This is a genomic window from Clostridium sp. LXY-7, from assembly GCF_056172015.1.
The window spans coordinates 288358-644829 of record NZ_JBLLJL010000004.1 but is presented as its reverse complement, the minus strand read 5'-3'; the positions used below and the strand labels follow the sequence as shown (position 1 = coordinate 644829).

General features: G+C 30.0%; 340 protein-coding genes, 1 tRNA gene, 1 other RNA gene, 3 pseudogenes, 4 riboswitches and 2 other annotated features (1 of these 351 only partly in view). Of the genes and pseudogenes, 64 read left to right on the top strand and 281 right to left on the bottom strand.

Going from position 1 to position 356472, the window contains the following annotated elements:
- The first annotated feature begins 225 nt into the window (after window positions 1-225).
- Window positions 226-331: riboswitch (glycine riboswitch) on the top strand.
- Window positions 332-424, top strand: a riboswitch (glycine riboswitch).
- Between the two features lie 66 nt (window positions 425-490).
- From gcvT to glyA, 6 genes are read left to right on the top strand one after another with little or no spacing between them, the layout of a single operon-like run.
- Window positions 491-1597 carry a glycine cleavage system aminomethyltransferase GcvT gene (gene gcvT / locus ACI48Q_RS16285; RefSeq protein WP_474920179.1) on the top strand — a complete coding sequence of 369 codons (1107 nt, stop codon included), beginning with the start codon at window positions 491-493 and terminating at the stop codon, window positions 1595-1597.
- Between the two features lie 19 nt (window positions 1598-1616).
- A complete protein-coding gene (gene gcvH, locus ACI48Q_RS16280) occupies window positions 1617-2000 on the top strand; it encodes a glycine cleavage system protein GcvH (RefSeq protein ID WP_474920178.1) in 384 nt (127 codons plus the stop codon).
- Between the two features lies 1 nt (window position 2001).
- Window positions 2002-3342, top strand: a complete 1341-nt coding sequence (gene gcvPA / locus ACI48Q_RS16275) for an aminomethyl-transferring glycine dehydrogenase subunit GcvPA (protein ID WP_474920177.1) — start codon at window positions 2002-2004, stop codon at window positions 3340-3342.
- Window positions 3343-4815 (top strand): aminomethyl-transferring glycine dehydrogenase subunit GcvPB, encoded by a 1473-nt coding sequence (gcvPB, locus tag ACI48Q_RS16270; protein WP_474920176.1) that lies wholly within the window; start codon window positions 3343-3345, stop codon window positions 4813-4815.
- Between the two features lie 12 nt (window positions 4816-4827).
- Window positions 4828-6246, top strand: a complete 1419-nt coding sequence (gene lpdA / locus ACI48Q_RS16265) for a dihydrolipoyl dehydrogenase (protein ID WP_474920175.1) — start codon at window positions 4828-4830, stop codon at window positions 6244-6246.
- Between the two features lie 28 nt (window positions 6247-6274).
- Window positions 6275-7507 (top strand): serine hydroxymethyltransferase, encoded by a 1233-nt coding sequence (gene glyA / locus ACI48Q_RS16260; protein ID WP_474920174.1) that lies wholly within the window; start codon window positions 6275-6277, stop codon window positions 7505-7507.
- 122 nt (window positions 7508-7629) lie between these two features.
- Here glyA and ACI48Q_RS16255 read toward each other — a convergent pair whose 3' ends face one another.
- A complete protein-coding gene (locus ACI48Q_RS16255; protein ID WP_474920173.1) occupies window positions 7630-9033 on the bottom strand; it encodes a sodium:solute symporter family protein in 1404 nt (467 codons plus the stop codon).
- 248 nt (window positions 9034-9281) lie between these two features.
- On the opposite strand from ACI48Q_RS16255, the gene fbaA reads away from it, so the two are divergent.
- The gene (fbaA, locus tag ACI48Q_RS16250) at window positions 9282-10313 is read left to right on the top strand and encodes a class II fructose-bisphosphate aldolase (protein WP_474920172.1); all 1032 of its coding nucleotides are present in this window, start codon (window positions 9282-9284) and stop codon (window positions 10311-10313) included.
- A gap of 648 nt (window positions 10314-10961) precedes the next feature.
- Here the strand turns inward: fbaA and ACI48Q_RS16245 are convergent.
- Window positions 10962-11210: a hypothetical protein gene (locus ACI48Q_RS16245; RefSeq protein ID WP_474920171.1), complete on the bottom strand. Its 249-nt coding sequence runs from the start codon at window positions 11208-11210 to the stop codon at window positions 10962-10964.
- A 639-nt stretch (window positions 11211-11849) separates the two neighbouring features.
- Here ACI48Q_RS16245 and ACI48Q_RS16240 point away from each other — a divergent pair.
- Window positions 11850-12182 carry a YmaF family protein gene (locus ACI48Q_RS16240; RefSeq protein ID WP_474920170.1) on the top strand — a complete coding sequence of 111 codons (333 nt, stop codon included), beginning with the start codon at window positions 11850-11852 and terminating at the stop codon, window positions 12180-12182.
- Between the two features lie 136 nt (window positions 12183-12318).
- On the opposite strand, the gene ACI48Q_RS16235 is transcribed toward ACI48Q_RS16240, so the two are convergent.
- The 5 genes from ACI48Q_RS16235 to ACI48Q_RS16215 all read right to left on the bottom strand — a co-directional run bounded on the left by ACI48Q_RS16235 (window position 12319) and on the right by ACI48Q_RS16215 (window position 17342).
- The gene (locus ACI48Q_RS16235) at window positions 12319-12693 is read right to left on the bottom strand and encodes a phage holin family protein (protein WP_474920169.1); all 375 of its coding nucleotides are present in this window, start codon (window positions 12691-12693) and stop codon (window positions 12319-12321) included.
- Window positions 12694-13482: 789 nt separating this feature from the next.
- The gene (locus ACI48Q_RS16230; protein ID WP_474920168.1) at window positions 13483-15216 is read right to left on the bottom strand and encodes a hypothetical protein; all 1734 of its coding nucleotides are present in this window, start codon (window positions 15214-15216) and stop codon (window positions 13483-13485) included.
- A gap of 220 nt (window positions 15217-15436) precedes the next feature.
- Window positions 15437-16048, bottom strand: coding sequence for a TrmH family RNA methyltransferase (locus ACI48Q_RS16225; protein ID WP_474920167.1), 612 nt, complete (start codon window positions 16046-16048; stop codon window positions 15437-15439).
- Window positions 16049-16312: 264 nt separating this feature from the next.
- Complete coding sequence (locus ACI48Q_RS16220) at window positions 16313-16513, bottom strand: hypothetical protein (protein WP_474920165.1); 201 nt, start codon at window positions 16511-16513, stop codon at window positions 16313-16315.
- A 223-nt stretch (window positions 16514-16736) separates the two neighbouring features.
- Window positions 16737-17342, bottom strand: a complete 606-nt coding sequence (locus ACI48Q_RS16215) for a DUF5105 domain-containing protein (protein ID WP_474920164.1) — start codon at window positions 17340-17342, stop codon at window positions 16737-16739.
- A gap of 158 nt (window positions 17343-17500) precedes the next feature.
- Here ACI48Q_RS16215 and ACI48Q_RS16210 point away from each other — a divergent pair, with 158 nt between their 5' ends.
- On the top strand, window positions 17501-17986 hold the full coding sequence (locus ACI48Q_RS16210; protein WP_474920191.1) for a permease: 486 nt from the start codon (window positions 17501-17503) through the stop codon (window positions 17984-17986).
- Window positions 17983-18501: a permease gene (locus ACI48Q_RS16205; RefSeq protein ID WP_474920163.1), complete on the top strand. Its 519-nt coding sequence runs from the start codon at window positions 17983-17985 to the stop codon at window positions 18499-18501. The genes ACI48Q_RS16210 and ACI48Q_RS16205 overlap by 4 nt, the downstream gene beginning before the upstream one ends.
- Window positions 18502-18596: 95 nt before the next feature.
- Here the strand turns inward: ACI48Q_RS16205 and ACI48Q_RS16200 are convergent, their stop codons facing one another.
- The 6 genes from ACI48Q_RS16200 to ACI48Q_RS16175 form a co-directional block, all read right to left on the bottom strand.
- Window positions 18597-20852: a HelD family protein gene (locus ACI48Q_RS16200; protein WP_474920162.1), complete on the bottom strand. Its 2256-nt coding sequence runs from the start codon at window positions 20850-20852 to the stop codon at window positions 18597-18599.
- 5 nt (window positions 20853-20857) lie between these two features.
- A complete protein-coding gene (locus tag ACI48Q_RS16195; RefSeq protein WP_474920161.1) occupies window positions 20858-21460 on the bottom strand; it encodes a TetR/AcrR family transcriptional regulator in 603 nt (200 codons plus the stop codon).
- A 477-nt stretch (window positions 21461-21937) separates the two neighbouring features.
- The gene (locus ACI48Q_RS16190) at window positions 21938-22345 is read right to left on the bottom strand and encodes a YbaN family protein (protein WP_474920160.1); all 408 of its coding nucleotides are present in this window, start codon (window positions 22343-22345) and stop codon (window positions 21938-21940) included.
- Window positions 22346-22819: 474 nt separating this feature from the next.
- Window positions 22820-23440 (bottom strand): HD-GYP domain-containing protein, encoded by a 621-nt coding sequence (locus tag ACI48Q_RS16185; protein ID WP_474920159.1) that lies wholly within the window; start codon window positions 23438-23440, stop codon window positions 22820-22822.
- Window positions 23430-23729, bottom strand: coding sequence for a DUF2325 domain-containing protein (locus ACI48Q_RS16180; RefSeq protein ID WP_474920158.1), 300 nt, complete (start codon window positions 23727-23729; stop codon window positions 23430-23432). The genes ACI48Q_RS16185 and ACI48Q_RS16180 overlap by 11 nt, the downstream gene beginning before the upstream one ends.
- A gap of 279 nt (window positions 23730-24008) precedes the next feature.
- On the bottom strand, window positions 24009-25865 hold the full coding sequence (locus ACI48Q_RS16175; protein ID WP_474920157.1) for a glycerophosphoryl diester phosphodiesterase membrane domain-containing protein: 1857 nt from the start codon (window positions 25863-25865) through the stop codon (window positions 24009-24011).
- Between the two features lie 222 nt (window positions 25866-26087).
- On the opposite strand from ACI48Q_RS16175, the gene ACI48Q_RS16170 reads away from it, so the two are divergent.
- The 5 genes from ACI48Q_RS16170 (at window position 26088) to ACI48Q_RS16150 (ending at window position 32459) form a co-directional block, all read left to right on the top strand.
- Window positions 26088-26780, top strand: a complete 693-nt coding sequence (locus ACI48Q_RS16170; RefSeq protein ID WP_474920156.1) for a response regulator transcription factor — start codon at window positions 26088-26090, stop codon at window positions 26778-26780.
- The gene (locus ACI48Q_RS16165) at window positions 26777-28036 is read left to right on the top strand and encodes a sensor histidine kinase (RefSeq protein ID WP_474920155.1); all 1260 of its coding nucleotides are present in this window, start codon (window positions 26777-26779) and stop codon (window positions 28034-28036) included. Before ACI48Q_RS16170 ends, ACI48Q_RS16165 begins: the two co-directional genes overlap by 4 nt.
- Before the next feature lie 95 nt (window positions 28037-28131).
- Entirely contained in the window at window positions 28132-28815 is a 684-nt protein-coding gene (locus ACI48Q_RS16160; protein ID WP_474920154.1) for an ABC transporter ATP-binding protein, read from the top strand.
- On the top strand, window positions 28808-31213 hold the full coding sequence (locus ACI48Q_RS16155) for an ABC transporter permease (RefSeq protein WP_474920153.1): 2406 nt from the start codon (window positions 28808-28810) through the stop codon (window positions 31211-31213). The genes ACI48Q_RS16160 and ACI48Q_RS16155 overlap by 8 nt, the downstream gene beginning before the upstream one ends.
- A 154-nt stretch (window positions 31214-31367) precedes the next feature.
- The gene (locus ACI48Q_RS16150; RefSeq protein ID WP_474920152.1) at window positions 31368-32459 is read left to right on the top strand and encodes a DUF3810 domain-containing protein; all 1092 of its coding nucleotides are present in this window, start codon (window positions 31368-31370) and stop codon (window positions 32457-32459) included.
- A gap of 147 nt (window positions 32460-32606) precedes the next feature.
- Here the strand turns inward: ACI48Q_RS16150 and ACI48Q_RS16145 are convergent, their stop codons facing one another.
- From ACI48Q_RS16145 to ACI48Q_RS16090, 12 genes are all read right to left on the bottom strand, one after another.
- Window positions 32607-33221, bottom strand: coding sequence for an ABC transporter ATP-binding protein (locus tag ACI48Q_RS16145; RefSeq protein ID WP_474920151.1), 615 nt, complete (start codon window positions 33219-33221; stop codon window positions 32607-32609).
- Entirely contained in the window at window positions 33211-34152 is a 942-nt protein-coding gene (locus ACI48Q_RS16140; RefSeq protein ID WP_474920150.1) for an oligopeptide/dipeptide ABC transporter ATP-binding protein, read from the bottom strand. The genes ACI48Q_RS16145 and ACI48Q_RS16140 overlap by 11 nt, the downstream gene beginning before the upstream one ends.
- Before the next feature lie 12 nt (window positions 34153-34164).
- Entirely contained in the window at window positions 34165-35043 is an 879-nt protein-coding gene (locus ACI48Q_RS16135) for an ABC transporter permease (protein ID WP_474920149.1), read from the bottom strand.
- A complete protein-coding gene (locus tag ACI48Q_RS16130; RefSeq protein ID WP_474920148.1) occupies window positions 35036-36031 on the bottom strand; it encodes an ABC transporter permease in 996 nt (331 codons plus the stop codon). The genes ACI48Q_RS16135 and ACI48Q_RS16130 overlap by 8 nt, the downstream gene beginning before the upstream one ends.
- A gap of 21 nt (window positions 36032-36052) precedes the next feature.
- Window positions 36053-37669 carry an ABC transporter substrate-binding protein gene (locus ACI48Q_RS16125; RefSeq protein WP_474920147.1) on the bottom strand — a complete coding sequence of 539 codons (1617 nt, stop codon included), beginning with the start codon at window positions 37667-37669 and terminating at the stop codon, window positions 36053-36055.
- 124 nt (window positions 37670-37793) lie between these two features.
- On the bottom strand, window positions 37794-38744 hold the full coding sequence (locus tag ACI48Q_RS16120) for an alpha/beta hydrolase (RefSeq protein ID WP_474920146.1): 951 nt from the start codon (window positions 38742-38744) through the stop codon (window positions 37794-37796).
- Between the two features lie 151 nt (window positions 38745-38895).
- Window positions 38896-39327 carry an acyl-CoA thioesterase gene (locus ACI48Q_RS16115; protein ID WP_474920145.1) on the bottom strand — a complete coding sequence of 144 codons (432 nt, stop codon included), beginning with the start codon at window positions 39325-39327 and terminating at the stop codon, window positions 38896-38898.
- 112 nt (window positions 39328-39439) lie between these two features.
- Complete coding sequence (locus ACI48Q_RS16110) at window positions 39440-40456, bottom strand: hypothetical protein (RefSeq protein WP_474920144.1); 1017 nt, start codon at window positions 40454-40456, stop codon at window positions 39440-39442.
- A gap of 580 nt (window positions 40457-41036) precedes the next feature.
- Window positions 41037-41942: a lipoate--protein ligase gene (locus tag ACI48Q_RS16105; protein ID WP_474920143.1), complete on the bottom strand. Its 906-nt coding sequence runs from the start codon at window positions 41940-41942 to the stop codon at window positions 41037-41039.
- Complete coding sequence (lpdA, locus tag ACI48Q_RS16100) at window positions 41935-43629, bottom strand: dihydrolipoyl dehydrogenase (protein WP_474920142.1); 1695 nt, start codon at window positions 43627-43629, stop codon at window positions 41935-41937. The genes ACI48Q_RS16105 and lpdA (ACI48Q_RS16100) overlap by 8 nt, the downstream gene beginning before the upstream one ends.
- Window positions 43630-43776: 147 nt before the next feature.
- Complete coding sequence (locus ACI48Q_RS16095) at window positions 43777-44130, bottom strand: carboxymuconolactone decarboxylase family protein (protein ID WP_474920141.1); 354 nt, start codon at window positions 44128-44130, stop codon at window positions 43777-43779.
- Between the two features lie 106 nt (window positions 44131-44236).
- Window positions 44237-44662 carry a MarR family winged helix-turn-helix transcriptional regulator gene (locus tag ACI48Q_RS16090; RefSeq protein WP_474920139.1) on the bottom strand — a complete coding sequence of 142 codons (426 nt, stop codon included), beginning with the start codon at window positions 44660-44662 and terminating at the stop codon, window positions 44237-44239.
- A 184-nt stretch (window positions 44663-44846) separates the two neighbouring features.
- Between ACI48Q_RS16090 and ACI48Q_RS16085 the strand changes: the two genes are divergently transcribed.
- Window positions 44847-46235, top strand: coding sequence for an MATE family efflux transporter (locus tag ACI48Q_RS16085; RefSeq protein ID WP_474920138.1), 1389 nt, complete (start codon window positions 44847-44849; stop codon window positions 46233-46235).
- A gap of 49 nt (window positions 46236-46284) precedes the next feature.
- Here the strand turns inward: ACI48Q_RS16085 and ACI48Q_RS16080 are convergent, their stop codons facing one another.
- From ACI48Q_RS16080 to ACI48Q_RS16065, 4 genes are all read right to left on the bottom strand, one after another.
- On the bottom strand, window positions 46285-46623 hold the full coding sequence (locus tag ACI48Q_RS16080) for a hypothetical protein (RefSeq protein WP_474920137.1): 339 nt from the start codon (window positions 46621-46623) through the stop codon (window positions 46285-46287).
- Window positions 46614-47015, bottom strand: coding sequence for a YtxH domain-containing protein (locus ACI48Q_RS16075; RefSeq protein WP_474920136.1), 402 nt, complete (start codon window positions 47013-47015; stop codon window positions 46614-46616). The genes ACI48Q_RS16080 and ACI48Q_RS16075 overlap by 10 nt, the downstream gene beginning before the upstream one ends.
- 260 nt (window positions 47016-47275) lie before the next feature.
- Complete coding sequence (locus ACI48Q_RS16070; protein WP_474920135.1) at window positions 47276-48289, bottom strand: hypothetical protein; 1014 nt, start codon at window positions 48287-48289, stop codon at window positions 47276-47278.
- Window positions 48290-48307: 18 nt separating this feature from the next.
- Window positions 48308-48661 carry a hypothetical protein gene (locus tag ACI48Q_RS16065; RefSeq protein ID WP_474920134.1) on the bottom strand — a complete coding sequence of 118 codons (354 nt, stop codon included), beginning with the start codon at window positions 48659-48661 and terminating at the stop codon, window positions 48308-48310.
- A gap of 323 nt (window positions 48662-48984) precedes the next feature.
- On the opposite strand from ACI48Q_RS16065, the gene ACI48Q_RS16060 reads away from it, so the two are divergent.
- Window positions 48985-49716, top strand: a complete 732-nt coding sequence (locus ACI48Q_RS16060) for an NAD-dependent protein deacylase (RefSeq protein ID WP_474920133.1) — start codon at window positions 48985-48987, stop codon at window positions 49714-49716.
- A gap of 256 nt (window positions 49717-49972) precedes the next feature.
- Here the strand turns inward: ACI48Q_RS16060 and ACI48Q_RS16055 are convergent, their stop codons facing one another.
- Window positions 49973-51811 carry an APC family permease gene (locus ACI48Q_RS16055; protein ID WP_474920132.1) on the bottom strand — a complete coding sequence of 613 codons (1839 nt, stop codon included), beginning with the start codon at window positions 51809-51811 and terminating at the stop codon, window positions 49973-49975.
- 431 nt (window positions 51812-52242) lie between these two features.
- Here ACI48Q_RS16055 and ACI48Q_RS16050 point away from each other — a divergent pair, with 431 nt between their 5' ends.
- Window positions 52243-53625 (top strand): MATE family efflux transporter, encoded by a 1383-nt coding sequence (locus tag ACI48Q_RS16050; protein ID WP_474920131.1) that lies wholly within the window; start codon window positions 52243-52245, stop codon window positions 53623-53625.
- Window positions 53626-53780: 155 nt separating this feature from the next.
- Here ACI48Q_RS16050 and ACI48Q_RS16045 read toward each other — a convergent pair whose 3' ends face one another.
- From ACI48Q_RS16045 to ACI48Q_RS16035, 3 genes are all read right to left on the bottom strand, one after another.
- Entirely contained in the window at window positions 53781-54260 is a 480-nt protein-coding gene (locus ACI48Q_RS16045; protein WP_474920130.1) for a hypothetical protein, read from the bottom strand.
- A 62-nt stretch (window positions 54261-54322) separates the two neighbouring features.
- A tRNA-Gln gene (locus tag ACI48Q_RS16040) sits at window positions 54323-54397 on the bottom strand.
- 212 nt (window positions 54398-54609) lie between these two features.
- A complete protein-coding gene (locus ACI48Q_RS16035; RefSeq protein WP_474920129.1) occupies window positions 54610-55647 on the bottom strand; it encodes a M42 family metallopeptidase in 1038 nt (345 codons plus the stop codon).
- A 390-nt stretch (window positions 55648-56037) separates the two neighbouring features.
- Between ACI48Q_RS16035 and ACI48Q_RS16030 the strand changes: the two genes are divergently transcribed.
- Together ACI48Q_RS16030 and ACI48Q_RS16025 are read left to right on the top strand one after the other, a co-directional pair.
- Entirely contained in the window at window positions 56038-56475 is a 438-nt protein-coding gene (locus tag ACI48Q_RS16030) for a Fur family transcriptional regulator (RefSeq protein WP_474920128.1), read from the top strand.
- 290 nt (window positions 56476-56765) lie between these two features.
- Window positions 56766-57524, top strand: coding sequence for a helix-turn-helix domain-containing protein (locus ACI48Q_RS16025; RefSeq protein ID WP_474920190.1), 759 nt, complete (start codon window positions 56766-56768; stop codon window positions 57522-57524).
- A 655-nt stretch (window positions 57525-58179) separates the two neighbouring features.
- Here the strand turns inward: ACI48Q_RS16025 and eutJ are convergent.
- Window positions 58180-59001 (bottom strand): ethanolamine utilization protein EutJ, encoded by an 822-nt coding sequence (gene eutJ, locus ACI48Q_RS16020; protein WP_474920127.1) that lies wholly within the window; start codon window positions 58999-59001, stop codon window positions 58180-58182.
- Window positions 59002-59194: 193 nt separating this feature from the next.
- On the opposite strand from eutJ, the gene ACI48Q_RS16015 reads away from it, so the two are divergent.
- From ACI48Q_RS16015 to ACI48Q_RS16005, 3 genes are all read left to right on the top strand, one after another.
- Window positions 59195-59491 (top strand): ArsR/SmtB family transcription factor, encoded by a 297-nt coding sequence (locus ACI48Q_RS16015; protein ID WP_474920126.1) that lies wholly within the window; start codon window positions 59195-59197, stop codon window positions 59489-59491.
- Between the two features lie 194 nt (window positions 59492-59685).
- Window positions 59686-62163, top strand: a complete 2478-nt coding sequence (locus ACI48Q_RS16010) for a CoA-disulfide reductase (protein WP_474920125.1) — start codon at window positions 59686-59688, stop codon at window positions 62161-62163.
- A gap of 672 nt (window positions 62164-62835) precedes the next feature.
- On the top strand, window positions 62836-63681 hold the full coding sequence (locus tag ACI48Q_RS16005) for a phage holin family protein (protein WP_474920124.1): 846 nt from the start codon (window positions 62836-62838) through the stop codon (window positions 63679-63681).
- A 65-nt stretch (window positions 63682-63746) separates the two neighbouring features.
- On the opposite strand, the gene ACI48Q_RS16000 is transcribed toward ACI48Q_RS16005, so the two are convergent.
- The 13 genes from ACI48Q_RS16000 to ACI48Q_RS15940 all read right to left on the bottom strand — a co-directional run bounded on the left by ACI48Q_RS16000 (window position 63747) and on the right by ACI48Q_RS15940 (window position 78259).
- A complete protein-coding gene (locus ACI48Q_RS16000; RefSeq protein WP_474920123.1) occupies window positions 63747-64901 on the bottom strand; it encodes an MFS transporter in 1155 nt (384 codons plus the stop codon).
- A 208-nt stretch (window positions 64902-65109) separates the two neighbouring features.
- Window positions 65110-66708 carry a glycosyltransferase gene (locus tag ACI48Q_RS15995; RefSeq protein ID WP_474920122.1) on the bottom strand — a complete coding sequence of 533 codons (1599 nt, stop codon included), beginning with the start codon at window positions 66706-66708 and terminating at the stop codon, window positions 65110-65112.
- Window positions 66709-66814: 106 nt separating this feature from the next.
- Entirely contained in the window at window positions 66815-67576 is a 762-nt protein-coding gene (locus ACI48Q_RS15990) for a hypothetical protein (protein WP_474920121.1), read from the bottom strand.
- A 359-nt stretch (window positions 67577-67935) separates the two neighbouring features.
- Entirely contained in the window at window positions 67936-68622 is a 687-nt protein-coding gene (locus tag ACI48Q_RS15985) for a response regulator (protein ID WP_474920120.1), read from the bottom strand.
- Window positions 68615-70198, bottom strand: a complete 1584-nt coding sequence (locus ACI48Q_RS15980) for an ATP-binding protein (RefSeq protein WP_474920119.1) — start codon at window positions 70196-70198, stop codon at window positions 68615-68617. Before ACI48Q_RS15980 ends, ACI48Q_RS15985 begins: the two co-directional genes overlap by 8 nt.
- Before the next feature lie 112 nt (window positions 70199-70310).
- Window positions 70311-70682: an FMN-binding protein gene (locus ACI48Q_RS15975; RefSeq protein ID WP_474920118.1), complete on the bottom strand. Its 372-nt coding sequence runs from the start codon at window positions 70680-70682 to the stop codon at window positions 70311-70313.
- A 76-nt stretch (window positions 70683-70758) separates the two neighbouring features.
- The gene (locus ACI48Q_RS15970) at window positions 70759-71502 is read right to left on the bottom strand and encodes an ABC transporter permease (protein WP_474920117.1); all 744 of its coding nucleotides are present in this window, start codon (window positions 71500-71502) and stop codon (window positions 70759-70761) included.
- Window positions 71492-72250, bottom strand: coding sequence for an ATP-binding cassette domain-containing protein (locus tag ACI48Q_RS15965; RefSeq protein WP_474920116.1), 759 nt, complete (start codon window positions 72248-72250; stop codon window positions 71492-71494). Before ACI48Q_RS15965 ends, ACI48Q_RS15970 begins: the two co-directional genes overlap by 11 nt.
- Before the next feature lie 12 nt (window positions 72251-72262).
- Window positions 72263-72844: a UbiX family flavin prenyltransferase gene (locus ACI48Q_RS15960; protein ID WP_474920115.1), complete on the bottom strand. Its 582-nt coding sequence runs from the start codon at window positions 72842-72844 to the stop codon at window positions 72263-72265.
- Window positions 72845-72886: 42 nt separating this feature from the next.
- On the bottom strand, window positions 72887-73741 hold the full coding sequence (locus tag ACI48Q_RS15955; protein ID WP_474920114.1) for a UbiA-like polyprenyltransferase: 855 nt from the start codon (window positions 73739-73741) through the stop codon (window positions 72887-72889).
- Complete coding sequence (locus ACI48Q_RS15950; RefSeq protein ID WP_474920113.1) at window positions 73728-75167, bottom strand: menaquinone biosynthesis decarboxylase; 1440 nt, start codon at window positions 75165-75167, stop codon at window positions 73728-73730. Before ACI48Q_RS15950 ends, ACI48Q_RS15955 begins: the two co-directional genes overlap by 14 nt.
- 81 nt (window positions 75168-75248) lie before the next feature.
- Entirely contained in the window at window positions 75249-76220 is a 972-nt protein-coding gene (locus ACI48Q_RS15945) for a polyprenyl synthetase family protein (RefSeq protein WP_474920112.1), read from the bottom strand.
- Between the two features lie 164 nt (window positions 76221-76384).
- The gene (locus tag ACI48Q_RS15940) at window positions 76385-78259 is read right to left on the bottom strand and encodes an FAD-dependent oxidoreductase (RefSeq protein ID WP_474920111.1); all 1875 of its coding nucleotides are present in this window, start codon (window positions 78257-78259) and stop codon (window positions 76385-76387) included.
- 175 nt (window positions 78260-78434) lie between these two features.
- On the opposite strand from ACI48Q_RS15940, the gene ACI48Q_RS15935 reads away from it, so the two are divergent.
- A complete protein-coding gene (locus ACI48Q_RS15935) occupies window positions 78435-79385 on the top strand; it encodes an ABC transporter substrate-binding protein (RefSeq protein ID WP_474920110.1) in 951 nt (316 codons plus the stop codon).
- Between the two features lie 105 nt (window positions 79386-79490).
- On the opposite strand, the gene ACI48Q_RS15930 is transcribed toward ACI48Q_RS15935, so the two are convergent.
- Window positions 79491-80357: an FMN-binding protein gene (locus ACI48Q_RS15930; protein ID WP_474920109.1), complete on the bottom strand. Its 867-nt coding sequence runs from the start codon at window positions 80355-80357 to the stop codon at window positions 79491-79493.
- 468 nt (window positions 80358-80825) lie between these two features.
- Here ACI48Q_RS15930 and ACI48Q_RS15925 point away from each other — a divergent pair, with 468 nt between their 5' ends.
- Together ACI48Q_RS15925 and ACI48Q_RS15920 are read left to right on the top strand one after the other, a co-directional pair.
- Window positions 80826-81602, top strand: coding sequence for a DUF4931 domain-containing protein (locus ACI48Q_RS15925; RefSeq protein WP_474920108.1), 777 nt, complete (start codon window positions 80826-80828; stop codon window positions 81600-81602).
- A gap of 129 nt (window positions 81603-81731) precedes the next feature.
- Window positions 81732-82634 carry a DUF2156 domain-containing protein gene (locus tag ACI48Q_RS15920; RefSeq protein ID WP_474920107.1) on the top strand — a complete coding sequence of 301 codons (903 nt, stop codon included), beginning with the start codon at window positions 81732-81734 and terminating at the stop codon, window positions 82632-82634.
- An 81-nt stretch (window positions 82635-82715) separates the two neighbouring features.
- On the opposite strand, the gene ACI48Q_RS15915 is transcribed toward ACI48Q_RS15920, so the two are convergent.
- From ACI48Q_RS15915 to ACI48Q_RS15880, 8 genes are all read right to left on the bottom strand, one after another.
- Entirely contained in the window at window positions 82716-83441 is a 726-nt protein-coding gene (locus ACI48Q_RS15915) for an MBL fold metallo-hydrolase (protein ID WP_474920106.1), read from the bottom strand.
- 12 nt (window positions 83442-83453) lie between these two features.
- Window positions 83454-83900, bottom strand: coding sequence for a threonine/serine exporter family protein (locus ACI48Q_RS15910; protein ID WP_474920105.1), 447 nt, complete (start codon window positions 83898-83900; stop codon window positions 83454-83456).
- A gap of 4 nt (window positions 83901-83904) precedes the next feature.
- Window positions 83905-84657 (bottom strand): threonine/serine exporter family protein, encoded by a 753-nt coding sequence (locus ACI48Q_RS15905; RefSeq protein WP_474920104.1) that lies wholly within the window; start codon window positions 84655-84657, stop codon window positions 83905-83907.
- Between the two features lie 122 nt (window positions 84658-84779).
- Window positions 84780-85283, bottom strand: coding sequence for a threonine/serine exporter family protein (locus tag ACI48Q_RS15900; protein WP_474920103.1), 504 nt, complete (start codon window positions 85281-85283; stop codon window positions 84780-84782).
- The gene (locus tag ACI48Q_RS15895) at window positions 85280-86038 is read right to left on the bottom strand and encodes a threonine/serine exporter family protein (RefSeq protein ID WP_474920102.1); all 759 of its coding nucleotides are present in this window, start codon (window positions 86036-86038) and stop codon (window positions 85280-85282) included. Before ACI48Q_RS15895 ends, ACI48Q_RS15900 begins: the two co-directional genes overlap by 4 nt.
- 425 nt (window positions 86039-86463) lie before the next feature.
- Entirely contained in the window at window positions 86464-86940 is a 477-nt protein-coding gene (locus ACI48Q_RS15890; protein WP_474920101.1) for a GNAT family N-acetyltransferase, read from the bottom strand.
- A 131-nt stretch (window positions 86941-87071) separates the two neighbouring features.
- A complete protein-coding gene (locus ACI48Q_RS15885; RefSeq protein ID WP_474920100.1) occupies window positions 87072-88523 on the bottom strand; it encodes a serine hydrolase domain-containing protein in 1452 nt (483 codons plus the stop codon).
- 366 nt (window positions 88524-88889) lie between these two features.
- Complete coding sequence (locus tag ACI48Q_RS15880) at window positions 88890-90299, bottom strand: VHS/ENTH/ANTH domain-containing protein (RefSeq protein WP_474920099.1); 1410 nt, start codon at window positions 90297-90299, stop codon at window positions 88890-88892.
- A 224-nt stretch (window positions 90300-90523) separates the two neighbouring features.
- On the opposite strand from ACI48Q_RS15880, the gene ACI48Q_RS15875 reads away from it, so the two are divergent.
- Genes ACI48Q_RS15875 through ACI48Q_RS15860 form a run of 4 tightly spaced genes read left to right on the top strand, consistent with a single transcriptional unit; the run spans window position 90524 to window position 94095 of the window.
- Window positions 90524-91336, top strand: coding sequence for an ABC transporter permease (locus ACI48Q_RS15875; RefSeq protein ID WP_474920098.1), 813 nt, complete (start codon window positions 90524-90526; stop codon window positions 91334-91336).
- An 8-nt stretch (window positions 91337-91344) separates the two neighbouring features.
- The gene (locus tag ACI48Q_RS15870; protein ID WP_474920097.1) at window positions 91345-92319 is read left to right on the top strand and encodes an ABC transporter ATP-binding protein; all 975 of its coding nucleotides are present in this window, start codon (window positions 91345-91347) and stop codon (window positions 92317-92319) included.
- 3 nt (window positions 92320-92322) lie between these two features.
- On the top strand, window positions 92323-93132 hold the full coding sequence (locus ACI48Q_RS15865) for an ABC transporter permease (protein ID WP_474920096.1): 810 nt from the start codon (window positions 92323-92325) through the stop codon (window positions 93130-93132).
- Between the two features lie 9 nt (window positions 93133-93141).
- Complete coding sequence (locus ACI48Q_RS15860; protein ID WP_474920095.1) at window positions 93142-94095, top strand: ArsR/SmtB family transcription factor; 954 nt, start codon at window positions 93142-93144, stop codon at window positions 94093-94095.
- A gap of 211 nt (window positions 94096-94306) precedes the next feature.
- Here the strand turns inward: ACI48Q_RS15860 and ACI48Q_RS15855 are convergent, their stop codons facing one another.
- Window positions 94307-94921, bottom strand: a complete 615-nt coding sequence (locus ACI48Q_RS15855) for a VanZ family protein (protein WP_474920094.1) — start codon at window positions 94919-94921, stop codon at window positions 94307-94309.
- Between the two features lie 361 nt (window positions 94922-95282).
- On the opposite strand from ACI48Q_RS15855, the gene ACI48Q_RS15850 reads away from it, so the two are divergent.
- Window positions 95283-95687: a CPBP family glutamic-type intramembrane protease gene (locus ACI48Q_RS15850; protein WP_474920093.1), complete on the top strand. Its 405-nt coding sequence runs from the start codon at window positions 95283-95285 to the stop codon at window positions 95685-95687.
- A 2-nt stretch (window positions 95688-95689) separates the two neighbouring features.
- Window positions 95690-95914, top strand: coding sequence for a hypothetical protein (locus ACI48Q_RS15845; protein ID WP_474920092.1), 225 nt, complete (start codon window positions 95690-95692; stop codon window positions 95912-95914).
- A 110-nt stretch (window positions 95915-96024) separates the two neighbouring features.
- Here ACI48Q_RS15845 and ACI48Q_RS15840 read toward each other — a convergent pair whose 3' ends face one another.
- From ACI48Q_RS15840 to ACI48Q_RS15820, 5 genes are all read right to left on the bottom strand, one after another.
- Window positions 96025-98253, bottom strand: coding sequence for a sensor histidine kinase (locus ACI48Q_RS15840; RefSeq protein ID WP_474920091.1), 2229 nt, complete (start codon window positions 98251-98253; stop codon window positions 96025-96027).
- Window positions 98228-98923 carry a response regulator transcription factor gene (locus ACI48Q_RS15835; RefSeq protein WP_474920090.1) on the bottom strand — a complete coding sequence of 232 codons (696 nt, stop codon included), beginning with the start codon at window positions 98921-98923 and terminating at the stop codon, window positions 98228-98230. The genes ACI48Q_RS15840 and ACI48Q_RS15835 overlap by 26 nt, the downstream gene beginning before the upstream one ends.
- A 366-nt stretch (window positions 98924-99289) precedes the next feature.
- On the bottom strand, window positions 99290-102613 hold the full coding sequence (locus ACI48Q_RS15830) for a tetratricopeptide repeat protein (RefSeq protein WP_474920089.1): 3324 nt from the start codon (window positions 102611-102613) through the stop codon (window positions 99290-99292).
- A 1-nt stretch (window position 102614) separates the two neighbouring features.
- The gene (locus tag ACI48Q_RS15825; RefSeq protein ID WP_474920088.1) at window positions 102615-104315 is read right to left on the bottom strand and encodes a molecular chaperone HscC; all 1701 of its coding nucleotides are present in this window, start codon (window positions 104313-104315) and stop codon (window positions 102615-102617) included.
- A 36-nt stretch (window positions 104316-104351) separates the two neighbouring features.
- Complete coding sequence (locus tag ACI48Q_RS15820) at window positions 104352-105920, bottom strand: tetratricopeptide repeat protein (RefSeq protein ID WP_474920087.1); 1569 nt, start codon at window positions 105918-105920, stop codon at window positions 104352-104354.
- 350 nt (window positions 105921-106270) lie between these two features.
- Here ACI48Q_RS15820 and ACI48Q_RS15815 point away from each other — a divergent pair, with 350 nt between their 5' ends.
- Window positions 106271-106585, top strand: a complete 315-nt coding sequence (locus ACI48Q_RS15815; RefSeq protein WP_474920086.1) for a heavy metal-binding domain-containing protein — start codon at window positions 106271-106273, stop codon at window positions 106583-106585.
- A 388-nt stretch (window positions 106586-106973) separates the two neighbouring features.
- On the opposite strand, the gene ACI48Q_RS15810 is transcribed toward ACI48Q_RS15815, so the two are convergent.
- From ACI48Q_RS15810 to ACI48Q_RS15745, 14 genes are all read right to left on the bottom strand, one after another.
- Entirely contained in the window at window positions 106974-107690 is a 717-nt protein-coding gene (locus ACI48Q_RS15810) for a hypothetical protein (protein WP_474920085.1), read from the bottom strand.
- Entirely contained in the window at window positions 107687-108022 is a 336-nt protein-coding gene (locus ACI48Q_RS15805; RefSeq protein ID WP_474920084.1) for a hypothetical protein, read from the bottom strand. Before ACI48Q_RS15805 ends, ACI48Q_RS15810 begins: the two co-directional genes overlap by 4 nt.
- Window positions 108006-108539, bottom strand: a complete 534-nt coding sequence (locus ACI48Q_RS15800) for an RNA polymerase sigma factor (RefSeq protein ID WP_474920083.1) — start codon at window positions 108537-108539, stop codon at window positions 108006-108008. Before ACI48Q_RS15800 ends, ACI48Q_RS15805 begins: the two co-directional genes overlap by 17 nt.
- 266 nt (window positions 108540-108805) lie before the next feature.
- On the bottom strand, window positions 108806-110125 hold the full coding sequence (gene argH / locus ACI48Q_RS15795; protein WP_474920082.1) for an argininosuccinate lyase: 1320 nt from the start codon (window positions 110123-110125) through the stop codon (window positions 108806-108808).
- A complete protein-coding gene (locus ACI48Q_RS15790; protein WP_474920081.1) occupies window positions 110122-111333 on the bottom strand; it encodes an argininosuccinate synthase in 1212 nt (403 codons plus the stop codon). Before ACI48Q_RS15790 ends, argH begins: the two co-directional genes overlap by 4 nt.
- A gap of 346 nt (window positions 111334-111679) precedes the next feature.
- Window positions 111680-111893 (bottom strand) — a binding site (T-box leader).
- A gap of 156 nt (window positions 111894-112049) precedes the next feature.
- Window positions 112050-112214, bottom strand: coding sequence for a zinc-ribbon domain-containing protein (locus ACI48Q_RS15785; RefSeq protein ID WP_474920080.1), 165 nt, complete (start codon window positions 112212-112214; stop codon window positions 112050-112052).
- A 299-nt stretch (window positions 112215-112513) separates the two neighbouring features.
- Complete coding sequence (locus ACI48Q_RS15780; RefSeq protein ID WP_474920079.1) at window positions 112514-113044, bottom strand: GNAT family N-acetyltransferase; 531 nt, start codon at window positions 113042-113044, stop codon at window positions 112514-112516.
- Window positions 113045-113074: 30 nt separating this feature from the next.
- Window positions 113075-113644, bottom strand: a complete 570-nt coding sequence (locus tag ACI48Q_RS15775; RefSeq protein WP_474920078.1) for an AAA family ATPase — start codon at window positions 113642-113644, stop codon at window positions 113075-113077.
- Window positions 113645-113691: 47 nt separating this feature from the next.
- A complete protein-coding gene (locus ACI48Q_RS15770; protein WP_474920077.1) occupies window positions 113692-114447 on the bottom strand; it encodes a class I SAM-dependent methyltransferase in 756 nt (251 codons plus the stop codon).
- Between the two features lie 67 nt (window positions 114448-114514).
- A complete protein-coding gene (gene yqeK, locus ACI48Q_RS15765) occupies window positions 114515-115135 on the bottom strand; it encodes a bis(5'-nucleosyl)-tetraphosphatase (symmetrical) YqeK (RefSeq protein WP_474920189.1) in 621 nt (206 codons plus the stop codon).
- Window positions 115136-115144: 9 nt separating this feature from the next.
- On the bottom strand, window positions 115145-115333 hold the full coding sequence (locus tag ACI48Q_RS15760) for a hypothetical protein (RefSeq protein ID WP_474920076.1): 189 nt from the start codon (window positions 115331-115333) through the stop codon (window positions 115145-115147).
- 34 nt (window positions 115334-115367) lie between these two features.
- A complete protein-coding gene (locus ACI48Q_RS15755; RefSeq protein ID WP_474920075.1) occupies window positions 115368-116174 on the bottom strand; it encodes a GNAT family N-acetyltransferase in 807 nt (268 codons plus the stop codon).
- 12 nt (window positions 116175-116186) lie between these two features.
- Window positions 116187-116876, bottom strand: coding sequence for an HAD family hydrolase (locus ACI48Q_RS15750; protein WP_474920074.1), 690 nt, complete (start codon window positions 116874-116876; stop codon window positions 116187-116189).
- Window positions 116877-117112: 236 nt separating this feature from the next.
- Window positions 117113-118015, bottom strand: coding sequence for a LysR substrate-binding domain-containing protein (locus ACI48Q_RS15745; RefSeq protein ID WP_474920072.1), 903 nt, complete (start codon window positions 118013-118015; stop codon window positions 117113-117115).
- Window positions 118016-118420: 405 nt separating this feature from the next.
- Here ACI48Q_RS15745 and ACI48Q_RS15740 point away from each other — a divergent pair, with 405 nt between their 5' ends.
- Window positions 118421-119437 (top strand): YeiH family protein, encoded by a 1017-nt coding sequence (locus ACI48Q_RS15740; RefSeq protein ID WP_474920071.1) that lies wholly within the window; start codon window positions 118421-118423, stop codon window positions 119435-119437.
- Window positions 119438-119721: 284 nt separating this feature from the next.
- Here the strand turns inward: ACI48Q_RS15740 and ACI48Q_RS15735 are convergent, their stop codons facing one another.
- Genes ACI48Q_RS15735 through ACI48Q_RS15720 form a run of 4 tightly spaced genes read right to left on the bottom strand, consistent with a single transcriptional unit; the run spans window position 119722 to window position 122927 of the window.
- On the bottom strand, window positions 119722-120555 hold the full coding sequence (locus ACI48Q_RS15735; RefSeq protein WP_474920069.1) for a nitroreductase family protein: 834 nt from the start codon (window positions 120553-120555) through the stop codon (window positions 119722-119724).
- A complete protein-coding gene (locus tag ACI48Q_RS15730; protein WP_474920068.1) occupies window positions 120552-120800 on the bottom strand; it encodes a hypothetical protein in 249 nt (82 codons plus the stop codon). Before ACI48Q_RS15730 ends, ACI48Q_RS15735 begins: the two co-directional genes overlap by 4 nt.
- A 23-nt stretch (window positions 120801-120823) precedes the next feature.
- Entirely contained in the window at window positions 120824-122242 is a 1419-nt protein-coding gene (locus ACI48Q_RS15725; RefSeq protein ID WP_474920067.1) for a sensor histidine kinase, read from the bottom strand.
- Window positions 122223-122927, bottom strand: a complete 705-nt coding sequence (locus tag ACI48Q_RS15720; RefSeq protein WP_474920066.1) for a response regulator — start codon at window positions 122925-122927, stop codon at window positions 122223-122225. Before ACI48Q_RS15720 ends, ACI48Q_RS15725 begins: the two co-directional genes overlap by 20 nt.
- 202 nt (window positions 122928-123129) lie before the next feature.
- Between ACI48Q_RS15720 and ACI48Q_RS15715 the strand changes: the two genes are divergently transcribed.
- Window positions 123130-124941, top strand: coding sequence for an urease accessory protein UreH domain-containing protein (locus ACI48Q_RS15715; protein ID WP_474920065.1), 1812 nt, complete (start codon window positions 123130-123132; stop codon window positions 124939-124941).
- Between the two features lie 132 nt (window positions 124942-125073).
- Here ACI48Q_RS15715 and ACI48Q_RS15710 read toward each other — a convergent pair whose 3' ends face one another.
- The 19 genes and pseudogenes from ACI48Q_RS15710 to ACI48Q_RS15620 all read right to left on the bottom strand — a co-directional run bounded on the left by ACI48Q_RS15710 (window position 125074) and on the right by ACI48Q_RS15620 (window position 138892).
- Window positions 125074-125751 (bottom strand): HAD family hydrolase, encoded by a 678-nt coding sequence (locus ACI48Q_RS15710; RefSeq protein WP_474920064.1) that lies wholly within the window; start codon window positions 125749-125751, stop codon window positions 125074-125076.
- A gap of 5 nt (window positions 125752-125756) precedes the next feature.
- Window positions 125757-126629, bottom strand: coding sequence for an MBL fold metallo-hydrolase (locus ACI48Q_RS15705; RefSeq protein ID WP_474920063.1), 873 nt, complete (start codon window positions 126627-126629; stop codon window positions 125757-125759).
- Between the two features lie 34 nt (window positions 126630-126663).
- On the bottom strand, window positions 126664-127200 hold the full coding sequence (locus ACI48Q_RS15700) for a ribonuclease FAU-1 family protein (RefSeq protein WP_474920062.1): 537 nt from the start codon (window positions 127198-127200) through the stop codon (window positions 126664-126666).
- 185 nt (window positions 127201-127385) lie between these two features.
- Window positions 127386-128582: a hypothetical protein gene (locus ACI48Q_RS15695; RefSeq protein WP_474920061.1), complete on the bottom strand. Its 1197-nt coding sequence runs from the start codon at window positions 128580-128582 to the stop codon at window positions 127386-127388.
- A 60-nt stretch (window positions 128583-128642) separates the two neighbouring features.
- Entirely contained in the window at window positions 128643-129047 is a 405-nt protein-coding gene (locus tag ACI48Q_RS15690; RefSeq protein ID WP_474920060.1) for an NUDIX hydrolase, read from the bottom strand.
- A gap of 28 nt (window positions 129048-129075) precedes the next feature.
- Window positions 129076-129219, bottom strand: a complete 144-nt coding sequence (locus ACI48Q_RS15685) for a hypothetical protein (RefSeq protein ID WP_474920059.1) — start codon at window positions 129217-129219, stop codon at window positions 129076-129078.
- A gap of 13 nt (window positions 129220-129232) precedes the next feature.
- Entirely contained in the window at window positions 129233-129889 is a 657-nt protein-coding gene (locus ACI48Q_RS15680; RefSeq protein ID WP_474920058.1) for an ABC-2 transporter permease, read from the bottom strand.
- A 1-nt stretch (window position 129890) separates the two neighbouring features.
- Entirely contained in the window at window positions 129891-130745 is an 855-nt protein-coding gene (locus ACI48Q_RS15675) for an ABC transporter ATP-binding protein (protein WP_474920057.1), read from the bottom strand.
- A 3-nt stretch (window positions 130746-130748) separates the two neighbouring features.
- Window positions 130749-131123 carry a GntR family transcriptional regulator gene (locus ACI48Q_RS15670; protein ID WP_474920056.1) on the bottom strand — a complete coding sequence of 125 codons (375 nt, stop codon included), beginning with the start codon at window positions 131121-131123 and terminating at the stop codon, window positions 130749-130751.
- A 108-nt stretch (window positions 131124-131231) separates the two neighbouring features.
- Window positions 131232-131696 (bottom strand): HIT family protein, encoded by a 465-nt coding sequence (locus ACI48Q_RS15665; protein ID WP_474920055.1) that lies wholly within the window; start codon window positions 131694-131696, stop codon window positions 131232-131234.
- 29 nt (window positions 131697-131725) lie between these two features.
- Window positions 131726-132415 carry a hypothetical protein gene (locus ACI48Q_RS15660; RefSeq protein ID WP_474920053.1) on the bottom strand — a complete coding sequence of 230 codons (690 nt, stop codon included), beginning with the start codon at window positions 132413-132415 and terminating at the stop codon, window positions 131726-131728.
- A gap of 127 nt (window positions 132416-132542) precedes the next feature.
- Window positions 132543-133229, bottom strand: coding sequence for a 4Fe-4S double cluster binding domain-containing protein (locus ACI48Q_RS15655; protein WP_474920052.1), 687 nt, complete (start codon window positions 133227-133229; stop codon window positions 132543-132545).
- A gap of 5 nt (window positions 133230-133234) precedes the next feature.
- Entirely contained in the window at window positions 133235-134083 is an 849-nt protein-coding gene (locus ACI48Q_RS15650) for a sugar nucleotide-binding protein (RefSeq protein WP_474920051.1), read from the bottom strand.
- 70 nt (window positions 134084-134153) lie between these two features.
- A pseudogene (locus ACI48Q_RS15645) lies at window positions 134154-134660 on the bottom strand (GNAT family N-acetyltransferase); the annotation flags it as partial.
- A gap of 83 nt (window positions 134661-134743) precedes the next feature.
- Complete coding sequence (locus tag ACI48Q_RS15640; protein ID WP_474920050.1) at window positions 134744-135457, bottom strand: GNAT family N-acetyltransferase; 714 nt, start codon at window positions 135455-135457, stop codon at window positions 134744-134746.
- 24 nt (window positions 135458-135481) lie between these two features.
- The gene (locus ACI48Q_RS15635) at window positions 135482-135982 is read right to left on the bottom strand and encodes an NUDIX hydrolase (RefSeq protein WP_474920049.1); all 501 of its coding nucleotides are present in this window, start codon (window positions 135980-135982) and stop codon (window positions 135482-135484) included.
- A gap of 12 nt (window positions 135983-135994) precedes the next feature.
- Window positions 135995-136522, bottom strand: coding sequence for a 2'-5' RNA ligase family protein (locus tag ACI48Q_RS15630; protein WP_474920048.1), 528 nt, complete (start codon window positions 136520-136522; stop codon window positions 135995-135997).
- Window positions 136523-136908: 386 nt separating this feature from the next.
- Window positions 136909-137397 carry a CD3072 family TudS-related putative desulfidase gene (locus ACI48Q_RS15625; protein ID WP_474920047.1) on the bottom strand — a complete coding sequence of 163 codons (489 nt, stop codon included), beginning with the start codon at window positions 137395-137397 and terminating at the stop codon, window positions 136909-136911.
- Window positions 137398-137488: 91 nt separating this feature from the next.
- The gene (locus tag ACI48Q_RS15620) at window positions 137489-138892 is read right to left on the bottom strand and encodes a glutamate synthase-related protein (RefSeq protein WP_474920046.1); all 1404 of its coding nucleotides are present in this window, start codon (window positions 138890-138892) and stop codon (window positions 137489-137491) included.
- Between the two features lie 441 nt (window positions 138893-139333).
- On the opposite strand from ACI48Q_RS15620, the gene ACI48Q_RS15615 reads away from it, so the two are divergent.
- The 4 genes from ACI48Q_RS15615 (at window position 139334) to ACI48Q_RS15600 (ending at window position 143483) form a co-directional block, all read left to right on the top strand.
- A complete protein-coding gene (locus ACI48Q_RS15615; protein WP_474920045.1) occupies window positions 139334-140392 on the top strand; it encodes an ABC transporter ATP-binding protein in 1059 nt (352 codons plus the stop codon).
- A complete protein-coding gene (locus ACI48Q_RS15610; RefSeq protein WP_474920044.1) occupies window positions 140376-141257 on the top strand; it encodes a carbohydrate ABC transporter permease in 882 nt (293 codons plus the stop codon). Before ACI48Q_RS15615 ends, ACI48Q_RS15610 begins: the two co-directional genes overlap by 17 nt.
- Window positions 141247-142074, top strand: coding sequence for a carbohydrate ABC transporter permease (locus ACI48Q_RS15605; RefSeq protein ID WP_474920043.1), 828 nt, complete (start codon window positions 141247-141249; stop codon window positions 142072-142074). Before ACI48Q_RS15610 ends, ACI48Q_RS15605 begins: the two co-directional genes overlap by 11 nt.
- Before the next feature lie 62 nt (window positions 142075-142136).
- On the top strand, window positions 142137-143483 hold the full coding sequence (locus tag ACI48Q_RS15600) for an ABC transporter substrate-binding protein (RefSeq protein WP_474920042.1): 1347 nt from the start codon (window positions 142137-142139) through the stop codon (window positions 143481-143483).
- 90 nt (window positions 143484-143573) lie between these two features.
- On the opposite strand, the gene ACI48Q_RS15595 is transcribed toward ACI48Q_RS15600, so the two are convergent.
- The 22 genes from ACI48Q_RS15595 to ACI48Q_RS15490 form a co-directional block, all read right to left on the bottom strand.
- Complete coding sequence (locus tag ACI48Q_RS15595) at window positions 143574-144116, bottom strand: GNAT family N-acetyltransferase (RefSeq protein WP_474920041.1); 543 nt, start codon at window positions 144114-144116, stop codon at window positions 143574-143576.
- The gene (locus tag ACI48Q_RS15590; protein WP_474920040.1) at window positions 144113-145009 is read right to left on the bottom strand and encodes a GNAT family N-acetyltransferase; all 897 of its coding nucleotides are present in this window, start codon (window positions 145007-145009) and stop codon (window positions 144113-144115) included. Before ACI48Q_RS15590 ends, ACI48Q_RS15595 begins: the two co-directional genes overlap by 4 nt.
- Before the next feature lie 396 nt (window positions 145010-145405).
- Window positions 145406-145789, bottom strand: coding sequence for a PH domain-containing protein (locus tag ACI48Q_RS15585; RefSeq protein ID WP_474920039.1), 384 nt, complete (start codon window positions 145787-145789; stop codon window positions 145406-145408).
- A 119-nt stretch (window positions 145790-145908) separates the two neighbouring features.
- Window positions 145909-147651 carry an ABC transporter ATP-binding protein gene (locus tag ACI48Q_RS15580; protein WP_474920038.1) on the bottom strand — a complete coding sequence of 581 codons (1743 nt, stop codon included), beginning with the start codon at window positions 147649-147651 and terminating at the stop codon, window positions 145909-145911.
- Window positions 147652-147714: 63 nt separating this feature from the next.
- The gene (locus ACI48Q_RS15575) at window positions 147715-149418 is read right to left on the bottom strand and encodes an ABC transporter ATP-binding protein (protein WP_474920037.1); all 1704 of its coding nucleotides are present in this window, start codon (window positions 149416-149418) and stop codon (window positions 147715-147717) included.
- Between the two features lie 497 nt (window positions 149419-149915).
- Entirely contained in the window at window positions 149916-150671 is a 756-nt protein-coding gene (locus ACI48Q_RS15570; RefSeq protein WP_474920036.1) for a class I SAM-dependent DNA methyltransferase, read from the bottom strand.
- Window positions 150672-151031: 360 nt separating this feature from the next.
- Complete coding sequence (locus tag ACI48Q_RS15565) at window positions 151032-151463, bottom strand: GNAT family N-acetyltransferase (protein WP_474920035.1); 432 nt, start codon at window positions 151461-151463, stop codon at window positions 151032-151034.
- 54 nt (window positions 151464-151517) lie between these two features.
- Entirely contained in the window at window positions 151518-152447 is a 930-nt protein-coding gene (locus ACI48Q_RS15560) for a GNAT family N-acetyltransferase (protein ID WP_474920034.1), read from the bottom strand.
- A 24-nt stretch (window positions 152448-152471) separates the two neighbouring features.
- The gene (locus tag ACI48Q_RS15555) at window positions 152472-153047 is read right to left on the bottom strand and encodes a GNAT family N-acetyltransferase (protein ID WP_474920033.1); all 576 of its coding nucleotides are present in this window, start codon (window positions 153045-153047) and stop codon (window positions 152472-152474) included.
- Between the two features lie 158 nt (window positions 153048-153205).
- Complete coding sequence (locus tag ACI48Q_RS15550; RefSeq protein ID WP_474920032.1) at window positions 153206-153937, bottom strand: TrmH family RNA methyltransferase; 732 nt, start codon at window positions 153935-153937, stop codon at window positions 153206-153208.
- A 195-nt stretch (window positions 153938-154132) separates the two neighbouring features.
- Entirely contained in the window at window positions 154133-155392 is a 1260-nt protein-coding gene (locus tag ACI48Q_RS15545) for a serine hydrolase domain-containing protein (protein ID WP_474920031.1), read from the bottom strand.
- Between the two features lie 177 nt (window positions 155393-155569).
- Window positions 155570-155770, bottom strand: a complete 201-nt coding sequence (locus tag ACI48Q_RS15540) for a hypothetical protein (RefSeq protein WP_474920030.1) — start codon at window positions 155768-155770, stop codon at window positions 155570-155572.
- 364 nt (window positions 155771-156134) lie between these two features.
- The gene (locus ACI48Q_RS15535; protein WP_474920029.1) at window positions 156135-157061 is read right to left on the bottom strand and encodes a GNAT family N-acetyltransferase; all 927 of its coding nucleotides are present in this window, start codon (window positions 157059-157061) and stop codon (window positions 156135-156137) included.
- Window positions 157062-157216: 155 nt separating this feature from the next.
- A complete protein-coding gene (locus tag ACI48Q_RS15530) occupies window positions 157217-157969 on the bottom strand; it encodes a GNAT family N-acetyltransferase (RefSeq protein WP_474920028.1) in 753 nt (250 codons plus the stop codon).
- A gap of 126 nt (window positions 157970-158095) precedes the next feature.
- A complete protein-coding gene (locus tag ACI48Q_RS15525) occupies window positions 158096-159355 on the bottom strand; it encodes a serine hydrolase domain-containing protein (protein ID WP_474920027.1) in 1260 nt (419 codons plus the stop codon).
- Window positions 159356-159368: 13 nt separating this feature from the next.
- On the bottom strand, window positions 159369-160415 hold the full coding sequence (locus ACI48Q_RS15520) for a hypothetical protein (protein ID WP_474920026.1): 1047 nt from the start codon (window positions 160413-160415) through the stop codon (window positions 159369-159371).
- A gap of 286 nt (window positions 160416-160701) precedes the next feature.
- Entirely contained in the window at window positions 160702-163785 is a 3084-nt protein-coding gene (locus tag ACI48Q_RS15515; protein ID WP_474920025.1) for a GNAT family N-acetyltransferase, read from the bottom strand.
- Between the two features lie 363 nt (window positions 163786-164148).
- Window positions 164149-165153, bottom strand: a complete 1005-nt coding sequence (locus tag ACI48Q_RS15510; protein ID WP_474920024.1) for a serine hydrolase domain-containing protein — start codon at window positions 165151-165153, stop codon at window positions 164149-164151.
- Between the two features lie 66 nt (window positions 165154-165219).
- Window positions 165220-165657, bottom strand: coding sequence for a GNAT family N-acetyltransferase (locus tag ACI48Q_RS15505; protein ID WP_474920023.1), 438 nt, complete (start codon window positions 165655-165657; stop codon window positions 165220-165222).
- 234 nt (window positions 165658-165891) lie between these two features.
- The gene (locus ACI48Q_RS15500; protein ID WP_474920022.1) at window positions 165892-167067 is read right to left on the bottom strand and encodes a Cif family virulence factor; all 1176 of its coding nucleotides are present in this window, start codon (window positions 167065-167067) and stop codon (window positions 165892-165894) included.
- 133 nt (window positions 167068-167200) lie between these two features.
- Entirely contained in the window at window positions 167201-168445 is a 1245-nt protein-coding gene (locus tag ACI48Q_RS15495; RefSeq protein ID WP_474920021.1) for a nuclear transport factor 2 family protein, read from the bottom strand.
- A 194-nt stretch (window positions 168446-168639) separates the two neighbouring features.
- Window positions 168640-168918, bottom strand: coding sequence for a CD3324 family protein (locus ACI48Q_RS15490; RefSeq protein WP_474920020.1), 279 nt, complete (start codon window positions 168916-168918; stop codon window positions 168640-168642).
- Window positions 168919-169478: 560 nt separating this feature from the next.
- Here ACI48Q_RS15490 and ACI48Q_RS15485 point away from each other — a divergent pair.
- Together ACI48Q_RS15485 and ACI48Q_RS15480 are read left to right on the top strand one after the other, a co-directional pair.
- Window positions 169479-169643: a hypothetical protein gene (locus ACI48Q_RS15485; protein WP_474920019.1), complete on the top strand. Its 165-nt coding sequence runs from the start codon at window positions 169479-169481 to the stop codon at window positions 169641-169643.
- Window positions 169644-169653: 10 nt separating this feature from the next.
- Window positions 169654-170331 carry a Fic/DOC family protein gene (locus tag ACI48Q_RS15480; RefSeq protein ID WP_474920018.1) on the top strand — a complete coding sequence of 226 codons (678 nt, stop codon included), beginning with the start codon at window positions 169654-169656 and terminating at the stop codon, window positions 170329-170331.
- 379 nt (window positions 170332-170710) lie between these two features.
- Here ACI48Q_RS15480 and ACI48Q_RS15475 read toward each other — a convergent pair whose 3' ends face one another.
- The 37 genes and pseudogenes from ACI48Q_RS15475 to ACI48Q_RS15295 all read right to left on the bottom strand — a co-directional run bounded on the left by ACI48Q_RS15475 (window position 170711) and on the right by ACI48Q_RS15295 (window position 200258).
- Window positions 170711-172036: an MATE family efflux transporter gene (locus ACI48Q_RS15475; protein ID WP_474920017.1), complete on the bottom strand. Its 1326-nt coding sequence runs from the start codon at window positions 172034-172036 to the stop codon at window positions 170711-170713.
- Between the two features lie 408 nt (window positions 172037-172444).
- Window positions 172445-173011, bottom strand: coding sequence for a GNAT family N-acetyltransferase (locus ACI48Q_RS15470; protein ID WP_474920016.1), 567 nt, complete (start codon window positions 173009-173011; stop codon window positions 172445-172447).
- Between the two features lie 18 nt (window positions 173012-173029).
- Window positions 173030-173557 (bottom strand): 2'-5' RNA ligase family protein, encoded by a 528-nt coding sequence (locus ACI48Q_RS15465; RefSeq protein ID WP_474920015.1) that lies wholly within the window; start codon window positions 173555-173557, stop codon window positions 173030-173032.
- Window positions 173558-173591: 34 nt separating this feature from the next.
- Complete coding sequence (locus ACI48Q_RS15460) at window positions 173592-174095, bottom strand: GNAT family N-acetyltransferase (protein WP_474920014.1); 504 nt, start codon at window positions 174093-174095, stop codon at window positions 173592-173594.
- A 12-nt stretch (window positions 174096-174107) separates the two neighbouring features.
- A complete protein-coding gene (locus tag ACI48Q_RS15455; RefSeq protein ID WP_474920013.1) occupies window positions 174108-175031 on the bottom strand; it encodes an alpha/beta fold hydrolase in 924 nt (307 codons plus the stop codon).
- A gap of 62 nt (window positions 175032-175093) precedes the next feature.
- Entirely contained in the window at window positions 175094-176020 is a 927-nt protein-coding gene (locus ACI48Q_RS15450) for a M48 family metallopeptidase (protein WP_474920012.1), read from the bottom strand.
- 116 nt (window positions 176021-176136) lie between these two features.
- Window positions 176137-177447, bottom strand: coding sequence for a sensor histidine kinase (locus tag ACI48Q_RS15445; RefSeq protein WP_474920011.1), 1311 nt, complete (start codon window positions 177445-177447; stop codon window positions 176137-176139).
- 18 nt (window positions 177448-177465) lie between these two features.
- Window positions 177466-178173 (bottom strand): LytR/AlgR family response regulator transcription factor, encoded by a 708-nt coding sequence (locus ACI48Q_RS15440; RefSeq protein ID WP_474920010.1) that lies wholly within the window; start codon window positions 178171-178173, stop codon window positions 177466-177468.
- Between the two features lie 270 nt (window positions 178174-178443).
- Window positions 178444-178851, bottom strand: a complete 408-nt coding sequence (locus ACI48Q_RS15435) for a GNAT family N-acetyltransferase (protein ID WP_474920009.1) — start codon at window positions 178849-178851, stop codon at window positions 178444-178446.
- Window positions 178852-178889: 38 nt separating this feature from the next.
- Window positions 178890-179165: pseudogene (locus ACI48Q_RS15430) on the bottom strand (GNAT family N-acetyltransferase); the annotation flags it as partial.
- A 173-nt stretch (window positions 179166-179338) separates the two neighbouring features.
- Window positions 179339-179887 carry a GNAT family N-acetyltransferase gene (locus ACI48Q_RS15425; RefSeq protein ID WP_474920008.1) on the bottom strand — a complete coding sequence of 183 codons (549 nt, stop codon included), beginning with the start codon at window positions 179885-179887 and terminating at the stop codon, window positions 179339-179341.
- Window positions 179888-180165: 278 nt separating this feature from the next.
- The gene (locus ACI48Q_RS15420) at window positions 180166-181035 is read right to left on the bottom strand and encodes an AraC family transcriptional regulator (RefSeq protein ID WP_474920007.1); all 870 of its coding nucleotides are present in this window, start codon (window positions 181033-181035) and stop codon (window positions 180166-180168) included.
- Window positions 181036-181518: 483 nt separating this feature from the next.
- Window positions 181519-182082 carry a cupin domain-containing protein gene (locus ACI48Q_RS15415; protein ID WP_474920006.1) on the bottom strand — a complete coding sequence of 188 codons (564 nt, stop codon included), beginning with the start codon at window positions 182080-182082 and terminating at the stop codon, window positions 181519-181521.
- A gap of 480 nt (window positions 182083-182562) precedes the next feature.
- Window positions 182563-183318 carry a Nif3-like dinuclear metal center hexameric protein gene (locus ACI48Q_RS15410; RefSeq protein ID WP_474920005.1) on the bottom strand — a complete coding sequence of 252 codons (756 nt, stop codon included), beginning with the start codon at window positions 183316-183318 and terminating at the stop codon, window positions 182563-182565.
- Window positions 183319-183334: 16 nt separating this feature from the next.
- Window positions 183335-183940: a GDSL-type esterase/lipase family protein gene (locus ACI48Q_RS15405; protein WP_474920004.1), complete on the bottom strand. Its 606-nt coding sequence runs from the start codon at window positions 183938-183940 to the stop codon at window positions 183335-183337.
- Between the two features lie 9 nt (window positions 183941-183949).
- Window positions 183950-184414 (bottom strand): GNAT family N-acetyltransferase, encoded by a 465-nt coding sequence (locus ACI48Q_RS15400; RefSeq protein WP_474920003.1) that lies wholly within the window; start codon window positions 184412-184414, stop codon window positions 183950-183952.
- Between the two features lies 1 nt (window position 184415).
- Complete coding sequence (locus ACI48Q_RS15395) at window positions 184416-185135, bottom strand: creatininase family protein (RefSeq protein ID WP_474920002.1); 720 nt, start codon at window positions 185133-185135, stop codon at window positions 184416-184418.
- Between the two features lie 44 nt (window positions 185136-185179).
- Window positions 185180-185941, bottom strand: coding sequence for a M28 family metallopeptidase (locus ACI48Q_RS15390; protein ID WP_474920001.1), 762 nt, complete (start codon window positions 185939-185941; stop codon window positions 185180-185182).
- Window positions 185942-185978: 37 nt separating this feature from the next.
- A complete protein-coding gene (locus tag ACI48Q_RS15385; protein ID WP_474920000.1) occupies window positions 185979-186875 on the bottom strand; it encodes a GNAT family N-acetyltransferase in 897 nt (298 codons plus the stop codon).
- 72 nt (window positions 186876-186947) lie between these two features.
- Window positions 186948-187559 carry a class I SAM-dependent methyltransferase gene (locus ACI48Q_RS15380; RefSeq protein WP_474919999.1) on the bottom strand — a complete coding sequence of 204 codons (612 nt, stop codon included), beginning with the start codon at window positions 187557-187559 and terminating at the stop codon, window positions 186948-186950.
- Window positions 187560-187960: 401 nt separating this feature from the next.
- The gene (locus tag ACI48Q_RS15375) at window positions 187961-188842 is read right to left on the bottom strand and encodes a GNAT family N-acetyltransferase (protein WP_474919998.1); all 882 of its coding nucleotides are present in this window, start codon (window positions 188840-188842) and stop codon (window positions 187961-187963) included.
- A gap of 190 nt (window positions 188843-189032) precedes the next feature.
- Entirely contained in the window at window positions 189033-189947 is a 915-nt protein-coding gene (locus ACI48Q_RS15370) for an alpha/beta fold hydrolase (RefSeq protein ID WP_474919997.1), read from the bottom strand.
- Window positions 189948-189988: 41 nt separating this feature from the next.
- A complete protein-coding gene (locus ACI48Q_RS15365) occupies window positions 189989-190510 on the bottom strand; it encodes a DNA topology modulation protein (RefSeq protein ID WP_474919996.1) in 522 nt (173 codons plus the stop codon).
- A gap of 96 nt (window positions 190511-190606) precedes the next feature.
- The gene (locus ACI48Q_RS15360) at window positions 190607-191176 is read right to left on the bottom strand and encodes a GNAT family N-acetyltransferase (RefSeq protein WP_474919995.1); all 570 of its coding nucleotides are present in this window, start codon (window positions 191174-191176) and stop codon (window positions 190607-190609) included.
- 123 nt (window positions 191177-191299) lie between these two features.
- The gene (locus ACI48Q_RS15355) at window positions 191300-191782 is read right to left on the bottom strand and encodes a GNAT family N-acetyltransferase (protein ID WP_474920188.1); all 483 of its coding nucleotides are present in this window, start codon (window positions 191780-191782) and stop codon (window positions 191300-191302) included.
- Window positions 191780-192083 (bottom strand): annotated as a pseudogene (locus tag ACI48Q_RS15350) (hypothetical protein); the annotation flags it as partial. The gene ACI48Q_RS15355 and the pseudogene ACI48Q_RS15350, both read right to left, overlap by 3 nt.
- A gap of 178 nt (window positions 192084-192261) precedes the next feature.
- Window positions 192262-192882, bottom strand: a complete 621-nt coding sequence (locus ACI48Q_RS15345; RefSeq protein ID WP_474919994.1) for a class I SAM-dependent methyltransferase — start codon at window positions 192880-192882, stop codon at window positions 192262-192264.
- Window positions 192883-192936: 54 nt separating this feature from the next.
- Complete coding sequence (locus tag ACI48Q_RS15340; protein ID WP_474919993.1) at window positions 192937-193374, bottom strand: GNAT family N-acetyltransferase; 438 nt, start codon at window positions 193372-193374, stop codon at window positions 192937-192939.
- A 96-nt stretch (window positions 193375-193470) separates the two neighbouring features.
- Entirely contained in the window at window positions 193471-194076 is a 606-nt protein-coding gene (locus ACI48Q_RS15335) for a GNAT family N-acetyltransferase (protein ID WP_474919992.1), read from the bottom strand.
- A 14-nt stretch (window positions 194077-194090) separates the two neighbouring features.
- Complete coding sequence (locus ACI48Q_RS15330; protein WP_474919991.1) at window positions 194091-194537, bottom strand: GNAT family N-acetyltransferase; 447 nt, start codon at window positions 194535-194537, stop codon at window positions 194091-194093.
- An 11-nt stretch (window positions 194538-194548) separates the two neighbouring features.
- Window positions 194549-195334, bottom strand: a complete 786-nt coding sequence (locus ACI48Q_RS15325) for a GNAT family N-acetyltransferase (RefSeq protein ID WP_474919990.1) — start codon at window positions 195332-195334, stop codon at window positions 194549-194551.
- 52 nt (window positions 195335-195386) lie between these two features.
- A complete protein-coding gene (locus ACI48Q_RS15320; RefSeq protein WP_474919989.1) occupies window positions 195387-196619 on the bottom strand; it encodes a GNAT family N-acetyltransferase in 1233 nt (410 codons plus the stop codon).
- Window positions 196620-196686: 67 nt separating this feature from the next.
- The gene (locus ACI48Q_RS15315) at window positions 196687-197247 is read right to left on the bottom strand and encodes a GNAT family N-acetyltransferase (protein ID WP_474919988.1); all 561 of its coding nucleotides are present in this window, start codon (window positions 197245-197247) and stop codon (window positions 196687-196689) included.
- Window positions 197248-197272: 25 nt separating this feature from the next.
- On the bottom strand, window positions 197273-198481 hold the full coding sequence (locus tag ACI48Q_RS15310) for an alpha/beta hydrolase (RefSeq protein WP_474919987.1): 1209 nt from the start codon (window positions 198479-198481) through the stop codon (window positions 197273-197275).
- A 9-nt stretch (window positions 198482-198490) separates the two neighbouring features.
- Window positions 198491-198982 carry a GNAT family N-acetyltransferase gene (locus tag ACI48Q_RS15305; protein WP_474919986.1) on the bottom strand — a complete coding sequence of 164 codons (492 nt, stop codon included), beginning with the start codon at window positions 198980-198982 and terminating at the stop codon, window positions 198491-198493.
- 36 nt (window positions 198983-199018) lie between these two features.
- Window positions 199019-199732, bottom strand: coding sequence for a hypothetical protein (locus tag ACI48Q_RS15300; RefSeq protein WP_474919985.1), 714 nt, complete (start codon window positions 199730-199732; stop codon window positions 199019-199021).
- Between the two features lie 19 nt (window positions 199733-199751).
- A complete protein-coding gene (locus ACI48Q_RS15295; RefSeq protein WP_474919984.1) occupies window positions 199752-200258 on the bottom strand; it encodes a GNAT family N-acetyltransferase in 507 nt (168 codons plus the stop codon).
- A 1346-nt stretch (window positions 200259-201604) separates the two neighbouring features.
- Here ACI48Q_RS15295 and ACI48Q_RS15290 point away from each other — a divergent pair.
- A complete protein-coding gene (locus ACI48Q_RS15290; protein ID WP_474919983.1) occupies window positions 201605-202165 on the top strand; it encodes a hypothetical protein in 561 nt (186 codons plus the stop codon).
- Window positions 202166-202266: 101 nt separating this feature from the next.
- On the opposite strand, the gene hypB is transcribed toward ACI48Q_RS15290, so the two are convergent.
- The 11 genes from hypB to ACI48Q_RS15235 form a co-directional block, all read right to left on the bottom strand.
- Window positions 202267-202947: a hydrogenase nickel incorporation protein HypB gene (gene hypB, locus ACI48Q_RS15285; protein WP_474919982.1), complete on the bottom strand. Its 681-nt coding sequence runs from the start codon at window positions 202945-202947 to the stop codon at window positions 202267-202269.
- A gap of 324 nt (window positions 202948-203271) precedes the next feature.
- The gene (locus ACI48Q_RS15280) at window positions 203272-203706 is read right to left on the bottom strand and encodes an MOSC domain-containing protein (protein WP_474919981.1); all 435 of its coding nucleotides are present in this window, start codon (window positions 203704-203706) and stop codon (window positions 203272-203274) included.
- 21 nt (window positions 203707-203727) lie between these two features.
- Entirely contained in the window at window positions 203728-204201 is a 474-nt protein-coding gene (moaC, locus tag ACI48Q_RS15275) for a cyclic pyranopterin monophosphate synthase MoaC (protein WP_474919980.1), read from the bottom strand.
- 6 nt (window positions 204202-204207) lie between these two features.
- On the bottom strand, window positions 204208-205167 hold the full coding sequence (gene moaA, locus ACI48Q_RS15270) for a GTP 3',8-cyclase MoaA (protein ID WP_474919979.1): 960 nt from the start codon (window positions 205165-205167) through the stop codon (window positions 204208-204210).
- A 20-nt stretch (window positions 205168-205187) separates the two neighbouring features.
- Window positions 205188-205679: a MogA/MoaB family molybdenum cofactor biosynthesis protein gene (locus ACI48Q_RS15265; RefSeq protein WP_474919978.1), complete on the bottom strand. Its 492-nt coding sequence runs from the start codon at window positions 205677-205679 to the stop codon at window positions 205188-205190.
- Window positions 205680-206269: 590 nt separating this feature from the next.
- On the bottom strand, window positions 206270-207109 hold the full coding sequence (locus ACI48Q_RS15260; protein WP_474919977.1) for an FAD-binding oxidoreductase: 840 nt from the start codon (window positions 207107-207109) through the stop codon (window positions 206270-206272).
- A 373-nt stretch (window positions 207110-207482) separates the two neighbouring features.
- The gene (locus ACI48Q_RS15255) at window positions 207483-208268 is read right to left on the bottom strand and encodes an ABC transporter ATP-binding protein (RefSeq protein WP_474919976.1); all 786 of its coding nucleotides are present in this window, start codon (window positions 208266-208268) and stop codon (window positions 207483-207485) included.
- 10 nt (window positions 208269-208278) lie between these two features.
- Window positions 208279-209301 (bottom strand): FecCD family ABC transporter permease, encoded by a 1023-nt coding sequence (locus ACI48Q_RS15250; protein ID WP_474919975.1) that lies wholly within the window; start codon window positions 209299-209301, stop codon window positions 208279-208281.
- Window positions 209294-210301, bottom strand: coding sequence for a FecCD family ABC transporter permease (locus tag ACI48Q_RS15245; protein ID WP_474919974.1), 1008 nt, complete (start codon window positions 210299-210301; stop codon window positions 209294-209296). Before ACI48Q_RS15245 ends, ACI48Q_RS15250 begins: the two co-directional genes overlap by 8 nt.
- Before the next feature lie 54 nt (window positions 210302-210355).
- On the bottom strand, window positions 210356-211300 hold the full coding sequence (locus tag ACI48Q_RS15240; protein ID WP_474919973.1) for an ABC transporter substrate-binding protein: 945 nt from the start codon (window positions 211298-211300) through the stop codon (window positions 210356-210358).
- A gap of 110 nt (window positions 211301-211410) precedes the next feature.
- Window positions 211411-212256: a helix-turn-helix domain-containing protein gene (locus ACI48Q_RS15235; protein ID WP_474919972.1), complete on the bottom strand. Its 846-nt coding sequence runs from the start codon at window positions 212254-212256 to the stop codon at window positions 211411-211413.
- A 67-nt stretch (window positions 212257-212323) separates the two neighbouring features.
- Here ACI48Q_RS15235 and ACI48Q_RS15230 point away from each other — a divergent pair, with 67 nt between their 5' ends.
- The 7 genes from ACI48Q_RS15230 to ACI48Q_RS15200 all read left to right on the top strand — a co-directional run bounded on the left by ACI48Q_RS15230 (window position 212324) and on the right by ACI48Q_RS15200 (window position 220943).
- Entirely contained in the window at window positions 212324-213058 is a 735-nt protein-coding gene (locus ACI48Q_RS15230) for an alpha/beta hydrolase (protein WP_474919971.1), read from the top strand.
- Window positions 213059-213403: 345 nt separating this feature from the next.
- The gene (locus ACI48Q_RS15225) at window positions 213404-214132 is read left to right on the top strand and encodes an energy-coupling factor transporter transmembrane component T (protein ID WP_474919970.1); all 729 of its coding nucleotides are present in this window, start codon (window positions 213404-213406) and stop codon (window positions 214130-214132) included.
- Window positions 214133-214158: 26 nt separating this feature from the next.
- Window positions 214159-215676: an ABC transporter ATP-binding protein gene (locus ACI48Q_RS15220; protein ID WP_474919969.1), complete on the top strand. Its 1518-nt coding sequence runs from the start codon at window positions 214159-214161 to the stop codon at window positions 215674-215676.
- A gap of 13 nt (window positions 215677-215689) precedes the next feature.
- Window positions 215690-216292, top strand: a complete 603-nt coding sequence (locus ACI48Q_RS15215; protein ID WP_474919968.1) for an MptD family putative ECF transporter S component — start codon at window positions 215690-215692, stop codon at window positions 216290-216292.
- A gap of 56 nt (window positions 216293-216348) precedes the next feature.
- Complete coding sequence (locus tag ACI48Q_RS15210; protein ID WP_474919967.1) at window positions 216349-217299, top strand: helix-turn-helix domain-containing protein; 951 nt, start codon at window positions 216349-216351, stop codon at window positions 217297-217299.
- A 115-nt stretch (window positions 217300-217414) separates the two neighbouring features.
- Entirely contained in the window at window positions 217415-219181 is a 1767-nt protein-coding gene (locus ACI48Q_RS15205; RefSeq protein ID WP_474919966.1) for an ABC transporter ATP-binding protein, read from the top strand.
- Between the two features lie 13 nt (window positions 219182-219194).
- Window positions 219195-220943: an ABC transporter ATP-binding protein gene (locus tag ACI48Q_RS15200; protein WP_474919965.1), complete on the top strand. Its 1749-nt coding sequence runs from the start codon at window positions 219195-219197 to the stop codon at window positions 220941-220943.
- Between the two features lie 385 nt (window positions 220944-221328).
- Here ACI48Q_RS15200 and ACI48Q_RS15195 read toward each other — a convergent pair whose 3' ends face one another.
- From ACI48Q_RS15195 to ACI48Q_RS15155, 9 genes are all read right to left on the bottom strand, one after another.
- A complete protein-coding gene (locus tag ACI48Q_RS15195; protein WP_474919964.1) occupies window positions 221329-221874 on the bottom strand; it encodes a hypothetical protein in 546 nt (181 codons plus the stop codon).
- Window positions 221875-222061: 187 nt separating this feature from the next.
- Window positions 222062-223132, bottom strand: a complete 1071-nt coding sequence (locus ACI48Q_RS15190) for an ABC transporter permease (protein ID WP_474919963.1) — start codon at window positions 223130-223132, stop codon at window positions 222062-222064.
- Window positions 223129-224220, bottom strand: coding sequence for an ABC transporter permease (locus tag ACI48Q_RS15185; RefSeq protein WP_474919962.1), 1092 nt, complete (start codon window positions 224218-224220; stop codon window positions 223129-223131). The genes ACI48Q_RS15190 and ACI48Q_RS15185 overlap by 4 nt, the downstream gene beginning before the upstream one ends.
- A 10-nt stretch (window positions 224221-224230) precedes the next feature.
- Entirely contained in the window at window positions 224231-225166 is a 936-nt protein-coding gene (locus ACI48Q_RS15180) for an ABC transporter ATP-binding protein (protein ID WP_474919961.1), read from the bottom strand.
- A gap of 86 nt (window positions 225167-225252) precedes the next feature.
- Window positions 225253-225897 carry a response regulator transcription factor gene (locus tag ACI48Q_RS15175; RefSeq protein ID WP_474919960.1) on the bottom strand — a complete coding sequence of 215 codons (645 nt, stop codon included), beginning with the start codon at window positions 225895-225897 and terminating at the stop codon, window positions 225253-225255.
- Window positions 225898-225900: 3 nt separating this feature from the next.
- Window positions 225901-227052 carry a sensor histidine kinase gene (locus tag ACI48Q_RS15170; protein WP_474919959.1) on the bottom strand — a complete coding sequence of 384 codons (1152 nt, stop codon included), beginning with the start codon at window positions 227050-227052 and terminating at the stop codon, window positions 225901-225903.
- A 498-nt stretch (window positions 227053-227550) separates the two neighbouring features.
- Complete coding sequence (locus ACI48Q_RS15165; RefSeq protein WP_474919958.1) at window positions 227551-228903, bottom strand: GntP family permease; 1353 nt, start codon at window positions 228901-228903, stop codon at window positions 227551-227553.
- 207 nt (window positions 228904-229110) lie between these two features.
- Window positions 229111-230250, bottom strand: a complete 1140-nt coding sequence (locus ACI48Q_RS15160) for a glycerate kinase (RefSeq protein WP_474919957.1) — start codon at window positions 230248-230250, stop codon at window positions 229111-229113.
- A gap of 139 nt (window positions 230251-230389) precedes the next feature.
- Entirely contained in the window at window positions 230390-231580 is a 1191-nt protein-coding gene (locus ACI48Q_RS15155; protein WP_474919956.1) for a CdaR family transcriptional regulator, read from the bottom strand.
- Window positions 231581-231875: 295 nt separating this feature from the next.
- Here ACI48Q_RS15155 and ACI48Q_RS15150 point away from each other — a divergent pair, with 295 nt between their 5' ends.
- Window positions 231876-232085: a cold-shock protein gene (locus tag ACI48Q_RS15150; RefSeq protein WP_474919955.1), complete on the top strand. Its 210-nt coding sequence runs from the start codon at window positions 231876-231878 to the stop codon at window positions 232083-232085.
- A 72-nt stretch (window positions 232086-232157) separates the two neighbouring features.
- Here the strand turns inward: ACI48Q_RS15150 and ACI48Q_RS15145 are convergent, their stop codons facing one another.
- Window positions 232158-234179, bottom strand: a complete 2022-nt coding sequence (locus ACI48Q_RS15145; RefSeq protein WP_474919954.1) for a YgiQ family radical SAM protein — start codon at window positions 234177-234179, stop codon at window positions 232158-232160.
- A 202-nt stretch (window positions 234180-234381) separates the two neighbouring features.
- Between ACI48Q_RS15145 and ACI48Q_RS15140 the strand changes: the two genes are divergently transcribed.
- Window positions 234382-235035, top strand: a complete 654-nt coding sequence (locus ACI48Q_RS15140) for a class I SAM-dependent methyltransferase (protein ID WP_474919953.1) — start codon at window positions 234382-234384, stop codon at window positions 235033-235035.
- Between the two features lie 167 nt (window positions 235036-235202).
- On the opposite strand, the gene ACI48Q_RS15135 is transcribed toward ACI48Q_RS15140, so the two are convergent.
- From ACI48Q_RS15135 to ACI48Q_RS15075, 13 genes are all read right to left on the bottom strand, one after another.
- Window positions 235203-235859 (bottom strand): NAD(P)/FAD-dependent oxidoreductase, encoded by a 657-nt coding sequence (locus ACI48Q_RS15135; RefSeq protein WP_474920187.1) that lies wholly within the window; start codon window positions 235857-235859, stop codon window positions 235203-235205.
- Between the two features lie 114 nt (window positions 235860-235973).
- Complete coding sequence (locus tag ACI48Q_RS15130; protein WP_474919952.1) at window positions 235974-236627, bottom strand: hypothetical protein; 654 nt, start codon at window positions 236625-236627, stop codon at window positions 235974-235976.
- Window positions 236628-236804: 177 nt separating this feature from the next.
- Complete coding sequence (locus tag ACI48Q_RS15125) at window positions 236805-238196, bottom strand: NCS2 family permease (RefSeq protein ID WP_474919951.1); 1392 nt, start codon at window positions 238194-238196, stop codon at window positions 236805-236807.
- Between the two features lie 182 nt (window positions 238197-238378).
- Window positions 238379-240043 carry a ribonuclease J gene (locus ACI48Q_RS15120; RefSeq protein WP_474919950.1) on the bottom strand — a complete coding sequence of 555 codons (1665 nt, stop codon included), beginning with the start codon at window positions 240041-240043 and terminating at the stop codon, window positions 238379-238381.
- Window positions 240044-240259: 216 nt separating this feature from the next.
- Entirely contained in the window at window positions 240260-241768 is a 1509-nt protein-coding gene (locus ACI48Q_RS15115) for a DUF1846 domain-containing protein (protein WP_474919949.1), read from the bottom strand.
- Between the two features lie 255 nt (window positions 241769-242023).
- Window positions 242024-243400 (bottom strand): MATE family efflux transporter, encoded by a 1377-nt coding sequence (locus tag ACI48Q_RS15110; protein WP_474919948.1) that lies wholly within the window; start codon window positions 243398-243400, stop codon window positions 242024-242026.
- Window positions 243401-243581: 181 nt separating this feature from the next.
- Window positions 243582-245345, bottom strand: a complete 1764-nt coding sequence (gene argS / locus ACI48Q_RS15105) for an arginine--tRNA ligase (RefSeq protein ID WP_474919947.1) — start codon at window positions 245343-245345, stop codon at window positions 243582-243584.
- 105 nt (window positions 245346-245450) lie between these two features.
- Window positions 245451-245662 (bottom strand) — a binding site (T-box leader).
- Window positions 245663-245816: 154 nt separating this feature from the next.
- The gene (locus tag ACI48Q_RS15100; RefSeq protein WP_474919946.1) at window positions 245817-247136 is read right to left on the bottom strand and encodes a Na+/H+ antiporter NhaC family protein; all 1320 of its coding nucleotides are present in this window, start codon (window positions 247134-247136) and stop codon (window positions 245817-245819) included.
- An 82-nt stretch (window positions 247137-247218) separates the two neighbouring features.
- A complete protein-coding gene (locus ACI48Q_RS15095) occupies window positions 247219-248661 on the bottom strand; it encodes an HD-GYP domain-containing protein (protein ID WP_474919945.1) in 1443 nt (480 codons plus the stop codon).
- Window positions 248662-248860: 199 nt separating this feature from the next.
- Complete coding sequence (locus tag ACI48Q_RS15090; RefSeq protein WP_474919944.1) at window positions 248861-250087, bottom strand: MFS transporter; 1227 nt, start codon at window positions 250085-250087, stop codon at window positions 248861-248863.
- A 440-nt stretch (window positions 250088-250527) separates the two neighbouring features.
- Complete coding sequence (locus tag ACI48Q_RS15085) at window positions 250528-251163, bottom strand: DUF3793 family protein (RefSeq protein ID WP_474919943.1); 636 nt, start codon at window positions 251161-251163, stop codon at window positions 250528-250530.
- A gap of 14 nt (window positions 251164-251177) precedes the next feature.
- Window positions 251178-251597 carry a flavodoxin gene (locus tag ACI48Q_RS15080; protein WP_474919942.1) on the bottom strand — a complete coding sequence of 140 codons (420 nt, stop codon included), beginning with the start codon at window positions 251595-251597 and terminating at the stop codon, window positions 251178-251180.
- A 402-nt stretch (window positions 251598-251999) separates the two neighbouring features.
- Window positions 252000-252503 carry a GNAT family N-acetyltransferase gene (locus ACI48Q_RS15075; protein WP_474919941.1) on the bottom strand — a complete coding sequence of 168 codons (504 nt, stop codon included), beginning with the start codon at window positions 252501-252503 and terminating at the stop codon, window positions 252000-252002.
- A 472-nt stretch (window positions 252504-252975) separates the two neighbouring features.
- Here ACI48Q_RS15075 and ACI48Q_RS15070 point away from each other — a divergent pair, with 472 nt between their 5' ends.
- Window positions 252976-253140 carry a DUF3006 domain-containing protein gene (locus tag ACI48Q_RS15070; RefSeq protein WP_474919940.1) on the top strand — a complete coding sequence of 55 codons (165 nt, stop codon included), beginning with the start codon at window positions 252976-252978 and terminating at the stop codon, window positions 253138-253140.
- A gap of 168 nt (window positions 253141-253308) precedes the next feature.
- Here the strand turns inward: ACI48Q_RS15070 and ACI48Q_RS15065 are convergent, their stop codons facing one another.
- The 3 genes from ACI48Q_RS15065 to ACI48Q_RS15055 all read right to left on the bottom strand — a co-directional run bounded on the left by ACI48Q_RS15065 (window position 253309) and on the right by ACI48Q_RS15055 (window position 256949).
- The gene (locus ACI48Q_RS15065; protein WP_474919939.1) at window positions 253309-254022 is read right to left on the bottom strand and encodes a pirin family protein; all 714 of its coding nucleotides are present in this window, start codon (window positions 254020-254022) and stop codon (window positions 253309-253311) included.
- A gap of 140 nt (window positions 254023-254162) precedes the next feature.
- Window positions 254163-255920: a methyl-accepting chemotaxis protein gene (locus tag ACI48Q_RS15060; protein ID WP_474919938.1), complete on the bottom strand. Its 1758-nt coding sequence runs from the start codon at window positions 255918-255920 to the stop codon at window positions 254163-254165.
- Window positions 255921-256601: 681 nt separating this feature from the next.
- On the bottom strand, window positions 256602-256949 hold the full coding sequence (locus ACI48Q_RS15055; RefSeq protein WP_474919937.1) for a helix-turn-helix domain-containing protein: 348 nt from the start codon (window positions 256947-256949) through the stop codon (window positions 256602-256604).
- 464 nt (window positions 256950-257413) lie between these two features.
- Here ACI48Q_RS15055 and ACI48Q_RS15050 point away from each other — a divergent pair, with 464 nt between their 5' ends.
- On the top strand, window positions 257414-258400 hold the full coding sequence (locus ACI48Q_RS15050) for a GGDEF domain-containing protein (protein ID WP_474919936.1): 987 nt from the start codon (window positions 257414-257416) through the stop codon (window positions 258398-258400).
- Window positions 258401-258714: 314 nt separating this feature from the next.
- Here the strand turns inward: ACI48Q_RS15050 and ACI48Q_RS15045 are convergent, their stop codons facing one another.
- The 5 genes from ACI48Q_RS15045 to ACI48Q_RS15025 all read right to left on the bottom strand — a co-directional run bounded on the left by ACI48Q_RS15045 (window position 258715) and on the right by ACI48Q_RS15025 (window position 263647).
- Window positions 258715-260394, bottom strand: coding sequence for a flavin monoamine oxidase family protein (locus ACI48Q_RS15045; RefSeq protein ID WP_474920186.1), 1680 nt, complete (start codon window positions 260392-260394; stop codon window positions 258715-258717).
- Between the two features lie 218 nt (window positions 260395-260612).
- Window positions 260613-261308, bottom strand: a complete 696-nt coding sequence (locus ACI48Q_RS15040; protein WP_474919935.1) for an MBL fold metallo-hydrolase — start codon at window positions 261306-261308, stop codon at window positions 260613-260615.
- 396 nt (window positions 261309-261704) lie between these two features.
- Window positions 261705-262775 carry a M23 family metallopeptidase gene (locus tag ACI48Q_RS15035; RefSeq protein WP_474919934.1) on the bottom strand — a complete coding sequence of 357 codons (1071 nt, stop codon included), beginning with the start codon at window positions 262773-262775 and terminating at the stop codon, window positions 261705-261707.
- A gap of 219 nt (window positions 262776-262994) precedes the next feature.
- The gene (locus ACI48Q_RS15030) at window positions 262995-263186 is read right to left on the bottom strand and encodes a hypothetical protein (RefSeq protein WP_474919933.1); all 192 of its coding nucleotides are present in this window, start codon (window positions 263184-263186) and stop codon (window positions 262995-262997) included.
- Window positions 263187-263371: 185 nt separating this feature from the next.
- Entirely contained in the window at window positions 263372-263647 is a 276-nt protein-coding gene (locus tag ACI48Q_RS15025; protein ID WP_474919932.1) for a CD3324 family protein, read from the bottom strand.
- Window positions 263648-264051: 404 nt separating this feature from the next.
- Here ACI48Q_RS15025 and ACI48Q_RS15020 point away from each other — a divergent pair, with 404 nt between their 5' ends.
- The 3 genes from ACI48Q_RS15020 to ACI48Q_RS15010 all read left to right on the top strand — a co-directional run bounded on the left by ACI48Q_RS15020 (window position 264052) and on the right by ACI48Q_RS15010 (window position 266463).
- Window positions 264052-264666 carry a DUF3267 domain-containing protein gene (locus tag ACI48Q_RS15020; protein WP_474919931.1) on the top strand — a complete coding sequence of 205 codons (615 nt, stop codon included), beginning with the start codon at window positions 264052-264054 and terminating at the stop codon, window positions 264664-264666.
- 306 nt (window positions 264667-264972) lie between these two features.
- On the top strand, window positions 264973-265566 hold the full coding sequence (locus ACI48Q_RS15015; protein WP_474919930.1) for a TetR/AcrR family transcriptional regulator: 594 nt from the start codon (window positions 264973-264975) through the stop codon (window positions 265564-265566).
- A 57-nt stretch (window positions 265567-265623) separates the two neighbouring features.
- Window positions 265624-266463 (top strand): EFR1 family ferrodoxin, encoded by an 840-nt coding sequence (locus tag ACI48Q_RS15010; RefSeq protein ID WP_474919929.1) that lies wholly within the window; start codon window positions 265624-265626, stop codon window positions 266461-266463.
- A 165-nt stretch (window positions 266464-266628) separates the two neighbouring features.
- Here the strand turns inward: ACI48Q_RS15010 and ACI48Q_RS15005 are convergent, their stop codons facing one another.
- From ACI48Q_RS15005 to cutA, 10 genes are all read right to left on the bottom strand, one after another.
- Entirely contained in the window at window positions 266629-269076 is a 2448-nt protein-coding gene (locus tag ACI48Q_RS15005) for a PEP/pyruvate-binding domain-containing protein (protein ID WP_474919928.1), read from the bottom strand.
- Window positions 269077-269386: 310 nt separating this feature from the next.
- The gene (locus ACI48Q_RS15000; RefSeq protein WP_474919927.1) at window positions 269387-271114 is read right to left on the bottom strand and encodes a family 20 glycosylhydrolase; all 1728 of its coding nucleotides are present in this window, start codon (window positions 271112-271114) and stop codon (window positions 269387-269389) included.
- A 309-nt stretch (window positions 271115-271423) separates the two neighbouring features.
- On the bottom strand, window positions 271424-272902 hold the full coding sequence (locus ACI48Q_RS14995) for a M15 family metallopeptidase (RefSeq protein ID WP_474919926.1): 1479 nt from the start codon (window positions 272900-272902) through the stop codon (window positions 271424-271426).
- Between the two features lie 80 nt (window positions 272903-272982).
- The gene (locus ACI48Q_RS14990; protein WP_474919925.1) at window positions 272983-273387 is read right to left on the bottom strand and encodes a VOC family protein; all 405 of its coding nucleotides are present in this window, start codon (window positions 273385-273387) and stop codon (window positions 272983-272985) included.
- 179 nt (window positions 273388-273566) lie between these two features.
- On the bottom strand, window positions 273567-273728 hold the full coding sequence (locus ACI48Q_RS14985; RefSeq protein WP_474919924.1) for a hypothetical protein: 162 nt from the start codon (window positions 273726-273728) through the stop codon (window positions 273567-273569).
- 4 nt (window positions 273729-273732) lie between these two features.
- Window positions 273733-273897, bottom strand: a complete 165-nt coding sequence (locus ACI48Q_RS14980; protein ID WP_474919923.1) for a hypothetical protein — start codon at window positions 273895-273897, stop codon at window positions 273733-273735.
- A gap of 359 nt (window positions 273898-274256) precedes the next feature.
- Entirely contained in the window at window positions 274257-274442 is a 186-nt protein-coding gene (locus tag ACI48Q_RS14975) for a hypothetical protein (protein ID WP_474919922.1), read from the bottom strand.
- 117 nt (window positions 274443-274559) lie between these two features.
- Window positions 274560-275132, bottom strand: a complete 573-nt coding sequence (locus tag ACI48Q_RS14970) for a class I SAM-dependent methyltransferase (protein ID WP_474919921.1) — start codon at window positions 275130-275132, stop codon at window positions 274560-274562.
- A 291-nt stretch (window positions 275133-275423) separates the two neighbouring features.
- Entirely contained in the window at window positions 275424-276095 is a 672-nt protein-coding gene (locus ACI48Q_RS14965) for a hypothetical protein (protein WP_474919920.1), read from the bottom strand.
- Between the two features lie 123 nt (window positions 276096-276218).
- Entirely contained in the window at window positions 276219-276551 is a 333-nt protein-coding gene (gene cutA / locus ACI48Q_RS14960) for a divalent cation tolerance protein CutA (protein WP_474919919.1), read from the bottom strand.
- Between the two features lie 650 nt (window positions 276552-277201).
- On the opposite strand from cutA, the gene ACI48Q_RS14955 reads away from it, so the two are divergent.
- A complete protein-coding gene (locus tag ACI48Q_RS14955; RefSeq protein WP_474919918.1) occupies window positions 277202-277633 on the top strand; it encodes a DUF3888 domain-containing protein in 432 nt (143 codons plus the stop codon).
- 516 nt (window positions 277634-278149) lie between these two features.
- Here ACI48Q_RS14955 and ACI48Q_RS14950 read toward each other — a convergent pair.
- The 10 genes from ACI48Q_RS14950 to ACI48Q_RS14905 all read right to left on the bottom strand — a co-directional run bounded on the left by ACI48Q_RS14950 (window position 278150) and on the right by ACI48Q_RS14905 (window position 285872).
- Entirely contained in the window at window positions 278150-278593 is a 444-nt protein-coding gene (locus tag ACI48Q_RS14950) for a GNAT family N-acetyltransferase (RefSeq protein WP_474919917.1), read from the bottom strand.
- Between the two features lie 386 nt (window positions 278594-278979).
- The gene (locus tag ACI48Q_RS14945) at window positions 278980-279873 is read right to left on the bottom strand and encodes an AraC family transcriptional regulator (protein ID WP_474919916.1); all 894 of its coding nucleotides are present in this window, start codon (window positions 279871-279873) and stop codon (window positions 278980-278982) included.
- Window positions 279874-280259: 386 nt separating this feature from the next.
- Entirely contained in the window at window positions 280260-280676 is a 417-nt protein-coding gene (locus ACI48Q_RS14940) for an OsmC family protein (RefSeq protein ID WP_474919915.1), read from the bottom strand.
- Between the two features lie 267 nt (window positions 280677-280943).
- Window positions 280944-281804 (bottom strand): hypothetical protein, encoded by an 861-nt coding sequence (locus ACI48Q_RS14935; protein WP_474919914.1) that lies wholly within the window; start codon window positions 281802-281804, stop codon window positions 280944-280946.
- A gap of 45 nt (window positions 281805-281849) precedes the next feature.
- Entirely contained in the window at window positions 281850-282344 is a 495-nt protein-coding gene (locus ACI48Q_RS14930) for a GNAT family N-acetyltransferase (RefSeq protein ID WP_474919913.1), read from the bottom strand.
- Window positions 282345-282776 carry a hypothetical protein gene (locus ACI48Q_RS14925; RefSeq protein ID WP_474919912.1) on the bottom strand — a complete coding sequence of 144 codons (432 nt, stop codon included), beginning with the start codon at window positions 282774-282776 and terminating at the stop codon, window positions 282345-282347. It abuts the gene before it with no gap.
- 130 nt (window positions 282777-282906) lie between these two features.
- Window positions 282907-283344 carry an NUDIX hydrolase gene (locus ACI48Q_RS14920; RefSeq protein WP_474919911.1) on the bottom strand — a complete coding sequence of 146 codons (438 nt, stop codon included), beginning with the start codon at window positions 283342-283344 and terminating at the stop codon, window positions 282907-282909.
- A 273-nt stretch (window positions 283345-283617) separates the two neighbouring features.
- On the bottom strand, window positions 283618-283776 hold the full coding sequence (locus tag ACI48Q_RS14915) for a hypothetical protein (protein WP_474919910.1): 159 nt from the start codon (window positions 283774-283776) through the stop codon (window positions 283618-283620).
- A gap of 118 nt (window positions 283777-283894) precedes the next feature.
- Window positions 283895-284695, bottom strand: a complete 801-nt coding sequence (locus tag ACI48Q_RS14910) for a class I SAM-dependent methyltransferase (protein ID WP_474919909.1) — start codon at window positions 284693-284695, stop codon at window positions 283895-283897.
- Between the two features lie 352 nt (window positions 284696-285047).
- The gene (locus ACI48Q_RS14905; protein ID WP_474919908.1) at window positions 285048-285872 is read right to left on the bottom strand and encodes a nucleotidyltransferase domain-containing protein; all 825 of its coding nucleotides are present in this window, start codon (window positions 285870-285872) and stop codon (window positions 285048-285050) included.
- Between the two features lie 324 nt (window positions 285873-286196).
- On the opposite strand from ACI48Q_RS14905, the gene ACI48Q_RS14900 reads away from it, so the two are divergent.
- Window positions 286197-286751 (top strand): GNAT family N-acetyltransferase, encoded by a 555-nt coding sequence (locus ACI48Q_RS14900; RefSeq protein ID WP_474919907.1) that lies wholly within the window; start codon window positions 286197-286199, stop codon window positions 286749-286751.
- A gap of 133 nt (window positions 286752-286884) precedes the next feature.
- Here ACI48Q_RS14900 and ACI48Q_RS14895 read toward each other — a convergent pair whose 3' ends face one another.
- From ACI48Q_RS14895 to ACI48Q_RS14820, 16 genes are all read right to left on the bottom strand, one after another.
- Window positions 286885-287376 (bottom strand): N-acetyltransferase family protein, encoded by a 492-nt coding sequence (locus tag ACI48Q_RS14895; RefSeq protein WP_474919906.1) that lies wholly within the window; start codon window positions 287374-287376, stop codon window positions 286885-286887.
- Between the two features lie 312 nt (window positions 287377-287688).
- Window positions 287689-288462 (bottom strand): alpha/beta fold hydrolase, encoded by a 774-nt coding sequence (locus ACI48Q_RS14890; protein ID WP_474919905.1) that lies wholly within the window; start codon window positions 288460-288462, stop codon window positions 287689-287691.
- Between the two features lie 84 nt (window positions 288463-288546).
- Complete coding sequence (locus ACI48Q_RS14885; RefSeq protein ID WP_474920185.1) at window positions 288547-288732, bottom strand: DUF5700 domain-containing putative Zn-dependent protease; 186 nt, start codon at window positions 288730-288732, stop codon at window positions 288547-288549.
- Window positions 288733-288744: 12 nt separating this feature from the next.
- Entirely contained in the window at window positions 288745-289368 is a 624-nt protein-coding gene (locus tag ACI48Q_RS14880; RefSeq protein ID WP_474919904.1) for a histidine phosphatase family protein, read from the bottom strand.
- A gap of 169 nt (window positions 289369-289537) precedes the next feature.
- Window positions 289538-289960 (bottom strand): hypothetical protein, encoded by a 423-nt coding sequence (locus ACI48Q_RS14875; protein ID WP_474919903.1) that lies wholly within the window; start codon window positions 289958-289960, stop codon window positions 289538-289540.
- 41 nt (window positions 289961-290001) lie between these two features.
- A complete protein-coding gene (locus tag ACI48Q_RS14870; protein ID WP_474919902.1) occupies window positions 290002-290187 on the bottom strand; it encodes a hypothetical protein in 186 nt (61 codons plus the stop codon).
- A 108-nt stretch (window positions 290188-290295) separates the two neighbouring features.
- Complete coding sequence (locus ACI48Q_RS14865; protein WP_474919901.1) at window positions 290296-291645, bottom strand: MATE family efflux transporter; 1350 nt, start codon at window positions 291643-291645, stop codon at window positions 290296-290298.
- A 316-nt stretch (window positions 291646-291961) separates the two neighbouring features.
- Window positions 291962-292963 (bottom strand): phosphotransferase enzyme family protein, encoded by a 1002-nt coding sequence (locus ACI48Q_RS14860; RefSeq protein ID WP_474919900.1) that lies wholly within the window; start codon window positions 292961-292963, stop codon window positions 291962-291964.
- Between the two features lie 316 nt (window positions 292964-293279).
- Window positions 293280-293489, bottom strand: a complete 210-nt coding sequence (locus ACI48Q_RS14855) for a helix-turn-helix transcriptional regulator (protein WP_474919899.1) — start codon at window positions 293487-293489, stop codon at window positions 293280-293282.
- 584 nt (window positions 293490-294073) lie between these two features.
- A complete protein-coding gene (locus ACI48Q_RS14850; RefSeq protein ID WP_474919898.1) occupies window positions 294074-294817 on the bottom strand; it encodes an ATP-binding cassette domain-containing protein in 744 nt (247 codons plus the stop codon).
- Window positions 294818-294827: 10 nt separating this feature from the next.
- Entirely contained in the window at window positions 294828-295718 is an 891-nt protein-coding gene (locus ACI48Q_RS14845; protein WP_474919897.1) for a glycine betaine ABC transporter substrate-binding protein, read from the bottom strand.
- 16 nt (window positions 295719-295734) lie between these two features.
- A complete protein-coding gene (locus ACI48Q_RS14840) occupies window positions 295735-296364 on the bottom strand; it encodes an ABC transporter permease (protein WP_474919896.1) in 630 nt (209 codons plus the stop codon).
- Window positions 296365-296775: 411 nt separating this feature from the next.
- Window positions 296776-298029, bottom strand: a complete 1254-nt coding sequence (locus tag ACI48Q_RS14835; protein WP_474919895.1) for a sensor histidine kinase — start codon at window positions 298027-298029, stop codon at window positions 296776-296778.
- Entirely contained in the window at window positions 298022-298702 is a 681-nt protein-coding gene (locus tag ACI48Q_RS14830) for a response regulator transcription factor (protein ID WP_474919894.1), read from the bottom strand. Before ACI48Q_RS14830 ends, ACI48Q_RS14835 begins: the two co-directional genes overlap by 8 nt.
- Window positions 298699-299250 (bottom strand): ubiquitin, encoded by a 552-nt coding sequence (locus ACI48Q_RS14825; protein WP_474919893.1) that lies wholly within the window; start codon window positions 299248-299250, stop codon window positions 298699-298701. Before ACI48Q_RS14825 ends, ACI48Q_RS14830 begins: the two co-directional genes overlap by 4 nt.
- Window positions 299251-299462: 212 nt before the next feature.
- Window positions 299463-300008 (bottom strand): DUF4342 domain-containing protein, encoded by a 546-nt coding sequence (locus ACI48Q_RS14820; protein ID WP_474919892.1) that lies wholly within the window; start codon window positions 300006-300008, stop codon window positions 299463-299465.
- Window positions 300009-300549: 541 nt separating this feature from the next.
- On the opposite strand from ACI48Q_RS14820, the gene vanG reads away from it, so the two are divergent.
- The 4 genes from vanG to vanT all read left to right on the top strand — a co-directional run bounded on the left by vanG (window position 300550) and on the right by vanT (window position 303814).
- Entirely contained in the window at window positions 300550-301602 is a 1053-nt protein-coding gene (gene vanG / locus ACI48Q_RS14815; protein ID WP_474919891.1) for a D-alanine--D-serine ligase VanG, read from the top strand.
- Window positions 301595-302347: a M15 family metallopeptidase gene (locus ACI48Q_RS14810; protein WP_474919890.1), complete on the top strand. Its 753-nt coding sequence runs from the start codon at window positions 301595-301597 to the stop codon at window positions 302345-302347. Before vanG ends, ACI48Q_RS14810 begins: the two co-directional genes overlap by 8 nt.
- A 2-nt stretch (window positions 302348-302349) precedes the next feature.
- On the top strand, window positions 302350-302580 hold the full coding sequence (locus tag ACI48Q_RS14805; RefSeq protein WP_474919889.1) for an acyltransferase family protein: 231 nt from the start codon (window positions 302350-302352) through the stop codon (window positions 302578-302580).
- 121 nt (window positions 302581-302701) lie between these two features.
- Window positions 302702-303814: a serine racemase VanT catalytic subunit gene (gene vanT, locus ACI48Q_RS14800; RefSeq protein WP_474919888.1), complete on the top strand. Its 1113-nt coding sequence runs from the start codon at window positions 302702-302704 to the stop codon at window positions 303812-303814.
- Window positions 303815-304375: 561 nt separating this feature from the next.
- Here vanT and ACI48Q_RS14795 read toward each other — a convergent pair.
- A complete protein-coding gene (locus tag ACI48Q_RS14795; protein WP_474919887.1) occupies window positions 304376-305668 on the bottom strand; it encodes a tetratricopeptide repeat protein in 1293 nt (430 codons plus the stop codon).
- 189 nt (window positions 305669-305857) lie between these two features.
- Here ACI48Q_RS14795 and ACI48Q_RS14790 point away from each other — a divergent pair, with 189 nt between their 5' ends.
- Entirely contained in the window at window positions 305858-306037 is a 180-nt protein-coding gene (locus ACI48Q_RS14790) for a hypothetical protein (protein WP_474919886.1), read from the top strand.
- A gap of 352 nt (window positions 306038-306389) precedes the next feature.
- Here ACI48Q_RS14790 and ACI48Q_RS14785 read toward each other — a convergent pair whose 3' ends face one another.
- The 11 genes from ACI48Q_RS14785 to ACI48Q_RS14735 all read right to left on the bottom strand — a co-directional run bounded on the left by ACI48Q_RS14785 (window position 306390) and on the right by ACI48Q_RS14735 (window position 318614).
- Window positions 306390-307577 carry a hypothetical protein gene (locus ACI48Q_RS14785; RefSeq protein ID WP_474919885.1) on the bottom strand — a complete coding sequence of 396 codons (1188 nt, stop codon included), beginning with the start codon at window positions 307575-307577 and terminating at the stop codon, window positions 306390-306392.
- An 835-nt stretch (window positions 307578-308412) separates the two neighbouring features.
- Window positions 308413-310092 carry an ABC transporter ATP-binding protein gene (locus ACI48Q_RS14780; RefSeq protein ID WP_474919884.1) on the bottom strand — a complete coding sequence of 560 codons (1680 nt, stop codon included), beginning with the start codon at window positions 310090-310092 and terminating at the stop codon, window positions 308413-308415.
- Window positions 310093-310264: 172 nt separating this feature from the next.
- A complete protein-coding gene (locus ACI48Q_RS14775) occupies window positions 310265-311296 on the bottom strand; it encodes an ArsR/SmtB family transcription factor (protein WP_474919883.1) in 1032 nt (343 codons plus the stop codon).
- Window positions 311297-311739: 443 nt separating this feature from the next.
- Complete coding sequence (locus ACI48Q_RS14770) at window positions 311740-312165, bottom strand: DUF6608 family protein (RefSeq protein WP_474919882.1); 426 nt, start codon at window positions 312163-312165, stop codon at window positions 311740-311742.
- A complete protein-coding gene (locus ACI48Q_RS14765; RefSeq protein WP_474919881.1) occupies window positions 312162-312632 on the bottom strand; it encodes a LytTR family DNA-binding domain-containing protein in 471 nt (156 codons plus the stop codon). Before ACI48Q_RS14765 ends, ACI48Q_RS14770 begins: the two co-directional genes overlap by 4 nt.
- Window positions 312633-312754: 122 nt before the next feature.
- Window positions 312755-313456, bottom strand: a complete 702-nt coding sequence (locus ACI48Q_RS14760; RefSeq protein WP_474919880.1) for a hypothetical protein — start codon at window positions 313454-313456, stop codon at window positions 312755-312757.
- 250 nt (window positions 313457-313706) lie between these two features.
- Window positions 313707-314867, bottom strand: a complete 1161-nt coding sequence (locus ACI48Q_RS14755) for an ArsA family ATPase (protein WP_474919879.1) — start codon at window positions 314865-314867, stop codon at window positions 313707-313709.
- A 16-nt stretch (window positions 314868-314883) separates the two neighbouring features.
- Window positions 314884-315108 (bottom strand): hypothetical protein, encoded by a 225-nt coding sequence (locus ACI48Q_RS14750; RefSeq protein WP_474919878.1) that lies wholly within the window; start codon window positions 315106-315108, stop codon window positions 314884-314886.
- Between the two features lie 11 nt (window positions 315109-315119).
- A complete protein-coding gene (locus ACI48Q_RS14745; RefSeq protein ID WP_474919877.1) occupies window positions 315120-316286 on the bottom strand; it encodes an ArsA family ATPase in 1167 nt (388 codons plus the stop codon).
- A gap of 80 nt (window positions 316287-316366) precedes the next feature.
- Complete coding sequence (locus ACI48Q_RS14740; RefSeq protein WP_474919876.1) at window positions 316367-316867, bottom strand: MarR family transcriptional regulator; 501 nt, start codon at window positions 316865-316867, stop codon at window positions 316367-316369.
- 364 nt (window positions 316868-317231) lie between these two features.
- Window positions 317232-318614 carry an MATE family efflux transporter gene (locus ACI48Q_RS14735; RefSeq protein ID WP_474919875.1) on the bottom strand — a complete coding sequence of 461 codons (1383 nt, stop codon included), beginning with the start codon at window positions 318612-318614 and terminating at the stop codon, window positions 317232-317234.
- Between the two features lie 417 nt (window positions 318615-319031).
- Here ACI48Q_RS14735 and ACI48Q_RS14730 point away from each other — a divergent pair, with 417 nt between their 5' ends.
- Window positions 319032-319502: a cupin domain-containing protein gene (locus ACI48Q_RS14730; RefSeq protein ID WP_474919874.1), complete on the top strand. Its 471-nt coding sequence runs from the start codon at window positions 319032-319034 to the stop codon at window positions 319500-319502.
- Window positions 319503-319562: 60 nt separating this feature from the next.
- On the opposite strand, the gene mutT is transcribed toward ACI48Q_RS14730, so the two are convergent.
- From mutT to ACI48Q_RS14565, 33 genes are all read right to left on the bottom strand, one after another.
- Window positions 319563-319946, bottom strand: coding sequence for an 8-oxo-dGTP diphosphatase MutT (gene mutT, locus ACI48Q_RS14725; RefSeq protein ID WP_474919873.1), 384 nt, complete (start codon window positions 319944-319946; stop codon window positions 319563-319565).
- Between the two features lie 415 nt (window positions 319947-320361).
- Window positions 320362-320850 carry a cysteine hydrolase family protein gene (locus ACI48Q_RS14720; protein WP_474919872.1) on the bottom strand — a complete coding sequence of 163 codons (489 nt, stop codon included), beginning with the start codon at window positions 320848-320850 and terminating at the stop codon, window positions 320362-320364.
- 168 nt (window positions 320851-321018) lie between these two features.
- On the bottom strand, window positions 321019-322257 hold the full coding sequence (locus ACI48Q_RS14715) for a nitrogenase component 1 (RefSeq protein WP_474919871.1): 1239 nt from the start codon (window positions 322255-322257) through the stop codon (window positions 321019-321021).
- Window positions 322244-323539, bottom strand: a complete 1296-nt coding sequence (locus ACI48Q_RS14710) for a nitrogenase component 1 (RefSeq protein WP_474919870.1) — start codon at window positions 323537-323539, stop codon at window positions 322244-322246. The genes ACI48Q_RS14715 and ACI48Q_RS14710 overlap by 14 nt, the downstream gene beginning before the upstream one ends.
- Window positions 323540-323541: 2 nt before the next feature.
- Window positions 323542-324291: a nucleotide-binding protein gene (locus tag ACI48Q_RS14705; protein ID WP_474919869.1), complete on the bottom strand. Its 750-nt coding sequence runs from the start codon at window positions 324289-324291 to the stop codon at window positions 323542-323544.
- Between the two features lie 29 nt (window positions 324292-324320).
- Window positions 324321-325106, bottom strand: coding sequence for an ABC transporter ATP-binding protein (locus ACI48Q_RS14700; RefSeq protein ID WP_474919868.1), 786 nt, complete (start codon window positions 325104-325106; stop codon window positions 324321-324323).
- Window positions 325107-325276: 170 nt separating this feature from the next.
- Window positions 325277-326317: a FecCD family ABC transporter permease gene (locus ACI48Q_RS14695; RefSeq protein ID WP_474919867.1), complete on the bottom strand. Its 1041-nt coding sequence runs from the start codon at window positions 326315-326317 to the stop codon at window positions 325277-325279.
- Window positions 326317-327357: a FecCD family ABC transporter permease gene (locus tag ACI48Q_RS14690; RefSeq protein WP_474919866.1), complete on the bottom strand. Its 1041-nt coding sequence runs from the start codon at window positions 327355-327357 to the stop codon at window positions 326317-326319. The genes ACI48Q_RS14695 and ACI48Q_RS14690 overlap by 1 nt, the downstream gene beginning before the upstream one ends.
- A 91-nt stretch (window positions 327358-327448) precedes the next feature.
- Entirely contained in the window at window positions 327449-328438 is a 990-nt protein-coding gene (locus ACI48Q_RS14685; protein ID WP_474919865.1) for an ABC transporter substrate-binding protein, read from the bottom strand.
- Between the two features lie 324 nt (window positions 328439-328762).
- On the bottom strand, window positions 328763-329584 hold the full coding sequence (locus ACI48Q_RS14680) for a helix-turn-helix domain-containing protein (RefSeq protein WP_474919864.1): 822 nt from the start codon (window positions 329582-329584) through the stop codon (window positions 328763-328765).
- A gap of 397 nt (window positions 329585-329981) precedes the next feature.
- Window positions 329982-330164, bottom strand: coding sequence for a hypothetical protein (locus ACI48Q_RS14675; protein WP_474919863.1), 183 nt, complete (start codon window positions 330162-330164; stop codon window positions 329982-329984).
- Between the two features lie 110 nt (window positions 330165-330274).
- Complete coding sequence (locus tag ACI48Q_RS14670) at window positions 330275-330778, bottom strand: MepB family protein (protein WP_474919862.1); 504 nt, start codon at window positions 330776-330778, stop codon at window positions 330275-330277.
- Window positions 330779-330996: 218 nt separating this feature from the next.
- Window positions 330997-331349: a transfer-messenger RNA gene (gene ssrA, locus ACI48Q_RS14665) on the bottom strand.
- A 556-nt stretch (window positions 331350-331905) separates the two neighbouring features.
- Window positions 331906-332373: an SsrA-binding protein SmpB gene (smpB, locus tag ACI48Q_RS14660; protein ID WP_474919861.1), complete on the bottom strand. Its 468-nt coding sequence runs from the start codon at window positions 332371-332373 to the stop codon at window positions 331906-331908.
- Window positions 332374-332741: 368 nt separating this feature from the next.
- The gene (gene rnr, locus ACI48Q_RS14655) at window positions 332742-334934 is read right to left on the bottom strand and encodes a ribonuclease R (RefSeq protein WP_474919860.1); all 2193 of its coding nucleotides are present in this window, start codon (window positions 334932-334934) and stop codon (window positions 332742-332744) included.
- A 506-nt stretch (window positions 334935-335440) separates the two neighbouring features.
- A complete protein-coding gene (locus ACI48Q_RS14650; RefSeq protein ID WP_474919859.1) occupies window positions 335441-336157 on the bottom strand; it encodes a pseudouridine synthase in 717 nt (238 codons plus the stop codon).
- A 265-nt stretch (window positions 336158-336422) separates the two neighbouring features.
- A complete protein-coding gene (locus ACI48Q_RS14645) occupies window positions 336423-337220 on the bottom strand; it encodes a lytic transglycosylase domain-containing protein (protein ID WP_474919858.1) in 798 nt (265 codons plus the stop codon).
- Between the two features lie 132 nt (window positions 337221-337352).
- Window positions 337353-339356 (bottom strand): triple tyrosine motif-containing protein, encoded by a 2004-nt coding sequence (locus ACI48Q_RS14640; RefSeq protein ID WP_474919857.1) that lies wholly within the window; start codon window positions 339354-339356, stop codon window positions 337353-337355.
- A 244-nt stretch (window positions 339357-339600) separates the two neighbouring features.
- Window positions 339601-340041 carry a YaiI/YqxD family protein gene (locus ACI48Q_RS14635; protein ID WP_474919856.1) on the bottom strand — a complete coding sequence of 147 codons (441 nt, stop codon included), beginning with the start codon at window positions 340039-340041 and terminating at the stop codon, window positions 339601-339603.
- A 3-nt stretch (window positions 340042-340044) separates the two neighbouring features.
- Window positions 340045-341400 (bottom strand): glucose-6-phosphate isomerase, encoded by a 1356-nt coding sequence (locus tag ACI48Q_RS14630; protein WP_474919855.1) that lies wholly within the window; start codon window positions 341398-341400, stop codon window positions 340045-340047.
- Between the two features lie 261 nt (window positions 341401-341661).
- Window positions 341662-343191, bottom strand: coding sequence for a glutamine-hydrolyzing GMP synthase (guaA, locus tag ACI48Q_RS14625; protein ID WP_474919854.1), 1530 nt, complete (start codon window positions 343189-343191; stop codon window positions 341662-341664).
- 37 nt (window positions 343192-343228) lie between these two features.
- Window positions 343229-344683 (bottom strand): IMP dehydrogenase, encoded by a 1455-nt coding sequence (gene guaB, locus ACI48Q_RS14620; protein WP_474919853.1) that lies wholly within the window; start codon window positions 344681-344683, stop codon window positions 343229-343231.
- Between the two features lie 136 nt (window positions 344684-344819).
- Window positions 344820-344917, bottom strand: a riboswitch (purine riboswitch).
- A gap of 147 nt (window positions 344918-345064) precedes the next feature.
- Window positions 345065-346060 (bottom strand): UDP-glucose 4-epimerase GalE, encoded by a 996-nt coding sequence (galE, locus tag ACI48Q_RS14615; protein ID WP_474919852.1) that lies wholly within the window; start codon window positions 346058-346060, stop codon window positions 345065-345067.
- Window positions 346061-346095: 35 nt separating this feature from the next.
- The gene (locus tag ACI48Q_RS14610) at window positions 346096-346836 is read right to left on the bottom strand and encodes a prepilin peptidase (RefSeq protein WP_474919851.1); all 741 of its coding nucleotides are present in this window, start codon (window positions 346834-346836) and stop codon (window positions 346096-346098) included.
- A 447-nt stretch (window positions 346837-347283) separates the two neighbouring features.
- Window positions 347284-348912: a chaperonin GroEL gene (groL, locus tag ACI48Q_RS14605; RefSeq protein WP_474919850.1), complete on the bottom strand. Its 1629-nt coding sequence runs from the start codon at window positions 348910-348912 to the stop codon at window positions 347284-347286.
- A gap of 30 nt (window positions 348913-348942) precedes the next feature.
- Window positions 348943-349227, bottom strand: coding sequence for a co-chaperone GroES (gene groES / locus ACI48Q_RS14600; RefSeq protein ID WP_474919849.1), 285 nt, complete (start codon window positions 349225-349227; stop codon window positions 348943-348945).
- A 195-nt stretch (window positions 349228-349422) separates the two neighbouring features.
- On the bottom strand, window positions 349423-350133 hold the full coding sequence (locus ACI48Q_RS14595) for a TVP38/TMEM64 family protein (RefSeq protein ID WP_474919848.1): 711 nt from the start codon (window positions 350131-350133) through the stop codon (window positions 349423-349425).
- Window positions 350134-350174: 41 nt separating this feature from the next.
- Window positions 350175-351059 carry a DNA-3-methyladenine glycosylase family protein gene (locus tag ACI48Q_RS14590; protein ID WP_474919847.1) on the bottom strand — a complete coding sequence of 295 codons (885 nt, stop codon included), beginning with the start codon at window positions 351057-351059 and terminating at the stop codon, window positions 350175-350177.
- A gap of 90 nt (window positions 351060-351149) precedes the next feature.
- Entirely contained in the window at window positions 351150-351557 is a 408-nt protein-coding gene (locus tag ACI48Q_RS14585) for a C-GCAxxG-C-C family (seleno)protein (RefSeq protein WP_474919846.1), read from the bottom strand.
- 189 nt (window positions 351558-351746) lie between these two features.
- Window positions 351747-353132 (bottom strand): NADPH-dependent glutamate synthase, encoded by a 1386-nt coding sequence (gltA, locus tag ACI48Q_RS14580; RefSeq protein WP_474919845.1) that lies wholly within the window; start codon window positions 353130-353132, stop codon window positions 351747-351749.
- The gene (locus ACI48Q_RS14575; protein ID WP_474919844.1) at window positions 353132-353998 is read right to left on the bottom strand and encodes a sulfide/dihydroorotate dehydrogenase-like FAD/NAD-binding protein; all 867 of its coding nucleotides are present in this window, start codon (window positions 353996-353998) and stop codon (window positions 353132-353134) included. The genes gltA and ACI48Q_RS14575 overlap by 1 nt, the downstream gene beginning before the upstream one ends.
- A 159-nt stretch (window positions 353999-354157) precedes the next feature.
- Window positions 354158-354250: riboswitch (glycine riboswitch) on the bottom strand.
- 325 nt (window positions 354251-354575) lie between these two features.
- Entirely contained in the window at window positions 354576-355742 is a 1167-nt protein-coding gene (locus ACI48Q_RS14570) for an iron-containing alcohol dehydrogenase (protein ID WP_474919843.1), read from the bottom strand.
- Window positions 355743-356131: 389 nt separating this feature from the next.
- On the bottom strand, window positions 356132-356472 hold the final stretch of the coding sequence (locus ACI48Q_RS14565) for a 3-hydroxybutyryl-CoA dehydrogenase (RefSeq protein WP_474919842.1). The gene runs 508 nt beyond the window's last position; only the last 341 of its 849 coding nucleotides appear in the window; its start codon lies beyond the right edge, outside the window; its stop codon occupies window positions 356132-356134.

Genomic DNA, 356472 nt, shown 5'->3' with positions numbered 1-356472 from the left:
TTATAAATATTTATTTAATTATTAATATTTATAATAATGTGAATTTTCCATTGACATTTCTTATGTTTAATTGTAATATTTATACATCGTAATAATTAAATATAAAGAACCAAATGATGTTAATGTGAGAGATCTTTTATACAATGTACTTTACTTTTTACTCAAGTCAAAAGACCTGAATAAAAAGTAAAGCGCATTGATTAGTCTAACTACTTCAAAGGAATTTTTCATTTCACTTGAGTAAGTTTTACTTTAGAAGAAGCCGAAGAAGCAATTTATAAATTGCCGAATTTATAAAGAAACTTTCAGGCAAAATTATCGTTAATGGATGGTACTCTGGAAAGACCGATAAGGCACCGAAGAAGCAATATTTATTTTTTAAAAATATATTAAAACTTTCAGGTAAGCAAACAGAGGATATAAAGGCACTCTTTTTTCTATGCCTTTATATCCTCTTTTTTATATAAAAATTTATGAGGAGGTAAGTATTATGGAAAATGGTAAAAAAACCTTTTTGTTTAATTGCCATAACAACTTAAATGGAAAAATAATTAACTTTGGTGGATTTATGTTACCTGTTCAATATGAAGGCATTATACAGGAACATGAAGCTGTAAGAAATGCTGCTGGAATCTTTGATGTGTCCCATATGGGTGAAGTTAACGTAAAAGGTCCTCAAGCTTTTGATTTTGTACAAAACTTGATAACTAACGATATTTCTAATTTAAAAAACAATGAAATAGTATACACACTAATGTGTTATCCCAACGGAGGAGTTGTTGACGACCTCTTAGTATATAAAATAAATGACAACTACTTCTATCTCGTTATAAATGCAAGCAATATAGATAAAGACTATCAATGGATGGTAGAAAATAGTAATAGCTATGATATAGATCTTGAAAATATTTCAGATAAAATTTCTGAGGTTGCCATTCAAGGTCCTAAGGCTCAAGATATTCTACAAAAGTTAACTGATACAAATTTAAATGACATAAAATTCTTTAATTTCAAGCCTGTTGTAAAGGTTGCCGATGTGCCTTGTTTAGTATCTCGAACAGGCTACACTGGTGAAGATGGCTTTGAAGTTTACTGCAACAATAATGATATTGAAAAGATTTGGAACTCTCTCCTTGAAGCTGGAAATGACCTTGGTATTAAACCAGCTGGACTTGGAGCAAGAGATACTTTAAGATTCGAAGCTTCTCTCCCATTATATGGGAATGAAATTTCTAGTGAAATCTCTCCACTAGAAGCTGGACTTGGTTTTTTTGTTAAATTAAATAAAGAAAACTTCATAGGAAAAGAAGCTCTTGCAAAACAAAAGAGTGAAGGCCTTAAAAGAAAACTTGTAGGTTTTGAAATGATAGATAGAGGGATACCTAGACATGAATATCAAGTTATGGCAGATGATAAAGTAATAGGTTTTGTTACTACAGGTTATGCTTCTCCTACTCTAAAGAAAAATATAGGCTTAGCTCTTATTGATCCAGCCTATAGTGCCCTAGATACTGAAATAAATATTGTGATTAGGAACAAAGCTCTTAGAGCTAAAATTATAAATAAAAAATTCTTAGCTAAAAACTACAAAAAATAATAAATTGGGGGTATTGTTTATGAAAGTATTAAAAGAATTATCTTATTCAAAGGATCACGAATGGGTAAAGGTTGATGGAACGAAAGTATACATCGGAATTACTGATTATGCTCAAAATGCGCTAGGAAGTATAGTTTTTGTTGAACTACCAGATGTAGACACTGAGCTTAGTACTGGAGAATCCTTTGGGGCTATAGAATCTGTTAAGGCTGCTTCAGATATGTATATGCCAGTGAGTGGAACTGTGTTAGAGATTAATGAAGATCTAGTAGATGACCCTGCTCTTGTTAATGAAAATTGCTATGAAAACTGGATGATTTGTGTAGAGCTATCAAATACTGATGAATTGTCAGCTCTTATGAATGCAGAGGAATACGAAATATACTGCAGTAAGGAGGAATAATATGTTTCCATATATACCTACTACTCAAAGTGATCGTGAAGAAATGTTTAAAACCATTGGTATTGACTCAATAAATGATTTATTTATTGATATACCTGAGAATTTACGCCTTAAAGAGAATCTTAATCTAAGTAATCCTATGAGTGAGTTAGAAGTTACAAATCATATGAATAGACTTTGTGATAAAAATTTGAATAGTGAGGATTTAATTTGCTTCTTAGGTGCTGGTGCCTATGATCATTACATTCCCTCAATCATAAAGCATATTACTTCTAGGTCTGAGTTCTATACAGCTTATACACCTTATCAACCAGAGATTAGCCAAGGAACTCTACAGGGTGTATTTGAATATCAATCTATGATAGCAGAGCTTACTGGAATGGATGTGGCAAATGCATCTATGTATGACGGTGGTACTGCTTGTGCTGAAGCCGCTATGATGGCAATGGCAAGCACTAAAAGGAAAAAGGTTGTGGTTTCTAAAACCCTTAGTCCAGAAACCATTGAAATCGTAAAGACATATTCTCATTTTAGAGATGCAGAGGTTATTGAAATAGACTTTAAGGATGGAGAAACTGATATAGAGGCTTTAAAAGCTGTAGTGGATAATAGTACTGCCGCTGTTATAGTTCAGAATCCAAACTTTTTTGGAATAATTGAAAACATGGAGGAAATTGAAAAAGTTACTCATAGTAATAAAGCTATGTTAGTTATGAGTGTAGACCCAATCTCCTTAAGTATCTTAAAAACTCCAGGTGAAATCGGTGCAGATATAGTTGTTGGTGATGGTCAAAGTCTTGGAATCCCTCTAAACTTCGGTGGCCCATATCTAGGCTTTATGGCAACTACCTCTAAACTTATGAGAAAACTGCCTGGAAGAATAGTTGGTGAAACTGTAGATGTTGAAGGTAAAAGAGCCTTTGTTTTAACTCTCCAAGCTAGGGAACAACATATCAGAAGAGAAAAAGCGACCTCTAATATATGTTCAGACCAAGGATTAAACGCTCTTACCGCTGCAATTTATATGTCAACTCTAGGAAAAAAAGGCTTAAAAGAAGTTGCTGAAACTTCTATGAAAAAAGCTCACTATGCTTTTAATGAGCTTATTAAATCTGGAAAGTATAAGCCACTATTTAATAAGCCTTTCTTTAAGGAATTCACTTTATCCGGAGATAAAAAAGTTTCTGAATTAAATAAGGAACTTATGAATCATGGTATTCTTGGCGGATATGAATTAGAGAATAAATATCCTACTCTTAAAAACTCAATGCTTCTATGCGTCACTGAAAAGAGGACAAAAGAAGAAATTGATACCTTAGTTAAGGCTATGGAGGTGATATAAATGAAGGATTATAATAGACTATTGATAGAAATATCCAAGGAAGGAAGAAGGGCCTACACCCTACCACCTCTTGATGTGTCTGATGTTTCCATAGATGAATTATTACCTGAAAACCTTAGAAGAAAAGAGGATTTAAATTTACCTGAGGTAAGTGAATTAGATGTAGTTAGGCATTTTACTTCCCTATCAAATAAGAATTTTGGTGTAGACACAGGTTTCTATCCTCTTGGATCTTGTACTATGAAATATAATCCTAAAATAAATGAAGACATGGCATCCAGACCTAAATTTACTGGATTACATCCACATCAACCTGTAGAAACCGTACAGGGAGCTCTTAATCTAATGTACAATTTAGGTGAGAGTTTATCTGAAATCACTGGAATGGATCAGGTTACTCTTCACCCTGCTGCTGGAGCTCATGGTGAACTTACTGGTCTTATGCTAATTAAAGCTTATCATGAAAATAGAAGAGATTTTAAAAGAACTAAAATTATAGTTCCTGATTCAGCTCATGGTACAAATCCTGCCAGTGCTGCTGTAGCTAATTTTGAAGTTATAGAAATCAAATCTCATAAAAACGGTGCCATAGATATTGATGCTCTTAAAGCTGTATTAAATGATGAAGTTGCTGGATTAATGCTTACAAATCCAAGTACCCTTGGTATTTTTGAGAGAAATATAAAAGAAATCTCTGATTTAGTGCATGAAGCTGGTGGACTTCTCTACTATGATGGTGCAAATATGAATGCTATTATGGGTATAACTAGACCTGGAGATATGGGCTTTGATGTAGTCCACTTAAATCTTCACAAAACCTTCTCCACTCCTCACGGTGGCGGTGGACCAGGAAGTGGCCCTGTAGGTGTTAAAAAACATCTAATACCTTTCCTACCTGTACCTGTAATTGAAAAGATAGATAATAACTATAGTTTAAATTATGATAAACCACAAACCATAGGAAGAATTAAAAATTTTTATGGACATTTTGGTATTCATGTTAGAGCTTATACCTATATTCTAACCTTAGGAGCTGAAGGGCTAAAAACTGCCAGTGAAATAGCTGTGCTAAATGCAAATTACATGAAGGAACGTTTAAGAAAATATTATAACCTTCCTATTGATGAAGTTTGTAAGCATGAAGTAGTTCTAGGAGGACTCCCAAATCATTTAAATGGAGTTTCAACTCTAGATGTGGCTAAGAGACTTTTAGACTATGGCTATCATCCACCTACTATCTACTTCCCTCTAATCATTGAGGAAGCTATGATGTTTGAACCTACTGAGTGTGAAACTCTAGAAACTTTGGATGAGTTCATAGATGTAATGATTAAGATTGCTGAAGAGGCAAAAGAAACTCCTGAAATCTTAAAATCAGCACCTCATAATACTGTAGTAAAGAGATTAGATCAGGTTAGAGCTGCTAGAACTCCTGTTTTAACTTGGCATAAAACTTCTTCAAATAATCAATAAGTAGGTGAAATTATGGATAAAGACATAATAATTATAGGAGGTGGACCGGGTGGCTATGTGGCAGCCATCCGTGCTGCCCAACTTGGTGCAAAGGTTTGTTTAATAGAAAAGGGAGAGATTGGTGGAACTTGCCTAAACAGAGGATGTATTCCTACAAAAGCTCTCTATAAAAATGCTGAAGTATTGAATACTCTTAGACATATTGATGATTTTGGAGTTACTGTTGATAACTATGCTATCAATATAGAACATATTCATGAAAGAAAACAAAAGATTATCAATGAATTAGTTGGTGGTATTTCTCAGCTTTTAAAAGCTAATAAAGTAGAGGTTCTTCAAGGAGCAGCTTCTTTCAAAGATAAAAATACATTAATAGTTTCCCTTTTAGATGGCAGTTCTGTAGAAATCACTGGTGAAAATATTATTATTGCCACTGGTTCCGAGCCAACCATCCCTCCAATTGAAGGAGCAAATTTAGAGGGGATTTATACTAGTGAAGAAATTTTAAATTTTGATAGTATACCAGAATCTCTTACTGTAGTTGGTGGTGGCGTTGTTGGTATGGAACTGGCTTGTATCTTTAATGCTCTTGGCTCTAAAGTAACAGTAGTGGAATACCTTCCAAGTATATTAGCTCAAGTTGATAGCGATATTACAAAACGTCTTACTCCAATGCTTAAAAAGAAAGGTATAACTATTAACACTTCAACTAAAGTCACTAAAATAGAAAAAACATCTTCAGGATTTATCCTACACGGAGAAGGCAAAAAAGGACAAATTTCCTTAGAAAGTGAAAAAATTCTTATTTCTACTGGTAGACATCCAGTAATTAATGAATTAAAATTAGAACAAATAGGCATTGATTACGACAAAAAAGGAATTAAAGTGGATTCAAATTATGAAACCACAGCTAAGGGAATTTATGCTATTGGAGATGTTAATGGGATATCTATGCTTGCTCATGTGGCCTCTCATCAAGGTGTACATGTAGTTGAAAACCTTATGGGAATTCATACTGAATTAATAAATGATGTTGTTCCAAGCTGTATATTTATCTTCCCTGAGATTGCCTCTGTAGGTATCACTGAAGATGAAGCTAAAGCAAAAGGCTTATCCTATAAGATAAGTAAATTTATGTTCGGCGCAAATGGTAAGGCACTAACTCTTGGAGAAGGTGAAGGCTTTATAAAGGTTATATCAACTCAAGGCTTAAACTCTAATCCTGATGAAGACATTATTATTGGAGCTCATATTATGGGCCCACATGCATCGGATTTAATTCATGAATGTACCCTAGCAATTTTCCATAAGATGAAAATTCGAGACATTAAAGATGTAATCCATGCTCATCCAACTTTATCAGAAAGCTTTTTTGAAGCTGTTACTGGTCTTGTAGGGGAAGCCATACACATGGTACCAGCTAAAAAATAAAATCACTTTTACAATTGGAGGGGTATTTATGAATTTAGAACATATCAAACGCAATGACTCAGAAATATATGAGGCAATTTGTCTTGAAACAACTAGACAAGAGAGTAAAATTGAGTTAATTGCATCTGAAAACTTTACCAGTGCTGCAGTAATGGAGGCCATGGGTTCTACCCTAACTAACAAATATGCAGAAGGTTATCCTGGAAAGAGGTATTATGGCGGTTGTGAATATGTAGATGTAGCTGAGAACATTGCTAGAGATAGAATGTGCAAGCTATTTGGTGCAGATCACGCAAACGTTCAACCTCACTCAGGTTCTCAAGCTAACATGGGAGTTTATATGGCTATATTAAAGCCAGGTGATAAGGTATTAGGTATGAACCTTTCTCATGGTGGTCACTTAACTCATGGAAGCCCAGTTAACTTCTCAGGAAAGTTATATAACTTTGTTTCCTACGGTGTAGATGAGACTGGATATATAAACTATGATGAATTAAGAAAGGTAGCTCTTGAAGAAAAACCTCAAATGATAGTAGCTGGAGCAAGTGCTTATCCTAGAATTATAGATTTTGTAAAAATCAGAGAAATCTGTGACGAAATTGGTGCTTATATGATGGTAGACATGGCTCATATAGCAGGTCTTGTAGCTGCTGGTCTTCACCCAAGTCCAGTACCATACGCAGACTTTGTTACTACTACTACTCACAAAACTCTTAGAGGACCAAGAGGAGGTGCAATCCTTTGTAAAGAAGAACATGCAAAGGCTGTTGATAAAACAATCTTCCCTGGAATTCAAGGTGGACCATTAATGCACGTAATAGCTGCTAAAGCTATTTGCTTTAAAGAAGCAATGGACCCTAGCTTTAAAGAGTATCAACAAAAGGTTCTTGATAACGCTCAAGCATTAGCTAACGCATTAAAAGAAAGAGACTTTAAACTAGTTTCTGATGGTACAGATAACCACCTAATGCTGGTAGACCTTAGAAATAAAGACATTACTGGAAAATTAGCTGAGCATCTATTAGATGAAGTTGGTATTACAGTAAATAAAAATACTGTTCCTTTTGAAACTCAAAGTCCATTTGTAACAAGTGGTATCAGAATAGGTACTCCTGCAACTACTACAAGAGGCTTTGGACCAGAAGAAATGGTAGAAATTGCTGACATAATCAATTGGACAATTGAAAATAGAGATGGTGATTTAACTCCAGCAAAAGAGCGTGTAAAAGCTCTTTGCGATAAAATCCCTCTATATAAATAGAATAGAATTGTTTTAAATAAAACATAAAAGAGTCTATAATGGTATCCAAAGCAATACTATTGTAGACTCTTTCCTGTATGCCGTTAAAATTGGGTTAGAGTTGATGCATTTAGCCTTTACCCTTATTCCGAAAGCTCTACAGGTTGTGCCAAAGCTTTACTAGTTCTAAGTTCAACATAGTTAGTAATTAAGAAGGCTATAATGGATGCCATACTTCCTGCTATGATAGCTAAAATTCCAAAGGGTTCCCCCATGACTTGCCAGTATATGCCCACTGCACTCCCTATTATTATTGATACAATACCTGCATGTTTTGATACTTTTTTCATAGTTATTCCAAGAATAAATGCTGCAAATGGGCCAGCAGCTCTTAGCATAAAGGAAAATAAATTAAGAGTTATAATATTAATTTGAAATAATGCAATACAGGTTGCAAGTACTCCTATGGTTACATTACTTATTCTTGTCATAGTAATTATCTTTTTATCCTCAATATTAGGATTTATATATTTTTCATATATATCTTTAGTAAATATTGTAGAAGCGCAAAGCATGTTAGAATCAGCACTAGACATAGTGGATGCTATGATTGCTGCACATACTATACCTGAGACCCATTTAGGTGTTAATTGAAATACAGCTGTAGATAGTGCTTGATTGGGTGGTATATTAGGAAATGCTGCAAAGGCAACTATTCCTATTATCGCTGGAATAAAAGCAAATAATGCCATGAATAATGCAGAGGTTAAAACGGCTCTTCTACCTGTTTTTTCATCCTTAGCCGCAAATACTCTTGATACCATTTCAGGCCCTGACATGAAAGTTATAAAATATTGTCCTATAAGGCTTATCACTAATGCTATGCCCATTCCATCAATAGACATTTTGGCAGGTGGAACTGCTGCTACTATAGTACTCCATCCTCCAGCTCCTTTTATTACAAATGGTATAGAAATTAAAAGTCCAAAAAATATAATTGCCCATTGAAATAAATCTGTAAAAGCATCAGCTAAAAGTCCTCCCATGGCAGTGTAAATTATAGTGAATATTGCTGCCACTATAATAGCCACTTTAATGTTAATTCCGATCAATGCTGAAATTATAACTCCTGATGCAAGAACTTGAGATGCAGTTAAACAAAATAATGAAAGAATGTTTAAAATTGATGTGATTAAATGACTTGCAGTTCCAAATCGTCTTCCTACAACCTCTGGTATGGTGTAAGCCATAACCTTCCTCAGCTTAGGTGCAAAAAATGCCATAGGTATAATTCCAATAGCAGCAGCAAGTACATACCAAACTGCTGACATTCCCCAGTTTCCATAGGCTTTACTTGCTAACCCTACCGTACTTCCTCCTCCTATATTATTGGCTGCCAAACTACAAGCAACCATAATTGCTGGAAGTGACCTCCCTGCCAACATGTAGTCCGTACTATTTTTGATTAAGTATTTGTTTGTATAGTATCCTATAAATAACATGATACCTAAATAAACAACTACAATAATCATTGGTATAGTATTCATTACATATCCCTCCTAAAGAATTGATTTTCCCTTATGAAAAACTCTTCAAGTTAAAAGTAACTTATTAGATTGGTAATATAAGTAAACTACATCTACCGTAAATATTTATTGAATATTTAAAATATTTATAATTCATATACTTTTATAATGTATAATTAATTATATGAGTTAACTTACTAATATAAACCTAAGATTATAAATTCATAGGCTACTATTAGTAAAATATATTAATGTAAGGAGATAAAGCTATGCCAGTAGTTAATTATGAGCAATATAAAATCATGCTAGAAGAAGCCTCAAAAAATCATTATGCTTATCCTGCTTTTAATATTTCTTCCTTAGAGACCGCAAATGCAGTGTTAGCGGGTTTAGCTGAAGCAAAATCTGATGGTATTATTCAAGTTTCAATAGGTGGTGGAGAGCATGCATCTGGTTCCATGATTAAAGATAGTGTACTAGGTGCTATTAGTTTAGTTAATCATGTTCACATGCTAGCTGAGAAATATAATGTGTATGTTGCTTTACACACTGACCACTGTAAAGCAGAGAAATTAGATAGCTTTTTGATTCCACTAATAGAAGAAACAGAAAGACGTCGCAAAAATGGTGAAAAGAATCTTTTTAATAGTCATATGTTTGATGGCTCTAGTATTTCTCTAGAAAAGAACATAGAGATATCTAAAGAACTTTTAATACGTTGTGCTAAAAATGAAATCATTCTTGAGGTAGAGTCAGGAGTTGTTGGTGGAGAAGAAGATGGTGAAGACAATAGTGGAGTTCCAAATGAAAAGCTATACACCACTTCAGAAGATATGCTAAAAATTTATGAGGCTTTAACCTCTGTAGAAAATGGAATCTTTATGTTTGCAGCTACCTTTGGAAATGTTCATGGTGTATATAAGCCAGGTAATGTAAAATTGAATCCTAAAATTCTACTAAATGGTCAATTATCTTTAAAAGAAGTATATGGTTCTGACGCTAAATTCTATTTTGTTTTTCATGGTGGCTCAGGCTCTGAAAAATCAGAAATCGAAGAAACTTTAGAATATGGTGTTATTAAAATGAATATAGATACAGATACTCAGTATGCCTTCACAAGGCCAATTGCAGATAATATCTTTAAAAATTATGATGGCATTTTAAAAATTGATGGAGAAGTTGGAAATAAGAAAAAATATGATCCACGCTCCTATTTAAAAGCTGGTGAGCAAGGTATGTCAAAAAGAGTAGTTGAAGCCTGCCATGATTTAAAATCCTTTGGGAAAACCTTGTTTAAATAAGAAATAAAAGGCCTCAAGGGACAAAATATATTTACAAAATGGCCTATATATTAATATCAATCCCAATATAAAGAAGCAATGGGCTCTAACTACGAACCTTATTACTTCTTTTATTTCTTATTCTCTTTTATGCGTACTTTAATCTTTAATATTTAATATATAAGTTGTAATTAAGTTTCTACATTATGCAAATAGGCTTTTCTTTTATAAACCATTTAAATTGAACTTCATATTATTCCTGTGAATACCATTTGCAGGAACCTTAGATTTACTTAGTTTCTATGAAAGTAAAAATCGTTAAGAAAGACAACTTGTTCGAGTGAAGCGAGTTGTTGTCTTTTAGGTTTTTACTTGAATAGAGACTTAGTAAATCAAGTTTTCGAAACGGTTGAACAGGAATAATATGAAGTTCTAATTAATTTTATATTTAAGCCTATTTGTATTATGTAGTTTCATTATTACAATCTATATATTTAATAATAAATTATTAAATTAATCATTTTTCGTAGACATTTATTAATCATTTATATAGAATATATTATAGTGGCATAAATTTAAACCTATTAAGTGAAATTAATAATATTGAATATTATTATATATATTTGTTAAATCTGAAAAAGGATAGTCTCCTATCCTTTTCCGTAGTGTCTAAAATCCAAGAGTGTAGTGAATAATGTCGGCCAAACTCTTCACTACAAATTCTTGAACAGTTGCGTTTGAGGCTGTAAGCTTCAACGCTACCATTAAGCTTAGTATACAGATTATAATTAGGATAATCTGAACCTTACTAGGCTTATTTGACTTTTTGCGCCTTTTATGCTTTTTAGGTTTATCATTACTCCAGCTTAAATTGATGCAATTTTGGTCATCTTCGTTTATCTTGCCTTCAAACCTCATATCAAATTCCTCCTTTCATAGGCTATCTAAGAATATCCTACCTTTAAATTACATCTACTATAATCTAAAGGTAGAATACTCTTAGAACCTATGAATTCAAACTCAATAGGGCCGTTAGGTTTAAAGAAATTAAAATTTTAAAATCTGCATTATTGTTTATTTTCTTAAATTGACTTAGAAAAGCTTCTTAAGTTATTTAATTTATATTTGAATAATGCTTAAGTAAAATTTTATCACACTTTTATCTATAAATTCAATATATTTACAATAATATGTAAACTAAATGATTTACATACTAAATATTTTATTATATATCCTTATATGAAATTAAGTTTTCTCTTTAGTTAATAGTTCTATCATATTTTCTACCAGATAAGCTACTAACTTAGATATGAACCTCACATCTATCCAATCTTCCATAGCTTTATCTATATATAGTATTAGTTATCAACATTATGCACAATATGTTGTGTATAACTTAGTTCTAATAGCTCATGAAGTATATCTTCTAATGTATTGAACTATATATTCTATATTTAGCTATGTAAGACATTTCATATAATATAGTTGTACCATTCTGGTCTGTTTTAAATACTATATATTATACTATATATTATCAAAAATAAAGGAGGAGAGCTTATGGCTTGTCCTGAAGTAAGACAATTCCACGTTCATGAATTTTTAGGTAGTACTAGACTAGCTGAACTTGAGTCAGATGATGCTCACAACCACCGTTTCGCAGGAATTAGTAGCGAAGCAATTCCTGTTGGTCAAAGTCATGTTCACTTTATAAAAACAAAAACAGACTTCTTTGACCACTTTCATGAAATAAAAGTTACTACTGGCCCTGCAATACCTGTAGGTGAAGGAAGACACGTTCACTTTGCATCTGGAACCACCACTTGTGTTGATGACCATGTGCATCAGTTTATTTTTGCAACCTTAATTGAAGCACCTATATTTGTAAGTTAATAGCATTTAATTATATGGTAGTTTTGCACTTATTTTGTGTGAAGCTACCTTTTTAATATGATAATTTTATGAAAATAAAAGAACTCTCATATTTGAGAGTTCTTATTTTGTTAATTATTAAAACAATACTATACTCCTACATTACCCTTCCAGGCAATACCGCATCCAAGATTCCAATAACTAGAGCTGCTAATAATGCTCCTATAATAGATACACTCATATTGGGAACTAAAAATTGTGTTAAATATATTATTACAACAGCAATAATAAATCCTTTTACACCTTTTCCAATAGGGGATGCATCAACTCCCATGAATGATTCTACTAGATAGTCTAATGCAGTTATTATAACCGCGGCTAGTAAAAATGACCATAGCCCATTAATAGTAAACCCTGGTGTTAAAAATGATGTTATTCCTAAAATAACTGCAACTAATATTAGCCTTCCTATCCAACCAAGAAAACTACTGCTATTTGAACGTTTTCCTTCATGCTCTTCATTATGTCCCATTGAAATTCCTCCCTCTTTAAATTTTTTATTAGAACATATATAGTATGCTCATATAATCTAAAAATATAATAGTCAATAGCAAATACACATTTATTACTATTTATATTTTTAAAATGCATTTTGAATATTTTTATCACAGCACTCTATTTGAAATCATATACTGCACTATAGACTATATTGCGGATATACGTTTTTCTTTATTTATCCAATAATTATAGTTTTTAAAATTATGTTTATATCGACAATATTGATATTCTATTCATATATAATGCCTTCTTCGTTTTTTATGATATAAAAGAGGTTATCTAAAAAGTATTTTGAGTCGTAATTTTATTATATATTTTTGCAAGAAAACAAGATTCTATTAATATTTATTACCCGAGTAATAGAATTTTGCTTATTAACCAATCGATATTTGCAAATATAATTTATAAAATTACAATCATTTTATTTTTTAGACACCCTCTTCTTTTTTTTAATTAATTATCTTGTATTTTAATCCTTAATTCCTAATACAATAATCTTTTATAATAATCAGCAACTCAAATTTTCTTAAAATAAAAAAATATTTAAAATAGAATGTCATAAAAAAAGACATTAGCCACATCTAAATGTGTCTAATGTCTTAATTTTACGTAGTTAAAATATTATTATGATCTTAAGGTTGGTGTTTCATATCAATGTATATTATTCATTAATAACTAATAATGGTTTGAAGTATAATTTTAATTATTTTTGTTTTGCCTGATATGTTTTCCATATCAGGCAAAACAAATTTATTCTATAAAGTTATTCTCTTACAAATGCATCTAAATAACATAATGGAACTACTCTTCTAAAGTTAAATATAACTAATCCATCAAACAAACTAGTAACTATTTGATTGTTTATTGAATTCTCGCTAACCTGTATTTCAAGTTCATTATTTCCTTCTAGTTCTAAAGCATCCCTTAAAGCAATCAAATTTTCACACTCAGCTGGAGGTGGATTATCTGGAAGATTAACTACAAGATTTCTATTTACATTCATAGTTCCATTATTAATTGTTCCACCATTTACTGGGCTATCAAATAATAAAATAAATACTATATTGCAAATATTTATATTGTAGTATTCAGTACTTTCATTACCTTGTCTAACTCTAAATATTCCATTAATTACTGTAGCTGTACTATCAATTGTAATATTTATTTCATTGTCTCCTCTTAACAATACTGATGCATCAAAACTTCTTGGATTTTGTCCTGGTATTATTGATGGTACAGCATTAATTAATAGTATTAAGAACTCTGATAATCTTTGGCAACAATATCTATTACAATTAACTCCTGCAGTTCCCTGTGGGCCTGTTGGTCCAGTTGGACCTTGAGTTCCCTGTGGTCCTTGAATTCCTTGGATTCCTTGCGGTCCTTGCGGTCCTGTTGGCCCTTGGATTCCCTGTGCTCCTTGAATTCCTTGGATTCCTTGTGGTCCTTGAGGTCCTGTTGGTCCTTGGATTCCCTGTGGTCCTTGGATTCCTTGTGGTCCTTGTGGGCCTGTTGGGCCTGTTGGGCCTTGGATTCCCTGTGCCCCTTGAATTCCTTGGATTCCTTGTGGTCCTTGTGGTCCTGTTGGTCCTTGGATTCCCTGTGGTCCTTGGATTCCTTGAGGTCCTTGTGGACCTGTCGGGCCTGTTGGACCTTGGATTCCTTGTACTCCTTGGATTCCTTGCGGTCCTTGTGGTCCTGTTGGGCCTGTTGGGCCTTGGATTCCTTGTACTCCTTGGATTCCTTGCGGTCCTTGTGGGCCTGTTGGGCCTGTTGGGCCTTGGATTCCTTGTACTCCTTGGATTCCTTGCGGTCCTTGTGGGCCTGTTGGGCCTGTTGGGCCTTGGATTCCTTGTACTCCTTGAATTCCTTGCGGTCCTTGTGGGCCTGTTGGGCCTGTTGGGCCTTGGATTCCTTGTACTCCTTGGATTCCTTGTACTCCCTGTGGGCCTGTTGGGCCTGTTGGACCTGTTGCTCCTCGTGGTCCTGTTGGACCTGTTGGGCCTGTTGGACCTGTTGCTCCTCGTGGTCCTGTTGGACCTGTTGGGCCTGTTGGTCCTGTTGCTCCTCGTGGTCCTGTTGGGCCTGTTGGGCCTGTTGGACCTGTTGCTCCTCGTGGACCTGTTGGGCCTGTTGGCCCTGTTGGACCTGTTGCTCCTCGTGGTCCTGTTGGACCTGTTGGGCCTGTTGGTCCTGTTGCTCCTCGTGGTCCTGTTGGGCCTGTTGGGCCTGTTGCTCCTGTTGCTCCTGTTGCTCCTCGTGGTCCTGTTGGACCTGTTGGGCCTGTTGCTCCTCGTGGGCCTGTTGGGCCTGTTGGGCCTTGGATTCCCCGTGGTCCCCTTGGACCTGTTGGCCCTATTGGGCCCGTTGGTCCTGTTGGTCCTGATATTGGACATGGACATTGAGGTGAGCATTGACATTTATCTGATTTCATTAATAACAATAATGTGATTAATAAATTAAATTTTGATGATGAATTACGATTATCATAATACATATTCACTACGCACCTTTAACCTTTATAAAATTAGAGTAATTATACTCTAATACATCCTATGAAATAGGAATAATATTGTTTCCTTATTGGGACAAGTATTTTTCTATTTACTAAATGAGAAATTAAAGGGGCCGTTTCAAAATTTTTTGTATACGATACCCATTTTGAGACAGCCCCTTGAATATTTTACTCCCCTTTGTTATACACCTTAGATTCGCTATTATCTTTTTAATATTTCCTTATTCTTAAGAGCCGCCTCATATAGAATAATTGTTGTGGCAATGCCTACATTTAAGGAATCACATTGCCCTATCATAGGTATAGACACTCCACTATACTCTGTATCATACCATTTTCTAGATATTCCATACTTTTCACTGCCCATTATAACTGCAACTCTATTCTGATAATTCAACTCATAATATTCCTTATCCGCCCTTGTATCTGCTAATACAATCTTAAATTTATGTTTTTTAAGCCACTTTATTGTTTCTTCAAAGTTACTATCTATTATTTTAATTCCAAAGCATGCTCCCATACTACTCCTGATTAGCTTTGGATGGTTTAATCTTGTCTTCCTATTGTTAATTATCACCGCATCTATGTCTGTGGCATCTGCAGAACGCATAATAGTTCCTACATTTCCTGGTATCTCTAAGCCATCTAGCACAATAATTACATTATTCTTCTTTAAAATAATGTCATCAAATGAATTAGTTTGCATATAACAAACAGCTAATAATCCCTGAGGATTACCTTTCTCACTAATACTGAAAAAAACCTTCTTAGAAACAACAAATGACTCTTCTGCAACTTCTATGTACTTGTCCATAAGAATTTGAGCTTCAATTGTATAAATCTCTTCAATACAAAATATAAAATATTTTATCCTCAAGTTATTTTTCAAATATTGTAATATAAGTATAAATTTATGAATAATCTTAAGTTGTTGAGTTTAACTATCTACTACGTCAAATTTTAACCTTGAAATCTTGTGCAGTAATGATCTTGAGAAACTAAAATCTTATCTTAAATTTATAAAAAACAGCTCTAAATACTAGCATACATTAGTATTTAGAGCCACCTCTTAATAAAATTAAAAGTTGATTTTTTCAAGAATTTTTATACACTCCTCTGAAAGTTCAACATTTTTATCCTCAATAACCTTTGACATTTTTTCAGATACTTCTAAGTAATATTTTATTAAATCTTCTGGAGAATTATTTTTGAAATCAAAAGTTTTGGTCACATATTCTTTGGATAGCTCAGCAATAATTTGTTTTTCAAAATCTGACAACTATAACACCCCTTTTTAATAAATCTTACCATGTAAAGTAAAATTTTAAAAGATACCTCAGTGCTTAACTTAGATAAATTAGGAGAAACCTTTTATTAAGTAATATGTATCTTTAATAAGAATATTTAAAGTCACAATACTACTGTGATTGTGACTTTAAGATTAATATTATGAACTTAATATATTTTAATTATTTCTACTGTTTTACTTGTCTACAAAAATACTACTCACCAATATTTCCCATGTCCTTTATCGCATCTGTAAGTCCCCCAGTTAAAGCACTTTGTAAAGTTTCATCCATAGTTATTTTCCAGCCATCTTCATTCTTAGTAAGTTTAATATCTACAGTATTTGTCACTGTCTTATCCTGACTTTCTTTTAGTATATCGTTAAGAATTTGAGTTCCTTGCTCCTGAATTGCTTCCTCGGTTAATTGTTCACCCTCAGGTTTAAAAGCATTCTCAAATACTATTGCCATAGCTCTCTTAACATATTCTCCTATAACATTTTTCAAATCTATATTTGTAATTTCTGTCTTAACAGTTGCACTATTTTCTTCAACCTTTGAAGATACTATTTTATAGTCTAATTTTGCAAAGAACTGTTTAAGTAATTTCTCTGATTCCAAAGCATTCTCTTCATCTTCAGTATAATTTGTTAATTGATCATAGCTTAGATATTTTTCAATATTTTCTTTATCTAATGTTTTTACTGCCTTTAAAGCATTAGTAACAGCTTGATCAGGTGTCTCTCCTTTACTTCCACATCCAGTTAACATCACAGTTAACCCCATAGTTAATACAATTAATGTTGATAAAACCTTTTTCATGTCATACCCATCCTTTATTCTTATTTCCTGTCATATTATACTACAGAGCTCTGGTTATTTCTATCTATGAACACCTAAATACACATTTCTCTTCTCTTTCATATTATATTAGTAGAACTATTTTAAATTAATATCATTTGTTTTATGGAGGTGATTTTATCACTAGTTTAATTCTCTATAGTCTGGCTATAGTTTTATTATTAATTTCATATCTAAAAGATAAATCTCGTACTAAACAGGGCTTAAAGTTGTCATTAAAATCTTTTGAGAACATAATGCCTCAATTTTTAGGCATTATTCTTGTTATTGGAATTATTTTATCTCTTTTAAAGCCTGAGGTTATATCAAGGATAATAGGTCCTAATTCTGGAATTTTAGGAGTGTTGTTTTCTTCAATAATAGGATCTATAACTATGATGCCAACCTTTGTTGCATTTTCTACAGCAGATATGCTTTTAAAAAGCGGTGCTGGTTATGCACAGGTGGGAGCCTTGGTGTCTACCTTAACTTTAGTTGGCATAATCACCTATCCTTTGGAGAGTAAATATATTGGAAAAAAAGCTGCCTTTCTTAGAAATTTCCTTGCCTTTATATTTTCCTTCTTAGTAGCCTTAGTAATTGGAAAGGTGATGGTATTCTTATGATTAAGTTAATAAGTAAAAGATATGCTTTTTTTATTTATACAGCTATAGTAACTTTAGGTATACTAATCTTTAATCTGGATTTAGGTCTTGACGTATTAGAAAGTGCTAGCTCAAGTTTTCTTCAAATGCTAGCCGTACTACCGCCTATTATGGTTTTATTAGGACTTATGGATATGTGGATTCCTAGAGAAACTATGATGAAATATATGGGACCAAACTCTGGAGCTGTGGGGATATTTTTCGCTATGCTTATAGGTTCCTTAGCTGCTGGTCCTATGTACGCTGCTTTTCCCTTTACCATAGTGCTACTTAAAAAGGGAGTTAAATTTAGTAATGTAATAATATTTATGAATGCTTGGTGTGTAACAAAAATTACTACCCTCTTATTTGAGATATCTGCCTTAGGTTTCGATTTTACTATTTTAAGGTTACTTATTAATATTCCTGGAATCATTCTAATGGGATATTTAGTGGAATGGCTTATAAAGAAAGAAGATATTCCATCACTCTTATAAAAATCATGCTATTATACAAGGCTTTGTTTTAAACGAGTGTTAATTTCACAGCTATATTAAAACAAAGCCTTGTATAAACAACATTTTTATTTAAACTATGTTAAGCTACTTTTATCATCTTCTAAATCTAATAAGAAACTACTTTTATCTCCAACATGAAATAAAGCTAGTTTATGAAGAGCTCTAGTACATGCTATATATAAAAGTTTCTTATCATACTTTGTTTTATAATTTAAATTATCTGTTCCGTAGACTATGACTGCATCAAACTCCAATCCTTTAGCCATACAAATTGGAATTATCATAACTCCACTCATAGTATCTTTAGTATTATCATCAATAGATATAATCTCTATTCTGTTCCTTAATCTTTCGTAGAGTTCATTACTCTGCAACCTGCTTTTACATATGATTGCTATAGATTCATAACCTAAGCTTTTATAGTTATTTATGATTTCAATTATGGAATCATCTAGCTCTTCAATTCCCTCCTTAGAAATTATTACTGGAGGCTCTTCATGTCTTTCAAAGCATTCTATTTCACTTCCACCTTCAAGAAAATTATTACTAAAAGAACTTATTTCATATGAACATCTAAAGCTTTTAGTCATAGTAACTGTTGCTGTCCTCTTCTTATCTAATATGCTTTTAATATCATCATAAAGGGATGAATCTGTATCCTTTTCTATAGTTTGATTTATATCACCTAAGATAGTGTACCTTGAGTTTCTAAATAATACTTTTAATATTTCAAAATGAATTGGGTAATAGTCCTGAGCCTCATCCACCACTACCTGCTTAATGTCTTTGTATCCGCCATATCCAGTAAGCTTAGCCTTTAGATATAATAGTCCTAGAGCATCTTCATATCTTAAAACTTCTCCATTTATATTATTGAAATCATCTAATATTTCTTCAATATTACTAGGAAGTTTTAATCCTGCTGCAAGCCTATAAAATAACTTTTTATCTTTTAATAACTTTCTATAAAGGTACATATAATCAATTTCTGTAAACTTACGAATTTCCTTAAGTAACTTAGTACTTTCCTTTATTGAAATAAGCCTTGCTAAAGATTTTATCTCAAATTGATGCTCGGGATATCTACTTACAAAAATCTGTAGCTTTTCTAATCTTTTTTTTCTAATTGGATTTATCTCATCTAATATTCTAGCTTCAATTATTTTTAATCGTTTTGCTATGGGAATATTTATACTATCTTTTAATAGAAATACCTTAAGCAAATGCCTCTGAGCAATATATTCCCCATTATAATAAACATCTCTAAACTCTATTAGTCTATGCTCAAAATAATCTATAAACCTATTAAGAATAGTTACAAATTCTTTAGAGCATTTAAATTCCATAGTTGACTTAATCCTCTTTTGCTCAACTTTATTTTCACAAGTTATGACTTCTTCTAAAGTTTCATTCTTAGATTTTATGGATATTTCTCTATTGAAAAGCTCTGAGAAGATATTCTCAAAGGTTATATTTGAAATATTCTCCTCCCCTAGCTCAGGAAGAACCTCTGATATATATTTCCCAAATAATTCATTAGGTGAGATAATCACAATATTATTAGCATAAAGTTTAGTTAAAAGCCCTTGATACATTAAAAAAGCTACCCTATGCAGAGCTATTGAAGTCTTACCACTTCCAGCCACCCCTTGTACAATTAATAATTCACTTTCAATATCACGGATTGCTATATCTTGCTCCCTTTGAATAGTTTCTACAATAGTTTTCATCTTTGATGATGTATTTTTAGATAGTACACTTTTTAAAACATCATCAATAATATTTAAACCTGAATCAAAAAAATATTTCAATTTACCATTTTTAATTTCATATTGCCTTTTCAGTGATACTTCACCAGTTATTTCACTCTCTGGTGCTTCATAGACTACAGAGCCTAGTTCATATCTATAAAATATACTTGCAATAGGTGATCGCCAATCATAAACATAAGGTTCATAATTATCCTCATCCATAAGATTAAACAATCCAATATATATTTTCTCCTCAGTACCTCCTTGCTCTGTAAAATCTACTCTTGCAAAATAAGGTTTATTTAACATCTTATTATATTTAAATATTTTTTCTTCTATTTTTCCATAAGTTGAGGCTTGAATCTGAATAATTGATAAATTCTGATTAATGTCTGATAATCTATCAACGTCATCAATAAAATGCACTGTATTTTCCCACATATATTTGTTTTTATCAATTAATTCTTTTCTTTCTTTAGCTACTTTAGTTAACTCCTGCTGTAAATTCTTTTTTATCAGTGACAAGGTATCATCAAGATATAAATTTTCATATTTTAATTCTTCATCATAATTACTCATAAAAACTATACCTCCGAATTTAATAAAAGTTTCATAAGCTTAATGGACTCTGTAACAACATAATCCTTAAAATCTAATTCTTCTTGTATAAGACCTCTTTTTGCAATATATATTGAGACTTCACCATGAATATAGCAATGTACATTATGTATTGCATATCTAATTTTATTTTTATTAGGTGCAAAACCATAAATTCCATTCCATATATTCTCAATGACATCTACAAACGCATCGACTGTCTTTACAGTTGCAATATTATCTTCTTCTGGACGCTCCCCCTCTAGTATTTCAAACCAAGCTAGTCGGAACCAACCTTTATTATGAAGAGGAAACTCTACAAATTGAGTAAAAAAATACTTTAATTTTAATTCATCTTCATCACTCTTTAATAATTCTTCATTCAGTTCCTGTAAGAATATTTCAAGTACCTTTATATGTGTAATCCACAATAAATCATCAAAGGAACTAAAATAATTGTATAAATTTGTATGTGAACAACCTAAATTACGTGCAACTTCACGAAGATTTACACTCCTTATATTCTCTTTATCCCTTATTAAAATAAGCGTTTGTTCAATTATTTGCTCTTTTGTAATACCTTTTTTCATATATTTCACTTCCTATTAAATATATTCCCATATATAATTATATTGCCACTGGTAATATAATTATACTCTTTAGTTTTGTAAATTCAATTAAACTTTATTTATTTCCTAAATCGTACTAAAATATGGTTCTACATAGATTGTAATATGACCATTTGTATAATTCACAAACTTAATTTAAACCTATATATTTTAATAATAGGCTTTGTTTTAAACAAGTGTTGATTTCAGAACTATATTAAAACAAATCCTAAATAAACAATATTTTTATTTAAACTATGGTAAGCTACTTTTCTCATCTTCTAAATCTAATAAGAAACTACTTTTATCTCCAACATGAAATAAGGCTAGTTTATGAAGAGCTCTAGTACATGCTATATATAAAAGTTTCATAAACTTAATAAAAAATTCCATAAAAAAAGGATACTTACTATATCCCTATAAAAACTATTATAAATCTCTTATTTATTCTTACTATTCTTAGTTTTTTACCACTTCTACTTTCTCTACCTTTTCTACTTTTATAGTTTTAATTTTAAATATGAAATAATATGCTTTACATAATATAACTCCTATTAGTGCTATTCTCATTATAGTATTATCTATAAGTATTAAGGGTATGGCTATCATTGTATCAGCAAATAGTAAAATAATTATTTTTCGCTTTAGCGTCATGGCTTTTTCTCTTATGAAGCTCTCTAAGTGCTTTTTATATATTTTAGTTCCTCTAAACCAAAAATCAAATCTTTCCGACCCTTTAACAAAGCAAAAAGATGCCAATAATAAAAATGGAGTAGTTGGTAACACTGGAATTATTACTCCTATGGTTCCTAGTAAAAAAGCTATCAAGCCTATACCTACATATAATACCTTCTTTATTTTATTCATTTAATTATCTTCCTCTCTAATCACTTCTTATTAATTTTAATAAAATCAATTCTTTATAAACTCTATTAATTTATTGATCACTTGACAATCATTATCAAAAACTCATGAAAATTATAGAGGATTATTGTTTATCATAATCCTCTATACGGCGTTGTGTTAGTACTTTTGTATACAAAGACTTTGAATATATACTTTTAATGTATATTCTAAATTAAATGGTAAAATGTATAGTTTAGACTTATATAATAAATTTTATAGTAAACTTAGTTAAATGTCATCATCAATCTTAATTAAATTTATGTAGAATGCAATAATTTTAAACAGAAATAATAGCTTTTTCTAGATAATCTTCGCCTATTCTAAATCATGTATATATTAACTTTTATTCTCAATATGCAAATTGAGGTTCATAATTGTATCTACAATAAATGTTAAGAGCCTTTTCTCTCCTCAAAACATCTTAAAGTCTTACAATCATGAACCTCTAAATTCTAAAAGTTCTTTTGCAAAATCCGAATTATTTTCAATATAATTAACTAGTGCTGGATCAAACATAATTCCTTTATTGATTATTACTTCTTCCATACACCTTTCAAAGCTCATGGCTTCCCTATAGGGTCTATCTGACGCCATGGCATCAATGGAGTCACATATTGCGATTATCCTAGAACCGAATGGAATGTCATCTTGAACTAATCCACTTGGATATCCCTTTCCATCCCATCTCTCATGATGATGCAGAACTATTTTACTTATATCCTTTAACTTACTAGACTTGCTTAAAATATCAAAGCCTATTTTAGGATGCATTTTTATATACTCCATTTCATGTGGCAAAAGTTTTCCGTTTTTATTTAATATCTCATCTGGCACTCCTATCTTACCTATATCATGAAGATGAGCTGCTATGTGAATGTTCTCAAGCTCATGTCCCTTAATTTTAAGCTTTTTCCCAAATTCATGAGCCATAAACGCCACTCTCTCAGAATGTCCACTGGTATAACTATCCTTAGCTTCAAGTGCAGTAACTAAGCTCTCAATTATATCATGATAGATTTGTCTTTCTCTAAACTTAAATATTTCCCTAATTAACATTGGAAATCTCTTTAATACACTGTTGTATCTTATTTTCCATATGTATCCATGAACGTTTAGAAAAAGCCACTTTAATTCCCTGTCTTTTAGATTCCTTTTTAATAATCTCCGTAAGCTGATGCTCTACAAAATCCACTAAAATAACTACTAAATCTGTATGTTGAGAAATTTTTATGTTTCTATCTCCGCTCTTTCTTCCACTTATATGTCTTATATCAGAAAATCCATTTTCTGATAACTTCTCTGTAATATTACCTAGCCTATCTCCTCCCACAACTAGAACACTCATAATATTTCCCCTTTCATATATATTTTTTTATTAAAGCCTTACTATCTTTCAAGCTATATTAACTAATATTAAAACATTCCATTATTGATATTGATTATCATTTACTTTAGAATATACCATACTCCTGCTTCTTTGTAAATAAGAATATTCCAACAATTATGTTTGACACTTTATAACTAAAAATAGCTGTGTAATAAATTATTACACAACTATTTTTATTAAATTTATTAACTAGTATATAGTTATTTTAAACCTTCTTTTTAAATTTACACTATGTATTTATATCTTCACATATTTTATTATTGAATTTACACCCTCATAAAACCATGTTAAGTAATTAGCATCTTTTCTTGCCTTTAAACTATCCGAAACCTGTTGAATAATCTCCACAGAATCCGTAATAATATTATCTGCTCCCAACTTTATAGCATCCTCTGCTCTTTCGCTATCATTTACAGTCCATACATGTACCTCTTTACCTAAAGCATGCATAGCATAGACTAATTGTTTATTAAGCATTTGATATTCTACAGATATAAAATCCACATTTAATTTTGTAAAGTCTCCTATTCCAAAGGTTAGTATATATCCTACTTCAATTAAAGGATTAATCTCCTTAACTTGTTGAACGCTCTCATAATCTAAGGAGGATATTACAATATCATCTTCCATTCCATACTCATGTACTAGTTTTATCACCTGCTTTGCTAAAGTATCTCCTTTTTTCATAGGCTTTAGTTCAATATTTAACTTTATCTTTCCTTTTGCTAAAGACAGTATTTCTCTTAGAGTAGGTATTTTTTCATCCTTAAATTCATTGCTAAAGTAAGAGCCATTATCTACAGCTTTAACCTGTTCTAAGGTCATATCTTTTATACTTCTACTAGTTCCATCTATTCTTTTTAAAGTACTGTCATGAAATAACACCACTTCATCTTCTTTGGTTGTCATTACATCTATTTCTGCATAATCTGCTTCTTCCTGAATTGCATTTTTTATTGAAGATATGCTATTTTCAGGTGCGCTTAAGCTACTTCCTCTATGTGCAGTAATAGCTATATCTTTATCAACTACCCTATCAAATACAGCTGATATTCCCATAGCACCTACCATAATTACAAAAATGGCTCCTATTATTATGGTAAATATTTTACTATTTCTGCTAATAAATTTGTAAGCTTTTTTCCCTTCATAATTAGACAATGAAGTAAAAACTCTCTCCTCTACCTCATAGCATCTATATGTATAATATAATTCCACTAAAAAAGAAATAAATATAGGTAATGTCATTATAGCGATAATACTGTACCCCACTAAAAATACTATTAGCGATATTAAGGTAAATCCACCTGATATAATGCTATTCTCTCCTAATATTGAGATTATAATAGTGCCAACTCCCATAAATATCATCATTAATATGGCTTGTAGTGCATTGTATATTACTGTCCATGAAACTATATATGCCAAAATTTTAAATTTACTTTTTTTATATATCTTAATACTATTTTTAAAGGCTTCCTTTAATTTAACTTTTTCAATTACCATAGCAGGTATTGATAACACCCATCTTAAAAGTAAAAGTACAATTATCAAGTTGAATAATCCAAAGACTATTATTCCTCCTATAGATTTAAAAAGTTCTATCTTTATAAAGGATGGAATTGTAAGATTCTTAATTAGTGAATTATATAATCCTATTCCCATCAATGGTCCTATAACCCCTGATATAGCTATCAAGAGCACCATATGTATACCTATATTTTGTGGCAATATTTTTATAGAATTAAGGCTTCCTTCTAATAGACTTACACTTTGTTGTTTATGAGACTTATTAGCCATATATGTTAAAATTCCTATCTCTATAAAAACTGCTATAAAGGAAACTAACACTATAAAAGATAGATATATCAATCCTTCTATAGTTAATCCAAACTTCAGCAAATCCTTATTGGTTATGTTGTATACCCCTATATTTCCCATAAATTTATTTAAGATAAAGTAGTTTATAGGAATAAAAATAAATATGGCCAGCAATTTATATAAGATTTCAAAAAATATTACTGATTTAAAATTGCATCTAAAGTTCTTATAAGTATTTATAATAAGACCTTTACTTTCTTTTTTTATATCCATAGCTGCCTCCTATAAAATTCTTTCCTTACATTTTATACTTTATCTTTGACTTTGTAAAATTATACTCTTATAAAATGCTATGCTATAAAAAGAAAGCTTCTGGACCTAGGTCAATTGTTATCTTCTTGATTCCATATTTTAAGATATTAAGTGATCATGGTTTTTTTTCACTTTATTTACTATAATGAAAAAAGAGTAAGTTAAATTTTCTTGGAGGTTTTTATGAAAAATATATTGTTAATAGAAGATGATGAATCCTTAAATAGTGGCATAAGTTTTATGTTAAAAAAAGAAGGCTATAATGTATTCCCAGCTATGAATATAAAAGAAGCAGCGGAATTTTTTTATAATAATATAATACACTTAATCATATCTGACATAAATCTGCCAGATGGAGATGGCTTATGCTTTTGTGAGGAAATCCGAAAAACTAGTGATGTGCGTATAATGTTTTTAACTGCTTTGGACCAAGAGGTTAATATAGTAAATGGTTATAATATAGGTGCAGATGATTATATAACCAAGCCTTTTAGCTTAATTATTTTCATATCAAAGGTAAATGCAATTCTGAAAAGGATAGACGATAGTTCTAGTTCTAAATACTTAATTAGTAAGAGTGTTATCTTCTCCTATGAAGATATGAAAATCATTAAAAATAGAGAAGAAATTATTTTAAGTAAAATTGAATACAAGCTTTTAAAATACTTAATGGAAAACAGTAAACAAATCTTAACTAAAGAACAAATTTTAGAATTTATATGGGATTCTGAGGGTCAGTTTGTTTATGATAATGCTGTTGCTGTTAACATAAGAAGATTGAGAGAAAAGGTGGAGGAAGACCCTGCAAATCCTAAGTATATAAAAAACATAAGAGGTGTAGGATATATTTGGACAGAGGGATGTGTAAAACAATGATTAAAAGTATATCTCGAGAGCCTATGTTAAATAAAATAACTCTAGGAATAAGTATGTGTTTTTTAATTTCAGGTATTATTTTAAATCTCTTCCATATAGCACAGTTAAATAATCTTTATAAGGAGGAAATGGCATTAACTCAAAGAATTGTTGGATGTATACTAAATAATTACCCTGAAGCAGAACTGTCTGTAATGCAAGCTATAAAAAATGCAGATGAAGCTTCTCTTTCTAAAGGAAGTGAAGTTTTATCTAAATTTGGTTATAAAGAAAGCTCCATTTTTCAGGATGAAAGTTTTAGTAAACATGCTTATGATTCCTTTAAAGTATTTGCCATAATCACCACTATAGTAATAACTCTAAATTTTTTAGTATTAAATAAATTCTTTAAGTGGATACTTTCATTATTATTTAAAATATCAAACTATCTAGATAACTTCATGGATAATAATTATAAAATCTGCGATCCCATAGAAAATGAGGGTTTATTTTCATATGTATTATGTAAACTAAGCAATTTAGGTAAAAAATGGGATATAGAATCTCATAAATTAACTTTAGAAAAGGAAAATTTAAAATCCTTGGTAACAGATATTTCCCATCAATTAAAGACCCCTTTAGCTTCTCTTAATTTGTATAATTCTATTCTACTTCAAAACGGAATTTCAGAGGGTGAAAGAGCTGATTTTTTAATAAAAAATGAAGCCTCTATTACTAAGGTCCATAATCTCATTGATGCACTAGTAAATATATCTAGATTAGAATCTAACCTGATAAATATAAATCCAGAATACAGTAGCATAAAAAATACTATTATAAAAGCAATAAATAGTGCCTATGTTAAGGCCATGGACAAAAATATAAACATATCCTTAGAAGAATTTGAAGATATAAAAATATATCATGATATAAAATGGACAGAGGAGAGTATTTTTAATGTTTTAGATAACGCTATTAAATATACTCCTATGGATGGAAATATTGTAGTAGCTGTTTCCTCTACAATAAACTATTTAAGAATAGATATAAAAGATAACGGTATAGGAATAAATAAAGAAGAAATAAATGATATATTCAAAAGATTTTACAGAGGAGAAAATAAGACTATAAAAGATATTGAAGGCTCAGGAGTAGGCTTATATCTCACTAGGAAGATATTAGAAGAACAAGGTGGAAATATAATTGCAACTGCAAATACTGATATAGGAAGTACTTTTTCTCTATTGTTGCAAAAATGCGAGACTGGTTGTAATTAAGATGAAATACTCCTCTATTATTATAGAAGTATGAGATGCAGTACGTAAATAACTTTAGCGTTCTGTTTAGCTCTTCATGAAAGGAGTAATTCAAAATGAAAGTATTAGAAACTAAAGATCTTAAAAAATATTATGGTGAAAATGAAAATATAGTTAAAGCTATAGATAATAATTCCATGGAGATATATCATGGGGAGTTTGTTGCCATTGTAGGTAAGTCTGGCTCAGGTAAGAGCACCCTATTACATATGTTAGGTGGTCTAGATAGACCTACAGATGGAAAGGTATTTATAGATGATAAAGATATTTTTTCTTTAAGTGATGATTCTCTAAGCATTTTTAGAAGAAGAAAGATAGGCTTTATATTTCAATACTATAATCTTATATCTAGTTTAAATGTATGGGAAAACATAGTATTACCCTTAGGCCTTGATAATAAAAAAGTAGATAGGAACTTTATCAAGGAAATTATAACTACTTTAGGACTTGAAGATAAGATTGAAAGCTTACCTAATACCTTATCTGGAGGACAGCAACAAAGGGTTGCCATAGCTAGAGCCCTAGCTGCAAAACCAGCTATAATTCTTGCTGATGAACCTACTGGAAATCTAGATTCCAGAACTAGTGATGAAGTTATGTCCCTTTTAAAGGCCATGGTTAAAAAGTATTCTCAAACCTTAGTTGTTATAACTCATGATGAAACAATTGCTCAGATGGCTGATAGAGTAATTATAATAGAAGATGGTAAGGTGGTAAAAGGTGGTGCTATAAATGAATAGCATGATTAAATCTATTGTAAAAAGCAACTTAAAGGAAAATAAATTAAAAAACATCTTAATTATAATTACTGTTGCTTTAACCACTTGTCTATTATGTTCAATTGGAATAATAACCTATACCTCTTTTAGATATTCCAAAGATAACGCAATTAAAAATTATGGAAATGCACATGGCTATTATAGAAAACTTGAAGAGGCAGATATTTCTAAATTAAAACAGCATAAAGATATAGAAACTGTAGGCGAAAATAGTTTTGTCATAGGCAAACAAGAGGTTGATAATGCCTTGCTTACTCTTATGTACATAGATGAAACAGCTCTTACTCTTTCTAATATGAAATTAATTGAAGGTGCTATGCCTAGTGAAGAAAACGAAATTGTATTAGATGAATTTATTTTAAATAAGTTAGGTTATAAGAATAAAATAGGCGAAAAAGTCAAATTAAATTATAATGATATAAATAAAAAATTTATGGAAAAAGAATTTATCTTAAGTGGAATTTTATCTAAAAATGAAACCAGTGAAAGCAATAATGCCACTGTTGGCATAGTCTCTAAAAAATTCCTATCTGTAGAGAATTATGATTCTAGACTTAAAGCTTCTGTAAGAATTAAAAATGAAGACAAGCTATCTGCTAGTGAAATAGAAGCTAAACTTGAAGAAATAGCTACTGATTTTCAAATACCTAAGGATAATATTCAATTCAATTCAATGTATCTTTCCCTTACAAGACCTGATCCTTCAACGATAATTGGTGCTGCTACTATTGCTTTAGTAGTTATGATTTCTTCAATCCTAGTTATATATAATATTTTTTATATCTCAATAATCAATAAAATCAAAGAGTTTGGAAAGCTTAAAGCTATTGGTGCAACAAAAAAACAACTTAAAGCTATAATTTTAAGAGAAGGTATGATTTTATCAATGATTTCAATCCCTATTGGGATACTCTCTGGTTATTTATTGAGTAAACTTATAGTAAGTAATATATTTACGGCTTGGGGAGCCCCTATAGCTTATGTCAGCCTGCCTATACTAATTGGTGCTGCATTTCTTACTTTAGTTACCATGTATCTATCATTACTTAAACCTATGAAGATAGCTTCTAAAATTTCTCCTATAGAAGCCATTAGATATACTAATAGCGATAAAGAATCTTCTAAAAAAACTAGAAGTGGTTATATAGATTTAAATATTATGAAACTAACTAAGGCAAATTTTGCTAGAAATAAACGTCGTACCTTTCTTACTTTATTATCCCTTAGCTTAAGTGGAATATTAATCATGACAGCTACCTCTGTCTTTTCAAGTGTAGATACAAAAAACTATGTGAGACAAGGTATGGCTGGAGATTTTCAATTCAGAATGAAATATTCTAGCTATGATTTTGACAAAGAATATGGAGAGTTTATTAAAAATAATCCTTTAAACGAAAATTTTATAAATACAATTAAAGCTATAGATGGTGTAAAGAATGTACATGAAATAAGAAAATTCAAGGGTACTATTCCTAGTACTGGAAAACATGCAAAAGAATATCCTGATTCTAAGGATTCAGAAATTGAGCTTGCTGGTTATACTGATGATATGCTTAAAGCTTTAGATTTAAGATTATTAGAAGGTAAACTAGATTTAGAAAAAGTTAAAAGTGGCGAAGAAGTAATTGCAACAAGTAATATTCCTTATTGGTTTGACATTCATGCTGGAGATATGGTTACCCTTACTTTTAATGATGGAAACAGTGTAAAAACTAAAAAAGTAAAAGTTCAAGCTGTAACTGATTTGCATTATGGTGGAGATTTTATAACCTCAATTGATCTTCTAAAAAATCCTGAAAATTTAAATTATAATATGGGTATTAGTATAGATGTTAACAATGGCAAAGAAGAAGAAGTTGAAAAAATATTAAGTGAACTTTCCACTAATTATAGAAATTTAAACTATACATCATTTGAAAAAGAATTAAAGCAAGCTAAAAATTCATTTTTCTCTTTAAACTCCATGGCTTACAGTTTAGTTGCTATACTTGGTGTTATTAGCTTAATAAACTTAATAAATACAGTAATTACTAGTATCATTTCAAGAAAAAAAGAAATTGGTACACTTCAAGCTATAGGAATGACTGATGTTCAGCTTCTAAAGATGTTAAAACTAGAAGGTCTGTTCTACACTTTAGTAACATTATTTTCCTCTCTAGTTCTAGGAGGCACCTTTGGTTATTTAGGTTATTTAGCCTTCTATAATAGTGGAGCTACCTATGCAGTTTATAAATTCCCATTAATTCCAGCTATAATTCTTGCAACTGTTATGCTGATAGTTCAACTATCTTTGGGAAAAGTAATAAATAAAATGTTTAAAAAGGAGTCTTTAATAGATATAATTAGATATAGTGAATAATCACTTATAGCTAGAAATTATGAAATAAATTACTTTTCACTCTGTTTTGACTTCTAATTTTTATTAGACAATATTAACTATATTAAAGTAAAATTGTCTTATAATAATTAGAAGTTTTTAATTATTATAGAATATAAGTTATATGGAGTATATTATGAAAAATTTAAAAACTAAGCTTATTCTTTTATCCTTATTTATTTTTGCAATTATTATAAACTATATATCTTCCTTATATCCCACTATTACCGAATCCTATTATTCTTTAAAAATAAATAAAGTAATAGTTAAAGTACTCAGCCATATATCAAGTATTTTTCCTTTTTCAATATATGAGATTGTTTTCTATGGAGCAATCCTATTAGTTATTTTTTATATAGGATATACAATTATTAAAGCCTTTAAGTATCCTAAAGCCTTGAAAAAAATCCTTATTAATTTTTCTCTAAACTGCGGAGTTTCACTATCTATAATATATTTTTTATTTATAATGTTATGGGGCTTAAACTATAATAGAGTTTCCATTGGAGATACTATAGGGTTAACTACTAAAAAGTATTCTATAGATGATTTGTCGCAGGTTTACAAGATCCTTGCAGAAAAAGCTAATGATACGCGAAAATTGGTTAAAGAAGATTCCACAGGTGTTATGGTCACCAATGGTGATTATAGGGATGTTTTTTCAAGGGCAAAAATAGGATATGAAAATATTTCTCATACTTATCCCTCTCTGAGTGGAAATTACGGTAAGCCAAAACCTATTTTAACTTCAAAGCTTCTTATCTACACAGGAATTACAGGGATATATTTTCCCTTTACTGGTGAACCTAATGTGAATCTAGCTGCTCCTAATATGACTTTGCCCTTCACTACCGCTCATGAAATGGCACATCAAAGAGGCTATGCTAGTGAAGATGAAGCAAATTTTATTGCATATTTAGTTTGTATAAATCATCCTGATGCAGATTTTCAATATTCTGGCTATCTTCTTGCACTTATCAACTTAGGAAATTCTATAGCAGGTGAGGATTATTCTCTATTAAAGGATTTAAGAGAAAATTTTTCAGAGGAAGTTTTAAGGGACATGAATTTTAGAAGTGATTTTTGGAAGCGCCATGAGGGTAAAATTGATGAAATTTCCAGTAAGGTAAACGACACCTATTTAAAAGCTAATGGAGTTAGCGATGGAGAAAAAAGCTATGGTAGAATGGTGGATTTGCTTTTAAGCTATTATAGCCAACAAAACTAATAGGGAAAGGTGCAACGATACTGGAAAAGACAAATTTTATTTTTACTGAAATCCTCACTGAGTCCGCAGGGAGAGGTATGCTGTGAGCTCAGTGAAGGATTGATTTACTAGAATTATAAAATTTCTCTGTAATGACTTAAACATATATTATTTATCCTTATCATGAAAAGTCGTTAAGTCTACAAATCTATGACATAACCTATTTAATAAATCCTTGTCGTGGCTTATTATTATAACTCCCATATTATGCTCTTTAGCCCTATTAATTACTACCTCCCATATCTGGGCTTGAGTTATAGCATCAAGCATAGTGGTAATTTCATCTGCTATTAGAAATTTTGTAGCTGGAGATAGGGTTCTAACTACACAAAATCTTTGTAATTCTCCTCCTGATAGTTCGCTTGGCCATCTATTTAGCCACCCTTCTTCTATGCCTATACTTTGGAGTAGAGTTTTCGGAGGATTCCATCCTTCAGTTAATATATCTTTCATTTTCCATTTAGGATTCACTGACTTCTCTGGATGCTGAAATATTAACTGTACTGGATAATACTCATCCCTTTTTACGCCTTCTAAAATTACTCTGCCTAAGGTTGGTTTTATGTAACCAGCTAGAATCTTAGCTAAGGTGGTTTTTCCATAACCACTAGGTGCAACCAATCCCACTACCTCTCCTTGCTCTACAATAAAATCCACATTTTCAAATATCCATCTGTCACTACTATCATATCTAAAGCTTATGTTTTCTACTTTAAGTTGCATATATACACCTCACCATTCCATCTCTTACTGGTTTCAGTTCTGGTCTGTATACCTTACATTCCCCCTTAGCCTTGTCACATCTGTTGTAAAATAAACATCCTTCTGGAACCTCGTTAGCCAAAGGTTGAAATCCTTTTATAGGTTTAAATCCATTTTGAGGAAGTGCCTGCCATAGCGCCTTTGAATAAGGATGACGTAAGTTTTCTCCATTTCCATTAAAGTCCGTAGCATTTGCTATTTCTAAAGTAGTTCCTGCATAAAACACCGCTATTTTATCTGCTATTTTTAAAGCTGCATTTATATCATGAGTTATGATTAAAACTGCAGCTCCCTTATCTGCCATATCTCTAAAGTTTGAAAGTGCTTCATTTAAAGCTTTTGCATCCAAACCTGGTGTAGGTTCATCAGCTATTATTATTTCACTATTTGATACTACTGCGGTGGACACTAATATCTTCCTTGCCATCCCACCAGATAATTGAAAGGGATATAAATCATCAACTTCTTTATCTAGTTCATATCTATCAAACACTTCTCTTTGAATACTTGAAGCCTTAGCTTTATCTTCTATAGAGATTTTTACTTGCTTTGATACCTTCATTAGTGGATCTAAAAAATTCACTGATTGTGGGATTAAAACAATTTCTTTTCCTCTTAATCTTTTTTTATCTCTCTCATTTAAAATATTATTTTTATAAATCATTTTTCCTTGAGTAGTGGCATTGTGAGGTAATATACCAAGTATGGCATGAGCAAGAAGACTTTTTCCAGAACCGCTTGAACCTACAACTGCTACCACTTCATTTTTATATAGCTCTAAGTCTAGACCAGTGATTACTTCAAGCTCCTTTCTCTTAAGCCCTTTGGTGTATTGAGAAAAGGAAACGCTTAAATCTTTAATTATGAGAATTGGCTCCTTTAAGTTTTTCATAACACATGCCTCCTATTTGTATGCAGTTTCTGGATCTACAAGTTTTCGCAAATTTTGTCCTATAGTATCCACCATCACGGATATTATGAGTAGTGACAATCCAGGAAAAAATGCTGACCACCAACACCCAGTAGATAAATACTTCATAGATTCTGATAACAATATACCAATAGCTGATTCATGAGGTGATAGCCCAAAACCTAAAAAGGTTATTGATGCCTCATGTAATATTGCATGTGGAAATATTAAAAGAGTTCCAACTAAAAGTTGAGGCAACAAATGTGGCAATATATGTTTTACTGCAATATAGAAGTTTGATTTTCCAAACTTTCTTGATATTTGAACATACTCCATTGTCTTAACCTGCATAACTTCAGATCGTATTATTCTTGTAAGGCTTGGCCAATGAGTAAGCGATACACCTATTATTACCCCTTTCAAGCCACCACCTACTGCAAAACATATTAAAATTATTATTAAAATATGAGGTACACCTAAAAATAAATCTATAATCCAAGTTATTATTGAATCCATAGCTTTTCCAAGGGTCGCAGACATAAGTCCTAAAATTAGGGCTATTATTCCACTAATTAAACTTGATAATATACCTATTTTTATACTTAGAGTAATACCTTTCATGGTTCTTGAAAACATATCTCTTCCCATCCAATCTGTTCCAAAGATATGTTCCCAAGTTGGAGCTAGGTTCTTTTGCGCAAAGTTTATTGCTATATCTTCAGCCTTAACAGAATTTCCAATTATTAAAGCTACCGATACAGCTATAGAACAAAATACTATTATAAGTATGGTTTTTTCTCTAATTCCAAATTTAAGTTTATTATAGCCTTTTTTAATGGGAAGGTTCTTTATAGTTGCTTTTCCATTAATCATGATGCCCTCCCTCTTTAATTCTTGGGTCTATAATTCTATATAATAAATCTGCTATTAGGTTACCAGTAAATACAAATATGCTACTTATTATAACAATACCCATTAATAATGGTACATCTCCCTTTAACCCAGCATTAACTGTAGTTTGTCCAAGTCCTGGATAGGAAAATACCTGCTCTGCAAATATGGTTCCAGCAAATAATTCACTAAAGGATAAAAATTGTATGGTTATGGCTGGTAATGCAACATTTCTTAACACATGATTTACTACTATACTTTTTGTAGTTTCTCCTCTAGCCCTTGCAAATAATACATAGTCCTGTGATAAAATCTCTATTACCTTTTCCCTGGTATGCATTGCAATATTTGCCACACCTAATATACTAAGGGTTATAGCTGGAAGTATCATGTGTTTTATTAAACTAATGGTTGTGACTTCTTCAGCTAAAATACCAATTGGCACTCCAAGGCCTATGGGGAACCACCCCAGCCATACTGAGAAAATCATCAACAATAAAAGGCCAATCCAAAAGGTTGGCGTTGATATTAATACATAGCAATACCCTTTTATAATTTTGTCTACTAATTTTCCTTCTTTCATCCCTGACACTATTCCTAGAACAAAACCTAATACCCCAGATACTATCCAAGCTATAGTCATAAGTGCTAAAGACGCTGCAAATCTTTCACCTACAACTTCTAAAACAGGTCTTCTGTATATTAAAGATGTACCAAAATCCCCTTTTAAAAGCAATCCTACCCAATTTATGAATCTCTCCAAAGGTGGATCATTAAGCCCCCAGTATTCTGCTATTTTTAACTTTTGCTCTGGGCTAACAGATAAATCTGCTCCCACATATGCTCTAATAGGATCAACAGGAGAGACTTCCATCAATAAAAAGGTTAGAATACATATGGCTATTAGTAACGTTGCCATTCTTATTAACTTTTTTACAGCAAATAGTCCTATACTTTCTCTTCTAGCCATTTGAAGTCCTCCTATTTTATCTTATTTCCATTTCCACTCAGTTATATTTTCAAGTATAGCTCCACCATGTGGTTGAGGTTTGGGAGTTCCTATACCTAAATTTTCATCCATTATAAACAAATGATTTATATTTGCAATCCAGGCCCAGGTCGCATCCCCTTGGGGAGCTATACCTGTTTCTCCATCCCATTGAGCTTTTTTCCAAAACTCTAAAGCCTCATCTTCAGTTTTACTTATCATTGCTTTATTTATATATTCATCTACCTTAGGATTTTTATAAAAACCAGTATTATACCAATCCACACCTGAATTTTTACTATGGAATAATTGATTTATTAAAACTGGGTCATGCTCTCCCCATCCTAAAATGATCGGTTCTGAGTGTAATACTTCTACTGCATTATCCCAAGTTCTAGCTTCCGGCACTGCATTTACTCCTATTTCTTTTAGTTTTTCACTTACTGCAAGGGCCATTTCCTGCCTATGCTTTGTATCTGTTATATAATTCAACTTAAATTCAGCTTTTAATCCATTTTTCTCTCTTATTCCATCATTGTCACTATCTTTCCATCCAGCTACTTCTAATATCTTAACAGCTTTCTCTACATCTCCATCTTGTATTTCCACTTCTTTATTGTACCAAGGCATAGCCTCAAGACCTACATAAGATGGCGTACCATAGCCTGATAATACACCTTCTACTAACTCTTTTCTATCTATAGCATAGTTTATTGCTTGACGTATTGCCACATCACAGGTCACATCATTTCCTATTGGATAGCCCTCAGCGGTTTTTTCTCCACTTTTTACATAAGGAAATGCTATTCCTAAATTTTCAACACTTGCTACCTCTTTTAAAACCTTTCCTTTTATCTTCTGATTTGCAAAGGATGCTGGTATTGAAGCCATATCTATTTCTCCTGATTTTAAAGCCCCTAGAGCTGTATCATCATTCATAAATACCATGGTTAATTTCTTAATACTAGGCTTGTCTCCATAATAGTCTTCATTAGCCTCTACTATTATTTGTTGACCCTTATCCCATTGTACAAATTTATATGGTCCTGAAGTTATAGGCTTATCGCCATACTTATTATCATGTAAATGCTTTGGCACTATTCCTATACTTATCAATCTATTGACAAAGCTTGATTGTGGCTCTTTAAGTTTAAATTCTACAGTATAATCATCTATATCTGTTATACTTTCCATAGTATTTAAATCTACTACAGAATCTGATTCCATAGCCGCCTTAAAGGTATACACCACATCCTTTGCTGTCAACTTTTCTCCATCTGTAAACTTCACATCATCTCTTATCTTTACAATCCAAGTTAACTTATCTTCACTTACACTATATTCAGTTGCTAAATCATTGACTATATTTAAGTCCTTATCTCTTTTTAGTAGTGTACTAAAAAGCACTCTTGTTACAGAATGATGTCCACCTGTGGTTGGGTCTAGTCCTTCTGGTTCCAGCCCTACCGATACTATCAACTCATTCTTTTCACGTCTTAAATTCTCAGCTTTTTTCCCCTCTCCTACATTGTCTTTAGAAGCTGAATTTGAGCATCCTAATAACATAGTCATACTCATAATGAGTACTAAAGATAATACTAAAAATTTTTTTACCCTCATAGCTTTTTCCTCCACATAATGTACTTATGTAATTTCCCTATTAACATCTTATCAATTATTGTAATATTATGCAATAATTTGCTAAAAAGGTATTCCAAAGTAAACTTTGAAACACCTTTTTATTTTATCTTATATTCTCTTCTATAAATCTATATATTCTACTGAAGTACTCCTTCTCTATTAGATTAGAAGCAACACAGTGATCTAATCCATCAATTAACCATAATTCTTTATTCATATGAGGAATTGTATCATAAATGATTTTACTACCTTCTGGTAATGTAACCTTATCTGATGTTCCATGAATAAGCATTACTGGAACTGTTATACCCTTCACTGCTCTATAGGGCTCACTATCCTTATATCTAAAACCTGATTTAATTCTAATATATAGTTCTCCAGCCCAAGATACATACCTTAAAGGTATTAATGGTATATTCTTACTTTCTATTCCCATGGTAACAGCACTTTTCATAGTATGATATGGAGCATCTAATATATAGAAATCCACGTTTTTCTTTTCTTCATTCAGTTCAGTGTGCATAGTTGCTGTAGCTGCTCCCATGGAAAAACCATGGACACCTAATACCCCTTCAGGATAGGCCTTTGTTGCATAGTTTACAACTTCCTCTAAATCCCATCTCTCATAAAATCCAAAGGTATAATCTTTTCCGCCTGTATATCCAGTTTGTCTTTGATTATAAACTACTACATTATAACCATTTTCTAAATAGTTATAAGCCACCTTTAAAACCTCATGATAATTACTCTCTATTCCATGGACTAATACCATGACATCCTTAGTGTCAGTATTTGATTTAATATTAACTATCTCAATGTCATAACCATTTTTAGGACTTTCTATAAATAATCTCTCATTGTTATATCTTTCTAATTTATCTAAAATTTTATCTTCTCTATTTCCATAGTGATCCAACATATTTTCCTTAGCTACTGCTGGAGATGATCCAACGGAAGCCTTATACACCATTTTCCCAACAGCGTAAGTAATTCCTGAAAATAATGCTGCTCCTGTTATTCCTATTCCTGCTATAAGCTTATTTTTCTTTTTCATCTGATTTCCCATCCTTTTTTACATTTATTATACTTCTACTAATTCCATTTTATCATATATATAATATTTTTATCCAATAAAGAAATGCTTCTTCTCATTTTCTTAGAAATGGTGTCATTTCCTTATAAAAATAATCATTAGAACTAAAGTTCTAATGATTATTTTCATTTAATACTTCTAACCTACTAAGGCTATTCCAAAGTTCTTTATTATACTTTTTCAAATTAACTATTCTAAATGTTTTACTATCTACAAAGGTCTGAACAGTATTTCCCTTAGCTAAAATTTTATCATTCTCTTCTCTCTTTACAACATAGGCAATTTTAACCTTAACAGATGTTAATTCACTAATAGAAGTTTCTACCACTAAATTATCATCATATTTAGCAGCCTCTATGTACTTACATTGAGTTTCCACTAAGGGCATCATAATTCCACTTTCCTCTAATTCTCTATAAGAAATTCCACATTCCTTAATTAAATCTTCCCTAGCTACTTCAAAATATAAATAATAGTTAGCATGATGAACCACTGCCATAGCGTCAGTTTCAGCATATCTAACCTTAATCTTAGTAAAACTCATACATCTTGCCTCCTTTTACTACAATAAAGATTATAACACAATCTAATAATACCCCAATATCATTAATTATAATAGTTTCTATTTGTGCTATTATCTTATTTGTATACAAATTTTACTGTAAAATAAAGCTTAATGCTTTCTCCAATTTATCATTCAAATCCTCTGGATACCAATGTCCAATTCCTTCATTGATATGATACTTATAAGGCATGTCTACGCTTTTACATATATCCATCATCTCTTCTACATATTGTACTGGTATATCTTCCCCCCCCTCCATAAATACCCATTTCATCTCCTTAGTAAGAAGTTTTCTGATATTTTCTTCTGTAAAAGCCCTTGGCTTTAAAGCGCACAGCGCTATAACTCCTCTTATAGGGATTATGTCAGCTACTGTAATATCAATAGCACCTACAGCCCCCCCGGAAAAACCACCAATTAGAATGTTAGCCCTATCAATAGAATAATCCTTACATAAACAATCATAGCAATCTTTAATTTCATCATATAAAGCATCATAGGTGCCTATTTCCTTATTACTATTTACTGATAACTCCTGATCCTTATAATCTTCTTCAATAAATATATCTCTTTTTATCCATCCATAGCTATTATGTCTTAATATTTGTGAAGATTGAAGATATACCACTATGAAGCCTTTCTTTAAAAGATACTCTGGCTTCCAATATTCTTTATGGTACTTAGTATTATCTCCATCTCCATGTAAATTTAAAAACACAGGATATTCTCTTTCTTTACTGTATCCTTCTGGGAGGTAAACCTGGTATTGAAATTTTACCTTTTCTTTAGCAATTTTTAATAGCATATTATTTCTTTCTTTTAACCTTATAAATTTTTCATCTCTCTTTAAATTATCAAAATAGTATAAGGGACACACAAAATCCTTGTCTAACATGAGCTGCAAAGTATTGAGAGTATCTTCATATCTTTGACATTCATAAAAGAAGCAGCACTTATCCAACAATATGGTGGATAAATTTTGTTCAACTTCTTCTTTTGAAAGAGTTTTTATTTCTTTTTCTAATAGAGTTAAGGCCTCTCCAGCCCCTTTTTCTTCAGCAACATTTAAATATGCTTCTTCTAATTCCGAAAAACTATTATATTTCATTTTTAATCATTAATGAGATAGCTTAAATAATATATAAACTCTCATTGCTCCTTTCTTTTCCCATTTCAGACCATATTATTACATATGATACCATTGTACATAATAAGTTACAAATAAAACTGTATTACTTATCCACGACACATTTAGTTATCTACTTCTTTATTGACAAATAGATTTCTTTTCATATAAAAAAGATTGCAAGAAAAACCTTTCTCTTACAATCTAAAAATTATAGTATTTTCATTTTATTTTTTATTAAATAATATCTATATAAGTTGCAATAAAGATAATTCATATTACAAATATTTTTAATAAATGGTTGAAATTGAACTTCACATTATTGCTGCGAATACCATTTGCAGAAAGCTTAGATTTACTTAGGCTCTATGAAAGAAAAAATCGTTAAGAAATACAACCTGTCCGAATGTAGTGAGTTGTTGTATTTTAGATTTTTTATTGAATAGAGCTTTAGTAAATCAAGATTTCGGAACGGTTAAGCAGGGATAATATGAAGTTCATATCAATTAATTTATAATATAGAACTTTATTGCAACTTATATATTTATAATTTTTTTAGTTTCTAGAAATAAGCTTCCCACTGAATTTCATGAAAATAAGTATTTCTAATCTTATCTTCTATTTCACGAAAATCCAATGTGGATATACTATCGGAAAATATTTTTATATCCTTAACTAATCCTTGCTCCACATTCACGTATGCCTGTATATTTCCTAAGGGTGTGCTTCTTTCTATCACCACATTATACACAGGACTCTCTCCATATATCCACTTTTCATCACTGTAATTGTGGATAAGCTTTGGTATATATCTATCTTTACTGCATCTCATAGTTTCTTTAGGCTCAACATAATAATATTGAAAGCTTTCAATCAATTCTTCTATTAATTTAGTTATAGTTATATTTTCATTTATATCTTTAAGATTTATCACTCTACTTTTTACTGATGATATGCCTTTGCCTTCTAACTTTAATTTGGAAGGTTTTAAAATCCTTTCAAGGTTATCTAAATCTACATCTACCATTAAGGTTCCATGATGAAAATAATTTCCGTCTTCTTCATAAAAAGCATGACCTGAAAACTTCTTTCCACCGGAAAGCAAATCATTTCTTCCTGAAAACTCCACTTCTATTCCAAAGTTCTCTACAGCTCTTTTTATAACTTTTAACTGTTTTTCTAAATTACTTTGATTACTTTTAGTTATAAAAGTAAAATTTACATTGCCTAGGTCATGAAAAACAGCGCCTCCACCGGAGATCCTTCTTGCTAGCTTCACATTATTTTTCTCTAATTCTTCTATATCACATTCCATATATGGATTTTGATTTCTTCCTATAACTATGGTCTTCTCATTTTGCCATATATAAAATGTAGTTTCATCCCCTAGAGCATTCCTCAGTAATTCTTCTTCTAGTGCTAGATTATAGTAAGGATCATGTTCTTTTGAAATTACAATTTTATTCATGACAATGTAATGCTCCTATGCCTAATCCCAATACCGCCTCATGTATACTTTCTCCGGTGGTTGGATGAGCAAAGATAGTGTGTACAACCTCTTCCTCACTAATATTATTATTAATAATTAAGGTTAAAGCACTTATTAACGCCGATGCTTCAGGTCCAATAATTGAACCTCCTACTATTTTATTGTTGTCTAAATCCTTAATTAATTTTACAAACCCCTTATCTTCACCCATGGTTAGTGCCTTCCCATTTGCAGAAAACGGAAACTTACTAACAGAAATATTCATATTTTTATTTCTAGCTTCATCCTCTGTAATTCCAACAGAAGCTATTTCCGGAGAAGTAAATATTACGTTTGGAACCATGTCATAGTTCATATTGGTTTTTGCACCTAAGATATTATCTACCGCTACCATACCTTCATGAGAGGCTACATGGGCAAGTTGAATTTTATTATTTACATCACCTATGGCATATATATTATTCACAGAGGTTCTTAAGGTTTCATCAACAAATATACCTCTTCCATTGTCATTTAATTTGACTCCTGCCTTTTCTATATCTAACCCTTCAATGTTAGGTACTCTTCCAATGGCTACTAGTACCTTTTCACTTACTATAAATCTCTCTTTATTATCCTTTTCAAAAATTACAATTGCCTTTCCCTCTTCGTCTTTTTCTATTCTTGTAACCTTTGCTCCAGTATGTATTCCAATGCCTCTATCTATAGCTATACTTTTTATCTCCTCTGAAACCTCAGAATCTACCATGGTAAGAAGTCTATCAAAACATTCTACTACATTAACTTTAACTCCAAAATTGGAATATAAAAATGCAAATTCCATGCCTATAACCCCACCACCAATAATGGTTATAGAGGCTATATTATCCTTATCACAGAGAGCAGTAGTACTATTTAATACGAAATCACTATCTATGCCTGGTATATTAATATTGGCAATTTTTGCCCCTGTAGCAATAATTGTATCAGTTGCTTCTATTGTATATTCATCTCTTCCACTTTTCACAAGTATCTTTTTTTCATCAATAAAGGTAGCCCCTCCTTTTATTACTCTTACATCATTTTTACAAAGTAAGTAATCAATACCTCCAACTAATGTATCCTTGATTTTATCTTTTCTCTTTATTACCTTTGACATATCAACCTGTGCTTCTTTAACTACTATCCCAAAGTCCTCGGCCTCCACTATATTATGATAAACCTCAGAAGATTTTACTAAGGCCTTAGTTGGAATACATCCTACATTGAGACATGTTCCTCCTAGAGATTCTTTTTCTACAATAATAGTTTTAAGTCCCTTTTTAGCTGCATATATAGCTGATACATATCCACCTGGTCCAGCCCCTATAACTAGCAAGTCTGATTCTAAATTCTCTTTTTTTCCCTTTATAAGACTTCCAAAATAATCTAACTTAGGCTTGCTTTCTCCGCCTTTCTCCTCAGTAACCCTAAATAAGCACTGCCCTATCTCTATTTCTTGCCCTTCTTCAACTAGTACCTCTTCTATAGTACATTTATTCTTTGACTTCAAAGGAGTATTACCCTTCTTAGTTTCTAACTGTAATAATTGTTGATTTATATTAACCTTATCTCCCTTAGAAACATTTATTTTTCCTATTTTGGCACTCTTATTATTACCAGATAAACTTTCTAATTTAATATCCATACCTTATCCTCCTTAATATAGCTTTTATTTGTTCTATATTTTCATTGCTCTGGGTAAGTTATAATTCTATTTTTTCCACAATATAATTCAAACCCTGTACTCTTGCACAGGGTCCTTGTATGTTTCACTATTAATCTATATTATCAATTATTTAAAATCTTTTTCGAATTCATCTATAGAATCCTTAATTAAAGTTACTGTGTAGGCCATTGTAGGACCTCCACCAAAGGCAACAGATACCATAGCTGCTTCAAGTATTTGCTCTCTTGTAGCTCCTGATTCTAAAGCTTTATATACGTGGAATACTATACAATACTCACAACGATTATATGCAGCAATTCCTACACTTATTAATTCCTTAGTTTTTGTGTCGATAGCACCTTCTGCATAGTTAGTTCCTAGTAAATTCATAAAAGCATTTACGCTATCTCCATTAGTTTCTGCTAAAGTTGCTAATCCCCCGGTAAAATCATTTAACATTTGTCTTACATCTTTTTTCATATTAACCCCTCCTACCATAACTTGTTACAACAACAGTTGTTATAACAATACTTGCAATAGCAAGTATTTATGTTTTAAAATTACCACCAATTTGTGGTATTGTCAACTATTTTGTTAAATTTTTAATCATCTTGTCTAAAACATACTTAAAGGTATCTAATTCCTCTTGAGATATTTCATTGGTAGCATCATCCTGAAACTGTTGTCCTAAAGGCATTAGTTCTTCTCTTAATTCTTTACCTTTATCAGTTAAAGAAATTTTAGTTATCCTTCTATCTTGAGAATCTCTAACTCTGAGTGTTAGCTCTTCCTTCTCCATTCTATCAAGAAGTCTAACTATAGAAGATTCATTTACATTCATTTTTTGAGAAAGCTCTTTTTGAGAGATTCCTTCTACTTCACCAATATAGAAAAGTGCTATCCATTTTACTCTAGTTATTCCAGTATCTTTAAGTCGTCTATTAAATTCATCTGTTATCTTTTTAGATGCGCTATTAGTTATAAATCCTATACAATCATTCAAATTAAACATATATCTACCCTTCAATTACTATATTTTTTTAATTATATCAAACTTTATTACAAGATGATGTTAATAAACTATGAATATATTTGGCCTTATTACCTATACTTATAGTGTTTATGTTAATTTTGTTGATAAATTGTTAATATTTCTTTTTAGTTTTTTGTAATAGAATATAGGTTGGAGGGATAGAATGGAACATACAAGAGAAAATAAAATGGGAACTGAACCCATTGCAAAACTAATTATATCTATGTCGTTGCCTACTATGTTTTCAATGCTAATTCAGTCATGCTATAACATTGTGGACAGCATATTTGTTGCTCAAATAGGAGAATCTGCCCTTACTGCAGTTTCCTTAGCCTTTCCAATACAAACCTTACTTATAGCAGTTGGTGTTGGTACAGGTGTCGGAATTAACTCTCTTATTTCAAGAAGACTTGGTCAGAAAAAATTTGATGAAGCTAATTCTGTAGCTGATCATGGACTATTACTCGGACTGGCAAGTTGGATTATATTTGCCATATTCGGGTTATTTTTTACTAAAATGTTTTTCACTAGCTTTACTAGTGATCCAGAGGTAATAGCTATGGGTACCTCTTATACTTCCATAGTAACAATATTTTCCTTTGGTATGCTTATTCAGATTTGTGCAGAGAAAATTTTACAAGCCACTGGTAATATGACCTATCCTATGATATCTCAATTAATAGGTGCAATTGCTAACTTAATTTTAGACCCTATACTTATATTTGGTCTACTAGGCTTTCCTGCTCTTGGAGTTGCTGGTGCTGCTATAGCTACGGTAATTGGTCAAATTTTAGGAATGATTTTCTGTTTATTTATATTATTCACGAAAAATCACGAAGTAAAGATAAATTTAAAAAACTTTAAATTTAAAGGCTATGTAATTAAAGATATTTATGCCGTAGGCTTTCCATCTATTATTATGCAGTCTATAAGCTCAGTTTTAGTAATGGGTCTTAATAGTATATTAATAGGATTTTCTAGTGCTGCAGTATCTGTCTTAGGTATTTACTATAAACTTCAATCCTTTATATTTATGCCTGTATTTGGGTTAAATCAAGGAACTATGCCAGTACTAGGATATAACTATGGAGCAAGAAATAAAAAGAGAATAACCAGTTCTATTAAAGTAGCAACTATTATATCTGTTTCTATTATGGCCTTTGGAACTCTAATCTTTAACATATTCCCTAGACAGCTACTGATGGCATTTAATAGCTCTGAGGAAATGCTTCGTGTTGGAATTCCAGCTCTTAGAATAATAAGTCTTTGCTTCATATCAGCAGGAGTAAATATAATAATTTCAACTGCTTTCCAAGCTACTGGACATGGAGTTAAAAGCTTATTTATATCTATTCTAAGACAGCTAGTAATAATTCTTCCTGTAGCATGGATAATGGCTAGAACTTTTGGAGTAATTGCTGTTTGGTTTGCTTTCCCAATTGCTGAAATTGTTGCCTTCTTTACAAGCTTAATTATATTTAGATATGTTTATAATAAGGAAATTAAGCCAATGAAGGATAAACCTGAAATTCCTGAAAAAGCTGCAATTTAAAGATTTAATAAAAGCCATTATCTTCTTTAAAAGATAATGGCTTTTATAATTATTTTTTAAAGAATATACTTACTATAATATTTAATATATCCTTAATAGTTTCTATGTTGCCTGTAATATTTTCCTTTGCCACTACAACTTCAGCAGTAGTCTCTGTTATTACTTCGCTAATATCATTTACATTATCACAAATGCTTGTACATTTTTCAGATATTTTAGGCAGATCATTACATAGTATATTTATATTTTTTTTATTTTCTGATATTACTTCATTTAAATTAATTACAAACTTAGAAATATTCCTTAAAACAATTATCAAATAAACTAATGTCACAGCTCCAATTATTCCTATAATTCCCCAAAATAACTCTGAGAGTCCTATATACATGGCTCCTCTGCTTTATTATCTTCCACTGTTTCAACTGTTTCAGAAATCTCGTCAGCAGCCTCCTCACATTGTTTTACATTTTTCTTCTCAGATAAATAATTCTTTATTTTCTCTTTAGCTTCTTTAACATTATCCTTTCCTCCAACAACTTTATTATTGAAGTTTTCTTTTAATTCCACTCCCTTAATCTTTACTTTTTCACTTACATCACAAGTTTTATTCTTTAAATCTTCTCTGCTTTCTTTTCCTGACTTAGGTGCTAAAAATATTCCTGCTGTTGCCCCTAACACAGCTCCAGCTGTAGTTGCAGCAGTTATAGTTTTTGCTACTTTTATAGTTTTTCTTCTTTGCTCTTCTTTTCTTTTCTTTTCAATAATTTTGTAAATTCCCATAATTAATCTTTCCTCTCTTACAATATATATTTATGAATCTTTATTCATTATGAATGCTAATTATCTAGTAAAAGTTTGTTTATTTGACAAATTATTATAATATCAGCATTAAGTAGATTATACTAACATTGTATTTTTGTTACAATATGAAATTGCATAAAATTTTATTGTTAAAAAATATTTAACAATGTTCATAATAATATTTTCTATATATTAAAAGCCATTCTCAACAACATGAGAATGGCTTCCTATATCTTTAATTAAAGAATCTTACTTCTTAACTCTAATAAATCACTATATATTCCATAGGCAGTTTGTTGTATTTCTGGATTCTTTTCCACTATACATACTTCTCCCATTAAGTCAGTGGTTATACATAGTATTGAAGAAGTTGCATCTATAGTACTTAGAATATCTGTAGTTTTAACTAATTCTGGATATACTCTTCCATAGGCTAATCCATCCTTTATATATCCTTCACATAATAATTTATATTTCATACCATTCTTTTTAGCTTCCTCTATCTGCTCTTTAGTAATAGTTTCTATACCAACTCTTTCTACAGTCATAGGATTCATCTTTCCCTCTAAAAGTACATTAGCTAAAGCTGCAGTTTTAGCAGCTGCATCCCAGCCCTCAATATCTGCTGAAGGGTCAGCCTCTGCAAAACCTCTTCTTTGTGCTTCCACTATAGCGGCTTCAAAGTCATTTCCACCTTCCATTTCTTCAAGAATAAAGTTTGTGGTGGAATTTAGAATTCCCTTAAAGGAAAGTACCTTACATCCTGGAAGTGTATACTTCACCAAGTTAAAGATAGGAGTTCCATCCATAACTGTAGTTTCATATAAAAATACTCTATTTTTCTCTATAGCTAATTTATTTAGTCTATGAAAATCCCAAGCTATAGGACCTTTGTTTGCGGTTATAACATGCATATTATTATTAAATGCTGTCTCTACATGACATATAGCTGGTTGCCCATCTTTTATAGAAAGGCTGCTTAATTCTATCATCACATCAGCCTTTGAATTTTTTATTATATCTAAAGAATTCATATCTACCTTACTTGGATTCTCTTTAGAAAATTCTCCTAATTCTTCTACTTCTTTTAATGCTCTATATACATCAATTCCATCTTTACAAAGAAGTGCTCCCTTAGATCTGGTAGATATACCTGTAACTATCACTGGCAGCTCTTTCTCCATAATTAATCTACAAAATTCCTTTGCTGAATTTCCAAAACCTATAATACATAACTTTAACTTTTTATCCATAGTTAAACCCCCATAATGTTATTTTTGATTTCTTAATTTAAGAATCTTTAGTATTATAAAATCAAATATCTCCCCTAGAATTATAACATAAAATAGCTCTCTTTGCTTTATGAAAATCCATATGAATATTCCTATACCTAGAAGAACCGTAAACATTATAATTCCAAATAATTTCCCATTGAATTCTCCTTGTTCAATAAGCTTATCTATTTTTCTTAGCATCTTATCTATATAAATAGCATTAAAAATTCTTTCAAATCCAAAAGTTATCCAAAATAATATTTTAAAATTCTTAAATAAATTAATGTATAGAAGCAAAATTACTACTGTTATCCAAAACGGAATGTATATTTTGACTGAATTTTTCTCCATAATATCCCTCCTACAGTATTTTAATCTATCAATTTAATACTCTATTCTATGTTTTCCAGTAATGTCATCTCTAGAGGATAGTTTATTATTCTATTATATAAAAGTCAATTATTGAAATATTAATAATTGACTTTTATATAGCACTTACACCTATTTTAAAATAATTATAATTCATTTACGAATGCAACTTCCCTTAAAATTATAATTCACTAACTGATTTAATTTAGTTTAATAATTTTTAATTTTATTAAACTATTTTTAGTTTTATTAAATCATTTTTGGTTTTAAAATCTTATGTTATAATAATGTTGAGGTGATTTTCTATGAGTGTTGATGCTTTAAAGCATATAATAGATAGTTCAAATAGCATAGTATTCTTCGGTGGAGCTGGGGTATCTACAGAATCTGCCATCCCCGATTTCAGATCTGATAATGGCCTATATAAAATAAAAAATTCTTCATACTCTCCAGAAGATATTCTTACTCATAGCTTTTTTATGAACCACAGTGAGGATTTTTATAAATTTTATAAAGAAAAGATGGTTTATACTGAAGCTGTCCCTAATGCTGCTCACTATGCTCTTGCTAGACTTGAAGAGTTAGGAAAGCTTAAGACTGTAATAACCCAAAATATAGATGGACTTCATCAAATGGCTGGTAGTAAAAACGTTCTTGAACTTCATGGGTCTATTCATAAAAACTACTGCATGGAATGTGGTAAGACCTTTACCTTAGACTATATTATGACTTCAAAAGATATTGCTCCTCGCTGTAGTGATTGCGATGGGCTAGTTAGACCTGATGTAGTTCTATATGAAGAAGCTCTAGATGAGGATGTAATCTATAATGCTGTAAATGCTATTAGAAGCGCTGATGTGCTTATAGTTGGCGGGACTTCTTTAGTGGTATATCCCGCTGCAGGACTTATTAGATATTTTAAAGGCAAAGATTTAGTATTAATAAATAAAGCTTCAACCTCTTACGACTCTCTGGCTAGTATAGTTATAAATGATAGCATTGGAAAAGTATTATCAGAAGTCCTTCAAAAGAGTTAGTTAAAATATACTAACTTTACTATAATAAATATGCTTTAGACAAATTTAAAGAGATAGTTATATTTAATAACCATCTCTTTTATTTATACTATAATAAATGTTAAAATTAAACTGCAATATTATTATTTTAAAAATGGTTGATAAATGAAACTTGATTTACATGTCATCCTCATATAAATCTTGATTTTATATACTAAAATAGGTAATATACTGTACTATTCTGCAGTTATAATCAACATTTATTTTAAAATACTTCTTATTCTTTAATTAAATATGGCAATGTTACCACTGCAATATTTCTTCTTTTTAGAAGCATAGTTCTAATAAATAGTGAAGTTTGATTGTGAAGAAGCTGGTGCCACCAAGAATGAATAGTAAATTGCGGCATTACTATGGTCAGCATTTCTCCTCTCTTCATACTTAATTGTCTATTATCTATATATTTTAATAAAGTTTCATTTACATTCCTAAAAGGAGCATCCTCCACAATGAATGGTATATCAATGTGAAGCTCACTATATTTTTCTTTTAATCTCTTTGATTCATCTTCATTAGTAGATACATGATATATTTCCACCGTGTCTCCAATTACTAGTCCATAATTTAGACATTTTACAAAGGATTTATTAAAGGTATCTACGGGAACTATTACATGGTTTGTTACCTTTTCTTTAGTACATATATTCTTATCATATACATCAATTTTTAAATCATTAGCTACACTCACATAATGTTTTTTAATTTTTACCATAAATAAAACTAATATAGGTATACATATACACACTACCCATGCACCATGAATAAATTTTGTAGCTCCTATTATAATGCAGGTTGCGGCTGTAACTAGGGTGCCAACTCCATTAATAAAGGCTTTGTGCTTCCATCCTATATTTCGAAGCCTCCACCATTTCATAAACATACCGGACTGCGAAAGTGTAAAAGATAAAAATACTCCCACAGCATATAATGGCATTAATAAATGTGTGCTCCCCTTAAATATATATACTAATATAGAAGATGCTATAAATAATAAAACTATACCATTTGAAAAGCTTAATCTCTTTCCTCTTTTAGCAAACTGCCTTGGAATATATCCATCTCTTGCTAATATGGAAAATAATAATGGTAAATCAGCAAAGGCTGTATTTGCAGCCATTATGAGTATAAGCGCTGTAGTTGACTGTATCATCCAAAACATAAAACTGTTTTGACCAAATACTTGAATAGCTATCTGAGCTACAACAGTAATTTTATGATTAGGCACTGCTGTATACATAGTTGCAAGATATGAAAGACCACCAAATATAATCAACACTAATAATGCTAATAATGTCAATACTCTTTTTGCTCTTTTTTGAGCTGGTGCCTTAAAATTAGGTATACCATCGCTTACTGCTTCAACTCCAGTTAATGCAGTACATCCGGATGCAAATGCTTTTAAAAATAAAAGTATTGTTATATCTTGCAGTGGCTCTCCCACAGCTACTGAAGCAGGTGGCATTTGCCCTAAAATCAAAACTTTTATAAATCCAGTTACAATCATTGTAATAATAGAAAAAATAAATAAATAAGTCGGTATTCCAAAAATTACAGATGACTCTCTTATCCCTCTTAAATTTCCTAAGGTTATAAGAAATATTATAAATATAGTTATTACTGTTTTATATGGCAATAGCATAGGAAATGCTGAGGTTATAGCTGCCGTTCCTGCAGAGGTACTTACTGCCACCGTAAGAATATAATCAATGGTCAATGAAGATGCTGCTACTAATCCAGGAATTTTTCCTAGATTCTCACTGGCAACAATATAAGACCCTCCTCCATTAGGATAGTTATCAATAGTTTGTCTATATGAAAATACCAATATGAATAATAATATTACAATAGCAATAGCTGCATAGAACATATTTTTATAGGAGGCTATACCCAATATTGGAATAAGCACCCAAAGAATTTCCTCTACAGCATAGGCTACTGATGATATGGCATCACTTGATAAAATCGGTAACCCCCAAAGAACATTGAACTTTTCTTTACTTAACTCTTCTGTTCTCAATGTTTTTCCAAGCAACAAGGATTGTATTTCCTTTATCATATAAATTCCTCCAAGGTTTAAAATTATTATGTGTATATCTTAGTATTCTATATTCTGAATGTAGATAACTCAATTTGTAATTAAACTTAAATCCTATGATATATTTGCATTTAAGTTTAATTTACTTAAATTATCCTTCATAATGTTACTGAATTGCATTATTATCGAGAATATATATTATAGTATTTACTTTATTTTATTTTTAAAACAAATCTTTTAGACCGTTAATGTTATTATGAAATGCAACTCTACTAAATCATTAAATCATAATACAGAAATTTCTATATATTCTTAGTATACTATTTAAAAAATTCCTTAAATTTGATACTTTGTATCACTTGGAGTATAATTATGTTGTGTTCTATTGTATATTAAGTAATATACTTCTATATATTGAACATTTTGTTTTATGAAAGTTGGTGTATTTTAGTATGAAATTTAATTTTCTACATCAAAAAACAGAAGAGAGACGTGAGTTAATATTAAATGGTTCTCTGCCTAAAACCATTCTAATGCTGTCAGTTCCTACCTTAATGATGGGATTAATTCAATCAATTATGCCTGTTATTGATGGACTTTTTATTAATAATATTGTAGGAACAGTAGCAGCCAGTTCTATTACATATTCAACACCTGTTATAAACATGATGAGTGCATTAGCTCAAGGTCTTAGCGTCGCCGGAATGGCTATGCTTGGTCAGATGAATGGTAAAGGAAAAATCGAAGATGCTAAACGTGCTTCTACACAAATCATGGTTCTTTCTTTTATTTTAGGTTGTATTATGGCACCGATCCTCGCTATGATATCTTTTCCTATATCTAAAAATGTTGATCCTCAAATTTCTCATGATGTATTTCTTTATATATCACTATATGCATTAGTTATCCCCTTTTCTTTTGTAGAATCCATTTATAATTCAATTAAAAATGCCAGTGGTAAGCCTGAGGCTACCTTTATAAGAATGGTCTTAATGTTAATTTTAAAAGTTATATTTAATATTATATTTATAGCTATTCTTCACTTAGGAATTGTAGGATCTGTCCTTGCATCTTTAGTTTCAAATATTTTGATATGTATCTGGATGTTCTATGAATTATTTGTAAAGGTCAGTGATGATAGATTAACAATAAAGGGATTTAAATTTGATTTTAGAATTTTAAAGAAATTAATACGCATAGCAATACCATCTATGTTGTCTAGCATAATGCTTAATTTAGGTTTCTTCCTTATTAACAATGAAGTAGCAAAGTATGGGGCTATTGTATTAAATGGCCAAGGTATTGCAAATAATATAACTTCTGTTTGCTTTAATTTGCCTTCCTCATTTGGTGCTGCCATAGCAACTATGGTAAGTATGAATGTAGGAGCTGGACAAGGTGCTAGAGCTAAACGATCTTGTTTCGTAGGATGTGTTATAAGTGCTATAACTGCTGCTATTCTAATAGCTATAGTTGTACCTCTATCTTCACAACTTACTATTTTATTCACTCGTCAACAGAATGTTCTTGATATCGCTAACAAATCTCTTCATATTTATACTTATTCAGTTATTGGCTTTGGTATATGTATGGTGGAACAAAATGCATTTATAGGATTGGGCCGTACAGGAATCCCACTAATTATAAGTATTCTGAGAATATGGCTTTTAAGATATCTATTTATCTTAGCAACAGAAAAATATTTAGGTTTTTATTCCGTATTCTGGGGTAATCTATTCTCAAATTATATGGCAGCATTAATAACTACCATCTTAATAAGCAGAGTGAAATGGGTCTCTGCCATATCTGATAATAAAGTTACAAAAACAGTGTAAATGTCTATTTTTATTCATTTGAATTATTATACTATTGATAAGAATATTGCCAATAAAATTTAATAGAAATATATCTTGCTTCCATATATCTATAAAATAAAGAGGAAGTCAGTGACTTCCTCTTATAATTGATGATGTTAAATTCTATTATAAAATCATACAGCACTGCTATATGAATCATGCTTTACCTTTTCTAAACTCTCTTCTAAGTATTTACATAGCTCTCTAAATTCACTTATCCAATGAATTTTCGCTAATTCCCTTAGATCAAGTACTATGTTAGTATGCCTTTGCTTAATATACTCCATGTTATAAATCTCTGTTTCTACAAACCCCTCGTCATGCTTAAATATACAAGGGACATACTCATCCCAATTCTCTTGAAAATATTTTGTTTTTGCATAACATAGTCTATTTATATGAAATATAATTCCTATAACTGAAGTCTTTAATGCCATCTTGTGGCTAAAATATTCCTGGGTAGGATACTTCTCTTGACGCCTTTCCCAATATAGCCTGTTATTAGGATACAAATCATACTTATCAATTAATTTGCACTTTTCATCTCCTAGCTGATTCCTCATAACTATTTCTCTTTCCTCTTCACTTAACAATAACAGAGCCTCATAATCCATAAGAATACCCTCCCTAAAGTTAAATATTAATGATAGTAAAAAATAATTATTATACAAAAACATGGCTAGGGTAGTAGGATTCGAACCTACGATACTCAGAGTCAGAGTCTGATGCCTTACCACTTGGCTATACCCCATTATTTAAGTTTCTTGATGCGAAATCTTTTATTCTTTCCACAATTAGATTCTATTATTTAATGTCATAATTGTCTAATACTTATTATTTATAGAAATAATGATAGCTATTTGAATTTCAAATATATAAAATTAAATTTCACTCTTATAAAACATAATAACCCCTAGACTCATCCCATCTTATGGAATAAACCTAGAGGCCATTATATTTTTTCTATTCTGTTAAATAGAAATATAATAATTTAATTGTGCTTTCCATTGCATTATAGTGAGTTCTCTCCATACCATGTGATGCATGAACTCCTGGTCCTATAAGAGCTCCTCTTATATTGTTTCCACCATGTAATGCTGCACCTACATCTGAACCATAAAATGGATAAATATCTACTACATAATTAATTCCATTTTTCTTAGCAAGCTCTACTAACTTTGTAGTCATATTATAATCATATGGTCCTCCTGAATCCTTAGCACATATGGATACATCATATTCTGTACAGCTTAAATCTTCTCCTATACATCCCATATCTACAGCTAGCATCTCAGTTATATCCTGTGGTATATAGGAAGAACCATGACCAACCTCTTCATAAGTAGAAATAAATATTTTAGTGGTATACTTAGGAGTTGTTTTTGTTTTCTTAAATAGATCTAATAATCCCATTAAACAAGCGACACTTCCTTTATCATCAATAAATCTTGATTTTAAGAAGCCGCTCTCTGTAACAGTAGTCTTAGGATCTATAAATATAAAATCTCCAGCACATATTCCTAAATTTTCTACATCTTCTTTAGATTTCACTACTTCATCGATTCTTATTTCCATATTGTTAGCATCTCGTTTTTTAGAAACACAATCTTCATATACATGAGCTGCTGGGCTTGTACTTAAGAATGTACCAGCATAAATCCTTCCGTCTCTAGTTCTAATTTTACAATACTCTCCATCCAATGTAGGTACAATAGGTCCTCCAATTAGTGTGAACTTTAAAGTACCATTGCTAGTTATTGATCTAACCATAGCTCCAAGAGTATCTACGTGGGCAGATAACCCTATTACTTGTTCATTACTTTCTCCAGGTACAGTTATTATTCCACAACCCTTTATAGTTCTTTCAAAATCATAGCCAAACTTTTCTGCCCATGAAGCAATCATGTCCATTATTCCAAAACAAAAACCACTAGGACTGTCAAACTGTAATAATTCCTTCGCAGTATCTAATACATACTCTTTGTTAACCTTTAGTTCCATGCTACTCTTACCTCCAACTTATGATAAATTACTATACTCTGTTATTATAAATCCTTTACATACATTTTACTTATTTTTTCATTTCAAATACCTTATTCAGAACTATTATAATAATCAGTATATTCTCCATGTAAATTATACCATATTCAATGTATAGTTTCCAATTGCTGTTGATTAATTATTTATAAAATTCTATAAACAGTTCAATTCACAACCTGCTTGTAATTACTATATGAAATTATAAATTGAAACTATAAAATATTGGAAAACTCATGGTCTTCGTATATAATAATTATATAACATGAAACATTATAATTTGAATTTTATTTCCTATATATAAGAATATGAAACTTTAGGTTGATTTTAATATAAGTTGAAAGGATGTCTATTATGAATAAAAATATAGATTACAAGGTATTTTTTCATAACCTGGATATAAAATGCACTAAACAAAGACAGCTCATATTAGATGTGCTATTGGATTTGCCATTTCCTACTTCTGCTGAAGATATATTTTATAAGGTTCAGCTTATAGATAATACATTGAACTTATCTACAATATATAGAACTCTGGAACTCTTTGTTGCAAAAAATGTAGCTCTCAAATCTAATCTGTCAGAAGGTAAGAAAGCCCTATATGAAATAAACCATATGGAACATAAGCATTACCTAATATGCGTACAATGCAAGAAAATTATCTCAATAGAATATTGTCCACTCAATGCTTTTGAAAGAACTGTAGAAGTTGATACTGGATTCCATGTTTTAGGTCACAAACTTGAAATTTTTGGGTACTGCCCTGAATGTAAATCTAAGGTTATATTATAAAAACAAAGCTAAGCTCAAAGGAAGTATCTCTATTTAGTTTAGCTTTTCTTATGTCCTATTAGAAATAACACTATATTTCCCCCCATAATTGGGATATATATTTATTATTGTATCCTCCTCTCCAAATAAAGCTACCTTTTTATTTTTTAAACCCTTTATTTGTTTTAATTGATTGATTATAAAGTTTATGGTTTAATAATATATGATAATGATTATCAATTTCTTAATTCTATTTGTACTTTTAAATTAGATTTATATAAATTTTGGAGAGTGATTAATTAGTGACTTTAATGTTTGAAGAAAAATTGAATTCTATTCTTGAAACAATATATTACAGTAGTAAAATGCCAATATTATGCTTGAGCCGTAACGGCGAACTTCTAGGCTCTATGGGACTAGATGAAGATGTGATGAAAATATTTACAGATTATGATGTGAGTAAAAAAATTAGAAGCACCAATAACATTAATGCTTCTAATGATATTTTTACCCTTGAATTTGATAACAATATAAAATTTTCCTATATATTTCTATCTGACAGTAAATTCATAAATAACTATTTTGTTCTAGGTCCTTATAGAAGTAATAAGACTCTTCTATTAATAAAAGATAATCTTAACCTATCAACTATTACCTACAGACCTGAAAGCTGCATTAAATATATAGTAGAATTGATAAAACTTACCTTAGATGATCATAGTAATCCTGTTGATAATAATAACGCTCCTATGCACTCTATTGTAAAAAAGGCTATTAAATACATTCATAAAAACTATAATGGAGCCATATCAATAGATTATTTATCAAATAAGCTTAATATAAATAAATGTTACTTTTGCACTATTTTCAAGCAAGAAACCGGACTAACCTTCTCAAACTTTTTAAATATGTTTAGGATTGAGAAAAGTAAAGAACTTCTACTTCATAGCGATAAACCTATTCTAGATATAGCTCTAGATGTGGGATTTAATAATCAAAACTATTATACCATGGTATTTAAAAAGCTTGTTAATAAAACACCTCTAGAATTTAGGCGTAGTTGTAAATAGCTTATAGTTATTTACAACTACTTTCTCTTTTATTCGATGGCTACCATCCGTAACACACCTATCCTATTTAGATTACTTGTTTTAGACTTTGTAGCTTTTTTCTTATATTAAAAATCTCCATAATTGTCGAAAAGTTTTTTAAAAACTAGTTGCTACTTTTAGATTAAAAATCGTTTTTAACTATAGGGGGATTTTTATATTTTTTATTGAGTATAAATAATAGTAATTTATAGAAAATGCCGAAGCGGCCGTTGCTTATCTCGGTGGTAGTTCACTTACTATATAACACACTAAAAAGTAAGGTGAACCTTTTAATAATAATTGATAAATAATTAATACTAACTGTAACTTACTCAAATTTAAACAGCACTTATGAAGTAATAAGTGCTGTCATATCTATAAATATAATATTACTTTTCCCTACCTAACTATGTATTTCTTAGGGTATGTTAAAATTCATCATTTTAATATTAGCTAGAACGTACAATTATAATATAAACAATAATTAAATTAACGAAATTAAATTTAAAGATAAAAAAATTTAAACTTTTCATGAGGAATTGATTAGAGTGATTTGTACTTATTTTCTTGTGTAAAATAAAAAATGATGCTATGCCTCAGAATGATTTTAGAAATCATTTTTGAGACAACTTCTTTATATATCACAATTCATAGCTATTCCAATAGGAGTTACAAACATCGGATTTGACGGTTTATGAGTTTCTATTCCTGTTTCTTTTTCTATTACCTGCTCCAATCCTGTGTAACAGCAAGTTCCTCCTACTAAATATATATCATTGACTTCATAACCTTTTATGTGATACTTAATTATAGATGCTACCTTCTGAATAGCCGGTCTAATAAGCAAAAAATTTTCTTCATGTCTTTTGAAATCTCTCTTTATAATTTCTGCCTCATCAAAGGATATTTTATGAGCTCCTGATAATATTAGTGAAAAATGAGTTCCTCCAGTAGGTTCATCTGCCACATATACAACCTTTCCATCTTGAAATATAGCTATTCCTGTTGATCCTCCACCAATATCTACAATAGCTCCATTCTTAATCTCTAATAGTGAATTAGCTGCTGTCGGCTCGTCTAACATATTTGTAACTTCAAATCCAGCACTCTCTACCACATTCTTTATGGCTTTTGCATCATTTGTGGCTGTTCCTGGGGGAAAAGCTGTAGCAGCATATACAAGTTCACATCCTAATTTATCTTCAATTTGTGCCTTTAGCTCCTTAACTATTCTTATAGCTCCTATATAATCTACTACTAAGCCATCTCTAACCACCGAAGCATATTTATATGCTCCACACAATGGATTATAATTTTCATCCAGCACAGTTATTACTATAAAAGCAGTTCCTAAATCCACTCCTGTAAGATACTTCGTTTTTTTGTTAACTATGGGGTTTTCAATACTCTCTTCAAAAGTTTTAACTATAGAATTACATTTCTCAAATGTAGACAAATTTTTTCCTCCTAACAAAAGCAATATATAGTTAATATAATTATTCTCTACTAGAGATTTTTTATCCTAAGATATATTAACATTTTATATTGAATTAATGAAAATAATACTGAATACTAAATTTTCAGAAATATATTGACAAATAATAAACAATATCGTATTATTTAAATATAATAATATGGAGGGATAAATAATGGACGCAGCACAAACTTTTTTAACCAATCCAAAGATTTTCGAAGAAAAAGCAAATATTTTAAAGGCCCTAGCTCATCCAGTAAGACTTTGCATTGTAAAAGGATTAATTCAAAGTGGTGGCAGTAATGTTACTAATATGCAGCAATGCTTGAATATGCCTCAATCTACTATATCCCAACATATATCAAAATTAAAATCTTGTGGAATTATAGATTGGGAGAGAAATGGGCTTGAAATAACTTACAGAGTTAGTGATGATATCATTGAAGATTTAATTAAAATTTTATTTAGATAAGATTTATAAATTATAATGCTTAATAAATAATTATTAAAATAATGTCAATATTGGTTATAACAATATTGTAGTTTCATCTTAAAAGGAGTCAATAATATTAAAGGCTTCTTTTTAAATAAATATTAAATCGTAAAATTTGAATATTATAATGTTTAAATTTAATTATATGAATTGTTTTGAAAGGAGTATTTTTTATGGGTAAAAAAATTGTTATTGTTGGTGGAGTTGCTGGAGGAGCTTCTGCATCTGCTCGTCTTAGAAGATTAGATGAAACTTGTGAAATAGTTATGTTTGAGAAGGGTGAGTTTATTTCCTTTGCAAACTGTGGACTTCCTTACTATATAGGAGAAACCATCATTGAAAGAAATAAACTTTTAGTTCAAACTGTTGAAGGCATGTCTAATAGATTTAATATGGACATAAGAAATTTCAGTGAAGTTATAAAAATAAATAGAAAAGATAAAACTGTTGTTGTTAAAAATACTAATACTAACGATACCTATGAAGAGAGTTATGATATATTAGTTCTGTCTCCTGGTGCCAATCCAATTGCTCCACCTATTCCTGGAATTAAAGAAGCTAATAATATATTCACTCTCAGAAATATTCCAGATACTGATAAAATTAAAGGCTTTGTTGATGACAATAAACCAAAGAATGCAGTTATTGTTGGTGGTGGATTCATTGGTCTAGAAATGGCAGAAAATCTTCATGATAGAGGAGTTTGTGTCACACTAGTGGAAATGGCAAATCAAGTCATGGCTCCCCTTGATTATGAAATGGCTGCCATAGTTCATGAACATTTAATTGATAAGGGTGTAAATTTAATCCTTGAAGATGGAGTTAAGTCCTTTAAAAATAATGGAAGTAAAGTTCTTTTAAATAGCGGAATGGAAATTTCCACTGATATGATTATTTTATCAATTGGAGTACAGCCAGAAAGTAAAATTGCATCGGAAGCAGGACTTGAAGTAAATGAAAGAAAAGCCATAATTGTTGACCAGTACATGAAAACTTCTGATGACAATATTTATGCTCTAGGAGATGCTGTACAAGTAACTGACTATATAAATGGAAAGCCTACTATGATTCCATTAGCATGGCCTGCTAATAGACAAGGAAGAATTGTAGCTGATAATATATTCGGTAAACAGACTAAATATCTTGGAACTCTAGGTTCTTCAATAGCAAAGGTCTTTGATTTAACTGTAGCCACCACTGGTAACAATGAAAAAACTTTAATGAAGCTTGGAATGAATTATAAGGCTGTTCATGTACATCCTGGCTCCCATGCCAGCTATTATCCTGGTGCTTTTCCAATTTCTTTAAAACTATTATTCGACCCTGTAGATGGTAGAATCTTAGGAGCTCAAGGTATAGGATTAGATGGTGTAGACAAACGTATCGATGTTATTGCTACTGCTATTAAGGGAAAACTTACCGTATTTGATTTACCTGATTTAGAGATTTGTTATGCTCCACCATATTCTTCTGCTAAAGATCCAGTTAATATGGCCGGTTATGTAGCTTCTAATATTCTAGAAGATATGGTAGATACTATACAGTGGTATGAAATAGATGATTTAATTAAAGATGGTGAATTTATACTTGATGTGAGAGAACCACTTGAATTTTCCACTGGAGCTTTAGAAAATTCAGTAAATATACCATTAGGTACTATAAGAAAAAATCTAGATGACCTTCCAACAGATAAAACTATATATATCTACTGCCAGGTTGGACTCCGTGGATATATAGCCTGTAGGATTCTTACTCAACTTGGATATAAATGTATAAATCTTGATGGTGGATATAAGACTTATTCCCTTGCTAAGGTAAAACCTACCTTTAAAAATGATTCTTATTCCTTCGAAAAACCAATAACTGAATCTGAAAGTAAAATAGATACAAGTGCTTTTAAAAAAGCTAGTGTAACCTTAGATGCTTGTGGACTACAGTGCCCTGGTCCAATTCGAAAAGTGTTTGAAGCGATAAATAAATTAAAGGATGGAGACATCCTTGAAGTTAGAGCTACTGACCCTGGTTTTAATAAGGACATTCAAAGTTGGTGTGATAAAACAGGTAATACCCTAATGAAAAGTGATTTCAACAAAGATAAAAAAGCCTTTGTAGCTTGGATACAAAAGGGCTATAACTGCACTTCAGCTAACAAGGATACTGTTGCTATTACAAAGTCTGATAAGGATGGTGCTACTATGGTAGTCTTCAGTGGAGATTTAGATAAAGCAATAGCTTCATTTATAATAGCTACTGGTGCAGCATCTATGGGAAAACCTGTTACCATGTTTTTTACCTTCTGGGGGTTAAATATCCTCAAGAAGAAAGAAAAACCTTCTGTTAAAAAGGATACCATGGAAAAGATGTTTGATATTATGCTTCCTAGTAACACTGGAAAGCTTCCATTATCTAAAATGAATATGGCTGGTATGGGACCTAAGATGATTAAACACATAATGGATAAAAATAATGTAGATAGCTTAGATACTCTTATATTTAATGCTATAAATATGGGGGTTAAGATAGTTGCTTGCTCTATGTCTATGGATTTAATGGGAATTAAAAAGGAAGAGTTTATTGATGGCGTTGAAATAGGTGGAGTTGCTTCCTACTTAGCATCTACTGAAGACTCTGGATTAAATTTATTTATCTAGTTAATCAAGATTCTTTTAAAATGGCTTTGTTTTAATATGTGGACCTAAAGTCAATAATGTATTAAAACAAATCCAATTTTTTAAATATATAGATTTCAATAATGAAACTACATTATACAAATAGGTTTTCATTTTATGAAATATTTAAATTGAACTTCATATTATTGCTGTGAATACCATTTGCAGAAAGTTTAGATTTACTTAGGAGCTATGAAAGAAAAAATCGTTAAGAAATACAACCTGTTCGAACGTAGTGAGTTGTTGTATTTTAGATTTTTTCTTGAATAGTGCCTTAGTAAATCAAGGTTTCGAAACGGTTGAGCAGTAATAATATGAAGTTCTAATTAATTTAATTTTATATTTAAGCCTATCTGTATAATGTAGAAACTTAATTACAACTTATATATCTAAAACCTAAAATAAATATTTACACCTTTGCTCCTTCATAGCATAAACTATATTAGAATAAGTTTAACTGGTTAAGTTTAAACTGGTTATTGTATTCATCTTATTTTTTTCATAGCTCTTCTTTTCAAATTAATTCATAAGTTAAATTCCACTTTATTGCTAATTCCTCAATCTTCGTTAATCTTATATCTTAGATGAAAAGAAGTACTATTGAAAATTAAGATATACTTTTACTTCTAATTCAAAGGATTATAGGTGTTGATTATGTATGAACTAGATAGAGTATTTAGTTGGTGGCCAATGAAACTTTTAGCTACAACTCTTATAACCATATTTTCACCATTTCAAATTCCAATTTATATTTTAATTACTATGCTGTTTCTTGATACTTTTACTGGAATTGCATATGCCATTAGAATGAAGAAATTTAGCAGTTCAGGAATAAAAAGCGGTATTGGAAAAGTTATAACTTATTTTCTAGCCATACTAGTGGTACGTTTGCTAGAAATAGGAATTTCCTCAATGGTAAATACAATTGTTATAACCCACGCCATTACTACCTATTTAATTATAACAGAAGGATTAAGTGTACTTGAAAATTTGACCCTTCTAGGAGTTCCTATACCTCCTGCTATTCGGAATATGATATTAAAGCAATTCGATAATACTGTGATTGATTCATTATTCAAACCTAATGATATAAAATTTCAATTACCTTTAGATATAAATGAATTGTCTCACAATATATCAAATATAAATGAAGAACAAACACGAGATTTATATACTATAATATTAAAGGAATTTACTGACTTTATAATAATTTTAAACTCTGATACCTTTTTTACTTCTGATAATAAAGATTTATTTTATTATAAAGTCATGGCATCTCTCAATATTTCTAATGATAAAATTTACCAAGAATGTAAGAGAAAAAATATCTCTTCTACTATAATTTGTAAAGTAGTAAATCCAAAATCTGAAGATATGATGACTTGGAAGAATGAAATTAAAAATTTATGCTACAGTAACGAATCCCTAGAAGAAAAGAAACAAAAATTAACTGAAGATGTGCTATTGTTTTTATATAAGTTAATAGCTGAATCAGCTTAAGATATCTTTAGCTTTAGATGTAGTTTCAAATGAAAAGTCACCTCTATTTAGAGGTGACTTAAATCTTATATTCTAATATTTGTGTCTTCCAGACTTCTTATAGCAAAATACATTATTCCTATTACCATAAAATTGAGAACTACACAACATATCAATGCAGCTTGTAATGATATCTCTGCCGTAATTCCTATAATTCCGTTGCTTATAGCTGATACGATATTTCCTATCATTGCATAGGAAGATAAAATAGTAGCTCTATTTAAAGAAGTTATACTTTTGTTTTTTATGGTCTCTGTTAGCGGTTGAGTTAAGGCAAACGCGCCTTCTATTATAAATATCAATATAATGGTTACATACCAACTTGAACTGAATATCAAAAATACATTGCTTACTATAACCAAAATTATAGATAATAGATATACACTTTTATCTCCCATATATCTCTTTATTTTATGAGATTTTATAGATATAAAAGTTGCCACCTGCATTAATGCAGTTAATATACCAAACCACTTCATGTCTATACCACTTTTTATATAAAGAGGTTGATTTAGGAATACGCAGATACTATGTGTAGTTTCGCTTAATATTGCTATACCTATTATAAATATGAGAATTCTTTTATTAGTAAAAGCTAATTTAAAAGTATCCTTTATGCCCTCTCTTCTTTCCCCATCATCAACCTTGATATCTATAAGGAAAAAACTTAATATAAATGCTATTATATATGGAATTATTGTAGCAAAAGCTAATAAATCTAAAGAGTGCTCTACCATTATTCCACTTACCAGTGAAGATACTAAAAAACCAGCAGTTCCAAAAGCCCCATATCTACCAAAAATCTTCTCACTATCATCCTTGTCTATAGAAGAATATAATATGGCACTGTCGCATCCAGATATACCTGATATAGCTATTGCGCCTAAAATAGCCTCTACTAAAAATCCACTAAAAGAATGTGCATAATAAAAAGCTATTTTTGATAATAAAAATATTCCATAAGACATTATTAAAGTCTTTTTATACCCTAATTTATCTCCTATTATTCCCCAGGGAATTTCAAATATCATCATAAGTATTACAAATATACTCTCTAAAAAGAATATATCACTTAACTGTAATCCTCTATTTAATCTAAATATAGTGGCAAAAGCCCCGTAAAAAACTAAACCTTGAAAAAAGGCAATAAAATACAATACATATTTATTTTTATTCTTCATGTTACATCCTCCATCTCATCATACGACAAATAAACCTTACTAATGCAGGTTTTAAAACTTTAGATTGTCATATAATCAATGTTTAGATGCGGTCATAAAGACATTCCCCTTTCAAAGTTTTGTATTAATACTCACAATTCTATTAATACTAATCATTTACTTATATATTTATAATATCACCAATAAATGCTTTTGTAAATTATGGAATCTATTCTATCCAAGTTTCTAGATGAGGTTCTTTATCTAATATAGACTTGTATTGATGAAAATTTCCAAATTTGCCCTCAGGGTCTAACCTCATATATCTCTCATATTTTTTAACTCTATCCTCTTCCTTTGCCCATCCGTAATGCTTTAATCTATATTGGCAAGGAAGTATCTTTAAATCCGTTATATTATAAGGCAATCTTCCACAGTGCTGTGGAGTTTCTATCCATTTATAATTAAAGTTCTCTTGATATCTTATTAAAAAGGTCCTATAGGTCTTATGTGCAAACCACAAATTATCATCTCTATAATGCTCCATATCCCAGAAATCATATAACCTAAAACCATATCCGTCTATATCTAGATCTCTATCTATCAAATCTCTTATTGCTTCATTAAAGCTTCTCTCAAACATCTCATCCCCATCTAAATTTAATATCCAATCTGGTTCAGTCTTTAAGGTCTCTCTCCATTGTTGCATTCTAAGATTAATCTCATTTTTAAATCCTGATTCTGTATTCTGTATTAAAATAAGCTTTTTATCTCCTAATATATCCTTAATAATTTCAACAGTTTTATCTGTACTTCCATCATCTATAATTACAGCCTCATCTATATATTTTCTATGCTCCATTAATGCTTCTTCTAAATATCTTCCCTCTTCGTTTTTAACTACCATAGATAATGTTAATTTATTTTTCTCCTTAGCCTTTCTAATAAAAGGTGTGGATATGATGTTACTCTCTATAATGTCCTTACTTTTATCTTCTTTTTCTTCTGAATCGATACTCTTGTACTTTAACTTAAAACCTTCTACCCCTTTAAGTTCTTCTATTCTATAAATATGATAGGCTGGATAATGAGTATCTACATATAACTCATACCCATAAGCAGCAGCCCTTAGTGAAAAATATCTATCCTCTCCCCAAAAAGATACATTATATATTTCACTAAAATTAACTCCTCTTTCTAAGGGTGCTCTTTTTATCAATGTACAAGCTCCTAATCCACCAACCCTATACACTCCTGGATTTTTAAGTGTATTTAAAAAATCTCCAGTTTCTCTAGCTATTTCTTCCTCTGTTACACTTCTCATCATATTAGCATTATACATAGTATAAAAATCCTTTAACCAAACCTGTGGTAACTCTTCTCCATTAGGTACCCATTTAGTCCAAAATATATTTGAAATTATATCCTTATCTTGATTAATTAAAGATTTTAAAGTTTCTGGATGTAGTATTAAATCAGAATCCACAAAAAATAAATACTCATAGGGAGTTGATAAAAAAAACTCTATAATTGAGTTCTTTAATATAATAATTTTATCTATTAAGTTATTTGTCCACCTATGAGTTATGTCATTACAAATATATTTATCCTTCGCATTTGAAATGTTATTTACTTTTAATACCCTTGCATTATTTTTCTCTACAAATTCATTAATAAGTGTAGATGATTCAAAGTCCTCATTATCATCTATAAAGCAATAGGCTATGTGAAAATCCCCTTTTTTTAGTTCATTTAAAGATTTAAAGAATTCCTTTAATATCTCCTTTTCTTTACGAATTGTACTAGCTATCATTATCTTCTTCGTCATGCACTTTTCACCTCTGATATACTTCTAAATTTTACTATATAATCTAGTATATTTATGAAATGTACCTATGTTTACTAATGTTATATATTTTCATGTAATGTTATCATTACTTCAGATATTGAGGTACTTGACATAGTAATTTATTCAAATGATTGATAATAGTAATATCTCCATTTATTTTAATCTTTCCCTTAGCTACACATGAGAAGAAATCTATTTTACTATTTAATATGGCATTAACTGTTTCTAAAGAATTAAAAGAAATATTAGCCATCGGTTGTGTTACAACACCTTTCTTCCCTTCCAACTCTCCCTTTCCATCAGAAATAATATGAAATCCTAGTCTCGAATTTAATCCGTCAATAGTAACTATTCCTTTTGAGATTCTTTTTGCATTAGATTTTCCTTGGTCATCATAATTAGCAATTTGAACTAGAGACATAAATGCTACATAAGCGGATAAAATAGTATTGATCTCAAAGTAATGTAGATTTTTTAAAAGTTCATCTGTTGGCTTTAAGAAATAGCTTAATCGATTTCTTAATTTCATGAATTCATTTTTAAGAAAGTTAATTTGACTTAATCCTTTTAACGGAATTGGATTACCTTTTCCATTAAACATTTCATTTAAATGCTCTGGTGATTTGAAGTATAGCTTTATATTGCAATTTTCCTCTCCTCTTGCAACGCTACACTTTCCATTTTTTAAAGTAATATATGCTCTAGGACCACTTTTAACAATTAATTGAATAATCATATCTTTTCCTTTTATGATTTCTTGTGTCTCACTATCTAAATCACATAGTTCTTCTAAACTCCTTAAAATAGCAAAGATATTGATATTGGCCATAGTTAATGAATCCTTCATAAATAACCTCCTTATAATAAATTAATCCTTATAAATATGAGGTACACTTACTCTATATTTAATTAAATGGATAATTACTCTATATTTATGCCAAAAGAATAATTAAATAACTTTATTTACTTTCTATAATTTGTCTAAATTTTAATATATAAGTTCCAATTAAGAATATAGAATATAAAATTTAAAATTATTGATAAAATTATATAACCTAAGATCTCTAAAATGATAAATAAAAATGTAAGAAACTTAATTGCAACTTATATAAAAAAGCCTTGTTTTAAATTGCTTGTAATAAATTGCAATAACATGCAGTTCATTATAAGCAATGATTTAAAACAAAGCCTTGTATATATAATCAATTATTCTATTATTCTATATTGATTTTTCGGACGACCAACCTTTCCATACTCGAGCTCAATAATTAATTTCTTCTCTTTCTCTAGGTAATCTAAATATCTTCTAGCTGTGATTCTCGATACTCCAATTTTTTGTGCAACTTCCTCTGCTGTGAATCCAATACCCTTCATTTGATAGATACATTTTATCAGCTTATCATAGGTATGACGATTAAAACCCTTAATATTTTCGATACATTCTTCTTCTTCATATACACTCTCTTTATTTAACGTATATTTATCAATGATTTCTTGTTCAGCATTATTTATTCCTGTAAAGTTGCTTCTTCTCCCCTTATATTGCTCTAATGCTTCTTGAAATCTCTTAAATTTAAAAGGTTTTATCAAATAATCTACGGCTCCATATCTAAAGGAATCTTCCACTGTTTCTATACTTTTATCCGCAGTAATTAAAATAGCATCACACTTTAAATTTTTTCTTCTTACCCATTTAAGAAGGTCAAGCCCTTTCCCTTGTGGGAAAAAGACATCTAGTAATATTAAATCCGGTTTTTCATTTAATATGCTTTCTTTTGCTTTATCAATAGAACTAACGCTATCTATAAGTTTATAGCCTTCTACTTTTCCTAAAAACTTTGAATTTATTTCCCTAATCATTGGGTCATCCTCTACTATAAGTACCTTAAGCATCATCTTTTCTCCCTTCCATAGGTATGTATATATCCCATATAGTGCCATTATTTTGTATTAATTCTATATTACCACCAGCACTATCTATAATTTTTTTTACATAACTAAGACCAAAGCCTCTAACTCCTCTCTTAGTTGTAACTCCCTCTTGAAATATTTTTTCCGTTACTTCTTTACTTATACCTGGACCATTATCTTGAATCCACAGATATAATCCCTGTTCATTAGATTTTAATCTTACAATAATTTCTCCATCTTCAAATTTAACCAATTCATCAATAGCATTTTCAATTAAATTTCCAATAACAGAACAAAATTCATCTTCAGTTATGTCCTTAGGAAGCTCTACTATAGTGGATTGAACATCTATTTCCATAGAAATTTTAGCTTCTACAGCCTTATTATATTTTCCTAATAAGATTGCTCCTACCATTGGGTTTTTTATTTTAGTATTTATAATAGACATTATTTCCTCTCTCTCCTGAGCTATATTAGAAATAAAGTCTACTGCTTTATCATATTCCTCTAATTGTATTAATCCTGAAATAACATGAAGCTTATTCATAAACTCATGGTTTTGTGCCCTAAGTTCATAGGTCATCTTCCTAAATCCAGTTATCCTTTCTGCCATATCTCTAACTTCTGTTAAATCTTCAAAATTAGAAACCACTCCAATGATATCATCTTTATAATTAGTAAGAGGTATGTGACTACACATAAGAATCTTTCCTGTGGCGATTTTAAGTTCCTTATTATATACTGCTTTCTTAGTAGTATATACATCTAATATTTGTTCAGCATAATTAGAATTAAAATTCCACATATTCCCTTCTATAATACTTTCATCAAAATCTAATATTTCTTTTGCTGTCTTATTTACTAAAATAATACTTCCATCCTTATTTACAGCTAGTATACCATACTTCAGACTATGAATAACTGTGTCCCTTTGCGCTAGTAACAATGCAATTTCCTTAGGTTCTAAACCTAAAAGTGTCTTTTTTATAGTATTAGATAAAAATAATGCTCCTATGATAGCTACTAAAAATCCTATTAACATAGTCAATTTAAACATTGTTATATGAGGACTTATTTCTTTATATACAGTATCAGTTAATAATCCTACTAAAACAGCTCCTACTTGCTCACCTTTATAATATATAGGATGAAAGGCTCTAATGGCAGATATTAAAACATTTTTATCTTTGGAAATGTAAGCTTGCCCTCTATGTAATACTCTTTCCTCACCACCACTTATATATTTTTTACCTAAGTCATGTTCAATGGGATAAGAATATTTTATGCCATCCATATCCATAACAATAATATAATTAAATCTAGTGTCCTTTCTAAAACCTTCAACTTTTTTTTGTATTATATTTTGATCTTTAGTAGTGCCTAGTGTTTCAGCAATTACCTCCATAGATGAAATAGTTGTAGCTAAATCCATTGCATTGTTTCCCATCTGCGTCTCTATAGTTTTCTCTACTTGCCTATAGCTACACCATGCCATGCCACCAATTATACTAGCTATTACAATAACCATAAAAACTATAATTTTAATATGTAGCTTCACTATCCATCCTCCTTCCTTAAAAATAAAGCATTTCAAATTTAAATTTGAAATGCATTATCTTCAGAATTCATTTATCTTTAAGAGCTACTTTAGTCACATAAAATAACTTAGTTTAGTCATTTTTTAAAGATGCCTTCTTTAACCCGTCTTCTATAGCCTTAATTAATCCTTCACTAGTAAAAGTTGCACCACTAACCATATCTATATCTGCGCTATTTTTTTTTATAACTAATTTAGGTATCTCTTCATATACAAATTTACTAACCTCTGGCATCTCATATTCCTCAATAATATCTATGTTAATAATCTTATATTCGTTTGTAGTAACTAATATCTTAATAGGACCATGATGCCCGTTTCCTATACCTTCATAGGTTCCACTTCTATATATAATCTCTTCTGGCTTGTTTTCTATATATAATGATACTATTATAACTCCTATAAGAAGAACAAGTAATAATACGGTATTTTTATATTTTCCCAAAACGCCACCCCCAAATAATGGTGTTTCTATGTAATCGTCTTCTTATATATTATATCATTGTAACTTTTTTTTGTCATCATTGCCATTTACAAGTTATCCTTTCCACAATATCTATAAACATAAATAGCAATAATCCTAATATACTAATTATTACAATCCCAGAATACATCTCCACATAATTCACTCTCATCCAAGCATCCATGATAAAATATCCTAATCCATATTCTGTGCCAAAATTCTCTGTGAAAAATAGAACAGATATGGCAGTCCCTAGAACTATCCTTAGAGAGGTGAGAATTCTCGGTATTATTCCCGGTAAAATTACTTCTTTAATCATTTGAAAATTACTAGCACCTAAAGAATATAGTGGATAAAATATTTCTTTTCCCATCTCTTTTATTCCATCTCTTATATTTACTACCACAGGGAAAAATGTAATTAAAAATATCATCACTATTTTAGAGCTATCACCTAATCCAAAAACAAGCATTATTATGGGTAGTAATGCCATCTTAGGAACAGGATAATTAAAATATAATATAGGAGAAAATAATAAATCTACTTTCTCATAATATCCCATAAGAATTCCTAATGGAGTTCCGATAAGTAGGGTTAATGCTATCCCTAATATAATTCTTTTTAAACTATAGGCTATATGAATTAAAATCTTACTTTTAAAGATTTCACAGATATTTATAAATATATCAGTTGGTGTAGGGAATATGGGTATTTCCAATAGCATAGCTAAAAACTGCCAACTTATAACTATAAGAACAAAGGCTATAATAAAACTTTTAAATCCATAATCCTTAGTTTTCATAGTTACATCTTTCCTTTAGCATATTTTTCAATGTATTCTTGAATTGAAAATAGTTTATATCCATATCCACATCTTCTTTCTCAAAGAATTCATTTTTCTTAACCATTATCAAACTTTCTGGACAAGTTCTCATAACCGCTATCTTCTCTCCTAAGTAAATAGCTTCCTTGATATTATGGGTAACTAGAATAGTAGTTACCTTATATTCCTTCCAGATTTTTAGAAACAATTTTTGTATTTCTTCCTTAGCGATTTCATCTAATGCCGAAAAACACTCATCCATTAAAAGTACATTGGGTTTTATAACTAGTGCTCTAGCCATGGCAACCCTCTGCATTTGACCACCACTTAACTCTCTTGGATATCTATTCACAACTTCTTCAATCCTTAGTTCTCTTATAATATCTCTATAGTGCTCCCTGTCTATATTATTTTTGCCATCTTTTATTTTAGTACCTAATAAAATATTGTCTTCTACAGTCTTCCAATTAATTAATCCATAATTCTGAGGTATATATCCAATTCTATGTATCTTTGTATTTAATTTCATTTTGTCAATAGTTACTTGCCCTTTATATTCTTTAATAATTCCAGCAACAACCTTTAGCAATGTAGATTTTCCGCATCCAGAGGGCCCAATAATAGTACATATCTCCCCTGAATTAATATCTAAGCTAAGATTTTCAATAGCTCTTATAACTTTATTCTTACTTTTATAGCTTACATTAAGCTCTTCTATAGAAATCAATTAGATCACCTACTATTCCTCAGTTCCCCAAGAATCGTATAATGTATTTTCTATTCCTAACATATCCAAAACTCTTCCAACGGTAGAATTAACTACTTCCTCTATGGTTTTTGGTCTTTGATAAAAAGCTGGCATAGGAGGAACTATTTCCACATTTAAATCACTTAAGATCAACATATTTTTAAGATGAATAGAGCTTAATGGTGTTTCTCTTGGAATTAATATAAGCTTTCGTTTTTCTTTAATCATTACATCTGCAGCTCTTATTAATAAACTATCTGAAATTCCATGGGCAATTTTAGAAAGGGTTCCCATAGAACATGGTGAAATAACCATTCCTCTAGTTTTAAAGGAGCCACTGGCTATATTTGAAAACATATCCCTTATATCACATAACTCTATCTGTCCCTTATTTTCTGCTAACTCTCTAAGCCAGTTTTCAAATGAAACTTCGCACTCATATTCAAATACTTTTCTCCCATAATCTGTGATAACTAAGTATACTTTCTTTTTATTTTTTATTAACTCCTCACAAATTCTTTTCCCATATATACTTCCACTAGCACCTGTAATTCCAACTATGTATTTATCCACTGTTTTTCTCCTCCACCTATCAATATTAACTTTTGTATATCTCTATAAAAATGCATCCATCATAGTAAAGACAAATATCACTACACTCACCACTTGGTTTAGATTATATGAAACAAATTTCATCTTTTTTTCATTGCTAGGCGATACCATATAATGTTCTAGTACCAATAATCCTGTGGCTAAAAATATTCCTATTAAATATATAGCTCCTCTATCCATTATAAAATATAAGGAAATCAATAGTAAAATCATAATAAAATGGAACATGGATGAAATAGTCAATGCACCCTTTAATCCAAATTTTACTGGTATAGAAAATAATCCATTTGATTTATCAAAGGCTATATCTTGAGTTCCATATATTATATCAAAACCGGCCACCCATAAAGCAACTACTGCTCCAAGTACTAAAGGTGTAATGGCAAACTGTCCTGTTACTGCAAGCCATGCACCTACAGGAGCTCCAGCACAGGCTACTCCTAATACGATATGGCATGTCCATGTAAATCTCTTTGTAAAAGAATAAATTATGAATAAGAATAACGCTACCGGAGACAACATAAAACAAAGTGAATTTAACTTATAAGCTGAAAGTATAAAAATACTAAAGCACAATATAACTATTGCCCATGCTTCATAATTTTTCACGTCTCCTCTGGGCAAGTTTCTATTTGCAGTTCTTGGATTCTTTTTATCTATGTCCTTATCAACTATTCTATTTAATGCATTAGCTCCATTTCTAGCGCCCACCAATGCTAATAATATCCAAAATATTACCATGAAATCAGGCAGCCCATTTGCTGCCCAGACCATGGATATAAGAGCAAAAGGAAGAGAAAAAAGAGTATGAGAAAACATAACTAACTCTCCATACTTCTTTAATTTACTTAATACCATATTCCTTCCACCTCTTATCCACAAGTTCCTTTACTTCTTTAGTCATCTCTATATCATCTGGCCATTCTCTAGTATGACCTTCTGATGCCCATTTTTTTGTAGCATCAATTCCTATTCTTGAACCATAGTTAGGAGTATTTGATGCATGGTCTAATGCATCTAACGGTCCTTCTGATATAACTACATCTCTGCTTGGATCTATATTGTTAAATACTTTCCATGCTACAGTAGATAAATCATGTGGATTTATATTTTCATCTACCACTATAATCATCTTAGTATACATCATTTGTCCCATTCCCCATAATGCACTCATTACCTTATGAGCATGCTTTGGGTAAGATTTTTTTATGGATACAATAACACAGTTGTGAAATACTCCTTCTAGTGGGAAATTCATATCTATAATCTCAGGACATTGTATTCTCATGAGCGGTAAAAAGAATCTCTCAGTAGCTTTTCCTAAGTAACAATCCTCCATTGGTGGTTTACCTACAATAGTTGTAGGGTATACAGGATTTTTTCTCCTAGTAATCTTTTCAATATGGAAAACTGGATACATATCAGAAAGTGAATAATATCCTGTATGATCTCCAAAAGGTCCCTCTAGCCTCTTCTCATCTAAATCCACATATCCTTCTAATATAAATTCAGCATTAGCTGGCACATATATATCATTAGTAACACACTTTACTATTTCTAGTGGTTCTTTCCTTAGAAATCCAGAAAATATCATTTCATCTATCATTTTAGGTAGCGGAGCTGTTGCAGAATATATGGTCGCAGGGTCACATCCCAGTGCCACCGCTACAGGCATTTTTTGTCCTAATTTTCTGTACTTTTCATATATCTCCTTGCCATCTTTATGTAGATGCCAGTGCATTCCTGTGGTTTTCTTATCATATACCTGAAGCCTATACATTCCCATATTTTGCTGATTAGTCTCAGGATCTTTTGTTATAACTAATGGAAGAGTAATATATCTTCCTCCATCCTTAGGCCAACATTGTAAAATAGGTAATGTATCTAAGTCTGGTTCCTCTATAACCTCTTGACATATTGCTGAAGTTACCTTTTTAGGAAATACTCTAGCAAGTCTTGCTAGTTTGGGTATGGATTTTATTTTATTTATTAATGTTACATAATTTGTTATATCCATGAAATCCATTATTATATCTGCGATATCATCAAGTTCTTCTATCTCTAGCCCTAAGTTTAATCTTTCATAGCTCCCTAGTGAATTTATTAGTACTGGATAAGGTGACCCTTTAACCTTCTTAAATAATAGCCCATTGCCATTACTCTTTGAAACCCTGTCTGTAATCTCAGTGATTTCAAGATTAGCATCAACCTCTACTTCAATTGTATCTAAAAGATTTCTTTCCTTTAGAACTTTCATAAAATGCTGCAAGTCTTTATATGCCATAAAAATCTTCCTCCCAAATTAAAGTATCCTTAAGAAAATAATAAGCAATTCTACTAGTATATTTTCTTTCAGACGCTCTTACTAATAAATTCTTTTTAATAGCTTCTTTGTTATTTCTTTTAATATTGTTTTGCTTTCACAGTCTGGTAACTTTTCAATATTACTAAATGCTCTATTAGTATAAGCCTTAGCTAAATTAGCTGTTTTCTCAACTCCACCATATTCCCTCACTAAGTCAATTATTTCTTTAACTTCTTCATCATTTAGTGAATCTTTATTTAACATACTGGCTATTCTATTATCCACATCTTTTTCAAGAGCATAAATTATTGGTAAGGTATAGTATCCTTGGATTAAATCCTTTTGGGCATTTTTACCTAAACTAGTAGTATCACTGTTATAGTCTAATAAATCATCTACGATTTGAAATGCCATCCCTATGCTATGTCCAATTTTACCTAATAACTTTGAAAGCTTCTCTTCACAATTAGATTCTTTTGCTCCACTATAAAGACTTATAGCAAATAAGGCTGCCGTTTTTCCTGATGCCACCTTTATATATTTCCTCAAAGTAGTACTAGTTGAATATCTAAGATTATATTGAGCTACTTCGCCCATACATATTTTTGATATTCCCTTTGAAATGTCTCTTAAAGTCTCCATGGTATAATTATATTGTGATAACATTATGAAACATTGGCAAAATAAGTAATCTCCCATATATACTGCATATTCTTTTCCATACTTACTTTGAATAGTTTCAACACCTCTCCTTAAATTAGCTTCATCTATAATATCATCATGAATTAAGGTAGCTGTATGCATCATTTCAATAGCTGCGGCTAAATTTTCAATTTTCTCTTGTTCATATTTTCCAAACTTACTTCCTATTATGAGAAGAGCAGGTCTTAGCATTTTTCCTCCAACCTTCACTAGAGGTAATATTGCCTCTTCCATTTGCTTTTCTCTACATTTTATGTTTTTCTCAATTATTTTAGTTACATTTTCTAATTGCTTTTGAATATCAGGATATTCATTCCAAAAATTACTCATGCTCTCCCCCATTTTTTACAATGTTATTGTGCTAATAGTTACATAAAATAGTAGTTATTTATATATTCAATTATAAAACCAAATGTCCTTTTAAAAATAATTAAAAGGACATTTGTAAGTTTAAAAACTTTATTCTTATTTATGAACTTTTAATTTAATTAATTCTAATCTACATATAGATATGATTTTTTAACCCATCCTATGTTTTTCCACCATTTCTTAAGCACTGGTAACACATAGTAATCTAATCCAAAGGTACTTCCTGAACCACCTATTAATGCTATACTTGAAGTTAAATACCATAACATTTCAACTGGTGCCATTCCCGATGCCCAAATCATAGTTCCCATTGCAATTGAAATTATTGATGCAACTGCTGTAAATAGTCCAACTATTAGTAATATACCTACTAATATTTCACCAATTACCATAGCTGTCTGGAACACTTGTGCTAATCCTGTAAATCCACCATCCCCTGTATAGAAGAAAGTATCCATAGACCATTTAACCATACTTTCAATAAACTGAGGTACTCCCAATGCTTCACCCCATTGTGAAGCTGCTTCTGCTCCACCTTGTCCTGATGCTGCAGTTACTGCTTCTGCAGCTGCTGTTGCCCCTGATACTGCACTAGCTGGTGGCGCTGGTATTAAGAAAATGTTTGATGGATCTGATATTATCTTTGGCAACTTGGCTAATCCTTCTGTAAGCCACTTGTAACCTACAAACACTCTTAATATAACTAACCAAAAGTTTGGAGAGGATTTTGCAAAATGTCCTCCAACAAAGCTTCTATTATCTTTAACATGGAAAAACTCATGTAATATATATGACCAACATTTATTAAATCCAGCTACTTGAACAAAATATACTAAATTTATAAAGTGCTTAACGAACATTGCAAAGAAACTTGGTAATCCAAAGAATTTTCCTGGCATTCCTAAATGCGCTAGTCCATATTTACCACCTATACAAACCATTGCTCCATGGAACTTAGGCTCATAGGATTTCTTTTCTCCACCTTTAATATCTGTATATATATTGTGAGCAACTATTGGTGCTGAACTCTCAGCATTTTCTACCATCTGTGGAACTGGTCTTTCCTCACCTTTTGGAATATAGAATATATTGTCTCCAACTGCATATACATTCTCATAATCTACTGATTGAAGTTTATCATTAGTCACTATTCTCTTTCTTGGTTTTTGAGTTATATCCATTTTTTCAAGGATATCTGCTCCCTCAACTCCAGCTGCCCAAACTATAGTTCCTGCACTAATCTTTCCACCATCATTACAGAAAAGTACTGAATCTTCACTAACTTCTGTAATACATGCATTTGTCTTTATATTTACACCTAACTTGTGTAATCTCTTTTCAGCCTTTTTTATTATTTTATCTGGAAATATAGGTAATATCTTAGGTAAAGCATCCATTACATGTAATTTAACTTCATGTCTCTCAATATGAAAATCTTTACATAATCTATCTGCCCATTCAGCTAATTCTCCTATCATTTCTATTCCAGTAAATCCAGCTCCAACTACAACAAAGGTTAATAACTTTTCTCTTTTTACTTTATTTGTTTCTTTAACTGCAAGTCTAAAATTGTTTAGTATATGCTCTCTTAAATTAACTGCATCCTCATAAGACCATAGCTTGTGTGTATACTCCTCTGCCCCTGGTATTCCAAAGTAAGTAGGCTTACAACCAGCTCCAACTACTAAATAATCATAAGAGTATGAATTTTTTTCAGATTTCAATGTTTTATTTTTAAAATCTAACTCTGTAATTTCATCTAAAACAACATTTACTTTTCTTCCTTCAAATATCTTCTTTAAATCAATTCTAATAGAATCCTCTGATACTCTTTCTGCAGCTACTTCATGAAGCTCTGTTAACATAGTGTGATATGGATTTTTATCAATAAGAGTAATTTGAACATTCTCATCTTTTTTTAATTTCTTAGCTAATTTTTTAGCAGTTAATACGCCTCCGTATCCACCACCGAGTACTATAATTTTCTTCTTTTCACTCATAACTTTCCCCCCATGTTTTCCTCTTAGTTAAAATATTATCATATCTATATTATAATAGTGTAAAAAGAAACGTTTTGTTCATTTATTATATATTTTGTTTATTTTGTTCATAGATATTTGTGTTAAAATTTACTTGATTGTTAAAAAAATATTTTTCCATATTGGAGGGTACATAATGAAAAAGAAATTTATTTCTATGCTACTAGCTCTTATTTTACCAATTTCAGCTGTGGGTTGTTCTGCAAATTCCTCAGGTGAAAAAACTTCCCAACCACAGACTTCCTTATCAATTGGAATCATGCCTGATTTAGATTCTATTCCAATTGTTATGGCTGAAAATAATGGATATTTCAAAGAAGAAGGTTTAGATTTTAAGTTACAAAGCTTTAAAAGTGCTACAGATAGAGATGCAGCTATACAAAGTGGACAAATTGATGGTGCTATATCTGATATGCTATCAGCTGTATTTTTTAATGACAATAAGTTTGAAGTTAAAATCACATCAAGAACTGATGGTAGTTATAAACTTATTGCTGGCAATGATTCTAAAATATCTGGAATAAATGATATAATTGGAAAATCTGTAGGTCTTTCTAAAAACACTATCATAGAATACTTAACAGATAGAGTAGTAGAAGCTTCTAAATTAGATATAAACTCTATTGAAAAAGTAGTAATTCCTAAAATCCCAACAAGACTTGAAATGCTAAATGCAGGTAAATTAGATATGGCTATGTTACCAGAACCTCTTGCAACCACTGCTGTGTCTTCTGGTGGTAAAATATTAGTTAGTTCTAATGAGTTAAATATCGATGCTGGTGTTATAGTATTTACTAAAACTTCTATGAGTTCAAAAGAAAATGAAATAAAAGCATTTTATAGAGCTTATAATAAAGCTGTTAAATTTCTAAAAGAAGAACCTTTAGAAAACTACATAGATATTCTAATAGAAAAAGGTGGTTTTCCCGATAGTATAAAAACCTCGTTAATTCTTCCACATTACAGTGAAGCTTCACTTCCATCTGATGAAGAATTTAATTCAGTAATGAAATGGATGAAAACTAAAAATTTAACTACTAGTAACTATAAATTAGAACAGCTATCAACAGATTCATTCATTAAATAAGTTAACCTCTCTGCTTTAGGCAGAGGGGTTTTTATAAATAGAAAAGCCTCTCTACTACTAGAGAAGCTTTTCTATTTATAACGGTTATAGGGAAAAATTATTTGCTTATTTTTTTTCTACTGGACGATCTATTGCTTTTGTACCAGCTTCGCCATTTTCAGCCATTTCATCTAAACAAACTCCTGCTAAAGTTTGGAAAGATTTAGAAGAACTAGTTGCTCCAGTTACAGCATCTACATTTCCTAATATTTGTTTATCTACTAGTGCTTTTTCTAACTCACTAGTATATTTTTCAGGATATGTGCCTGCTTTAGGTTCCATAGCAGCTTTGTATCCATCATCTTCTGATTTAAGTTTTCCATCTTTGTTTATATCATCAAAAGTAACCTTTGTTATAGCATTACCTTTAACTTCGATTTCAACAAATGATTTCCATCCACGCTCATCAAAATCTTTATACTCAGCTTTATAAACTCCATCTTTGTAGAAATTAACTACTGCTTCTTTAGCTTCACCTTTTTTAGCATTTTCTAAAGCTGCATTTGCAAGTTCATTGAAGTTTTTAGTTGAATGTGTTGCACCAGTTACTACATCAACGTCCCCAGCTTGTTTTTCAACTATTTTCTTTGATAATTGCTCTCCAACTTCTTTAGGTGTTACACCATTAACTTTTTTAAAGGTTTCAGCATACTTAGCATCGTTGCTCTTTAATTCGCCCTTATCGTTAGCATAATCAAAGTTAGCTGCAGATATTTTACCATCTTTTACTGTTACTTCAACAAAAGATTTCCAATTGTGACTATCTAATCTGTCATAACTAGCTTTATAGGTTCCATCTTTATATACAGCTGCAGATGAATTACCTGAATTACCTGAATTCTCTTCTTTTGGAGCCTCTGTTTTATTTCCGCATCCAACTAATAAACCTTGAGCTAATATTAAAGCACAACCTAAAGTTAATATTTTTTTCATTAAAAAATCCCCCTTATTTTAAATATACCCCGATATCTTGATTGTACTTTTCTGATAAATTTATGTCAATGTTTAAGATGCTTTTGTTCATTTTGTTCATATTGTAAATAAAATGTGAAGTATTTTATTTAGTGGATTACGAACTATTGTAGCAGAGAAGTATGCCAGAGGCATAGTGAATTGGCTTCGTCAGTGAGGTGCGCCTTTATCGCAGAAGGTTGATTTCGTTAGAGAGAAGGCTTTTACTTAAGCAAAAACCTCTTTCAGAAGTTAATGTTATATTTTAATGTACTTTTTTATAATAATCATAATACTTTTCCCTTCAATTATTTCATAATATTATGAGAGTATTATTCTATATAAATAATATGATATAATTAACCTATGTATAGAAATTCCCTACTATATTATATTGATAGTAATAGGAATCCTAGAATTATATTAAAATTATTTTTAGTAGGTGATAATGTGTCAGAAGATAAATATTTAAAATTTCTTTATGAGGTAAGTAAAAGTAAGCCAAATAGCATAAGAGATACCGATACTCCTTGTCCCTTCTGTAATAGAGATGCTTTAACAGATATTTTAGATAAGGACGATCCCTTTATATTCCTGAAGAATAAATATGCTACTATTGAAGATACGCTTCAAACAGTAATAATAGAAACTAAAAATTGCAGTGAAGATATGTCTATGTATTCTAAAGAACACATGAGAAGATTAATTAACTTTGCAGTTGACCATTGGCTCACAATGGAAAAGAGCGGGAAGTTCAAATCAGTAATACTATTTAAAAATCATGGGCCTCAATCTGGGGGAAGTATAAAGCATTCTCATATGCAAATTGTAGGATTGAAACATATTGATTATAAAGAAGATTTAAAGGATATATATTTTCAAGGTGCAACAATTTATGAAGATGATGAATGCCATGTTAATCTCTCTACATATCCAATAAATTCCTTTACAGAAATAAATGTTATTTGTAAAGATATCAATAAGTTAAATGGATTCAGTGAAAATATACAGAATATGGTTCATTATATACTTCATAATTACTATGCAAAATGTTCTAGTTTTAATTTATTTTTCTATCAATGGAAAGATATTATAATATGCAAGGTGGTTCCAAGATTTGTAGTTTCTCCTCTACTTATTGGTTTCTCTTTAAAGCAGATTGCTAATAACAATGAGGATATGATTAATACTATTAGAGAATTATACTATACTAACCATAATGATTAATATAAGTGAAAATTCACTATAGACCTATACAAATTAAAAGCATATTATAGTTTATATGAGTATAAAATATATTTTTACTAGTACTAAGTCAACAATAAATTTTATAGCAATAGAAAAAGGTGAACACGCATGTTAGAATTCGAAAATATTAAACTAAAGCATAAAGAACTTTTCTCAACATATATAGATGAATACAATTTTAGAACTCATGAATATGCTTTCTCTAATCTTTATTTTTGGAGATACTTTAGCAATATACAAATTGCTACTACTCATGATTCCTTAATTATAAAGAAAACTGAAGATAATAAGGGTACTTTTTATATGTCTCCCATAGGATATTCTTCAGAGTCCTTGAAATATATAATTGAGAATTTAAAAGATTATAATAGAAGCATCCAACTTAATACATTAGTTTTTAGAGAGGTAGAAGACACTTTTCTTGATGACTTAAAACAACTTTATGGAGATGATGTAATATTTTGTGAAGAACGAAATAGCTTTGATTATATCTATGATACAAAAAGTTTAATAAACTTATCAGGCAAAAAATATCACGGAAAGAAAAATCACTATAATCAATTTATAGCTTCTTATGATTATAAGATAAAGGATTTATCGTCATTGGAAGCTCAAAGTGATGCAATAAAAACGGCCAATCAGTGGTTTAAATTAAAAAATAATAACAGTAAAGTTCTATGCCATGAGCTTAAAGGAATTAGTGATTTTTTACAGCACATGGAAGAATTAAATCTTTTAGGAATGGGTGTTTATGTTGAGGATAAACTAATTGCCTTTACCATTGGTGAAAGATTAAATTCCGAAACTGCAGTAATTCATATAGAAAAAGCAGACACTTCTTACAAAGGGATCTATGCTTTTATAAATAAGAGTTTTTTAGAAAACTATTTAAATGATATGACATATGTAAATAGGGAAGAGGATCTTGGCAACGAAGGTTTGCGAAAAGCCAAGCTATCTTATAATCCAATTAAACTTGAAAAGAAATATATAGTTGAATTAAAAATTTAAAAGTGCATAGAACTTTGTTTAGTGAATTGCAACCAACGGTTACAATTCACTAAATAAGTTACTTTCCACTTAATCTATATATTAAAAATCTAATTCATAGCTTTGATTGTCATCATCTATCTCAATGACTTGAGTACCTTCTCTTTTTATGTTTTCTTTAAATTGCTTAGTTACATCAAAATTTTCTCCAAAATGCATTGGTATAAACACTTTAGGTGATGTTTTCTCAATAAAGTACTCTCCTCCAAGATAATAGAATTCCTGAAGTCTTGGATCCACTGGAAAGAATGCTAAATCTAACTTTCCATTTTTACTTATATCCTCTACTATGGATTTAAATGCATTTTCCATATCTCTAGCTTCTTCTTCAGTGTCTTCATCCTTCCAATACCACCAATTTAAATCTCCTGCATGAACTATCTTGAGTCCATCAACTTCTACAACATAAGAAACTCCGGCATCCGTAGAGCCATAAGCACTTATATTTATGTCCTTTATAGTTATTTGTTCTCCCTGACTTATCATATTATAGTTACTTTTATTGCTTACCTTAATATCACTACTTAAAATATAATTTATATTAGGATTTAAATCTTTCCACTTAAAAATTTCTTTATTAAAATGATCATAATGACTGTGAGACGAAAATACCAAGACCTTCTTTCCACTTATCACGGCTTCATTAAGTGAATCCATAATAATTTTAGTTTTATCTCTGTCACTTTTATAATAGTCAAAGATTAAAAGATTATTTTCAGTATTAATAATAAAAGAACTATGATAAATGTAATTAATTTTAACTCTCATTTTTAACCCTCTCTATGTTAAATTACTATTTTTCTCATTCTTCAATCTAGATATAAATCTAGAGGTAGTCGCTGATAGCATTATGCCAAAGCCTATAGCTCCTGCAATAGCTACAGTTTCCATTCCCTTTAGTGCAGCTTCTGAAAACTTATTTTCTACTAATAGACTTATAGTTTTATATCCGAGTATTCCTGGAACCAGTGGAAATATACCTGGAATAGAGAATTGTGTAGCAGGAGTCTTTAAAATTCTGGCCATGACTTCACTATATACTCCTACTGCAAAAGCTCCTATAAAGGAAGCTATAATAGAGCTACCATAGATATTGTATACTATTAGATAAGCAGCCCATCCAAGAGCACCACAAAATCCTGTCCATATAATTTTTTTTCTGTCTATGTTAAATAGTATAACGGGGAATACACTTCCGAAAAACGCTAATACAATCTGTCTTATCATATCTTCACACACCTATTCTAAGAAATAACGCGGCACCAATACCTGCTCCCAGAGCAACTAATATTAGTACAGCCTCACAAAATTTTGCCATACCCGAAACAAAATCTCCATAAATTATATCCTTCATCCCATTAGTAAGAGCAACTCCAGGTAATAAAATCATAATCGCTCCTGTTATTACATTATCTTTAATTAAAACGGGAAATATATTATGGAGTACTGCGCTAACGCTTCCTATAATAAATGCTGAAATAAATACTTGGAAAAACTGAAAAAATCCTATTCCAGATATTTTCTCAAGCATGTAATATACACCTACACTTATAATTGCAGATACAATAGAATCATATATAGTTCCATTAAGAAATAATGCATAAATAAAAGATGTCATTGCTGCTGAAAACAATCTCAACTTAAAACTATAGTACGGTGCTTTTTCTATATCTTTTAATCTCTTTTTTGCTTCTTCATAAGTCATACACTCTTCTCTAATATTGCGAGAAAAATTATTTACAAGCTCTATCCTAAGTAAATCTACTCTTCTAGTACGTATTTTCTTTAATGATGTTACCTTTTCATCATCTGCATCAACAACTGAAACAAAAACTCCTCTATCAGTTACCATACATTCACATTCTAACTTATAGGCCTTGCATATATTTTCCACAGTTTCTTCAATTCTATATGCTTCAGCACCATTGCTTAGAAGTATCTGTCCCGCTGATAGGGCAATGTCTAACACCTTCTTAGCTTCCATACTTTACTCCTCTTTTGTTTAATATTTCAAGGATTATTATATCATTTTTTATTATTTTATCTATAATTAAATGTTTTATTAATAAATTTATTTAGTTAATTGCAACTTATAGTTGCACTGATCTAGTGACTCGATTTACTCGCCTTTGGCGCATTTAACTTCTTCCTCCGGTCTCTAAGTTTTATTTTATACCTTTTACGTCGATTTCTTATCTTTGATATAAATTTAGATGTGGTTGCAGATAACATTATACCGAGTCCAATAGCTCCAGCTATTGCTATTGTTTCCATACCTTTAGTAAAAGCCTGATTAAGATTCTTTTCCACAAGAAAATTTATAGTTTTATAAGCAAGTATTCCTGGAACTAATGGAAATATCCCTGGTACAGAAAATTGTGTAGCTGGTGTTTTAAGTATTCTTGCCATAATTTCACTATACATTCCCACAACAAAAGCTCCCACAAAAGACGCTATAACTGAGCTACTATTTAAACTATATATAATCAAGTATGCTGCCCATCCTAGTGATCCACAAAAGCCTGTCCATATAATCTTCTTTCTATCAATATTAAATAAAATAACAGGAAATATACTGCCTAAAAATGCTAATATGATTTGTTTTATCATAATGTCACACCTATCCTAAGCAGTAACGCTGCTGCTATACCCACCCCTACTGCAACTATAACAAGCATTGCTTCACAAAATTTTGCCATTCCGGCCACAAAGTCACCATATATAACGTCCTTAATTCCATTGGTAAGAGCTACTCCTGGTAATAAAATCATTATTGCACCTGTTATTAAATTATCCTTATTTAAAACTGGAAATATGCTCTGCAGTATTGAGCTTGTAACTCCTATCATAAAACCAGAAATAAGCATCTGAAAAAATTGAAAAAAACCAACCTTCGATATCTTTTCTAACATAAAATAAATACCTGCACTTATAACTGCTGACATAATAGAATCATATATAGTTCCATTGAAGAATAATGAATATACAAAAGATGTCATACTTGCAGCAAATAGTCTTATGGGAAAGCTAAAATAAGGAGAATTATCTATATCCTTTAGCATCTTTTTAGCCTCTTCATAAGATAAATTAGCTTCTTTAATATTTCTAGAAAAAGAATTGATAAGTTCTATTCTGTATAAGTCTACTCGTCTAGGTCCAATTTTTTTTAATGAGGTCACTTTCTCATCATGACTATCTACTATGGAAACAAATACCCCTCTATCTGTAACCATACACTCACACTCTAAGGAATAAGCTCTACATATGTTTTCAATGGTTTCTTCCACCCGATATGCCTCTGCTCCGTTACTTAAAAGTATTTTACCTGCTGAAAGAGCAATTTCTAAAACTTTTTTAGCTTCCATATTTTACTCACCTATTTAAATTACACTTAATAATTTAAATCCCAACTTACAAATTTAAATTTTCAAATTATACTATATGTTATTTTATTACATATTATCATATTAATATATTTTCAAATTTACTACAATAACACAGCAAATTATCTAATAATCTGAATATTTATGTTTAAGACATATTAAAAGACTGTATCAAAATAGCATAAGCATTTTAACACAGTCTCCTTAAATTATAATAAAAATATACTAATATTTGTACTTGAGTTGGTAATAGAATTGCCCTATTAACCTTAAACTATCTTACTTCATAAATAAAGTGCTCACCTTGTTTAAATATAAGACTAAAGTTTTTAAAACCAGCTTCCTTAAAAAGCCTCTTTTGTGTGGTTAGTGCAAAAGGAATATCTATATGGTACAATGTCTATCTCCTATGGGTGTACCTTTATCATCTTTATAAATTCATAATCATAATCATTTATAAGTTGTATAAATCTACTTACTTCTTCAAATCCAACTTTTTTATATAGCTTTATTGCTCTTAAATTAAAAGCAACAACTGATAAGCTTATACACTTTCCTTTAAAATTCAATGTGTTTATTCCATGATTGATTCCGGAGCTTATATACTCTTCTCCTATACCCTGACCTGTTAAATCTGGTCTTAATCCTAATCCAATTTCCATAACCTCTTTATCAATATTGAAAGAAAATATTCCTATAAGCTTTTCTAAATCATCTACTGCAACATATTGATTCTTCCAAGTATTATTCTTTATATTATCTAAAAATTCTTTTAAATCTTCTGTATCGTATTCCATATCATAGAAAGAATATATTCCATCATAATGCCAAGTTAAAATTTCTTTGGCATAATCATTATTCATTTCTTTAAATTTAAAGTTCATATATACTCACCTTCATTTCTATAAAAGCTCTAATATCTCATCATTCCATGTAGCTTCTCTTTCAATACCGCTTACATCTATTTCCTCAGTCATATATTTAATAACCTTTTCTTCTATACTTCTCAACTCATCTATATTTCCTTCAATGTATTTTCAAGTTCCTGTCTTTCTTTTTCCAATCTTTCTACTGTCTCTTTAGCATGTGAATTACCAAGGTTTAATTCTAATGATTTTTTATAACTATCTACTGATAATCTTTTGTCACCTTTTTTTAAATATAACTCTCCAAGACTATCATAGAGGTTAGCTGAATTAGGATATTCCTCAATAGCTAATTTCAAAATTTCTATTCCATCATTAACCATATTTGATCTCATAAGTCCATAAGCTAAGGAATTTAATCTCCATTCGTTCATATGATATTTATCTAATTCATTTTCCTTCATGTATCTAAGTTTCTCTCTTACACTCTCTATACCCTGATTAACTAAGATATTAAAAAGCAAAGGTGTCGGTGATATTTTAATGTTCTTAACTTCATAATCATTAATTATATCTAATGCAGCCTCTGTAATCATTTCTACATTTCCATAATCACAATTACTCATACCAACTACCGCCATACCTTTTTCTGGTAGTATAATAAGATTACTTCTAAAACCTGTATCTCCTCCACTATGGCTGATTCTTACGGCTCCATGATAATCCTTAATAAACCAACTTAGTCCTATATTTAGTTCTCCCCACCCTGTTTCAGCATAAGGCATAGTCATAGCTTCATAAGATTTTCTTGTGAATATCTGTTTTCCATTAAAATTACCTTTGTTCATATAAGTAATAGCATAATTGCACATCTCAGTTACATTAGAATAAAGGGTTGAACTAGGAGCATGAATTCTATTGTAAGGAAATATTTCACTTATAGTTTTTTCAAATCTGCTATCTCTCACATGTGGAGTGGTTAAAAGTCCTCTTGATACCTTTTCATTTAAAAAGGTACTCTCCGTCATCCCTAGAGGATTTAATATATTTTCTTTAACGTAATCCTCAAAAGACATGCCAGCGGCCTTGGCAATAACATCTCCTAAGATTTCATAGGACATATTACTATAGGCAAACTTTTCTCCTGGGTTCCAAATTAACTTTTTATCAGAAAGGCTCCTAACATACCCCTCTAGTGCATCATCTCCATATTTAGGCTTATCCCACTCATAGTCCTCCACATCTGGCATTCCAGATAGGTGAGTTAGCATATATTTAACTGTAACTTCCTTATATCTTTCATCCTCTAACTTAAAGTAAGGAACATACTCTATTACAAGTTTATTAATATCCATTTTCTCATTTTCAACTAATTGCATAATAGCTGTAGCTACAAAGGTTTTAGATATTGATGCCATATGAAAAAGTGTATTCTCATTAACTTTTTCTCCCGTACTTATGTCCATTACTCCAAAGCCTTTGGTATATGCAATTTTACTATCCATAACTATTCCTATGGCCACTCCTGGTATATCTTCCTCTTCCATATATCTTTCAATAATTTCTTCTAATTTCTCATTTCTTTCTCTCATCTTTAACATTATATTTTGCCCCCTTTATACAACTTTTTATTGTAAGTAATAATATGTAGTTCATTATCCACACTATTTAAAAACAAATCCATTCCTTATAATCTATAGATAAAATTAAAGACTGTAAGAAAGTAAATCTTTCCTACAGCCTAGATTAATTTTTCTAAACTCACTTAAAAATTATATAGTATTACATAACCATAACACTAAGCTAACTCAAAAGATCTTAAATAGTAAATTATACATACATATTATCATTCAAGTTATTTTAAGTCAATTATTGTATAATATTTAAATATATTCATCTTAGATGCATTTAAAAGATAATTATGGCAAGAGTAGCTGTTTACTATTTAAACCTCAAAACAGTGATGATTATTTTTTCTTTGAAGTCCATACTTCACAGCCTTCATAAGGATTTGCAGTACCTACATAGAGTCTACCATCATTGGACGGCAATAGCATTCTAATACCATAATTTTTATCATTTCTTAATCCATTAAGAGAAATTGGTTTCCAGCAATCTCCACTATGAGAAACCCATAAATCCCCACCCATGGTTTTAATTGTATTGATAATGATCTTCAGTATACATATAATTATACGAATAAACCTACAAAAATCCTCCTGACCTAGGCATCCATTCCAAAAGTTTTCAGGTATAATGCTTTTAAAATAATCTATATTCTCTATTAAACTGAAAATAATTGTAGGAATAAGCACAGACCAGTCCCAAGATCCTAAATAGAGCTCATTATTATATTCTTTTAACTGCCAACAGTATGCATTGGATACAAATCCTAAACCAGCAGGTTGTTTCGGATCTCTGATACCATTTGTTATTGGTTTTGTAGGGAATATTGGACTACTGCCTACAACTACTTCCCATATATCATTATAACAAATTTTTATTATATCAAATCCCTTTGGAGGCACAAATCGTTGACTAGGATTTATACTATAAATTCCAAACCAAACCCCAGTACCCACATAAAGATTATTTTTGAAAACCTTCATACTGAGAGGCAATTCATTTAAAGCATCTCCAGCACCCTTGTCAACCACTAACTTCCACTGGTCTCTCTCAGGTTCTGTACCAAAAGTACGCCAAACTTCAAAACCTCCTATTGGTGCAGTACCAATATATAAATGTCCATTAAAGCTTTCCATTGATGCTATTTCTCCTCTTGGATTATTTTTAGAAACACCAAAGCTCACTCTATTCCAACCATTTAAAGGATTTTCTGTTTCATATAGAATTGTCTCATTTCCTCCACCTGTGCCTATCATAACCCCCATATATAACTTTCCATTGTGAACTATCATAGACCTCACAGTATCACCATCAGTAATTCCATCATTGGCAGGAATCCAATCAACTCCATTTTCACTAACTAACATTCTTACACTTGTTAAATTACTTCCTGCTGCAACTATTAGTTTTTCTCCATTAGCTAAGGTGTAATCAATCATAAATCTAAATCCAGTAATTCCCTCTTCCATAGTCGATTTATATACCCTTTGCCATGGTTCACTACCATCTTTTTTATAACGCCAAATTTCACCATTTAAATCTGGAAATGGTTTTGGATTGAATACTTCAGGAACTCTATCTGCAGGAATATTAAAAATTCCAACCATTACAAGATAAACTATATTTCTTCCTGTCCCCACATAAATATAGTCACCTAATTCTGCCATTGACCAAGCATAGTTATTTTGTTGACCAAAATCTGGATTTTCATAAAACCCATTATAGGGTGTTATTTTATTTAAAGAGAGCATAATATTAACTCCTTATTATAAAATTTTAATAATGCTTGTACAACTTTCTAGTATAATATATGGTTGTTTTTATAAGTTGCTACTTTACTCCATATTTTAATCATTTATTATCCTATTTAGGTAAAATATTGACAAATATATCTATGAGCTCTATAATCCTTCTGCCTTAGAGAAAACATCATTTGATTAGCTATCTAGTTAATCAAAATAAAAGGAGGAATAATATGGATCTAAAAGTATTGAAGGCAACCTTTCTCAGAAATTTTATGATTCAATTCAGAGCATACCCAAAAAGCTTTTTTATTGGAAATGTACTGACTGGAATTTACACCTCTCTAGGTGCATTATTTATGTACAAGCTTTTATTTAACGGAAACACCTCTAAACAATTCTATACCTATACAGGTACAGGAGATTACATGAGCTTTGTTATTCTAGGAACTTTAATTTATATCTTTGTGGTTAGAACCTGCCTAAATGTAAGTAGAAGCCTAATTACAGAGCTTCGGGAAGGAACCTTAGAAAGTATAATGCTTGCTCCCTTTAAAAGAGTTCAATATTTTATGGGAAATACGCTTCAACAGACCATTACTACGGGATTAGAGGTATGTGTTTCAATAATAATAGCTATACCCTTTGGACTTACTTTAAGAAATGTTAATATGATAGGATTTTTATTATCCTGTTTATTAGGATTATTTGCTTTCTTTGGAGTATCTATGGTATTAGCTTGTATTATGCTATACACACGAGATACCTATATCTCTCAAAACACCTTATTTGCTCTTCTATTTCTTTTGTGTGGAATTACTTTTCCTATAGATTATTTACCTCTATTTGTAAGACATATTGCTAATCTTATACCAATAACAGGAGTTGTAGAAATTATAAGAAATACCGCACTCTTAGGAATGTCCCTATCATCCCAAATATCAGATGTGATTTATGTATTTATACTAAGCTTAGTTTATACACTTATAGGTTTTGGGCTTATTAAGAAAATTGAATATATAGCTTTAGAAAAAATTCAAGGGTAGGTGGAAATATGATTATAGCAGAAAATTTAAAGAAAACTTTTGAAACTAAGATAAGTGAAGGCTTTATGAAAAAGAGTAAAAAATATGTTGAAGCTGTCAAAGAGGTCTCTTTAAAAATTGACAGTGGAGAAATAATAGGTCTATTAGGTATAAATGGAGCAGGGAAAACTACCACAATTAAAATGTTGACTACTTTACTATCTCCTACAAGTGGAACCTATCTTATAGATAACATAGATGGAGTTAAAAATCCTAGGTCAGTAAAAAAAATTATTAACATGGTAGCTGGTGGAGAAAGAATGATTTATTGGAGACTCACAGCCTATGAAAACCTTTGGTACTATGGTCAACTTTATGGCATAGATAACAAGCTCTTAAAGGAACGAATAAATATGCTATTAAAGCTAGTAGGCCTATATGAAAAAAAGAATGTGCCTGTGGAGACTTATTCTAAAGGTATGAAGCAGAGATTGCAAATAGCAAGAGGATTGATAAATGATCCTAAATATATTTTTATGGATGAACCGACTATAGGGTTAGATGCAGTAGTTGCTAAGGAATTGAGAGAATATACAAAACGACTTGCTAAAGAAGAAGGAAAAGGAATTCTATTAACCTCTCATTATATGGGCGAAATTGAAGAGCTCTGTGACTATATTTATATATTAAATAATGGTGAAACAATAAAAGAGGGAACTCCAAAAGAACTGACTAGAGCAACCTTTAAATATAAAAAATACGTTATTAATGTGTACAATCCTCCAGAGTTTTTGAGAGACAAATTATCACTGGAGTTAAATAAAGTTTATGATGATATTACAGTAGAAAAAAGAGATACGGAAGGTTTAGAAGTAATTTCACCTATAAATATTTCTATAAATCTATCAGAATTTTGTGTGAAAAATGGACTGATTATAAAGGAAATGTATGAAATAGAACCAAAATTAGAAGAGGCCATAATAAATTTAGCAAAGGAGGCTTAGGAAATGGAAGATTTTTTTAAAGTTCTTAAAGCAGAGGCTATAAAACAACATAAAAATTATTTTCACAGTAAACTTATATATGTATCATTATTTATCTGGCCTATAATTAGCTTTATATCTACTTATTATAGCTTTAAGCCTTTCAATTTGGATAATAGTAATATACCTTATTTAAATAAAGAAAATATGATAATATTTATATTATTAGGATATATGTCCATGAGCTTTTTTAGGTCCTTAGTTCAATCTGCTTGGAAATTTTCCTACGAACGAGTAAGTGGAACTTTAGAGTTAATTTACTTATCTCCAGCTAGTAGACAAGGGGTTATTTTAGGTAATGCTATATCTTCCCTATTTGAAAGTATAATAGTTATGTTGTTTTTTACTTTTGCAATGATTATATTTAAATATGAAGTATTGAATATAAATATTTTTTCAGCAATAATAGTTTTTTTAGTTACCATGCTCATGGCTGTGCTTTGGGGAATGTTTTTAAATTCACTATTTTTATTTTCCAGAGATTCAGGATTTTTATTTACTATTTTAGAAGAACCTATGGAAATCTTTTCAGGAGTAAAAGTTCCTACAGTGTTATTTCCACTATGGGCTAAAATAGTAAGCTTTATTTTTCCTTTAACCTATGCCATTGAAGCTATGAGAAAGGTATTTTTAAGTGGTAGCACTTTATATGACTTGAGAGGATTTCTATTAGTAGGAATTCTTATCATATTAATTCTATATAGTTTATCACTAATAATACTTAAAAGAGTGGAGCTCCACAGCAGAAAAACAGGTAACTTAACTTTATTTTAAGGAGATTTTATGAGAGTAGGTTTATTATACGAAAAGGAAATAAAAATAGAATTTATATACTCACCAATCTTTGAAATGCTTTGTGCTCTTCATGTTCTTGTAAACCCCAGCCACCATTTAGATAGATTAGATTGGGCAGATAGACTTTTAACTGATATGGATGCTGATTTATTAAAAGAGATAAGAATTTTAGGTGAAAAAACCTATAATTGGCTTATTGTAATGGATATATTTCAAACCTACGAGGAATGTGAAGATTTAAGTATCTTAAGTGTTTTGGATTTTATTTCCATTAAACCTCTCTACGAAATAAATAAAATTTTTAGTCTTTATAATAAATCTATTAATGAAAAGGAAAAGGCAGATATTTTTAAAGTTTTAAATAAATTCTATTTAGAATACTTTCAACAAGAATTAAAATATATAGAACCTTTACTAGTAAGAGTTCTAAAAAAAGATATAGAAACTGCAAAAGAAGATACACTTAAATATATAGGTTCTATCCATGAAAGAATAGAAATAACGGAAAATGAAATAAAATTTCATAAGAATAAAGTATATAGCTATAGCTTAGATAGCCTAAAAATTATAAAAATAAGACCCAGTACCTTTATGTCCCCTCATCTATTAATAGACACTGGAGAGAATGAAGTTTATTTGACTAGACTTATAAAGATAGGGGATAAAAAAGACCTAGCACCTAGTGACCTTATATATTTACTTAAAGCTTTAGGTGATGAAACAAGATTAAAAATAGTTAGAGAAATGAAAAAGTCTCCTCAATCTACACAAAATCTAGCTAAAACTTTAAAATTGACAGAAGCCTGCATTTCTAAGCATTTAAAGATATTATATGAGGCAGAGCTTCTATATAAAAAACGACATGGTAACTATATATATTATTATTTAAATTTAGACTCAATTGACTATATTCCATATAAAATATATGAGTATTTTATATAATATATAAGTTTTAATTAAGTTTCTACATTATACAAATAGAATATCTTATGATTAGACTATAAAAAGCTACTGCTGAAGGATTTTCATAATTTCATCATAGAAATGATTTTTATGGTCTAATCATATTATTGAAACTTACATATAATGAATAATTAAATTTCAGTATTTTTATAAATAAATATTAAAAAAATCATCACATATTCTCAAACCTTTAAGCTAAAAATGCACTTATGATTGCAATCACAATATAAAAACAAGGCTCTAATTTAATAATCATCATATCCTTAGAAAAGTCTTGAACCGCTGTCTTATTAGCCAGTTTATGAAAAACTTTACTAATTATATTGAAAATTACCCAACCACAAATGGTTCCTGTGGTATTCATTATTAAATCATTAATATCTGTTGCACGATATTTAGCAAACAATTGACTAATTTCAATAATTATTGAAAATAATATTCCACTATATAACGTAGGGCATAAGCTTCTATGCTTTTTCCATAATGTTGGTAATAAGAATCCAAACGGCATAAAGAATATTATATTAAGTATAGCTGAAATTTCAAGTCCACCTTTAAAAGGTACTAAATTTATATTAGGATTAAATATAGGCTCATTTAAACTTAAAATCCTTTGCCCTTCCTGCAAAGAAGGAAATCCTACTACTTGTGTTAAGGCGATTATAAGATATATCATAAAAAGATATCCAAAAAAGTAATGTTGCCATCTTATTTTATCTTTAAGTTTCTTGCTATTTTTCCTTAAAAAAATATTTAAAACAGTTATTAGAAAAATTGCTATTATAAAACTTTTTAATTCACTCATTTTTTTCACCCTCTTTAATCTTACTGTTAGCTGTCCATTAAAAACCTATATCTAAAACTCTCCTTTTGTAAATTATTTTTATTAATAAACATATTGTATAATTAATTATTTAAAATTTACTTAAACATTTCTTAAGAAATTATTACAAAATTTTAATTATATAGATTTCAATAAAGATAATTCATATCAATCATTTATCGTGTATAAACTTTATTGTAACTTTTATATAGTGATATTTTTAAATAACAATATATTTTTATTGTTATTACTTATTTTTTTATTGAATAACGATAATATTTCTGTTATTATGTTATAAGATACTTAATAAAGCAAAAATGGAGGATTTTAAGGAGTAGAAGGAATGAGGAATTATAGAATTAAGAAAAACCTATTACTAAAAATCATAGCTACTTTAATATCATTTCAGATTATAAGAATAACAATAAAACACTTGCTTTTCCTAATCGTAGATAAGAATTCTTATAGTAGCGATTTAATTACTATTTTGATCATGTTTTTACTTACTATTACTATCCTAATCATGTCCAAAAATTTTGAAGAGTTCCTTTTTAGGGGGTATGTTTGGAATAAGCTAAAATCCTGTTATAAAAGTGGATTTACGGTTTATATTATGAATACTTTGCTATTTGCTCTATGGCATTTAGGATATGTAGATACCATTTGGTTTAAAGTCCCTTTAAGAGATAATGCTCCTAATATAGCATATAAATTAGTAAATAATTCATTCGAAATTTGGAGGGAATAATTATGAATAATAAATTTTTAAACATGGTCATATTTGCATTAAGTTTTATTTGCTTAATAATATCCGTTAAGTTATTTTGGAATATAGGTATTTATGTTGATGAATATAATACAACTCCAAGCATAGTATACGGTGGAGATTTCTGGCTTTATATGGATTGGTTAAGATTAGGATTCAGTGCATTTATATGTGTTTTATCAGGATTTAATTTATTTAAAAAGAACTAAGTAATTAAAATAAGGTTATTTATACATCCAACCTTATTTTGTATAGCAAATCAGCAATTTTGTCTAACAGAGTCAAAGCATAAAAGCAGCCCAAAGGCTGCTTTTATGCTTTATATTGCTTTTTTGTCAAAGCTAATTGTAACTTTAAATAAATCTCCATCTACATTTACCGAGAAAATTCCTCCTTGTAACTCCACGAAGCTCTTAGCTATGGCAAGACCTAGGCCCGAACCTTCTGTATTCCTAGACTTATCTCCTCTAACAAATCTATCTGTCAAATCTTCCATATTTATATCTATTTCTACTGCAGACATGTTTTTGAAAACTATATTAACCCTATCAACTTCCTCAATAATATCGATATATACTCTAGATCCTGTCATAGCATATTTAGTTATATTAATTATAAGATTTTCAAATACTCTAAACATACGTTGACTGTCTAAAGCTAATACAACTTTACCTTCTGGAAAATTGCTTTTTACAATTAAGGATGCCTCTGATATCTTATCAGTTAATTCTAATAGGGTTTGCTTCATTAGAGATACTACATCCACATCCACTATATCTAACTTTATATTTCCACTTGTTGCTTTACTTACCTCAAATAGATTTTCAATCAACTCTTGTAATCTTTGTGACTTTCTATCTAGGGTATCTAAATATTGTTTACGGTTTTCCTCAGTAATATTTTCATCTTTTAACAAATCTACATAGGTAATAATTGAAGTTAATGGAGTTTTTAAGTCATGGGATACGTTAGATATAAGCTCTGTTTTCATCCTTTGACTTTTTACTTCCTCATGAACTGCCTTTTTAAATCCACTTTGTATACTTTGTATTTCTTCCTTAAATGGCTCAAATACACCTAAATTTTCCTCAATGTCAACATCTAAATTACCTTCTGCAATTTTACTAGTTGCTTTTAAAAGTTTATTGTACTTTTTACTTGTATCTTCAACATATCTTCTTACTATTATAAATAAAACTACTGTATAGATTATTGCCCCAAATATTCCAAAGAACCACATGCTACAAAGTATTAATACTACTACAAAATTTATACCTAATGCTTTTACAATAAACTTTGTTGGTTTATCTCTTAGATCTATATTTTGAAAATATTCATATGTCCTACTAAATATATTTTTTATCCATTTTATTATTATAAACATTAAGGTGTTTTCTCTGATATATTTTTTAATTCCTATACTAAATATATGCTTTAATAAAACAACCGCCATAAATATTATTCCAAAACATATAAACCAATACCCAATATTTATTAACCCAACTATATTTTTAGCTAAAGCTCCTTCTATACTTAATTCTGCTAATCCGTTAACAAATTCTCCACTTAAAGTACTAGTTATTATATTTTGTGGAGATGTACTTATAAGTGCTATAGTGAAAAGTACCATTAGTGCAATTATTTCAAATGGAATTTTATAGAATTTATCAAAGCCTAACAATTCTTTAGAATTTTTATATGGAATTAATAGTCCGCATAATGTTATAAATCCTAGGGCTAACATTATAAAAGGGCCACTAGCGTTAACAATCCCATATCTATTTCCTCTATCTACATAATAAGATATACTATCACTGTAAGATAAATTTTTAGGAACAGCATATACAAGGGTCATATTTTTAATAGATTCCAATTCTAAATTGTAATTTAGATTTAGACTTGATTTAAAATCTATAAATCTACTAGTTATGTCATTTCCATCTACTCCATAAGGATTTCTCACAGTTAAATTTCCTTTTTCATCAAAATCAAGAACTACATAGAAATCATATATTATATTATATTTATTATTTTCTTCACGTTTTTCTAGGCTAATATTCTCATCTATTAGACCATTTATATCCTTGCCATTATTTGTTATGCTTAATTTTTTTTCCTTTTCAACAGCATAATAAGATAAATTACTAAAAGAATTATTAAAATTTCTTTTCCAACTACTAAATTCGTCATTTATTCTATTCTTTATATCTCTATATTGATCATAATTTGAATTGTAGTCTGAATCATCCTCTGAGTAATTCTCATATTCTTTGTAAACTAAATTTTCATTAAATAATAGGTCTGATGGAACTATTTTTTTCCCTGATTTTTCTTCTAGCATTTTATGATATAACACATAACTATTTTTATATAAATCTTCTAGAAAATCTGATTGTTCATATGGATTATATCCATATTTTTTACTTCTCTCTTCTATATTTGAATATGTGAATAACATTCCTATAGCTGTACCTAATAATAAAATCGAGATGATTGTATTTATTATATATTTACTAGTATTTTTATTGCTTTTCAATTTTGTATCCAACTCCCCACACCACCTTTAAATATTTTGGATTTTTTGGATTTATTTCTATTTTTTCTCTTATGTTTCTTACATGAACCATTATAGTATCTGTGTTTATTGCCTGCTCATTCCAAACTCTTTCATATATCTCCTCTGCAGAGAAAACCCTCCCTGGATTTCTCATTAATAAATGAAGTATCTTAAATTCACTAGGCGTAGTCTTCACTAAGTTACCATCTACTGTTACTTCTTTAGTATCCTGATTAAGCTCTAATCCTCCTATAACAAATACATTGTCCTCATCTTTAACCATATTTAAGTATTTAGTATATCTTCTAAGCTGAGAATTAACTCGTGCTAAAAGCTCCAGAGGTTTGAATGGTTTTGAAACATAATCATCAGCTCCTATATTAAGTCCCATAATCTTATCAACTTCTTCTGATTTTGCAGATAATATTATAACAGGGAAATTATTATTTTCTCTGAGCTTCATTATTAAAGTTATTCCATCCATTTTAGGCATCATTACATCTATTATCGCTAAATGTATTTTTTCACTATTTAATATATCTAATGCTTCGAAGCCATTGTAACCTTTAAATACCTTATATCCTTGGTTTACTAAATATATTTCTATAGCATCTGCTATTTCCTTCTCATCTTCCACAACTAAAATATTATATGAATTCATATTGCTCCCTCTTTCTACAACATTGTATTTATTCAATCTAATTTAATCTACATATTATTTTTTAATATACATTAATCTATATACAAGCTTAATTATACAATATCATAGAGAATTTTTTAATTTATTAAACCATTTCTTGTTTCTATACTTTTATGATACTTTTCAAAAATTAAGATAAACTTGAGGGAAATCTAAAGACTTTCTAAAGACTTTCTTCTAAAATCCAAAAGGTGATACCAATACATATTTTTATACTTTGTTAGATATGTAAAAAGCCACAAGAAAGCTATGGTTAAATATATTTATCCATAGCTTCCTTGTGGTTAATTTTCTATTTTGTAACGATTATATTTTCATAAAAATTTCTTAAGAAAACATACTTAAAACCTTAGAGAATAAACTAAGATTATTTCTTGCTTCCTTGTTATCAGAATTTAATTTTAAGGCTTTTTTAAAATCAGCACAGGCTTCTTTTTTTCTTCCCATTTGCTTATGCAGAAGTCCTCTTTGCAAGAAATAATTATCATCTTCATCATTAAATTCTATGGCTTTTGTATAATCTAATATAGACTTCTCTATCTCTCCTATTAACTTGTAACCCATTGCTCTTTTATAATAACAATAATCAAATTGGCGATTAACCTCTAATGACTTTGTATAATACTCTATAGCTCTTTCATATTTACCTTGTGTATAGTATACATCTCCCATATTGCATAGAGGTAAATCATACTCTGGATATATTTCTAAAGCTTTTTTATAATCCATCATGGCTTTTTCCAAATCATCAAGGTCTTCATATACTACTCCTCTATTATTGTAATATAATGCTTCACTATGGAGAGAAATTTCTATAGCACTGGTATAATCTTTTATTGCCTCTTCATATCTATTTAAACTTTTATATGATCTTCCTCTATTGTTATAACATGCATCATACCTTGGATCTATCTCTATAGCCTTAGTATACAATTTTATTGCCTCTTCATAATCCCCTTTAATTGACATTATTCTACCCATATTATAATATCCATACTTATATTTAGGATCTATTTTTATAGCCTTCTTAAATTTTGCAAAGGCCTTATCGTATTTTCCCTGATCAAAGTAGGATAGTCCTATGTTATTATAGGCATCAACATAGTTTTTATTTATTTTTAATGCCTTTCTATACCATTCTATTGCCTCATCATATTTTTCTGACTCATAATATATATCTCCTATTTCGTTATAGGCATAAGTATACTCAGGGCTTATTTCTATGGACTTTGTATAATCGTCAATAGCTTTTGAAATCTCTTTCATCTTTTTATAAGTTATAGCCCTATTAATATAACAATAAGAATAATTACTATCTATATTTAAAGCTTTACTGTACCATTCTATTGCTTTCTCATAATTTTCCATTTCATGACATACTTCACCTAATTCATTATAAGCATAAGCATACTCTGGATTTATTTCTACTGCTCTAGTAAAATCTTCAATAGCTTTTGAAAAATCTTTTATGGTTTTATAAGTTATACCCCTATTAGCATAACAATAGTCATACCCTAGGTCTACTTCTAGTGCTTTTGTATACCACTCAATAGCACTATCATATTTTTGCATTTCATGATAGACTTCTCCTAATTCATTATATGTAAAAGCATGCTCTGTATCTATTTCTGTAGCCTTCTTATAATCCTCAATGGCCTCTTTAAACATCTTCTTATTTCTATACATAATTCCCCTTTGGCAATATGCATATCCATAACCATTGTCTAATTCTATTCCTTTGGTATAATCAGCTATAGCCTCATCATATTTTTCCATATTTCTATAAACATTGCCTCTACATACATAGTAGTATGGGTTTTTCTTATCTATATTTATGGCCTTATTATAAAACTCTATAGCCTTCTCATATTCTTTAGCATCAAAATAAAAATGACCAAAGCCTATATATATTTTTGAATTATCCTTATCTTTCTCTAATGACTTACCGTATAACTCTAGAGCTTCTGCCTTTTCTCCAAGTGTATATAGTGCCTCTGCCTTTTCATAGTATATACTTCCATCTACCAATCCAATTTTAATGGCTTCGTCACAAATCTTAACAGCTTCTTCAGCCCTACCTATTCTAATATATATTTCTGCTTTATTTCCATAAACCTCTGCAAAGGTTTGACAGATATCTAATGCAATATTATATACCTCTAAAGCTTCTTCATATCTTCCTAGTTCGCATAATATCTTTCCTTTGTTGTTATAAGCATGAGCCATGCCACCATTTAACTCTATAGATTTATTACATGCATCTAAGCCTTCTTCATATCTTTTTAGTTTATATAATAAATTTCCTTTATTATTATATATGGTAGATAAATCCTCTCCATATTCTATTGCATTATCATAAAAATTTAATGCTTCTTTATATTTTTTCATATCATGAAGTATGCTGGCCATATAGCCATAAGCTTCTCCATTCTCTGGCTCAAGCCTTATTACATCCTCAAAGTACTTCATAGCTTCTTCTGTTCTATTTAAGACAACAAGTACCTTTCCTAATGCCAAATATACCCTTGTTTTATCCATAGGTGAATCTTTTTCTATATGTTTTAAAATTTCATAGCTTTCTTCACATTGATAATTTTCGAAATAACATTGAGCTAATTTAAATTTAATCTCATCATCTTTTTCAATTATATTTTCATACTCATCTATCAAAAATTTATTTACACTTATTAAATTTGCTCTTATATCTGAATTATACTGATATATATCGCTTAGTCTTGAATACATTTCCTTGGCTTCCTCAAACAATTCTAGACTATAACAACATTCAGCTATGCCAAATATAATAGAAGTATTGTTAGGGTCCTTTTCTAAGGCTTTTTTATAATCCTCATAGGCCTCATTTATCTTTCCTTTTCTAAGAAGTGCTCCCCCTCTTCTAAAATATACCTCCGGATTACATTTATTGTCATCTATGATTTTTGTAAATACTTCTATTGCTTCATTCACCTTATCTAATAGCAATAAATACCTTCCCTGAAGAATTTTTAAATCTTCATGATATTCTATTATAGATAAGGCTGCATCTAAAGATTTTTTTGCCTTATAAATTCGTCCATCTCTTATATTGTAGCTGGCATCATAGTAATTCTTTATAAATGCATCATAATCTACTGATTCCTCTTCTCTAAACAATTCATATCTTAAATTAAATTCATTATTTATATTTGCCATTGCAAAATCTATGAAGTTTTTAGGAAAATGTTCTCCTAATTCTTCATATGCCTCACTCCAGCTAAATTGCTCATCTAATGTTCTCCACACATTATTAGGTAAGTAGTAGTGTTCCATCAAAAATTCTAATACCTTATAACTTATCTCTTTTGAAGTATCAATTTGAAAACAAACATCCTCTTTAAATAATTCTCTCCAATTTTTTTCATCAATTCTTAAATAGAATTGGTCATACAAGGTTTTAACCTTAGAAATAAAGCTATCTACAGGATCCTTTTCTTCTTCATTATTTTCTAGAACTACTTTTCCCTTTAAAGCATTATCATAAGCTTCTCTCAATCTTTGAAATCCTTCTGGATCTTCTTCTGGATGATAGATATTCAACTTCTCCATATATGCTTCTCTAATTGCATTTCTATCATTTGTGCACTCTATGCCTAAAATATCCCAATAACTCATCTTAAAACTCCTGCTCCTCCTCTACTTCATCTAGTAAATTCCTAATATCTTCAGCGGCCTCCTCTATTTTTCTTTCATTTTGCTTTTCTAATACACCTTCAAACCATTGTAAGTTCTGTCCAATAAGCATTCTTATATCACCTATGGTTTCTTCGAAAAGTCTTTCTCCTCTTGCTAAAAGAAGCTTGTTTTCTTCCTTGTCCCTAGGGTGTATTTTTATTTCATTTAATTCCTTCAATCGTTTTTCCATCTCTTCCTTTGACATATAACCAGGGTTCTTTTCTATAACTACAGTTTTCTTAATTCCCGTTGAAACCACTGTAACCTCCACCTCTAAAATTCCATTTATATCATAGGTATATCTTACATCTATGGCTTCTTGTCCACTTGGTGCTGGTGGTACTATTATACTTAAATTACCTAATAATATATTATCCTTGGCAAGACGACTTTCCCCTTGGAGTATCTCAACATATATCTTCTTTTGATTATCTTTTATAGTGTATAATCTCTCTACTCTACTTACAGGTATAATAGTATTTCTCTCAATTATAGGATAAAAATATCCTTGTTCATAATACTCACCTAACTTCTGTACTGATACATTTGTACCCAAGGTATATGGACATACATCTGTAAGTACAATTTCTTTAATAGCTTCATTTCTATTCTTCATGGCTGCTTGTACTGCTGCCCCTAAAGCTACTACCTCATCTGGATTTATATTAACAGAGGGTAATCTTCCAAAGAGCTTACTAACAAAGGAACGAATTATTGGAAGTTTAGTTGCTCCTCCTACTAATACTATTGTATCTATTTCCTTTAACTTTATAGCAGCATCACTTAAAGCCCTTTCTATTGGCTTTCTTAGTTTACCTAATAAAAATTCACAAGCTTTTTCATATTCTTCAAGGGTAATATTGCATTTTAACACTTCCTCACTTATTTTACAGCACATCTCTATTGACTTTTCTTTTGAAAATTCCCTCTTGGCTACTTCAGCTTGTTTTCTTAATAAACTAAGGGTCTTATAATTCATCTCCTTTGTATCTAAGCTATTTTTCCTTGCAAATATCTCCACTAATATTTTAGTGAAATCTTCCCCGCCTAGATAATTGTCTCCCGCTACTGCTCTAACTTCCATGATATTCTTATAAAGCTCTAATATAGATACATCGAAGGTTCCTCCACCTAAATCGAATACTAGAAACTTTGTATTTAAACTCTTTTGATGCAATCCATAAGCTATAGCTGCTGCTGTAGGTTCATTTATTAAACGCTCTACCTTTAATCCTGCAAGTTCACCAGCTCTTTTCGTCGCTCTTCTTTGAGTGTCGTTAAAATAAGCTGGCACACTTATTACTGCCTCCGTTACTTCTTTTCCCAAAAATTGTTCTGCATCTTCTTTTAATGTTCTTATAATAAATGAAGACAATTCCTCTGGTAAGAATTTTTTATCTCCTAGCCTATACTCTTTTTTTGTTCCCATATTTCTCTTAAATATAGCTGCAGTATGATTAGGATGAGTTATTTGCCTTTCCTTGGCTACTTTTCCTATAAACACCTGACCATTGTCATCCACACTAATTACAGAGGGTGTTAATCTTTCCCCAAATACATTTTCAATAATAATTGGTCCATTCTCCGTAAAACAAGAAACCAAGCTATTGGTTGTCCCTAAATCTATCCCTATTATTACCATACAATTTTTCTCCTTTTCTACAATTGTCTTTTATAACTAAATTTTTAAGTTTTCTAATAGCAAAACTACCTCATTCCATGTGTCATCTATCTTTAATATGGATTTGCACCCTTCTAATTTTTCCTTATATATTTTAATAATGAGATTAACCTCATCTACCTTTATTTCTTTGTCATTAATAGACTCTAAGCATGTCTTTATGCATTCTTCATATTCTTTCATATAATAATGTATAAATATCTTACCACTATAAGCTACTAAATCCCCATTGGTCATATGAATTACTTTATTCATATATTCTAGTGCACTGCTAAAATCCTGTAATTGGCATAGACAAATCCCTTTAACAAAATAAGCCATTGAAGCCTTCTCATTAATATCTATAGCCCAATCAATCCATTCTATAGCATTTTCATACTCTTCCACACTTTTAAGTATTAATGCCTTTTCTATACATATCCTTTCATCTTGGAATCTGAGCTCTACAGCCTTATTGCAAACATCCATAGCATCTCTATAATTTTTTAACCCTCTTAGTACTCTACTTTTATTAAGATAGACTTCTAAGTAGTTTCCCCTAATTTCTAATGCTAGATCATAACATTCTATGGCTTCCTTTGATCTTCCCAACTTATAAAGAATAATTCCCTTATTATTGTATGTAATCTCTATATCATAATTAAGTTGTAATGCCCTATCAGATAGTTTCAATGCCTCTTCATATTTTTCTAAGGCTGTAAGTGTACTTATCATATTGTTATATACAGGTTCATATTCTTTATCAAGTTCAATTACGGTTCTATAGCATTGTAGTGCCTCTTCATACATAGCTAATTTTTCTAATATATGACCTTTGTAAAAATATGGTCTAGGCTTATTAGATTCTAATTCTAATGCTCTATCAACATAATATATTGACTCAGAACTTTCACCTAAAGCACTTAATATATTACCCATAATCAAACAACTATCACTTGACTCCTTTAATTCTTCAACATCCTTTATTATGCTATAGGCCCTTTCTACCTCTCCTATAAAGAAATAACTCTTTGCTAAACTTATTTTTTTAGCTTTATCACATTGATGAAACTTCTCTTCTAAATCATCTATTATAAAATAATTTACACTTTCAAAGCATTCCATCACTTGCTCATTTCTATATTTATGAATTAATTTTCTGAAAAGCTCTCTAGATTCCTCATACCTCCCAAGATTTAAACAATCTTTAGCTAATTCATACTTGGCTTCTATATTATTTTTATCTAGATTTAAGGCTTGTTTTAAATCAGCGTATGCTTTATCTAAGCTTCCAATACTCATATAAAATCTTGCTCTAGTCTGATATGCTTTTTCGTAATCTTTATGGTTATTTATAATCTCTGATACAATCTCTATAGCTTTATCTAAATTATATCTATCCGCTAAACATTTTGCTTCTAAAAGCATTAAATCTGGGTAATTATCAACTATGCGCTTTGCCTCATCTATAAATTTTAGGGCTGCATATAAATCCTTATCTTGTCTTGCACTATAAGCTTTTTCATATAATTCTAAAAATTCATCTTCTACTTCCTTATTTGCTAGTTGTACTTCTTTATTATCCATTATTTTTTACATATTAACTTTTATACAAATTTATTTAAAATTTTTCTTTCCCTTAAATAACTAATAAAATATTAGTATTTTATCAAAAACTTTAATATAAATTAAATTAAGTTAATATATCCCCCCTTCCACTAAGTCTTTAAAATTCATCTTACATATAAGTATAAATCTTCTATTTTACATAAACAAGTTTTGCTATATATCTACTTCTATGAAACGCATTATAAAATACTCTAAAGTTCATAGATACAATAAAATTTCAGATGTAAAAAGTTTTAATATACCACTTATTGACATAGAAAATAACTCATGCTAATATGATTTTATAGGATATTTAAGGGGGTCTTACTATGTTAATTTTGACAGTAGAAAATGTTCCTGGTAAAGAAATTAAGGAAATTAAAGGTCTTGTAAAAGGAAGTACAGTGAGATGTAAACATATAGGTAAAGATATAGGTTCTAGTTTCAAAAACCTTGTAGGTGGAGAAATGAAAGGCTATAATGAAATGCTAGTTGAAGCAAGACAAATTGCTATAGGTAGAATGGCCGATGAAGCAACTGCTATGGGAGCAAATGCTATTATTGGAATGAGATTAATGTCTTCTGCTATAGTTGCTGGAGCTGCTGAAATGGTTGCCTATGGTACTGCTGTAGTTATTGAATAGGTATAAATCTAATGTGGCTGGCTATTTTGGTTTTGTTAGTTTATGGAATAATTATATTAGGTTCTATAACCCTATTAATTTGGACTATTGCTAATAGAATCAAAGAAAAGAAAGACGAAGAAATTAAACATAAGAACTATAAGAATTATTAAAATATAAGGCTTTGTTTTAATATAGTGTTGAAAATAATATGTAGTTCTAAAATCAACAGTGATTTAAAACAAGGCCAAATATAAATAGTATTGAAAATGGACTTCAAATTATTATTCTCTACCTTTCTCAAAATGGTATTGGCTATAATGATATTGAAGTCCATTTTTATATAATTGCAAATTACAGTTGCAGTTAAGTATGCCAGAAGCATAGATAAGAGCTCACTTTATTTATACTATTTCCAGTAAGCTTTGAATTTTACATTTTTAGCCCCTTCTCCAGCTAAATGTAATTTCACAACGCCATCCTTAAAAGAAGATAAATCTATCTCCTTAGTTTCTAGAACTTCTGTTATATCAATGATTTCTTCTACTGAATCCTGCTTTATAGTTAAATAAACTTTTCCTTCTCCACACTGGGATTCTACGTACAGAGTTTTAGGACTATTATCTTTAATTTTTATATTTTTATTAAACTCTTCTGTTGATTTAATATATGATACTTTCCATTTATCACCTACATTACTTTCTATAAGTCCTATAGAAACTCCATTACTTGTATCAAACTCCTCATTCATAAAAATTGATATACTAAAGCCTATAAATATTATAAACATCGCTACAAAACAAGTTATAAATGCAATCATAAGTCCCTTAGTAGATTTTTTATTTATATTCTCTACAGGTATTAACTCATTACCACAACAAGAACAATATTTAGAACCTTGAGGTATATCTGAATTACATTTATCACATTTAACAATTACCTGTTTACGTCCAACTAGAAAATAAATAATAAGCCCTATAAGATTAGGTACAAGTATTACAATGGCAGTCCACATGGCTGCATTCAATCCCCTATTCTTTGCATCTCTATAAACCCATGCCCCTAAAAAAAATAATGTTAAAATCATGCATATTGAAAATAATCCCAATAATATAAAAATATTCATATATTAATAATCGCTCCTTTCTTCAATTCAAAATGTTTAAATCCTATGGTTGTCAATGATATATTAAAAATTAACACCAATAAAGTAACTCCTATAACTGAAATTTTTATGAAAAGATTAGGTATGAAAAGATATGTCATTGAAGATAAAATAATAGATGTAAGAATGGATATGGACATGGGTACCCACCATATAGATATATCCTTCTTCTTTGATACTTTTCTTCTTATTTCTACCTTTAATTGTTCATTAAGAATTTCACTAGGTTTTTCCTGTGATATAAGAGATTTTTTTAATAATTCTTCTATATTGCCTTTATTTCCATCCTTCATATCCCATAACCTCCAATTCATCTTTTATTATTAATCTAGCTTTATGCAATCTACTTTTAACAGTACCCTTTGGTATTTTTAATGAAATTGCAATATCCTCAATGGATAGCTCTGCATTATAATGCATGATAACAGGTATTCTAAATCTATCCTTTAGATTTGAAACTATGATATTAACTTGATGTTGTAACTCATTATTTATAACCTGCTTTTCTATATCAACGCCATTATCCAAAATCCCTAAGGAACTATTGTCTTCTATATTTATTGTTGGGGCAATCCTATTGTGCCTTGCTTGCTTTCTAATAGAGTTCTTCCATATACTTATTGCAATAGCTATGAGAAAACTCTTTGGATTATGATTATTTCTTATCTTCTCTCTAATCTCTACTGCTTTTAGAAATGTCTGTTGATATAAATCATCTGCATCCTCTTTATTCATAGTAAGTTTTCTACAAAATCCATAAATAGCATCTCCTTGCTCATGTATTAGCTTTTCTATATCCTCCAACTCCAACAGTATCATCCCCCCTTCACTCTATTATCGTTATAACTTTATGAAAGGTTCATTTTAAATAAAGATTCCATTTTAATATAATGTTGATTATGAATAAAAACTTTTTGAATATTTTTTTATCTAAATGCTAATATTATTACTACTCTCACATTTCAGAGTAAATGCCGAAACTCTATTTAACCTAAAAAAAGCTTCCTTTAGATTAAATTATAATCTAAAGGAAGCTTTTGAATTATAAGATTTGTAACATGTCATCAGAAACTCAATTATCTTTGTATTTCCTTCTTTATACCTTGGTTAAGTATATTATAGTAATCAATGTATTCATAAATATCTTCTTTAAATAAATTACTAAAGATTAAAAATTCTTCTAATGTCATATCTTCTATATTTTTATTTTTATCCTCACAATATAGAACTATATTTCCAACTACTTTATGTGCATTCCTAAATTCTAGTCCATTTTTCACTAAATAATCGGCAACTTCAGTAGCATTTAAAAATCCACTTTTTACTGCATCTAGCATTTTATCTTTATTTACTGTAAGTGTAGATAAAACTCCATTCATTACAGATAAACATGCTACGGTAGTATCCAGAGCATCAAAGAAGTTTTCCTTATCCTCCTGCATATCTTTGTTATAAGCAAGTGGTAACCCTTTCATAGTGGTTAATAAAGAAATTAAGTCTCCATAAACTCTTCCACATTTTCCTCTTATTAATTCACAAGCATCAGGATTTTTCTTTTGTGGCATTATAGAAGATCCCGTTGAGAATTCATCACTGACAGTTACAAATCCAAACTCCTTGGAGCTAAAATTAATAAGTTCTTCACTTAACCTTGATAAATGCATCATTATTATAGAAAAATCACTTATAATCTCTATTAAATAATCCCTATCTGAGACTCCATCTAAAAAATTCTCCACTGGCTTATTAAAGCCTAATATAAGAGTAGTTATATTCCTATCTATATTATAAGTGCTCCCTGCTAATGCACCAGAACCTAGAGGATTTTCCATAGCTAAATCTATAGTATTCAATATTCTTTTTTTATCTCTACTAAACATTTCATAATAAGCCATTATATAATACTTAAAAGTTATTATCTGAGCTCTTTGTAAGTGAGTATACCCTGGCATTATATATGGGTTTTCCTCTCCTATTTTTTTTATATTTTCAAGGAGCATATCTATCTTCTCTATGACTAGGTCTACATTTTTAATAGTATACATCTTCATATCCACAGCCACCTGATCATTTCTACTTCTAGCCGTATGAAGCTTTTTCCCTAATTCTCCTATCCTCTTTATGAGTTCATATTCTACAAAGGAATGAATATCTTCATATTCTCCCTCTATGACAAGTTTTCCACTTTCTATCTCCTTTAAGATATTTTCAAGCTCAGTTTTTATTTTACTTCCTTCCTCTTCACTTAGTATGTTACAACTACAAAGCATAGTTACATGGGCTATACTCCCTAGAATATCTTCTTTGTACAATCTCATATCAAAACTAAGAGAAGAGTTAAAATCCTCCATAAGTTTGCTTTCTGACTCTTTGAATCTTCCACCCCATAGCTTCATATTTGCACCTGCTTAACCGCAGATTTCATAGCTTTTATCTTTAGTGGTAATGTATATAAATTAATAAAGCCTTCTGCATCCTTATGATTATATAAATCACTTTCTCCAAAGGAAGATATTCCATGATTATATAGAGCATTCTCTGTAAATATTCCAGCTGGCTTTATACAACCCTTATACAACTTAATCCTCACCACACCAGTTACATTCTCTTGAGTTTTTTCCATGAATTCATCAATAGATTCTCTTAGCTTACTAAACCATAAGCCATTATATATAAGTTCCCCATACTTTATAGCTACAACTTGTTTATAATGTAAGGTATCCTTTTCTAGAGTAGCACTTTCTAGAATATTATGAGTCTCATATAATATAGTTCCTCCTGGAGTTTCATATATCCCTCTGGATTTCATTCCTACGAGCCTATTTTCTATAATATCAATGATTCCAATACCATGCTTAGCTCCTATATTATTCAAATATTTTATGAGTTCTGCCGGCTTAAGCTCTAGGTCATTTATTTTTTTAGGTACACCTTTTTCAAAATATATTTCAATATACTCAGGCACCCTTGATGCCTCTTCTGCACAAATACACTTTTTATAAATATTTTCTTTATGCTCATTCTTTAAGTCTTCTATATGTCCACCTTCAGTAGATATATGCCATAGATTTGCATCCACAGAATATATTTTCTCCTTAGTAACGGATATTTCTATATTTTTCTTTTCTGCATACTCAATAGCATCTTCTCTTGATTTTATATCCCAAATTCTCCATGGCGCTATTATTTTTAAATTAGGATCTAATGCAGCTATAGATGCTTCGAATCTAACTTGGTCATTTCCCTTACCTGTACATCCATGACATATATATTTAGCACCTTCTTTATGAGCTATTTCTACTAATTTCTTAGCTATGATCGGTCTTGCTAAAGCTGTTCCTAAAAGATATTTACCTTCATACTTTGCCTCTGCCTTTATAGACTTATATATTACCTCTGTTACAAATTCTTCTGTTAAGTCCTCTACGTAAACCTTGTTAGCTCCACTTATATATGCTTTTTCCTCTATACTGTTCATATCTTCTTCCTGACCTACATTTGCACATACCGCAACCACTTCAATATCATAATTTTCTTTTAACCAATTTATTATTATAGATGTATCTAAACCGCCTGAATAGGCTAATATAACTTTATCTTTCATCTTTAATTCCTCCTATAAAACTTACCTTTCATTATCTATTGACTATCATTTGATAATGAAAAGATAATACTATTTCCTATTTTGTGTTATAATATAACATGAATTATTTTTTAATGATTTTATTTTACTTTTGAGCTATTTAAAGTTGCAGCTTTATTAGCTCTTTTTTTACACTTTTTCACACCATAACAATCACCTCTTTTCTGAAATAAAAAAATCTCCTAGTATTTTTACATACTAAGAGACGAAATAATTCCGTGGTACCACCCTTATTGATAAGTATCTCAATGAAATAGCTAGCTTCTTCAGCTTTGTGCAAAATAAAAAGTCCCTTGGTTATAAAAAACCAAGAGACGAATAAATTTCCGCGTTACCACTCTCATTGATAAGATAAACTTATCCACTCGAATCTTTTAAGGCAAGATTTACCTATTATCATACTACTACTTCAGATAATCTTCTCAGAAGCTCTCTTCACATTAAATTTCATTACTAGGATTCCACCATCCCCAGCTCTCTTTAAAATTCATCTAAGTTACTCTCTTCATCATTGAATTTCCGTTATTTAAATAAATTGCTATTAGATAATATATTAGTTTAAATATTATTATTTGTCAACCTATTAATTTTATACTTATTTCTATATAATTATATACATTAAATATCATAAAAATAACAAAGGACCATAAGAAAAAACTCTTATGGTCCATAAAATACTATCTATCGTATCTTCTGTTGTTGTTTTGTTGTTTTCTAGCTCTTCTGCAATCAGCACATCTAGTTGGCTCATTTTCGAATCCTTTTTCTTTGTAGAAAGCTTGCTCTCCTTCAGTGAAAACAAATTCATTTCCGCAGTCTTTACATGTTAAATTCTTATCCATTTTTATTCCTCCATTTTAAAGATTTCATTTCAATTAATAAGTTCTCAATGGAGAAATTTATAATCTAATTTATCTTTAATTCAATTTATTTTGTAGCATTGCTACTCGTTTATAATAACATATTATAAATTACATAGCAAGAACTATTTTTCATTTTATTAAAGTTTTTTACAAACTTTATAAATTTACTTCTTTCTCTTTAAATACTTTTGTTCTTTTTCTTCCATGTACCCACTGTAAATCTAAATCCATATTGTATTAAGCTCCTATTTCAAAGATAAGAAAGAGCATAATACATATTAGCTAAAATATTCATCTCTTAGAATACCCATAACAATCTCGTCGTGGTATTCACCATCTCTAAATATTTCTTCTCTTAATATTCCTTCTAGTTTAAATCCACATTTTTCATAGCTTTTAATGGCACGTTTGTTAAAGGAAAAAGTTTGTAATTTAATTTTATGAATATTCATTTGTTCAAATATAAACTTCATAAGAACATTCATAGCATCAGTTCCATAGCCCTTACCCCAATAATCTTTATCTCCTATAAATATGCCTACTACTGCAACACTATTTTTCCAGTCAATATTGTTTATTCCACATCCTCCAATATATTTTCCATCCTCTAAAGTTGTTATCGCAAAGCTGTATTCATCCTTTGTTGCTGATAATCCTTCAAACCATTTTTGTTCATCCTCTAGCGTGTATAGATATGGAATTCCAGGATGTAATAATCTCTTTACCTCTGGATCATTTACATATTCCTGCGCCATTGGCACATATTCCTTTTTATATTCACACAGTTTTACTTTACTTCCTATATACATTCCTCTTCCCCCTTATTACTTATCATCTTTCTAACTTTCTGATAAATATATTTTTATATTTTCAATAATCTTAGTATAATTTATGTTTGAAAATTCAGTCATATCTAATTTTATTTCTATATCTTCTGGTAAAAGTCCTTCTATATCTCCATTGACTATAAATTTTCTATATTCTTCAAAACTTACATTCTCTCCGCCATGACCAGGATGTCTTTCTCCTGTTTCAATTCGTTTTTTATATCTTTCAAATAAAATTCTTTCCTCAGCAATACAATTTATTATATAAACTTTAAACTGGTACTTTTCTCTAAGCTTAGCTATAAAATTTGATAGTGATTTAGGATTAAAATTACTTTCTATAACAAAGGTGTTATTACCTTGAAGTAGTCTTTCAACTAAAGAAAATAATATTTCATAGGTAGCTTGACCAAGTTTCATTGACCATTCTCTATCACTGTAGCCTAACACATCAAATAATATTTCTTTAATACTATCTCTCTCAACACAGGTTATATTAAGTTTATTTTTTATTCTATCACATAAGACTGTTTTACCAACTCCTGAAGAACCTGTTATAATAACCATTGTATTTTTATCCATCCTAATCAACCCTTTCTATGGTTTTTAATATTATTCTTGGAAGTGTATTAAACTTTTCTAGCTTTAATGACAAAAGAAGATGGCACCATGGAAGCTTTGTATGAGTTATAATACCTTCCTTCATAGATTTCTTTTCCACTAGCAAATTTTTCTGACAAATCTCCTTCAACTAGTCTTTCAAGACTAAATCCTATCTTAATTAATTCATTTATTAAGGTACTCATCCTTATCCTATTCCTATAAACTGGCTCTCCTCTAAGAGACTCTATATATTCTGAGCCCTCATTAAAATATGATTTCTCAATTGTAAGTGATTTTTTATCTTCTCCTAAACAAGTGTACATAGGATGATCCCAACTAAAAATAAATATTCCATCCTCCTTCAAATAAGAATATATAAGTTCTAAAGTTCTCTTCAGATTTGTTGTCCACCCAATGGCATAAATTGAATATACTATATCAAAGTAATTCTTAGGTAATTCAATATCCTCTTCCATAGGGGCACATAAAAATTTAGCATTTATATTCTCTTTCTTAAGATACTCTGTGGCTGCTTCAATTTGAGTTGAGGATAAATCTACACCCCATAGCTCTTCTGCACCTTTATTTGCCATATATCTTAAAGAATGTCCACTTCCACATCCAATATCTAAAACTTTTTTCTCCTTAATATCATCAAATAATTTAAGCTCATCTTCATTAGCTATTAAGGGTCCATACTCAGGTAGTGCAGTTTTTCCAAAATAATTATCTGCAATCTTATCCCAACTTTTTTTATTTAAATCTAATATATTTTTATTCATAAGTTTACCCATCCTTATTGTTTTTGTATTTTCATAGAATTCAGGTATTTATTTCACTATCATTTCATCAAGCATCAAGCCGTAACTTAAGCGCATCATAAGCCTCTTGTAACCACGGATGAATCACCTTTAAATTTTCTTTATCATTAATAAGCTGCCTTATATATGCATAGGCTCCATGCTCTAAGGAAGTATTAAGACCCTTCTGTAGCTCTTCTATATATGGAGGGATATCTTTTTGATCCCATTGAATTTTATCTGCAACAAATAATATTAAATCTAACTTTGAGGGATTTTTCTTTAAAGTAGTATGACATTCAATTGCACTTAATATTTTTTCGTCCTCTACCTTAAATATTTCATTAGCCATAACCTTGGAAACTTTTTGGTGTAATATTAAAGGAAATTTTTCCTCTTCCTCTAAAATTTCTATTCCTAAAGCCTTTGAAAGATCTACTTTCTTACTATTTGGATATATAGCACTTATATCATGTAGCAATCCAGCTATTTCCGCAATTATTTCATCATATTTAAATCTTTTAGCTAACTTTTTACACTCCTCTGCTACTCGTTTTGAGTGCTCAGCTACAACTTTGCAGTTATATGACATCAGTAAATTATAACTATCCTCACATAAATCATTTGAAAAATTAAAGCCTTTAAGACTTTCTTTAAAAATACTATTCATATCTTTCACTTAATTAATCCCTTCTTTAAAATCCATAGTCACGTCATCTAATCCACCAGGTAGCCCCCATGCTTCATAGGGCTCACTACGCCTTTGTAATAATATTTCTCCTTTATCATTAGCTACTACTACTGTAGATGCTACAAGATTTACAGCTCTATTATCTATAAAAATTCTTAACTCTTCAATATATCCCATTATTATATCTCCTTAAATCTAAGTTATAATTACTTCAAATAGCCATTTCCATATCAATTTCTCCATGAGCATCCTTTGATTTATATCCGAACTTTTCATATAATCCTATTGCATTATAGTTTTCCTTATCTGTAGCTAGAAAGCCTCTCTTAGCTCCTTTTCCTTTTCCGCAGCACATAACTTTATTTATTAATGCTCTACCTATTCCTTGTGAATGATAATTTGGATTTACAGCCAATTCTCTAAGCCATAAGACTGTTCCTCTCTCACTCTCAAAACCATAAAAATCAATAAATGCAACTCCTATTATCTCCTCATTAACTAGGGCAACAAAAATCTTAGAATTTTCTCTTTCGTTCCACTCTTTAACAAAATCCACTGATTCTCCTTTAAAACCTCTAGAATATCCAGCGCAAGATTTTGTTATAGTTGATGCTTTCTCATATTCACTATTTTTTATTTCTCTAATTGTAAAATTACACCTATCCTCTATTTTTACTATAGTTAAATCGTTATTCCAAAAATCTATATATTCACATATTACTTTAAAACCTAGTTTTTCTACAGCTTGTACAAAATCATACGGTACAAATCCTATATTTATATTTTTTCCTTTAATATTGTTATCTTTGATATGTTCAACAGTTTCTTTTATTCCTTCTAAATAACCTTCTAGGGTATTACACGCCCAATATATCCTTACTTTATCTTCTAAAATAACATAGAGAAATATAGCTTCTCCATTTTCTATGCACAAACTTCCATTTATTATATCCTCTTCGTCCACATATGCTAATGAAGTGTATTTATACTTTTTTGCACTCTCAATAATTCTCTTCATCAAAGTTTCCCCCTAATTGATAATGTCTTTTAATCCTCTTAAATCTTTTGAATAATATTTTGCTGTACTGTCTTTATCACTTCTTACAAGTATACCCTTTATTCCCATACTTTCAGCTCCTCTTACATCAGCCTCAAGGTTATCCCCTATCATCCATACATTTTCAGGATACTGTGCATTTTTCAAAGCATATTCATATATTTTAGGATTAGGTTTTTCATAACCCACATTTCCAGAGGATATACAAAAATCTATATACTCTGATAACCCTAATCCCTTAACTATGTCTATAAGTTCTGGAATATGATTTGATAATATAATATTAGTAAAGCCAATATTCTTAAAATGTGAAAGCATCTCTATGGTATCTTCATATAAAGTAAAGTTGTTAGGATTTATAAGCTCTTTCTTAACTTTCTTACTAAGATATAATGAATCTTTTTCACTTATATTAAGAGATTCATATGCTTCTTTGAATATGGCTTCTGCATTTTTCCACCAATTATCTTCACCAATTAAATGTTTATAATCTTTTTCTGGTTCTTGCCAAGGAAATCCAAGTAATGATTTATTTTTAAAATCCTTTATTTTAATGCTAGTATTAGATTCATACTCAACTAATACTTTGTATAGAGCCTTGCTGATCATCCAATCATTATAAGCTAATGTACCTTGAAAATCCCAAAATAATACCTTATTCATATACATTTATATCTCCTTAAGATATTCTTTCCATCAATAATATTTAGTATATTATATCATTTTATTGCAAAATATTACATTGCCTAATTATCATTGATGGTAGCAAAAATTTTTATTTTTGGATTTGTTTTAGATGGTCATTGATTTTAGAACTACATATTATTGCGAAACAAATCATTTGCAGAAAGATTAGATTTACTTAGCTATATTTTAAAATAGCTCTATGACAACAGAAATTAATTTCCATTGTCATAGAGCTTACTTTTAGCAAAATTATAAAACTCCATAGCCTTAGAATAGTGCAGTGTATCTTTATTCGTAATAAAATTAAATTCTCTAGTTAAGCTAAAATCTTTAATAGGTACTTCTATAAGTAATCCTTCCTGCAATTCTTTTAATGCACAAGCTTTATATAAAAATGTTATACCTATATTTTCTTTTACCATTTGCTTAATAACATTCATGTTAGCTACTTCATAAATTTTATTGAAACTTCTAATAGATAGATTTTTTTCTTCTAGTGCTCTTTCTAAAACTCTTCTTGTACCTGATCCCTCTTCTCTTAGAATCAATGAACATGTCTTTAAATCAGCTATTCCAACATTTTTTTCTTTACTTAATTTATTTAAAGGTGACATTACAGCTATAAAAGGCTCATTTAACAATATTGATGAATTAAAATCTTCTTTATTAAATAGTCCCTCAACGAAACCAAAGTCAAGTATTCCTTTTCCTATCATAGAGAGTATAGCCTCTGTATTATCCACCATAAGAGATATTTTATGATCAGGTTTCTCTTTAATATATTGCGTAACAATATCTCCTAGTATAAATTCTCCAATAGTTAGTGTGGCACCAAACTTTAGATATACTTCTTTCTTCTTAACCTCCTCAAGACTCTGAACCATTTGTTTTTCAAGGGCAGCTATTTTCTTAGCATATTCTAGAAACACTTCTCCTTCTTCTGTAAGAATTAATTTTCTATTGCTATAAGAAAAAAATTTTTTATTATAAAAACTCTCCAAGTACTGAATCTGCTTTGTAATGGCTGGTTGGGTCAAATTTAATACTTCAGCTGTTTTTGTATAGCTCCTAGTTTCACATAGATTTATAAAAGCTTCGATTCTTAAATCCATCATAAATAATGCCTCATTTCTTAAATATACTATATATAAGTTTCAATAGTGAAACTAAATAATACAAATAAGCTTTTTATAAAATTAATGTCGTTAGAACTTCATATTATTACTGCTCAACCGTTTCGAAAGCTTGATTTACTAAGGCTGTATTCAAGCAAAAAGCTTATTTGTATTATGTAGAAACTTAACTGTAATTTATATATTTTATTATAACTAAATGTTATAGATATATAAATATTTATAATTTGATTTTATAGATAACTAGAGTTAAATTATTTATATAGATGTAATATCACTGGTGATTTTAATTTAAATAATATCTTAGTTTTAGATACTTGTTGATGATAAATCACAAGATATTAAAACAGAACGTAAATAATTTATTTTATTAAAAAGGAGAACTTTATGAATAAATTTAGAGGATTGGTATTATGTACCATTATTGCTATATTAGCTTCTTTTCTTGGAAACTATGTTCCTATCTTAGGTGCTCCAATTTTAGCACTATTTATTGGGATTATTATAAGCTGGAAATTTAAAATTCAAGGAGATTATTCTTCTGGAATAAACTTTGCTTCAAAAAAAATATTAAGAATTGCTATAATTCTATTAGGTACTGGTCTTAGTATTGGTCAAGTAGTCAATGTAGGAAAATATTCATTGATAGTTATGAGTTTTACTCTTGTAGCTTGCTTTGGTGGTGGATACCTATTAGGTAAAGCTTTAAAATTAGATTGGAAACTTAGTAGTATGATATCTGCTGGTACAGGAATTTGTGGTGGATCTGCCATCGCATCCTTATCTCCAGTTATTGAAGCAGAGGATACTGACGTAGCTTATGCAATGTCTGCAACCTTTATATTTGATATGTTTATGATAATTGCCTTTCCGATTATGGGTAATATTTTTGGTATGTCTGATTTAGGCTATGGGCTTTGGACTGGTACCGCCGTAAATGACACTTCCTCTGTAGTTGCTGCTGGTTATGCTTTTAGCCAAGCTGCTGGTGAATATGCAACTATAGTAAAACTTACAAGAACTATATCTATAATACCTGTGGTAATTATCTTTTCCTTTATAAATCAATATTTAAAAATAAAAAAATCCTCTGCTGGGGAAAAGTTAACCTTCAAGGATACTTTAAGAAAAATTGACTTTAAAGCTATTTTCCCATGGTTTATATTACTATTCTTAGTATCATGTATTATTAATAGCTTAGGATTTATATCTCCAACGCTTAGAACTGGATTAGGATTTATAAGCAAATTCTTTATGGTGATGTCCCTTGCAGCTATTGGATTAAAGACAGATATAAAGAAAATGAAAAAATCTGGATTTGCACCTATGCTACATGGATTTTTGATTTCATTATTAGTGGTAGTAGTGTCTTTTATAGTTCAATTATTCCTAGGACAAATATAAATAAATTGCAAACCAATTTATTTAGTGAAGGGCAATCGGAGATTGCAGAGAAGTGCTCACTCTGTTCGCAGTGAAGTGCAATCTTCGATTGCAGAGAAGCGCTCACTTTGTTCGCTAGAGAAGTACGCCAGAGGCGTAGAGAATTGCAACTACAGTTGCAGATAAGTGCTTGCTTTGCTCGCTAGTTAAAGAAGCTTTTGCATAAGCAAAAGTAGCTGTATATCTGGCGAAGCCACTTTCTCTGTGCCTTGGCACACTTCTCTGCAACCGAAGGTTGCAATTATCTAACCAAAATTTTTTTCTATCCAAGAAATTACATACTCCATTTTTTTATCATAATTAATAGGTGCAACTATTTTTTTAAACTCCCCCTGTAATCCCATTTCCATAGCAGTCAAATGAAAATGACAAAGTGCTATCCCTAAATCCACTCTATGAATTTCATCACCGGCTGCAGTATTATAAAAGTGCCATATATTATTATCTTTTACTACATTCCAAGGCTGTTTATTTACAGCTGAGGGTGCAATTCTTACCATTTCTAAAGGCATGTAATACACTCCAACGCTGTCCTTAGTTAAACTTGTTTTAAAGTCTTTCTCAAAGAAAATCTCTTCAAAATCTTTTCTACTATGAGATTTAGATGCAAATTTAAAAAATGATTCCATAATTGATTTATTATCACTCTTATATCCCACTGGGGAAACTATAGGTAAAATTTCATTATCTTTTAATCCCATGGCCTTTGCAAAGTTTCCTTTATTAAAGGTTCCTCCTAGCCAACATGTACCTAAGCCTAATGAAGTTGCATAAAGAACTAATAATTCAAAACCATATCCAAGAGCCTCTAGATTAAATTCCTCTTTTTCACACGCTACTGCTAGAAATGATCTAGCGCCCTTAATTACACCATAGGTTCCAAGTTTAATATCATCTGTGTTTTTTATATTGATTAATTTGAATCTTATTTTTTTATTGAAAGGATTTTCTATATTTTTCATAAAGTCATTAAGTTTATTTATTATCTCTTCTGGTAATTCTTCATCCTTATATGTTCTAACAGAATTTCTAACTGTAATAATTTCTGTAATTGGTTTATTAAAAAAATCTTTTATCATAATATCCTCCCTTTATTTAGATAATTGCAACATATGGTTACAGAGAAGTGCTCACTTTGTTCGCAGTTAAGTACGCCAAAGGCGTAGAGAATTGCAACTACAGTTGCAGATAAGTGCTCGCTTTGCTCGCTAGTTAAAGAATCTTTTGCATAAGCAAAAGCAGCTATATATCTGACAAAGCCACTTCTCTGCAACCGCAGGTTGCCCTTCTCTAGCGAAGCTACTTCTCTGTGCCTCTGGCACACTTCTCCGCAACCGCAGGTTGCACTTACTTCTCTGTGCCTTGGCACACTTCTCTGCAGCCGCAGGCTGCACTTAACTCTATAACAAATTCAGTTCCTTCATTTAAAACACTCAATACCTTTATATCTCCACCATGTCTTTTTACTATTGTCTTTGCTATGGTAAGTCCAATGCCTGATCCCCCATTTACTCTTGCTCTAGATTCATCGGCTCTATAAAATCTATCAAAAATATATGGTAGATGCTGTTCGGCTATTCCAATTCCCGTATCTTTAATAGATATTATGGCTTTTTCAGGAGTTTCATCGCAGTAAACTCTTATTTTTTTTCCTCTTGGTGTATATTTTATAGCGTTAGACATAATATTGATGATAGCTTGACTTATCTTATCTCTATCTGCACTTATTGTACAATTACTCAAATTAGTTTCACAAGTTATTTCTTTATCTACAAGCTGTTTTTCAAAATTTACTATAATAGATGCCAGTAGTGGTGCTACATCAAAAGTTGTAATATTAAGTTCTAGATTTTCACCTTCAACTCGTGATAGCTTCTCTAAATCTCCGACCAATCTACTTAGCCTCTTCGTTTCTTCATTAATACTTCTTAATCTCTCTTCTGTAGGTTCCCAAATTCCATCTATTATTGCCTCAATTTGCCCTTGTATTGTAGTTAGTGGAGTCCTTAGTTCATGAGAAATATCTTTTGTTAACCTCTTTCTCATCTCATCTTGATTCTCCAAATCTGTAGCTAGCTTATTTATTGAGTCAGTCATTTTTTGAACCTCAATTATAGAACTTTCTTCTGAAATTTTATCATTATAACTTCCATTAGCTATTAAATTAGTGGAATCTATAATTCTTAAAATAGGTTTACCTATGGAGTTTGATAGAATAACACCTATAAAAATTGAAAATATTAATGCAATAGCTCCTACCACCGATAAAATAGAATTTAAAGTTTTAAAGAATATCATATCAGAATTACTATAATAATATGGTCCATAGTATCCTATATGCAAAGTTCCCTTTCTAACTCCATCATACTGTAAAATATGAGTATCTTCAGTATACTCACCTTTAAATCCTGGATATATATTCTGCATATTATTACTCATTTCAGACAACATAGCTTCACACATACCGTTGTTATGATTTCTTGCATCCCACACAACTTTATCAAAGCTATCTGTAACTCTTATAATTAGACCATTTTCTAATGCATTCATTCCAATGTTTTCAATATCCCTTAGATCCCACTTACCTTGACTAACTACACTATTTATACTTCTTACTACATTATTTTTTCTGCCATCTAAGCTATCCTTAACATATTGATTGAAATTATGTTTAATAAATACATTCCCTAATACACCTATTAAAAATATAATGCCTAAAGATAATAATATGAAATACATAGTAAGTTTATGTTTTAATTTTTTCATATTTTTCTCCTCCAAATTTATACCCTATTCCATGTACTGTTAAAATATACTTAGGATTTCTTGTATCATCCTCAAGTTTAGCTCTTAAATTTTTTATATGAGAATCAATTATTCTATCATATACCTCTACATCATCGCCTAAAATTTTGTCTAGTAATTGATTCCTTGTAAATACTTGTTTAGGGCTTTCTGATAGAGTCAAAAGTAATTTATATTCAGAAGGAGTTAAAATTATCTGCTCTCCTCTTTTAGTTACTTCATAGCTTTCAATATCTATTTTAAGCTCTCCACCATCAAAGCATAATATTTTTTCTTGATTTATAGCACCAGTTCTTCTGATAACTGCATTTACTCTAGCTACCAGCTGTTTTGGACTAAAAGGTTTTACAATATAATCATCACTACCTAGGGAAAAACCATTTAAAATATCCTCTTCCTCTACTTTAGCAGTTAACATAATGATTGGTACATCCGAAGTTTCTCTTATTTTCTTACATATATCTTCTCCAGATATATCAGGTAACATTAAATCTAAAATGATTACATTAAAATTATTATCTTCATATCTTTTCAATGCTTCTTTTCCACTATAGGCCACTTCTACCTCATAACCTTCTTTTTCTAAATAAGCCTTTACTACCTCTACAATTTTTATTTCATCATCTACCACTAGTATCTTAACCATAAAATTACCCTCCATAAAACTTCAAACCTTATTTCTTTATAAAACATATAAAATAAATAATCATTATTTTATGTTATATACCTAATATCATAATATTATCTCTTTGTGAAGAAAATATGTAGACTATCTCCATAAAATCTACATATTTATTAGATAGATTATTTGTTAAAGAAATAAAATCATGATTATTGAGGTGATGAACTTGTCAGTTAAATCCATAACCATAAAAGTAGATGGCATGGTATGTACTTCTTGTGAAAATAGCATTAATACTTCACTTAGGAAAATTGATGGAGTTATTGAATGTAGTGCAAACTTTAAAAATAGTTCCGTTGAAATTAAATATGATGATGAAAAATGTAATTATTCTAATCTATGCTCTATGATAGAAAAGGCTGGCTATACTGTAGTGAAGAATAAAGAAAATACTTCTTCAAAGAAATCAGAATTTATTTCTATATTGCTAATAATTGCTATTGCTTTTATTATAATAAAGCTTGGACAAAATTCTGGAACCTTTGATATCTCTTCAAAGCTTAGTAGTAGCGTTAGTTATATAACTCTTTTTATAGTTGGACTATTTACCTCCTTACATTGTGTAGGAATGTGCGGCGGTATAATGATGTCTCAAAGTATAACTACTATTCATAGTTCAAAATTTAGTAGAGTTAAACCTTCATTACTCTATAATCTAGGACGATTGATATCCTATACTATACTTGGTGGTGTAGTTGGAGCCCTAGGAAAAGTTTTCTCAATTTCTATTTCTACTCAAGCTTTTATTTCAATTGTTGCTGGAATATTCATGGTTATAATGGGAATAAATATGTCAGGATTTAAGAGTCTTAGAAAGTTTTCTATAAAGCTTCCTTGGAGTGGATGTAAATCTAAGAATAAAAATAATAGTCCTTTCATTGTAGGATTATTTAATGGATTTATGCCTTGTGGTCCACTTCAAACTATGCAACTCTATGCATTAGCTTCTGGAAGTGCCTTAACTGGAGCTCTTTCAATGTTCTTCTTTTCTCTTGGAACAATACCTCTTATGTTAGTTTTTGGATTGTTGGCTAATTCTCTTAATGGTAATAATTCTAAGAAACTTATAAAAGTAAGTGGTATTATAGTAATTGTACTTGGAATAGTCATGGCAAACAGAGGGTTAACTGTACTTGGAATAAACTTAAGTCCAAGTAATATTTTAAATACTAAGGTAGATTCTTCTGAAATAACAGCAGAAAGTAAAGCTACCATAGCCGATGGAAAACAAACTGTTAAAATCACCGCTAATGCTAGAGGATATACTCCTAGAGTTGTATATGTACAAAAAGGGGTGCCTACAGAGTTAATTATTAGTGGTGAGCAAATTACCTCATGTAATAATGAGATAATATTACCTTCATTAAATAAAAAAGTTAAGCTTTCTTCTGGTGAGACTTCTGTGGAGTTTACTCCTGATGGAAATGACATAAATTATAGTTGTTGGATGGGTATGATATCTGGAAAAATAAAAGTAGTAGATGATTTAAATTCAATAAATACTTCACAGATAGAAAATGATTTATCTCAAGTTCCTGAATCTGGTGGAAGCTGCTGTAGTGTACCTAATCCTCAAGAAGATTTACAATTTTATGGTACTCCATTATCTCAAGTTCCAACAGATAGATTAATAAAAACCACCGTTATAAATGATAATGCTCAAAGTTTAAATATATCAGGATCTGTGGAGGATTTTGAGCCAATAATTATTGTAGGTAAAGAAAACTTGCCTATGAATTTGAACTTCGATCTTTCAAAAATTCAAAATCCTGATGGTGAATATACAATTTATGATGAGGGAAATTATGTTACAGTTGATACTGTTGACATTTCTAAAGGTAAAGGAGCAGTTAATTTACCTCCATTAAGTAAGGGTGTATATACAATAATAAAAGATGATAGATTATGTGCTATCATTGAGATTGTAGATGAAACTGAAAACGTAGATTTAGAAGCTTTAAGAAGTAAATATTTTTAATCCAACTTAATATATGATTAAACCACAAAAAGATACTGCATGGTAAAATTATGAAATATCTTGGCTAATATATTTTAAAGGCTCCCATAGTTTAAAACTGTGGATGCCTTTTTTATAAAGATATTATAACTTTCATATAATAGCCATAAGTTCTGAAAAATCAACTATATGAAAATCTGAATATTTTTTAATCACTAAATATCTTTCTTGAGATTTCTTATCTAGGTATTCAGAAAATACAGTTGTCATTCCAATGTCTTTGGCTCCTTTCAATTCATCAGAGCTACCATCTCCTACAAATACACTTTGTGTTGCATCCACTTCCATTAGATTCACTGCAATATTATATATTTCCTTACTTGGTTTTAAACAACCTACTCTACACGAAAATACTGCACCATCAAAATATTGAGATAATAATGAATCCTTCCAACACTCTATATCTATCATATCTGCATTACTAATTAAACAAACCTTTATACCCATTTTTCTTATACCTTCAAGTGTATTAATTATCTCTTGTTCCACATTAAGTAAAGCATTTTTCATTCTCAGTGACCTAAGATAAATCAATTCATCCCTTTGTTCCTGTGAAATGGAGAATGGAATTATGTTTGTGATATCCTCCATAATTTCTTCTTTAGATAAAACTTTTCCTATAGCCCTTTTTTCATATATTTCTTCATCTTCTGCATACTTTTCCCATTCTTCGCAAGTTAATCCTAAAACATCATATTCATTCTTATTTCCCGTATATTTGGGCACAATCAATGTGTAAAATAAATCAAAGAATATAGCTTTAACACTCATAACTATTAACCTCCTAGCGATATCTCCATTCCATCATAAGCAAAGGATATATTACATTGACTATATTTCTTTTCTAATTCCTTATAGTCTAAATAAGATTTACCCCAATCCTCTTCAATATGGGTTATAATTGTAGATCCTATATTGTAATCCTTAATTATTTCTATTACTTCATCCATAGTAAATAATTCTTGTTTCAAAATATTATCTTTAGGTATTACATATCCATCTTTAAGAGGTTCATCTGGAATTACATTACCAATTATCAACAAGTCAGCATTATTTAAAAGCTCTTCTCCTTTTGGAAAAGGCTTTATATCACAAGGTGCATATATTATCTTTTTATTTCCTTCCTTCAGTACAAAAATCGTAGCTACATCTCCCTGTATCACTGGAAGAAAATATACTTCTATATTTCCTATGTTTATACGCTCTTTAGCTTCTACAGAATTTATATTTATTAATCCTGAGCCTTCATAGTAATCTAAATAGGAGCCATATTTATTCTTTATAGCCTTTAAATCATTCATGACTTCCTCTAAACCATAGACTTCTATTTTTTTCTCAGCTTTTTTATCCTTTATATATAAATCTAACCATCTTAATTTTAGAAGTTCAATTACTCTCATTCCTAAGGTATGATCTGGATCCCAATGGGAATAAAAAATATTATCTACCTGTGATATATTCTCTCTATTTAATTGCTCTACACTATTCTCTGGAGTATCTATTATTGTATTTATGTCTTCTATAAATATAGAGCATCCTGTTCTTGAAAAAGGAACTCCTTTTTCTCTCGCTTCCATGCATATTTCACATTGGCAAGTTGGAAGTGGTAAAGATACACATCCCCCTGACCCTAGTATCTTTATTTTCATGACCATACCCCTCCTTATTATCTATGTTTTAATATTATAAATTCTTCATATATAAGAAATATTTTTTAGTTAGTCTCTTTAATTCCTGAAAATCTTTTTCTAACCAACTTTTTAATTCCTTTGTTTGAGACCATGCAACTTCATATTGATTTTGAGTAACTTCTCCAACTCTTAAGGCTTCTTCTATTTCATCCCCATCTAATAATATTACCTCTCCTGTAGTTAATACTACTAAATCTAAATATAAATCATCATAATATGGCATACCTTCATTATTAAGCTTATATTCCTCAGATATATCAAAATACCATTGGATTACTTCACCTTTTTCATCAATCATCACAGTTAGCACATAATTTTTTCCATCTGGTAAGTATTGAAGCCATGTATAGTCTTCATCTACTATACAATAGTCTACCCCTAAGGTTTGAATAACTAGTGGCTCTGTTATTTTCTTTATATGGATATTAGATAAATAACCCTTTATCTCTTCATTTTCTACATGTATGAGTTTAAACTCTTTTTCTAAAACCCTACTCCAATCTGGTTTATCAGCAAATCTTCTCTTCATAACCTTTTCCCCCTTGTAAATAAGTGTTTCATCTAAAATTGCATATAATACTATATTTAATTATTTATTTTATCTCATGTATATATAATATAGCACTCATATCTTATATGGAATTGAAATATAATTGTGTACTATCCTTCACAGCGAACTTTATAGTTTCATATAGAATTAAACTACACCTTAAACTAAGAATTCAGTTTATAAACGCTTCTTAAATATCTTCCTTCTCCAACTATCTCCTCTGGTGCTTGTACAAATTTCATCTTCATTAAGTATTCATTGATAGCTCCAAAGACTTGATGCCATAGCTCAATAGCTATCTCATCTATACTAACTCCATGTGTTATAGGTGTTGTGTCTAAAGCATTTTCCGCAAATTCATGGAAGGTTTCTTTTACACTCCCACAGATCTCCTTAAGAATAATATTTGATATTTTTTCAATGACTAAAATATCTCCTTCTTCAAATATAGGAACACTGCAGGTAATTAATTTACTTTCACTATTAATACTTACATATTCAAAACCCTCAAGAAAATTGGTAATATTTTCTTCTTCTTCAGATATTTCATTATAGTATACATTATTTTTAATGCATTTCCAAATAAATTGACCACATTTCTCTGCTAAATCTCTATTTGTATCTTCAATAATTCTTATATAAGATAAATTTATCTCTTTAAAAGAAGTGGAATTTTCTAAAGAACTTTGTACCCTTCTAAAAAATCTAAACATATCTTTTCTAATTCCTTTTGAATCCCCAAAACTATTAAATATAAAATTTTCAGTTCTGTAATTATTGCTACTACAAAATATTTTATTGCTATGCTCCTCCACACCATCACTATCCTCATATCCAAAAATCATATAATCTCTATTTCCTGGCTGAAGTTTTGAAGATAGAAATACCTTTTTATCTGTAAAAAATTGAAAAGCTGTCCCATCAAAAATTCTATCGCATATTATATGGTAAAGTATTCTCTCTTTAGAAAACGAATTATAGTTTGATAATTCTGATATTTTATCATATATTATATCTCTCTTTTCTACAATTTTTTCTCCCATGTATTTCCCAATATTTAAAAAATACTTATCTAATAGTTCCATATCTTCTTCTAAAAATACTGTAAAATTTAACTTGTATTTATTGTCAATTTCCTCTATAGCCTTTATAAATTTAAAACTATCTATTGCTTTGTCAAATTCTATCTCATTAACTTCCAATTCTCTAATTATTTCATCTTTGCTTATTGTAAATGGCTTATTGTGTGCAATTAAATATAAAATTTCTGGAACATATTTTTTATTACATACATAAGCCGGGCTATACTCATCATAAATTCCTGTATCTCCAAAGAAATATAAGTCTATCTTTTTACCCATGATTGTTCCCCTATACATTTTATAATTTTTATAAGTACTTCTTAGCATTTTATATCTCTGTTAGAATGCCCTGCTAATAACTTGTCCATTAAATTCTACAGCATCTTGTACTCTTAATTTTTGTACATCACTAAGTTCTGAAATATTAAACCATCCATATTCTGAATGTTCCTCACTTAAGCATATGCTATTTTCATCTAATATTTCACATTTAAATATTCCAACTTGTGAATTGAAGCTTTTATGATAATATAATCCTGTAAATGCACTAATTGATATATTAATTCCTAATTCCTCAGCACATTCTCTTTTAATTGCTTCATGAATTGTTTCTCCTGGCTCAACTCCACCACCTGGAAGCCCCCATCTCTTATCCCCGTAGGTCTGCTTAAGTAAAAGTACTTGTTCCTTTTTATTTGTAATAACTGCATGTACACTAAATCTAAAAAAATCATTAAACCCCATATTTTTCTCTCCTTATAATATATTAATTCTATTTTTTGTTATCGTTCAATAATTTAACTGAACGATTAAATGTATTTCCTTTAATAAATCTAATATACTGGTGTGCAGAATATACTATGCAAAATGCTGCTGCAAATCTAAAAAGCACAATAGCTTGTGCATTTTGCTCCATTTAATTCGACATCCTAATACTCTTTGTTCTTAATACTCTTATTTGATGCCATAGTTCCAATAATGATGGATGCACATGTAATCAATAATGATAGAATAGCAATCATCCATATAGAACTATTTTCCATGGTAGCTATTAATGGGATGTCACTTCCTAAGTATTTTGTAATAATAGATATGAAGAATGGAAATATAAAAATGATGCCTGCACTTATCATTTGCAACTTAACATAGCCAAGCTTAAATGTCATGGGAATATAAATTCCAAAAAATATTTCTATTACTGCAAAAAACAGTAGTATGTTTTTTATATCTACTTTACCTACAGGAACTACTGGCAAATGTGATAATATTAGAAATAAAGCTGTGGTTACTATAAATATAAAGGTAACTAAAACATATTTTGCCATAACAACTTTGTTAATTGACATAGGTGTTATTCTGAGATAGATTTCACCTTTTTGCTTCATTTCCTCCATAGATATTGCATGATATACCGTAAATGTTATCATTAATACTAACATACTATAAAGAATATTTCCATTCTGTTGAAATGCAGGAGTTCTATATGAAATGAATATGGGAGCTACCACAATGAACCCAAGAATGGGTAGTAAATATTTCTTTATTAGTAAAAAGTCTTTCTTGAATAAATTATAAATTACCTTCATATTATTCTCCCCCTATAATTGTCAAAAATATATCTTCTAAAGTTGCTTTTTCTATAACCATATTAGAATTTAGTGATTGTATTGTCTGAAATTCTTTCGTAATGCCTGTGAAACCATACCTTGATTGATCAAGCATTTTAAGAGGAACTTCCCTTATTTTTTCTAAATCATCTAATGTGCCTTTTATTAAGCGATAAGACTCTATTATATCGTCTTTCCCAGCTTGTTCAATAATTCTTCCGTTATCAATAATTATGATTTCATCAGCACATCGTTCCAAATCACTAGTAATGTGTGTTGAGAAAAAAGCACTCTTTCCTTCTTCTTGGACAAATTCACTTAATATATCCATTAACTCTTTTCGTATTTTAGGGTCAAGTCCAGAAGTTGGTTCATCCATAATAAGAAGATCAGCACCATGAGATAGTGCTAACGCCAAAGAATATTTAAGCTTCATTCCTTTTGACAATGTTGATATGGATTGCTTTGGGTTTAATCGAAATTTTTTTAAGTATTCTTGATACTTTCCTTCATTCCAATGACTATAACAAGAAGCAATCAAATTTTTCATTTCATTTAAAGTTAGATGTTCATAGAAAAATCCATCATCTAGGACAACACCTATTTTATCCTTTATCAGAGAATCATTTCCCTGATATTTGTTTGAAAAGAATGTGATTTCACCACTATCTTTTTTCAATAAACCTAATAAAGTCTTTATTAATGTAGTTTTCCCTGCACCATTTTTCCCAATAAATCCAGTGATACAGTTTTCTTGAATATGAAAAGATACATTGTTTAGTCCGAAATTTTGAAATTTCTTTGAAATCTCGCAAACATTTAATACATCACTCATAACTTATTCCTCCTCGTAAATAATATCCATCATGTCCATAAGCTCTTTTTTACTTATTCCCATGGTTTTCGCTGTAGAAACCATGGCGAACATTTTATCCTCCACTATTAATCTTTTTGTATCTTTGATTAGATCTGTATTTCCAGCTAATACAAAAGTTCCTTTACCTGCCTGACTTGTGACAAAACCCTCTTTTTCCAATTCATCATACACTCTGCGAATCGTTAAGACACTGACTCTAAGATCCGTTGAAAAATTACGAATAGATGGTAATAACTCTCCATTCTTTAGTTCCCCTTTTAATATTGCTGATTTTATTTGCTCTTTAATTTGTTGGTATAAAGGTTTTTCTGAAGTATTTGAAAGAACAATATTCAAGCTATCCCTCCTAACTGTGTATGTCTTTACATCACATTGTACACACCAAGTACAGTTTTGTCAATAAAAAAGGTCCGAGAATACTCAGACCAACCAAACTAATATAAATTATTCTTGTTTTAAATATTCTCTAAGCCTCCTTGCATACTCCACTCTTTCTTCACCATCTAACATTTCTCTTTTATTTCCATATAAATTGTCATTCTTATATCTCGGAAATACATGCAAATGATAATGCCAAACATCTTGACTTCCATAAGGTTCATTATGTTGTCTTGAAGATACTCCATCACACTTATAGACATTTTTAAATGCAATAGCTACTATTCTCTCTAGTTCATGAATTTTAGCAGAAATTTCATTAGGTAAGTCATAAATATTTTCAATATGTTCATTAGGAATAATAATTACATGTCCTTTATTATTTTTCCAACATCCTGCTCCAATAAAAGCAGTTATATATTCATCCTTATATATAACATCCTTTTGACTTGTAAGTACATGCTCATTTTCAATGCCTTTAACTACTAAGCAAAATGGACATATATAATCCTTAGGTTCATGATTATACATAGAAAAAATCCTCCTATAATTAACTGTGACTATTTAGAAACTATCCATTCTTCTGATATTTTATTAAACCCTAGAGAAATAGGTATTCTTTTAGAGTAAATATTAGTATCTTCCACTAAATATATGGGCAGTACTTCATTGTCTATACACCAATTTATACACCCCTTTGTAGCCTCTTTTCCATACCCCTTATCTCTAAATTCATCTAAGGTAAATACAACAATATTTCCTCCTCCACAAGTAACCTCTGATATAAAGCCTATTGAAGATATATTTTCGTTATCTATAGTTATAATCTGGCGTTTCTCTTTAAGAATAGTTTTCTTTCTTTCCATATACTTATTAATATCAAAATCATTTTTAAGATGTAATCTACTACCATCTTCTATTGTCATTACTCTACTTTCAGTACATTGTTTATTTAACTTCTCATAAGTATACCGATGCATTTTTCTTATTTTAAATTCTAAATGATTCTTTAAAAACTCTTCTAATATATTGTCTAAATATTTCGATTTATCATATTGTAATGATAGAATTTCTTCATAATATATAGATAATATTTCTTCCTCTCGGTAAATTGATTTAATTATAGGGTAATAATATTTTTCATTAAGAGGCAAATCTCTATTTGAACATTTAAACATTCTCTTACCTTTACTAAAATTATTTTCATCTATCCCCATAAAATCTCTATAGTAATCATGTGTTGTTATCATATATGCAACCTCACTTTAATCAATCTACTTAAACATTTGTTTATAAGGCTTTGTTTTAAATGGTTTGCTTCGCAATAATATGTAGTTCATTATCAACACTATTTTAAAACAAAGCCATTTATAAAGACTACAACGAAATATATCTCTGTGTAAATGGACATACCTCTATGCATTTACCACATATTGAAATTTCAGTTCCTATTTGTTTTTTCGATAATTCTCTAGCTTTTTGCCTACACTTGAAAGGATCTATTAAATCCTCTCTTTCTAGTTCTATATTCCATAATTGACCCTTAATTGTTTCTGCTGGACATGCTGATTTACACTTTTTACATCCACCACATTTTGATTCATTAATAGGCCTATTTGTTATAAGTGGCATATTAGTTAAAACAGAAGATATACGTATGGCTGATCCATATTCAGGTGTAATTAATAATGCATTTTTACCTATCCACCCTAGTCCAGCTCTCGTAGCTACTGTCTTATGCGGTACTAGAGTAGTTAAATTATCATCACTGGTCACATAGGTGGATGTTTGTCCTATAGCACTGTACCCTAAATTTTCTATATAACTAACACAATGCATAGCGATTTCATCTAAAGCATTATTTATTCTCCTGTATTCTTCCCAATATTCCTTTGTTGGTCCACCATGAATTTCTTTTATAACTTTAGCATTTAACTTAATTCCAAAGGATATACCATAATCCATATTTTTACGTGCATTTCTATCAATACCCCTTAAGTCTGCAAATCCAACTATTGAAGCTCCAAGATTTATAATGTATTCTCTTAATTTATCTTCATTCATAACTTTCACCACACCTCCGTAAATATATTGCCTAATAATTCTCTGCATTTTTCTGTATTTAAGGAATTCTCTAGGGACCTGCCATATTTCTTAACGTCCTCATAACTAATTAAATTACTTTTTACAATACTGCCATCTATCCCCAAATTCATAGCTACATTTCTATAGTAATCATAATAGCTACATTTCTTTTCAGGTCCTAAATGAATGATCCCTCTATAGTCTATTTTTATTAACTCTGTAATCGCTAATGCTAATTCCTCAACTTTTACAAAGGTATTATATAGATTTTTAGTTCTTATGACCTCTTTATTTTCTTTAGCTTCCTCTATAAATCTAGTTGTTCTGCTATCCCATTTACCTTGTATGTCTTTACCATAAATTGCACCTGGTCTAACAATTATATAATTTTCAAGTTTCTTAACTATTTTTTCTGCATCTATCTTAGCATTAGCATATATTGCTATACTGTCATTAGAATTTTTATATTGTGGTTCCTCTTCTTCCTTATGGTTGCCTTGTCCACCATTGAAAACTGCATTTGAAGATATAAATATCAGCTTCTGCTTTGAAGATATGCATTCTAAAATATTATTTAATCCTAGCTTAATTAAATATTTTTCACTAGTTTTACTCATAAGACTCCATAATACAACATCTGGCTCAAAATATTTTATTATATTGCCTATCTCAGATTTATCTGCCACATCTATTTTTTTTAATTCATCACAGTCCCTATTTCCATTATAAGTTCCCATAACTTCAAAACTATCATCCATCCTCATATCTTTATATAGATGACCGCCTAGAAAACCACTAGCACCTAAAATTAATACTTTTATTTTATTATTCATCTTAAATAACCTCAACTAATATAATTTATTACATCTTAGTTTTGCTTTCATTTATTTAAATATAATTATATTATTTTAATTCATACTTATTTCTATAATCTTCTCCCATAATTAAATATGATGGATGATTAAGTCCTGTTGGTGGATAAAATTCATCATGGGTATAGATAAAGCCTAATTTCTTAAGTAGCTTTGCTGAACCAGTATTTTTAGGGTTGTGCCCAGCAAAAAGTCCTTCAACCTTGAGGACATTAAAGGCATAAGCCATAACAGCTAGACATGCCTCTGTAGCAATTCCACCTCCCCAATATTTATCTTTTAAATGTATGCCCATTTCAAAAATTTTCTTCTCATCATCATAAGGTCTTAAACCACAGCATCCCAAATTTTCATTATTTTCCTTATAATATATAGGCCAATATTGTACCTTATATTTTTCATACATTTTCATCTCTTGCTTAAGCCTTTTATAAATCTCTTCTTCTAGCATTTCTCCATGAGCTGTAATAAATTTTGTTACCTGTGGATTTCCCCATAATTCTAGTGCATCGCCTATATCCTTTTCATCCCATAATGAGAACCCTAATCTTTCTGTGGTAAAAAAAAAACTCTTTCATTAGCATGTGCTCTACCTCCAGTAGCTTAAATTTAAGCTTAATACTATCTAAATAGCCAATAAACTTTCTCCATAGAAATATCAAAACCCAGCTTCTTCTGTAGATTAATTGAAGCTATATTTCCTTCCTTTACTTGTCCATAGGCATATCTATTATTTTTTAATGCATCATTAGTGGCTATAACTTGAAGGGCGGCTCCTATTCCAAGCCCTCTATACTCAGGTAACACCTCAAGTATTCCAATAGATCCCTCTTCATGATTTCCTATAAAGCCACATAATTTATCCTTAACAAAAGCGCCAAACATAGTTTTAGAGTTTATCCTATCTTTAATATAATCTTCATCTGATAAATCTAAGCTAGAATAGCTCTCAACCACCTGTTTTGTATATTCCTCTGTAAGTAATCTAATCTCTGCTCTACATTCTGGAATTTTTAAAGGTTCTTTTTTAGTGTAAACTACATTATGACAAACCATTTCATCCTTAAAATTAAACCTTTCAGTAAGTAAATTATGGTATGTATATTCATGATCTACCATCATTACCATGGTATCTGGAATCTTACTAATTATTATCTCTGCTGTCTCTATATCTTTAGCAGACATCATATATATTCCTGATATTTTATCTTTTATCAGCACTCCATTTAAAGATGCAAAAATAATTTCTCCACTTCCTCTTCTTATAATTTCAAGCATATCTACATTCAATAGAAAATCTTTAGAAAGCACCTCTATGGCAGTTTCTCTCTCCATAATCTTCACCACACTTCCATATAATTACTTAAATAAATATTCCCCTACATACTCTAAGTGCATATCTCCATAGAAAAAATTTTTCTCTTCTATAATCTTAAATATATCTTCTTTAGTCATTAATTTAGCTTCACTTACTTCTCCCTGTTGAGGAACAATCTTAGTAATATCCACCTCTTGCCTGAAATGATAAATATCTGCAATCCAAGGATGCTCAGTATCAAATCTAACCCTTCTGAGTAATCCTCCATTTTCTGCTTTTAGCTCTATTCCTAACTCTTCCACAACTTCTCTTAAAGCGGCTTCTAAGCTTTCTTCTCCTGCAATAACTGATCCTCCTACGGTCTCCCATTTGTTTCCTTGAGGCTTATTTGCACTTCTCCTTGATATTACAAAATTTCCATCTATATTTTCTATCCATATAAAAACAACAAGATGATATTCTCCCTGATTCATTTTGCTTCCTCTAGGCGCTATCTTTCCTGTTCTATTACCATTTTCATCTAAAATATCCCATAATTCCATAGTAGTCTCTCCTTATTTTCTTAATGTATAAGCTGCAATTTTTCTCATTGGATAAAATTCATAAAGCTCAATCTTATCTATCTCTCCAGTAAAAGGCTGGAAGTTATCATTAATTACAGGTAATGCCTTAATAAGGGTATCAGCTTCTTCTATAAGAACAGTTACATGTGGCACCCACCCTGTTCCAGCTAATGAGTAATTAAGTCCTATCTCCCCACACATATGATCATATTTTTCATGAAACGCCCTATGAAAATCTTTTAATTCATCTGAAACACAAGGTGCTATAAAGGCCACCTTTAATCCAAATAAGCCTATATTGCTAAATTTTACTTTAATACCTTTATTCTTGCTAGCGAACTCTTCTATCCAGTTACATACATCTTCCTCCTGAACCCCTACATATGCTGCAAGGGTAATATGTGGAGGAACCTCTTGCTCCTTCATACCCGCTTTAACAAGTTCATCTTGTATTTTCTTAAATTTTATATTAGTATCTTCATCAAATGTAGCAATAGCACATAAAAACTTTTCTTCCATGATTACTCTCCTTCTCTCAACTACCTTCCTATATTATAACATTTAAGAATAATGTTACATATATCTTAGAATATCTACATAAATAAAAACCCCTAAAGAAGCAATATAGCCTTTTAGCGGTTTTTGTTTATATTTTAGGGCTTTATTTTAAATGTTTGTTGATATTAGAACTACATATTATTGCGAAACAAACCATTTGCAGGAAGATTAGATTTACTTAGGTTCTATGAAAGTGAAAAGCGTTAAGAAATACAACTTGTTCGAGAGAAGCGAGTTGTTGTATTTTAGCTTTTTACTTGAATAGAGCCTTAGTAAATCAAGCTTTCGAAACGGTTTGTGAGTAATAATATGTAGTTCATTATCAATACTATATTAAAATAAAGTCTTTAACTTAAATCTAAATTCTCTTTTATTTCACTGAATAATTGTAAAAAATCTTGTGATTCTTCATAATTTTCCGGTATGTCATAAGCTTTTATATTAATACCTTCTTCTTTTAACATAGAAAATATCTCTTCTATAAATATTCCTTGATTTTCTCTTACACTACAGGTTGGACTATGTTTTATTCCTAATATGCCCTTTAATTCATAACCACTCTGTAAATATTTTTTTAAATCCTCTAAAGTATCTACAAATAGCTTTCTACAAAGCTCCCTAAATTCTTTAGAATCATATTCTTCTTTACTCATAGGCTTTCTAAGTGGTCCTAAGAATTTAAATTCTGGACAGGGAAGTTGTATAAGCCCAACTCCTTCCTCCAATAATTTTTCTACTATAGGAAAGGCTCCCTTTGCTCTTGCCAAAGGTTCTACTACTGAATTTTGATTTATTATGCAATGACTAATTATTAATAATTGTTTTCCTCTTTTCATAATAAAACACCTCCAAGCCACACTTAAAAAACTTATTGAACTTAAATAATTAAATTCAATAAATTTTTAATCTAGCTATATTATATTTTTATTATACATGCTCAACATTTGTAAAAGAAGATATTTCGCTATTTGTTGTATAAAGATCTCTTACACTTAAATCATGAACATCAGAATGTCCAGTTATTCTAGCAAAGGTAGCCAACTCTTCTTTGGAAACATTCAAGAAATTAGCAAGTCTTTGTGCACTGTGTTCTATATGAAGACGCTTTCTAATTTCAGGGTCTTGTGTTGCTGCACCAACAGGACACATACCTGTGTTACATACTCTATATTGTTGACAAGCTGTTGCCATCATAGCTGAAGAAGCAATGGCTACTGCGTCTGCTCCCATGGCAATTGCCTTAGCAAAATCACTTGGAACACGTAATCCCCCTGTTATTACTAAATCTATATCTAAATTATGATCTATTATGTACTTTTTAGCTCTATAAAGGGCAAAAATAGTAGGCATAGAACTTGAATCTTTTAAGGTTTTTGGACTTGCTCCTGTTGCGCCCCCGCGCCCATCTACTGTAACAAAGTCAGGCTTTGCAAAGGCAATCCATTCCATATCCTGTTCTATGTGACCTGCAGCAATTTTTATACCAATAGGACGTCCCTCTGAAGCTTTACGAAGCCAGTCCACTAAATTTTTTAAATCCTCTTTAGTTTTTAAATTTTGAAACTTTGACGGACTTATTATATCTTGTCCAACTGGCTTGTTACGTATTTTTGCTATTTCTGAAGTGACCTTTTCTCCAGGTAAATGACCTCCCATTCCTGGCTTTGTTCCTTGCCCTATTTTTATTTCAATAGCGTCTACTTTCTTTAAATTCTCTTCTGTAACACTGTATAAATTAGGTACATACTCAAAAATATATTTATAAGAAGCTTCAAATTCTTCTGGAAGTATACCACCTTCACCACTACACATTGCAGTCTTTGTCATGGCAGATCCTTTAGCTAATGCAATTTTAAATTCTTTTGATAGTGCACCAAAGGACATATGAGAAACATAAATTGGATGTTCTAGTATCATAGGTTTCTTAGCTTTTTTTCCTATTATTGTTCTAGTATTAACAGGATCATGTTCATTTAACGGTGCTGGATTAAATTGTGCTCCCATTATTAAAATATCATCCCATGAAATAATTGGTAGTCTTGTCCCCATTGGTTCAATAATAGATTTACCTGTTTGTGCCATAGCATGTATTGCTGACATATGTATTTCTATATCACTGCTTCCCTTTGCATAATCTTTTGGATATGCTAGTGGATTATCGCTTATAACTTCCTCTGTAGATTTAGCTATGCTGTCTTCAATAATTCTTACAACATTTTTATTTGCTTTACATATAGGGCATACCCAATCCTTCGATAAATCTTCAAACTTAACTCCTTCCTTATCCTCATCGTATTGATATCCACAGATATCACATTTATAAATTGCCATAAGATACCTCCTTGTTTACAATAATATATAGCATAATGTGTTAGCCATACCTATTGTAAATCTATCATTTAATATAAAAATTTTTTAATAAATTTATTGCTAGTTTAATCTATATTATAGTATACATTTGCATATTTAGGTTAACTTAACAGTAAAATTTATTAATACCATATAGAAAACATTAATATTCCATTATTGTATAATAGCTGTAATTTTCTCATTAAATAAAATTTATAAGGTTTCTCTTTCTATGTTTCTCTAATACAAACAAAAACTATGATTTTTTTAAATGTATTTCTAAATAAATAGATAATGTTATTATATTTTCAAATTACTTCATATTTAACTATTTAATTTATGTATTGGTAAATATATTTTCATAATGGTAAACTTGGGTTGGAATTTGTGAAAAATTTATCTTTGAATTTTATGGTGATATTTATGAAGATTTTAATAGAGAATTTAAAAAAATCCTATGATGTTATAACTGCTGTAGATAATCTTAATTTATCTTTTGATTCAGGAAAATTAACATCTATTCTAGGTCCCAGCGGTTGTGGGAAAAGTACTCTCTTATTTATGATTTCAGGACTTTTAACTCCTACCTGTGGAAATATTTTTTTTAATGATGAAAATGTAATTGATCTTGAAACAGAGAAACGAAATATTGGAATGGTATTTCAGAACTATTCTCTATATCCTCACATGACTGTTAAAGAAAATATATTATTTCCTTTAAAAATAAAGAAACTATCAAAAAAGCTTCAGGAGGAAAAACTTGAAAGACTTTCAACATTTTTAAGACTTGAAGATTATTTGAAAAGAAAGCCAAAGGAATTATCTGGCGGACAGCAGCAACGAGTTGCTATTGGTAGAGCTCTAATTAAAGATCCAAGCATCTTACTTATGGACGAGCCTTTTTCTAATCTTGACGCAAAGCTTAGGGTTGATATGAGATATGAAATAAAAGAACTGCAAAAAGAAATTGGCATAACTACTATATTTGTTACCCATGATCAAGAAGAAGCTCTAAGCATCTCAGATAAAGTCCTGCTTATGGATTCTGGAAAATTAGTACAATACTCAACACCTTTAGAATTATATAATCTACCTAAAAATACTACTGCTGCAAGATTTATTGGTAATCCTACTATTAATTTAATAGATGGTAAAATCTTGGAAGACATTTTTATAAGCTCTAGCTTTTCTTTCAAAATAAAAAACTTAACTGAAAAAAATTTAGGTAAAGTTTCCATTGGAATTCGTTCCGAGAATTTTATTTTAAGCCCTACAGGAGTAATAAAGGGTAATATTTTAGATACAAAGCTTCTTGGTAAAGAAAGCTTAATAAAACTAAAGACTGATTCTCAAATCATAAATTTATTGCTTCCAAACTCTTTAATACCTAGTAAGTCCTGCTTAAGCTTTAATCCTTCAAGCTTCTTGATTTACAAAGATAATGAATTATTTGGAGGCAAAAGTTATGAGATGGAAATTTAATAAAGCTTATCTATATTTATTACCAAGCTTAATTATCATATTTTTGTTTCAGCTTTATCCTTTAATAAAAGCCTTTAGTATGAGCTTTTATACTAAATTTGATTATATAAAAGATATTATTTATTCAAGAGGATTAGACAACTTTAAAATTGTATTTAATGATCCAAACTTTTATCTTGCTTTAAAGAATACCTTTTTATTTGTACTTTTATCAGTACCTATTAGTATAACGGTATCCTTATTTTTTGCTGTTTTACTTAATAAAATAACAAGATTTAAAAAATTCTTTGCTTCTGTATATTTTCTTCCTTTTGTTACTTCAACTGTAGCAATATCTATGGTTTGGAAATGGATGTTTCATAGCGAATATGGACTTATTAACTCTGTTCTTACTTGGTTAAACATGACACCACAAAAATTTCTAATGGATCCTAATTGGACAATTCCAATGTTAGTAATCTTAAGTGTTTGGAAAGGTCTTGGATATAAAATTATTATTTTTTTAGCTGGTCTGCAAAATATCGATAGTAAATATTATAATGCTGCAAAAATTGATGGAGCAAGTAAATTTCAAAGGTTTAAGAATATTACCTTACCTCTTTTAGCACCAACCACATTTTTTCTTTCAGTAACTTCAATTATAAGCTGTTTTAAAATATTTGATGAAATTTTCATACTATATGATAAGACAGCTGGACCTGTAAATAGTGGACTTACTATGGTTTATTATATTTTTGATAAATTTTATATGCATTGGCAATTTGCAACTGCCTCTGCTGCAGCCTTTATATTATTTATTATCATATCTATATTTACAATAATTCAATTAAGAATTGGAAGGAGATGGAATTATTATGACAAGTAAAAGCCTAGCCAAAAATTCTATTATATATGCCATTCTTGTTCTTGGAGCTGCTTTTATAATTATTCCTTTCCTATGGATGTTACTTTCTTCAGTAAGAACAGCTAAGGAACTATTACAAGTTCCTCCTACGCTTTTACCAGAAAATTCAACTCTTGAAAATTATAAAGAAGTTTTTAAATTACAAGGATTTAAAAAATATATTTTTAACAGCATCTTTGTAACTGTCTGCATAACCCTTGGAGAGTTAATTACTACTATCTTAGCAGCCTTTGCATTCTCAAAATTGAACTTTAAAGGTAATAATATAATTTTTGCTGTTTTATTAGGCACCATGATGGTTCCTAGTGAAGTTTTAGTAATACCTAATTTTGTATTACTAAGTAAGTTATCTTGGATAAATACCTATAAAGCACTTATTATTCCTTGGTGTACTTCTGTATTTTCAATCTTTCTCCTTAAGCAACATTTTATGTCTGTACCAAAAGAGTTACATTTTGCTGCTAAAATAGACGGTTGCAAAGATTTTAAATTTTTATGGCACATATTAATACCAATAGCTAGACCTACTGTAGTTACTATTGGAGTATTGAAAATAATAAATAGTTGGAATTCTTTTATGTGGCCAATGATAGTTACTAATTCTGAAGCTATGAGAACTTTACCTACAGCCTTAGCAAAATTTAGTACAGAATCAGGTTCTGATTATCATCTTATAATGGCCTTGTCTACTCTGGTAATCTTACCTATGGTTATAGTCTATATTCTTCTACAAAAGTACATTCTAGATGGAGTAAAAGGCTCTAGTTTAAAAGGTTAGATTACAGAGTTTTCATATAAATTACATATAAATTACATATAAATTATATTAGGGGGTTAAAAATGAAAAAGAAATTTTTATCATTGCTACTTGCTGGTTTAATGACATTTTCTCTAGGGGCATGTGGCAAATCAAATGGTAAAACTACAACTGGAGATAAAGACAAAGAAATAGCACCTTCAATAGCTACTGAGCTTAATGGTGATGTTGAAATTGAATTTTGGCACTCAATGAATGGTGCTAATGGAGATGCACTTACTAAATTAACTAATGACTTTATGTCTAAAAATCCAAATATAAAAGTTAATTTAGTAAATCAAGGCGGTTATAGAGACTTATTTGATAAGTTAATGGGTGCTGCCAAATCAAATACTCTTCCAACTCTAACTCAAATATATAGTAATAGACTTTCTTGGTACATAGAGAAAGGCCTTGTAGAGGATTTAAATCCATACATAAATGCATCTAACATAGGATTAACAAAGGAAAGCTTAAAAGATATTCCAGACATGTTCTTAAATGATGGTGCTTGGGATGGCAAACAATTTGCTTTTCCTTTAAACAAAAGTCAAATGGTACTTTATTACAATGAAGATATGCTAAAAGAAAAAGGTGTAGAAGTTCCTGAAACTTGGGATGAATTAAAAGAAGCTTCTAAAAAACTTACTGTAGATAAAAATAATGATAATGACCCAGAAATTTATGGTCTTGTTTTACAAAATAATATCTCTACAGATATTGGTATTTGGGTAAAACAAGCTGGTGGTGAAGTTATAGATGAAAAAGCAGATAAGATTAACTTCAATACTCCAGAAACAAAAGAAGCTGTAACTTTCATAAACTCACTTATACAAGATAAATCTGCAAGACTTGCTGGTGAGGATAAAGATGCTAACACACCATTTACTCAAGGAAGGGTTGCTATGTGTATAGCTTCAACTTCTGCTATTCCTTATATTCAAAAAGCTGAAATGGCTAATAAATGGTTTATGGCTCCATTACCGACTCATAAATCAACTGAACAACTTTACTATGGAACAAATGTAACTGTATTTAATCAAGGATCTCTAGAGCAAAAATTAGCTGCTTGGATGTACATTAAATTTTTAACAGATACAGAAAATACAGCTTATTTTTCTGAAAATACTGGCTATATTCCTGTTAGAAAATCTGCTGCTGAGCTTGATTCTTATAAAGCTTTTTTAGAAGAAAATCCAGTAAAAAAAGTTCCATTTACTTCTATGGATAGCGGATATCAAGGAGCTAGAAGTATAGGAGTAATCCCTGCTCTTGATATCTTAGGTGAAGAACTTGATGAAGTATTCTTAAAAGAAAAAAATATTGATGATGCTTTAAAGGCTGCTCAAGACAGAGGAGTAGCTGCTATGAAAGAAGCTAGGAACAACTAAATTATAAAGTGCTATTACACAACTAACTACTTAAATTAGTTGTGTAATAGCACTTTATCCTTAACTTACTAAGCCCCAAATTAGTGTTTGTTACATATCTTTTAAACTTTTTTTCATCCACAGAATCTTAAATTTCTCACCTGCTATATCCCCATTATAGGTATCAAATTGTTTAAACCCTGCTTTTTCATATGCTTTTATTGCTCTCTTATTAAATTCTGCTACCCCTAATCTAACATAGTTCCCTTTATAATTATGATGCTTTATTGCAAACCCTACACACTCTAATACATATTTGCTACCTAACCCTTGTCCAGTTAACTCCGACCTTAATCCAAAACCTATCCACATTTCATAAATTTTATCTGGATTATTTTTCACTGTTTTTATGTCTACATATCCATCTCCCGCAGAATTTTCATCAACCTCTTCAAAAAATTCTATAGTAAGCTCACCTATTAAATTATTGTTTTCATCTAAAGCTGCAAATTTTCCAAAGCCCCAGTTTTCTTCTTCTAGTAATAATTCTTCCTCATTACAATAGTCATATATAGAATATTCCCCTTTATATTTCCAATTATTAATCATCTCTTTTGCGTACTCTTTATTCATTGGAACAAATTTATATTTCATATCTTCTTCCTCCAATTATATTCATACCATACACTTGATTTATATTTTGTAAAACCCTCTCTAAGATATAGGTTTAATGCATTCTCATTTTCTACATCTACACAGAGCATAGCCTTAGGCAATCCTTGAGTTCTTCCATAATCTAGTGCTGATCTTAATAAATTTTTTCCTAGCCCTTCTCCTCGATATTCTGGATTTACGCATACAACAGATATGTATGTATGTTTTTCTCCTGATTCAGATTCCACTGAAGCACGTATTGTTCCTATGGCTTCCTCCTTATGATAAAGTAGCATCATTCCATCTTTTAAATGGCGCTGTGGTTCGCTTTTCCAATATAGACATACATTTTCTGGCGTCCTTGGAGCATCCTCTGGAAATCCAATATTTCTAACCTTACACCAATCTACTTCATCCCTATTTTCTTTAAAAGTTCTTAACTCAAATCCCTCTGGAAAAGTAGCTTTGGGAACTTCTCTATCCTCTCTTATCATAGTGAAGCTATATCCACCTATTTTAAACTGTAAAGCTGTTAATATTTCAGCCACCTTCTCATTTTTTTGATCTATATATATAAATATTTTATCTACTTCTTCTATTTCTTGTAATATTGCTCTAAGCATAATTTTATAATTATCTATTTCATTTTCGATGCTGTGAAATATTCTTAATCTACCCATTCTTCCCTGTTTATAAAAGTCATCTAAAATAAGGGACACTGCTCCTTTAATATTATTATCATCCACTAATATGTAAGTTGGATTTTCTTCATTAACTTCAAAACCTTCTAAATCTATATCGCTTAATCCTTCATCATTAGAATCTGCTCTATATTTCTTACAATACTTAATAAAGTCTTCAACCATTTCATCTTTTAATCTTTCAACTCTCATATTACTTATCCTTCACTATCTACCTTTATAAAAATCTTACTATTTATCATGCTAATCTTATATGTCCAAAACAATTCTATATTAAAGTTGAGCAGATACTTTTAGTTTATGTGATGTTTTAAAATATAGTTTCAGAAATCAACACTACTTTAAAACATCACCTTAATTTAAAGTTAGAATATAAATCATCAAAAGAATATAAAAGATATTATTATAGAAATAAAAAAGTGATATAACAATTATTGCAATAATTGTTATATTACTTTTGGGTTTGTATGAATTTTTTATTTTATTTATGGCTTTGTTTTAAAAGGTTTGTGAGTAATAATATATAGTTCATTATCAACACTTTATTCTAAGTTAATAAATAAATACCTATAAAATTTTCTGTACATTTTAACCTATCATGAAACTATTTATTAAATGATATACCTTTAATAATAGATTGTCCATATTTTTACTCTTCATAAACTTTAATTCTATTGTTATGCCACCAGATAATGTTAGTTTTATTTCTGAATCTAAATCAAATGTACCTGCGGTTTCAACTGCATAAGTGATAATATTTTTAAAAGGTATAGTATAATATTCAACTTTTTTACCTGTAAATCCCTGCTTATCAGCAACTAGAATACGCTTATCAGTAAAAACAGCCATATCCCTCACTGTTTTCACAACAAAATTCACCTTTTCATTTGGCGAAATAAATGATTTCATCGAATCCGATAAAGGAATCTCCTCATAAAAATTAAAAACCTTATTTAAATTTACATCTGCCATAACGTAACCTCCTAATATAATATATTAATTTATTTTGTAGTTTTTATAGATATATAGGACCTTGTAAACTCTTTTCTATCTTCATCTCTAGCTTTTCCATATTTTTAATCTTAATAGCTTTACTCAAATTGAGAATAATACAGTTGACTATAAAATCCCTTTTGTTTCATTAATTCCTTATGATTTCCCTGCTCTATTATATTACCATCCTTTACTACCAATATATGATCAGCACTTTTTATAGTGGAAAGTCTGTGTGCAATAACAAAACAGGTTTTTCCCTTCATCAGATTCCTCATAGCTTGCTGAATTTGAATTTCCGTTCTTGTATCCACATTGGAGGTTGCCTCGTCTAAAATAAGCATTTTAGAATCTAAGAGCATAGTTCTTGCTATTGTTAGTAGCTGCTTTTGACCTTTGGATATATTAGTTCCATCATCTGTAAGAACTGTATCATACCCATTGGGAAGTCTTTTTATATAAGAGTGGATTTTTGCTGCCTTAGCTGCATTTATTACATCTTCTAAGGTAGCATTTTCATTACCGTAAGCAATATTCTCAAAGATGGTACCTTGAAATAACCAGGTATCTTGAAGCACCATAGCATAGGATTTTCTGAGGCTTGCCCTTGTTACTTCCCTTATCTCCGATTCATCTACATATATGCTTCCATCATTTACATCATAGAATCGCATAAGTAGGTTAATCAATGTGGTTTTTCCCGCTCCAGTTGGTCCAACAATAGCAATCATATTGCCAGATGGTGCCTTCATACTAAGATTTTTAAGAATTATTTTATCAGCTGTATATCCAAAGGATATGTTCTCAACCCTTACATCACCATTAACCTGAGAAAGTTCCTGTGCCTCTTCTTTATCAGCCTCTTCCGCTAACTCATCCATAAGCTGAAAAATTCTTTCTGCTGCCGCTAAAGAAGATTGAAATTCTCCTATAATATTGGCAGATTCATTGATAGGCCCTGAAAATTTTCTAGAATATAATACAAAGGAAGAAATATTTCCTAAACTCATTTGATTAAATAAGTACATAATTGCACCAAATATACTAATTAAGGTCAAAGATAAGTTGTTCATAAAATTAACTGATGGTCCAATCATAGAACCATAATAATCCGCACGATAATAAGCGTTTACAGCCTCTTCATTCTTTTTACTAAATTTATCCTTTGTATTTTCCTCCTGATTGTAAGCCTTTATTGTCTTCTGACCCGATATAAACTCCTCTACCATTCCATTTAGTTCTCCAAGCTTCCTTGAACGATTACGAAACATAGGTCTTGTAATTTTTGTCATCCTCTTTGTGATTATAATGGACATGGGTACTGTAAATACAAAAATCAGTACTAACTTTGTTGATATCATAACCATAGAAATAAATGACACAATCACTGTAATAATACTTCCACAAATGGTAACTAAATCTGAGGTTAAAGATGAGTTTAAGGTATCGATATCATAGGAGATTTTACTTATAATATCTCCCGTTGCATGGGTATCAAAATATCCTACTGGAAGTGAAAGTAGATGATCAAACAAATCTTTTCTTAGTCTATAGGATATCCTCTTACTAACCTCAAGCATAATTACTGCCAGAATATAGGTTAAAATAGAAGATATTATATAAAATATAATCATGAGTCCGCAATAATAATATACTTCACTAAAATTTACTGCACCACTTCCTAATTCAATGCTATCTATAGCATAACCTGATAGCATGGGACCTACTAATGCAAATAAATTACCTCCAATAGATAATAGAACTGCAATGATTAGTAATGCCTTATATTCTAAAAGATAGGACATTATTCTTCTTAAGGTATGCATCTTCTTTTTTTTCATAATTGTAATATGCCCTCCTTGTTTATATAAATCATTTCAAGATATTTTTAAATTTAAAACAATTTATTCCCCTAACTGTGACTCACTAATTTCCCTGTATATATCACAACTTTCTATAAGTTCCTCATGGGTTCCATAGCCAACTATCTGTCCGTCCTCTAAAACACAGATATGATCAGCAGACATAATAGAACTAATTCTTTGAGCAATCATTATAGTTGTGGTATCCTCAAAATGATTTTGAAGTTCCTTTCGAAGTAATGCATCTGTTTTATAGTCTAAAGCACTGGAGGAATCATCTAAAATTAAAATCTCTGGGTGCGATGCAAGTGCTCTTGAAATAAGTAATCTCTGCTTTTGTCCACCGCTTAAATCTGCCCCTCTTACTGCTACCTTGGTTTGAAATCCATCTGTCTTTCCTTCTATAAATTCAGTAGCTCTTGCATATTCTGCCGATGCCTTTACATCAGCTTCACTTATATCCCTTCCAAATCGTATATTCTCAAATAGGGTATCTGTACTAATAAAATCATTTTGAAATACAACTCCAAATTTTTCTTTTAACACCTTCATATCAATAGCACGTACATCTTCTCCATTAATTCTAATTTCACCCTGATCTACATCGTAAAATCTCATTAATAGCTTAACTAAAGTAGATTTTCCAGAACCTGTAGCTCCAATAATACCTAAGGTCTCTCCCTTTTTAATACCAAAGCTTATATTACTTATATTACTTTCCTTATTGTTATAAGAAAAAGATACATTATTAAATTCAATGGCATATCCATTATCTACCTTTGGTATGCTCTTAATTGTAAGCTCTTCTTCAGCATTTAAAATCTCATTTATACGCTTTGCTGAAGCACTTGCCTTTGAATAATTGGTAAAAACTCTAGAAATAAATAAAAGAGCATTTAAAATTAATGTAACATAGGTTAAAAATGCAATAATTACTCCAGGTTTAATTACCCCACTATTCACCCTATAGGCTCCTGCTAAAATAACCAGTACAGTACCAATATTTAAGCATAAATTCATAACTGGGTTTAATATAGACATCACCATTCCAGTCTTCTTTTCTTGTTCTACAGCAGCTTCATTGCGATAATTAAATTTTTCTCTCTCATAACCTTCCTTTGATAAGGCTTTAATAACTCGTATTCCTGTTATATCCTCACGGACAACTCTTATAAAGTCATCTATCCTTTTTTGAACAATAGAATACATTGGAATACCAACTTTAGAAACATAGGTAACCGCTAAAAATATAATGGGCATTACTGCAATCATAACTAAGGTAAGTACAGGATCTAGTGTAAGAGTAATGATTATACCACCTATAAGTAAAATAGGTGCTCTTACTCCAATTCTTTGCATCATACCTAGCATTTGGTGAATATTATATGTATCAGAAGTGGCTCTCGAAATTAAAGAAGGTAGGGTGAAATAGTCTACTTGATTATTTGAAAGATAAATCATTTTAGAAAATAAATCATTTCGAATACGCTCCGTTGTATCCCTGGCAACCTTAGATGCCATTCTATTAGCTATGATATTAAATGCCACTGCAATAACAGAGCACAAAAACATAAGTCCGCCCCAAATAAGAATAGGACGCACTTGCTGTAGTGGAATAATATCATCAATCATATAGGATAATATCCAAGGAAGCGCCAGTTCCACAATAGTACCTGTAAATTTTATAGTAAGTCCAATAATCATCCGAAAAACATATGGTTCTAAATATTTAAATATTTGCTTCATTTTTATTTCCACCTAATAAATAATTATATATTTCAAGTAAATTTTACTTCATAATATATTATACACTGACATCTGGTGAACTTCCACCAAGACACGTTTCCTTTATTCCATATGTAGCTATTATGAATACCCATAAAAAACATAATGTTAAAGAAAATATCTTTCTCTCGTTAAACTTTTCTTTATATATAATTTTGAAAAAAAGAGCTACAAATAATGGTGAAATATACAGAAACACTGCTGATAAAGATATTCCTAATAAATAAAAATTGGGAACATCCATAAAATTTAAAAAATAAATTTATGAATTTCCCAAATTCCTTACTTTATTTGTTTTACCTATTTCAATACAAGCAAAGTTATATATTAATACCCTCATTCTTTTGTTAGCTTATATCTGCGAAATTTTCTATCTTCTAGCTTTATATCATCAATATATTTAAAGGCATATTCTTGCATGATTCTATTTGATGAACCATTATCAGTTAAAACTATACTTATCTTTTATAAGCCTCAAATGTAATTATTTGATCTCCATTTGTTGGATAAATATTATATTGATAATCTGATGAAATCACAATATCTGAAAATCCAATATTCTCAAGAAGTTTCTTAAACTCCTCAACTCCATACCAACTTAATAGAAAGTACTCAAGTTCTGTCTCAATTAATTTTTTATCTCTCCATTTTTCATATTTCATATGAGATACAGTATACTGTTTAATTGGATTAATTTCCACCTGCTTTTCTTCCAAAGTAATCAAATCACCATTTTGAGTTTGCCATGTCCTTGTTGAAATAGTTCCTGGTTTAAAATCTGTTTGCAAAAAAATATCAACAATTAATCTTCCATCTTTTCTTAAATGTTCATAAAAACATTTTAAAGCTCTTATTGAATCTTCTCTATCTTTTATTAATAAAAAAGAACCTGTAGGTAAAATTACAGCATCATATTTATTTTGTAAATTGAAAGAGCTCATATCTTCTATGTGTAATTCAGAATAAAGATTTCTTTCTTTACAATATTTTTTGCATAAAGATAGCATGTCCTCAGAACAATCTATACCATCTACATTAAGGCCAGCTTCTAGTAATGGAATTAAAATTCTACCCGTTCCTACTGCTGGCTCAAGAATTTTTCCTGTACAATCTTTTAGCCTTTCTCTATAGTATTCCACATCTCCAAAAGAACGACCTATTGGTTTATCTAAATCATAAACTTCAGTAGATAAACTACCATAAAAACTAAACATATAAAATCTCCTTTTTTTATCTTATCTTTAAATTTATATTTCTTTTAAACTTAAAGATACCTAATTATTATTTTCCTTATTCAAACTAATATAAATCTTTTTCCACGTGGTAATTGCAGTATATCATCTTATTAAAGCTTTAACTGTTCCTAGTTTGTTAAAATTATTAAATTGACTTTAATTTTACCAACTCGTTCTACATACTTTTTTAATGCTTTTTAAATACAATTCGTAAGGAATTTCACAATGCACTGGCTCATTATTAAAATTAATTAATCATAAAAGCCCATAAATGCAATACTTTTTTACATTTATAGGCTTTAACTCACATGCTATATTAACTTATATCTTGCTTATAAATTATTTAATTATTTTCTTAAAAAAGTATTGATCATAGCCATTAATGCACTTTTCCAATACACCAAATAACTCATATCCCATTTTTGTATAAAATTCTGGAGCTTGAAATCCAAAAGTATTAAGCCAAATTACAATACAATCTGTATCTTTAGCAATATCTTCAATATTTTTTATTAATTTACCTCCATAGCCTTTTTCTCTAAGGGATTCATCTACCCATAAAAAATCAATAGTCATAGATTCATTATCCTTTGAAGCAATAATTCCACCTATAATTTTACCACTACTGTCCTTTAAGCAAAATTTAAATTCTTCAGCGTTTGTAATATACTTAATGTTATGCTCTATTAGCTTATTATGTATATACTCTGCTTCGTTATCATCACAAGTTAATAGCTCAATGCCATTAGCCTTATTATAATCAACACTCATTCTAATCCCTCCTAATTCCTACATGTACTAGCCTTTTGCGAGTTAATTGTATTATTACTTTTCTAATACTTCAAGCTTCATATCCGTTAACTGAAGTCCCTTTGAGAAACCTAATTTATGATATAATTCTTCTGCTTTATTTCCTATGTCTACATATAATCTAACTACTGGATATTCTTCACTTAAAACTGTAAGTGCATTTTTTAGCATTTTAGCTCCAATGCCCTTACCAGCATAGCTAGGCTTTACAGCTATTTGAGATACTAAAGGCCACTCTTGCCACATAGATATATAGCAAACCCCTACTAATTCTTTAGTAGCTTTATCATATACTAGGGTTGAAGCTCTATTTAAAAGCTCTATATTTAAATTGTTATCAAAATACTCTTTAACCCATTTAGTATACTCTTCTACACTGTGATTGAAGTTCAAGCCTTCATTATTCTGAAAGGCCTCATGAAGTAGCTTTCCCATTTGTAATTCATCTTCTCTTTTTGGAGAAGTAACATAATAGTTATCATCCCAGCTAATATTGAGAACCTCAGTTGGTCTTACCATCCAACGTCCACTCTCTGCTTTTATAAACCCTAACTTTTCATAGTTTTGAACTTGAGATGAATCAACTGTAGAAGCCTCAATAGGTCTATCAAAATCTGACCAATAAACTAAAATTTCTTTAAGCTTTCTAAGTATTTCATATTCATCTTCAAATGGTGGAATGACAAACACTCCCTCTATAAAATTAGGTTCCATAAGGGCTCCCCCAACTTTCCTCCCATCCTTAAGTATCCAGAAGCACTCGTCTTCCTCAAATATAACTGAACGCATTATATCATAATTCTTCTTAAACCACCCATTTGCCTTCTGTAATTCATAATAAGTTGCATGATATTTTGAAAAAATTTCATGGTCTGCTCTTTGAAGTTCATACCCTTCTCCCAGCTCATATATATTTATTTCCTTTGAATAATTCTCTAATGTCATTTATGATACCCCCTGTGCTTTTTACTATTTATTTTCTAGAAAATACACATCAGTAACTGATTTTCCTTTATAATCTTTAGGTAAAATGTCCATATATACCTCATCATAAGCTTTTCCACCTATAAAATGAGATTCACGTCTTCTTCCAAATTCCTTAAAACCAACTTTCTTATACATTCTTATTGCTTTCTCATTATGAGAATAAACAACCACCATTACATTATGTAGGTTTAATATGTTAAAGCAATAATCTATAGTAAGCTGCATTGCTTCTAATCCATAGCCTTGTCCTCTAAAGTTACTATCCCCTATTAAAATTGCTAATTCTGTTGCCCTATCTATATAGTTTATCTCTTTAAGCCAACAAAAGCCAATTAGCTTATCTTCTTTTAAATCAACTATTGAAAAATGATTAGCTTTGCTACTATAATGTTTTCCGAAAAATTCTTTAGTACTTTCTATAGAATAATTGCCTGCTGCATCTCCGAGTCCAATGGTTGTTCTCATATCTGTAAACCACTCTGCAAATTCTATATAATCATCATAGACCATTTGCGCTAGATAACATTTTTCACCTATTAGCTTCTTTAAATATCCCATGATTTTCCCCTTTACGATCTTTACTCTTTACACTTTTCTCCCCGAGTAGCATTAGCATAATTTTCAAAGCCTATTCTGTAGTAGAACTACTGTTTGGATATAACATAATCCCTCTTAGTTCCCATGACCTATTTAATTCTTCCTTTCCATAACGAAACCTAATATTTACATAAACTCTTAGAAAATTCATAAGATGCAATACCTACTGCTATAGATAGATTTAAAGAATCAATTTCCTTTGAATGAGCTATTGAAATACTTGTACCCACGTTTAAAAAATCCTCATCAAGTCCTGTAGCTTCATTTCCGAAAACTAAAGAAACTAATTTATCTTCAGCTGCAGCTATATTTTTAATGGATTTTTCTCCATTTATCATAAAGGTATAAATGCTATGGTCAGTGAAATCTCTCCTATAAGCATTAAAATCATCATAGTAATTAAATTTGATTTTAAACAATGCTCCCATGGATGCTCTTATAACCTTAGGATCAAATATATCCACCCCTGGACTTATAATTGCTAAGTTATCCATGCCAAATCCAACCATGGTTCTAATAATAGTTCCCATATTTCCCATATTACTTGGATTGACTAAAACTATATGAGATTTATTTCTGTCTAAATTCAAGGTATACTTTTTAAAAATTCCTATAACATAATAATTTTCTTTATCTGCAATTTTAGAAAATATATGATCATTCACTTGTACATCTATATTTTTACTTCTACATAACTCATATAAATTTATTCCGTTATCGCCCTCTATATAACTTGATTTTACAGCAATTCCTATAACCTTATCTGGACACCTATTAATTAACTCTATAGTTGCAAATGCTCCAAAGGTATAGGAGTATTCAAATTGTTTTTTATATTTTTTAAGAATCATCTCTCTAAATTCCTTTTCATTATTTTAAAATTTATTCCTAAAAAAATTGTACTATTTTCCTCATAATTCTTATATATCCAGAATAGTTCTATATCAAAGTTGAGCGAAAATAAGGCCTTGATATCAAGTTAAGTTTGATATCAAGACCTTGTTCTAACACGCTGAATAATTTATTATATGCTTAACTCACAAAGGCTAAACCTTCTTTGCTCCCCAAAAATGTAGCTGCCCTTCACTATCCCTTTCAAATTTGTATTCTTCATCTATCCAAGTGTGATGAAATTTAGTTTCAGACACAGGATACATAGGAATAATATAATCATCATCTATTGTAAAGAATAGTTTGTCTTTATGTTTTGTTACTGTGAGCTTAGTACCATTATCATCATATATGCCCATATATTCTTCATATATCTCTGAATGTAATTTATAAGGCTCTGGTTTATAAGGAAATTTATAGCTTTCACCAAAAACTATAGCAGCCAGAGTTTCACTAATACCCCATACTGCCGTAAAACCATAGTTGCTAAATACTGAAATGGATACTCCTTCTTCAATATAATAATGAAGTTCGGTTAAAAACCCCTCCCAGCCTCCTCCATGATTAATTCTTCTTCTATTAAATTGTTCATCGATAAATACTCCATACCCATATTGATTTTTATATGGAGTAATCATTTTTTCAAGGGAAGCCTTCTTTATAAGCCATCCTCCAAACAGACCTTCAATCCATAAATTCATATCTTCAACAGTAGAATACATGCCCCCAGATGAAAAGACAGGATTCATATCCACATAACCACACTGAATTAAGCTCTCGTCATTTAGATAGTACCCTGTTGCCTTATTGGGTAGTATAGTTCTGTTGTCATCTACACCAGAATTCTTCATACCCAAAGGCTCAAATATATTATCCTTTAGAAACTCCTCATAGGTTTTCCCCGAAATTTTTTCTATTATAAGACCTAACATATAATATCCTGAATTGCTGTAATCCCAATTACTTCCTGGCTCGAATTCTAAAGGTCTATCCTTAAAAATACTAATTAATTCTTCAGAAGTCAAAGGCATTTTACATAATTTCTTATGAGAATCTGGAACGTTTGTATAATTAAAAAGTCCTGATGTATTAGTAAGTAAATGATGAATGGTGATTCTTTCATCGAATTCAGGATAATTAGGAAAATAACTCTTTAAGGTATCACTGGTTTTTAAAAGTCCTCTTTCCTCAAGCATTAAGATTGCTACTGCCGTAAATTGCTTTGTTATTGACCATATTCTAAATTTTGTGTTGGGAGTATTAGATACACTGTGCTCTATACTCGCCATTCCATACCCCTTTTCAAAAATAACTTTCCCCAGCTTTGCCACTGACACTGATCCACTAAAGGGCCATGTATCTACATAACTATCCATGTACTCTTCTATTTTAAGTTGAATTTCTTTATCCTTCATCTTCTCTTCCCCCTAATGCCCTTCTAAAATAAAAATTCAAATCCAAACCTATTTATTTTGCATATTTTTTAAATACCTGTCCTTTGTTAATCCAAAACATATCTCATCGTAATATCTTCCATTCATATCCAAGTTTTTTATGCATTTTAATAGATGCTTCATTGCCCTCTAAGACAGTTAAAGAATAGGCTTTATCACTATTTGAGATATTAAAGGCCACTGTTGCCACATAGATATATAGCAAACTCCCACTAATTCTTTAGTAGCTTTATCATATACTAAAGTTGAAGCTCTATTTAAAAGCTCTATATCTAAATTGCTATCAAAATATCTCTTAACCCATTCAGTATACTCATCTACACTGTAATTAAGATTCAACCCTTCATTATTTTGAAATGTAATATCTTATCATTTACTTGTACACTTATATTTTTACTTTTGCATAACTCATATAAACTTATTTCATCATCACTCTCTATATAACTTGACTTTATAATACTTCCTATAACCTTATCAGACATTGTATTAATTAATTCAATGGTTGCAAATGCTCCAAATATATAAGAATATTCAAATTATTTTTTATATTTTTTTAAGAATCATCTCTTTAAATCCCTTTTCGTCACATCTAAATTTCTTTCTTAAAGAAATTGTACTATTTTCCTAATGATTCTTATATATCCAAAATAGTTCTATATCGAAGTTGAACAAAAAGAAGGCTTTATATGAAAATTGCGTACTATTAAAATTTTTTTCTCCAATCCCAAATTTCATTAATTCTCTCAACTTTAAAACCTAAATCCCAATAAAATTGCTGATCTCCTCCAAGCATTCCCCTACACTGTGGCGACATCTTCATAACTCGATTAGCTGCCTCATATATCAATGCCCTCCCTATTCCCTTTCTTCTACACCACCATACAACTCCAAGCGGCTCTAATTCACAATAAGGCATTTTTTCGTTATACCAAATGATGGCAAATCCCACTGGTTTTCCTTCATCATCTAATACACATAAATCAAGTTCTGGTTTATACCCTGGCATTTTTCTCAAATCGTGAAATCCTCTTTCTCCTGTTTCCGCTATAGGAAGTGTATAGTTAAAAGAAAACATATGAGTATTTGAAAGAAAAAAGTCTGGTGTTTGGTTTCCATCAACTATCCTATATCCATTTGGAAGTATAACATCAAATTTCTTTTCTGAAAACGGAAGTATTAAAGCTCGTTCCACTTTCTGAGACAACTCATAGCCTCTCTCTTTTGCCATTATTTTTACCAGATCATATTCTGGTGGAATGACTACATGTAAGTATCTTGTATTATTTTCATAGTCTTTTTTAAAACAAGAGAAATGTGTTTCCGCATGATGGAACATTCTCTCTAGTAACTCTCTATCTCTTTGTCGTTCTAAAGAATCTAATAGAAAAAAGGCATCTCCATGCCATACCCCTTCGCATATAACTGCTGAAATAATATTACCCTCTTCTTCCCATATACCTACTATATGTCTCCAATTATCTTTTACATTTGCCCATGCACTGTGAACTCCACGACTAAACTCATGACGGCTTACTCCCCATGGTGGATTACCCCATGCATAACTATTTAAGACAAGTTGTTCTAATTTTAAAAAGTCTTCATCTGTATAATATCTAAAAGAAATGCTCATAATTCTCCCCCCTTCTACATCAAAGCTCATTTGTTATAAATTTTACCATCTCTGCTCATCTTCTTATCTTCAGAATAATTTTCTACAATTGTTCATTTGTTCTATTAGAAACTTCTCTTTTGTATGTATTACAATAATATATAATTCTTTCTAACTTAATCTTCTAATTTTCTTGAATACACTTCTGCCCATGCAGGAAAAAAGCCAGCATTTATAGCAGTATTTTTAGAAATTATATGAGATACTGCGGTTCCATAAAAAGGTATCTTTCCACGCTTTAAAAGTTCTTGTTTTAATAATGCAACCAGATTTGTACCAATACCTTTTCCTCTATATTCAGGCAATACATCAATACCAATTTGATATAAGGTTTTACTATCTTCACTAGCCCCTGCCATACCAACTATAATGTCACCATCAAAAGCAGCAACTCCAAGAACATCCGGGTAATTATCATTAAAAACAAAAGCTTGATCAAACCTGCTATCACCTTGAAATGGTAATATCTCTTGTTTTTCAAACCATTTTATTGTAGTAATTGGCTTTACATTACAAGTAACAGGATTTGGTAGATAAAAGTGAGGCATCTCATCAATTTCATGACCAAATTCTCTTAATTTATTATCTATAGCCCTAAGTTTACCGTAATCAAACAACCAGCTGGCATTTTGCTTTAAAATCTTTTCTTCAAGCCATGGTATTATTTTTTCATCAGCGCAGATTATTGCCCTGCCACCTATACTAATTATTTTTAGGAAGCAGCCATCACTTTCACAGATACGCCTGCCCTTTAGGAGTTCATTTTTAGTAATTGTATTTCTCTCTTTTTCAAAGTCTAAGGGTTCACAATTATAATCAAGTGCCAATTGTTTTTTTGCCATGCTAAGTATTTCAGTTTTTGTATACATATTTTACACCCCCATCCTTTAATCATCATTCTCCATATCAATGTATTTTAGGTATTCTTCTGCTTTGCTACTTTTTATATGCTAGTTAGCTCTAAAAAACTAATATATAAGTAACCATCAATACACCTAAACTTTTTTTATTCCCCAAAAATGTAGCTGCCCTTCACTATCCCTTTCAAATTGGTATTCTTCATCTATCCAAGTATGGTGAAATCTAGTTTCAGATATAGGGTACATGGGAATGATATAGTCATCATCTATTATGAATAATAGTTTGTCTCCCTCTCTTGTTACTTTAAGCTTAGTACCATTCTCCTCGTATATTCCCATATACTCTTCATAAACCTTTGTATCTAATTGAAAGACTTCTGGTTTGTAAGGAAACTTATAACTTTCCCCAAAAACTATAGCAGCCAGAGTTTCACTAATACCCCATACTGCCGTAAAACCATAGTTGCTAAATACTGAAATGGATACTCCTTCTTCAATATAATAATGAAGTTGTGTTAAAAATCCCTCACAGCCTCCTCCATGATTAATTCTTCTTCTATTGAATTGTTCATCAACAAATACTCCATACCCATATTGATTTTTATATGAAGTGATCATTTTTTCAAGGGAAGCTTTCTTTATAAGCCTTCCTCCAAACAGACCTTCAATCCATAAATTCATATCTTCAACAGTAGAATAGATGCTTCCAGACGAAAAGACAGTATTCATATCCACATAGCCGCACTGAATTAAACTTTCGTCGTTTAGATAATACCCTGTTGCCTTATTTTGTAGTATAGCTCTGTTATCATCTACACCCGAACTCTTCATACCCAATGTGTCAAATATATTATCTTTTAGGAATTCCCCATAGGTTTTCCCCGAAACTTTTTCTATTATAAGGCCTAAAAGATGATATCCTGAATTACTGTAATTCCAATTACTTCCTGGCTCGAATTCTAAAGGTCTATCCTTAAAAATATTAATTAATTCTTCAGAAGTCAAAGGCATTTTATATAATTTCTTATGAGAATCTGGAACGTTTGTATAATTAAAAAGTCCTGATGTATTAGTAAGTAAATGATGAATTGTAATTCTTTCATCAAATTCAGGATAATTAGGGAAATAACTCCTCAAGGTGTCACTTGTTTTTAAAAGTCCTCTTTCTTCAAGTAATAAAATTGCTACTGCAGTAAATTGCTTTGTTATTGACCATATCCTAAATTTTGTATTAGGAGTATTAAGTACGCTATGTTCTATGCTAGCCATTCCATACCCCTTTTCAAAAATAACTTTACCCTGCTTTGCCACTGACACTGAGCCACTAAAGGGCCATGTATCTACATAGCTATCCATGTACTCTTCTAGTTTAAGTTGAATTTCTTTATCCTTCATCTTCTCTTCCCCCTTATGCTCTAGTTGATTTTATAAACTCTTCTACAGTGTTATACTTCTCAATATTCACACCATTCTCTTCAATTATTTTTACAAATTCCTTTTGGATTTCCATAGCTCTTTCCTTAAACTGCTTCATACATTTTGCATTATAGCTACTCATCAAATCAATCTTATTTAGACCATTTTCTTTTACAGCCATATTTAATGTATCTTGAAGGCATGTCCCTGAAATATATGCAAGAACAGCATCTTCATTGTCACAGCATACATAGATTTTATTCCAGGTAGAGACAATTTCTTGATACAGTTCTGCAAGCTCTTCATAGTTTGCTTTCTTCGCTCTCTCTTTTGGTTCTTGAGTTTTACTATTCAAGAAATTTCTTGTATTCTTTATCATTCTATAACAATATTCTTTAATCTCTTGTTCTGAAATTGCCTCTACAATTGCCTCATACAACGATATAAACTCCACAGGAATACTCTCCATATTTTTCAAATCCTCTAGCTGTTTCTTTAGTCCATATCTAAAATATGTCTGATTTGCATAAGCTACAGCATCCGATAAAGACATGACTATGCATCCAGCTAATGTCCTCAATTCACAAATATCTTCTTCAAACAGCATAGTTTGATAAAAATTCATTGACTCTTTCATTTCCTTGGATGCTCTATCTAACATAAAAGCTTTATTGTTCAGATTCCGCTTCAATCTATTTTGTAATGTGTTAAATCTTTCTTTGTCTTCTTCTGAATTGCAGTAGAGGATCTTTACATTTCCTAGACATGGCGTCAAACATTCATTGAATTCTGCAAGCCCTTCAACTCGTTTCCAAGACATTGGAAACAAATCAAATCCTATTCCTTCCACAATAAAAGTTTTGGATAATTCATATGCGCGTTCTGTTTTCGGTATAAAATAGAAATCCACATCTGATAATGGATTTGCTGTACCATTTTCATAAGAACCGTAAGTAAGCAAAAGACTTACATCCTCTTTGTATCCTTTTTCTATTCTTTTAACTACCCATTCTACAATCATATCATTTCTCTTATTCATACCGTTCCTCATCTCCAAAGCGTAAAATCATTTAAGCATTTCTTTACAATATTACAACTAATCTTATAAAACAAATTTGAGTCTCTTTTTCTATATTTTTTTCACTTTTTAAGTAAAAAAGTCTTCAAACAAAAATTCAGTAATTAAGTTATGTTTATCATGATTTTTATTTTTTCATGGATAATTCAGGTTATCCTATAATGCTGAATTTTCGCACAGTCTGCATAAGATTTTTCCTAGAGTGCTTCAGCATAACGGACTTGCTAACTATCAAATACAGTAAAATCTATTCAAATCTTACATTTTCTAAGTTTTTAAGAAGCTTGTCTGATATATGCTCCTTTGTAAAGGTATAAAATACATTAGGTAGAAGTTTTCTTTGACCTGGGGCTAAGTATATATCATTTGCATTCATGCATACCAAGTCCCTAGTGGTTAAATATGCCTGCTGAACATATTCATTAAAATCCATATTTACTTGAATTTTATATTCCAAACCATCGCAACCATAAAGAGGTGATGAATTGGGATTTATCTCATAATCCCTTGTACCAACTCTATATTTATTAATATCTCCTTGATGGTTTTTAACACTCACCCAGCTATTTTTTACTTCCCCACCAATTTTAAAGAATGTAACATTCACAATCCTATCACTATCCATGTATTTATTCATGCCATTGATTAATTCAGTCATATTTAAAATAACAGGAACTCCTGGCAACATTAAAAAGTATTGATTTACTTCAAGCCCCTCATAAGCCTCAGTATACTCCATACACATGCTGGTTTTAATGCCCCTCCAGCTATTTCCCAGTGTATCAACTTTCTCAACAAACTCCACTTCAATGTGCTCCTTAAGCAGGGTGCGTGCATTTTCAACTAGTTCCTCTGGCACATTTTGAATTCCGCCAAACCATGGATTATACCAGCTTCTTGGACCTATATTAGGGAAGGAGTTATCAAGCCACTCTCTGTCCATAAATTCAAGTGAGAATATACCTGCTCCGAATTCAGGGGATGCTTTAATATTAATAACTCCATTACTTATTGAGTAAACCTTTAATCCCTTTTCTTCAGTTACCTGAGATTTGAATTCCATATTTTTAATGTAGAATATAAGCGCTTCTCTTTCAAAACTAATTGAACTAAAATTGCTCTGCATATAAATCAAATCATTTTCAAATCCCTTTTCTGTATGAGCTAGAATCTTAATATTGTTTACCTCATCTTCAAGCTTTACATGAACTTCATCAAAAAAATTATTTTTAGATTTAATAATTACTTCTCCACTATATAAAAGCTCTCTATTCTCAATAATATTTATATCAAAGTTCTCATTTACGAATGGATTCTTATTATTAACATCTATTTCAAAATCCTCAACTAAACATAAATCCTTTATGTCATTTGATTTTAAAGCAAATCTTCTAGCTTCACTTAAGTTTTTAAAGGTTGAAAAAGCCAAATAAACAGGCTCAGTAATTCTTCTTTCTCCACCTTTTAATTTACCCATACTATGTTCAACATGCATAAACCAGCCGTCAAACTCACACTTTAAATTCCTTGGCCATATTAGGCTTTCTTCGATACTTGAAAATATCCAATTTTCACTAATTTTATCACTATCATAATACCCAGGGTACTCCATACGAGGCTCTGTAGCTTGTATAACCTTATTGTCATATGGAATTGATGCTCCTGCAATTCTATAATGAAGACTCTGGTCAATATATATATCATCAAGAGTTTCTTCATTTGAAGTATTAACCACTTCATAAAAATGCTCAAATATACCATTATTAGATATTTTAAATATAGTTTTAACTGTTATATTCCTAAATTCATTTGAAACATACTCACCACTTAAAACCATTTTTTCATTTTCAAAATACCATTTAACATTTTTCACTAGCATACTGCTAAACTCTTCCGAATATGGCATTCCAAGCTTTGGGTATACTATATACGTATTCTTTTTCTTTTCCCCTACAAATATTTCTACTTTATTGTAATTTTTTTCTAGTATTAGTTTGTATACGCCATTTGCAATTACATATTTGCCATCGACTTCTCCACCAAATGCAGAGTTACGTCCTCTGAAAATTGCTGCAACCTTCTTTTTAAACTTAATATTTTCCCCACATTCTAATGCTACCTTAATATCAAGTTCTACTTGATAAATAGATGGTTTTTTCAATATACATTCTAGAGGTATTGAAGCTTTTTGTTTTTTTGCCATCTCAATTTTAAACGTACTTTTAGAAAAATCTATATGGCTACATTCAGGAAACTCAAATTCAAATATTCCATTCTCATTAAGGTAGCTTTCAATGTCAATATACATATTGAAAGTTTCTCCACTGCATCTTTCTATGTCATCACATGCTAAGGATATTTTTGCTGGGAATTTAGGAACTATTCCAAGTTTAAATAAAGATCTCTTACCATTTATGAAAACCTCAGCTACAACTCCTGGATGAGTTTTAAAATCACCAAATTCTTCTTCGATTTCTGATAAGTAAAATTCACCTTCAACTATTTCTTTTTCAATAACCTCAATTTTTTTATTTAGCAAAAATTTAATGTTCTTATCATCCTTGCCTATTATTTCAACCTTTAATGGATTACCTGTTTTATTAATAATTTCATAAGTAGCCTTATAGCTTCTACCAAAAATTAGATTTTGAGAAGGGGCACATAGAGAAATTTTGTAATCATCCGTTTCAATAAGTCTTAGTCCTCTACCTCTTCTTTCAAATTCCATTCTAAGTTTTTTACCATTCTTGTACCAATAATACTCATAAAAATCAAAGCCATTTTCTACTCTTCCATCTGGTTCCATATTAATGGCTCTTTTCATGTCATCGTACCAATCTGCATTCTTAAAATAGTCTTGTACTGCTTCTGTATGCATAACTGTTGGAATGAAATTCATAAGATGAATAGTATCTTGCCTGTTTTCAAAGAAATATCCGCACTTTTTATATAATGGTATTGCTTTTGTGTTGGCAGCCCATGTATATATATCAAGACGAGGCCACTTAAGTTCAATGGTCCTTTCTATTGATTTCTTAACAAGAGCCTTACCAATTCCATTTCCATGGCAATCATATCTAGCATTTAAACGCCTAATATGCAGTGCCCCCTCGTCCTTTAAATACTTTGTAAATGCACAGTATCCAAGTACCTCATCCCCGAGTATAGCAAGATATGTATTTAGGTCAGTTGAATTTGCATGTGCAGCCAGTATTGTTTCCTCTGTTTCGTTCCCATTTTCACCATTCCATCCTTCAGTGCTCTTCTGCCACATTTCTGCAACAGCCCTTGCATAGGATGGAGTGTATTCTATAATTTTTAAACCTTCCATGATCTTTCTCCCTATTCTATTCTGTTAGTGTAAAGACTTTTATACTTTTTATTTTATCAATTGGCTTTATTTTAAATGGTTGCTTATTTTAGTGATGTTAGTATATAAATGTGAATATGAAAAGTTGAACAAAGTAAAATATAATTATGATTATTCTTTCCTACATTTTCCTTACAATATAGAAAATATTGATGTTGCTACATTTACTCCTAAAAAAATTGTACTATTCTCTTCATGTTTCTTATATATCCAAAATAGTTCTATATTAAAGTTGAGCAAAAATAAGGTCTTGCTATCAAGTTAATTTTGATAATAAGGCCTTGTTCTAACATATGGCATAATTTATTATATTTAAGCCAAACACTAATCAAACATTTCTAATATAGCTTTATTGTACTTCCATACATTGTTATAAGCATTGCTCATTATTGCAACTTTTAAGTTCTTTTCTAAATCAACAAAGGAATTAAATCTTATTCCTGGATCGTCTCCCATAAGAGAATATCTATAAGAGCCATCTTCTTTTTCATATAGCCATACTCCATATCCATATTTGCTGTTATCATCTTGTGCTTGTGGTGAAAGCATAGTTTGTGTAAGCTCCTTTGATATTAATTTATACTCCAAGAGACAATTCCAAAATTTTATTATATCATTAGCAGTAGTAAATGCTCCTCCAGCTCCTGTTCCCTTCACATCCACACTATAAATGTTAGTTCTAAACTCTCCTGTAGCTTCATCATATATATATCCATTAGCACATCCTGCAGGTAATCTATCCAGTTCAAAATAATCCGTATCATTCATATTACAAGGCTCAAATATATTTTCTCTTATATAACTATCAAAGCTTTCACCTGTTACCTTTTCTATTATTAAGCCCAGAATTACATATCCTGAATTATTATATTTAAATTTACTTCCTTTTTCATATTGCATTGGCTTTTCAATGAATAGTGGAAGCAGCGCTGATGAATTTCTTATTTTATACATAGGATAATCTATCCATAGTTCTTCATAATCCTCCATAATGTCCTCATCAAAATAATCTGGTATTCCTGAGGTGTGATTTAAAAGTTGATGAACTGTAACTTCTTTATCTATTTGATGAAAATTAAAATCTAATATACTGCCTATTGTAGTATTTAAATTTAATAATCTCCTTTCAATGAGTTGCAATATTGATACAGCAGTAAAAGCTTTACTTCCTGAAGCTATGGGAAATCTAGTTGTGATTTCATTAACTCTAAGATTACTTTTATCCGCATGGCCATAGGCTTTACTATAAATCTCCACGTCCTTATTACTAATATAAATTACTCCACTAAAATCTTTATCTAATAAATTATCAAATTCTCTACCATCCATAATTTATCTTTAGTAAGAGATATATTGTAAATACCAAACTCTCACTAAATTCTCCTTTCTTCAAATTTATAAATCTACATTTAAAATTTCTTCGCCCCAACGTAGTTCTCCAGTTTTTTTAAAGCCAACTTTTTCATATAACTTTTTAGCAACATTATTTTCAGGTTTTACACTTGTATACAGTTTATTATCATCATAATTATCTTTGATTAGTTTTTTTAGTTTTAAAAGAGCCATTTTGCCATATCCATGACATTGATAATCCTTGTGTATCATAAATCTTCGTAATCTGTATGCCTTAAAATCTTCATCATAAAGATACATCAAAAATCCAACCATTTTGTTATCATCATATATTGCAACTGGATAATTTCTATCATCATAATGAGATTGAAGTATAGAAAATGTATTATTTACAACAAAATTATTTTGTTCTTCTAATACCTCTAAATTAACACACTCAAGCCAATTATCCTTATCTACAGCTTTAAAAGTGATTCCCATGTTATCGCCCCTTGTATAGAGTAGTTATAACATTGGGTAGAAAGCTAATTATCTTTCTACCCAATATTAAATTACATAACTTATTTATTATTTTGGCTTTGTTTTAACATGGTATTGATAACGAACTATATATTTTACTCACAATAGTTCTAAAATCAACAACAGTTTAAAATAAAGCTATTATTTTAAAATTTTATTATAACCCTACATCATAGAGTTCATATGCTTTAGCGTTTACTCAGCTATATCTGAGAAATGCATATGGTTAAATTTCCACTTTCCATGTTTTTTTACTAGTACTCCAAGAAATTTCATAGAGTAAAGAGGTTTCTCTTTAACATTTACTATAATATCTATACAATTAGTTATTGATGATAGCATTTCATATATGATTTCCTTATTAGATTTTTCCGTTTTATTTAAGTAGTAGTTTAAGCTGTTTTTTGGCCATGAGGAAACTTTGTTTTCTCCCCAGCTAAATTCTATAAGTGCCTTTGAATAAACTACAGCTACATTATCTAAAACAGAAATATATGCATTTTCTCTATTTAGATTAAAATCTCCCCAATACTTCCAATCTCCTTCAAATAGCTTCTTTCCTTCCTCAAAACCATGAAAATTCTCTCCTTGGTCTGTTCCAAATATAAATAACTCTTCATCCTTATGAAGCAGCTCCTCCCCATAGCTGTCCACTAAATTTACGTCACGCTTATCATAAGCTTCTTGAAAAATTTTTAATACCTTTTGAATTTCCTCTATATCTAAATCATATTTCTTTTCTATTGGAATAATTTTAAATTTATCCTCAATTATATCATCATAATATGTTACCTCTAATCCATTTCCGCTGAAGGATATATTCATATGTTTTATCATCCACTTTAAACCAGTATTAATCATTACCATGGTCACTCTAAATGGCTCTATATATTTCTCTTCTTGGCTTATATATTTTTCTCCTGAGGTTACATTATATATACCTTCTGAAATTTCATTTAAAAATTTAGCTAAAGCTCCTTTTGATACATTATCAGCATTCAATTCCCTAGATAATTTCTTTATCATATCCTCATAGATTTTTTCTTCACTTATACTTCTTATACTTTTCCCTGAAATTGCTACAACAGCTACTTTATCTTCTAAATTTATAACTGCATTCTCCATATCAAGTTCTATATACTGTAGACATTTTTCTTCCTTTATCCAGTAACTATTTATTTCATTCTTTATATTTTCTATTCCAAAACTCCAGCTATTTAACCCTGTCCCTACAAGACTTGTATCTTTCTCATCTATAAAAAACTCCTTAACAAAAGCTTCTGCATTACGCTCATTTACTTGGTTATATTGTTTTTGAAAATTCTTCAAAACTATCTTTATATCTTCAATTACTTTTTTATCTCTTTCCATATTATATTCCCCCTTAACCTCTTAAAACTTGCTTTTTAATAACTTAAGTTAATGTTAAAATAGACCTATATCTATAAATAGATATGGACTTTGTCGTGAAATCAAATAGTCCTTTATATTAATTATATTTGCTTTAGATACTATCTAATTTCCCCTCAAATATCCAATAAAATGGAAATGAAAAATGTATATAGTTAAATACAGGCTTATCTCCACAATTTGAAACTAACGCTGTTAATCTGATAGGACAAGTATAATTTGTACCTACAGCACTCTCGTTTAATGCATAAGATACACTTCTGTGAGCCGCAAATAGTTTTTCTTTTGAGGTAAGATTAGATTTAAATAGGTTGCCCAGTTCCACTAAGGCACCTTCAGCAAGTTCATCTTCTATCAATTCTTGTTTCAATGTACCTGAAACTGTGACCCACGCCATTTCACCTGACTTTGTAGCGATGGCATGTTCTAAGTCTATAGAAAGACTTGAAGCCCCGCTTTTTTCAAAGAATTCTTTGATCTGATCCACCCCATAATACCATTGGTTATCCGGTCCCATAACATAGGGAATACTATAAGTTGTAAAACATTTACTTAACAATTCTTTTGAAATATTTTCTTGCCCCACAAACTCTGTCTCTAGACTCTTTAGGAGAGATTTTATCTCCATATTCACTTGATTATTTTTATATTTATAAGCCATAGCATTGAACTTATTGTAACTTTCCACATATTCTTTAGAGCTTTCAAAACGCTGATCTGGGAAATTAGCTTTTGGTATGGAAAATTGGAGATGAGCAAATTTCCACTTACTCTCTCGTTTTAATAGAACTCCGCTTAAACATACAGGCCATAAGTATTCTCTCTTCTCACCTGATCGCTGATGGTAAATTAGAGTCAACACCCAATTGATAAAAGCAATTTTCTCTTTAGATGTAAGTTCTGTTTCTTCAGCCTTATCTTTTATGAAATTAACATGACGATCATATTTTTCTTGTGTATCTTCAAAAGTATGTTTCACAGAAGCTGTAGTGGCAAACCAAGCAACTTCATCTTTAACAGAAATATGTGCCCTTTCCCAATCCATATTAAAATCGCCCCAATATTCCCAGTCATCTCTAATCAGGTTTTTTACTTCCTCGCTACCTAAAAACAACTCTTCCGTTGAAGTCCCAAGAGCGCAGGTTCCTTCTCCAATAATAAAAAGTTCATCCATAAAAGCATCAACTTTTTCTATATCACGTTCAGTATATCCAACCTGAAACTTTCTAAGAACCTCTCTAATATCTCTATGATCCTCAGTTGAATCATGAAATATATCTTTTTCCGCTGAAAACTTTCGTAAAGATTTATCTAAAAACTGAATTCCAAATTTATTCATACTTAAACACTCCTTTTTATCCTTCATTGCTTTGTACTGCTGTGATTTAAGCCTTAGCCCTCTGTTAAAATTTTACTATGCCTTAGCCTTAGATTATATATCCAAAATAGTTCTATATTAAAGTTGAACAAAAAAACGTCTTATTATCAAAGTCATATTGATAATAAGACGTTTTTTAACTTTAAACTTTTTACTTAGGAACATAATTTTCTCTCTGAACTTACAATTCTTCTTATACTTTGCTCTGAAAGAAAGTATTCATCTGCAAGTTCCGAGGCCTTAGTTCCACAAGTATATTTTTCAAAAATTTCATTATTTCTTTTCTTAAGGCTACTTCTAGTTCCGTTTTTTTCACCCCAAGCTTTTTCATTTTCACTTTTTCTAGGGATATATAAATATTCCCCGTCTATATATTCTTGAATCAATTCTATTATCTCCTCTGGTAACACATTATGTGCTTTAACATATTTCATATCTTTGCTCCCCCTTAATTTTTTAAATTAAGGCAAAGACCTATGAAAAAGTAAGCTCATGTATTATGGGAGCCTAGTTTTTAGGCATATTTATAAAATAAATTTTCAATAATGCCTTTTAGCTAACAATTACATTAGGCTCCAAGCAAAGCATAGCCAACTGAGTCATTATGGTCTTTGCTTGAAGCATATCATTTACAGTACAATTAAATAAATTATAATCTCTCATAAAACATCACTCCTTTTTGCCCATATATACAATTATATACTAAATTCTAAGATTATTCTAATTTTTCTCATAATTAAGTTTATTATCCACCTATATAACTTATACCTAACTTTTTAAAATACACTATAACTCTTAATATTTAGCTAAAATCTAATAATAGAATGATTGAGATTCAGCATAAATAAGCCTAAACTTATTCTTCTGAAAAGACTAAAGAATATTATGAGATTTTATCCAAAAATTAGGTTGTAAAAGCTTTAAGTTAGAGTATTAAAAAGAGCTCAAATATGGTATAATATAAGTAACGTTGATAGATTAGAGGAATGATTTTATGAGAACACCACTTCAATTAGTTAAGGAAGTTAAAGGGACTATGGCAATGGAAGGAATGAAGTTAAAAGAGCAAGAAATTCATTTATTGAATAAATGTGCTTCTGGAAAAGTGTGCTCAAAAGCTGCCGTTAAAAGTTTAGTATTAAAATATACACAGAAATAAGGGATTATGTATGTCAAATAGTTCTTATTATGATTATGAATGGGATAGCAATTATTGTTATCCCAATTGTTTTACACTGAAGAATAAGTTAAATATTAAAGATGAGGATCTACTAGAAGAAGCAGAACGACAAATAACTTCTATAAAGATTTTAGAAATAAAGATGTGTCCCATCAAAGGTTCTTTAGATTTTAAACATTTTTTAAAAATCCATAAGCATATTTTTGAAGACATTTATACTTGGGCTGGAAAAACTCGTTCTGTTAATATTTCTAAAGGAAATGAATTTTGTAAATATATTCATATATCTACTATGTGTGAAGAAGTTTTTTCAAATTTACAGAAAGAAAACTATTTAATAGGCCTTAATCTAGAAGATATAATAATTAGATTAGCTTACTATTTAGGAGAATTTAATGCAATTCACCCCTTTAGAGAAGGAAATGGTAGAACACAAAGAGTTTTTATTGAATACTTAGCACAAGCTGCAGGATACTATGTTGATTTTTCAGAGGTTACCTCTGAAGAAATGATATCAGCAAGTATAGATTCCTTTGCATGTAATTATAAGAAAATGGAAGATATCTTTAGCAGAACTATTCATCCTATTACTATTAAAGAACAAGAAGCTTTTATAAAATCCCTAGTGCCAAGAAGCAGCAATTTATTTAAGTCTTTTATTAATTAAAAATGAAATGGTTGATATATGTATCTATATGTATATTTTAGAGAGTTATAATGAATATCTTTGAGAAAAGAGAACACTTTGATGTTAAAAAAATTGGCTTTGTTTTAAATGTTTGTTGATATTAGAACTACATATTATTGCGAAGCAAACCATTTGCAGGAAGATTAGATTTACTTAGGTCCTATGAAAGTGAAAAGCGTTAAGAAATACAACCTGTTCGAGAGAATCGAGTTGTTGTATTTTAGCTTTTTACTTGAATAGGGCCTTAGTAAATCAAGCTTTCGAAACGGTTTGTGAGTAATAATATGTAGTTCATTATCAACACTATATTAAAACAAAGTCCAAAAATTTTATACCAAAGTGTTCTCTCATTTAATACTTAAATATTTATTTGTGTTTTCTTTTTATATACTATTAATCCTACTATATCTGCTATTGCCCATCCAATAGGAATAGCCCACCATATTCCACTAGCTCCTAAAGTAGTATGTACTAATATATAAGCTAAGACAACCCTTGTTCCTAAAGATATAACCGTTAAAATAATGGACATATTTAAATATCCCATGCCTCTATATAATCCATAAAACATAAATAAGAATCCAATTAATATATAAAACACTCCCACTACTCTTAAATATTCTATACCTAAAGCTATAACCTCGACTTCTCCTCTATCAACAAATAAAATCATTAAATCCTTAGCATATATAATTATTAAAGTAGAAATTACAGCACAAAATCCTACTATAGTAATTATTGAAGATTTTACTCCTTCTTTTATCCTATCTAACTTATTTGCTCCCATGTTCTGAGCAACATAGGTTGAAAAGGCATTTCCAAAGTCTTGTACAGGCATATATGCCAACGAGTCTATCTTAACGCCTGCTGCAAATGCTGCCATAACAGTTGCTCCAAAGGTATTCACTAGTCCTTGTACAAGTAATATACCAAAATTCATTATAGACTGTTGTATTGAGGTTAAAATGGAATATTTAGCTGTAATTTTAAATACTTCTCTATCTATTCTTATATCTTCTCTTCTAATTTTTAAAAATGTTAGTTCCTTATAAACATAAATCAAACTTAATATTGCTGACACTCCCTGAGCAATTATAGTTGCTAAAGCAACACCTTTAACTCCTAAATTGAAAACTAAAACGAATACTAAATCTAATACTACATTTACAATTGCAGCTACAATTAAAAAATATAAGGGTCTCTTTGAATCTCCCATTGCTCTAAGCACACAAGTTGCTCCATTATATAGGAATGTAAAGAATAATCCAGCTATAATTATAGTTAAATATGTCTTTGCATCTCCTAATAGTTCTATAGGCATATTAAATAGAGATAATATACCATCAATGAAACTAAAAGATATCACCATAATTAAAATAGTAATACTAAAAATAAAAATAAATGAATTTATAATAGCCTTTTTAAATTTATCCATATCTCTCGAACCGTAATATTGAGATAATATAACCCCTGTTCCCATACACAGTCCTATAATTATAGAAGTAATGAAAACCATAATTGCAAAAGAAGAGCCCACTGCAGCTAATGCATTTGTACCTACAAATTTCCCAACAACTATTGTGTCCACAAGATTATATAATTGTTGAAATATATTACCTATTATCATAGGCAAGGCAAACCTTAATATTAAGCCACTCGGTTTACCTTTAGTCATATCTATCATATCTATTTACCCCCATATTTTTATCAATAACTATTTAATCAAATATTTTATATAAGTTGTAATTAAATTTCTACATAATACAAATAGGCTTTTCTTTTATAAACTATTTAAATTGAATTTCATATTATTACTGTGAATACCATTTGCAGGAATCTTAGATTTACTTAGTTTCTATGAAAGTAAAAAGCGTTAAGAAAGACAACTTGTTCGAGTGAAGCGAGTTGTTGTCTTTTAGTTTTTTGCTTGAATAGAAACCTAGTAAATCAAGGTTTCGAAACGGTTGAACAGGAATAATATGAAGTTCTAATTAATCTAATTTTATATTTAAGCCTATTTGCATTATGTAGTTTCATTATTATAATCTATATATTATAAAACTATGATATCTTCATATAGACGTTTTTATTTCTATTGCTTTAACGCTTTGCTAATTATGGAATATTCAAATTCCTCACTAAGCATGTCCATATAAACCTCATCATACTCGTGCTTTCCATATATAATTGCTTTTCTTCGTCTTCCAATCTCTTTAAAGCCGCATTTTTTACAGGCCTTTATTGCTGCTTCATTAAAAGAGAAGGTTTCAATCATTATATTTCTTAAATTCAAGATATTAAAGCCGAAATCAAGTAATAGCTTAGTAGCCTCAGTTCCTATTCCTCTATTTCTATCACTTTTTTCTCCGATAAACATTCCCATTACAGCATTTCTATTTATAAAGTTTATTCTCATAAGTCTTCCAATTCCAATAACTTCATTATCCTCTTTTCTTACAATGTAAAAACCATATCCTCTACTGCTATTCATTCCTTCAAGATAACTCTTTTGTGTCTCATAGGTTATCATATCTGATATATCTCCAGTTCTAATAGCTATCTCTAAATCATTGCTCCATTTAGCTACTCTTTCTGTTTCTCTATTATCTATTGGAGATAAATAACATATCTCTCCTATTAATTTTCTTAAATTCTCCATTTACACCACGCCCTTATATTATTTATCTAATCCTAATCTTATAATTTCTCTAGTTGGATGGAATTCATATAGGCTAACTCCCACTATTTCTCCTTCAAAAGTCTGAAAGGAACTATTTATTATAGGCAATGCTTTAATAATATTATCTGCATCTTTTATAGGTATAGTAATATGAGGAACCCATTGATTATCCTTTAGAGAATAATTAGCTCCAATTTCTCCACACATTTCATCATACTTTTCATGAAATTCTCTATGAAAGTTTTTTAACTCGTCTGAAACATGAGGAGCTATAAATGTTATATCTAGTCCAAATAATCCTATGTAGCTAAATTTTATCTTAACACTTTTATGTTTCTTAACAAATTCCTCCATCCACTGACAGATATATTTTTCGTCTATTTCTACATACATTCCCATAGTAATATGCGGTGGTATATCCTTTAATTCAATATCTGCTTGAGCTAACTGACTTTCTATAAGTTTGAGCTTTTTATTAGTTTCTTCATCAAATAATGCTATGGCACATAAAAATTTTTCCTCCATGTTCTTTAGACCTCCTTTAGTAATCTATCTTCTTCTAGATATCTATTACATAGCGGTATTCATTTAAACTTTCTCCAATTATTATTTTCTTTACGGTTCCATCATGGTGAAATCCTACTTTTTCATAGAATCTCCGTGCTTTTAAGTTTTCTTCAAGTACCCACAGAGTAACTCTTTTGTAATTCCTATCTTTAAGCTCCTTCATTCCCCATTTTATTAATTCATAGCCTATACCTTTATTCCAAAATTCTGGTAATAAATATATGCCCCATATCTCTCCATAGGAGTTATCTACATCTTTATCTCTACACTTACCAATACATATTAAACCAACAGCCTTATCATGTATAAATATTAAGGCATCTTCCTCCCACTGTTTTAATAGTGCTCTTTCGAAATATCCTTCTCTTTTTTCTGAAGTTATGCTGTTTAATATTTCATCCGATATTATTCCCTTATAGGCTATTTTCCAAGACTTGCTATGGATCTCTCCTAGTGCCTTTGCATCCTCTACCTTTGCATAACGAATTTTATACACATATTTCACCTTTTAATTAATTCCCTTAACTTTAATTATTTCCTCTGAAAATCTATCTGGTTCCTCAATATATGGGTAATGTGCAGATTCATTAAATATAATTATTTCCTTAGCAGGTGCATTAATCTTATTATAATATTCTTCAATAAGAACACTTGGTGTTACATAATCATATTTTCCACACAAAAAATAAATTGGGACTTTAATATCCACAATTTTATCCATTATATTTGTATTAATCACTTCATTCCATAAATACCTCTCCGAAAACTCTAATCCCTTAGATATATTTTTCAGATCTTCTTTTGTATATATCTTACATTGCTTTGTTATTTGAGAGAAATTAATTTCATTATGCATATTGCCACCAAAATTTTTTACATGCTTTAATATGGTAGATATTCTTAAGTCATCATTATTAGCTAGCTTTTTAATATCAATAAGTTCCCCTATTACTTCTCTATGCCCTTGCTTATTTCCTTCTTTCAAAACAAAGTCATAGCTAAGTTCCATAGCTTTTAAGAAATTTACAATTTGTCCAACACTTATAAAACCATAAAAATCCTCTGGATAAAATTTAATTAAATTAATACCAAGTATGCTTCCCCAAGAATGACCTGCTATATATATTTTTTCTTTTCCAAATTGTTCTTTTAATATAGAAATTAATTCATGTGCATCTAATAGAATTTGTGATAAATTCATTGAGTATGGACTTATATCTTCTGAAAAAGATTTCCCAGTTCCCCTTTGATCCCAATGAACTACAATATATTCATTCTCAAGTTTACTTTGAAAATATTGATAGAGAGGCATCATTGGAAGACCAGGTCCACCATGTAAAAATAAAAGTATTGGATTTTCTTCTTTATTTCCCTTAGCTAATATCCACTGATTAACTCCACCTAACTTAACTTTTTCTAACATATTAACCATATAGCCACCCCTTACTTTTTTATTAATATTAAGAACTTTATCTATCATATAAGTTTTCTACATTAATACAATTTTCCACTACCTTCTCTAGCTATTAATGCTCTAATTCTCTTTGTCATTATAGGATGACTTGCACCTAAGTTATAACACCATACAAAAAATCCTTTAACATTTTTAGTGCTTTCTATATAATCTTCAACATCAACTCGCTTATATAAATGTTTTCCTGCCATTAAAGCCATCATTGCATCTACTCCATCTATACCTGTTAATTTTTGAGCAAGTCTATCACAGCTATATTCTCTTGCTCTTGATGCTGTTGAACCAAAGATAGGTAACCCACTTGCGTAAAGGATAGGTAAGTTATACCACAAAGTGGCATGTCTTAATTTTATGTGGGATAATTCATGAGCGATAATAAAAGATATTGAATCTATATCTTGATGTTCTCTATAGGCTATTTCAAATAAATCTGCATTAATCTGAATATATTGCTTACGTATAATAAATCCCGCAAATGCATTCATTAAACCATTTTCTTGAGCAACATAAGCTTCTGGTACCTTCTTAAGTCCTAATTTCTTAGAATGTTCAATAATAATATCATATATTTCTGGAAAATTTCTATTAGTAATCTTAATTGCCTTGGCCCTCGAAGCAGCATATAAGACATTTATAGCAAATGGAAATGCAACCAACATAATAACCCCAATGAATAACCATTTTACCTCTACAGGTATTTCTTCATTCAACAAGGGGGCTTCTGTTTCCTCAGTGGATTTCAGATACTCCTGAAAGGTTAAAATTTCTTCATTTGCTCTTTTTATATTTTTATCAAAGTTTCCTATACAACTCCCAACAACTATTATCACCATTAATAAGTTTAGGAAAACCAATCTCCTATACCAACGTCTTTCAGCTTTGTGCCTACAGCTCTTGATTTCCTTCTTGCTTAATACAACACAATTCTCATTTTCAATATAATTCATAATAAAACTCCTTCATAACTATTCATAATCCTTTTCTTATTCACATTCTATCATCGTAAAATCAAAAAAGATAAAGTCAGTGGTGAAATGCATTTGAAAAGGTGTGAAATGTATTTTTAAATTAGAAGGATCATTTCTAATTTGAATTCATATAACTTTTTAGGGATTATCTCATCACAACTAATAAGTAATTCTCCATTATATTTTCCAATTACATTTTTCATATTTTCAAGTCCAAATCCATGATTTAAATTATCACCTTTATTACTTTTAATTGTATTATCCTTAATGAGAGGTTCTTTATCAGCTGAGTTTGTAAATATTATAATCATATAATTTCTATCCCTTTTAACAGATATATTTATATACTTGTCAATCTTATCTGGTAGTTTACTGCAAAATTCTATGGCATTATCAATTGCATTAGAAATAATAATAACTGTATCAACAGGAGCTAATTTACCTATTATTCCAAAATCACCGTCAATATTAATATTAATCCCATTTTCCTTTGCTATGGTATTCTTTTCATTTATTATGGCATCTACTATATCATTTCCGCTGCATAAATCTGTATCAGTATTTATAATGATTTCTCCTAAATTATCTATATATTGGCTAAGGTTATCATATTTTTTTCTTTTACAGAGTTCATAAATACATAGCATATGATTTTTCATATCATGTTTAATTTTTCTTGTTTCTCGCTGTGACAGCTTATACGCCTCAAAGTGCCTTAACTGAGCCTCCATATAATGCCCGTTAATTTTAACAATACTTTTATAATAATTTATTGATTTATTTTTAGTTATAGCTATTACTGTAGATATTACAAGAATAATCATTGCTACTAATACAAAGATTGAAGCACCTATTTCATAATCTCCCAATATTTTGTTAATTCTCATTTCATTAAGACCTAAAAGTGAAGTTACCACTAAAATTGAACTACACATAATCATTAACTTGTCCCAAATATTAAGAATAAAATAATCCTTAAAACCTTTTCTAGCACGAATAATATATACTAATCCTATTATTGTTAACGCATCAGCTAAGATACTAAAATATATGTTACTGTTTATTACTGAAAGTTCTTTATTAGAAATTACTATTAATAATAAGCTAGCTATACAATAAGGAATCATCCCAGTAAAAATTGCTGGAAATACTAATAACATCCCCCTAATACGCTTTCTTTTTCTTGATAGAAATATTACAGTACTAGGTATTATAAATGCCAGTTCAACTCCACCGTATCCAATCCATAATCTCCTAATAATAAAATCAATAGCTAAATAGCTTATTACTATGATTATCCATTTCTCTTTTCCAAGGTCAATACTTTCCCCATAAATATATTTAAGTATAATTATTACAACTATTGTTACAAATAGACCCCCATAATAACTATAAAAATCAATCATCTTATATATCTTTTCTCCTTATTTTGCATAATTTCTTATATAATTTATTATGCTACTCTTAAACTCTTTTGCTTTATTTCTACTTATTATAATTTTTTCACCATTTTCAAGTTGAACTTCTTTATTATCATAAATTCGGACATAGCTTAGATTTACTAAATAACTTCTATGAGTTCTAAAAAACATATCACTACTTAGTTCTTCTTCTATTTCATTGAGAGTTTTCCTTATTAGGAAATTATGATTCTTTATATTTATTGATATGTTATTGTTTTTTGCCTCTATGTATAAGATATCTCTAATTTTAATAAGGACTTCATCATGCCCATCTTTTATAATAAGCTTTTTATTCTTAATAAATTCTCTATTAACATCTTTTAAAGCATTAATTAATTTTATCTCATTAATTGGCTTTGTAAGAAATCTATATGCATTGACTTCATACCCCTCTGGTGCGCACTCTACATGACTTGTTAAAAATATTAAAATCACATCCTCATCAATATTTCTTATTCCTTTTGCTGTATCAATGCCATTAATCTTGTCCATCTCCATATCAAGAAATATTAAATCATAGTATACTTTTTTACTATTATAAACTTTAAGTAATTCCTCTCCCGACTCATAGGTATCAATAACAATATCCAAACTAAAGAAATACTTTTCCAAGTATTCTTTAAAATTACTATGAAATAGCTTATCATCATCACAAATTGCAATTCTCACTAAATCACTGCCTTTCGCATTATTTTCCTTCTAAAAGCACATATGATTTTCAAATAGGATTTCGCAATTTAACTATTTACAAAGTATCCCATCTTCCTAATTTATTTCATATTTATGTACAAAATTCTATAATCCTATCTCTTATTTTTTGTAATTTATTGCCTACTAAAATTATACTCTAACTATTCTATTTCATTATCAACACTATATTAGAATAAAACATAAAATTTTTATACAACTCTTAAGCTATGATTTTATTATTAAATCAGCTTATAACTTTTTAGTAAAGATTATCTCTAAGGCTTCATTTTCTAATAATAAGCTACCTGAATCTCTATATCCTAATGCTCTATAAAAATGTTGTGCCTCTTCATTAGATAAGGTAGACGTCATAACTAATTCATACCCTTTAGCTTTCATTTCATCTTCCCAAAAGCCTACTACTTCTTTTCCTAATCCTTTACCTCTATAATTTTCATCAATATAGAGCATGTTCATAAAGGGTGTATTATCCCAAAAATAGTTGTATCTTAACCATCCTATACTCCTATCATCCTGATTCTTAATTATTATAATTTCTTTATTTCTAATTTTATTTAATATTAACTCTTCCACTATATGTTTATCTACTTCTTTTATATATTCATAATTTATTTCTTTTGCATATTGAAATTTCATTGTAAATTTCCTACTTTCTATTACTATTAGTCTTTTCTCTAAGGTTCATAGCTTTTTCTAAAGCCCATAATATTTCTGAATTTATTTCTGGTATAAAACTCATAAACCTCTTCATCTGCAAGTAATTCTATTCTTGTTCTAGGATATAACTCATGACAAATGTCTAATAAAGCTTTTCCAATGCCATTACCTCTATAATCTTTATGCACTATAAGCTCTGTTATAAAAGTAGTTATATGACCATCTGTAAACCCTCTTACTAGTCCAATTATTCTATCTCCTTTAACAGCTACAAGTGAAATGCTAGAATTTTTCCATGCTTCTAAGCTATCCTTAGAACATCATTACATCAACCAATTCTTCAACGAATGCAGCTCTCAAAAACATTAATTTTGTATTTAAGACATATATTTCCTTCATCCTTTATTTGAATAGCGAAACAAAAACACCATAAAATTCATTTGAATAATACGGTATTATGAATAAATTATTCTATGACTAATACATTCGATAGTGGAGCACTCTCTTCTCTTAGAATTGACAAGAAATCCAAATCATAGTATCTCCCTCTTACGAAAAACGCTTTCCTCATAGTTCCCTCAAAGACAAAACCACATTTTTCAGCCACTCTTCTTGCTGCTACATTTTCCTTTACTGTACATATTTGCAGCCTTTGTATTGGTTTAAGTTCAAATATGTATGCACAAAACAGCTTGATGGCTTCTGTAGCATAGCCTTTTCCTCTATCTTCTTTTCTGTAAATCTGGCAGCCTATTTCATAGCCTTCGCTATCTCCAACTCCTTTGAAGAACGTAATGGCTCCCAATAGTCGACTTGACTTATCGATAATTAGCATTCTTCCAAAATTATTTTCCCAAAATCCTGCATCAGAGTAATACTTTTTTATCTTCATTTCATGATGGAGCTCAACTCCCAGATAATCCCCTCTGTGACATAAGTTATTCATTAAATCAAGCATTTCTGGTATATCATCATCTTTAATCAATCTGAGATTAACGCATTTCCCAGTTAACATATCATTTCCTCCTCAAAATATATGTTATTTTAAAACCTTCATTTTGCTTATCAATATCCTAATATCATCCAAGGATAATTATAGCATAATTTACAGGTGATCTCATCCAATCCTGTTTAGATTATAATTAATTCAAATTTATAAATACCGTAGAATTCATTTTTCTGAATACTACGGTATCTTAAGACTTTATTCATTTTTATAATTACTACATTTTAAAGAATACATCCTATTAGTTAAGCAAAGCCTATACTCATAGTTCATACTAATAATGGCAATTATACATATGTCTTTTTCTCAACAGGAATCCATATTTCACAAAAGCAATCTGCCTCAAGATCTTCTGAATACAATTCAAAATCAGTATCATCAAGGATACTATACTCTGAACTTGGAAGGAACTCCGAAAAGATTTTTTCCCATGTTTCTCCTATACAATCTCCAGTTTCACCAATGCATTTAAATACTGCCCATAATGTAGGTTTTACATCCCAGATAGTATACCCCTCTGGTACATTGCCACCACTAAATTCCATACCAATACCATAGTTAAAATGTGTACTTTCTTTTGATATTTGTGCACAAACTCCATAAACATCATACTTACTAGTGTTTTGTTTTAACTCATCAAATATACCATTGTCAGCACATACCTTCCAAAAGTCTGGAATTTCAGTATTTCCCTCTTCCGAAATTGACTCATTTCTAAACTTTTTAACCTTAGCCAATACTTTAAATTCTTCTCGTTTTTCAATTCTGTAGTCCATAACAGTACCACCTTCCAATTTTATTTTAATGAGAAGGCGATTAAAAGATTTTAATTTCATCCCTGCACGTCTTGCTACATTCGGTGTAATACCATGGAATCTGGTAAATGCCTTTGTAAAGCTTTCAGGTGAATCATAACCATATTTTAAAGCAATATCAATTACCTTTATATCAGATATAGATAGTTCCTGACCAGCCATAGATAATCTTCTATTCCTAATATACTCATTTGCTGTAATACCAGTCATTAAACTAAATGTCCTATGAAAATGATAGCTTGACATATAGACATGTTTTGCAACATCTTCATAAGTAATTGGTTCTAATAGGTGTTCTTCCATATAATCTATTGACCTTTGCAAGTTTTGAATAAAATTCATTTCTCTCACCTCCATGTAAAAATTGTACTAAAATATAACTGTTACTTCCTATCCTACCTTGCTTTCATTTGTCTAAATATCTAATATACAGTTTATAGATTTATTTGCTACGTAAATAATCCTTGTGCTCAAGCATAAAATCTCTGCTTATATTCTTTTCTTGCAGTTCTTTTTGCATAGACATAATTTGTGATAAATTTAAATCTAACATATTTACACTTATTAATTCTCTTTTGCTATTAGTAATACTTATTATGATTAATTATGGGATAATTACTATATAAATGCAATATTATTCAGCTTTTGAAAAATTGTTTTTGTATCTAAAATACATACTTTCCCCATCCTTTATTTAAATTACCACGTAAAAATACTGCAAAGTTCAAACTTGAACAGTGCAGTATTCAAAATTATTCATTTTTCAGTAACGTAGAAAACTCCTTACATATTTATGATAGGTTCTTTTGATAAGTAGATAATGCCTTATTCAGCAGCTTCTGCCTCTGCTTTAGTTTTGTGAATCGTACCATGGGGATGTTGAGGTGGTGCATAAATAGAATACAATTTAAGTGGCTTATCACCAGTGTTGACTATGTTATGCCATTTACCAGCGGGTATAACAATAGCAAAATCATCATAGACTCTTCTTAGAAAATTCAAGTTATATTTGCTATTACCCATTTTAATAATCCCTTCTCCTTCCTCAATACGTATGAATTGGTCAACATCGGGATGCATTTCTAAACCTATATCTTCTCCAACATTAATGCTCATCAATGTAAGTTGCAAATGGGTTCCTGTCCATAAAGTAGTACGAAAAGCATTGTTTTGCTTAGTAGCTTCATTAATATCAATTACAAAAGGTTCTGGTCCATAATCCTTTAAATCAGTTAAATAATTATTCTCTGCAAATCGCAAAGAATTAAAAAACCATGAATCATAATGTGATTCATCAGTAACAGGTGTATACTGATTATCACACTGATTTGAAAAGCGTGTGTTATACCCACAATTAGAGGGCGAATGTTTTTTGTAATCATCGTACATATTTTTAATTCCTTTTAATTGCTTATAACATTATCATATGTCTTCTCTATATATAATGTGCTTCGGCTCACAGAAATGATATGACTCGAGATCATGATAGTTAAATCAAAAAATTCATAAATTACATAAGTCCATAATCTTTAAGATCATATTTTTAGCAAAATCATGTTTATGTGATTATAAATAACTATTTTTTACTTTTCAACACATCATTAATCAATAAATACATTATTTTCTTACTATATATAAATCTATAGTGTCATATACATTTAAAATATCATCGTTTTCTATATATGCAAATTGGCTTTGCCAGTAAAGTACGCATTTAGCGCAGAGGGTTGACTTCGTCAGAGAGCAACTCTCTGCGAACAACGTGAGCACTTCACTGTGAACGAAGTGAACACTTCTCTGTGCCTATGGCACAATTCTCTGCACCTTTGGTGCAATTCACTAAATAAGTTACTTCATAACTCATTTATATTATTCAATATGCTCTTCCTTTATCTTAACAACTTCAATATCTTCATAAGTTTCCTTAAGTAACTCACATAAACTCTCCACTCCAAAAATTTCAGTGAAGGTATGACTTCCTACAATAAGATTTATATTTGCCTGTTTTGCATATTGAATTGTATACAATATCTTTTCTCCAGTAAAATATACATCACATCCTAAATCTACAGCTTCCTTCATATCAATAGCTGAGAATCCTGCCCCTGTTACAACTCCTACTTTCTTAATTTTCTTATGATTATTTTTCCAAACACGAACTGGCTCCTCTAATAAATTTTCTATGTTAGCTGTTAAAACCTCAAGACTTATAGGTTCATCTATTTCTCCTACTCTTCCATTATAGAATCCTTCCTCATGTGCAAACTTCTCTATGATTCTAAAGCCTAATTTCTCAAGTAATGAAACACTTGTACCAAACTCAGCATCATCTAAGGGAGCATGTACATAAAAATGAGATATATTATTCTCTTTCAATATACCAAGCGCCTGTTTCTTCATTCCATCTATCCATTCCCATGCATCATGATGAGTTATTAATAAATCCACTTTATTAATAACTGCTTCTTTAGCTGAATCTGGAGTTAGGTTAGTACAATACCCTATTTTTTTTATATTATCTCTCCCTATATTGGTAAAGCCATATTCTCCTTTTCCTTCTACTAACTTTAGTTTTTCTTTCGTAAATACATCTATAATAAATTTTTCAAAATCTTTTACTAGCATATTCTTACCTCCAGTTTTATATTGAATCTAAGTATCCTGCAATAAATGCCCCTTGTAATCTTCTAACTTCATGTTTAAAATGCACATGGTCATAATAAATATCGCTGCCTAAGCTTTTAGTAAAGTTATATAAATCTATAATTTTCACATTGTTATCTTCCATAACTTCCTTTGAAACCTGATTATATTTCTCAACCTCACTACTATATCGTAAAACTCCAACTTTTCTTGCATTATGAATTTCATCAATGATAGGTGTTAAGGATATCCATATAACTTCATTTGAGATTTCCTTCGAGATTTCAATAATCTCCTCTAAATTGCTTTTATATTTATTTATTTCAATCTGAATATCATTAGATTCTCTATCTCTTCTAAGATCGTGCATTCCACAGCCTATTGCTAGAATATCATATGTCCTTCCTAAGTCCTTCTCCTCTTGCAGATAGGCTAAAACCATTCTGCTATCCCCTGCATTGGCTCCAACTGATTTATCCAAATCCACCAGAGCATGCTCTACCCCTCTTTTCCTGTCATAGTTAAATTTACCCTTTATCATTTCTCTAAAGTATGGTCCATAGTGTATTGATATACTATCTCCTATTACAAAGAAACTCCTCATAGTTCCCACCTAGTCTTCCCATACCTTCCTCATTTCATAAAATTCCTTTTCTTCACCATTTACATACCACGTAAACTCTTCTCTAACCACAAAACCTAATCTTTCATAAACTTTTATAGCCCTTTTATTAAATTTAGCAACCAGTAAAGATATCTGATTAAATTTATGCTTTTCCCTTCCAAATTCCAAGATAGCTGTTACTACTTTTGCTCCCATACCTTTTCCTGTTAATGAAGGTTTCATTTGAATTCCAAATAAAACTTCCTCATCATCAAATTCAAAACAACAGTTTCCTATTAGCTCATTATTTTCATTATATATAGCATAGGCATTCTCTTGTTTATGAAGATTCATTGCCCATTCTTTTTTAGATTCAGTCTTGTCATTATCATAAAAGGAGTATTCTCCTTCAAATTTCCAAGTTGCAATATCTATCGAATCCATTTCTGTAGGTTTTCTAAATTCTAGCTTCATTTTATAGTTCCTCCAATATATTTTTAATTAGCTCTATTAGTTGTTCTCTTTCATAACAAATACGCTTTTCTCCTAGTTCACTAGATATTTGATGTTTTAACCCCTTTACAAGGCCTAGTTTATTATCGCTAGCCTGTTCTCCTAAATTATCTACATTGACGAGGTGTGGCGCAATATACATCATCTCACTAGTTTCCTCTACACCTGCATGTAAATAATCTTCTGTGGTAAGTTCATTTTGATAAGCTATTTTCTCTGAGTGCCATAAAATCACATTGAAATTATCATCCTTATATCTTTCTTCAATGTTTTCCAGAAGAGATATCTGCTGCGGTGATAAATGACCTGTACAAATAACTAGTAGCTTAAATCCATTTCTTTTAACATTCTCAACTAAATTTATTACTCTATGTGAAAAATGGAATTCATCTATTAAAAAATTTCCTATTAGCTTTTCCTCTGCCACAGTTTCTAAATACCAATAGTTATCCCCATCCTTATTATATAAACCATCGGTTCCACAATATTCTGTAGGCAATAACACTCCTCCTACATCACTCCATGCTTGTTCCACTACCCATTGAGCTCTCATGGCATCTGTCCCCAAAGGTAGATGGCTTCCATGCCATTCAATTGGACTAACAGCCACATAAGCTATTGGTATTTGCTTCAAAATCTCCTTTAATCTACTTGGAGTAAGTTCAATTATTCTGCCGTGCATATTTTTCCTCCATAATTAAAATTAATATTAATGATTAACTCACTTTACTGAGCCTTAAAAAATACTTCTAATCCATTAACAATTCTACTTATATTATCATAGTTTAACTTTTCATAAGTATCCTCACCAGTATGCATATACGGTGTTACTCCTAATTCCGTAAGCTCAATTGCCTTATAGCCAACTTGCCAAAATGAGCCATGGTCATCTGTCCACATATCCTTACATTTTTTCAAAGTAAGTGGCATATGTGCTATTATAGAATTCATGAAATCTTCTGAATTCTCATCAGTTACATAAGTTAATGGATATTCCTCTGATATATCTCCCTGCCAAGTGCCTATTGTATCTAAGTTCATAATCCCCTCTAACTCTATTCCACTTTCCTTATACATTTTTGCAAGATGCTTGCTCCCTATACCTCCAGCTTCTTCTAAGTTAAAGAGTATAAATTCAACATTTACTTTTAAATCTATATCTTTTAATATCCTTGCTAACTCTAAAACTGCCGCTACTCCTGATGCATTATCATCCGCTCCTGGAGCAGAAACATCTTTTGAAGTTGAATCATAGTGAGCACATACTATATAGTTTTTATTCCCTTTATTATTTAACTTAGCTATTATATTATCGTAACTCTTTTCTTCATAGTTAAATAAATCTTTCTCAACAGAATAGCCTATGGCCTTCAATTCATTACTTATATATTGCTCCCCAATTTTATTTCCACTATGAAGATAATGCCTGCTTTCTATAGCTGATAATCCCTTTACATACCTTATTAAATTTTCTTTATTACATTCCATATTCTTGACCTCCTAAAATAAGCTTTATTTTTAGTTGCTAATTTATATCATAGTTATAACATATCACTGCTTCAGCCTTATAAAAGCCTTCATTAAAATACAAACTTAAAGCTCTATCATTTTCTCCATTTACACTAAGCATACCCCTATCTATACCAATAGTTTTTCCATGATGTAAAGCCGCTCTTAAAAGGTTTTTCCCAACAGCCTTCCCTTGATACTCAGGTTTCACTGCTAGAGAATGTATAAATGCATATTCTATACCTTCTTCATCTTCCTTTGACACCCCAACTACTCCAACAGGATCATCATGGTTATATAGAATTTTCATACCACCTGGCAATAACCCTCCATCATATTGCATTTCACTTATCATTTTAGGTGTTCTAGGTGTTTCACTGCCTTTAAGTTTTGCAAAGCCTGCATTCCTAACTTCACACCAGTGCTCTTCATCTCTATTAAACTGAAAATCCTTTAAATAAAAACCTTCTGGAAATATTACTTCTCCTATAGGTTGTACATCTCTTTTTAGTACAAATGAATATCTTTCAATATAAAAGTTTAAAGCATTAAGGATATTTATAAGTTGCTTATCCTCTTCTTTAGCAAAGATAAATATCTTATCTATACCTTCTGTATGTTTTAATATTTCTCCTAGCATTCCCCTATATACTTCTATATCATTTATTATGCTATGAAATATTCTAAATCTACCCTTTTTCCCCTTTTTATTATACTCATCAATGATAAGAGAAGCTGCTCCCATAACCTTCTCCTCATTATCTAGCAAAAGATATGTTGGGTTCTTTTCATTGATATTAAATCTTTCTAAATCCTCATCATATAAAAAGCTGTAATCTACTTCATTTCTATGACTTTTGCAATAAGTTATAAAGTCTTTTAATCTTTCTTGTGTTAAACTCTCAATTCTCATGTTTTATACCCTCCTTTTTCATAATGCTTAACCCACAAAAGTATTAATTCACTATAATTATGAAAATTTTCCCTACTGCTTCTCTAATATATAATCTAAATAACCAGATATATACTCTTCTTCATCTATATATCGCCTAATTATTCTTTTTTCGCTGTAAATTATTTTAAATCCTTGAAAATAATTTTCTGGTTCATCATCTTTGTAGTGACAGTAGGTCACTTCCTCTCTATCTTCAACGCATCTAAATTCCCCTGATTCTATCTCTATTCCTTTTCCATAAGATGTACAATCCTCACTTAGAAAGTTCACATAGCAAAATCCTTTTGGTTTTAATACCCTTAAAAACTCCTTAAGTGCTATAGAAAAATCCTTTTTACATATATGAACTGATGTGTTATATGAATATAAAAAATCAAAAAAGTTATCATTAAAAGGTAGCTTTCTCATATCTCCTTTTGATAAATTTAAATCTATATTATGCTTCATACAAAATTCTTCAGCTTTTCTTAACTGATTTTCATCTAATTCAATTCCATAAGTTTCATATCCAAACTCATAAAAAAGCGATAATGGTGGATTATTTCCTCCTGCTCCACAGTCAAGTATCCTTTTTCCCTTAGGATTAGAATTACAATATTTTAAGAAATTATAAAGTGGAAAAGCATTTATAAGATTATTCAATATACATCACCTCATTTTTTAATTTGATCCCTCTAAATCCCATCTTCTGCTTACGAACTTGGTTTTGGTGTTATCATTTTTAAAATTTATATATTATTTCAGTAGTTTTCGACTAAATTATTGGAGACTACTGGAATATTGTTAATAATATTAACAGGCAATTATTCACAAATATAAAGATTATATTTGTACGAAATTTAGGTAAATACTCTTTTTCTTTTTCAAACCTTATAAATAATACCTCATTTGTTGCTTGTGAAATTTCACTATTAATCTCATGATTAAATGATTCTACTATACTTTCTAGCTAATCAAATGCATTAAATTCTTCATTAAAAGGCGTTAGCCTGTCCACTAACTTTGCAAGAATTTCTACTTTACCTTTAGTTACTGTAAGATTATTAATCCAATACTTTTTTATAGTACTGAATCGTATAGTATGTTTCATACCCAATTTCTTTATAAAATTCTCTGCTTCCACCTATCATATAGGTTGCACCCATCTTAGCTGTTCTGTTTATTGCTTCATAAAGTAATGCTTTAGCCAAACCCTTGCGGCGATATTGTGGCACAGTAGATAATGGCTCAAGAAATGCGTAATGATTAACCTCGTCTAGCCAAATTGCTCCATAAGAACAATAATCTTCATTATCGGCTTTTGCAATAAAAAGCAAATCTTTGCGAAAATTCGGCATATTCAATCCAAGCATATAGCCATCAATATCATTATCATCTTCATGGTCGAAACCCTTCCAAACGGCGTTTGCTGCTTTTTTATAATCGTTTTCTTCATCAAAAGTAATGATTTTGAAACCCTCAGGTAATTCAACCTCTGGCAAGCCTTTTGAATAATCATAAACCGTTAAATCATAGTCCCATGAATAGATATAGCCTTTTGATAATAACAATTTTTGAAATTCTGGTTCAACTGTAGAAGCTCTAACCTGTAAAATTTTCTTTCCATCGTCATTTATAGCATATAGATTTTTTTCAGCGTACTCAAGAAGTTCAGGTTTCATGAATTCATATCCGTTTGCAGTAAAAATATATGCTTCTCCAAGCTTTGATTCATAAGAGCATAATGCAACAATCTCATCATCATCTTGCCATATACCGATTTTATAATGTCTTACAAAGTCAAACCACGGCAATCCCTGAGAATATTCCCAAGTTGCTCCAGCCCAGTGACTATTCTTTAAGTATGGAACATAATTATTTCTAAAAAACATAGAAACCTTTTCAAAATCTGTGAACATGCAATAATTTTTAAATGATATAGCCATTTTTCCCCCTCCATTCTTGTCTAAAACAATATGGTAATTGATAAGTAGTATTTCTAATTCTCTTTGTTTTTCTTTCATAGTTTCAAGCACTAGTTTTACACTCTCATTAGTACAATGAGCATCTAGTAATATGGCGAGATTCTACTCATTGCCCTTAATTCTATAAGCTCAATATTTTTTAATATTCAAACTATTTATTACAAAACAATACTTCATTAATGACTTCTAAAATTATCTCTGGATAATCATTATAGACGTTATGCCCTGAACCTTTAGCTAAAATTAATTCTGCTTTTGTTGAGTAATTTAGTTTTTCTCTATTCAACTCTTGAATCAAATTCTCAAAAGTTCTTGCTTCAGATTCTGGTATTCCGGCCTTTATTAGTTTATTTATTTCTATCTCTCCATCCCTTACTATTGATTTAATTGGCATATCTTTTAACATCTCTATAGATAACTTCTCTACCTCTATCCCACTATCCAGTATATTTTCAAATTCAGAACCTTGAGCCCTATAAAACTTAGAACTAATTAAAGCTCTTCTTATGTTTTCTTGAATCTCTTCTGAGAGTCTATTGCTACTTCCTGAAATACTTGGATTAATTTCCACTTTAAGCTCATCCTCACTCATAGCTCCAAATTTCTTTAATCTTTCTATGGCCTTAGCTGTAGTATATTTTTCTTGTATGGATTGAAGTTTTCTTTTTAAGTTTTCTATTTTATACATTTCTACTGGAGATGAGTCTACTAAAACTAAAGCCTTCACCAGTTCTGGATATAATTTTGCAAAGTGCAACACACACATTCCTCCAAAAGAATGTCCTACTAATATTACTGGCTCATTGATACCTTTTTTTGATAGTAATGACTTTAAATTTTCAGCTACCCTTCTTGTAGTACATTTTTCTTCACCTATTGAACTGCTTCCATAACCTTCTCTATGATATAAAATTACTCTTGCTTTCTCAGAAATTTCCTTTGCTATATGATACCAATCATAAAATAAAGTCCCAAGTCCTGTTTCAATAACTACAACTTGCTCACCTTCACCGTGAGTACAAACTTCTAATATTCCATCTTCTATATCTACTAATTCTATGTTCACGTTAAATCTCCTTAATTTATTATTACTTTTTAAAATATAATCTATATAATACTTCTGCTCTTTATATGACTAATACAAAAATCTATGTCTTCTTTATTCTTTAAGTAATATACTTCCTTTCCTTCTGATTTTTCTTCTATTTTTTCTAATAGCGCAGGCTTACTATGCTTCGGAAAATTCCATATCCACTTTACAAACTCCCAGTCTATTTTCTCATCACATCCTGCTGTTAAATCACTTCTAGTTTTACCACTATATTTAAATCTTCTTTTAATCACTCTATATAAACATTTAACTCGTGGTACATCAATAAAAATTACTGTATCAGCAACATCAAGCCTCATATCTAACACTCCACTATAATTTCCATCCATTATCCATGACTTTTTTTCAACATAGCTTTTAACCCTATTTTCAAATTCTTCACTAGGAACTTTAATCCACCCTGGAGCCCAGAACAAGGTGTCTAAATGTATTACCTCTATCCCTGTTATTTCTCCTATTCTCTTAGCCACTGTAGATTTTCCCGAACCTGCTGAACCTAAAATCATTATTCTTTTCATATTGCTCCTCTAAAATTTATAAGTATAAACTGAATTATCCCTACCTATTTTTTATTTTGAACACTTTTATTTTATAATTACTTTCTTTGCCTCTTATCATAACTTAAGCTTCTTATCTATATCATCAAATTCTTCACTGGTAATACCATAGATTATTTCATCATAATAGCTTCCATTGGTATATACCATTCTTCTAATTACTCCCTCTTTTTTAAACCCTAAAGCTTCATGGAGCTTCATTGACCTCTCATTGAAAGAATAGACATAAACAGTAGCCTTTTGATATCGTAATTCCCTAAAATAATATCTTAGTATTATTTTTATAGCTTCTTTTGCATATCCATTTCCCCAGCATTCTCTTGATATCCCTAAGCCATATCCAAAGGTGCCTGTCCTACTATTGCAATTAATAGTATTTATGTTACCTACTGCTATTCCATCATTATTCTCTATAATCCATGTGAATGTATCATTCTCTGGTGCTGCTTTTGACTTTTTCTCCACCATGTCGGTCATTGCCTCACGATTTCTTGGAAAATGTATTTCATCACAATATCTATCAGCTTCACAATCATAATCATAAGCCCATTTATAATAGTTTTCTGCATCCTTTAATTCTATTGCTCTAAGTCCAATTTTTTCGCCTTTCCAAAAATTATAATTCATGCTGGTTTATCCCCCTAATGCAGTGAAAGAAGTTTAAAACTAAAATTGATTTAAACCTCCTTAACTCAAATTTTTATACTTTTTAATCTTAAGTATTCAATTACGTAAAAATTTAACTTTATATTAATTAAAAGTTACATATATAATTCTATGATTAGTTATAAGTCCAGATTTTTCTAAAGTTTTCTTAGATGCTATATTTTGTACATCACAAATTGCCATAGGAATTACACATTTACTATAGCAATGTTCTTTTAGTTGAACTATAATATATGTTCCAACTCCCTTTCTACAATGCGATTCAGCTACATGCATTCCTATATCTCCATACTTTCCTTCATGTGTCTTACTTATTCTAAATTCACCTATGCCAAGCAAATCCTCACCATCATATAATACAAATAACTGATTATTTTCTATTAAATCTTCATAATATCCTTCAAATGCAGAATCACATTTGTTATTTATAGCATCTATGTCATTCTTTTGCCCTAATCTGAAAGATATATTTTTATAATTATCTAATTCATATTTTATCTTTTCATTATCAATAAAAAGATAAGAATCTACAGATATACTTTTCTGATAGTCAAGGCATAAAGCCATAAATTCTGGTTCTTTAGTGGAAACAGCAGCTTTTTCTACCATATCACTTGTAATAAATATGTTTGAAAACAGCTTGTTTATATAGATAATACTCTTTAGAAACATGAAACTGTACTAATGTTTTCTGTGAATCCACACTAAAATGACCTATTATTTTATCCTCATACAGAATCTCATAGCATTCTGAACCACCAATCTTTACATTTTGCCAGTAACCATCTATTGGGGCTATTAAGGTCTCAATATAATCATTTTGTAATTTACTTTTTATTTCTGTTGATACTTTCTTTATTTCAATCATTTTTTTCCCCTTAATATAAAATTTATAGTCCCTTGCAGAATTCTATAATCATTAAATTTTTGTATTTTTCTATGCCTTGATATGATATAATCCATTGCATTAATTTCATCTAAGCCTCAGAGGGGCGAAGCTTTCTTTTTAATCCAACTTCCCCTCTAAAGCTAAGTAGCAGTTAATGCTATCTATCAGCTAAAATAACATATCCACTTTTATACCATTCTAAATAATTAATTCTAACCTTCCATCCTCGTCTTTTAAACTCCATAGCTATTTCATCGAGAGTAATTTGATTTTTCATTCTATGGTTATGAGAAATGTACCAGCCCATTTGTATTATTCCTTTTTTAGCTATCCTGCACATATCAGTGAAATATTTTTCAATATCTTCTATGAACATAAATACATCTCTACTTACTATATAATCCACACTATTCCCCTTAAATCTGTTTGATAATTCTGATATATCTATGTTTATAAATTTAATTTTTTCTTGTTCATCCTTGATTTTGCTTAAATCTTCTATACAGCCACTATCTCTATCTATAGCATAAATATTATTTACTAGATAATTACTATTAAGATAATTGGTTATAAATCCTCCACCACAACCTAAATCTATAACATCTCCACTCAATTCTTTATAGTAGTCATAGATTTTACTATTATAAAAAGCTTTGGCTTTTTCTCTATTAATTTCTAGGATTTTACCACACTCACATTTCAGCTTTATAACTAAATTACAGTCACTCCATGGATGAAATTGATTTTGCAAAATAGAGTTCTCTTTACACACTGACACTTAGTTCCCCAAACTACATAATTATGTTCTTTAAACAAGTTGCCTCCCCCTTAACTACAGCTGTATCTCCATTACAACTTCTCCCTCAAGTATTTCTCCTGTTTTTTTAAAGCCCATGCTTCCATATAGTTTATCAGCAACAGTGTTTTCTGGCTCAAAGCTTGTACATACCGATATATTTCCTTTCTCTTTTTTCATTAAATCAAGGAATAATTCTATAGCTTTTTTCCCATATCCCTTACCTTGGTGCTTCTTGTCCATCATTAATCTACACATCCACCACTTATTAGTATCTTCATCTAAATCATACATTAAAAATCCTACCATGGTTTCACCATCATATATTCCCATTGGATAACCACAATCTTCGTATTTAGATTGCAATAATGAATAGGAATTTGAAGCCACAAAGCTTCTTTGATTCTCCCCCACTTCAAGTTCAATGCACTCTTCCCAGTTGTTTTTATCAATTTCTTTTAAAATAATTTCCATTATTATCTCTCCTTAATATCTCATATACCTACTTGTACATGAATTTATTTTAGTTATAATATTATCTCTCTTTCATTTAATCCATATTTTTGTTATCTACAATAAATCTTTCAAGTTTTCATCACAACTTATATATAAATTTCTAAATTCATCCTCTAAAATGCTCATTATAATTTCATTATGGTATTTATGATTAAAATACAGACTATCCCTTCTGATTCCTTCCTTTACAAACCCTAATTTCTCATAAACACCTATTGCTCTTTCATTAAATTCAAATACACTTAATTCAATTCTATGAAGGTTAAACATTCCAAAGCCATAGTTAAGTGCTAAAATTATAGCTTCACTTCCATATCCTTTATTAAAGTCTCCTTTTTTATAAATAGCTATCCTTATATTAGCACTTCTATCTTTTTCAGTTACCTCATTGATAACAACTTCACCAACAATTTTGTTATAATCTTTAGAAAAGATTAAGAAATCTGCTCGATTACTATCATTTTCAATTCTGTTTAAAAAGCCTTCTAAATTAAATTTAGTGGGAAATTCCTTGGTTCCAGTAAAGACATTTGATTCAATACTGCTACCTTTAAAACATTCATAGTATTCTTCAATATATTCGCTTCCTAGTTTCTTTAAATAAATCAGATTTCCATTTAACTCTAAAAAATTTATCATTTTTAGTTTATATATGCTCATATTTTAACTCCTTCCTATTTAGTTTCTAGTTTATAAAATATTTCATCCTCTGCTTCCAACCCAGTTATAAATTGCTTAAAGCCTAAGCTAGAGTATAATGTTTCTGCTACTTTGCTCTTTGGATGAAAACTTAAACAAATTTTATGGCACTTAGTTTCTTCTTTAATTTTTTCTATTAATTTTTCTAGTGCATATTTACCGCACCCTTGTCCTTGATATCTTTCATCAATCATATATCGAATTATCCATATTTCTTCATCATTCTCTAGACCATACATAGAAAATCCAATGATATTTTCATCTTTGTATATACCTAGAGTTACCCACTGAGGATAGAATTTTGATTCTGCAATAGAGATTAAGTTAGAATGAGGTAAATATATCTCTTGTTCTTTAGATATCTTTAATCTAATAGCTTCTCTCCAGTTTTCTATAGTAATATCTTTAAAATATATATTCAATATATTTCCTCCTATTTTTTAATGAATTCCACATTTAAAAGTCGTGTCTTAGACACAAAACCGCAACTCTCTAAGGTCTTTTTCGAATTGGTATTATAATACCAGCAACCACATATAGGAATTTCTCCATTTTCATAACATAATTCTTTTAGTTTAGTTATTATGGTTCTTCCAATGCCCTTTTGTCTGTATGCTTCATTTGTAAACATTCCTATACTTGTATATCCCTTCAATACTTGTCCTTTTTCAGTTATACCAAAACCTAAAACTTTTTCCTCTTCAGTAAAAATAAATATCTCATTCTCCTTCACTTGCTGTGGAATATCTTCAAAGAAATCCTCACTGATTTCCTTTATTACTTCTATATCACCTTCCTCTGCTACTCTTAAAACTCCACCTTCGTATAGCTTTACTGGTTCAGGATTCTTCTTATTGTCTTGAAAGAAGTATGCCTGGTTTTTTATTTCTTTATTTTCTATATCACAAATACAGCTTAGAAATAATTCATCTGATGTACACACATAAGCTGCCTCTATAGAAAATTCATTAATTAACTCACAAAAAATATCTTGAGCATATCTTAGATTCTTATTCTCTATATAAAACTGAGTTAGTAACTTTTTATCATATATTGATAAATATCCTATCACTAGATCATTTTTAATTATCTTATGAAATTCTGATTGATTTATATGATCATCTAGATAGGAATCAAAAGGTGAGGATAATGTTTTTGTATACTCTTTTATTAATTTAAAAATATCCTCCATTGCGGTAGTCTCAAATCTAAAATTCATATTACATCTCCTATCGATTTTCTTACTTAGTTAATCTTTGCTTTACATAGTCCTATTTAAAAAGCTTCCAGTAAATCAATTCCTCATCTATACTGGTTTCTTTCATTCCTACTTTTTCTAATATTCTAGCGGAAAGTTTATTCTCTATTAAACACTCAGCTTTAACACATCTAACGCCTTCTTGATTAAATGCCCAATTAATCATTGCTTTCAAGCTCTCAAAACCATAACCTTTTCCTCTCTCTTCCTCAATAAAACCATAACCTATCTCAACCTCTCCTAGTATGTTAGGTTTGTCCTTAAATTCAATATCTCCTATAACTTCATTACTTTCTTTTTTTATAACCATCCAATCTTCAAATCCTGTGGAATCATTCTCTTCTTTGAGTCTCTTTTTTATGATCGGAAGTATGTCCATAGTGTCCTCTGTTGGCCACCCATTACCTAGTTTAAAACCTAAACTTTCAACTTTCTCATTATCTCTTTTAATTAACAACTCGACCATTTCCAAAGTCATTGGTTTTAAATATAATCTTGCTGTTTCTATAATATTAATTTTATCTTTACTTCTTTCTTCTCTTAAATACCTTTGGCATCTATTAATCCAAAGTTCACTATGTTTTTCTGGTGTTACAACTCTGCTAGCTAGATCTTTAATTGTAAAAATCTTTTCATCCTCACACCATTTCATACATGTTTTATAGAACTCTATACTATCATTGTCTTTTTCTAAATAAGCATAAACATGTTTGAATCCCTTTTTATAGGCTGCTACTAATCTAGAATGACCATCTATAGAAACAATCTTGTCTCCTATTTTCACACAACTAACAACAATATCTTCTGGTTTCTCTATCCATGAAGCAACTCTATTAAGTTTAACTTCATCAACAGTTAATTGTTCTGGTATTATCTCATCTATGTTAATTTTAAAAACTTCAATGTCATTATTAATAGCTAATAACCATCCGTAATTCTTTTTAAATCCATAATTAACCAAAATATCAGGATTAAGTTTACTATTTTCTTCTTTGTATATAATTCTTTTTAAATAAGGATTCCAATACATCATTTCATCCATTAAACCTTTTAAAATTTCTCCTTCTTTATATGAATCTAATATAATAAAATTTACAATTTCAGCTTCCTCTATGTTGGTTATATCATACTCAAGTACCCCAACAACCTTTTCTTTATTACTTGCAATTAAGGCAGTGCTCTGGACAAAACACCTTTCATATTTTATATATTTATAATCATTTTCTGTTGCTCTATAAAAGTCCATTCTCTTTCTGCTCCTTTGTTGTATATTTTTCATAATTAATTTCCCATAAGTTTATACCCTACTATCTCTACCTCTTTACTATTCCAAATATCAACCTGTCCTCATATCTATCTGTTGCTATATTATAAACTGACTCTTTTCTCAATCCTTCTTTTATAAATCCAAGTTTTAAACACAGTTTGATTGAAGCAATATTATCAGGGTGTATGGATGCTTCAATTCTATGTAAATTTGAAGTTTTAAATCCATAACTAATAACCTTTTCCCCTGCTTCACTCATTATATTTTTTCTCCAATATTTCTTATTAAGCATATATCCTATAGTTGCACTTGAATTATTTTTATCAAAATTATTAAGTGTAATTAGCCCTATCACCTTATCTGTTTCTTTTTCTGTAATGCACCATCTAATAAATCTCTTTTCATTAAAACCTTTTAGAAATGCTTCTACAGATTTCTTTGCCTGTTCAATGGTAGTCATAGGATTAGTTTGCTGATATTTAACAGCTTCTTCCTCAGAATATATATCATATATATAGCTATAATCCGCTTCCTTTACTTGCCTTAATATAAACCTTTCTGTTTCAAGCGTTGGAAAGGTTTCAAAAATTAAATCTATATGGTTCATATACTCACTCTTCTTTCTTGTTAGTCTACATTCCAATTAAAGCTATAAGTCCTGTAGCTAAGGTTTCACCCCAACCTAAATAATCATGACCTGATGGAAAATTTTCATACGCTACACTATAGCCCCTGCTTAATAAAACATCTCGCATATTATTTATTACTTCCATCATTATAGGTTCATCATCATAGGGATGATCCTCTAATAATCCAGCATTTAAATAAAATTTTATAGGTAGCCTCTCATTATTTTCATACTCTTTAGTAAGCCATTGATTTTCATACCAGTAAGAGCCTGATTGCGAAAGCACATTACCAAAAATATGAGGACTTTTATAAGCTATATATGTAGCTGATAGCCCTCCAAGACTAACTCCTCCCATAATTGTGCTTTGTGGATTTTTAGTTATATTATAATTTTTGTACGTCCAGGGCATCAATTCCTTAATTAAAAAGTTAGAAAATTTCTCATTACAGGTAAGTTCCTCATACCTATTCACTGTGCTTTCAATAAATACACAAACCATAGGGGGAATTTTATCATCACTTATTAAGTTATTAAAAACTGTATTAGCCCCCATATTCATATATTCAAGTCCATCAGTAAGAAGTAATAAATTATATGGACTGCCATCATTTCTATAATTTCGCGGGGTGTAAACCCATATTCTACGGGTATTATCTAGAATTTCACTATGAAACCTATGTAATTCAATCTTTCCACATTGAACTCCCTCTCTCGGAGCTGTCCAAAAGTCCTCTTTAATCTTTGGTAGCTTAACTAATGAATATATCTGCTGATTATCCTCTGGATTTTCTTCGTCCTCTGCAAAACCAAATGCATTATGATTTAAAGGGTCTGTAATTGAATTCTTCTTTATGTTTTCATAGTTATTATCAAATTCATAATTTAATGAAAAGTTATACTTAAATTTCACATCATTCCTAACCTTGTAGGTTCTAAACCAGATATCAGTACCTTCAATATGCTCCATTATATTTTCTGAATAACGAAATCCTGGAACTCCTCCATAAATTAATATATTGTCTAAATCACCTTCTCCTTTATATATAAAAGTCACTAATACATTACTATTATCCCCTTCTATTTCTTCCACTAAAGGTGTTCCTATATTTTCTATATCTAACCAAAATTCTTCAATTGCACTATAATTCCCTTTTTCTATTTTTCTTAATAATTCACTTACTTTATAACTTCTTAAATTCTCCATACTCATAATGATTTCTCACCTTACCTTAGCATATAGTAGATTATCATAGTATTCTTCCTGAAATTCTAAAACTTTTCTCAGTAATCCCTCTCTAATAAAGTTATTTTTAATTGCAACCTTTTCGCTAGCTTTATTTCTTGGATCCATCCTAATTTCAAGCCTGACTAATCCTAGTTCTTCAAAAGCTATTTTCTCTAATTCAGTTACAACTTCTGATGCAATTCCTTTATTAAAATAGCTTCTATCTACAAAGTATCCTAATTCTCCTATATGAGGTGCATCTTGAAATATTTTAATGTCACAGCCTCCCACTAGAATTCCTTTATAAATTATTGAATAGTTATATTCAAGATTATTACTTCTTTTATACTCTCTTCTTTTAATCCATTGAATCTCTTCTTCAACATCCTCTGGAATGGTTGCGTGGTAAAATTCATACTTTCCATCTTTTAAAATCCTTAAATATTCTGCAGCATCTTCTATCTTTGGATAACGAAGCTCAACCATCTTTCCTCACCTCTTCATATATTCTCTTACACATTTCTATTCAAAATTTTTCATTATTTTTTCTACTTCTTCATTAATCTTAAAGTCACACACATACTCAATAAAATTCTTCTCCAATTCACCAAATTCTATATTAAATATATCTAGACACGTTTTTTCAAAATCTTCAGTTATTTGTATATAAAACTCTTTATATTTCTCTATACCATACATTGAAATAATATATTCAGTAAAAGCTCCTGAAATAGGATAAGTTACTTTGCAACTATATTTGAAAAATTCTTCATTGTTCATGAGCATTGTTATGCTTATATATTTATCATTCTTAATAAAATAATTTGTCCAACTAAAATTACTAATCCCGTACCATTGTTTATCGAAATAAATAGCCAATCCTTCTCTCATAAAGGCTTGTAACGGCACTGCTAATGCATAGGAAATTATATGAGCATCCTCATGATATCCTGTACATTCCAAATCCTCATTAACCACTGCATATATTTCATTTGGTCTTCTTGCAAATCCATTACATTGCTCATTATCTCCATATAATTCTCCCACCTCAGCTGGAGAATTACATAAATAATACTTAATCTTATAATTAAAATTAACTTGCAGTACATTACATATAAACTTAAAGACTCTTTCTTGTAACTGAATTATTTCTTTTATTTTACTTTCTGCCACTGATCCTTTATGAAAATTAAATATATAGTTCTCACTTTCACAAGTAATCCAATTATTATTCATATCCACTTCATCCTTTCAACTAATATTTTTTAAAATCAAATCCTAATATTTGAACTTCCTCTTTCTTATCTAGTCTTTTATCATAATTTTTTCTAAGTTCAATCATATTAAGATGATCAAAACCACACTCTCTATAAATCTTTAAGGCAGAAGTATTTCTAGGTATAACACTTACAAACATTGAAGTTATGTTTCTCTCTATCATTAGTTCATCAAGCTTTTTAATAGCGAGCTTTCCTATACCCCTCTTCCTATATTCTTCAGTAATAAATATATCCTCCAGCCATGCTACCTTTTGTCCACCAAATCTTATATAAAAGAAGCCCACTACTTCTTCCTTAAGAAAAATATTATAAACCTCACCTATTTCCAGCCATTCCTTTAATGACTTCTCTGACTCTTCATCAGTCTGCCAAAATTCCTTTGGTGCATTATTAAGCTTTCTATGATAATTCATTAGTTCTGTAAGCATCTTAGCTGTATATATAAATAATTCTTCCTTCATCTCTCTAATTGTGATATTCATATCCATTCCTCCTAAAATTAATAGTAAGACTAAATCATAAGAGGTATTGATTTATTAAGATTATGAAATTTCTCTGTAATGACTTGCATAAGAAATGAAGAAACTATTTAAATTTGATTTTAGAAATTCTTCCTTTGAATAGATAAAATTCTCGTAAGCTTGTCAGGACGACAAGCTAGTGAACCTGAGACAGGACGTCGAATGTGAGCGTTAGAAAATTTTAGCTAAGCAAAGGTTAGAATTCCTTAATCAAATTTATGTTTCAACTTCTTATGTAAGTCATGAAAGATAAATTTCATAATTCTTATATTTATTATTTTTTATGATTTAATCATCGTAAAAAATAAATAGCTATATCCTTTCCTTTTTAGAAATAGGATACAGCTATTTTGTTTATGAATATAAAAAGTCCTAGGGATACCCTAGAACTTAATTACAAACATAGAACTTTAAATTGCTTTTTAAAAACCTATACTTTGAGGTAGGGTAGAATTTGTATTTCTATTAAGTTTATATAAATTATTAGCCTTATTTAACATATTCCTACCTCCTTTTTATTGATTATATTCCTATTATAGTTTTTAATTGTATTATTTGTCAACCAAACTTACTCTTGTAAAAAAATTTTATTGTCCAAAATATACTATTTGATTTTTATGAATTAATCCGTATAATTATAATTAATGTCAAATTATAATTTTACCTTTATTTTACAAATGTAGCTTTTCTATATATTGAAAAATAATTCTTTATTTGTAGGGTTTTTTTGTTCTTAATCGTTATATATTTATATAGAATTAAACTAAACCTTTTTATTAGCTTAAATTTGATTTTTGATATACTTAAGAAATTCTTAAGAATTCTGTTTAAGTTTTCTTAAGAATTTTACTTTATAATAAGAATATAAATTCAATAATATAACAATATTGTTATATTAAAATTTGTTAATGTTTCAAAACTGTAAGGATTTAAGATAAATTTTATGATAATATTAATTGATAAAATATAAATTAATAATTCACACGAAATTAATATATTATCGTATATAAATTAATCCATATAATTATATTCTTTATTGTAATTTATTTGAAACATCTTTACTAGCATTTATATATTAGGTTTTGTTTTAAATTGCTGTTGATTTCAGAACTATATATTATTGTGAAGCAAAAGGCTTAAGTGTAAACTTAGATTTCTGCAGAACAAAGAAACCTCTAGTTGCCTGTACCCGGATGGGTGAACTTATGCAGAGCTGTTAGTAATAATATATAGTTCATTATAAATATTGTATTAAAATAAATAATAAATATGGAAAATAAATCTTAACACGGGTGGGTGATTAGCGAATGAAAGAAAAATCTATATACTTAGTTTTTACACGTACTGGTACTTGGTTATCAAATGTTATATATCTATTTACTAGGGATGAATATGTGCATGTATCGATTGCTTTTGATATAAATTTTAAAGAAATGTATTCTTTAGGACGAAAAAATCCTAAAAATCCATTCTCAGGTGGCTTAGTAAAAGAAAATATTAATGAAGGTGTCTTCAAAGCTTATACAAATAGTAAATGCCTTATTTATGAACTAAAGGTATCTGAGTCACAATATAACCATATACGTAGATCCTTAAATATTCATTATAATAAGAAGGACTTATATAGGTACAACCTATTAGGACTACTAGCTCTATATTTTAATGTATCTTTAAAAAGAGAAAATTATTATTTCTGTTCAGAATTTGTTTCTGAACTACTTATAAATAGTGATGTATATAATACTGATAGGGCTCCTGAACATATCAAACCTATGGATTTACTAGAAATTGAAGATAAAACACTTATATATGAAGGTCTTATAAATAAATATTATCCTATTCCAAATGAATCCTTTGCATTTAGATAAGTACTGCTATTATTAAGTAAATTTATTTTAAAGAAATAAAAAGGTACAAGCTCTTCTTAACTATTATATTGTTAAGAACTTGTACCTTTTATTAGTATGACCTATATTGAGCTATTTTTTAACTTTTTCTCTCTAATATTATCAATTAAGTAATTACTTAATTCCATTAAACCTCTAGCATCTATGCAAGAGGTTTCAATAACCTTTACATTCTTATTTATATAACTTATTTCATTATAAAATTCTTCTTTACTAAAATTCACGTTTAACATTAAATCTATCTTATTTAATATAACTACATCTGCATTTTTAAATATATGAGGGTATTTCCACACCTTATCACTGCCCTCACATACACTTACTATAGCTATTTTTATATCCTCACCTAAATTATACTTATTTGGATAATGATTAGAGCCTACATTCTCTATTATTATTAAATCTAACTCATTCATATCTATATGTTCTATAGCTTTATATATCATATGTCCATCTAAATATGTTCCTCCCCCTGTATTTATCTGTACACCACTAACTTCTGTATCTACTCTTTCTATTTTTTCTCCATCCTTTGAGGTATATAAATCCCCTAAAATAACAGCAATATTAAAGTGTATTTTTACTATTTTTAATATCATCTCAATAATTGCAGTTTTTCCGCTCCCTGGATATCCAATTAAATTAACACAAAATATACTATTTCTATCAAATAGTTCCCTGCATCTACTTGAGAAATCTTCATTATCTTTTGATACATTACTTTTCAGTATAAGCTGTTTCATCTTCTTTATCCTCCTATATTATTTATAGAAAATTCATCAATTAATCAATATAATGATTAATTTTATATCTAAAACATTAAAATCCTGGTTATAACATATATACTTATTAATTTCTTATTTATTCTTATAGCTATCCAAGTTTATAATTAAATAATTATTATTTTTAACTAAGCTTTGTTCTAAATGGTTGTTGATGTTAGAACTACATATTATTGCGAAGCAAACGGTTGAGCAGGGATAATATGAAGCTCATATCAACTAATTTATAATGTAGAAACTTTATTACAACTTATATATATAAAAATAATGAGGTAACATAAAATGTTACCTCATTATTTCTATATTATCTCCCTCTTTTATCCATCCTTCTTTTATTACCTTTGCAAATATGCCTTCTCTAGGCATAACGCAATCTCCTACAAGCTTCTTTATCTCACAACCATTATGGCACTCTTTGCCTATTTGAGTCACCTCCAATTCTACCTCTCCTACCTTTAATAAGGTACCAACGGGAAATTCATGCAAGATAATTCCTTCAGTGGTTAAGTTCTCTGCAAATTTGCCTGGTGTCAAATCAATAATTCCTTTAGCCTTAATTTTATCTATGCTCTCTTTAGCTAAGAGACTAACTTGTCTATGCCATTTTCCTCCATGAGCATCTCCCTCTAGACCAAAATCCAACTTGAAAAAACCTTGCTCAATTGGAGTTTTAATCACACCTTTTTCCTTGCTTATATTTATACCTAAAACCTTAGCCATAATTTTATCCCCATTTCATTTTTATATTTGAAAGGTACCTGATTTTCCCCCTGTCTTTTTTAAAAGCTTGATATCACCTATAATCATAGTTTTATCTATTGCTTTACACATATCATATATGGTTAATGCTGCTATGGACACTGCTGTAAGAGCTTCCATCTCAACCCCTGTTTCTCCTACAGTTTTTGTCGCTGCTAAAATGTCAATTTTTGAATTTTTAAAATCTAGAGTAAAGCTTATATCACATCCAGAGATCATTATAGGGTGACACATAGGTATAATATTTGAAGTGTTCTTAGCTCCCATTATGCCTCCAACTTGAGCAACTGCTAAAACATCTCCTTTTACCATATCTCCTTCTTCTATTCTTTTAAGAGTTTCTTCCTTAACATAAATACTTCCACTAGCTATAGCCTCTCTCTTAGTTTTTTCTTTATCGCTGACATCCACCATTTTAGCTCTCCCTTGGTTATTTATATGTGTAAGTTTTTTCATTTGTAGCTACCCTCCTATCTCATACATGCTTTTTTTACTTCTACTCTGTCTATCTTCAAGAAGTGTATGTTCTATAGGTTTGTTATATATAATTTCTTCAAGTTTTTTCTTTAATACAATATCATTACTTATATAAGGCATAATATTATACTCCCTCTCAGAATGGAGACATGGCTTTATACATCCATCAGAACTAAGTCTTAATCTATTACATTCGCTACAAAATTTTGAGCTAAGTGGCTTTATAAATCCAATATTACCCTTACTACCTTCAATGTTATATAAATCTGCTGTAGTGCTCTTTTCTTTATTTTTTTTAATTAACTGAGGATGCTCAGCTATTACTTCTTCTGCTGATATGAAATTCTTCTGAAAAAGCTCAATTCCTGCACCTATGGGCATAAGTTCTATGAATCTTACATCCACAGGTATTTCTTTAGTTAATGCTATAAAATTATCTATTTCATCATCATTAATTCCTCTCATTAATACCACATTTAATTTAATTGGTGTTAAATTTAAGGCAATAGCTTCCTCAATACCTGCAATAACTTTATTTATATCACCACCACCTGTAATTAATGCATATCTATCTTCCTTAAGAGTATCAAGGCTAATATTTACTCTCTTTAAGCCACTATTTTTAAGCTCCTGTATCCTATCCGTTAGCAACAATCCGTTAGTAGTTATTGAAATATCTCTTATAGCTTTAATCTGACTCGTTCTATATATTATTTCATCTATATTTTTCATTATTAACGGTTCACCACCCGTAAATCTAACCTTATCTATTCCCAAGGAAGCTAATACAGAAATAATCCTCATTATCTCTTCTGTAGATATGTTAGTTGATAAACCATGTCCACATTTTTCATTATTAGGCATACAGTATATACATCTCAAGTTGCATTTATCTGTTAGGGAGATTCGTAAATAATTTATTTTTCTACCTTCTTTATCTATCATAGCAACATCCCCTAAAATAATTATTTTCTAGCACATTCAGATGCTTCTCCAAGAAGTATCTCAATACCATGTTTAAGAGCTGGCAATACAAAATTTAAATTTTCCACAGCTCCTTTAGGACTACCTGGAAGATTAATAATTAAGGAAGTCTTCCTAATTCCTGAAACTCCCCTAGATAATATAGCCTTTGATGTTATTTCCAGAGATTTCATTCTCATACCCTCGCTAATTCCAGGTACATGCCTTTCAATAACCTTTAATGTGGCCTCTGGAGTTACATCTCTTTGTGAAAAACCTGTACCTCCATTAGTTATAACTAATGGTACTTTTAATTCATCACATATATACTTAAGTTCTTTTTCAATTATTTCTATTTCATCTGGAATAATTTTATAATAGTTTACTACATAATCATTTTTTTCAAGACTTTCTCTCAATGCTTGTCCAGTCTTATCAGCTCTTTCACCTCTAAATCCCTTATCACTGACAGTTAATATAGCTATACTTAGCATTTCTTAGTCCTCCCACACAATATATATTAATACATTAAGATTTTCCTATGCCAAAACATATTAGTCTTATATTTATTTATCCATCTATCTATTTAGATTAATCTAACCTTATATATTCATAATATTCTAAACATTTTTAATATTATACTACAATTTTTGATCATTGAGTCAAATAATTTTATGAATATAATCTACAAAATCTGATAAAATCTAAATTTAAATTTCATATATTCCTTATTTTTGCTTAACGTTCTTCTAATAATTTTATAATTAATGATTTTTTTAATCTTATTATCATGTTTTTGAAATAATAAGAGCTACAAAGTATTCTTATGGAGCTCTGGAAAGCCTTTATAAGAATACTTTGTAGCTTACGTTAATCTATTATAAAATATATAGATTGTAATAATGGAACTTCTTAATACAAATAGGCTTTTTTATAAACTATTTAAATTGAACTTCATATTATTACTGTGAATACCATTTTCAGAAATCTTTGAGCAGCAATAATATGAAGTTCTGGTTAATTCAATTTTGTAATATGCCTACTTGTATAATGTATAAGCTTAATTGCAATTTATATATTATATTTAAGAAAGTATATCTTCTTTTGGACCAAAGAACTCAAAATCAATTTGCTCTTTATTAACTCCCAGATTGATTAATGCCTTATAAATACTCTTCATAAATGGTGGTGGTCCACAGAAATAGAAATCCGAATTTAATGGTAGATTATATTTAATCCACCTTTCATCTATAAAACCTGTAAATTGATAATCTATTCCTAAAATATCCCTTTCTAAAGGTTCATTGTAAAATAATATGTTTTTTATTCCCTTATTATTATTTATAATGTAGTTTATTTCTTTTTTAAAGGTCTGTACAGAGGAATTTTGTATTGCCTGAACAAAATATATTCTTTCTCTATCTCCAGCATCTTCATAAAGCATAGACATAAGTGGAGTTATTCCTATCCCTCCAGATATAAGTACCAATGGTCTATTTTTATCTCCAGACTTTAAAGTAAACCTTCCCATAGGACTCATAGCTAAAATTGTATCTCCTACATTTAAATTATCATGTAGGTAAGTACTTATTAAGCCGCCTTCTACTCTCTTTACACTTATTCTATAAACTTCACTATTAGGTACCATAGATAAACTATAGGTTCTTAGTGCATTTTTATATTTTTCATCATCATTATTCACTTTAATCGTTAAAAATTGACCTGGTATATGCTTAGGTAGTTTACTTCCATCCATAGCCTTAAAATAGAAAGATGTTATATCCTTATTTTCTTTAACTTTATTAACTACCAATAGCTCTTTAAACCCTTTCCATGTAATTCCATTGGTTCCCTTTGAATACCTCTCCATAATTTCATGTATGGATTCTGTGGTATATTTCTCATAGACGTCCTTTATACTCATGTCCCTGCCCCTTTCCATTAATAGTTTTTAAGTAATATTACCTCTCCATATTATATCACTTATGCTAAATTTTTAGTATGAAATTTATATTTCAAACTCTTATTTTGAGTCATGGAAGCAAGTGAATGAATAATATTATAGATATTTCATCCAATAACTTGTATGATTTATTTAATATTTGTTATATATAAAGTATTTTCTAAGGCAGTCTATAATGTATCGTAATTTATGTGTGGAATAGAAAATAAATGTTCTGAACAATAAAGAACAAGTCCAATAGCCCTAGAGACTATACATCTATAAAGAACTGTATCTCTGAATTAGAAATTTAAAAAAAGCACCTGTTTAGCTTAGGTGCTTTTTTTTAAATTCATCATAATAGTTCATAATTTAAACATAAAGGAACATTGTAATTTTTATTTTTTACAAGCTCTGCATCTATATTATAAATGTTTTTCAAAACTTCCTTATTCATTATTAAATTTGGCTTATCTTTATAAAGTATTTTTCCATCCTTCATTGCTATAATAAAGTCAGAATACTTTGCAGCATGATTTATATCATGTAAAACCATTACTATAGTACATCCATGTTTATCATTTAAATTTTTTACAATATTAAGCACCTCAAGTTGATGAGACATATCTAAAAAAGTAGTTGGTTCATCTAACAATAATATGTCTGTTTCTTGGGCTAATGCCATAGCAAGCCATACTCTTTGTCTTTGACCACCTGATAAATCAGATAATTCTCTATCTCTAAAATCAATAGTATTTGTTACTTTCAATGCCCATTCAATCTTATTTTTATCTTTATTAGATAATTTATTTATATTAGTTCTATGAGGATATCTTCCATAAGAAACTAACTCTTCAACTTTTAGCTGAGAAGGTGCAGTAGGATTTTGAGATAATATAGCTAATTTTTCTGCTATTTCTTTACTATTCATATTATTCATATTTTTATCTAGAAGAAATATCTCTCCTTTTTCTTTTTTAAGTATCCTACCTATACTTTTTAACAGAGTTGATTTCCCACATCCATTGGAACCAATAATACTAGTTATCTTTCCTTTTTCAAGACTAAGATTTAACTCTTCTATTATTATTTTTTTATCATATCCTATTTTTAAATCTTTTATATTAATAGCATTTTTCATATTTTACCTCTTATGATTTGTATAATAAATATATAAAATAAGGAATTCCGATTATAGATATTACTATTCCTACAGCTAATTCTGATGGTGCAAAAACAGTTTTAGCAATAAAATCTGATAATATTAAAAGAAAAACTCCAACTAAAGCAGTTACTGGCATAAGTTTTCTATGTTCTATACCTACTAATTGCCTAGCTATGTGAGGTGACATTAATCCAATAAATCCTATGTTTCCAGCAACACATACACAAGAACTAATTAATCCGACACACGCAAATAATAATTTTCTTTTTTCTTTCTCTAAATTTATACCTAAGCTAACTATACTACTCTCTTCTAATTGAAAATAATCTAGTAAATGAACTTTCTTGTAAAGATAGACTCCTAAAATTATTATCCAAGGAAGCATCATATAAATAAAAGTCCAATTTGCATTATATATTGAGCCTGCTTGCCAAATAGCTGCAAATTCAAAATCTGAAGAATTCATTTTCATAGAAAAAAGCATTGAAATAGCTGAAAATCCACTATTTATTGCTATACCTGTTAAGATAAGCCTTTGCATATCCATCTTTTTATTATTTTTTGAAAATAATAAGATTAATATCGCTGCTAAAACACCACCTATAAATCCAAATATAGGCATAGCAAAGATACTAAAAAAATTACTTCCATCAGATACTGATGAATTAAAATTAACAAAATACATATATATAATTACTGCTGCCCCTGCACCAGAATTTATTCCTAATATTCCTGGATCAGCTAATTCATTCTTTGTGATTCCTTGAAGAAAAAGTCCAGCTATTGATAATCCTATCCCAACTAATATGGCTATAATTATCCTTGGAAGTCTAAATTCAAACACTACTAATCTGAATTTTTCATTATCAGTTAAATTAAATAGGGTTTTAAATACTTCAATTACGCTTATATCAAACATTCCATTAGTTAGATGTAAATAAAAAGATAATAATATTAACAAAAGAAATATTATTATTACAAAGGAATATTTAAGTTTTTTATTACGCATTTTTTGAACCCCCCTTAGTTTTTATCATGTATAAAAAGAAAGGGACTCCTATAATAGCCGTTACAGTTCCAATAGGTGTTTCAAATGGATATTCTATGTATCTACTTAATAAATCACATAATCCTAAAAAGAAAGCTCCTCCAATTAAGGAGTAAGGAATAATATATTTATAATCATGTCCCACTAAAATTCTTATTATATTAGGTATTACTAGTCCCACAAAAGCAATCTTCCCGACTAATGCAACAGAAGTCGCTGTAAGTAATACTACTGCTCCCATAGATAAATATTTTACTATGTTTGTTCTTTGCCCTAGGCTAATAGCTATATCTTCTCCCAATGAACTTATAGTAATATCCTTAGATATTATTATTGCTATTAGAATTCCAATAATTCCTATTGGTATTATGATTTTTAATAAATCATTATTTACAGTATGAACTTTTGTATTATACCAAGCTGAAATAGTTTGAGATACTTGAAAATACATTGCAATGGCAGAACCTAAGCTACTTAGAAAACTTCCTACTATTGTTCCTATAATTGCAAGTCTAACAGGTGATAGCCCATTTTTTATAGATGAACCTATTCCTAATACTAATAAAGCTCCAACTATTGATCCAATTATTGAAACTAAAATTAAACTTCCATTTGAAAGCCCTGGATAAAAAACCATAGCTATGGTAATAAAAAAAGCCGATCCATCATTTACTCCCATTAACGAAGGAGATGCTAAATAATTTCTTGTTATTCCTTGCATAATTGCTCCAGCTACTGCTAAAAAGCCTCCAACAACTAGTACAGCAATAGCTCTTGGCAATCTATTATTTTTTATTATTAAATGATCTACATTGCTTTCATCAAATTTAAATACTGCATCATAAATGACTTCTTTTGGTATCTCTTTAGTTCCCATACTAACAGATAAAATGGTCACACTAATTATTCCTACTATACATATTATAAATATTAATAAAAATTTTTTATTAAAACCTTTCATATTTATCCCCTTAAAAAATTATCCAGTCATAATTATATGACTGGCATAATTTTGTTATTTTAATAAATTATCTACAACCGCATCTAGGAACCTAACTTTTGACCAAGCTGTTCCTCCTTGAGCTAAAGGATCAACAGTATTAACAAATACTTTATTATTTTTAGAAGCTTCTATACTTTTAAATATAGGATTTTCTAATAATTCATTTAAAGCTTTAGGTGTATCTGAATTCTCAGAATCATCAAATTGTAAGAAAATCGCATCTGGATTTATTTTTGCTAAAGTTTCAATAGTTAATTCAGCTTGTGCTTTTGCCTGAGTAACTACCTCAGGAATCTTTAGACCTAAATCATTATATAAAACTGGATTTAAATATACATCTGCTGGATATACATACATTAATCCACGTCTAATTCTAATAACTAAAATATCTTGATCTTTATATTTATTTGAAATTTCTTCTTTACTCTTTGAAGCTTTTTCTTCATAATCTGAAATTATTTTATTACCTACTTCTACTTTATCTGTTATATTTGCTAACGCTAAAAGATTATCTTTCCAGTTAGCTGATATGTGTGAATATGGTAATGTTACTGCTATCTTATTTAACTTAGACGTGATTTCCTCTCCTAATTTTGAACTTCCCACAATAACATCAGGATTTAAGCCTAATATAACTTCTGAATTAGGACTCATTTTATCTCCAACTAAAGTTGCACCTTTAAAGTCTTCTGCCAAATATTTAGGTACCTCTCCAGCAACTTCTAAAACTCCTACTGCTTCAACTCCTAAAGCTGCTGCATCTTCCATTCCTTCTAGACTTGCAAGAACTACATTCTCAGCCTTCTTATCAAAAGAATATTCTTGACCTAAATAATTTATTGTAAATGCTGTATCTTTATTTTCTACATCACTTTTTTTTGAAGAATCTTTTGTAGAACAAGCAGTTAAGCTTGCAAATAAAACTACTGATAATAATAATGTTAAATATTTTTTCATGTTACCCTCCCTATTTGTAATGATAATCATTTTCAATTCATAATTATTTTAGCAAAATCATATGAAAGGTAAAATATACTTTCGGGATATTTTTTTGTACTTTTGCCGAACTACTTTTTAGCTATGAAACTTGTAGTAACATTATTATTAATTTCTCTATACTTTCTAGGACATACTCCTACATTTTTTTTGAAGGTTTTGCTGAAATAGAAACAATCATTATATCCAGTCATATCAGATATCTCAGAAATTGTATAAGAAGAAAACTTTAATAATCTTTTTGCTTCCTTTAATCTATATTCTGTTAAGTATTTTATAGGAGACAATCCTGTAACTTCTTTAAAAACATCACTAAATCTTCTTCTATCTATTTCTAGGATATCTGATATTTCACTTACTGTTATTAATTCATTGAAATTTTTATCTATATATTCAATTCCCTTATTTACTAATTTCAATTTATCACTATATTGTGAAACTCTCACATTTTTTATTAATGCATTTATTAAATTCATAAAATCAACTTTACAGGATAATTTCGAGTAATTATCTGGACTTAATGATCTATCCCTAATAATTTCACAATACTTTAGCAGAGATAGCCTGTCCTCAATTTCTAAGTAAAAAGATTCCTGCTCTACGTTTTTGAATTTTTCTGTAGTTAAAATATTTTTATAATGAACTACATAGTATTCTATACCCATATTCTCTGTTTCAACTTTTATATCCATATTTGACCCGCAGTGGAGTATTGTGTTTTTATTTAAACTATATTTGCTCTCATTTACAGAAAATGAACATTCTCCTCGTACAGGTATTACTATTCCACATAAATTTTTTGCAGTTTTTCTATTAAGATCTTTTTCTTTAGGGGGTAAACTGCTCTTAAAAATATCAACAAACTCCATAGAATTTTCAGAAAAATATTCAATTAACCAATTAATATTTTGTTTCATAATTATTGACCTTTACCTCTTATTATTTTATACTTATTTTTAAATCTTAGCACAAAGGAGTGAATTTATGAATAAATTTAAAATAAAATCAAATTATACTAATAATTTTTACGATATTAATTTCTATATTCCGGAGGAATTTAAAGCTGATAATCTACCATTAATAATAGTACTAGATGGTGGAAATTGTTTTGAAATAGTTAAATCTTGTATAAAACAACAAGGTCAACTATATATCAAGACTGGGGTTAAACCTTCAATAGTTGTAGGTATATCTCATCAAGAATTTGAAAAAAAAGAGAAGCGATTTTTAGACTTTACAGCTCCAGCAGAGAGCTATTTCATTCCTGAAGAAAATAAATTAAAAGTTCCTAAAAATCTTGGAGGAAGTAAAAATTTTGATGATTTTGTAGAAAAAGAGCTTCTACCAATAATTGAACCAAATATCAACTTTGATAAAGATAATATTACTATAATTGGTCATTCTTTAAGTGGATATTATGTATTATGGAATTTATTAAAAGGATCAAATATATATAAAAATATAATTTCCTTCAGTCCCTCAGTGTGGTGGAATGACTATGAACTTTTAAACTTCCCTAATTTAGAAAATAGTGAAAAGAATATTTTTATAGGTGTTGGGGAAAAAGAAGGTTATATGGTTGAAGGAGCTCAAAAAATATATGATAAAATTAAAAGCTTTAATAATAACTGTGATATCTATATTGCACCTGAAGAGAATCATGGTTCTGTAGTAGTTACTAGTATAAGTAGGGCTCTTAGATATATTTTTTCGCTTTAATCGTGACTACTTCTTAAATAAATGATTTGCTTCAGCCTTATAAGAATATATTACTGGCTATGCTACTTATACATTAAACAATCTGACAATTGCATATATCTTCTTCCACTGCACCTTAAGGTGCTTTTTTATTTTCCATTTTTACTCACATTTTTCTCAATTTATATATTTGTCTAAATGGAGCATAATGGTCCTTATAGAGCAGACAAGCTTAAGAGTTTATATTAGACTATTTAATGATACATGAATGTATACCAGAGTATCTGTAACATTACCTATTATACTATCTGCATATGATAAACAACAGATCAGTACTATTCTAAAAAGGACGTGATTCAATTTTTTATGAAAAAACTACTTGAATTTAGAGCAACAAAACCTGATGGCCGAGTAATGATTTTTCAAATAGTTCTAGTATCATTAGTTAGTTTTATACTCTCCAGTCATAAAGGCATAGCTATTCTTTTTATAATGATGCTTTTCTTAATGATTTTTAGTAACATGAAAGATAAAGCCATTCAGATGATGTGGCAGTACATAATTTTATTAATTTTATATAAAACCTTAGATACATTACAGATTCCTTATTTAACTATGATGTTTAATTTAATTATTCTATTGTTTATTCGTGTACTACCGGCTTACATATGTTTTACAATTATGTTGAATAAAATGCCAATGAATGAGCTGATGAAAGCTTTAGAAAACATGCATATTCCTAGAATAATTATAATACCTTTTGCTGTTGTTTATAGATATATTCCCACTATTATATATGAGATAAATTGCGTTAAAATTAGCCTAAAAATGAGAGGTTTAAATACTTCCTTAACTGGTATTATACTTCATCCTATGAAAACTATAGAAAATTTTATTATTCCATTATTGATAAGAAGTAGCAAAATATCGGATGAATTATCTGCAGCATCACTTTGTAAAGGTCTTGATATTACAAACAAACGTACTTGTCTTTCCGATGTCCGTTTCCAAACCATTGATAGCATTTATTGTTTTATATGTATTCTAATTGCAGTCAGTCTTATTTATATGGATAAAAGTAAGTTTTTCCTATGATTCATGGATAATAGGGGGCGATTTACATGAAGAAAATAATGATATTTCAAGAGAAAAAGGAAGATGTTATTCACTTAGAACATGTTTATTTCACCTATGAAGGTAGTTATAAAGAAAATTTAACAGATATAAATCTAAGTGTAAAACAGGGAGAATTTATAGTTATTACTGGAGAAAGCGGATGCGGAAAAACCACATTAACAAGATGTATCAATGGATTGATTCCATCTTTTTATAGCGGTGAACTAAAAGGAAAAGGTTTTGTATGTAGTCAAAGCATAAAAACCGAATCCATAAGAGACAGATCCTATAAGGTTGGTTCTGTTTTCCAAGATCCACGTTCACAATTCTTTACAATGCATGTAAAAACAGAAATTTCCTTTCCAAGTGAAAATTATGGGGTTCCCACAGATAAAATACAAGAAAATGTTTCCAAAACTGTAGATAGTTTAAATCTCTCATCCTTAATGGAAAGAAAAATCTTTGATTTATCTAGCGGAGAAAAGCAGAAGGTCGCTTTAGCCTCTGTTTATGCATTAGGATCAGAAGTTTATGCTTTAGATGAACCTTCAGCAAACCTAGATAATGAAGGGACAAGATCCCTTTATGAAGTCTTAAAAATATTAAAAGAAAAAGGCTGCACTATTATTGTTTCAGAACATAAACTTTATTATCTTAAAAATTTAGTTGATCGTGTTGTTTATATGAAAGAAGGCAAAATACAAGAAATCTTTAAAGGAGAAACATTTATAAATCAATCTTCGGATTGGTTTCATAAGAAAGGATTGCGACAAATTGATTTAGAACACTTAAAAGTAATGAAATCTCAATACAAATTTAATGATTTATGTAAACTTTCTACTCCTCTAATGCGTGTTCAAGAACTTTCTTTTAGATATAACAGAAGGAAATCATTGTGGAGCAACGTCTCCTTTAAAGCTTATAAAGGAGAGATAATTGGTATTGTTGGAAGGAATGGTGTCGGCAAAAGTACCTTGATAAAAGTTCTAATGGGATTATCATCTCCCAAACAAGGTAGAATTTTATTGAATGAAAAATCCGCTAATAAAAGAAAGCGAATTAAAAAATCCTCTTATGTAATGCAAGATGTGGATTATCAGTTTCTTGCACCCAATGTTATGGAGGAGATGCTTGCAGGACTTAATGCTTCAGTGGAGGAAAAAGAAAAAGTAGATAAATATCTAAAATACTTTCAACTTTATGAGTTTAAAGATTGTCATCCTGCCACATTATCTGGTGGACAAAAACAAAGACTTGCTATTGCCATAGCATGTATGCATAATACAAACTTATTATTTCTTGATGAGCCAACTAGTGGATTGGATGGAATTAATATGAATAAGGTTAGCAATATTATTCGCAGCTTGGCTAAAGAAAACCGCAGTATCTTTGTCATCACTCATGATTATGAGTTTGCATTGCAGACTTTTGATTCAATATTATATTTTGATGATGAAAATACTGTGTCTAAAATGTCTTTATCAGAATATTATTCCAAAGTTTTATTGAAAAATATTTTTTAAAAAGGAGCTTTTTATGAATACAAAAAAGAAAAATAATACAATAAAAAATTTAATTACCATTGGAATCTTTAATGCGCTATTATTAGTAGTGTTCTGGATTATAGCATGCACTATAGGTTTCTTTCCTCCTATTTTGTTAGTACTGCCAATTATTTTAGGTCTTGTGGGCGGTACTATATTCATGCTTATGATTGCTAAAGCCCCTATGAAGGGTGTATTCATAATCAGTGGAGCTTTAATGGGTTCCACACTGATTACTATGGCACCAAAAGCTATTATGTTTTGGGGAATTTTAGCGGGCGGAATTGTAGGCGAATTACTCTTTAATTTAATAGGAAGAGATAAATTTATAGCAGCTGTATCTGGATTCGCTTCTATTATGCTAGGCTATGCCCTTGGTGAATATATTCCATTTGTATATATGCAGGATGCTTACATAGCATTATATAAAACCAAAACTACAGGTACACTACCTATTGTTAAGCAATGCTTAGAAATCATGAACTTACATATGATGATTATCTTATGCATTATAACAGTTACTGCTTCTATTTTAGGTTGTCTATGGGGTAAAAAATTACTTCGTAAGCACTTCGAAAAAGCTGGAATTGTGTAAATTGAATAAGAACTCTGCACTAAAAATAGGATTTAAAACAGAAAGGAATGTATAAAATGTCATGGGAAGAAAAAACCTTTTTTGGTGATAATATAACTACTTTTTGTCAAAGTGAAGATTGTACAATTTACCAAATGAAAGATGAGTCTGGTGATGGTATTATGACGGCAATTAAGGTATTCCCAGGAATTACTTTGCTATATAATGACTTTCATATGCAAAATTGTTCTTCACAGTTTCATACAAAAGCTGATTTTCTTTGCATTGATTTCTGCCGTGAAGGGCGAATGGAATGGAAATTGGACAATGATACCTATGTATATATGAAGGCTGGTGACTTGCAAATAAACGGTCGAGAAAATCATATTCAAAACTTTGGATTCCCTCTTAAGCATTACCATGGAATATCATTAATATTTCACATTGAAGAAGCAAGTGAAGTGGCACAGCTATATGGGGGATTTTCTATTGATTTAGCTGCTTTAAGTAAGAAATTTTCCATGTTAAGCAAACCTTTTATTATTCAAGCAGATAAAGTAATAGCACATATATTCTTGGAGTTTTATACCATACCTAATAAGATAAAAAATGATTATTTAAAAATAAAAATTTTGGAGCTACTGCTTCATTTAAGTATTTTAGAGATTCCTAAAAATTTTGATAAAAGACCATATTATTATAGAACTCAAGTTGAAAAAATAAAGGCAATTCAAGAATTTATTATAAAGAACTTAGAATATCACTATACATTAGATGAGCTTTCAGAAAAATTCAATGTTCCTTTAACCTCAATGAAACTATGCTTTAAAGGTGTATATGGAACTTCAATATATTCTTATATTAGAGTATATCGTATGAATAAAGCGGCTATTATGCTAAGACAAACTAAAGAAAATATTTCTGACATAGCCCATAAGGTTGGATATGATAATTCAAGTAAATTTGCATCAGCCTTTAAAGCTGTTATAGGAAAATCACCAAAGGAATATAGAAATTCTATTGTCTAAATGGAGCCTCCTGGACCCATTAGAGTAGATGGGTCACTAAATATACAATATAATTGGGAATAGTTATAGAGCTCTAACTATTCCCATTTTTATAAGATTTAGAAAGGAGATTATTATGAATCAAGAATCTTGGCTAAAAACGGTTATGAAATTTGCAAAGCCCTGTAGAAGAAAATTAGTTTTTTCTATTCTCTTAGAAATTATTAGTGTAGGGGGAGGCATAATTCCCTACTTTGGAGTATATCAGATAATCATTCTCTTTTTTGAAAGAAAACAGTCTGTACACGATATATTATTTTGGTCATCTATTTGTCTTTTAGGATATGTAATTAAATTATTATTCCATGCTTTTTCAACAATACTATCACATGTTTCCGCCTATACAATTTTAGAGGGAATGAGAATGTCCATGGCAGATAAATTAATGCATGCACCACTCGGTACAGTATTAAACCAGACAGTGGGAAAATTAAAAAGCATTGTAATAGATAGAGTGGAAACAATAGAACTTCCTCTTGCCCATTTAATCCCAGAAGGATTTTCAAATTTATTATTGCCTATTTGTGTTTTTATTTATATCCTCATGATAGATTGGCGTATGGCCTTAGGCTCAATTATAACAGTTCCCATTGCCTCTATTGCTTACGGCTTTATGATGAAAAACTTTAATAAAAAATATGCCGACTATATGGAAGCTAGTACCTATGTCAATGGAGTCATTGTTGAATACATTGAAGGGATAGAAGTTATTAAAGCCTTTAATCAATCCACAACCTCCTATGAAAAGTTTGAAAGAGCCATATATTCTTTCAAAGAGTACACTTTAGATTGGTTTAGAAGTACATGGAAATTAATGAATTTTGGTGGAGCAGTTTTACCTTCCACTTTGCTTGGTACATTACCTATAGGAATGCTTCTTTACAAACAAGGAAGTTTAAGCCCATCAGAACTTACTATGTGTATGATTTTATCCTTGGGAATCATAGGTCCATTGACAAGTTTTACAGTGTTCATTAATGACTTAAAATCCATTGAATATGCTGTGAAAGATGCTGCTGAACTGCTTAACCTAAAAGAATTGGAAAATACAAACAAGTTGGTTTTTGTAAAAGGATATGATATTGAGTTAAATAATGTTTCATTCTCCTATGATAGTACAGGTGATGAATATCTTAGCAATAAGGTACTATCGAACTTAAGTTTAAAGATTCCTCAAGGAAATTTTACAGCATTGGTGGGTCCCTCTGGTAGTGGTAAATCTACCATAGCAAGATTGATTGCTCGCTTCTGGGATGTAAGTGAAGGTGAAATAAAAATAGATGGTATAAATATAAAAGAAATCCCTCTTAGTCAGCTTTGTGACATGGTTAGCTTTGTTACACAGGATAATTTCTTATTTAATTGTTCATTACTTGAAAATATTCGCTTAGGCAATCCAAAGGCAACTGACGAGGAGGTTTTACAAGCGGCTAAATCTGCATGTTGTGATGAGTTTATCTCCAATTTTGAAAAAGGATATCATACTAGTGCTGGTGAAGCTGGAGGAAGACTATCTGGTGGAGAAAAACAGCGAATTGCTATAGCACGTGCCATATTGAAAGATGCTCCAATTGTAATTCTTGATGAAGCAACTGCATTTACTGATCCAGAAAATGAAAATAAAATTCAAAAATCTATTGCTGCACTTACGAAAGGAAAAACATTGCTGGTTATTGCTCATAGATTATCTACTATAAAAAATGCAGATCAAATTGTTGTTCTAGAAAAAGGAAAAATTAAAATCACAGGTACTCATGAAGAGTTATTAAGAGAAAAAGGGCTTTATAATGATATGTGGACAGCACATATTGGATCAAAACTATGGGCAGTCAATCAGGAATAAGGAGGAATTCACTATGTTTAAATCAATAAAAAGAATAATGGCATGGACAGGAATACGTAAAAAGAGATTATATGTTGGATTTATTTACTCTTTTATACACACTATATTTACTTCAATGCCCATTATGATAACAGCTTATGGATTGAATCTAATATTAAATGATATAAATGGACAAAAAGCATTGACCAATAAAGAAATTATTTTACTGACTATATATATGATACTTGCTGTACTAGGAAGATTTTTCTTTGCCTATCTCCGTGCAAAAACACAAGAAAGTATTGGATATGAAGTTTCGGCAGAAGAAAGAGCTAAAATTGGAAATATCCTGAAAAGAGTATCTCTTGGGTTTTTCAGCAATAATAATACAGGAGAACTAACTTCAGCTGTTACAACAGATTTATCCTTTATTGAAATGCATGGAATGAAAATGATTGATACCGTAATAAACGGATATATCAGTGCTTTTACCATGGTACTATGTATTGGATTTTATAATATATGGATTTCAGTAATTGCAGCAATAGGAATATTATTATCTGCAATATTTCTTAAACTTTTAGGAAATAAAAGTAATCAAAATGCTCCTATTCATCAAAAATCACAAGATGAGATGATCAATGCAACTATTGAATATGTCAGAGGAATGCCTATAGTAAAGGCATTTAAACAAGAAGGGGTTTCAATAGACGGAATTCGCAATGCCTATAAATCCAGCAAGAATATTAATATAAAAATTGAAAAGAATTATGTTCCATATAACACACTACATCATCTTGTATTAAAGGCTGCATCTGTATGTATCGTAGCTGTTTCTTCTATTTTTGCTGTAAATGGAACTATGAACATACCAACTATGTTAATGATGATTATCTTCTCTTTTGTTATCTTTGGTAGTGTAGAGGCTATCAATAATGCTGCCCATGTTCTAAAAATTATAGATGCAACTTTTACTAAATTACAACCAATTGAAGCTGCAGAATTTATTGATCGTGACGGTGAAGACATTTCCTTGAATAATTATGACATTGAATTTCAAAATGTAACCTTTGCTTACGATAACAAAAATGTGTTAAATAACATATCACTTAAAATTCCACAGAATACAACTACTGCTATTGTTGGCCCATCTGGTAGCGGTAAAACGACTATATGCAGTTTAATTACCAGATTTTATGATGTAAATGAAGGAATTATTAAAATAGGAAATGTAGATATTAGAGAAATGACCTGTGACAGTCTATTAAAAAATATTAGTATGGTATTTCAAAATGTGTATTTATTCCATGATACTATTCTAAATAATATTAAATTCGGAAAACCGGAAGCCAGCTTCGATGAAATTGTAGACTCAGCAAAAAAAGCCTGCTGTCATGAATTCATTATGAATCTTCCTAAAGGTTATGATACTATCATAGGGGATGGTGGTTCTACCCTCTCTGGAGGTGAAAAACAAAGAATATCTATTGCAAGGGCTATGTTAAAAGATGCTCCAATAGTCATATTAGATGAAGCTACAGCCAGCATTGATCCTGAAAATGAACATCTCATTCAACATGCAATTAGTGCCTTAGTATATGGAAAAACCATTATCATCATAGCCCATCGCTTAGCCACTATTCAAAATGCAGATCAAATACTTGTAGTAGATAATGGACAAATTGTTCAAAGAGGTACTCATACAGATTTAATAATAGAACCTGGTATTTATAAACGTTTTATTGGAATTCGTGAGAGCGCAGAAGGATGGATGATTGCATAATTAATACTTCATAATTATCTACATTGACCAAGGAAAGCAATATATTAATTAGACCATAAAAAACGACAATCCTAAATTTCAAGGAATTGTCGTTTTTTACTTATTTCAAATTCTCTTCTGCTACAACAACTGACTGTTCATATTTCTGAATTTTTTCATTTAGCCTATCTAGTGTTTCCTGCATATCTTACAGTCTTTCAATTAGCTGTTTGCGTTGTTCAATATGAATTTTTCACTGTCTTCAAATACTTTTCCAGACACAGTTAATCTTCCTTTCACCTTATCTATTCATAATATTATATAAGCATCTTTTTTTATTATTATTCATGAAAAATTCTTGACAAAAGCTATAGATATGAGCATATCCATAGCTTTTCTAGGATAATCACTTTAAGTAGTATTTTACATACAAATCCCTATCACAACCATAATCTATTAATACCAAATTTCCATCTAAAATTCCCCAATTTCCTATTCTTATTAAGTCTTCATATAATAATCCATGGGTACTAGAAAGTTCCCTTATTCCTTTTTTTATCTCAGATGTATTACAATAAATTCTTGTTGATACACTATTTAAATACATAAGAATGTTTCCATCAACAGAATCTCGTATTCCCCAATGCTGTAGAGCTTTATTAAGCGGTACTGCTTTTTTCATTATTAATGTTTTATCTTTTAATTTTATTATTGGACATAGTAACTTTTTGCACTGATCATTACAATTATTATAAACTTTAAACTCTACTTCAGACTGTGTAATTCCAGCTTTTCTATAAGCATATTTTAAAACTAACTCTTTGTTAATACTAAAAACATATCTACTTGAACCTATACCTTCTATATTAAAGATTTTTTTTATATCACATAATCCTAATTCTAAAATATTTGATATAAAATTTTCACTGTCCATAGTGTGTTTTTGAATCACATCTATTCTCTCCTTCGTTTATTCCTCTATACATAATAGTATATATTCCACTAACGAATTTGTTGATATATATGTTTTAATAACCATACTTCATATTAATCCTACATATTACAAATTAATGAATCTAAATAAAAACAGCGACTGCTATCAACATTAATTGTAGCAACCGCTATATATTTTCTAATTATCAATCTTTTGCAAAACTCCTTAGTTTAAAGCTACCTGCTGTAAAGAAACATAGAGCAATCAATATAAGGATTAATATATTAGGAAAAAGATTACTATTTTCTATGATATCAATCAACCAATAAAATGGAAATAATTTGCTTAAGTTAATTATCATAGTTGATGCGTTTTCAAAATCATTAAGACTATTAGCTATTATAGATAATACTAGAGATATTAAGGAATACACTACAACTGCTAGTGATGCTAAAGTTACATTTTTCATCCATCTAGTAGCCGCTAAAATAACACTTGTAGAAACTAAACTAGATAAATTTAACACTATAAAGGCTATTCCTAGAGAACCTCCCTGAATTTTTAATACAAATTTTATGAAGGCAAATGCTAAAAAATTAAGTGTCCCTTGTAATATAAATATAGCTAAGAATATTCCTCCAAGGACCTCATAATCCTTATTAGCTGTAGTTATGGCTCTTTTAAGCACTTTAGCATTCTTTATTTTTATTAAATCTTCAGCTATAACTGAACCACCAATAAGCATAAAATAACACGCAAATACTAGTATTGACTGAAAATCCCCCTTATTATTCTCCCCTTCGTTATATTCAATATCAGTATTAAAGATGTCTTCTTTTAAGTCAGGATATATTTGAGCTTTAATTTGCTTATTTATAAAGGTCTCAACCTCTTGTTCTGCTAATACACCACCTAATTGATTATCAATTTTAAATAAATCTACCTTCGGTTTAATTCCCTGTTCTAAACTACTGCTAAAATCCTTTGGTATATAAAACAATTCCCCTATTTCGTTGCTATTTAATTTATCATAACTATCACTAGGTTTACCTACATATAACTGAATAGTGTAATTTTTTTCTAGTTCCTCAATAAGATTAGTACTAATAGTTCCCTTGTCTTCATTTATAATTCCTATAGGTAATTTACTAACATCATTATTACCCATCAACAACATAACTGGCATAATTAATGGTAGTCCCACAGTCATAATCAATATCATGGGGTTTTTTATATATCTTTTTATATTTATCCAAGTTAAATTTAAGAGCTTCATATATTTTTCCTCCTAACTATTATAGTTTTACCTAGCGTAATACCATATAGTAGTATACCTACTGTCAATATCCTTAAAATATAACTGGTTGACCCTTGAAGTCCTCCCGTCAAAACGTAATTCTCATAGGTTTTACTTATATAATAAGTAGGTGATAAAACTGCCAATTTATTGGATGTATTAGTGAAAATTCCTCCACCTATAATTGGTGTCATGAACAGTATAAATGCCATTACTTTAGCTAACTTTTCTTTAAAAATCTCTATTACAAAATAGCTTACAGAAACTATTAATAAACAACTACTAATGCTTATTAGTAACAACGCTCCTAAATCTCCTTTAAAAGATATTCCTGAGATTCTATATACACCAATGTATCCTCCTACTAAAATCAACGTATATATTAAGTAAGCTATAAAATTATAATTAAATAATGTGGCCTTACTTAATGGCATTGACATCATTCTTTTTTCTAAATTTAAGCTTGGCTTCATAAAGCTTGAAATTATAACCCCATACATAAGCATAGAAAATACAAAGGATACCATAGATGATGAATAATATTCATAAGAATTTATAGTTCTTTCCTTTTCTACGTTCTTAGTTATTATAGAGCTTTCACTATAAATCTTACCTAAATCCTCTAAATTTCCACCTGAACTACTTAAATATATATTTTCATGATATCTATCTAATATGCTTTTTAAAGTCTTAAGCTTAAAGTCACTTGAATCTTTTTGCTTAATTACTATAGGATTTTTATCTCCATTCATTATAATTCTTTCATACCCTTTTGGAATAATGATATCTGCTGCATACTTATCATCTTCTGGCTCTATATTAATTACTTGTTTCAATTCATCACTCTTTAAAAAATTTATCATTTGAGAAGACATAGTAGATTTATCTTCATCTACTATTTTTATTTCTATTGTTTCCAATTTCAATGGATTTTCAAATAATGATTTTTGCATGAATCCCATAAGCCCAGCTAGTAGTAAGGGGAATCCTATATAAAATAATAGAGTTACTGATATATTAGATATCATTGCTCTTAATGTAGTCTTCACATAATTTATTAATCTCATAGTATCACCCCTAATCTCTCAACTTTTTGCCTGTTAGTGCCAAAAATACATCTTCTAGCTTTGGTTCTTCATAGCTAATCTTTTTGATATATGCTCCTCCATGCTCTAGTACTACCAATGCTTCAGCTAATTTAAAGTTACTTCCTATGTTTAAACAAATTTCTTCTTCTTTATCTTGTACACCTTTAACTCCTTCTAGATCTTTTAACTTTATTAAAGTATCTCCTTTAATATTTGATGCCTCAATAATTACTTTATTATTTTGAAATACTAGTGACTTTATTTCTTCTTTTCTTCCATAAGCTATTTCTTGTCCTAAATCTATAATAAATACTCTAGAACAAAGCTCTTCCACCTCTTCCATGTAGTGAGAAGTATATATTACTGTAGTCTTTAACTCACTACATAATCTTTTTGTAAAATTAAAGATATGATTTCTAGATTGAGGATCTACTCCCACTGTAGGCTCATCCATAATAAGTACTTTAGGATGATGCATAATAGCCGCTGCTATGTTTAACCTTCTTTTCATACCACCAGAAAATTTTTTTACCTTTTCTTTTCTCCTATCTAATAATCCTGTTACCTCTAATGCCTCATTTATCCTTTCTTTAAGCTGTTTTCCTTTTAAACCATAAAGGGAACCAAAAAATTCAAGATTATCATATGCATTTAAATCTTCCATAAGAGAAATCTCCTGAGGAACTAAACCTATGCATTCTTTCGCTTTTATAGGTTGCTTTTCTATATCATATCCACATATTTCTATACTCCCGCCATTGGAAGTAATTAGGCTTGTCATTATATTTATAAGTGTAGACTTCCCTGCTCCATTAGGTCCTATAAGACCAAATATTTCTCCTTCATTTACTTCAAAACTTATATTATCAAGGACTAACTTATCATTAAATCTTTTTGTCATATTACTAACTTTTATAATACTCATAAAAAATACCTCCAAACATCTTGTACTACTATAATAGCTAAGATTTTGAAGGTATTCTAATACTCCAAGTCATTATATTAGATGACTTAAGTCACTATTCCATTTTTAAAAGCGAAGATAGCAATTTGAGTTCTATCTCTCAGGGAAAGTTTAGCTAAAATAGAGGTAATATTATTCTTTATAGTTCCCTCTGATAGAAATACTTCCTCAGAAATCTCCTTATTAGTTAATCCCTTAGCTATTGCCTTAATTATCAAAATTTCTTTTTCTGTAAGCTTGTATTTTTGTAAATTATCATTTTCTTTTTTATTATATGTATTATGAATAATCTCATTAGCAATGTCTGGATGAACTACTACGCTTCCCATATATGCACCTTTTATCCCTTCATATATGACTTCATGGGAACTGTCCTTTAATAAATATCCTGAAGCACCATATTTAAGTCCTTCATGAATATATTCTACATCCCTAAAGGTTGTAAGGATTAGCACTTTTACATTCATAAACTGCTCTTTTATAAGTCTAGTTCCCATAACTCCATCACAGTCCTCCATTCTAATATCCATTAATACTACATCTACAGGATTATTTCTACAAAAATCTATACTTTCATATCCATTTTTACAAAGTCCTACTACTTCAATATCCTCATAAGTAGACAAAATTATTTTAAGACCCTCTCTTATTAGTTTTTCATCGTCAACTATTAATAACTTTATTGTCCTCATATCCTATATGCTCCTTTCCTTAGGAATAACTAGCTTCATTGAAAATCCCTTATTCAAAGCAGTAGTAATATCAATAGTTCCCTTAAGTTCTAAAGCTCTTTCATGCATATTCTTAATTCCTATTCCACCACTATTAATGTTATTACATCCTATGCCATTATCTCTAAAGGTCATAATTAAGGTATCCTGATTAAAATTCATAAATATATCTACTTTATTTGCCTTTCCATGCCTTGATGCATTGGATAAAAACTCCTGAGCTATTCTATAAATATTAGCCCCTTGTTTAGAAGATAAACTCCATAAATATTTTGATAGATTGAGCTTCACTTCTATCCCTGTAAGCTTAGTAAAATTTTTACTCAATTCTTCGATTCTCAATACTTCTTCATAATTCTTATAGTCCATAGGTTTTAAATCTCTTACAGCTCTTCTTACATCTTGAAAACTATCGTTGACAAATTCTCTTAAATTACTGGCCATTTCATCTAATGAGCTTCCTTCTTTCTTTGCTACCACTTCCATAGCCTTAAGTTGGATCATTGTAGTAGATAATGCATGTCCCACACTATCATGTATTTCCCGGGAAATTCTATTTCTTTCCCTAAGGGTAGTCAATTCTTCTATAGATTCTGCATAACTTTCTAAACTGACATTGGCTTTTTTTAGGTTTTCCTCTGAAATTCTAAGCTTGTCATACAAGAATTGAGCATCCTCTTTCTTTCTATTCTCCTCTATTATGTACATAAAAAGAATATATATTGTTGATAAAAAGCATAAATTTATCAATATTTCATTTACAGATATATCTACACTAAATATAGTAATAGTTATAAATAATATAACTATAGCTATGTATTTTAATATTCCATCTATCATTAAAAATGCATCCATTATTAATGGTAAAAAATAAGCAATTGTAATTCCTCTATATAGATAAAACATTGCCGTGCAAACTATGAATTCAGTTATTATGGATACGTATATTAGATATTTATTATTAAAGTAGAATACTCTTAATTGATTATTTATGACTATAAATAGAATAAATAATATTAATTCTAAGGGTATTTTTTCTGAAAATACTGCTATTTGAAGGGTTAATATTATTAAAATAATATATCTCATTATTAAAAACTTTCTATCCTTTTTCAATACTTACCACCTATTCCTTTAACAATTCATTTCATAACCACTTACATATATAAGAATTCATATTACAAGTATATTTAATGAACTGTTCAAATTGAGTTTCATATTATTACTGCGAATACCATTTGCAGAAAGCTTAGATTCACTTAAGCTCTATGAAAGAAAAAATCGTTAAGAAATATAACCTGTCCGAACGTAGTGAGTTGTTGTATTTTAGATTTTTTATTGAATAGAGCTTTTAGTGAATCAAGGTTTCGAAACGGTTGAGCAGGGATAATATGAAGCTCATATCAATTAATTTATAATGTAGAAACTTTATTACTACTTACATATTAAATTCTACTATAATTAATTTTTCATAACAACCTAATGATTAACTCCAAAAATTAATATATGAATTATGAAAGTAAATCAGTGCTTTCTGTGGTTTAATTACATAATAAAATAGGATGTGTCAAAAATATCCTTAGATATTTTTGACACATCCACTTTTTTTACTTACTATATTAGAAATAATGATAATACAAATACTGTTGCCATTGTTACTACCCCTTGAATTAAGGTTGCAACGGTTTGACCTTTGTATGCTGTTTTTAAATCCATGTTTCCAAATTGAGTAACTACCCAGAAATAACTATCATTAGCATGTGATACTGTCATAGCTCCTGCTCCTACTGACATAACTACTAATACTTTAGCAATTTCTGAAGTTAGTCCTAGAGATGGTAGTAACGGAAGCATCAATGCTGAAGTTGTAACTATTGCTACTGTTGAAGAACCTTGTGCTGTTTTTAATGCAGCTGCTATAATAAATGGTACAAAAATTCCTAAATTTAATGACTGTAATGATTCTCCAATATATTTTCCTATTTCGGCATCTCTAATAACTGCTCCTAGTGCTCCACCTGCTGCAGTAACTACTAAGATTGAAGCTGCATCCTTTAAGGAATCTCCAACCCATCCAGTTAAAGTTTTTTCATCTAATTTTGGAGCTAATGCAAAAGAGCAAAATAGTCCAACAAGCAATGCGTTAACTGGTGTTCCTAAAAATCCAAGAACTTCTTTTACAAGTCCTGCTCCAAATGGATCTCCTGGGAATTTAGCTACTGATCCTAATGCCATTAAAACTATTGGTACAATTATTGGTGCGAAAGCTTTTGTAGCTGATGGAAGCTCACCATAATTTTTTATTTGATCTTCATAACTTAGAAGCTCTTCAGTATCTTCCTTTACGCTTAATTTTTTAGATATTTTATTAGCATACCAGTTACCAGCTATAACTGATGGTATAGCTACTAGCATACCAATAACAATAACTAACAACAGGTTGTCTAATTTTAAGTTTGCTGCTGCTGCAATTGGACCTGGTGTAGGTGGTACCAATGTATGAGTAGCATAAAGTCCTGTTGATAATGCTATAGACATTGCAAGCATTGAGGTTTTTGTCTTTTTTGCAAGGGTCTTATTTAATGAAGATAATATTACATAACCAGAATCACAGAAAACTGGTATAGATACAATGTATCCTATAATACTCATGGCAATAGTAGGTCTTTTTTCACCAACTAGATTAATAACTACATCTGCCATTTTTATTGCTGCTCCTGATTTTTCAAGGAAAGTACCAATAATACATCCAGCTATAATTACAATTCCAATACTGGTTAAGGTTCCTCCAAAACCACCTGTGATAATGCCTGGTATCTTATCTGATGGTAATCCTGCCGCAAAAGCTAAGATATAGGCTCCAATAATTAGTGATAAAAATGGATGAAGTTTAAATTTAGAAGTTGCTACTACTATAAATATAATTACAAAAATTAATGAAATAATTAATATAGCTCCTTGACTCATATTTTTTTCCCCCTTTATAAATTATGATTCTGTTAAGTTATATTAACATTGCTCTTATCAACTTTAGGAAATATAATAAGTTTAACTTGAACCAAATATTTCCCTTAGAAGAGAAGAGCAATGCGCAACACTAATATAAACTGTCCTAGCTGCCATTCTAATAAACTATATAAGTTTGAGTTAGATAATCAGGCTACAGACTCTGAATTATTTATTATTTTTAAATAAACACAACCTTAGAATTCTTTCCGCTGATTTTTCTAATAAATTCTCAGCAGATTTCATTGATTCCTCTAAGCTCATGGGCCTATCTACTATTGAAAATATAGAAGTAAATCCTTTATCATAAAGCACTTCTGCATCTTTCCCTATAGAACCAGCTATAGCAATTATAGGTTTATTATACATTGTTGCAACCTGCGCTACCCCATAAGGAGTTTTTCCAAATTGTGTTTGATAATCTATACCACCTTCTCCAGTTATGACCAAATCACATTCTTTAATTTTCTCCTCTAAATTTGTAGCGGATATTACTATATTAATTCCCCTTTTTAGATCACCTTTCATAAAAACCTTTAATGCTGCTCCTAATCCACCTGCTGCTCCAGCTCCTGGATAATCTATAATCTTCTCGTTAAACTTCTTTTCTATAATCTCTGCTAGATTTCTTAATCCATTATCTAATAGCTTTATCATTTCTTCTGTAGCTCCCTTTTGAGGTCCAAAAACTTCTGCTGCTCCCCTAGGTCCACAAAGTGGATTATCTACATCACAAGCTATAACAAATTTACTTTCCTTTAACCGTGAATCTAATTCAGTTATATCTATATCAACTATATCACTTAAACCTTCTCCACCTAATTTAATTGATTTACCTTGTCTATCAAAGAATTTACATCCCAATGCCATAAGCATTCCTGTGCCTCCATCATTGGTTGCACTTCCACCTATACCTATAATAAATTCCCTACATCCTCTATCTAATGCGTCTTTTATTATTTCTCCGGTTCCAAATGTAGTTGTTATCATTGGATTTCTTTCTTCTTCTTTTAATAGAGTAAGTCCTGAAGCTTCAGCCATCTCAATAACAGCAGTTATACCATTACCTAAAATTCCATATTTAGCTGTTATCATTCTATATAATGAATCTCTTACTTCTGCTTTAATTATAGTTCCATTAGTGGCATCTATTAATGATTGAACTGTTCCTTCTCCACCATCTGCCATGGGAACCTTTTCAATACAAATATCACTACATACTCTCCTAATACCTCTCTCTATTGCATTAGCAGCTTCTTTTGCAGTCATACTTCCTTTAAAGGAATCCGGTGCAATAACTATATTCATACTCCCCCCCCCTTATTATGTTCCTTAATATAATTATAGAAAGGTATTTGTGCTACATCAATGTACAATTAATACAATTAATAGCCCTTTAAAATCCTATATCATTGTGCATATTATACAAAAAACTATATACTTTTAATTAATCTTTAACATAATATTTCATACTATCTTTTTCGCTGAAAATAATGTAGCACATATAAAGTTCCATACAACAAATACAATTAGATAAATCTAGTCCATACTGTTCTCTATACTTTCTCATTCTATAAATAAAAGTATTCCTATGTTGAAATGAATTTTCTGATGCCTTTTTTACATTCATATCATTCTCAATCAATATTTTCGCTGTAAATAATATTTCTTCTACTTCCTTTAAGTCAAAATCAAAACTTTTTGTTATAAAGGATTTTAAATATCTTATCTTTGCATTTTCAGAAATATTTTTTATCACAATAGGAATCCTAAAGTCTTTATATAAGTAATATATCTTGTTCTTACTAATATTTCTACCTAACTTAAGTACTTCACATGCAGTATCATAAGAAATAACATAATCCTTAATATTATTACAAGGTACGCCAACTGCCAAATCTAAATTCACATTTGCTTCCTTATAAATATATTTATTAAGTTCTGTACAATATTTATCTATATCTTTAGGTACAGTTTTTAAAATAACAAATATATCACAATATACATTTATTACTAAATCATTCTTTGAATTGTTATATTCATTTATAAGTTTCACAATCTTATCTTTTATTTCTTGTGATTTTATCTCTCTCTTTTCTCCTAAGCTATGGAGTACTTCAGTAAAATTACTTATATCTCCAATTATAACAACTCTTTCACACTCCATATTGATTTGAAGTAATTTTGCTCTTCTTTCTATATCTTCCCATTCTTCCTCAGTATGGTTTTTAATAAGCTCTTTTATAAAATTCTTTATGGCCCTTGTTTGAAGCATTTGTTCCTGTCTATTTACCTCTTCTTGAATCATTAGTTCTACTAATTCTTTAACTATTAATCCATATCCCTTAACTTCATTGATATGGCCAGTTATCCCCACCACACCTTGAACCTTTCCATCAAAACAAAATGGTATATTTACCCCTTCTTTACATCCTTCATACCTATCTAAACTATTTTCATCTATAATAATCTCCTTATTTTCTTGAGCAACCTTATATGCTCCAGAGTGATATGTATTTATTCGAGATTCATCTCCTGAAGCAGTAATAATCCCTTTATCATCCATAATATTTATATTTTTCCCCAAAATAGATATAAGTCTATTAACTATAGATTGATAATTAACTAGATTTAACATCTTAACCCCACCTTAAAGTACCAGTTATTAATTTCTAACTTAATACTAGCTATCAATATTATAATAATACACAAATCTTGTTTATTACTCATAAATTACCATATTATATTCTATATATAAATATACACATATTTACATCATACTTCAATATGTCTCAATATAACCCTTTTTATATTTCAATTCTCCTATTACTATTAGTTTAGGTACCTTATCCATATTTCTATATAAGGGATAATTAACTTTGTTAAGGTTAATAATACTTTTGAAAATATACTTTTAAAGGAGAGATTTATAGATGTCAAGTTATACAGGTGTAGTTAAATGGTTTAATACTGAAAAAGGTTATGGGTTCATTTCTGGTAATGAGGGTAATGATATTTTTGTACATCATTCTCAAGTTAAAGAAAAGGGAACTGATAAGGATTTGCATGAAGGTGAGCAAGTAAGCTATAGTGTCTCAGAAGGTGAAAAAGGCCTTATGGCAGTTAATGTTCAGAAAATTTAAACAGATTCTTAGCAAATCAATATTTCAAAAGAGTATTAGAACATGACTAATACTCTTTCATTAAAGTTATTTCTATTGTCTTCTTTTAGTCTTACTCTTAAATTTACTCTTCTCTTTACTTTTTACTTCATTCCTACTATTATTCTTACTAGTACTCTTACTACTATTTTTATTCCTACTATGTTCTTGCTTGTTTAAGCCTGTAGTTTTCTTTTCCCCTTTGTTTCCTTTATTATTGGTAGTAACTTTTTTACTTCTAGGGCGATTATTAATATTTGAACCTTTAAATCTATCTTCTCTAGATTTTATTAGGCACTTTGGACCGTTCCCTATTAAATCTTCTCTTTCCGCTTGAACTAATGCTTCATATACCAGATTATAATTTTTAGGATTACCAAACTGTAAAAGTGCTCTTTGCATAGCTTTTTCCTGTCTAGTTTTAGGTATATATACTGGCTCCATAGTTAAAGGATCTACCCCTGTATAAAACATAGTAGTTGAAAGTGTTCCTGGAGTTGGATAGAAATCTTGAACCTGTTCTGGTTGATATTTTATATCTCTTAGGTATTCCGCAAGCTTTACAGCCTCAGCTAAAGTGCTTCCTGGATGACTAGACATTAGATAAGGAATTATATATTGTTTCTTTTCTAACCTATCAGTTATTTTAAAGAACTTTTGTCTAAATTCTTCATAAGTCTTTCCTGCTGGCTTACCCATGTATTTTAATACATTTGGAGCTACGTGTTCTGGAGCTACTTTTAATTGTCCACTTACATGATGCTCTATAAGTTCCCTTAGGAATTTATCATTTCTATCTGCCATTATATAATCATATCTCAATCCAGACCTTACAAAGACCTTTTTAACCTTTGGTAAAGTTCTCATTTTTCTAAGTATCTGAAGATATTCTCTATGATCTACATCCATATTTTTACACACACTTGGTGATAAACATTGCTTATGCTTACATGCACCATGGGTTAGCTGTTTTTTACAAGCAGGACCTCTGAAATTTGCAGTTGGCCCACCTACATCATGTATATATCCTTTAAAACCTGGAAGCTCTGTTATCTCTTTTGCTTCATCTAATATAGATTCTTCACTTCTACTTTGAACTATTCTTCCCTGATGAAAAGTTATAGCACAAAATGAGCAGTTTCCAAAGCATCCCCTTGAACTAACTATACTAAATTTAACTTCCTCTATAGCATCTATTCCCCCCATACCTTCATATATGGGATGGTAATTCTTTTGGTATGGAAGAGCATAAACCACATCAAGCTCTTCTCTAGTTAATGGCATTTCTGGCTTATTAATTACTACATACTTATCTGTATGCTTCTGTACTAAGGTTTTTCCTCTAACTGGATCTTGCTCTTCATATTGAATTTTAAAGGCTTCTGCATATTTCATTTTATCTGCACAAACTTCTTTATATGACGGAATTTCAATATAATCACTATAGAGTTCATCTAAACTATCCGCAATATAACATGTTCCTGGTATATGTCTTATATATTTAGCTTGAAAGCCATCATTTAAGTTATTTGCAACCTGAACTATTTGCTTTTCACTCATGCCATATATTAAAAGGTCTGCTCCACTATCTATTATCATAGATTTCCTCACCTTATCATTCCAATAGTCATAGTGAGCAAATCTCCTAAGGCTAGCCTCAACTCCCCCAATTATTATATCAACATTCTTATATGCTTCTCTTATCTTATTGCAGTAAACAATCGTAGCTCTGTCTGGTCTTAATCCCATTTTTCCACCTGGAGAATAAAAATCCTTGTCTCTAAGTCTTTTACTCACAGTATAGTGATTAACCATAGAGTCCATATTTCCTGCATTTACCAAAAACCCAAGTCTTGGTCTTCCTAGCTTCATAAAATCATCTGTACTATGCCAATCTGGTTGAGCTATTATTCCAACTTTATACCCTGCTGCCTCTAAAACTCTAGAGATAATTGCTGTTCCAAAGCTATGATGATCTATATATGCATCTCCTGTAACCAATATAAAATCTAACTGATCCCATCCTCTATCTATCATATCCTGCTTACAAATTGGTAAATATTTATTATTTAACACATTTTCACCTACTCATCTATTGTTAAAGCTTTAAATTAATTTCTTTTTTATTCATCATATGATTATATCATTACACTCTCACTAACTCAAAGGAAATTGTAAACATTTATTATTAACATTATTGCCTATAATACATATCACTTTATACCTCTATATCAATAGTATATTAATATAAAATATTATAGGAAACAGGTGAGCTAATGTGAATGATTATGACCAATTGCTAATTATAAGCAATATAATAAAAAGCCAGCAGCATTTAAATAACCCCTATGATGAGAACTATGTAAGACGGTTAAAAGAATATCCTGAATTTTTAACTATGCCTTACTGGATAAATTATTACGAATATGTATATGCCTTAAATTTGTTAAAGCAAAATAAAATCAAGGGAAAAATCTTAGATTTTGGATGTGGTACAGGCCACATGGATATTTTATTGGGGAGACAAGGAGCTACCATTCATGGTATTGATTTAAGTCCTATGGCTATTGATATTGCAAAATTTCTAAGGTATTGTGAGGATTCATCCGTGCAACAAAAAGTTACCTTCGCCTCAGAAGATATAACACTTCCACCCTTAAATGAAGAAAAATATGATTTTGTTTGGTGTACTCATGTTATGGAGCATATTGAAGATCCTACTAAAATATTTGAAGGTATAAGGGAAAGAATAGTTAGTAATGGTCATATGTTGATATCTGTTCCTTTAGGGTATGCCTTTAATGATCCTGGTCATGTACATCATTGGATGAATGAAAAAGAATTCTACAATTTCTTCAGTAATTTTATCAAGGTAGATTTAGTGGAAATTAATCACACTAAATCTGTTATAAGAGGATACTTTAGTTTTTAATTTAAATCATATACTTCAATTTTATTTAAGAAGGAAAGAAATTATTGATAGTTTATTACATCTTTAATAAGTGGAAAACTCTTGTGAAAATATCTAATGTAATTCCAAGGGTGAACTTCAACAAACTAACTTTAATCTACCCTTTCTTCCTAAATAATCTCTGGAATTTATAATTTGCTTCTAAATTCTTCCAAACCTACTCTATCTATATAATCACCCAAGCGCTCTTTTCCCTGAGCATTTTCGTCATAAATCGCTATAATTTTTTCTACTAGTGGAAAAAGCTCTTCTTCCGGTATATTGATAATGAATTTATCACCTAATCTTGGTCTAACTCCACCTTTTCCTCCTACATATACAGTCCACCCTTTCGGCCCACCTATTAATCCTATATCTCTAGTGTGACTATCTGAACAACTATTAGGACATCCACTTACCCCCATCTTCAATTTATTAGGTAAATTTCTACCATGATACAATCCATCTAACTTAGAACCTACTGCCACCGAATCTTGGAAGGCTCTTTTACAAAATGTAGTACCTGGGCATATCTTTACACTTCTAACACATAATCCTATTGCTGCCCCCGGCTTCATGCCTAAATCTTCCCATGCACTATCAATATCCTCTTCCTTTAATCCAACTATGGCTATACGCTGAGCACCTGTAAGTTTAATAGCTGATGCATTATATTTCTCTGCTACATCAGCAATATTACGTAACTGTTCTGAGGTAATAAGCCCTCCTGTTAAATGAGGTGCAATAGCATAGGTTTCTCTATCTCGCTGTAGCACAGCTCCTTTATCTAATAAGTCTTTCATAATACACTTCCTCCTTTTGCTTCATAAAATATTTTTTCTTTATTAATAGTAAATTATTCTTAATAACTTATGCAACCCTTAATATATCATGTAGTAAAGCAGCTACTTCAACTATTTTTAAATCATTGTCTTAATTTTATTATCAATTGCTTCTGTAGCTTCTATAATAAACTTATCCATCTCATTCTCTGTTAAATAAATAAAATTTTCCTTAGTTTCCTCATTTTCTCCTAGATAAAACTGAGTTATATATTTAACTTGTTTTTCAAAGGCTCCCTTTGGGAAATAATCCAGATAATCTGGTACTTTATCCACATGTTTAAATATAGTATGAAACACACACTGTGGATGTTTTTCTAAATATATGTAATCAAGTCCATACCAATCTTTTTTTATAATCCAAATAAAGTTTTTATCTTTCTCTAACTTTTCTTTATATAAAAGATCTTTAGTTTTCTCTGCATGGATTCTTGACCATTCAACATCTGTTAATAAGTGAACATAATACCCAAGTTTAAATGTATATTCTGCTTTATTATTCTTTACAGACTCTTCTTGTAAATACTTGTCCCAAAACCACTGAGGATTAATCTTCCCTTTCTCATCCTTCCAATGAGTTACTGCTGTTGGTGGATCAAACCTACTCCAATCGTCGTTTGGAACTCCTGAATCTGGTCCAATGTTTCCTACGATAAAGGAAGTAGGTTCTAAATCATATTCCCTTTTTAAAATATTTTCAGCTACTCTTAAATGTGCAATCCATGTTGCCATATAAATCATCCCCTATGCATAATTATTTTTTTCAACCCAACCACACCATTTATAATCCTTGTAGTTTGCTGAATTAATATGAATTATCATTATTACAATCTATACATTATTTATAAAAATTAAAAACTGTATGAGTATAGGAATTTCTTCCTATACTTATACAGCTTATTTTTTTAATTATAATGCAGCTATAATAAAATTCAATATGAATAGTATTGTTACAATATACATGATTGGATGAACTTCTTTTGCTTTTCCTTTGCAAATCTTTGTTATGCAATAGAATATAAATCCTATAGATATACCAGTAGTTATGCTATACGCAAGAGGCATAAATACTGCAATAAAGAATGCAGGCATAGCTTCCTCAAAATCATCCCATCTAATTTTTCCAAAAGATTCTACCATTAATATTCCAACAACTATTAAAGCTGGTGCTGTAGCTGCTGCTGGAACCATTCCCATTAACGGTGCAAAGAAAATTGATATTAAGAATAAAACTCCTACTGTAACAGATGTTAATCCTGTTTTACCACCAGCTCCTATACCTGCAGCACTTTCTACATAAGTAGTAGTATTGCTTGTACCTAATAATGCACCTATTGATGTAGCTGTAGCATCTGCAAATAGCGCTCTTTCAAGTTTTGAAGAATGTCCATCTGCTTGCTCAAATAACTTCTCATCATTCTCATCAAATATACCTGCTTTTCTTCCTGTTCCTAAGAATGTACCTATAGTATCAAAGGTATCTGAAAGAGAGAATGCAAATATAGTAGTTATTACAAAGAAAATTTTTCCTGGATCATCAAATAAACCTGCAAAACTTAATTTAAAAAAGGTTGGCTCTATACTTGGTATACCAAAACTCATTGTACTAAAGTCAGGAACTTGTGTAACCCCCATAAATATACCAATAATAGTAGTAGCTAAAATTCCTATAAGTATAGCACCCTTAGCTTTTAATAACATTAAAACAATTGTAATAACCAATCCTATTAGTGCCAGTTGAGCCACAGGGTCTGTAAAGTTTGCTAGTGATGGAAGTATATCAAAATATTTTATTGATTCTCCTAAATTAACTACTGTATTAGGAGCATCTCCAGTAAAGTTTAGAAAATGAGCTTGTTTAATTCCAATATATGCTATAAAAAGTCCTATACCACCTGAAATGGCGTATTGTAAAGATACTGGAATAGCTTTAATTATCATTTTTCTAATTTTAGTTACAGTGATTAATATATTAATAAGTCCACATATAAATACCATTGCAAGTGCTTGTTGCCATGTAAAACCTAATCCTAAAACAACAGTAAATGTAAAGAACGCATTTAGTCCCATTCCTGGTGCTTGTGCAAAAGGAACATTTGCAACAAATCCCATGATAAATGTACCTATTGCTGCAGCTAATATAGTTGCCAAGAATACAGCATCTTTGTCCATTCCTGCAATTGCTAGAATTTGCGGATTTACAAATAGAATGTAAGCCATTGTCAAAAACGTAGTCAAACCAGCCATCAATTCTGTCTTAACAGTAGTGCCATTCTCCTTTAACTTAAAAAATTTTTCCATAATACCCCCCTGTTAATAATAAATATTTTAATTTAATAGTAACATTATAGTTAATTTTTTACAATATTATTTTCACCTTTTTATAGTATATTTAATAAAATACTATATTATGTAACTTTTTTCATTTGTTACCGCTAAAAATTAACAATAAAATTAGCGATGTACTTCTACACCGCTAAATTTTATATTTCCATGATTATTGGAAGAATCGTAGGTCTTCTTTTAGTTTTTTCATATAAGAATCTCTCTAAAGATTTTTTAATACTTGATTTTAATACATACCATTCTACTACTTCGTTCTCTAAGCAACTCTCAATTTCCTTTTTACTTATCTCTCTTGCTTCTTTAATCAGTTCTTCTGCTTCTTTAGCATACACAAAACCTCTTGTAATTATATCCGGTCCGGATATAATACTAAAAGTTTCCTTCTCTATGGCTACAACAATTGTAAGCATTCCATCTTGTGCTAAATATCGTCTATCTCTAAGTACAACATTGCCTACATCACCTACGCCAAGACCATCTACAAATACTTTTCCTGAATGCACCTTTCCAGATATATTGGCAGATTCTTCATTTATCTCTAACACATCGCCAGTATTTAAAGTAAATATATTACTCTCTTCCATTCCTAATCCTACTGCCAAATCTTTATGATGTTTCAAATGTCTAAATTCACCATGAACAGGCATGAAATATTTAGGATGTACTAAAGTATGAATCAACTTCAGTTCTTCTTGGCGAGCGTGACCTGATACATGAATATCTTCTAGTGCTTCATATATAACGTCTACACCTTTTCTATATAGTTCATTAATAACCTTAGAAATAAGCTTACCATTCCCTGGAATAGGTGATGCAGAGATAATAAATAAGTCCTTAGGCTGTATCTTAATTTTTCTATGATTTGAAAAAGCTATCCTAGCAAGTGCAGCCATTGGCTCTCCTTGGCTTCCTGTAGTTATTATGGTTATCTTATCATTAGCATAATTATTAATTTCATCCACTGTTATAATGGTGTCTTCTGGAACATGAAGATATTCTAAATCCATAGCAACCTTTGATATATTCTCCATACTTCTGCCACTAAAAGCAACCTTTCTTCCAAATTTTATTGAAGCGTTTACGATTTGTTGCATTCTATGAATATTGGACGCAAAGGTAGCTACTATTACTCTTCCTTCAGCAGTGCTAAGTATTCTCATTAAGGTTTGACCTATAGATTTTTCTGAGATGGTATGACCTGAACGTTCTACATTAGTACTATCAGCCATTAAAAGAAGAACTCCACTTTTACCTAGGGCTGAAATTCTTTCTAAATCCATAACCAATCCATCAATAGGAGTATAGTCTATCTTAAAATCTCCAGTATGTACGATTACTCCAACCGGAGTATGTATAGCTAAAGAACATGAATCAGCTATGCTATGAGTGTTCCTTATAAATTCTACATTAATATTATTTAACTTTATAATAGTTCCTGCTTCAACTCCCAAAAGTTCACATTGTGAAAGTAAATTATGCTCTTTTAATTTATTTTCCACTAAACCTAAGGTTAACTTTGTACCATATACTGGTACATTTAATTGCTTTAAAATATATGGTAATGCACCAATATGGTCCTCATGTCCATGAGTTAGAAAAATTCCCTTTACCTTATTCTCATTTTCTAACAAATAGGCTATATCGGGTATTATTAAATCTACACCATACATTTCTTCATCCGGAAATGCTACTCCGCAGTCTATCACAATAATTTCATCATCATATTCAATAGCTGTAATATTTTTTCCTATTTCTCCAAGTCCACCTAGTGGAATCACTCTAATACACTTATTTTTTGTCACATATTTCCCTCCATTTCATCAAATCTTTTATTTAGCTTATTATATGTTATAACTATATTTTCAATTCTCTATATTCAGTTATCTTCATCTTTATTATTTTCTTTTAAAAATAGCTTTAGGAATGCAAATAAAAAAACAGCTTATATTAATATATAAACTGTTTTGTCAAATTACTAAAAACCTTCTACTTAAATGTAAAAAACTTTTATATTTTTATTAATTATTATAATATAGGCTGTCTGTTGGATACTCAGGATCACAAGTAATGTCTATCCCCAATTTTCTAAATGTTTCCTCATCGCCTCTACTTAGAATTGTAGTAGAATGTGCTTGGCATCCCTTGAGCATTACTAATTTTCCCATAGCTACTTGTGCCATTGGGTTTGTAGCTGCACAAATACTAAGTGCAATTAGTATTTCTTCACAATTCAAAGGTATATTTTTACTATCTAAAGTATTAGATTTCAAATTAATTATAGGTTCTAATATAACTGGTGAAATAAGATGAATATCATCATAAATATTAGCATAATGCTTCACTGCATTAAGAATTACTGCTGCTGTAGCATCCATTAAACTTGACGTCTTACCTGTTAATATAGTTCCATCTTCAAGGGCTAAAGCCACTGATGGACAAGGTTCATTTTTATTAGTAAGCTGCTTTAATTTAGCAGAATGTTCTCTAGCCGGAATTACAACAACTCTATCTGTTTCTTTTAAGTTCAATTCTTCCATAATAAGCTTTGATCTTTCAAAGGTTTCTTTATCTACATAACCTTTCTTATATTCACAGCCTGTTTTAAAATATCTTCGTATTATTTCTTGTCTAGAAGCTTCCTTAACTATTTCGTCATCAACTATTCCAAACCCTACTCTATTAACTCCCATATCTGTTGGTGATTTATAAATAGCGTCTTTTCCTGTTATTTTTTCTATTATTCTCTTAAGTAGTGGAAAGCTTTCAATATCCCTATTATAATTTATAGCTACCTTATCATAGGCATCAAAATGGAAAGAATCAATCATATTAACATCCTTTAAATCTACTGTAGCTGACTCATAAGCTATGTTTAGTGGATGTTTTAGTGGTACATTCCATACTGGGAAAGTTTCAAATTTAGAATATCCTGCTACATTTCCTCTTCTATATTCATGATAAAGCTGTGAAAGACACGTAGCTAACTTTCCACTTCCTGGGCCTGGTGCCGTTACAACAACTATAGGCTTAGTAGTTTCTATATAAGGATTTTTTCCGTATCCCTCATCACTTACGATAGTATCTACATCAGTTGGGTACCCTTTAGTAGCTTTATGTTTATATACTTTTATTCCTCTACGTTCAAGCTTATTTATAAATACTGTGGTGGCTGGTTGACCATCATATCTAGTTATTACAACACTATTCACATCTAAATCATAATTTCTAAAATCATCTATTAATCTTAGTACTTCCATATCATATGTGATGCCAAAATCTCCTCTTATCTTGTTTCTCTCAATATCTCCTGCATACACACAAATTACCACTTCTACTTTTTCTTTCAATCTATGTAGTAACTTTATCTTTGCATCCTCATCAAATCCAGGTAATACTCTCTTAGCATGCAAATCACATAAAAGTTTTCCACCAAACTCTAAATATAACTTATCATAGTTATTAACTCTTTCTAAAATATACTTTGATTGTTCTTCAATATACTTCTTATGATCAAATCCTATTTTCATTTTTTCGCCTCACTAAATTAAACAAATTTTAATCTTATTTTTCCTATTATCACATTTTTCTATTATCACATATTTCTATTTTAAAGTAAAATGTAATTCTTTCTATTATATTGGTTATGATTATTCCTAACCCTTACACATCAGTAAAGTTCACCTTTATAAAATAATTAAAAGTTTTATATTAAACAATCTCTACTTCACAAGAAAATTACCCACAACCTTCAATAGTTATGGGTAATCATTAAATTACTCTGTTTACTTATCTGTTATGTTAAGTTTATTTGACAAAGTTTTTTTATAAAAAATAGTAAAGCAGGTCACCGTTACAAGTACTGCTATAATATCTGATATTGGCTCTGCTAGTAATACTCCAAATAGCTTATTTTCAGCTTGGAATAAATTAGGCAATACAAATATTAAAGGTACTAATAGTACTATCTTTCTTAACAAGGCAAGCATCAAGGATATTTTTGCTTGACCTAGTGCAAGGAAGGTTTGTTGACATGCAATTTGAGCTCCAAAGAAAAGTATTCCTGCAAAGTATATTCTTATACTCCAGGCTGTAATTTCTACTAGTTCAGGCTTATTATTAAATATTCCTACAAAAGCCTCTGGGAATAACATAAGTGCACTACCCATTAATAAAGTATATGATATACAGCATATAAGCTGCAATTTAAAAGCACTCTTAACTCTATCTATACTCTTGGCACCATAGTTATAGCTGATAATAGGTTGTGCTCCTTGACTTAATCCCATAAGTGGAAGCAATATTATCTGCATAATACTACTCATTATAGTCATAGCACCTACCGCTAAATCTCCGCCATATTTACTTAATTGAGTATTTAAAGATATAAGTACTAGACTTTCAGTACCCTGCATTATAAAAGGCGATACACCTAATGCCATAACTGGTAAAATAATTTTTAAGTTTGGAGTTAAATATTTCTTTCTAATTTTAAGTATGCTTTTCTTTCCAAATAGGAAAAGTAATACCCATAGAGCTGAAACCATTTGAGCAGTTATGGTTGCTAAGGCTGCTCCTTTAACCCCCATATCAAAGCCAAATATAAGTATAGGGTCAAGAACAATATTTATTACTGCCCCTATCATTACAGTAAACATACCCATTTTAGCAAAACCTTGTGTATTTATGAATGGATTCATTCCTAGAGCTATTTGAACAAACACTGTTCCTATAACATAAAGTGTTAAATAATCATTTGCATATCCAATGGTAGCATTACTAGCTCCAAAAGCCCATAAAATTGGCTCTTTAAATATTAAAAATACAATAGTTAGGATTACACCTATTATTATTAACATAGAAAAGCTATTGCTTATTATTCTCTCTGCGCCATCATTATCCTTTTCTCCCATTTTCATAGCACATAATGGAGCTCCCCCCATACCTATAAGTGCACTGAAAGCTGAAATTATCATAATGATTGGAAACGCCACTCCTACGCCGGCCATAGCAACTTCTCCATTTGGCATTCTTCCAATAAATATCCTATCTACAATGTTATATAATACATTAACTAGTTGTGCTATTATTGCTGGGGTAGCTAATTTAAATAATAATTTCCCTATATTTTCTTTCCCTAAGTCCGTGGAAACATTCGACACAATATCCTCCCCCTCAAATTTCATTTCTAATTATTAAACATATATTATTGCTACAATATAACATGATACTATATTAAACGGTATTTATTAACATAAAAATTCTTACCATTATTAATAAAGTAATAACCTTCTATAAATATATAATAAACAAAGGCACTGCGCTAAACAGTACCTTCATATATTACATCCTATCTGGGCATTCCATTCCTAATAAATCTAGAGATGTTTCTAATACTTTTAGAGTTAAAGTAATTAAATTTAACCACGAAATTTTCTTTTCTGTACTCTCTTCAGCTAATATCTTGTTCTCATGGTAGAATCTATTAAACATGTTTGAAACATCATAAATATATTCACATAACTTATTAGGAGCTTTTTCTTTAAAGCTTATCTCTACTATATCATTAAACTTAGATAATGCTAGCATTAAATCTCTTTCTACTTGACTATTTGGACTTATTATACTCTTATTATATTCTCCAAGTTCCTCTTTAGCCTTCTTAAGTATTGATTTAATCCTAACCATTGTATATAGAATATATGGTCCTGTATTTCCCTCAAAGGATGAGAATTTTTCCATATCAAATATATAATCCTTAGTCACTATATTTGATAAATCACCATATTTTAAAGCTGCCAATCCAACTTTTCTTGCTATCTCTTCTCTCTCTTCATTGCTTATCGCTTCATTATCTTTTAGTTTATCTCTTACATTATCTTTAATAATAGCTATTAAATCTTGGAGTCTCATTACTCCGCCATCTCTTGTTTTAAATGGTTTTCCATCCTTACCATTCATAGTTCCAAAGCCTATAAATTGAAGATTTACATCTTCTCCTGTAATTTTAGTCTTCTTCGCACATCTAAATACTTGATCAAAGTGAAGTCCTTGTCTTTTATCAACTACATATACTATTTCTTGTGGTTTATAGTCTTCAATTCTTTGCCATATAGTTGCTAAATCTGTTGTACCATAAAGAGCTGCTCCATCTGATTTCAATATTATAATTGGAGGAATCTGCGCCTTATCTGTTTCTTTTTCTACATCTACTACTAATGCACCTTCACTTCTATAAGTGTAGTTCCCCTTATTTAAATAATCTACCAGTGGCTCAATATACTCTTGACAGTCACTTTCACCTTTCCACAAATCAAATTCTACGTTTAAATTTCCATAGTTTTTCTTCAAGTCAGCTACAGATACATTAACTATATGCTTCCAAAGAGCTCTATATCCTCTTTTTCCATTCTGAAGTTCTACTGTAACCTTCTTAGCTTCCTCCATTGCAGCTTCATCTCTCTTTGCAAGAGCACTTGCTGCTGGATATATCTCTTCTAATTCATCAATGGTGAATGGAGCTTCCTCTGGATATGCTCCAGTAAAACTATCATCAAAGTAAGGAAGTTCTGGTTGTCTTCTATTTACTTCTGAAATAACCATACCTATTTGCAATCCCCAGTCACCTAGATGAACATCACCAATTACCTTATGACCTAAGAATCTAGAAATTCTCTTTATACTCTCTCCTATGATTGCTGCACGTAAATGACCTACATGAAGTGGTTTAGCTATATTAGCTCCACCATAGTCCACCACTATAGTCATTGGGTTTTCAGCCTCTGAACAACCTAACTTCACATCTTCATACATATTACTTATATATTTAGCAATAAAGCTATCTTTAACTGTCATATTTATAAATCCTGGTGGTGCTACTTCTACTTTTTCAAATATTTCTTCTAATTTTAACTCTTCTAATACATGATTTGCTATGGCTATTGGTGCCTTTTTATATTTTTTAGCTGCTGGTAATGCTCCATTACATTGAAATTGACATAAATCTGGACGATTTGATACGCTAACATTACCATATTCTCTATCATATCCACACTTTTCAAATTTATCTTGAATTGTGCTACTTAACAAGTTTATCAATTTTTCCATATACATAACCTCCTACAAATTTAATATATCACCTTCGGTATCTGAGATAAAATGACTATTTGCTCTTTAAAATCTCTGAAATAATAAAAATCCGTCTCTTAAATAATAAGAGACGGATATAATTCCGCGGTACCACTCAAATTGACTTATTAAAAGTCCACTCAAAACTTTAACGTAGTTAACGTCTAGCCCTTACTCAATAGCTCGGGTAGATTCTCAAAGTTCCTCTTCTCCAATGCTTTTCTTGCAAGACTTCCACTCTACTCTTGCTCGCTGTAAGAAAACTCAAAGGATACTCTTCTTTTCATAGAATTTTCATTTTATCAATTATTAACATTATATGTAACCATCTCAGATTTGTCAATATCTATTACCCTCTAGTCTTTTTATTCTTATCCTTATCTCCGTTAAATATTCTTTTTCCTTTAACAATTAATTCGTCAAATAATGTACATTCATAGGACAGATCTACTACTTTATAGCCCTCTCTCCAATAGATTCCATTTTAAGTCTTGGAAAGCCAGTAGCTATAGCTATCAGTCCAAATATGCCCATAAGCATTGGATAATGCACATATTTCAATATTTCTATTGGCGATATAGCAGCTAATCCAGCTGCTGATAATAATTGTGCTCCGTAGGGAATAAGCCCTTGTACACAAGAGGCAAATATATCTAATATACTTGCTATTCTTCTAGAATCAATTTCATATTTATCACCTATATTTTTTGCAAGAGGGCCAGCCATCACTATAGCTATAGTATTATTTGCAGTGCACAGATCAATAATACTCACTAAACCTGCAATGCCAAGTTCTGCCCCTTTCTTAGTCTTAATCTTAGAAGTAATAAAGTTAAGAAGAAAATCTATTCCTCCATTAAATTTAATAAGTTCTAGGGTACCACCTACCACTATGGATAACATAGCTAAATCCTCCATACCCATCATGCCTTGAGCTGCTGCATTCGCTGCACCAAAGAAGTCAAAAGCTCCTGTAAATATACCAATGGTTGAGGTAAATATAATCCCTCCACCAAGAAGTAAAAATACATTTATACCCATCAAAGCACCTATTAATATAAATATATAAGGCAATATTTTAATTATTTCATAGGCATATACTCCTGATATATCCACCTTATATTTGGCAGTGATTATTGTTAGTATTATTATAGCAATTATAGCTGCTGGAAGAACTATCAAGAAGTTGACCTTAAATTTGTCTCTTAATTCACATCCCTGAGTTCTCACTGCTGCAATGGTAGTATCAGAAATCATGGATAAATTATCTCCAAACATTCCACCACCTACTATAGCTCCTATAACTAATGCCACAGGTATTCCTGTCTTTTGTGCAATTCCAACTCCTATAGGCGCTAATGCAGTAATTGTACCTACAGAAGTCCCCATTGATATAGATATAAAACACGCTATAATGAATAGTCCTCCAATTAAAAGATTAGGTGGCAATAATGATAAACTTAAATTTACTGTAGATTCTACTGCTCCCATTTCCTTGGCTACATTTCCAAAAGCTCCTGCCAATATAAAAATCATACACATTAATATAATGTTAGAATTACCTGCACCTTTACAAAATATCTCTATCTTATTTGAAAAGCTCTCTTTTCTATTTAAAATAAATCCACAGCCTGCCGCTATTATAAATGCTACAAGTACAGGCATTTTATAAAAATCTCTAGTTACTAGGCCTGTACCAAGAAATAGTAACAAAAATATACCCAGTGGAAGTAGGGCTAGGGCATTTCCCTTTTTAATTTGGTCTTTCATAATGGTTCTCTAACTCCTTTGCTTTCTATATAATATCATTTCTATGTCTTACAATATTATTTTTATCTTATGTTTTCTATATTTACTTCTCAAGTATACTCAAAAATATATCTGTTAGACATGGGTCAAATTGTGTCCCTTTGCATCTCCTAATCTCCCTAATTGAATCCTCTTTGGTTCTTGCTTTACTATATACTCTATCATGAGTCATAGCATCGTAAGAATCTACTAAATTCACTATTCTTGCAGCTAATGGTATCTCTTCACCCTTAAGTCCTAATGGGTATCCCTTTCCATCCCATCTTTCATGATGACTTAATACACCTTTAGATATATGAGCTAGCTCTGGAGATGTTTTTAGTATTCTATAACCTTTTTCTGTATGTGTTTTCATAGTGGTAAATTCTTTATCCGTTAATTTTCCCGGTTTTAATAATATTTCTTCACTAATTCCTATCTTTCCTATATCATGTAGCTTAGTTACTAGCTCTAGTTCATATAATTCATCCATAGAAAGCTTTAGTGTTCTTCCTATTTGTAAAGCATAATTAATTAATCTCTCAGTATGCTTTTCTGTTTCCATATTTTTTTCTTCTAAAGACTTTTGTAGTGAAAAAACTATAGAACTTCTAACACTTCTTTCTTCCAAAAGCTTTTGTCTATATAGGTGCTCTTCTGCTTCTCTTAAACTTATATCTATATTGTCTTCTATCCGTCCCTTAACTGAACTTCCTAGTGAAATACTAAGTTCAATTAAATTAAAACTATGAGCTTTACACATTTCTATAATCTCTCTTTTAATTTCTTCGCATCTTTCTTTATTAGCATTAGGTATTAAGATTACAAATTCATCTCCACCCCATCTAAAGGCATGTCCTGATTCCTTTAGAACTATTTTTATAACATTGGAAATATCCTTTAATAGTCTATCTCCCTCTAAATGTCCAAAGGTATCATTAACAATTTTTAATCCATTTACATCCCCCATTATAACTCCTAAAGGAAGATTTTCTTCTTTATTAAGCTCTTTTAATCTTATTTCAAAGGAAGTTCTATTATTTAAACCTGTTAAAATATCTACATAACTTAAATATTTTAGAGTTTCCTCCATTTTTCTTTGCTCAGTAACATCTCTAGCCAATCCAACTATACCTAAGGTTTCACCTTTTTCATTAATTACAGGTACCTTTATACATTCTTCAAATTTTATCTCTTTATCTGACCCTATATATTTTCTCTCTATGTATTGTGGTTTACCACTTTCCATAACTTCCTTATCTTTTTTAATAAAATCTAAAGCTAATTCCTCAGACACTCCAATTTCTAAATCCGTTTTTCCTAATATGTTTTCAAAGCCCATCTCACTATAATAATCTTTCCATTTTTTGTTATACCCCAAATATCTACATTTATTATCCTTATAGAAGATAAACTCTGGCAAAGTATCTATTATAGTTCTCAATATAGTCCCCTGATACTCTAACTCTTTTTGCTTTTTATAAAGTTCACCTACATCTGTAAACAAAACTAAACCCCCCATAAGACACCTATACCTAAATACTACCTAATAATTTGTTTTTATTATGAAGTATATCATAATTTTCATGCTTCTTAAAGTATAGAGTCTAATGTTCCAGTTGACTACATTGCCCAATCTACTATATTTTTATCTTCCTTATTTAACTTTCCAAAATCTTTTTCATGTGCAAATCTTCTATAATCTATCAGCTATTCTTCAATTTATTTTTTATTAATTTAAAAATGTATACAGCTGGCAATAGTAACATACTACATGCAATAAATGCTATTCTTATTGAAAATCTACTCCCAATTAACCCTATAATTGGTCCTGTAGCTGTTTGCCCTATAGAATCAACTTGTCCTCTTATAGAAAACATGGTGGCTCTTATACTTGAATCTTTTATGCATGAATTTAACATTATATCGTATAATGGGTAAATAATATTTCTTGAAGCATTTATTAAACATAAAATAGCTATAGCTAAATATAAATTCTCTACTCTAGAAAGACCTATTAATCCTATTGCTATGAATATAATAGCTACACACAAAAAATATAATATTTGTACCTTATTTTCATGTATTTTTTTATATTCAAATATATTTATAGTAACTATATTTATAATTATAAATAATAATCTTAACACGCCAAAAAACATAGTAACACTAATTATATTAGGTAAGTTAAACTCATTTATTAAATATGGGTTCCATAATCTATCCAAGCCTTCACTATATAGCCCTAAAAATAATGCTCCTACTATAAGCAAGTATGCTAATTTATCTTTAGTAATTAAATCCTTTGATCTAATTACTGTTAAAAACATATTTCTGAATCTATAATCGCCCTTCTCTACTATAGCTGGTTTAAATCCTCTCTCTTCCATATAAAATATTAAGTATAAAGATAGTACAACAAAACATATTCCTGATAACCCTATTGTCAAAGATATAGACACATATGAAACTGCAATTGAGATTGGTATTCCTATTAATTCTCCTATTTTTTCATACTTATTACCTTTTATAAATAATTTACTACTTTTGTTTTCTCCAACCTCATCACTTATCCATGCTTGAAGTGCTCCACTTATAAATGTATGGCCTATTCCCCAAACAAATTGCGCAATAATTATATTTAAAAACCTTGGGCTATAGCTTTCTATTATGAATCCTATTCCAATTAATAAAAAACCTATTATCACTGATAATTTTCTGCTTTTCATGTCTGCAACTATACCTGTTGGTATTTCAAATATAAAAACTGTTGCTTCTAAAGCAGTTCCTATAAGAACTAACTGCAATGGAGTTAGTCCCGCTACTACAGTGTAATAAGTAAGGTGCGCCGTAAGTGCTACGGAAAATAGCAATGCAGTTATGAAAGTTATCCTTATAAATATTTGAGCTTGATTTCCTTTATATTTTCTCACATTCTCCCCTCCCAACTGTATTATATCTACGCACATAAACATATTCTTTTCCTATATTGTTAACTGTAAATGTATTGCTTTCATAATCTTTTAAAAACTTATCAAACAATTCTATGGCAACATCACTACCATGAACTATTTCACTACCTTTTGCTCTTAAAACTACTTTCTGATAATATTAACTCTAATTTAGTCTTTGGTTGATATTTTATTATTTCATTAAAGAATAGAAAGCATTCTTGTCAAATATACATAGTGTTCACCTCGTTGGTTTGTATTTGGTAGCACTATATAAATTTAACATTTGGGGTAAACGTTCATTTTTGGATTAATAAAATATAGTAAAATCAACATTTAAAAAATATGCAATTCACTCAATTATTTAATCTAAAAAAGCTAGATGTTTTGCATCTAGCTTTTTTAGATTAAATATTTATAATTTATGAAGTTGCTTCTTTAGGATAATAGAAAAAGCTTTTTATACTTTGAGTTAAATCTTTAGATTTATTTCCTTTTATTATATTATCCATAGCATAATCTTTAATTTTATTAATACTATTAAATATTTTTTGAGCATTATCAAAATCATTGTATACTTTCCAATATCCACAAAGTAAACACTTTTTTTCTGAACACTCCATAAAATCTTTAACATCTTTAATTGGTATTCCTAAAAATAAACCAAGTTCATGGGGACAATGATATAATCCATACCTTATTTTTAGATTTATTAGATATTCTTCAATCTCTCCTTGAGAGTACCCTAATTCAGATAAAAATTTATTACTATCTTCTTCAAAAATACATTCTTCAAGTAACTTCTTATCATATACCATGATTACCATAGCCTCGTGATTTTCTCTCAACTCAATAAAATTTAAATTAATCTTTTCTATGAAATCTCTTCCGAATCTAATCCATTTATCATATAATTTTTCACTATTTTTCTTAAGTGTTATAGTTGATGCTGGTTTTAAACCTGCTATGATTGGAGATATAGTATACAGTAAAAATTTTTCTATATATTCTTTATCTTCCATAGAATTTAATTTATTATAAAAATCTATATGCTTCATTATCTCTAACTACTTTATAGCTTCGCAATCTTTCTTCCAAATTCTATACATTCTTCTACTGCTTCACCTTCTGGCTCATTGGCAGTTATGAGACCATCATCTACTAAATCGCATCCATAAGAAGTCATTCTCTCTTCCCAGTCTCTCATCCATTTACCATCTCCCCAACCATAAGAACCAAATAGTGCAACTTTCTTTTTAGATACTTTATTACCTATACTTTCTATAAATGGTTCAAATTCGCTTTCTTCAAGAACCTCATCTCCCATTGAAGAGCATCCTAAAATAATAATTTCTTCACTTTCAAATATATCAGAATTTGCATCACTCACATTTATGACATCAGCAAATTTTCCACCTTCTTCTATTCCCTTAGCAATAAGATTCGCCATTTTTTCAGTATTTCCTGTTCCTGACCAATATACAATTTTCATAATATCCACCCCTTACAAATAATATTGATTTTCATTCTCAATTACATATTATGATATATCTTTTATCTTGTCAATATATTTTTTTACAATTTTATAATAATTTTTATTAAGGAATTTCATGTATTTTATTTAGGCTTTATTTTAAATATTTGTTGATATTAGAACTAAGTATTATTGAGGCGCAAATCATTTGTAGGAAGATTCTCATTTAATACATGCAAAAAAAGAAGTAAGAATAACCATCTTACTTCTTTTTACGGCTGAGCAGTAATAATATAAAGTTCTAGTTAATTCAATTTTTGTAATATGCCTATTTGTATAATGCACAAACTTAATTGAAACTTTTATATAAACTAAAACCTTAACATTTTATTATCATTGAATAAGTGCGTTTATTGATATCTATGCTGCAATCTTTAAAAAGTCTTGCATAGTCAATGAATACTTAACTTCCTTCTCTAAATGTTTAACTTCTTTAAATCCAATTCCTTTAAATGCATTTCTTGATCTAGTATTCTCTAGTTTAATTTTTGCAATCACACTATCTACTCGCCATGTAAAAAATGCTTGCTTTAAACTCTCTAGAATAGCTGCTTTTCCAAACCCCAATCCCCATAGCTCTTTTTCTCCTATAGCTATGACAATCTCTGCATCAGTTCCCTTTTGTATTAATCTAACAAATCCAATAGAATAGTCTTTATTTCTAATAATATAAAAACTGCTATTATTATTAAATAAATGAGTTAGTATAGGCATATTTATAGTATTAATAGCATTCTCAATATTTTTACTAGCACACTTATCTTCATTCAGATATCTTGTAACTTCATCATCATTTAACCATTCAATAATCTTAAAAGCATCCGATCTATATACTTCTTGTCTCAATGAGACATCAAGTTTCATTTCTAAATCCCTCCAAATATGTTTTTCTATTATTAACTAAGGCTAATTCTACTATCGATATAACTATTAGTAAAATTCATTTTTTTTCTTTAGAAGAGTTTAAAATGGGCTTTAAGTAATTTTCATTGCTTATCTTTATTTACCATATACATACCATTAAAAACAACATTTTCCATTTAATTTAACTTTGTTGAATTAATTGGCAAATGTTGTTTTTATATTTTGCTTTGTTTTAATATAGCGTTGATAATGAACTATATATTATTACTTACAGCTCTTCATAAGTTCACCCATCCGGGTACAGGCAACTAGAGATTCCTTTGCTTTACAGGAATCTAAGTTTACACTTAAACCATTTGCCTAATAATTTTCTTCAAGCCTCTAGGCTTTGATTAAATGATACTATTGGAATATATATTGTTTAATTATATAATATCTTTATAAATCTTTATTATATAAGGAAGTGTTTTATATGGTAACTATAAATTATAAGGTTATTTTAATCGATGGCGACTATGCCATTTTAGAGGACGAAAATAAAGAACAAATAAGTGTGGCACGAGGATTGCTACCTTTAGAAATAAAAGAAGGAACTAATTTGCTGTTTGAAAACTTTGAGTACACCATTATACAATAAAAAGAACCTCGGCATTATAAGTGTCGAGGTTCTTAATAGTTAAACTAATTTATCAAGGCAATATTCATCCTTCAAATACCAACATGTTTACTCTTATAAATCTCTTTATATAACTATATGTTTTAAGCTATTAATAATTATAGCTTAACATTATTATTTTACACTCTTTTATAGATAAAAACTTTCTGACTTCTTCATCTCTATAACTATAAAGTGTGAATTCTCCTTTGCTCTAATCTTAACTTCCTCTTCTATAATTTCTAAAGAATCCCCTTCATTTAAATATACATCATTAATGTTTGAACATCCTTCAATTTGCACCAAATAAGCTTGCCTATTTTTAACTATATTAAGTGATTCTTTATTTCCTTTTTCTAAATAAATAGTATAAATATTGATGTCTTGATTAATTTTAATAGGCGTAGTTCCTTCTTGACTCGATACCATGTGAAGCCAGAGACCACATCTTTCATCCCAATTAAATTCATAGTCTCCATAATTTGGAGTATAGCCTTTTTTATCTGGTATAATCCATATTTGAAGAAGTCTTAATTCTTCATTTCCAAAATTATGTTCACTGTGATATATGCCTGTACCAGCACTCATATATTGCATATGTCCTCTTGATAATACTCTGCTATTCCCCATACTATCCTTGTGGGTTAATTTTCCATTTACAACATAAGTTATAATTTCCATATCTTTATGAGGATGAGTATCAAACCCTGTATCTTCTGCAATTAAATCATCATTTAGCACTCTTAGAACTCCAAAATTAGTATTTAATGGATTAAAATAATCTGCAAATGAAAAATGAAAAGAACTTTTTAGCCATCCATGATTAGCTTTTCCCATATTTTTATTATCTATTTTTTTTAGCATTTTATACACCACCTCTAAAACTTCAAATTTAAAAATTGTTATCCATGGTTTAAATTTATCACTAATTAGTGATAATGTCAATTAAAAATATATTAACTGATTTTAAAATCAGTTAATATATCTTTTTAGTTTTTATGCTATTAAACTGTAAAATTTTCTATTACATTCACCATGTTATTAGAAATACCATGTAAATTTTCAGATAAATTAGACATATCTATTATTGTAGCCGACTGCTCTTCAATTGATTGAGATATTTCTTCCATAGATGCTGAAAGTCCCTCTGCTGCTAAGGTTACACATTGAATATTATTAAGAATACTATCTTTCATATGTACAGAATTTTTAACTACTGTAGCTATTTCTTTAATTTCAGGTATTATAATATTCATTTGCCTTACTATATTATTAAATAAAGCTATAGTTTCAGAAATTGTTTGAGATTGAGCCTTGAATTTTTCAGTAGTAGCTTCTGCAGCTTCTGAAACAGATTTAGTGCTTTCAGATATCTCTCCAATTAACTTAGTTATATTTTCTGAAGACTCTAGTGTTTGGGTTGCAAGACTTTTTATCTCATTTGCCACTACTGCAAACCCATTACCTGCTTCTTTAGCTCTAGAAGCTTCTATTGATGCATTTAGCGAAAGTAAATTTGTTTGTTTCGCTACATTATTAATTGTATGACTAATAGAATTTATGTGAACTACATTACTCGTAAGTTCTTCTATTTTATCTCCGAAGGTTTTAAAAGTATCCTGCACCTCATCTATAGTGATTATTACTTCATTTATTCTATTTGTTCCTTTATCTGCTGAAATTTTAATGTCTTTGCTACTACTCTCTATAGCATTAATCTTATTATTTACTTCATCCAGACTATATGAAAACTCCTTCACTCTATTGGTAGCATCTGTTAAGTTATTACTCTGTACTGTACTATTTTCAGTAATTTCACCTATTGAGTTTGAAATTTCCTCACTTACAGTTGATACTTCTTGAGCAGAAATGCTTAATTCTTTGGAATATTGATCTAAATCATTAGATACAACCTTTATTTGTGAAATCATATTCTTTAAAGACGAATTAGTACCATTAATGTCCTTAGCCAAATCTAGCATCTCATCTTTAGATTTTATATTCACTTCATTAGTTAAATCTCCTGATGCTATCTGATTTAAATGATTTCTTATTTTAAGTAGAGGTCTTGTTATGCTAGAAGATATCAAAACAGCTATTCCTATGGATATTATAAAAACTACAAAGCTGATTATAGTTGTATTAATTAATCTCTCCTTTAATCCTATAAGCATTGCTTCATTATCCATTTCTACAACTATTAATCCTGGTATATTTACTTGAGTGCTAGCCGAGGTTACTGTATCTACTGTGCTAGTAGCTGAAGATACTACATCTACTGGTATAGTTTTTTCTTGTTTATACAACGGAACTACAGAGAAATATTCATTTTGTCCATCAATCTTTAACTCAAAACTTGCTACTTTATTATCCTTAATTAAATTTTCTGTATTTTTATTTTTAAAGCTAGTCCCTATCTTGCTTTCATCTGTATTTGCTATATATTTTAAATCTTTATCTAGAACTCCAATAGCTCCAGCTAACTTATATTGATTATTTAATAAATCTGTTATTTTTTCTTGAATTTTATCTGATTGATTTATTCCTATAGGTGATATAACCTTTTCTATATGTTCTGCATAGGCATAACTTTTATCTAAAGCCTCGCTTTTCACCTGTTTATAACCGTTACTTAATTCCACCCCCAAAAATACCATTAAATTCATAATGATTACACATATAAATCCTGTTATTATTTTTTTCTTAAGTGAGTTGAATGTAAAAATTTTTTTTAATCCTAAAAATCTATTATTAGTCACCACTAAATCATCCCCTCTATATCATTTCATCATTAATTTATCTTTTAATGATATTCATTATCAATATAATTTTTTAATGTTATCATTTACTTTCTCTATTGTCAATAATTTCTTTATATATTTTACAATAAATAACATATAAATGTTATTATGTAAAATAAAAGAATTTTAACTAATATTTTAGTTATCTTCTACTTATATCTAATCAGATATTTAGATAATTTTCCAGTAATACTTCTAAAATATTATGAAAAATGAAATATACTTTAAACTCAATGAATTTTTAGAGGCAAAACTTCAATCAAGTTATTAAATTACATATTAAAGTTTCTATAACTTTTAATACTATATATGTATATATAAAGAGATCAAAACCTCGATAGTATAAAAAATATTATCAAGGTTTTGTTTATGAATATAAATCTTTACTTTGAAACTGTACTAAATTTTAAAATATGCTTATTAACTGTAACTTTTTATAGACTGCCCATTTTTCTCTGTATATTAATGAAGTTCATAGTAAATCCTATTAAAATATTTTATTGATTATATATGTTTATAACTCTCCCTGTTAAGACACAAAAGTTTTACATAATTATTACAAAAGCTTTATGTAATATATTAAAATTTATCAAAACATAATATAAAATAAATTAATATTATTATTTTTATAAGTTAATCGGGTTATTTAAAATGAAGAGTTTTTCTGATAGCTATTTTTGTAGCTTTTACAATGTCTGCAATAATACGTACTTCTTTTTCAGTGCAGTCTTTAATTTGATCTGATATTTCATTTTCGAAGATTTTTTTTGATTTGATGATACTATCACAGAGCAATTCATCTACAGAGGTAGTCAGTGCATTTGCAATTTTTACAATAGTAGGTAAACTAAGCTTAGTATTTCCTGTTTCAATATGACTTATATGTGCAATTGATAAATACGTCATTTCAGCCAGTTTTTCCTGTGTAATATTTTGTTTTGTGCGCTCACTACGTATCCTTTTTCCTATATCACTATAATTTATTTCCAAATTTTTCATCGCCTTTCTATAATAATCTCTAATATGTATTGTATGCACATTTTTACTATGTTATAATGTACTACATAGATAAAATGATCACATAGTATAATATGAGATGAAAATATGGATATTGTGATTTATACCTTGACGCATATAAGATACAAGTCTCTTTATTTAACTTAAATGAGAAATATTTAGATTATATAAATTTAAAAGTTACCTTGCTTAATAAAATAAATCTGAACTAGTACTATAATTACTTTTTCTATATAATTACTTTTTATGTATTATATGTGAAGGCAAAAAATATCTCTAACACTATTTCATTTTAAATCTCTAAGAAAAATATCCTTAAGATGGAATTCTAGTTTTAATAAGCATATTTGCGTATCTAAAACTAGCTATTTCTTAAGTGATTTTACTTAGTTATTTATTGGTTGAATGATTTATTTTATTAGAAAATAGGTGATTTTATGAAAAAAGCGGAAACTAAAATGTTAGATATTCTTAAATGTGGTAGTGACTCATTTTACTACAATATATATAATCATGCTTTAGTGGGACTAATAATTGTAAATATAGACAAGAATCTAGTGTCTGTTAATGATTATATGTTTAAATGTTTTAATTTAGAATCTTATAATATTGAGGGTATTCCATTTGGTAATGTGTTTCAATGCAGCAATTTGAAAGATAATAACTTCACATGTGGACAAGCTCCTAAATGCAAAAATTGCGATGTAAGAAATGGTCTTGATAATATATTAAATAACAAAGTTTCTGTAGAAGACATGCTTATTAGTCATACTTCTATTATTGGTGAAAATAAAAAAACTAAATGGTTTAATGTAAATGGAAGTCCTATAATTTATAAAGATAATCTTTATGCTATACTTTCATTTACAGATGTTACACAACATAAACACCATGAAGATTTTCTTTTAGAGCAACTTGAACTAGATTTAATAACTGGTGCCATAAATAAATATAGTTTGCTAGACTATATAAATGAACTTATGAAGCCTAAAAAAGAAAAGTGTAGATTTACTATTTGTATGACTGATTTTGATGATTTTAAAAAAATTAATGATCAGTATGGACATTTAATGGGTGACAGAGTATTAAAGATTTTTTCAAAAATCTCACGAAAAAATATACGTACCTCTGATATCTTTGGACGATATGGTGGTGAAGAATTTGTATTCATATTCATGAATACAAAGCAGGAGCAAGCACTTAAAAGAATTCAAAAAATTCAAAAAGAGTTGAAATTATATTTTGAAGAAATCTTAGTCTCACCTATTACTTTTAGTGCTGGTATGATATATGTCAATAAAGACTTTAGTCATTTATCCAACTATACTGATATAATCAGTAGTGTTGATAAGATGCTATATAAAGCAAAAAGTAATGGTAAAAATCGGATTGTAACAAATACTGGAGAATATGATTTTCAATAATATCTAACTATATACATAAAATTAAAAGTGTAAGAAGGCTCATATTTAAATAACTCTTCCTACACTTTATTATTTTTTAGGCTTTGTTTTAATATAGTGTTGATAATGAACTATATATTATTGCTCATAGCTCTGCAGGAATCTAAGTTTACACTTAACCCGTTAATTTTTCAAATAAGAATTTATATATATTTTGTAATAATGATAATTCATATTAATTAAAGGCTTTTATTTTATAAACTATTTAAATTTTATTGCTGTGAATACTATTTGTATAATGTAGAAACTTAATTACAACTTATCTATTTTCCTCTTTAGTAACATAAATTTGAATGTTCATTTCCTGACATGACTTTACAATATTCTGCTATATCATTAGCGGCTTTCATACCACTATTTACAGATCCTTGTATCCACCCATGTGTTAGAGATGCATGTTCTCCAGCAAAATATACTCTATTATTATATTCAGGTTTCGCCGATGCATATGCAAAAAGACTTTGTTGGCTAGGCATAAAATAACAAAATGCTCCATAAAAGCCTTGTTCACTATCCCAGTTGATAGTTTTATAATCTTCCACTATTGAATCTAAATACCCTCTTGAAAGGCCATGAACAGCCTCCACTTGCCTCTTTATTTCCGGAATACGCATTTTAGTATCTAGATTTCCTAGTCGTATTGCATCCTGCTCTAAGTTGTAGGATGCTAAAAGAACACCTGGCTCATCGGGATTAATATATTTTTTATTTTTTTTCATCTTATCAATATCAGAATAGTTTAAGTAATTAGGATACCATATATTCGAAGTTACCAGATCAGTAAAGGATGCTCCTCCTATTATTCTCTCCTTAGGTCCTCCTTGTTCCCAAAAACGCTCATCGCACATAAATAAAGTTTTTTGAGAGGATGTATAATTAAGTTCCTTTATTGCTTGCATTTTTTCAGTACTAAACATAGGATATATGTTTACATTACGAAGACTAGAAAAAGGAATAGTACAAATAACAAAGTCAAAACTTTCATGAGAAACCTCTGAAGATTTCTCACCTTTATACTCAAGTACAACCTTACTATCTCTAGCTTCTTTATATATACCAGTTACTGTTTTTCCATTTTTCCAAAAGACTTTTCCTAAATCTTCCCTACTAATACAAGGATATTCCTTAGGCTCTTTAGAAACTAAGGATTTATAAAAAGCAAGAGGTAAATTTACTGTACCTCCAGCTATTCCATATCTATAAGCATTATCTATAGTATATTGTTCTTGCAAATTTTCAATATAACTATTGTAATAAAGATAACCTATGAAAGGAGAAACACATGAAATTAACTCTATTGCCCCTTCACTGATCTTCATTTTTTCTAATACATCTCTAGCACTTAAACTTCCCAAGTATTCAATTTCCTTTGAGTATTCTCTTTTTATTTGTAATAGCTCTTTTCTCATATTTGGATTTATCTTCGACAATTGACTTCCTAATCCATACTCAATAAGCTCTTGCCATGGAGTGATTCTTTCCCATGGAGTTAAATTAAATTGTGGATAAATCTTTTCCATTACACCTTTGCCTTCAGGATCATTTCTTGCTCTCTTATTTCTTACATATATAAATCCATTTTCATTTTCTTGAACGAAAGGCGCTGTCTGCAAATTGAATGTATTGATATAATGCCATGTAGTTTGATGACTTACAGGTATTCTCATAGCTCCAAGTTCACCGTAATATTTTTTATCCTTATCAAAATAATAAGTATAGACTCTACCACCAATACGACTTTCCTGCATCTCAAAAATAGTGATATTAAATCCAAGCTTTCTAAGTTCAAAGGCAGACGCTAATCCCGCAAGTCCACCCCCTATTATACCTACTCTAACACCACTACATTCTCTAGGAGATGCAATGGTTGTAATATCTTTTGGCGGCCCAAGTAGTTTTATTAAATTGTCAAAATCCTCAATACGATTTTCTTCTTCTAGGGCAATTCTCATCATCTCATATCGCTCTTCATCCGTTGGATTAATCGGCTGTACATATTTAATTTCCCTAGCCAAATGAATTCAACTCCTTCTAAATTTCAATAATTCCAACTGTACAAAGTATTTATTACAATTAAAATATATTTTTGAAATTATAGAAAAAGAACATGGCTCTTGTTTTTCCCTTGATTTTTAATTTTGGCTTACAATCCTTTAGATGTTATACTTATTAATTATATGTCAAAGGTTTCTCCATTTTCTAAATATATTAAATCTACATTTTCTTTACTATCCCTTATTAACAATTCTAATTTTTCCTTTGAAATAGTACAACTACCTGATTTCATTCTTTGCATTATATCCTTATGCATTGGGATAAACCATTTTGGCTTCAATACATTCAATGCTTTTAATACTCCCTTTTCCCCCATAGTCATAGGTGGAAAGTAATTTGTTATTGGCAAAATAGTAATATCAATTGGAAATTTTAATGATATATCCTTAATAAAGTTACCATAATAAGTATCACCTGAAAAATAAATAGTTTTACCTTCTGCTTTTATTACATATCCAACTGCCGGAGAAATATGATTAGCTTGTACAACCGTTATGGATATATCTTTTATTAAAAAATTATCTCCTTTATTTACAGCCTTTCTATTGAATAGTAATGTTTTAAATGATAACATAGGTGCATATATTGGACATTTATTTTTAAATTTATTTAAAAATCCAAAATCCATATGATCAAAATGTTCATGACTTAATAAAATCCCATCTAAAGTTTCTATCTCCTTATAGCTACTTGAAACGGGTTTGCTTCTTCTGTATAGTAAATTACCAACATTGCTAAAATATGGATCTAACATTATTGTTGCATCTTTAGTGGTTATTAAAACTGTACAATTTCCCAATAACTGTAATTTCATATTGATTCTCCTCCCTCACTCCTTGTATATTTTACCATATTTTAAATATAAATTATACTTTACCTAGTAAATTGAACTTCATTGGGACATAAAAATACCCTAAAATAGTTATTCTAACTACTTCAGGATTAATTAACTTATCTTTATAATATCGATGATAATAGCAACAACAGTTGTAAATCAAAACTATATTTAATAACTTTCACTTGAAGTAGTTAGACATAAAATTTCAATTACAAATCTACCGTTTGTCTTAATCATGTTTAACACTTCTTTCAAAATTTTCATTCCAAATTACACTATAAATATTTTATAATTTCAATATTATATAGATTGTAATAATGTACAAATCTAATTGCAACTTATATAAATAAAATGTTGTAGAACCTATACTTTTTATTCAGCATGCACAATTATATTATCCTCTTGTATTAGGCTAAGTTTATTACCAGCAACATCTCGTATATTTAAAAAAGAGCAAGGTAGCCCTCTAGCTACGAAGAAATCTGGTCCATCCATTAGTTGAAAATGGAGATGAGGGCAGCCAGACATTCCTGTATGCCCAACCTTAGCTATAACTTGTCCTTGTTTTACTCTATCACCTTTTCTTATGGTTAGACTATCTGTAATCAAGTGACCATAAAAAGAATATTCTTCATTAGCATGCTTCAAAACTATATGGTTTCCACACTGAGCTGCTAGTCCATATTTATCTATAAGTGGCTTCCTCTCATTCCAATCCCAAGAAGTAGTCATAGTAAAGCTGTGATAACAATCTACTACCTCTCCATCAGCTATTGCAAGTATATCCTTGCCATAAACTATATAGTCTTCTTCACACATATTTTCCTTGTAACATAACTTTTGATCGACATTATACTGAGCCATATCAAAAGCAAATTCCATTGAATAATGCTGTCTATGGTCCATCAAACTATTATAATTTCCACAAGTTGATATATTCCCTTTAAGTGGAAATATATATTGATTTTTATTCTTATATTGTATTAACGGAACTTTCAACTCCTGTATCTGTTCCTGGTCACATTTAGTATAATTAACTTTTATCACTAATCTATCTATAACTTTATTGTAGACTACTATAAAATATTCATTAAATATCCCTGTTTCCTGATTTGGTTTCATATCTATAGAATTCGTATAGTACTCTGGATTCCAAAATCCTTCTTCACCCAAAAATAATTTAGCCCCAAAACCTTTACCAAGCCAGGTATTCTTTTCCGCAAATTCTTCTATAGTATTCTCAAGTGATTTTCCTTGGTAGGTAACTTGTTTTACTAAAATATCTGAAGCATATAACTCAAAATCTATATACTTTAGTATTACATTTTTATCTGAATCATTTTTAATTTTTAGTCCATGTAAAAGGAAATTCGATACTACTTTTCCTCCCGTATCAACGGCTATATTGATAATAAAATCTTTTGGAATTGTACTTATTTGCATTATAATCCTCCAACTATATATAATAGATTATTTTTACTAACTATTAATATTTTGCTTATGTTACCATCGGTTTCATAACTTCCTTAAAATTCTATTTTAACCATATCACTGGATACATCAGCACATCAACCTATAACATTTTTCTGAAACAAAAATACGCCACTCAGCTTTCGCTTCATGGCGCATTTTTATTGGATTTATTATTGGATTAACCCTTATTTATTTTTCGTATTGTTCCTCATCTAAAATTTTATTTAATTTATTTTGAGTCATCCATAGATTTTTTTGCTTTCTGTTATAAGCAACCAAGCTATTTCTGTTATTCTTATGTAAGTCAATTAGTTTAATATATTCCTTATCAGCAATTTTTAATGCATCTTTAATTACTAGAAGTTCATCCTTGGTAAACATTTTTATCTCCTCCATTTAGTTAATATCTTAAATTATATCTATAATTGTAACATAAATTCGAATTCACTACTTCTGGAAAGGTCTATTTAAATGATATTACCTAGCAAAATCAGTATATAAACCTATAACATTTTTCCCAAATAAAAATGCACCATTAATCTTTCACTTTATGGTACATTTTCTTATTAGTTTGCTCTTTTCATTATCAAAATAATTCTTTGTATACTTTTGGGAGATAAATAATACATTTCGGAAAGAGCTTTTATAGATATACCTTCGCAGTATTTCTCATAAATATGTGAATTTCTCTCATAAGTTTCCTTCTTACTTTTGGTAGTTTCTCCCCAAGCCTTTCTGTTACATTCCTTTTTAGGAATATAAATGTATTCACCCTCAACGTACTTTTGAATTAAATCCAATATTTCCTTTGGCAACACCTCTGTTGCTTTAATATAGCTCATTAATATGCTCCTCCTAAATACTATTTCATTTTAGGATTGAGCAAAGGCCATTTCATATTTTTAATCATTAATTGCTATGCAATAGCCTCTGCTATGCATAAATAACATATTTTCTCATAAAGCAGTGCCCCCTTTTTGTCTACTAACTAAATAAAGTTTAATGTAATTAAGTGTAATCACATACATAGCCACATTATAGCACAAGTACCTTAATATAGAAATAATAGGGAGATTGTTATATATAAGCAAGATGTTGTAGAATCTTACTCTTTATTCAGAATGAAGGTATTGAAATTTATTATATTTGCGGTTAAAATTACGTATAATACAATATATTACTAACGAATAGTTGTAATTTGTTGTATAACAACTATTATTTATATTTTAGGAAAGGAGTGTGATTAATGAGATATATCAAAAAAATACCTCCTATTGATGAAAATCTTAGTAACATACTTATATCTAATGGATGGAAGAAAATAAAAGAACCCCCTAATTTAGTAATGGCAACTTTACTATCAATACCATTTATGATCATAAATGGGGTTATTTCTATTATCATTGCATTTTATTTATATACTCCATTAAAAGAACTTCTAAATAGTAATCCTGGCTTTGGCATTACATTTACAGTAGATTTAGTTACTCTACTATATGTTGTTATAATTTTTTTGTTTATGATAATACATGAATTTATCCATGCTTGTTTTATACCTAATGTTTTAAAATCAGATAAAACATATTGGGGCATTAATGGGTTTTTCGGGTTTGTTTGTACTACTGAAAAAATCAAAAAGAGTAGGTATATAATTATTTGTATTATGCCATTGATTTTGTTATCAATTATATTACCTTTTATTCTTAATATTTTTGGATTATTAAATTGGTTCACACTATTTTTATGTTTAATAAATTCAATGGGTTCATGTGTTGATTGCTTAAACGTGTGTATTGTGGGAATTCAAGTTCCAAATGGATCTTATATTGTAAATAATGGATCCAAAACATATTTTAAGTAATTACTTATTATGGTAATTTACTAAATTAATTAACCATTATAAAAATAGGACTTCCTTTTATAAATCATTTAAATTGAACTTCATATTATTCCTGTGAATACCATTTGTAGGAAACTTAGATTCATGCTAAGCAAATGAATCTCTAGTTGAACTTACACAGAGGTCAGGAATAATATGAAGTTCTAATTATTTAAACCCATTTGTATAATGTAGAAATTTAATTATAACTTATACATTTAAGAAATTTAAATTTTCATTGACCGATCGTTCGATTTGCAATAAAATTATCATAAGAGAGGTGATACCATGATAAATAATGAAGTTCCTACAAATGTCTCCACTGCTGATCGTATTCTATATGCTGCTATGCAGATTATTAGTGAATCTGGTCTTAAGGGATTGAGTGCATCAAAATTAGCTAATGCTGTTAATCTCAGCAAAAGTACAGTGTTCCATTACTTTAAAAAAATGGATGACATCCCGGCACTGGTTCTTGAAAAATTATATGATAATATCATTAATCCAATACAAGAGGAACATTATGACAATGTACGTTCATATCTCAAAGCCCTTGGTACAACTAGCTTTTCAATTAATAAACAACACATAATCATCTATAAAGCCTTTGTAAGCCTTTTTCAGGCTAGTATGCACGATGCACATTTAAAGCAAATCGTAAACAATTGCTCTGACCAATTTAGTTCATTGCTTTATAGTAAACTACATGGCCTTTGCAATAACTCTATAGAGGATGATACCCTAAAAACCTTAACACATCTGATCTATATGAGCTTAGATGGCATCGGCATGCACTATTTGATACATGGTAATCAGACACAAGCTCAAATGGCTTGGGATCTATTCATTGAAGCAGTTATCAATGAATATGATTTAGTTTAGAAGCATAAAAGCTAACAATTTTCATGGTCAGGATAGTAAATATTAGGAGGTTATGGAATGAAAAACATAATTATTTATTACTTTAGCGGCACAGGTAATACCTGGTGGATAGCAAATGCACTCCAACAACAATTAACAGAACAAAAACATCAAGTTCAATGTTATTCTATTGAAACACTCACCACGGAAAATGTGCTAGATCAGGTTAAAGATACGGATCATATTATATTAGGGTTCCCAGTATATGGCTCAACAGCTCCAAGACTCATGGTTAATTTTATTCATCAGCTTCCAAATGCAGCTAAAGATCAATCCGTCAGCATCTTTGCCACTCACGCATTAGCCTCTGGGGATACTGCTTATCACATAGGCCAAATGCTTATTGAAAAAGGTTATAATCTTGAGCAAGCAATGCATTTTAGGATGATGAATAACTTTCATACACCAAAATTCAGATTTTATAAACCTAAGAACGATCACCGTGTTGATAAGCTGAATCAAAAATCCCTGATAAAGGTTAAAAAATTAGCATTTACAATCACTAATAACCAACGGCACATCATTGGTAAAAATATTTTAGGCTATGCTTTGGGTAATTTTCAGCGAAGTCATATTGATAAGTTGATTGATACGGTAAGTGAAGAATTTAAAATTGATACAATGAGCTGTATCAACTGTGGCAAATGCCAGCGTATATGTCCCATAAATAACATAAAACAATGTGGAAATACTTATGAGTTTGGACATAACTGCATTTTGTGTTTGCGTTGTTATAGTCAGTGTCCTAAATCTGCAGTCCTTATTGGTGAAGGCACAAAAAACGAAGTAAAGTATCCACGCTATAAAGGCCCTGAAAAGCGTTTTAACATTGATGTATTAATAAATAATAGTCGTTAGTATCACATAATCGCCTATTTACTTATTTAAGTTATATACTCTACTTGTATTGAAATTATTTCCCCATGAATTATAGTTTCAACTATTAAAGCATGAATTTACATCATAAAAAATAGCACTATTAACCCAATAGTGCTACTTATTTATTTCTGTTGTATTTAGTTTCTATTTGCTCTTTTTTATTATTTTAACTTCACCTGAAACTCCATCTAATTGAACTTCATCTCCATCTTTAAGAATTCTCATTACATCTTTAACATTATATATAACCGGAATATTCATTTCTCTGGCAAGGATACCTAAATGCTCAAAAGGTGAACCAATCTCTACAATAATGCCTTTTACATGATTAATTATGTTCTCAAGCTCTCCACATCGCGTAAATGGCACTACCAATATGTAGCCCTCATCTAGATAAGTAGGTATTCCAATTTTGACTTTTCCAGTAACTTTTCTTCTTAATCCTGAAAGTCCCTTTAAAATTATATTAGCTTCTCTAAATTCACTTTTACCCTGTTCATTATTTTCATCTATAAAATCTGCATTTTGAGCAGGTTCTTTTCCAATAGTAGGTGGTGCAAATAATTTCTTTTGATAATTAAATAGCTGCTTTCTCTCCTTTACAAGATTTTTAAAATCACTACCTTTTAATAATCCCTCTTTAATTTCATTAAGCGTAAGAAAATATATATCTTCTTTAAATTTTATTTGCTTATTACTCATTAATATCTTTTCAACCTCTACCAAGGCTAAGCGTAGATATGATTTTGTCATACGTTCAAAGTAATAATGATGATTATCTCTTGCTAAGTAGGCCCTTTCAGCTAAACTAAGTTTATTTAAAAAGTCTTGCCTTTTTTCTATATCTAATGCATTTAATATACTGGATTTAATTCTGCTTTTATTTTTTAAAGAATTTTCTATGGAAGCTTTAAAATTTTCAATATTAAGATTTAAAAATCCTCGTATGTGCCCTATTATTTTAGAAGGTAATTCCATTAATAAAGCTCTGGGATGAGAAGTGTTAACATCGCTATCTAAATTACAAATTCCAAACAGAGTTATATATTCTTCCATTAAATGTAGTAAATTTTTGCTTTCAGGAATCTTCTTAAGTCTAGCATATAAAAGTTCATCATAAGGGCAATCCTTAAACATTTCCTTTAAAATCATATTTGAATTCACCTCATTAGCCATGGTAATATAAAATTCTCTCTCTTTATTTAAAATACTAACATTAAATATCAAATCATAAAAATCATCTACATTAAAATTATTGTTTATATTTTTACAGTGTTCCATAAAATTATCTATATAATCACATCCATGAGTAACTGGCTCATGATTTGCAGCTAGAAATTTCATGTGTTCTATTGATTCTTCCAAAAATCTCAAAGCTTCTCTTGGCAATAGCTCTCTTGATATATATTTATCTAGCTCCTTTTTAAATATCAATAACTTTGGCAACATGACATCTTGAAATATATTCTTATATTCACTGTGCAGCTCATCTAGCATAGTTAGAAAGTTTTGTTCCTGCACCTCCCTGTTTACCATTTCCTTATCTCTATAAAAGAAGTAACCATTTTGAACACAATATTCTGTATAAAAATCTTGAAAGCCTGTAGCATAAAATCCTTCATTTAAAGCCTCACCTTGTATTAGGCTCAGTTCATTAATTAAAGGTTCATAAGGCTTATCACATTCTCTATACCAGGTATAATTACCTTCAGCTTCCTTTTGCCATGTATATTCAAACTCCTTAATTCTAAAGGTTGTAATAGGTCTAGCTTGAAGTATATAAATTTTATTATTTCTAATAGTCCATTCTATATCTTGATATTTATCAAGGATTCTTTCTATTTTTAAAGTGACTTCATATAAACTGTCTATTATGTCTTTTGATGGAGCAATAAAATTTTCTGGAATTCTTTCCTCTAATATCTCTCCTGTTTTTTTATCAACTTTATAAAATGCCGAACCTACTTTACCACTAACATAATCATCACATAATCCCTTTACAGCATTAATATGCATTATGTCTTTATCCATATCAATAGTATCCACTGAAAAGTTAACTCCAGAATAATCGCCTACAACAAATTGCTGAATTATTACACCCATTTTTAGTTCTTCGAAGTTTAAATTATTATTTAAGAAATATGCTATAACTTTATCCTTAAATAAGGAAGCGTAACACTTCTTTATAGAAGCTTTAATTTCCTCAAAAGAATTTAAATTTATAAATGAAGAAAACATACCTGCCATACTATATATATCATTATCTTCACACAAGGCAGAAGATCTTACTGCATATTTCCCTTGAATTTCTTTATTCTGTATAGTATTAAAAAAACGAAGGATATTTGTCTCCATTTCAGGAGAAAACTCTCCATTTAATATAAAATTATAGATTTCCTTATTATAGCCCAAATAGTCTTGAGTGCTATAATGAAAATTATTGTATTTAAGATACTTCATAAAAAACTCTGAAGACAAGGCAATCCCATTTGGAATCTGTTCCCCACTTTTCATTAATTCTCCTAATACACTTGCTTTAGTTCCATATTGTTTTTTGTCACTTAATCTTAAATCTAATAACCTTGATAACATAATTCTCCCCCATTTCATAAATCCAGTAATTTACAAGATCAATTATATGTATTCATTTGAAATCTTTCAAACAGATGAGAAGTCTTAAAATATAGTGTAGATGTGTTAGCTATTGTAAATATGATTTTTCATGTTTTTTCAAAATGTACATTGACTACATAGTATTTTTATAATATAATATATTGACTCATTAAGAGGGTAAAATTTAGACTAAATTGCAAATATCACCTATAGATGAGAAACATATGTACTCTATATTTTTTATCATGAAACAATAAAAAACGTCACAGGTATAACAAAACCTGCGACTTTAATTTTTTAAAATATTTATTCCTTTGCAATACTTTATATTCATTTCTCCCAGTATATACTTCTTGATGTTAATATTGTTGACTTTCATTCCTTCTATAATTTTATCTGTTACACATGCTGTACTACCATTATGTTTTGGACTACCTGTATAGTAATTTATTCCTTGGTTTTTCATTCTTTCCCCTTGTTTCTCTAATGTATTCTTATACTCAATCCAATTTCTATCCTCTTTAGGTGCCCAACCTATTTCAGCATAGCCTAATAACCTTGGATATATCATATAATCCATGGCTTTTGTATCCTCAATGGTTTCTGTCCATAATGGTGCTTCTATGCCCAAAATTAATTCCTTTGGAGCATAATCAGTGGGGTCCCATTTATATGCACTCTCTACAGAAATGTAACCTGCACCTGCTAATCCATATGGCGTGCTCTCATTATATTTCCTATCTAAATAAGCCTTTTTTGCAATTGAAATAATCATTTTCATCTCTTTTTCTCTAGCCGCTTCATTTGAATCTTTCCAATTCTGCAATACTACACTTGAATTTATTTCTGGAGATGTATCAATTGGGTCCCAACCTATTGGAGTTTTTTCATACTTCTCAACTATTTTAGCTACTCTGCCTACAAAATAATCATAATCCTCTTTTTTAGTATTATCTGCTTCATCTCCTCCTATATGAATATACTTCGAAGGGGATATCTCAGAGACTTCCTTAATTACATCCTCAATAAATTCATAGGTCTTTTCATCATGCGTCATTAAAGAACTAAATCCTACCTCTGTACCTGTATATAAAGGTTTCTTTTTACCATCTTCATTTAGAAATCCATAAGAGGCTAAGGCTGCATTACTATGGCCTGGCATATCAAATTCAGGAATTATTTCTACATATCTTTCAGCTGCATATTTAACTAAATCTTTAAACTCTTCTTGTGTATAGTATCCTCCAGGTCCACCCCCCACCTCTGTACTTCCACCTATTGTAGTTAAGTCTGGCCATTTTTTTATTTCTAAACGCCACCCTTGATCATCACTAAGATGTAAATGAACTTTATTTATTTTATACTCCGCTGCATGATCTATTTGACGTTTAATTTCATCTACAGTAAAAAAGTGTCTAGCCACATCAATCATTAACCCCCTGTAACCATATTCGGGTTTATCCTCTATTGTTGAAGCTGGAATACTCCATTCCACATCAGTAACTACGGTATCTTTTTCAATATCTGCTGGCAATAGTTGTCTTAAGGTTTGAACTCCCCTTGAAATCCCTTCTGGCTTATATGCTATAATTTTAACATTTTCGGGAGTGTTTATTATCTTATAGCCTTCATTCCCTTGCTCTTCTTCTGAGCCTACAGTAGTTAAATAAATACTACCAGCTGGAACATTATCTGCTTTAATAATATCTAATTCAAAACCTGTTGAAGCCTTTAGTTTTCCTTTTATAAATTCTGCAATCTTAGTAATTTCTTCTGTTTCTGCTTCAGTATTTCCTTTTACATAAATTGAAGTATCTTTTGTAATCATAAATTTACCCTCACCTTTTTCATAACTTAGAGGCTTTGGAATAATATCATTATTACTACTTTCTACTACAAAAGTTGGTTGTATTTCACTGCTTTCTTTAAAAATTATTGAGAAAGGAACTATTATTAGTATTATCAATATCATTATTATAGGTATAAACTTCCAATGAGTTTTATATGTATTATTCATTAGCTCACCGTCCTAACATATTTTAAAGGCTTTGTTTTAAACGATTGTTGATTTTAGAACTATATTAAAACAAAGCCTCTAAAATATATGCTTGTTTTTATTACAGCTTATATCATAACTGTTTCAAAATCTTTATTATTATTTTATAACCTAAATCGCACAGTATATACTATAAATTACTTTTAAAATGATATATAAAATATTTAGCTATTGAAACAATTAAAAGACCATGAATTTAATCATGGTCTCTTTTATTTAAAATTAATTATACTGAAATTGGGAATACAAAGTATAAGATAGTGAAATAATCTAATATAAGACATATAAATCCTTCAATAAATTATCATTAGTCACAGAGTTTATTTCCATAGATTCAAGTATGGGATTACTATCATCGGTTAGTTGAGACAATAAATTCATTGCCCATCTGCTGATATCATTATTTGAAGCAGTTGATATATCTAGAAGCATTTTCCTAGCTGATTGAATATCTTCATCTTGATTTGAAGCTTTTGCCTTGTCCAATAAGTCTGCTGCTATATTCATCATCTTCTGCTGTATTTTATCAATACCTGAGCTATATGAATATCTCCATACATCTGGAAGGTCTTTATCAATAGTTAATCTAGCTTCATTAATATCTCTCTGTAGTAAAGATTCTTCAGCTTTGTTTATAGAATTCACTATCTTTACTAAATAAGGGTGCTGAACTGTATCAACTTGCTTAGAAAACTCAGTCATTGCCCAACTTTCTACAGAAGTTCCTTTAAGTTTAATTATTGCTTCCCTAGCTAGATTTATGGAATATTGACTTTTATTTGATAGGGCATTTTGTGTAGCATCATAAGCCTCTTTATACAGCTGATTTATATGAGCTGGATTTTTAGCATAAGTTATACCTAAACTTGTTAAATATTCCTCATATGTGAGACCTGAGCTTTTCACTTGAGCAGCTAATTCCACGCCTAGATATCGATAGTGCCATGGTTCATATTCATATCCAGTTATTTGTGATTTTCCCTTCGGATATCTTAAAATAAATCCATACTTGTGAGCATTTGCTGATAGCCATTTATATTCTTTTGTTTTGTCAAATCTTTCTTCTAATCCTTTATAACTGGCACCAGTTATATCAGCAGAGAAACCTGTCTGATGCTCAGATTTTCCTGGGTATGCAACATACTTTTCTGTATGAGCTTTTCCGTGTGTTTTCACGCTGTTATTCCATACAGTCTGTTGTTGGCTGTAACTTCTGTATCCAGATACTAGGTATAAATTTATCCCAGACTTCTTTGCATCTGCAAACATTTTTTCCATATGAGAAGCTACTACATTATCTAGATAATTATTCCTTTGACCCCATACTTTAACAATAGTTAAATTAGGTGGAACGTATTTTCCTATGGAATTTGAACTATTTGCGAGTATATCGTATGGTAATTTATTGGTTGATAACTTTACAACAGAATAGTTTACTTTTGATGGGTTTAATTCTACTGGAATTACTTTCCCTGAAAGATTATCTATTTTAAATGGATCAATTTGGTGATCTATTTTACTAGCTTCAGTAACTAAGTTATCTATATCAGTGTTTATATCAACTATTTCATTAGCTAATCCTTTATCTTGTGTATCTAACTTGTCATATTTATAATCGAGATTTTTGTATACGTCACTGATATTATCTAGCCTTCCACTAATCTCTACATTTGGGTTTATTGTACCTGCCATTACTCCTGTACAAATTGCACATGCAGCTATTATTACTTTTATCTCTTTATTAATCATATCTATAACCTCTTCATAAGTAAAAATTTTATTTATTGAACAATTTTAATAGTATAAATTTACGTGAATAAAAATGAATTTTATATCAGTATATCTCTCATTTCAATCTCAGTACCTTCTGGTGCTTTGACTTTAAATAAATATCCTTCTTCTACTTTATAAATCTCTTCTCCATTTTTATTTTTAAATCTTGTATATCCTAAACTTTTAATTCTTTCATATTCCTCTTGCACATTTTCTACTAAAAAACACATATGTACAATTCCTTCGTTCAAAGAGTTCCATTGATTTAACTCTTGTCCTTTTTTAGCTGTTTGTAGCTCAATCATAAAATCTCCTAATCGTAGCCATGTATTAAAGTCTCTTTTATGAAAATTTGGGGTTTCTATTACCATCTCAAATCCTAAAATTCTTGTATAAAAATCTAAGGATTCCTTATATTTTTCTGTTTGAATACAAACATGATGTATCATTTTTATGCTCATAATGTTCCTCCAACTCTATAAATATAGGCTTATTATACTATGTTTAAAAGAGCATATCAAAACTCAACACTAATTTATGACATAACCTTTAACTCCAAGTCCTTTTCTCCTAGAGCTTGGTATTATATAAAATTCTAATATAGCAACAAATTACGCGACTTTGTTGGATGAAGTTGAAATTATAAATTATTTTCCTCTAAGTATTTTTTTGCTTCTTTTATTGCTACTAATTCTCTTTGCTTTATGTATTCTTCGTACTCATTTTCTTCCTCAAGAATTTTTATAGCATTATCTATTAAGTACCATTCTACTTGATACCCTTGTTCTAATTCATCTGGCATAAAATTAGGCTCTTGAATCTACTCCACCACCTGGTAACATATGAAAATACATGTTTGTTAAATTCATTAGAATCATTTCTTTTTTATCATTTAACACTATACCTGCAGCTCTATTTCTTTCTCTAAAACCACCACTTATTTTTTCTCCCAAAGTATTTAATTTCTTCATTTACTTCTCCCCTTCATCCAATGGAAATTTATGAATTATAAGTTTTATCTAGTAATTTGAATTATTTCACAACATACCAACTAATATTTTTGAATTATATAATATAATACCAAATAAATATCTATACAGAGTATATTTTTAATATCATATTATTTAGTTTTCAAAAACATTATTTCCGCGTTTAAAATTTATATATTTTGTTGCATCATATTTATAGGACGAAACAAAAATACCGCATATTCGCGTTGAATAATACGGCATTATGAATAAATTATTTAATTATATAATGTGTTACGCTTTATAAAAAGAATATATCTCAATATCATAATTATAATGCTCATAATATGAATAACCCATGACTAAAAATCGTATTCAAAATGCTCCTTAACAAAATTAGCCATAGGGTATCCGTCATCTTCTCCTCCAATATAATCTAAATCCGTATCATAAAAATACAAATATGCTATACTTTTTTTCTCTTCAGATGTTCCAATCATACCAAAGGATTTTGGAAATTGGGTATTGCTTTTTCCATTTCCATTCACAACCTTAAAAGTATAACTATTTATTGAAAATTCATATTCAGGGATAATATCTTTACTTTCCTGAGCATTAAATTTTCAAAGAATATTATTTAGTTCGTCAAATAAGAATATGAAGTATTAACTTTTCTTCTTACGAAAAATATAAGTAACAAAAAATCCTCTATCATCTTTATTTTCAATATAGTTAATCAATTCAAATGACTTATTTATATCTTTAAAGTCAGTTGGATGAATTAAATCATCTTCTCTGATTTTTGAGTCAACTTTATGCTTATCTCCAAAACCGCAAATAAATAAAATGCCATCATCAGTTAGATGATTCTCTATATCTACAAGTTGTTCCTTGTTTAATCTATAATGATTAATTAAAATATTATCGAATATTCCAATAGTCATTAATGAATTGGACATACTTAAATCTATTTCTTTTGTCTTAACAGAATAATTGTTTCTTTTAACAAACATTTTCAAACGAGCAAGTGCTTTACTACTGAAATCAACTCCTGTTACTTCAAATCCATTTTCAATCAGAAACAATGTGTTTCTGCCATCTCCACAAGCTATATCAAGAACAGAACCACTTTTAAGGAATTTTATATTTTCAACCAATGATTTTTCAGGATTTAATGGATTATCACTCCTATTGTAAAATTTTTTATCCCAGTATTCTTTATTTCCCATGTACTCCATATTAATATCTCACCTTCATATATTTCGCCATATTTTACGACTCCAACTTAATTGATATGAAAATTATACCATATTCCATATATATTTTTATAGCTATATGGAACTTCTAATAATTTTGAAACACTGCATTATTCAATTTTCAATGAATATTTCTATTACTTATTTCATCCTACAATCAAATTACAAAATAAAAATACCGTGAAATCCACTTCTGAATAGCACGATATCTTGAGATACTATTTAATTTTGCAGCTATTGAATTTAATTATAAATAGTTTTCATTTAAAAACTTCAGCCATTCTTCATATATATCTTTTTCATACCATATGTTTTGTCCAAAAATTCAATATACGTATATGAAATTGGATACATACCATTATTACCAAAAGTAATTGGATTAGTTATTTTTGTATCTTCATAAGATGGAATTTTATCAAAATTATAATTTGGCTTTGTATTTCCTGAAACATATCCTGCCATACCTTCATTTAAAAATTTAGATAATTGTGGATTAATATTCCACATCAATGTATGAACATATTCATGTAATGCAGCGTTTGCAACAGATTCATAATTATTCTTCTTTCCTGGAGAATTTGAAGAAACAATAATAACTTTATTTTTTATGTTATCACCAATATACCAGTCTGGGGCAAATACTCTACCAATTAATCCATATTTCTTCATATGAAGCTTATTTTGATTATTATAAAGATAAACTTCGGTTTTATATTTAGAACTTATCCCTGCTGATTCCGAAATATAACTATATCCCTTTTGTAACCTATTACTGATATCAATTGCAGCATCCTCATCTTGCTTTTCATAAAAAATTATAAAATGTTCATCTGTAAGTTCTACCATATTTGTAGTTTTTAAATTTAGCGTAGGTATAAATGTCAGAAGTATTATTACTATCAAACTTACTAGACATAAAAAGATAACTTTTAATTTTTTTCTCATCTTTATTCCCTCTTTTTAACTACATTAATTTAATATATAACTATTTTAGTTATTGCACTTTAATATCTATACGTAGCTTTACTATTGCATCATAATTTTGGAATATTGCTAAGTATTTAATTTTTATTCAAATAGTTCATTTATAATTGGAATAATATTAATTAATGGTTCTTCATAAGGGTGAATTTCTTTAATAACCTTAACGGCATTCTTAACATATTCTCTTTTACACCTTATTTCAATCTTACATTCCTCTCCATAACATACTTTGCCTAATTCGCCATTAAAAGGGTTCGAACCCCCCAAAGGCCTCCAATATCCTCTTACATTTGTTATAGAAATAACATTATCATAATTCCCAATCTTACAAGCATCCACTTTATTAAGTTCATCTCTTAATTTTATTATATGTTCTTCTGGAACATATATTTCTATTTTTACTTCTTGAAATTCCATAATCATAATCTCTCCTTTTGTTGTTTTAAATCTTCATAAAATTAATTCTAAATATATTGCAAAAGCAACGTAGATTTTAACTTCCACCGCCTCATATAAAAATTTCTCATTATTCTATGATAATCGCTCATCATACTCATGAAGTTTATACGGAGAGATAGTATCTAAGTTAAGCTTCATACCATCATCATCCTTCAATAAATCTAAATTTCAATATTTTACAATGCTGATATAATTACCATTAAGGAATATTATACCAAATATAAAAGTTATCTTGCAAACTGGTTTTAATGTATCCTTTATGCAACGGTTACCCTTTAAATGAAAATCGACGTAAATATTAATCACACATCACTTGATACTATAATTTTCTTTTTACTATTTTAGTCCTTGCAATAATTCATTATAAGAACTATTTTTATACTTTTAAAAAGGTATACATCCTCATTTTTTTCGCCTACTTTCATTAATATTGATGATTTATTGCAATAAAAAACCACTCAACTTAATTATTAAGTGATTATAATTTAGATTAAATAATGTAAATTATTAATTTTTCTTCTAAAATCAAATCTTTTGCCAAAAACATCTAGCTCATGACTATGAATAATTCTTTATTGTAATGCAGAACATAAAATAGAGGTGATGTTATGTCTAAAAAATTAAATATGGCAACCTTAGTACTAGCACTAGTACTAAATTTATGTTTTATACATGCTGCTCCTGTATTAGCTAAAAATACTTATAATAGTTATATAAATAATAAACACACTAATACAAAACCACCTGGCAAAACTATTGGAAATGATGTTATTATTGCTTTTCTTGTACCATATGTACAGGACGCTTTTACTAAAGAGAAGATTAATGCTAATAAATTTTCCTATGATACTACATCTGTTATGTCAATAAAATCTATGCCAAATAATAAGTTTGAAATTAAACTATATATTAATACCTATTCTACTCCTCCTTTTGAGCCTCCCTTTGGATATTACCATGTTACTGTAATTACCGATGGAATATCAGTAGATATTATTGACATACATGAATCAGGAAATCAAAAAATTAATGCACCTTAAATAAAGTTACATACCAAGCCATAAGCTACATATCTATGTATTCTATGGCTTTAATTAAGCTTCTAATCTATTACTTAACTCTTTACTCAAATCTTCAGTGCTAACTTCTTTTAGATGTCTTATTTCACCAACCTTATAGATTCTAATTTGTCCTCTAGTATTTAAACCTTATCCTCCAATAAAAAAATATATATCCATACAATTGCTATCATTAAATCATAAATATTTTAAAATTTAATTCCTAACAGTACGAGAATTGTTACTGTCATTACATTTATTATTTTTCTTATATTCATAAACTTACTTCCTCCTATATTTGTAGGACAACGTAAAAATACCGCAAATTCATCCTGAATAGTACGGTATTATGAATAAATTGTTTAATTATAATTGTTATGCCCTTTAAGAAAAATGTGAAGAATCCTAATTTAAAATCAATCGTACATAATAAAAATACCTTAAAATTCAATTTCAGAATAATAGGATGTTTTTATAAGTAATTCATTTATAACTTTTCTATTTTTGTTGCATATATAAGGTATTAGGATAAAATCCAAGCTTCTTATAAAAACATATCGTTGATTCATTCTCCTGGGACACAGTTACCCCAATCACTTTACAATTCATTTCCTTCATCCATTCTATGTGTTTGGATGCAAGTTGCCTCCCGATTCCATTACCTCGATTACTCTCACTAACATGTAGTGATTGAAGCTCTCCTGTTCCATCCACTATGGTTGATATACAATATCCTATATATTTATCATTACTTTTAGCCACAGTTATTTTCATTGTATCTTTATTAAACATATAAAAAGCCTTTATTCTCTCATCAAATCTAATAGATTGATATGATTCTTTAAAGTATTCTGAACTATTCTGATGATACAACCTGTTCTTTTCCCAAAGGTTCTTGATGATATCAATGTCATTATAAGAAATATCGAAAATCTCACTCATAATTATCTACTCCTTAATATATTTATTGCGCATAATAATACAATGTAGAACTAACTTAAGAAAATTATACCATATAATATTAAGAATATAACGAAGTAAATATTTCATATTATCATTGACCTGGTCAAGTATCATGTACAGTACCCATTCCATCTTTGTAGAACTTCAAAATTTCGTATTTTTCCTCTAATGTATATTTAGTTCTTTTGGACACAAAAATGCTCTTCTTTCAAGCAACAGATTTTTATTTTTAATCTGTCTACCTTAAGGGGAGCATATCATTTCTGAATAATACGGCATTATAAATAAACTATTTAATTATATAGTGTGTTACGCCTTCTAAGAAAAATGTTCATTAAAAACTTTAAAAGTGTAAATTATTTAGCCTATTTTTTTACTACTGGATACCATAATTCAATGTAACCATATTCACGAGTTCCACCATAAATTTCAAATTCGACACCTTCAATCTTTTCGTAATTTGAAGTCGGTAACCATTCGGTATAAAATCTTCTTTGCAGTGTAGTTAGAATTCCTGCTAAATTTTCATCCCATTGGAATCTTTTAGATGGAAAAATAGCATAGGTTTGTGCTGGAATATGAGCGATACTATAACCTTCTGTATTACTATTTTTACCTACAAAAGAACAAAGCATATAAGGGAATGTATTTTCTCCTGTTTTTCTATAGTTTACTGCACCATGAATCTTACATAAATCCTGTGAAATAAACGATGGTAAATTGCCTGAGTCCTCAAATAACTTTTCATACAGTCCATTTTTGTGACACTCTTGCCAAAGCTGAGCAGGGCTTTGATATCTTTCATCTCCAATTGAAGACCCCATAGTCTCAATTCCAAAAATATCAAAAGCCTGTTTTGTTTCAATTCTGTATTCCATCTCACTCTCTCCTTTAATAGAAATTTGAAAGGATATTCGTGGATAGGCTTTAAGTACAACTCCCCCATCACGCACCAATGATGGCACTATACCATGCAACGCCTGAAATGCTCTGGTAAATGAAACAGGTGATTCATAACCATACTTTAAAGCAACATCCATTATTTTTATATCACTGTTTTGAATCTCAAAGGCTGCAAGAGTCAGTCTCCTACGTCTTATATATTCAGCAAGTGATATTTCAGTTATAAACGAAAACATTTTTTGAAAATCATAAGATGAACATAATGCCATTCGAGACACCATATTCATGTCAATTTCATTTGTTAGATTGCCCTCAACATAGTCCAATGCACGATTCATCCTTTTTAGCCAATCCATATAAAAACCTCATTTCAAGAAAAAGTATATCTAAAATACAGGTTATTGTCGCAACTATTTTCATACAGAAAATGTTTGGTTAATATAATAATCCAAGCCAATTTCATATTAACCTATATTACATTTAATACGTAATATTTTAAGATCAGAATTAATTTTAGGAAAATTATATCATATAATACTAAATATACATCTATACAATTTATATATTTTGTTGCATCTTATATTTGTAATACGAAATAAAAACACCCCAAAATTCAATTTATGAATAATGAGGTATTTGAGTAAATTATTCGTTTTCTTCAGTTGTGACGTAAAAAATTACTATTGTTAACTAATTTATGAAAAGTTTATTACTTTTTATAAAATCACACACTTTCTATTTTTTATTGGCATATTATCTTATACTCACAGCTTATGTCAACATTACTTTTTACCATATTCCAAACAGGACATAACGATTCTTCCATTAGTTTTATGGTTCCTTCAATCTCATCTGTCTGTACGTCCTTTGATTCAAGTTCAAATATTAAATGTATACTTTTAAAGTATGTCGGATACGTTGCTCTTCTTTCACCTGAAGCAATTACTTTCAATTCAGATACATCCTTGTGCATCTTCCTAAGCAATAAAGCTAATGTCATTCCACTGCAGGTTGCCAGACTCATAAGAAATAGTTCAAGTGGAGTATATCCCTCACCATCCATAGAGTCAATAATTATCTCCTGATTATAACGTGATGCCCCTGAAAATTTCACCTTGTCATTTATCAAATCTGCTGTTACTGTCAAACTATCGTTCACGATAAAACCTCCTAAAATTTTATTTATATTATTTGATAATATTTCATAATTTTCCACATTGCTACTTAATTGTAACATATTTTGTAAACACCACATTATTTAATTTTCAACGAATCATGACTTACTTCACAGCTGCCAATGAAAATTAAAACTGTTCTATTTTTGAATTGCAACATAAAAATGCCATAAAATTCATTTTTGAATAATACGGCATTTAGAAAAATTATTCGATTTTATAGTTTAGTAGTTAAATAAGGTTTTAATGACCTAAAGTATACATTTATAACATCTATATTTATCTTTAATTTCAAAACCTGCAGTCAAAGCTGAATTTAATTCATCAGTACAATCTTCATCAATAAAATATACAATTTCCTTTAATGTACCAAATTCATTATATAATTGCATTAACATTTCATTGATTAAGATACTTTCAATACCATTATTTTTATATTCTTCATCAACAAATAATCCAAAAACTTCTTTTTCTTTTGGGTGTCTTAATGCCTTAACAAAAATGCTTCCGTGAATCCCTTTACCTTGCCTAAAAGCAAATATTCGAAAGCGTTCTATATCCTTTTGCAAATTTTTGCTATTATAATACATTCCTAAAGGAATAGCATATTTATCATGAAATTTAGCATATTCTTTAAAATCGCTTTCAGTAATTTTTTCTACATGATCATGTTTTTGATTCATACGTGATTCTAAATTATATAACCTGGTATCAATACTAGATTCAATGCATTCAATATTCTTTTTCTTAAAAAATTGATTTGAATCTTTATTAGAAAAAGGCACACCTATTAATAGTTTATATTCAGGTAATTGTTTACTTATATAACCAATCAATTCTTCTGCAACTTGCTCATAATCTTCTCTTATTAAAAATGCTTCTGTTGATGCATATTTTTCATCCCATTCCCAATAGTAAATACAAACTCCATATAATACATTTTCATGATAGCAAGCTACTATATTTCTATTATGTGAACTGATAGCTCTTTCAATAACTTCTTCAATCTCTTTCATTGATCTTCTTCTTGGATAACTAGCATGCAAATCATTTTCACTTAATTCCCATGCAAAATCAATTACTTCTTCAAATCTATAAATTGTTTTTATCATTGCTTATACCTCATTTAGCATTAATATTTTAAATTCGTATACATACTACTTTTTTAGTTTCATAGATACCTGTTCTGTTCCCTTTAAAAAACCTAAGTTATAATATAAATCCTCTGCCTTATTTCCTATGGTTACATATAACCTAAGAACTGCAAATTCTTCACTTAAGATTGATAGAGCTTTTTTAATCATATTAGTTCCAAGTCCCCTACCTCCATAACTTGGTTTAACTGCTATATGCCCAATTAATGGCCATTCTTCCCATAAGGATATTAAACATACACCAACTAACTCCTTAGTTTCTTTATCATATACAGCGGTAGATGCTTTGTGCAAACAAGCTGCATATGGATTCTCATCGAAATAATAATCTTTTATCCAACCAGCAGTTCTTTCAGCATTTCCATCCTCTAATCTTGGATTATTGTTACGTGCTTCAGCTATAAGATTTGCCATTTCTAATATATGTTCTTCTTTTGGTAGATCTACATAAAAATTATCCTTAAAACTTATATTCAACTCTTCAGTTGGTCTTATCATTCAACGACTTTTTTCATCAATTATAAAGCCTAAAGCTTCATAATTATTAATTTGTGCGGAATCGCCTCCAAAGGCCCAAATATCTGTAGTTTCATCCGACCAATAAATTAATATTTCTTTAAGTCTCTTTAATATCTCATACTCATTTTTATAAGGAAGTATAAGGAATATATCACCCATACAGTTAGGTTCTATACAAGCTCCACCAATTTTAACCCCATCTTTCAATATCCAAAAAACGCCTTGTTCGTCTTCTTGAAATTTAGGAAGAATTACATCAAAGCTTTTCCTAAAAAACATATTATATTTAGGTAATTCACTATACACAGCATAATGTTTAGCCATGTCATAACTAATGTTCCTTTGTAATGTATATCCATCACCTAAATCATATTCATTAATTTCTTTCGAAAAAATTTCAAAATTGACCATAAAATTACTAACCTTCCATTTACCTATTGCTTTTTATCTTTATTACAATATCCATTATACATCTATATTTATCCAAATAATATATCAAGAACCATTATGTACCATTATTTACACAGAAGAAAATTACGTACTAAATAATTTCATTAAATGCTTTATTTAAAAATTCATAAGTTTCTTCATGATGTAAAATTCTCATTAAGTCTTCTTTACAAAAGAACCTCACTTCATCAATTTCTTTATCTTGTGGTTTTAATTCTCCTCTATTACCCAAATATTCCACATAAAACATCACCGTTTCTTGAATGTCATACTTATGATCTTTATGAAATGAAAAACAAATCTTCTTATTAAACCTACTAACTATTCTATAGTTAGTAGAACCTGTTTCCTCTTTTAATTCTCTCAAAACTGCTGCTTCTAAATCCTTATCTAGTTCTTCTATTCCACCTTTTAGAAAATCCCAATACCCAATAATATCTTCATTAATGCTAGCATCCCTAACTTTATGAACTAATAAATATTCATTATTTTGAAATATAACTGCACCAACTGCTTTTCTTATTTTCATAAACAGCTTCCTTCCTACATATCAAGATGTTCATATTTTTCTACTATGGTGAATTAATTGTAACATATTTTGTAAATATTATATTATTCAATTTTCAACGAATCATGACTTACTTCACAGCTGCCAATGAAAATAAAAACTGTTCTATTTTCATAGCAAAGAACATCGTTTTCGTACCTAATATTTATATATTTTGTTGCACCCTTTAATCAAATTGCAAACAAAAAATACCGCATATTCACGTTGAATAATACGGTACTATGAATAAGTCATTTAATTATATAATAGCATATCATATACTTGATGATTCAACTTGCTTGGCTCATTTATTGATGCTTTTAATATATTAAACTCTTCTTCAAGCCATTTATTGGTTCCACCTATCTTTTTTAGAAAGTTCCCTGCTTCATCTCTATAGTTATTTAAACTCAAATTAATCACTCCTAAGTAACTTAATGTGATGCAATCTTTTAGAAAAACGACGTAAGTTTTAATTTTACGTGGCCAAATAAGAAAATTGTGTATCAATATCTCTGTGGTTAAATACTTTTTATTTCTTCCTACATACTAACAGTCCATGATTACTTATTCCTAACATACTTTTTTCTCTACAGCTGATTAGTATATACTTTTTCCATGCCTCATACTGTTCTTCGTTTAGCTCGTTTATATTATCCCTTAACAATGAACATAAGCCATCAGTAGCTACATGATCCGTAACTTCAATATTAGAATTTCTTATAAATGCTTCAATTTCAGTAGGTGATGTAAAGAATCCAACTGGTAAAAAGCACTCAATTCCACCTTCTTTAGTTATACCTGAGCTTAATACTTCATCTATAAATGTAGGTGTAAAAAATTGTTTTAGATGTGCCATAACTACATGAATTATGTAATGCTTATTAATATATGCTATTGCTAAAATGCCACCAGGTTTTAATACTCTTAAGGCTTCCTGAATACACTTTATTCTATCATTTTCAGCTTTAAGGTGATACATTGGTCCTAGGCAGGTTACAACATCAAAACTCTCTAATTCATATTTGCTTAAGTTTATAGCATTCACTACTTCTGCTGATAACCTAATTTCACTATCTTTTTCTTTCAGTTTTTCTTTAATAATGTCCACATGTTTTGGTGTTATATCTGTAGCTACTACTTCATTTCCTTTTTCAGCATAATAAAATGAATATGCGCCTGCACCAGCACCCAAATCAAGAATTTTGTAGTGAGGTTTTATTTGATCGTCTAAAATAGTAGTTGTAATAGTAAATTCTATTTTTCTAGCATTATCTCTTGTAAGTCTATTTTCCTCGTCATACTTCTCATAAAATTCAGTGATTGAATTCATAATTTTCCCCTACCATACTAAATTATTTTAACATTCTTAAATCGTAATATCCTACAATGTAGAATTAACTTAAGAAAATTATATCATATAATATTGAATATTCATCCATATATTTCATAAATTAGGTAATCCATATTTCTAATACCGTATTATTCAGTTTTCAAAGAATATCATTTTCGTATCTAATATTTATATATTTTGTTGCACCCTTTAATCAAATTGCAAATCAAAAATACCGCATATTCACGTTGAATAATACGGTATTATGAATAAATTATTTAATTATATGATGTGTTACGCCTTATATAAAGATTTTCAATTATTAAATGCTTATTAATATCTTCCAATCTGTTTATATTTTTTCATCACCAATTTCTGTTGACTCTTTAATCTTATGGGCTATTTTATTTAAATAAGCTATAGAATATTTTTCTGCTTCTACTCGCTTTACAAAATCTTCAGTTATAAAGTATTCCCTTAGTTCTAAATACATTTGTATTATTACATTCAATGATTTTATACAACTTTCAACATTATATGATGGTATGGTCTCTTTCAATAAAGTTACGCTATTCGGAGCATCAAACTCTATTTTCCTTACACCTCTTGGTAGTTTTCCATTTTTCATCAATATCAATGGACCTATTACTATTTGCCTTAATGCAGATATAAATTCTATAGTTTCAAAGATTTCTCCTCTACCCATTTTAGTTGCTCCATAATAAACCCATGGCCAAAATCTATCTTCAATCCATTGTAATTTTGGAATTGGAAATTTTGCATTCTCTAATTTTAAGGCCTCTGACACACAATTACCTCTTTGCCATAAGATAGCAGGATCTTCAACTCTTCGTGCTATATCATTTATTGATACAAACTTTAAATCAACATGTAGCAATTCTGGACCGTATAAGCAGATTAAAAGTCGTGGCTCTCCGACATGCTCTCCAGTAAAAGCTGATAATAATGTACCTAGCTTTGTTGCTATTTCATGTCTTTCATTCATTACTTCTTCATAGCAGTTAGCATCTATCGCAATAATAAGGTCAACATCTGAATATTCATCCATTTCATTTGTAATGTATGATCCTCCTGTTGCAATTCCTACAATTCTTAAATCATCTTTTAAAAGTTTTATCGAGTTATCTATAAAACTTTTATGGGTTATTGGTATCATATCAACCATCTCCTTTTTCTAGTAACCCAAACTGTAAAATTGGGCATTAGTATAGAATATCATACTTAAAAATATAATGCTATACTAAATATATTTTTAATATCGTATTATTAAGTTTTCAAAAAGCATTATTTCCCCGCTTAAAGTTTATATATCTTGTTGTATCTTTTCTTTGAAATACGACGTAAAAATACCGCATATTCATTTCTGCTATATGCAAGTGCAGAGTAGTATAATGTTTATATAGAATAATACTTAATAGTAATTTATTGCGTGGTAAAGAACATTTATATAATATAATGTCAAAGGATAAGAGGTGATATTATGACATTAGAAACAAAAAGATTAATTTTGAGGGAATGGAATGAAAATGATGTGGAAGATTTAATAGAAGGATTAAATAATATAGAAGTTTCAAAATGGCTTGCTTTTGTTCCATATCCTTATACAAAAAAAGATGCAGAAAAATGGATTATGTTTTGCATTGAAAATGCTAAAAAAGGTATAGATAGAACATCTTATGATTTTGCTGTTGAGCTTAAGTCTGAGAAAAAAGTCATTGGCGGTATAAACTTAGATAAAATAAACAAGTTTCAAGGGATTGCTGGAGGAGGTATTTGGATTAATGCAAAATATCATGGTCAAGGATATGGGACGGAAGCCTTTGGTAAGAGAATAGATTTTGCATTTAATGAGTTAAAGTTAAGAAGACTTGAAAATGGTTTTCTTGATGGAAATCCATCTTCATTCAAAATGCAAGAAAAGTTTGGCTATAAAATTGAAGGAATGAGGAGAAAGGCGTTTAGATGTATGGCTGATGGAGAAATTAAAGATGAATATATTACAGGTTTACTAAAAGATGAATGGATTACCAAATGAGCATAATCTTTAGTTCGTAATTTTTTTATTTGTGTAGTAACAGGTAGTCCAAATTGGACTACCTGTTTTAGTGTGTATATATCCACAATTTAGTCTAACAGAGCCTAATATAAAAAGATTGTACACTAAAAAATTAATAATTATATTCATGATTTCCAACACGTATTTTTTGAGCTAATGTTTCATTTTTCCATGGCTTTCTTATTTCAATAAGATTTAAAGCATTGTATCCCATTTTAGATAAAAATTTTATCATCTTATCATTATTAGGATGTACCCAATTATAAACTGTATCTCCGCCTAATTTATTCGCAATATTTTCTGCTTCTTTATATAATTTTAAAGCTATACCATTTCTTCTTGCACTATTATCAACAAATATGGATTCTACCCAAACTACACTATCATCAATTCTACAAACTAAATAACCTAACAATTCCTTACTACTATCTTCAGCCACAAATATAGGATACTTTGCCTTTATATACTCTTTAAATTCTTCCTTTGCTTGATCTATTTTAAGTGTTGATATAATTCCTTTAAGTTCTTTTAGCTCAACTCTAAATTGTGCTATTAGCCTTGATATTTTTTCTTCATCATCAATTTGAGCTAAACGTATAATCATTATTTTCACCTCTCTTAACAATTCATTTTATTATTACTATCATGAATTAACTATAACATATTTTGTAATTACCTCTAAGATGCTTGTATGAATTTTCTATATAAAATCTTTAATACTATCATCTTTTGATAGTTCAATTTTTGTAGGCGTTTAACCCATCATTTATAAAGATAACCAAGCAATACAATTACAAATTATGCTCCCTTTATAATGAAATTGAATTTTCAAACAATATCATTTACAGAGGGTATAGGCTTTACTTGATTTAAAATAATATTTTCCCCCAAACATCCTGAAAGAGCCATCTATTATTTATTCTGATAAAAACTCCAATATCCAAGGCATTACAGTTTCTACCTCATTAACTAAACCATAATGATCAAGATTTTCAAAAATATTCATTCTAATATTATGATCTCTCAATTCCTTTTCTTGGTAGCTTAGTTGTTCTAAAAGTTCTTTATTATCGTTTGTTCCTGAGTAAATTGCTAACTTTGTATTAATATCTGTTCCGTTCACACCAGGCCAAATTTCCCATGCCTTATATTGCGCAATCAATATATCTAGGTTTGTCTCTTGCATCCACGTTTTATACTCCTCATCTAGATTCATTTTATCTAATGAATTGGTTTTCTTTTTATCATTTAATTCTCCATATATACTTATCAATCTTGGAGCAACATGTCTATAAAAATAGTCACCTAAACAACCAGCAGCACAAATTGCCTTCTTTATGTTCTTATTATTTTTACACATTTGAAGCCCAATATTTGCTCCATAAGACCAGCCTATGTAATAAAAATCTTTTATATTGCATTCTTTTAATAATATATTTAAATCCTCTAATATATTATTTATAGAGTAAAAGTTAGGATCTTCTGACTTGTCACTTTCGCCATATCCTCTTATATCAGGTGTTATAACTAAAAAATGTTCTTGAAGTTTATCAATCCACTTTGTATCGACCCATAAGCTTTTATCATAGCGTCCCGCTCCTCCATGTACTAATAATAATGCAGGACCTTTTCCACTCAAACTATAAGCAATCTTTGCCCCATCACCTGAAATAACATACTTTGTATCCATACTTAACTCCACCTTTCTAATATCATCATAAACCCAACTTGTTTTTTAAAGGTACTTTGGCTTTTCCAAGACTTAAACCTTATATCATTTTTTATATGTTGCCTGAATAAGCGTTAACATTTCATCACTAAAGTCATATTTGCTATGGTTTCCATTTACTTTACACACCCTTTGATACATATTAAGAAATGCAATAGGGTCTCCTACTACTTGTCCTACAACTTCGTTCCTAAATGCAGTACTTATTGCTTTTGCTAAGAAGTATCCAATAACATTAAAATATTAAAAAGTAGCATATATGTCTAAATGTGAAATCTCATTTATTGAAATAACCTTAAAATTACTATTTTCACTATTATATTTTAAAAGGCTTACTCCACAATTATAGGGATATAAATTAAATCGTTTATATTGAGGTAATCCAAGAAAATAGCTAATTACCGACCTAATAACTCCTCCATGGCATACAATGCATATATTATCATCCTTTTTCATTTGAATAGATTTTAAAAAATTTAGTGACCTTTTTAATACTTCTTCCCCTGATTCCCCTTCAGGATATCTGAAGTCTACATCTTTTTTAAAAAATTCACTATAAAACTCTGGATAGTCTTTTCTAATTTGATCCTCGGAGGAAGTGTGGAATACCCCCATATTAATTTCTCTAATTTCCTTATCAATGGCTACCTGTATTTCTTGTTGATAACTTGATATTATTTCTGCTGTTTGTACAGCTCTTTTTAAGTCACTAGAATAAATTTCATCAAACCGTATTTTTGAAAGATGTTTTCCAGTTAAATGAGCTTGCTTTAATCCCGTTTCTGTTAACTCGGCATCAGGATATCCATCTAGGTTGAAAATACGGTCTTTCTTAGTTTCTCCATGTCTCACAAAATATATATTCACTTTTTTCACCTCAAAAATATAATTTATAACTATATTGATTTAAATTACCCATAACACCTCAATTTCTTAATACAAGAAAATAGCATAATTCCAACAATTTTATCCTCATACTTTACCCAAAATAGATTTTCAGATAAAGTCTCACATTACTGATGTTCAAATTCATTCTCTATATAAAATCTTTAATACTATCATCTTTTAATAGTTCAATTTTTGTAGGTGAAAATTCTATTGCATGTCCTTCTTCAATTACCTCAAATTTATGAGTGCATCCAGGATAAATAAGTATGAGGCTTCCTGCTTCTATATCAACTATCTCTATGTTTCTATTTGTTTCTTGGTAATCTCTAAAATAGCCTCTTATTTTTCCTTTACATAAATAAAGATACTCCATTTTATTTTTATGATAATGATTTCCTCTAGGTTCACCATTTTGTGGATAGTCAACATAAGCTATAAAATTTATTTCTTGAGTTGATAATACTGCTAGTTCTCCTTTATGATTTATCATTCTACTGATAGTTTCCTTTTCTCCATTAAAAGATTCATCATAAACTGGCAGCTTCTTAATAGTAAATCCTTTTTGATCCATCTTTATATCTCCATTCTATTTTAAAAATATATTTTTTAACTTTATTTATTTGAAAGCTTTGACTTATTAAAAATCACTTCTGCTAATATTTGTGCAATTATATATCCGATTGTTGTACTAACAAAAACTTGTTCCAAAAAAGGAACATGAAATATGTTTACATAAATCAAACGTAAACCTAATAAAATTAGTAATGCTAATATACATCTTAATAAAATTTTTTTCATAAAAAATTTCTCTCCCTATATATAATATAAGTTTATTTTACTAATAAACAATATCTTACTATTGTGAAGTGTTATTAACCGCTTACATTTAAATATTATTCACCATTTTTAACCTTTTCCTATCAGGTTTTTTACAATAACTTTGCTTTTCCATCTTCCATTTATGTAATACACATATGCTAGTACAAAACCAATGAACCAAGCTGTACAATTTGACCAATATATGCAATCCGAACCTATTTTACTTGAAAGAAAATACGCAATTGGTATTCTTATAATCCATAATGAAGTTACTGAAATAATCATAGGAATTATAGAATCTCCCGCACCTCTGAATAATGCATAAGCTATAAATTGAATAGTTGGAAATATATAAAAAAGACTATTAACTGCTAAATATTTCATTCCTATATCAATCACATCTTTATCCGTAACGAACATTGTCATTATTCCATTTTTAAATATTTGAATAATTAACGTTATACATAATACTGTTATTACTGACATTATTATAGTTGACTTAAAACCTTTTTTAACTCTTTCATATTTCCCTGCTCCAAAATTTTGTGCAACAAAGCTTGAAAGAGCTGAAGAAAATGTTATTACTGGCATAGTTCCAATAGAATCTATTCTTCCTGCTGCGCCAAATGCTGTTATTGTTTCTGTTCCAAATCCATTAATTAACGACTGTACTAGCATGTTTCCAACAGAAACAAGTAAATATTGAACACCTGCTGGCACTCCTATTTTTAGTATATGATACAATATATTTTTATCTAATTGTAAGTTTTTCAAATTTATTTTTAACGCATCATTCTTTCTATTAATATAGAAAAACCCAATGAAAAATGAACTTCCTTGCGCAATTAAAGTTGCATATGCTGAGCCTAATATACCCAATTTAAAAACAACAACAAATAAAATAGCAAGTATTATATTAATAATTGATGAAAACATTAAAAAATACAATGGTCTTTTTGAATCGCCTACACCTCTAAGCATTGAACTTATAATATTATATCCAAATATTAATGGGATTCCTAAAAAAGTTACCTTTAAAAACATATTAGACTGATATATAACATTTTCTGGTACTTTTAAAAATTCGAGTATTTTATAGCTAAAAGAATATCCCAAAATTGCTATTACCATAGAAGAAAGCATTATAAAAATAAATGAAGTATCTACAGTTTTTCTTAAATTTTGCATATCCTTAGCTCCATAGTATTGTGCAATTACAATGGTGGATCCCATAGTAATTCCTAATATTAGCGATAGTATAAAAAAATTGATTGGTAATGTTGTTGCAATAGCACCAAGTGCAACTTTACCTAAAGTTCTTCCTACAATAATACTATCAACTATAGTATAGGTTTGTTGAAGTATACTTCCAATTAACATGGGTAATGCAAAATTAAATATAAGCTTTGTTTCATTCCCATTTGTGAAATCCTTCATAAGATTGCCTCCCATTTTTTAAATATGCATTGTTAAAAGTTGAATAGCAACTTTTAATCTAATCCTTTAATTTTCAATACATATTTTAATTGTACTGTAACTCTACATGCACCGTAGATGTCATCTGATTCTTTATGAACTCGTTTAATTTCTATAATAAGTAATGAATCTTCTTTATTTTTCTCATTTCTTCATCTTTTGGTCTTAACTTTCCTTTACTATGTGTATATCAAATAGGGTATACTCCAGAATAGTACGGTATTATTAATAAATTATTTAATTTTATAATCGTTTCGTCATATGCTAAGATTTCACATTAGTTTTTTACAATTCCACTTACAATAGGAGTACCCTGCTCAATTCTCGATTCACTTTGTAAAATATAATTTCTCATCCATTCAGATGAATTAGATAAATCAACACTACGACATATTCCTATATAAACGATTATTTCTCTAAGTTTAAGAAAGGTAGGAATTTGTTTTAACCAATATTCATCTATATAATTTTCTTTATAGTAACCTTTCATGAAATTTTCTATAAACCTATATCCTTGAGCTTCCCTATCAGATATGCTATCATCTAGAAATACATAGGTAAGGTAAAACAATTGAATGGCTATGTCTTCTACAAACCAACTATATTGACATTCATCAAAATCAAAAATCTCAACCCCGTTATCGCCTAATATAAAGTTTCCAATATTAATATCTCCATGAATAATCCCAAATGAATTTGAATCCTTACTGAGTTGATTAATTATATTTATTAAAACATTATAACTTTCAAACACCTTATGCTGCTCTTTCGGAATGTATTTCTTAATATTTTTTAAATAATAATTATCTATCCACTCATGCCTCTTAATTTGATTTCGTGAAGGCTTATATTTCTTTGATAAATAATGTATTTTCCCTGTTATTCTGCCACATTCCTCAAATAGTTTATCATTATTAATATATTCAGGATAACTAATCTTTTCACCTATAGCTTTTTCGAAGGAAGTAACACTAAAGTATGAGTTTTCTAAATCAATCCGTTCTGTTAACTTACCTTGCATAGAATAAACAGGTCTTGAAGCTGGTATATCGTTATTAGTTAAATATAAAATCCAATCTAGTTCCCCTCTAACCATTTCTTCTTTACGACGTGTACTATGAGTAAATCTCAAAATATATGATTTTTCCCGCTTTTTATATTCATAAACAATGTTTTGGAAATTTCCAATTAAATTTAATGTTGTAATATCTATACCATATCTTTGCGCTGCTTCATTTAAAACATATGAATCAACTAGCTCTTTTACTTTATTCCCCAAATTTCTCACCGCCTATATTTGTCCATCGCTACAACTTTAGTGCGTAATATAACAATGTAGAATTAATTTAAGAAAATTATACCATGTAGTATTGAATATTCATCCATATATTTCATAAATTAGGTAACTAATATTTCTGATACCATACTATTTAATTGTCAAAAAACACTTCTATTACTTATTTCACCTATATTCATATGGTGAAGTAATAGTTATTTAACCCTTTATTTTAGTTGCGAAACAAAAATACCGCATATTCATGTTGAATAATACGGCATTTTACTACTTTAGTTTTAAAATTTTTCTTTGAAATATATTAAGATTCCTCTACAAATTCAAATAATTCTTCAACTGTAACATCAAATATTTTTGCTATATCCATAGCTAATTTTAAAGATGGATTATATTTACCATTCTCTAGATGAACAATAGTCTCGCGTCTCACGTCTACTAATTCGGCTAATTCATTTTGCTTCAATAAAGCTTTTTCTCTATATTCCTTTACCTTTGTTTTTAGAATGGTCAACTTGCTTAAATCCCCTTTCTCTCATAATAGCTAAATAAAACTGCTCTCAATATTGTAATTCCAGCTAAAGTTATAGATATTGAGAGCAGTACATTATCTCTATTTAACGATACTTCTCTTAAACTATAAGGTGTGCAAATAAGTACAATTGATGTTATGAGAATAATTTTAATAACACCTATACAAACCTTATCTGTTTTGCCTAATATTTTTTCTGCAAATTCATCAATAATATCTTTTTTCCTAAAAAGTGTCAATCCAAATAGAATATATAGTATCCATAAAACCGTTGATACACTTTTAGAATATTAGTCATTAAAGAAATCTCCCCTACCAACAATACACATCGTTAATATGAATAACATAGGTATTGTATCTAGTGACAATTGCATTTTTACGCTCATTTTTTTATTGCTCATAATAGACTCACCCTTCCATGTTATATATTTATAACTTTTATGTTATATATTTATAACATATTTTGATTTATGTCAATAATTCCAAGTAATATATTTACAAGTAGCTATTGGTCTATTTAAAAGCCAGATACTATATTATTCAATTCTCAAGGATATTTTTATTAATTACTTAGAAATATAATCATAGGGTGAAATTAATTCTTTTATAAATGATGTTGAGGGATAATTTGCAATATTTTCTTTTGTATCATATTGAATGATATTACCTTGATCCATAATTAAAATCCTATCTCCTAACATCATCGCTTCTTGAATATCATGGGTAACGAATAATATAGTTATTTTCAACTCTTGCTGAATTCTCTTGATTTCCTTCTGTAATTTCTTTCTCGTTATAGCGTCAACTGCACCAAAGGGCTCATCCATCAACATAATTTTTGGAGATCCAGCTAATGCCCTTGCGATACCTACACGCTGCTGTTGACCACCTGACAATTCATGGGGATATCTTCTTAGCATATCTTCCTCTAAGCCCAGTAAATGAATAAGTTCATAGACTTTATTTTCTATCTGTTTTTTATGGGTTTTCTGCAATTTAAGCACATAAGAAATATTATGGTAGATATTCATATGAGGAAATAATCCAGAATTCTGAATTGCATATCCAATGGATCTCCTTAAAATAATTGGATTGCTATTATGAATTTCTTTTCCACTTACAATTACCTCACCCTCATCAGGTAGATGTAGTGCATTTATCATTTTGAGGGCTGTTGTTTTACCACAACCTGAACTTCCAATAATGGTGATAAATTCTCCCTGATTTACCTTTAGATTAAAATCATGCAACACTTCTTTTTTTTCATAAAATTTCTTTACATTCTTAAATTCAATAATAGTGTCTTCCATTATAATCACCTTATTTCTTCAATAATCCCTTACTGATTAAAAACTCCTTAGCAACTGTTTTTTCATCTTTTCCTTCTTTTTCCACCTGATAATTCAAATTTGCCATTTCTTCATCAGTTAATATATTTTCCAGCTTCAAAAGCACTTGTTCTAATTCTGGATATTTTTTTAGCACATGATTTCTTACCACCGTTCCACAATAATATGTTTGGTAAAATGACTTATCATCTTTTAATACTACAGCGTCTGCTTTAGACAATTGCCCATCTGTTGTAAACATAACCATCACATCAATCTCTTTCTTCTCTAATGCTTGATATTTTAAACCAATATCTAAATCAACTTCTTTTTTAAAATTGTATCCATATTCCTTACATAAAGCATCATATCCATCTTCTCTTTCAAAGAAATCGTATTCAGCTCCAAATACTAATTCAGGAGCAATTTTTATCAAGTCTGAATATGTTTTAATACCATATTTATCTGCAATTTCTTTTCTTATAATAAGTCCATAAGTATTATTAAATCCATACATTCCTACCCATGATAAATCATACTTATCAGTATATTCTTGTTTTAATTGTTTCATTAATTCTTTATCACTTGGGAATTCTGTTTTTTTAAGAACATAGTTCCATGCTGTTCCTGTATATTCTGGATATAAATCAAAATCGCCTTTTAATAATGCTGGTTGAATATTTCCTGTTCCTCCACCAACTCCTTGGGTGATGTCCACAGATAAATCTGTATTCTCTTCAATAAAAAGACCCAATATTTCTCCAATTATCAATTGTTCTGTCATTGGCTTTGTAGCAATATTAATAACGGCTTTTGGCTCTTTAGAGCATCCTATTAATAATAAACACAAACATATTACAATAATGCTTATTGATTTCTTCATATTTTTCTTTCTCCTTCTATCTTATTTTTATTTTCTTTTCTACCAGCCCTATCAGCATATCAAATATCAAAGCGATAATTGCTATCAATAAGCTTCCTGCTATTGTCATGATTGTATTATTTGTTGTAATACCTCGATATATAGCAACTCCAAGTCCTCCTGCTCCAACAAATGATGCAATACCTGCTAAAGCAATTGTCATTACTACCATATTCCTAAATCCTGATAAAATTACAGGCAGTGCCAATGGTAATTTGATTTTATATAAAACTTGCAGTTTTGTACTTCCCATACCCGTTGCTGATTCGATAACAGCTGGTTCAATATTAGTAATTCCTGTATGTGTGTTTCTAACCATTGGTAATAGTGCATATACACACAATGCAATAATTGCTGTTGTATTTCCTATCCCAGAAAACGGAATTAAGAATCCTAACAAGGAAATGGATGGTATGGTATAAATAAAATTTACAATTGCTAAGATAAATGGGGAGGTTTTCTTAAATTCACTAATAAAGATTCCTAATAATAAGCCCATAATCGTTGCCATGGTTATTACTACAAAACAAATCATTAAATGTTCTTGAATTAGTTCAAAGAAGAAGTCCCATCTCTCTATGTATATCTTCAATATTTCTTTTATCATACTCTAACCTCGCTTTTTAGAATCCCATTCATTAGAAATAATCCTCAATACTATAATTTATTTTGTGAGTATGATAAATATGCCCTGTTATAAGCACTTTTTTATTCATATATATAAAGTTATCTTTTATCCTTATAACCACTTATCTATTAAATATCAGTAAACTACATGTCTATTTTTCATAGCTAATTCATCTTAAATATTATAAGTCCACATATCTTTTTTAAAATTGCAAAGCAAAAATACCGTAAAATCCACTTCTGAATAATACGGCATCTAAGAGATTATTTCCTTTTGTAATTATTAAATCTTGGACGAAAAGTAGAAATCTTTATATGGAGAAAAGATCATGCTTATAATTTTGAATCTTTTTTCTCTAAATTTATTTCTTTCAACTTTATTGTAAAGTCTTTAGTCACCTCTAGGTAAAAATACAGTTATCCTAGTACCAATTTCTTTTCTACTCAATACAGAAAAATAACCTTTATGCCTATCAACAATCCATTTTGCAATAGATAAGCCTAGACCTGTTCCCCCATTTTTTCTTACCCTTGCTGTATCTGCTCTAAAAAATCGTTCGAAGATATGAGACACATCTTGCTCATCCATTCCTATACCGTTATCTTGAACTGAAAAATAAGGTTCACCTTTTTCTGTTATCCCAGCTTTTAATACTATCTTTTCACCCTTTTCTGTATATTTCATAGCATTTTCAATTAATATTCTGACAGATTGCTTAAGTAAACCCTGATCTCCATAAGCCATTATATCTCCTAAGTTATTATACTCATATATATGATCTTCATCTATCATCATCGATTCTTCAAACACTTCATTTATCATCTCATTTAATAAGAAACTTTCACAGTTGAGCTGTGTTTTTCCATTAATTCCCCTAGCTAAAAATAATAATTGCTCTACTAAGTTTTCCATATTTTCAGCTTCACTTTTAATTGCAGTAATAGATTCATCTAATACCTTTTCATCTTTCTTACCCCAACGGTCTAACATATTAGCATAACCTTGAATTACAGAAATAGGTGTTCTAAGTTCATGTGATGCATCTGAAACAAATCTTGCCTGCTGCCTATAAGAATCCCTCATTCTCTCTAAGAGATTGTTTATTGCCTCCTCTAGCTCATGCAATTCACTATCACCAGTATTAATTTTTTCATCTGAAATTACAGGACTAATTTTTGAAATAGCCTCTTCAAGATTTTGAAACTTATCTTCATCAAAGGACATATTACTGAGCCGGCTTGCTGTTTCTGCTATTTCATTAAGTGGGCTTAGATTTTTTCTAATTTTAGCAGTTCCAAATATGATCTCCTTTAATAATAATACTCCCTGAAAGATCACTGTATATATAAGTACTTTTCGCACTATTAATAGAAATCCACTTGCCTCTTTTACCATAGTCTTTCCATTCTCCCAAACTACAATATATGTTGCAGTATCTATAGGGAAAAATTCAAAGGCTCTTTTTGCCTCTGGTATAACTTCACCAAAGTAACTAAGTTCTCCCTGAACACACCACCACCCAATAACAATGGCTAGGCCGAACATATCTGTTAAAAGTGTTCTAAAAAAAAGTTTCCTAACAAAAATAGAATTCAGTTTAATGGCAATGGATGTTACCTTCTTTGTTGAATTTTCACTATTCATCTTTTATAACATACCCTACACCACGTACTGTTGATATTACTTTTATTTTAAATACATCATCTATTTTTGTTCTTAAATATCTCACATAAACATCTATTACATTAGTTTCTCCTACATAGTTATAACCACATAATTTTTCTAATAATACATCCCTAGTTAATACTATATTTTTATTTTCCATTAAAATTTGTAATAGACTAAACTCTCTACTTGTTAATTCTATTTCATTTTCATTGTAAGTTACCCTATGCCTAGCTTTGTCTAAAGATAGCTTTCCACAAGTTATTACATCATTATCTTGTTTTTTAATAACAGTTCTCTTTTTAAGAGCTGTTCTTATTCTTGCTAATAGTTCTTCTATTGCAAAGGGCTTTGTAATATAGTCATCTGCTCCTGCATCGAGCCCTGACACCTTATCCATAACAGCATCCCTTGCAGTTAACATTATTACAGGTAAATCTGAGTTTTTTCTAAGTCTTCTCAAAACCTCTAATCCATTAATTTGCGGAATCATTATATCAAGAAGTACTAAATCAACTTCTCCTTTTTCTGCAATTTCAAGACCATCTCTTCCATTATCAGTCTTTATTATCTCATAACCCTCATGTATAAGTTCTAGCTCTATAAATCTTGCAATCTTCTCTTCATCTTCAACAATCAAAATTTTAATCATCTTTTATAACCTTTCTTAAAATTATCTTTTATTTCTTTTACATGATTTGATATTTCTTTAAACACATAATTAACCTTACTATCTTCTATATTTTTACCTACTAAGGAAAACTCTATATCAAAGAATAGCGCAACTATAATTAAGGGAATTAATATCCAAAATGCAAACATAATAAGTAATATCACTACTGTAAGAGGAAGCTTAAGCATTACCAAATGATCCTTCTTTATCTCAAGAAAAATATTATTACATTTATCTATAGCTTCACATACTAATGTGAAAAAACCTCCTGAACTGCCTTCCTTTTTATAACCTTTATAGTTGACTATTGCTTTTTCATGACTGTCTTTATAATTTTCCTCATGAATCTTCTTATTTTCATTAGTAAAATACACACTGACAGAGGGACTTTTTAACTTCCCCTCTTTTTCTAAATAAACCATAGCATCTAGAATATCCCAATTTGACTCTTCTAGTGCTATTTTGGCTTCTTCATAACTTATATTAGTTTTATTTTTCAGCTTTTCTACAGTTTTGAGATTTTCCATAAATACTCCTCCACCTGTATGATATGAGTATATTTCTATTTGCAAATCAATTTTACCACAACTAAATTATACCATTACGTTAAATATTTTTATATTATTTCATATATTAAATTAAGTAAGGGTGTATCAAAACCTTTATTATAATTTTGATACACCCTATAATTTTATCTATATATTCCCAAATTGCCATTTATATATTTAGTAGGCAATTCTTAAGCCTTCTTATATCCTTCTTTAAAGTCATTTTTCATATTCTGTGCTGATTCTGAAGCTTTTCCAAAGATATCATTTACCTTATTATTAACATTGGGCCCTGCTATTGAGTATTTATATCCACACAATAATCCAAGTACTAATAATACTGCCACAGGGGCAAATGCAACTAGAAGTAAAATTGTAGATATTGTTAAAGATACCTTAATTGGTCCTTCCTCCTGTTTTTTTATTACAAAATAATTTACATTTCCTTTTTTTATAATCTTGCCTACAAACCTAAATAACTTTCCTAGGGTTTTTCCAAATCCATCACAGCTTTCTTCTTTTTTTTCATCATGACTTTCTTCGTTCTCTTCTTTATAGCTGTCTTTATCTAAGGTTATAATTGTAGTAGTCTCTGAGTTCTCACTCTTCCCTTGTCTTTCTAGATAAATTATAGCATCAAGAAGATCCCAATCTGATTTTTCTAATGCTGCCTCTGCTTCTTCATGGCTTACTTTTGCCTTATCCTTTAAAATTTCAATCATTTCAATTCTTTCCATATAAATCATCTCCATAGCTTTAATATACTTATATAATAGTTGATGAAAATTAATCTAAAATATAAGAAAGATTAAAATTGGATTAAAAGTTTTTAAATATACATGTTTTAATAAAGTTTCTCCATTATAAATTAATTGATATGAGCTTCATATTATCCCTGCTCAACAGTTTATTAAACATACTTGTAATATGAATTATCTTTATTGCAACTTATATATATAAATATAAAAACTATGAATATGAATTAAGAAATTCTTAAGAATTCTATCAGTCATTAAGTAATATTTATCCTTTATCATACGAGTATAGAATTTAATATTTCAAATTTGTCGTCAAAAGTAAATTTAAATTATTTTAAAATACTGGGGATGCTTTTACTGTTTATAATAAAATTTTCGAAAACACTGCTTACTGAAAATATTAAGTGTTCCATAAGTAATTCTTAAGAGATCAATAAGTAGATATATACAAAATTTTTCTTAGATTTCTATAAACTATAATTATTACCCATACGGTTATTTACGGAAGGAGAAATTAAAAATGAATAGAAAAAAAATTGCAGTTTTATTTGGTGGATGTTCTACAGAATATGAAGTTTCTTTGCAGTCTGCATGCTCAATTATAGAACACATAGACCACGAACTTTATGAGGTAGTACCAATTGGAATAACAAAAGAAGGAACATGGTATCTATATGGAGGAGTACTGGAGAAGATTATGAAGAATACATGGATGACAGATAAAACATGTCTACCTGTTATGATATCACCAAATAAATGTGATCACGGAATTTTTATATTACACCCAGAGCATATTGAAAATTTCAGCATAGATGCTATCTTCCCAATTTTACATGGAAAAAATGGAGAAGATGGTACAGTTCAAGGGCTTTGTGAACTTGCGGGAATACCAATTATCGGTTGCAATACATTGAGTTCTGCATTATGCATGGATAAAAACAAAGCACATATAATTGTACAATCTATGGGTATTGAAGTTCCAAAGTCAGTTATCATAAAAGAGCATTTAAATGAAGCTCTATTATATGAAAAAATAAAATATTTAAAGTTGCCTTTATTCGTAAAACCCGTAAAAGCTGGATCATCATTCGGAATAACAAAGGTACAGCAAAAAGAAGAATTATCTCAAGCAGTAGAACTAGCCTTTACCCATGATGATGAAGTCATTATTGAAGAAAATATTGAAGGCTTTGAAGTTGGATGTGCCATATTGGGAAATCACCAGCTAATTATAGGCAAAGTGGATGAAATTGAATTATCACAAGGTTTTTTTGATTACACTGAAAAATATACTTTGAAATCATCAAAAATACATATGCCTGCACGTATAACAAATGATATGGCAAAACGTGTTAAAAAAACAGCCTCCACCATCTATAGAGCTTTAGGATGTTCAGGATTTGCCAGGGTAGATATGTTTTTAAGCGCAGATGGGGACATTGTTTTTAATGAGGTCAATACAATTCCGGGATTCACTTCTCATAGCAGATACCCTAATATGCTAAAAGGTATTGGAATGAAATTTGAGGAAATTATAGAAAATTTAATAAGGATGGCCATAGATTATGAATAGAATACTAATTCAAGAACAAGAAATTTATAAAGGCAATCTAATTCTTGTAAATAGAAATCACCCTATTAAGTTCAAGGTGGAACAAGGAAAATTAATACCTGTCACTGAAACAGAACCCACCATTTTTCTAGAACAAACTTCATTGACAATGCTCGAAAAATTACTTACTGCAGTTTCTTCAAATGGAGAAATTGTACCTGTAAGTGGATATAGAAGCTATGTAGAACAAAAAGATATTTACATCAATTCCTTAAAAGAAAATGGAGAAACATTTACACATAAATATGTGGCCTTTCCAAATTGCAGTGAACATCAAACAGGATTAGCAATAGATTTAGGACAAAATAGTGAATACATAGATTTTATCACACCAGATTTTCCCCATTATGGTATTTGCCAAAGGTTTCGAGAAAAAGCCTGTGAATACGGATTTATTGAACGTTATCCTGCAAATAAAGAAAATATTACTGGCATTGGAGCAGAGCCGTGGCATTTTCGATATGTAGGAGTCCCACATTCACTTATCATGAAAAGGAAAGAAAAAACATTAGAGGAATACATGGAGTTTTTGAAGAAAACAAATTACGATAACCCCTATATTTATCAAGATAACCATGGATGTATTGAAGTATTTTATCAAGAATATAGGGAGGAATTAAAAGAATTATGCTTACCGGAAGATTTACCTTATGAAATATCAGGAAACAATGTAGATGGTTTTATCATTACTGTATGGAAAAATTAAATATGAAATACAAAAAACAATATATAGGTATTAATTATTTTAAAATAATAGCAGCATTTTTAGTAATAGCCATTCACGCATCGCCATTTACTTCCTTTAACGGAAACTTAAATTTTATTTTTACTAGAATATGGGCACGATTGGCAGTTCCATTTTTCTTCATGATAACAGGCTATTTTGTTTTACCTCAATGCTTAAAAGAAAAACATGAGGATATAAAGCTGAAAAAATAACAGGACTCACTTGGCTAATTGTTGATAATAGTTTTATGCACTACATGGTGGTTTTAGGTTTAACAACTGTTTTTTCCTATTTCTCTGCAAAACTCGTAAACATACAAAGGAGAAGAAACAAATGAATAGAGCATGGATAGAAATAAACTTAAAGGCTTTAGAGCATAACATAAAAAGTATTCAAAGCACTATACCAGACCAATGCAACATTATGGCAGTCATAAAAGCAAATGCTTATGGCCATGGAGATATTCAAATTGCTCAATATTTAAATCGAATGGGAATAAATACTTTTGCCGTTGCTACGTTAGCTGAAGGCATCCGTTTGAGAAGCAATGGTATAAAAGGAGATATATCCATATTAGGATATACTCATATAGAATATTTTAAAGATATTGTAGATTATAGTTTGATACAAACTGTGGTGGATGCTGATTATGCCAAACAGTTGAATGCTTTTGGTGAAAAAGTTATGGTGCATGTGAAGATAGATACAGGAATGCACCGTCTCGGCTTAGATTTTCAAGATATAGATGCAATAAAAGAACTTTTTGAATTCGAAAATTTGGACATTAGAGGTATTTACTCTCATTTATGTGTATCTGATAGTTTATTAGATACAGATATCAATTTTACGAACCAACAAATAAAGTGTTTTTATAAGGTAAAAGAATTTTTAAATAAGCAGGGATACCATAATGTAAAAACACATTTGCAATCTAGTTATGGGCTTTTGAATTACCAAGAGATTAGCTGCGATTATGTAAGACCAGGCATTATTCTTTACGGCATTCAAAGTAGTCTAAACATTAAAACAAAAATTTCCCTTAACTTAAAACCTGTACTTGCTCTTAAAGCTAGAATTGCATCTATTCACGAAATAGATGCAGGAGAAAGCGTTGGATATGAAAGAAATTTTCGAGCTATAGATAAAAGAACTATAGCTACTGTCACCATTGGTTATGCTGATGGAATACCAAGAAGTTTAACTGGACAAAAAACTATTTTGAAAGGGAAATTTGCAAAGATCATTGGGAACATTTGTATGGATCAGCTCATGATTGATATAACTAATATAAAAGACGTAAAGCAGGGGGATATAGTCACATTTATAGGGCAGGAAAAAGGACTCACTGTTTCAGCCGAGGAAATGGCATATCATGATAACACAATAACCAACGAATTATTAAGCAGATTGGGAACAAGACTTGAGAAGATATACTGCAATGAATAAAGACATTTAGGAAAGAAAAAATATAAATAAAATGTGAAGGATTTTATTTAGTGAAGTGCGACCTGCGGTCGCAGAGAAGTGTGCCCGAGGCACAGAGATGTTTTTGCTTGGGTAAAATCTTTTTCTTTGACGAAGTCAACCATAAAACTTACCTCTCTCTTTCAAATATGTGTCTTATTCATATATGAATTAACCTAATAAAAAACAGTACCCACTTTAATCTAGGGTACTGTTTTTTATGTGTTATTGTGTATTTTATGAATATTCTTAAGTAGATTAAATTAACATTTTTATTCGTTATAATTTCTCCTTCTATTTTAAAATATCCTCTAATTCCACTCCACTAAATAAATTTTTTAACTAATATAACCACATTTTTAAAATTCTCTCTCCAAAGGCATACATCTTCTTTAAAGGAGGTATTTTAAATGGCTGTTTCTAAAATCTTAAACTATGCTGTTCTTAGCTTTGAGGTACAAAATGGCACTGATAAAGCTGGAGCTCATGTGGTCTGACCCCATAGAATAAAGTAAAAACAGTTTTTTCTTGTTCAAGGATAAGCTATATTAAAAAATCTAATAATGCCTGTATACTTTCTAAATCCTTTTTAGAATTATAATAGGATATTAAATGTAAATTTATTTCATTATTTTTAGGTAATAATTCAAGTGAAATAAATTCTAGAATTTGATTTTTTAATATATTAATTTCTTCTTCATTACCCTCTTCAACTAACAGTGCTAGATATTCCTTTAGACATACTTCAACGCTATACATACTTCTAATGCTTTTATATAATTTAATTGAAGTATTAAAATATTCCTTTGCTGCTCCAAAATCTTTAACTACTACATATGCATGTCCTAATTCTTTATATAAATTAGGTAAAATATATGGAACTTCTCCCTCTGTAAGCTTATTTAATTCATTAGCTATTTTAGAAATATATAATTTTACATTGTCAATATTATTAATTGTTACATATATATCTAGCATATTCCCTAAAACCATTAGCTTATTCTCAATATCATCATCAGCTAAAGACTCCACTAATTTTTCATCTATTTCAAGAGCTTCATTATAGAGCTTTGAATAACTTAAGCAGCTAGACTTCATCGAATTAATTTTAAATTTTTCATCCTCTGATAATCCTTTACAATTTGTTTCTATAAAATCAATTTCCTCTAAAGCTGTTTTATACTCTTTTATATGAATATAGCATATTACTTTGTTATAATATACTTTACAGATTAAATTATCAGGAACATTCTCTTTATAAACTAAGGCTGAATTATTAAATTCTAAGGCTTCTTTATACCTAGATAATAAGATGCAAACAACCCCTAATTTTTTAAATAACTTAAACAAATCAATCTCATCAAAGAATCCTCTGTGATTTTCAAGGGCTTTTATATAATATTTATAGCTCTTATTATACTCATAGGTATCTTTATATATATCTGCTATTCTTTCATATATAGTAAGAGCTTTATTGTCTGTATCATACTTCATTAAAAAGCCTTCAATTTCATTTAATTTTTCTTCAAATTCATCAGTTATTTTATGGCAATTAAGTAATTCCTCCATATATACATCTGCAATTTTTAAAGCTTGAACTTTTATATCTTCTAATAAATAAGAAGGTTCTATAGTAAAATCTATATTTCTTTCCTTGAAAATTTTATTAATATTATTTGCAATTATATTTGCTACCTGATATGTGATTCTACACTTATCGTTTTCAATGATACTTATAAGTTCACGAGTTATTTCTCCTCCTGTTATATCACTTTGGTTTATTTTTAGCTCTTTTCTAATACTCCTTAATTTTTCTCCTGGCGATAAAAGTTTCATAGAACACACTCCTTTAACACTCTCTTTAAAAACCCCATAAATACATTCTATATATTACAATATATAGTAAATTAAAAGAAAAGTAAATATCTGTATTTACATAAAATACTACATATGATACAATTTTATGTAAGTAATGTTTAATATTACATATTTACAATATGATTTTATTTTAGGAGGATTTTTAATATGAAGAAAATAATGAGTCTTTTCTTAGCTACAGTATTAATTGGTGGTGCTTTAACCCTTCCTACAGCTTTCAGAGATAAAACGTCTACTAGTAGATTCAATGACATAAATGGTGACACAAATTATATTACAGCTGACCAAATAATACCAGGGCCTACGAGTCTTAAACTTAAATGCTAATTACTTATTTATTGGTTAATAGAATCTGACTCCATAAAATAAACTTGAAACAGCTTCTTCTTGCTCACAAGGATATATTCCTAACTAAAAGTAGTTCTCTAATTTCTAAATACAGTGCATAGCACATCGAAAACAAGTAACTAAATTTGATTTTAAATAAAAAATCTCCTGTTATAACCTAACAGGGGGTTTTTTGCTCATGTAATTTGAAAGTAAAAATAGTTTTTTCTTGTTCAAGAAAAAGCTATATTAAAAAATATAATAGTGCCTGTATACTTTCTACATCATTTTTAGAATTATAATAGGAAATTAAATGTAAATTTACTTCATTATTTTTAGGTAGAAGCTCTAGTTAAATAAATTCTAGGATTTGATTTTTTAATATATTAATTTCTTCTTTATTGCCCTCTTCAATTAGCAGTTCTAGATATTCCTTTATGCATATTTGAATGTCATACGTACTTCTAATGCTTTTATACAACTTAATTGAAGTATTAAAATATTCTTTTGCTGCTCCAAAATCCTTAACTAATACAGATGCATGTCCTAATTCTTTATATAATTTAGGTAAAAAATATGGCACAGCTCCCTCTGTGAGCTTGCTTAATTCATTAAATGTTTTAGAAATATATAATTTTACATTGTCAATATCATTAAGTGTTACATATATATCTAGCATATTTACCAGAACCAATAACTTATTTTCGATATTATCATCACCTAAAGAATCTACTAATTTTTTATCTATTTCAAGAGCTTCCTTATAGAGTTTTAAATAACTTAAGCAGCTTGCCTTTAGCGAATTAATTTTGAAGTTCTCATTAGCTGATAAGCCCTTACAGTTTGTTTCTATAAAATCAATTTCCTCTAAAGCTCTTTTATACTCTTCCAGGTGAAAATAGCATAATGCTTTATTACAATATACCTTACAGGTTAAATCATCAGGAGCATTCTCTTTATAAACTAAAGCTGAATTATTAAATTCTAAGGCTTCTTTATACCTAGATAATAAGATGCAAATAACCCCTAATTTTTTAAATAACCTAAACAAATCAATTTCACTAGAGAACCCTCTATGATGATTTTCAAGGGCTTTTATATAATATTTATAGCTTTTATTATACTCATAGGTATCTATATATATATCTGCTATTCTTTCATATATAGTAAGAGCTTTATCATCTGTATCATACTTTATTAAAAATTCTTCAATTTCACTTAGTTTTTCTTCAAACTCAACAGTTATTCTATGGCAATTAAGTAATTCCTCTAAATATCCATCTGCAATTTTTAAAGCTTGAACCTTTATATCTTCTAATAAATAAGAAGACTCTATAATAAAATCTATATTTCTTTCCTTGCAGATTTTATTAATACTATTAGCAATTATATTTGCTACTTGATAGGTAATTCTACACTTATCATTTTCAATTATACTTACAAGCTCACGAGTTATTTCTCCCCCTGTTATATCACTTTGCTTTATTTTTAACTCTTTTCTAATGCTTCTTAATTTTTCTCCTGGCGATAAAAGTTTCATAAGACGCACTCCTTTAACACACTAAATAAAAATTATGTAAATATTTCACTTTATATTGTAAATATATAATAACATTAATATTAAGTAAATACGTTCGTTTATGTAAAATAATATAATGTTATTTTATAAAATATTTAATACTTTGTCTTAAGGAATATGATTTTAGGAGGATTTTTAATATAAAATCAAAGAAAATAATGAACCTTTTCTTGTTCACGAGGATATATTTCTAACTAAAAGCGGCTCTCTAACTTCTAAATACAATGCACAGCACACCGAAAGACAAGTTACTAAGTTTGACCTTAACTAAAATAAAAACAAGGTAATTGACTGTAATATGGTCATTACCTTGTTTTTATCCAATCACAAATTAGTTTATCATTCATCTTTTAATATTCTATAAGAAACTCTGTCTTTCATCCTTCCGCCATGTCTCCTTCTCTACAAACACAGTGAGCACTTCTCCGTCAACTCGGTTGACTCCTTCTCTGTGAGCCTCGCGAGCCCTTCCCCGCCAACTCCAGTTGGCTCCTTCTCTGTGAATGAAATGAACAATTCACTGCGAACATCGTGAGCACTTCTCTGTCAACTCAGTTGATTCCTTCTCTATGAGCCTCACGAACCCTTCCCCGCCAACTCCAGTTGGCTCCTTCTCTGTGAATGAAGTGAACTATTCACTGCGAACATCGTGAGCGCTTCTCTGTCAACTCAGTTGACTCCTTCTCTATGAGCCTCACGAACCCTTCCCCGCCAACTCCAATTGGCTCCTTCTCTGTGAATGAAGTGAACAATTCACTGCGAACATCGTGAGCACTTCATTAGAATTTACACATCTTTATAGTTTATAAAAACTATAAAAACTCTCCTTCTTCTCTACTAACTCTTTAAAGCTTCCCTGCTCAATTATACATCCATTTTCCATATATATTATTTCATCATATAGGCTTAGTAAATCTTCACTCATTTTATGGGTGATTGTGATTAAGGTTAAATCCTTAATATTTAGTAGCTTACTTTCTATATCATAAGCTGTTTGCATATCTATAGCTGAAGTACCTTCATCAAGTACAAGAAGTGGTGTTTCTTGAATTAAGGCTCTGGCAATTGCAATCCTTTGTCTTTGTCCACCAGAAAGATTACTGCCATTTTCACCTACTAAAGAATTTAATCCATTAGTTGATTCCTGTATAAATTTATTTGCACCACTTAAACTGAGCACAGCATTTATCTTCTCCTGTGAAAATTCCTTATATAAACAAATATTATCTTTTATAGTTTTATCAAACATGTACACATTTTGATGTATGATTGAAATCATCTTGTTTAACTTCTCTATATCTAAATTTTTAATGCTATTTCCATCAAATTTTATATCTCCAGTAAAATCTGAATAATATCCAAGCATTAGCTTTATTAAAGTAGATTTGCCACAGCCACTTCCTCCTACTATGGTATACTTCTTATTTTTATCTATTTTTAGATTTACCTTATTAATAATAGACTTCTCCTTATCATAACTAAAATACAAGTCTGAAATCTCTAAACTATTACTAAACTCTGGTTTATCCTTACCTATAAAATCAACATCTTTATAATTTGAAAAATTATCAATTCTTTCAATTATAGGTTTAATGCTACTAATCTTTGGAATGCTACTCATTATCATTATTACAGGTTGTACAAAAGTTCCTGAAAGCTGAACAATGGCAATGAGCATACCAATGGTTAAGTTACCTTTTATAACTAAATATGATGATAAAAATATGGCTACAAATTGTGTTCCCATACCTAACATTTGAGATAAGGATTCATTTATGACAAATAACTTATCAGTTTGAAATTTTGCATCTGCTAAATTATTATTTTCTTTTTGAAATTCTTCAGTTATAGCTCCCTTTAAATTATATGATCTAATAACATCATAGCCCAAAAATATGTCCTTAATTTTAGAGGTAAAAAAGGCTAATCTATTTGAAAGTTCTAACTGTTTACTTTCTAAGGCCTTACCAAAAATACTTGGCACTATAAAAATTAATAACATGCTTATAAATAAACCCAATGTAACCAATGGACTTAAGTATAGTAAAACAATAACTGTTACTATGAATATGACACTATATTGAAAAACTAAAAGTAACGGCACAATATAATTCTCCTCCACAAGCTTCATATCATTTGTAAGCACAGAAATATAATCTGCCGTATTTGTAGCTGTGAAATCCTTGTAATTACTTCTCAGTATCCCTGAAAACACCTTACTTTTTAACATCTTTAGTAAATTTCTAATAAACATTTTACTTAGAATATCATAGATGAAATATAAAAATCCCATTAGAATACCATACCCAATTGAGTATATTAGTATTTTTTTAAATCCATCCATATTTCCGCTAGTAACATAGTCAATAGTAGTTTGAATAAATAGTGATAGTACTACCATGGATATTGATGATATTACACTAAATATAACTGTTAATAGTAATAGTAGTTTATTTTTCTTAATGCACTCTTTCATGATAATTCTCCTAAACTATATTAATTTGTTCAAATGAATATCTAATATATTAGATATTCATTTGATTTTCCATACCATAATAATATAATATGTTTAGATATATGTCAAATAAATTATATGTATATCTAATTTAAGCACAAAAAAATCTCTCAGATATACTGAGAGACTCTATTTATAATAACGTGTTACTAAGCTCATCTATGAAATTTTTTAATCCAGATTCATTTAAATGATAATACACCTTACCCTGTTTCTTTTCCACTCTTACCATGCTATATTCCAGTAAAGACCCCATATGATATGAAACTGTAGCTGGAGTTAGCTTTAAAGCCTCAGCTATTTCCAAGCTATATTTAGGACCAGCCTTTAAAATCGATATTATCTCCAACTTACTTTTATCACCTAAAGCCTTTAATTTTAATACGAGCTCTCCCTTATTTCCCATGAAGCTAGCATGTTCTTTAGATATGAGCTCATATAATAGTCCCATAAAATATGAATTTTTAATTTCAAATAGTGAAGTTCCTAGTGATAAGGTGGGAATTAGAATACTTTTACAATCATTGTTTTTTATAATATTATTCATGACTTCACATTCATTTGAATTAACATATTTCAGAAAGCTATTCATTAGTTTATCTACTTGCTTTTCTATAGCTTTATAAGCTTCATTATAGGCAGCTTTATTATCCTCTATAATCTTAATTAAAGTTTTATAATACTTCTTAGGATCATCTAAAATAATCATTAACTTCCATTTAGTATTCTCCTTAAGGTCTAAATCCTTTAGGAACTCCATTATATTATTTAAGGTATCAATAGAATCCAAAGTATTATCTTCTTCAAATACATCATTATACACATCTAAAATCATAGCCTTAAGCTGTATATCTGTCACATCATCTAATGAATTCATTAGCTCTTCGTTATTAATAATAACAAAGGCAATTAGCATAAAAATTCCTATATCATCCTCTTCAAAGAAGAACATTTCACTTTCATCAATAACCTTATATTTATTAAAGGTATTTACATATTTATCAAGAATCTTAAAATTCTTCTTTATAAATAGCTCTCCATTAACCCCATTTTCATTAAGCTCTTCAATTGACAGCTTAATAAATTCCTCATAGTTATGGCTCATATAAATAAGGCTAACTATCTCACAAACAGGATTTAATTTATCAAGTATTTTAATATCCATATTCTTCACTCCCATGAATTAGTTGATAGCAATATAGATATTATATCATAAAAGTAAATTCTATCTATTATCCTTAGACATTTATATATTGCTATATTATTTCCCTTATATTTTCATAAACAAATTTATATATGTAAGTTGTAATTAAGTTTCTACATAATACAAATAGGCTTTTCTTTTATAAGCTATTTAAATTGAACTTCATATTATTACTGTGAATACCATTTGCAGGAATCTTAGATTTACTTAGTTTCTATGAAGGTAAAAAGCGTTAAGAAAGATAACTTGTTCGAGTGAAGCGAGTTGTTGTCTTTTAGTTTTTTACTTGAATAGAAACTTAGTAAATCAAGGTTTCGAAACGGTTGAACAGTAATAATATGAAGTTCAATTAATCTAATTTTATATTTAAGCTTATTTGTATTATGTAGTTTCATTATTACAATCTATATATTTCTATTTTTTATAAAATTTAATATTTCATTTTGTTTTTTTACTGCTCTTCTTTGATACCAATAAAAAAAACCTGAAACAACTATGTAAAAGGTAGTAAAACTAATAAAAACATCCTTATAACCATCAGGATTAATAGGCTCAAAAAAGCTTAGTGCCTTAACACTCAACAAAACTAATACCATTGCTATAGTATATTGCAATATAATCATTACAAGGGTAGATATTTTTTCAAACAAAGGATATAAGTATAAAGTAATAACAGCAATAAGTGTCCATAGAAAAGCTGAAGCGATATTAAAATAATCTTTACTTAACTCTCCTCTTATTATTGTTTCAATGATAACAATTCCTATAGTCACAAAGGTGTACGCTACGCAAAATTCAATAAAAAACTTTTTTAATTTCCCTATTTTCATTTACAATCTCCCATCATCAATTGTTTTTTTATTCTTTGAAGCCCCTCTTCAAAGCTTTTTTTATAATGTCTACTTACCAGCAATGCTTCTCCATTTTCTAAATGCGCCTTAATCCTCATATTGATTTCACTTGTCATATGATTAATTCTATAGATATTTATAATCACTGACTTTGATATACGTACAAATCCGTAATCTTTTAATTGTTCCTCAATTTCTAGTAGAGTATATGGCACCTTATATACCGCTTCTTTTAAATAGGCAAAGCTTAATTTATCTACTGTATCAAAGTAGTAAATTTCATTTATATCTAATACATATTTTTCTCCTTCTAAAACACCTGGAATATGTATACATTGATGATCAATAGCTTCTACTATCACTTGTACAGTATGATTCATTTCTCTATAATAAACTTCAACCCTATCCTCTGATAAATGCCTCTGATTATGCATGATAAGTTTCATAAATTCTCCTCAAATCCTAGCTAATATATTCTATATATATTGCAATTAAAATTCTACATTATACAAATAGGCTTTATTATAAAATATAGTTAATTATAACTGTTGCAATCTATATATTTACATTATAATATAAAAACTAAAATTATAAAAAGATAAGTAGCCCAAACACTTTTTTTATTAATTATAAAAATCCCTCCTGCAATAAACGCAAATCCTGTAATCCATAATCCTGCAACAATACCTTTAGTTAAATGTCCAAGCCCCCAAGTAAGCATGAGTCCTACTCCACCATAAGGTATCATTCTCTCATCAAACCATTTTTCACCTGCTCGTTGCATAAAAGCCAGTAGCAGCACAACTAGTCCTACTTCAGCTATATAGTAAATATTTTGAGTAATAGATACAATAAGTGCATTATCACCATATCTTTCTATAAATCTAGTATACTCATGAATAATTTGCAATGTACCAAGAGGCTTATCTACCATTCCTTCGAAAAAGGTCATCATAATGCCTCCTATGAAAGCTATTGCAAGATAAAGCCAAGTCTTAGAATTAAAAGTTAAGTTAAATAATTCCTCCATGACGCCTTTTCTCTTTATCCATACTACCATGATCATTATCAATGCTATCCACAATAAAGCCACCTCTATAGAATGGAAGGCTTTTACGTACCAAAATTCCATTATTGACTTATTTCTAAAAATAAGCCAATCTATGCCCATAGCAAACATATCAAACATTAAACCACCAAAGCATAATAATCCTAAACAGAAATAATCCCTTCCTGATAGCTCTTTACTTCCTTTATCTTTTCTTCTCATATACAATACTCCTTTTTTGTTTCTTTATTAATTGCATTATACTCTTGGAATATGCACTATGTCAGAAAAATCACCTTTAGTTACACTTTAAGTATTCTATGTTGCAAATAATCTATATATAATCTATTTCATTTCATAGCTATTACCTCCATATAAAGTTTTTCTAGTAACCCTATTTATTTCTCCGCATAAAAAATGCCTAGATAAAATCTAAGCATTTTAAATTATCCTCTTATTTAACACAAATTTGTTACTTGAAAAATATATTCAATTTTCCTTCTTCATACTTCGCACTTCTTATTTCTTTAGCTTGTAGCTTCTTTGGCAATATAATTGATCTTCTTTCATTCTTTATAGCTATAATTATTTCGTCTCCTCTTTGCGAAAGATTTAATTGATTTTTATCTACAAAAGGCATGCTTATACTAAATATATAGTTATTTTCATCCTTTTTTAATTCAAATATTTTTTCTGTGAAGAGAACTTCTTCTGGGTTAATATCTTCATATATTGTATTCCCAACTTCTTTTAATGTCTTATACTCTCTTAATTCATCACTCATCAAGGATAGTTTTAAAATTGGGATACCTTTAAAGCTTTCAGCTATTTCTTCTATTGCTTCTTTTTGAACAGTATCCCACTTTTCAAAGTAACCTTCCATGGATTCCTGCGGAAAAATTTTATTTATAATAACTGCATCCACATTATAATCAAAGAGATGAAGATAAGAGAAGCTTCTTTTTGCTTCTTTTATTACTATCCTTTCTGGAGTTGTAACTATTCTTAAGCTCACCTTTTCTTTATCTAACATCAACTTATGGAGCTCATCGACCTTTTCATACAGCTTTTCAATTTCATCAAAGGTATCATCTGTAGGCATAGGAATTTTTATTGTTGCTTCAACTATGGGCTTCGCAATTTTAGCTCCCTTTTTCTTAATTGGAAATATTTTCTCCATCCACCATTTAAAAGTATCTGGAAATTTCAATAATGACATTGTTTCACCTGTTGGCGCACAATCTACTATTAAAACCTCATATTTCCCTTCATCATGTATCTCCTTTATCTTTATCAGGGATAATAACTCTTCAAAACCTGGAAACACTAATAATTCTTCACTCTCAATATTCTCTTTAGCCTTAGCTAAGAGTATCTCTTTGAAATATCCTTTTAAATTTCCCCAAGTTTTTTCATTTTCAAACACTGTATCTATTTCCATTCCATAAAGATTATCAGCTATATTTACTGGTTCATTTTCTAATTTCATATTGAAAGAATCACTTAAGCTATGAGCTTGATCTGTGCTCATAATTAGTACTTTTTTCCCACAATCTGCTATTTTACAAGCAGTAGCTGCAGCAACGCTTGTTTTACCCACTCCACCTTTACCTGTATATAATATAATTCTCACATTTATCTCTCCCTTCCTATTGAAAATCCACTCCTACTTTTTTAACTTTTTTAATACCGCTCTCTCTTTTTTCTAAGGTCTCATCTTTTAATAATTCTAATGCCAAATCCTTTAATAAACTTAGTGTTTCTCCTTCCATATGACCTACTTTGCTTTTTAACTCCTCTGGCATTAATTCCTTCATTGCCTCATATTCCAATTTTTTCGCCTTTATCATTTTTTTCATAAATTCTTTATTCATAAAACCATCTCCTACTGAAAAATAATTTTTAATTTTTCATCTTGCAGTTTTGCTGATGTTATAGAATATTTTCTTATTACATCTGGCAATGGTATATTTCTTTTAAAGTTTCCTATTTTAATTATTACTTCTCTATCTGATTGATATAATTCAAAATCGGTCTTATTTGCAAAAGGTATATATACCTCTAAGGAATATCCATCTTCTATCTTTAAAAAAGCTTCATTTAGTGTAGTTTTTAACACCTTAAATATATCCTTATTTTGTAATGAATCTTCCATAACTCTATTTAATCCTTCTATTCCATTTATGTCTCTTTCATACCATTTGATTTTAAAGGTTGGTATATCTATAAACACCGCCCTTAATTCTTCTAAATAGGACCCTTGAACCTTCTTCCACTGAGTAAAAAAATTATTGTCTACCTCCTCTGGAATTATTCTATTTATATATAATCCATCTACATTAAAGTTATATAGATTTAAATACATATAGCTTCTTTTTGTCTCTTCCACTACCATTTTTTCTGGTATGGTCACAAGCCTTATACTACATACTTCTCTATTCTTTAATAGTTCCTGCAAACTTATAAGGTTTATATATAATTTCTCTATATCATTCATAGCTTTTTTATCTGGCATATCTATTTTAAATGCTATCTTAGATATTGGTCTTAAAACCTTCAGTGCAACTTTACCTATAGGAAAGAGCTTTTCCATATACCAAGAAAACAGTTCTGGAAACTTTAGTAAAGACAAGGTTTCTCCTGTAGGTGCACAGTCAACTATTATTAAATCATATATATCTCTTTCATATAATTCTTTAATTTTTATCAGTGAAAACAACTCTTCTATACCTGGAAATACAACTATATCCTCTAAAGAATCACTACCTTCCCCTTCAATAACAGGCATCATGTTTTTTAAAGCGGTTGAAATATTGTTATAATATCTATCCATTTCGTAATTAGGATCTATTTCCAGTGCGTCAAGATTATCAATGACCTTCACTGGTTCCTCTTTTATTTCTGCCATAAATATATCGCTTAGATTATGGGCCATATCTGTACTAACTATAAGGGTTTTTAAATTTGCATTTGCTGCTTTTACTCCATGCGCTGCCGCCGTACTTGTCTTTCCTACTCCACCTTTACCTGTAAATATAATTATTCTTCCCATAATAATCCTCCTTTTGTTCGATATAAGAATAGTTCCTTCATGGAAGTATTTTCTTTTAAAAAATAACTTAGAAATCTAAGTTATTCTATTATTATTTTTCTTACTCTTTTTTCTTTTTGCTCTTCCTTACTTGTTTTAGTTTTATCAGACTTTAATACGGAAATTACTTTACCTGCAATAATCATAACTGATCTTTTTTCTTCCTCTGTTAGAGACTTATAAATCTCTTTAACGTAATATATGATTTCCTTCTTTTCTTCGTTAAATGACTCTTTACCTTTTTGGGTTAAAGAAATATTTACTACTCTTTTATCTTTTAGATCTCTTTTTCTTTCAACTATTTGCTTTTTTTCTAATCTATTAATTACGCCTGTAACTGTATTTAAAGGAGCGTTAATATAATCAGCAACTTCACTCATATTTACATTTTCTTTTCTATATATAAATACTATGGCAAGTAATTCATTCTTTGAATAATCCAATGAAACACTACTCCATTTATCTGGGAAAAATAAAAATTTCATTTCATCTAGATAGTTATAAAATAATGTTTCAAAAAACGCATCTTCTTTTTCTCTCATATTTACTCTCCTTTAAATAGTTCTTTTCTCGAAGTATATTTTTATTCTATGCTAGAAGTATTTATTTGTCAACAGTTTTAATATAGTGTTGATAATAAATTCTGATTTAATATAGCGTTGATAATAAACTACATAGTATTACTCACAGCTCTGCATAAGTTCAACTAGAGATTCCTTTGCTCTGCAGGAATCTAAGTTTACACTTAAACCGTTTAAAACGAAGCCACGATAAAAAGGTAGTTTGTCTCAAAATAAAATGGAACCTATGACTTAGACTCTTTTTTAAGATGTCCAGTCTATAGGTTCCATTTTATTCTAAAATACCTAATAGTCTCTTTATTAAGTATCAGTTACACCATAATATTTAATCCACCAAACCTTTTTTGCGCCAGTTACCTTTTTTGAAGAAAATTGTAGTTATAATTGCTCCAAGTGTCCAAGAAACCAATAAAGAAATAAAGGTGGATTCAGGTCTTCCTGTAGGATAAGCCTCACTACGTGTCAAATAGGCAATACTATAAGCTACAGGTACACGGAGAATAACCGTAGTAATTAGTGAAATCCACATAGGTGTCATGGTATCACCTGCACCACGCATTACACCTGATAGACTCTGTGTCACTGCCATGGCAATATAGCCCACTGCAAGAATACGCATCATATGCATACTTAAATCAACTAGTTCCGCCGTATCAGTGAAAACACCCATAAGATATCTTCCGAAAATCAAAATCAAAATCGTTATTACAGTAGAAACTCCCACCGCAATCATAGTACCATCTTTAGTTCCTTTTTCCACTCTGTCCATTTTTTTCGCCCCTATGTTCTGCCCCGCATAGGTTGTCATTGCATTTCCAAAGGTGAAGTTTGGCATCATGGCAAATCCATCCACACGCATAACAATCACATTGCAGGCTATGACCATTTCTCCAAAGCTATTGGTCAGAGATTGTACAACAATCATTGCAAGGGAGAATATCGCCTGTGTCAAACCTGATGGCAATCCGAGTTTTATTAGCTTAAAAGAATATTCCTTAGTTGGTTTCAACATTTTCACATTAAAATCAAAGGTATTTTTCATTTTTGCTAATTTAATAATACAAAGGACTGCTGATATTCCCTGTGCTATGATGGTTGCCAGTGCAACACCTGGCACACCCATATCCATTCCTGCCACAAACCAAATATCAAGCCCTACATTCAGAACCGTAGAAATAAGTAAAAATACAAGTGCTGATATGGAATCACCAAGCCCTCGCAGAACACCAGCCAAAATATTATAATAAGCAAAACCTGATATCCCAACGAAATAAATAATAAGATAATCTGCACACCAATCAATGATAGAATCTGGTGTATTGAGAAAAGAAAGTAGTGGACGGGTGACAATAGGACCAATAACCATAATTACTACTGATGCAATAGCAGTAAGAGTTACACACACACCAATAGTATGAGAAAGTCTTTCACGGTCCTTCGCTCCAAAGTACTGAGCCACCATGATACCTGCACCTGTGGAAATTCCCACAAAGAGTACAAGCAAAAGATTTAATATGGGAGATGCACTACCAACCGCAGCAAGTGCGTTATCACCGACATATTTACCCACAATAATCGAGTCCGCAGTGTTGTAAAACTGTTGAGCGATATTACCAATCAACATTGGGATCGCAAACTCGGTAATTCGTTTCCAAGGTGTACCCTCGGTCATATCTTTTGGAGCAAACAATTCCTTAAATTTTGCCATATCTCCACCCCCTAAATAAATTTAGTACATTATAATAATTTCCATATAAATATCTCATATTTGAGTTATTTGTCCTTAATTTAGAGCTAATCATAAATGACTAGCTCTAAAACAATTAAATTATTTATTAATACCCTTTTTACAATTACCTCGAACTCAAACTAAATTTAGTTTATATTAATTATTATAGTTTGTCAATTTCTGTTTCAATCTTATAAAATTTTACATAAAAAAGGTAAACTGTACCCCTTCATGGTGGAGGCGATTCGTATCAATAATACCTACTATTAAATTTTACCTATATTTATACATGAATTCCCTCTCTACGTGACATATCAAGGATGAAATCCTTGATTTCTATTATTACAAATTATAAGTTTTTGATATAATAGATTTATTATACTTAGGAGGTACAACATGAAATCAGCACAATATTACATAGAAAAATTAGGCATGACACCACATGTAGAAGGAGGATACTTCAAAGAATCAGTATTATCAGAAGACTTCTTTAGAGAAAATAAAAAATTATTTAGTAGCATATATTTCTTACTTGAAACTGGAGAGGTGTCTCATTTTCACAGATTAACTTCTGACGAGATGTGGTATTACCACGATGGGCAAGCTCTAACTATATATATGATAACACCAGAGGGTGAGCTTATAACTAAGCAATTAGGATTAGATGTAGAAAAAGGAGAAGTTCCCCAAGTTTTAGTTCCTAAGGGATATATATTTGGTTCTTCTATGAATAATGATGGATTTGCTTTAGTTGGATGTATGGTAGCCCCTACCTTTACCTTTGATGATTTTGAGTTGTTTGAGAGAGAGAAACTTTTGGATATGTATCCAAATCTAGAAGATATAATAAAGAAGTTAACTAGATAAAAACTATACTTCATAAATTAAAAGGACTTGCAAACTATACTAATTTGCTAAGTCCTTTTCTTACATATTCTTCAAAGCATCAATAACTAAAACATCTGCTGGAATCCACTTTTGATTATCTAATTCATCAAAGGTAATCCACTTAGCATCATTATGAGCATTTAGGTTTAATTTCCCACCAGAAATTTGGCAAATAAAGCAATGCATAGTAAGATGAAATTTTGTATAATCATAATCTATTGTTGTTAAAAAATCTGATATATTTATATCTAATTCTAATTCTTCCTTTATCTCACGAATAAGTGCTTCTTCTTTGGTTTCACCAATCTCTATTTTCCCTCCAGGAAATTCCCACATATCAACAAAGTCACCATATCCTCTACGTGTAATAAATATTCTATCATCCTGTTTTATTATTGCCGCTACTACTTCTATTGTCTTCATATGTTCCCCCTCTTTTATTCCTCTTTTTTGTTCAATTTATATATAACTAATACATTACCACTTTTATCTATGTTAAGCTATATTTTTCATCATAGTCAATGTGATTTATCACTAAAATCTAATTATTTATGATGCTTAAAAAAATATTGAAGAAGTCTCACCATTTTTTCAAATAACAGTGGCTAATATTAGAAAAGCAAGATCGGTATCTTTTAAAATTGAAACTAAAATAAATAATAAAAGCTTTCTATGATAAAATAAAATTATCATAGAAAGCTATTTACAGAAAAACTTTCACATTCTCTATTTATTGTTTCTTAATAACCATGTAAATGGTGATATTACACTAATTCTACTTATTATTTCTGGAACATTCTCAAATATATCTAATTCTGATTCGTTATAAAATAATATTTTATTTTAATAAATATTCTAATGCCTCAATACTAACTACTGGTCTTAAGAGTTGCATTTTTTTCACTTCTTCATATTCAACACCTGCAATACCATTTTGAAGTAATGATACACCATATCCCATTTCTTTTGCTCCATTATAAGAAAATAATACACAATATTCTGCTGCAAATCCACTTATGACAACAAATTCAACCCCAAGCTCTTGAAGCTTATCATGAAGCTTTGTCTTAAAAAAAGCATTATTATACTCTTTATGTATAACAATATCATTTGTACTAGCAATAATAGAATCAACAAATTCAAACTTCTCAGAACCAGGCCCTTCTCCCACTTCTATATCCAATACTCTAACAACAGGCAATTCTTTTTCCCTAAACATGCGTGCTGTTTCATTTATATACTCTACTGCCTCATCAAATTCTCTTTGACATTTACAAAAGTCGTAACATCCCTTTTGCATATCAATTATTAGAAAAGCTGCTTTCATTCTTATACACCCCTTTAACTTTTTATACCATAACTATTAAAGGATATTTTCGATTTATATTAATACTTAACAAATATATACCATTTAATTGACGTGATATATTAAAATTATAACACTAGTTCGAATAATCTAGTGTCATAATTTTTAGAAAAATAATATTATATATATCTAATCATTTATTTGCTCTAAAATCCCATTTAGCCATAAGTTAACTAAATTTATGGCTCCACGAAACCCAATAAAAGGAGATTCATAAGGATTTAATCTCCATTTTATATCAGGATTAGATATTTGAAGCTCTATATTTCGTTTTGACCATTTCAAAGCTTCTCCACTTGCCATTAGAAGTCCCTTTTTCTGCGATACTATAGCCTGCATCCATTCAGTTTCCGAGAAATAAGGAATTTCTTCACTTGTCATATTTGGACAGTCACACCAACAAACTCCTCTAATTAAGGATAATTCCTTTTCTGCATAAGAAAGAATACCTTTTACCACATCTGCATGACCTCCTAATGAAATTCTTGATTCATCAGAATGTCCTCGTATTATATGTTTAAAGATATGAATTGCGGGTGAAATTTGACTCATGATTTTTTCTTTTTCTAATTTTATAAAGCTATTATCTGGAGTTAATCCGGAAATTTCCGCTATCTTATCTATCCATTGAAGAGTCCCCTGAATTCCGTAAGGTCTAGCCAATAAATACGGTGTTCCAAATCGCTCCTTCAATTGTTTTGCAGCAGCCTCGCCCTCTCGTCGTATTACTAAATTAATATGTGCACCACCCATGTTCTCAATTTGCTCCACAGACGTATCAGAGGTCATAACACAAAGTTTCTTCATACCAAAGGCACCCTTCATTATGCGGATAAGTTCTTCTGCATCTGCATGAAAGCGAAATAAATCAGCACAAGAACCAATTATATTAAAGGTAGGCTCTTGTGTTTTTTCTATATCCTTTGGTAATGTTTTTGTAAGAAGCAAAAGTGCTTCCTGAACACCGCGGTGTCCATCTGTGTCAAAGCCTCCATATCCAAATGGAAGCAAAGGAACATCAGGATATTCCGGTTGTAATTCCTCACATATAGCCACTAGGTCGGTCCCAATAACCGTTGGAACTGAAGATGGCAGTAAAAAAATAATTTTAGGCTTATCTCTCTCTACAATTTGAGCAATAGCACGATTAAGTCTGTTAGTATCTCCTAATGAAATATCTGTTTCATCAATGTGAGTAGAATATAGTTTGCACCCTTCAGATATCCCAGCTTGATTTAAAAACATTCGTCCATACTGCATGTGTCCCATACATCCATATTCAATCAAAGCGGCATCACGAATTGAAGCGAGAGTCCATAATGTTCCCATTCTACCTGACATTGGCGGTTTGAATCTATGAATTCCCATGGCTATTCCTCCTTATTTCCTGCACAGTTACTTTTTCATATGCCTTTAGCATCCTAGTTAATAAAACTACTGTTCTTTCATAACCCATTTGTCCATACAAATCCTTCAAGTATGAGGCACAAGGAATTGAAGCTGACTCCTTTAAAAGTTCTCCTAAAGAAAATTCTGCCCTAATACGCTCCAAAAGGTCTATGTCCGCATTATCATTTACCATATGACAAATCATAGGATCATAACCTTGCTTTTTAATAGCTTTTGCCCATTTTCTATCATCGGGATAAAATTCATCCATATGTAAAAGCATAGGTTTCATTTCAAATTTAGTTAGATATGAGACAAGGGGCAAAGGCATCATGGCACCGATGTGAGTCAAAATATAACTTTTTCCTTTAAACACATCTTCTACCTGATTCTGCAATGCAATAGCTTTTTTTCTTGATTCATCAAATTCATGGTTAAACCTGATTTTCAATAATTTTGCCACAGTTTCATAGAGACTATCAATTTCAAATACATCATAAGCTTCATGAAAACTTATAAATGGAACTTGAAACTTCTCCCACATCATTTCAGCCAAAGGATTCATGAAAGGTGAAAGCACAATATTAAGCGCTGCATCCGGTGAAACAATAAAATCCTCAACCTCAGATTTTGGAGCGAGCATTCTAAGGTAAAATCCTCTTTTCTCCAATGCTGTTAATAATTCAGGCATAGGAACATGCTCTTCTCCCGGACTACGGCCAAGAATATTGATTGTATCAGCACTTGTTTTTCCCATCTTCATTAAGCCTCCAAATGCTACTAAAGTTTTCCAATAACCTGAAGGATAACTATTACATTTAAAATGTGCCATTAATACAAATGTCAATAGAGCTGAAACTTCAGGTTGTAGCTCGTGTACAATGGCCTCTATGTCTTCTCCAATCACCTCCGGAACACAAGTTAAAATTATCATAATAGCCTTTGCACCGGACTTATCCATTTCTCTGATAGTTTCAATCAACCCTTTACGACATCCAAATACAACCTCGTTTGAATCTAAAATATACATCCAATGTAACTCATCTTCTTGGCTTTTACTATGGGAAATAACATTACGACTATAGGTTCCACATTCCGGTGTACCTACAACCAATGTAGACATTCCCTTAACTTTTGAAGTAAGTGCCAATGCAGTATGCATGGGACAGTGATTCCCCGGGAAAGCTGCTGGAGTCAGAAACTTTACACCGGCATTTGTCTTAACTGAAGATAAGGGTTTTAGATGTTTTAATTCCTTCATTATCACTTTCCTCCCTCCAATAGAATCTTTGCCAAATTACGGTATTGCTTTGTCATCTCACATTCAGGGAAGGCTTCAACTACAGTTTTTCCTAAAGCTTCAGCCTTCTGTACATAAGGATCTCGTGCCATGCAATGAATTATTGGAGTTTCAATTTCCTCTGCAACTTTTCTAACTAATTCTTGTTCATTTTCAATTTTTTTAGAGTTTAGTATCAATCCTCGTAGAGATGCATATCCACGCTTACCAAAACTTTTAACCGCATGTGCTATATTTGTAGCTGCGTAAAGTGACATCATTTCCCCTGAGGTCACTATGCACACCTCGTCAGCATATCCTCCTCTAATGGGCATAGCAAAACCACCGCATACCACATCACCTAATACATCATAGAGGATAACATCTGGTTGATACACTTCATATGCATCTAATTCTTCCAGTTTTTCAAAAGCTGTGATTATTCCTCGGCCGGCACAGCCTACCCCTGGAACCGGTCCTCCTGATTCTACGCACAAGACTCCAGTACTACTTTTAAATACAAGATCATCTAACTGGATATCCCCATTTTCTCTCAAAGTATCCAATACTGTGGGAATATTTTTACCGCCGGTTAGATTACGAGTGGAGTCCGCCTTAGGATCACATCCAATCTGCATTACTGTTAGTCCCATTTCTGCCATGGCTGCAGCTACATTGGATACTGTAGTGGACTTACCAATACCTCCCTTTCCATAAATAGCAAGTTTCTTCATATAATCATCTCCTTTTAATATTATTTCTACTACTTAATCAGTTCATAGGAAATACATGTGGGACGACCTGTTTTAGCTCCCCACACAATCTCTGCATCAATGTGGAAGGTATCCTTTAAGACCTTTGTGGTCATAATCTCTTTTGGAGTTCCATGACTTATAATATCTCCACTGCGTATTGCTATCATATAGTCGGCAAAACGTGCCGCTAAATTCAAATCATGGAGCACCATGACGATTGTACAACTTTGTTCCCGATTCAGGTTGTATAAAAGCTCCAACACCTCTAACTGATATGCCATATCCAAATAGGTAGTAGGCTCATCTAGCAATATCAAATCAGTCTGCTGGGCCAGTGCCATTGCAATCCATACTCTCTGACGCTGTCCACCAGAAAGGTTGTCCACCATTGTAGTCTCAAATTCAGTTAGCTTGGTAATCTCTAATGCCCATGCAATTATTTTCTTATCCTCAGGGGACAGTTTACCAAACCCCCTCTGATGTGGAAATCGGCCGTAGGATACAATCTCACCAACGGTAAGCCCTCCTTGTGCTTGAGGAGATTGAGGTAATATGGCCATCTTTTGTGCCACCTCCTTAGTGGAAAGACTTCTAATATCATCACCATTTAAGTACACCATGCCTTCTTTAGGCTTTAGAATACGTCCTACAGTCTTCAGTACAGTTGATTTTCCACAACCGTTTGGTCCAATTATGGTAGTTATCTTACCTTTCGGTATATTCATATTTAAATCATCCACTATGAGTTTTTCATCATAAGCTATGGCTAAGTTTTTTGTTGCAATACTGTTCATAAGTCCTTACTCCTTATATTAAATACATAGTTTGTTAATAGCAAATCTATTAACTATACCTTTATCTACTGTTGAAATTTAAATTTTTACAAGCTTTGTTTACTACAGGTGCATTTAATACCATTAAAATATTTCTAATTTTACATGGCTTTCCGTTAATTACACTATCTTTATCTCTTACTATTAGAAAGAAGATAAAGAAAATATGGTGCTCCGATAATAGCTACTACAATTCCTGTTGGAATCTCAGAAGGTTGAATGATAACACGTCCAATAGTATCTGCAATAGATACTAATACAGCACCAACCAGTGTACTAGTCAATAGAAGTACACGGTGACGTGGGCCAACAAGTCGTCTTGACAAATGGGGTGCTATAAGCCCCACAAAACTAATACTTCCGCTAACCGCTACACATGAAGCTGCAAGAGCTACGGCTGCAGCAAGCAGTCTACGACGCTCTTTTTCTACTGAAGCACCAAGACTATAGGATATATCATCGCTAAGATTCAGTATATCCATAACAGAAGCTTTTGTTAGTATATAAGGAATCAATACCAATAACCAAGGAAGTAATGTTAGCACAAATTTCCAGTTCGAACCCCAAATACTTCCCGCTTGCCAAGCAACAACAAAGTTATACTGTGTATCATCCAGCTTCACCACCAGTAAGGTTGTTAATGCCGAAACTCCTGCCTGTACTGCCACACCTGTCAAAATAAGTCGCATAGTTGAAATGCCCTCATTTGGCTTGTAAGAAAAAAGATAGACTATAATTGCCGTACCACCCGCCCCTATTAACGCTAAAAAAGGCAGTGTAAACACAGATAAGAAAGATTCTGCACTAAAAATCAGTACATACAAAATCACCATTAAACTGGCGCCCGCATTAATTCCCAAAAGACCGGGATCAGCTAGAGGGTTTTTAGATACACTCTGTATTATGCATCCTGATAGAGCAAGGCCTCCTCCTACCAACATTGACACAATTATACGAGGAAGCCTAAAATCAAATAGAATCAACTTTTCTTTCTCCGTACCTTCCCCAAATAAAGTCCTTAAAACATCAAGTGGAGACATTCTAATATATCCTGCATCCATACTGACAATTAAAGAAATTACCAGTAATACAACACATACGATTATAATTGATGTATTACGAATAGCTACCTTACGTTTATATGCTTCAATTATTTGTTGTTGTTCTTTCATTACATTGCACTCCTTTGCTTGCGAGCCAAGTTTAGGAATAATGGCACACCGATGAGAGAAATTACAGCTCCTATGGGTGTTTCAAAAGGAGGGTTTAAGGCTCTCGCCCCTAGGTCAGCCAATACAACCAACAAAGCTCCCAGTACAGCTGTAGACGGAATAATTAATCTATAGTCCATCCCAACAAAAAAACGTGCAATATGAGGAACAATCAGTCCCACAAATCCAACTGCACCTACCACTGACACAGAGGCTCCTACCAATATAAGAACTATAATCGAAGAGAGTGCATTTACCACCCTTATATTTGTTCCCAATCCCTTTGCAACATCCTGGCCTAAACTTAAGATAGAAATGGAAGGTGATAGTGCAACCGCTCCTATCAATCCCACTATTATCCAAGGTGACATTATCCTAACTTGTTCCCAATTGGAACCAGCAACACCACCAACAGTCCAAAACATGATGCTTTGGGCCACATTAAAATAAAGGGCAATTCCCTGGCTGAGGGCTACCAACAGTGTACTGACAGCTGCACCTGCTAATACAAGACGAATAGGCGTTTGTTCACCTCTTCCCATAGAAGCAATTCCATTAACTAATCCAGCTCCAAAAGCTGCTCCTAAAAAAGAAAATAAGATAATCTGCGTATATCTCATTCCAGGAAAGAAGGCAAAGCAGATGGAAAGAGCAAAGGCCGCCCCTGCATTAAGCCCCAGCAAACCTGAATCAGCCAGAGGATTTCCTGTAGTTCCTTGCATAATGGCTCCTGCAACAGCAAGAGATGCACCAACTAAAGCACTTGCTATAACACGAGGAATACGGAGATTGACTATAACAAGATGACTCATTTCTTCTCCATTAAAATGAAATAAAGCATCCCACAGGAAAGATAATGGAATATTGACTGTTCCCTTAGTTATAGACAAGACCATAATAAAAGCAAGTAGTCCTGATCCCCCAAATACAATCAACCACATTTTCCATATATTATTTTTTTTTACCTGTACCTCGCTTACCTTTTTCATTGGCTTCTTCATCTAATTACTACCTCCTTATTACCGTAAACTATTATTATGCCAAACCAATGGTCAATTTCCATTTAGATTGAATATAGTTTGCCATGAAAAGTTATTTTGATATGGATTTTGTTAAATTCTTAGCTGCTATCTGTAATGCCAGTGCACTTTCACTATTTAGAGAATCATCGAAAAATAAAATATTATTGTTCTTTACTGCATTAAGTGATTGCCATACAGGAGAAGATTTTTGTTTTTCGATTGTGGAATTAACAATCTGTGGAAAATGTCTAAATATAATATAATCTGGATTCATCTGGGATAAGGCTTCTAAGGAAATAATCTCACTATTCTCAGGATAGCCATTTGGTATTGACAAGTTAAAGCCATTGTTTTCGTTGTAATAAATAGTATTACTTGAACCAAGGGCAACAAAATTTCCCTTTCCATCGACCCTAAGTAAAGCAACTGTTTTGTCTTTATGATTTTCTAAAATCTCTCTGGTTGTTTTGATTTCCTTCTCAGTTTCATTTATAATTTTAGTGGCCAAATCCTCTTTTCCAACAAGTTCTGCACATTGCATAGTTTTATTTTGCCAAGAATCTTTAAAATCTATCTGAACTACAGGAGCTATTTTAACCAAATTATCATAAATTTTATCTACATGACCTTTAAATGTCACAATTACATCTGGCTTTGAATTAAGAATCGCCTCTAAATTCAAATCTCTAGCACTACCTAAATCCATAACATTAGCAGTACCTGCATATGGCTTAAGGGTTTCAAATTCATCTAAAGCCTTCATTGCGTTACCAACTGTTGCTCCAGCAGAAGCAGTTGGTGGTGCTTCCAAAGCAAAAAAATAATCCAAGAACGCCGCATGAAGAATTGCTACCTTCTCAGGTTTTTTATCAAACTTAATCTCTTTTCCTGTTGCATCTTTTATAGTCCTCGGCCACTCTGACTTTTTATTATCTTCTATTTGTTTCGTGGAGATATTATCTGATTTGCTTGCACTATCCTCATTATGGGTTCCGCTGCAACCAGATAGCATACCTATGATTAATATAAGTGAGACAAATATTCCCATAAACTTTTTCATTTTTATTCCTCCTACATAATAATTTAAATAATATATAATCGCGATCATATTAACTAAGTTAGCTATGACTAACTGAACTATAACTAATATAGCAAATAAAAAATCATATGAAAATGTATGATTACTGAATTCATAATGCATTATTCCTGAATTTCTTCTAAAGAGTAGCTTCAATAATGAAATTGTAAATGCGCTTTAAAAGCTGTAAAAAAAGTTCTTAAATCCTTAAATAATAAGAATCTAAAAACTTCCTTTTATGTATTTATGTATGAAAGTAATATATCATGATTTAATTCTATCAAAATGGAAAATAGACTAAAAGTATCACCCTTTATATTTGAACTTATCCCGAAAGTTGCTTGGTGAAATACCAAATTGCCTTTTAAATCTCTTGCTAAAATGATATTGATCATGATATCCCACACTTTTCGCTATGGCCATTACAGGCGCATCACCTGTTACCAACAATTCCTTTGCACGATTTAGTCGGTGAATCATAAGATAATCTCCTGCCCCCATTCCTGCATATTTTGAGAACACATAGAATAATCTATTCTCATTCACCCCATGTGATTCAGCAAGAGATCGAATAGTAAGTGTGTCCATATAGTATTGGTGAATGTAATCTGATACTTGTTCAAATAATATGCGATCATCACCACTTGATTGGTTACGTGCACATATAAAAACTTCATCCAATATGCAACGAAATATGGTTTCCGTTTGGAATTTAGCAATTGCTCCAGGTTGATTTGATACTATCCATAATCGTTGCAACAACTCAACAAGTCTAGGACTTTGTCCTATAACAAGCTCAAAGTGTTCATCCTCTAGCGAAAATCCTTCTGGTTCAGGCTTACGGACACTGTAGAGAACCAAAATATAATCCCATTTTTTTTTACCAACTACCCTCTTACCCAAACTCATATTTGCGCCACCATGAATCACATTTCCAACGCCTGCTGTGTACGGAGTTCCATTAAAAATGAAATTCGCCTGCCCTCCCAATGGAAAGATAAATCCTGCAAATGGTGACGTACTTACATTACCGAAACTCCCCGGTTCGATGCTGTAATTATATACTCCTTCTACTTGAAAAGCAGTATTTGCAAAATGTCCTATAAGATCAATTAATTCGATTTCCATTTAATGCTCCTCCTTTGGCACTAAGTTTTATAACAATTCTACCACTTTGTTCGTATTCTTCAATATATAAGTATTATAAATCCTGTATAATCATTTTTTCTAATTATTTTTAACTTTGTTTGTTCCGCCAAAATAAACTAGTAAATTAACAAGTAATAATACAGAACTACAATTCAAGTTAGATTCTAAGCACCTTGATGAAAATCTAATAAAAGAATATTTATTTAAAAATGCTTCTGCACTAAAGAATAAAAGTGTTGATGACATAAAAAATATCATTAACACTTATGTTGAATCTGTTTTAGTGTAAGATGAGAAGGTTGAAGTTAACCTTCTCATTGTACATATAAATGGTGGAGGCGAAGCATGTCCTTTAAAACCCTTGTTTTCCAAGCCATCAAGTCATTTTATTTTCTCTTTCAGAAAAGCTTTTTTCTTCATATTTCCCCAGAACAATTTCATCAGTAATATTTCCATCAGATAAAAAAATTACACGTTCTGCCCTGGCTGCAACTTTTGCATCATGTGTAACTATCATTACTGTGCTTCCTTCAGCATTGACCTCATTAATAATATCCATAGTTTCCTTTGTTGCCCCTGAATTAAGAGTTCCTGTTGGTTCATCACCAAATATAATATCCTCAAGATCTTGAGGAAACTGTTGATGATTCTCAAATCTATTTATAAAAACTATGAATATAGGTTTATTAATTTATCTATAGGAAATTTTTCTGAATCACTTAAATCTATAAAATATGGAAGTTGCCACTTTTGAGTCTTTATAGCTTGATTACTACTTGGAGTATCCCAAATAGGGTAAACTCTCATTGCCATCTTGCCTTTTTGTAAAGAAGTTCTCAATATTTTCTTTTCTAAAAGTATTTTTTTAGGAAAAATGAATTGCCCGAGTTTATTATCCTTAGTACAAGTGATAACTAATAAGTCAGGTGCTGATTCATAGTAAAATGCTTGATTTTTCATATTTTCATCTTTCTCCCAAAAGGAAACAAATTGTCCAACTTTATTAGGAGTAACTTTAGACATTCTGAATCTGATTGTTCTATGGTTCAATTGGAATATACCACCAGCATATTCTGAGTTTTGTTTTTCTTCATGTAGATTCTTGATTACAAGATTATTCGGATTATATATTCTATTGTTTAGCTCAGTAATTGTATAATTAAATTTACTCATAAGAAATACTCCTAGCTTTTTTATACTACTTTAATAGTAATCAAACTATAGTTCCAAATCAATAAAAAATCTTAAATATTTTTTATTACTCATATTTCTTCTCTTTTTTTATCTTTATTATACGATAATAATCATTTACTTATGATAAAGTTCATTATTTCTAATTCTATATATAAATAAAACCTCCACAACACATTTCTGTATTGTGGAGGTTTTCATGGTGGAGGCGAGGGGAATCGAACCCCTGTCCGAAAGCCATCCCAACTGAGCATCTCCGAGCGCAGTCTTTAATTTTACATTCCCTCTATAAGACGCCTAAAGACAGGCTTCTTACTTCAGTAGCTTCATAAATTCCGTTTCTAAGTCAAAGCTTTCCTAGACTCGGTTCCCCACTAATTGACGCCCTATCCTAAGTCGTGGGACTCAAAGGTAGAACGAGCTGAACTAAGCAGCTAACGCGAAATTATCTTCTGCGTTTATATTTTTCCCATAGTTTTTTAAGGCGGGCCCATGAGTTCCCTCCGCTCGCTTCCCAGGTGTCACGTACCCCCGTCGAAACCAGTACGCCCCCATGTTAGAAGAAAAAACGCAGTTTTTTCAGCTTTATTTAGCTTTAAATTATAAAAATTAAAGCATCAAAGTTATTTCATTATATAACACTAATTTATAATATGCAACTAGGTGTTTAATGGAACAACTGTAAATTGACTTAAGTATTCATACTTTAATCAATTCTTATATTACACTAAAACAAAGATAAATACAAGATATGCATATTTAATGAATACTTTTCTCATATATAAGGCTTCGACCACAAAAGCATTTCTATACTAAGGTTATGAAACTTCTCTGTAATGACTTGCAATAAGAAGTGAAGAAACTATTTGTATTTTATTTTAGAAATTCTTCCTTGAAGCAGATAAAATTTTCGTAAGCTTGTTAGGACAACAAGCTAGTGAGCCTGAGACAGGACGTCGAATGCGAGCGTTAGGAAATTTTAGCTGGTCAAAGGATTAGAATTTCAAAATCAAGTCCATGTTTCAAACTCTTATTGTAAGTTATGGAAGAGAAATTTTATAATTCCTTAACATAGTATATTTTTATAGTCTAATCACATTCTACCTTATTTATCTATACTTTTCTTTCATTTCTCTGTCTATATCTCTCTTAGCTGCCTTTTCTAGCATAGCATCTCTCTTATCATAATCTTTTTTACCTTTACATACCCCAAGATTAACCTTAACCTTTCCATCCTTTAAATAAAGACTTAAAGGTACTAGCGTATATCCTTGCTGAGTGGTATACCCTAATAATTTATTAATCTCCATTTTATGAAGAAGTAGCTTTCTTTCTCTTAATGGATCTTTATTAAATATATTTCCTTGCTCATAAGGGCTTATATGCATATTTCTAATGTAGACCTCTCCGTTTTTAATATCTGCATAGCTGTCTCTTAGATTGGCCTTTCCCCCTCTTATGGACTTAACTTCTGTTCCCACAAGAACTATTCCAGCTTCCATAGCCTCTTCTATAAAATAATCATGTCTTGCTTTTCTATTTTCTACTAGTGTTTTAGTTCCTAGCTTCTTTGCCATATAATCACCTACTTTAAATAAATTATGAAGTAATTTATTTAGGTAAGGGCAACTGTAGGTTGCAGATAAGAGGCTCACTTTGTTCGCAGGGAAGGAGTGCCTTTTGCACAGGTAAGGAGTTCGCAAAACTCACAGGTAAAGATGGATTTTGCATAAACAAAAGTAGTTATATTGCGACTTTGTCGCTTTAAAATATAGAATCAGCTTTGCTGATTTTCCACCTTTCCTGCAACCTTCAGTTGCTCCTTACTCGTCACAAAGTGACGCCTTACCACGAACACAGTGAGTATTTACCTATGCCTACGGCATCTTTACCTAAAATAAAGTGTTTCACACTTTATTTACATTATACATAATCCTATGCTTTATTAAAAGATATCTTCCATGTTAATTTTATTTAAGTCTACAACTAGTTCAGGCATATCTTTAAACTCTTCTGGCAACTCTTCCTCTTTAACTACCTGGAAGTAAATTTCGTGTGCATCTATATCTACTTTTGAACATACAACCTTAATGGTATCTCCAAGTCTATAAATGTTCTTACTTCTCTCTCCTATTAAGCATAGGTGCCTTTCATCATATATATAATAATCATCATGTAATTCACTTATATGGACTAATCCTTCTATAGTATTTGGAAGCTCTACAAACATTCCAAAGTTAGTTACAGAAGATACTATTCCTTCGAATTCCTCACCTATTCTGTCAGCCATATATTCTGCTTTCTTTAGATCATCCACTTCTCTTTCCGCCTCTGTTGCAATTCTCTCTGTATCTGAGGATTGTTTAGATGCCTCTACTACAAAAGCTTTTAATCTCTTCTCTCTCTTCCCTTCAATTCCTCCATTAATTATCTCTTTTATTATTCTATGGATAACTAAGTCAGGATATCTTCTAATTGGAGATGTAAAGTGGCAATAATATTTAGCTGCAAGGCCAAAGTGACCTATGCATTCCTGAGAATATTTAGCCTTCATCATAGATCTTAATAATAAAGTGCTAACTACAGTCTCTTCTTTTTTACCTTTCACCTTCTCTAACACATTTTGAAGGATTCTCGGATGAATTTCTTCTCCAAATCTTACATGATACCCTAAATTATGAATAAATTCACTGAACTGCATTAGTTTTTCTTCATCTGGATCTTCATGTATTCTATATACAAAAGGTACGTTTAACCAGAAGAAATGTTCGGCTATAGTCTCATTACAAACTAACATGAATTCCTCTATTATTCTATTAGCTACTGCTCTTTCATATGGTTTTATATCTATTGGCTTTCCCTTTTCATCAAGTATTATCTTACATTCTTCAAAATCAAAGTCTATAGCACCCCTTTGAGAACGCTTTTTATTTAATATCTTATAGAGTTCCTCCATATGTAAGAAATCTTCATGTAAGTATTTATATTTCTCAATTAATTCTTCGTCCTTATCCCTTAGAATCTTTGTTACATCTGTATATGTCATTCTTTCATTGGTTTTTATTATACTTTCAGCCACTTCATGATCTAAAACTTTACCTTTATCATTAATCTCCATAAAGCAACTTAATGCTAATCTATCTACTTTAGGATTTAAACTACAAACACCATTAGATAGCTTTCTAGGAAGCATCGGAATAACTCTGTCAATTAAGTAAACTGAAGTTCCTCTATTAAAAGCTTCTTTATCCAGAGGATTGCTTTCTCTTACATAATGAGAAACATCCGCAATATGAACTCCTAATTTATAGTTTCCATTAGGCAACTTCTCTATGGAAACAGCATCATCTAAATCCTTAGCATCTTCACCATCGATAGTAACCATCTTTAAATCTCTTAAATCTTTTCTTCTTTCTATTTCTTCTTGTGTAAATTCCTCTGGTATTCTTTCTGCAAAACTTTCTACTTCTCTTGGGAACTCCTCTGGAAGGTTATGCTTTTTGATAATAGTTAATATGTCAATTCCTCTATCTCCTTTATTTCCTAATATCTCTAGTACTTTACCTTCTGGATTTCTTCTTTTTTCTGGCCATACTGTAATTTCAACTATTACTATTTGACCACCTGTAGCTCCATTTTTATTGCTCTTTGAAATAAAGATATCTTGGCAGACCTTTTTATCATCGGGAACTACAAATCCAAAATTCCTACTATCCTCATAAACTCCAACTATCCTTTTATTTTTTCTCTCAAGGATTCTAACAATATCTCCTTCGCATTTTTTACCATGATTTTCATCCTTTAGTATTTTAACTAGTACTCTATCATTATGCATAGCAGTATTAACATTGCTAGCTGGAATAAAGATGTCTGGTCTTTCTTCATCAGTTATAACAAATCCGAATCCTCTTTGATGAGATACAAATGTTCCTTTTAGTATCCCCATCCTTTCCGGAATTCCAAAGAGTTCTGCTCTATTTTTTATTATTTCTCCATCCTTTTCCATCTCAACTAAAAGCTTTTCAAAATCATTAAAATCTCTCTTATTTATTCCAAATATTCTTGATAATTCTTTCATGCTCATAGGTTTGTAAGCTTGTTCTTTCATAAAGTTTATTAAAATCTCTCTTATACTCATATATCTTTTCCTTTCGCTACTATTATTAATTTATAAAATATTTATCTATCTCTAGTCACTATAAGTCTTATTATTATAGGTATGTTATATTTCTATACAAAGATACTTAAAATAACTGATATTATATCTATGCAACTAAATTCAAATTGAATAAAAACTCCCTCTAGTATAAATTTCAATTTATAGATTCTATCTTCATTATATACTAATGTTGGATTATTTATAATCAATATAATAATCTTCCTCAAAATTTAAACATAATTTACGAGATAAAATAAAACACCTCTGGATAATCCAGAGGTGTTTTGATGACAAACTATGTTTACAACAAAATTCGACATACAATAAATGCACATAACCCTTGGGGCTGGGTTAATGTAATAAATAAAAAAGAATTTATCTTCCCTTTATTTATTTATTATTAATTATATAATCACTTTATCTAGAATTCAAGTATATTTATAAAAAAAATATAAATAAAGTGTTAATTTTTATATATTCTACATTTAAAGACTTTTTAAAATTTCTACTTCCTCATCCGTTAGTTCTCTATATTGTCCCTCTTGAAGATTTTCATCTAAATCTAAAGGTCCAAACTTAATTCTTCTTAGATATATTACTGACTTATTTACTGCCTCAAACATTCTCTTAACTTGATGAAATTTTCCTTCTTGTATAGTCACTAATATCTCAGCTCCATCTTCTGAAGAGCTTAATACCTCAAGTTTTGCTGGCATACATAAATATCCATCATCCAAGGTTATTCTATTTTTAAATTTTTCTATATCCTTTTCATCTACAGATTTATCTATTTCCGCATAATAAACCTTATCTACATGATTTTTAGGTGCTATTAATTTATGATTTAAGTCTCCATCATTAGTTATAAGAAGAAGTCCTACTGTATCTTTATCTAATCTTCCTATTGGAAATGGTGAAAAGACTTGATACTCTGGATCTAATAAATCTATTACAGTTTCATCATGATTATCAAAAGTTGCACTAACTACTCCATCTGGCTTATTGAGCATTAAATATACATGTTTTCTATAGTTAAGCTGTTCTCCTCTTACTTCTATAATAGCTGTATCTGGATTAATCTTTGCTGCACTATCTTTTTCAATCTCTCCGTCTACTAATACTTCCCCTCTCCTACAAAGGACCTTAACTTCTTTCCTTGTTCCATAACCCATATTAGCTAATACTTTATCTAAACGTTCCATCTAAAATCCTCACTTTCATTTCATAAAGCATGTTTAAATCATTATTTTATGACTCTCATATAATATTATCTCTCCGTATTTTAACACATAAATTCATTTTTTAGTTATTATATAATTATTTTTTACAAGTTCTATATTGGTAATACATATTAATCCTCTATACTATCTTTAATTTAGACTTTATTTTAAATGTTTGTTGATTTTAGAACAAAGCCTTAATTTAAAAAACCTCATAGAAATTTTTCCTATGAGGTCAAGCTCTTGTTTAACTATAGTATTTTCCAATTTTAACTAAATAATTCTTTGTTTCCGTTGGCAACTTATAAAAATCGCTTGAACCAGTTATTCCTCTTTTCCTCATATTTCCTGGTCCAAAATTATATGCTACTAATGCCATATCTAAATCATTATTAAACATCTCTAAGTAATCTTTTATATGCCTTGTTCCTGCATCTATATTCTCCTCTATATTAAAAGGATCACTTACTCCATAATGTCGTACATTTTCTGGCATAAGTTGCATAAGGCCCATGGCACCTGCTGATGAAACCACTTTAGGATTAAAATCAGACTCTATCTTTACAATTGCTCTTATTAGTTCTTCATCTATTCCATGCTTTTTAGAAGATGTTTTTATAGCCTCTTCAATTCTTTCTCCATCACTCTTATTATTATTTACTGGAGTTTGGCTAACGATATTTGATCTCAAATTTAAATTATTGATATGTACTCCATCAAAATCTACATTTTTATCTATAGCCATTTGAGTTTGTTGCTCTTTTTCATTTAGTGCCTTTAAGAGAGAACTCATCATTACACTAAAAGCTTGAGAATTATTATCCCCCTCACTACTTCCGCTTCCAAATGCCGATGATACCATGCTTAGAAGCATAAGTTTTTCTACATCACCCATGTCTTCAGATGTATTACTGTTTAATAAACCTAATCCTTGTGCATATAAACTTTTATCTCCATCATTTATTCCGCCACTATTTGTATTTGAACTTAAATATTGAACAATATAATCATTAATTCCATAAGCCCCTATATTATTATAATCCATTAACTCTGTCCTCCAAACCTATGCTTACTTTTTATATAAATGAAGAATTATTTTTTGCTGTAATCTACTGTTTCTCTTATATTAATATTATATTGAATTTTTCATCCAATTTCAACAACTACTGACGTTAATTTACATAATCTCCATTTCTAAAGTAGAATAATCCTCATAGGCGTAATTAGAATAATTATTTTTACATAGGGCTATTATTTTATAGTAGCCTTTGTGAAAGGGAATAAATGTATAATAATTCTTTTTACTATATTTTTGTATTAATTTCCATTCTTTTTTTTCCATTAAATAAAATTCATAGAGAACATCTTTTCCACCATCACAGTCTGCGGTTACATTAACTGCTTCATTTTGCTTCACTTCATCTTTATCTAAATATACTCTGCAATTAGTTAAAGGTGGACCATCTAGAACTTTAAACCTTATTACCTTCTTAGAGTCATATTTATTAGTACTCCACAAATTTTTGCAATATATTTCTATAGTATATACTCCGCTGCATTTAGGATTAATTTTAAGTTTCTTATTCTTTGAAAATTCTGTTTCCTCTACTTCTCTATCATTTATATTTACTTTATATTCTGCTAAAGTATTTTTTGTGTCCTCAGCAACAACCTCGAAGATTATTTCTTCTCCAATAAGATAATAATCTTTGTTATCCCATAGAACATAGTCTATTTTTGCTGGAATGAACTCTTTACACTCTACATAAATTACTGAATGAGCATCGTATTCTCTTTTAGAACGAGGATGTTTTACTTTAATTTCAATTTCATATTTTCCTATTTCTTCTGGTATGAAATCTATAAAGTCTTTTTCATTATATTCAAATACCTCTACTTCTTCATCCTCCTTCAATACTATAAATTCATATAAGAGTTCTCTTCCACCCCTTGAATTAACTTTAATATTTAAAGGCTCCCCTATCAATAAATCTTTTCTCTTATCTAAAATAATTTCTTCTATGGATATTCCCCTAGTATAATCTTCATCTATGGAGAATTCTATCACCGACTTATCTTCATAATCCTCAGCACATCTCTTATCTTTTACCAATACTTCTACTCTATATTCTCCACATTGCTTAGGTGTCCATTTATAGCTGCCGTTGCTTATATACTTTGAGCTTTCACTTGCATTTCCATCAATAATGAACTTATAAAATAAATTTTGTCCCCCAGAACATATACATTTAAACTCTATTGGAGTACCATTTATTTGTGGTGAACTTAAATCTGATGTAAAACTTAAAATTTTAACTGGCTTATAAGGCACCACAGTATAATGCATTATTGCTCTATCATCATAACTATTTGGAGAATACATATCTTTAACTATACATAAGAGTCGAAATTTTCCTGGTTTTTTTTCATATATACTCACCAGTCTCTTACTAGAAAAGTCCTGTACTACCTCCATAGTACCATCCTCATAAATCTTCATAAATTTATAAATTAAGTTCATTTTATCATCACAAGAAGCAGTTACCTCAAAAAATATTTCATTGTTTATAACGATTTCCTCTGTGAGACATTGGAAATCTGTTATCTTTGTTTTCTCCATAGGACTAACATTAAACTCCACAGTTTTAAAATCATCAAATTGATTCGATGATTTTTCATCTTTACACTCTACTAACAATTCTGATCTCCCCTCGCATTTTGGAGTAAAACTAAGTAGTGTATCCATATTATAGTCTCTTATCAAGTTCCATTTATAATCTTCCTTTATCCAATATCTGCACATAATAGGAAGTCTACTGGTTATTACATTAATCTCTAACTTTTCACCTATCTTTATATTGGAACTATTAATCTCTATATCTTTAATTAAGCTTTCTTCTACTGATCCTATTATAAAATCAGTCCTAGAGTTAAAATCATGAGACCTTTTACTATCTTCTTTTTTTGCCAATACCAAAATTATATATTTACCGTCATTCTCTGGCTTCCATAGAGCATAGTTATCCCTACTAAAATCTTTTATTGTTTCCCAAACCCCATCATATCCAACTACAAATCTATATAATAAGTCTTCTCTTATCTTATTTTCTATATAAATTTTTACTTCCTTATGCTTCTGTTGAGGACTTGGTAAGTTTGTCCCAATAATCATCTCATTCATATCCTTCCACCCCCGCAATACACCAAGAATATGCTATCATTAACTCACTATCTTTTATTATACTATATTTCCATATTATGTAACAGAATTTATTGTAAGATTATCCTGTTTTAATTTATTGTTCCTTATACTACTTACTTTATTTTTTACATTAGACAAATAGGCTTAACTATAAAATTAAACCTCTTTGAAAAATTATTCTTCAAAGAGGCTTCATATCCTTTAATTTTACGTTAATAAATTTCTATATGTTACTACAATTTATTAGCTTTATTAACCCATTTCTCAATCTTTCATCATCTTCTATATTTCTTTTCTTATGTTTCGAGGTTTTAGCTCCACTTCTCCTAGCTTTCGCAGACATATGTCTTTCAAATAGTAATTTATCTATATTATTATTTGAATATATATGACCTGCAGGACTTATGGCATAAGATTTTTTCCCTAAAACCATGGCCGCAACCCCATAGTCTTGTGTAACTATAATATCCTTCACCGTAGCTTCATTAGCAATTTTCATATCTACCGTTTGAAATCCACTATCCACATAAATCACTTGTGCATAGTCACTATGGATTGCATGATTAATATCACAGTAAATTATCAGCTCTAATTCGTTATTTCTAGCCACTTCTTCTATTATGTCTCTTCCTGCACATCCATCACCATCTACTATAATTCTCATACTCTATTCCTTTAATCTTTCATTTAGACTTTTTTGCAGTTCTTCATAACCAGGTTTTCCAAGTAGAGCAAACATATTTTTCTTATATGCCTCTACCCCTTCTTGATTAAATGGATTTATTTCCAATAAATATCCTCCTATGGCACATGCTTTTTCAAAAAAATAAATCAACTCACCTAAAGCTCTAGGCGTAAGTTCTTTAAGGTTTATAACTATATTAGGCACTCCTCCCTCTACATGCGCTAGTAGAGTTCCCTCCATAGCCTTTTTATTTACAAAGTCAATAGTTCTTCCAGATAAAAAATTTAATCCATCTACATTCTCTTCATCATTCTTAATAGTTATATCAACCTTTGGTGTTTCTACATTGATTACGGTCTCAAAAATATTCCTCATTCCATCTTGAATGTATTGTCCCATGGAATGCAAATCTGTAGAAAAGTTTACTGATGCAGGGAATATACCCTTTCCATCTTTTCCATGGCTTTCTCCATATAATTGCTTAAACCATTCACCAAAATACTGAAGACATGGTTCATAATTTACCAATATTTCAGTAGTTTTCCCCATCTCATATAAAAGATGCCTTACTGCTGCATATTCATAGCAAGGGTTATCTTCAATCTCTCTTGAAGCATAATTATTTCTTGCTATTGCTGCTCCCTCTAATAATTCTTCTATCTCAACGCCTGATACTGCAATTGGAAGTAATCCTACTGGTGTTAACACTGAAAATCTTCCTCCCACATCATCTGGTATTATAAAAGTTTCATAACCTTCTTTTTCAGCTAATTTCCTTAATGCACCCTTTTCCTTATCTGTGGTTACAAATATTCTATTTTTACTTTCTTCTTTTCCATATTTATTTTCTAAAAGCTCTTTAAATATTCTAAATGCAATAGCTGGTTCCGTGGTAGTTCCAGATTTAGATATAACATTAATAGAAAAATCCTCATCTTTAACTAGTTGAATTAGATGAGAAAGATAAGTAGAACTTATATTATTTCCTGCAAAATATACCGCTGGAACCTTTCTAACTTCACTTGATAAATTATTGAAAAAACTATGATTTAAAGCTTCTATTACAGCCCTTGCCCCTAAATATGATCCCCCAATTCCTATTACAATAAGAACCTTAGAGTTACTTTGTATTTTTTTACTGGCCTTTTTTATTCTCTCAAACTCATCTTTATTATAAGTTTCAGGTAAATCCATCCATCCTAGAAACTCATTACCTGCTCCAATTCCCTCATATAATATATCATGACTATTACTAATTGATTCTTTTAAATTTTTTATATATTCTTTAGGCACAAAGGTCTCTAAATTTTTTATATTTAAACTTATGGATGTACTCATTCTAAAACCTCCAAATTTATATAAATATATTATTTTAAAGTTTATAGCTATATTATATAGATATTCAGTAACATTATACCATTATTCTTCTAAATCTTACATGAATAGTTATACTTTAATATATTATTCAAAACACTTAGATATTATAAAAGCAAAAAAGACAAATAGTTATCATGTATACATGATAACTATTTGTCTTTTTAGTTTTGGGTGTGATTCTATTTTAACATGTGTTAAATGTTAATAGCTAATTTGTCTATTTTATTCCCACTCAATAGTTGAAGGTGGTTTAGAAGTTACATCATAAACAATTCTGTTTATTCCTTGTACTTCATTTACAATTCTACGAGACACCTTATCTAGCACCTCATATGGGATTCTTGCCCAATCTGAAGTCATTCCATCTGAAGACGTAACAGCTCTTAGTGCTACTGTATGGCAGTAGGTTCTTTCGTCTCCCATAACCCCAACAGATTGGATGTTTGGAAGGCATGCAAAGTATTGCCATATTTTGCTTTCAAGATTTGCTATAGCTACTTCTTCTCTAAATATTGCATCAGCCTCTCTAACTATCTCTAGTTTTTCCTCAGTAACTTCACCAAGCACTCTTATTGCAAGGCCTGGTCCTGGGAATGGCTGTCTCCATACTAAGTGATGTGGAATTCCAATCTCTTCTCCCACTGCTCTAACTTCATCTTTAAATAATTCTCTTAGTGGCTCTATTAACTCAAAGGTAATGTCCTCTGGTAACCCTCCAACATTATGGTGGCTCTTTATAGTAGCTGAAGAGTTAGTTCCACTCTCTACTACATCAGCATAAATAGTTCCCTGTACTAAGAAATCTATTTCACCTAGTTTGTTTGATTCTTCTTCAAATACTCTTATGAATTCTTCTCCAATGATTTTTCTCTTTCTCTCTGGATCAGAAACTCCCTTAAGTTTTCCAAGGAATCTATCTTGAGCATTAACTCTTATAAGATTCATGTCAAAGCCTTTTCTAAATATCTCTTCAACCTGATCTCCTTCATCTTTTCTAAGTAACCCATGATCTACAAACACACAAGTTAAATTTTTTCCTATTGCTTTATGAACAAGTACCGCTGCTACAGAAGAATCTACTCCTCCTGATAATGCACAAAGTACTTTCTTATCTCCAACTAATTCTTTAATTGCCTTAATTTTTTCTTCTGCAAAAGAAGCCATTGACCAATCGCCCTTTACTTTACATACATTATATAAGAAATTTTTAAGCATTTGTTTTCCGAATAGAGTATGTTCAACCTCTGGATGGAACTGTACTCCATAAAGTTTCTTATCTTCATTGCACATTGCAGCTATTGGACATTGATCTGTTTTTCCTATGATTTCAAAGCCTTGTGGTGCACTTTCTATAAAGTCTGTATGGCTCATCCAGCATTGATTTTCTTCTATGTTACTAAATAATGAATTATTTTCATTTAAATTAACTTCTGTCTTTCCATACTCTCTAACTGGTGCAGTTTTAACTACTCCACCTAAAGTATGAGACATCAATTGAGCTCCATAGCATATTCCAAGGATAGGAATGTTAAGTTCAAATATTCCATTCTCAACTCTTGGTGCACCTTCTCCATAAACACTGTTTGGGCCACCAGTGAATATTATTCCTTTTGGATCTAATTCTTTTATCTTATCTACTGAAATAGTATAAGGAACTATTTCACAATATACTCCATTTTCTCTAACTCTTCTTGCTATTAATTGATTATATTGACCTCCGAAGTCAACTACCAATACTAATTCTCTGCTCATAGATTTAGCCTCCTTTAAATATTAGCTCTACTATAGATTATTGAGTTACACTATAGTTTGGAGCTTCCTTAGTTATTACTATATCATGAGGATGGCTTTCTCTAAACCCTGCTGAAGTTTGAACTACAAAATTTGCAGTCTCATATAGGTCTCTTAAAGTAGCTGCTCCCAAATATCCCATTCCTGAACGAATACCACCAATTAATTGGTAAATAGTCTCTACCACAGTTCCTCTGTAAGGAATTCTTCCCTCAACACCTTCTGGAACCAATTTTTTATTATCTTCTTGGAAATATCTATCCTTACTTCCATTAGCCATAGCTCCTAAGGAACCCATTCCTCTATATACTTTATAGCTTCTTCCTTGATACATTTCAACTTCTCCTGGTGCCTCTTCACAACCAGCAAATAATGAACCCATCATACAAATGTTAGCTCCTGCTGCTAATGCCTTAACTACATCTCCAGAATATTTTAATCCTCCATCAGCTATTACTGGAACACCATACTTTTCTGCTTCCTCTACGCAGTCCATAACCGCTGTAAGTTGAGGTACTCCTACTCCAGCTACTACTCTAGTTGTACATATAGAACCAGGTCCTATTCCAACTTTTACACAATCTGCTCCTGCTTCTATTAAATCTTTAGTAGCTTCTGCTGTAGCTACATTTCCTGCTATTATTTGAAGTTCTGGATATTTAGCTTTAACTTGCTTAACCGCTTCTAAAACTCCTCTTGAATGTCCGTGAGCAGTATCTATAGTTATAACATCTACATGAGCTGCTGCCAATGCATCTACTCTATCCATTAAATCTTTAGTAACTCCAACTGCTGCTCCACAAAGTAATCTTCCACCTTGGTCTTTTGCAGCATTAGGAAATTTAACTGCCTTTTCTATATCTTTTATAGTTATAAGTCCCTTTAGATTAAATTCACCATCTACTAATGGTAGTTTCTCTATTTTATGTTTTGCAAGTATTGCCTTAGCTTCATCTATACTTGTTCCTTCAGGTGCAGTTATTAAATTCTCACTAGTCATAACTTCACTTACTTTTTTCGTATAATTTGTTTCAAAAACTATATCTCTATTAGTAATTATACCAACTAATTTTCCATTCTCAGTAACTGGTACCCCTGATATTCTATACTTAGACATTATATCCATTGCGTCTTGAATAGTATTTTCTCTTCCAGTAGAAAAAGGATTAACTATTACTCCATTTTCTTGTCTTTTAACTCTATCAACTTCACTAGCTTGAGCTTCTATTGACATATTTTTATGTATAATTCCTATTCCACCTTCTCTTGCCATAGCAATTGCCATCTTAGATTCAGTAACTGTATCCATTCCAGCACTCATAAGTGGTAAGTTTAATTGTATCTTCTTAGTTAAGTTTGTTTTTAATGTAACATCTTTAGGAAGTACTTCTGATTTATTTGGAACTAATAAAACATCATCAAATGTGTACGCTTGCTTTAAAATCTTTGCCATAATAAAACACCCTCTCTTTCAGTAATTATATATTTAACTCTTATTAACTTTTAAATCTACAAACAAAAAATGCTAGGTTTCTCATATAGATTAAATTAATCCTATAAGTAAAACTAGCATGCCCAATTAAACAATTAACACACCTTATTTTACCCATAGTCAGAAATTTTCGGTTTCCGGTAGATACTCCTTGCCATATTCAAGGTATATATGAGAAATAAATATATATAATATTAAATTTTTATAGTATCAATGTATTTATTACATCTATTTTATTTAAATGGCCATGCTTTGTCAAGGATTAATTTTGATTTGGTTACCTGTAAATTTTTGGACGTATTATAAAATGCATTACTTTTATCATTAAATTTCAATAATAAATTAAATTTTTTTTATAAAATTCCATAAATCCATGCACATATCCTCCAAATTATATTTACATTCCCATCCCAGTAATTCCTTAGCTTTTTTAGTATCCGCATAACTAATGGCTATATCCCCTAATCTTCGTGATGTAAACTCATACTTTATATTAAGTCCACTGATTTTTTCAAAGGTTTTAATTACTTCAAGAACACTATAACCTACACCTGTTCCTAGATTATATACTTCAATGCCTTTATTATTTCTAATTCTATTCAATGCTTTAATATGACCATTAGCAACATCACAAACATGTATATAATCTCGTATGCATGTACCATCAGAAGTATTATAATCATTTCCATATATATTAAGATGAGTCTGCTGACCTATTGCAGCATTTGCAATAAGTGGAAGAAGATTATTTTGTATAACTTTCGGATTTTCTCCATTTAATCCACTCTTATGAGCTCCTATAGGATTAAAATATCGTAGCAGTATAATGCTCCACTGATTGTCAGATATATATAAATCTCTTAAAAATTCCTCAATCATAAGCTTTGTTCTTCCATATGGGTTTGTGGCAGAAAGCGGCATTTCCTCTACAAGCGGTGATATATTACTGGTTCCATATACTGTAGCCGAAGAACTGAAAACTAAATTCTTACAAGAATATTTGTTCATTACTCTGCAAAGTGTAATAGTCCCTACCATATTATTGTTATAGTATTTAAGTGGTAATAAAATTGATTCCTCTACTGATTTCAATCCAGCAAAATGAATAACAGCTTCAATTTCATTTTCTTCAAAAACTGATTCCAAATCTTTTTCATTCAAAACATCAGTGTCATAAAATTTAACATTTTTACCTGTAATTTTTTCTATACAACTAGCTGTTTCATATTTTGAATTAGAAAGATTATCCACTATTATAACCTGATTACCTTCATTAAGAATTTCTATACATGTATGACTTCCAATATATCCCATACCACCGGTTACTAAAATAGCCATAACTCTTCACCCCATGCTTTTGATATTTATTAATATTATAAAATATACATATTCCATATCTTTAATCCTGAAAAAATAGTTATTATCACTGATATAAATATAAATGGTCCTAAGGGTATATAATCTTTTCTATTTTTTAGTTTAAACACTATTAATATCATGCTTATAATGGCTCCTATTATGAAAGTTAAAAAAAGCATTATTAATGTATACTTCCATCCCAGAAAAATTCCACAAAGTGCACATATCTCTATGTCCCCTTCACCCATTCCTCCAACTGTATAAACTATTAATGCAATGAGGCCTCCTCCTATAAATCCTCCAAGTAAATAATTTATAAAGGAACTCTTTAATAAGATTGCCTCTGCTACTATAAAAATTACTCCTAGTATAATACCTAAATACGTTGTATTTGAATATACGTAATTAGTTTCAAAATCTATAATGCTAATAACAATTAAAAAACAAATTAAAACTATATATTTAAAAGCTAAAAATGAAAATCCATAGGTTAAATATATCAAAAGGAATAAAACTCCAGTAACTAATTCAATTAATGGATATATATAAGATATCGCTACTTTACAATTTCTACATTTTCCTTTTAACAATACATAGCTTAATATAGGTATTAAGTCATACACTTTTATCTGTGTTCCACAATTTCTGCAATGGGATTGCATAGATACTATAGATTCCTCCTTAGGAATCCTGTAAATACATACATTCAAAAAGCTTCCTATTACAATTCCAAATATGAAAACTATAATCTCCATACTTACTCTCCTTAATTTTATTTTAACTATAGTATTTAAATTTATATTTTGAATTTCATTATTGTATTTTATTTATGATTTTGCATAAAAAAATAGCCGAAATACACCTACTCCATTTAAATTCATAATCAATTACTTTATAACTAATTATAAATTTATATACATCAGCCTGTGTATTATATATTATTACATATTCTGTATATTATGTAAATTATTTTAATTTAGTTTTCTAATCTTATATCAAATATAGGTAACGACACATTTAAATTCTTCCTTTATATAGATTTCAATAATGTAGAAACTTAATTACAACTTATCTATATTGTTTCAATTTTATTTCTATTATGATAAAAGACATTGTGCTATCTCGTTAACACAATGTCTTTTCAATATATAATCATAAAAAAAGAGTACCCATCTATGAGTACTCTTTTCTTGTATTTAATTCTAGTACATTCCATCCATTCCCATTCCTGGAGCTCCACCCATTGGTGCTGGATTCTTTTCAGGAATATCTACAACTGCAGCCTCTGTTGTTAAGAATGTTGCTGCTACTGATGCTGCATTTTGTAATGCGCTTCTAGTAACCTTAGTTGGATCAACTATACCAGATTTGATCATATCAACAAATTCTCCTCTTAAAGCATCATATCCAACTTCTACACCTGAAGTTCTAACTCTTTCTACTATTACTGAAGCTTCATCTCCAGCATTTGTAGCTATTTGTCTTAATGGCTCTTCTAATGCTTTTTTAACGATGTTTATACCAACTTGAACTTCTGATATATCAGATGTCAATTCAGAAACCGCTTCTATAGCATTAATATATACTGTACCACCACCAGCTACTATTCCTTCCTCAACTGCTGCTTTTGTAGCTGCAAGAGCATCTTCTATTCTAAGTTTTCTTTCTTTTAATTCTGTTTCTGTAGCAGCTCCAACTTTGATTACAGCTACTCCCCCTGCAAGCTTCGCAAGTCTTTCATTTAATTTTTCTCTGTCAAATTCAGAAGTTGTATCTTCTATTTGCTTTTTAATTTGGTTAACTCTACTGTCTATATCAGCTTTATTTCCTCTACCATTAACTACTATAGTTGTTTCTTTAGAAATTTTTACACTTTCAGCTCTTCCAAGCATTTCTACTGTAGTATCTTTTAAATCGTGGCCTAATTCTTCAGAAATAACTGTTCCACCTGTAAGTATTGCTATATCTTGAAGCATTTCTTTTCTTCTGTCACCAAAGCCTGGAGCCTTAACAGCTACACATGTAAATGTACCTCTTAATTTATTAACTACTAATGTAGCTATTGCTTCTCCCTCTACATCTTCAGCAATTATTAACAATTTCTTACCAAACTGAACTATTTGCTCAAGAACTGGTAATATTTCTTGTATATTGCTTATTTTCTTATCTGTTATTAATATATATGGATCATCTAAATTAGCTTCCATCTTATCTGTATCTGTTACCATGTATGCACTTAAGTATCCTCTGTCAAATTGCATTCCTTCAACTACATCAAGTTCTGTTCCCATAGTTTTAGATTCTTCAACAGTAATAACACCTTCATTACCTACTTTTTCCATAGCTGTAGCAATTAATGCTCCTATTTCCTCATCTGATGCTGAAACAGCTGCAACTCTTGCTATATCTTCTTTTCCGTCTACTTGCTTAGAATGTTTTTTAATCTCTTCAACAGCTTTATCAACTGCTAATTTGATACCGTTTCTTATTAACATAGGATTTGAGCCTGCGGTAACATTTTTTAATCCTTCTCTTATTATTGCTTGAGCTAAAACTGTTGCAGTAGTTGTTCCATCTCCAGCTACATCATTAGTTTTATTAGCTACCTCTTTAACTAGTTGAGCTCCCATATTTTCATATGCATCCTCAAGTTCTATTTCTCTAGCTATAGTAACACCATCATTAGTTATAAGTGGTGATCCAAACTTTTTATCTAATACTACATTTCTTCCCTTTGGCCCTAATGTAACTTTAACTGTATCTGCAAGAGTGTCTACCCCTCTTTGCATTGATCTTCTTGCTTCTTCACCAAATAAAATACTCTTTGCCATAATAACCCTCCTACTATTAATCTAAATTTATTATTCAATAACCGCTAATATATCTTCTTGTTTTAAAATTATATACTCTTGATCCTCAAATTTAATTTCATTTCCAGAATATTTAGAGAATAATACTTTGTCTCCTACTTTTACTTCCATTTTTATTTCTTTTCCGTGAGAAACTGTTCCTGGTCCTACTGCAACAACCTCAGCTTCTTGTGGCTTTTCTTTAGCTGCTCCCGTTAAGACAATTCCGCTCTTTGTAGTTTCTATTGCCTCTAGTCTTTTAATAACAACTCTGTCACCAAGTGGTCTAATATTCATAAAAAAACCTCCTATACCTCAATGTAATATATTTTATTATTAACTCTAATCCGTTCTATTAGCACTCATCTTCATCGAGTGCTAATTATACTATTATAATAAAGAAATATGCTAGTATTATCAAATGTATGAATGTTGATAAAACCTTAAAATTACGCTGTAATCTATGAATACATATGATTACCTCTTATTCTCTCATGATTTCTTCTTTTTTTTCTTAATTACTCTATGAAAGAAGTCTATAATTTTATTTCCTTTAAAAATTCCTATAATAAAGAGTAAAGATGCAATTATTGCAATAGTTATAACTGATGCGTAGTTTTGATTATGTACTCCATGACCAAAAAATGCTGATACAATTATCCATGGAACTCTACCAAGAGATGAATATATTATAAAATCCTTTATTGTTACTTTCGAAATTCCTGCTACATATACTAATATATCTTTAGGTATACCAGGAATAAAGTATATAATAAATATTACAAGATTATTACTTCCAGTATCTAATATTTTCTTGATTCTAGTAAGATTCTTTCTCTCTATCAAATTATTTATGTACTTTTTACCCAAAGTTCTAGCTATATAATAACCTAGCACACTTCCAGTTATTATTCCTATTGATGATAGTATAGAACCAAGAACTGGTCCAAATACATATCCTCCTACAATCTGCACTACTTCTCCTGGAATAAAAAATACAATAACTTGAAGTACTTGAATCAATACAAAGGCTATCATACTATAATGCCCAAAGGATAATATAAGATCCTTTAAAGCGTATGGATCTTTAAAAACAGTAAACCTATTTGAAAAATAATAGTACGCCATACCTATCAATACTATTACAGCCGTCCAGATAAATCCTTGCCATATGTATTTTTTAATACTTCTATTTTTGTTCATTACTTAATATTCCCCCTTTATCCAGATTTTGTACAATGTGTTTACTCGCCTATTTTTATATTATTTTCCCTTGCATAATAAAATAGATATTGTTGTGCGAATCCAGACAATTCTCCAAATTTCTCTCTTCCAAAAGTCCTTATTTTAGGAAGTGATACATCTGGCGCCAAATAAAAAAATTGCATAGCTCTTTTAACCCAAACATCTACAGGAAATGCAGAGTATTTCTCCATAGAAAACAACATTATACAATCAGCTACTTTGGGACCAACCCCACTAAAACTCTGTAATCCATCATGACATTCATCATCATTACCTGACATTATATCTTTCAGATTATATTTTTTATTTTTTAAATCTTCTATAGCTTTCATTATATATTTGCTTCTAAACCCTACCCCTAAGGTATCTATCTCTTCTATAGTTGCATCCTTTAATTGATCTACACTAGGGAATGCATAATAAGCTTTCCCTTTATACTCAAGCTTACTTCCATAAGTTTTACTAATATTTTCTATAGCTCTTTTTATCATGGGAATTCTATTATTTGCAGAAGTTATAAAGGAGATTAACATTTCAAAAGGATCTTGTTTCAATATTCTAATACCCTTACCAAATTCCACAGCCTTCTTTAATAGTTCATCTTTACTTAATTCATCCTTTATACTTTCATAATCTCTACTTAAATCAAAATATTCACACCATATATTATTAAAGTCATCTAAATTAGTGTTATATATGATAACATCAGTGCCTCTTTTTTCAATTTCTATAACTTTACCAAAAGCCACACCTATATAATTGTCGTTTTCTTGTCTATTCCATCTAAAGCATTGTCCACAATCAAATATATGTGGTAACTCAAAATTCCTTACATTCTTTAATATAATACTACTTTCCCCTTGTATTACTTCTGTAAAATCCATTATCTATCACAGCCTTTCAAATCAATTTTATAGAAATAGTGCTAAGAATATTCTCAGCACTATCCCTATAAATTATTCTTTTCACATATTTTATGTATTTAATTCTCTCTTGATAATTTTATCTAATATAATAGCACCCTTTTCTATAATTTTAAAACATCTTGTTTCTTCATCTCTATATCTTTCTTTTAATTTTAAACAATTATCTGTATTACATTCATTAATAAAGCTTTCTATAAATTCAGCTGTCAGTGACTTAACTCTATCACTTTCATGAGCTCTATCTACAGTAAATAATAATCCAAATACTGATATAGCTCCCGTTATTACACCACAAGTGCTCCCAACTGCCATTCCACCACCAAATGCAGCCATAACTTTAAAAGTTTCCTTTGTAAGATTTAGGTTATATTCTTCGTTAGCAGCATATAGCATTGTTTCTGAACAGTTTAAATCATATTCCTCACTATAAAACTTTTTAACCTTATCTAATAGCATTATACCCCTCCCCATTATTATTAACATAATCCTTATCTTTATTTATACTATAAAAAAAACATCTTTAAAAGCTTTTTATTTACTTTCAAAGATGTTTTTATACATCTAGAGATCTTGAATTTTAAAATTCAAATTTAGTTTTAAAATCTAGCATAATATTATAATATATTTTATATCTTATACTCTAAATTATAGACTAGAAAGTTTTTCATCTATTGCTTTTGCAGCTTTCTTACCGGCTTCCATAGCGAGTATAACTGTTGCCGCTCCTGTAACAGCATCTCCACCTGCATACACATTCTCTTTTGATGTTAATCCGGTATCTTCCTCTGCTACAATACATTTATATTTATTTATATCTAATCCTTCAGTAGTAGATGGAATCAATGGGTTCGGTGAAGTTCCTAAAGACATTATTACTGTGTCACACTCTAATATGAACTCAGAACCCTTAACTACTTGAGGTCTTCTTCTTCCTGATTCATCAGGCTCTCCAAGCTCCATTCTAACACACTTCATACCTTTAACCCATGCATTCTCATCTCCAAGTATTTCTACCGGATTAACAAGCAAGTCCATTATTATGCCTTCTTCTTTTGCATGATGAACTTCTTCAACTCTAGCTGGAAGTTCAGCTTCACTTCTTCTATATACTATATGTGTTTCTGAACCTAATCTTAATGCAGTTCTAGCAGCATCCATAGCAACGTTTCCGCCTCCAACAACAGCTACTACTTTTCCTGATTTTATAGGTGTAGCATATTCATTTTTGAAGGCTTTCATCAAGTTGTTTCTTGTTAAGAATTCATTAGCTGAAAATACTCCATTTAAATTCTCTCCCGGAATTCCCATAAATTTAGGAAGACCTGCTCCTGAACCTATAAATACTGCTTCATATTTTTCATCATTTAACAACTCATCTATAGTAACAGTTTTACCTACAACCACATTTGTCTCTATTTTAACTCCTAATTTTCTTAGGTTATTTATTTCATGTTTAACTACAGTTTCTTTTGGTAATCTAAATTCTGGAATTCCATAAACTAAAACCCCACCTGGTTCATGTAGTGCTTCAAATATAGTTACATCATAACCCATCTTAGCTAAATCACCAGCGCAAGTAACCCCTGCTGGACCTGAACCTATTACCGCAACTCTCTTATTTTTCTTTTCTATTGCCATAGTTAAGTCTAAATTATTTTCTCTAGACCAATCTGCAACAAATCTCTCAAGTTTTCCTATAGCTACTGCTTCTCCTTTAATCCCTAATACACATTTGCTTTCACATTGTAATTCTTGTGGGCAAACTCTTCCACATACTGCTGGAAGTGCTGTGTATTTATCTAATGCTCTTGCAGCTTCTGCAAAGTCACCATTTTTTACATGTTGTATAAATTCAGGTATATCTATAGCTACAGGACATTTAGATACGCATGGCTTATTTTTACAGTTTAGACATCTTGAAGCTTCTTGTATTGCTTCTTCATTAGTATATCCCAAACAAACTTCTTGAAAGTTTGTAGCTCTTACTTTTGCATCTTGTTCACTTATGGGAGTTCTCTTCATTCTATCCATTACTGATTTCCTCCTCTTTTACAGTTTGTATCAATGGTGTCTTTTGTGCATTCCTCGTTCTTATACATTGTTAATCTCTTTAATGCTTCATCAAAATTCACTTTATGGCCATCAAATTCTGGTCCATCAACACAAGCAAATTTAGTTTCATCTCCAACTGTAATTCTACAAGCTCCACACATTCCTGTTCCATCTACCATTATTGGATTCATACTTACTATAGTTTTAATGCCTAGCTCTTCTGTTAACTTACATACAAACTTCATCATTATCATTGGCCCTATTGCGATTACTAAATCATATTTCTTGCCTTCATTCTGCACTAATTCTTTTAGCTGATTTGTAACCATTCCTTTAAATCCATATGATCCGTCATCTGTTGTTACATAAACATTATCTGCTACAGATTTCATTTCTTCTTCTAAAATAACCATTTCTTTGTTTTTATATCCCATAATTACATCAGCTTTAATTCCATTATTATGTAGCCATTTTACTTGAGGATATACAGGAGCAGCTCCTACACCACCTGAAATAAATATGATTTTTTCATTTTTCAAACTTTCTAAATCTTCATGTAATAATTCTGAAGGCATACCTAGCGGTCCAACAAAATCGTAGAAGCTATCTCCTTCTTCATAATTTTGCATTTCTTTTGTAGTACATCCAATAGTTTGAACAACTATCGTAACAGTTCCATTTTCTGGATTTGTATCACATACTGTTAAAGGCACTCTTTCACCCTTCTCATCCATTCTTATTATTATAAATTGGCCCGGTTTAGCTGATTTTGCTACTCTTGGAGCTTCAATTCTCATTAAAAAAATTGAAGGAGCTAACATTTTCTTCTCAATAATCTTATACATATTACTTTCCTCCATATTAAATAATTGGTTATTTAATTTATATAATTATTACTAGTGTAAGCTTTTTAAAAGCTTTAGGTATATGAAATAAAATAACAAGTCAAAAATATGCCTTATTAAAAACATAAAAAATGGACAGTCAAAAAGCATCAAATAATACTATTTTCACCTGTCCTTTTATCTGAAAGATTCCCCAAATAATTTTAGGTTGCTTCTTCGATGCTCATATTGAGTCTCTCCAGGAGCGTGTCCAATTATTATTCAAAACCTGAAAGCTTTTGAATAATCCATAGTACTATTATTCATTTCTTCTTCGGTTACCTCTAATAAAAAGGTATCTCTAATAATTTTCATTCACATAATATTTACTTTTATCACTTATATTCTATAATTTTAAATAAATTTAGTCAACCTCTTTAAAAATCATTGTCAAAATATTTCAAATTCTTTTTATATTATTCTATTCTTTTTTTATTTCTTTAATTGAATTCTAACCTTTATCACTTCATGTTATTAGTTGTTCCAATATGTAAGTAAATAAACTGCAAACATTAAGCCTACAGTCTATTTTTTAGTATTAGAAATCTACTTTTACTCCATTATATATACAATTAAATAATTTTTTCATTTCTTCTACTGAAATTTCTCTAGGATTAGACCCGGTACAAGCATCTGCTATGGCATTTTCTGATATATATTGTAGATTTTTGTTAAAATTTTCTTCTGAAACTCCATAATCTTTTAATGTAGTCGGTATGTCCATAGTTACACATAATTTTTTAATAGCCTCAGTAAGAGCATCTACTAATTCTTCATCACTATTTCCGTTTAAGCCCATATTTTTAGCTATTTGGGCATATCTATCCATGCACACTTTTTTATTAAAATCTATAACATATGGTAAGTATATAGCATTAGCACATCCATGTGGAATATCAAATATTGCTCCCGTTTTATGTGCCATGGAATGAGTAATCCCTAATAGCGCATTAGAAAACGCCATTCCTGCCAAACATTGTGCTATATGCATACTATCTCTAGCTACTTCATCTTCATTATATGAATTAATCATATTATCATTTACCATTTCTATGGCCTTCATTGCTAATGGGTCTGAGAATGGTGACCTTAATGCTGCTACATAAGCTTCTATTGCATGAGTTAGTGCATCCATTCCAGTATGTGCTGTTAATGTCTTAGGCATCTTCATTGCAATTTCAGAATCTAATATAGCTATGTCTGGAGTGATATTAAAGTCAGCTAATGGATACTTAATTTTCTTCTTATAATCCGTAATTACTGAAAAAGCAGTAACCTCTGTTGCTGTTCCACTAGTAGATGGTATGGCAATAAATCTTGCTTTATTTCTTAGAGTAGGAATTGTAAACGGATTTTTTATATCATCAAAAGTTAGCTGAGGATACTCGTAAAATACCCACATAGCCTTTGCTGCATCTATAGGAGAGCCTCCTCCAATTGAAACTATCCAATCTGGCTGAAAACTTCTCATAGCCTCAGCGCCCCTCATAACAGTTTCTATGGACGGGTCTGGTTCTACACCTTCAAAAAGTTCAACTTGAATTTTAGCTTCTTCTAGATATTTCTTAACTTTATCTAAAAAACCAAATTTCTGCATTGAACTTCCACCTGTAACAATTATAGCCTTTTTACCTGTTAAGGTTTTTAATACTTCTAAAGAATTTTTCCCATAATAAATATCCCTTGGTAATGTAAATCTGTTCATAATTATTCCCTCCCATGAAATTTATTATAATTGAATTAGTTAAAAATATAACTAATTTACAACTTAATTATATTACTTTCACAGTAAATTTCAATATGATTTATGCAATAATTAATATAATTCACAATTATTTTATTATTTCGACTATTTATGATAGTAAATAATTTATGTTACATTGTCAATTATTAATCAAGCTATAACCGAGCTTTAAAATATTATTAAAATTAAATTACACCATTACCACTATATACTTTTAATAGGACTAATATGCAGCCCTAATTAATCCAATTTTATATTTAAGCCTATTTGCATTATGTAGTTCCATTATTACAATCTATATATAAATAAATAAAAGGAGATTATGTTTACATAATCTCCTTTTATTTATTCTATTTATTATAATCAAAGAATCCTTTTTTGGTTTTTCTTCCTAATAATCCTGCTCTAACATATTTCCTCAATAAGTTATGAGCTCTATACTTAGAATCTCCTGTTTCCTTATATAATACATCCATTATAGCTAAGCAAACATCTAGTCCAATTAAATCTCCAAGAGCTAATGGTCCCATTGGATGATTTGCTCCTAGCATCATAGCTTTGTCTATATCTTCTGCACTAGCTATTCCTTCTGCAAATATACAAACAGCTTCATTAATCATCGGTACTAGTATTCTGTTTACTACGAAACCTGGAGCTTCTTCAACAAGTACTGGCTCTTTACTAATACTCT

Coding starts and splice junctions, on each gene's coding strand:
- ACI48Q_RS15125 (WP_474919951.1), bottom strand. CDS start 238,196: ATGGAAAAATTTTTTAAGTTAAAGGAGAATGGCACTACTGTTAAGACA.
- ACI48Q_RS15895 (WP_474920102.1), bottom strand. CDS start 86,038: ATGGAAGCTAAAAAAGTTTTAGAAATTGCTCTTTCAGCAGGTAAAATA.
- ACI48Q_RS15590 (WP_474920040.1), bottom strand. CDS start 145,009: ATGAGAGTTGAAAGATTAAAAGATGAAATGGTTGAAGACTTTATTAAG.
- ACI48Q_RS15735 (WP_474920069.1), bottom strand. CDS start 120,555: ATGATAAAAGATTTTTTTAATAAACCAATTACAGAAATTATTACAGTT.
- ACI48Q_RS14750 (WP_474919878.1), bottom strand. CDS start 315,108: ATGAATAAAGAATTTATGAAAAAAATGATAAAGGCGAAAAAATTGGAA.
- smpB (WP_474919861.1), bottom strand. CDS start 332,373: ATGGCAAAGAAGCTAGGAACTAAAACACTAGTAGAAAATAGAAAAGCA.
- gcvPB (WP_474920176.1), top strand. CDS start 3,343: ATGAAGGATTATAATAGACTATTGATAGAAATATCCAAGGAAGGAAGA.
- ACI48Q_RS16200 (WP_474920162.1), bottom strand. CDS start 20,852: ATGAGTAATTATGATGAAGAATTAAAATATGAAAATTTATATCTTGAT.
- ACI48Q_RS16110 (WP_474920144.1), bottom strand. CDS start 40,456: ATGAAATATAATAGTTTTTCGGAATTAGAAGAAGCATATTTAAATGTT.
- ACI48Q_RS15265 (WP_474919978.1), bottom strand. CDS start 205,679: ATGCTAAGTATAGCTATATTAACTGTCAGTGATAAGGGATTTAGAGGT.
- ACI48Q_RS15815 (WP_474920086.1), top strand. CDS start 106,271: ATGTTAATTTTGACAGTAGAAAATGTTCCTGGTAAAGAAATTAAGGAA.
- ACI48Q_RS14790 (WP_474919886.1), top strand. CDS start 305,858: ATGAAGAAAATAATGAGTCTTTTCTTAGCTACAGTATTAATTGGTGGT.
- ACI48Q_RS15205 (WP_474919966.1), top strand. CDS start 217,415: ATGAATCAAGAATCTTGGCTAAAAACGGTTATGAAATTTGCAAAGCCC.
- ACI48Q_RS15640 (WP_474920050.1), bottom strand. CDS start 135,457: ATGGAGAGAGAAACTGCCATAGAGGTGCTTTCTAAAGATTTTCTATTG.
- gcvPA (WP_474920177.1), top strand. CDS start 2,002: ATGTTTCCATATATACCTACTACTCAAAGTGATCGTGAAGAAATGTTT.
- ACI48Q_RS14610 (WP_474919851.1), bottom strand. CDS start 346,836: ATGGAGATTATAGTTTTCATATTTGGAATTGTAATAGGAAGCTTTTTG.
- ACI48Q_RS14630 (WP_474919855.1), bottom strand. CDS start 341,400: ATGAGTACATCCATAAGTTTAAATATAAAAAATTTAGAGACCTTTGTG.
- ACI48Q_RS15220 (WP_474919969.1), top strand. CDS start 214,159: ATGAAGAAAATAATGATATTTCAAGAGAAAAAGGAAGATGTTATTCAC.
- ACI48Q_RS16105 (WP_474920143.1), bottom strand. CDS start 41,942: ATGAATAAAATTGTAATTTCAAAAGAACATGATCCTTACTATAATCTA.
- ACI48Q_RS14845 (WP_474919897.1), bottom strand. CDS start 295,718: ATGAAGAAATCAATAAGCATTATTGTAATATGTTTGTGTTTATTATTA.
- ACI48Q_RS16120 (WP_474920146.1), bottom strand. CDS start 38,744: ATGAAAAAGAAAAATAAGCTTATAGCAGGAATAGGAATAACAGGAGCA.
- ACI48Q_RS15255 (WP_474919976.1), bottom strand. CDS start 208,268: ATGAAAAATGCTATTAATATAAAAGATTTAAAAATAGGATATGATAAA.
- ACI48Q_RS14695 (WP_474919867.1), bottom strand. CDS start 326,317: ATGAAAGAACAACAACAAATAATTGAAGCATATAAACGTAAGGTAGCT.
- ACI48Q_RS16045 (WP_474920130.1), bottom strand. CDS start 54,260: ATGGATTATGAGGCTCTGTTATTGTTAAGTGAAGAGGAAAGAGAAATA.
- ACI48Q_RS14825 (WP_474919893.1), bottom strand. CDS start 299,250: ATGGAAAATCTCAAAACTGTAGAAAAGCTGAAAAATAAAACTAATATA.
- ACI48Q_RS15425 (WP_474920008.1), bottom strand. CDS start 179,887: ATGTTAACTGGGAAATGCGTTAATCTCAGATTGATTAAAGATGATGAT.
- ACI48Q_RS15305 (WP_474919986.1), bottom strand. CDS start 198,982: ATGGTTGAGCTTCGTTATCCAAAGATAGAAGATGCTGCAGAATATTTA.
- ACI48Q_RS15130 (WP_474919952.1), bottom strand. CDS start 236,627: ATGGCAACATGGATTGCACATTTAAGAGTAGCTGAAAATATTTTAAAA.
- ACI48Q_RS15415 (WP_474920006.1), bottom strand. CDS start 182,082: ATGTACGATGATTACAAAAAACATTCGCCCTCTAATTGTGGGTATAAC.
- ACI48Q_RS15820 (WP_474920087.1), bottom strand. CDS start 105,920: ATGGATAATAAAGAAGTACAACTAGCAAATAAGGAAGTAGAAGATGAA.
- ACI48Q_RS16140 (WP_474920150.1), bottom strand. CDS start 34,152: ATGAAAAACTTAAAGGAGCCAATTCTCATAATTAAAGATTTAAGCGTT.
- ACI48Q_RS15615 (WP_474920045.1), top strand. CDS start 139,334: ATGAAGATTTTAATAGAGAATTTAAAAAAATCCTATGATGTTATAACT.
- ACI48Q_RS15865 (WP_474920096.1), top strand. CDS start 92,323: ATGGAAGATTTTTTTAAAGTTCTTAAAGCAGAGGCTATAAAACAACAT.
- ACI48Q_RS14595 (WP_474919848.1), bottom strand. CDS start 350,133: ATGAACAAAAATAGAAGTATTAAAAAATACATATGGCAAGGATTTATC.
- ACI48Q_RS16130 (WP_474920148.1), bottom strand. CDS start 36,031: ATGGCTAGAAGAGAAAGTATAGGACTATTTGCTGTAAAAAAGTTAATA.
- ACI48Q_RS14890 (WP_474919905.1), bottom strand. CDS start 288,462: ATGGATACAAAGTATGTTATTTCAGGTGATGGGGCAAAGATTGCTTAT.
- ACI48Q_RS15480 (WP_474920018.1), top strand. CDS start 169,654: ATGTCAAATAGTTCTTATTATGATTATGAATGGGATAGCAATTATTGT.
- ACI48Q_RS15245 (WP_474919974.1), bottom strand. CDS start 210,301: ATGAAAGGTTTTAATAAAAAATTTTTATTAATATTTATAATATGTATA.
- ACI48Q_RS14775 (WP_474919883.1), bottom strand. CDS start 311,296: ATGGATATTAAAATACTTGATAAATTAAATCCTGTTTGTGAGATAGTT.
- moaA (WP_474919979.1), bottom strand. CDS start 205,167: ATGATAGATAAAGAAGGTAGAAAAATAAATTATTTACGAATCTCCCTA.
- ACI48Q_RS15230 (WP_474919971.1), top strand. CDS start 212,324: ATGAATAAATTTAAAATAAAATCAAATTATACTAATAATTTTTACGAT.
- ACI48Q_RS15020 (WP_474919931.1), top strand. CDS start 264,052: ATGAGATATATCAAAAAAATACCTCCTATTGATGAAAATCTTAGTAAC.
- ACI48Q_RS16095 (WP_474920141.1), bottom strand. CDS start 44,130: ATGAAAAAAGATGTAAGACAAATGTTAAATGATTTTACCGGGGGATTA.
- ACI48Q_RS14765 (WP_474919881.1), bottom strand. CDS start 312,632: ATGAAACTTATCATGCATAATCAGAGGCATTTATCAGAGGATAGGGTT.
- ACI48Q_RS15950 (WP_474920113.1), bottom strand. CDS start 75,167: ATGGCATATAAAGACTTGCAGCATTTTATGAAAGTTCTAAAGGAAAGA.
- ACI48Q_RS16075 (WP_474920136.1), bottom strand. CDS start 47,015: ATGGGAATTTACAAAATTATTGAAAAGAAAAGAAAAGAAGAGCAAAGA.
- ACI48Q_RS14585 (WP_474919846.1), bottom strand. CDS start 351,557: ATGCTATTAGATAAGGTTAAAAAGTTTTATAGTGAGGAATATGATTTA.
- ACI48Q_RS16000 (WP_474920123.1), bottom strand. CDS start 64,901: ATGAAGAATAAAAATAAATATGTATTGTATTTTATTGCCTTTTTTCAA.
- ACI48Q_RS15665 (WP_474920055.1), bottom strand. CDS start 131,696: ATGTATAATCATGAACCTAAGGATTATATATGTCCATTTTGCTTAGTA.
- mutT (WP_474919873.1), bottom strand. CDS start 319,946: ATGAAGACAATAGAAGTAGTAGCGGCAATAATAAAACAGGATGATAGA.
- ACI48Q_RS14900 (WP_474919907.1), top strand. CDS start 286,197: ATGACATTAGAAACAAAAAGATTAATTTTGAGGGAATGGAATGAAAAT.
- ACI48Q_RS15635 (WP_474920049.1), bottom strand. CDS start 135,982: ATGGAATTATGGGATATTTTAGATGAAAATGGTAATAGAACAGGAAAG.
- ACI48Q_RS15235 (WP_474919972.1), bottom strand. CDS start 212,256: ATGAAACAAAATATTAATTGGTTAATTGAATATTTTTCTGAAAATTCT.
- ACI48Q_RS15280 (WP_474919981.1), bottom strand. CDS start 203,706: ATGGCTAAGGTTTTAGGTATAAATATAAGCAAGGAAAAAGGTGTGATT.
- ACI48Q_RS15850 (WP_474920093.1), top strand. CDS start 95,283: ATGAGGAATTATAGAATTAAGAAAAACCTATTACTAAAAATCATAGCT.
- ACI48Q_RS14870 (WP_474919902.1), bottom strand. CDS start 290,187: ATGAAAAAAATTTTATTAAGATGTATATTAGCATTACTAATTTTATTA.
- ACI48Q_RS15985 (WP_474920120.1), bottom strand. CDS start 68,622: ATGCTTAAGGTACTTATAGTAGAGGATGACCCAATGATTAGGGAAATA.
- ACI48Q_RS14905 (WP_474919908.1), bottom strand. CDS start 285,872: ATGATACCAATAACCCATAAAAGTTTTATAGATAACTCGATAAAACTT.
- ACI48Q_RS15115 (WP_474919949.1), bottom strand. CDS start 241,768: ATGAAAATAGGATTTGATCATAAGAAGTATATTGAAGAACAATCAAAG.
- ACI48Q_RS15365 (WP_474919996.1), bottom strand. CDS start 190,510: ATGAAAAGAATAATGATTTTAGGTTCAGCAGGTTCGGGAAAATCTACA.
- ACI48Q_RS15545 (WP_474920031.1), bottom strand. CDS start 155,392: ATGAAGGATAAAGAAATTCAACTTAAAATAGAAGAGTACATGGATAGT.
- ACI48Q_RS15215 (WP_474919968.1), top strand. CDS start 215,690: ATGAATACAAAAAAGAAAAATAATACAATAAAAAATTTAATTACCATT.
- ACI48Q_RS14675 (WP_474919863.1), bottom strand. CDS start 330,164: ATGGATATTATTAATGAGGTCAATGCTGAAGGAAGCACAGTAATGATA.
- ACI48Q_RS15910 (WP_474920105.1), bottom strand. CDS start 83,900: ATGATAAGACAGATTGTATTAGCGTTTTTCGGAAGTGTATTCCCCGTT.
- ACI48Q_RS15690 (WP_474920060.1), bottom strand. CDS start 129,047: ATGGGGTTTAATGATTTTTTTAGATTTAGTGTACATGCAGTTATTACA.
- ACI48Q_RS15920 (WP_474920107.1), top strand. CDS start 81,732: ATGTTAGAATTCGAAAATATTAAACTAAAGCATAAAGAACTTTTCTCA.
- ACI48Q_RS16205 (WP_474920163.1), top strand. CDS start 17,983: ATGATTAAGTTAATAAGTAAAAGATATGCTTTTTTTATTTATACAGCT.
- ACI48Q_RS16125 (WP_474920147.1), bottom strand. CDS start 37,669: ATGAGGGTAAAAAAATTTTTAGTATTATCTTTAGTACTCATTATGAGT.
- ACI48Q_RS15385 (WP_474920000.1), bottom strand. CDS start 186,875: ATGAGAATTGAGAGTTTAACACAAGAAAGATTAAAAGACTTTATAACT.
- ACI48Q_RS14920 (WP_474919911.1), bottom strand. CDS start 283,344: ATGAAAATAAGAAAAGCAGTTGGTGCAGTTATATTTCAAAATAATGAA.
- ACI48Q_RS14690 (WP_474919866.1), bottom strand. CDS start 327,357: ATGAAGAAGCCAATGAAAAAGGTAAGCGAGGTACAGGTAAAAAAAAAT.
- ACI48Q_RS15210 (WP_474919967.1), top strand. CDS start 216,349: ATGTCATGGGAAGAAAAAACCTTTTTTGGTGATAATATAACTACTTTT.
- ACI48Q_RS15495 (WP_474920021.1), bottom strand. CDS start 168,445: ATGAATAAATTTGGAATTCAGTTTTTAGATAAATCTTTACGAAAGTTT.
- ACI48Q_RS15630 (WP_474920048.1), bottom strand. CDS start 136,522: ATGGAAGAAAAGTTTTTATGTGCTATTGCTACATTTGATGAAGATACT.
- ACI48Q_RS15510 (WP_474920024.1), bottom strand. CDS start 165,153: ATGGATGGTAGAGAATTTGATAATTTATTAGATAAAGATTTTAGTGGA.
- ACI48Q_RS16225 (WP_474920167.1), bottom strand. CDS start 16,048: ATGGACAAGTACATAGAAGTTGCAGAAGAGTCATTTGTTGTTTCTAAG.
- ACI48Q_RS16245 (WP_474920171.1), bottom strand. CDS start 11,210: ATGAGGTTTGAAGGCAAGATAAACGAAGATGACCAAAATTGCATCAAT.
- ACI48Q_RS15880 (WP_474920099.1), bottom strand. CDS start 90,299: ATGCTCTCTTTAAATAAAATAACACCCTATAATGGGTTTTATGAAAAT.
- ACI48Q_RS16240 (WP_474920170.1), top strand. CDS start 11,850: ATGGCTTGTCCTGAAGTAAGACAATTCCACGTTCATGAATTTTTAGGT.
- ACI48Q_RS15485 (WP_474920019.1), top strand. CDS start 169,479: ATGAGAACACCACTTCAATTAGTTAAGGAAGTTAAAGGGACTATGGCA.
- ACI48Q_RS14730 (WP_474919874.1), top strand. CDS start 319,032: ATGAAATCAGCACAATATTACATAGAAAAATTAGGCATGACACCACAT.
- ACI48Q_RS15620 (WP_474920046.1), bottom strand. CDS start 138,892: ATGGCAATTTATAAATGTGATATCTGTGGATATCAATACGATGAGGAT.
- ACI48Q_RS15050 (WP_474919936.1), top strand. CDS start 257,414: ATGAAAAAAGCGGAAACTAAAATGTTAGATATTCTTAAATGTGGTAGT.
- ACI48Q_RS16155 (WP_474920153.1), top strand. CDS start 28,808: ATGAATAGCATGATTAAATCTATTGTAAAAAGCAACTTAAAGGAAAAT.
- ACI48Q_RS15525 (WP_474920027.1), bottom strand. CDS start 159,355: ATGAAGGATAAAGAAATTCAACTTAAACTAGAAGAGTACATGGATAGC.
- ACI48Q_RS15995 (WP_474920122.1), bottom strand. CDS start 66,708: ATGACGAAGAAGATAATGATAGCTAGTACAATTCGTAAAGAAAAGGAG.
- ACI48Q_RS14680 (WP_474919864.1), bottom strand. CDS start 329,584: ATGGAAATCGAATTAATTGATCTTATAGGACATTTTGCAAATACTGCT.
- ACI48Q_RS16015 (WP_474920126.1), top strand. CDS start 59,195: ATGGACGCAGCACAAACTTTTTTAACCAATCCAAAGATTTTCGAAGAA.
- ACI48Q_RS16055 (WP_474920132.1), bottom strand. CDS start 51,811: ATGATAAAGGAAATACAATCCTTGTTGCTTGGAAAAACATTGAGAACA.
- ACI48Q_RS15165 (WP_474919958.1), bottom strand. CDS start 228,903: ATGAGTCAAGGAGCTATATTAATTATTTCATTAATTTTTGTAATTATA.
- ACI48Q_RS15180 (WP_474919961.1), bottom strand. CDS start 225,166: ATGAGTATTATAAAAGTTAGTAATATGACAAAAAGATTTAATGATAAG.
- ACI48Q_RS15610 (WP_474920044.1), top strand. CDS start 140,376: ATGAGATGGAAATTTAATAAAGCTTATCTATATTTATTACCAAGCTTA.
- ACI48Q_RS14980 (WP_474919923.1), bottom strand. CDS start 273,897: ATGAAGAAATTAAATACTTTGGGAGAAAAAATAAGTGGTGGTTTTAGA.
- ACI48Q_RS14835 (WP_474919895.1), bottom strand. CDS start 298,029: ATGAATAGTGAAAATTCAACAAAGAAGGTAACATCCATTGCCATTAAA.
- ACI48Q_RS14910 (WP_474919909.1), bottom strand. CDS start 284,695: ATGAATTCAATCACTGAATTTTATGAGAAGTATGACGAGGAAAATAGA.
- ACI48Q_RS15375 (WP_474919998.1), bottom strand. CDS start 188,842: ATGGCTATATCATTTAAAAATTATTGCATGTTCACAGATTTTGAAAAG.
- ACI48Q_RS14850 (WP_474919898.1), bottom strand. CDS start 294,817: ATGGAAGACACTATTATTGAATTTAAGAATGTAAAGAAATTTTATGAA.
- ACI48Q_RS15785 (WP_474920080.1), bottom strand. CDS start 112,214: ATGGATAAGAATTTAACATGTAAAGACTGCGGAAATGAATTTGTTTTC.
- ACI48Q_RS15025 (WP_474919932.1), bottom strand. CDS start 263,647: ATGAGCTATATTAAAGCAACAGAGGTGTTGCCAAAGGAAATATTGGAT.
- ACI48Q_RS15915 (WP_474920106.1), bottom strand. CDS start 83,441: ATGAGAGTTAAAATTAATTACATTTATCATAGTTCTTTTATTATTAAT.
- ACI48Q_RS15970 (WP_474920117.1), bottom strand. CDS start 71,502: ATGAAAACTAAGGATTATGGATTTAAAAGTTTTATTATAGCCTTTGTT.
- ACI48Q_RS14635 (WP_474919856.1), bottom strand. CDS start 340,041: ATGAGAATTATAGTAGATGGTGATGGATGTGCAGGAAGAGACATAATA.
- ACI48Q_RS15720 (WP_474920066.1), bottom strand. CDS start 122,927: ATGGTTAAGATACTAGTGGTAGATGATGAAATAAAAATTGTAGAGGTA.
- ACI48Q_RS15560 (WP_474920034.1), bottom strand. CDS start 152,447: ATGACATTAGAGAATTATTCAAAGGAAATAAATATATATGAGCTGGGA.
- ACI48Q_RS15420 (WP_474920007.1), bottom strand. CDS start 181,035: ATGAATTTTATTCAAAACTTGCAAAGGTCAATAGATTATATGGAAGAA.
- ACI48Q_RS15390 (WP_474920001.1), bottom strand. CDS start 185,941: ATGGAATGTAATAAAGAAAATTTAATAAGGTATGTAAAGGGATTATCA.
- hypB (WP_474919982.1), bottom strand. CDS start 202,947: ATGAAACAGCTTATACTGAAAAGTAATGTATCAAAAGATAATGAAGAT.
- ACI48Q_RS15770 (WP_474920077.1), bottom strand. CDS start 114,447: ATGAATAAAAATATATTAGATTTAAATAAAAAAAGTTGGGATAAGATT.
- ACI48Q_RS15740 (WP_474920071.1), top strand. CDS start 118,421: ATGAATAAATTTAGAGGATTGGTATTATGTACCATTATTGCTATATTA.
- ACI48Q_RS14950 (WP_474919917.1), bottom strand. CDS start 278,593: ATGAGTGAGATTTTCGATATTTCTTATAATGACATTGATATCATCAAG.
- groL (WP_474919850.1), bottom strand. CDS start 348,912: ATGGCAAAGAGTATTTTATTTGGTGAAGAAGCAAGAAGATCAATGCAA.
- ACI48Q_RS14985 (WP_474919924.1), bottom strand. CDS start 273,728: ATGCCAGATGAATTAGAACAAGGGTATCAAGTAGAATGGTACTTAATA.
- ACI48Q_RS15705 (WP_474920063.1), bottom strand. CDS start 126,629: ATGAAAATAAAGATACTAGGGTCAGGGGGATGTGTATCTTTACCACTT.
- ACI48Q_RS16170 (WP_474920156.1), top strand. CDS start 26,088: ATGAAAAATATATTGTTAATAGAAGATGATGAATCCTTAAATAGTGGC.
- ACI48Q_RS14935 (WP_474919914.1), bottom strand. CDS start 281,804: ATGATAAAAACAATTTATAGATTTGAAGAAGTAATTGATTTTGCATGG.
- ACI48Q_RS14875 (WP_474919903.1), bottom strand. CDS start 289,960: ATGGATCAAAAAGGATTTACTATTAAGAAGCTGCCAGTTTATGATGAA.
- ACI48Q_RS15100 (WP_474919946.1), bottom strand. CDS start 247,136: ATGAAAGACCAAATTAAAAAGGGAAATGCCCTAGCCCTACTTCCACTG.
- ACI48Q_RS15520 (WP_474920026.1), bottom strand. CDS start 160,415: ATGAATAAGAGAAATGATATGATTGTAGAATGGGTAGTTAAAAGAATA.
- ACI48Q_RS14645 (WP_474919858.1), bottom strand. CDS start 337,220: ATGGATTATAATAATATAGGGGCTTATGGAATTAATGATTATATTGTT.
- ACI48Q_RS15935 (WP_474920110.1), top strand. CDS start 78,435: ATGAAAAAGAAATTTATTTCTATGCTACTAGCTCTTATTTTACCAATT.
- ACI48Q_RS16175 (WP_474920157.1), bottom strand. CDS start 25,865: ATGGATATAAAAAAAGAAAGTAAAGGTCTTATTATAAATACTTATAAG.
- ACI48Q_RS16185 (WP_474920159.1), bottom strand. CDS start 23,440: ATGTTAATTAGGGAAATATTTAAGTTTAGAGAAAGACAAATCTATCAT.
- ACI48Q_RS15080 (WP_474919942.1), bottom strand. CDS start 251,597: ATGAAAATTGTATATTGGTCAGGAACAGGAAATACTGAAAAAATGGCG.
- guaA (WP_474919854.1), bottom strand. CDS start 343,191: ATGAGCAGAGAATTAGTATTGGTAGTTGACTTCGGAGGTCAATATAAT.
- ACI48Q_RS14720 (WP_474919872.1), bottom strand. CDS start 320,850: ATGAAAGCAGCTTTTCTAATAATTGATATGCAAAAGGGATGTTACGAC.
- gltA (WP_474919845.1), bottom strand. CDS start 353,132: ATGGATAGAATGAAGAGAACTCCCATAAGTGAACAAGATGCAAAAGTA.
- ACI48Q_RS16085 (WP_474920138.1), top strand. CDS start 44,847: ATGGAACATACAAGAGAAAATAAAATGGGAACTGAACCCATTGCAAAA.
- ACI48Q_RS15515 (WP_474920025.1), bottom strand. CDS start 163,785: ATGGAAGGTTTAAAAATTATAGAATACACTCCATCCTATGCAAGGGCT.
- ACI48Q_RS15790 (WP_474920081.1), bottom strand. CDS start 111,333: ATGAAAGATAAAGTTATATTAGCCTATTCAGGCGGTTTAGATACATCT.
- ACI48Q_RS15945 (WP_474920112.1), bottom strand. CDS start 76,220: ATGAGTAATTTTTGGAATGAATATCCTGATATTCAAAAGCAATTAGAA.
- ACI48Q_RS15700 (WP_474920062.1), bottom strand. CDS start 127,200: ATGAAGAGAAGATTTGCTGATAAACCAGATTGGAGTAGGGTTTTAGAA.
- ACI48Q_RS16090 (WP_474920139.1), bottom strand. CDS start 44,662: ATGTTTAATTTGAATGATTGTATAGGATTTATAACTAATAGCGCATCT.
- ACI48Q_RS14925 (WP_474919912.1), bottom strand. CDS start 282,776: ATGGTCAATTTTGAAATTTTTTCGAAAGAAATTAATGAATATGATTTA.
- argH (WP_474920082.1), bottom strand. CDS start 110,125: ATGAAGCTATGGGGTGGAAGATTCAAAGAGTCAGAAAGCAAACTTATG.
- ACI48Q_RS15435 (WP_474920009.1), bottom strand. CDS start 178,851: ATGAAATTTCAATATGCAAAAGAAATAAATTATGAATATATAAAAGAA.
- ACI48Q_RS15955 (WP_474920114.1), bottom strand. CDS start 73,741: ATGGTATTAAGTAAATTAAAGAAGTATGGAGAGTTAGTTATGTTTTCT.
- ACI48Q_RS15565 (WP_474920035.1), bottom strand. CDS start 151,463: ATGAGTGTTGATTATAATAAGGCTAATGGCATTGAGCTATTAACTTGT.
- ACI48Q_RS16215 (WP_474920164.1), bottom strand. CDS start 17,342: ATGAAAAAGGTTTTATCAACATTAATTGTATTAACTATGGGGTTAACT.
- ACI48Q_RS15990 (WP_474920121.1), bottom strand. CDS start 67,576: ATGAAGGATTCATTAACTATGGCCAATATCAATATCTTTGCTATTTTA.
- ACI48Q_RS15315 (WP_474919988.1), bottom strand. CDS start 197,247: ATGAACCATATAGATTTAATTTTTGAAACCTTTCCAACGCTTGAAACA.
- ACI48Q_RS14770 (WP_474919882.1), bottom strand. CDS start 312,165: ATGAAAATAGGGAAATTAAAAAAGTTTTTTATTGAATTTTGCGTAGCG.
- ACI48Q_RS14830 (WP_474919894.1), bottom strand. CDS start 298,702: ATGATTAAAATTTTGATTGTTGAAGATGAAGAGAAGATTGCAAGATTT.
- ACI48Q_RS15535 (WP_474920029.1), bottom strand. CDS start 157,061: ATGAGCATTTCTTTTAGATATTATACAGATGAAGACTTTTTAAAATTA.
- ACI48Q_RS16190 (WP_474920160.1), bottom strand. CDS start 22,345: ATGAATAAAATAAAGAAGGTATTATATGTAGGTATAGGCTTGATAGCT.
- ACI48Q_RS15320 (WP_474919989.1), bottom strand. CDS start 196,619: ATGGACTTTTATAGAGCAACAGAAAATGATTATAAATATATAAAATAT.
- ACI48Q_RS15340 (WP_474919993.1), bottom strand. CDS start 193,374: ATGGAAATTATTTTAAAAGAAATTGATAAAAACAACTGGGAAGAGTGC.
- fbaA (WP_474920172.1), top strand. CDS start 9,282: ATGCCAGTAGTTAATTATGAGCAATATAAAATCATGCTAGAAGAAGCC.
- ACI48Q_RS14760 (WP_474919880.1), bottom strand. CDS start 313,456: ATGAGAAGAAAAGATAAAGGAAGTAAAGAGCTATCAGGAAGGGATTAT.
- ACI48Q_RS15465 (WP_474920015.1), bottom strand. CDS start 173,557: ATGGAGGAAAAATTTTTATGTGCCATAGCATTATTTGATGAAGAAACT.
- ACI48Q_RS15185 (WP_474919962.1), bottom strand. CDS start 224,220: ATGAGATTAATAAATTATGTGAAGACTACATTAAGAGCAATGATATCT.
- ACI48Q_RS14670 (WP_474919862.1), bottom strand. CDS start 330,778: ATGAGTAAATTTAATTATACAATTACTGAGCTAAACAATAGAATATAT.
- ACI48Q_RS15015 (WP_474919930.1), top strand. CDS start 264,973: ATGATAAATAATGAAGTTCCTACAAATGTCTCCACTGCTGATCGTATT.
- ACI48Q_RS14570 (WP_474919843.1), bottom strand. CDS start 355,742: ATGAACAGATTTACATTACCAAGGGATATTTATTATGGGAAAAATTCT.
- ACI48Q_RS15600 (WP_474920042.1), top strand. CDS start 142,137: ATGAAAAAGAAATTTTTATCATTGCTACTTGCTGGTTTAATGACATTT.
- ACI48Q_RS15530 (WP_474920028.1), bottom strand. CDS start 157,969: ATGTATACAAAAACTGAAATACTTAGCATGGCAAAAAAACAATTGGCA.
- ACI48Q_RS15605 (WP_474920043.1), top strand. CDS start 141,247: ATGACAAGTAAAAGCCTAGCCAAAAATTCTATTATATATGCCATTCTT.
- ACI48Q_RS15810 (WP_474920085.1), bottom strand. CDS start 107,690: ATGAATATTTTTATATTATTGGGATTATTTTCAATATGCATGATTTTA.
- vanT (WP_474919888.1), top strand. CDS start 302,702: ATGAATAGAGCATGGATAGAAATAAACTTAAAGGCTTTAGAGCATAAC.
- ACI48Q_RS15075 (WP_474919941.1), bottom strand. CDS start 252,503: ATGAAACTTGATGTCTCATTGAGACAAGAAGTATATAGATCGGATGCT.
- ACI48Q_RS14945 (WP_474919916.1), bottom strand. CDS start 279,873: ATGGATTGGCTAAAAAGGATGAATCGTGCATTGGACTATGTTGAGGGC.
- ACI48Q_RS16195 (WP_474920161.1), bottom strand. CDS start 21,460: ATGAAAAAAGGTATTACAAAAGAGCAAATAATTGAACAAACGCTTATT.
- ACI48Q_RS15710 (WP_474920064.1), bottom strand. CDS start 125,751: ATGAGTGTTAAAGCTATATTCTTTGATTTATTTTACACATTGATTGTG.
- ACI48Q_RS16135 (WP_474920149.1), bottom strand. CDS start 35,043: ATGATTAATGGAAAAGCAACTATAAAGAACCTTCCCATTAAAAAAGGC.
- ACI48Q_RS16065 (WP_474920134.1), bottom strand. CDS start 48,661: ATGGAGAAAAATTCAGTCAAAATATACATTCCGTTTTGGATAACAGTA.
- ACI48Q_RS15585 (WP_474920039.1), bottom strand. CDS start 145,789: ATGGCAGATGTAAATTTAAATAAGGTTTTTAATTTTTATGAGGAGATT.
- vanG (WP_474919891.1), top strand. CDS start 300,550: ATGAATAGAAAAAAAATTGCAGTTTTATTTGGTGGATGTTCTACAGAA.
- ACI48Q_RS16160 (WP_474920154.1), top strand. CDS start 28,132: ATGAAAGTATTAGAAACTAAAGATCTTAAAAAATATTATGGTGAAAAT.
- ACI48Q_RS14930 (WP_474919913.1), bottom strand. CDS start 282,344: ATGATAAGACCAACTGAAGAGTTGAATATAAGTTTTAAGGATAATTTT.
- lpdA (WP_474920175.1), top strand. CDS start 4,828: ATGGATAAAGACATAATAATTATAGGAGGTGGACCGGGTGGCTATGTG.
- ACI48Q_RS14685 (WP_474919865.1), bottom strand. CDS start 328,438: ATGAAAAAGTTTATGGGAATATTTGTCTCACTTATATTAATCATAGGT.
- ACI48Q_RS15930 (WP_474920109.1), bottom strand. CDS start 80,357: ATGAAAAAAATATTAACTTTAGGTTGTGCTTTAATATTAGCTCAAGGT.
- ACI48Q_RS15045 (WP_474920186.1), bottom strand. CDS start 260,394: ATGATGAGAATTGCCCTAGAAGAAGAAAATCGTATTGAGGATTTTGAC.
- ACI48Q_RS15200 (WP_474919965.1), top strand. CDS start 219,195: ATGTTTAAATCAATAAAAAGAATAATGGCATGGACAGGAATACGTAAA.
- lpdA (WP_474920142.1), bottom strand. CDS start 43,629: ATGGATATTAAATTAGAAAGTTTATCTGGTAATAATAAGAGTGCCAAA.
- ACI48Q_RS15905 (WP_474920104.1), bottom strand. CDS start 84,657: ATGGAAGCTAAGAAGGTGTTAGACATTGCCCTATCAGCGGGACAGATA.
- ACI48Q_RS16235 (WP_474920169.1), bottom strand. CDS start 12,693: ATGGGACATAATGAAGAGCATGAAGGAAAACGTTCAAATAGCAGTAGT.
- ACI48Q_RS14840 (WP_474919896.1), bottom strand. CDS start 296,364: ATGATAAAAGAAATATTGAAGATATACATAGAGAGATGGGACTTCTTC.
- ACI48Q_RS15885 (WP_474920100.1), bottom strand. CDS start 88,523: ATGTTAAAGATGAGAGAAAGAAATGAGAAATTAGAAGAAATTATTGAA.
- ACI48Q_RS15360 (WP_474919995.1), bottom strand. CDS start 191,176: ATGAATTATAATTTTTGGAAAGGCGAAAAAATTGGACTTAGAGCAATA.
- ACI48Q_RS15155 (WP_474919956.1), bottom strand. CDS start 231,580: ATGTTAAATCTAGTTAATTATCAATCTATAGTTAATAGACTTATATCT.
- ACI48Q_RS16030 (WP_474920128.1), top strand. CDS start 56,038: ATGAATAAAAATATAGATTACAAGGTATTTTTTCATAACCTGGATATA.
- ACI48Q_RS15845 (WP_474920092.1), top strand. CDS start 95,690: ATGAATAATAAATTTTTAAACATGGTCATATTTGCATTAAGTTTTATT.
- ACI48Q_RS15085 (WP_474919943.1), bottom strand. CDS start 251,163: ATGAAGCATATAGATTTTTATAATAAATTAAATTCTATGGAAGATAAA.
- ACI48Q_RS15295 (WP_474919984.1), bottom strand. CDS start 200,258: ATGAATATCACAATTAGAGAGATGAAGGAAGAATTATTTATATATACA.
- ACI48Q_RS14965 (WP_474919920.1), bottom strand. CDS start 276,095: ATGAGAAAAAAATTAAAAGTTATCTTTTTATGTCTAGTAAGTTTGATA.
- moaC (WP_474919980.1), bottom strand. CDS start 204,201: ATGAAAAAACTTACACATATAAATAACCAAGGGAGAGCTAAAATGGTG.
- ACI48Q_RS15225 (WP_474919970.1), top strand. CDS start 213,404: ATGAAAAAACTACTTGAATTTAGAGCAACAAAACCTGATGGCCGAGTA.
- ACI48Q_RS15000 (WP_474919927.1), bottom strand. CDS start 271,114: ATGAATAATACATATAAAACTCATTGGAAGTTTATACCTATAATAATG.
- ACI48Q_RS15755 (WP_474920075.1), bottom strand. CDS start 116,174: ATGAAGAGAATTATTGAGAGTGCAAAAAAGTATAAATACACTTCATTA.
- guaB (WP_474919853.1), bottom strand. CDS start 344,683: ATGGCAAAGATTTTAAAGCAAGCGTACACATTTGATGATGTTTTATTA.
- ACI48Q_RS15160 (WP_474919957.1), bottom strand. CDS start 230,250: ATGAATATAGTTATTGCACCGGATTCCTTTAAAGGAAGTATGACTGCA.
- ACI48Q_RS15725 (WP_474920067.1), bottom strand. CDS start 122,242: ATGAAAAAATTAAAACATAAACTTACTATGTATTTCATATTATTATCT.
- ACI48Q_RS15860 (WP_474920095.1), top strand. CDS start 93,142: ATGAGAGTAGGTTTATTATACGAAAAGGAAATAAAAATAGAATTTATA.
- ACI48Q_RS15005 (WP_474919928.1), bottom strand. CDS start 269,076: ATGTTATCAAGGTTATTAGATTTAAGATTAAGTGACAAAAAACAATAT.
- ACI48Q_RS15505 (WP_474920023.1), bottom strand. CDS start 165,657: ATGGGAATCACTTTTAAAGCTGTAGATAAGGATAATTGGCTTGAGTGT.
- ACI48Q_RS15400 (WP_474920003.1), bottom strand. CDS start 184,414: ATGAAGCTAGAATTTAGAAAACCTACAGAAATGGATTCGATAGATATT.
- ACI48Q_RS15290 (WP_474919983.1), top strand. CDS start 201,605: ATGAAAGAAAAATCTATATACTTAGTTTTTACACGTACTGGTACTTGG.
- ACI48Q_RS15745 (WP_474920072.1), bottom strand. CDS start 118,015: ATGATGGATTTAAGAATCGAAGCTTTTATAAATCTATGTGAAACTAGG.
- ACI48Q_RS15805 (WP_474920084.1), bottom strand. CDS start 108,022: ATGAAGGATGGAAATAAAGGCAATATAGAAGAATTATTAAAAAAATCT.
- ACI48Q_RS15555 (WP_474920033.1), bottom strand. CDS start 153,047: ATGGGATATTTAAAGAAGCTAATAGGTGAAAAATGTTATCTAGCGCAA.
- ACI48Q_RS15580 (WP_474920038.1), bottom strand. CDS start 147,651: ATGAAAAAAAAGAAGATGCATACCTTAAGAAGAATAATGTCCTATCTT.
- rnr (WP_474919860.1), bottom strand. CDS start 334,934: ATGAGTATAAGAGAGATTTTAATAAACTTTATGAAAGAACAAGCTTAC.
- ACI48Q_RS15775 (WP_474920078.1), bottom strand. CDS start 113,644: ATGGATAAAAATACAATGGTTATTATAACAGGTTCTTCAGGAGTTGGT.
- ACI48Q_RS15835 (WP_474920090.1), bottom strand. CDS start 98,923: ATGAATTCATATAATATTTTAGTTGTGGAAGATGAGAAGGAAATAGCA.
- ACI48Q_RS14780 (WP_474919884.1), bottom strand. CDS start 310,092: ATGAAAGAGTGCATTAAGAAAAATAAACTACTATTACTATTAACAGTT.
- ACI48Q_RS16180 (WP_474920158.1), bottom strand. CDS start 23,729: ATGAGTGTTCTAGTTGTGGGAGGAGATAGGCTAGGTAATATTACAGAG.
- ACI48Q_RS14785 (WP_474919885.1), bottom strand. CDS start 307,577: ATGAAACTTTTATCGCCAGGAGAAAAATTAAGAAGCATTAGAAAAGAG.
- ACI48Q_RS16025 (WP_474920190.1), top strand. CDS start 56,766: ATGTTTGAAGAAAAATTGAATTCTATTCTTGAAACAATATATTACAGT.
- ACI48Q_RS15475 (WP_474920017.1), bottom strand. CDS start 172,036: ATGATAGATATGACTAAAGGTAAACCGAGTGGCTTAATATTAAGGTTT.
- gcvT (WP_474920179.1), top strand. CDS start 491: ATGGAAAATGGTAAAAAAACCTTTTTGTTTAATTGCCATAACAACTTA.
- yqeK (WP_474920189.1), bottom strand. CDS start 115,135: ATGAATAGTATTTTTAAAGAAAGTCTTAAAGGCTTTAATTTTTCAAAT.
- ACI48Q_RS15675 (WP_474920057.1), bottom strand. CDS start 130,745: ATGAGTGATGTATTAAATGTTTGCGAGATTTCAAAGAAATTTCAAAAT.
- ACI48Q_RS16035 (WP_474920129.1), bottom strand. CDS start 55,647: ATGGAACTAAAGGTTAACAAAGAGTATGTATTAGATACTGCGAAGGAA.
- ACI48Q_RS15010 (WP_474919929.1), top strand. CDS start 265,624: ATGAAAAACATAATTATTTATTACTTTAGCGGCACAGGTAATACCTGG.
- ACI48Q_RS15760 (WP_474920076.1), bottom strand. CDS start 115,333: ATGGGATATATTGAAGAGTTAAGAATTTTTATAGATAATAGAGCTGTA.
- ACI48Q_RS15470 (WP_474920016.1), bottom strand. CDS start 173,011: ATGGAGAATTTAAGAAAATTAATAGGAGAGATATGTTATTTATCTCCA.
- ACI48Q_RS16010 (WP_474920125.1), top strand. CDS start 59,686: ATGGGTAAAAAAATTGTTATTGTTGGTGGAGTTGCTGGAGGAGCTTCT.
- ACI48Q_RS14705 (WP_474919869.1), bottom strand. CDS start 324,291: ATGAAGAAACTTGCTATTTATGGAAAGGGAGGTATTGGTAAGTCCACT.
- ACI48Q_RS16255 (WP_474920173.1), bottom strand. CDS start 9,033: ATGAATACTATACCAATGATTATTGTAGTTGTTTATTTAGGTATCATG.
- ACI48Q_RS15750 (WP_474920074.1), bottom strand. CDS start 116,876: ATGAATAAGGTATTATTTTGGGATTTTCAAGGTACATTAGCTTATAAT.
- ACI48Q_RS15870 (WP_474920097.1), top strand. CDS start 91,345: ATGATTATAGCAGAAAATTTAAAGAAAACTTTTGAAACTAAGATAAGT.
- groES (WP_474919849.1), bottom strand. CDS start 349,227: ATGAATATTAGACCACTTGGTGACAGAGTTGTTATTAAAAGACTAGAG.
- ACI48Q_RS15325 (WP_474919990.1), bottom strand. CDS start 195,334: ATGAATTTTAGATTTGAGACTACCGCAATGGAGGATATTTTTAAATTA.
- ACI48Q_RS15355 (WP_474920188.1), bottom strand. CDS start 191,782: ATGGCTTTATGCCTTGACTATCAGAAAAGTATATCTGTAGATTCTTAT.
- ACI48Q_RS14715 (WP_474919871.1), bottom strand. CDS start 322,257: ATGGGAATTCATAGATTCAAACCGCCAATGTCAGGTAGAATGGGAACA.
- ACI48Q_RS16115 (WP_474920145.1), bottom strand. CDS start 39,327: ATGAGTTTTACTAAGATTAAGGTTAGATATGCTGAAACTGACGCTATG.
- ACI48Q_RS15940 (WP_474920111.1), bottom strand. CDS start 78,259: ATGAGTGAAAAGAAGAAAATTATAGTACTCGGTGGTGGATACGGAGGC.
- ACI48Q_RS14640 (WP_474919857.1), bottom strand. CDS start 339,356: ATGAATGAGATGATTATTGGGACAAACTTACCAAGTCCTCAACAGAAG.
- ACI48Q_RS15830 (WP_474920089.1), bottom strand. CDS start 102,613: ATGAGTTATTGGGATATTTTAGGCATAGAGTGCACAAATGATAGAAAT.
- ACI48Q_RS14995 (WP_474919926.1), bottom strand. CDS start 272,902: ATGATTAATAAAGAGATAAAAGTAATAATAGCTGCATGTGCAATTTGT.
- ACI48Q_RS15150 (WP_474919955.1), top strand. CDS start 231,876: ATGTCAAGTTATACAGGTGTAGTTAAATGGTTTAATACTGAAAAAGGT.
- ACI48Q_RS15900 (WP_474920103.1), bottom strand. CDS start 85,283: ATGATAAAACAAATCATATTAGCATTTTTAGGCAGTATATTTCCTGTT.
- ACI48Q_RS15550 (WP_474920032.1), bottom strand. CDS start 153,937: ATGATTCTTAAAAAATATAAAAAACAATTTGAATACTCCTATACCTTT.
- ACI48Q_RS15695 (WP_474920061.1), bottom strand. CDS start 128,582: ATGGGTAAAAAGATAGACTTATATTTCTTTGGAGATACAGGAATTTAT.
- ACI48Q_RS15300 (WP_474919985.1), bottom strand. CDS start 199,732: ATGAATAATAATTGGATTACTTGTGAAAGTGAGAACTATATATTTAAT.
- ACI48Q_RS16050 (WP_474920131.1), top strand. CDS start 52,243: ATGAAATTTAATTTTCTACATCAAAAAACAGAAGAGAGACGTGAGTTA.
- ACI48Q_RS16005 (WP_474920124.1), top strand. CDS start 62,836: ATGTATGAACTAGATAGAGTATTTAGTTGGTGGCCAATGAAACTTTTA.
- ACI48Q_RS15490 (WP_474920020.1), bottom strand. CDS start 168,918: ATGAAATATGTTAAAGCACATAATGTGTTACCAGAGGAGATAATAGAA.
- ACI48Q_RS15405 (WP_474920004.1), bottom strand. CDS start 183,940: ATGAGGAGTTTCTTTGTAATAGGAGATAGTATATCAATACACTATGGA.
- ACI48Q_RS14590 (WP_474919847.1), bottom strand. CDS start 351,059: ATGGATTTTACAGAAGTAATACAAGGGGAAAGTAGTATTATATTAAAG.
- ACI48Q_RS14745 (WP_474919877.1), bottom strand. CDS start 316,286: ATGGGAAGAATAATTATATTTACAGGTAAAGGTGGAGTAGGAAAGACA.
- ACI48Q_RS14805 (WP_474919889.1), top strand. CDS start 302,350: ATGAAATACAAAAAACAATATATAGGTATTAATTATTTTAAAATAATA.
- ACI48Q_RS15625 (WP_474920047.1), bottom strand. CDS start 137,397: ATGAAAAGAGGAAAACAATTATTAATAATTAGTCATTGCATAATAAAT.
- ACI48Q_RS14820 (WP_474919892.1), bottom strand. CDS start 300,008: ATGGAAAGAATTGAAATGATTGAAATTTTAAAGGATAAGGCAAAAGTA.
- ACI48Q_RS15680 (WP_474920058.1), bottom strand. CDS start 129,889: ATGAAGGTAATTTATAATTTATTCAAGAAAGACTTTTTACTAATAAAG.
- ACI48Q_RS15240 (WP_474919973.1), bottom strand. CDS start 211,300: ATGAAAAAATATTTAACATTATTATTATCAGTAGTTTTATTTGCAAGC.
- ACI48Q_RS15575 (WP_474920037.1), bottom strand. CDS start 149,418: ATGAAGCAAATATTTAAATATTTAGAACCATATGTTTTTCGGATGATT.
- ACI48Q_RS16230 (WP_474920168.1), bottom strand. CDS start 15,216: ATGTATTATGATAATCGTAATTCATCATCAAAATTTAATTTATTAATC.
- ACI48Q_RS15650 (WP_474920051.1), bottom strand. CDS start 134,083: ATGAATAATAAAATAAAAGTATTAATTTTAGGTGCTAGTGGTTTTCTA.
- ACI48Q_RS15655 (WP_474920052.1), bottom strand. CDS start 133,229: ATGAATGAAGATAAATTAAGAGAATACATTATAAATCTTGGAGCTTCA.
- ACI48Q_RS15175 (WP_474919960.1), bottom strand. CDS start 225,897: ATGAGGACAATAAAGTTATTAATAGTTGACGATGAAAAACTAATAAGA.
- ACI48Q_RS14970 (WP_474919921.1), bottom strand. CDS start 275,132: ATGGAGTACATGGGAAATAAAGAATACTGGGATAAAAAATTTTACAAT.
- ACI48Q_RS15410 (WP_474920005.1), bottom strand. CDS start 183,318: ATGCTAGTAAAAGATTTTGAAAAATTTATTATAGATGTATTTACGAAA.
- ACI48Q_RS14740 (WP_474919876.1), bottom strand. CDS start 316,867: ATGAGAGAAAAAGAAGATGCGTTTTTTGAAACATTATTTTATAACTAT.
- galE (WP_474919852.1), bottom strand. CDS start 346,060: ATGGCTATTTTAGTAACCGGTGGTATGGGATATATTGGAAGTCATACA.
- ACI48Q_RS16165 (WP_474920155.1), top strand. CDS start 26,777: ATGATTAAAAGTATATCTCGAGAGCCTATGTTAAATAAAATAACTCTA.
- ACI48Q_RS15500 (WP_474920022.1), bottom strand. CDS start 167,067: ATGGAAAGAGATAAAAAAGTAATTGAAGATATAAAGATAGTTTTGAAG.
- glyA (WP_474920174.1), top strand. CDS start 6,275: ATGAATTTAGAACATATCAAACGCAATGACTCAGAAATATATGAGGCA.
- ACI48Q_RS15040 (WP_474919935.1), bottom strand. CDS start 261,308: ATGAAATTACAGTTATTGGGAAATTGTACAGTTTTAATAACCACTAAA.
- argS (WP_474919947.1), bottom strand. CDS start 245,345: ATGGAAAAATTGATAAACTTGTTAAGTAGCACAATTCAAGATAAATTT.
- ACI48Q_RS15260 (WP_474919977.1), bottom strand. CDS start 207,109: ATGAGTATAAAGGACGTCTATGAGAAATATACCACAGAATCCATACAT.
- ACI48Q_RS15780 (WP_474920079.1), bottom strand. CDS start 113,044: ATGTATATAGGAAGTAAAGTAAAACTGTGTGAATATAAAAAGGAATAT.
- ACI48Q_RS14895 (WP_474919906.1), bottom strand. CDS start 287,376: ATGATTATACGTTTAGCTCAAATTGATGATGAAGAAAAAATATCAAGG.
- gcvH (WP_474920178.1), top strand. CDS start 1,617: ATGAAAGTATTAAAAGAATTATCTTATTCAAAGGATCACGAATGGGTA.
- ACI48Q_RS15250 (WP_474919975.1), bottom strand. CDS start 209,301: ATGCGTAATAAAAAACTTAAATATTCCTTTGTAATAATAATATTTCTT.
- ACI48Q_RS14575 (WP_474919844.1), bottom strand. CDS start 353,998: ATGTATAAGATTATTGAGAAGAAAATGTTAGCTCCTTCAATTTTTTTA.
- ACI48Q_RS15825 (WP_474920088.1), bottom strand. CDS start 104,315: ATGGTAATAATAGGGATAGATTTAGGGACAACCAATAGCTTGGTTTCT.
- ACI48Q_RS14865 (WP_474919901.1), bottom strand. CDS start 291,645: ATGAAGGATTTCACAAATGGGAATGAAACAAAGCTTATATTTAATTTT.
- ACI48Q_RS15595 (WP_474920041.1), bottom strand. CDS start 144,116: ATGAAATATAAATTTGTTCCAATGAATAAAGAGTACGCAAAAGAGATG.
- ACI48Q_RS15570 (WP_474920036.1), bottom strand. CDS start 150,671: ATGTTTAGTTTTTATGGTAGTTTATCTACTGAAGTTTATGATTTAGAT.
- ACI48Q_RS14700 (WP_474919868.1), bottom strand. CDS start 325,106: ATGAACAGTATTGCAACAAAAAACTTAGCCATAGCTTATGATGAAAAA.
- ACI48Q_RS15310 (WP_474919987.1), bottom strand. CDS start 198,481: ATGAGTATGGAGAATTTAAGAAGTTATAAAGTAAGTGAATTATTAAGA.
- ACI48Q_RS15070 (WP_474919940.1), top strand. CDS start 252,976: ATGGTAACTATAAATTATAAGGTTATTTTAATCGATGGCGACTATGCC.
- ACI48Q_RS15855 (WP_474920094.1), bottom strand. CDS start 94,921: ATGAGTGAATTAAAAAGTTTTATAATAGCAATTTTTCTAATAACTGTT.
- ACI48Q_RS16070 (WP_474920135.1), bottom strand. CDS start 48,289: ATGGATAAAAAGTTAAAGTTATGTATTATAGGTTTTGGAAATTCAGCA.
- ACI48Q_RS14735 (WP_474919875.1), bottom strand. CDS start 318,614: ATGGCAAAATTTAAGGAATTGTTTGCTCCAAAAGATATGACCGAGGGT.
- ACI48Q_RS15065 (WP_474919939.1), bottom strand. CDS start 254,022: ATGCTAAAAAAAATAGATAATAAAAATATGGGAAAAGCTAATCATGGA.
- ACI48Q_RS15685 (WP_474920059.1), bottom strand. CDS start 129,219: ATGGAGCAAAATGCACAAGCTATTGTGCTTTTTAGATTTGCAGCAGCA.
- ACI48Q_RS16060 (WP_474920133.1), top strand. CDS start 48,985: ATGAGTGTTGATGCTTTAAAGCATATAATAGATAGTTCAAATAGCATA.
- ACI48Q_RS14955 (WP_474919918.1), top strand. CDS start 277,202: ATGTCTAAAAAATTAAATATGGCAACCTTAGTACTAGCACTAGTACTA.
- ACI48Q_RS16145 (WP_474920151.1), bottom strand. CDS start 33,221: ATGCAACTTAAAGTAGAAAACATAAGCTTTAGATATGATAGTAGTGAC.
- ACI48Q_RS15660 (WP_474920053.1), bottom strand. CDS start 132,415: ATGATAACAACACATGATTACTATAGAGATTTTATGGGGATAGATGAA.
- ACI48Q_RS14710 (WP_474919870.1), bottom strand. CDS start 323,539: ATGAAGGAATTAAAACATCTAAAACCCTTATCTTCAGTTAAGACAAAT.
- ACI48Q_RS14810 (WP_474919890.1), top strand. CDS start 301,595: ATGAATAGAATACTAATTCAAGAACAAGAAATTTATAAAGGCAATCTA.
- ACI48Q_RS15450 (WP_474920012.1), bottom strand. CDS start 176,020: ATGAATTATATTGAAAATGAGAATTGTGTTGTATTAAGCAAGAAGGAA.
- ACI48Q_RS15455 (WP_474920013.1), bottom strand. CDS start 175,031: ATGGTTAATATGTTAGAAAAAGTTAAGTTAGGTGGAGTTAATCAGTGG.
- ACI48Q_RS15030 (WP_474919933.1), bottom strand. CDS start 263,186: ATGTTTACCAAGGATGAACTTCTAGTAATTAAAGATGCATTAAAAATT.
- ACI48Q_RS15395 (WP_474920002.1), bottom strand. CDS start 185,135: ATGCACGGCAGAATAATTGAACTTACTCCAAGTAGATTAAAGGAGATT.
- ACI48Q_RS14795 (WP_474919887.1), bottom strand. CDS start 305,668: ATGAAACTTTTATCGCCAGGAGAAAAATTAAGGAGTATTAGAAAAGAG.
- ACI48Q_RS15875 (WP_474920098.1), top strand. CDS start 90,524: ATGGATCTAAAAGTATTGAAGGCAACCTTTCTCAGAAATTTTATGATT.
- ACI48Q_RS15445 (WP_474920011.1), bottom strand. CDS start 177,447: ATGATTGATTTTTATAGTTATTATGGGGGTCTATTTGTAACAATAGTT.
- cutA (WP_474919919.1), bottom strand. CDS start 276,551: ATGGAATTTCAAGAAGTAAAAATAGAAATATATGTTCCAGAAGAACAT.
- ACI48Q_RS16080 (WP_474920137.1), bottom strand. CDS start 46,623: ATGTATATAGGACTCTCAGAGTTATTTTGGGGAATTATAGGAATAATT.
- ACI48Q_RS15890 (WP_474920101.1), bottom strand. CDS start 86,940: ATGAACTTTAAATTTAAAGAAATGAATAATGATTATGCCAAAGAAATT.
- ACI48Q_RS14990 (WP_474919925.1), bottom strand. CDS start 273,387: ATGAGCATAAAAATGATACATCATGTTTGTATTCAAACAGAAAAATAT.
- ACI48Q_RS14650 (WP_474919859.1), bottom strand. CDS start 336,157: ATGGAACGTTTAGATAAAGTATTAGCTAATATGGGTTATGGAACAAGG.
- ACI48Q_RS15190 (WP_474919963.1), bottom strand. CDS start 223,132: ATGAAGCTCTTAAATTTAACTTGGATAAATATAAAAAGATATATAAAA.
- ACI48Q_RS15035 (WP_474919934.1), bottom strand. CDS start 262,775: ATGCAAATAAGTACAATTCCAAAAGATTTTATTATCAATATAGCCGTT.
- ACI48Q_RS16150 (WP_474920152.1), top strand. CDS start 31,368: ATGAAAAATTTAAAAACTAAGCTTATTCTTTTATCCTTATTTATTTTT.
- ACI48Q_RS15335 (WP_474919992.1), bottom strand. CDS start 194,076: ATGAGCATATATAAACTAAAAATGATAAATTTTTTAGAGTTAAATGGA.